Here is a 455185-nt window from a genome sequence, read left to right as displayed (position 1 = left end):
AGCAGGGCCTTCTACCACAGATCCGTCGTAAGAAAAACGAGAACCGTGACAAGGACAGTCCCACGTGCGGTCACCGGCGTTCCAATTTACTTCACATCCTAAGTGCGTGCATGTAGTATCGACGCAGTGAAGCTTCCCTTGAGGATCTTTATACGCCCCCGTACGTTTGCTGTTTACATATACGACCGACCCTTCATCATTTTGAAGCTGATCGAGTCCTTTTTCAGGCATTGAAAACTTACCGGTAATAAAGTGTTCAGCCACATCAAGATTTTGACGAAAGAAATGCTTAAGGCTAGGGTCCGCATAAAAACGAGACGGATTATACAACTCTGCATATGGGTTGTCTTTCCCGGTTATTGCATCCCGGATAATATGTGCTGCAATGGTGCTATGAGTCATGCCCCATTTTTTAAATCCGGTAGCAATAAAGATATTTGGCTTGCTTTCTTTAAGGGGCCCGATATATGGAATTTTATCAAGCGTAAATAAATCTTGTGCAGACCATTTATAACGAAAATGTTGGACAGTAAAATTTTCTTCGGCGAACCTCTGAAGGGACTCATAGTGAAACATAGTATTAATTCCTTGTCCAGCTTTGTGGCCTTCTCCGCCAATTAAGATGAGTTCTTCTCCGTCAACTTTTGTTGAACGCAGCGAATGAGTAGGCTGATCAGCACTTAAATACATGCCTCCAGGGTAAGCTTGTTCAACTTTTGCTGCTAACACATACGAACGTTTGGCATACATGCGCGTATAGTAAAAGCCCGCTCCATCATAAAATGGAAAGTGTGAACACGCCACTACATATTTGCAAGAAATGCGATGTCCGTCTCTTGTGACAACGGTGGGCGACGTGCTTTCTTCTACATCCGTTGCTACGGTGTTTTCAAAAATCAATCCGCCGCTTTCTGTGAATTTTTTTACTAAATGAAGCAGATATTTTAACGGATGAAACTGAGCTTGATCTTTCATAATAGCTGCTGCTCTAATATCAAAACTAAAAGGAATCTCTGTTGCAAATTCACATGGAATATGTAATCGCTGATAGGCTCGAAATTCTTTACGAACTCGATGGTCAAACTCCAGCGTTTCTCCGTATAAGTAAGCATCTTGTACTGAAAAATCACAGTCAATGTTTTCCGTTTGAATTAAGTTTTTCATAAACTGCAGAGCTTGTTCGTTTGCTTTATAATACAGCAGCGTTTTTTCTTCGCCAATGTGTGAAAGCAGTTCATCGTAGATAACGTCATGCTGAGCTGTAATCTTTGCTGTTGTGTGACCGGTTGTACCATTTAAAATATTATCAGCTTCAATTAACGCCACGTTCAGTCCTTCTTTTTGTAATAAATAAGCCGTTGTAATACCGCTAATACCGCCTCCTACTACTACAACATCAACTTTTCGATTTTCTGAAAGAGATGGGTATGTTGGAAACTTTAAATGATCGCGCCAGTAGGGCTCAGTATCCTTTGGGATATTTGTCAATTTATTCACCTCCATATGATAAGTCTTATTTTTACCATAGTTTTCTAAAAAATGTATGCAAAATAAAGGAATCTACTCTAATAGCACCTCTTGGCTATACCTATTTAAAGAAAAGGAGGGGAAAAGAGTGATTACAATCAGCCTTTGTATGAATGTTGCGAACAAAGAAGAGGTTAACCCAAAACATTTGCTATTCAAGATGCTTCTTTTTCAACGTGGCTTCCACACCAGGACCTTGCCATTTGCTCCTATAGAATTGGTGAATAAAAAGCAGAGCATGAAATGATAAAAGGCTACAGATTTAAACATGCAGAGCAATAAATTCATATAAATGATAGGGAGCATCATATAATAAAAGTATAGATGCTTAATTCGGCAAAAGGTATGTAAACATCAAGGTCCAAATAAAAGGGCAAACGGCATGTTTGTCCTTTTTTCATGATTATAGTGACAATTTTCATATATAGTAATAAAGTATATATATAGCAAAAAAATCCCAATTTTAAAGAATATAAAAAACGGCTTAAAACCAAAACAAGTTGTACTCTTAGAGTATGTAGAACGTGCAAAAAAACGAAATAATATGTAGTATTGTAATACAGGACGTAATTGGGAAGAAAAATGAAAACGTTGACAAAAAGAGGAGGGGTACCATGTTGGGTTCACTACCTAATGTTATAAATACGTCAACGCTCGTGTCTTCAAGTGAACAACAAGAAGCGTCATCTGAATCATTTAAAACATATACTCATAAAGGAAAAAAATTCAAGGTTTATTTACCTAAATCCTATCATATTTTGAAATCTTACCCACTAATGGTTATGCTGCATGGATGTACACAAAATGCAGATGATTTTGCGATAGGCACGCAAATGAATGAGCTCGCCGACGAAAAGGAATTTATTGTCGTATATCCACAGCAGTCTTCTAACTCAAATATGAATAAATGCTGGAACTGGTTTGAACCGCTTCATCAAATTAGAGGATTTGGCGAGCCAGCGATTATTGCAGGGATTGTAAAAAAAGTCCAAAACATGCACTTTATTCAGAAAAATAAAGTGTTTGTTGCCGGTCTGTCAGCAGGAGGAGCCATGAGCATCGTCATGGGGGTAACGTATCCAGAACTGTTTGCTGGCATAGGTGTGTCAGCAGGTATCGAATATCAGGCGGCTCTTAACGTATTTAATGCGTATTCCGTCATGGCCAGTAAAGGTCCTTCCCCCGTTAAACAAGGAAGAATTGCTTATCAGCAAATGGGAAAACGGGCAAAGCCACTGCCGCTCATTGTATTTCATGGTAACGCCGATTCGACGGTAAATGTAGCCAATGCAGATCAAGTGGTTCACCAGTGGATTACAACGAATAATCTTGCTTATAACGGAAAAATAGATGGATGGATTCAGAATAGCCCTGTTAAAACGAGAGAGGAAAAAATCCTCTTTGGACGGGATTATACAACGTATCGCTACGAAAGCAGTAAGGGAGAATTGGCTATTGATAAATATATTATCAATGGAATGGGGCATGCATGGTCAGGAGGGAATTCAGCGGGCAGCTATACGGATCCTAAAGGCCCCAATGCTAGCCGAATCATGTGGGACTTTTTCATGAGTCAAAAAGTATAAACAGAGCATATAATGAGGTTCAGTTGCGTTCTTATCGCAGAGAAGAAGAGCTGAAAGTAGCTCTTCCGGCCCTTATTAGTATAAAGCAGCAGCTGCAGGAGCAATCATTTTAACTAGACGGTTTTTTCTAAAAATTAGGATTTGATTATTTAGAAAACGGGTACTGTAATAAAGAAATATGAAGCCGAAATTACATAGCTTAGGATTGACAGCTTATAGTTGTAAATGTAAGATAACTGCGAGCTGCATTTTGTATGATTAAAACATTAAAATAAGCCGAAAACTGAACAAATAAATAGAAATTGTAAGATGAGCGGGTAAGGAAAAGGAGATTAAAAAATGAATATTGCATTTTTCTTAGTACCAAAAAGTGATGTTGTAACATTAAATATTCACTCCACATTAAGACAGGCTCTTGAAAAAATGGAGTATCATCGCTATTCTACAGTTCCACTGGTTGACGATGATGGTAAATATGTGGGCGTTCTTACTGAAGGAGATCTTCTTTGGAAGTTAAAAAGCCTAGGAGACTATCGCTTTCAAGATACGGAAAATATTAAATTAACAGAGATTGACCGCTATCAAGATTATAACCCAGTTGCTATATATGATGAAGTTCAAAACATCCTTTCAAAGGCAATTGACCAAAATTTTGTGCCTGTAACGGATGATCAAGGCGTATTCATTGGAATTGTGAGAAGAAGAGAAATTCTAGAGTTTTATGCAGAAAGCGCAAGTAAAGTGAAAAATCAAATATAAAAAAGGCCATCTTTAGATGGCTTTTTTCTTGTCTTAGCTGCCCCGCATATACTCCTAAAAACAGGCTTAGGTCATGGCCCACAGCAATGCACTTCCTTGTACTAGTTTACATAATCTATTTATATATAGGTATAAAATTGCCTATATAAATCTTATTTATAGATAAGGATGGTTTATGTGAATTACAACAACAAAAAGAACTGTTGCTGGTGTTCTAATCAGTATTATTACAAAACTTCTGGTTATGATCCAAGAAGTAGCCATGAAGGAAAATGCTGTCATAACGATTATAAGCATAACGATCATTGTCCTAAACATGATGATGATCATCGTTCAGGTCATAAAAAATGTCACCATGGTGGAGGTCACGACGGCAACCATGGCGGAGGTCACGACGGTAACCACGGCGGTTGTCATGGCGGAGGCCACGGTGGCAACCATGGCGGAGGTCACGACGGTAACCACGGCGGTTGTCATGGCGGAGGCCATGGCGGTAACCACGATGGAGGGCATCACGATGGTAACCACAGTGGCTGTCATCACGGCGGACATCACGGCGGTTGTAGAAAACGTCATTGCTGCAAAAGACGTAACTGCTGTTGGGGCTGGGTTTTTTAATACAGGAGCTTCAAAGCAACAGAAAGAACTCAAGAAATTGAGTTCTTTTTTTGTAAGTTGAAACTTATAAACGGTATAATTCGTATATATAGTAAGAGCATTTTGGAGGAGGAAAAAAATGTTTAAAAAAATGTTTGCTAAAATTGGAGTTGGAGCTGCCAAAGTGGATTTACGACTAAATGAAACGGCCTATACGCTCGGTCAAGTAATTGAAGGAGCTATTGTCATCCAAGGTGGAAACGTTCAGCAACATATTAATTTAATTGATGTTGAATTTTGGCTTGAAGTTCAAATGAAAAGCGGTCAAATGCATACACATCGTGTGGAAAGCCTGCGCGCAGCTTCTTCATTTACAATTAATGAAGGTGAGAAAAAGGAAATTCCGTTTACATATCATTTACCTTTGGATCTTCCAATCTCTGCGAGCAACGTTAGCTATTTCTTTAAGACACACTTAGATATTGAAGGGGGAGTTGACTCAACAGACCGGGATCCTGTGCGCATCAAAGCACCAAAAAGCTTATATCAGCTAGTAGAGGGCTTTGAAGCACTTGGGTTTAGAGAAAAACACCATTCAGGAAAATTTAACGGATACAAACAAGAATTTGCATTTTTTCCTACAGACTTCTTAAAGGGATATGTAAATGAGGTTGAGTTTGAGGTAGCCATTGAACGAGAAGGTATACGAGTGTTATTGGAGCTAGATTTGCCTTCTTTCGGCCGGGAGAGGGAAATAAAAAACGAACTCTTTTTTACAAATGATGAACTAAGCCATCCATCCACTATCGCTCGTTTGCTGGAAGAAGCGATGGAAGAGATGATGGAAAATCCTCGAGACTATGAATATTATAAGCCTTCTCACTATGATCAGCATTCACATCATCCACGTATGAGCGGGTTAGGAGGAGCAATGGGAGGCTTTGCAGCCGGTATGTTAGGCGGGCTGCTCATTGAGAATTTGATCGATGATATGTTTGAAGACTCGGCGCTTGGTGAAATTGGAGAAGATATTGAAGAAGCCGGGGAGGATCTGTTGGATGGAGACTTTTTTGATGGAGGAGACGATTGGTAAAAGGGATTTTAAACAACTAAAAAGGATGATTAATGATGATCATCCTTTTTTTCTTTCTTCTTTCTTTTTTTTACTTCTATATACTTAATGTGAAAATCTTCTATAATCAAAACTTTAAAGTAAAATTGCTCATGCTGAATGATATCATTTTTGGTCACATCAAACTTTTCGGTTAACACCCACCCGGCAATGGTATCTACTTCTTCGTCGCTAATATCCGTACCGAGTAAATCATTTACTTGGCTAATGAGCATTTTTCCGTCAAGAATATAGTGATCGTCTTTAATTTTTTGTACATAAGGAATTTCGTCCGTGTCAAACTCATCTCGAATTTCTCCCACAATTTCTTCAATAATGTCTTCTACTGTCACAAGCCCCGCGGTTCCACCATACTCATCAAAAAGAATAGCCATTTGAATGCGTTCTTTTTGCATCTTTACGAGCAAGTCATGAATAGGTACGGTTTCAATTACTTTAAAAATAGGCTTGACATATGATTCTAACGTATTAGTTCCGTCTTTTTCGTTAAATACAATGTCGTTATAAATTTCTTTAATATTAACGAGACCAATTATCTTATCTTTATCTCCATCTTCAACAATTGGATAGCGGGTATATTTTTCGACATTTGCAATTTGCAAAAAAACCTCTACCACGTCATCTTTAGAAGCACTTACAATTTCCGTTCGTGGGACCATTACTTCTTTAGCTAAACGGTCATCAAAATCAAAAATTTTGCTCATATATCGATATTCGGACTGATTAATTTCACCGCCTTCAAAGCTTTCAGATAACAAAATGCGAAGTTCTTCTTCACTATGAGCAGCTTCATTTTCCGAAATCATCGTTATACCAAACATCTTGGTCAACATACGAGCTGAGCCGTTTAATATTTTAATGAACGGATACATAAGTTTGTAAAACACGATAATCGGTTTTGCAAAGTTCAGCGTAATTTGTTCAGCCATTTGAATAGCAAACGTTTTAGGAGCTAATTCTCCTAAGACAACATGTAAAAAGGTAATAACAACAAATGCAATGACAAAAGATAAAATACCAGCAAGCGGCTCATTCGTATGGAAGGTAGTAAAAAGAGGATGAAGCAACCGATCTAGCGTCGGTTCACCAAGCCAACCAAGCCCGAGAGCCGTGATGGTGATACCAAGCTGACAAGCGGATAGATATTCATCTAAATGCGTAATAACATGTTTGGCAGATACGGCTTTTTTATTTCCTTCTTCTAGAAGCTGATTGATTTTTGAACTCCTTACTTTTACAATAGCGAATTCTGTCGCTACAAAAAAAGCAGTTAATGCAATCAAAACTGCGACTAATAGTAATTTTACGGCGATCATCAAAGTCACCACCTTGTATGTAAATGTATATCTTAAGTGTTAGCCAAAGTGGAGAAAACATGTATTAAATCGGGAAAAGAAAAACGCACATAAAAAAACTGCTTCTATCTTTAAAAAGAAAAAGAAGCAGTTTATTATGTTACATGTTCATTTAGGGGAATTAATCTTAACTTTACCATCATGGTCTATCACATATCGGTTCTACAGTTCAACTGACTTTTAGCAAACGTATTGCGAGCGTGTTATGACACCTCCTTTAACTGTAATCCGAGTATATATGATGCATCTCTCACTCCTTTCTATTAGTTAACTGTATTATAATACATAATTAATCAAAATACTACAAATATTCAGAAAATAATTCAAAATGCATAGTTTTTTGTCATTTTCTGAAATATATGCGCAAAAGAGATTGAGACACAACTATATCAATCGAATCTAAAGGGGAACAAATTGGATAAATGGTCGAGTATGGATCGCTTGTTCCACCGCTGTTGATTTCCGTGCATGACTTCACTTCCCGCAGGAGTCTTCGCCTTTCCCTCCAATCAACAGCTAGAAGCAACTCTAAACATAACCTATATTCACTATACTAATGAAAAGATCCGAACGATGAATCGTTCGGATCTTCCTTTAATTAAAATACGTTTGCCCCAGCCTCTTTGTAATTAATGCAGCTTATGGTTATTAGGCATCTGAGGAGAGGCAGTAGCTTTTGCGAAACTTGTGATCATTTGCTGCATATCTTCTTTTGCAAGCTGCGGCACTTGATAATAATGATGTTTGTTTTGATAAAGAGAAATTTCATAAGCCATTTCAATCCAATTAGGAACACTGTCTCCGAATATTCGGCGAACAACAGGATTAGTTATTTCTAAAGCTGTCATAGTTAAAAGAGATGCTTGAGACTTGACTAGACCCAGCATATGACCTGAAATTCCTTTTTCATTAATTTCCTCAACGGACTGATTCGGCTTTTTAGGCTGCGAAGGCTTTAAGCCATAAACAAAGGTATGAGACTGCTTCATGTTATATACATGTGTAGAACCGGCCGGCTTTTGGCCAGTAGAAAAAGCTTCTACGATTAAATTATATTCATTTAAAATAAACTGATATTGCCGATCAATAATATCAAGCAGCTCTTGTTCTTTTACATATTGCCTAAACATCATAAACTGATCCATTACATTGATCGAGCCGGCAAGTGTTTCATGAACGTCAAACAGCTCATGCCCTCCATGGTTCAATTGAGGGGGGACAGCTCCAGTTTGCATGTTTGTAGGAAGTTCGTGATTATTCATACTAAGTCCTCCTTAAAATCGGTATCGACTATAGTCTTTAAACTTCTTCAAGTTTTATACTCAAACTTGATTTATTCATAAAATGTTGCTCTACATAACTTAATTTACCTCTAGTTAGTTAATTAAAGGGTAAAAGTGAAAGGGTTTTATAAAAAAAAAGCGAATATCAATAACAATTCACGATCTATAGATAGGGGAATCAAAAAACATGAATGAGCTGCTGTCATACTCAAGTGAATTAAAACATGAAGCAAATCAACTGGTGGTATCCAACCGTTTATTTAATTTGTTAAGAGAGTACGGTTGCCCGCTCTCAGGGGAGAGTTTTGAGTTAAATGTCATGACAAATCGCATCATTAATTTTTACGTAGGAAATGATGAAATGGATGAAGAATCTATTTTTCACATGGGGTATCAGCTTACAAAGCGTTTTCAACCTTATAAGATGATATTTGCTAATGAAAAAGGTAAGTATCAGTGGAGTGTGTATATGATTCAGAAGGGTGAAGAGTGGAAGCTTGATATTTCCGTGCTTCCAGAAAATATCGTGAAGGGCAAAGTTGAGAAACAAGTATTATTAAAATCACTTCTCACTGAAAAGAAGCGGGAATGTATTTTATTTTTCAAGCAGCAAAGCGGATATAATCGCTACTATACGAGTGATCATGTCTATAAGGCTGTGCTAGAAGATGACATTTACGATGATATGTCTTTTTTTATGTGGCTGCAAAAACAAAAAAAAGGAAATCAACAAACGTAAAAAAAGAGCCGACTGGGCTCTTTTTATGCATGTACGGATGTTTTTACAGGTAAAGCAGCTTTTAGCATCCAAATATGTTTTTCAATGTTGCCAATTGTCCCAATGAATAAGTCAGCTGTTACGTGATCATGTGCTGCTTCAGCTTTTTCAACTGCATTTTTTAGGTTTTTAACAAGTAGCGTATAGTCATTAATTAAGGTTTCTACCATTTCTTCACTCGTTTGCTCATTCCCATCTTCAGAAAGAGTAGCTGCTTGTAAAAATTGCTTCATCGTAGCAATTGGGCTTCCTCCAATGGCTAGTAATCGTTCTGCATATTCATCTATATAGTCCGCCGTCTCATTATAGAATTCTTCAAATTTTTCATGAAGCGTAAAAAATTGAGGCCCTTTTACATACCAGTGAAAGCGATGTAGCTTTGTATATAATACGTTAAAATCGGCAATTTGTTGGTTCAATACGTTTTCTAAATTCATAGTTAATAGCCTCCTAATGAGTTGTTGTTATCTTATGTTTATATTATATCAAATATCAAATTAAAATCAATACTTATTTATAATTATTATTAAATAATAATCAGAATGCTTTTAAATTGCAGTTATTCTCTTTAAAAACTCTAAAGATATGATAGGATAGAGCAAGAGTATTGAAAGGAAGAAGGGGTAGTCATGCATATTACACCAGAAGCAAAACAATTAATTAACAATATACTTGAAGAGCAGGAGATAACAGGAATTCGCTTGTATTTCAAAGGAATTAGCTGTGAAATCCCTAACATTGGGTTAGCTTTTGAAGAGCCTTTTGAAAATGATGAAATGTATGAAGTCGACGGAGTACAAGTAGCAATGGAAGCTTCCATTGTGCCTTATACAAATGAATTAATGTTAGATGTCCATACAACGCCGTACGGCCCAGGTTTAGCATTAGTTGGAGCTAAAGAAGCTGAGTAAAAAATTTATGTAAGAGAAGCTAACAGGTTTGTTGTTTGTTTTGGTAAACCTTGGTTTAATTAATTCAAACGTTAGTGAAATGGAGGGGGACCTATGCTTCTTTCTCATCATGTAACGGTTGAACAAAGACAGCAAATCAAACGCTTTAAACAGCAAATACAAGACGCAAAAACGCTAGATGAGCGCCGTTTGTATCAAGCCCAGCTAAATAAATTTGTTGAGCGCCTATTTATTGAGAATCGCTTGCAGCGCAGCGGCGAACAATAAAAAACACCTAGAAAAGAAGCCTTCAAAGAAGGTTTCTTTTTTTTTTAGTAGATTATTATACTTTTACACCTTGTAATTATTCATTTTCTTATATATTGCCCTTTATCTATTTGAAATTCGGTTTTCTGTATGAATATAGCACTAAAAACGTGTAAGTGACTGTTAAATGAAAGCGCTTTCTGTTATAGTGAAGGTATAGAATTGTACTTGTTCACCTACAATGTTCATAAGGAGTGGTTTGTATGATTGAAAGAGGAAACTTCTTAATTGGTTTAGCGTGGGGAACATCTTTGAGCATACCTTTATGGATCGCCTTCTTTGGCTGGATAAAATTAGTTTGGCGCTTGCTTTAAATAAATAAAAACAAAAAAGTAAAAAACTTCAGTGGATATGCGCTGAAGTTTTTTTAAATAGTATAAATAGGTATTAAGAACTATTAAATAAATTGTATTTTCAAACGATAAGTAAATAAGACTACTAAAATATTATTTTTGGATTTTTTAGGATTCTAATGTTTTAGGTCTTATTGCATAATAGAAAGCGGGAGTACAAATTGAAAAGCTATCGTTTAGTAAGTTTCTCTACCTTATTTATCTGTCTATTCGTTTTATTCATTTCACCTTTTCAAGACACATCTAGTGCATCAACTGATAAATATCAAAATTTCAAGCAGCTCTCACAGCACGAGTCTTCAGCTAGCTATAAAGTGACGACTAAAGAAGCGAAAAGCCCTGTCCTTATCTTTGCTCCACACGGTGGAGGAATTGAAGGCGGGACAAGCGAAATTGCCAAAGAGCTTAGCAAACAAAATGCTCTTTACCTATTCGAATCGTTAAAATCGAAAGGTTCGCGAGATCTGCACCTCACAAGCACTCATTTTGATGAGCCCACAGCGCGTAAGATGGTAAGCATGTATGATAATGTTTTATCTCTTCACGGGTATTCTGGGAATGAAAAACATATTTTTGTGGGGGGAACTGATCGGGAACGTGCAAAAAAATTAACGCAATTATTAAATCAAAATGGATTTCCCGCGGAACTGATTACAAAAGGGCATGATGAGATTGCAGGCATTAACCCTAAAAATATTGCAAATAAAAATCGTACCGGCAAAAGTATTCAATTAGAGATTAGCCAACCGCTGCGAAGTGCTATGTTTCATTCATTCACTTCACAAGGAAGAGCTTCGTCTAAAACTCAAACTTTTTACAAGTTTACAAATGTGCTTTCTACGTTTGTTTCCACTTCTTACTGATTTAAAAAAAGAATGCTTTCACAAGCATTCTTTTTTTATAAACTAGTTTTCCTATTCGTGACTTATAATAGGTTTCCAGTTAAAATCTTTTACATCTTGAACAGAAGGCTTTCTCACGTGCTGTAAGCTTTCCTTATTACATGCTCCATAAACTAGAAAATTTTGCTGAGCTTCTATTAAAGAAATAGAGTTGGCTCCTAGTTCATTGGCATTCAGCTTTTGATACGGATCGTCTTCCCAAAAACATATCTCACAAATATCATAGTCACCATCACTGTCTAACGATTGATAACCGCAGCAAGGGCACGTATACTTTTTCATTGTTCCTATCCTTTCTGTATGGGATTTTAAGCTATAAAAAAGTCAGCCATCTTATTTAACTATTTTACTATATTCAAAGGTAACCTGAAAGAATATTCAAAAAAATTACAGCAGCATATTTCCTAGGATTTGTGAACATTTTATAACGAATTGGTGATAGTTCTTGTGAGATTGAGTGAAAAAGGAGTACACTTACTAGGAAAATAGATCGTGTTCGGAAACGTCTACATAAAAACATTTTTGGATATGATGAATGAAAAAGAAAAAAGAGATAGGGAGTCATAAATATGAAAAAAATAATAGGTTTACTTTTAGCATGCTTTTTAGCTGTCCCGACAGTTAGTTTTGCTCATACACATGTGCAAACAACAGTACCGGAAAATGGTGCAACTGTTACAGCTCCTCTAAAAGAAATTAAATTAACCTTTGAAACACCCATCGAGAAAATCAGTACTGTGACCATTACAAAAGATGGACAAAAAATTTCACTTGCATCGCAAAAAGTAGAGGGGCATGATTTAATAGCTTCTGTTGATCAGCCTCTTGAAAACGGATCTTACGCAGTAAACTGGGAAATTGTAGGGGAAGATGGTCATGTAATGAAAGATTCGATTGCTTTTAAAGTAGATGTGAAAGATGAAGCGAAAGAAGAGAATACTCAAGCAGCCGGAAAAGATAGTGAAAAAAAGCAAGGCGCCACGCAATCCGAACAGCACCAAAAAAGTGCAACAGCAAATGATGAGAAAACAGAGAACAATGATTCTTCATCGTTTTTTGTTATCATGATTATTGCTATTGTAGTGGTGGTTGGCGCATTACTCTTAATCTTCAGAAAGAAAAAGGCTTAAAAAGATGAGTGTTTTGTTGCCTGTTTTTGAGTGGTTCACATACGTAGCTCTTTCCTTATTATTAGGATTTGCCGTACTGCAATATGTGCCCCTTACAAAAAAGCCAACAATTTTATTATCAAAGCGATGGCTACTTGCAAGTGCAGCGGCTGTCGCTCTTTTTTCGGTTGGAAATTCGCTTGAGATTATTTTATCTTTTTCAAAAATAAGAGGGTTAGGTGAAATAGTTCGTCTTGTATTATTGGAAACAAGAACGGGACACGCCTGGATCTTTGTTGTACTGATTGCTATTTTATGTATGGTTGCTGTTTCAATAGAGAGCCACCCCCATATGTATACATTACTGACTGTAGCCTTAGTGGGAGGAATCGCCTACGCAAGTCACGCAGCATCCGCTTCTGTGCTTAGCGGCATGTTGTCTCATTCCCTTCATATTTTAGCAGTTGGACTGTGGGGAGGAGTGGTTCTGATTGTTGCCGCTTTTTCAAAAGAAACCTCCAATTGGAAAAGTTTCTTAAGCTGGTTTACTCCTTTTGCGATCGCTTGTTTTGCGCTTCTTTCATTAAGTGGGTTCATTTCGATGGTTATTATCATGGGGCTGTCCAACTATGTAAATTCATGGGCTACAGATTACGGGCAATCTCTTTTGTTAAAGCATATTACGATTATTCCGCTGCTTGCATTTGCCGTCATCAATGGCTTTCTTATGAAAAAAGCGATAAAACATCCAGAATATAAGCCCGTGATGTGGATTCGAGCAGAAAGCATTATTTTGCTTATCATTTTTTTATTTACAGCTATCATGGTAACGCAATCGCCGCCAACTAATATAAGTCATATGGCAATGGATTCATCGATTCTTCCTTTTATCTATGGGAAACAAGTGACGCTGCCTCTAACGTTTCACGTAACGATTGTAGGAATCCTATTCTTATTTGTTGCACTGCTGTTTTTTGTGTATTTACTTGTTTGTTTTTACAAAAAGACAGTATGGCTCAGCGTATTAAGTGCGGGTTTGTTTGTGTTTGCTTTTTATATTGCGATGATGACAAGTATTCAAGTCTAAAAACAGTGAGAAATATCTCACTGTTTTTTTATTAGCCATTAAAAGTAGTGTTATCTCTCGGGCCATTTCTCGGAGAAGGGGGCATCGGCATTTGGGAACTAGAACCGGAGCCGGATGTAGAGCCGCTTGGAGGCGATATATTTCCTGCGTTTCCAAAAATAACGATCCCGCCAGAAATTGTGCCAATAGAAATAGATTTAATATAAACAGACATCCTTATTCAACCTCTCATCTAGTAAAAGAATTCAGTGTACCACAGTATATGACCAGCTTGTCATTTTTGTATAGACGAGTTTAAAAAATAGGTAAAAGCTTAGAAGTTCAGGTTGAGAAAGGAAATGGTGTAAAATAAGATAGAACTTTGAAGGTAAAGTGTTGATATCACCTATTAAAAGAAGTAGAAAGGAACTAAGATGAATACGCAAAAAGGAATTCATTTTTCATTTAAAAAATTATGGTTGCTAACGAACCCTCCGACAGGAAAGCTACTCATTTCGTTCATACTGGCCTTAATTAATACCGGAGCGTCGCTTTCTATTCCTCTTGTCATTAAAGAAGTGATGGAGAAAATTGCAGTAGGCGTCTCACCGCAGCTTATAGCAGGACTCCTTGGTTTATTTGCTGCTCAAATGGCAACAAGCGCAGTATCTCTTTATCTCCTTGCTCAAGTAGGCCAAGGTGTTGTAAAAGAACTCAGACATAAAGTGTGGAACAAGCTCATAAAGCTTCCGGTTTCATTTTACGACCAAAATCGTTCCGGTGAAATGGTAAGCCGCATTACAAATGATACAACCATTGTGATGAACTTATTGTCAACAGAAATGATTGACTTTGTTAAAAATATTTTATCTATTATCGTTGCCATTGTTATTTTATTTACGCTTGATGTACCCATGACGCTCATTTTATTAGCGGTTATTCCCGTTATGTTTGTACTGGTTATGCCGCTAGCGAGAAAAATACATAAAATTTCACGTGAGCAGCAGGATAAAATGTCCAAGCTTACAGCTTTTTTAGCTCAAATGCTGAGTGAAATTCGCTTGATTAAAGTATCCGGTTCAGAGAAAAAAGAAGTTGATTCAGGCTTACAATCGTTTCAGTCACTCTACCTCTTCGGTGTAAAGAGAGCTAAAATTGAAGCTATCATTACACCGATTATTAGCACGGTGATGACCGCTGTTATGATTGCCATCGTCGGGTTTGGTGCATACCGGGTGAGTGAGGGATTTATCACTGCAGGAGAGCTGGTGGCTTTTGTTCTTTACCTTTTTCAAATTATGGTTCCGGTTGGTTCACTTACCCGATTTGTTACGAGCTTTCAGCAAACTAAAGGAGCTTCAGAAAGAATCTTTGATATATTAGCTGAGAAAGAAGAGAACTATGAAAATGGAGAAGTGCTTGAACAGGTAGGGAGTTTAAGGTTCGATAAAGTTGCTTTTCAATATGAAGATAAACCCGTATTGCAGGAAGTTTCATTTTCTGCTAAAAAAGGAGAAGTTACCGCATTTGTTGGACCTAGCGGAGCTGGAAAATCTACTGTTTTTTCTCTTATCGAACGCTTTTATGAGCCTTCATCGGGTCACATATTCTTGGATGGAACAGACAGTCAAAACGTCAACTTACGTTCGTGGCGTCACCTATTTAGCTATGTTCAGCAAGATTCTCCGATTTTAGCAGGAACAATTCGAGAAAATCTCATTTACGGATTAGAGCGGCATGTGACGGATGAAGAAATAGAAGAAGCAGCAAAGTTAGCGAATGCTCATCATTTCATTCAGTCCTTTGAAGCTCAATATGAAACAATGATTGGAGAAAGAGGTATTAATCTCTCAGGAGGACAGCGACAGCGTATTGCAATTGCCCGAGCGCTGTTACGAAATCCTCAGTTTTTATTACTGGACGAAGCGACAGCTAGCTTGGACTCCGAGTCAGAAAAGCTTGTGCAAGAGTCATTGGAGACAGTAATGAAAGAACGCACATCACTCGTCATTGCCCATCGTCTATCTACGGTCATTAATGCGGACCAAATTGTTGTAATAGAAGAAGGGCAAGTTACAGGAAGCGGAACGCATAAAGAGCTGTTAGCCTCTCATTCTTTTTACCGGCGTTTGGTAGAGCAGCAGTTTCAAACATCCCTATAGAACAAACAAAAAAAGACTGCTTTCGAGCAGTCTTTTTTTAGTTTATTTATTTAGCTTTTTAACTAATTCATCACCCATTAACTCAGAAGAAAAAGGATCTCGGCTTGTGACAATTTGATCATTTGCCCAAACAGCATATGCTTTTTTATCCATCTCAGGGATGTAATTAGCCACTTCACGAAGTTCTTGTTCTAAACTGTATGGTAAAAAGGGAAGTACTTCTTCCGGTTCAATTTCATCAGGATAACCGGTTACGTCTAGTCCTTTAATTAACAGTTCATCATCGGATCCTTTCAAGAAAGCAAACACAGAAGGTCCGTGACACTCAGCTGCTAAAATACCTCCGTTGTCGTACACTTTGTTCATAAGTGCATGCAAGTCCACATTTTTTGCTAAGTCAAACATAGCGCCGTGGCCGCCTACTACTAAGATAACGTCATAGTTCTCAGCATCTACTTCTTCAAGTTTCATTGTCTGATCCGCTCTTCCTGACTCATATAATTTCTTATACGTTCCGTCTGGATCAAAGTCTTCTGAAATACTTCGAACGTCTAGTTCCGGCTTACCTCCAAAAGGTGAGGCTAAGTCAACGGTGTGTCCTGCGTTCTCAAGCTTTTGCAGCGGAGCAAATAATTCTTCTGCCCACCAACCTGTGTGATAATCTTTCTCTTCGTATCCGCTTGATAATACAGCTAACACTCTTGCCATGTTTATACCTCCTAAATGATGTAAAACGTATAGTGATACATATCATGTATTCATTGTGAACTGTACCCTATATAAAAAAACTTTAAACAATGGCAAGTTATGAAAAGGTAGCGTGAATCATAAACAAAACCAAAAAAGAGATAGCAAATTTAAGATGCCACTTTTTATCTGTACGCTTATAGCGCTTCACGCCCATCACGAGCAGACAAGCTAGAACAGCCATCGTGATAATTCCTGAAAAGTACGTAAAATTTGCTTGAAATCCTTTTATCAAAGCCATATAACCATGTAAAATAATCAAAGCAGTTGATATAAGGGCAACGGGAACGTGCCACTGACGAACGTACTTGGCTAAAAACTGAATAAGCGGTTTTAACTCAAACTTTCCTTTTTTAATTTGCGATATCGGTTTCCATTTTAATAATAAAAAGATAGGATAAATAGCTAAAGCTGCAAAGAAACCAATTCGTGCGATAGAACCAAGCTCTTTAAAATTCCCTTCGTATATTTTAGAATCAAGCGGAAGGGAATGTTTATAAATAGGGACGTAAATAAGCCCTGCTACAACTAGTAAAAAAGAGATAGTAAAGATAAAGATCACTTTTTTACGCTCACTTTTATTTTTGATTAACGTCTGTAGCCATGATTTTTTAGCTGGAGATTTAGCGGAATTCATTTTCTTCCTCCTTGGAAAAATCTAGTTAGTATCAGTATGAACTTTTTTTCTTAAAAAATCTTTAAAAATCCTTCTTTTTTTAAAAAATTCATTTTTTTCTTTGCAATACGCGTTATAGTTAAACAAAGGGTTTAAAAAGGAGATGAATACATGAAAAAAAGAATAAGTATATCTATAATCAGTCTTTGTTTACTTTTAACAGCCTGTGGTCAGGAACCTGCTCAAAGCACAAATGCTGAGAAGCCAAAACCGTTGGACGTAAACCTTCAAGGCCCAGAGGCGTTACAGAAAAATGAAAACGGTATCTACAAAGCCGAAGTTACATATGGAGACGAAAAAGTAAAAAATGATGACGTTGAAATGATTGAATTTGAAATAGAGAAAAAAGATGGCGAAGGGAAAGGGAAGATGTTAAAGCCTAAACAAATAGGAAAAGGTGTATATGAGATACAAACATCTTTCTCTGAGCCTGGCACATATACCGTGCAGTCACATGTTTCTGCAAAAGGGACGCATAACATGCCTCTTATAACCGTTACGGTTAAATAAAAGAAGTCAAGGATGCTAATTCCTTGGCTTCTTTTCGTTTAGTATGTCCGTTAAATTCCCATTCTACAAGGGGAAAAGGTTATTTGGAATAGGATGATGTTTTCTATCATCAATTAAAGTAATGCACTGAGCCAGCTGTTCAATCCCTCGTTTGATCGTATTCTTATTTACTTGTGAGATGCTTAATCGGAGAAGCGTGTCTCGTTTATATTCTGGTAAAAAAAATCTAGAAGCATCATCAACATATATGTGCTGCTCGTTTAGCATGTGGACGATCTGTTTTGCTTTCACATGCTCAGGTAAACTAATGGATAAATAGAATCCTGAAGGTGGCTTAGAAAAATGTGTATGAGCGGGCAGCAGTGAATCACATGCTTCTACAAGAGTTTGCATTTTGGTATGGTATACCTCTTTTATCTTTTTAAGATGACTAGTAAACATGCCGCTTTTTAAATAAATTTCAAGAGCGCCTTGGGAAAGCGCTGAACTATTAAAATCTGAACTGAATTTATATCGTAAAAAGTTGCTATTCATTAACGAAGGAAGCACGATAGCAGCAATGCGTAACCCAGGAAGAAAAATTTTCGAAAAGCTTTTAATATAAATGACTCGTCCAGAAGGATTAAAAGAAAATAAAGGATCTGATTTTGCATCGGGATCAAGGTCGCCCAAAAAGTCATCCTCGACTATATATACATCGTATTTTTCGGCCAGCTCCACGATTTTTTTCTTCTCGAAATTTGTATAACAATGTCCAAGAGGATTATGGAATCTTGGAATAATATAGAAAAATTTTATGTCATTATTTCGAAAAATGTACTCCAAACGATCAAGATCAATCCCTTCCATCGATAGCTCGATCCCAAAAGTAGTAGTTTGGTGCAGGGTAAGAGACTCGATAAAACCGAAATAAGTGGGCTGTTCAATCAGGATATTATTTTTTCCATTTGGAAATGGCATAGAAACTAATAAGTGAAGAGCTTGCTGAGACCCAGATACAACAACTAACCTTTCAGCTTGAGTGAACACCTGTAGGCTCTGCAAGTGTTTCACTAACTGTACCCGCAATGAGTAAGAGCCTTGTTGATCAGAGTATGTAAAAAGCTCTTCTTTGTAGTGTTCAATTGCTTGGTTTATACAATGCTGAAATTCAAGATAAGGCATAACGTTTTTATCTGGACCAGCAGACAAGAAATCAATCACTTCATTTTCATTCGTCCTATGTTGAAATTCTGCCACAACGTAGTAGCCGCTTTTAGGAACAGAATAAATTAAATGCTCTTTTTCTAATTCGCTGTACGCTTTAATAACGGTATTCTTGCTGCACGAAAAATGGTGGGAGAGTCGGCGAACAGAAGGGAGTTTACCACCTGCAATAAGCGATCCATTTGCTAGGCCAAGCTTAATTTCTTCCATGATTTTTAGATATTTCAAACTCATAGGTCCTACTCCTTTAATTTGTACCCGTACAGTTAGGTAAAAGAATGATTTATTTTACTAGTTGTCCTGCGCTATCCTTTTAATTATATCAGAACTTTTTTTAGAAAAATGGTACAGTTCTGAAAAATAAAAAGACAGGGGTAGGGTAAGATGCAAAAAGAAACGAGAGAGAAAATCGGCTTATTGTTAGGGGTAGTAGGCGTTATCTGTTTTAGCTTAACCCTTCCTTCTACAAGCATTGCAGTCGAGTATTTCGGAACGACAGTCGCCGGTTTAGGAAGAACAGCTATAGCTGCTATCTTAGTAGCTGTGATATTGATTGTACGAAAAGAAAAATTTCCTTCTCTTCGCCAATTTAAAAGTCTGCTGATCGTTGCTTTAGGCGCAGTTTTAGGGTTTCCTCTGCTCACTTCCTGGGCAATGAAATCATTGCCTGTTTCTCACGGAGCGGTTGAACTCGCTCTTTTACCATTAGCCACAGCCGGTTTTGCGATGTTTAGAGGAGGGGAACGTCCTTCTTTCAAATTCTGGATATCAAGCATGATTGGTTCTGCGGCTGTTATCGTGTATGCTCTTCACCTCGGATTTGGTCAACTGCAGTTTGCCGATGCCGCTTTACTAGCAGCGGTGCTGATACTTGGACTGAGCTACGCAGAAGGAGGGGTGTTGGCAAGAGAATTAGGCAGCTGGCAGGTAATTGCTTGGGCCATTATCATCGGTGCGCCATTTTTTATGATTCCAGTGGGACTAAGCATTACAGCTGAGATGCTTCATGCGCCTTTAAAAGCATGGGTTAGTTTGATTTATCTATCAGTTGTGAGTCAATTTTTAGCATACGTTGCTTGGTACAGCGGGATGGCTATGGGGGGAATAGCGAGAGTTAGCCAGGTTCAATATTTGCAGCCATTTTTAATGATTCTGTTTGCAGCTCTATTTCTAGGCGAATCAATTACACTTTTTACTCTTGCTATAGCAATAATTGTTGTCTTTTCGGTTGTGCTAGGCAAAAACGCCTCGGTATCAAAAAAAGAAGTGCATCCCCAGAAAATGATGAATAAAGACGCTTAACTAATATGTAAATTTGTTACATTAAAACAGCATGCTCTATTTCCGTTAGCAATCGGCAGGTTCATTCAGTCTCCTGTTTTTCTATGTAAGTTTCAAGAGCCAAAGTATAAGAAATGAATGAATTTCCTATGTAAAAAAGGTATATAACGGTTTTTTTTCACATAGGTTGAACATTATACAAGAACTTGTACACCGAAAAAATACAATTAGACAAATAATTCGTATTGGGCTTGTCATATACATAGAGAGAAGAGGTAGTGATGAAAAAGGACGGGAGATAGAGGAGATAACGAGATGAACACTTTTTTGAAAGGAACGTTTATTCTAGCAGGTGCTGCCTTTGCAGGAGAGTTAATTGAATTTCTTGTAAATATGGTACTTGCTAGAGAATTAGGAAGGGAAGGCATGGGCATGTACATGACTGTTCTTCCTATCATTTTTCTTATTGCCACCGTAGCCAACTTAGAACTGCCTATTTCTATTTCTAAATTTCTTGCTGAACATCATCGCAAAGAACATCAGCATATGATGAAGCATGCCACCATTTTTGCGACTGCTGTGAGCTTGGGGATCTTTTTTATTACACTGGCCGTATTAGCAGCCTTTCCATTTTTCAGTCACTATCATCCTTACTTGAAATGGGTTGTACTATGTTTCATTCCGGTTGTTTCATTTTCAGCGGTGCTTCGTGGATATTTTACGGGTAAAAATAATATGACGACCATCGCTGTGTCTAATTTTATTCGCAAAGCCTTTCAGCTAACTATTTTATTTGTTGTTTTTCAAATGTTCGCTTTCACAGATGTTAAAATGTCTCTGTTTATTGCGATTTGTACACTGATTGGAACCGAAGCTGTTATTTTGCTTTATTTTTTTATCACGTATGTTACTCAGTTAAGTGTTTTATCAAGAGGGCACAGGCCTCTGCTTTCTCCAAGTGAGATTCGGAAAAAGCTGTTAGGCGTCTCACTTCCGACCACGGGACTGCGTTTATTTAATGCGGTATGTAATGCTATTCAGCCGTTTTTAATCAAACACGCGCTCGTTTTATCGGGCATGACGTTAACCGGGGCAACGCAGCATTTTGGTATGCTAACAGGGGTAGCGATGTCGATCGGCTTTTTTCCGGCTTTCTTTGCTCACTCTCTTTTAGTAGCACTCATACCTGCTGTATCTGAAGCTCATGCGAAAAATCAGGAAGAACAGCTTCAAAGACTTTTGACTCAAAGTATGCAAATGACATTTTTATATGGGATTCCGTCTATAGTGGCGATGTATTTCTTTGCTGAGCCGCTTACTAACTTGTTTTTTCATTCTACAGAAGCCGTGTACTATCTAAAGGCTTTATGGCCGTATTTTCTTTTTCACTTCTTTGCCGTCCCGCTTCAAGCTTATTTAATTGGACTCGGCTATGTAAAAGATGCTTTTTATCATACGATTTGGTCTCATATTGTCTCTTTTTCCCTGATGTTTTTCTTAGGATCACAAACAAATATTGGCATGCAGGGAATTATTATCGGGATGAACTGTGGCGTGGTTGTTTTGACCGTTCTGCATTATGTAACGATTTGCAAAGTCATTAACGTTTCCTTTTTTTCACTTAAGCATAAAACGCATTTATCTTAAAAAAACCTCCAACAGTGAAGTTGGAGGTTTTTTGGTTACCAGTTATTCATAATTGAGCTAAACAGTGTAGCAGGGTCTTGTCCGCCGCCGCCTGATAAGTATTTCGTTGTTTGCGTAGAATTAGCATTATCAAAGCCAGCGTGGATAGAAACGACTGCATCATCGGTATACCCGACAAACCAAGCATCTTTGACGTCGTTGGTTGTACCGGTTTTACCTGCAGCATCTCGTGAAGAACGAGCGTTAACACCTGTTCCATAGCTTTTTTCAATTACGTCTTGCAGCATGGATGTCATTGTATCCGCATTTTCTTCACTCATTACTCGCTCTGTCTGAATGTCTGGCTTTTTCACTTCACCGTCGCGCATCTCAATTTTTCGAATTGCGTACGGCTTAGTCATGACGCCTTTGTTAGCGAAGGTTGTATATCCTTGTGCTAACTGAAGGGGAGAGAACGTTGTCGTCGTTCCTCCAAGAGCAAGTCCTAATTTTGACTTATCGTCATCTTCAAGAGGAAGTCCAGCTTTTTCCATGAATTTTACGCTTGTATCAATACCAATTTGTTTTAAAAGCCAAACAGCTGGAACGTTAAGTGAACGAGTAAGTGCTTCACGCATTGTCACATGCTTTTGATATTCACCTTCTGCGTTTTTAGGGCTATATCCACCGCCAAAGTCTTGTCGTTCGTCACTTAAGAGTGAAGTTGGTGTATAATCTCCAGTTTCTAGTGCTGGACCGTATACGGCTAAAGGCTTAATAGCTGAACCAAGCTGATAGCCGCTTGTAGCACGGTTTAAGCCGTTTCGCTCATAGCTGCGTCCTCCATACATCGCTGAAATCCCGCCTGTTTTAGGGTTGACAGCTGAAATCCCAACCTCTACTTTACTGTTGATGGCATCATCTCGGAACGTATGATTTGCTACAGAGTTATTAATCGATTCCTGTAAATTAGGATCTAAATCTGTATAGATGGCATAACCACCCTTATAAAGGTCATCAGCAGATACGCCATATTGTTGAGCAGCTTCTTTAATTACATAATCAATAAATGCTTGATTTGAGTTCGGTTTTTTAACCGGAATACTAGGCTCGACTACGCGTTCGTTTAACGCTTGCTGATACTGAGTATCGCTAATGACGTTTTGGTCATGCATCAGTTTCAATACAACGTTTCGTCGGGCTGTTGCTTTTTCTGTACTATTGCTTGGTGAATACGTACTCGGCGCTTTTGGGAGTCCTGCTAAAAGCGCAGCTTCGCCTACGGTTAAATCTGATACAGGCTTATTAAAATAAATCTGAGAAGCTGCACCAATACCGTATACACCACTTCCGAAATAAATTTGATTTAAATATAATTCCAAAATTTGATCTTTTGTAAATTGTCTTTCTAAGCCTAGTGATAGAAACATTTCATCTACTTTACGTTTAATGGTCTTATCACTAGATAAGTAAAGATTTCTTGCTAACTGCTGTGTAATGGTACTTGCGCCTTCAGCTTTACTCATTGTTACAATGTTCTTAAAAAGGGCGCGGCCAATACCTTGTAAATCAATCCCAAAATGCTTGTAAAAGCGACGGTCTTCCGTTGCAACAAACGCCATTTTTACATAATCGGGAATTTCATTGCTCGAAACATTTTGACGGGGAACGGTTTTATACAATTCGTCAATCTTACGGTCATTTTTGTCATAGACTACCGTACTTTGAACCGACTGCAGTTTCGAGTAAGATAAATCAGCCGTTTGCTGAAATTGCTTTAATACATAGGTAACTCCTAGCATTACAATTAAAACAACGACTAAAAAGGCTAAAATAAATTTCCTCATGTTGGTTCACTCCACTAAGTAATAATTCCATGTTCACACATAGCTACATTCTTCGTCTTTACAAGGTCGTTATGTAAAGAATGCTGAAGTTTGTTGACCCATTCAATCTTTTAACAAAGAGATGGGTGATAAAGTATTAACGTTTAAAAGCTGACGCGCTAAGTTTAATAAAGGCTATTATTCAAGTGCAGGTAAGTTTTTAGGGTATAAGATGATTGACATAAATAGCTCTTTACGCAGTTATTTTTTGCTTACTCGCAGATGCTTCGTTTTTTTATTAAACTGAAACAAAGTGAAATACAATCATCTGAACTTAGTTTACCCATAAATTTGTGTTTGTCAAATAAAGTCGTATAAAGCACCATTCGGGGCTTTGTTCCCCTTTATGAAAAACCAAGGGGGTATTTTACGTTCTGTTTCTCATAGAAAAAAGTTGTTATAACACGTATAAGAAATACGATTTAGTACGCTCGGGTATAAATGCTGATATCTGTTGAAAGTAACGAAATAAAGAAAAAATTAACTAATTTATCAGACTAGGGCACTTTTTATACGAAGGAGGACGGGCGAGTTTTAATTATTATCCACCTTTTGACGGGAGCACTTAGATAAAAGTGGAATATTTCTTTACCCGCTGTAAGTCAAACGAATTAAATACCTAGCTGCATATGAGCAATGGCCATATGAAGTTATTCAGTATTATGTGATACTGCCAGCAAAACATACAGGTATTTCTTTGACAGTAGTTCCTTTACAAATGCTTCGAAAGTTCTTATAATAAAATTATCTTTAATTCGAGATATTTAAAAGGAGTGGATATACGTGAAACATATTTTTAAAAAAGGAACGGACGAGACGAAACCGACTTTATTGCTGTTGCATGGTACAGGAGGTACAGAACAAGATCTGCTCCCTGTTGCAGATATGATTGATTCCTCTTGCTCCGTATTATCTATAAGAGGAAATGTACTAGAAAACGGAATGCCCCGTTTCTTTAGACGTTTACAAGAAGGAATATTTGATATAGAAGATTTAATTGAACGTACAAAAGAACTTCATCAATTTTTAGATGAAGCGGCTGAAACATATTCATTCGACCGACACAACATCGTAGCTGTAGGCTACTCAAATGGTGCCAATATTGCAGGAAGTTTGCTGTTTCATTATGAGAATTCTTTAAAAGGGGCGGCTCTTCTTCATCCGATGGTTCCAAGAAGAGGAATTGAAGTGCCTAAGACCGACGCCTCTATCTTTATCGGCGCAGGTACAAACGATCCTATTTGCCCAGCATCAGAAACGGAAGAACTTTCTGCTCTTTTAGAAAAAGCCGGAGCGGACGTACAGGTCCATTGGGAATCATTTGGACATCAGTTAACACGAACAGAAATTGAAGCAGCTGAAAAATGGTATCGGTCAAAATTTTAATTTCAAAACTTTCCGCACTCGTGCGGGAAGTTTTTTTATTTTCAAAAAACAAGGACAGTTATCATACAAAAGATAGATATAAATGGTAAAAAGTACTTTTTTTACTGAATGAAGGGAAATTTTATGATATCATTTTATTTCCGGTATATCCTTGCAGAACAGCTATTTTTAGGTAAAGTATCAAATTATTTTAAAATTCCTGGCTTCTATCACAAAAAAATGAAACCAAAGTCTGAGTAAACCGTTATAATAAATGCAGGATTTAAATTCAAAAGGATGGTTAAAAGCATATGACTCGTTTTTTTATTGTTTTACTTTTCGTTCTAATGGTTATATGTGTATATACCATTATTTCGCAAACCCTTTACCGTCGCTATCATTCATCAGTCATAATAAAAGGGGCAAAAAAGCATAAAATAGCTATAACATTTGACGATGGGCCTCATCCTGTTTATACGCCAAAAATTTTGGACTTGTTCAAACTGCATGAAATGAAAGCTACTTTTTTTATTGTGGGAGAACTAGGGGAAAAACACCCGTCTATTTTAAACAGGATGATTGATGAAGGACATGAAGTAGCTATACATCATCATCGTCACGTGAGTGCATGGACGCAAACACCTTGGCAATTAAAAAGACAAATTCATCAATGTGCACAGGTTATAGAGAAAGTAACAAATCAAAAGCCGCTTTTTTATCGTCCGCCGTGGGGACATTTAAATATGAGCAGTTTATTAATGGCCAAGCCATATCACCTCGTGATCTGGACAGGAATCTTTCAGGATTGGACACTAAAAACAACGAAAACGGCATTAGTTCAAAAACTAATGCGTAAAGTAGAAGATGGAGCCATTTTTGTTTTACACGATAATGGAGATACCCCGGGAGCAGATGAAAAAGCACCTGAAATGACGATTGCGGCGTTAGAAGAATTTTTACCTTACTTAAAACAGCAAGGGTATGAAAGTATAACCATGCAGCAATTGATGAATCAATCGTAAATAGAGGAGCGAGCAGTGGACTTAACAATTATTTCTCAGTATATACATTCCTATGGTTATATTGTTATTTTACTTGTACTTTTTTGTGGGATTGTTGGAATTCCAGCGCCTGAAGAATCATTTTTAATATTATTAGGCATGTTTATTGCCAAACATCAGCTGAACTTATACGAATCATCTCTTTTTGCTTTTTTAGGTGTTATAACTGGAATGCTTACTGCTTACGGGCTAGGAAGGTATGCGGGAACCCCATTTTTTGATAAATACGGAAAATACGTAGGGTTAACCAAAGAGAAAATTGAAGCGGCAAGCGGCAGCTACCATAAATATGGGATATGGACCATTTTATTTGGTTTATATATTCCAGGCTTACGTCAAATTAGCCCATATATGGCAGGAATAAGTCGCTATCCGTTTTTGCTTTATTTGCTGTTATCGGTGGTAGGCAGTCTAGTATGGGTCCTTTCTTTTCTCGTTCTAGGTTACTATGTAGGAGACCGGATTCATATTTCGTATATCATTATGGGAGCTGTAGCTTTTTTTGTTATTTATTTACTTATAAAAAGAAAAAGAAACCGAAAACGTCTTGAGAGGAGGGATGGTCAATGAGGAAGGTTCTGTTCTTGCCGCTTTTTCAGATGCCATCTGGTCATCACCAAGTAGCAGACGCCGTTATGGATGCCATCATGGAACGTTTTTCTCACGTTATTTGTCAAAAAATTGATTGTTTAAGCTATTGGAGCAAACCGCTTGAACAAATGATTTCATCGATATACATGAAATGGATTTCTGTTTTTCCAAAGCAGTTTGAAAAATTTTATTACGGGCATGTATACAAAAAAAACGACCATACGATGGATGATTTTGTCGTGAAAAAGTGGCCGATTATCGAATATCATATGAAGAAATTAATTGATGCAGAGCAGCCCGACGTCATTGTTTGCACACACAGCTTTCCTTCCTGTGTATTAAGCGGCTTAAAAGAAAAAGGAATCATTGATCTTCCTATTATAAACGTATACACCGACTTCTTAGTAAGCGACGTATGGGGTAAAAATGGAATCGAGCTTCACTGCGTGCCTGATCAGGATACGAAAGCATTTCTACAAAACGTTCACGGTGTAAAAGAGTCTTCTATTTATGTAACGGGCATTCCCGTTCATAAAGTGTTTTTAAAAAGACGGATTGACCATCTCATGCCACAGAAGCATATCCTGATTGCCGGCGGAAATTCGGGCCTTGGGAATGTACGCAAAATGCTTCAGCAGCTTCCGCAAAACTGTACGTATATGTATTATGTGCTGTGTGGAAAAAATAAAAAGTTGTATCAAGAACTAGTGAAACTAAACCACCCGAAAGTTAAAGCGGTCCCGTATGTAAAATCAAGAGAGAAAATGAATGATTTATATGAAGGAGCAGATGCCATTGTCACAAAAGCAGGAGGCGTTACAATTAGCGAAGCCCTTCATAAGAGACTACCTATTTTTATTCATTCATCTCTTCCCGGTCAAGAACAAATTAACATTGAATATCTAAAAGAAAAAGAGCTGCTGATACCGCTTAATGATGCTGAAGACTTTGAACAGCAGCTTAAGAACATTTTAGAAAATGATGTGAAACGAAACCGGTTGATAAAACGAATGGACGAATATGTAGACAGCTTAGAAGTAAAAGTAGATCGCGTGCTTGCAGATCACTTTAAGCTGTATCGATATGAGACAAGTCAAAATCAATTTTAAGCAGAACATTGGTTATTTCTTTTTACATTCGATAAACTAACTGTAGATATAACATCTGTAGAAGGTTAAATGAAGTAAAAGGAGATTATAATATGAACTCAGTTATTGAAACGATTTTAAATCATCGTTCTATTCGCAAATATGAAGACAAACCATTGTCGGAAGAGCAAATTCAGACGATTGTAGAAAGCGCACAGGCAGCTTCCACATCAAGCTATATTCAAGCGTACTCCATTATTGGAGTAAAAGATAAAGAAACGAAGCGAAAGCTTGCCCAATTAGCAGGAAATCAGCCTTACGTAGAAACAAATGGACACTTCTTTGTATTTTGCGCTGACTTTCATCGTCATGATGTCATTGCAGAAATGGAGAAAAAAGATTTATCGACAGCGCTCGAAAGCACAGAGCAGTTCATGGTAGCTATTATTGACGTTGCCCTTGCTGCGCAAAATGCAACGCTTGCTGCTGAATCAATGGGACTTGGAGCTTGTTATATTGGCGGTTTGCGTAACGAATTAGAAGAAGTAAGTAAATTGTTAAAACTGCCTCATCATGTAATCCCGTTATTTGGTCTAACGGTTGGACATCCAGCGGGTATGACGGATAAAAAGCCGCGCTTACCATTTAAACATGTGTATCATGAAGAAACATATGAGCCAAACCATGAGCAGACGAAAAAAGAATTAACGACGTATAACGAAGAAATTTCTGCTTATTACAACGAACGAACAAATGGCAAACGCCAAGACACATGGACTGGTCAAATGGCTGAAATGCTTTCCAATCCTAAGCGTATGTATATGAAAGAATTTGTTGAAAAACAAGGATTTAATAAGAAATAAAAAGGCTGGGACACAAGTAGTTTAGCCGAATTGAAAAGCGAACCGCTCATCAGAATCTTTGATGAGCGGTTCGCTTTTTTTGTTATGGTGAACATAGGTTTCATTTATGTAGTTCCTTCTAGCAGTTGACTGGATTCATTTCCAACCTCTTTTTTGTTACGAAAAAAACTTAATATACCCGTTAAAGGGTCAATAAAAAAGAAGAGGCATAGCCAGCAATGATAGAGAAATTTAACTATTTTGGTTAAAACAACAATAAAAAGCAGTAAAAAGTAGAAACGTTTCATCATATAGCCAAATTATCAGAAATATTACGTTTAAACGTTCCTTTTTGTTAAGTTTTGTAATAAAAGTAGCATGGCTCTGTAACGGCTGTGAAATGTGAGGATGATATCATTCAATCATTGAGTAAATAAGGAGGTATTCGTAATGAAAAAATTTATATTTACTCTAGGAACAACAGCAATCCTTTCAGCGGGATTTGTAGGTGCAGCTTCTGCTTCTACAAGCGGAACGTATCATGTAGAAAAAGGTGATACGTTATGGAAAGTCGCTCAAAAGCACAGCGTGAGCGTAGACGAGCTAAAAGATGCAAATAACTTAACATCTAATATTATTTATCCAAATCAAGAATTAAACGTAGCTACTATAAAAGAAATGACGCACAAAGTTCAGCAAGGAAATACATTATGGTCCATCAGTCAGCAATACGGCGTGACGGTAGATCAAATTAAAGAATGGAACGGACTGAAGTCAGATTTAATTTATCCTGGCGAACAACTAAAAATTCAGTCTCCAAACGGCCAAGCTCAGCAATCAAGCCCTTCAGTAGCCCAAGCTGCTCCAGAAACTCAGCAAGCTCAAGCGCCGGCTGAACAAACTCAAGAAGAACAGCAGCAAGCTCAAGCTGAACAAGCTCAAAAAGAGCAGCAGCAAGCTCAAGCTGAACAAGCTCAAAAACAACAGCAGCAAGCTCAAGCTGAACAAGCTCAAAAAGAGCAGCAGCAAGCTCAAGCTGAACAAGCTCAAAAAGAACAACAGCAAGCTCAAGCTGAACAAGCTCAAAAAGAGCAGCAGCAAGCTCAAGCTGAACAAGCTCAAAAACAACAACAACCTGCTGAATCGTCACAACAAGCCAGCGGCAAATCAATGACAGTTGAAGCAACTGCCTATACGGCTAATTGTGCTGGATGTAGCGGTACAACTGCTACGGGAGTGGATTTAAAAGCAAATCCAAACCAAAAAGTAATCGCTGTTGATCCTAGTGTTATTCCGTTAGGTTCGAAAGTTTATGTAGAAGGCTATGGTGAAGCTGTAGCTGCCGATACAGGTGGAGCAATTAAAGGCAATCGAATCGATGTATTCGTTCCTTCTGAAGGTGATGCTCAACAGTTCGGAAGAAAATCTGTTAAAATCACGGTTATGAACTAAGAAGTTCTTTATAAAATTGCTAGTCTAGTATAGAAATACATAGCTAGTAAAACAAAAGAGGTGCCTTATGGCACCTCTTTTTACTTTATAATACGCTTTGCGCCCGCATAGCTGTTTTTCCAGTACGCTGTTGAAAGTGATTGCGTTTTAACGCCTTTGCTGCTGACATAAATGAATTCTTGTTTGTCTAGGTAAATTCCTACGACTGAAACGGATTTGCCGTTTTTAAAGAAAACTAAATCTCCAGCCTGCAGGCTGTTTTGCTTTACGTCCGTGCCGCTTTTATACTGATCTGCTACTGTACGGGAGATAGAAATATTCGAGCCCGCGTTTTTATATACATACTGTGTGTACCCCGATACATCAAAACCTTTTGGTGTTGTGCCTCCATATTTATATGGCTTTCCAATCAGCGTTTTGGCATACGATACGATTTGCTGCTGTTTTGTACTAACAGATGTTTGGGGTGCTGGAGCCGGCGCAGGTGTGCTTGTACTTTTCACTTTCAGCACTTGTCCAACTTTTAGCGCATCTGTTTTTAAATTGTTTAATTTTTTCAATTCAGCTACCGTCATGCCGTACTTTTTAGCGACTGCTGTCAGCGTGTCTCCCTTTTTCACCGTGTAGGTGCCATTGTTATCAGCCGGTGTAGATGGAGCTGTTGGTGAAGGTTGAATATCTTCATCAAGCAAATAACTCATATTTGCGCTAAACGTTACTTTTCGCTTCGTTTTATAGCTCTTCGCTTTTTGCTGAAATTGCGTATTGTATGCGTTGATTTCTTTTTCAAAATTTGCAGAGATCTTATTAAATTCCGCGTCACTTACATCTCCATACGCATAGTCTTCAAGATCTACAATGTAATTGTAAAGAGCAATTAAACTATCATATAAATACCCTTGAAGCTGATTAGCTTCTGAATTAAGATGATTCATCGCGTAATTTTTATCGGTCTTTGTTAGAAACTGGTCAATTTGATCTGCAAGCTGATCATATGCGGCTAACGCTTTTTCGTCATCTTTTATTCCTTCAATTTCTTTTAGCTTTTTTTCTACGGTTTTATAAAATGGTGCGTAATAATCTGCTAGCGAATTAACGTCTTTTTGATAAACGCTGACAGAAGAAGCAGCATAAGCAGAGTGACTAAAAACAGGCGTTGTCACCGATGCTCCTACTAAAACGGATGCCGCTATAAATGGTACAAGTAGTTTCTCTTTTTTCATTTGTAAAGTCCCCCAAATATCCAAATAATAGTATAGCAGATAGATTATACTATATTAGGTTATAAAAGAACTAGTACTTTTCCTTTAATTTCATATTTTTTAGCAGTTTGCGTACCTGATAGAAGATAATCTAAGGAACAAAGGAAATATGTGATACAATGTACAAATATTCAGTTAAAAAGGAAGTGTACGATATGCAACAATTTATAAAAGAAATAGCGCGCGGAAAAAGAGGGTCAACTGACTTAACGTATGAACAAGCAAAAGAAGCAGCTCGCTTAATCGCTTCTGGACAAGCTACGGATGCTCAGGTCGCTGCTTTTTTTATTGCGGAACGCATTAAAACCGAAAATGCAGATGAACTATTGGGATTCGTTCATGCTTTTCGTGAAAAAACAAAAGAGATACCGCTGTCTCAGCCGTTAAAAGATAAATCAATTGATTTTGCAAGCCCTTATGCAGGGAGAAATTCATTTTTTGCGACCATTCCTGTATCGATTTTATTAGCTGAAAGAGGTGTGCCAGCTTTTTTACACTGTACAGAAGCGCTTCCTCCAAAGTTTGGAACAACGATTGAAGATGTACTTCATTCATTACAGATCCCTCAAGCTCAAACGATTGAAGACATCGGTCATACGTTAGAAACATTAAAAATTGGCTTTGTAAATGCTGAAACAATCTCTTATCCTCTTAGTCGCATCAAACAAATTCGTCATGAAATTGGCGTAAGAACACTAATTAATACGGTTGAAAAACTATTAAATTTATCAAATGCTTCTTCTTTAATGATGGGCGCTTTTCACCGCACGGCCATTAACAAAATTGTGCCCATTTTTGCTTCGCTCCCGTTTAAACATGTATACGTGGTGCAAGGTATAGAAGGATCTGAAGATGTACCTGTACATAGAAGCAGCTTTGTTTTTACTATCTCAGAAGGAGAGATGGAGTCGTTTATTGTCAATCCAAAAGAATACGGACTGTTTGTGGAAGAAGAACACTTTGAAAAGAAAATAAGTGTTGAAAAACAAGCGGCATATGTGACGCGCATTTTGGAGGGTGAATCTTCTTCCGAACTGACTTATGTCTATAATCAAGTAGTATTAAACGCCGGCTTGCGCTATTATTTATTTGGCTATGAAACTTCTATTGAAAAAGGAGTAGACTATGCAAAACGTCAGCTAGCTGAAGGTCTGGGTTGGAAACACCTGCAGAAATGGAAAACACAAGTGATTTCAGAAGAGTAAAAGGTGAGCAAATATGCTCATCTTTTTTTATCGAAAGATATAAATCCTTTGTTTTTTATCAGAAAATTTAATATAATTAGTTGTGTGTTTGTGTTAGAAAATATCACATTTGATGTTAATAAGAAAATAGATTAGCAGAAAGGAAGCTTTCATTGAAACTTACGTCGAGAGAACAAGAAAAATTAATGATTGTCGTAGCTGCAGACTTAGCAAGACGCCGTCAGACAAGAGGATTAAAACTTAACTATCCCGAGGCAGTAGCGATCATTACATATGAAATTATGGAAGGAGCTCGCGATGGCAAGACGGTAGCACAGCTAATGCGAGAAGGTACCAAGATTTTAAAACGAGAAGATGTAATGGAAGGTATTCCGGAAATGATTCATGATATTCAAGTAGAAGCTACCTTTCCAGACGGAACCAAGCTCGTCACTGTTCACGATCCAATTCGTTAAGAGGAGGGAAAAATATGATTCCAGGGGAATACGTCTTAAAAAAAGAACCGATCACATGTAATAACAGAAAGCAATCGATTAGCGTGACTGTAATCAATAGAGGCGACCGCCCCGTTCAAGTAGGTTCACATTTTCATTTTTTTGAAGTGAATGCCGCGCTCGAATTCCCCCGCGAAGCTGCGCTTGGCTATCATTTAAATATTCCAGCCGGTACAGCCGTTCGCTTTGAGCCAGGTGATGCAAAAGAAGTAGAGCTGGTTGCTTTCTCCGGAACAAGAGAAATTTACGGTCTGAACAATAAAACAAACAGATCGCTTTCTGATAGAAAGGAAGATGCATAAGATGAGTTTTCAAATGTCGCGACGTCAGTATGCAGATATGTTTGGACCAACCGTTGGAGATGCTGTTCGTTTAGCAGACACAGAGCTATTTATTGAAATTGAAAAAGATTTCACAACCTACGGAGATGAAGTAAAGTTTGGCGGAGGAAAAGTGATTCGTGACGGAATGGGGCAGCACCCTCTTGCAACGCGAAGTGAAGCAGCGGACTTAGTGTTGACAAATGCCATTATCGTTGATTATACAGGCATATATAAAGCAGATATTGGAATAAAAGATGGACTCATTCAAACTATTGGAAAAGCGGGTAATCCGCTGTTGATGGATGAAGTAGACATCATCATTGGTGCGAGTACGGAAGTAATTGCAGCTGAAGGGAAAATTGTAACCGCCGGCGGTATTGATGCGCATATTCATTTCATTTGTCCGCAGCAAATTGAAACCGCCCTTGCCTCTGGCGTGACAACGATGATTGGAGGAGGAACAGGACCTGCTACAGGAACAAAGGCTACCACTTGTACACCCGGAGCGTGGCATATCGAACGAATGCTTGAAGCCGCTGAAGCATTTCCGATGAATATTGGCTTTTTAGGAAAAGGAAATGCAAGTGCGAAAGAGCCTTTAATTGAACAAATTAAAGCAGGAGCAATTGGACTAAAGCTTCACGAAGACTGGGGAACCACGGCATCTGCCATCGACACAAGCCTGCAAGTAGCAGACGAGTACGATGTTCAAATTGCGATTCATACAGATACTTTAAATGAAGGCGGCTTTGTTGAAGATACGATTGCAGCAATTGGTGATCGAGTCATTCATACCTACCATACTGAAGGAGCTGGAGGCGGGCATGCACCTGATATTATGGAAATGGCAAGCTTTCCAAACGTGCTTCCATCATCAACTAATCCAACAAGACCCTATACGGTCAACACGCTTGAAGAGCATTTAGATATGCTTATGGTATGTCATCATCTTGATCCTGCTGTACCAGAAGACATCGCTTTTGCTGATTCCCGCATTCGCAAAGAAACGATTGCAGCTGAAGATATTTTACACGATTTAGGTGTATTCAGTATGATTTCTTCAGATTCTCAAGCAATGGGACGTGTAGGAGAAGTGATTACACGAACGTGGCAAACAGCTGATAAGATGAAAAAGCAGCGAGGAAAAATTGATGGTGACAGCGAAGTCGGCGATAACGCACGTGTCAAACGCTATGTAGCTAAATATACGATTAATCCAGCTATCGCTCATGGAATTTCCGAATACGTAGGATCGGTAGAAACAGGGAAAATAGCTGACTTAGTCCTATGGGAGCCAGCGTTTTTTGGAATAAAGCCTGACTTGATTGTAAAAGGCGGTTTAATTGCTCACAGCTTAATGGGAGATGCGATTAAGCCAAAAATAATAACTACTATTTCATTCAAAATTGATACTCCTGAGCCTCTACGTGTAAGCATTGATGAGTGGAGAAGTAAGGTTAGAACTAAAGCTTTAACTCTATTAAAAGAATGGATTCAATCTATTGCAGGCTATGAAATATCAGCTAAAGAGTTGGCAGAAGAAACAGGAATAGCAGAACGACAAGCGTATGATTATTTCAAAGGTTATTCGCTACCAAGTGAGATGAATTTTAATAAGATTGCTAGACGATATAATTCTAAAGTAGAAGATTTCTTTAATTTTGCAGATATACAAATTAGTAGAGAAACATTCTTTGATAAGTTTTTTCAATGGAAAGAATTACGACATTCACATAATAAATTCGAGCAACACTAAATTTGAAAACTAATGCTACCTTATTGGTGGCATCTTACATAAAATATAAAAACGAAAAAAATAGGGGAACAGTCAACTTTCGACCATTCCCCTAAATAAAACTAAGTCTTACGTATAAATATTTAACAATTGACATATACTAATATTAGCCACATATCCGATGATGTTCATGTAAGGAAGGGAGACTAACACCTTTCCTTTTTTTATTTGGCTACATAATAGAAATTCATCTGTTCAAGCCACTTTTTCAACGCTACTAATTTTAACCCTGAAGTAGATACAACTCCTGCTGGAGAACCACCATTCTCACCAAATATCTCAATTTCGCCGTTTATTTTATTGTCCTTTAAGAACTGACGAAATAGCTTCTCATTTGGCTCAGAAAGTCCGCCAGTCGTTACAGTTTGATTTACAAACTTAAGTGAAGAAGTTTTCACGTACCCTCCACCTCCGACTACCCATGCTACCTGTCCTTCAACATGGCCATATACTGCGAATATTACACCTTGACGCAATGTTCTTTCTTTTCCAGTTAGGTCAGGATTCTCATATACAATAGCAGGCTCAATTGTTTGAACTAAGAAACTACTACCCAATGATGTAACAGCGGGCATTTGAGCAGGAGTAGGAGCAACGTCAGGAATCTCAGGGATTGGAACAGGTTCTGGTAATACATCTGCGCCAAATCTAGATAAATTATTGTTCTTAATCAATTGGAAAATTGTTGTACCGTAAGTAGGGTCATTCGCAGAATAAGGCGATTTCCCCAATTCAATACACGTCATTTCAATTGTTGTAGCTGCTCTAACTTTGTCATAATAACTTAAGTTCATAACACGAATATAGTCTTTAACAAATTTATCAATAGTATTATATCCAGCAAATCTACCATTTTGGAAATCAGCAATAGAGTTACTTGTATATGTAATTCCTGCAAAGTTATTTGTAGCTTGAGCTAATACACTATTACCATATGCAGATTCTTTTGACCATTGAGCAATACAGACCTCAAATGGGATATCAGTGCCTTTTCCAGCCGTATTAGCATATGAGAGTATGTATTTGAAGAAATCTTCCTTAGTGGCGAATTTGGGAGGTTTGACGAAAGTTGATACAGGAGGGGTTGACTTGGCTAGTTCTGATTCTAATTTGGCTGAATCCTTACTATCGAAAATTCCATCTTGTTTTAATCCCATCGCCTTCTCGAACCTGAGCAATGCGGATTCTGTGTTTGTGCCGAATATCGAATCGATCCCTTTAGTGTTATAGCCCAGTTTGGTTAGCTTAGTTTGTAAATCTTTGACCGCAGAACCACGAGAATTAAACCTCAGAACAGAAGGGGAAGATGGAGATGTCGTGGGGTTTTCAATTGGAGTAGCAGAGCCACGATACAGAGGAGGTTTTTTGCCAGCACGTAAATCAGCTAAACTTAAACCAAATGTTAGCTGTAAGTGAGGGGCATCCTTTATCGTTGAAAAATAATAACCAGAAGTAAAACCCATACCTTGAGCTATACGAATAACTGACATCCACTTATTGTTGACACTCCATACAGGATTCTTATTGCTATCGAACAAACAGAAATCAACAGCGAGTCCAAAGTTGTGGTAAGAATATCCGCCCTTTGCCATTGTAACTATGGAACCCCCAGATGTACGACCCTGTGAATAAAGTGCATTTTGCTCTGCTATGGAACGATAACCCTGTACAATTGCCACATAAATTCCTTGTGCATAAGCTTTCTTAATTAATTCAATAGACATGTCTCTTATTGTCCCATGAACGCCCTTTAACTTCGTTTCTGAGCGATTTAGTAAGTAACTCAAATCAATTGCCATATTTAATTAACCTCCTTTAGATTTTTACCCAATAAAAAATGACCTTCAAATTCACCATCATTAAGACGGTGTTGAAAGTCATCAAATTGATCAGGAGTATTATCGTTTCCATATAATTTGTGAAATAGACTATGTATTTCAGGTACTAGTGGTATTCCATCTATTTCATCGTGTTTATCTTTTATGTAAGATTTTATTCTACTTAAGTCACAATCACTATACTCACCGATAGTATCTTTTAATTCAATATTCAATTCATCGATGCAGTCTTTTATCATTCTACTGAGAGAGTAGGGATGATGAAGCTCAAGATACCCGTTTACATTAGTGATTGCACATTTATATCTATATTTTTCAAAAGAGTTCTTTCTCCAATCATCAATGAAAGCAGAGTCACGTATATATCTATTTATATTGGAAACTCCACCTTTCCATGAGGAGGATTTGCTACCAGTTGTCGATTCGCTTCTGTATTCCAACATGCAGTATTTACAAGGGAACATTCTTCTATTTAAATTTTTTAAATTTGTTTCTTGAATTCCTTGTTCTCTATGACTAGGACAGATGAAGGTTATTGGTTGAAAATACTCAGTGTGAGGTTGACTAGGTATATAAACTAGGTCTAAAGAGGAAAGCATTTCTTCTAGTTTTTTGTTGGAGTAACGCTCCATGTACGATTTTCTGAATGACTCTCTTATTTTCTCCTTGATGTCATGTTTAGTGGAGTATGTTTCTTTGAATGATATAAGAAATTTTTCTTTTCGACATAACTTACAGTTAGCTCTATCTTCAACTTGATTAAACATTCTCCATGAAGTAGTTTGCTCGCCATAGTCTTTGTGTTCATCACAGATAAAATTAAGCGGACTGTTATTATCTTTGTAATTTTCGTTACTTAATAAAGTATATCCTTTTTTCTTGAATTCTTTATACATGCCCTTTAGAAAATCTTCACTAGGAGGTTGACCACTTCTTCTCATACATTTTTTACAATAATCCTTTTGATAAGGGTCTTTTCTATTATAGTAATCTCTATAAGCCATAGTATAAACTTCATTACAATCATCAGTGTCACACAGTAATTCAATACGTTGTACACATGTTGGTAAAAGGTCTTTGATTAATACTTCGAATTCATCATATTGTTTTGTAAAAGTGTATCCCAAACTCTCATAATATCGTTTAGTTCTATTAATCCATTTTATTTTCATTCTATCTTTATAGAGCATGATAATCCTCCTTTTTAGTATATAGGGTAATATAAGTTCAACTTGAGAATCTATATGTTAGTAAGAGTAGAGGAGTATAAGCCAAACTTAATTCTGTTGATTTATCACCTCAATTCATTAGATTAACTTAAGCTCAACTTACATATAATAAAAGAAGCCCACTATAGCAGTGAGCCTCAAGTTTAAATTATTAATTTGTTTATTTTACGTTGTAATACCAGCCTTGTTTATCGAGAAATTTTTTCACAGCAACTAATTCTAATTTTTCAACGACAATATCTGCCGATGGATTCCCTGTGCGGTACAGATTCAATTCACTTTCAATTTTATTTTCTTTTAAGAAAGCACGGAAAATTTTTTCATTTTCTTCGCTCAAACCACCTGTACGCAAATGCAATGGAACACCTTCAACGTCTGCTTGAGCCACGAAATTTCCGCCACCGACTGCGAATACTTTGCCATCATTATCAAATCCATAAACTGAGAAAATTGTATTTTTCTTAAGAGTTTTTACTTTACCAGTTAATTCTGCTTCTTTGAATACAGTTAAATCTTTTTTAGCTTTAACTTGGAAAGAATATTTATCACCTAAAGAATTAATTTTCACGTCTACTTTTTTAGGAATTTCTTTAACTACTTCAGCTTTCTTTTCTTCTTTAGGCTCAGACTTCACTTCCTCTTTTGGCTTATCTAATTCTGCTAAAGCTTTAGAAATAGCACCAAATGTATCTGCGCCTACTAAGCCGTCTACATCTAATTTAAATTCTTTTTGTAATTTCTTAATGGCAGCTAAAGTCGCTTTTCCGAATATACCGTCTGCTTCACCACAATCAAAGCCTAATTTGTTTAGTTTTTCTTGCAATGCTTTCACATCGTTACCTTTTGATCCTTTTTTAAGAAGGGTAGAAGAGGGAGTTGTTGAAACAAATTTAACAGTATCTTCTCCGTCTCCAATACACTCATTATATTCAGCAACTACATCTTTCAAATATTGAGCATAAGAACGTCCAGTTTTCTCTAAAGCTTGTTTCGGGTCTGTTTTGCGTTCAGGGTCTAAAATGTGATGACCTGTGATTTTAGTAGCAGGGTTTAATCCAAATTTATAGCAAATATAAGCAACTACCCAAATATAGCGTTTATAAGCTTCGTTATTATCGATATTTCCTTTTTGGTATGAATAGCATAATTCAACGCCAATTGCAGCATCATTTGAATCTGCACCGTATAAGCGGTTATCCATCGTCTTACCATACAAAACATGCCAAGCTTTTTCAGGCTTTCCAGTCAGTGCTGGAATACATTCGATAATTTCTTTGTCATCTACAAAAATATGAGCTGATGCGCTCATTTCATTTCTTGAGTTTTGATAGTATCTTACGTTTTGGTCAGCAGTAGAGCCGTCATTACCAGTGTCATGCGAAACAACGAATTTAACTTTGCTGATTTTATTTCCACTTCTACGTTTTGATGGAGCAGTTAAATATTTTTCTTTAATCTCATATTTCATTTTGAATCCCATAATAAAATCTCTCCTTAATAGTTAATTTTAATTAATTTATTTTTAATTTTTTCTTGAAAGTCATAAAACTGTTCAGCGGTATTATTCTTTGAACCATATAAACGGTGAAATAGCTTATGTACATCTTTACGGAGACAAATACCTAGAGGGTAGCTGTCGTGCAATCTTAGACATTCTTTTTCTACAAGCAATAGTTCGTCATTTGTTAAATCTGAAAGATTGTCTTTTTCTACTAAATTTAAATTTTTAAATGTCTCGTCCATAATTAAATTGAAGCTCTGAAGGTGATGAACATCATCAAATTTATCTCCTGTGATTACGCACAAGAAGCTGCAATTTTCCATACTTCTCAACTTCCAATCGCTCAATTTTTCCCTGAGTGATTTTCTCAAAGGAGTAATTCCGCCATTCCATGAATGATGATTAGAGCCAACGACTAAATCTTTACCACATGATTGACATCGTTTTCGATTATAAAAGTTGCTCCAAGTCATAGAAAACTCTCCGTGTTTTGGGCATATCATTCTAATCTCTGACTTTAGATTCTTGTATTCGCTACTATCAGAGATAAGAGTGTAACCTAAATTCTCTACAAAGGATTTAATCTCATCAAAATCTTTCTTTTGCTGATTACCTTTGAAGTCTAATCCACATTGCTTACAACCTTTTATTTCTTTACTTTTGAAGTGTTCATAAGACATTTCTTGAATTCCAAAATCAATATGTTTTTCACAAAGAAATTTTATTTTTTGCTTTCCATTTAGATATTCTTGACCTTCTACAACATGTAAACCATGTTCTTTGAATTCTTTTTCAACATCAACTATATTACGCTTTCGCCCATTTTTATTTGATTTTTCAATTCCGCAGAATTTACATCCACGTCCTCTTGAAAATTGAGCGTGACTTATTTCTTGAATTCCATTTTCCTTGTGTTTGTTGCAAACATATTGGTATCTAGCTTTTGAGTTGACTTCGGTTGGGTCAATTAATACGTAACCTCTTTCCGCAAATTTCTCTTTTAGTTCAGTTAAAGTAATCTTTTTACCCAACCTAATTCAGCTCCCTTTATAATTGTTTAACCATAAAAAAGGAGCCTCACAAGGAGACTCGTAAATTATGTATTCAATTAATCTTTCTTTTCTGTTTTCAACTTAACTTCTTCACCATCTTGCTTCTTAACTACAATTTCTTGTACTTTCTGAACTCTAGGTTCTTCAGGGGATTCGCCTTTTTCTTTTATTGCAGATAAATACTTACCAATCCAAGAGGGAATAGGGACACCGATTGCTGATAGGTTTTCTAATATAGATAATCCTTCCATACCTATGTAAAATAGGACGGTTGCTGTTTTAGCTACTGGCAATCCTTGAAACGTTTGTGACATTGCTACGTCTACAATATTGGAGACGATGATCACAATCCAGATTGATGCTTTACGTAACATACCAATGCTCATTTTTCTTGAACGTAACTCTTTATGGACAATTCCTTTGATGAATCCACTTAGAATATCCAAGGCAATCATTAAAGCTAGAGCAGTCATTAGTTCTGTCCATGTTCCAAAAATAAAAGCAATAGGTGTTCCAAAAATAGCAGTCAATGTAGGGATTTTCATAATATTTTCCTCTTTCTTTTTTTATAATTTATTTGCTTTTCACCGCCTTTCATGTTATGATGTTCATGTAAAGGCTTAAACGCATCTTACATAAATAAGACACTCCGTACTTTATCGAAGGGTACATAGGGAGTGTCTTATTTGTTTTTATTAATTTCTTCTCTTTAAAAGAGTGGTTTTATAGGAACATTACGCTTTAGTTATCGTCATTCTAATTTTAACTTTATCGTCACTAAAAGTTGAACGTGGACTCTTACTATGAAGCATGATCTCTTTACTAGTAGACGAATTACTTATATTCACATTGACAGTGCTTGTGCCTTTAAAATTTTCCTGTTGAATATAGAAGTTGCTATAAGTTTGTGCAGCAGCTCCATCTAAAACATAGCTTTTTGCTGTATATTGCGTTTCGCCTAGTTTGTTATCCAAACCGTTACAATCAACAATATTATTAGTTCCGTTGTTACGTACTGTAAAGTTAATATCAAAATCTTCGAATGTAGTTAAGCTCAATATTTTTATATTCATACTCACTTTGTAATTTCCATCAAGCAATCCTTTTAATGGTAGTATTCTAAGCCATGATCCAGCCTTGTATTTAAAATCCAGTTCCATATCTAAGCAAATAGGTAATGAGTATCTTGTAGCTACATCAACTGTTGATGGCTCTTGGAAGACATATAGGGATTTTTGACTATCTGTTACCAATGTTTCAATTTCATTATTTTTGAAGTTGTATATACGCTTAAACTTTTTATTTGCTACACATACATCCGTTCCTCTTTCGTTGATTACTGTATTTCCGTTAAATTTTATGTTAGCCACACAAGGGTCAGTAGTAGTTAGTGCATCAGTTCTTTCATCCGAAAGAATATATTTCAACTCATATGTCTTAATATAATTATTCTCAAAAATAACCGTCACTTTATCACCGTTTCCAGAATAGTTCCTAATCAAAGAATACTCTAGAGTGCCTACTGCACCACCAACAGGAGCATTTTGAGTGACAATAGTATTATTTGAGAAAATAAATTGTCGTGGCACAAGGTTTCCGTTAGCGTCCTTATACTCCACAATCCCAACCAGTCCTTGAGTGTTTTTACTGTTCTCAAGAGTATAAGTTCTAACTGTATTCTTATTGAAAATATACTCTTTTACATATCTAAAACGGTTAAAGCTCAACGTGTACAAATCAAAGTAGTTATCTTCAATAATGACTTTATCCATCCATTCCTGATATGTGTCTATTTGTTTCCTTAACATAAAACGATCTTTACCAAATCGATCTGCATATGCATATTCAACAATATAACTGTTCTTTCTGTATATTCTCATCAAAGCGTCTGTGCTGCTTCCCATTTTCGATTTCATGATATCTACATATTGAATATCAGCCGTAAAGTTTACAATGTTTTTCCAAGTGTTATTTTCATAAATCAATTCTGTTACAGAAAAATAATTATCATATACAACAGTGTTAGGGGCATCAAAAATATGAAAGCCTTCAAAGATGTTGTTTCGACATTCACATGAGTAAGACTCCATTAAAGAGAAGCAGAAGTAAGCTCCTTGGAAACCACCATTTTTAACAGTTGGATCATAAGAATCATCATTTACGACTTTATTACCCTCAATGTAAGTTTTCTTACAGTTGCTGTAAATGTAATTAGTAGAAGTATTTCCGTTGGTTATACTATTGTTGTAGAAGATATAGGAGAAGTTAGTGACTTTATTGTTTCTTAGGTAGGATAATGTGATAGGGGTGTCATTTAATTTAAAAATATTTCTTGCTCCACTATTATTGTAAACATCGTAAAATTCGTTGTTTTCAATGGATAGTTTTGAAATTCCACAATCATTTGCTACAAAATCATAGTTAACAGGAATACTTGAATCAATTACTCTGACATTTCCTGCAACATAGTTATTTTTGAAATCAATTTTCACTCTATACGGTGCAACTAGGCTAATAAAATAAGTCAAGCTAGTTGCTGAGGTACATTCTAAGGAAATATTTTCAGTCGTAACGTTTCCTTTTGCATTAAAGAAGCGACCACCTAATGAAATAAATTTACTCTTTGTCTTATTATTTCCAACAATAGAAATATCAGTGTTTATTTCATTATTAGTATCTGCAACTGTGTACGGTGATTGAATGTAGTATGTATCGTCAACTAAAATTTTAAGACCTTGTTTTACAGCAGATAGTAGTAACGTATAATTACTTAGCGCTTTACTTGCATCGTTCGAAATTAGCCCTAAACTTTTACAAGGTACACCAGCTTGGGAATCAGCAAGTGATTCAATTTTATCTGCATTCCTCTTTATTAGAGCTTTATTTATCATATCACTCATTAAGTATTCCTCCTTATTAAATACAAATAAACCCTACCCAAAGTAGAGTAGGGGATATTACTTTTATTAATTTACTTACTATAAAAAGCACATTTTATTTAATTCTTTAAAATAGTTCTTTTATTTGAAGATTGGATGAAAGTGTCATTTTATTGGAATTACTTCTTATACTTAGCTTCCCATGCATAATTCAATGTATCTGTTCCCGATGCAGGCGCAGTAGCAAATGTTATAACGATATTTGTAGTATTAAATGTTACATACATTCCCTGTGGATTTGAAGCTGCCGTCAATGGCGTAACATTCACAGTAGAAGGCGTAGTTACTAATCCATGGGGAATTACAAATTGTGTTGTGACTCCATTTGGAGAAAATGACTTCGTTCCATAGTTCTGTGTTAAATAACCTTTATTATCTCTGACGTTTAAAGAAGCAACTCCGTTATCAAATAATTTAGGTGTAGAAATACACTGTGTCATGTCACAACCAACAAATGTAACATCGCTTCCTGAACCTAAGAATGCTGCTCGTGTTTGAGTTTTTGTAGTTCGTGTATCTCCAAATACCGTATTGTACACAGTCAATTTATTAGGGTTATTCCCTACATTTATACCGTAAGTCCCAGTGTTGTCTATGATTGAACCAGACCCTATTGTTAACACTGATCCTTCTGTTTTCGATAGGTATACTCCGTAGTTAGAGTTTCTTTCTGCAAGCAGACGCTTAATATGAACTTCTTTAACACAATCAACAGAAAGACCGTAACCTGTATTGTCACTCGTTATCAGTGTATCAATTTGTGCAGGTATTTTAAAACTAACAGCAGCAGCCGTGTTACTACCTACTGATGTATTATTCCTAAGTGCTGTTAACTTACCAACAATACAAACATCACCTTCTGACACAAGGAAACCAGCACCACCGTTATCATTCGCTTCAATATTATCGAAGAAGAAAGTGGCTCCATTAGATTGTGTAGTTTGAAAGCCTACGCCAATATTATTGTTTAAGCGTCCATTGATTGCACGTAAGTTGATTGTCGGTTGACTTACAGAAGCTTTCATTCCACCACTTACGTTACCTGTAGCGTAGAACGTATTTAAAATTACTTCTCCACCTGAAATGTCAATACCGTATCCACCATTATTAGAGCACCATAGGTTAGACAGCATAATATTTTTTGCATTCGCAGTTGTAACACCGTGAAAACCATTGCTCCATGAGAAGATGTTAGAAACCATTGTGTTAGAACTATGAACGTTTACACCTGTTGTTAAGAAATCATGCGCCCATATATTTTGAATGATAATGTTTTCATTCGCTATACCTGTTCCTTGTTGAGCAAAAATACCAAATCCTGTTGTACCTGTATTACTCAAATTAGCTTTATTGCCGTTTAATTGTAAATTTCGTATCGTAACGCCTTTAACTGGTAGAGCACTATCATAGAGATTAAACAGCCAGTTTTGAGTAGCACCATCTAAAATTTTTAACTCTGTTCCAAACCCTTCACCCTCAATTGTGATTCCATTGTGTTTTGAAGTAATCGGAATTATATTTAAACATGTAAATGTTTGAGCTGGAATAGATAGCTTTTTGATTTCAGTAGAAGTTGATAAGAAATCCAAGGCTTTAATAAATGCAGGTGTCCAGTCTGTTCCATTTGCTGTAGAAGTTTTATATGTTGAAAAATCAAGTAGGCTAACACCACGACTCTTTACATCATTAGATACGCTAGTTATCTTATCTTGACCTTGTTTCGCCATTGCTTTTGCAATAATATCAGACATTTATTTTTTCCTCCTTATATTATAAAAATAAACACACAAAAAGAGCCTCAAGAAACGTTGATAAATCAACATTCCTGAAGCTATAAAACTCTTTAAAAGAGATATTTCATGCAGAATTCAATTGAACCTTTCCGTTATAAATCTAACGGCTACAGTATTTCTACTGGCTGTGCATGGCAACATTTACTACTTTAGTTAACCTATCCGTAGATACTTTTTACTCTCATAATGCGTTAGTTCTGTTTCATGGTTATCATTTAGAATATTAATTGCTCCAACAATGTCACGATGCTGAACATAACCACATTTACAAGAGTATGTTCTGTTTTTTGGTTTTTTCAAAGATTTGCAAGATGGACATTTTTGTGAGCTATATCTTTCGTTAACCTTTATTAATTCAACTCCATGTCTAGATAATTTATTCGATAAACTCTCTATGATTGAGCCGAAATTCCATTGTGTTAATTTTTGTCTAATGTAATTATTAGCGACACGTTTCTTCTTAGTCAATCTTGTTGCAGAATCCAAATCACCGTAATACACAATGGAGATGTTGTTTTCTAAACAATAATCTAGAAACAATTTACTAGTCTTGTGAATAGCATCATTTATTTGTCGGTCATACTTAACACTTAATTTCTGCATAGCTCTACGATACTTCCAATACTGTTTACTTCCTTTAGTTGTTTTACTTAGCCTTCTGTATAGTTTAGCTTGATGTTTGTTGCGTAACTGTTTTATAGCTCTCATCTTTCGACCTGTGATAATAAGTGCATTACCACATGTATCGATGGATGTAATTGAGTGTATTTCACCAAGATCAATAGAAGCTGCGTTGTTAGATTCAACTTGGAAGTATTCTGATTGTTCTTTGTATTTGATAGAGAGATACAACTTATTACGATAGATTAATTCAACCTGAACTATATTTTTTGGGATGTCTTTGATATAACAAACGACAGGTTTTTGTCTTCTGACTTTTCCGTCAATTTTTTCTTTTGTTTTAGGCTTAGACAACATAATTTTATTATCCTTAATCTTCGCTTCTTGATAAGTCCAACCAGTTGTAAAATAATTTTTGTTGCGATAAGGAAATCTTACGTTAGACTGTCCAGCCTTCTTAGATGCTAATGCACCATCTCTAGAGTGTAAATATTTGCCGATTATATGCTGTATTCCCTTAGCATGAAGATGGACGAATCCTTTTAACTCTTTTTGTAGATGACTTCTGCCAATCCACTTGCCATCATTAGTATTACGAAACTCCTTTTCAAGCTCTATTATTTTATTCCATACTTGAGCAGATAATTTATTGCAATTGGAAAGGTAAGTGTAATCACCTTTAGAGCATTTAACTGGAACTGTTATTGTTTTGTAAGTCTCAACCTTCATTTATCTCACCTCCTTAAATACATATTACCATTAACTACATGTAGTTGCAAGTAATTAATTGTTGTTTTATAATATAAATTAAGGAGATGATTATAAATGAACGAGAAGCGTGGATTAAAGAATAGAAGACCATTATCTAATGCTGTTAAGATTGAATTGTATAACCAGTTAAAAGAACTGTCAGATAAAACTAAAGTTCCTATGTCCAAGTTGTTAGACGAAGCTATAGAAGATTTGTTGAAGAAGAGAGGGTAGGGGAGAACGCAATCTGCCCTAATTTAATCTATAGATTCACCTCCTTTATAGAAACTTTAATTACTCTGTTTAAAACAGGGATTTTATATAGTTATAGGTTGCGTAAAAGTCATGCTTTTTGGGGATATTATGGAGATAGAGTAGAGATTGCTAAATCACTTTTTAATTTCCCGTTTACCTGAATATAATTATTATCAGGTAAATCGACTAAAGCGTTGGATTGATTTCTCACCTCTAGAATGACTGGTAAATTGTCAGAGGAAGGGAGACGAATGCTTATATCAAATACATTAGTCTCTAATTCACTTAAAAGAATCTGAAGTGTATAAGAGTAAGAGTATAGTTCACTCTTAGTGAAGGCGTTCCACTGGTATTTTCCAGTCGCAGTTTTAGTTATTGTGTTTGTTCTTCCGATGATAGAAGTTCCAAAAGTGTTATCATGTGTTCCAGTTCCAGATGTGAATTTGTAAGTTGCGGAAAGATTATATGGGAGAGGGAGAATTCCAGTAGATACAGTTCCAGTTAAACTACAGTTCTCACTGTATAGTTTAATTGCGGTTCCGTTATTATCCCATGAAAACAGCTTAGAAGATGGACTAATTTTACAATTCTTTAGGTATGCAACATGATTGGCGGTTGGATTTTTAAATTCTATACCGTTTGGAAACTCCCATCTAATTCCTTCTAAATAATACTTAAGTGAATTTCCACCATACTGAGATGCTGATAAGAGCCAACTACCCGATGAAATAGAAGCATAGTCTTCATTTATCAACTTAACAATTTTATGATAATTCGAAAAACTAGTATCTTTATAGAGTCTATATACATACAAGCAAGTGTCAGAGATGTACGTATTTTCCTTTGAAATGATTTTTCCTTTATCATTATGTGTCCAGTTGTAAATAGAAATAACAGTACCTTTTCCTGATGTTTTAATCGTATTTCTTTTAAGAATAAGAGAGTTGCATTTTAAGTATAATGCTCCAATGCCTAAGTCATCTGATACAGTGTTCCTGCTCACTTCAATTTCATTCTCTGTTATTCTAAGATTGCCGCCTGCTGATACAATTCCGTAAGCTCCAAAGTCGCTATAACTGTCGTCATCAACAATTACAGTATTGTGATTAAAATCAATCCATGTATCTTTGTTTCCAATCCATCCAGTTTGCCACGATACATTGGAAAGATTTACTGTACCGTATATGATGTTATTTGTTACTTCTAAATTTTCCACTCCGTAACGAGTACTTGGGTCAGATTCAATATGAAGTATATCTCCCACAACTGGAGCAACCAATAGTCGATCTTTCCCGAAATAATTACTTTCAACTAAACCGACCACGCCTCCTACAATAGTCAATCCACCCCGACCATTGTTGTTAAAGTAATTGTTGTTTATGTAGATATTTTGAGCTGTTCGATTTCTTTCTGTTGATTGTTCTGCTGATATAAGTAAGCCATCCCCAATAAAGCCAGTAAAAGAGCATCCTGTGATTGATACCCTATATGTGGAATAAATTCCAACTCCTATAGCGTTTTGATTTGGATTGTTACCAACTGCGCCAACTCCTTCAAAAGCTATACCATCAATTTTCACATATTTCATTTTCCATAGATACATGTAACCAATATCTAATGTGCTAAATTTTATTTTTGCTCCTTTACCTGTCCAGTGTATAAATTTTGTAAAGTCACTTATAATATGCCAATCACTAGACTTCTGAAAAAGATATGTGCCACTTCCGAAGTCTAATACTTTACTGTTTTTTAGACAGTGATTAATTGCATTGGTTAACGCTACTGTATCGTCTGAACTTCCATCGCCAATCGCTCCAAACTCTTTTACATGAACCTTTCCTTCTAGTTTATTGGAGTTAGATTTACTTAACCCCCTCGCTATAAAATCGGACATTAATAACAGCTCCTTTTTAAGCTAATTGTTTTAAGAATCCAGTTAAACGATTAGCCATGATTTTTTGACCTGCATCATTTGGGTGTGTTTTATCAGGTATTAACAAATCTACTTGTTCCTGTATAAACGGAAAGATTGTACACTCATTGTGCATATCCAATACTGGAATACCATAATAGCTACAAACTTCGTTTATGATTTCACCGTATTGCTTCAATGTTTTACTGTTTGCATTTACTGAATTAGGTTGGTCATAAGGGGCTTGAGCACGTTTGATCGGAGTCATAAAAAGTAATTGCTTTCCTTTGTATTTACTCAATAAACCTAAACAAATATTGTGCAAAGCTCCGTAAAACTCGTTATTATTTCTACTAGACATATCTCCTAATGGAGTCCAATCATACATCCAATCATTTGTGCCTCCAGCTACTATTACTAAGTCAGCAGAATCGTCCATTGACGAAAAACGACTGACCATTGGATTTCTACCAGTAGGATCACTTGATTTTACAGCAATTGTTGAGCTAGATATTCCATAGTTATTAAACTTCATGCCTAATGCAGACGCTACTAAAGCACCATAAGGAGTTGTAGCATTTAATCCGTAAGTGATACTGTCGCCAATGATATTCATTGTTTTTCCATACCACTTATTTGTCACATCACTCACATTGGAAATATCTTTATAATCAACTTTAACACCATTTAACACAGGGTAAGGCGGAGTAAATGCTGAATATGCAGTTGAAGTATCTCCTTCTTCAATTTGATATGTAGAGATATAGTCGTCCCTTACAGACATTCTTATAAATGCCCCATTAGCAGGAATTGTCAGAGTTAAAGGAGTTGCAGTTGAAGCATTAGCTCCTGTAATATAGGCTTTATTCACATCGTAGATTGCATAATATGTTGTTCTGTTTGCTGTATACTTTTTATTCGCTTCAACTGGTATAAACTCTGTAGCATTCTGTGACGCTATATCATTTTTCAGTGCTCCAGTTAATCCGTCAACATAATATCCAATTGTTCTGTTGAAACTGTTAAATAAGTTTTTTGCCTTTGTTAGTTTAAAATAATCTAGGTTAACAATATCGTTATAATCAACCTTCATACCGCTTAACGTAGTGTAATTTCCTATGAATGGTTGGTATAATGTAGAAAAATCACCTAATTCAAATTGATATGTAGAAAGGTAAGCATCTGCCACGGAAAGCCTAATGAAAGCACCGTTGGATGGAATAGTGACAGTTAGAGAGTTAGCGCTAGATGTGTTAGAGCCTGCAATTCTATTCTTATTAGAGTCATAAATTGCATAGTAAGTGGTTCTACTCGCAGTGTATCTCTTATTAGGTTCTACAGGTATAAACTCCGTTGCATTTTGAGATGCAATATCATTTTTTAGTGAACCTGTAACACCATCAACATAATAACCTATAGTTTTATTAGTACTATTAAAAAGATTTTTACCTTTAGCCGTTTTATAATTACTAATTAACTTTTGAGCCAAGCCTCTTGCTATCATATCTGACATTATATATCTCACTCCTTAATAGTTTTAAGTGTAAATATTTTCCTTAAAAAATAAAGACGCTCAAATTTAATTGAACGTCTTGTAATAAAAATTTAAATAAAATAGGGGTTTTATGTTAAAGATTAAAACTTTGATAGTAGATCAAATGATAATATTATTTGCATTTGTTGGTGTTTTTGAATTATTATCAATTGTATTATAGGAGTGTTCAGCGAACGTATTATTGAGGACGATTACCTTTTCGCAATCATTTAAAGCTGTCATAAGACGATAGCCTTTTTTACAAATGTTATTCTGAACAACTGCTCGCTTTACCTTTTCCAAACGAATGTTATAACCTGCGTTTGTATTTCGGATTTTGTTACCTTCAATGTTAACATCTGACCATGCACCAATAACTCGAATCGGACAGTATATTCCTGTTATTGTTGTATTCGAAATTCGGTTATTGTTAATATTTAGCTCACCATTTAACGAATCGCTATTTACGTTAATAAAAATGCCCTCTGAACCTCCTTCAAAGTCACATCCTTCAATAGTTAGATTCTTATAATCAAGTGATACTTGGTTAGTCTCAACATTAACCATAGAAACATAAGCTGAACAATTAATAGCTTTACAATTTCTAATTTCGGCTGTTTGTGGAAAATCTGAAAATAAGTATCCGTATTTTGCGTTAACGGCTGTACAGTCAAACACTCTAATTTGTTTAGAGCGTGGATTGAATCCAGCCATACCACTATTCTCAGATGTGCAACTAACAAATTCTACAAATTCCGCATCACCATGAGTAGAAAATCCAGCGTGCCATGTATTTTTCGAATAGCAATTTTCTACTCGTATGTGACGGTTAATACCAAACAACTTTCCAACTTGTTGAGAGGGGTTTCCTTCCATATCTCTATATGAGTGACCTGTATTGAATAGATGTCTTCCGCCTTCACCGACACAATCTCGAATCTTACCATACATCGAACAGTCTGACGAGCGAACTTGGTATTGAACTGTTCCACGTATAGGTGACATTGGAGATGGCTTATTTTCTCCAACACTTCCACTAGGAGAAAAATATTTGGAATGGAAGTGATAGTTGTTTTCTGCTAGAAAATTATAACAGCTTCTAAACTCTAGTTGAATTTCATCAATATCAACAAATTCGCAATTACGAACGGTAATATTTTGTCCGTATGTGAAGCCAATACCTAGATCACCGTCTGTTGCTCCACTACCTAATCGTCCTTGACCTTTAAAAGAAATACCGTCAATCGTGATATTTTTTACTGGATTAACTCTGTGTACTCTGGCGTTTTTTGAGATTAAATATGTATCATAAGTTGCGCTTTTTAAACGCATTTTAGTGGAACTTAGAATTTCATCCACAATAACATATTCTCCGTTTTTTGTATTATATGAATTTAATTCAACCCATTCGGCATCCGAAGTAATAATAAGCAAATCTTTTTCCTTGAAACCCGACGTGTTTACCTGAATAATATTTTGATTCACTTGTGCATCTGCTATTAATTTTACGCCATTTTCAAAACTACCCGAAGCACTTACTAGATACTTATAGCCTAAATCTGCTGTAGAGCCAGAACGTTTTGAAAAATCAAATGTTGTCAAACCTTTAATACCTTTTAACTCAACATTAGAATATAATTTTAAGATATTTAATCCTGTAAACTTATACGTTGCAGGTGGACATAGAACAATTCCTCCACCCAAGCTCTTTGCGTAATCAATGGCTGATTGAACAATAGAAGTGTGGTCATTCACTGCATTTATTGCTCCAAAATCTCTAACATCGATAACAAAATCTGTTTTTCTTTTCAATAAATCAATTTTATCTATAACTTCATTTACAGCGTTCACTAAACTATCTTTAACATTAGTTTTAAGATTAGAGTTGTTGCCTACATTGTTAAGTACTTCATTAATCGCACTTACGACACTGCTTTTTACGGACGTACCTAAGATATTAACATTGCCAATATTCTCAACAATTGGTTTTCCGTTTATGTCCTGAACTATCCGCCCGTCAATCAATCCCATACTATTCCTCCTTCTTATCAAAGTAAAAAGAAGCCTCCATATAGGAAAAGGAGGCTTTCAAAATGTAAATTAAATAGCTGCAAAGACAGTTAGTAATATACGTTGAGTGCTACCGATTCTATTCTCTACATATAAAATTCCGTCTTTTAAAGCTAAATTTATCTTTCCACTAGTTCCCGTTGTTCCCGTAGGAACGATATCTATACAAGATATATTATTTAAAGTACCAACTTCATTAGTTGTAGTGTAACCTTGTGTCACACGAACAAGTCCATAGGCTACACCCGTCGATCCACCAGCATCTACCATAATACGTGCATAGGACATGTTTGAACTGCCAATGTTCACTGAGGAAACTGTATCAGTTGTTAAATAAAAAGCGTATGTTCTAGGAGAGTCTACCTCTGTAGCAGTACGAGGATCAACATTTCCAAATTGGTAAACCGATCCCGATCCCGATGTTCTCTTCCATGTGTTTCCTTTGATTATTGAACCACTCATTAAAATAGATGAGTTTGCAACTGTAGAGTTCTTCAAAAAATAAGCTACATCAGTAGTTCCATAAGGTGAAAACATTACGTTGTTATTACGTACAGTGAAGTTTTTCAATGTCGGAATCGTAGAACCGCCAGTTTCTCCATAGAATTCAATAAATCTATCTTGGATCATAGCGAAGTTATTTTCAACTACTACAAATCCACCTGATGAACCATTTACCAATGCTGTATCTTGAAAACGTATAAATAATGGAGGTCTACGTGTGTTAATATTTGCTCCATTATCAGAGACAGTTTTCTCTTTAAGACCAGAGTAATTATCTACTGCTCTATTATTAACATAAGTTCCATTTTCACCAAAAGAAACATCGATGCACGCTTTTGCAAAATCTCCTATAAAATAGTTTCCGTCTGCGAGTGTATTTCGAGAACGGTCTATGATTGCAGTATGTAGATACCCAAAAATACAATTGCGAATAATTGTATGGTCTGCTGCCCCGTGTGTTCCAATCCCACCAGCATACGCCCCTGTACCATGAGTGTCTGTATACACGTATTTATCTCCCATACTATTCGATCCTCCACCAAATACAGTGCAGCCGTCTACTATGGTACTATGAGAAGGGATCGTGTAACCACTAACATCGACTCCACGGCGACTTGTGGCAACAAACCGATTGTAAACACGAGCATGTGTACAGCCTACAATCTGCACTCCATAACCAGAAAAATAGTTATTTGCACCCTCCGTGCGACCCCCTTCAACTATCGGTCTATAGCTATGTTTAATATTAATCCCCATATTTTGAGCATCAACAACATTTACATTTTCAATCAGAGCGTCTATTGTATGATCTAAAATAAGACCGATCTTACGAACAGAATCTGTGCTGTAAGGATACTTTGTTAAAATAATATCAACGTCTGACATTGCAAATCGAATTGGAGTGTAAATGTTAATGTCTACAGTTTCATCAGGAACTACGTAACCGTCAAATAAAGGGTCTGTTAAATAGATGCGATTTCCTATTACCTCATTTACACGATGGAGTTCAGCTTTTCTTGCGTCTGTGGATTCTTGCCTTGGGTCATGATACCATGATTTACTAGACACAATTTCTATTAAATTGGACTTTCTGATATTACTTGAATCTGCTACGTCAATGTAGTCAGTATTGATAGTTGCTGATGAAGACATTGTTGTAGATGCAACGTATGACCCTTGTACATTTATAGCATCGAAAGTTTGTGAACCCGTTGTGATACGAGGTCTATTTTGTTTATTCCCCATGATTGATATTGACTTGTCGATTGTTAATGTACTGGAGATTTTGTAAGTGGAACCTGACGATAGTTTTAATTGCGTTGTTACACCTTCGAGGGAATTAATTGCGGATTGAAGAGCAGAAGTGTCGTCATTTACTCCGTCACCTTTAGCTCCAAACATTTCAGGAGTTACGTATGTGATACTTTTGTTTTGAAGGGTGTCTATTTTAGCTACATTTTCATTTATTGCTTTAACAACTGTACTTTTATCACTTGTTAAAAGCCCTCCTAATTCTCCTATTTTACTTGGAGAGTCTAAAAGTTTTTTATTAATAGCGTTAACGGCATCGACTACTGTAGATTGTGCTTCTGTCTCTAAACTGCCCAAGTTGCCAATTTTATTAGAGACGTTTGCTATCTCGGAAGAGTTAATGGTACTCTTATTTACTAATTCATTGATAGAACCCACTATATTTGTTTTTGAAGATGTTTGAAGGGTAGAGACATCTCCGATTTTTCCTAAAACACTAGTACTGTAACCTCTGAGTTTTGTAATATCAATTTCATCAGTGCCACCTAACTCATGACTGGTGTGATGAGCCGTCCCGACTCCATTTTCGATATTTCCTGTAACCATAGGTTGTGACCATCGTGCAACAACCTTAATTCCTTCCAAAATATCAGATGGTGACAAAAGTAAAGAAAATTTAGTAGAGCTTACTTTATTTACTTTACTTGGCGGTATACTAGCTCCTCCAATTTCTATTCTAAGCCATTTTACGTTTGGATCATAAGATGTTCCATTTGGGAGGGTGTATTCAAGTTGACCTTCAGAGGCTGTCCATTCAAATTCATTGGGTAATTGCGAAAGATTTTTAACCTTCGTTTCAGTACTGTTTAAAGCATTTACCAAATCTTGTTTTGAATCAGTATTCAAACTGTTCAAGTCACCGATTTTTCGAGAGTTTTCATCGGTGGCTTGATTTATTAAAAGAGCAGAATCGATATTTTCTTTCATCATTTCTAAATCAGTTTTAACATTATTGACTTCATTAATTTGATTTTTTAAACTATCAGCTAATTCCTGATTAGTAATTTTAGCGTCAATACTCATACTCACACTCCTTTCTCAATGTAAGGAGGGGTATCCCTCCTTAATATACTAATTTTTATTAATTTATTGATTAGTCTCTTCAAGACTTGGAATATGATTACTTTAAGATAGAGTTTCCGTGTCGCCATCAGTTGAAACATCGCTATAAGGGTTTTCCTCAACTGTAACATCTTCAATGGAAGTTTTATTGTCAGGGTTCTCTTCTTGGCGAGCCGAATCAGTCTCAATAGTCATTGCTTCAATTTTTTCAGACAAAATTTTAAAGTTTGTAGATAAATCGTCAATTAACAATTTTAAATCATTAATTTCACTATCCTTTTGAGCTGATTTTTCCGTTAATTCTTTTAAGTCATCAGCCATAGTAGCCATTGCCATCTGCGAGTCTACATTTTCAGATTGCAGAGCTTCAATCATTTCTAATTGCTGCTGGTTTTGTTTCCAAGTTAAGGCTGAAATTGTATACACGTCTACCCCTGTTTCATCACGAATGATAGAAGGGACTGTTTCGGAAATCATACCAATACGTTTCTTATCAAAGATTAAATTATCAATATCACTCTTTAAGTAGTATTCATAAATATTTACATCTTTTAATAACGCAAGAGCATCTTCTTCAAAAGGTTTGATATTTGTTTTAAACGTAGCAGATGAACCCGTAGGGAACGAGGACGCACGAATAGAACGATAAGAACCAAAGTCATCTGAGTCAACAACACGAGCTTCATTTTTACTTGCGATATACGCAATTTGGTTGGCTCCGTTTGCAACCAATGACGCTGAACCATTTGTACTTTGTAGTTTCGCAGTTCCTACTCCTGTAAAGTCATTTGTTGCTCTAAAGTTAGCAGCGTGAAAATCAGCATAAGCAGAATCATCGCTTATACGAGCTTGAATAGCATATGAGCTTGTTAAGAATTTTAATGCTGCCCATCCACCTTTGATAACGTTATGATTGTCGTCTGTCGTATCAAATCGCATGAATGCTTTACCATTTTTCCACATGATGTGAGTTCCATCGTTGTTCATAGAATAGTAAGTTCCTACACTTTGCTTAACACGTAGAGAGCCATCATACAAGTCAATAGTAGCTCCGTTACTACCAATCTTAATATTTGGATTTCCTCCACCAATACCTTCTACAAATAAAGTTTTAGCTGTGATATCACCTGTAAATGAACCAGTACCACCATTAATTTGTACGGCATTTAGAATACCAGCATTAATCGTTCCTAAATCACCACTAATTTCCGAAAGAACAGTTACAGCACCAGCAAGTTGAATCTTATTTGCTTGTAAACGAATTGTCGTTGCCGTTTGGTTAATTAAAGAGGCAATAGTATTACCATTAAAATCTGTTTTCTTAACACTCTGAGAAATTTCATCAGCATGAACAACGATGCTCGCTTCATTTTTCTCAACTTTATCTTTAAGAACGTTATACTCTGACTTCTCTACACGCAAAGCGATTTCGTTTTCAGCAATGGAAAGTCTGCTTTCATTGGTTGTAACTGTGTTCTTCAATTGATCAAAAACTTCTTTTGTAACTCGAAGTTGCACTTGCCCATCAATAGTTTCAATTAAATCACTAATTTCAGCAATGTCCATGTTTATTTTATTGACTTCTTCTTTAGTTGAGTTGATACCAGCGACTACACTTTCTTTTCTAGTAGTCTTTAAATCTACAATGCTACCAATATTCATAGTAGAAGCTAGTTTAGCATTTGAGATTGTTCCATCTTGAATTAACGCACCGTCATTCGTTTCAACTTGTCTACGTACATTTTTTAAGACAATAAAATGAAAAGTCGTATCTGCATTCCAATATCCAGTAGGATAATCGATATGTCTAATAGCTAATAGACCAGTATCAATTGCATAGGCAATGTCTTCTGCGATATGCACTGAGTTCTGATAAACTAAAAGCACATCATCAACAGGATTATATTTGGTGATTCCGATACCAACGACATTGGAAGCAGAGTTAATAGTGACAGTATTTCTGAACGTAGTCAGCCTAGTGTCAACCTTTAGCTCTTCCCATTCACCCGTTGCTTCATTATAATAATTTAAATTAGCCAAGAATTGTTCACCTCATTCTTTAGTCTTTTTTCCACCATATGAAATTTTTATTTTCTGGAGCTGTTTCAGAAGTAATCACTCGTCCATAAACTCCACCAACGTTTGTTGAAGTCTTAACCCAAAGGAGATTGATATTGTCAGGGGGGATAGAAGAGGTAAATACATTAAACCCTTCTTGTAATTCTGCTGTTTCAATACAAACCCAAGTAGCACCGTCCCAACGATATGACAGCTTAACATCTTTCACAGGAACAGTCCAACCGATTTCAGGATTTGGATATTGAGTTAAAATATCGTCATACGTGTTTACCATTTCTTTGTAGTTCTTCTTTGAAGAGTCAACAACTTTTTGATAATCAGCAGTAGCTTGTCGAGTTTGAAGGGCTGCGCTATTTGCATTGTTTACAGCAACCGTTGACTCTATAATTTTTTGATTAATAAGTTGAACTTTATACTCAATCAATTGTCTGTACGACTCAACAGATGTCTTACAGTTGTCAATTACTTCTTGTAATGTTTCAGCTACAAGACCATCTTCTCCGTGCGTAAAAATCCGATCAGCCGAAAGTAGGATAAAACCTCCGCCTTTATATGTAAACTTAAGCATTTTTCCGATTACAGACTCATGAAATGTTACAATGCCGTGAGTGTAATCAACAAAATAAGAGCCTTCTTTTACATCTGTTATGCTTTTTTCTTCAAAGAAATAGTTAGATGTACTGTCAACTACCATTACTTTGTAGTATTCGACTGGAATTTCTTTAAGAATAATCCTATTTGTTGTCATCTCAATTGGTTCCATGATGTCTAAATGGGGATTATCTTGTGTTCCTAAGCGCTTAAAGATGTGAATAGGCTGAGGTAGGTTTTTATTAAAAAAACTCACCATCTCACTCCTTTCTATTTATTGAGCAAGTACTGTACCATTTTCCATAATTCAGCATTCTCATTTTTTAGAGATTCAACTTCTTCTCTTAGATTACTCATAGAATTGTATAGGCTATTTCTTGCGCTATCATTTGTTTGAGCAGATGTACTTAAAATATCCAACACTTCACTTGTTGTTTGCATATAATGAGCTTCAATTCTCTGAACAGAAGGTAACATAGGATAAAGTGTTTTATTTGATTTAGTGTACTCGTACTTTTTCTGAGCAACGTTATAAGTGATAGTTCCGCCTGAATCTATTTTCACTGTTGAATCACCGTATAAGATTGCAGAGCCGTACACTTTATCATTCATTTCAATTGCAACAGCAGTAGGAAGCTGATAAAGTACAGTGATTTTTCCTTTCATTAAAGAAGGGATCATAATCTTTCCATTTTCCAATGTGAACTCATCAATACGACCTTTAGTTAAACTATTAAAAACAACTACTTTTCCACCATGAGGGGTAACAAAATATGCGTTATAATCGAGTACAGTGAGTTCAGTCTGCTCCCATTCTTTGACATGAATCCACCCATCTTCACGTTTCCTTAGTACATCGTTTACTCCGTCATATCCTCGTAACTCTACATCTGCGAACATGCCAGAAGTTAAAGTAGTAGGATTATCAACATAAAATGTAGAATAAACTAAACCTTCAACTTCAATATAAGGGTTCGTTAAGCTTCTGATTCCATCTACAGGAGGGAAGATTTGGCAAGATTTATCTACATCCCATTCTGTTAAAACTCTTTCATAATCATCCTGACTAACTTCATAAAGAGGAACACGAGGCACTTGTAGTACAGCTTCCGTTTTTAGTTTGATTTCTGCTTCAATATAATCAGTGATAAGAGTGGAAGGGGTGTTCGGAACTGCTGGATCAGCATACACAATAAAATGAATGAACCCATTGTCATCTACTAGTCGATTAAATAGCTCTGGAGTAGTCAGAACATCATTTGTTAATTTAAAATTTATCTTTGATAAGAATTGAGTAGTGTTTGACTCTGCAATCTCATTATTGTAGCTGTTCGTTATAGGGTTAAATACATTTACATTTGCTTTTTTACCTGAAAAAGTGAACGTAAACTTCTCTACCATATTTTTAATCCATTCTTTTTTACCGCTAAGAGTAATATAAGGCATTAATCCCAGTTTGCTTTCAATTTCAGCAACTAAGTTAAAAGAAATTAAGTATTGAGCGTATTTGCCTTGATTCACTTCTGTAATTGTTTGAGAAGTATAACCCAAATCATCTACTTCAATATCGTTATAAAAAGCTTGTGAAACTTCTCCAACTGGATTAATCGAACTTGTTTCAGTAAAAGTAGGGGTAAGAAGAACATTGTAGTCTGCTTTTGTTTTAATAACGTGTGCATTATCTACTGTAGAGCCTGCAATTTTATTATCAAAATTAATTCTTCTTTTTAAAGAAACCGTTCCTTCTTGACCTGTAAATTTATCAACGCCATGATAGATTTTATCTCCTACATAGACAGAAGTTTTATCATCTTTATTAGTGAGAATGTAATATTTATCACTCTTTAGCTTTGAATTGACCATTGATACTAAAGTGATTCCATTAATGACCATTTCGATTTCAGACTTTCTGTTTGTCTCTATAAATGTATCACCTTGTCGAAGTATCTTTTTCAAATGATTTCCTCCTTTCTTAATTCATTTAGTTTCTACACCATAAAGAGAAGTGAGTTTCATTCGGTACATCACTTATTTTCACAGGGGTTTCCGATCCTACTTGATAGAACCTTACCGTCACAGAATTTAGTTGAGCGTAAGATGCTCTTGGCTCATATTTATTATTGATTATGTAATACTCCTGACTGGCAAATGCAATTGGTCTTAACCCAGTCATAGGTCTATCCCAAGTGATAAGTAAATCAGTAGCATTTTGCACAGTAACGGTACAATCATCTCCAGCAAACTCTGGTCTTCTAATAAACTGTCCATCTGCTGTCATTTTTCTAAACATACCAAAACGAAAATTAGAATCATTACCCTTAACGATGGATTTAACTGTACAACGAGGATTACGAATGTATAATTCACCCATCATAGAAACCCAAAGCCCAACTGTCGCACGATAGTAACCGTCTTTAGTTGCTACAAAAGATAACTCTTCTAATTGAAATCCACTACCTTCTTTGGCTTGAACAGAATATGTTGTTTTACTTCCTGAACCGACAGAGCCACCGTCATATCTATCGATTGCCAACGTTCCACGGTTACTACCTGATACATACATAAGTTCTGCTGCAAGTTCAATTTTATCTCCAATTTCTAAATATCCTAGATCAAAAGAAACGTATCCAGTTGTGGTATTATCTTTTCTAATTCTAAAAGCCCTCAATGTAGTGTCATAACCCCATTGATTAATTCCAAGTGAAGTATTTGCTGTGTATGTCAAACCCAATCCAGTTACTGCTCGTTGAAAGTCAAGCATGGTGTTATAGCTATAAAATCTAGATTCCATATTCAAAATTGACCACCTCCAACTAGAAAATCTGTAGTAATAAAATCTACTCCCATGTCCATAAGTGCTCTAGCACGATCATAATTATTAACCGTCCAAGTCATAACCATTACACCATTTTGATGAGCGAGTTCTACATTTGCTTCTGTAAGTGTAGAGTTATCAGGGTTAATCATTGCATTTCCTAGTTTTTTAACGTAATTTAGGTTATCTGTTCCAATTTCTATTAGAGGAGCTACTACGATGTTATAGCTTCTTTTTCTGATTTCATCTAAGAAACTTGTAGTAAATGAGATTACGATACACTTATTCTCAAATCCATGCTTTCTAATTAAGCGAATTAATTCGTCAAAGTTAGCAGACGTGTATCCCGAACCTTTAATTTCAATGACTGGAACAACATTGTAACGTTTGCAAATTTGTAAATACTCTTCAAATGTAGGAATCCGCATTTTAGGATACATAGCAATTCCGTTTCCTGCATCAACATAATAGCTTTTAATTTGTTCAAGTGTCATATCTTTAACATTTCCAGTGCCATTTGTCATACGGTCAATAGTAGTGTCATGAGAAAGAATCCAATAACCATCTTTCGTACATTGAACATCAGTTTCTACACCATAGAATCCAGCGTTTGCAGCTAGTTGAAATCCGATAATTGTGTTTTCTGGAGCAGCAAAATTGAGTCCACGATGTCCGATGAATCGGCATTTAGAAGTGGGAGTTAAAATGTCATTAGGGATAGCTTTCGTAGAAGCAAGGTATTTATAATCATTGTCTAATCGTGCGGAGAGGGTGGAATTCGATGTACCAGTAATATTATTCTTTTTAGCATTGTTAGTCGCTTCAGTTAGTGAAGTAACATTGGTAGTAGTTGAAGTTAAACTAGTATTAATCTTATTGATATTGGTAGTTGCGCTTGAGTTGTTAGCAACAATCGCACTATACAACTCATTGATTGCATTGATAATATTATCTTTACTAGTAGTAGTTAACTGTTCGATAGCTCCTACATTATTTAATAATTCCTCTAACTTTTGACCAACAGGGGAGTTACCTGAAATGAAATCTTGAATAACATCGAAATCATTTGCGTAAGAAAGTATTAAATCTAACTTCTCTTTTAACTCAAGTGAGAATTCTTGATCTGTTATCTTTTTGTAAAATGTCATATTGCACATCCTTTCTAAAAAGAGAGGAGTGACACCTATATATAGTATTTAAGTGTCACTTTTAATCTATATATTGTTTATTTATTTCTTTAAAATGGTGATTTTATCGGAATTAAAATAAAAACCAATCAAATGTAACTGGAGTTTCAGATGGAATACTAAAGTTAACTGTAAATCCAGTAGCAGTTTTATTTTCGACCCAAAAACTTGTTCTCCAGTGAGGAGAAATACTTACGCCATAGTTTGCATTACTTAGTAATAACCCTGTAATATCAATAGAACCTGCATACGCTGGAACTACCACGTTCACACCTTTTGTATTTTGATTCCATTTAACTTTAGCATTTGACAGGTCTAATAAACCTCCGACAGATACATTACTTTCTGCTGTCAGTGTTTCTTTTACGTTTAGTGTGTTGTTTACTTTTGTATCACCTGTGAAAATAGCATTATTAAAACTAGTGTCTGAGCTTTGAGACGGAATACTGACTTTACCTTCATTACTAATAATAAGAGTGGCATTTCCATCTACATCTGTAACTGTAGTTCCTTTTAGCGCATTACTTAAATCTAATTTCTCTTTAGAGATAATTCCTGTTATGTTTTTATCCGTGATTCCTATGTTAGCAATATTTATATCTACATTCTCAGCAGGAATTTTACCATTTCGAACAGTAAAGTTTTCAAAGTTGATTGTTCCTGTGTTAGCATCGATTAAAGGCTTTCCATCACTACCAGCAATTATAATTCGTTTGGCAATGATATCCTCAGCTTGTAAATTACCGTCTGTATCTATGTAGAACTTATTAGCCCATTCGCTGCCTTTTTTAGCTTGCATAGATAATCCAGTGATAGCATTTAAGACAGTTCTCACTTTTGCATCAGAACGTTCAACTACTAATCCTTCAGCTAAATCAATTTTAACTCCATTGTACAATTCACCTTGCTTGATAGAACTATTCCAACTATTAATTAAGTTTTCATTTTTCTCTCCTGTAATATAGAGAGATGTTCCATTTAGCCAAACACCGTTTCCATCGACAGTAAAAGTTTTAACATTGTTATTATCAGAAGCATCAATTGTTAATGATTCACCAGCTAAAATCCTGCCTGTTAATCTCTCGGCAATTACACCGTCAGCAGTGATCGCAGTTTGCCAATTTTCACCGCCATCTCGACTTATTGCAAGAAGACCACCTTGAATAATAATTATGTCATTTGGATTGGACAGACTGGTTGTAACCATGCCTTTACCATCAATCGTTACTGAGTTATTTACGCCTGCCTTGATTCGTTGTTTCGTAGCATCTAACTCATTATTAATATAATCATTAACTTTATTCAGTGCCTTATTTCCAGCAGACCAAGATGACTTATTCATTGAAACGGAAGTAGACGTGGAATAAGATTGATCAATTTTATTGAATACTCTTTCTTTGGTACTCATTTCCGTTTTCTTAGCATTGGTAATTGTTAATGAAATAGTTTGATTATCAAAGTCGTGAGTCATTTCAGTAACTTGAGCCTTAACGTCAATATCAATCTTGTTATATCTAATGCGAACAGTATCTCCTAATTGCAATCTATTCCAATTTCGATGTTCCTCTAAAATACTGAATAAATCAACAATGTCAGTAGTTACGGTTAGCACAGGATACTTTATACGTTCCATTTCTTCTTTAGCTCGTGCCATCAAGTCTTCTGGAGTAATACACTTATCATCTGTAAATGTAGATGTTTTGCGGATTCTTTTTAATTCTCGTTGTTGTTCTTCGGTGAAGTTGTTAGTAGGAGATAACTCTTCTTGTAAAGTTTTAATTTGTGCTCTTACACCTGATTGTGCATTTTCAAGAGATGTGATTGTAGCTTTCTTATCATCAATCTCTTTTTGTTTAGAAGCCTTTTTAAGTTTTAAATTTGTTAAATCCTTACCTAAAGCTTTATCAACTTCCAAGTTATCGTCAATAGTTTTCATTTCAATCTCTAAATTAGACAATTCGAATGAACGTTCATCAAGCGTTTTCTGTCTAGCATTCAAGTCATCAAATAACTTTGTCAGGATACCACTCTTACTTTCAATTAAAGCTTGGTAGTCTAGGAGAGCATGACAAACATCATCAGGAAGGAGATAACTCGATTGTATTACAGTCTTTGTGGATTCATCACGACTGAAAGGGTAAAGGTGATAAGAATAATCATCAATGTAGTTTAGTCCACTTGGATTAATAGAAGAGAAAGTCAACCCATCTCTACCTACGGCTCGAACACGATTGTAAACTGCTTCAATGTCACTTGATTGATTCATTGACTGTGCATATTTACCATATCCAATAATGAAATTTTGATATCGAGAAGGAGGTTTAGTAATGCTTACCGTTCTATTATGTGTATCAAAAGTTACAAACCCATCATATGTTTCCGCAATTTGATAAACTGCATCAAGTATTGTTACTTCGTCCCAATCAAATGTACGAGTAGATGTTTCAAAAGATGCGTCAATCGTACCTATAGTCCAGTTGGTATCAGCTAAAACTCCACCGACATCGATTGGATTACCTTCTGCATCAGTTAAAATATTTCCCTCTGAATCACGTTTTGGAGCACCACCTTCTAATACAGTGCGACAGTTTAACCCACTTTGATTAAATGATCTGATAGTATCAAAAGTAAGTTCATAAGGAAGATGGACGCAGGTAATTTTCTTCGAATCGCCACTGTCACTCATATCATTGGTAACATTCTTGACAATAAACCATTCGTCAATTTTCATATACTTGAATCGGACGAGATAAAATTCTCTAATCTTATCGATGTTTTTATTTTTAACTAACTCATGTCTGACTATTTTTTCAAAAGGTAGTGAGAATGACAATTCATGAAGTTCTCCAGTTAGTTTAAAGGTCACAGTTCTATCGTAAGCTTCATTCAAGTTTGCTTTTTTCTCTTGTTTACCAAAAGGCTCATGGAGAGTCAGTCTTACTTTATTAGGATTTATACTTTTATTATTTAATACGTACATTAATTCACCGCCTTCCAGAAAATATAAAAAAGACGCAGAAATGAATCTACGTCTTATCCTTGCAGGAATATAAATTGGTATTGAAATCTAACTATGCATGAACCTGTTATAATTAATCTATTTACTCCACGTTCTAAGGTTATATAGTTATCATTAAAATTATCATACCTGTCAGTATTCGAAATATCTGTTTCTATAGTTTCCTCTTCATTGTCTACTGTAATGGTTTCTTGATCTTCTAAAATGTCAAATTCAAAAGGATTATCACGAGTGGAGAAGTTATTTATTGTTAAAGAACCACGCCCAACCTTATAGATATCGATAATAGGCTTGATAGGTAAATCACCATCATTATGTATTTCTATAATTTGTTCACCATCAATATGAAAATCATCAGAGTCTTTAAAGTGGGAATAAGAATAAGGGGAGTTACATCTAAATGCCAAAGTGACATATCCCTGTTGAATTCCATTATGAGTTAAAGAACTTTCATTAACAAACATTCCATAGAATACTCTTTCAGGGTTTGAATCGAAAGTAAGGGGAGCATAATAGTTTTTACAAAGCCATCTTGCAACTTCTCTAATTTTCTCCGAGTCGAATCCTTCTTCAAATGCTATCTTAACTGGAAACTCAAGAGGGGCGAGGGAGACTCCTTGATGATAAGGAATGTCTCTACCTCTAATTACTACTTCATTGATTGTTCTAGTTGGAAGAAATACCTCTTGAAATAATCCAGCATCAACATACACATTCAAAATATCAAGTTGAGAAGAGTGGATACCGTCAAAGTTGAACCCTAAGCTTTCCAACATTATAAAGCACCTCTCAATTCAAACATTTTATTAATTTCATCAAACAGAGTTTTAGCGCCTTCTTTTCCACCCATTAACTTGTCAATAGTAATATTAAAGTAGTTTTTGTTATCTGTAGTGGAAGAAGGAACAGTGCTACCAAAGTCAATCTTAGCCAAATCAGGAAGCTTACTAGCTAAATCCTTTAAGCTACTCATGAAACTAAACACATTACTTTGTTCAGAATCAGTAAGGGCAGAGGATAAATTATCACCAGTAAGCGAAAGTTTGCTCGTACTATTTGCAAGGCTAGTCTGAGTTAAAGCAGCAGCTCTAATTTTGTACATAGCGTCTGAGTATGAATCGTCTACAGAAACTACTTTACTAGTCTTAGAAGCTTCATCAGTTATCGATTTGAGAACCTTTTGAACCTGAGTCTTTTGATCACCTTTTAACTTAGAAAGAATATTAAGTTCAATATACTTGGCTAAAGTTAATTTTTGATCAGATGACATATCCAACGCTAATTCATCGTAAGTAGAGCCTAAGTTGTCTTTATCTAGATTTAACTTCTTAGTGTTGCGAGCAGCCGTAGACATCTTAGAACCCATATCCTTAATTGCAGTAGCATCAGCACCTTTAAGATTACCTGCTACTTCATCAGTCAATAGTTTACCTGCTAAATAATACATATCTTCCTTACCCAAAGTTTTAACTTTAGGAGCATTAACTTCACCAGTTTCTTTAGACCAACCAATCTGAGGCATCATCTTAATTGCTTCACCTAATTTATCAACTAGGTTAGTTTGAATAGCCTCACCTAAATCAGAGAAATTCTTAAGAACATCGGATTGCATTCTTTTCATTTCTTGATTTACAGCTTCATAATCACCATTTTCAATCTGCTTCTTGAGGTTTTCCCAATTACGTTCATTATTCATCAACTCATCAAATGCTTTGTCTGCTGCTTCTTGTTGTTTATCAATCTCATCAAGTTTCTTTTGTTGCTCATCATCTAAGTTTTGTTGACGTTTTTCATTGGTACGATTCTCAATCAAGTCAGAAATTTGAGTGTCGATTTCCTCAATCTGTTTCTTTAAATCACTACGTTTAACAGCGCCTTCAGCAGATGTATCAGTGAGTAAAAGGTTCATTTGACGTTGTAAGTCTTGGCGTTGTTTTGTTAAATTGTCATAATCCTTTTTGTATTGCTTATCACTAATTTCATCAGAAAGAGAACGTTTCTTAGCATCGTACACTTTGTTGATATCTTTAATTTGTTCATCTGCTGCTTTTCTGCTTAGTTCACGTTGTTGAGTATAGTACTCTTTCATCGCATCTATAGCATTATTAGCAACTTGTTCACGTTTATCTGACAATGCTTTCTCAGCGTTATAAACGTCATTTAAAGAATCACTGTACTGAACAGCCAAATCATTCAACTGTTTGTAATAGTCAGCCTTGTCTTGAGCATTCAAATCTGTAGACTTTAATCTACGTTCTAACTCTTCCTTTTGAATCTTAATACTTTCAGATTCTTTTCTCATGTAGTCAATTTGCTTCTTCTGTTTATAGAACCATTCAGATGAGCCTTCTTCTACACGTTGATTCTCTGAACCAATTAAACTATTTTTGAAGTCATATGAGCTACGTTGTTTCTCATAGCGATACATAACATCATCAATAATAGCTTTATTAGTTTGTTGAATAGAATCTTTGATACTAAGAGACTCAGCTTTTAACTCCTTCAAACGTTTCGTGTATTCTTCAATCGCATCAGGCATTAATTGATAAGTCTTTAATGCTTTCTCAAGATAAGTTATCTCAGCATCAGTATTAGATTTACTACCTTTAAGTAAAGCTGATTGGTCATCTAGGATTTTACGATACGCTTCAGTTCCAAGCGTAGTACGTTTTAATTCAGCTTCTTTAGCAGACGTATCGTAGTTATTTTCACGTTTTTTGTCATACTTATAAAGTTCATTATCGATAACTGCTTTATTGATTTCTTTTAAGTTATCTTTCAACTCTTCAGATTGATCATTCAGCTCTTTAATTTTGTCTTTATAATTTTCAACAACATCAGGCATAAGGTCATAACTTTTCAATGCTTGCTCTAAGAATTTAACTTCATCAGCATTTGCTTTGATAATGTCATTTGTAGCTTTAGTTTTATCACCTAATACTTTTGCATAAGCAGATGTACCTTGAGTAGTACGATTAAGTTGAGCGTCTAATTTAGACAGCTTATCTGTATATTTCTCGATAGCTTTGTCATAGGCAATTAAACTACTGTCTAAAATAGCACCTTGAATCTCACGAATTTGGTTGAGTGTTTCTTCACGTTGGACACCTAACTCTTTTTGCTTAGTTTTGATGTCAAACTTAACAGCGTCAGAATAGTTGCCTTTATATTTCTTAGATAAGAACGCATCTTGATCTTTCTCAATTTTCTTCTTATCGTTTAACAATTTCATCTGCTTTTCTAGTTCAGCACGATAAGCTTTACTGTCTTCTGTGTTACGTTCATTTCGTGCTTTAGACTTAGAAATTTCACTGTCGATATCATCTTTTTTAACATCGAATTCTTTGATGAAAGAGTTAACTTCAGCATCTACACGTTTTTGTTCGATCTCATCAGCAATTTGTATTAAAGATGATTTGTTAGATAAGATTTGAGACTGTGCATCAGCTACATCGGAAGCATTTTGAGCAGCAACTTGAGAAGCATTATAGCTACTTCCACTAGATGAGCCTCCGCCACCTCCAGCAGCCATTTGTTTTAGAACCTTTTGGGGATCGATATATTTACCATTTTCTACAACTTTAAGGTCTAAGTGTGCTCCAGTCGAGAAGCCTGTAGAACCGATATTTCCTATTTGTTGACCAGCAGTTATTTTCTGACCAGTTTTAACAGGAGGTGTTTTCTGCATATGGATATAACGATATGTACGTCCATCGTCACCTAAAATAACTACACCATTACCAGCAGTAGGATTATTCTTGAATATCTGAGTGACCTTACCACTAGTTAAGCTGTATATAGGTTTCCCCATTGCTCCACCACTAGTTTTACCAGCTAAATCTATACCTTTGTGACCCTTCGCACCATGTACACCGTCATTGATACCGTTTGGTGCAAATGGTGTAGAAATACGGAAGTTGTTTAAGTAGTAGTTAGCAGCACTAGCAGAACCGTTGGAAACAGAAGCACCACCTGATCCACTCGAAGAACCTGATGAAGTACCTTTAGTGTAAGCTCCGCCACCGCCATAGGCTGCTAAATTAGCTGTAACCCTTTTAACGTAGTTATTAGTTTCTGCAAATCTATAAGCTTTACCATTGGCTACGTTACCTGCACCTGCGTTATATGCACGTAGAGCAGTCTCAATATTGCCGTTATACTTTTTAAGCATTTGGGCGATATACTTAGTTCCACCCATGATATTCTGAACGGGATCATAAGGATTTGAAACGCCCATATCTTTAGAGGTGGCTGGCATTAATTGCATTAATCCTTTTGCGCCTGCTCCAGAACGAGCGTTTGGATTAAATTGTGACTCTTGCTTAATGATCCCTGCAATTAAGTTAGGGTTTACTCCATATTTAGCAGCAGCTTGATTGATTATACTTGCGTATTTACCAGTATATCCTCCACCTGTAGCAGAACCAGAGCCTCCAATAGCTAATCCACTAGCACCATTGTTAACAATTCCAGTAGGTTGAATGTATCCTTCGTCAATTTGAGTTTGAAGGGAGGAGTTTTGTGCTTCAATTGCAGCAGCTTTTTGTTCGAGGATTTTAATTTCTTCCTGTAAAGATGCACGATATTTAGCTGAGTGTTCAGGATACTTAGATGTGATACTATTTTGCTTAGTGAGCAGGAGTTCGATTTCTTCTAGCTGACGTTTATATTTGTCTAGAACGAATGTGTAATCGTCCGTTGCTTCAGATAATTCATTTGTTGAGTCTGTTGCATCATCTGTAGCATCTCCAGCTTTTTCAGTAGCACCAGTATAACCATCAGTAGACTTTGAAGCATCTTCAAAAGATGTTCCAACTTGAGATAATCCAGTAGAAGCCATGTTGGTCATTTCATCAATTGAATCGGCTAAATCTGATACGTTTTTAGCAGCAGAATAAGCTTTATCCATTTCTTCACGAGCACCCATGTCACCCATACCTGAAGTTTCACCGATAGCTTGACCAATGTCAGCTACACGTTTTTTAGCGTCCTCAACACTTTGGATCGCTTTAATTTCTAAGCCGTAATTCTTCAAGTTATTGACAGTGGCTTTCGCAACGTTCAATGCTGCGGTGATTACAGCTTTAGAGCCATCTTCATAAGACCTAATCTTAGCATCACGCATTTTAAGAACAGCATCAGTATTAACTTTAACTTGACCATTTTCAATTGAGATAGCACTACCTAATTCTTGCTCTTTCCCAATTAGGTTCATGGCTTCGGCTGCTGTAATTCTCTTACCATTTGATAAATCTTCAAGTAAGCCATTGTATACAGACACAGAATCAGAAGCAGCTTCATACGCTTGTTTCTGCAAGATAGCTTTAGAAGTCTCAAGATCACCAGCAGTAGCACTTTTCGCAGCTACATCAAGTAATCCAGTTAAATCTCCCTCTAAACTCTTAATAACATCTGACATGTCTTTAATTTGGTCATTTTCGCTTGAGAAGCTTTTAACAATGTCATCTATAGTTAGCGCAGCTTGTTTATGAGTAGTATTAAATTTAGCCATAACCACATCGGCAAAACTACTGCCTTTACTAACTTTAGCTAATTCATCCTTATATTTAGACATCTTGACAGAGCCATCTTCAGCATCTTTACTAATTGTCTTTAGGATTTTCAATTGACCTTCGGATAAATTACCAGCATCTTTAGCAGAAAACATATCGCCAGACAATTCTCTGACCTTGTTAATTTGGTCAGCCATATCTGCAATCTGTTCAGCGTTTTGTTTGCCACTTTTAAACTGATTGTTTAACCATTCTGTATCTGAGCTAGAGAGGGCAGTATCGGTTTTTAAAACTGCATTCAAAGTGTTATTTAATTTTAATTTTTCTTTGTTAATCTTTTGATCAACTTCTAATAATTCTTGACGTTTTTTAAGAATAGCTTTGTTGTAGTTATCTTCATTACCATATTGGACAGTGTATTTGTTCTTCTGGTTATACATATCGTCAAGTTCTTTTTTGATACGAGACTTATCTTTATTGAGTCCACTAAATTTATCATCAGAGTTAGAAAGAGTCTTATCAGCCTTAACAATAGCTTCATCACGTTCAAGTCTAATTTTTTCTTTAATTAATCCAATGTCTTTTTTTAATTGTTTAGAGTTTTGAACTAACGCTTGACCTTTGGCATTTTCCCCTTGTTTAACAGAAGGGAGGATGTTAACTAATTGCTGTTGAATTTTAAGATATTCCTTTTCCTCATTAGGAGTAAGACCACTTTTTTTCTTTTGAGTTTCTAATTCTTCTAGCCGTTTAGTAAGCTCATCAACTTTAGTAGTATTCTTACTGTATCCATCTGCACTTGTGTTGAGTTGTTTTTCTAGTTTCTTAGATTCTTCCCTTGCTTTAGTGAACATTCCGACTAGTTTTTCAATACCCAAACCAAGAAGAGCAAATGCCGCCCCAATTAATGTAGATGATAATAATGCTCTTAGAGCTACTTTTGCAGCAACAGCACTAACTGCCATTTCTGTCAGACTTGTTCTGAAGAGTAGCATAGAAACTGCACTGCCTCTGAGTCCTTTATTCATAAGCATTAGAGCAGTTGTAATCCCACCTATAGCTAATGGCAGTGCTCCTACATGTTTAACAAGCCAGATTACGCCTGCACCAAACGATTTGATTGCATCGATACCAGACATTAAACCGTCAGAAAGTACGGCTTCGCCCATAGCAATCGAAAACTCAGTCCAAGTATTTTTTAGAGTCGCTATTCTACCTTCTAGCGAGTTTGCGTACTTTTCTTGTTCTTTCATTGCGCTTCCTTGAGAGTTTAAAGCTGTGTCTGTAGCATCGACTGCTATGTTATAGTTATTCATCAATGCGAGAAAACGGCTGAGTTGATTTCGCCCTGCCAGTGTAACACCCATGTTCTGTCTTTGTGCGTCACTTAGCCCATTCCACTTTTCAGACAATTCGCCTAAAATAGTGTTAACAGGCTTTACATTTCCTTCTAAATCATTGATACTGATTCCAATTGAAGCTAATGAGTCTGCTGCTGGCTTCATTGTTGTGATTCGAGAGTAAATCGTTTTTACAATTCATTCCCTTAGATTTGTTACATCTAAAGCGTACTTGATTATCTTCACGACAATTTCTCATACTGCTGTATATCTCTATACAGATTAGACTATATCATCATCCATTTAGGATGCCCTCCGTTTCGAACTCACTTGAGTTCTACGTCTTTCGACTAGTCGTTGCACGTTCCTATTTGTAGGCTTCGCTCATGATTGTCCTCACCATTACGTGTTAGGAGTTTCCATGAATTAGAAGGGTTTGCTTATGCTATTACTAACATAAGGGACTAAATTAATCCATTTCCGACTTGTGTTCCCGATTCACGAGTGGTACTTCCAATAGCTGCTATATGTCCTTCCAACTGCGTAATGTCAACCGAATTTGTTATCCATAAGGCTTTTTATCCCTATGCTCTATACCTTCATTTTCGATATAGTCCAGCATATATTTTCACCTTTAACTTAATATTAAGGTGTTGGAGACTCGTGGGAATATTTTTGCTATCATATCGCTCAATTCCTATGCGTTACAAAGACTTGTGATTCAAGCCCTCTCGGTATTAGCATCTCAGCTTTCACCGATTTTCCCCAATTTTCACTAATGGATTTCTCCATCAGGTGGCAATTAATTCACCAAATGTTTTCGCAGTTGAACCAGCTTTTCTTATTCCGTCAGCTAGGTCTTTTGTACTAATAGCGAAGTTGTTATCAACCTCATTCAGCTGATCAGCGATGGTTAAGCTGTCACGGGCTTCAATTCCGAAGTTAAGCATGGCAGCAGTAAGTGTATCTACGGATTGCGATGCATCTAAGTCTGAAATATTTTGTAACACTTGAGCAGTTTTAGTCATGTTAAGTAACTGGTCTTCTGAAAAACCCATTCTAGCAAAGTCAGTGCCAATATTAATTACGTCTTTTATGCTATTTCCGAGTTCATTACTAAGATTAATTGCTTCTTTTAGATAATTAGAATATCCAGCTTCAGGGGCATCCATAACTCTTCGTAAATCAGTCATTGCTGTATCAATCTCAATAATTTGACCAACCATATCTTTCATTCCTGCTATGACTGTAGTGAAAGTCCCACCAATAAGTAACCAGTGTCCAAATTTTTTAAATGCGTCCACGCTAGTTCTTCCGAATTCTTCCATAGCTGATGCAGATGTTCGAGCATCAATGTTAATACGTTTGAATTCAGATCTTAATTTTTTCATTTCATTTTGAGCGTTAGGAGTAGTAGTATTCAATTGTCTTACTTTATTCAGATAGTCTTGCAATGCTGCGTTATCCACAGAACCACGAGCACTACGTCTTAATTTTTTAGCATCTAATTCAGCATTGGTTTGGAAATTAGAAATGTTATTTGAGAGGGTGGTAGTGGAGGCTTTAGCTTTAGCAGTTTGTTGAACTCGTTTTAATGCATTCTCAATTCGCTTAATTTCTTTCTCGGTAGAAGAAGCATCAATAGCTTGACTCATTCTAGAAAGGGAAGAGTTAGTAACTACTCCTGCATTGTTAAGTTCATTTAACTTAATCTTCAATCGTTCAATATCTCTATCAGCTTTAGCAAAGTTTTCAGTAGTAGTCTTATCCACAACTTTACCACTATTATCTTTTTTATAGGATGTTGACATATACTTGTCGCCATATGTCTCAGTGGTCGCAGACTTTCCATCAGCTTTAGTTTTATTGACTCGTTTTTGCAATTCTTCTTGTCGCTGTAAAACCTTAAGATTGTCAGAAATAGCTTTACTTTCATTCTTAATAGCCTTATTACGATTATCAATTGTTTGAGTATGAGTTTTTAAAATCTCACCATTTTTTAGAATTCTGGTGCTGTATTTGTCAATCGTACCATCGGCATTTTTAACAATTTTTTCATTCTGCTGAACTGCTTGATTTAATTTATCATATGATTTCTTGTAATCCTCAACAGCTCGTGAAAATTGTTGCATCGTCTTGATTGTGTTATCGTTAATATCGATGTTTATTTTTAATTTATTTACTTTCTTCTCTAATGCGCCAATTTGATTATTGATCGCTTCCTGAGTTTTACTAAAGTCTAAGCTTGCATTGAGCAAGATGCGGATATCATTAGCCAAATTTTACACATCCTTTCAAGTGTCTAAATAAAAAAGACACCCGATGAAGGATGTCTTGGATTAGTTTTTATATTCTACGTAAGCTCCGCCAGCTACATTTTTCTGACCATCTTCGTATATATTGTGAGGAATAATCCCGACTATTTTTACAACCATGTCTGGATTATCTTTTAGATCATTATAAAAATCTTGATACTTATCACGTTCAAAATAAACATTCCATCCACTCACTTTTGTATCGAAGGGAATGACACTGACTGAAAAATATTTATCTTCATCATAGAATCCATAATTATAATAATCATCTAATTGAGCATTCCCCTCAATTTTAAATAATTTATCTATATTTGCAGATTCGTTGTCTTCTACATCGGATACATCTAAATCAACAGGAGTTTCCTTTAAGAAGTCTTCAGCCGAAACAGTGTTAGCAACAGTGTATTGTTTCAATTGAGTAGTATCCGTAGAACTACATGCTGATAGCAGTATTATTAAAAGAGGGAAGAGGAAGAATATTTTTCTCATATCAAACACTTCCTTAGTGTAGTTTTATTGTAAATTATACCACATATGGAAGTGAAAGGTGATTACTTTATAAATGTTAATACATTATTTTTTAATTTTATTTCTTCATTTTCTAAATTGTAATTAAAACTATGTTTATTGATTAGACTCTCTTTTTTACTAATAAAGTCACTGATAAGCTTTTCACAAAGACCAATATTGTTGTTAATATCCGATTCCCAAAGGTAGAGTACTTCTACACCACAATTCTTAGTTAAATATGTGTTTTTAGCCTTATCTCTCGTAACGTTATTGCTTTGACTTTCGTGTAATTTTTCCTTCGAATATTTATATGGATGAGCGTGCCAATAATCTCCCATAACTTCAATAGCAAGGTTTTGTTCAGGTAGGTAAATGTCTACAGAGTAATAATTAAACATCTTTTCTTCCACATAGCTTATTTGCATATTAGTTAATATTTCACAAACCTTCAAATGTATCTTTGTCTTAGCAAAGTTATACTCAACAACTTCCCATCTTTTCTTCTGGTAACATTCTGAAGAGCAGAAGAAGAACTTGTTGATTTCGAGTTTATGTTGAGGTACATCTATCTCCTTGTTACAACATAAGCATTCTTTTTTAACACTATTAAAACTAGGATTCTTTTCTCCTACATAATATACGCTTCTAAATTCAGAGTAGCATTTATGTGAGCAAAACTTATTATCTCCTTTAGAATGACTCTCATGAACTAAAAAATCCTCATTGCAATTCTTACAGTTCAACTTAATTTTATCTTTAGTAGGATTTGGGTTTCTCTTTTTAAGAGCTTTCATATTACACTCTTGAGAACAATAATTCTTCGTATATCTTATTTCATACGGGAATTTTTTGAAACCTACTCCACATTCATCACAGTTTACATCCACTTTATCTATAGTTGTGCGTTTTTTGGAGGTTTCTTTAAATTCATCAGTTTTTCTCCATGCACCATAACACTTTTTGTCGCAAAAATGTTTATCGGAATCTTTCAGTCTATAGGGAGGGAGAAATAAAACTTTTTTACATGTATGACATGATGTTTTTTCTTTTTTATTATTTTTAGGATTAGGCTTGCCTGTTATAAATTCATTTGAGCATTCTTTAGAACAAAAGTGATGAGGTAATTTATGTTTTCTGTAGGCTCTAATAAATTTCTTGTTACAGTTATCACATTTAAAATAGACATGTACTTCACTACTTTTCATTAAATCAGAAATGCTCACTTCAAATTCTTGACCTATTTTATCGTAATTGTAGCCAAGTGCTATATAATGCTTCTTATTTGCACTAGCCCATTTCACTTTAACTTTTTGACCTTCAACAATAGCCATATTCTCAACCTCCGATTTATAATTTATTAATCCGATATATTATAAAGAAAGGGGGAAGGTGAGAATCGGAGTACTCACTTTTCAATTAAGTTGATCGGACTTAATCTATCCCTTACATATATAATACCATTGTTAAATAATAAAGTAAACATTAATTTATAATTATTTAACTTTTATTTACATGTAAAATCCCCTTGAAGCAGGGGAAGATAAATCTAAATAAAAGTACGATTTGATTCAAAATGCACCATCGATATCATCATCGCCTTCTTTAATTACGTACAGTTCAGTAGTTTCAGATGATTCGTGACCAAGCAGTTTTTGGGCACTCTTAATATCTTTTCCATCGAGGGCAACTAAATGTGTGGCACGGGTACTACGTAGCTGATGGGGATGTACACGTCTACCTACAATATCGCTGAAAATTTCTTGACACCAATAGTTGAGAGAAGAAGTTGATAGTTGGTTTACTTCGCCTTTTTTAGTTTTCTTAACGAATACATATTCACACTCATCTTCATCACGAACTTCAAGCCATTTCTTAATTGCGTCCATAGCTCTGTCATCAAAATTCAGTTTTCTGACTTTCCCTTCACGACCTCTTCCTTTACACCTAATGTTATGTGTAATGTAGTAAGCCTTGTCGTTTCCGTCTTTATCCTTAACACGATTATAGGCAATTACTTCTTTTAAAAGTTGAACAGATTCACTTCTACGACAACCTGTACTATAGCTAAACCATACATAAGCAAGCATTTGCCATTCTTCACGCTCTTCTAAAGTTTTAACTAATAAATCAAACTCTTGAGGAGTTAATGGTTTCTTTTCATTCTTTAATGTTTTTGGTGGATTAGGAATTTTCTTGTTGTAGATATTTCTAAATAGGGGATAGTCTTCAGCGTAGTATAACTCTATGTACCCACATAAACTTGAAACTGCTGATCTTTTAAATTTAATTGCACTAGAAGATAAATCTCTTCCAATTAAGAAGTTCTGATAACGAAGGGCATCACGAGGTTTTAAATCTGTGATAGGCTTATTCATACAGTTTTCTTTTACCCATCTGAAGAAAATTTTCAATCCTGATTGGTACTGTCTAAGAGTGTGAGGAGAGAGGTGTCCTTGCTCTAGAAATTCAGAAACAATTTGCCTATTAAAGTCATTAACTTCTTCCCATTCTTTCTCTGTAACTTCAGGTAATTTATCACTCATAACAATCTCACCACCTTAAATCTAATTTACTTAACGTCTAATCCTTGCGCTTTCAATCCATCTTTTAACGCTTTCTCGAAATCTCCATCTGCTAAATCTTGTGCTGTACGTTCAGTAAAAGGACGTGCGCCAATCTTTTCATCTAATCCAGCGTAAGAATATCCTTTACCAGTCTCAATGACCTCAACCACATCACGTTCACCATCGTGGCGAGTACTTCTAACACTTAGAGTTCCGTCACCAACTAGGACAGTTTCAATATTCTTATCCTCTAGCAACTCACCAGTTCTCTCATAGACCTCTGGTGTATACGCAGCGTAAGCATCTTCAAGAATATGATCCTTTAATTTCTGTCTAGCCATTGGAGCAATAAATTTCTTTTGAGTGTTATTTGTAATCTTATTGAGTGCTTTCTTTAAATCATCAAAAGTTTTAATATCAGGCATTCAACATCATTCACCTTTTAAAATTTCTGGATTGTCTAACGGTAAATTTTTAACTTTTTCTTGTGTTCGTTTAATCATGTTCTCAACTTTTGCAGCTAGAGCATTCATATCATTAAAGTATCCATGTGCTTCTTCTAGTGAAGCAGGGGGGAATGCTTCCATTAACTCTCTGTAAAGTTGGTTATTCATTAATTGTTTAAATTCAGCTAAAATAGTCTTAGCTTTACGAGCACCAAATTTAATATCCGTAAATTCTTTAATTAGGAAACAGTTAATAATATCAAATACATCTTCATTTTTAATTTCAACTTTATCTTTATCGGCTTCTTGACAAAACTCACCGAACATTTTCATTGCATTTTTAATTTTCAATGGTGCGAAGAAGGGAGTTAATTTAATAACAAATTCTTGACCATCTACTGTAAGCGGAATATTAATCTTCTCTTTGTAAATCTCATTCTCTTTTTCAATTGTTTTTAATGAAAGTTGTTTACTCATGTATATTCTCCTCCTTAAAATCCTAGTGAATTAAAAGGGGATACATGAGCATCCCCAATCATTTTGTTAATTTATTAATTATGAAACAGCCTTACCTTTAACACTTACGTTTCCACCTGCAATAGCAGATACACGAGCACGTATAGTCACTTGACCTGTAACATCGAAAGACCAAACTTCATCTTTACCAGTTGTTTGTGTTGCCATAGAGAAATCAGATGTTTTAACACCTTGAATTGGATAAAAAGCACCGCTTACACTAGCAGCTTCAAATACAATTGTACGAGAAGTAGAAGTACCTGTGATTTCTAGAGTAAGAGTTTTAGCAGCACCTACTACGAATGGAGCACCAGTTCCAACAGCAGTAGCATTATCTTGTAATACTACATCTTGAACACGAGCACCCTTAATTTCAACATCAGTAACAGGTCTACCATCGACATCTTTACGAGCCGAAGTCTTGTGGTCATCACTTGTATATAAATAACTATTAGCCATCGTTCATTTCCTCCTTATAATTTTTAATTAGTTAATTTCAATAGACGCATTCTTAAGTATTTAACTTACGAAATGCCCCCAAGGTCGAGGGCGTTATCAGGGCATGGCATCAATTGGAATTTCTTTAAGTGTTCCTAACTGATCGCTACCTTTAGGTTTCATTACTTTGAATGTTTGCTCATCAACAGCAGCCTCACGTTGAGATTGAGTATTCATTGTGAAGTTTGAAGCTGGCTTAGCACGATCAAATTGGAATTGAAGGAATGCTTCAGGTTGTTCTTGGTCATCAATTTTAAGAGTTTGAAGAACAATCTTTACATCAGGTGGGAATTTCTTAGAGTCGATAACAGTGGTTTTAGTAGAGGCAGGAGTGTTGTATTGGTATGTAAGAACTTTGATTTCGTCTCCATCTTGTACAACAACATCAGAGATAACTACAGTTTTACCGTTTACAGTGTAACCAGCAATAGGAGTTCCGTCCGACATTTCCATTTTTAAAGTACCCTCGATAGGTTCTTTATCTAGTGTGATTTCAGTTGTGTTAGCAGCAGCTCCTGTAGCAGCAGTTTTATAACTGTGAGTTGCATAAGCTACACTTGCACCAGTTACTACGTCAGAACCAAGTCGCATTGCTAGTAACTCAAAGTTCCATACTGGATTGTTTAACGTAATAGTTACGTTTTTAGCTCCGTGAAGTGTTAACAGCAAGTCATTACCTTGACCTCCACGCACTTCATTTTCTTCTACTTCTACTTGGATGTTTGCTTGCTGTAAAGTATCTTGACAGATGACTTCGCCATTTTTGTCAAATACTAAAGCTTCAAATACGTCAGCAATATAAGGCATTAGTTTTCCTCCTTGGGATATTTTTATATTAAAAAAGGAACCTCCGAAGAGATTCCTATTTCAAACTATTTTTGATTCTACCTAGCTTACTATTGTCTTCTTTTACGAAAACGTCATCATATGGGTCTTTACGAAGATTGATAGATTGAGCAAAGTGTTCCATGCTCTTACTTACAGATTCAGCAGCATAAGGGTTAGCCATCATGATTGATTGAGAATCAAAGTTTTTAAATTGACACATACGTTGGAACATGGCTTCAAATTGATAATAAGTATAGTCCTTATAATAAGTAGGTTTTTTACCATCCCAACAGGCAAGAGTTGTAATCTTGTCTTCGAATGTCATTTCTATACCTTTACTTGATCTAGCTTTTAGCGCCATTTCAGCCCACTTTTGCATTAATTTATTTTTATAAATCTTAGGCTCAATCATTAGATTTTGTTCCATCACAACTTTTCTAAGCTCATCATAATTATCCCTATTAATCTCATACTCTTCTCCATATACAAATCGGTACTCACCATCTACTTGACCAACGGTTATGTCATCTGTTCTTAGAACCATATGAATAGCAGTTCTAAACTTAAGATAAAAGCGTTCGTCATTTTCACACTCTCTCATCAGACAGTCAAACAATGTCATGTTGTCAGCACGATTATTAAAGTGTTCTAAGCGAAATAGAAAAGTAGGGGAGCAGAAGCTAAACTTAGTCCAATCTGTCAACATAATGGGATAGACATTGCCAATTCCATTTATAAATGTAGGTTTGCCGAATATATTGTTTAGTTCATCCATTAGACAACACTTCCAAACTTATAAACCATGCGATATCCTACGTATCCAGAAGGGGGGTTAGCTATGTAAATACTTGTACGAAGAGTAGATTTATTAACACCTGCTACTTTTTTATCCTGAAGTAACTCACTCAAACGATCTATAATTTGAGATAATCTGAAATCAACTTCGTCAAATCCTTCAATATGAGAATAAATATCAAAAACTATATCTTGTGTATCTACTCTAAAGTTAGGACTTTTCGTTCTAAACCCTAGATACATACAGACTCTACATATAGGTTTCTTATCCATTCCATCAGTCTTAGGAGATTTCAAAATTACTCTATCAATCTTATCCCAATCCATCCCGATGTCAGCTTTCGTTTTGTCTAAAGGATCGTCAAGTGAATGTTCAGGTTTATAAATTAAAAGTCGTTTTAAAGTCTCATCTTGAGCAAGAGTGTTAAAGAATTTAACCAAGTATTCAGTAGTTCTCATTCAGTACTCACCACTCTTCTTGCTGTCAGTTTACGGATACCAACTTTGTTAATACTTTCGGTATCGTCCACATCGATAATTTGGTATGTGTCATTATATAAATCAATCTTCTGACTTTCTGCAATACTCTTATGCTCTATGTATGGAATTGTAATTAAAATTTGACCTTCAGGAAGGTTAATAGCTTCATCTGTAGTACTTCTAAATATTGTTTTCTCAGCTATACAATTTAATGTGATAGGGGAGGATTCAACTGTTTTATATACAGGTCTATTTGTCCTTGGATCAGTTCCAATTAATATCTGAGTAGTTTCACCTTCAAGCTCAAATGACGTGTTACATAGTTTTAAACTTGCAGAAGGATATAGTTCATTGGTGTCCATAACTAGATTTACTGCAATATATTTCTTTTCATTGAAATCAATGATACTACCTAATTTCACATTTGAATCATGCCTAAAAAGCATTCTTTTATCATTAATTGTTTTACCCTTATTCATAACAACATTATTTTCAATATTGTCCACTAATACTTTAAATAGGGAAGGGGAGTTGTTAAATGCATTACTAACTATTTCAAGAGATCGATTAGCGATGGAGTCTTGTGGATTGTCTCCGTCTTGACCAACTCTAAGTTTATATCTATCAAAATAATTCATAATAACCCATCCAATTCTCTATCCCAAGAATAGTCCATTATCAGCTTATTAGCTTCACTTTTTGCAGATGCTCTTAATTCTCTCAGTTCTTTTATTTTGTTGGCTTGAGAAAATCTAGCGTATTCACTTGGACTTAAAACGGACTCCAAATTATCAGAGTGATTGAGCTTAGGTGTTAAATATTCGACTAATAATAATTGAGACAATATTTCTTGCTCTTCCTCTGTTAAATCAGTATTAAACACTCCAGTTACATCATCTCTATCTTTTAGATTCTGTCTGCATTTTTTGAATTTAACAATAGAGGTTTTTAAATAGGGGAGAATAATACTCTCTAATTGCTCCTGTGAAATCTTTAAGTAGGAATAATCGTATATCTTTCCCATGAATCTTTCGTATACATCTTCATAAGGAGTTGGCATAATCAAACCTCCTTAATTATGATAAAAGTGATAAATCAGTTTTTAATTCTTCTTCTAGTAATTTAATGATACGGTTGTCATAAAGAGTTTGGTCTTTAATCATTTTAGCAGCTCGATCTGCGATTAATTTTTTAGAGCCATTTGGAGCAATCTTTAATTTCTCTTTAATTTCTTGAGGAGTTAAAGAAAAGAATTCATCTAGTTCATCAACATTAATGATGTTTTTATACAATTTATCTAAACCTAAATATTGGATAATATCGTCATCTTCTTGGTCATCGATTAAAATCCAAGGTTCGTTTAGAAATCTTGGTTGTGAAGATCGCATCGTCATTAATTCTTGAACAGCGATATATTCTTCATCTCCACTTTCTGCCCAAAGGATTACTTGACCTGTTTTCTTAGATTCGTACACAAGAGAATTATCTGTTGCATTCTTAACAAGAATTAAACGGTTAGGATCAATTTCTGTACGTTTGACTACTGGTTTCTTTGCAGGTTGTTTAACAGTTTTTGCAGGAGCTTCCTCTACAGTTTCAGTTACTTGTTTCTCCACAGCCTCTTCTTGGGCTTTTGTTGTTTTAGTGGTACGTGCCATATTTAAAATTCCTCCTTTTAATCTTAAAACTAAGATAAAAAGAGAGAAAGATAAACAATCTCTCTTTTTATTAATTTGTTAATTATGCTAATTCGTATAAACCAAATAACTCATTAAATACAACGTTTACACCATATTTCATGATGAAAGTATACTCTACAGACATATCCATATTAGTAGAACCTTGGCTGTTATCAAGAATTAAAGGTTGACCTTCACGAACAACTTTAATTGGTTTAGCAGAAGCAGGTAATACTAATAATTTGTTGTCATCTACCGCAAAGTTGAAAGTATTAGCAGCATGTACTTGAGGGATTTCTAATAGAGGAATACCATTCCAGTTAGCGAACATACCTTGATTATTTAATTGCTCTTTCATTGTTTCAGAAACTAAGAAGCCGTTTGTGTTGCTGTACGTACCAACAATTTTACGTAATGCTTTACGAGTACCAGCAATTACAACTGGTGCAAAGTTATTTGAAGCTTGAACGTGAGAAACGATATCGTCCATTTGATCTTCAGTGAATGAACCAGCTTTCTTAAATTGAGCAGGAAGGTAATTTCCAGCACTCATGAAGTTAACGTACATTTCTTCAGCCATGTGTTGACGGATAGATTGATCAACCTTAGCTACGAATGCAGTCCAATCTAAACGACCTGCTAATAAGCGTAAGAAATCAGCATAGATTTTGATTCCGTATGTACGAGTTTTAACAGTGAAAGAGTCACCGATATCTAATTTTTGACGACGAAGGTTCCAAGTACCGTTAGCAACTTCACTAACTGCTAGTAAACTACGGTCTTCTACATAGAATTCATTAGTGTCACCAAGATCAAGGTCGCGATACTCAACGAATTGCTCAAAGAAAGGGTTGTTAACAAGACCATCAGTAACATTTACTGCTAATGATTCTTCGATAATTTCAAAAATTTCAGGCTTGAATCGACGGAAAGTTTTATAATCAGGTTTTTCAGTTCCAACTAATTCAACAAAAGCTTTACGGATAACTTCATTTGCTTCTGTAGACGAGTAATTTTGTACACGTCCTTTAACAGTGTCTACACATAATTTTACTAATTCATGTTTCATTTTATTTCCTCCTGAATTTATAATTTATTAGTTTTTTAGTTTTGGATAACTTCGATTACTACTAATTCAGTAACACGACCAACAGAACCATTAGCACCAACGAATGTCGCAGTACCGATAGCTTCTGTAGCAACAATTTTACCTACGAATTTTTCAGTTCCTTTTGTAGCTGTTTCTTTTAATTTCACAGAACCATTTTGTGCAACAACATAGTTACCATTAACTGCGTCTGCGCCAATCAAAGTTAAAGCGTCTTTAGATACAGAGAAGATATCTCCTTTTTCTAGACGGTAAGCACGGAAAGGGAATTGTTTTTCATTCGTTACAGCTCCTAGTGCTCCGTCAACTGTACGATACTCTGAGTAATTGATTTCAGGAGCTGATACTAAAACTAATGGAGTTGTATCGATAGTAGCAGTTGCAGGAACTACGGCTTTACGAACTTCACGCTCTCCTTCTAAGAAATCTCCAACCATTACTACTGAACCATTATCGATGTCTAAAGTCTCATGACGTAAAGACTCTAAGTGACCATCATAAACTGAACGAACCTTATCCAAACGTACTGCGCTATGTGCCATAATAAAATTTCCTCCTAAATATTTTTATAATTAATTTATTTTAATATTGAATACCATCAATTAAGATGTTTATTTATTACCAAATTTTTCGAATAAGTCACCATACAATACAATCTTAGGCTCATCATCTTGGAAATCTAAAGGGATTTTAATAGATTCCTTTTCTTTCTTAGGCTGCTTAGAGAAAGAAGCTTTTTTCTTACCAACTTTAGTGAATAGTTTTTCTTCTAATTCTTCTAAACTAAATTTACTTGCCACTGCTTTAATTTCATTAATTTCTTCTTCAGTTAATTCAGAAGAGAATCGACCAAATAATTCAGTTTCACTGTTTGTACGCTCTTCAGATACTTTAGCATCTTTAAAGTTACGCAAATTTTTAACTTCCTCATTCAAAGCATTAAATTCTGTAGTCTTATTTTCTAGTTCAGACTTAACTTCTTCCACTTTATTAGAAAACTCTTTTTCAGTTTTCTTTTCTTGGACTTGGACTTCGTATTGAGTACGATCTAAAGAAGCGATAGAAAATTCCATTGTTGTGTCGCCTTCAATAACTTGGTAAGAAATTTTAACTTTCTTCTTAGCTTCAAAATCCACAGAAACTTTATCGTCTGATACAGAATAAGGAATACCTACCAAGCGATAGCTATCAGATGTATCTTCAGCGATAATCATGGAATCATCGTGATCTACATACCAAAACTTTCTTTCTTTGTAACCCCATTCATCTTCTGTATACTCTGAATAAAGTTCAGCTCTAATTTCTTCTCTAAGTTGACTAGCGACTAAAGAGAAATCAGTTTTTTCTTCTTGTGTTTCTTCATCTTGTTCAACTTCTACAGTCTCAGTAACAGTTTCAACCTCAGCAAATTCTTTCAGTTTAACCTCTAATTCTTCTAAACTATATTCTTCGAGATTAATTCCTTTTTCTTTAACTTGCTCTTCTGTTAAAGAGTACTGTGCAATTAATTCAAGTTTCTTATCCACAGTTTTACCTCCTTTTTGCTCACTTAAGGAAAATTTTAGCTCCGCAAGCATTTGATTAAATTGTTTTTTGAAGTCATCTTTATTGAGTGAATATGTGGAAATAGATGCGCTCTCAAAACAAGGTTCGACATGACCTTCTCCGTCTTTATCTATACCTAAAATGCATAAAGCCGAAAAATTAAAATCGTGAATCTTAAATACTTCCTTTCCATCTACAACAGAAAAGTCGGCATTCGTAACATCAATTTCCATACTTTGTCCATAACTATTTGCTAATAAGTCATCCAATTCACTATATCTACCTGTCCACAGATAAGCTCCGTCGACGATTAAATATTCGTTTATAGCCCCATCAGATTCAGTGATATTCTCCCAATAAACATTTGCGCTCTCAGGAATTACTCCAAACGGACGGGTAGTTTGAACCATTTTAATGCTGTCTTCAGTGACTTGAAGCTTACCTCCGTGACCTCCAAAATTCTGTTCTTGATCTAAAAACTCTCCAACAATAGGAACATTGAATAATGTTGGGATTGACTTTTCTACGGATTCCTTAGAAAAGAAACTGTTGTTACGATTTACCCCAGTGTATAAAACTTTTACTGAGCATTTGGAGAAAAGAGGATTAACTTTTTCAACGTCTGAAAGATTCGCATTAAAAGACATCTGCTTTTCCAATATTTCACCTCCCTTCAAATTTAAAGTTATAATTTTTAACTTTTAATCTCTCACATTTCCTTCATTATCTCTTGTTTTTTGACCACTCTCAGTTATATCATTGTCACTCTTAACTGGAGCGCCACCTTCATTACTTTTGCCACTTTGAGTGTGAGAGGATTGTAGAGGAACTAATGTTTCGTTTAGATTTAAAATATCATTCTCCAAATAGGTCAAACTTGACATATCAGAAGGGGATAGTCCTAAACTAGCTCCCAATGCTATTTTTGTAGGCAAACCAAGAGTGGCAGCATCTTTATACTTGTTAAAGACTTCATCTTCATTAAAGAATGTAATATCTAAGAATTTAACTTTGAACTTATAGTTCGTTGTAAAGTTCTTAATTTTACGATTAAGCCATCTTTCTAGTTGTCTTAAAACAGAGAAGACAATTTGTTCATCAGTTACAATTGATTTAGCCAAACCGATACTCGAACTTTTATCTGCGTTAAATAGGAATTGACTTACACCTGCTGCATTGTAGTAACCACGTTCTGCTTCAGCCACAGTATCTTTTTCTGTGCTTCTCTTTTCTAACTTTATACCTTCAATAGCCATAGGAGAGGTGATTAAACCAACTGAATCAGGAAGAGACTGAGAAGCTAAATTGTGGAACTTTGTTGCATAGTCCAAGTCAATTAGAAAATTATTCGGTTCTCCTTTTTTATCATCCAAAGGTATTTTCTGAGTCAAGACCATATAATTGTCCATTTTAGTTTTGTTTTTCTTTAATTCTTTGTAGTCCTCAATATCATATACTGCTTCGAATACAGCATTGAAAGGAGGGATATTATACTCAACTTCTTCATTTACCTTAATACAGATGGTTCGCTTAGAGTCTAATTCCTGCCACTTGAGATTCTTTTTGTTCGCAGTGTACAGTTTGTATCTGTCTTGGAACTCTTTAGGGTAAGTATGTAATTTCTTCTTGTTTGCATCGAAATATGAGAAGTCAAAACTATAATTATAAACACCATCTTCAATAGAAGTGATCTGACAGTAATCAGGGTTTATTCTCTGAATAAAGTATGAATCACCAGTCATATGCTCATAACCATAGAACACATCTTCCTTGAATCCTATCTTCATGATCTTAGAGAATTCATGGGGAATATTCATCGTGTCTAATAAATCAATAATTTTTTGATATTGAGCTTGGAACTTCTTTCGATTAACTTTTTCAATACTCAGTCCATAAGGCTTAACAATATATTCAAACTTCAACATATTTGCAAAATACAGGACTAGACGTTTATAATTAGCACTTGTGTTGTAAAGGTAATTACTTACATTCCTCAGTTCTTTTTCATTCTTCTCAGGATTTTGTAAAAGTTTGATTACTACTTCTTTAGGGTATTTTTTTGTAATAGCCGACTGAGTAGCAGTTTCAGTTAACTCCCTAAGAATAAGCTTATTCAGTTCAGCAAAGTTAAGTTTTTTCAGTTCGTTGTAGTCCAACTCTTGCTGATTCTTATTTTCAGTCATACAGCACCTCCTTTATCTTCCAAATGACGGAGCTTTAAACATGAACAATTTTCCTATGTCATGTTTAGAACGCTCTTTTTCAAATTTATCCTCATACTCTTTGATATACCAAAGCCCCATTGCAACTGCCGAATACCTATCTTTGTTTACTCGTTTTGTAATTTGTTCTACCGTGTATTTGCCATTCTGACCCATTTTCAATTTCAAGTTGGCTACTTCTTCTAGAAGGTAATCTGTTTGAACATGAGGGAGTATCATTGTGTTGAAGTTTTCTTTGTCTTGAGTATCATAGTCTTGATTAGATTTTTTATCTAACAAGTGTAATTTTTCACTTTCAATTGCATCAATGAAGCTAACGATGATATCACTGTTTATTCCTTGAGCAGTCAAAGCGTATAATATTTTTGGTGCTCCGTTTTCCTCTGGTTCATCGTCAGTGTTAATAGTGTCCCAACACGGTAATTCTTCACCAGTTAGAGGATCAAGAGTAGTACGTAATGCTTCATCTTTAATTGCAGAACCGATACCATTACTATCAACAACTACAATTTTAGGGTTAAATAACTTGGCAATTCGTTTCAACTCGACTGTTTGAGCATTGAAGTTTAATCCATTCGGCAAGTTAAAAATGTTTACTAATTTAATGTTAATAACCTGACCACGTTTACCTTTTTTAAATTTAAGAACTGCGATTGAAGATTGGTTGTTTGCATCACTAGAACTACGAGCAACGTCCATAGAAATAAGATACTCATAGTTTTTATCAGGCTTTATGTCAGGTTTAGGTAAAACTCGAAGCTTCATTACTTTATTAATATCTACTAGGGCGTTATCCGCTGCGCCACATTAAGTACCCTCGGTTTCCCGATATTTTAATAGGGGATTAGACTATATCATCAACTAAATACATTAGCTGTCCAGCGCTTCGCAATAAGGAATTTCACCTTAAAGCTACTTCCATAAGGAATAGTCGTTACACCTTCTCATTTCTGAGCTTGGCTCGGTATCATCATAATTTTATTTATTGAATCAAATGCTGTTCTAAAATATCAGATATATTCTCTATGTCATAATAAGCAATTCTAATAAGCTTAAAACCATTTATTGAGCAATAGTCATTTTTTAGTTTGTCATTGTATTGTAAAACTTTAAGAGCAGGTTCTCCTCCAAAGTACTCTACGGGATTAAAATGCTGTTTACCATCAAACTCAATAAGAGTAATTTCATCTCCAAGTACGGCAAAATCGAATCTTAATTTTTGCCGACCATTCTTAGCTGTTAAATCATCAAATTTATACTGAGGTTCATATTTTAAATTTCTATTTTTCAAATATGATTCAATGATAAATTCACCCTTAGACTGAGATTTTGTGCAAGTTTTACAATATCTTTGGTTTGAATGCTTGAAGCTAGAAAACGTAGTAGAGAACGGATTCCCACATTCGCATTCGAATTTAAGACGTAATTCAATAGACATGTATGATTCACTCAACAGCTTACAATTGCTATTATTTTCTACAAATGATTTTACTTCTTCATATGTAAAAGTTTGAGAATCTGATATTTTCTTATAGGAACAAGCAACACAACTTTTAGACTTTTTGAACTTTTCAAATGATTTTTTAAAAGGTTCTCCACAATGGCAAATAATATCTAATTTTGATTTAGTATTCACATATTCAGTAGAAACTAATTTACAGCCAGAATCTGATATATACTTATTAACAAAGTCATATCCCAATCTTTGACTGTCAACATGTTCCTTTTGAGCACATTTTAAACATTGTTTTTTACCTAATTTAAATCTTTCGAAAGTAGTATCGTATGAAGTCCCACAGTGACACTCAAAGTTCATTAAAGTTTTTGTGTTTTTGTATTCTGTCGTTAATAATTTAGACTGGCTATTATCATTAACAAACTGATTCACAGTTTCAATATTCCACTTCCGCATTATTAACAACACCTTTCCAATAAACAAAATGTTAGATTTTCACCGATAGCCCTTCATTAGAAGGACACCCTGTATTTACAGGTTCACTGGATTTACTCTACAATATCACTATTATAGGGGGCTATGCGCTTTTAACCCATTTAGATTCATAATTTAGTGCAAAGAAAGTAGGGGAGAGTTTAGCCTTTTTATCTAATAATTGTGCTTTAGTCTCACCACGTCCAAATTCACAAGCTAATTGCCAGTCTGAACCTAATACAATTTTTCCTTTTAGGTTAGCCATATCGTCAACCATCTGAATATTTCTTTCAAACTCATCCGTACCTCTATACCAACTAGTAGTAAAGAAGTTAATTGAGCCATTTAATTCTTCAGGGTTAACTAATGCTTGCCTACCAATTGTTCTACGAGGAACGTTTACAATCGGCTCTAAGACATCATCAAACAAAGCAGCATTTAACTGTGCTGCCTCCTCAACATTTAGCCTTTTTCGACGTGCTCCTTTTGTAGATTGGTTATTCGCTAAACAATCAATCCTACCTCCAGATGTAAATAAGACCTCAACACTATCTTTGGAGCTAGAGTATTTAGTGATTTCATTCTTCAATAGGGGATAGAATTTTGTTAGCTCACGATGTTTTTCATCCACTAACTTAGCTGCATTTTCTCGTGTTTGAGCAGTCATGGAAATTTCAATGTCAGGGAAGAAGATTGCAGCGTGATACATTCCCATTATCTCAAGCAGTGTTTTACCATATCCACGAGGGAATACTCCATATGAAGATATAAACCTAGCTATACTTCTTAAAAATATACGCTGATCTAAATCTAAACGTATCCCACCTGTCTCTGGCGTAATTAAATCCCAAAACAAATCTGGATGCCATCTAGCCCAACTAACGAAGTCACTATATTTGTCTAGGTTTTTTGTGAAATTATCTACTTCTGTTTGACCTTTAGCTTCTACTGATGAATTGAATGCAGAATTATAAATATCGTATCTATCATTTTTATTCTTTGCGTTTTGTGATTGGAAATTAGAATAAGAACTCATTCTTCACCATTCCTAGAAGCGTATTCTTTTTTACGATCTTCGTAGAATGCATAAACTTCATCATATGTAGCTAAAGGTAATCCTTTAAGGTCACGAACATAGTTGATATAACAGAGTAGGGCAAAGTCAACCTTATCTTGAGGACGCTCTTTAAATTGAGGCAAAATAGGAATGATATCTTCGGCTTGTTCAACACTTCTTACAAGTTGACCAAAGGTATCCAATCCATCAGATAAATCTGATTTACTTAATTGGGAAGGGTTAATCTTAGCATCTTGAGCTGCCTTTTGTGCAAGTGCTCCCCAATCCTTAGCTGATTTAATATCTCCTTGTGCAGTAGCAATCTCTTCTTTAACACGATAACGAATATAAGTTAGGAGGGCTTCTGTATGCATTGCTGTTTTTTCTTGATAGTTATTTTTAAGGAGGGAGTATTTGCGTTCAAATGCTTTGAGTTGGTCAATTGAATAGCCCTCTCCCCATTTGTTAATTAGTTCGTCAGTAACTACTTCAACTTTCACTGGTTCTACTTTAACAACTTCTTTAGGTTCTTCTAATGTTGTTTTATTGTCAAAACAGCTTTGATCGTATGTATAATCACTAAAGTTTAAATAAACATCCTTAAGGTAGGTTCCCAAAGTCTCATTTCGATTACTTTTTGCTTTTTCCCAAGTGTCAGGAAGAAAAGGTTTATCTAAAGCTCGTAGAATTTCTCTTATGGAACTCATGGAATTTTCGTCAAAATTTTCCTTTAGACATTGTTTACAATAGGGAAACAATCCATCTCCATGCCACTTGGATGAACTTTTATAAAAATTTCGTTCTTTTATTTTTTCTTTTAAGCATTTTACGCACATTTTTTTATCGCCTGTAGCCATTTGTATGTCCTCCTTTCAAAACAAATAAGGAGTAACCGATGTGGCTACTCCAATAGGGATTATTAATTTTAGAAAGTATCCTCAAGAGGGGGAGGGGAGGATACTATAAAAATCAATAATGGGGAAATGAGAAGGTAAGGCTTAATTGCCTTATTGCAACGCCTATGAACATAGACGCTGTATAAAGTAATTAAGATATGTATTCATTTAAAATGTATATTTTATGTAGTTATTTAATCTTATAGTTCATTCTTTTCAACAGTAATACGTTGATTCTTAGCGATTTCGATATTCATTTCCTTGTTAACTTCCGCAGCCTTGATATTGTGGTCAATAGTCGCTTGATTCAATAGGAAGTCCAACACAAAACCTTCAGATACACCTGCATTTAACAATGCTGTAATTTGCCCTGCTAAGTAAGAAGAATCTTTGATTCCACGGTTGAATTCATCTTGATCATAATCTTCCATTTGAATTTCAATAGGGGGTAGTTGCTCAGACACATTCATTAATTCTTGTAACTGTTCAGTATCAAATTCTACTACTTGCTCTTGTTTTTCTTCTGCCATAATACTACCTCCTAAATAATCTCATCGATTACATTTAATTTTTTAGCTTCTTCACTCCACATGAACCAATCTTGTCGTCTTGTTTTAATATCTTCAAGTTGCTCATCTGTGATATCTGTGTATTTAGTAATCAATTCTTTTAGTTTAGCCCATAAGATTCTTGCTTCTTCAACAGAGTCTTCCATATCTTGCAATGTTCCCCAAGTAGAAGAGCTAGGCTGATGACACATGATACGTGAATGTCTCAAAGCACGTCTGTGTGAACCGACTAAAAGTAGCATAAAGCCCATACTCATAGCTACGGAATTAACAGTTGTAACAATTTTATATCCATTTTCACGCAAGGTTTCAATTTTAGAAATCAATGCAAGACCATGATAAATCGCTCCACCATAACTATCTAAAATCAATTCGATACTATTTTTTGTTCCTTCTTTTTTATCTAATTCAACGATTCTGTCCAATAAGTAACACGCTTTGAACATTGATTCTCGATCAACTTCTTCGCTGATGAAAATACGTCTATCTCTAAGAGCAGAATTAATTTTCATTTCTTCTAGAAATCTATCAGGATATACATAGCTCATTTCTGCCATCTTTAAGCCTCCACTCAATTAGAGATATATTTTTGTAATTTATTAATCTAAATTACATTCCTCGTCACAACATTCTTCACAACAACAGTCAGATTCCAAATCATCAAGGATATCTGCTTTTAAAGCAATGTCTCTAATTAAGGCATCTTTGAATCCTAATTTTTGAGCTTCTTCAACCAACTCTACAACCCAATGATATAATTCTTCCTTATCTTCGGAATTTAGCATATTAACATAATACTCATTAGCTAATTCACAAGTTGGACATTTACACTCTTCTTCATCTTGAAATTTAAAAACTTTAGTCATTCAAACACTCCTTAAAATTAAATAATTTGTAGATTCAGATATTCTAATATCTTTCGATATCTCTCCTGACTTACCTTTGCATAACTTATGTATTCTTCTAAATCCATATTATTTTTCGATGAATTACAAACTCTACAAGATGGTACGATATTATCTTTTGAGAAAGCTCCACCTTTAGTTACTGGAACGACATGCTCTTGATGAAGAGAGTGGTCGTATAGTTCCTTAGACAAATCATTAGAAATTCCACAATAAGCACAATTGTTACCAAAGTACTTTAGGCACTCATTCCATTCTGCAACTGTTAAAGTTGATTCCAAATCCAGTTTCTTCTGTCTTCTAGAACCTTCATAAGTTTTACGAATTTCAATTCCACCATTTTGTTTCCATTCTTTGTAGTACTCTTTCTTACGATCTTTGTTTTCAATAAAGTATTCTTGATAATAAAAACGCCTATCTTTCTTATTATCTTCCTTACATTCTTTACAAAATTCTTGAATTCTAGTTTTTCCTACTTTATTAAATTCATCAATATCTTTTATTTCTTCACAGTACTTACAACGTTTTTTGTTTTCTTTGGCAAGTAACATATTCTCGTAATAATTTGTCTCAAGTCGCTTTACACCTGAGCATTTTCTACAGGTGGCACTAGCACCTGCAAAAGTCTCCATGTTGTCATCTAACAAGCTCAAGCAACATTTACAAACTTTTTTACCATTAGGAATCTCATTTTTAAATATCTGATTAATGCTATTGAAATTAATATTACCCTTAAGAATGTTATCAAACAGTTTTGTTTTCTCACAATTTCTACAGTGACCAAGCATACCATCAGAAGTTCCGTTGTTCAGCTTAAAGAAGAATTTATTTCTAGGAAAAGTATTTTTACATTTCTTACATTCAAAGAGCTTACTATGCTCTATACCGCAATAGAAATCTTGATATATTTTTGGTAGCGCATTAATGACATCTTGATAATTAATCAATTGGATTTCACCTCTAGTAAAATAAGAAGTGGGTGACAGGAGCTTACCCTGTCATTCGTTACCCAAGTTGAAAAATTTCTTATAATTTATTGATTTAATAAAATATTATATGTACATAAACGCTTATCTTCTTTTGTAAAGATAATGAATTTCTGAGCTGCTTTACTTGTGGCACGAATGTCTTTTGCATATTCATCTACGCCTGAGAAGCTACTATTGATGATTACTTCTACATCATGAACTTCTTTTTCTTCATGGTGATGGTAATGACCCATTACAATATACTGAGCAAATTTCTTAGTCATCATGATTAAGTTTTGAGCAATAGTATTGATACGGTCTTTATGCCCATGAACACCAAATATCGTATTTCCAGCAATCTCAGCAACAATGATTTCATCGTCATACTCGTTAACCATGAACTCAATATTTTTCACATTGACAAGGCGAGTTTTAAGATACCAAGGAATTAAATCATTAAAGCTTTCTTTAGCGATTTCATCCTTCTTCTGAGGTGTTACACGATCATGGTTGCCCCGACAGTTATAAATTTTAACTTCATCAAACTCATTTGCTAAAGTAGTAATAACTTCTGCAAGAATCTCAGAAACACTCATAGTTTGAGAAACAGCGTCTTCAGTATTTACAATTCGAGTTACTTGATGGATTAAACCATTAATTAAATCACCAATCATAAATAAATGTAGTTTCTTAACTTTGTGAGTTTTACCGTGTTCGATTGTCTTAGAGATCAATTTCTTCATTCTATTTTTAAATTCATCGTTATCAAATTTGTTCCAATAGTTATTAGCGAATAGCCCAAAGTGTAAATCAGATAGGATTAACAATCCTTCACTACCGTCAGTAGAAAGGGAGGGTTTACGCTCTAACCATTGCATAGGTTTAGCTTTCATAATCTTATGTAACATTTTAATCATTTCATCTCGAACATGCTCAATACGAGCTTGCTCACGAATCAATTTTTGGTATTCTCTACGTTGATCTTGCTTACGAACCTTTTCTTTTTCAGATTCAATACGAATTTCTTCGTGTTTCTGTACAATCTCTTCATCTAAATTCTTATTAACTAAGTAATCTTTCCATTTGCAATACTGAGCGAAGTCTTTACGCCATTTACTTTCATCATAATTACTACCATATTCTTTATTTAGTAATGTAGCAATTTCATGAGAATCAATTTGATACTCATCTTTGTTTTCAAATAGGCGAATATGATATGATTGGAAATCCTCTGAGTCACGTTTCAACAGTTGATTTAACTCGCTCATTATTCTTCTCCGTCCACTTCATCAGCCTCAAGCTCAGAAGTTTCTTTAATAGTAATATCTACAGTTTTATTTTCACCTTCGAATTTCTTTAAGATATCAGATAATACGTAAGTCTTAATATCCTCTTTACCATGTTCAACGATCTCGTTATTTTCTAATGAAATTTGTGCATTTTTAAAAGTATAATTTAAAGTTTGTTTAGCCATTCTCACTTCCTCCTTTAGAACCCTCATTATTATTGTTTCGTTTCCAACGAATTCCTTCATTTTGAAACTCTACAGAAATACCTCGTCTATTCAGATAAGTAACGATATTACCATCTTTGTTAACTAACAATTCTTCAATTAAATCATCTACTTGATTATCAGATATCAATTGTTCTTCTTTCAATTCTTTCAAAATATGAATCGTCTTCTTAGTCTCACGTTGTAATGCCTTAAGTCCTGTAAGTGCCTCAGAAATATCCACATCGATCTTTAAACTTCCGTTTCCGATTAAACCTTCAAATTGTCCATTCGACTCGCTCTTTTTAGCCATGTCACAACATCTCCTTATAAATTAAAAATAACCCCACCTCACAAACTTTTGTAAGTGAAGAGGGGTTTGGAATGAATCTCTGATATCAGTTTTGTCATCTTGACCAAATTGTCTATTGAGTACGTGCTGTGTGAGCCACATTGTTATTTCTGTTCGATCCTAATTAATTAGAATGAACCATGTAACAAGTACGATATAATTAATATATCGGAACTAAAGTGTGAGAGTAGAACGCTTAGGCGACATAGGATTTGCCATGTCAGTTATGTGTTAAAGAATGTCTGCTGCTAATTGGGCAAATTCAGAACGCTCACCTTTTGTTAAAGTAATATGTCCAGCTTGACTATATTCTTTAAACTTCTCAATAACATATGTAAGTCCATTTGAATAAGCATCTAAGTAAGGGTGGTCAATTTGATCTGGATCACCTGTCAAAACAACCTTACTCTTAGCCCCAAGTCTTGTTAAAATAGTCTTTGCTTCATGTTTCGATAGGTTCTGTGCCTCATCAATAATTATGAATTGATTAGGAATAGAACGTCCACGAATGTAAGTCAAAGCTTCAACTTGAATCATACCTTCATAACCAGTCAATAATTGTTCTAGTTCTTGCTGGTCTTTGCAGTCAAATAGAAACTCTAAGTTATCAAGAATAGGTTGCATCCAAGGTTTCAACTTCTCTTCTTTTTCCCCTGGCAAGAATCCAATGTCATTACCAAGTGGAACAATAGGTCTTGCTGCACTTACTTTATTGTAAGTATCATAATCTTGTGATTGAGAAAGTCCAGCAGCGAGGGCTAACAGTGTTTTCCCCGTTCCAGCTTTCCCACGTAAAGTTACGAGTGGAATTTTAGGGTCTAATAGCAAGTCTAAAGCAATTACCTGCTCAATATTCTTGTGTGTTAACCCAAATACAGGCTTCTCAGTGTATGAGTAAAGTTTGTTTAAATGTCCATGATTATAACGTGTGATGGCAGATTGATTTCCACATTTCAATAGAACATAATGATTTTCACAGAATGGCTGAGGAGCAATTATTTTCTTATTTGTATAAAACTCATTAATGTACTCTGAATCAACTTCTAATTCTGTGAACCCTGTGTAAGAGTCATCGGAAGCTGTTAATACCTTATCATTTTGATAATCTTCAGCCTTTACTCCAATTACATCTGCTTTAACACGAACTAGAACGTCTTTACTAACCAAGATTACTTCTTTGTCCTCATTCTTATTAGTTGTATCTAGAGCTGTTGCAATAATAATTGTATCGTTTGATTTATCCATGAATTGATCATAGATAGGAGAGTCGGAGGGAGGGAACAGTACGATTAACTTTCCTCCATTGTCTAAATCTACTCCATCATGCAATTTACCTTTTTTACGCAATTTATCTAATTCTTTACTTACATGTCGTGCATTTCGTCCAACTTCATCCATTAGTCGTTTCTTAGAATCGACCTCCTGTATAACCGTAGAGGGGATTGCAACTGTATGCTCACCGAATGAATTGATTGAGTTTGCGTCTGCTAACAAGATATTCGTATCTAACAGGTAAATTTTCTCCATATGAGTACCTCTAATCGGTAGATTTCTCAACGCACATGAGGTACGCTGAGATTGAATTATTTATAATTTGTTATGTATTTTCTAGATAAAATCAACCTTTTACTTACTTTACAGCTTCTTTTAGTTTCTTGCCAGCCTTAAATGCAGGTACTGTAGTCGCAGGAATTTGTAGTTCAGTTCCGTCTTGTGGATTTCTTCCTGTACGAGCTGCACGTTCACGAGTTTCAAATGTTCCAAATCCAACCACCTGTACTTTTTCTTTAGCTGCTAATGTTTCTGTAACTACATCTAAAAATGCTTCAACTGCTTTTACAGCATCTTTCTTAGATAATCCTGATTTCTCTGCTACTCCATTTACTAATCCTGTTTTGTTCATAATTTAATTTCCTCCTAGTTTTCCTTGTTTTAATTTTATGTTATATTTTATAATTTATTAGTTTTAAAAAAGCGACAGTACCGAGTTTAATTTTAATAATACTATCATAATAAGCATTTTGCAGGACACCTCTTGAGCCTTACTGCCACAAGGGATTTGAGAGTTTTCTATTTTCCTAAATTATAATATCTTTTATTTTGCTCGTTTTTTATGTGTTTTGCACAAGTGTCACAATACTTTGTTTTGTTGCTTTTCATTTTAATAGGTACTTCACAACATTCACATTGTTTAACCTTATCTTGCTCAGTATGTAAATCATAATATAATCCGATACTTTGGAAATCTTTAATAACAATTTCCACAACATTAGATTCTTCAATCTCATAAACGAAAGACAGTTTTACAAATCCTTTGTTTTTTATCTCTAATAATCCTAACTTAGCTAACTCACCAATAATAATATGTATGTTCTGGCTTCTTTTAAACTTAACGTGAGAGGTGGAGGATAACTCTCTATACTTAGCTCCACCACCAAAGTAATGTTCTAAATCTACTGTTCCTTTTCTAATCTCATTGTATCTTTTGTTAAGCTTATCTAGGACTAGAAGGGTGAATAGTAGCTTCTTATGCATATGATCAATATCTAAGCTACCGATGTATTCAACTTCATTTTTTGCAATGTTAATACTATCAATTTGCACTAATACGTTTTCTTCTTTGTCAACATAACCTAACACTGTGTTAAGCATTTTGAAGTGTGTAACTCGATTGTACTTTTTCAAGTACTTCTTACAAAAGGATTCAATTAATTCCTTTATTTCGTCTTTGTCTTTGCCCACCGACTTATAATATTTACCCAATATCTTAAGCTCGTGGTTAATATGATTTGATGTAAATCCTTTCTTTAATAATACTTCTGCGTAATCTTTCTCCTTGTAAGGATAATTGTACATATTATAGAATCACCTCTTTAAGTTTGTATTTGTTTCCTAAGTATTCAATTTCTCCATTCTCATCTTGCATGGGTAACATGATTTTACCTTTTGTGTTACGTAACACGTTTTCAAAAATCACATCTCCATATAACTCCCAAACAATCTCCTTATTTGACTTAGAGTTCTTCTCATACACTAAATGAACCAAACAGTTAACAATTTCATAGACGTTTGAAGAGATTTCTGTGAATTTTTCTTTTAGTAAGTTGTAGTTTGCATCTACGCTTTTACTTAACTTCTCATCAAATCCATTTTTATTCTCTGCATCTAAGTGAGATTGAGCTATTAACTGACTGATCATCTTGTTGTAGTCTTTGTGAGCTTTATTAATTTTTTTAACTTTATCTTCATCAATCTCATACTCATTGTTCATGTAAAGCTTATGTATGTTCTCGTCATAAGAATCTTTTAGGATTTTTCTTATGTTAAAATCAACAGACTCAATGTAGTGACAGATATTATTCATCACACAATCACTATCAATGATAGGGGAGGTGGCTTGATATTTACTTAAGAACTCCAGTTCCTCTGTTGATTTGCGATTCTTAGACTTTAATTTATCAATTGTCATTCCGAATTTCTGCTGACAAGTGGCATTCTGTTCATCATAATGCTTTTTGTAACGTCTGTTTGTGTCTTTATATAAATATCTAAAGAAATAAGGATGCCTATCAAGTAAGATGTTGTTTAAGAATTGTTTCTCTTCCTTAATCACCTCACTGTCGTCTGGATTTATTCGTTGGTACGTTACCCATTGAGGAGGGATACCTTTGACTTTTCTTCCAATCTTAGCTTTATCAATTTGAGCAGACTGCAATTTAGTACACATCTTAATTCGATTCAGAGTTACTTCGTATTCTCTAGTTCCTTCTTTTAAGTCTGCTAATAGAGCAAATGCTCCTGTGCTTTTATTTGTAATTCCACCAATGATACTTCCAAAGCTAAACTTATCTGCTTTAAATAGGTCTTCATCTTTTATTACTTTTTTATTTGATTTTGGAGCTTCGTATGTAATAGGTAGTTCATCTTTATAAACACCTTTTATAATTGTTTCATTTGAAGTTGTAGCAACAATGTCATAATCAAAGTCGCTTCCAGCCCAATTGACTGTTTCAACTCCATGAATATTAACTATGATTCCCGTGTAGCTGTATTTATACCACTTATTAACTTCTTCATTGTCTTGTAGATTCAAAAGCACATGTTCGCTGCGGTAGGTGAGGGGTGCTCTCATTGAGTCTACAACTTTCACGCCTTTTTTGTTCCAATAATGTGAGAAATGCTCACCTTTCTTAAGTAAACCAGTTACTTCTAAGCCACAAACATGCTGCATCATTCCATATGGATCACTCACGAGTGTTTGGAAATTACCATCCACTAAAATCTGTCCCATGCATCCTGCTTTAATTTTTCGCTTGATTAGATCATAGACTTTTCTTTTGATGTGTTTATCTTTCATTAAATCAGGATTGACCATAAGTGATCGTAACCAGTGATTATCACCGTGAGCTAAAACGTTCTTAATCTTTTCTTCTGTTACTTCAGAGCCAAGTAAGAAGAGGAGGGCGTAATGGCTATCTTCGTGACTTACTCCGTTGATCCATTTAACAAATTGACTGCAAACCTCTTCAATATCTGATTTGTTCAGATTTAATGTTTGCAAAAATTGGTAATTCATCTTTAGCATATCTTTATCTTTCTTAGGACTATGTAAAGATACTCCCCAATAAAGCTCATTTTTCTCACAGTTTTCTTGATAAATTTCAACGCTATCCCAACTATCCCAAAGCTTGAACTGGCTTTCTGATAAAATTACATCCGTCTGTGATAAATCAGCTAATTTTTTATTGTTATTTTCATCTGTATAAGAAGTTTCAATAAGATAGTTACCGCCATTAATTTCTTCACAAAACTTTTTGATGTCAAACGTGTTTAACATTCCCTTGATAAAATTTTGACGTACACACCATTGAGCAGGGACGTAATCTAATCCTAATTCTTCAGCCCATTTCTCAGATTGTTCGCAGCTAATTATTCCTTGACCATCAAAACGATTGAACATTTCTTTAACTTTCTTCACTTCAATTTTGTCATCTTCATTTTTAGAAGTCTCTGTTACATAGTTAACTTCATATTCCGATTCACTTTCATAATCAGGAACTACGCAGAATCTAGGAGTGGATACAACCATCGTTGCACTACCCGAAAGCCCTTTGTAGGCATTGTATTTCGATGGTACTAGCTTTTTATTTAGGTTGCGCCCATTATCTAAAATGATTTGCAACTGTTGAGCCACAGATTCTTCTACGAAGCATACAGTAGAAACCCTTGCCTGACCAGCAGACGAGGAGAATCTAACGAATTCCTTGCCATTTAGGACTAACTTCTTTTTATAAAGACGATCATAATGTGAATTCGAGTCCATGACAATCGTTATATATTCAGGAATAAATAACATTCTGTTAATTTCATCTTGAATGCTTTTTATCTCAATTGCATTGTCAATACTATGTTCTTGCTTCTTTAAGTAATTCTTGCGTTTATTCAACTCGCTTAAATACTCATCATCAACCTCTGTTCCTTGGATTTTGCGAATAGAGCGTAACATTTGATTATCGAAGAGGGCAATTACTTCTCCGAATTCTGCTGCATCATCAAATTCAAGATCAATGTTGTAGTCAAACTCTTTAAGTCTAGAAGACTTGAATTTATAAGTGTAAAATTGCTTGTTTTTCAATAATAAATTCCTCCTTAATTTATAATTTCAGTAAGTATCTCTTCAATCTTGTCAAATTCCCAATACCAAATCTCTAATAGTAGTAAATCGTTAATTTTTGCATAATTTCTTTTGCGCTTGTCATGTTCTTTTTGAGTCTCTAAATTTAACTTAGTATAGTCTGAAGTCGAACCATCATGAAATTCACCTTGATACTCAATTAGTAAATTTAAACGAGGGATATAGAAATCATAAGAGAGAGGGTATCCCTTAACCCCAACTAAACCTGCGTATTCTTTTTGGGCGGTATAGTCTACGTTGTTAACATCTAACCAGTTCCTAATCTCTTTTTCTCCCTTCGATTCATTACAATAAGGACAACCCCTTCCAACATTACGTTTGTGAGGGGAAGCTAACCACTTATGGCTAAAATTTTTCGAACAAACCCAATGAACTTTCTTTCCAGAACTAAATGAGATGCCACTTGGAATTTCTGTATTATTTTCATAGTCCCACTCATTCATTAAATCAGGTCTTTTAAATTCTAAACTATTGCAAACGGAGCATAGAGGACTTCTTACTTTATTTAAAATTTCTTTCTCTTGTTCATGACCTTCTAAGCATTTCCACCACACTTTTTTCCTGCTTGTTCTTTTGTGTTTATCGGGTGTCGATTTATTTTTAATATAGTCCCATTGCTCACATATATCAGGATGAGCAATCAATAAATTATCATCCTTAGTTGCTTTTCTGCCTGAACAGAATGGGCATTTCTGCTTAAGAGAAACCCTGTTTGACACTTTTGCTTCCCACTCATGTTTATCTTTACATTTCCACCATACCTTTGAATGATTTCTAGACGTAATTTCTTTAGGGTTTATTGAATTTTTATCATAATCCCATTCCTCGCATAGTTCAGGATAGACGCTTAAAAGGGAATTAGTATGATTGACTCTTCTTCCAGAACAGTAAGGACAGTTACAATTAAGTTTAATTCTAAAGCGACTGTTCATGTCATAGTCACTTTCACATGTTGGACATTTCCACCAAACATTAAATGTACTTGAGTACAAAATTTGATTAGGAGATTGCTCATTCTTCTCACTGTATTCTTCCAAAAGGTATTGCTTGTTGGTTGTAATTGCATGGTATTCTAAAGTTTTTTCATAAGCAATAGGAGCACTCATTAATTTCCTCACCGCCTCTCACTGTATTATACTATGTACTAATATCCGTTATTGTAGTATTCAAGCATTTCTTCACGAATTTCGCTTACATATAACTTTCTGTTCTTTGCCATTGCACCTTTATTTCCATACTTCTCGATATCTAACCAGTATCCATATTCCTTATCAGTAATTGTATGGCTCTCCATCTTGCTAAGTAAAAACTCTTTAATATCTCGATAACTGAATTTCGATCCTTTGGTTACACTATCTTTGTTTAACGACAAGCTTTCCTCATTTAACTTTTCTTCTTTTAACATCTCTTCACCTTATCCTTTTTATAATTTGTTTGTTTTTTAATTCTCTTCTATGTATTGCTTACAACATCAATTCTAAGCTTAAATTTATAGTTTATTTATTACCTTTCTCTATTTAACATCTTCTTCATATGTATTTACATTCAAACTACTTAAATATCTAAATATGTAATTACTTTTCTACCGAATATGTATTATTTACTTTCTCGTGCTTTACGCATTCTTTCTGCTGCTGCCTGTTTTTGTTCTTCTGTCATTTCTTCTCTTAGCTTTCTAAAGGAAACTTGTTTCTCATCTAAAAATCCTTTGACTGCAATGATACGGTCACCATCTTTGTGTGCAGGTTCCATATCGCCTACATTATTCAGTTTGCTCATATGCCTTGGTAAAGCCGAATAAACCGTCCACACCTTTTCCTTCGGATCAAATCTTAGTATCGTTTCTTGTTCTTCTAATGAAAATCCACTCATTTATCCACTTCCTTTATAATTATTTTGTTATGTATTTGCTTTTGGGATTGTTTTCCTACTCCCTGTAACTATAATATAACGAATCTATACTTTTGTCTACAGTTTTTTATAATTTTTTTACTTTAATTTTACTTTAAAAAAGAAAAATAGGGGAGGACGGTTCTATTATCTCCCCAAACGATTCTTTATTTGAATATAATCCTCATAGTTCCAATTGGGATGACTTGCTAAAAAAGCATTAATATATTTTTCATTGTGTGTACCATCTGTGATGCCGAAATATGGGAGCATACCGTCCAATATATCTTTAATATTTTCACGTTCCCAATAAGGAATCCTCATTAATGGTATTTCATTATCTATGCAGAATTTATTTTTAATTCGATCATTATGTTGAGTGCGTTTTAGTTTTTCTTTCCCCCCCATATAGGTCTGTTGCATAAAAATGTTGTTCTCCATCATATTCTATCAGCAGATTGTAGCTACCTATATAAAAATCAAAAGGGAGAGCTCTTTTATTTTTACATTCAGGAAACGTTTCTTCAATGGAACAATTAATTTGTCTATCCTCTAGATACTTTTTTACAGCTCTTGTTCCTTGTGAATTATTCCTATCGGAGCACATCGGACATCTTCTTCCAATTAGGAATTTATGTGGAGTGACTCCATATTCATGCAAACATTTATTATGACGTATTTTGATTTTTGAGTCTGCCCCATTATATTCCTCCAATACTGAATATTCACCTTTAACTAAATTGAACATCTCAGTTTTAAACTGTTCGGTTGTTTTCTTCTTTGTCCCATAGCACTCTGGACATCTTCTACCAACATTAACAAATTTCTCGGGTTTTACATAGTATTCATTCCCACATATATTATGAATCATCTTTATTTTAGTATCGGAATTAATATAATCACCCAACACTTGATATTCATCTTCAACTAAATCAAATACTTCAGATTTAAATTGCTCAGTAGTTTTCTTTACGTTGCCATAACACATAGGACATCTAGCTCCCCTGATGAATGTATAAGGACGAACTTCGTATTCATAGGTACATTCAGCATGTCTTATTTTTACTTTTGAACCACTATTTTTATACTTACTGAGTACGATATATTGATCACCAACCATTTTATAGACTTCATTAATAAATTCATCGTGTGTTTTTGCTCTCTTTTCTCCTGATAATTTAGCCGAACATTTAGGGCATCTACTTCCTCGTAAAAAGGAATCTGGGGATACTTTCCATTCGTTACCACATCCAATGTGCTTCATTGTTATTTTAACTTTGTTTCCCATGTAGGTTTCTAAAATCGTATATTCTCCTAATGTTAATTTAAAAACTTCTTTTTCGTATTGATCATGAGTTTTGGAGAAGTGCCTACCTCTTTTATTACTGGCACATAGTGGGCATCTACTTCCAGATAGGAATTTATCAGGTGTTACTTGGTATTCTTTATCACATGAAATATGTTTCATTCTAATTTTCACTTTAGAGCTTTCATATTCACTCAATACAACATATTCACCGCCCACCAAAGTAGATACCTGAGATTTAAATTGATCTGTTGTTTTAGTGTTTTTTTGAGCTGCTTTTAATCTAGCACATTTAGGACACTCCGTACGTTTATTTGTTCTAGAGCGCACCTTAGCTTCCCACTCATGACCTTCCTTACATATCCACCATACTTTTTGAGTTGTGTAACCACTTACTTCTCCAAGCTGTATATGTTCATTCTTTTTGTAATTCCATTCTTGCGCTATGTCAGGATAGCCAACACATAGCAAGCTGCTCTCTAATGAGTTTTTGTTTTTACAATGCGGACAGCCGTTTCCTTTCATTCTATTGTTAGGACTACTTTCCCATTCATGTCCACAATCAGCCAGCCACCAATATTTCTTGTTTGTTTTAGCCATAATATCATATGGTGACAATCCTTCATTTTTAGTTGGGTGCCATTCGGATGCCAGTTTATCATTGTTAAACCCCAGTGACTTTTCAATCGAAAATCTTCTACTTGAACAATAAGGACATTTAAGACCAGATGTTCTATTAGTTACAGACATGTCATATTCGTGTCCTTTTTCACAAGTCCACCATACTTTTTGTTGACTTCCAGAATAGAAATCAAATGGAGATTTATTATTTTTAACAGACCACTGATTGATTAAATCTGGAAATCTCTCTCCTAATGATTTACCTTTTTGAACGGGTTTGGATAGTTTAGCCTGACTTATTTTCTTTGCTTTGCACTCTATATGACCACAACAATCTAATCCAGTTTTTCTCATTTTGATTAAATCACTGTATTTTTTCATCTTGCTTTTTTGATCTGTTTGATTTTTTCCTTTACAGTAGTCACACTGATACTCAACAAGTACGAAGCTACCATGAGTTAAATCTTCAACCTTGACTTCAAATTCATCTCTGAGATTTGTGAATATGTAACCTTTTGATTCAAAATATTTCTTGGTGGTATTGTGCCATCTTATTGTAACTTTTTCACTTATTAACATTGTAGAGAACACCCTTTCTTTTATAATTTATTTACTACAAGACAATCTTATAACATACGGTGTACATTGTCAACAGTATATATTGCAAAAGATATATATTTGTAGTAAGATTTAATAAAGGAGATGGTATTATGCAAATCAAAATTGATGAACTATTGGCTAAAAAAGATAAAACTAGATATTGGCTGGCTAAAGAAGTGGGAGTTACATATCCAAACCTATGTAAATTGGCTGATGGGAAAACAGAATCAATTAAATTTGAAATTATGGAGAAGATATGTAGCAAACTAGAATGTTCCCCAAATGAATTGTTAAATTGGAAAACCACTTTTAATTAAAGGTGGTTTTTTATTTTTAAAATAATTTATTTAACGTGTATCAAGACAAACTACTAGTGCGTATGATTAAGTATAACCTCGATTGGTCAAGAGGAATCGGGAATGAGTGAGACTTAATCATGAGCGAGAGGGAGTGAGTTAGATTGAACACAAACGAAGATTATTTTGAAATTGTAGTCAGTAACTTAGACGTAGAAGATATTGGTATAATGGCTTTTCTTCATAAAAACAATGCCATAGATTCAATCTATGCTATTAAAACATCGGTTATTCGAGAACAGATTGGAATGTCTAAGTCGAGTCTCAATCAAGTTTTGAATAGACTCAAATTAGCTAATTTAATTCAGTCAATACACAATTCAAACAAATACTCTATATTTTTAACTGAATTCGGAAAAGCAGCGTTACACATCAAAACAAACGGAGGAATGAAATTATGACGATCACAGACGTTGTAGTAGTTGGCTTGGGTGGCGGAGGCTCAAATGTAGCAGACGAGTTTTCGAAAAGAGGTTTTTTAGGTGTAGCAATAAATTATTCTTCTCAAGATTTAGGTAGTTTAACATATGTACATGACAAGCAAAAACTATTGGGTAGTGATGGGTTAGGGCACGATAGGCAATCTGCAATCGAATTGATATCAGAACATACGGATGTTTTAACATCATTTCTTCATAAACACTGTGAAAGGGCAGAAGTCATTATAGTTTGTTTTTCTACAGGAGGTGGAAGTGGCAGTGGTCTTAGTACATTAGTTATTAGTATCCTATCGAATATGTACCCTGAAAAAGCTGTGGTCGCAATACCAATTATTCCTCATAATGAAGAGAGCACTACTGCATTAATAAATAACCAACAGGTGTTTGAAGAATTATCAAATATTGAAGGAATATGCATTGCACCTGTAGACAATCAAAAAGCAAAGTCAAACTGCTTATCGATAGGAAAAACCAAAATTTACAACTTAACAAATCAATCGATTGCTGATCACTTTTATGCACTGTACAGCTACACAAATGAATCGTCTAAATCAGGCAGCTTTGACAAGAAAGACTTTATCAACTTATTTAAACAAGAAGGATACTGCTCAATTGCTGAGGTCATAGATGTTGCTTATTGGCTTGAAAAGGAGAAGTTAAGCCTGAATCCTAATAATATGAAGAAACTTCTTAGGGCAGTACTAAATGAATCTATGTTTGCTCCAATCGAATACGACTCCATAGGTAAAGCAGCAATCATTATCGACACAGAAGATGAGGATGTCATTGACAATATAGATAATTCCATCTTTGATGATTTTGCAAATAGACCGATAGACGTGTTTGAAGGAATCTATAATAACGAACAATCAAACTTCCTAATGGTTGTATTAACAGGACTTTCAATGTGCCAAACTAGATTGTCTGAGATAGACGCCATATTAGAAAAGAGACAAAAAGAACTTGAGAATTTACCTCGTACAAATACAGCATTTAAATCCAAATTTAGCAGCTTATCTCTACCCTCTAATAAACCTGTACAGAAGAAGGAGAAAATGTCTACCCAAGATATCCTGAATATGTATCGCAAACGATAATCTCATATTTTAATATACTAAATTTAACCATAAAAACAATCGCCCGATTGTCGCCAATCATCGCCATAATTGTCGCCTAACGTTGTCGCCCTGCATAGGCGACCATATGGACACGATGGAGACGTAAAATGGGAGATGTTGAAAACGTGGCGACAAAGCTATAGATTTTATTTTCTCTAAAAAACTTCCTCTTACACATGAGTAAAATTTAGAGTTTAAAATTCAAAGTAAAACTCCACGGAAATTTGGAGCAGAAAAATCGAAAAGGTTAAAGCGATTTTCAATCAAAAATTTAAACGAAAAGAAGTGTCAAAATTGGCTTACAAAATCACATCAATGTTTGGTCAACAAGAAGGTTTTAGAATTAAGGGTCATTCGGGAATTGACTTTGCAATGAAAGATGGAGAAGAATTGAAAGCTGTGGAAAGCGGAGTTGCAGAAGTGATTGACTATGGGGGTACTAACTGTGGTTTGACTGTGAAGATAAAATTCAATGGAGGAGACGACCAATTGATTTACGGTCATTTATCAGATACAACTGTTCATACTGGAGATATCATTCACAAAGGAGATTTAATTGGATACAGTGGACACAGTGGGCATGTATATAGTAGCTCAGGTGGAAACGGAGCGCATTTACATCTAGGCTTAAAAGAGAATGGTCAATTCCAAGACCCTTCCCAATACATTCAAGATATTCAAAATATGAACAATCCAAATTATGTTCAGCATGTAACTGAAAAAATGCCTGAAGTTCACGATAAAATAGATATTTTACCCGATTCTTCAAGCATTTTTGAGCAAGTAGGAGAACTATTTAACACAATTCAGTTAATTGATTATGCGTCTTTCGTACAGGTAATTCAACAAAGCTTTCAACTCCTTTTTGTTCATGCCAGTTTTCTTTATGACATCATTGCTTGCATATTCTAAAGCCGTTTCCCAATGGGGCTTGTTATATCTAGGTAAGTTTTCCTCAAATTCACACATTGCATTAAATAGTTGTCTAATCATCCTGATCACTCCTATTTATAATTTACGTCCACCATCTATAGTTTCATCTAAGAATTCATCTAGAGCATCTTTAAACATTACGACAACTCCTGTTTAATTAATTAACTTTATTATCAACGAAAGGTAGCTGTGTTATTCATGAAAATCGAAATTAATCTAAAGGAAGATAGTGTTAGGCAATTGAGTGAGGTTGCTCAGTATGAGACGTTACAACGTAAGCTAAGAGGCGTTGACGAAGTAATCAGTGAAGAAGATATTGTGAAGGCTGCTATATATGATTATTTAAAGAAGGTCTACAATTTTAATCAAGTTAAAAATACAAATGATTTAGGATCACCGTATCAACTGAAGAATAAATTCAAGCAGATTATGGATGAAGAAGGATTAAAGCCTAAAGACTTGGAAGCATTGACAGGTATTCCAGCTAAGAATCTAAGCAGGGTGCTTAATAATAAATCGCAACCTTCTTTGGATTACTTTGTAAGGATTTGTGTGGCATTGCAGAAGCACGATATGTTTTCAGTACTATATAGAGAAAAATAAATTTCAAAATTGTGTAGCCAAAGTTGTTAAAAAACATAAAATATGGCATAAGACAATTCAGGCTACACATATAACAAAAGTAACTCATCATAAGGAGATGACATCAATGGGATTAGAAATATTGGCTGCGTTAAAAATAGCTGCTTTGTTAGGAGCAGGGTTAACTTCATCAACTGTAATGGAATGGTTTAACACATACAAAAAGAAACCTAATGCTAAAAAAGAGGAGGTTGCTCACGATGAAATTAAATCTCTCCACGAAAAATCAAAATCCATCCGTTAATTATCACAATGTAAACAAAAGCTACCAAATTAACGAAGTAAAAGAAACGAAGCTTGCTGAAACTTTTATCCAAGACATCCAAAAGGAGGTGAAAGCCGTAAACAAAAAGAACAGAAAAATCGCAATCAAAATCCTCAAAGCAACCTACATGGCTGGAATGATAACTCTCACAATTGCAAACCCCACATTAGCAGCAACCACAACAACTCTCGATCCAAGCATAATGAAAGAATTCCTGGCACTAATGAAGTTTGTAGTAATATGTTCAATCGTAGTATCCTCAGCACTAGCAATGTTACTTATGATGGCAGCAGGGGCATACAGAATGTTACGGAAACAAAAAGAGGCTACAGCGTGGACTACCGACATCATCAAGGGTTACGTCCAGTGTCTGATAGCAGTTCCACTAATAAGTCTTTTGCTTTACACTGCGGTAAAATTATTCAAAAATGCAGAATGGTTCTTCATGCCCTTCTAGACGCAAAAAAGGTGATAATACCATTTGCAGCAGTTACAAGTACTTTCTTATTCGCTAATATGGCTGATGCAGCAAGCTTTACTGATGATGGAGATGTTACAAAAGGATACTTCTCAGGTAAGGCGATAGAGGAGAGAGGTGGAAGGTTTGGTGATTTCAAATCTTTATTCTCTAAGCTTGAGCAAGTAGCGAACTTCTTAATCTCAGGTGGTGACACAATCAAGAATGCACCAAGTACTTTACCTAATGCCTCAATTGAATTTCTAGCTTGGATTTACAAAACAATTTCTAGCGTTATTCTTTACACTCCACTAATGCTTTTCAACAACGACTACTTCACAGATACGACAGGCATATTCATGACAATATCAGCAGGTTTAGTTGTGATCCTAACAATCTTCGAAGGTATTAAAAGGATGTGCAAGAAAGATTCAACAGGTCTTAAAGAAATAGGAATGAGAGTGCCAGTTGCTACAGTATTAGCAGGAGCAGCCCCTTGGTTATTCAAAAAGACGTTCCAATTCCTCAACTATATATCTTCTATATTCATAAACTTAAGTCATAAACAAATGACCAACATTAAAGAGAATCCGCTAATCATGTGGGATGGATTAAATACTATAGCCCTTTTAGGATTTGACATTGTGCTACTAGTTATGATGTTCGGTGTGTTAATGCAAAATGGACGTAGGTGGTTTGATATTATCTGTTTGGGTTGCTTATGTCCCGTGGCGCTCACTGCATGGGTGTTCAAAGACCATAGACATCATTTTGACACTTGGTTCTCAAATGTTAAAGATTTATCTTTCGTTCATCTTTACTACGCTATATTCCTTTTCATCATTGGAATGATTATGTTTGGCACTCCGATGTATTCCCTAGTCACAATGCCAACTGCATTCCTAGCTAAATTCTTAATTATCATTGGTGGCTTATATCGTTTAAAACATCCTCCAAAACTTTTCTCCTCTAAGTTGGAAAGTGGCGTAGGGATTAATACAATGCTTAAAACCGTCGGAAACAGTTTTTTAATGGCAAAGTTTCCTGTAGCTAAAATGGCAATTGATCAAGTGAACAAATTCAGAAGTAAGCAAGAAGTTGATAAAGAAACGCTTGCAGAATTAAGACAGAAACATGGTAGACGCTTTGTTGGAGATTTGAAAAATAAGAAATAGGAGTGATTGAGATGGCAGGTATTGATACAGTGTTAGTATTAAATCTAATTGTTGTGGTTTGTAATTTAACGGTATTGGTTGCTAATTCAATTTTTACTACAAAGGAGTTGCGTAAAATTGCTTCTAAACGTGATTAAAAATAAAATCAACCGAACACCAATTGAAAACAATATGAGCATTATTCAAGAAGTCGATAAATTTAATCTTACAGAAATCTTTTCATCTCCTTATCTTGGAGAAGGTATCTATGGAATAGAACAACTATCTACAGCCAATGAACAACAGAGATTTGTGATAACCCCCTCCCTTGAACGTATCCATCTAGGTAGAGAATCTGCTAAACAATGGTTTTGGGATAAGGAGGATAAACAGAATATTACATGTTATAGTATCCCCCTAGCTATGCCTTCTTTTCTACCACTTTACACAAAGGAAGCTTTAAGCCTTATAGAAGATATTAACTTAATAGCCACAAAAGATACTCACATATTTACTCAATTACTATTTACTAAGCGTTTAGATGAATGGAGAGATACAGCAATCAGTCAATATGATTCTTATTTAGATGGCAATGATTATCCTTCTGATAGCAGACTTATCCGCAAGGTACAAAATAAAACATTAAACGTATTAACTAAGATTGACGGAAGCAGAAAGAGACGTGACCATATAGCCGAAGTTGAAGATAAGATATTAGATCAGGGATTCAGATTTGAGTTTAGAGTAATGTTGCTCAATTATTCAGGCAGAGAAGATAAGAATGTAATTAACGAATTAAAAGAAATTTTAAACGAAGCAACTTACTTCAATCACTTCGAAATGATTGAGGTCAATTCTAAGGTGAATTTTGTTAATAATTTATTAGAAAGAAAACTATCACCTGCAAGTCAAGACCAATTACTCTCCCAACAAGAATTACTTTGTATCTTTAATCAAATTACTGGCTTACAGGAGAGAAAAGAAGAAGTCAAAGAAATCATCAACTATACTCCACCTAAATTAACCGAAAATCTAAACTACACAGCTCCACTTGGCTTATTATTCAAAGGAAACACTACGAAACACGAGATTGAACATCAATACGGTAAAGAAATCATTGGTGCGTTGAAGAAGGTTAGTATAATTAAGGATCAAAAGGTAAGCGTTAAGAAAGAAGAACGTGGAGCAACTGTACAAAGAATCCTTCTACCTATTCCGAAAGGAGTTAAATATACTCAAATAGAAAATAGCTACAAAAATATTCAAGCTGCGTTAGGAGTTGATGGTTTATCTATTGAGCAGGGAGAAGAACCAGATACAGTTTCATTCTCCATACCTTGTGAGAAGCGTGATGTGATTTATTTACGAAGTTTACTTGAAAATGAAGAGTTTTTAGAGTTTGCGAAAGAAAATAAGTTGCCATTTGTAGCAGGTATTGATATGAATAACGAACTTATTATGAAATGTTTAACAACATCCCCCCACCTTATGGTTACTGGTCAGACTGGATCGGGCAAATCTGTTTTCCTTACAGCATTGTTAATAACTTTAATACTTTTCAATGATCCTAATGAGCTTTTACTGTATCTTGTTGACCCTAAAAAGGTTGAACTGAATATGTTCAAAGGAATTCCGCACGTACAAGAGATAATTACAGACATGAAAGAGGCAGACAGACTCCTTTACTCACTAACAATTGAAATGGATAAGAGATATGATGTGTTTTCCGATGCTGGATGTAGAAATATTAGTAGTTATAATGCTAAATCCGCTAATAAAATGCCTTATATTGTCCTTGTGATTGATGAAATGGCTGATTTAATGGTTCAATTCCCTAATGTTGACGAACATATTCAGCGTTTAGGTCAGAAGGCGAGAGGTTGTGGCATTCATTTAGTCATTGCTACTCAAAGACCATCAGTAGATGTTATTACTGGACTGATAAAAGCTAATATTCCCTCAAGAATTTCTTTCAGTTTACAAAGTAGCACTGATTATGGAACTGTATTCGGTAAAAATATACCCTATAGGCTTATTGGTAAGGGTGATGGGGTTATTAGATATGATGGACAGACGAAAGAATTCATTCGTTTTCAATCTCCTACCATTGCTTTAGAGGTAGATGAGGACGAAGAAGCCGTATTTAACCGTTTAAGAGAGCATTACAAGACATTTCCTAAGCTAAACTATCCGATTTTAGTTGAAGAGGAGTCAGAAATTGATAAATTGAAGCGTCTGATTGTTTCATTGGACACTACGAAAGTAAAGGAACTAGCTAAAGAGATGAAAACGAGAGATAAGAATGTCACAGAGTTATTAAATGAGCTAGAAGCCGAAGGATTTTTAACAAAAGGAGCCAAAGGAAGGGAGATTACAGCATCTGAAGAGGAAATAGCTAAATGGAAAGATGGTTGATGAGTCACTTTTTAAATAAAGTGGCTTATTTTAATAGTAAATAAATTATAAATAATTATTGAATAAACATCTGAATGGTTTTATACTATTAGTAAGGGAAGTTATTTAGTTTCTAATCTATTTATTACAAATTTGAGGTAAGAAGGGATGATGAGATGGGCAAGAAAGTTTATGTTCGAGTACCAACAGACATAGTGAGGAATGAAAATATCTACATAAGTAATCAAGAGTTCCAGTTATATGCAAGGTTATGCTTCTTATACTTTAGGAATTATCAAAAAGAGGAGTTAGAGATTGACCATAGGAGGTTAATGTATTCACTTTGCATTTCTGATACCAGAACACTAAAGAAAAGATTAGGTAATTTACATAACTTAGGATTGATTAGGAATAAGATAAACAGATTCCCTAAAAGGAGTCCATTACAGATTATAATTAACGCAGATAAGATAAAAGAGAGTAAGCAATTTACACAGCTTAATGCAAATATATTTGATAAGGCAGAAGAAATAAACGAACACTCATTTAGATTGATGTTTTATTATAAGAGTCATATTAATTTAAAAGATAAGAAGAATGATAGAAGTTATTGTTTTGTTGGATATGAGACTCTGACTAAACGTTTGAAGATGGGAAGAGAAACAATTAGCGATGCGAATAGCCTACTTAAAAAGAATAAGATGATTAAGATAGAGAAACATAAATTAAAACACGATAATGAATATGATGAAGAAGATGAATTACTTTATGATAAGTATAATAACCATTATAGAATTAGAGATGAATGGATATAAAAACGTCAAGCCGATTTTTGGTTTGGCGGTTTTTTAAATACTGTATATTAATGTATCTTATATATTATATCTTTAAGATTATTATATACGGTTCTACTTTTACAGCATACATAGAACTCCAATACTGCATTTTTAGAACTCCAATACTGCATGAAATATCTTGTAAACTGCATATTCAGAACTTAGAGGTTTTTGGCTATATTTTGACACAAAAAAATCTCCCTATTTAGGAAGATTAGCTTTCTCTGTTTTTAACGTAATCCTGTAAAATTGTTACAACCAAATTGTTTAGACTCCTATTTTCTTCTAATGCTATTTCTTCTAGTTTTTTCTTAAATTCTTTGTCAATTGTTAACGGTGTACGAGTATTGTTTTTACTAATAGTCATGTTACTCCTCCTAATAAATTGAAATTTTTTGTTTACAAAAGTGACGTCACTATGATATTATTAGTTTATCACAAAGAAAGGAGTTAAAACAAGTTTTTATTTAAAGTATAATAATTAATAAATGGAGGTATGTTTATGAATTTAAAAATCAATTCAAGTATTATTTCTACAGAAGAGTATTCATTGACGAATGAAGGTTTCTTACTGACAGTGGCTTTTCTTCAGATTAGAGAGGAGTTAGGAGGTGAAAATGACTTTACAATTGATCACCAGAAACTGAAGTCAATGTGCAGGATTAAAACGAATTCTACATTAAAGAATAACTTAGATAACTTGAAAGATAACGGCATAATTGAAAAATCACCAGATACACTTTCTAGGAATGGAATGTTACATATTAAAATTACAGATGCATTTTCTTTAGAATTGGAGAATTCAGATTATGAAATTGACATATTGAAGTTTCAAGAGGTTTTATCTCTAACTGATCCTAAAGGAGTAAGGATGTATAGTTACATTGATTTTGTATCTAAGAAACAAGAGATATCAAATAAAACGTATTTAAGTCACAGAACCATGAGCAAGAAAATTGGGGTAAACAAAAACTTAATTACTAAATATGCAAATAAATTAAAAGAATTAAAAATTGTCGATATAGAGAAGATCAAACGTGATAATTCAAGTGAAGAACTAATACCTTTAATTCCAACTAACGCTATTCTTACACAAAGCAGGTCAGAGAAAATTATTGAGATGCAGAATAAGTTAAATGAAAAGCATTTAGAGGAGATGATTATTAAGGAAATCCATTTAGTTGAGGAAGGAATGACTTATGTTGCTAATCAGTTAGAAGTGAAAGACGGTATAATAGATATATTAGCCAGAGATAAAACAGGACGTTTATGTATTATTGAAGTTAAGGTTGTAGATGACTGTAAGGATTTAATATTCCAAAGCGCTTATTATCCAACTCAAATACTAGGTGATCCAAGAATGATAACTATTACTCCAGCTTATAGAGATAAAATAAAGTTAGCATTAGAGTCATTGAAATATGTGGAGATGAAAACATATAGAATAGAAAATGGTAAATTAAATATAGCTGATTTCAAATGAGAGTAAGTACAATTATGTGCTTACTTTTTATTTTGCTTATTTTTTTAGGATTGTAAGCGACTTGCTTATGATCTTTTTTTATGAATTGTCATCGTTTAGCGATAGTAAAGCCCATTATATAGGTATTCGTAAGTTAAATGCAGTTAAAATTAATGATATCGGTATGATAAAAAATTGTTATCGTAAAAAGGATGGTTGGTATTCTTAAAACGTTGTAATAAAGGCGTTTATGGAGTATTTAACTGTCCTTTTTGTGCTGTTTTATCGTTTAAGCCAGTAGTAGCAAGGGCTGAGAGGTGTTTTTAGTGAGAATAGGATAAAATTCAGATTAAGAAAGTCAGTATTTATAGGGGCTGAACGATAACTTTTCGATAACATTTTGGTTATTTTCGATGTAAATTTCTGTCATCGATAGATTTTTAACCCTATTGCGTGTTCCTATGTGCTGTGGCAAATTCTTCCATAAATAAGCCCTCTCACGATGTTTTCCTAGCCCCCACTTACCCTAAAAAAGCCTCACAAACCAAATGGAATAGGGATTCCATACTTTTATGTTCCATTCCATACCTATATACGGGGATAGCAGCTAATGATCTAATATGAGAATTCACACTTTTCATTTTCAGAAAACGAATTTTTAAAAATTTAAATTGAAAACAAAATTTTGACGCATGTTTTACATTCATAGGCAGTCATCGAGGGTAACAAGTAAATTTGAAGCGATGTACTCTATAACCAATTCTTATCACTCTATCATCATCTCACACTATTCACCTTATAACTATAACCTTTCCTTATCATCATATATAACCAAATCTTATCCACAATGTTACTCACATATCCACAATATTTATAATTGTATCATCTCATCTATTCTCACACTCATCTATAATAATATATACTTATCACACTCGCACATAATCATAACTAATCCTTATCATATTATATCCACTCAATTTCCCTCACATTTATTCTCTCTATTATATAGGGTAAATTTACACTCTCATCTATATAACATATTCTCACTCACATCACCAAAATCCTATTATCATTTTCTCACTCATTTTTTATCTCAATTTTTCACCGATTTTTTACCCAATTTTCTGCTCAATTTTTCCCTTCAAATTTAAAATAAAAATAATATTCATATCACCTATGCACATCACACCTATTCATTATCCTTCTCATTGTCTCATCACATATAACAATACTAATCACATCATCAATACACTTACATCATCATGGCTCATATGTATCATCCTTATCCTTAATGCCTAACACTATAAGCACATGACCATACACCACAGGCATAGACTACATGCAGCATAGCACAAGGCAAGGACACTAGACATACTACTCATTGTCTTAACACTAATAAGCTTAACACTATTCATCTATTACTAATCATCTGATACAACAGATCATCTAAGCATACGACACATGACACGTACTATCTATTGATCTACTCATATCATTCACATTACATCTATTCATAATAAGAATACTAATCATAACATATTGACATACAATAAAATTAAACAATTATAAATAGTTATAGACACATGATTGTATTCATGGTATTATAAGAAGGTAGCCAAGAGACTATGCTTCTTTGATGTACTTAATAACAGGCTACACTATTACATACTCAAGCAATTACAATAGAAAGGAAGTGAATAACATAAGACTATAATAACATTAGCAGTACTTAACTACATATCCAATATCATAATCAATTAAGAGGTGAATACTCAATGAATGTAACAAGAGACATGTTATTCTTTTGCTACGATGTAGAATTACATATTCAATTAGGTAATAAGGACATTCGATTCATTTGTACAGCAATATCAAACTATGGAAGAAGGTTCTGGCTATATCCACGTAATGAAGAAGTAAAGAATGTTATTGATGAATACTACAAGAATAAGAATCTAAATAGTAAGTAATATTAGTTATTTAATTATGAATCAGTTATTTAGGCAATTATAAATATTAGGAGGACAATGCATAATGAGTAAACGTATTAAAAAGGAATTACCATCACACTTATCTTTAGATAACTTTTGGAAAGAGGAAGGAGGAAACCTTAAGCTTGATTATATTAAACTTGGTAACACTCTTATAGAAGAATATAATATCTTTGGAGATGGTTCTACTGCTTGGTATTACAATAACGGTTATTATCATTCAGATGCAGAAACATTTATCAATAGTATTATCACGCAGATATTAGCTGAAAGATATTCTAAAACAAGCAGAATGAAAACATTAGACTACATAATCAATAGCTGCTTATTAACAGAAGATAGTATGCATGAGTTTAATAAATATGATGGATACATAAATGTAAAGAACGGATTAATACATATTGAAACAGGAGAACTACATACACATAACAAAGAAAGAATATCTACAATTCAATTTCCAATTACATATAATAAAGATGCTAATGAACAAATTATAATAGACTTTATTAAATCAATTGTTCCTAATGATTGTGTTCCGATTATATTCGAGATGATTGGATATTGTTTAATTCCATCAACTAAGTATGAGAAAGCTTTTATGTTCACAGGATCAGGAGCAAACGGAAAGTCTGTGTTAATTGAATTGATTAAGCACTTAATAGGAATGAAGAATACTTCAGCAGTTACATTACAAGAATTAGAAACAGACAGATTTAAATCTGCTCAACTTTACAGGAAATCAATTAATGTGTGTGCTGATTTATCTTATGAAGGATTAAAGGAAACCGAAACATTTAAACGTATTGTAACAGGTGATGTATTATCTGCACAGTTTAAAGGAATTGATTCATTTGATTATAATCCATTTGCGAAACTTATTTTCTCATCTAATGTAATTCCTAGATCACGAGATACTACAGATGGATACTTTAGAAGATGGACTATCATTCCTTTTCCTAATAAGTTTGAAGGAGATAAGGCAGACAGAAATTTAATTAATAAATTAACAACAGATGAATCATTATCAGCATTGTTAAACTTAGCATTACAAGGTTTACAGCGATTAATTAAGAATGGAGACTTTACACAATCATCTACAATAGATAGGATGCTACAGGAATATAAGAATGATTCTGATGATATTCAATCATTTATCTATGATACTTGTGAGTTAGATAGTGAAGGAGATATTTACGTTTCCGAATTGTATAATACATATAAGAATTATTGCATTGAAAACAAAATACATAACTATTTAGGCAAGAAACATTTTAACAAAGCAATTGAAAGTAAGTTTAATTTTCAACGTAAAAGAATTAAAAGAGGTGATGCAGAAAGTTGGATAGGTATTAGACAATCACAAGAAACAGCAACAAATGTATTAGAGTTCAAAAAGGTTGCACATAAAACTACACATTAATCACACGAATTGCACATAAAACATTTTCAATTTATGTGCATGATAAACGTTGATATAAAAGGGTTCTTGACACTTTGCACACGAAACACATAAAACTTTTGACTCGGTGAAGAAAAAATTTAAAAATACATTCTCAAGTTAAATCATTTATGTGTTTTATGTGCAATCTTCTATAAACGTTGATATAACAGGCTTTAAGCTGCACATAAATCTATTTTAATTCGTGTGCAATTTATGTGCATTATTAACAGTTTTATGTGCATTACAATTTATCTTTCTTATGCTCAAGAGAGATACAACTTCGCGATGGAACTGCTCAGTAGTCGCCTTATCATAATTGAAAAGAACGCTCAATTATGAAAGACGGATTAAATAACCTTGCACAATAATCATTCACATTCTATAATAAGATGTACGCAAAATATAGCTTTATCTTTATTCATGAGAGGACTGTTACTTGTAACGGTTCTCTTTTGCATTTACCCTCACGAAAATAAAATGAACAAATTAAGAATATATTCTTTACATCCATCATATAATTTAGTATAATCAAAGTATCAAATAAAACGTGTTACAGACACGAAAGGGGATTACATACAATGAAAAATAATAATGAAAAATTAATTAACGAACTAGCTCAGGAGCTTCTAGATTGCCGTAATTCATTAGAAGCAGCTCACCAATCTAATGACACTAGCAGAGCTGTAAAAGATCATATAAACGGCTTGCAGGAGTGGGAATGTGAAATCCTTGATAACATTCATGAATCAGGTTTAGAAAATGAAGTAATGAAAAAGGCATACGGTGAAGCGGTTTGTTAATTCAAGCCGTTTCATAAAAAATAAAATAAAAGTCAACAAATTAATAATAAATACTTGAAATAGTGAATAGAATATATTATAATAAAGATAAGTTAAAGGAAAACAAAATTTAAGCCTAAAGAGGCAAAAGGGGATCATAACCATGAAAATCCAATTAAAGAATACTTTATTAGACCTTTATCCGAATCAAAAGGTAACATTAATGGAAGGTCATTTTAAATGGGTTATCAAACGTGGTGAAATGGATGAGGATTATGTATCTGTAGCTTTGAAAGGTTTTAAGGCTAAAAAATTCCGTTACGAATTTGGAATGCTTAATCAAAATCATGTAATTGATGATATCATTCAATCTATGGAAGATGAAAAATTTTCAGTTATGACAGCAGGTTTAACATATTGATATCGATATAAAACAGTTATTTTAAAGTAAATAAATTAACGATAAAGGAGATATAATCATGCTGAATTATAAAAATGGAAGCTGGACTATAGAAGTTGCTCAAGATGCTGTTACGGGTGAAATTGATGCATTTGTTTGGGATAGAATCACGGATGAGGGTAGATATCTAATTGAAGATGATTTAGAAAATGACAATGATATTAAAGCTCCATTTTCAATAATTGAAAAGGCTAAAGAAATGGTTAGCGATGTTTTAAAAGTTATTTGAATAAAAATAAAGGGGAGAAATAAAATGAGAGAAAAACTAAAACAAATTGCAATTGAAAATTTCACTAAGGATAGCTTAGAAATTGCTAACATGTTCCTGTTAATGACAAGTGAAATGTTTAAGTATTCAGGCACTAAAGATGAAGAGAACACGCTTAAAGTATTGAAAGATAATAAAGTTAAATATCAAATAAGAACAATGTTAAGCGGTCAAAAGTTTGTTGAACTAATTAAGTAACAACTCGTTAAAATATCCAATTTACAGATTTCCCAAGTGTTGTATAATTGAATTGTATTCTTAAAAATAGGAGGAATTACGATGAATTTAAAAGGATTGAACACTCATGCTGATTTAGAAAAGATTTATGATCAAATGGAAAGTAAATACCGCTTCAAACATAAAAAGGGTGAGTGGACAATTAAAAGATTTCTCGTAGCTTTCAACAATGAAAGTGAAATTCCTGCTAAAACAGAAGTTTCTTATTGGACTAAAGATAGAAGATACACAATTCAAATTAAAAACCTACACAAGCATTTTGAAATTGTAGAAGCTGAGTAAAATAAAAGTTAAAAGGAGATGTCAAATGATTAAGCTTTCTAAAAGGTTTATGCTTACATGGGTAGCTGTTTGTATTGCTGGTCTTACTTTATGCCTTTACATTCCAATTAAGCAAGCTATAGAAGATAAGAAGGCTAATGATTATATGCAAAGTCAAATAGATGAAATGAAACATGATACTTATTTACTTAATCGTATTGAGAATATGAAGGAGACAACAAAATGAAAAAATTATTAATCATCTTATTCTTAGCATTAATCACACTTACATATAGTAATTTACCTACTCAAGCAGCAGAAAAGGCAACAGCAAGAGATAATTATTTAATTCAAAATATAGATAGCAATGGATGGGCAACAGGTAAATTAGTTTCAGACGTAGAGACAGGAACCGCAACTTTTAAAATAAAGGATAGCTATAAGAGAGGTGATTTTATAATTGTAGATTATAATCATAAGTCAGGCAATATCATTAAGCACCATAAAGCAAGTAGCAAAGTAAGAAAACAATTGTTAAATGTAGACGGTTATAAGCCAATTATTAAAAGTATCATGAATAATTCTAATTAAAAAGGGGATAAATTAAAATGAAAAAATTATTAGCGGTTTTAACTCTTATTGCAATGGCTTTTACTTTCAATGTGTCAACTAGTCAAGCAGAAGAAAATAATGTGTATGTTGTGAAAAGTGTAGATAGTAATTACATCGCAACAGCTCAATTAGTATCAAATGTTAAAGCTGAAGTGATTAAGTTTAAAGTTAAAGCAAACGTTTCTAAAGGTGATCTAGTTACTGTTGAGTATGATAAAGAAATTATTAATATTGTTAAGTATAGAAAATTAAGTGATACAGTTAAAGAAATGTATTTAAAGAATAGAGATAATGTAAAAATCATTCAAGACATTATTAATAAGTCTAACTAACAGTATTATGATCAGTCCTTTGACTGGTCTTTTTTATTTGTCTAAACATAAATAAAAATTAACAAATTATAAATATTTATCTTGTGTTTTGGTTTCTTTTCCTTTATAATGAAATTAACAAATAAAGTATTTAAAGGGAGCTGCTAACATGCCTGTTAAAAATCGTTCTGATAAGCACAAACATAATAAAGTAATTAAGTATTCTGTATCAAGTATCCTTGCTATTATTGTTATTGTGTTCTCAATCAGTGCAGTAAATTCTGTAATATCAATCATCGAATCTTTAGCAACTAAGCCAGCTAAAGCAACTCATGTTGCAATGGCTGAGGAAAGTAAGAAGGCTAAAGAACATGTGGAGAAGCAAGAAAAAGAAGAAAGCAAAGTAGAAGAAAAGGAACCTGAACAAATTTCAGCGAATGACGTTTCTAATGAGTCTGAAAGTGATCAAAATGCTGCTACAGAAGAGGAAAGCTATTCATATACATACACCATTGATTCCGTACAAAACAACGAAATATACGCTACTTCAATGGAACAAGGACAAATTTATTTCACTCAATCGCTTGTGAAAGATAATGTGGAATTAAATACAGGTGATACAGTTTTAGTTAACTTTGAAAACAATGAAATGGACAGTATTATAAGTGTAGAATTAGTTTTCTCAGTCAATGAATATCAAGCAGATGAAGAAGAGGAACAAACAGAAGAAGAGATACAAAATGATAAAGCTTTTGACGAATTAGAAAAACGTACAGAAGAATTAAAGAAAGAAGTTAATAAGAATTATGAAGCGGTGACAGGCAATAAAGACACTTCTTATAATGTTAAAGAGGTTACTATTGAAAGTATTGATACTGGTGAATATTTAGCCTCAAACGGTGTTACATTTACATCTGATGAGGTTTACAATGGTATTGAATTCGAGGAAGGTGACAGCGCAACAGTTATATATGATGATAATGGAAATCTATTTGAAGTTAATGACGGTATTATGAGTGAAGATGGAAGCTATGTGAGCAAGGATTTTTATGAATAAGGAGTGAATAACATGTATGAGTTAAGCTTGCTTTGTATATTGATTTTCTTTGCACTTGTTGGTTATGCTGTTGTGAAATGAGTTAAAAATAAAAACAAAATAATTATAAATAATAGTTGTAATTAGGTTGAGGATAGCATATAATAATATTAAGAAGTAAAACAAAATAAATTTTCTAAAGGGGATATGTTAAAATGGCTAAAAATACTGAGGTTACTTTCTACATTGGATTAGTTGAAAAGGAAATTGAAATTTTAAAAGGTCGCTTAGAAGTTGCTCAAACTGAAGATGATAAGTCATTCGTTCAAAGCCGTATTAACAACCGTTTAGAAGAATTAAAAATGTTGAAAGGTATTGAAGCAACTCAATCTGAACAAGTAGAGCAAGTAGAAGAAACAGCTTTACTTTCAGACCTTAAAAAACACCAAACATATGGAATTGTTGGCAAAACAGTTAAATTAGTAAATGATGTTTATGGATTTACTGGTAAACGCTTGAAAAAAGCTGGTGAAATTGGGACGCTTGAAAGTATCAATCATTTTTACGACAATGGAATAGTTAAAATTGGTAAAAGAAAGTTCACTGTAAGTTTTCGAGACATTGAGGTTAGTATCTAATCTTTCAATGAAATAATGATTTTATATTAAAAATAAATTAATCAAAAGGGGAAATTAAAATGAAAATCGAAATCAATATGACAAATGAAATCGCAACTAAAGTAAATGAATTAGCTTCACAAGTTATTCCATCTGAATTTTTAAATAGCTTTCTTGATCTTGATTTAGAAGCAAGATTAGTAGGTATTCAAACTTTTGCAGCTATGAACAAAGATAATGAAATGATTGCATTTTGTCAAAAGGCTCTTAAATATATCAAAGAAAATTAAAAGGAAGTGATTCAAAAATGAGTGAATGGCAATTTTTATCCTACATAGTTATCATTGCAGCTTCTCCATTTGTGGGAATCATATTAGCTTACTTGTTATTTAAAAAGAGTAATGAAATAGGACTGATAATGGTTACAAGTGCCTTTATTTCTATGGGAGTCTTTTCACTAGTTTTACCGTTGTACTTTATGATAACAAATTAATATTTCTGTTTAAAAGAAGAGTTTTACACGAATATTGTCGAACGATTAAAGTGAATTAATTAATAATATAGATTTATTTTTATTCCTTATGGCATATAATGAAATTAAGAAGAAAATACACAAATTAATTAAAAGGAGATGTGTCTAAATAGAATCAATTAAAAACAAAAGTTTCCTTACTACATTGGATCAATTAAAGAAAGATTTAGAAGTTAAAACAACAGAAGAATTATTCTTAATACCTGAACCATCTGAGCACCAATGTTCTCGAATAGATAAATTAGTTAAAAAATCTCGCAGTATTGAAAAATCATCAAAATTTATAGCTTTTGATTATAATGAAAATGAATTAGAAAGTTTACAGGAAGGATTTACGGAAGCTTGTAATACTTTACATGATATACAATATGAGATAAGTGATTTTGAAGATGAGCTAGAAGCATTTAGAAAAGCAATAGAAGAGGCTAGGGAATGGGGAGAAGCTTGGAAAAAGCTTTGTAAAAGGATCATTGAAGAGAATAAAGATAATATTAATTTAGAAAAGTACTTATAAAATAACGTTCAATAGAATGAAAGTTTCTTAAAATTTTATCTCATTGTATAATCAATTAAAAGGAGTGTTTAATATGGTAGAATTAACTAATGACTCAGTGTTGCAATGTGAAGAATGCGAAGAGGTTATAAAAGCTTATACATCAAGTGGAGAAACTAACTTCTGTCCTTGTTGCGGTAGTAGAAATTTAGAGGGTTACGATGGAGAGGTTGAATAAGACCAGTCAATATTGGTTTTTCAATGTACAGTGAATTAATGAAGGGAGGTGAGAAAATGGATGTCGAAAAGTTTAAAAAATGGTTAGAAGATCGGATTTCAGATATTGAGAAGTTTGATATTGAGCACGTAGACCAAAAGAATTTTTTAGACGGATCATTAACAGTATTGAATGAGATTTTAACGCAAGTGAAAGAGGGTAATTTTTAATAAGATTAATAAAATAAATTAATTAAAAATTGGAGGAATTTATAATGAAAAATAATATTGGATCAACTAAAGATGAAATGTTTCAAACTTGGGTTAAAGAATTAGGTTACAATAAAGCTGTTTTATTATCTTGTTGTTATCCAGTTAAAATGGTAATCGGATTATCTGAAGAGGATGCAGAAGCTGAAGTAGATGCTCTTACTTAATTATCCAATTCGAAAAATACATAACAACTTTCAATAAAAAGTAAACTTTATACAGATATTGTACATAGCTGGTCATTAGATCAGCTTTTTTATTTTGCCTTCTAAGCACACTAAAAGAGGCTAACATAGTTAACCTCTCAAATGATTAAAAAAACCGCTGAATCCATTTAGGTATATCCTCTTCGTACTTTTCATAAAAGACTATTTCAATCGTTCCTTTATATTTTCCGCTTCTATTAAATTCATGCCACGGGTTATCAGTTTCATTAAAAATAAACTTAAATTCACGTTTGTTAAAATTCTTTTTTATTTTTCTATACAGCTTAGTTTTCTTTATCGTGTAACCTTCAATAATACCTCTTAACTGATAGCTGCATTTAATTACATACTTATCATCTATTTTCTCAATCGTAAAGCCTTCATGATCTTTAATACTTTTACTGTCAAATTCATATTGAATAGCAAAAGTAGTTGTTTTATTTTCTAAGGCATCATTGATTTTGCATTCTTTAATATGATCTGGTGTATATATTTCAAAGAATGCTTTTAAAAACTGCTCACACGCAAACAAATTTAATTTTCTTCTTTCTATTGCTTGTTTTCGTTCGATCTCCTCTACTTCTTTATACATCTAATCAGCTCCTTTTGATGTTCATAATGATTATTATGAAAGGAAGAATATATAAATGTATAAATACATTAAATAAAATTAACCAATTATAAAAATAATTATTGATTAATGATAATTTTTCCTTTATAATGATAATTAAGAAGTTAAACAAAATAAATTAATATAAAAGGGGATTATAACCATGACTATTCAATTAACTGTAGGTTTAACAAATGTAGAAAATGCGACAATCTTATCAGATCGTTTAACTCAAGAAATTTACGGGTATGATGAAAGCTGGTATGATCTAACAACTCCAGAACAAAAAGACGTTGTAAACGAATTATATAGATACATAGATAGAAATGAAATTGAAATCAATAGCGATCTTTTATCACTTGTGAAAAGCAACAACATTCTTCATTATATCCTTTCAAGTAGATCATGAGAGCTTAACGGCTCTCAGAGTTTATATAAAATGTACTTTTTATTAAATATTAAAGTAAATAAATTAATAAAATAGTTGCAATAGTAAAAAGTAGATGCTATAATAAAGTTAACAAATTAAGAAAAACTTAATTAAATAAAATTAATTAAAAGGGAGTCGGTTTAAATGACAGCAGTATTAAAATTAAACGAAGAATTGAACGGAATTGAATTATACTTTGAATCTAAACCTCAGCAAGAAGTTTTACAAACATTGAAAGCTAATAAATTTCGTTGGTCAGGGTTTAAAAAATGCTGGTACACTAAACAATCTGAAAAAGCTCTTCAAGTTGCTAACAGCTTAACAGGTAATACTGAAGAAGTTAAAACAGAAACGACACCTAAAGAAATTAAGTTACATACTAAAAAAGCACAACCTAAAAAGAAAGAATCTTTTAACCTTTGGAACGCTGTACAATGGGAAGAGTTAGAAATTAATCAAGATACAAAAGATCAAGGCTGTAAAGAAGTTGCTAAAGAAATTCGTGCTCATATTAGAAAAAGATTTCCACAGTGTAAATTTTCTGTGACTGTTCCGTATTATGGAAAAATTAGCTGTGACATTAAATCTAGTCCATACGAAAAAGGTTCAGTTTATTTAAACGCTATCAAAGAATATTGCAATACTCTTTTAAACGCTTATAGACATTGCTATGATCCAGCAGACCCTTACACTGATTACGCTGGTAGCTATAATTTTTACGGAAGAGTTGAAATTTCTTGGGAATACTCACAAACAGAAGTAACTGAAGAAATTAAAAAAGATGTGATTTCATTCGATTCTAAATTAGAAGAAAAAGAAAATGCTGATTATGAGAAAAGACAGCAAGAAATTAAAGAGTGGGAAAAACAAAGAGAATTAGAAGCTGCTGAATTCAAAAAGCAACAGGAAGAAGAAAACAAAGTTATTGAAAATATCTATAACAGTATTGAAGTTAAATCCCTAGACGAAAACGAACAATATTTTGCAATCGGCTCAGAATTCGCAGACTTAAATAAAAATAATACAATTGAGCAATACTTTGAAGAAGTTGAAAAGGGTAGATACTCACTTGATAATGTAAAAATAACTAAAGAGGTACACTTTAGCAATCTTGAATCATTGGAAAGCTTTTCTAACATGTTATTAAATGACTTTGACTTTTTAACTGAAACAGGCGGAAGCTACACAGATGATAACAGACTTAATTCTATGACAGATTATTATAATATGGATGATCTAGAAAAAAGCACTGTAAAATGGAATCGTAAAGGAGTAGCGATTTACTTTAATAACGAATTACAATTTATTGTAGATGCTCAAGGGTATTCATACGCTCGTTATGTTGGCTTGACGGATAATGTAACAATCGAAAAAACATTCGAATATGAGCAATTATTGAGTGATGAAGAGGTTGCAGAATTAAAACATCAAGCTGATGTATTAGAAGACATTTCAACTGATGTAATAAGTGAACTAAATATTTTTGACACTTGGAAAGATGAAAACTGGAAAGAGTATAGAGAAACATTTAAAGAAAAATTAATTAATTATGAAATTAAGTTAACAAAAGGAATCATCCAACAAATTGAGATAGAAGATTTAAAAGTTTGCATGTATAAAGTATTAACAGAAGTTGACGGAATACAAGAACAATTTAAAAATGCTGATATCCAGCAAGGTGAAAAAGTCACATTATTCTATATTTCTGATTGGGGTTCAATTGTAACTAGCAGAGTAACATTTGATGAAGCTGTACCTGCAAAATATGCACAATATGACAACGCTGTTAAGTTAACCTTTACACCAGAGAAAAAACGAAAACTACACTATAAATACTTCTATTCTACATTATTAGTATATAAAGGATCGCATAGCCTACCAGACACGGTATTGAATCATGTTGAAGAAAGTAACGGAATGAGAGTAACTAGAAGTAAATATGGTTCTTGTGATAATAAACAGTATGACGAGATTATGAGCTACTTCGAACAGCAAGGAATTAAGCCTGTAATTAATACTTATAAGCCACAACTTTAATACAATAGCAGTTTTAACAGGTTTCTGCTTAATAAAAAACCTGAACACTCAAGGAGGTTTCACACATGTTCAATAATAATCCTGATTTCTATCCTACACCTTCTACGTTAATTCATAAAATGTTAAGTAAAGTAGATTTTAGAAAAATACAATCAGTTTTAGAGCCGAGCGCAGGGGCTGGAGATTTAGTTGAAGGAATTATGAAGAAATTTGATTTAACTAAAAATTATCACAGAACTAATAAACATGATATTGATACTATTGAATTAGATGAAAATCTTTCTCATATATTAAAAGGTAAAAACTATAGAGTTGTACATGATAACTTTTTATCTTACGAAACTTTCAAAAAGTATGATGCTATAATTGCTAATTTTCCCTTTTCAGAAGGCGACAAACATTTATTAAAAGCTATTAAGATGCAAAGTAATGGAGGTAAAATAGTTGCGCTGATCAATAGCGAAACTTTGAAAAATCCATATACAAATACACGAAAAGAGTTAGTAAGACAATTAGAAAATTATAATGCTGAAGTAGAATTTATTGACAATGCTTTTTCCAATGCACAAAGAAAAACAGATGTGTCAACTGCATTAGTGTATATTGACATTCCTAAAACTTCATATAGTAGTGTAATTTTAGATGAGTTAAAGAAAGATGAAATGCATAAAGAAAGCTCTAATTTTGAAAGTACTAGTCTGATTGATTCAGATTTCATAAAAGGAATTGTTGAACAATACAACCATGAAGTTAAAGCAGGATTAAAATTGATAAATGAATACAATAGCCTTAAACCGCTAATGTTAAGAGGTTTCGAAGATAACAGCAGCCCTGTATTAAAATTATCTCTAGAGTATGAAGATCAAGAGGGAAGCAGCCTTGAAAATGCTTATATTAAGCAAATACGCTCAAAATATTGGTCTGCATTATTTAGCAATGAGCAATTTATGGGACTATTTACAAGCAATTTAAAGCAGAAATACATGGAACATGTAAACGAGTTAAAAGACTTTGATTTCTCTTTGTATAATATCTACACTCTAAGAATTGAAATCAGTAAAGAAATGGTTCAAGGCGTAGAAGATACAATTTTAAATTTATTTGAGGAGTTCAGCCACAAACACTATTATGATGAGTCTTCAAAGAATGTACATCTTTTTAACGGATGGAAGACGAATAAATCATATAAAATTAATAAAAAAGTTATCATTCCTTTGAATGGATACAATGAGTTTTGGGGAAAATATGAGCCGACAAGCTGGAAAGTATTAGATAAATTAAAGGATATTGAGAAAGTTTTCAATTATTTAGATAGTGGATTAACTGAAGACATTAATTTGACAGATGAGTTAAAAATGGCAGAGCATTATCAAGAAACTAAGAAAATAGAATTAAAATACTTCTATGTAACATTTTATAAAAAAGGTACTTGTCATATTGAATTCAAAGACATGGAGCTATTACATAAGTTTAATTTATTCGGATCGCAGAAGAAAAATTGGTTGCCTCCATCATACGGAAAAACTAGTTATAAAAATATGTCAGCAGAAGAAAAAGAAATTATTGATCAATTTGAAGGTGAACAGTCGTATAGTAAAGTAATGCAAAATAAAGCATACTATCTTGTAAATACTGATGAGTTGTTGAAATTAACCTCTTAAACCTATCAAATAGAAGCGTTTATACTTTTGAATACTAAACCATTAAGGAGAGTATGAACGCTTCATATAAAGGAAATGGAGCAGCTTAATTTACGAGTTCTTTTTGTAACTAGTATGAGCTGTAAAGAATATGATATATAAACAATGAGAGTTATAAAAGATGATAAATTTTAAAATTGTTTTTCGGATAATAGATAACTAGAAATCAAAACAGGTTTCTCATTTTCTGTGTGGGGTAACAGAACGGGTATGATAGACCGAGACTTTTTTGAAAATTATTTTTTTGGGGGGAAAATTTTTTAGAAAATTAAAACACATTTGCTATTTTTCGTCCGAGGTAACAGCGAGGGTATAGCGAACCAAAGAATTTTAAAATTAAATGAAAAAAGTTTTAGACTGGAAATCAAAACACATTTACGAATTTCTGCACGGGGTAACAGAAGGTACAAATAGAGCTGGACTTTTTTGAAACTTAAATAAAAAATTATAAAAAGTAAAAATCATTTTAAGATTATCATTTTTGATGTGGGGTAACAGAGTGCTAAAGTCGAGCTGGATAATTTAAGGAGGAACGAAAAATGAAAGTTGGAGAACGTGTTACTTATGTTAATGTAAAAGGCAAGTCTGAGTTGGAAGGTAAAATTGTCCTCATGAAAAATGAAACTGCTACAGTACATTTTGACACAATTAATTATGTTGATCCAACTACGATTTATCCTGAAATGAAATATAATTCTGTTCAAGATGTACATATTAGAGATTTATCACCTAGAGAAATAAAGTTAAGTAAAGAAGACTATTTAGACATCATGAGATTAGCTGTAGATATTAATTGTGAGTCATTGTTTAATGAGTATAAAAATAAATTAAATAATTAAAGGGAGAGCTATCATGAAGGTGTATGTATTTGTAAGAATAGCAGATTCATGTAGAATTGAAACGTATATTCTTTCTGATCAAGACGAGAAATGGGAAGATGTTTGGGAAGACTTAGTGACCAATGGGAGTTATAAGTTATCAAATGTAAGAGAATTTTAAAGTCTGTATACAACATGTATTATACACAGAAATTGTGTTAATAAAATAAATAAATTAAAGTTGAGGGAGAGGATGAAATGAAGAAACAAGATCAAGATGAGAAAAATAAGAAACAGGATCAAATAGAAGCAGAAGTAAATGATTCTAACGAAATGGTTTTAATTGAAAGTAAGACAATGCGTGATCAACATGTTTTTCGTGAGGATGTCTTAACAAAGATTAAAGCAATTCCAGAGATGTCTAACACAATGGACGTAACAATTCAAATGGCTGCCAACTATTATGAAGTTCCACTTGAAACTGTTCGGTCAATGGTTAAGCGTCATCGTGATGAATTTAATGACTATGAAGAAATCAGAATGTTGAAAGGCAAGGCACTCAAGGAGTTTAAAGCTCTAGTGCAGAATGCACCAGACATCAAAACAGCTCCTTCACTGCAACTTTTAAACCGCAGAGGACTACTACGACTAGGAATGTTATTGGCGGATTCAGAAGTTGCAAAGTCAGTACGTAGTTACTTATTAAATGTAGAGGAAGTTTCAGATAAGGAACAAAAACTATGGGCTGTTGAGCGTGAAATTTCTAAGCGTGAACGACGACAGTTGACAGATGCAATTAAGGACTTTTACCAAGGACTTCTCAAAAAGGGTTTTGAGTATTCCACATTTACAAATTTAGTTTACAAAACTATTTTTGATATGAGTGCAAAGCAAATGAAAGAATTATATGAACTTGAGAAAAATGATTTGTTACGTGATTATTTGACCACAGAAGATTTACGTAAAGTTGTAAAAGCAGAGAAAACAATTTCAGTTTTGATTCTTCTTGGAAAAGACTATCAAGATATTAAAGCAGAGATGTTGAACAACAAAGAGAAATTTCAGTGATTGAATATGAGCCTAGATTTGGGTCTAGGCTTTGTATAAAGTCGTCATTTTATTGAAATGCAGAGGATTAGAAACGTTGATATAATGGAATTCTTAGGAGGTGCGAAAATGAGTGGAAATAGAGAATACGGAGTAATAAAAAGAATGAGACAAAGATTAAACGAAAGACAGCCGACTGTCCTTAAAACAGTGTATAATGGAAAACTGATAGTATATAATGTACCTTTCACACAACGTAAGGATGGGGAGTTAGGAGTTGATGGAGAATCTGAATATCTAACAGGAAACGTTATGTACAATATGGCAGGAATCTTTGAATATATGATTGAAAATGATTTAAATGAATATAAGTATGTAAACTACAAAAGGGGAGATATTAATGAATAATCTAAAAGAGCCTATCTTTAAGAATATTAATGGAGAATTGGTTAGTGTTAACTGGAAGACACTTAATGAAAGTGGGATATTGTCTAAAGAGGAATTGAGTATCTTTCATTTGCTATTAGATAAAATTAGTGATAATCAATAAATCTCTATAGAATCCTGAATACACGGAAATAACAAAGGAGGATGTTAATACTTGAAAGAATGTTCACGATGTAATGAAATTAAGCCATTAGAAGATTTTTATCAACAAAAGAAACAAAGTAAAAAGAGAGGAAATTGGATTTATTATCATCCTGAATGCAAAGAGTGTAATAAAAAAGCAGCTAAAAAGTGGTACCAAGAGCATCCTGAAATAAAAAGACAATATAATAGAAATTGGAATAAGAAACCTGATGCCAAAATTAAAATGAGAGAAAATAGTGAGAGAAGACGAAAGGAAGGACTGCATCAAGAGTGGATAAAAAATAATCCTGACAAAATGAAAAAATATGCAGAGCAGCATAGGCATCATGAGACAACTGAGGAAGAATGGGAAGATTGTAAAAACTATTTTAATTATAGATGTGCTTATTGTAGTTTACCAATTGAGGAACACTGGGTTCAATTAAACAAGAAAATTATAAATGGAGACTTTCATAAGGAGCATGTTCATCATGATGGAGAAAATGATTTAAGTAATTGTGTTCCAGCCTGCAAAACTTGCAATGTGAAGAAGTATAATTTTAGGTTTGAAGAATGGTACAATAAAGAAAATGAAATATTTTCAGAAGAAAACTTAGAGAAGATTCATAATTGGTTGAATGGAGATCATAAACTATACATAAACATTAAAGTCAATTAATAAATAAGGAGGAGAGTAGATGAAAAATAGAGCTGAGATTATGGATAACTACTATAAAAATGTAACTAAAGAACAGCTAATCAAAGATATTGAGAAGGCAGGGATGACAGTGAAAGAAAAGGATGAATTTGAAGAAGTTCGAGAAATGATTAATGAATGTATGTATGATGGTAGAATGGATATATTAGCCGACATTGCTAGAAATCTTCTCAGCCAACTTCAATCAAAAAAGCCTGAATACACTCTCGAAGAATTAACATCCAAAATTAATGAAAATATCCGTATTTAAAAAAGTAGATTAAATAAGGAGGAGTTAAAATGAAATACTATATTGCTTATTACACACATCATGGAGATGATTGGCGTACAAATTATCATGATGTTTTCAAAAGTGAAAAAGAAGCTAATGACTTTGAAAAAGAACATCGTGAAGAAATGGAAAATGTCAGTGGTGTAGAATATATAGAATTTACTATCAAAGAAGTCAACGAAAGTCAATTAAGAGGAACATTAACTGTAAGAGAATATTGTGAGTTGTTTCCAGAAGTAAAGAAGTTAATAGATCAATATCATGAAAATAATTAATTGGAGGAGGAAATTAAAATGAACAAAAAGTGGATCGGTCATGAAACTGAAACAAGCGGTAGTTACTATAGTACAAAGTTTGAAGAGTTGCAAATAAAATCATGTGGATGGAGTAAGGGTAGTAAGCTTTATAGATTTAAAAGTCGATTTGGTCAAGGATACAACATTACAGATGAAAAAGCTGTTGAAACTATTGAATCTCTTCTTTCTAAGGAGGAGACGAAAGAATTGTGTGAGTATTTATATCAATTAGTTATTGATAATTTCGGCATGGTTGACTTTCTTATTAATGTTGGGCATAAGATTGCAAAAGAACGTGATGAAGGCTATAGAAAAGGTAAACAACAGAAACAGAGAGAAATTAAAGCTGTATTGGGATTAAGATAAAAACTTGATTTTATTAAAATATAAAATAACTGGAGGAATTAAAAATGGCAATGACAAAAGGTCAGTTAAATGAACTAAATAAGAAGCTAATCGAGGAACATGAGCGTAAAATTAATCATTTTCAAACATTTGTTGAAATAATGGAGTTAGAAAACAACGCTATGAATAGGGCTGTAGTGCTAGAATTAGGAAGTACAGTATTTAACTTAGAAATGGAAGTTGCAAAATTGAAAGCAGAAGTTTATTGAGGAGGAGAAGTGACTATGGAATATTTCAAAAGTGAGCGATTAATAAACACATATGGTGAAGATGCTTGTAGAAATGCTTGGGATAACGCAGTTAGGGTAGGATTAAGACAGAAGATTTGGTCTAAAATGTGGAAAGAAATTGACAGAGTAGAAGGAGACAGTTATTTAAAGTCTGTTGAATTCATTACTCTTAAGGACACTGAGTATGCGAGTAAAGGAGAAAAAGTAAGATATACTTCACCAGCACCAAGTTGTTTTCATATTGGTAGAGGGGTACATAAGTCTACAACGGAAATGGCAGACCTAATTGAATTAGGAGAAATTTATCCTAAGTTATTAATTAGTTCTTATAAAGACTGTGAAAATACACTTGAGCTATTTAAAATGAATGAAACAGATGTCAGTCTTTTAGATGGATATATAAAAGGAAATTAATTAAATAATTGGAATAAAAACCTTATTTTATTAAAAGGAGTGGTTACATGAAGTTTGTGTTAGCTGGAGAAGGTGTAACAGGTGCTGACTATTGGTTGTGGGATTATAGTGATGACCCTAAAGGAAAGTTAATAATGTGCATTTCAATTCTCCATCATAGTGAAAGATGGTATTTTGTTAGTCAAAATCGAAACTTAATGAATATGGATCACATGAAAGCCTTATACGAATTTTTAGGGGAAGTTTTAATAAAAAGCTGATTTTACAGATTTAAAGGAGGATGGAGTTTATGAGTTTCTTACAAAGAAAACCACCTAAGTTAAGTAGGGAGGCGACAGATAAGTTTTTAAGAGAGTCTGTGATAAAAGACCTGATCAGAACTTTTGGTAAGATTCAAGAATGCGAGTGCTGTGGTTTTGTGTTATCTAAAGTAAATCCCAAGAAAACACAAGAGTGCTGCGGAAAACCAATGAAGATTGGAGATCACTAAAAGTCATATAATTAATAAATAATACATATAATCAAAGGAGGTGAGTTAGATTAAACTTTTTAGCATAGTGATATCAATAATACTCATTATGATGATTGTTTTTAATCTATATTTATTACAGAGAATCACAATTCAGGAAGGAGCCATCGATGAGGCGTATTATAAGATTCAGATGCTTAAACTGAAAATTGATAAGACTCCAATATCTTAACGTATAGGAGGGATAATATGAAGTATGTAAAGTATTTACTCTCATTCGCTTTATTATTCTCTATACTAATGTACCTTGACTTATATAATGAAACAGTCTTAATAAAAGAAGATTCGATAACAACAGAACATCGTATATCAACTTTAGAATCTAAACTAAAAGATATTCCAATTACATTAAATAAAGAACCTAGATAAATTTAATAAAACTGTATACAAATATTGGATTTAATTTTATCATTAAGATAGTCGCTTGAATTAACGAGGGGAGAGAAAGATATGAAAAAATTATTAATGGCTTTAGTAATGGGGAGCTTATTCACTTTAGCAGCTTGTGGAGGAGACGAAGTAAGTAAAGAAGACACGAAACAAGATGTTCAGGAGAATGAAAGTAACTCAGCGATTAAAAAGACAGATGAGAATATGGGAACGGATGAACAAGAAGAGATTGCAAACAACGAAGATGCAGAAGGAACTGCTGATGGAATATCGGCAAAAGATCGCAAAGACGGTTGGTATTATAAAGACGGTTTTGGAGTAGTAAGAGACTATGGGTTTGGATACAACGATGAAGTAGGAATTGACGGTTCTGACGCACCTTTAAAACCTGTTCAATTTGGCTCAGTTAATTTATACATTGAAAATATGAAAGTAGCAGATATTAGACCGAATGAAGATATGAAGTCTATGTTTAATGACCAAGATGAGATACGAGCAATAGTTGTCACAATGAAAGCAGAAAACACTTCTGACCAAGATGTTTCATTCTATCCTGATCAATCAGTGTTAGTTACAGATTCAGGTGAACAAGTCGATGCTGAAACATTCATGTCTGGAGAAGTAGGCGGAGACTTTTTAGGTAAAGTTAAGAAAGAAGGTCAAGTGTGGTATTTACTAAAAGATAACACACAAGACATTAAAAACGTAAAGTTGGTATTTGATGCACCATATGCGACAGAAAGTATGGATGATTTAGGATCAGAGAAACGTTTAGACTTTGAAATATTGAATCCTGAAGATGCTAAGAAACGAGATGGAATTGAATAGTATATAGAGCTAAGAGCACCTGTTAATTCAGATGCTCTTTTTCATTCCACATTTCATACAAGTACGTATAAACTTTCTATTTGCCACGTAGCTTTTGAACTTTACACTATCACAGTTATCGCAGCGACCAGCCTTCTTATCAGGTAAATCTTTGTAATCGTATATTTTGTTTAAGTCGTACTCAATCTTTTCTTCATTCATGATGCCACCTCATTTCTTTGTCATTAAAAATAATATCATACAAAATAAAAATAAAATACACATAAAATAACATGAGTTATAATTTATTTGTTTTTAATTATCAGTTTATGTTATAATATCCTTGTAAATACAAATTAAGGGGATGATCGTGTGAAAGGTCAATTTATTAGAGAAACTGAATATTGCGGAGTCATGAAACAGGGTACATTAGATAAAGGGACTCATATTAGCAAGATCGAACGTATTTACGTCAAGAAGAAGCAGGAAGAAGAAATTCGATTCTGTTACTATAAGCCAACTGAAAATGGTGGAGAAAGATTCATTACACGTCCTCTTGATTTAAATGAAGAAGAAATGTTTGAATTATTATCTACTGCAATTGACAATGATGTGTTTAGTGATGAGTTTAAAAAGAAGTTAAAAGATAAGCTATCATAAATTCAATAAATCTACAGTTTTATAGCGAATTAGTTAGTGTATAATATAGGTAAAAGAGTAAAGTAGGTGATCTGCTTGAACGAAAAAGATAAGTATGAACGCTTCCTTGATCAAATTCCAGAAGAAGATGAAGTGATAACAGAAGAAGAACACAAGGCAATTGAAAGAGGTAGAAAACAAATAGAGAATGGTGAATACGTGACACTTGAGGAATTACGCAAAAAGATATTTGATGCTTGACAGCCCATTCTATAGTTGATAATATGTAATTATAAAAACAGAAGGTTAACTCCTTCTCATTTTGTTAAGAAGAGTCTCTTAGTCCGTCAAAAAACTTGGGAGACTTTTCGAGAAAACACCCTAAAGTTCGCCGACCGAAGGGTGTTTTTCTTTTGCCTGAAATAAAAACTAACAAATTATAAAAAGTTATTGCCTTAAGACAAACTTTGGTATATAATCAAGTTGTTAAATAAAGTGGTAATAATAGCCACTAAAAAGAGGAGAATGAAAATGAAAAAGATGTTAGTTGTTATGATCGCTTGTGGAATGTTGGCTGCATGTTCTGACACCACAGAAAATTCTACCAGTAAAGAAGATGTTAAGCAAGAAGAAAGTAAGCCTCAAAAAGAAAGCAAACCTAAAGAAACAACAGCTAAAACAGCCAAAGAAACTCCTACAGTAGATGAGAAACAATTCAATATGTATGCAGGAAGCTTAACAGGCGGTACATTTATCACTACTACTGAATTAAAAGATGAAAATAAAGCGATTGTTAAATACGCTGATTCATTCGCAGACTATAAAAAAGAGAATCCTAACAGCAAAGTAACAGAAGATAGTTATAAAAATTATTTTGGAACTGGAGAAGCTATTCAAAAGATCATGGTTGGTGAACCAGCTAGACTTCTTAAACAGTTTGAAGGCTTAGAGTCAGTTTCATTAACATTGCCATTTGAAGGTAAAGTTTATACTACTGATGTCACACGAGAAGAGTTGAATAAATATTTAGGATTCAAAATTGAAAGTTTAGGCGAAGATTCTGCAAAATGGAGAAGTAAATTCTCTGACGAATATATCTACAACGAAGGTAAGCGTCAAGAAATGTATAATGAGTTTGTCAAAGAAGGAACTGCTAGTGTAGATAAAGCAGAAGAAACAGCTAAAAAAGAAGAAGATCAAAAGAAAGCTGAAGAACAGAAACAAGCAGAATTAAAGAAACAGGAAGAAGCAAAGAAATTAGCAGAACAGAAGCAAAAAGAACAAGAAGCGGTACAAGCAAAACAACAAGCTGAAGCAGAACAAGCAAAGAAAGACGCTGAGGAAAAGGCTCTAGCAGAAGCACAGGCTAAGAAAGAGGCTGAAGAGAAAGCGCAACAAGAGGCACAGGCTCAACAACAGCAACAATCACAAAGCGTCTCATACGGTAACTGTACAGAAGCCAGAGAAGCAGGTGCAGCACCGATTTATAAAGGTCAACCAGGATATGCATCACATTTGGATCGTGATGGCGATGGGATTGGCTGTGACAAGTAATACTGCAAACGACTCTAGGGGATTATTCCTCTAGAGTTATACATAATGTTTAGTAATCCAACAATAGGGAATTTAACCAATACATATAGACAGAATATTTGAATAGGAATATAATGAAAATTAAACAATAAAGAACGAGATATAAGAGAGGGGTATAGTTGTGGCTGATGTTGCGTTGAAATTGATTAAAGGTGACAAGGAAGTTAGGGACAAATTCATCAATAGGACTGAAGTATTAGATAAAGTTAAAGAATTAACTGTCTTACCTATAGGGAACTATGTTGATTCTAAACAAGTGTGCGAGTATTTTGAGATTACTCAGATGACCCTGAGAAGTGTTATGAAGAAAGGTAAAGAAGAATTTGAGGCAGATGGAGTTATTATACTAAGAGGTAGCGAATTAGGTAAATATAAGAGTGATTTATATGCTAAACACAATATATTTTTGACAGCTAGAGCAAGTCTGACTATGTATACTAAAAGAGCCGTATTAAGAATGGCGATGATGCTGGACAGATCACCTGTTGCTAAAGAAGTTCAGAACTATTTGTTACAAATTGAGGAGATTTCAACAGAAAAACAGAAAGAGAGTGCTATTAAGGCTCATACTAATTGGACTGAGGAATTAGATAATAATATTATTGAAAGTGTAAGAAACAAGTTAGACAACGGAGTAAAAATAACATATGCACTTAAAGAAATTTCTGAAGAAATGGAAATACCTCATCCAAGATTATATAGCCGATGGCACACAGGGAATACAAAGTTGAGTCCTTTAAAGTTAAAATTGAAGGAGATTAATAAGAAAGAAACAATTGTTAATAACAGTAAGAACAATATAGAACAAATGATTGAGGAAAATAACAATAAGTTAATTCAGAAATTTGAAACTTTATTAAATAAACAGCAAGAAATTATAGTTGGTAGTTTGGCTAAAGTGTGGCGTAAGCTTGAAGAAACGAAAGAACAGCAAGAAATTATCATAGATGATATCAATATGATTAAGTTTGATTTTGCAAAAATGACTCAATCTGTAGATAAAAATGTTAATGAGGATATCCAACGTTTAGAAAAGCGTTCAAAATTATTGTCTAATAAGCTTAAGAATGCAGAAGATGAGAAGGATCGATTACTTAAATTTATCGGAAAGCAAAGCGCAATGGCTGAAGCTTTAATAAATAATGAAGATAGTATGGGTGTTAAATATAAAACAGATAGCAAAGGAAATGTTAACTTACTTTAAGGAGAGATATTTATGGAAAATGTAACTGTATGGAAAATTAAAAAAGACGATGGAACAATTATTCATAATCATATTGAGGATGATTGGGTGGACGGAGAGAAACCTAGACCGATTAAGGAATCATATGGCAATCACAAAGCATGGAAAGAGTTTAACTGGATTAAATACTACGCTGAATTAAAAGATGGGAAAATAAAATATGCAGATTAAGCTACCTTATGGTGGCTTTTTATTTATTAATAAAATAATTATAAAAAATGTTGACGATACAAATAAAAGATGATAAGATATATTTACAGGGGATAAGTCTGTTCAAAATCTCTGAGTTGATGAAAGGAGTATAAATATAGTAAATAAATTAATAAAAGGGAGAGTTTAAAATGAATCCGAGTAAAATTGAGTTCTTTTATTGTTATGATGAGGATATGAATTTGTATTTGAAGAGGAAAGGCTTTCGCTATGTGACCAAAGCAAAACATCCGATAACAGATAGAATTTTTTATCAATACATCTTAATTAACGATCTTCAGGTTGCCATAGATAAATGGAACCTAGCAAAAGAACTGCTTAAATAGGATTTAAATGTTAACCAAACAAAACCGATAGGGAGGAAATTTTTTGTCTAACGTTAACCAATTAGAAAGTGTAGCTACCCAATCAGCCGTTCAAAATGAAAAGAAGATGATTAAAGTGCAAATTCCTGATGAAATTATACGGAATGTAGAATGTAAATTAACTGCATGTGATTTTGCTATTTACTCGATATTAAAATACCACAACTTTAGACAATATGGAGAGTGTGAATTTAAATCTCTAGATCACCAGAAACTAAAACATAAATTATACATAAGTGATAATCGAACATTTAAGAAGTCACTGTCTAGTTTACATAAGCAAGGATTTATAATTAATGAAATTAGAAGACTCCCAACTAAAGGAGGCATAGATATAATATTTAATCCTGTACCGATTGAATCAAAGAAATTCACTCAATTACCAGCTACAATATTCAATAAGATTGAGCATATAGGCTGGACAGGATTTAGATTACTTTATTATTATGAGTCATACATAAATAGAACTGAAGAACCTTCTAAACATTATTGCTTTGCAGGACAGGAAACTATCTCAAAACATTTAGGGATTGATACCGACACAATTAAGAAATACAATGACATATTAGTGAAACATAAGCTGCTTAAAATTGTTAAACATAAATTAGAATGTACATATGAATATGATGATTTGGATAATCTAATTTACACTAAATATAACAACCACTACTTTGTAAGACTAGAAAATTTTTAAATACATACGTATAATATAGATAAGCAAAAACGCTAAACTGATCTTTGGTTTAGCGTTTTTTAAATACTGATTATTATATTGATTCTTATATGATTATTAATTATTATGTATTTCTATATACGTCCGTCTGAGTACTGCACTAAATAGTCTTCTACTTACATAAAACTCTTTTTATACTTACATATTTTCTCTAGAATATTACATCGATACGGACTGGAGTGAGAGTGCATTGTATAAGGGTTTGTTGAGCAAGGTAAAAGTTTAAATAAAAATTAAAAAATTATAAATAAATACTTGATATTAATTTTGATCCGTGTTAATATAATATTAACAAATAAAGTATTTGAAGAAATTATTTAACAAAGGGGATACTACAATGAAAGCAGCTAAATATGAAGTTATCTATTATGAAAATGATCTAGGAATTATGACACCGATGTTAATTAAAAAAACAACTGTATGAAATTGTGATTTTATTCTAAATCTAAGGGGAGATTTAAGATGGGAGAAAGCAATTTTTTAAAAGGGTTAATATGGGCAGCAGCTTTATCAATTCCAATTTGGACTGTAATGACAGTATCGGCAATAGGTTGGTATAGATTATTAACTTAAAGTTAATGAATTATAAATAATTTATAAAGGGGATATGTTAAATGTACTTAGTAGAATGGATTGATGAAAACGGTAAAGAAAAGTCAATAGTCGCAGACGCATGGATCACAGAGATAGCAATAGTAGAAGACCTAAAAGAAAAAGGATATGAACCAACATCGAAAACGTTTGATGAAGTGTTAGCTGAGAGAGTCTAATTCGAAAAAGGGGATGAATAAGATGAGTCAGGTATCAAGTCAAGAATGGATGGATATTATCATAGTTTCAGCAAGAACATTGGGGATTATATTGCCAATAGTAGCAATATCAACTATTCTAGTATTAAAATATAATTTATTCAAATAGGAAAATAATCTTATACATAATAAAAATAACAGTAGATAATGTAGCAACTGTATGCTAAAATTTTACAAGGAGTGAAGATAAATGCCTAGATGGAAGTATAAGGTGGAGCTTAAAAGATATCTTCTTGATAATTTAGATGATGTAGAAGTTAAAATTATTGCTCAGAAACTCCTTCCTCAACTAAGAATAATCATCGTAAAGGAAAGCACATTGAAAAATCACAATCCAAGAAAAGCAGTCAACTATCAGTTAATTAGTGATTTAGAAGATATTGTTTCAAATTTAGAATGGATCATTGAAGGTATTGATAAAAAGGAAAGCACCGAAGACTGTAGCTTTAATACTTGGGCAGAGGCATTAGAAAGTGAGTTGAATATGCTTGGTAAATTAGGAAGTAAAGTGACAAAGTATGAGCAAGTTTTTAGTGACAATGAACATTTCTTACGAGTCATCTAACAGAATTGAACACTTAAGGAAGTGAACGTGTGAAGAAGTTACACATCGTCCTCATATGTTTAGTGGTAGGTTATATATTAGTCATGATACCACTACTTAAAGAGGACGAAAAACCAAACAATAAAGAAGATAAAGTAGTTAGTTTAAATAGTGAGGAGAAGAAAGAGAAGCCTACTCCAGCGATTTACAAGGCAGAGAAGATAACTACTGAAACAGGAACATGGAATAAAGTATGGGAAGATTCCTTTGATACACCTAATCTTGATAAGTTTAAATGGAATGCTGTAAATGATGGAAAAAATTACAATGGTGAGATTCAGTATTATAGAAGTGAAAATATTTCTACATCAAACAGCACATTAAACTTAACTGCAAAAGAAGAGAATTATAAAGATTATTCTTATACATCGGGAAAGATTGACACGTTAGGAAAGTTTGATTTTAAGTATGGGAGAGTAGAAATAAGAGCAAAGTATCCAACGGGCAAGGGGTTATTTCCTGCGATATGGATGTTGCCTTCTGATCAACAGAGCAGCTTACCTGAAATTGATATGTTCGAAGTGAATGGTGGAGAACCGAACAATATTTATGCTGTATATCACTTTGAAGGTGATAATGGTAAGACTAAAACAGATCATACTACTTATTCATTAAGTAATAACGATGAGTATCATGACTATGCTATTGAATGGGAAAAGGGAGAAATTAGATATTACGTTGATAATAAATTAACGTTTACAGCAAATAGAGGTATATCAGATGAATCAATGTATCTAATAATTAACTTAGCCGTAGGAGGAAATTGGATTGGTAAACCGTCAGATGGTACGCTGCCAACGTCATTTGATATCGACTACGTAAAAGTATTTAAAAAGATACCGAGGGGATGAATATAATGCATACATTTTTTATAGTAGTGTTTATACTGTGTATAGTTTTTCCGTTATTCCACATTATCAATGCTTTGCTTTTAGTGAGTAAGAAACCTTTTTACATGCATGACAATAAGACAAAAGAACAGGGTATTAGTATCTTAGTTCCTTGCTACAATGAAGAGAGTATACTTCAAACATGTATCAGTGGCATGAGAAATCTGAAATATAAAAATCATGAGATAATCTTCATCAATGATGGATCAAGTGACGAGACTATGAGAATGCTATTAGACTTATTAAAACTTTCACCACTTGATAAGAATAGTGTCCCGTATAGTGAGTTACCTTACATGCCAGTGAAAGGATTCTATCAATCTACAATTTACTCTAATGTAAAAGTTATAGATAAAGTTAATGGAGGAAAAGCAGACGCATTAAACGCTGGTATAGCTTGCTCATCTAATGAATTAATTATAACGTTAGATGCAGATAGTGTGCTAGATGAATCATCGCTCTCAATTATCAATAAAGCTTTTACTGATGAATCTGTGATATCTGCTGGTGGGAATGTGCATATTCTCCAAGGCACAGAGTTTGAAAATAGAAAGTTAGTTCCTGCATTAAGAAAAAGTAAACAAATTGTTCGCTTTCAGATTTTAGAATATCTAAAAGGGTTTTACGTATTAAAGGCTTCATTAGCTAGAGCAAACGCACTGTCGATTATTTCAGGAGCATTTGGAGTATTTAGAAAAGAAGTATTAATGGAAGTAGGAGGATATAGACGTACAATAGGAGAAGACATTGACATTACATTAAAAGTGCAAAAGTATGCTATGAAACACAAAGGCAAAAAGATACTATTCATTCCAGAGGCAATTTGTTATACAGAAGCTCCTGAATCATGGAGAGACTTATATAAGCAGCGTATTAGATGGCAAAAAGCTTTTATTGATTGTTTTATTATCTACTTCAAGACATTTATGAAGACAATGTTCACTAATAAAGTTTCATTCTTCTTCATCTTTGACTCATTCTTAACAGGTGTATTAGCTTCATACCTCACAGGATTCTTTGTTATAGCAACTATCGTACTCTTCTCAGGTTTAACAGCTAAAATATTTTTAATCTACACAGTAACGTCAGTGTTCGCAAACCTGTTCTATGCAATTGCAGCTTTATCGGTATCATCTGATTACGGTCATTCATATGGGAAGAAAGACTTCTTTGCTTTAACAGTAACAATCATTCTTGATTTACTTGTTTACAGATTCATTAACTTATTGACAGCAATGATTGGATCATTAGCTTACTTTGTGAATAAACATAGTTGGAATAAAGTATCTAGAACAGGGCGTAAATATACCGTAGAAAGCAAGGAAATAGTACAAAAAGCAAATTAAAGTTAAAAAATTAAAAATAATTTATAAAAACTGTTATCTTTATGGACTGAATGTAGTATAATAAGTTCATAGAGGTAATGGTAATAAAAAACTAAATTTAAAAAGAAAAGGGAGAGAATAACTATGACAGTTCAAATTGAAGAAAAATACGCTAAAGCAATTGAAATATTAAAAGGGAAGATGGACAACGAAGCGATCATCAAGGAGTTTATGGATAATGAACATAATGTTGTGTTTGAAGATTTAAATGTTAGCCCTTTACGATATATCGATTTAGATACGTTGATTAAAGCACTGTACATTGGATATAAAATTAAACCTAAACCAGAAGAGGTCGTAAGAAGTCACTTTGAATTTGCATTAGATAGAATGAATTCCGATGATTATGAAGCTAATTTAGAAGGTAGAGCTGCCGTAGAAGCCATTAGAACTGTTACAGATGCTTATGATATTCAAATTAAAGGTGTTACAGATGTAAAAATTGAAAAACTGTAAGAAATAATCAATTTATACAGAAATAAGAGGTGGTTAAATATGATGGACATATATTTTGAAAAAGGAAAGTTTCACGCTGATGATGAAGTTATTGGAGTATTAAGAAGCAGAGACGAGGAACATGACTTTCACTTTGGCTTGAATGATGAAGTCTATGATGGAGATTACATAGTATGGGGTGATTCTCATATTAACCATATTTTCGAACTTGGTGAACTAGTGCAGTTACTTGAGCCGTACAATATAAAGATTGTGATTATTAAAGACCCAAGATTTGACTTCAGAGCTGCTATATACTTAAAGAAAAGCTAATTTTCGGTATAAGAACTGATTTATACAGAAAAAGGGGATTGTTCAGCATGAGAGGAAGTATTTCAACTGATGAGTTAATTGAACGCTTAGAAGGTGGAGAAGTATACAAATTGTATACAGTAAAGCCTGTACCTTGGAAAGATCATATTGAGTATAGAATAATCTTTATGGATGACGGAGTAGAATGTAAAATAACTGAAAAGTTATACGATTATATAAGTGATGTATTTTAAAAGGAGTAGTAACAATGATATCTTATCTGATTAACAGTTTAATAAATATTATATTCCTTCCAATTTTTATAGGTATGATGATAGGATTACCATTCTATAGAATATTTAAAGCAAAGGATAAGAAGAAAGAAACTATATGGTGGCTGAAAAGTGCTTCGGTGTTAATTGTATTCTTCATTGCTCCTATAGCTTTAACACTCTTTTTTACAATTGAAGGCGATGGTAAAGGTATCATAGCTGGACTTGGACTTTGCGTATTGTTGGCAAAGGTTGGACTTGGATTAATTGATGTTATGGAAAACTGAGCGAAATTAGAGTTTTATTGAAATATAATTTAAAGGAGGAGATATAAAAATGAAACCCATCTTAACAGTACATGGTGTGAAAGTTTATGGAATCTTAGATAGAAAACTATACAAAGATATGAAGGAAGTTGAAAAAGTAACTTCTAAAGAAGAATGGAGAGGAATACGAGGTATATACTGTGCTCATAACTTGGATATCATCAATCACAATCCAATGGGTGTTTACTTTGCTAAATATGAAGCTAGTAAAAAGGAAGAAGAGTTTTGTCTTGAAATTATAATTAACAAACGAACCACTTTGATAAGAAAATTACCGATTATAGTAATCGATACGAATATATGCAGAACTAAAGAGTATTTGCAGTTTACTTTGTTACATGAATTAGGACACCATGTTGACGAGACGCAAAATCCATACCCATTAGAAGCTGGTAGTATAGAATGTGAAATGATGGCGAACAGATTCTCTGTGAGTAGATGTGGGTTTTTAAATGTTAACTTTGACACATTACTACACATCCCACTGGTAAAAGAAGCGATAGAAGAGATGGGATACGATTTGGATTACAGGTGAATTCAGTTTAAAAACTTTAATTTTAGCGAGAAAGGAGTGCAATATGAATCCAAGTAAAAGATTTTCAGCAAGAGACACATTAAAAACCTATAGGTACTTACAAAAGTTTATATTTAAAGATTACTATGGTCGTAAGAATTTATATTTACTATTAGATGAAGATGACGCTGGAACATACGCTATCTTCATTCCTGTTACTGATTCTGATGTTGTAAAGTTAGAGGATGAAGAATTTACAATTAAGCAATTATTAGAAACTAAGAAATATATTTTCTATGAGCTAGAAGGATACAATAATGATATTGATCGAATGAAACCAAGCGAACTGCATGATGACTACTTAAAAAATCTAGATGTGTTTCTTATTAATTTCTATTAAGGAGTGATTAGTTTGAGCTATGTTGGATTCTACTTTGTATGTGCTCTTGTAACGTATTTGGGATACCTCTATAAATACAATGTTTCAAACGCATACAAAGGATTGGCATTCAGAGATAAAGATTGGTTAATGATCCTTGTGCCAGTGCTGAATTATTTTGGAGTATTAGGGGCAATCATAACAGTTGTGGCTGATTTGGCTGGTAAAATTTCGGATTTCTTCGATGACAGGAGATGAACATATGGAATATAGAATCGTCTACAGAGACTTAGATTTAAACCAAACTGTAGATATTATGTGTGATGATGAGACTTATTGTAGGCTGAGAAAGCAGCATAATGATGGTGAGATTGTGATTACATATGATGAAAGGAAGGAAGATTATGTTCATTAGTATCATTGTTTCTGCGGCACTGGCAGCAATAGCTGTTACAACTCCATCTGGTATAAGACTAGAGATGGATAAAAAGAAGTGGAGAGATGAACATGACGAATGGAGAAGAATCGTAGAGAAATCACATCAGGAGTATTGGAAAGGGCATGAGGAAGCTATAGAAACTTTTAAACAAGAGCAAAAAGTTTTACATGAGAGACTAATCAATTACAATGAAAGAGAAATGTATGAATATTGGTCTAAAGAATATGACCGTAGTTGTCACTACAATAAAGTTTTATTCACTAAAATAATGAAGGAGAAAGGATGGACTGGAGAATATCTTCTTAGGAGATCGATGGAGAAATTTAGATAAGAGAAGTCATTTATTCAAAAATCTTTTATGAATAGAATTCTTTAATTTCATCCATAATAAATTTAATTAAAATAAAACGGATTGACATTGCTATATCCTCACTGTATAATTAAAAATAGGAAGAACAATAAGAAAGGATAGTTTATAATGAAGATAAACGAAATCATCCTAGAAAAAATTGAAGATCAGGGTCGTAGAAAAACATGGGTTGCTGATAGGACTGGAATTAATTATAAGTCACTTATCACCAAGCTTAGAACAGATTGTTTTACAGCATACGACTTGATAAAAGTAGCAAAAATTCTTCACATAGATTTAAATGAATTGAAGGATAATTACAGGGAGGAATAGCAATGGAAGAAATGTTAAAACAAATTTTAACTAAATTAAATGGATTGAAGCAAGGACAAAAAGAAATGAAGGAAGATTTTAAAAATCTATCAGATAAAGTTGATAATATTGAGAAAGCGGTGAATCGTATCGAAGTTAGTCAAAATGAGGATGTAATCGCAATTTTAAAACGTGTCGATCAAGATATTGAAGATAAAACTCAAGCACTGAATAAACGTGTTTACAAATTAGAAACTGAATATGAACGACTGAGCAGAAATTAATTTTGCTCAAGTATTAAAAACAAATAAATTAAAAAGGGTGATTATAATTGAAGAAAGAACAAGTGATTAATGGAGTAAGCATTGAAGAGTCTATTTACGAATTAGACACTTATACTGTCACAGATAAATATGGTAGCAATGTAAGTTTAACCACTGAAGAAATCAAAGCACTGTATCATAAAGTAGAATTAATGAATCTAAGCAAACGAAAGACTGTATAAGATAAGCTTTTTATCTAGAAATAGGAGGAAGAACAGTGATGAAGAATTTCGATGATATTAGAAAAGAATTAAAAGAGAATGATAATGCGACCTACATCGCTCTGGAAATTGTAGGAAAGATCATGGCTACTCGGGATAGAAAAGAAATGTCTCAGCGTGAGCTATCAAGAATTTCTGGTGTACCTCAAAAGACAATTTCAAGAATTGAAAATGGAATTGATATTCCTAGATTAGACACAATGGTAAAGTTAACAGAAGTTTTAGGACTTAAAATTGAGTTGAATGTAAGTGGAGAATAATACATGAGGAGGGTGAAACATGGAAGCAATTAGAGTTAAAGCTTATTCAATGTGGAATACATCGATTAGTACATTATTTGGAAAAAGCCCTAAAGTGAAAATGATGTGTGGGAACTGTGAGTATGTATTTTCAAAAAGATTTGAGCCAATTCACTTTTATAAAGGTTATCCAAAAACATTATGCCCATCTTGTAGTAGACTTAATTATGTTCCTATTGTAGTGAACAATGAAGAATAAATTGGAGATTGGAGATAAAATAAGAAGAAAAGGCGATGGGAAGCTTTTCACCTACATAGGCAGAGATGATTCAGGTGACGAGAATTATGGTCATGTTGAAGAAATGTTAGTACCTGTTTACTTGCCTGACTTTGAAAAGGAGGAACAGTAATGGATATGTCAGGAATAGCATTTATGTTAGGTATACCTTTGGGACTTATAGCTGTCACTCCCTTTATGATAATTGTTTATATATTGTTTCAAAAAGATGCTGAAAAAAGAAGGGAGCAGCATAAAAAAGAGATTCGACAGCTTTTCGAGGAAGATAAAAGGTTGAGAGGTAGATGGAAGTAAGTTTCTACGAAACAAGGATTTTATTTAAATATTAGGGAGGAATAAATTATGAGAGACTTATATGAAGTTGTGAGTCAGATGAACATATACACTCAAGAAGGTGTAAAGATTATTGAGGAGGCATATGAAATTATAAGCAGATTAGATCAAGGTTTGTCTAAGGAAGACATAACAATTATGACTAATTTCGCTGATGAGTTTCCTCATGAATTTCAAGCATTAATGAGAGAAAAAGAACGTCATATGTACGGAATCAGAATTTAAAACAGCATGAACACTTCTTACAGTTTCTTCTAATATATGATAAAATTAAAATAAAAAGGAGTTTTTGAGAATGTCTATTACAACTTATATGGGTAAATTAGGGATTGATAGAAAATGCTATCCACTCTTAACAGTTACGCCTAAAGGAGAATATCCTACAAAAAGCTATGGGGAAAAGATGAATCAGTTTGCAAAAGAAGTGTTATTTGAGCATGACTATTATATTGGTTTATTTAATCCAGATAGAAAAGAAATCCTCCAAGACGTATTCTTTCGAGAGTATACAATTCCTCTAATTGGACGTAGTGATGAAGATGACTTCCACTCAGCTTCAAAAACAAAAATTGAAAGTTATTTTGTAGTTAAAAAATTCTATGAAACTGTACCACATTCAGAACTTAGCGAAGAGCAAGCAATTGAACAAGGTAAGCAAGATGCTAAAGAGTTTATCAAGCGATACCCTTCTGACAAATATGATATTGGCATTACGTTAGCAACAAGAGGAGAAGAAGGAGCAGAGCATCTTGGTGATCTTCTTTTTGATGAGTCTAACCAAGAATACAAGCTTTATTTCTTCCATTGCAGAAACTAATTAAGTAAATATAAAGGAGAGAATACTGTGAAAAAGTTGTTAATTGGTACTGTTTTGTTATCTGTTGGTTTAACTATGGGAGCTTGTGAGAAAGACAATAAAGATGATGATTCTTTAAATAGACATAGTAAGACTGAAGTATCTGAAAAGAAGTCAGAAGATAAAGAATTAGATAAAAAGTCTGAAGCTCAACAAACACAGAAGGAACAAAAAGAACTTCGTGCTCATGCTGAAAAGGTAGCAGCAGAACAAAAGGATAAAGAATTGGCTGAACAGAAAGCAAAGGAAGAAGCAGAAGCTAAACGACAAGAGGAACTAGCTGAACAACAAATACAACAAAAGATTGCCGAACAACAACGTATAGCAGCTCAACAAGAAAAAGAAAACAATGATGAAGAATTATCTCATGCAGATAAAAATGATAATGGCGAAGCAGTTAGTCAAGAAACAATTGATAATTATGAAGCTAATCAAGCTGAAACATGGGCTGAAGAAGCTGAGATTGAGGAACAATTGAATAAGGAAGAGGAAGAAAGATTAGCTAAGGAACAAGCGGAGCAAGAGGCATATGAGGCTGAAATTATTGCTGAACAAGATGCTAAGTTTTCTGATGAAGCTAAGGCACAAGTTCAAAAGGAAATTGATGAGGAAGGGTATAGTCGAACATCTAGATATTGTGATCAAGTTATGAGAGCAGTTGAAGAAGGAACGCTATCTCCTGAAATGGATGGAGGATGTTTGAAGCAATAGTTAATTCAATGGAATAGTGATTTTACTCAAACAATTGAAATAGGGTATACTATTTAAAAAGAGGAGTGGTAATAATGGCAATGTTAAGAGAGGAATTAGATGGAATTTTAAACAAACTACCTGAAGAGAAATTAAAATTGGTTGAAGAATATGCAAGAAAGTTAATTAAAGAAACTGAAAAGAAAAACTTTGAAGATGCTTTCAATTTCGGAATCGCTAATTACGATGGTGCATTTAAAAGGTTAGTTGACAAATGATTAAATACCTTACAATTGAGCAAGTAATTGAGATAAATAAACGAATGATACTAATGTACAATGATAACGAACAAATGGGTGTTAAAAACAGAGCGTTACTTGAATCGGCAGTTTATAAGCCTCAACAAACGTTACTTGAGGAAGATGCCTATAAAACTGTTTTTGACAAAGCAGCAGTCTTGCTTCATGCAATAGCAAAGAATCATGCTTTTTATAATGCAAACAAACGAACTGCCTTAATGTCAATGATTACATTTCTATATATAAATGGCTTAAAGTTTACAATGAGCGATTCTGTAGTAGATGATTTTGTAGTTAGGATAGTTAAGGATGAGTTTACGTTGGAAACAATCGCAGAATTCATTGATAAGCATACATGGACTGTATAAATTGATGTTTTTATCCAGAAAATATAATTTAGCTATTAAACTATTACTGCATTAATGTTATTATAGATAATACAGGAAAAAGTGGAAAGGGAAGAGAGAAATGGTTAATAACATTAATGTTAGAAATTTATTGATACTTGTAGTATTTGTAACGACATCTTTTATGTACGCTTTATCTGCTAACCATGTTGAAAAAATTAAAATGGAAAACCCCAACATATTTGCAGAGCGTATCAAAGCTTCTACAGTTACATTTGAATGTCCTAACGGTTTAACAGTCGATCAAGAATGTGATGAAAAGGTTTCTTTTTCTTCTAAATTTCAATCAATTATAAAACAAAGAGAGTCATTGATTGGAGTATGGAACGACATTAGTACAGTTTGTTTTTATCTAAGCGTCATTATAGCTATAGTTTTAGCATACTCATTATGGAGTGGAAGAAAAGTTAATAAATAAAAAGGAGTTGTTAAAATGTACTGTGGTCAATGTGGAGAGAAGAGTAGTGAAGGAGCTAAGTTCTGTGGAAAGTGTGGAGCTTCTTTGCAAAGTAATAATGTAAATTTAGAAAAGGAAAATGTAGAGCAAGAAGAGAGAGCGCATAGAAATATAGAGCCTAAAGAAAAGCCTCAGCAAACTAGAAGAAGTGCATCAAAGCCAACTTATCGATATGCAGGTTTTTGGTTAAGAGCAGGAGCTATGGGGATTGACATTGGAATAGTTTTCGCCTTTAGTTTTACAGTAGGATTCTTATTTTATCCTATTCAAGCAGCAATGTATGAACCATTAATAGCAGATGTTTTTCAAAATCTAATTATAATTGTAGCAGTGTTCTTATATTTCTCATTGTTAGAAAGCTCAAAATGGCAAGCAACTGTAGGTAAGAAAGCTGTGGGACTTAAAGTAACAGATATGAATGGAAGAAGAATTTCATTTGGTAGAGCGACAGGAAGATACTTTTCAAAGATCATCTCTGGATTAATCTTTTACATCGGCTACATCATGGCAAGTTTTACTGATAAAAAACAAGGATTACACGATATTATTACAAATTGTTTAGTTTTAAAAGAGCAAAAACAAGAAGCTGAATACAGACCGTCAAACGAACAGTCATTCTAATGTAGGAGAGTGAAGATATGACGAGAGACTTAGGATACATCATTGAATTAAATGAAGCGGAAAGAATCAAAGATCACATGGCGCTCACACTCAATATATGGGGTCTTCCTACACAATTCATAACACAAAATCACTCAACATATGAAATTGAACACCCTAATCTAGACAAACAGTTCGGTGCTATTTATTTAGCTGGCAAAGACTTATCAACAATTAGAGCTAGAAATGCAGTTAAGTATGTTGAGATTAGATTCTTTGTTGCACAGCTCAAAAACTTAAATAGATATGAGGAATTTTCAAGACTCAAACAAATATACTCTTCTTTAATAACTGTAAAAGAGGACTCTATTTTAAAATTCCAGTTCTTTGAGTTAAACGAAAAATTAATTAATCAATTGCTCTATGATGTTCACAATGCATTATTTACATTCAAAAGCTAAATAAGAGGAGGTTTATGCATGTTTAATGCAACTGTATATAAAACAATCATAATTGCGTTTTTAACTTTATCCGTATTCTTCGGTGTCATCGGAGCATATAAGTTATGGGTGTATGAATCAGCTCCTACAAGTGATTATGAAGAGGATGATTACTATTCAGATGATGAGGATGAGGACGTAACACCTCAGAATGTTTACGTTGGGGCTGATGCTTATAATTTTATTATTAACTCAACTAAAGCAGCGGCTTATTTCGTGGTCGCAGGATTCTTAGCATTGTTTGCTGTAGGATTAGAGGTTATTAAGCAATTGAGAATAAGTAATGGATTGTTAGTTATAGATGATAAAGGTAAGTATATAGATACATTGAAAAAGCGAAGAGAGGTTAACTATCAGCCATTTACACCTGAACATGATAAGAATGACAATGCGACCAGTTAATACTGGTTGTTTTTTTTTATTTAAATTAAAAAATTAATAATAAATTAGTAAACCACCCAAGCATAGGCGCATATCATAAAGTATACCAAGAAGGAAGGGAACGATGTTAAATGTTCGATGCTAAATTAATCAAAGAGATTATGGATCAGTTTACTTATGAGGAAACAATTGAGGTTTTCAGTCAAGTTAAAGTTAATAAAGAACAAAAAGAGATTATTCCACTACTTGAATTGATTTTATTTACAAAAGAACCCGTATTAGAAAAGGTTAAATCGTAATTCCGTCCTACTTTTGGACGGTTTTCTTTTTAATAATAAATAAATTATAATTTTAGTAATAAAAGAGTTGCATTCTAATATAATGTAGTGTAAGATGAAAGTAAGTTAAGGAATTAAGAAATTAATTAACTTGATGGAGGTCATACATAATGAATAGTTTATTAGAAAGTACAATTGAAGAAGAATTGGATTTTGATCTTACATATGAAGAAGCTGTAAAGATTTTTGTTAATGAGATTGCAATAGTGATGGATGATGAGCAACTTGAAACATTTAAACGTTATGATGTACAGAAATTTGAACTAGACGAAATGTTAGAGACAGTAGTTAGGAAAGCATCGATCAGAACAGAAATGAAATTAGCAGCTCAAGAAAATTAAATTAAAAAATTATAAAAATAGTATAGACAACATTAGAAAATGATGGTAAGATAAGATTATAGAAAAACACACCAAGATAAGTCAGCTAATTGGAGGGAGGAAACAAAGTGGTTAAATTAAAGCAAATGATGAAAAATAAGTTTGACGATGATAAGGGACTTCCAGTAAGAGCAGCTAACAATATTAAGGGGATCAAAACACCTCAGCAAATTTACAAGTTTGTAAGTGGTGAAACTAAAGAAATAGACAGTTTAAATTCTTTAGTGGAATTGGTGGAATTGACTTTTCCAAGGGATCATGAGGAAATTCTTGTTGATTACTGCAATGATCTTGAGCCTAACAATCAATTAATAAGGGATGCATTAGAGTACGCTTCTCTTTACGAAAAAGAAGAAATGCTTAAGAATTTAATTAGCAGAATTTCAACTTCTACGAATGCAAAAGGGAAAGAATGGTACAGTGTCTACACATTGAGTCTTGTGGCAGATAAGATGGAATTAGAAACACTTGAAGAAAAGGTAGATGAGCTAAAGATTAAGAGTGATGAAATGGAGTTTATGGCAAGCTTATTACTTTTAAAAGCTTACATTAAAGAAACTGAATTCAAGCCTGCTAAGAGAGAACTGAAGACACTTACAAGACACTTTGAAAATATCAAGGGTGGATACATCAAAGACAGTTACGAAAAAAGATTAAATGCAGTTAAAGTATCATTAGCGTTAAGACAAGGGGATTATAAGAAAACTGAAAAGTTAGGAAAAGAAGCACTTTTGACTGAAAATAGATGCCCACTTGATATCTTTGTATTAATGAATATGGGTAATGGGTATATCATGTATGACTATGAAGTTGCAATGAGTTATTTTAATGAAGCAACTAAACTAGCTAACTACTTTAATGATAACGATAGACTTACACAGGTTAAAAACAGTATTGATTTCTGCAAAACGTATTGGAAAAAGAATTCTTACGATGGTCAAGAAATCAATGAAGGAGATTACAGTGACTACAACCAAGCGTTTTACTACATCTCTGTAGGTGAAAATGAAAAAGCTCAAATGTGTTTAGATTCATTTGAAGAGAGTAGAATGGACAATTTAGATAAAGCTTTCTACTACTTTTACAAAGGATTGTTAACAAACGAAAGAGAATACCACGTTAGATCAGCAACACATTTCAATTCATCTGGAGATAAACATTACAGAATGATGCCAGTGATTGAATTAGAGAAACTAGGAGAGTATGATTATATTATTGAATCTTTACTAGCATAACATCCTATGCCTGAAAGGAGGTGAGAATATGAAAAAACGTCTTTTAGTAGCAGTTATCGCTATCGTTGCTATTGTTGGAGTTGGCACTGCTTACCAAATGGAGCAAAATGTAGCAGAAACTTACATGGCTCAACCTGGTCGTGGATGATTATTTTTTGAAAGTTATTAATTAAATAGTTAAAAAATTATTGACAACGGGCAGGCACACATATATTATTATACATAGAGAGTCAACAAAATAATGGCACAGGAAAATTTCTGACACATGGCTTACGAGCTATGTGTCATTTGTATTTTAACGGAAATGTTCTTAAAAATTAAAAATGAAAAGTAAGAACATTTTAACTCCTCAGCTAGTAAAAGGATGGTTATGTATTAGATGAAGAAGGACTATACACTACAAAGGCTTCAGATGGCATATTTACCTCTAATGATTAAACTAGGAATTAAAATACAACAAGAAGATACATGCACCTATTGCTGGCGACACATCCATGATCCAAGATGCGAATGTGAGACAGAAGAAAACACACAAAATCACAGAGATAAAGATAATTTTTTAAAGGCAAACTAAATATTCTGCAACAAACCCCTCTACAGTAAGGTTTCTTTGAGTTGAAAAAAATTAAAAAATTATAACGAAAAGTATTGTATTCCTCTAAAGGTGGTGCTATAATGAGAGTAACTTAAAGAGAACCATATGAGGAGGAGTTACAATGATCGTTCAATTTAATGAGATGAGAAAGTTAAAGAATAAAGAAAGTTATGAAGAGTATAATGAAAGAATGCGTTTAGAAGCTGAGAAAGAATATAAAGAGAAGATTGCTGCTGATATGAGAAAAGGCTATATGTCTTTATTAAGCAAGATGGGTAATTAAAAACTTTCTGAATAGGATGGTGGTTAAATTGCTGGATTTGATGTGAGTACGAAGAAATTACTCATAATATTAATAGCAGAAGTATTGATGGACAGCACCGAATAACATACATAACTAAAACTTAATACTGATCTTATACATATTATAAAAACAATCGTACTCAGATTAAATTCTGCAAACAACATGAAGAAAGACACGAACCAGAATAGTAAAAGAATCGTGTCTTTCTTTTTAGATGTAGCATGGTATTTACAGCAAAATTCCTAACTAGTTGTTAAGGGAATTCCATTATACCACACATTTCAATGGAATAGAAATTTTATTTAAATTTAAGGAAAAAAGTGCTAGACAAATAAAAATGAATATTATAAAATAAAGTTAATAAATTATAAATATAAAATAATTTATAATAAATCAGAAGGAGGATAGATAATGTTTGTCATCAAGGCAGCCAAGATGGATAGGTATTATAGGCGAGGATTAATTACATATGATGAATACATAAGAGAAGCGAAAACATGTGCATTTGATAAGATTATGAGTTGGCTAGGAATTAAGATATAAGAGATGCTTACAAAGGAAGTTTGAAGCTATAAAAAGGAGGAGAGAGGATATGCTCAAGTACGTCAAAAAGATTGAGGAGTTAAATTTAGAAATTGAGGAGTTAATGGATAAAATAGAAGAATTAAAAAAAGAACGAGAAGAATTTGAGCTGAAAGAAAAATATAGTCACTATAAATTTGAAGCTTATGTCGATGGATCATTTGTTAAAAAGAAAGATAGAATTGCTGCTGGAATAGGAATAGTTATAAATAAAAATGGCGAAAGGTTTTATGAAGAAAAGAGAGTAGTTTCAGGTTGCAGGTACAGTCAACAAGTTGAAGAGTTAGCTATGGAATATCTTTTTAAAATAATGAAAGAAAAGAGAATTCCTAAAGGAATGACCAAAATATTCACTGATAACTCTAGCGTAGCTGCAAAATATCACAATCCAATTGCACTTCGTGAAGTTTACTGGATTAAACGAACATTAAATCAAGACGCAGACAGACTCTCAAACTCAGCAAGAAGACTTAGAGGCAACTTTAATAAAGACCCATTGATAGCGACAGAATTAATAAGTCTGTAAAAGTGGAATTTTATACAGAATTAGTGTTTCAGAAACGTTGATTTTATGGGCTTTTAAGGAGGTGATAAAATGCCAAATAGAAAAATAGTCAGCCTAGAAAGCTATAAATTAGAAAAAGAGGCATTAAACAATCTTAATACATATGAAAACTTAATTAACACATTTAAATTGATGTCAGAGGATCAAATGGAAGGATATATTAACTTTGCTGTAGATAAAGGAGAAAGTGAAGAGGAATTGAGAAGCTTCTTTAACAAGATTAGAGCTTAAATAGGAGGGGAGAAGAATGAAAAACGTAGATTACATTAAATTAGATTATGACAAACTTTTAGATGAGTGGGCTGAAATTTTGTTTAAAGACGCTGAAGAATATGAAAAGAAACGAGATCAAGCCTCAACAGATAGCTATGCTTATGGTTATTTTGCAGGAAAACATGATGGAGTAATCCAAGCAATTGCTAAACTTTCGATTTTAGAAACAAGAAAAGCTAGAAAATACATAAAGGAAATAGTTAATAAGGAGGAACTTACTATGAAAAGTAAACATGGAATTACTCAATATCGACTAAGTTTCGTAAGACGTTATGCACAAGAAATTTCAGAAGAAGTTGCTAAAATTGAAATGGTTTACCACCTATCAGAGCAAAGCTTAATTGATGAAAAAGTAGCAGAAAATTATATCTCTGGTTATATTAGGTCTTTAGAAGAAAAGTCAAAATATTTCAAAGGCTACATTAGGTAACGTGGGGATGTACGTTAACAAATTAAAGGATGAGGAGTAATTACAATGAATAAATACATTGTCTGGATAGATGTCCATGGGAATGTGAAGGAGCCAGAGGTTACACGTTTTAATTATGGCATTGGAGATATGATTACTGTTAGTAGTTCTGAAGTTTATAAATGTGTGGATGTAGAAACAGAACTTAAGACAGATATTGTTTATTACCACTTTAAACAAGGAAAAAGAATGTACGTTTTTGATTATTAAAATTTATTTAATTAGAGGAGGAGATTGAAATAGAGGAGAAAACTTTGTATACAGAAGATGAAATACAGGCGTTAAAAAAAGAGATAATGAGTAATATAAGAGACACAGAAAACGAAATGGATCAACTAAATAAAGATTTAGAGGTAATAAGAAACGAAAAAATATTCATGGCGGTATGCAATGAGATATTAGACCTTAAATCCACGTTAGGAAAATATAAGATGCAATTAGGATTGATTAATAGCGGATATAGGGGATATACTATGGATTTCCTTACAGATAAACCTATACACCAATGGAAAGATAAATAAGGAGGGGTAAAATGGCTAAAGCGTATAAGGTTGAAATTTACATTGTAGATTCAGAAGAAGATATTCAAGATTTGGATCAACTGAAAACAGAGCTTAAAAAGTTTGGTAGTAGACTATGGGTAGATTTACAGATAGCAAAAATTGCAGAATCAGATAAATTTGAATGGGACGAAAATCTAAGAATTAATCAAAGAGACGCTGACATTGAGGATTATAAGGCATATTTTAAGGAGTGACTTAATTGGATAATAAGTGCTCACACGACAACACAAAGAAAGAATCATACCCTACAAGATTCTACACTGTAACATCAATAATGACAGTAACAAAGTGCATGGATTGTGGTGAGATAATTAAAGAGGAAGAGAGCAGATTGAAATAAAGGAGATGACTAAGATGAATGAAAAGGAATTAATTATTAAAGCAAGAAATATAGTATCCTTAATTACTTCTTATTCAAAAGACAGTGCATGGGCAAAAGAGTATCGCATAATATATGATATATTCCAAGCAAGCGCAAATGAGTTAAACGAGACATTGGGAGAAAACAAATTTAGTTGGGAAGAAGAAATGAAGAAAGACACTCTTACTATGATTAACTCAGAAGGTGAAACTAAAACATGCTTGAGAAACAGCTTTGCTTACTATTCATACATTGAACAAGGATTTGAGGAGGTTAAGTAAATTATGCTCAAGATTCCTTGGGACACATTCGGAATGATATTATTTGTAGCAGTGTTTATAATGTTTGGAGTATGTGGTTTGATATTGATAAACCTATAGTTAAAAGGGAGTGATTAAATGGATTTACATAAGAATAGAGCTTGGATAATTGATAAGGATAAGAGTAGAGAATTTATTGAGTTGTTCGAAGCCCATAAGAATGATGAGAAACGTAAAAGATTTTTAGAAGAATGCAAAGAAATATATAGAAAAATGGTCGATGAAAAGGAGGAAGCGTAATGGCTAATTTCATGAAAATAGGTAAGGACTTTTTAAAGAATAACAGTCCAGAAATGTATGAAACTTTACTCAACAGTATTGAAGCGAGATTTGGTCATCTTGCTTTTGCAAAGAGAATGCAGACTAATTTTTCTCAACAGGGTTTAGCAGACGAGGCTGGAGTTACGTTTGAGACAATTACTAGAATTGAAGGTGGAAATAGTTCTGTGACGATGTCTGATTATCAAAAAGTGTTTAAGGTTTTAAAGATTACCAATGAGGAATTGGCTGAAGTTTTGACTGAAGAAATTTAAATGAAAGAATGATTTTATGCAAATTTTAGCTTTCAAGAATGTCGATTTAACGGTCTTTTCGGGAGGTGTAAAAATGCCGTTTTACATATTGAAAAACTTGAATAATGGCAACAAGTACATTTGTCGTACTAAATATAAGAAAGAAAAATTACTTGATATTTTTCATAATGGTACAAAACCTTTAGGTGGAAGCCATATGACAATTGATCGGTCATATATCACTACACCTAGAACTGGCTATGGATGGGAAATTGTTGAGTGGATGAGATACCTACCTAGAGAGATATATCATGGAAAAAAGACTTATAAAGAATGGCAAAGGGAGGTTCAATAATGAAAAATGATTTATTTGAAAGATTAGGAATAGGAGCACTAGGAATTGGAGTAGTTGGTGGTTTTGTCACAGTCTGTAATAATGACTTGACTAGCCAAATTAATAACCCTCTGTTTGTTTTGACACCAGTTATATTCGCAGCAATGTGTTTAGGAATTAGCTTTGTTAAACAGATTAAGAAAAATGCTGAACATGATTTAGAGTTTCGTATTAAAGCTTTTGTAGTGGATCAAGTTTATAAGAATGAACAAGACAATAATCTCAGCATGGAAGACCGTGAAAAGGAAATGCAAAGATTAATAAATTACATAGAAACAACTAATATGAAAAATAAAGAAAGCACAATTGACTTCATTAAAAAGGCTTACGTTTCATAAAAATAAGACTGTATAAGGAGTGTTAATATGATAGCGAATATGAAGAAGATTGACTCACAAGAAATAAAGGACTATAAGATTCTGTACGAAATGTTTGGAGACATGGAGTATAAAGATAAAGCAGATAAATTAATTAAATCGGTAAGCACAGCAATCAGAAATCAAATTAAAGACGACATTAAATTTTTGATGATTTCCAATACATTAGAAGATAACAATACAAGATACAGCACTGTGATTAAAGTTGAAGATATTGAAAAGACGGTCAGTAAGACAGTCTCTTTGTTAAATAGTCTAGGTGAAATTGAATATATTCTTGACTATGATGAATATTTAGAAATTAAAATCAAAGACAGCTATTTACTGTGTATGTTTGACTACACAGAAGGAGTAATTTAACATAAAAGATTTGTTTTATACGAATAGGAGGAGATAGACATGTATTATGTTGAGGAATCACGTAAGGGCTACGCAATTTATTTCAAAGACCGTTTTGGCAGAGAGTATATTTCCGATGCTCTGACATTAAAGCAGGCTAATAAGTGGTGTAAGAGATTGAATGAAGCATTTAACAAGGGGTATGCAAGCGATTATTAATTTTAGAGTAATGGAGGAGAGATTATGTTTACAAATGAAAAAAGAGACATAGAACTATTAATCAATCACAGGTATCACAACGCAGGACACGTAGGATTTATTGAGGAAGTTTTTTCTAAAGACGAAGCATCTGTTGATCTAAATTACTATCAGGAAGACAAACCTAACATACATCGTATACATATAAGAAGCCAAGATGAAGGTATAGTATGGAAATTTCACAATTCATAATAAAGGTAACTGATTCTGTTTAAAACAACTACTTTATTTAGAATTAAAAGGAGGAGGAAAAATGAAAAAGAAATTGCAAGTTTTTATATCATCTACATATTTAGATTTACAAGAGGAAAGACAAGTGGCTGTTCAGTCAGTGCTTAATGCAGGACATATACCTGCTGGAATGGAGCTATTCAAATCTGGTGATCAATCGCAAAAAGAAACAATAAAGAAATGGATCGATGAGTCAGATGTTTACATGCTAATACTCGGAGGTAGGTATGGGTCAATTGAAAAAGAGAGTGGTAAGAGCTATACACACTGGGAATATGATTATGCGGGAGAATCAGGTAAACCAAGATTTTCTATAGTTATAAGTGATGATGCCCTTCAATTAAAAGTGAAAAAAGAAGGTCATGAAGTAATAGAAAAAGAAAACTATATGCTTTATCAAGGTTTTAAGAATGAGGTACTTAATAAAATATCTAAATTTTACAATGATATAAAAGATATTAAGTTAGTGGTTTATGAATCTCTAAAAGAGTATGAAGGCGACAAATCTGTGACTGGTTGGGTTTCTGGAAAAGAATTAATCAATTATCGAAACACAGATAAAGAAAATGCTAAACTGCTAAAAGAAAACATTAAGATTAAGGATGAAGTAAAAAGATTAAGAGAAATGATCGACAAAAAAGATTTAATTGGTGATTATTATTATGATGAGATTACAACCTACCTTCAGGATAAAACATATGTAAATAAAGACAACATACTTAGAATAGACGAGGATGAAGGGACATTGTTAGATATTCTAGTTAGCCATCAAAATGCTTTTGCATTGGGAATTGATAATAGGAAAGGCATGAGTGACGCTAAGCATTTTATTTACTATCAGGTTGTTCCATATTTAATGAGCATCGGCTTGATGGAATCTGTAAAACTAGCTTCCAATGTTCAGAGAGTTAAATTAACTAAGGCAGGTCACAAATATTTGGCGATACGCGAACTAAAAAAGATAAAAAGTAACTTTAAGATAAATTGATTCATTTATACAGTTTTAAAATTAAAATATATGGAGGAATGAAAATGTTTTTTGATAAAGAGTATATTACTGAGTATAATCACCGTGAAACGGTAGAATTAAATTATCTTATGGATAGAATTAAGCAAGCTGTTGAAGACAAATTATCGTACCAACCTGATTACCAATATACAACCGTTGTTCCAAAAGAAGATGCAGAAGAACTATTGCTCAATCTTTACAGTGCATTGAAAGATAAATAAAATAATGATTGCACAATCAAATAAATTAAAGTAAAATAATTATAACCAATATAAAAGGAGTTGTAAAAATTGAGATTTGTTGAGGAAGACAAAGTAAAATATCAAGACGGAAAGATGATGAGATATGGAACAGTAAAAGGTGTGGATCATGACATAATTGAAGGAGTTAAGCGTTATCGAGTAGAATTTACTTATTATACATATGCTGACAACAGAGATTTAAAGATTCAATCACGAGCAATGATTTATGTCAAAGAAGGATTACTAATGGAAGATAATACGCCTAAAGAGGAGAAGCAAGCAAAGTTAGATAGACTAGGGGTTTTACACCAGTTTCAACTAATGGCTGTACATACTAAGGATGAGAAGTGGTTTGAAGAGGTCGGCAAAGAGAGAAGAGAATTAGAATTGAGTCTTACATAATGAGGAGAGTTTAAATTGAATTATCTAATTGTAATATTAATAATGATCGCAGTACATTACTTTACAGTAGTTAAAGAAGAAAGTTAAACAATTATAATATATGGAGGAAAAAGAAATGGCAGCAAGAAATAATGCATGGACTAGTAAAGATAAAATTAGAATTGAAGGACGAGATAAATTAGCTTGTTATAAGAAAGTAAGAAAATACGAAGCTTTAGGATATGAGTGCATGTTCCCTATTCAAGAAGTACATAACTATGGAAGTAAATTTTCGATTAAGAACCATAACAATAATGCTAAGACATTTAGAAATCATTATAAAACAGAGTCATTTAAATTTATGACTGTAATGAAACGTGTTAAAGAAGTAGGTGAAGCTATTTGACAACAGCAGTAACACAAGATAAAGACTTCTTAGTAAAAATCCTAGTGGATAATCTAAAATGGTCGCATGGATCACTCAATAGCTTCAAATTAGAAGAGTTACAACAATTATACGAATACATACTTGATGGATATAAGATTTTTAAAGCTAAGTCTCATGAACAAAGTTTCACGATAAGTTTAACTATCCCAAAGAAAGTGTCAGATATGATGGGATTAGAATATGGTGATTTGTTTAGAGTTAAAGGTAATGCTGATAAGCGACAAGTTATCTTATATAAAGAAGAAAAAGGTAGATTAAAGTTAGGTGCTAATCGTAAAATCATCTTTCCAGTATTAGTAGCACAGAAGAAATTACTTAAAGGAAACGATGATACGATGATTTTAGTTAAGGATGCAAGGATTATCCTTAAGAGCTTTATATATATGCAATAACATAATAAATAAATTATAAAATATACACATAATGATGAGTTAATGGAAGTATATTCTAAATAAGAGATGTAAAAGGAGAGAATAGCTACTATGGGAATGCTTGAAGCAGCAGTTTCCGACTTAAAGAAACAAGGATATACAGAGGAAGAAATCACAAATGCGTTTATGACATTGATTAAAGATACACACAAGAAAGCTGTACCAGTTAAGAATATTGATGAATTATTTGAGGAGGAGTGATATGGATTGGAGTAGGCTATCTGATTTAATCAGTAAAAAGCAATATGGGAAACTATCTTCGGAGGAAGCATATGAATTTTTGAGTCTATTAGAAGAGGCTTTGCAGAGTCAAAAACAATGGTGCTCTGATTGGTGTTAAATTATTAAATGGGAGGGAATTATCATGAAATGCAACAATAAGCATTGCTATTGGAACAGTTTTGGACAATGTTGTCCAGAAAGCGGTGAATTGTATGAAAATGCTAAACCAAATTCTTTAGACTGCCCGTCTTCATTAAGATCAGATTTTCAAGAGGCATTATTAGATTTAGTAGATGAGTGCGGAGAAGAGTTACAAAAGAAATCAATGAAGGAACTAATTCAAATAAGAAAGTTTATGGAAAATCAAAATAATAAAACTACATAAATTATGGGTCGAACCAAAAAAGGAGCTGTGCCTATTTGAAGATTTGTAAAGTATGTAATATTGAAAAACCATTGAGCGAATTTTACTCACAAGAAAAGAAAAAAGCTAATGGTGAGAAATACATATATTTTCGTCCTGATTGTATAGAATGCACTATAGAAAGAGGAAGAATCAACCAATTGAAGAAAAGTGATTATTATAAAGAGTACAGGAAAAATTACTATAAAGTAAATAAGGAAGCGCAACGACTTAGAAAACGTAAGTGGAGAAGAGAAAGTAGAGGATACATACGTGAGTATCATAAGAACTATTACTCTGAGAACAAAGAAAAGTTCGCAAACTATAACAAAACTAGACAAAATAAGAATCACGAAATTTCAAATGAGCAATGGTCAATGTGTAAGGAATACTTCGGTGACTCATGTGCTTTCTGTGGGCTAACTGTAGAAGAACATAAAGAAAAACATAGTCAAGATTTACATAAAGAACATGTAGTTCATAACGGAGCTGATGATTTAAGTAATTGTATTCCAGCCTGCAAAGACTGCAACAGTAGAAAATGGGTTCACCCTCTTGAATATTACTACAATGAAGAGCACCATGAAGATTTCACCAAAGAGAGATTAGAGAAAATTTATCGATGGTTAGAGGAAGATTTTAAAAAGTATATTTAAATCAACAAATTAAATATAAGGAGGAGAAAAGAATGAAATCAAATGTATTAGATGTGTTTTATGAGAATTGGGATGGAACTATGGTTCTGAGTAATGTTGATCTTTATACAAATGAAGCAGACTTCTTAAGATATGCAAAACAATACCTAGCAGAAACAAGAGATTTTGATTTAGAAGTAACTGAGCCTGTAGAATTTATGAAAATTGTTGTTAATGAAGAAGGGAACTGGTGTTCAAAAGAAATTGCTGAATCAGAGGAATTTAAGGGTAAGGAAGTTTGGGCATATAAAACAGATATCAAGGAGGAAGAATAAAATGGTAGATAAGAAGTTGATGATTGATAAATTAGTAGAACAAGAATCAGTCCTATTCAATAGTAGAAATCCAGAAGATAAGAAAGCTGCTGATACATTGATGAAAGTAATCGCTGATCTTAAAAGTGGAAAATATGATTATAAGGTGTGGGAGGACTAATGTTAAATCGTAAGCCGTTTAAAGTTAAATTTCATGCTTATGGGGCTTATCGTGAAGGAGTATTCACAGCACATAATACAGAAGAAATCGTTGAATTGATTTGCCTCAAATATGGAGAGAAGAAGCATAATGTCTACATAATGGAGAAGGAAGAAATTAGCTTAAGGGAAGCAAATGTGATTTTAGTTAAGAAAGAAATGGGAGGAGAGTAACTGATGGATCAAGATAAAATGGATGCATTTAAGCATGAACTAAATAGAATGCGTGAGAACGATGAGATTCCTTCCTCAAAGATAAAAATTGAATTTAAACTAGACAGTCCTGAGTTTAAAGAGAGTATGGAAAAACTTAAGCAACTTCATGAAAAATTAGCTAAACAACCAATTGCTATTAAGGCTAATCAAGAATGGTTTGATGAGCAAGTAGTTAATGAAGTAATCATAGTTGATAAGAATTACAAAGGAATGAATAAACAATTGGCTTTATTTACAGGACTACCTTTTACAATTGACAATACTGTTGATACTTATAAATTTGTGTATCGTGAGGAGGAATAAATGAATAATATAGCCTGCTTTACAGGACATAGACCACAAAGTTTATTTGGCTTCAAACCTAACACAGAAGGAAATAAAAAGTTACTTTGGAAACTGAAATACATAATTGAGGATCATATTGAAAATAAAGGCGTAGATACATTTATTACAGGAATGGCACTAGGAATTGATATGTGGTCAGCTAGAATTGTATTTAAGGTAAAAGAAAAATATCCACATATTAAACTTATTGCAGCAGTTCCTTGTAAGAATCAACATAATAAATGGATTGAAGAAAGTAAAAAAGAATGGCAAATGATTATTGATAAATGTGATGAAGTTCATTACGTTACAAATGAAGAATATACAAGATGGTGTATGCAGAAGAGAAATGAGTGGATGGTAGACAACTCACAGTACGTGATAGCAGTGTGGAATGGTGGAAAAGGTGGCACAGGTAATTGCGTTGACTATGCCAAGAAATTGAATAAAGAAATTACATATTTGAATCCGAATGATATCAAGAAGGAGATGGAAAAGTGAATAATAAAGGATTAGGAGCAGGATATGGGAGATTGAAAAGTGAGAACTTGTCATTAAAGAAAACTATAGAGAATTTAAAGTTTGAAAATGCAATGCTTAAGAATCATAATAAACAGCTATTTAAACAAGTATATAACAATGAAGTTGATTTAAATGGAAGAGGTACTGTGACTGTAAGAAGAGGATGAAATTGAATCAAATCTTGGCTTTATTCAATTTTAAAATGATAAAAGGAGAGGTTAACGTGAGAAGTATTAAAGTTGATAAATATGAAATTATTGAGGATTTAAACAATGGAGTTTTCAAGGCTTTAAGACATGGGGAAGAATGGAGAGATTTAGTGGGAGATAAACTTATCCTAGCTTTATTTGATAAGTTGCAAACAGCAAATGGTCTATTGGAGGAAGCTCAGGATGTAATGAGTAATGTACATTGCTATGACACAGATACTTATCGTGATATCTCAAAACATCTTAGAGGAGAAGAGGATTGACATATGATTCGAACAACTGTACAGGTAATCAGGGCTTTCCATAAACATAAGGATGAATTCCCTACTCTTTTCAGTGATTTTGAAGCAGCAAAAAAGAAACTTGAAAAATTCAGAAAGGAAACAGGCTATAAACACCCACTGAAAAATGACTTAATTTCTGTATCTGATGAAGGAGAAAGAGAGTATCTTTCATTAGTTAAAAAGTATCTTAAGGTTACAAAATATCCTAGCAATAATCGTAAAGTAGTTGTTACTACTCACAGTGGAGGTAAACATGTCGGCTTTTATGAGGATGGATCGTGGTGGTACAGTACTTTGCATAATCCAAAGGTTGCTGAAAAAGGAATTGTGATTAAATGGGAGAAGAATTATTTCTAAAGAAAATTCTCATTTCATACAGAGTAGGATGTGAATAAATGAAAGATTGGAAACTAGATATCATTGGGATAAAAATCAGTGAACCAAAGGATCACATCGTTAATTTTTATATTGATGGGAGAATGCTGCATAGAGTGTTTGAACCAAGTTTTAAAAGGCACATATTTATTCCGATGAAAGGTGACTTGATAGAAATCTCAGACATTAAATACGAAGTCCTGAATCGTGAAATTGAATATTTACCAGATAGGATTATTGCAAGTGTGAATGTAAAAGGAGTTGCTGGAAATGAATTTGACTAAAGAAGAGTTAGAAAAACTAAATAATACAACTTTAGCAGAATTAGTAAATCAATTAGATGATGGGTTAATTCACATGGGAACTTTAGATGAAAATATGTTAGTGTTGGAATTTGTGAAAAATTATATGAGCTAATGGATAGAGGTGTGAATGTGAAGGTAAAGAAAACACTACACGAAATATACATGGAGATAACAGAATTAAGAAGAATGAGAGATCAAACAGGGAGTTTAGTGACGAGAGCTTTAATTGAAAAGAATGAAAAGAGTGTTAATCATTTTTCAGATGAGTATAAACATTTTGATGAGGTCTTAAAGTATTTGTCACAAATAGAAGTTGAATATGAAGATAAATATGAAACTGATGAGGAGGATGAAGATTGACTAGAAAATACATGCTATCAGAGTTAATTAAAGATGCTGTAGAAGTATTGAAAAAGAATGGCGACTTACCTTTAGTGGGGGATGCGCTTACCGAAAATCAATCTAATATCTTTGACATTAGTAGGGGATTAGATGTTTATGGTGATAAGTGTTTAATAACTTTAGAATTGAATCATTTAACTGTAAAAGAGATTAAAAATAAAATTAATTAAGAGTCTGTAAAATGCAGATTTTACATAAATATTAAAGCTCAGAAACGTTGATATAACAAGGTTTTCTGAATAAAATAAATTAATTATAAGGGAGATTTTTAAATGAAAGAATTATTAGGAGAATTAGAGTTAAATAGAATTTACCAGCGTGATTGTTTGGCAGATGACGGAATGAAATTAATTCCCGATAAATCAATCGATATGATTTTATGTGATTTACCTTATGGAACAACGAGATGTAAGTGGGATGAGATTATTCCTTTTGATCCATTGTGGAAACAGTATGAACGGGTTATCAAGGATAATGGAGCAATTGTTCTCACAGCCAGTCAGCCGTTTACTAGTGCTTTAATTATGAGTAACCCTAAGTTATTTAAGTATTGCTGGTATTGGGATAAAGTACGTGGAGTGGGACATTTAAATGCAAAGCGTCAACCTTTAAAATCAGTGGAAGACATTTGTGTTTTTTATAAAAAGCAATGCACATACAATCCACAGATGAGAGAAAGAGAAAAACCACGTAAAAGCTCAAATAAAAGCACTCAACAAGTGTATGGAAAGAGTCAAGATGTTTTCGTGGGTGAAACGCTAGACAAAAGATATCCAGTTACCTTACTTACATATTCAAAATCAGATCAAAAAGATTTTCGATTACATCCAACACAAAAGCCTGTCGAATTATTTGAGTATCTTATTAATACATATACCAATGAAGGTGACACAGTCTTAGATAATTGCATGGGATCAGGTACGACTGCTGTGGCGGCTACTAATTTAAATCGTAAGTGGATTGGATTCGAAACTGAAAGTGAATACATAGAGGTTACTAATAAGCGCTTAGAACAAATTGAATTACATACTGATTTGAGTAAGTTATAAACACATATCTCTTTAAAATAATAATTTTAAAGAGAAATAAATTAATAAAAGGAAGGGATGATTTTAATGGGGAAGACAAAACATATCTTACCTAAAGATGTTGATACAGCGATTATGTACTTTGTTAAAATGTATGAAATTAATCCTGAGAACTACTATAAAGAACTAATTGACTTTAAGAACCTAAGTGAAGTTAGTGGGTATGGTGATTGTTTATACAGTTACTATGTAAACAATCCAATTAAATATATTGCAGCACTGAAAGATGGATGGCAAGTAGAAACCCCAATTACTCAGCAAAAAGGACTATCCCTATTCTTAAAGGGAAAAGATGTTGTGGTTATACATAAGAAAACAGGAGCTAGATTTAATGTTAATAAGTCAGGAAAGCAGCCAGAAGGATTTAGCTTAGTCAATTTAGATGATTGGAAATGGTTTGTCAATACAGATCAAAAAGAAGATATTTAAAGTAAAACTAACTTTTTAAGGAGATGGTCAAATGAATGATTACAAGTTTCGGATTGATTTGGGGCAAGGAGATTTAATGGATGTGACTATTCGAAGAGAGGGAAAATTTACACTTGCAAATTTAATTGATGAAATGTCAAAAACGAATTGGGTTACTTTTGGAGATGCAACTGTTCAAAAAATCCATATTAAAAGAATTGTTATGCTATAAAATTCATACTTTATCTAAATTAAGGAGGGAAACAAATTGAAACTTTTCAATGTTATTTTTGATAATGGACTTCCTCATGAAGACAATAACAGATGGGCAAAGCTAATGGTTTTTAGAAATATTGAAGATGCAGAGTTAGAAACAGGTAAACTATGTAATGAGTATTTTGAGGATTATGAAGAACCTTCAGTTGAAATTGAAGAAATAAATGAGTTGGATGGATATGAAGTAGTATTAATAAAGAAAAGTTAAAGAGAGGAGAATTAAACATGGAAGATGAAAAAAGGTTGAGTTTGATAAAGGGTGGTATTGAATGGGGATTGGAGAATGGATTGAGTATGGACACTGTCCTTGAGACATTAAGCAATGACGATATTGTATGGCTGATAAGTCAAGCTGAAAAACTACAGTCAATTAAAATATCACTAAATAATGAAGGGGATGGCTATGGAAGTTAATTTGTTCTTTGATGGTAAGTGGACCAATGTGTTGAACAATGAAATAAGCGAAGAAAATAAAGAGATTGTCGAGAAGTTAGTAAATGGCACACCTTTAAATGTATTAACATTATTAGCTGTTTTAGATGGATTGGATGTAATTAACATCAATGAAGCTCTAGAAAAGTTTAAGCAAAAATCAAATCTATAAGGAGGAAATATTAATGAATGTAATGATTTATCTAACAATAGCACCGATGATTAATGACTGCCCCAACTGTGGAAACAGTTTGGTTGGAAATGGTGAGGGGACGCTAAAAATAGATGATGATATTGTAGAGCGTACTTGTAAATGTGGATTCGACTTTACTTATGATGTAACTAAAGGAACAAGTAAAAAGCAGATTAAAGAAGCTATTAAGGAAGCTTTAGACAGTCTGTAAAATACAAATTGTATACAAATAAATTATAAAAAGGAGATAAATACATGAAAAATAAAATATTAATTAGTCTTTTAGTAATCGTTGTTGTAGGGGTGATTGTAGCAGTTTCTTTAGCAGGGTTAGTTTGGAGTCAACGTGGAGAAGCAGTCACCTTAGAGACTCAAATTGAAGCACAACTTAAATCAAATGAAAGTAACTATGATGCAATGTGGAAACGATTCACAGAAATGACTCAAGTTACTGATCTTCAAGCGGAACAAATGAAAGATACATATACTGACTTAATTTCAGGTAGATACGAAGACAGCGATTTGCTATTCAAAATGGTTCAAGAGCAGAATCCTCAGTTAAATGGTGAAGTATATACAAAATTACAAAATGAAATCTCTGCTGGACGCATTGAATTTGATCGAAACCAAAAGAAAATCTTAGATATGATTGCAGAATATAATCGCTTAGTTCAACATCGTGGAATTATCATGGCAGCTATTACTCAACGTAAACCAATGAATTCAGACAGTTTCATTGTTACATCAGATAAATCAGAGAAAGCATTTGAGGAAGGTAAGGATGACACAATTGATTTAAAAGGGGATAAATAATAATGGGAGATTGGTTGATTCCTTTAACAGTGTTATTAGTTGGTCTGTTAGTTTGGGAAATCATCTCAAAAGGAAGGAGGTGGGTGTTCAGCTTAATAATTTTCTTCTCAGTGTGTGTTTTGTTTACAATAAACATTGCAACAGATGTAGCTATTCAAACTATGGATACCGAGGTTTGGTCAGGTGAAATTGTCGATTGGAAGCATGATGAAGAGTGGGATGAGTGGCATCCACCCGTAACAACGTGTACATCTGACTCAAAAGGAAATCAATCATGTACAACTACGCCTGGGTATTGGGAGCACCATTATGCAGAAAATTATATAAAAACTAGCGATAATGGTTGGATATATGTAAATAAGCTCCCTGATGGAAGAAAAATGGACGATAGCTATCCAAATAAAACTGAGGAGCTTAAAAAGTATTGGAAGAAGGGAACACCGACAGCATCCACACATCTGTATTCAAATAAAGTTCAAGCTAGTTATTCAATATTTAAACATGAAGATATTGACTTGGAGGACTTTAAGGATTTACCTGACTACCCTGATAACATAGAAAGCAAACTGTACATAAAAAGAATAGTTGGTAATGTTCCGAATAAAAAAGAATCAATCAAAACATTAGACAATTGGAATACAAAATTAAATAAGATGATTCCTGATCCTGATAATAAAGATAAGATGAAGTCATGGAAGCAAGTTAATATTATCTTTGTAAACGTAGGAGAAAACAAACCTCAAGAATATGGATTTGCTTTACAAGATAAATGGGAAGGTGGTAATAAGAACGATTTTGTAGTCAGTTTTAGCATGAATAAAAACGGCAAAATTAATTGGGTATATCCTTTTTCATGGTCAGAAGTAGAGATACTAAAGTTAGAAGTTAAGGACTATATGATGGGACTGGATAATGTTAAAGACTTTAAGCCTATTGTAAATCATGTGTCAAAACAAGTTGAAGAAAAGTATGTAAGAAAAGAGTTTAAAGATTTTAACTATCTTCATGTTGATTTGAGCACTGTCGGTACGTTCTTCTTGTGGTTCTTTGTTGTAATAGGATTAGTTGTAAGAGGATTCAAGAGAGATTCTTGGGGAGATATTAAATACGGATTATAAAAAGGGAGTGAAAGATAAATGCATATTGAATCACTGAAACACTACGAAGAAATGATTGTTGAATATGAAAAAGGTGAATCAGAAACTCATCGTCAATTCATGCTGAATAGTGGATGGACTATCACAAAAATTGATACAGAATCACCATTCAAAGGAGATAAGACTACATATACATATCGTAAAGAAATTAAATAGGAGTTGGTATTGTGCTCTATAGATTTAATAAGAAAGAGGATGATAAAATGGTTAGATACTTTGAGAACAATATGAATCCTGAAAGGCGTATCAGGCTGATGTATGAAGAGATCATTAAGTCTGAAAGAATGAATGCTCTAAAGCTATACAACGTTAAATGTTGGGTATATAAACGACCATATGTAAAGGTAATCGCTGCTACGAGTGAGCAAAATGTAAGAGACTTATTAGCTAAAGAGCCAGTGGAAATTGAAGATATTGTAGAAGTAGATATTAAAACGGCACAACAGATTCATGAATACATATTAGAAGATTAAATAATTATAAACAAAAAAGAGACACTTGAGGATGATGTGAAGTGTCTCTTTTTGTACTGCTTTTTTGCATTCTTAGTATGCTCATTATTACATTGCATATTCATTTGAAGAAATTTTTCTATAAATTGTGGTTTTTATTCAGATTTATTTGGAACAATTTGAAACTTTTTGTAAAAATTTTAGAATTAAGAAGGAGATATTTGACAAATGGTGAATATGTTACTGGTGACTTTTTCCTAACTATTTCAATATTTTTCTATATTAATCAGGAATGATAGTCATATCGTCTAGTTATAACTAATAAAATAGTTGGAGATTATTGAAAGATTTCAAAAAATAAAACAATTAACAAACGTTGTTATATCAAGGTTTATGGAAACTTTGTACAAATTTTTCTAAATATTTTCAAAAAAGTAGTTGTAATTGTGGGAACAATGTTATAACATTACATTTGTAGGAAACATTCCTAACAAAACTAGTTAATAGGGGGAAATTAAAAATGGCAATTTGGAGTTCTAAGATCGTAGCAGGTGTATTAGCAGGAAGTTTCACAATCGGTGGAGCAGGTCTTTTATGGGCTGGTGGCGGAAGCATTGATGGAGCAAAACAAACTTTAAGTGACCTAGCAAGTAAAGTAACAAATTACGAATCAAACGAAAACTCTTTATTAAGTAAACTTGCTTCATTGAAAAAGAATGCTGACTCTGCAATTGCTCAAGCTAACGGAGTAATCTCTGAAAAGAACGGATCAATCGCAAACTTAAATGCTGAAAATGATACATTGACAAGTGAAAAAGGAAAATTAGAACTTTCTAAAGCTGACCTTGAGTCTAAAAATGCTGATTTGCAAAAAGGAGTAGATAAATTATCTTCTGACCTCGCTGCAACAAATGAATCTTTAAAATCTACCAAGGCAGAACTTGAAGAAGCTAAAGCTGAAATCATTGCTAAACAAGGTGAGCTAGATAACAAAGGTGGAGAATTAACTGCACTTAAAGCTGAATTAGATGACAAGATTAAAGCACTCACTAAGGCTCAAGAAGATATCAATGGATTAACTACACAAGTCAAAAATCTAGTTGCTAAAAATGATGCTTTAACTACTGAGAACAACGCTTTAGTTAATGCTAATAATAAATTACAAAGTGACAAAGAAGCTCTTCAAAATGAAAACAAGAAGTTGAAAGATGATATTTCTTGGGGAGTTAATAAAGCACACGAAGTTGATAAGAATGTAAAAGCAGTAGAAGGTGAAATCACTAAAGCTAATGAAGCTGCTGCTGATTTAAAAGTTAAAACTGATGAAGTTAAAGGTCAAACTGATGATTCTAAACCTTTGACACAAGAAGAAATTGATGCAGTAGGAACTGATGTAACACCTGTAGTCGATGAAGCAGCAGTACCAGCAGGTCAATAAGAAAGACGACTCGCCAAAGTCGCCCTTCTAAAATTTCATAATTATTTCTCTCGCTCTCGTAGAGCTTTCTCTACAGCATCCTTTACGGCTTTCTGAAACTCCTCAGATTCGTATAAGGGTGCTTCTTTTTTTGTAATGATGAATTGTTTGTTGTTAGGATGTAAGCAAAGATCAAGCTCTTCTCCTTCATTAAGTCCCATATCTTTAAGTACAGTTGCTGGTAATATAATCCCTAATGAATTTCCTACTTTTCTTATTTTAATATCAATAAATAAGCACCTCCATGAATGTTATAACAACATTATAACATATTTCTTTTTCTTAATAAAATACTGTTGACTTTTGATTGAATTGAGGGTAAAATAAAGTTAACAAATTAATAATATAAAGAATAGAAAAGAAACCAAAAGAGTATAATGAGTATATAACCAAATAAGGGGATACGAAACATGACCACTATTTCTTACAATGAAAAGAGGTATCAAGACTTCTATGGGAAAGCAGTTGGGGAAACAAACTATTCTAATCATACATATTTAACAGGGAATACACTACATAGGCAAGAAGAAGACTTTAAAAAAGAATACACTAAAGCATGGATAAAGTATTTAACGAATTCAATTAATAAAAATTAAGGAGAGTGGTTAATATGATGGCAAATGTAATCAGATTGGAAAATGAGGTAACTGAAGTTTACAGTCATATTGAGAAATATCTTAGATCATTAACATCTGGAACAAGAGCTGCATATACCACAGGAATTACACAGTTTTTTAAATTAAATAGAAGAAAAGAGATTAACGAATTAACTAATGTAGATGTTCAAGTTACATTAAGAGACTTTGATGAATTTATTTTCTTCCTTTTAGAACATGAAGAGAATTCACCAGCTACGGCTAATAAGAAATTAAGTGGAGTAAAGAAGTTAATCGGCTATCTGTATGAAAGAGATGTAGTAGGAGTACAAAGTGATAAAGCTATTAGAGCAACTAAGCAATTAAAAACTACTTCTGAGGGATATGATTCATTAACACATGATGAAGTCCTTAAAATGGCTGAATTGGCTACTACAAAGAAAAGCGGAAGAGTGAAGGAATTATTGATAAAGTTAGCATTTGATACTTGCTTACGTAAGTCAGAATTGTTAATGTTAACATGGGATCACTTCATTGATATTGAAGGAGAGGACGAAATCAAGTTTAAAGATATCGGTAAAGGTGGAAAGAAGTTTAAGAAATCAATCTCTAGAGAGTTCTATAATGAATTATTAGAATTGAAAACTGGAGAGAGTGAAATGGTATTTAATATTACTAAGAATCACTTTCAAGAATCAATGAAAGAGTTAATTGAAGAATTAAATATTCACTCAAGTAGAAGGATTGTATTTCACTCAATTCGTAAAGCTGGAGCTAAATACCATTATATTCAATCAGGAAAAGATATTAGATATGTTCAATCTATTTTAAATCACGCTGATCCAAAGACTACGGCAATATATTTAGAAGTAGATGATTATGGAGCATTAGGAGCTATCAGCACAAAGGGTAAGGTTGACCTTAACGCAATAAATGAAGCAAGTCACGAAGACCTACTCAAAGCTATAGAGAGCATGGATTCAAGCTTCAAGGTACTATTAGCCAACAAAATCCGCCAAATTAATAATTAATAAATTACAAAAATAGACGTTTACAATATCGATGTACTAGGATATACTGATTATAGAGACTAATTTTGAGAGTAGGTGTTGGATGTGAGAAGAGGTAAAAGTACCGAAGAACTAATTGAGAAACTTGTTCCAGTAATTGAGGATGTTAGAAATAACAAGGCTAAAATGAAAATATTAGAAAGCGGTCTTGAAAAGAATTATATCCGATATGGAAGGATTAGAAAATACTTTTTGAATCCTAAAGAGGAACTTAGTCAAATTGACCCAAGAGAATTACTTTTAATTACAAAACAGTTAAACGTGATTAAACCTGATCCAGAAGTTCACTATTCAGCGTTTTTCACTGATAAGGAAATTGAGAGTGCAGAGCTTTTCAACCCAACAATCAATGATGAACCCGATATGGATTTCCCATTAACACTAAATAATTTTATGCAAGTGTCAGCGAACGTATATATTGGTGTGTTAGATATTAAAGAGATCAGTAAAATATATACAAATAGATTGTTAAGATATAACTTTGATTATCAACGTGAGGCATCACATGTTCAAAGAGCAAATGGTACAATTGAGAAAGTTCCCAAATTAAATGTAAACTCTGTAAAAGATATAGCGAAAGAAACATTAAATGGAACACTATCTACAACTACATTAACTTGGAATGCGTTGGCTTTCTCATCGGAAGATGGAGAAGAAATTACATTTACACCGAGTAAAATGAGACTAACAATTAATAAAGGAACACGCTTGGACATTCTTGATGGGATGCACCGTATTAATGGTATTGTAGATGCGTTACATGAAAATCCAAATCTAGAACACAATATGACAATTATGATTACCAACTTTGATACGGCAGAAGCTCAGAAACATTTAGCTCAAATCAGTAAAATTAATGAAATAAGCAGAGAACACATCAAATCTTTAGAAAAGACTCGACTATCTGATTTTGTAGTAGATCAAATTAATAAGAAATCTGACTTAAAAGATAGAATAGCTACAGGTAAAACACCTAATATTGCTCATAAAGAATTAACTACATTTAACATTTTATCTTCTGTGATAGAAGAAGAATTTACAATAATGACTAAAATAGAAGCAAAAGATATTTCAGAGGAACTTATTGCATTCTTTGATTATCTGGTAGATGCTTTTCCTGAAGAATTTATTACTAACTATCAAGAAACTTACAAAGAATCAGCCATCAATGATCCGAACATGTTTGCTGGATACATTGTGTTAGCTAAACGTATGAGAAATGAAGGAATTAAATATAGAAAAGTAAAAGATATTCTAAGCAACATTGATTTTAAATTAGATAATCCTATGTGGACAGATTTCGGTATCTTAAATAAGAATGGAACTAGAAAATCCCCTACAATTAAAACACGAGACGCTATCAAAAAATTCTTTAATAACATAGAAGTAGTAGAAGGGGAGACTATATCATGATGACAGTAAATAATGCAGTACTTTATAATGAAGAACGGAAAATGGAGTTTTTAGAGAGATATGAACTGGACGGAACTAAAGAAACTGTTAAACGTATTTTCAAATATAGTGCGAACATAGAGAATCAATTGGATAAGGACTTATGTGATTTCAATTTAAATGAAGTAGAAGAATTAATGTATGGTTTATCACCAATGAGTTTTGCTTCATCTAGAAATAATGCTTCATACATTAATGCTTATATTGTATGGTGCATCAGTAATGGACGGTCAACATCGAATAACTTCAGTCCATTACATGGAAGAACATTATCTTATTACAAACAATTTGTAGATTTTTCATCTAAGATTTATTTTAGTAAAACTGAGCTAGAAGAGGATATCATTGGTAATTCTGTAAACTATCAGGATAAAGCATTCATGCAGCTATTATTTGAAGGAGCATTTGGACATCAATTATCTGAGATATTGAATATTACTAAAGATGATGTTGACTATGATACAAATGAGATTGTGTTGAAGGATAGTGCATTTGATGAACCAAGAACATTAACTTTTTCTGATAAGTGTATGAATTATGTGAGTATCGCATTTAACCAAAATACTTTCCAAATGAAAAACGGGCGTTCGAATCGTGCTAATGCAACAACTGAAGTTTTAGATACTGACTATTTAATTCGTAATTTAAAACATAGTCGCACACGTTTTAATGAAGAGAATGAACCAGCAGATCGTCATATCTTCTACAGACGTTTTGATGATTTAAAGAAATTCTTTGACATGCCATTCTTGAATGCAAAGAGTACCCAACAATCAGGTATGATTTATAAGATGTATGAGGAATACATGAAACATGGGGATATTGTATTTGATGAAAAAGGAATACTGAAGAATGAATACATGGATGTTATCTTAGAGAGATTTGGAATTGGAAGAAACAAGAAGTACCAGCAACGCATGGCTTATCGTGCTTACTTGAACAGAGAGATCATGGAACAATTATACAGTGAAGTTGATATTGAAAATGATAATCAAAACTAATAAATAATAAATTTTAAATCATACCGTCTAGTCTGTAACGGACTAGACAACTTACTACATATTACCGAAGAAACAAGATACTTAAGTAACATAAATATTAAATGGAAGAAATAAACAAAATGGAAACAAAAAGAAGAAATCGCAATAATTTTACAGTGAAAACGGTTAAATATTCCTTTTTCCTACATTTCGACAAAAAAAGACATGTACATGCGAATTAATTTGTTATATGATTAATCTTGAAATTGAGACTAATTTCACAATTTGATTCCAATAATCAACCAGTTGGTTGATGGAAACCTAGACGTGAGACACGAACACTCACGCCTAGTCTCGTCTCCATTCGTATAAGTCTTGGGCGTTACACTTTAGAACTCTAGAAATTGCAACGGCTGTGGTCAGGGACATACCTTTAGAACCCTTAGCATACAAACTGATCTGGTTCTTGTGTATCCCTGTCTTTTCAGCTAGTTCCACTTGTGACATCCCAAATTTGTCTAGGTGATGTTGGAGGAGACATTTTCCTTGTTGTAAATAAGCCATATGTGGAAATCCTCCTGCATTAAGGAAAACAAAATGCATTCTTATTTTAGCAAGATTCACCAATAAAGGAAAGATATTTTTAAATGGCGTGCAAAACGCTGGAAATTACCAGATAGAAAAGGTATAATAAGAACAAGTGTTCTAAATATAACTATAGTTATATTGAACAAATCAAAGAATCTTCAAAATGGTTAGAAAATTAAAAATATAAAAAAATTAAAAATGCGAGGGGAAAATAAATTATGAAAAAGTTTGTAGGTAGAGTGTCAATCACTATGGATGTAACAACTTTGGTTTCAGCACATGGAGTAGAAGCTGCTGAGGAATTAGTTTACCGAATCATGTCAGAGATTGAGCAGTCCTCAAATACTACTTTTGTTACTTCACAAGAAAATTTACATACTTTTGGCGTAGATAATGTGGACTGTAATTATGAAAGTGTCGAGCCAGCAGATGAGGAGGAGTACACTGACCAAGAGTTCACTGAAAAAGAAGAGGCTTACAAAAAATAAAAGACTACTGTTGGCGCAGTAGTCCGATGATTGGGATGCGAAATGTTCTAAATTGTATACAAAATGCATATTTCACATCCTTAAATGCTTTTGACACACTTATTCTAACATGAATGAGAATGTAATGAAACAGGTAATTTTTAAAAGTAAATTAAATTTAACGCTTATGTAAAAAGAAATGAAATAAAATTTACAAATGTAAAAAACGTTGTCAGTCACCTGTTTGATAATGGGTGACTTTTTATTTACTTAAATGGAAACAGAGTAGTACTATATAATTATAGTTACCCTACATCAACACAAAATAAACTATTAAAAACACATTAAAATTATTGAATATCTTTCCAAAAATGCTATAATTAACACGATAAAACTTAATATGGGAAAAGAGGAGTATGATTGTTCAATAAAACTTGTACTGTAGAGGAACTGAATGCTTTTAGAGAACAGCTAATGGATTATGCTCTGTTGCAACATGAAGTGAGTAATGGAGAGAATAAGAAGGCTAGGGAAGTAATTAAAGCACTACAGACTTGTGATCGTATAGTAAGAGAAGCATGGGAAGAAAAAGAGAAGCATGGACATTTCAAATGGTGAGATGTCCGTCCTACATATTAATGAACAGTATAAAATAAAAATTAAAAAATTATAAAAATATTGTTGACTTAGTATAATGTGGATGATATTATAATATTAAGAAATACGAAACAACAAAGCAAGGTGATGAAAATGAAAGAATTAGAAGAGTTGTTAGCAACTAAGAAAATACATAAAGCAATGAGAGCATTGAATAATGCTTTGAAATTAATTGAAGAAGGTAATTTGAGGATGGGTAAAGGCGAGATAGATTTTGCAGAATATCACACTATCGCAGCCAAAAGCCTCATTGAAGCCGAAATAGACAACAATGAAGGAGGTGAATAGATCATGGAAAACACTTTTGGATTAGCTGAAATCGCAGTATTTATGGAAGAGTATTACGAAGCAACAAAATAATAAATAAAGTTAATAAATTAATAATTACTTACATATAATGATAACAACAAGACAATGTTAACCTTCCAATTCACAGGTTACTCGATGAATAGGCTCTTGTAGCTTGTGAATGAAGCAAGTAAATCTCAAATTAAAGGGAGATGAAGGAGATGAAACAAAGCTACATTGCAAACGTTGATATAAATTGGATTATGAACGAAAGTAATGGATATAACGTGCCAGAGTTTCACGAGTGGATGAAGGAAGAAGAACATACTAGATACTCTAGCTTACCTATTGTAAAGGTGACAAAGGAGTTATTCGATCATATCGAAAATACACTTGAATATATACCAGAACAACTACTAAAAGACATCGAAAACAAAGCAGAATACTTCTTGAATTACCAAAGAAAGATTGAACAGTATGCTTTCATCATCACTACTGGAGCCAATACATTAGCAGTAGGAACGAATGGATTAAAAGTACCGATGAAGAAGAGTCGATTAGAGCCTAAACAGGGGTTTGATGTGATTGAAAAGTCTCATGCCTTAGAAACAGTAGAATACGAGTTTAAGAAGAAAGAACGTATCTACAGCTACTTATCACTCGAACCTTCAGCATTAATTGGATTAGTGAGAAAAGAGCGACATAAGAAACAAGTATTATTTGCTGCATTAGATGACTTACGATATGCAGAAGTTAAAAATGTAGAAAAGTTAAAATACTTATGGGGAGAATATTCAGACACTCCTTTGAAGAAAAAGAATTATACATATGATGGCTTAATTAATAAGCTAGGAGAAGAAATGAAGCAAGGATGGTCTGAAAGGCACGATAGAGTGGCTAAAGTGCTGACTAAACATGATCCATACTTAAATGAATTATATACAGCTTATGACAAACGGAAAGCAAAATAAAGAAAGTGGGAGAGTGAATGGACATAGAAAACGTACTGTTTTACAGGAAAGTAGGAGATAAGAAATTCCTACCTAATACTAATACAACAGAAGATATTGCACTAATTGAGAAAGCATCAGTGAGTGAGAGTCCAAATGGATTATGTTTTAGAAACTGTAAATTAACTGAGTATTTAAATGAATATCAAAGTAAAGGATTGGATTATTATATTAATACTGGAAAGACAATGTTGATGAAAATGGAAGGTGAGAAGGCTGTTACTGTAAGAATCATTAGAAAATGGCAAGAATCATGGATGGGATATAATATTGATGTGGAGATTCTTGAGTAATATTTAGATGAAATTGCTCTTTTATAGAAACTTAAAAAATTAGGAGGATGAGAAGAATGCATGAAGGATTTGAGTGGAAGATGGTTAATTCAAAAACTAATGAAGTTGTTGCCGAAGGAAAAACAGCTAGCACATACGATTTAAAAACTTCAAGCATGAGTGATGAAGAAATGTTATATATGCTAGATCAGAACATTGACATGGCTTTAGCTACAAATGATAGAAGTTGGTTTATGGAGTTAGCCAGTCAAAGAAATGATTTACTCAAGAAAATGGAGGAGGAAATAAGATGGGGAAAGTAAAAGTATCTAAAGAATTAGGATTAGCGATGGACGTACTTAAAGATTTAATTGGAATAGACGAAATGTATAAGTTTGAAAATGTTCTAAGTCACTATAAGAAAAGTACTAAATATACAGGACAGCATCAAGAAGCAATTAACACTATTGTAAACTTTGTCAAAGCAAGCAAAGGGAATCGAATTACATATTATAATGCCCTGCAACATGGATATGATCGTCCGTTATCTCCAGAAGAAAAAGTTTTTGCTCATTATGAAGAGAAAAGAAAAGCAACATTAGATAATTTTACAAACTCTAATAAATTTCATGAGTCTCTTGGAGAGTTAAAAGGAATTAAGCAAACATTGAACTTACTAGGAATTAACATTGAGGGAATTAATAACTAAGTTTAAATTAAGGAGGGATTGGAATGGGTAGAAAATGGTGGGAGAAATGGATTGGAGATACTTGTTTCTATTGTGGATTCTTTGGAGCAGGGGATGTAAGAGTGGGAGTTTCAATTGGTAATAAAGAAGGTTCAATTGATTTATTAATCTTTACAGTTGGATTTATGAGATAAAAACAGAGAGAAAAGGATGATTTAACATGACAAGTGCAGAACAAACACTAATCAACGTAAATAGATATGTATTAGCTTTAACAGGATATGTGAAAGATGAGAAAATCATCAATAAACTTTATGATGTGTCAGGTGAAATCATGGATCATTTGAATAAGAATAAAGCTAATAAATAAACGAGGTGAGGAATTGAATGTTTCGAAAGACGAACTGACTAATAGAGTAAAAGAAGCGTATTTTGAAATGGTTCATTACAGTGGATTTCCTGAAAAAGATGTAATTAATATTATTAAAGGTCAGCTAATGATGGATGGAGTTTCTAGCGAGTTAATTGAGGAACTAACTAGAAATTTAGGTAAATAAATTAAAGAGGAGAGGATAAAGTGAGCTTTATATTTGAGAAGAATAAGTTGTACGCTTATCTAGGGAAAGATTTAGTGGAAACAATGAAAGCTTATAAAGTGTTTATTGCTGGAGGGACTATAACAAGCTTATTTACCAACAAAGAAATCAATGACATCGACATATACTTTAGATGCGAAGAAGATGCGGTCGGCTTTTTGGTAGATGTTTGGGAAGATAAGGGATATGTAGTTTCTCATACTAAAAAAGCAACACAATTAATGATGTACGGTGATGGTGAAAGTATTAATATTCAGCTAATCCATTTCAATTACTTCAATAGTGCAACTGAGATATTTGAACGATTCGACTTTACATCATGTATGGGTTGCTTTGACTTTGAAAAAGAAGAGTTTATCTTACACGATGACTTCCTAAAACATAATGCACAACGTGTTTTAAAGTTTAATAGTGCCACTGCATATCCAATCGTATCGCTATTGCGAGTTAAGAAATATGAGGAGAAAGGATTTAGAATCTCTAAGCCTGAATTCATTCGAATTGCTTTAACTTGTATGAATCTAAATATTAATACATATGAAGAATTAAAAGATCATCTTGGAGGCATGTACGGTATTAACTACGACAAACTATTTGAAGATGTAAATGATGAAGAGTTTGATTTACAAGAAGCTGTTGATAAGATTGCAGACATTGCATTAAGCGAAGATTATTTTATCAAGCCTACTCCAGTCGAATTTAAAGACTTAGATGAATTAGCAGAAAATATCTCAACAAAACCTAAGAAGTATATGAATGCCAACGATACACATGTGATTGTTGATTACAGAGGACTACTAAGAACTGTAGAAAAAGTTCCAGAAAATAAAGTAGAGATTGACCCAAATACATATTTCGATACAGTTAAATTCTATAAATATGTCAAAAAGGTAGATGGTAAGTACAAAAGCTTCTATGAGAAGTCATTTGAATACATAATTGGAGAAACAGTCGTAGCAAAAGAATCTGATAGTCGTTGGGCAAGCGATCATGCTGGTAAATTACATTTTAGTGAAAAGAAAGAAATCAGAAATGCGGAATATAGTAACAAAGATGGAGCTGCATTAATCGAAGTTAAAATTAATAAAGAAGATTTTGTAGAAGCAGATGATGGTCATATTCTTGCTAAAAAATGCTTTGTAATTCGAGAAGTACCTAAAGAAGAGTATGAAAGCTTTACAACAAATAAGCGAATTAGCGAAGATGATGAGTTAATGTCAATCTTTGGTGGGAAATTTAAGTTTCAATAAATCAGGCATTTTAAAGTGAATTAATTAAAAATTATTAGGAGGAATTATAATGTCAAAACAATATAAAATTAAAAGTTTGGAAGGAATTAACTGGGATGATCATAACGATTGCAGCAATCCTGATTATAAAATTATTTTTAATGACCTATTAGGATCAAGAGCAATTGAAGTAGGAGATGTTGTTGAAGTTAGCTATGAATACATTGAGTCGTTAGAGAAAACTGTCTACTATGTTACTTTCAACAAACCAAACGTGATTTACTTAGAAGAAGGATTCTTTTTAGATGAATGCAAGGTTCTATTCGGAGAGGATTTCAACTACGGAGTATCCGAATAAGCTTTAAAGTAAAACCGACATTTGATCTAAAATAAATTATAGCAAACTGGAGGAATAAATAATGATGTACATTGAGAATGTGGTATTTTATGAAATGTCAGAAAATAAGTATCTGCCCAACTTACCGAAAAAAGTTTCAGTGGTTGAATATGCATATGCAAAAGAGGATGGAGATATTTTAGAATTGGAAAAAGCTGAATTTGAAGAAAATCATGTTGAGTTTTATGATGCTAGAGATGAAAAGAAAAAATTCTTCATCAATATTGATAATAATAAAAAAGTTTTAAAAGTAGAAGTAATTGACGCAGAGAGTAAACAATTTGACGGATATCGAATCGTTCTAAAAGTCTTAGACTGTTTTGAAAAGGAGATTAAAGAAGGGGTCGCATTCGAATAATTCTGTATGAAATCAATATTTCAAGCAGAAATGAGGAGGAGAGAGCGTGAAAATTAAGTTTAACAATGGCAGTGAGATTAAGTCTACAGTTAGTCAAGGGACTGTTAGAGGGAAGAGTGCTGAGAATTTCTACAGTGGACTTAAAGAGGAGTGGAAAGCAAACAACACAGTCATCTTAAATGGTGGTATTGTAGGAATTTATAATGACGGAGAATTACCTATTATGGTCAGTAGGTTGGCAGATTATTATGATGTGAGTACAACTGACTTTATCATTACACAAGGCAATCCATACGAGGAAGGATTGATCAGATGAGTGAAATATTTAATAAGAATGGTAGCTTATCTAAAAGAGCACCTAAAAAATATGAGTGTAAAGACTGCCAGCATATAACATCTAAGCCTGCTACATTAAAAACTGCATTCGCTAAGTTTAATATATGTGACGCATGTGGAGGCAGCTTAAAGAAACGGGACGTATACATAGAATGGGATAAAAGAAGTACTGGTCAATGGGAAATGGAAGAAAAGATTATCGCATATGTAAAAGAAAAAGAAGAGGTTTCCAAAGATAACATGACTGACTATTTTGAGGAAAGAAAGAATCGTTCGTTTCCTGTGGTTTCTATATTCAGTAAAACTTTAGGTGATTTAGTATGGAATGGAAAATTAAAGGTTCGCAGAGAAGAAGGAAAAGTATTTTATTCACTGTAAAATAGACTTTTTATTTAAAATAAATAAATTAAAAGGAAGTGTAATATGACAAAAACTAAAACAGAAAAATTAACTATTCCTTGTGCATACCAAGGAGGGAAACAACGAATTGCAAAAGATATTGTGGATATATTCTTTAAAGAAAACGAAATTGATGACGAAACAAAGTTTTATGATCTATGCTGCGGTAGTGGAGCAGTGTCTATTGAATTAATCAGTAGAGGTATAAACCCTAGTAATATAGTAATGGTTGACAAAAGTGTATGGGGTTCATTTTGGCAAAAAATCGGCAACGGAGAATTTAGTACGGATGTATTCAAGCTATACATCGACAACATTCCTAAAGACATCTCACAGATTAAGTCGTTTGCTGAAAATATGTCTAAACAACCTGCAAATGATGGGCTATTTGATAACATGGTTTATAAATTTCTAATCCTTCAAGCATGTTCATTTGGAAGTAAGGCTTTATGGGTAGAGAATAATACATGGAAAAATACAAGCTTTAGAAACTATTGGCTACCGACAGAAACATCTAATAGAAAAAGTCCTGTGAACCCTATGATGCCGATGCCAGACACGTTATTCAGGAGGGTTGAAGTGATTCTAGAAAAAATGGAAGGCTTAACTGGCTATTGTGGTGATGTTACTGATATTACAACAGTAGAAAATAATAGCGTTGTTTACATAGACCCACCTTATAAAAATACTACAGGATATGGATTTAACTTTGACGTTGATACATATGTACATGAGTTACAGTCGAATATTAAACTACATAACAAGAAAGCTAAAATTTATGTTTCTGAAGGCTATAAAATGTCAGAAAATGCACATTTGATCTCAAGTAAACGAGGCAAGGGGGGTATTTCTGGAGAGAGAAAGTCAGCAAATGAAGAATGGTTAAGTGTATTTACATATAATTAATAAATTAATACATAATTAAATTTCAATAAAACTACCCTTTTATACACAAATTAATTATAAATAAGGAGTGATAAAATGAAGATTAATATGGAAGTCGATTTAACTGTTGAGAATTTAGACTACATTGAAAAAGTGTTCAGTCAATATGATGAATCCACAGAAGAGATAAATGAAATTAAAGGAAGAGCGATTATTCATATGTATCCCAAGTCAGATACTCACAATAAAAATGGTTCACTGGATGGATTTATTGACGCTCTGTTCTTTGAGGCACATATCTACGATGTAGATAATAACAGAGTATATAGAACAGGTGCTACTAAAGATGAGATTCAAATAGATGTAGAAAGCAGAGTTAGATTCTTTAAGGACTTGAGTACAATGATTATTATTAATACACCTATCAAGATTAGATATGGTCAGTCAATGACTGTTTATAGCTCTAAGTAAAAAATAATGGAGGAAAATGAATGAAGAAAACATCAACAACTATTAACACACAAGAACGCATTACAAAAATCTTAGTAGACAATGGATATCCTGAAGATGCTAAAATTGCTCATATTGATTATGATCCATCTGTAACATTAGATAATTATGACGAAAGAATTGTAGATTCAGTGGAACATAATGGCGATTACATACTAGTAGCAAATAAGATTGATAAAGCTTTAAATAAATTAATTAATGCAAAATTAGTATCTAAAGGGTTAACTGAGGAAGAACGTGCCGACTTAAAGGACATTAAGTATACAGTGGGAGACATTACATTAGTTAATGAGTTACCAGAAGCAAGTGATCCATATTGGAAACATAATAAAATTACAGCAACAATTTATTTACCTGTAAAGGTAGAATACATATTTAATACATAATGAGATGGAATGAGGGAGAAGGATGAAAGCTAAACTTAAGCTTATCCTGCTGACAGCCCTTATAGCAATCGCAGCTTCATTTATAGCAAATACAGTTTCAAATGCACATAGATTAGAACCAGTAAAAATTGTTCAGCAGCAAAAAGAGGGGAAATATGCATCACAGATGATTAATGAGGAGACTCTGTATGGAAAGATAAATACTAATCCAGAGATTGAGCCATTTAAGCAACCATTGACTGATGTGTCAAAAGATAAGAATGATAATTGGTTGGGGGAAAGAGAGACTAGATTTATAGTTAAAGGTACATACGGTTCACCATTTAAGCTTAAAGATGTAAAGATTAAATACATAGATCAGGAAAATGGAATAGTTCACGCTACATATCCGAAAACAAAAATAACTGTGAGTATTCCTTATCATGGAGTTTCCACTGAGAAAGTAAAAGGTGGGCTTCGTAGAGAAATGAATGAAGAAGAGAAGAAACAATACATAACTCAGAAAGAAAATGACTTAGAAGTAAGATATAACAATGACAAAAACATAATTAAGCAAGCAGATTTATACAAGCAAGATGCAGTTAGAATGATGTGGATGAATATACCGAATGTAAAAGCAATTGTTTTTGAATAAATAGAGGAGAGGTTAAGTCCTCTCCAATGTGTAGGTGAAACATATAGCCATGTGTAACTAAAGTATACCCAAATTTAGTCTAATATACACGAAAAAAGGAGATGAACATGAAAACAGTATTTAAATATATAGTGTACGTAATTGAAACATTTGAATATAACCTGTTCTTTAGGAGCTTCTATGGATCAGATATATCGCCATTTGCAAACTTAGACATTAAATCATTCAGAGGACATTTAGAGAGGAATGAAGAGGATGCAGACACTAATTGATTTTAGTTTAATCATCTTATTAGCTTTAGCAGCATTTTCAGTTATTTATTTTGTAAGAGTGAAAGAGAATGGATTCGCTATTCTCACATTATTCATTGCGTTATTCAGCATAATTATTGTAGCTATTAATCGCTAGGAGGAGATAGGATGTTAGAGTTGAGAGATAAGTTTATTGAAAATGGAATTCCTTATGATGATATTGACCCTGAAATGATTGAACTACTGGACGTATTTAATTTTCATCTAGGATTAAAAACACAGTTCTGTTGCTATGGTCATAATCATAGTTCTCCAACAAACAGACAAACAGAAATTATATTCGATAAGTCAGTAACAGACGAAGATATCTATCATTTAGCAGAACAAACAGGAGGAGCATATTTACATATCACATTCAATAAGTGGGTTAGGTATTATCCAGTAATGAGCAATTGGACAATGAATTTAGGAGTTACATATGAGGATCAAGACTCACCAGAAAAGAAAAAGTATACAGATGAAGTAGTAGAGGTCTTACGTAACTGTAAGCCTAGAACAACATAATAAATTATAAAAATAGAGGAGAATACATATATGACAAACATTAGAAAAATATTACAGCGAGGAATGGAAGTAGGGTTAATTGACTTAGGAGATTTTGCAGATATTACAGTCGATAGCAAGAATAAAACACATGAGGTTATTAGATTTAGAGATGAGTACGTTACAGTGAAAAGCTTAAGCTCAGGAGCAATTACAACATTCTTTGATTTTGACTTACACTATATCGCACCATCTATACATTCAGATTACCATCCACACACGTTAAAGGTACGTTTAACACTATTGGAGATTTCTTCTCGTGCATTTGATGAGTACAGAAGCACAAAAAATAATGAAGATATTAGCATGGAAGAGGCATGTAGGAAGTTAACTCGTAATGTGATTTTAGCCCAAGAGAAATACACTGATCCAAGTGATGAGCGCTACATTGGTAAGAAAGCATACAATTACGGCTATCTATTTATTGTAGTGAAGGACATTAACGGTAAAAAGGTAATTACATTTATTAAGAACGATAAAAAAGACAATAATACAGAACAGCTTGATAATGATACAAATAATAACCGCACAAAACAACGTAAGTTTAGCAAAGACCAACGCATGTATGTGCAGCTTAATGAGCGTTTAGGTATCAAGGATGACCATGAAGTTGTTGTCAATGTTAAACCTGAAGTAGAAGTAGTGTATAAAGCAGCACCAGTGAAAGAAGAGAAAGATAGTCTGTTTAAGAAGTTCGTAAAACTTTTCAAATAAAAACAAATAAATTATAAAAATAGTGTTGACGATACATAAGATTCATAGTAAGATAAGTACATAGACAAGGAACACTAAGTTAAATTGGCTAAAGAAAATAAAGTTAAAAAATTATAAAAAAGTTATTGACGTTAAAACAAAGACATGATAAGATAAGGAAGTGGTTAGGAAATGGTTCAAATCAAATTGAGCAAGCTTACTAACAACAAGATGATCTTTAGTTTTGATGGTAAATTAAACTTAGCAAGACAAGGAAACAAAGTAACAGTTAGCAAGTCGAATACATACTTAGCGAAATGATTTAAAAGCAATTAAATTATTAAAGGAGGTGACTGAGAGTGAGTCTTGAGAAACCATAATCCTTAAATAGCGGAGCATAGATGAGATTAGCAGAGTTTAGAGTAGTAGCTGAGTTTTTAGTAGAGATAAGGTGAGTCAGAGGAGTTGAAGCGATGAATAGAAAGAATACTCATGAATTACACTTAGAAGCTAGAGAAGTAGAAGTTGGATTACAAGAGCTTAAAGGTAAAATTCTAGAGGATATGACTGAAAGATTAAATAAAGGTGAAAACGTTGATCGTTTGAAAGATATAATTCAAAAAATTGATCAAGAGATAAGTAATGCGATTAACATTTATCATGTAGAGGAGGAATAAAGATGGAATTTAAAATTATTCAAGGTGATAAAGTTATTGGAACAGGTGACACTGTACCAGCAAAGAGCTTAAGTTTTGATAATAGTGTTAAAACACCAAAACATTTAACACTTAAGAAAAGTGGAGAAGAGCTTTATACGAAAATGAAGGAGTTTGCTGGAAGAACAATGAAAATGGATATTGGAAAAGATATCTCAGGCAATTTTAAAATTAGCTTGAATGAAAATGAAGACATCATCCTTGATGAAGTTCTTTAAAGATAAAAAGGAGGGTTAACAATGGAATGGCACACTGAAGAATATCGTGAACAGTTACGAAAAGAGATTGAGCTTCTTGATCGAAAATCTTTACTCCTTAAGGTTATGAACATCAGTTTAGAAAAAGGTGAAGATGTAACTGAGATTGAAAATAAAATTAAAGCATTAGGAATTTAAGAGGAGGAGAAATTAAATGAAAAACTTTAACTATGCTGAAATTATCAAAGGTGCTACTTTAGAAAGTGAAGAAGTTGTCAATAAGACAGTTGAAACAATGTTAAGTAAAACCACTAAAGAAGTGATCGAAGACTTAGCTGCTAACTGGAATAGCTTTAAAGAAGAAACAAAAGCAAAACTAGCAGTAGATATTGCAGGGCGATACAATTTAGCTCGAACTATCTCACTAATGAATGGTTTGAACGCACAATTAAGCAATTAACACACAATATGTAGATTAATAATAGAATTTAAATACTACATATAGATATACTAACTGTATAAAATATAACTTTTATCGCAATACATAATTAACGAAAATGAGTAAATAGCAAATAAATTATAATTATATCGGAGGAATTTATATTATGACAAACCAAACAACTATTCGCCAAGGTGAAAACACAGTAGAAATCACAGGAGTTTTAGCAGAAAATCGTTTAGAGTATTACACTTCTCAAGATAAACGTGAATTTATTCGTGGTCAATTTGACATTAAAACTGCTACTGATGAAATTCAAACAATCCATGTGTTCTCTTCTAAGCTTAAAAAAGACGGATCAGAAAGTGCAGGATTTAAAGGTTTCGAAACAGTAATGAACGAATACAAATCAATTCAAGATGCTGGAGAAGAAGCAGCAGATAAAGTTGAAGTACGAAACGGAACTCTTGAAATGAATGATTATGTTGGTGGTGACGGACAGGTTAAGTCATACCCACAATTCTCTACATTCTTTGTGAGTCGTCTAAGAGCAGGAGAAGAGTTTAAACCAAAGGCTGAATTAACAGTCGAAGGTTACATTCAATCAATCTCAGCAGAAGTTAAAAATGAGGAAGAAACTGGTCGCTTAAAGTTAAAACTTGTTGTAGCTCTATTTGGAGGAGCAGTTGCACCATTTGAATTTATTGCACCGTCAGGAGAGATTGCAGAGTACATTGATGAGAACTGGGAAGTAGGTCAAACGGTTACTCTGTACGCTGATATTGTTAACCGAGTAGAAAAGAAAGAAATTGCTCAAGCAGTGTCATTCGGTAAACCTAAAACAAAAACAGTTACTAATAGCGTTCGTGAGTACGTAATCACTGGTGGAAGTGAGCCATATGAAGAAGAAAACGCTAAGTCTTACTCTACAGAAGTAATCAAGAAAGCTTTAGCAGAACGAGAAGTTAAGCTAGAAGAGTTGAAAAACAAAAAGAAAGATGGAAAGAAAGAAGCTCCTAAGAAAGCAGGCTTTGGAAAAGCAGTAGCTAAGAAAGAGAAACCTGCGGAAACAATTGACATTGATGAAGATTCACTTCCGTTTTAATAGTTAATAAATTAATACATATAAGTTAAATAGGATATTAAGATGAGAGGGTGGAAACCTCATCCTCTCTAACAAAAAATATTAAATTAATTGGAGGAAATACATATATGACATTCGATATCTTTAATCCACAGGTTTCAGTAGTAGCAAAAGGTTTAGACGGTAAAATGATTCTAGTTTACGGAAACAACTCTACAGGAAAAACAAAACAGGCAACACGTATGAAAAAGCCTTTCTACTTAGGATTTGAAGATGGTATTCGTGCAATTAGTGGAGTTCCGTTTTTGCCGATTAACAACTGGAGAGACTTCAAGAAAGTAAATAAGCAACTGACTGATCCTAAAACATTAGATAAAGCAAAAGAACTTTATCAAACTATCATCTTCGATGAAGTATTTACTGCTGCACGTTATTGCCAAGACTTCTTATGCAAAAAGCATGGAGTTGAAACTATTGGTGAAGGAAACAACGGTTATGGACTATGGAAAGAATACGAAAATGAGTTCTGGACTGAACTAGACAAGTTGATGAAGTCAGGGTTTACTTTATTGTTCATCGGTCACGAGCAAAAAGATAATGATACTAATCAAATCATTCCAAAGGGCGATGCACGTAGTATGCAACCTATCCGAGACAACGCTGACGTTGTTGCTTACTTGACTTCAAATGGAATCGATGAAGATGGAAAAGTAGTTAAATCATCTGCATGGTTTGCTGAAACAGAAAACTTCTTTGCTCGATCTCGCTTTGACTACATTGACACACACCTTGAAGAGTTTACAGCAGAGAACTTAGAAAAAATGATTTCAGATGCAATTGAGCGTCAAGAAGAAGCGGAAGGAGTTAAAGCAGTTACATACGAAGAACAAAAAGAGTCTTACACATCTGAAGAGCTTGACTATGACAAAATCATGCAAGAGTTGAAAACAGTTGCGGGTCAGTTCCAAAAAGCTGATAAATGGGATGAACTGACAGAGATTGTGGAGAAACATTTGGGAGAAGGAAAACGAGTTACAGAGTGTAAGAAAGGGCAAGTTCAAGTCATGGCTGTAATTTTAGATGAACTGTTAGATTTATTAGCTGAATAATTGAATGAAGGGGGTAAAGGTTTTCTTTGCTCCCTTTAGTTTTAAGTAGAGGATGGTGTGAATGGCGAGAAAAGTTAAATGTCCTCATTGTGAAAAAATGATGGAAAAAGAGGAAGCAGTCTCACATCAAAAAAGATATTATCACGAGGCTTGCTTAAAGGATAAGCAGAAATCAATTGAGGATCGCAAAGATTTAATTGCATACATATGTGAGCTATATAGAATTGATGCTCCAACAGGAATGATGTTAAAGCAAATTAAGGAATTCGAAACAGATTTCAAATATAAATTAAAAGGAATCGAGTTAGCTTTAAGGTATTTCTACGAAACCAGTGAGAACAACCCTCGTGAGGGAGATGGAATAGGGATTGTTCCTTACGTTTACGAGAAAGCAAAGAAACATTACATACTGAAAAAAAATGTGGAGAAGAGTGTAAAAGAGGCAGCAGGAAAAGAAATTAAGCAAAAGGTAGTAACTGTTAAATCTCCTGAGATGAAAGTTAAAAAGAAAATAGAGCAGATAGACATGAACGCATTATAAGTGAGGTGTAGAGGTTGGCAGTATTTGATAAACGGGCAGCATTTCAAGTAATTGGTTGTTTACTACAGAAACCATCTTTACTTGAAGAAGAAAAGTACCCAATTAGTGTAGAAGATTTTAAGGTAAACAATGAACCATTTTATAAAATTGTATTCGCAGCAATTAACAACTTATACAGTCAAGGTATTGAAGATATTGATTTTGTAATGATTGATAGCTTTCTTTCTAGCTATGATATTCAATATAAGATTTTCTTAGACAATGATGGAATTGAGTACTTACAGAATGCAGAAGAAAATAGCAAGATAAAAAATTATGAATATAACTACAATCGAATTAAAAAGTTCAGCTTATTAAGAGCGTATAGTGAAGCAGGTTTTAACATCACAGAAATCTATGATGACTCTATTGTTTCTCCTAGAGAAAGTGAAGAAATGATGGAAGAGTTTGACAAGATGAAAATTGACGATATCGTTAACCATTTTGAAGAAAAGCAGCTAAAAATTAGAAACGTGTTTCTTACTGATGAGAACAAAGTCACTCAACATGCCAGTAAAGGAGCAAAAGATTTAATTAAGAAATATCAAGAAGAGCCTGACTTTGGTATTTCCTTAATCGGGAATCTGCAAAACACAATCTTTCGTGGCGCAAAAACTAAAACTGTAATGCTTAGATCAGCCCCACAAAACACAGGTAAAACAAGGATTGCATTGGCAGAAGCTACAGATATGGCTATTGATGAGTTTTATGATTTAAAAGCCAAGAAGTGGGTTAAGCGAAATAGATGCGAAAATGTACTGTACATAAGTACTGAAATGGAAGCTGAATTGTTGCAACCTACAATTCTAGCCTATATCAGTGGAGTTAAAGAAGAAAAGATTAAAGATGGGCTATGCGATGAAGAAGAATTCGAACGTGTTGAAAAAGCAACTGAAATCTTAGATAGAACAAATTTCTGGATTGAATACATACCTAACTTCAACACTCAGTTAATTGAAACTGTTATCAAAACACATATCATCGAGAATAAAGCACAATATATCTACTTTGACTATATCCACCTTTCTGTTCAAATTCTTCAAGAAATGGCTGAAATGTCACGAGGTATGTCTTTACGTGAAGATATGGTACTTTACATGTTCATGTTCCGACTGGTTCAAATTGCAGAAAAATTCAACGTACATATTACTACAGCTTCTCAGTTAAATGGTGAATGGAAAGAAGCTAAGGATGCTGACCAAAACTTACTACGTGGATCAAAAGCAATGGCAGATAAGATTCAAAAAGGTATGATTGCATTAGTGCCAACTAAAGCTGATATGGAAGCTCTAGAGCCTATCTTAAGAGAAGGATTTTATCCTACTCCAAACATTGTTTATCACATCTATAAGAATCGTATGACAAAACATAAGAACGTAAAACTGTGGTTACATATTGATTATGATACTATGCGTATCGAAGAGCTATTCTTAACAACGAATGACTACGAACTTATTGACATTCAACCGACTGAAATCAAAACAGAAGAACCTATTTTTTAAGGGGTGAGCATCCCTTATGGCATTAGATAAAGATAAGATTAAAGAAAGCTTAACAGAAGCAGACATAAAACTTATTCTTGCTGATCTTGGCAGCGACTTAAAGTTAGCAGATAAGATGATATTCCAAACAGTTTGCCATCACGGAAGCAAGCACAAACTGCATTACTATGATGACAGCAAAGAGTTTCATTGCTACACAGATTGTGGAAAAAATATGGATGTCTATAACTTAGCAATGGAATCTAAGAAACACCAAGGAATTGAGTTAACATTCCCTGAAGCAGTTAAATACATAGCCAGTTTGACAGGTAAGTATTACAGTGCTGATACAGCATTAGACAAGGTAAACAGTCACTTAATTAGTGATTGGGAATTCATCAACAGATACAAAAAGAAAAAACAAATAAATAAAGAATTAAAAGTTATACATAATCATAATGTTTTTCAATTATTCTCTCCTTATGGACATATCTCATGGCTAAATGAAGGTATTAGCCATGAGACTATGAGGAAGTTTAACATAAGTTACTACTTAAGAGATGATAGAATCGTTATACCCCATTACGACATTGATAACAACCTTGTTGGTATTCGTGGGAGAGCGATGAGAAAAGAGGATGTAGACTCAGGTAGAAAATATATGCCTTTGTTAGTAGGTAAGACACAATATAATCATCAGACTATGTTAAATCTATATGGACTACATAAAACGAAAGATGCGATAAAAAGATTAAAGAAGATTGCTTTATTTGAAAGTGAGAAGTCTGTACTAATGTGCGAGGATTTCTATGGAGAGGATAATTTCTCAGCAGCTATATGTGGTAGCACATTATCGAGATTCCATGTGCAAATTATTTTATCATTAGGAATCGAGGAGGTATTTTTTTGTATGGATAAGATGTACCATGATCCAGATAGTAAAGAAGCTGAAATCTATGCTAAAAAGATTATGAAGTTTGCAAACATGCTGTCTCCATATTGCACAGTTTACGTATTATGGGATGATTTTGGATGGATAGACTATCGTGAAGCTCCTTGTGATAGAGGTAAGAAAGTATTAGAGGATTTAATGAAGGCAAAGTATGAAGTGAAAACTTTAAATGAAGGGGCGATTGTGTGAAATATAAGTTAATTGGAGAGAATGATTTTTTTGTTGATCCCATTGAAACTATTTTAAAGAATAGAGGGATTGACGATATTAAGAGATTTCTAAATTTAGATGAGAGTGTTACAGACCATTGGAGCACCCTAGTTAATATTGAAAAAGCAGTTGAATGTTTATTAAAACACATTGAAAATAAATCAAATATTTTTATACAAGTTGACGCTGACGCAGATGGATATACATCAAGCGCTATTTTAATCAATTATTTAAAGAGAGTGTATCCTGAAGTAGATATTGAATGGCGTTTACAAGATGGAAAGGAGCACGGTGTCTTTGTAGATAAAGTTCCTAAAGATGTAAATTTAGTGATTATTCCTGATGCTGGTTCAGAGCAATACGAAGAACATGCTAAATTAAAAGAACGTGGCATTGATGTCATTGTATTAGATCATCATGAATGTGAAAAGGAATCGGAAAATGCAATTGTAGTAAATAATCAACTGTCTCCAGACTATCATAGTAAGGCAATGACTGGGGCTGGCATTGTACTGGAGTTCTGTAGAGCTTTAGATAGCAAACTAGATGTAAATTATGCAGAAGAATTTTCGGACTTAGCTGCTATTGGCATTATCGGAGACATGGCAGACATGCAGGAATTAGGAACAAGATATAATGCGTTACAGGGGATGCATAAAGTTTGTAATCCTCTTTATAAAGCTCTCTTGGAAAAACAGGATTATTCTATGGGGAGTGAGATAAATGCTATCAATCTAACTTTTTATATTATTCCTTTGATTAATGCTGTAGTGCGCTCAGGAAAACAAAAAGAAAAAGAACAAATGATGAGAGCATTCTTAGAGTCAGATGAAGAGGTGTTTTATAAATACCGTGATGTCGAAAAGTATGAGCCAATTGCAATTAATACAGCTCGAATGATGGGGAATGTAAAGCAACGTCAAGCAAAAGCAGTAAAGAAAGGAGTTGGCATTCTAGAGGAACGTATTGAGCAAAAGAACCTTCTCAGTAACAAAGTTTTGATTGTTAATGTTGCAGGAATCATTGATAAGGATTTTACTGGTTTGGTAGCCAACCAAGTCTCAAATAAATACAAAAGACCAACTTTATTAATTAGACCTGACGCAAAGGGAGAGTGCAAAGGTTCAGCTCGTGGATATGATAAGGGACACATTAAAGACTTTAAAGAGTTCTTAAATGAAACTGGATTATTTAATTACTGTAGTGGACATAGCAATGCGCTAGGCGTGGGTATTGACAGTAAGAAGTTAATCGAAGCCAACAGTTTATTTAATGAATTACTAAAAGACGTAGAAGTAGATTTAGACACATACGAAGTAGACTTTGTTGTTCCATGTAAGCAATTAACTTCTGAATTGGTATTAGAGATACATAAATATAGAGACACTTGGAGTAGAAACGTAGAGGAACCATTGTTAGTAATTAAGGACATAGAAGTTAAAAGTAAGGACATAAGCTTTTTTAAAGGAAAAAACGCAGGTAAGACAGGAACTCTTAAACTTAAAGCTAATGGAGTAGACATTATTAAGAAGTGGTGTCCAGATGACGAATATGAAGAGCACTTCAAGGGAAAAGATTTCACAATAGATGTTATAGGCAAGTGTGATCTAAATGAGTACAAGGGAAGAAAGACAGCTCAAATCGTTATTAATGACTATGAGATTAAGGACGTAAAAGATAAAGAATTAATATTTTAGTTGACGAATACATAATATTAAAGTAAAATAATTATAAATAATAAAGGAGGTTGATAATGATGTACTTTTCCATACATAATCATAGTCACTATAGTAACATTAGGCTTTTAGACTGTATTAATAGACCAGAAGGGCTAATTAAAAGAGCAAGTGAAATTGGATTAAAGGGGATTTGCTTAACTGATCACGAATCTCTCTCTGGTCACGTTAAATTCATTCAAGCATACAAAGACTTGAAAGATAAAGGCGAGATAGATAATGATTTAAAAATAGGACTAGGAAATGAAATTTATTTAGTAGACGAAAGTGATTTAGAGGAGTTAAAAGAGAATTATAAAAACAAAAATCAAGATACTAAGTTTTATCACTTCCTACTGTTAGCAAAAAATATTGAAGGATATGAGCAGCTTAAGATTTTATCTTCATTAGCTTGGGAGAATATGTTTTCTACTGGTTTTATGGAGCGTGTGCCTACTTTTAAGGAAAACTTAAAGCAAACCGTAAAAAAAGGAGATGTTGTTGCTACCACAGCTTGCTTGGGAGGCTTTATTCCTCAAATGATATTGAAATGGAATCAATATGAGGAAATGAATGATCAAGTGAATGTAGTTAAATATAAAAAGAAGCTTCATGATTTTGTCTTATTTTGTATCGATGTTTTTGGAAAAGAGAATTTCTTTTTTGAGATACAACCTTCTCATAATCCTGAACAACAACTTGTAAATAGAAAATTAATAGAACTTTCTTCAGTGTATAAACTTAGATATCTTATTGCTACAGATGGACATTATCTAAAGAAAGAGGATAGAGAGGCTCACAAAATCTACCTTCAAAGCCAAGAAGGAGATCGTGAGGTAGACGATTTTTATGAATCTGCATACGTAATGCAACCTTCTGAAATTAAAGAATATATGCTGAATCATTTAACAGAAGATGAAATTGAAGATGGCTTTAACAATACTCTGTTAATTGCTGAAATGCTTGACATTTTTGACTTAAAAAGAAAAACCGTAATTCCGCATATTAAAACTGGAAATTTTGAATTGGAACATGTTTTTAGTCCAGTATATGATAAATACAAATACATAAAAAATTATGCTCATTCTCCACATGAAATTGACCGTTTTCTAATACACTTAATCGAGAAAGGATTTAATGAAAAAATTAGAAAAGAGGGTTTAGAAAAAGAATACTTCTATCAAGTCTTAGAACGTATTGATACAGAGTTAGGGGAATTGTGGAATATATCTGAGAAATTGGAGGATCGCATGTCTTCTTACTACGTATTAACAAAAAAGATTGTGGACTTGATTTGGACAGATGGAGACTCCTTATGTGGTGTTTCTAGGGGTAGTAGTGCAGGGTATTTAACTAATTTTCTATTAGGAATTGTTCAAGCAAACCCTTTAGATTACAATCTTCCACATTTTCGCCACCTTACCGCAGAACGACCAGAATTACCAGATATTGATTTAGATTCACAACAAAATAGACGAGGGCAAATCCTTCAAGCCTTGAAAGACTATTTCGGTGAGAAACAAGTATTAAACATTGCAACATTTGGTACAGAAGGGAGTCGATCTGCACTGCTTTCGGCAGCAAGGGGATTAAAAATTGATATTGATGAAGCAGCTTATTTAACTACACTAATTCCTGCTGAACGTGGTCAAAACTGGAGTTTGTCTGATTGTTTTTTCGGAAATGAAGAAAAGGAAAGAAAACCAATCAAAGAATTAATAAACGCTGTTGAAAAGCATCCTAAATTAAAAGAAACTGCACTTAAGATAGAGAACCTTGTAAAAAGCAGGTCTGTACATGCGTCAGGTGTATATGTTTATAACGATGAGTATACCAAGTACAATGCGATGATGAGAGCTTCTTCTGGTCAACCTACTACCCAATTCGATATGAATGATTCGGATTAAAAATAGTCCCTTTCAATGGAGACATTGATAGCAAATTCGGTGAACGCAAGCAAAAGCGGTGTACATTCAACGCACAGTAATTGCAGGAAATGGCAATTTAATGAATGTGCTAACAGGGGAACCTAAGTCTATTAAAGATATGGCAATCCTGTGCCAAGGTCAGCACCTCAAAAAAATAAATGGGGTGATACAATGAAAAACTTTTATGTTTATGAATGGTTTAAAAATTCTACATTAGAAGTTATTTATGTAGGAAAAGGAACAGGCTTGAGAAGGTTCGATTTACACCAAAGAAACCAATATTTTCTGTCTACTATATCTAAGCATAAATGTTCTGTGAGGATAATAGAATCAAATCTAACTGAGCAGCAGGCTTTTAATTTAGAGGTCGAAAGAATTGCAGAGCTAAAAGCTCTAGGGCAAGCTAAATGTAATTTCACTATTGGTGGAGTTGGTGGAAACACTTATCAATATTTGTCTGTTGAAAAAAGATCAATCTTATCTAAAAACCAATCTCAAAAAAGTAAACTATGGTGGAAAGATAAAGACCTTCAGTACAGAAAACTACATGGAGAAAAAGTGGCAAAAGTAATAAAAGGAAAGCTGCTCGGAAAGAAAAATCCCATGTATGGAAAAAGTCACTCAGAAGAAACCAGAAAAAAGATTTCATTGGCGAATGCAGGTAAAAAACTCTCTGAAGAACACAAAAGACTGTTAAGCGAAAAGAACTCAGGAAAAAACAACCCTATGCATGGAAAAAACATAAAAGATTTTATGTCAGATGATAAATTTCAAGGGTGGTTAAAAAATCTTAAAGCGGCTAAAAACACACCTGAATCAAGAGAAAAGAGTAGCATGTTTATGAAAAAGCGCTTAGAGAATAAAGAGAATCATCCGTTATATGGGAAAAAGGGAGAAAATGCTTTAAATGGAGTTAAGGTTTATATGAGTGATGAAACTGGAGAAGTTATAAAGGTCTTTAATACCGTACAGCTTGCTTTGGAGCACTTAAACATAAAAGGACACTCTGGTTTATATAGGGCTATAAAAAACAAAAGCCTATACAGAGGATACTATTGGAATAAATAGGAGTGTGCTGACAAGGTTCAACGACTATCCCAATTGGGAGTACAGCGGATATTAGCACCGTTGGAAGTGCCGAACAACTCAATGAGTTGATGATATAGTCTGCGCTATTGGAAACAATAGAATATCGTGTATATGGGAAATTTAAAGGTAGATATGTTGACTGTTCAGGCTTTAGATCGTATTCGCTCTTGTATGGATATGCTCATAAAAGATGGATATTTAGAATGGCAAGGCAATTTACGAGATACTTATGATAAATATTTGCATCCTGATGTATTGAATTATGATGATGATGAAATGTGGAAAAAAGTTGGTGACAATGCTATCCCTGATTTATTTCAATTTGACACTCCAGTTGGATTACAATGTGCAAAAAAAGTTAAGCCTTCTAATGTGGTAGAGTTGGCGATTGCAAACTCATTGATGAGATTAATGCCTGATAATGGAGAGCAGCCTGTAGACAAATATGTAAAGCACAAAAATAATCCTGAGATATGGATACAAGAAATGAAAGACTATGGATTAAACGAACAAGAGATCGAGACATTGAAGAAGCACTTAGATGAGGTTTATGGAGTGTCTGAGTCTCAAGAAGGTATCATGCTACTTTCAATGGATCAAAACATCGCTGATTTTACTATTCAAGAAAGTAATAAATTGCGTAAGGGAGTGGCTAAAAAACAAGAGAAGATTATCAAAGAAGTAAAAGAACTATTCTTTAAGAAAGGAGAAAGCAATGGCTCGTAAAGAATTACTTCAATACGTTTGGGATACACAAATACTTCCGCAAGCAGGTTACAGTTTTAGTCGTTTACACAGTGTTGGATATTCTTTAATAGCATTACAAGAAATGAATTTAGCCCATTTTTATCCACAAGTATACTGGAATACAGCGTGTTTATCTGTGAATGCAGGAGCTGATGAAAACAGCGAGGACAACAAAGGAACTAAATATGGAAAAGTAGCAACAGCTATAGGAAATATGATGCAACGTGGAATCACAGTAACATTGCCAGATATTAATAAAGCTGGATTTGGTTTTACCCCTGACGTAGAACATAACAGTATCATCTTCGGTTTAAAAGGGATTAATGGAATTGGAGATTCAGTTGTACAGGACATAATTGCGAATAGACCATTCACATCATTTGAAGATTTTATTTCAAAAATGTTTTCAACTGGATTATTAAAAAAATCACATATGATCCACCTAATTAAAGCAGGCTGCTTTGACTCATTTGATGATCGCTTGATAATTATGAAACGTTTTATAGAAATGATAGTTGAACCCAAAACTAAGCTTACAATGTCGAATCTAAAAATGCTCATTGAGTACAATTTAGTTCCTGAGCGTTATCGATTAGAAGTGAGATTCTTTAAATTTAAAGATTACATCTCTAAAAAAGTACATAAAAATATATCTAAGCCTAAAGATCGACTACTTATATTAGATGACATATCTACAAACTTTTTTAATGAACACTTTCCAGATAACTTGATAGTTGATTTCCATGACGGAAAAGTGGTCATATCCGAGAAACAATTCAAGAAAGAATATGACAAAAAGATGGAAAAAATTAAAGTTTGGATTACTGGTGAGGAAGCGTTGTATCTATTGAATAGCAGTTTGATGGAAGACGAGTGGAACAAGTATTGTTCAGGAACTCTTAGTAGTTGGGAAATGTCATCTTTAGGCTTCTATCATACTTCTCATGAACTGGAACATGTAAACAAAGAGAAATACGGTATTCGCAGCTTCCACTCTTTATCTGAAGAACCAAAAGTGGTTAGCACACATGAATGGCGTGGAAGAGAAATGAAAGAATATGAAATTGGTAGGATTGTAGGCACTGTATTGGATAAAGACAAAATAAAACACACCGTAACTTTACTAACAGATTCAGGTGTAGTTGTGGTTAAGTTTTATGGTGGAGCATATAGCCACTACGACAGACAGATTTCTCAAGTGGACAGAGATGGCAAGAAAAAAGTATTAGAGAAGTCATGGTTTGCACGAGGAATAAAATTGATGGTAACAGGCTTTAGAAGAGAAAGCAATTTTATGCCTAAAGTCTATAAGAATTCTATCTATAATCATACTGTAGCATTAATTGAAGATATTGATGAGCGAGGTAATTTAACGTTGCAAACAGAACGAATAAGGAATTAAAATAGAGAAGGGAATGGTTTGTTGAATTTAAAAGATAAGATTACATATATCAAATATAATAAAAATAAAATAATTATAAAAATATTTGTAACAAGTGCTATTTTGGGGTTGACGGGAATAACATTAGATAGTAAACTAATTATAACAACAAGAGATAAACAAATCACGGAATTAAAGAGTAAGCATAAAAATCAAGTTGAAGACTTAGAAGAGAATATTAACTTACTAGATAAACAGTATGATGTTCTCCAAGATAAGCTTGATAGTAAGACAGATGCATACGATAAAGCAGCAAAAGAGAATGAAGAATTACATAATCAGAACGAAAAGTTAGAAGCAGCTAATGAGAAGCTGAAGAAAGAGGTTGAAAATTTTCAGGAGAAGAGAAAGGAGTCGGATCAGTCAAGTAAGAATAATAAAAGTAAACAAATTATAAATAATGAAGATAAAAAAGTTAAAAATGATGAGAATGAAATCTCTAGAAAAGAGGGATTTTATTCAAACCCAAACAGTGAAAAACAGCTATTAGGAACATATGAATTGACGTTTTACACAAATCATCAACAAAGCACAGGTAAAAGTGAAGGTGATCCAGACTACGGAATCACAAGTTCAGGAGTAAGAACACGAGCAGGTGTAACAATTGCCTGCCCTCCTGAAATCCCTAGTGGAACTCAACTAGAAATTGAATCGATAGGAATTAGAACTTGCCAAGACAAAGGTGGGGATATAAGAAATCAACGGCTCGATATCTATGTAGAGTCTGAAGCAGAAGCAATGAGACTAGGAAGACAACACAAGAAAGTTTATAAATTAAATAATTAACAAAGGATAGTGATTAAATGATTAAAGCTACAGCTTTAGGAGTAAATGGAGCGTTTACGAAATACTATCACAACAATTTTGTATTTGAACTAGGCAGCAGAAAATTACTAGTAGACGCTGGCACAACATTACGATACAGCTTATATGAAGGGGGATTTAAAGAGACTGACATTACAGATATCTTCATTACTCACTTACATAGCGATCACGGTGGAGGACTTGAAGAGTTTGCTCAAAAGTGTAAGTGGATTTACGACCACAAACCTAATCTTTGGGTAAGGTTCGATATGATAGATGAACTTTACGAAGTCATTGAAAAAGGATTGTGTACAGACGGGCTTACGATTAACGATTATTTCACAGTAGGGATTCTAGGATCATTCAAAGGTGTTGGAGAATTTAACATCGAGAGTCACAGAATTAAGTTTATTGAAACAGATAATATGCACTGTGAAGGAATGACATCGACAGCTTTAAAGTTTTATGATTTGAATGGATACAATGTTATCTACTCATCAGATATTAAAAATTTGAAAGATAGCGGATTAATCGAACATGTTAACGACAGTACGAAAGGAATCTTCCAAGACTGTTCGTTAATTCCAAACAATGTTCACTCAACAGTTGAAGAAGTAATTGAGTATTATGGAGAGCAAAACAAGAATAAAATTTACGCAATGCACTATCAAGATGACGTTGACGCACGAGAAGCCGATGACAAATATGGAATTAGATTTATGATTAGGGGTCACGTAACTTTTTAATAAAACTAAGGGGATGGATGAAATGAATCTAACTAAAGAGGATAAGCAAATGGTAGTTGATTACATACTTAAACATCACGATACATACACAGGATTGAAATCAGAAGAACGTACCAGTAGCAAGATAAAACTTAAAGCTGACACTACTGAGAATTTACTCAATTTATTTTATCAAAGTGGAGGAGCTAAACTTTATACGCAAGAAGAATTAATTTAATTAATAAATTATAAAAAAGGAGATGTTCAAGTGGGCGAATTTAAGTTTAATGTTGGAGATACGGTAAAGGTGACAGGTGGTAATTACGCTTTAAGAGATCATGAAGGGAAAACTTTGAAGGTTGAGAAAGTGGTTAAATCTACAGTAAATGAAAATTTTAATGAATATTATTTAGAAGGAATTCAATATCAATTCTATGAGAGCGAATTAGAGCTAGTTACGCAAACAACTAATGAAGCTGGTTACTTTGAAACTAAAGCAACTGAGCTAGGCAAGCTCGTGGATACTAAGCAGAATGCCTATGGCGACTCATTCTCTAAAGCGTTCGATCTAATGAAGATATACCTACAGAACTATAAAAATGAACAAGATAATACGTATACAATTCCAGAAAGTTTATTACAGCACATCTTATTACAGGTTCGCATTATTGATAAGCAAAATCGTATCTTTAGTAATCCTGACGGTGATCTGATGCAGGAAAATCCATACGCAGATGTAGGGGGCTATTCTCTACTAGGAATGAAAATGTGTGAACCAAATAGTTAAGAATGTTGAATACATAATCGAAAAATATGGAGATAAAATCAGCAGTGACAAACATTTATTACTTTCATATTGGAAGTTAGTTGATAAGGTTGAGATGAATAAAGAAAACTTCAACACAGCTTCATTTATTCAGAAAGCAAGTTCTCCAGAGGCTATCTTAAATGCTAAAAGGCTTCTGGAGGTAATAGAAAAGGAGTGAATTCTTATGAATCGTGCATTAGAAATCCTTAAGCAAGAAAAGAGGTTATTAGAAAGTAAGCTTCCTAGAATTTCATTCTTACCAAAGAAATCAGAAGAATATGAAAAAGACTTAAATGACATCAATCAAGCAATCGCAACATTAGAAGGAATGAATACATAATGGAGACTAAACAACTAAGAATTAAAACAGATAAAATTGCAAGCGCAAAAGAACAATTCATAACTAATGTACTAAATAAGCATAACTTAACTCCTGAGCAAGCAGAGGTTAAATTTTCACCACATAATAATAAAGTTGATGTCTATTACAAAGGAATCATCTTAGGGAGGTGGATGACGGAATTAGAGTTTAAATCAGATGAGGATAGTATTCTAATTACATATCATGAATGGTATTAAAATTAAGAGGAGAGTGTTAAATGGATTTCTTAATTCAACTATTAATGATTATTGGGATTGACTTAGTACTAGCAGGAGACAACGCAGTAGTAATGGCATTAGCAACACGTAATTTACCTGAAGCTCAACGTAAGAAAGCAGTATTATGGGGAACAGTTGGAGCAGTAGTAGTTCGTGTAGGATTGACATTCTTAGCAACAAAACTTCTAGGTATTCCTTTATTAATGGCTTTCGGTGGAGTGTTGCTAGTATGGGTAGCAGCTAAACTTATCGCAGGTGAAGAAGAAGGAGAAAGCAACAAAGTAATAAACGGTACAATGCAAGCAATCAAAACAATTGTAGTAGCAGACATCATCATGGGATTAGACAATGTATTAGCAGTAGCAGGTGCAGCACATGGTAGTTTCTTATTAATCTTAATTGGATTAGTGGTAAGTATCCCAATCGTAGTATGGGGTAGCCAAATCATCTCAACTTACATGAATCGTTTTCCAATCTTAGTTTACATCGGATCAGCTATCATTGCTTACACAGCAGCTAAAATGATTGTACATGATGACATTGTTTCGAAATATGTACCAAGTGGAGTAAGCATTGTATTTGAAGTATTAGTAGTAGCTGGAGTTGTTCTTGTAGGTAAAGCATTAAAAGGTAAGAAAGGCAAACACACTCAAGTTTCAAAATAATACATAATTAAAATTAAACAATTAAAGGAGAATGATAATTGATGTTGATTGTATTCACGATTTTCTTTCTAACATTTTACTTAGTGGTTTTAGTGAAAGGCGGAATTGCTAGAGGGTTAGCTATTGAAATAGCAAAAGAGGATATTAAAAAGCAAAAGAGGATATTAAAAAGCAAAAGGAAGGCGCAGACAACTATCAACCGAATAAAGAGCTGGCGATTAAAATGCTATTATGCTTTGTTCCACTTATCGGTGTAGTGATTGTTCAATTCTTATACTACTGTTTTTCACTTAATAGCGATCCATACTTATTCCCTACATTAATCATGTTACTATACCTAGTGCTAGGATTTGTATATGGGATTGTGAGACCTAAAAAGAAAGCAGATTTAACAGTAGAAAGAAATGCTGAGAAACATCTTAAAAAGTTAGAAAAGCGCTCACTCAAACAAACATTGTCAAGCTTGGTTTACGTTACATACTTCGCTTATATGTTGTTCGCAGCAGTCTTCATGGGATAATACATAATAATGCTGGTTCAGGTTAATAGCTTGAGTCAGCTAAATAAAACTTTAAAGGAGGAATGCTTTTGAAGATTGAGAATCTAAGTGAAGGTCAAGTGTTCAAGAACTATAGAGTCTTGTGTAGAACTTTAGAGATGCCAATTAAAGAAGGAAATAGCAGGAAAGCACAGTTGAAAATTTTAGATTTATACTGTAAATGGTCAAGATCAGGTAACTCGATTAAAATTGAACAAATTTACGAAAAGCCTCTTACTAAAGTTGAAAACCGTGGTCGAAGTGGTGGAATTCACGGCAATGGATGTAAGTATGAATCTCTAGATATCACTAATCCTGATTTATTGAAGGAATGGGATTACAGTAAAAACAATATCAATCCTAAAGATATAACATTGTCTTCCAGCGAGGTTGTCTGGTGGAAATGCGGTAGCTGTAATTACGAATGGGACACAAGGGTGCGTATAAGAGCAAGAAATAAAAGAGGTTGCCCAATGTGTAATGGTTCAAAAGGAGAAAAACGTATTTATCAATTCTTCAAAGCAAATGAGATTCCGTTTACACATCAATATAAGATCGAAGGTTTAACAGGTGTAAATGGTAGCCAACTTAGATTCGACTGTGCAGTGTTAAACGAAGATAAGAGTCTCAAACTATTAATTGAATTTGATGGGCAATATCACTTTCAACCTATAGATGGAGACATAGAAGCGTATAAAAGAATCACTGAACATGACAAAAGAAAGAACGAGTATTGCAAAAAACACGGTATCAAACTGATGAGATTTCATTATAAATATTATGAAGTATTAGATCAGCTATTGGCACTTGAGTTTGGAATTGATGGATATGAAGAGCAATTAATCAAAAAGCCAAAAAGCAGTATCATTGACTATTACGAATACAAGATTGATAAAATTGGGAGAGATGCCAATGAAAATTGACAACATCACAGAAGGTCAAATCATTAAAAATTATAAATCTTTATGCAAAGAGTTGGGTGTCCAAGTTAAAGTAGGAAAGTCGAGACAATTACAACTCAAAGATTTAGAGAGGTACTTCTCATACTATAAAGACGGCAACTCATTCATTATTAAAGAAATTTATGATGAACCAATTAAAAAAGTTAGCATGAGAGGTAAATCAGAAGGCAGTCGTAACAATAATACAATCTACGGTGACTTAATTCGTACTCTTATTGCAGATTTATTAGTTAATCAGAAAAAGAAACATATCAGTATTAGTCGTAATCACCTGTTAGAAAGAATGAATATGATTAATGAAAATTACGGTTTTTGCAGCAAGAATGTAAAAGAATTAGCAAGCATGTATAATATTGAACCTTACATGGCATATGATTTCTTTAATACATCTAACAGTAATTTTAAAAATGCTGTGGAAACTGCACTAGATCATTTACACGCCCAACGCCTTTTATGGTATAAAATGATTGTTAAAGTTGGGTTACATAACGGAGAACACCGAGAAGCAGAAGTTGAGGAATTAGACCTTATCAACAGATATGAATTGTTAGCCTTAGAAGATACGCCAGAAGAATTTAAAACAGTGAAATCTTTACATATGACTAAGTATTGGCGACCATTCAAAGAACAAGTTAATAAATCATTAAAAGAAAATACACATATTAAATATTACTACAATGCGTATTTCATATCAGTTGAACAGGATTATCTTGAAAAAGAACGTGATAAGCTAGTAGATTTCATTCTTGAAGACAATAATCGTAGACAGATTAAGAATGAACTGAATGGTATCGTACAGAATCATCTTGCTAAGAATGCTCAAAAACGTCATGACAATGTTTCAAAATCTACATCTGTTATGTGGAAAGTTAGAAATAAATTAGAGTATACTGATAAAATTAAACAATTAATAAAATTACTCATAAATGATGAGCAAGAGAATATAATTGTAAAGCTTGTAGAACGTAGCAAAAGCAGGATTACTAAAGAATCACAGCAACAAATTAATAACTTATTTAATTAAAAAGTTTGTCACCTTTCAGAGTAACGTTTAGAAAATATAAAATAATAATACATAATTGTATTCTGATAGGTGACATTTTTTATAATTTGTTAATTATTCAATTAAAACCTAGTGTCCTGACACAATTGAGCGATCTTCTCAATTTGGAAGGCAAGGCTGTGAACAATTAGGAATGCAACGTAGTGGAATGGATAATTTTCATAGACTATATGTTTTGAACTTAAATAGGAGGATTAATATGACTAAAGTGAAATTTAATACAGAGCGTATCCTTAATAGTGATACTATATATCCAGATGACTTTATTGAGCTAGTGAACAAGTATAAGGATCAAGTTATTGAAGCTGATGAGTATCCATTTGGAGGATATGATGTAGAATTAGATGGTAGCACATATGCATTATATGAAGAAGATTTAATTGTAGTTAAATAATAAAATTAACAGGAGGAATGTAAATATGAAAGAGAAGACTATTGAAATACCTTTATCCAATGGGTATAAAATCTTTATTGATAACAATGAGAGTGAAGGAATTATGGTTGGTTTAATTAATCCAAATGGATTCACTGTTTCAGATAGGGTTTTATCTGAGGAATCTGCCGAATGGCTAAAGAAAGTTGTTAAATAGTGAATAAATTAAGATAAAATCTATCTTTCATGCAGAAATTGAGGAGGTGATAATTTGCATAAATACTATATCTTCTACAACTATTACACTGAGAAAGAACCATATACAAGAAACACTAAGGAAGGTATGTTTAACCTCACAACAGATATTACTCACGACAATTATTCAGAGGTATTAAAGAAAGCAGAGAAACATTTGGCACGACTATTAGAAGAATCTCTTGATGAAAAAGTTAATGAAGTCAAAATAATTAAAACTACATGTTATAAAGAACCGCAAGTCTTAGCAACATTAGAATGTTAAAGATCAATAAAGGAGGAGAGTAGATGAGGTGTAATAAGTGTGGAAATGTAGCAGAACAAGGTAAGAGTCATACGTCAGAAGGATTTTTATGGAATGAACAATTCAAAAATATCGAACTAAGTTTTGGATATCTAAGTAAGTTTGATAATGAGACATGGAAGTTTACGTTATGCGAAGAATGTATTTTAGATATGGTTAAGACGTTCAAACATGTACCACAAGGATTTTACATAGACAGTACACCAACAAGTATAGAAACGACTGAGCAGCATCAAGAAGTGTTTGACTATTGGAAGGAAACTGGTGATTGGGAAGATTTACGATTCTATACATATGAAGAGCTAAAGCAATTAGCATATTTTTATAAAGTTGAGTACATAAATGAAATGATCAGTAAATATCACAAAGATAAAGAATTATTAAATCCAGATGACTATGAGGAAGATGGTGATGAATAGAGAAACTATGCGTATTACTTATCATGAAGTAGAAGACGAGAGCGACAGAAAAATTGAATATTATAATAAGATATATGCTGAAGATGGATGGGTTGTTACTTATAAAAATTTATTTAAATGTTGGGGAACTAGAAAAAATAATTGTTACGTTGCATATGAAAGAGAAATTAATAAAAAAGGAGAAGATAACATGAGTGAATGCAAGCCATTCTTGGAAATTATTAATGAGATGAAGGTTGGTGATGTCATCATGGTTCATCACAATCCTGACAAAAAGATTGAGAAATTTGATGATGGCTTTTATTGGATTTCAGCAGATACGGATGAACCTGTAGATATGGTTGAATTAAATTATGATACGGTAGTTTTGAACTTTAAGAAGTTGCCTAAATATGTTTCTATGACAGAGGCATTTGATGCTTTAAATAAAGGAAAGAAAATTAGAGGTTGGAAAGGTTTTGGATATTATGAGTTTGGAACTGAAGATACGTTTAAGTCAATGACTGAGTACTTTCCATCTTTAAAATTTAGTGACTTACCTAGCTTCAAGTGGACTATTGTAGATTGATTTCTCGGTAAAAGGTGCATTTAATAGTAAATAAATTAAAATATAAGGAGAATGATAATATGCTATTTTTAATCGGATTAACATTGCTAACTGCTCTTTCAATAATAGGATTTATGAAAAATGCGAGTTCTTATAACGGATGGGACTTAACTTTTGCACTAAGTTCAGTTGTGTTTGGTGCTACACTTGCAGTTTCATTATTAGTCTTATCAATTAACCACCTGTCAGCAGAAGCAGATATTAAGAAATACGAAGTTTTAAAAATGACAATAGATCAGAGTCGTGAAGATGGTAATTCAGAAATTGAACGTGCTGCATTAGTTAAAAAAATTATTAGCTTCAACACAGACCTTGCAGAAACAAAATATTGGAACGAAACTGTTTTTGATATCTTTGTACCAGATAAAGTAGCTGAATTAGATTACCTAAAATAAGATTTAGTCTTACTGAGAGGAGGTGATTTAATGTCAAGTAGAAGTTCATCAACAGTATCATCAGGTATAGGATTTGGTGCAGCATTAGCAATTACAATCTCATGGTCTTTACATAAATCAATACTTTGGGCAATTATACACGGATGCTTTAGCTGGCTTTATGTGATCTATTACATGTTAAATAGACAAATAAATTAACAATAGGAGGACTGAGTAACAATCGATCAGAGTATTGATATAACCGACATTACTGTATATAAGCAGGGGAAGGATGGTTATTTAAAGGAAATAGCAAGCTATGAATTAGGAAGGTTAATTCCATTAAACTATGAAGGAGGTGATCAAGAGAGTGCTAAAAGAGATTAAAAAGACAAAGGATAAAGTTGGATACATATTAGAGAATCATCCAGACTCACGTAATAATGATATGTTGTTATGTCAATTATATTGGCAGCAATGGGATAACGTACATAATATTAGTGAAATACATAACGCAACACCAGCAGAGGCAATTACACGTAATAGACGTAAGTTTCAAAGTAAAGGATTATACAAGGCAGATGATAAGGTTAGAGAAGGACGATTATTAAATGCTGTAGATGTTCAGATGACTATTAATCTTATTTAAAACAATTGGAGGGAATTAAAATGAAAAACGTTTATGCATTAGGGTCAGGAAAAGTTGTCGGAGTTAACAATAATGAAATTGTTATTAAAGATGTTAACGGAAATACGATGAATTATAAAAACTTAAAGCAAGTTAATCTGAATGAAGGTCAATATGTGGAATCTGATCAACTTGTAGGTGAATTTTAAAATGAGGAGCGTATTTAAGAATTTTGCAGGATGTTTCTTACTGGGAGCTTCATCTGTGCTCTTTTCATCAGTAGGTGTAGAAACTTTTGGAATGTGGCTGAGTGCTATATTATGGGTTACTTGTATTTTGTTCGCCACAGCTTTAATTGGATATAAAAAGGAGGGGAATTAATAATGGGACTTCAATTTAGAGCAAAGCAAAAGGTTATAGTTGAGGGGAAAGATAAAATTGGAGAAATTAGTACATCGATCATGAAAGAAACTGTGGATCATAATGGAGAAGTTGTGTATGAGGAAAAATGCTATATCAAGTTTGAGGGAGAGTATTCAAATTGGTTTCCAGTTGAAAAGTTAACATTAGCCATTGAGAATATGGATTATATTAATCCTGAAGCAATGAAAACAATTGACTATTTATGTACAGATGCACATTTAGATAATAAGAATTTTAATGCAATCGTAGAATCCGCAGCTAATAAGGATATGCTCTAATGAGAGAATCCACAAGGGAAGAAACTATACATAATATTGACCAAATAAAAATATTTATAGATCAGATGCAAGAAGTATTTGAATTAAGCCCTATGATTATGGGAGAATATAAAAAGTGGGAAACGAAGTTTAATAGCGCACGTTTGAGTTTAGACAGTGTAGAAGACAACGTTAGATATTCAGAATGAAATGTCCATTTTATTGAGAAAAAGGCGGTGAACAAATTGATTGAAGACTTGACTAAATTCCCTGTCGTAAGTAGAAGTGGAAAGGAATACATGATTAATATTTCCCGAACAAGAGGAGGTGGCTTAGTAAAGGTACAAATTAATAAATACATAGGCAAATCAAAAATATTGAGGAAAGATAAATTCGACTATTTGAGAACAGAGACATACAGACCTGAAGATTACAACTATAACTACGTAGAGATTGCAAAGAATGCAGTTGAATATCATGAGCTTAGAATAGAAACTTTGAGAAGAGAATGTGAACAAATGAAGCAAGAAGCTCTAGAGAGAATGTTGAAACAGCAAGATGGTATCGAGGCATTTAAAAACTGGAGTGGAAAATGCTAATATGAATTAAAAAAGGAGAGTTATAAATGAATACTATTGAGCAGTTTCAGAACGTAAAGAAGAAAATGATACAAGATGAGATCGATTTGAATGCGAGAAACAAGTTTAACAGTGTGCTATCAAAAATTGGTATGAGTGATGAGAAGATGCATGAAATGAATAGTATGCTAGATGATATTGATAAACAAATGGCTTATGAATCCTACAAAACAAACTACGAAAAATAAAAGTTAAAAAATTATAAAAAATATATAGACAAACGAAAACATGCATGATAAGATAAGTACATGGATAAGGAGTTGGTTAACTTGATTGTATAAAAGCAAGAAATTAATTAGTCAACAAATTATAAAACAAATAAGATAAACAATCAAGACATAAGAAATTAGGTTAGAAGTTGTTTAACTCATTTAAACAAATTATAGGAGGTAATATAAATGGGATTCGATGGTAACAATGCAACTTCAAAGGTGACTGCTTTACATAATGGTGGATATGTTAAAAAGAAGAAGCGCAAAGTTAATCTTGATCTTGAAGCTTGGGCTAAAGGATGTGTTGAGTTAGGCGATATGAACCTTAACGTAGCAAGCGAAGACATCATTTCAGGAAATCAATCAGAGAATATCACAATTGAATTAGTAACACGAGGCGAGAAAAAGAAATAATAGATTAAAAGACATAACAGTAACACTTACTACATAGACATAGCATACGATATTATAATTAATAAATTAAAAATAAAAGAGTGATAAAATGCTTATAGCATACGATTCATTAACAGGAAATGTTAAGAGATTCATAACTAAAGTGAGCAAGGATTCACCAAGCTTGAGAGTAGTTGACATAAAAGATAATCCAATCATCAATGAGAAATTCGTATTAGTGACATACACAATTGGATTTGGAAATGTTCCAGAGACTACTGAAAAGTTTCTAAATGAAAATCATAAAAACCTCATTGCAGTTGCTTCAAGTGGCAATTTAGTATGGGGGAGCAACTTTGGTAAAAGTGGTGACATCATTTCAAAACAGTATGGTGTCCCATTAATTATAAAATTTGAACTATCAGGAACAACAAAAGATGTAGAAAAATTTACTCAGGAGGTAATCGGTATTGACAACAATTCCTAAATGGATTCAACTTAACAACGAGATCATGATTAAGAAAGATGGTAAGTTCCAATTTGAAAAAGACAAGGAGGCGGTAAAAAGCTACTTTGTAGACTATGTTAATCAAAACACAGTATTCTTTCATGATTTAAAAGAGAAACTGGATCATCTAGTAGAGAATGAATATTATGAAGAAGAGTTCTTAGCTAAATATAGTTTTCAACAAGTAAAAGAAGTTTTTGAGTTAGCTTATGCAAAACAGTTTAGATTCCCTTCTTTTATGAGTGCGTTTAAATTCTATAACGATTATGCTTTGAAGACAAATGACAAGAAAAAGATTCTAGAGAGATATGAGGATCGGATTTCGATTTGTGCTTTATACCTAGCTGATGGAGATTTCGATAAAGCTAAAGCATTTACTCAGTTTATGATTAATCAAGAGTATCAACCAGCAACACCTACATTTTTAAACGCAGGTCGTAAACGAAGAGGAGAATTAGTCAGTTGTTTCTTGTTAGAAGTAAATGACTCATTAAATGATATCTCAAAAGCAATTGATATCTCAATGCAATTATCAAAACTAGGCGGAGGGGTTGCACTAAATCTATCAAAGATAAGAGCTAAAGGTGAATCAATCAAAAGTATCGAGAATGCTACTAAGGGTGTAGTCGGAGTTATGAAGCTTCTAGATCACGCTTTCCGATATGCTGACCAGATGGGACAGAGACAAGGTTCAGGAGCTGCGTATTTAAATGTTTTCCATGCAGATATCCATGCTTTCCTTGACACTCGTAAGATTTCAGCAGATGAAGATGTTCGAGTAAAAACATTGTCAATTGGAGTTGTTATTCCAGACAAAATGATCGAGTTAGCACGAGAAGATAAAGACATGTATGTATTTTATCCCTATAGTGTTTATAAAGAATACGGTCAACACTTAGATGACATGAACATCAATGAAATGTATGATGAATTGGCTAATAACCCGAATGTACGAAAAGATAAAATTAATCCTCGTGGGCTATTAGAGAAATTAGCTGTTCTTCGCAGTGAATCAGGCTACCCATATGTTATGTTTGCCGATAACGTAAATAGCGTACATACTTTAAATAATGTATCGAAGGTAAAATTTTCTAATTTATGTTCAGAAATTTTGCAAGCAAGTGTTGTTTCTACATATAGCGACTATGAGCAAGAAGATAAAATTGGTTTGGATATTTCTTGTAATTTAGGTTCAGTGAATATCGTCAACCTAATGGACAATAAATCAATCGAGGAATCTGTTAAATTGGCAATTGATGCATTGACCACTGTAACTAGAAAAACAAGTATTGAAAATGCTCCTGCTGTAAACAAAGCTAATAAATTAATGAAATCAGTTGGTCTTGGAGCTATGAATCTACATGGTTTCTTAGCTAAAAACAACATGCTTTATGAAAGTAAAGAAGCACGAGACTTCGCTAACACGTTCTTTATGATGATGAATTTCTACTCATTACAAAGATCAATGGAAATTGCTAAAGAAACGAAAGAAAATTACTACGAGTTCGATAAATCAACATATGCAACTGGAGAATACTTTGATAAGTATTTAAAGAAAGATTATAGTCCTAAAACAGATAAAGCTAAACAACTATTTGAAGGAATTTATATTCCAACAAAAGAAGATTGGAAGCAATTGAAGTTAGATATTCAAGAGCATGGACTATATCACTCTTACAGATTAGCAATCCCGCCTACGGGATCAATTAGTTATATTCAATCCTCAAGCGCAGCCGTAATGCCAATTATGGAACGTATTGAAGAGCGTACATACGGTAACTCAAAGACATATTATCCAATGCCTTATCTATCTGATAAGAACTGGTTCTTCTACAAAGAAGCATATGATATGGATATGTTTAGAGTAGTAGATATGATTTCTACAATTCAGCAACATATCGATCAGGGAATTTCATTTACCTTGTTCCTAAAAGACACAATGAACACACGAGACGTAAACAAAATTGATTTATATGCACACCATAAGAAAGTTAAAACACTTTATTACGCAAGAACTAAAGATACAGGTCAAGATGATTGCTTATCTTGTTCAGTATAATTAAATAAACATAGAGATAAAAAGGAGAGATTATATGGTATTTGATGCAGCGAATTATGCAGAACATGAGGATAGCTTTACACAGATGTTTTTAGATCAAAATAAGAATCAATTTTGGCTTCCTGAAGAGATTAGCTTAAATAGTGATTTATTAACTTGGAAACAGCTTAGTAAGGTAGAACAAGATACATACATGAAGGTACTAGGGGGATTAACTCTCCTAGATACCGAGCAAGGCGATACTGGAATGCCGTTAATAGGTCAGCACGTAAAAGGACATCAACGTAAAGCTCTGTTGAACTATATGGGAATGACAGAAAATGCAATCCACGCAAAGTCATATTCAAATATCTTTTTAACACTAGCGACAATGGAAGAAATTAATGATGTATTTAAATGGATTAAAGAAAATAGATATCTTCAGAAGAAAGCTAAGATTGTCGTAGGATTGTACAGGGATATTCAAAAAGGAGATGAAATTTCTTTATACAAAGCATTAGTAGCATCTGTATACTTAGAGTCATTTCTTTTCTATAGTGGGTTTTATTATCCTTTATATTTCTACGGTCAAGGTAAACTTATGCAAAGTGGAGAAATTATAAATCTTATCATTCGTGATGAGGCAATTCACGGAGTATATATCGGACTACTTGCTCAAGAAATTTTCAATAAGCAAACAGATGAAGTTAAAGAAGAATTACGTAAATTTGCTATTGACTTACTTTTAGAGCTTTATGATAATGAATTACTTTATACAGAAGATATTTATGACAAAGTTGGATTAACTCATGATGTTAAGAAATTCATTCGATACAATGCTAACAAAGCGTTACAAAACTTAGGTATGGATACTTATTTCCCTGAAGATGAAGAAATCAATCCAATCGTAATAAATGGGTTAAGTACTAAAACAAAGTCACATGACTTCTTTAGTATGAAAGGAAATGGATATAAAAAAGCTAAAGTAGTTCCACTTAAGGATGAAGACTTCTACTTTGACGACCAAGAGGAGGAACTGGATGACTAAGAAGATTCCTCTAAGCGGTAAACGTGGTCAAGGGAAATTTGCTTTAGTTGATGATGAAGACTATGAAGAATTAATAAAAGATAAATGGTTCCTAGATGTAAAAGGATACTGTTACAAAAATACATATAAAGAAGACGGTAAGAGAACTAGTATGAAAATGCATCGTCAAATTATGAACGCTCCATCTGATATGCAAGTTGATCACATTAATAATGATGGAAAAGAAAGTAGAATTGATAATAGAAAACAAAATCTAAGACTAACAACAAATCAATACAATTCATACAACAGAAATAAATATAAAAGAAATGATGCAACCTCAAAGTACAAAGGAGTAAAATTAGAAGACAAGAAAAAGAAATATTGGGTTGCATTTATAAAAGTAGAAGGGAAACAAAAATATCTAGGTCATTTTATAACTGAAGAATCTGCTGCTCATGCTTACAATATAGCAGCAGATAGGTTTCATGGGGAATTCGCTCTATTCAATGACGTACCGATAGTGGATATAGAGGAGTATAGATATAAACCTAATACTTCTTCTAAATATACTGGAGTTTCCTATAATAAAAATTCAGGTAAATATTGTGCTTATGTCAGACATAATGGAAAACAAAAGAGCTTAGGACGATATTTTACTGAAGAAGCAGCAGCCTTAGCAAGAGATAAATACATAATCGATAACAATTTAAATCTAAAATTAAATTTTAAGGAGAATGACGAGATGACACAATTAATTAAACTAGAACAACCAAACTGCCGACCATGTTCAGAGGTATCTAAATTTTTAGCTAACAATGGAGTAACTTACACTACATTTGATGTAACTGAAAAGCCAGAAGTAGCTGCTGAATACGGTGTTATGTCTGTACCTGTAACTATCCTACTTGATGATAACGGTAAAGAGTTACAACGCTCAATTGGATGTAATTATGGTGAGCTAGAAGAAATGATCAATAAATTACAAGACTGAGTAAAACTAGAATTTTACCCAAAATTAGAAACAAATAAATTAATAATGAGGAGATTGATTGAATGAGTAAAAAATTCGAAGAAATGATTTTAGTAGCAAAGCGTGACGCATTATTTAAGGATGACTTGACATTCCAAGGTGTGGAGTCAGAGTATTTATTCATCGAAGGCATCAAGAATCGATTAGCAAACAACATTGAAGTTATGCGTAGAGGAGGACTTAATGATCCTACTCCAAAAGAGAATAACGCTGAAATCAACGAAGAATACAAACAGCCTATTCCATACGTAGTAATTAAACGTGGAAATCAAGTATTTGGGTATGCTCGTCTTTCAGGAGGAGGCGAGTCACGATTACATAACTCATGGTCACTTGGATACGGTGGACATTGTAATGATACAGAAGATGAGAAATTCGATGATAAAATCATGACTAATTTACAACGTGAACTAGAAGAAGAGTTAGATATTCAAGCAGCTTCACAAGAATTAAAATTAATCGGCTTAATTAATGACGATGAAAATGAAGTCGGAAGAGTTCACTTAGGACTTCTATACACACTAGAATTAGATTCTGAAGCAACAATTGAAGTACGTGAAAAAGATCAGATTGAAGGCTTCTGGCTAGATGTTCAAGACTTAAAGAATGAAGATGTTTACCCTAAATTAGAATCATGGTCACAATTCGTAGCTGATTTATTAGTTAAATAATTAATACATAAGAGGTGAATATATTGTTCGTCTTAATAGTGGGATTCCTAACTCTAATGGCAGTCATTTGGCTGCTGTTAGGGAAACTAGGATTATTTAATAAAGTAGGCAATGGAGTGTTTAATCTAAAAAATTTATTTAAAGAAGAGGAGAATGAAAATGGTAATGACAAAAACTAAGAAAATCGTAGGTGCAAGTGTATTAGGAGCAGGAGTATTAGTGGGTGGAATTCTAACAGCAATGTCAATTGAGCCAATCTCACAAGGTCATGCAGGAGTAGTTTACAACCGATCTCACGGAATTGAAGATAAAGCACTAGGTCAAGGGTGGCATTTAGTAAGTCCATTCGAACGTGTAACTGAATACCCAATCTCAACTGAAACAGTTAAAGGTGATGACTTCAGCGTTCAAACTAAAGACGGTAAACCATTAACAATTAATCTTTCATACGATTATGCAAATGACTTAGAAAAACTGCCTCACATTTACAATAAATTTAAAGGTCAGGACTCTGAAACTATTCAAGGTGGATGGTTGCAAACTCGATTAAAAAAAGCAGCACTAAATGTATTCTCTAATTATTCAGTATTAGAAGTGTTTCAACATCAAGGTAAAATTAACTCTGAAATTGAAAAAGAGTTCCGTAAGCTAGTTGAAAAAGAAGGATTTACAGTAGATTCAGTAACATTAAGCGCACCTACTCCAGATTCACAAACGGCTAAAGCTATCCAAGGTGTAGTTAATGCTCAACAAAAATTAGAAAAGCTAGAGATTGAGAAGAAGCAGGCACAAGCTAAAGCAGAAAAGAAAGTAATCACAGCAAAAGGTAATGCAGAAGCTAAAGCAATTAACGCTAAAGCAGATGCTGAGGCAAATAAAATCATCAATGCTTCATTGACTCCTGATTTATTAGAACTTAAACGTATCGATAAATGGAAAGGTGATAAGAATCTTCGCACAAAAGTTGTTGGATCAGATACAGGTATTATCATTGGTGACACTAAGTAATGGATAAATGGGAACAACTTAAAACTAAGTTAGAAGAAGAGATGCCTAAAGTATCGCAAAAAGGATTATTCCAAAAGAAATACGCTTATCGTGAAGTATTAGAATGGATTAAAGAATTAGAGGAGGAAAATAAATGAGATTTTATGAATTCAATGAACCATACTATGCATTGGTTAAATCAGAAGATAAATCACATGCAATCATGGAATATGAAAAGACAGTAGGAAACTTAGAGGACGATGAAGCAAAGTTAGCTAAAGAAGTGACTAGAGATTACGCTTTAGCATCATTCAGCAGAGTGTTATCAGAGGATGGTAATATAATTCCTGTTGCTGAAATTGTTTCAGATTTTCAAAGAGAAGAATCTATGACATTAATTGTTGACGCATCACTAACTTAATACATAAAACATCACACTACAGAGACAGAACACACTTATACATAGCACGTTCTGTCTCTATTTTTACAAGGAGGAGAGTATGAATAAATGGGATTTAGATTCAATTGGATATCTCGTTAATTTCTTTACATCAGCGACAATTACATATAGGCAACATAATTCAACTGAAATACATAAACGTAAAGTTAAAATAAAGTGGTTAGACTATCTATTCATGGATCAGAATATACATTTAGCAGCACAGGAAGAAATGAAGAAAATACATAATGAATTAAAGAATGAAAATAGAACACTTATGGCGAATAGTTATTATAAACAAAACACACAGAGGAGAATGCATCATGAACATGAATTACATGGAAGTTGAAGCAGTGCCAATAGATGCTATCTACAAATTTGCAGTGAATAAGGCAGGAACAGATATCGTAGGATTAAATAGACCGCAGGTTATGGATTTAATTGAGTTATACATAGATTTAGCGTTGCAAACGAAAGATGAAGAATGGTTTATTAACTTAACAAATTATAAAAAATACGTGTTAGAGAATAAGTTGAGCTGAGGAGAGATAAGAGTGCATGTATATGTTGTAAATATTAAAAAGGATTTTCAAGTTGAAAGTTATAATCGATATGATGAGAAAGTCATAACAAATAAAGAGTTTAACAGACGTTGGTACGTCACTCATGAAGACAATTACACTGATGAAGAGTTTAAAGAAATCTGTATGGAAGCGATGAGCAGTGCTGAGGAAAAGTGGGGAATTGCAGATGTTTTACACCCTTTTGTCAGCATGATGAAAGATAAATATGGATTTAAAGATTTGGTGACATCGGGAAGCTTTGAGTTTGAAACTCGCTAAAAGAATTATTTGAAGGAGAAATGGAGGATTGCTTTATGTTTGAAGTAAAGTGGAGGGATAGTGGAGAAAAAGTTAAAGTTTATGATACTTTGACGAAGACCATAAAAGGTAATGGCTATTTGTACCAAGACTCTGAAATACTAATGTTTTTGATCTTCAATAAGAAACAAGATCGATGGGAAGAAGTAAGTAGTCGTAGTTTTGTGCCAGTAGAGGAGGGTGAATAAATTGAGGATTATGAAGAAGGTGGATGGAGAGTGGATTCATGCTAAATATGAAGATTTAAGAGGCACTAAATATTTTGTAACAAGAGAAGACTTACCGTATGCGAAAGTATTTCTAGATGGAGAGTGGGTTAAATTAGAAAGTTTATTAAAGAAGGAGAATGATTAAATGTCTATACTAACAATAGATGAGTTAAGAGAATACTTAAATAAAATTATTATGTATAAGGTTGAATTTAAGTTCGATAAAGATGAAGAATTCAATGAAAAAATTATAGAAGTGTATGAAAGAGACGAAGATTATCCATGCGACAATAAAGGAAACATCACTGGTGAAAAGAAAACGTATAGCTTAACAAGACCATACGTAATTTATCTTAGTGAAAGTGGTATTATCTTGTACATAGAGCATTCATTTGGATTATTCACAGTAGCCAATAAAGATGCGATCATCCATCTAATCAGCTTAATTGGAACTAAGATTGAGTTTAATGAAGAGGAGAATGTGCAATGAAAAAAGTATACAATGAATACGCAGTAGTTTATAAAACTGATGAAGGTTTGAAAGTATTTACATATAAAACAGAAGATGAAGCAAACTTATCGCGAAAAATTATTGAGACAGACTCTCAAAAGAATATCGAATGGCTAGAAGTGGTTCCTAGTAAATTTATGGGCTTAGGTAAAAGTTAATGACTCCATTAGACGTTATTATAGTATCTGCAATTGGAGCTATATTTGCGTTAACGTTAGAAGGAATTAAAAATAAAATAATTAAATATTATAAAAAGGAGTGAAGGAATGACATATTATATTGACACGGGTGGGGATAAAGAGGTGATTTTGCTGGTACATGGGCTTGGATCAAAAAAGGAGTCATGGAGCTATCAGTTGGAAGATTTATCGAAATACTACAGAGTAATCACAATGGACTTAAAAGGACACGGGAGCAATCCTAAAGACTATAACATTACACTACAAACTTTAGCAGCAGACGTAATTGATTTATTAGATAGTTTGCATATTAAAGAAGCGCATTTTGCAGGTTTATCTTTGGGTGGAATCATTGTGCAAGAAGTGTTACGTTCTTACCCTAGATACGTTAAATCTACAATATTATCAAACACAGCTTCAATCTTGCCTTATTGGGTAGGTAAACACGCTGTAGATCAGCGAATACATAAACTTAATGAATTAACAAAAGAAGAGTATGAATATGCTGTAACAAAGAATTGTTTACATGGAATATATAATGATAAATACATACATAAAATAACTGAGATGTTTATGAACGTAAGGAAAGATACTTATGAGCAAGCAGCTAGTGCAGGATTGGGAATTAACTTTACAAATACACTTTTACATAACACAAAACCTATGTTGGTTATCGGTTCAATATTTGATAAGGTAACGCCATACTTTAATGCGCTTACTACATATTCACTAGCACGACACGCTAAATTGAAGACATTTTGCTCAGCAGGGCATATTCCCAACATAGAGTGTCCAGATGAATTCAATGAAGCTGTATTAGAGTTTTTACATAATAAATAAATTAATAATGAGGTGGATATGGACACATCAGAACTAATTAATCGTAGGCAACGTCAGATACTTGTTCATTCATTTCTATATTATCAGCTAAATACAAATATTATCTCAGATCATACATTTGATGACTGGTCTAAAGAATTAGCTGATTTGATGAGTGAGCATCCTGACATTGCTAAACAATCAGTATACTATGAGGGATTTAAAACATTTGATGGAAGTAGTGGCTACGATTTACCTTATCACTTGCCTGAGATACAGAGTAAGGGGTATCAACTATTAAAATATCATAATGAAAAGGGGATTAAATAATGGGGAATGTAATTAACTTAGCAAAGAAAGCAAAGGTTGTATTAGAGAAGAAGGCAATTTTCGGAGAGAAAGCACATGTAGTATTAGCAATTGACATCTCAGGTTCAATGTCATATGAGTATCACAATGGGGTCGTACAGGAACTAGTAGATAGATTATTAGGTATTGGAATGAATATGGACACAGATAGATGTATTGACGTATTCGCTTTTGGTAAAAAGGATTATGAAATTGGTTCAGCTACAGAAAAGAATCATGAGGAATTTGTAAATAATGTGTTACTTAAGAAAGTTTCGCTTGAAGGTTCTACATACTATGCAGGCGCAATGAATCGTATCGTTAATAAATTTGGCAATCCAATTAAGCCAGCCAAACAAGGATTCTTCGCTAAATTCTTAGGTAAGAAACAACCTGAAAAGAAAACTGACATTCCAACATTAGTGTTCTTTGTTACTGATGGAGACAACTTTGATAAATCAGAAGCTGAAAGAATTATTAATGAATCATCTAATCAAGCAATCTTTTGGCAATTTGTAGGCATCGGAAGAGAACGATTTGCATTCTTACAGAAACTTGATGATTTACAAGGACGCTACTTAGACAATGCAGACTTCTTTAGTGTAAGTGATTTAAGCCAAGTATCTGACGATGATTTATACAATAAGCTGCTAAATGAGTTTCCTCAATGGATTAAAGATGCTAGAGCTAAAGGAGTGTTGAGTTAATGAGTAGTGGATGGTGGTTTATTGTTGGAATGGTCTACGGAGTAATCTTTGCTCCATTCTTCAACGGAATTTGCATGGTATTTATTAATGCTTATCGTGAGTATAAGAAGGAGATTAAGAAATGATTAATTATAATGGAAAAGAATTTGAAGGAAATAATATCACGATTAACCAAGATGGAGTGTTTATTGATGGTAAGAAAGTAGACACTGAGAATATGCACTTTAGTACATTTACACATGAGACTGTAACTAATCATTACTATAAAAAAGAAGATAAAAAGAAAAAGTCTAAGTTAGCAACCTTTAAAACAGAATTGTGGGACGTTGGAAAGTTTATGATTATATCAGCAATTATCGTGAATCTTTTGTGGGGATTTAGCACTGAAGAAAATCCACTTAGAAATTCTGATGTGATAATCGCATGTTTATTAACTCACTTGTTTGTCACTAGAAAAAAGAAATAAGGAGGAATGTAACTATGTGGTGGTTTCGCAAGAAAGAAAAATTAAAAGAAACAAAACACAAAGTATGCGAATGCGGATTTCCTTTTCCTCCTAAGAATTTAACTTATCGATGTAGTCCTATTCGACACGAAAGAGTTATAGTGCAGCAGAAAGATACGTGTTTAAAATGTGGCAAAGAGAATACTTGGAATGCATGAGTAAAGGAGGATAACAAATGAAAGTTAACTGGAAATCATTAAAGGCTTTCCCTTTAGAAGCGTTGAAGCTTATCTTTAGTGTATACATAGTCTATATCTTTGCTGATCCAAACAATCACACAGATTATATGTTTACATGTTTTATAGGTTTCATGTGGTACGTGTTGTTCATTAAAGGTGATTATGGAGAGAAGGAAAATGAAAAGAAATAAATTTGATTTATTTATAGATGTAGTGCTGTGGTTAATATTGTGCAGCATAGGATACTCATTAGTTAGTGATTTAATAAATTTTATTATGGAGGTGATAAAATGGAAATTTACATAGTGTTTACTAACAATAACGGACAGTACTATATAGAAGAAACTGGCTTAGATAGAGAAAATCTTTTATCAAATTGGGAAATTGAAAAGGAAATGGATAACGCTTTTTGGGATGACGTTCAAACTGAACTGAGCAACCCTAGTATAAGCAACAATAAACAATTATTAGTGGCTGATTTTTCTAAATGAAACTTATATTTTATTGAAAGAGGTGAAAACGTGGATAAAGGGTTTAAAGTAATTTGTTTGGAATGTGGGAAGGAAGCCGTAATTAAGTATTTTGAATCGGACAACAAAAATATAAAAATATACTGTGATCGTGATGGAGATGTTAATATCGAATGTGATTGTAAAAATATAGGTGCTTGTTGATTAAAAATAAATTAATTATAATGGAGGAATTTAATATGTATAAAGTAGAAGTAGGAACTAAGGAAGAATTAAATGTAATTGAGAAAGCTTTGGAACAATTTAATGCTCGTAAGAAAGAATATGACGAAGTAGAAGAGTTTTTAAAAGGAAAAGAATTTCAATTAGGTGACTACGTAATCAAAAAGAATACAACGTATTTTGACAGTGTGTTCGGCTCAGGTAAAAATGAGATTGGTAAGATTGTTAGTTGGGATTTTAATAATAATTATTATCGTGTTCATTTTAGTGAAAACAACCCATCCCAAGGAATGCGAGAAGGAGAGCTAGAGAGTTATATTGGAGAAGTACCAGTGCAATTACAAAAAGTGAAATTAAAAGAAATTACAGGAATGATGATTAAACTTTAATATAAAATTTCCATTTCATCCAGAAAGTGAGGTGAAGCCATGAAAGAAATATTAAGTAGGCTACAGATAGTAGTTTTCGCAGCAACTCCACTATGGATATTGCTTTGGCATTATAGCTTGAATGCGTCAGCATCTATTTCACTATGGATTTCATCTACTCTTTTAATATTGAACGCAATATATGTTATGACGTATTTATTCGAGTGGGTATTTATTAAACCATTTAAGAAAGGATGAGTTAATGAAATTAAGAAAAGGGGATCTAATTCGTGTACATATGAGCAGTGAGTCTAGAGAAGGAATGATAACTGAACTGGATTTTAAAAATGGCATGAGAGTATATAGTTACGGAGATTGGTGGTGTTATCGAGAGCAAGTTAATGAAGTATTTAGAAATGGCGAATGGATCAAATTTAAGAAAGGATGATGAATAATGATTTTTGAAATATGTGAATCAAATGAGGCTACTCATGTTAGAATGCTAGAAGAAAATGAAGATAATGTTACCTATGGTGAAATTTACAGATACCTATATGATAGTCATCCATCAGAAGAAACACATTACATAATTCAAGACAACGGGATTCCTTTTTATGATTTTGAATGTGTTATGAAAGTAGAATATTTAAAGTTTGTAGATTAAAGTAAAAGCTCTCTTTTAAACAGAAAGGATGATAAACAATGAAAAAAGAGTATTTTGGTTATTTAGGTGGAGATTATGAGAAGCTTGGATTATTTATTAATAAAAAAGATGCCGAACGTGGTATATTTCCAGATGAAAAACTAGATGAATTATTTGAAGAGTTCAAAGAAAAGCCTGTTAAAATAACCGTAGAAACATTCGAAAGTGTAGAAGATACTACTGATAAAATTAAAATAACATCAGACTCAGGAATATCTTACCCAACTGCAAACCCTATGGATGGGATAATTAGTCATACATACACTCCACCAGTTTCAGAAGAATGCCACCACAAGAAAATTTATGACGAAGAATTACTAACAAGTAATCCACCTAAGCAAAAATGGACTTGTAGTAAATGTGGAGAAAAAGGAATGGATGTAGTTGTATACGGTTCGTATCAAACTATAAACGACTATTCTATAACAGCAGACAAGTTTAAAAATCATACACAAATTAAAGTAAACGATGAAGAAATACAGCTAAGAGCTACTAAAGAGGAACTAGATGATTTAAGAGATAGAGTCAAAAAGTATGAATCTACAATCACAGATAATACAGACGAGATTTCTCAGACTGTCAGCAAGACTGAATTTAAAAAGTGAATAAATTACTGAATTGGTTATTCTATAGTCAATTGTTCACTAAGCAGCGTAGACAATACAGAGAGAAGTTTGATCAAGTGAATTCACAGTATGTTTTAAAATGTAAAGGAAAGAAGGGGAAAGATGACTGTTAAAACTCAATTATACGATAACGGTAAATGGATTACTATCGACCATGCTGAATTAAAGCGTAGAGATAAGTTTCGCATGTTTAACAATGGTAAGAAGATTAGAGGAAATAAAGGTCAAATTGTGTTTACAGCGAAGTCGGATGCGTACTATAATGAAGAAAGTAAGAATGTATTAGTTGATATTCTTTGATACATAAAATTAAAGTTAAAAAATTATAAAATAATAGTAGACATATAAAACTGAAGATGGTAATATAATAGTGAGGAGATTGCTTCTCACTATTTTTTATAAGTAAACAAATTATAAAAGAGAGGAATGGTGATTTTGGGTGGAAAAGGAAGTGGAGGAATAAAAAAGTGGTCTGTTCAACTGATTAAAGAAGAGTTAGTTGGTATAGGAGATGGAACAGCTAAATTGTTAAGCACTGAATACGTAAATACTAAAACTCCGCTGGTGTTCATGTGCTCATGCGGAAAAGAATTTAAAAGATGTTGGAATTATATGACTACTGAAAAATATACCAAAAGACATAAATGTAATTACTGCAACAATAATGTCAAATGGAATATAGAGTTAATCAATGAAGAATTAAAACGCATGGGAGACACGATTTGTCTAAGTACTACCTACAAACATAATAAAATTCCTTTAAAGTTTAAATGCGGTTGTGGGGTTGATTTCGAAAGAAAGTGGAATGTGTTGAGACTTGGTAAAGATGGACATAGATGTCGCTTCTGTAATAAAAGAATAAGTTGGGATTTAAACCTAGTTAAAGATAAATTAATTAACATGAACCTAAATATAGATTGTGTAAGCGACGAATATGATCCTGTAACAGGGATTTTGGAGTTTAAGTGCAAGTGTGGTAGAAACTTCAAAAGGATTTGGAGTAGTATCTTAAGAGGTACTTACTATTGTGGATTTTGCTTAGGGAAAGTCACTTGGAACGGAGAGCTTATATCAGAGTTCATAAAAGACAATTCTGAGTGCGAAATAATAAATATACAAGGAGAAGGTAATTCTACAGAATTATTTTTAAGATGTGAGTGTAGTGAAGAGTTTATGACAACTTTTGGTCAATTCAAAAATTCGAATAAACGACAATGCAATGCTTGTGGGTATAAGAAATACTCAGGAGAAAATCATCACCTGTACAATCCAAATAAAACTGATGAGGAACGGTTTAAGGATAGATATCAACTTTACGGAGAGTCTATGGCTGATTTAAGAAAAAATGTTTTAAAACGAGACAATTATACTTGTAAGTGCTGCGGAAAATATGGAGGAGATTTAAATGCTCACCATTTAGACGGATGGCATTGGGCAATTGATAAGAGACTAGACCCAAATAACCTAATTACTTTATGTGAAGGTTGCCATAAAAAATTTCATCATAAATATACGTACTTTAATAATACAAGAGAACAGTTTGAAAAATTTGTATCGCTTAAAGAATATGAATTAATAGATTAAAACAGAAGGAGGAAAATAGATGTCAGAAAAGATTAAACAGCTATCCGAAAAGGAGAAGGTAAGAAAAAAGATTTCCGTTTGGTTAGGATCATCAAATCATATCGCAGTTTTACACTCGATAAAAGAGCTACTTGGAAATAGCATAGACGAAATAAATAAAGGAAACGGTAATAGAATTAAAGTGACAATTGACGATCCAAAAACTATTACATTTGAAGATAACTGTAACGGACTTCCAGTTGAAGGTTTGAATGAAGATGGAGTTGAAAATTATAAACTATTAACACAAGTTTTATTTGCAGGCTCTAAATACGACAATGGTATTGAAAACAATTTCCAAACAGTAGGGACTAATGGAGTATTCCTAACGGTTTTAACATATGCTTCTGAGTTTGTAGAGTATGAAGTAGCAAGACCAAATGGAAATATTTATTCATTAAAATACTACAAAGGTGATGAAGTTGATTCATTAAAAGTGATTGGGAAATCAGATAGAACCTACACTAAAATTAAATTCACTTTGGATGATGAAATATTCGAAGAAAACTATTATACATATGAAGAAATTAGTCAAATTGCTGATGAGCAATCATCCTTAATCCAAGGTGAAATTGAAGTAGAAGACATCTTGAACAATCATATCAAAACCTTTAAGTATAACGATGGAATTAGAGAATTCTTGAGTAACAAAGTAAATAAAGCGAATGAATTAACAGAAACGATCAGTTTCAAAAAAGAAGTCTCACATCGTATTCCTGCTCCTAAAACAGAAACAACTTGGATTGCAGGTGAGAGAGTAGAAAGAGAAGTAAAACGTCCTGATAAATTTGATGATATTAAAATGGATATTGCTATTCAGTATACCAAAGAGGATGAGGATACTATACAGATTGAATTCCTTAATGGGAGCAATCTAATCCATCATGGAACTATTCAAGACGGTTTTATCAACGGGTTACGCTTAGTGTTTAACAAATACTTAAAAGGTAACGGTTTATATAAGAAGAATGAAAAGCAAATCACAAAAGACGATATATTAACTGGATTGAATTATGTGATTGATTTTAGATCATATTTTCCTATATTCGCTAATCAGACTAAGTTTGCTTCTTACGTAAACTATTACAAAGATGTGATTCAGAAAGTCATTGAAGATTACTTTGAATCTTACAGTATCGAAAATAAATTTGATATGGATAAGATGGCTAATCAAATACTTTTGAACAAACGACTAAGAGAAAATTCAGCAGAATCTAGAACTAAGTTAAAAAAGAAACTCGAAGAAAAAGTAACGGTGTTCACTCGTCCTGAAAAGTTTGTTGACTGTCGTTCCAAAGACAAGAAACAAAGAATGCTTTTTATTTTAGAAGGTGATTCTGCGCTAGGTGGAGCTAAATTAGCAAGAGATAAAAACTTTCACGCTATCTTTCCGCTAAAAGGTAAGCCAGTTAACGTATATAAAAAGAAGCTAAAAGACGTGCTTAGTAATGATGAAGTTATCAATCTATTCCGAGTTATGGGTGGAATGGAAATTAAAAATAATACTTCAACTCCTAAGTTTAATATTGAGAATCTACAGTATGATAAGATTTGCATTCTATCGGATCGTGATGATGACGGACTACATATCAGGACTTTAGTTTTAGCTTTATTTTATAAATTTGCTAGACCATTGATTGAACAGGGTAAAGTGTTTGTAGTTGAGACACCATTATTCAGAATTGGATTGAAAAATGGCAAAGAGCAATTGTTAGCGTATGACAACAAACAAAAGGATGAAATCACAAAAGGATTAAATGAAAAATACACTGTTCAGCGATTCAAAGGTATTGGTGAGCTAGACCCTAAATTATTAAATCAAACAGCAATGAATCCTGAAACAAGAACATTAATCCCAATCACAATGAAAGATGTAGAAGCAGCAGAGGAAATTTTAAGAATTTGCATGAACGATGATGTAGAACCACGTAAGAAGCTGATTGAGGAATATGGAAATGAGCTTATGGATATTGGAGCACTAGTTTAAAAGGGGAGATTTAATGATTAATTCTATTGAAATGAAAGATGCAATTCGCCAATGGTATTTACAATATGCAATGAAGGTTATTGAAGATCGTGCTTTGCCAGATGTAAGAGACGGTCTTAAGCCTATCCATAGACGCATTCTCTATTCAATGTATAAACAAGGTTTACTAACAGGAAGCAAGCAAAAAGGTAATACAGTTGTTGGAGAGATTATGAAAATTCATCCTCATGGTGACGCAAGTATTGCTGAAGCAATTAACCGTATGACAGATGTAAATGAAACGCTCCCTTATCCGTTTATTGAGGGACAGGGTAGTTTCGGTAAAGTATACTTATCCGATTCAGCAGCTCATCAAAGGTATTTAGAAGCAAAACTCAGTAGTTTCACCAAGGAAATGTTTTATGATTTCAATAAGAATAGTGTAGATATGATTTTAGATTACAATGAAATTGGTTATGAGCCATTAGCTTTACCAAATACATTTCCAAACATCTTAACTATTCCAACAACAGGTATTGCAGTAGGATTTGCTTCAGAAATACCATCATTTAATCTAAAAGAGTTGTGCGAAACGACTATTGCTTATATCAAAGATAAAAATACGAATCTATTGGAAATTTTAAAAGCACCTGATTTTTCTACAGGAGGAGAATTACTTTACGATGAAAATGAAATGAAGAAAATTTATACAACAGGTAAAGGCGGATTTATCCTAAGAGCTAAGTATCGATATAACGAAGAAGAAAACATTATTGAAGTTCATGAGATTCCTTTTAACACAACTGCGAATAAAATCAAAGAAAAGATTACAGAGTTAATTAAAGACAGTAAAATTAAAGACATTAATGATGTACGTGATGAAACTGGTTTTGACTTAGCCACTGGAGATGCAAAGCTATGTATTGCAATTGATTTAAAAAGAAATGTTGATCCAGATAAGTTGATGTCAAAGTTGTTCAACTTAACACCATTACAGTCCAAGTATAACTGCAACTTCAACGTATTGGTTAATTATAAACCAAAAGTATTAGGAATTAAGGAAATGTTAGACGAATGGATTAAGTTTAGAATTGACTGTATTAAACGTGCAACAACATTTGATATTGAAAAGAAAGAAAATCTTTTACATAACTTGCAAGGTCTGTATAAAGTCCTACTTGAAATTGATGAAGTAATTAAAATTATTAGGGGAACTAAGAAAGATGAATTGATTATTAGTACATTAATGGATTCTTTCTCAATTGACAATACGCAGGCTGAATTTATTGCTAATATTAAATTGCGTAATCTCAATGAGGAATACATTCTTAACAAGACTAAAGAGATTGAAAGCTTAGAGGCTGAGATTTCGTCTTTAAAAGAGATTGCTGAAAATGATGAAAAGGTAAGTGAAGTCATTATTAGTCAGTTACAAGACGTATCTAATAAGTATTCAAAAGAAAGAAAAACAACCCTTGTGTATGATTACAGCCAAGCGACTAAAGATGATGATTTATTCATTGAAGACTACAATGTAAAGCTATATTTAACTGATCAAGGATATCTTAAAAAAGTACCTTTAACATCTTTACGAGGTAATTCTTCACATAAACTTAAAGATGATGATTTTATTAAGTTTGAAGTAGAAAGTTCTAACAAGGCGGATATTTTAATTTTTACCGACCAATTCAATACATATAAGCTTAAAGCACATGAACTAACTGACCACAAAATTAGCATTCTTGGTGAGTTTTTGCCGACACTGTTACAGCTTAAGAATGAAAACATTGTTTATGTAACTGCTACAGTTGATTACAAAGAAAATCTTCTGATTGGCTATGAAAGTGGAAAAGTCGCAAAAATCACAATGAGTTCATATGCAACCAAACAGAATCGCAAGAAACTTGAGAATACATATAACAAGGATAGTAAGGCTCTATATTGGAATACGATTAAGGAGGATATTGATCTTGGCGCTATTTCAGATATTGATAAAGTTATCATTATGAATACATCAAGTATCAATGCCAAGTCAAGTAAAACGACTATGGGTGTGACCGTTCAAAAATCTAAGAACGATAGTAAAGTAGTGAGGTATTTTAATATGGATGAATTGGATTCAGATGATAAAAATTACTACTCTTCGAAAAATGCAGGTGTGGGAAAATACTTACGTAAAAATGATACTTTAAAATAAAACAATCATAAAAAGGAGAGGTTAGATGAGTAAATTTGACATTCAGTATAATGCACTAGCAGAAGAAATCATTAATAACGGAGTATTAGATGACGATCAAATTGTCAGGACAAAATGGAAAGATGGAAGTCCAGCATACACGAAAGCTCTATTAAATAAACGCTTTGTGTTTGATGACTCAGAAGTACCTGTTTTAACTACTAAAAGGGTTGCATGGAAGACCGCAATCAAAGAAATTTTATGGATTTGGCAACTTAAGTCTAATGATGTAAATGACTTACGAAAGTTAAACGGCACAGATAAGACGGTGTGGAATGAATGGGAGAATAAAAAGACAAATACAATTGGTTTTGCATATGGCTATCAAATGGGTAAAAAGTGTAGAAAAGTTCAAGTTAAAGGTACTGAACACCTTGAAAACTTCTGTTATCATGATTTCGATCAAGTAGACTATCTCTTGTATCAATTAAAAAACAATCCATCATCAAGACGTTTAATTACATCACTGTGGAACATTGATGATTTAGACTATATGAATTTAGAACCTTGTGTATGGAATACTCATTGGCAAGTTCAAAAAGGGAAATTACATTTAACTGTAAACGCTCGTAGCAATGATTTCATGTTAGGGAACCCATTTAATATTCTACAGTACTACATACTAGGTAAGATGCTTGCCCAAGTATCGAATTTAGAATTTGGAACAATGACTTTCAACATGGACAATGTTCATGCATATGACCGTCACTTGGATGTACTGAAAGAACAAATTCAAAGAGAGACATATGAAGCACCTAAACTATGGATTAATCCAGAAATTAAAAATTTTTACGACTTTACAATTGATGATATTAAATTGATTGATTACAAGCATGGAGAATCATTGAATGTGGAGGTAGCTATCTAATGAGTATTTCACTCATAGTTGCAGCAGACGAAAGAGGGGCAATTGGAGTTAATAACCAGTTGCTCTGCAAACTAAAAGGAGACTTAAAATACTTCAAAGAGAAAACTAAGAATCATACGGTTGTAATGGGACGCAATACGTATGAGTCGATTGGCAAGCCATTGCCTAACAGAACTAATATCGTTTTAACATCAGATGTTCACTATGATCCTGATGAAGAAGTATATACCTACAATTCATTAAGCGAACTAATGAATGATTATAATGAATCTGAAAATGATGAAGAAGTATTCGTGATTGGTGGGAGTTCTCTTTATGAACTCTTCCTTCCCATCGCAGATACCGTCTATCTAACTCGTATTCATCACACGTTTGATAATGCTGACACATTCTTTCCTACGATGAACATGGATGAATGGAAAAGAGTTTCATATGAAGTTAGATATGAAGATGCAGACAATGATTATGATTACACATTCTATACTTATAAAAGAAAAGGGGAATCTAAATGAGTTTACTTAATCCACAACCATTTATGACAGTTTGGGAGGAGATGTCCAAGAGTCCTGTAGGAAGCATAGCCGATGCCGACAAACAGGGACATTGGGGAATTTATAAAGATGAAGAATTTTTAAAATGGTATGACACTGAAACAAACACAGTGTTACAAACTATTATGGTAGGTAATGAAATTCCAGTTAGTGATGTGCGATACACAATTAGACCATATCATTATACTTTCGTAGAAGCAATTGAACTACTAAAAGAGAAAGTAGAAGGACGAAAAGTTTATTATGTTGGCTCTAAAGGAGTGCGAACTGAGATTAATATAATCAGCACAATTAAAGGTTTGAAATTAGAAGGCTTGACATTTCTACAGTTAGTTGACGGTATATTCGTTAAGGAGGGAAATTAATATGGGACACCTAAATATTAAAACAACGTCTGATGCGACAAATCACTTATTACATAGAGTAAAAGAAGTTTGTGGAGAAGAGAAAGCCAAACAACTTGAACATGATATTAAGGAAACTATGCTTGGATCAAATGTAATTGCTACAAAAGGCTCAATTGAAAATATGAGAAGTGCGACAACTAGACGATTCGCTGCTGAAAAACGTGTAAAAGCACTAGAGTCTCAAAATTATGATTTAATTATTGAATTGGAACAGTTAGAATCTAAATTTAATGATTTGATGAGTTATATCGAGAAATCACATACTACATATAGTGAATAAATTATAAATATAACTACATATAGATATAAAAACTCTGTAAAAGATGTGTTTTACCGAAACTTATAAAAATAAATTAAAAAAGGATGGTTATCAATGGAAAGCAGAAAATCAAATTTATTCAAATGTTTCGAGGGTGCAGTATTAAGAATTACAGAAACTGTTAAAACAGATAACCCAGAGTTTGCATATGATTATTTAAATGCAGCGTTACTATTAACTAAGGAATTAGAACTAGGAGATAAGCTTGATGATTATCAAATCGAATTATTGGATAAGAAGCTTGATATTTTAGATAACGTAAAAGAAGAAGTATACGATAAAGTTTTAAAATTACCCATTAGAGATACCACGAGCAAGGAAGTTATTTTGCTAACTGGTTTAATTCCATTAATTAAAAAGTTACAAGATAAAATGAGTTTAATAAAAGAATGATCTAAAATAAAAATTAATAAATTATAAAAAACATATAGACTAATGAAAAACGGTGTGCTAAAGTAAGATTAAGGAAACGAAAGGAAGTGCTAACCATGTGAAATCATATGAAATGCTTCTAAGTAGTTAGAATACATAGTTAAACAATTATAAAATAAGGAGATAGAATAAGATGAAAACTAAATTAGAAATTACAGAAAATGAGAACGCTGTTGTTTTTTCAGGTGAAATTGGAAACATGCAATACAATTCTTTAACAGTTAACGGAGACGGTATTGTAAAATTTAAAGCAGATACAATTTTCATAAATGGAAATGAGGTTAAATTGTTTGATGATGAAGGAAGACAGAGATATGAGAGTATAGTGTTTAGATCAACTGTTGAAGATGAAGACTCTAAAAAGGAATACAGAGGTGAGTATAAAGACATAATCAATACAAATGCTAAAATATACAATGTTGATCCTTTTCTGATAGCAGCAATTATTAAAGTAGAATCCAACTTTGAACCTACAGCACGTTCAGTTGTATCTAAAGGATTAATGGGATTGGCTAGTTCTACAGTCAAATCCCAAGAGGTTGAAGACGCTTATAATCCAATTGACAATATCATCGGTGGAACTAAATATTTTTCAAAACTTCTTGATAAATATAAAGGTGATGTAAATAAAGCATTGATTGCGTATAATGCAGGAGATAAACATGTAGGAAGAGACACTTTACCAATTGAAATTACTAATTATGTAAGCAAAGTAAATGAATTTTACAGAACATGTAAATCTAACTAAATAATAAAAGTGCAGGATGGGGTTTAATTCTTGTCCTGCTAAAATAATAAGCTAATAGAGGAGAAGATAAAATGACTAAAAGTTTACCGATTAAAGGACTAGAAAAGGAATATATCGAACTAAAGAAAGCTGGACGCAAACACACATTTTACAATGAGGAACTAAACAATCTTATTGTTATTAATCCAGATGATAAAGGAGAAACAATCACAGATGTGGTTAATGCTACTGTAAACGGTTATGATCAATTAGTTGAGATGTTAAATACTAAGTCTAATTTAGTTATTGAATGGTATAAGGTTGTAGGAACTACAAGTGACTATGCTATTTATGAAGACTTTAATGCTGAAGAATTAAAAGAATTAACACCTGCTAAGATTATCAAACAGTTTGAAAGTCGTTTAATAGAACCATTATCTTATAAGTTTGCCAAAGTTAAAGATGGAAAAGTTTATAAGTTGAATTAATTATAATTGGAGAGTACTAGTACATATGCGTTGCAACGCCTCCTGACGAGGAGGAATCATAGTTAATGAGAGAATCAGGGATATATAAGATTGTTAATAATATTAATAAAAAAGTATACATAGGTCAGTCTATAGATTTGAAACGAAGACTTGGCGACCACAAAAGAGAATTAAGAAAAAACAATCATAGAAATAGGCATTTACAATTTTCTTTCAACAAATACGGAGAGAGTGTATTTTCATATGAAATAATCGAAAAATGCTCCACCGAAGAGTTGGACTCAAGAGAGAGCTATTGGATAGCCGAATATGATTCAATGAATAAAGACAAAGGGTTCAACCTTGAAAGTGGAGGAAACGAAGGTAAGACTTACACAGAAGAGAGGATCGCCTCTATAACTGGTGAAGGCAATCCGATGTATGGTAAAAAGCTTTCAAAGAAACAGATTGAATTTATGAGAGAGACAAACAAAGGTTCGAGTAATTTATTAACAGAGGAAAATGTAAAAGAAATAAAGCTTGCATTACTAGAAGATGTTAAAATGATTGATCTTGCAGCTAAATATGGGGTCGACTATACTACAATTGGTAAAATTAGTTCAGCTAAAAATTGGTACTGGGTTTTACCAGAGTTAAATTCAAAATTAAAAAACAGAGAGAGACTGAAAAGAGAAAATAGAAACGAAAGAATTATAGAGATGTTCACAGAAGGGAATTCCAAAGCGAATATAATGAGAGAGTTAGGAATTACGAGGCACATAGTTGATAAAGTTTTAAGAGATGTAAAAATGACATCTCAAAAAAATAAAAAACTAGACAAAACGACTATAAATAAAATTATTGAATTCAACCAAGCTGGAATTAACAATCCTGATATTGCCAAAAGATTAAGTTTAAATTTAAGCACAATTACAAAGTACCTTCACCGATACAGTCTATCTGGAAAACGATTGGGATCAAAGCATCAATCGTCTAAATTAACGGAAGACTTAGTTTTCAACATAAAGAAAATGCTATACATAGATAAAAAATCTCCAAGAGAAATTTCTGAACTAATAGGAATAGCAAGAACAACAATTTCGGATATAAAATTTGAACGCACATGGAAACACGTCATTTTGGAGGACATATGCCAAGAATCATCAGTTTCATAACATACATAACTAACAAATTAAAAGAGGTGATGAAATGTCTGAGTTTGGTGATTACGTTGAGATAGATATAAATGGGGATAGAGAATCACTAGTGTACGGAGAGCTAATTGGCACTTACCAAGGAGATGAGTGCAAAATGGCTAAAATCATAGTACATATAAAGAAAGAAAAAGAAGGAACAGAGTTTTTCGACAGGAAGCTTCCTTGTGACTACTACATAAAAGAAAATACAAAGTTAAGAACACTTAGAAAAAAATAATTGTGGGGAAAAAATTGAGCAATATTACAAAGAATCTCTACATAATAATTTTATAGATATGGCATTACAAACTAGAGATGAAGATTGGTTTATAGAATTAGCAAACAAATTATAAATAAAAGGAGATGATTTTCAGTGAAAACAGTAAAAAGAATTGCTAATGTAGGAGAAACAGTAAAAATAGTTAGTGATAAAGGTTGGCAACAATCAGGACTATGGAAGAATCCACATCCAATAGGAAGTGAATGGGTTGTGAAAAAAGTGTTAACTGACAACTGCGTTCCTGCTGGAATGGTATTTGTGGAAGGAAGTAAACATGGAATAAGCCCACTGTTATACGAAGTAATTGAAGATTAATAAATCTAAATAAAAGGAGAATTTTAAATGGATATCAACAAGAATGCTAAAGAACATTATCTTAATCAAATTGATGAGTACATGGATTTTGTTACATATCTTATTAAGAATGAAAAACTATCAGAGACAGCTCAAGCCTTTGCAAGAAACATTACAAATAAAGCATACGAATTAATGATCACGCCTGAAGAAGATTTACCTCAATACATAGAACAAACTGAAACTACACATTAAAAGTTAATAAATTAATAAAAAGAGGTGGTTAGTTGACTGTCAATAAAGGAAAAGAATTCGAACAAAGTCTTAAGGATTCAGCAACTGAACAAAAAGTATTTTTCTATAGAATAAAAGATGTTCCACAGATGATGCTTAAACAGGGGTCAAAAGTTTCACAAAACAACTACGATGCTTTCCTGTATCATAACAACTACCTATTCGCTATTGAGCTAAAGTCTACTAAAGCAAAGTCAATTAGTTTTAGCGAAAGTATGATTAAGAAGCATCAAATTGAATCTCTAAAAGAAGCTGCTAAGTATGAAGGTATAATCGCAGGTTTCATCTTTCAATACAGAGAGCCTGATAACAAAACTTACTTCGTACATATAGACGATTTCACTACATATAAAGATCACGCTGAAGGAAGAAATAACACGATTACATATAGCAACAAAGTAAATAAGAGCAGTATTCCAATTGGGATATGCGAAGAGATTGGTATCGAGTTAATTAATATCAAGAAGAAAGTAAAATTTAGATATTACATAAAAAGAATGTTGGATGAAGCAATTGTTAGATATGGAGAGGAGAGTTAAATGGGGAAGATTAATAGACTTAAATCTGCTAATATCATATGGGTTAAGCCTACTGAAGAAAAAAGACAAAGAATACTAGCTATCATTGAAAGTATGATGATGGAACAAATAAATCAAAGTTCGAAAAATGACGATAAAAAGTAGTAATAATTGGGGTGACTGTATTGTCATCTCTTTTATTTTTGTGTAGAATATAGTTTATCGAACAAGCCATAGAAAATAAAATATTACAAATTATGAGAGTGGGTATAAAATATGGATGATTTTCAAGGTTTATTTAATGATATGTCGAGTAGACCAAAACGAAAAGGTAATGTAATTAATAAAGCTGAAAAGAAGAAGGATAAATACGGAATCCTCGTTCGTGTATCTACAGATATGCAAGTAGAAGATGGAGATTCTATCCAAATGCAAAAAGAATTAGCTGGAGACATTGTTACTAAGAATGAAGGAGTAATTCATGATTGGTATATTGAAGAAGGTATTTCTGCATCTAAGAATAGAATTACCCAACGTCCAGAGTTACAGAGATTGTTAGATGATATTGAATCAGGAATAGTTACTAAATTAGTAGCTTATAAACGCGATAGGCTAACTCGTAACACAGGAGATTGGTTAGCAATACTTGAGATATGTGCTAAGAATCAATGTGACATTATTTTCTCTGCATCAGGTGAAGCACAATTATTCAATGATCCTGTATATGGAAAAGTATTTGAAACTATTCTAGGCTCAATATCTGAAATGGAATCAGCTAATACATCTATGCGTGTACGAGATACAATGAGTAGCTTGGCTAAAAGTGGAGAATGGACAGGTGGGACTTTGCCTTACGGATACACGAAGAACGAGCATGAACAGATTGAAATAGAAGAAGATAAGATTTCCATAGTAGATGAAATTGTAGATTTATACTTAAGTGGACTAGGACTTTATTCAATTGTTAAATGGTTGAATGGAGAGTTTGTTAAAACTTTAGGAAGACGAGAAGGTGGAGCTGTTAAAAAAGAAGCTGCACATAAAGCACGAGTTACGCATTGGACTAAAGCATCTGTTGAGTCAGTATTGTTTAATCCTTTCTACGCAGGAATCATTGAGTATTCAAAAGAAGGTCATAAGGCGTATCAGAAAGATGAAGATAAATTTGTTCGTGCTAAAGGGAAACATCCTGCCATGCGTACAGTTGAGAGGCAACGTGAAATTTATAAAATGAGAGAAAAGAAATCATTGCGTCCTGCTAGGTCATATAATACAACGTTTTTATTCTCAGATTTAATTGTATGCGGTTATTGTGGTGAAAAGTACCAAACACGAAACACAACTAAGAATGGTAATCAGTACAGTTATTATTGTTGTTCAAGTAGACATAATTCAAGTAAGACTGGCGTAGGTCATCACTGCTTAAATAAAAATTATAAGAAAAACATACTTGAAGATTTCCTTATAGATGAGATTAAAAAAGCATTGAGCCAGTTATCATTTGATGAGTTAATCGATAACTTAAACGAAAACATACATGAACAAAAAAATGGAGTCAAAAAATCTATTTTAGCAATAGAGGATGACATAGAAAAACTGAATCAAGATGAAGAAAAGATTCTACGATTACTAATGGATTTAGATTTAAGCAGTCCATTGTACGAAACATTTAAGGAAAAGTATGAAACGGAATATGCGAGGATTCTTTCTGAAGTAGCTGAGAAAAAGAAAGCTAAGTATGAAATGGAATCAAGCTTAACTGAAAAAGAAGACTATGATCTAACAGCTAAAAAAGCAATGGAAGTTATGAAGAATTTCGCTAAAAATATAGATGTTTCTTCTATGCAGAGAAAGCGCACATTGCTTGATGAAATTATAAATAAGATTACAATTCATGTCGATGGAACTTGTGACGTTGAGTTATTCACCACACTAAAAGACGATGAAACACCTCAAAATAACAATGGTGGCGCAAGTAATAATGGCGAAAATAATGATAATAGTGAAAACCTTGATAACAGCGGAAATCCAGTTATTATTAATGACTCGTTCGGAGACCCTAACGCTTCAATTCCAACCCCACAGCCGGTCTTATATCGTCCGATGTTTGCTTCTTATGGAAAAGCAAGAGCTAAAACCTCCGTTACGTTTGTGTCAAAAGCAGCGTATGAGAACAAAGTGGGCGAAAAACTAGGGTTACAAAAGCTGCTTAAACCAGTAAAAGATATTCGTCAGTTAAAAAAAACAGATATGAAGTTAAATGGAGAAATGCCTAAGATTGAAGTTGATTCCCAAACGTACGAAGTAAAAATAGATGGACAAATGATTACATGTGAAGCGGCAGAAGTTGTGCCTATGGCGCAGCGATACTTTTTATTTTGAGGTGAAAAAATGGTAATCGAAAAAATTATCGGAAATATAGCAACATTAGAAAAACGAGCTCCACATATAGAAAAGGTATATATCGAAAGTGATCACTTAGTAAAACGCGTTCAGCGCGTTGTAACAGATCACGGTAAGGAACTCGGAATTCGTCTGAAAGAAAACCGCGAGTTAGTTGATGGCGATGTACTATTTATGGATGAAAGCAATATGATTGTTGTGCAAGTTTTAGCAGACGATATTTTGACCATTCAGCCGATTGATATTCAGCAGATGGGAGAAATTGCTCATCAGCTTGGGAACCGCCATTTGCCGGCGCAGTTTGAAGGTGGAGACATGCTTGTACAGTACGATTATTTAGTCGAAGAATTGCTTCAGCAGCTCAACATTCCCTATAAGCGCGAAAAAAGAAAAGTAAAACAAGCTTTTAAGCATATCGGACATAGTCATGACTAATTCATTGCTTTCGCTGATTCAACTATGTGATTCAAATTTCCCATCGGGTGCATTTTCGCATTCGTTTGGTTTTGAAACGTATATTCAGCGAAATCAAATTTACGACACAGAAACCTTTCAAGAAGCGCTTCGTACATACCTTGATGTTCAGCTGACGTATACGGACGGCTTAGCATGCAGGCTGGCTTATGAGTATGCTGTTCGTGACCAGTTTAACGAAATTATGAGAATTGATCATGAACTATACGCTCTTGCTTTGTCAAAAGAAACAAGAGAAGGGACAAGACGGGTGGGCCAGCGCATGTTAAAGCTTTGCTTAGAGTTATTTCAAGGCTCTTATTTAGAAAAGTATATGAGTGAAGTAAAAGCAAAGAAGGCGTACGGACATCCTGCTGTTGTATTTGCATTAGCCAGCCTGCAGTTAAACATTACAAAAGAAGAGGCAATTTTAAGTCATTTGTACGCTAGCACCTCTTCATTAATTCAAAATGCTGTTCGCGGCATACCAATCGGCCAAACCGATGGGCAAAAAACGCTCGTTCTTTTTCAGCCGCTGCTGCAGCAAGCGCTTCAGCATATTTTGCAAGCAGATCAAGAGGAATTTGGTGCCGTGACACCAGGGTTAGAAATTGCTCAAATGCAGCATGAACAACTGCATGTTCGATTGTTCATGTCATAAAAAAGGAGGGAAGGCCTTCGAATGATGAAGGCATAAAAAATGGATGCAATTAAAATTGGAATTGGTGGACCTGTTGGTGCAGGAAAAACAATGTTAGTAGAACGATTAACGCGTGCGCTAGAAGGGCAGCTCAGTATGGCAGTCATTACAAACGATATTTACACAAAAGAAGATGCACAGTTTCTAGTAAAAAACAGTATTTTGCCAGAAAATCGTATAGTAGGAGTAGAAACAGGAGGATGTCCTCATACAGCTATTCGAGAAGATGCATCCATGAACTTTGCTGCAATTGATGAGTTAGTGGAACGTCACCCCGATGTTGAACTTATTTTTGTAGAAAGCGGAGGAGATAATTTAGCCGCAACGTTTAGCCCAGAGCTCGTTGATTTTTCAATTTATATCATCGATGTAGCACAAGGAGAAAAAATCCCGCGTAAAGGCGGTCAAGGAATGATTAAATCTGATTTATTCATTATCAACAAAACAGATTTAGCCCCATATGTAGGAGCCAGTTTAGAAGTAATGGAAAAAGATACAATCCAAGCGAGAGGGCACAAGCCTTTTGTTTTCACCAATTTAAAAGAAGATAAAGGGCTCAATCAAGTGATAGAATGGATCAAAAAAGAGGCCTTTTTAATCGGCCTTGAATCATGAGCTACACGGGTTATTTAGAGCTTCGTGCAGAAAGAAACAGTGAGCGAACGGTTATTAAAGATACTTATCATTACGGGGCTTTCAAAGTTGCCAGACCTATTTACATGAATCCTGAATCACCTTTTGTTTATATGCTTCACGTAGGCGGGGGATACGTGAGCGGAGACAAATACAAAACGATGATAACGGTCGAGAAAAATGCTCAGCTGACTGCTACTACTCAATCTGCGACAAAGGTGTACAAAACACCGAACGCAGCTGTTTTACAAGAAACGTGCATAACCCTTGAAGAACAATCCATCATGGAATATATACCAGACCCGCTTATTTTGTATGAAAATGCTGCATTTGTCCAAGAAATAACGGTTCATATGGCAGAAAACGCTGCTTTGTTTATGTGTGACAGCATCACCCCGGGGTGGTCGCCGGATGGGCAGCTGTTTCAATATACCTCTATGCGTTCCAAGCTGAAACTGTATGTAAACAAGCAGCTGAAGGTATACGATCACTTATACTTGAAACCAGAAAACCATCTGCGCGGCATGATGAAAATGGAAGGGTATACTCATTTTGGATCAATTATTATTGTTCATCCAAACGCCGACGACGCATTTATAGCGAAAGTACATCAGCTGTGCGAAGAGGCAGGCTGTAAAGCAGGAGCTTCCGCACTTTCGATTTCCGGATGTGCTATTCGAATACTAGCTGCTAGTACACAAGAAGTGGAAGAGATAATCGTCAAAGTATACGGATTGTTCCGGCAGGAGTTATTAAAAGCTGAAGTATCACTTTTGCGTAAGTATTAAAGTGCCTGTACAAAAGTATAGTAGTTAAAGAAAAATCCGAACGAGCTGAACTCTTGATAGAGAATCAAATTCGTTCGGATTTTTTATTGGTAGGGTGAACGTAGGTTTCCCGTATGTAGTTCGTTCTAGCCGTTGATTAGAGGACAAAGCGAAGTCTTGCACAGAAATCAACAGCTGTGGAACAAGTAGTCCAGATCATTTATCCTACTTATTCGTCTTTAGATTGAATTATTTTCATTATGTTTTATTCTCTGTTAGAACCACAGACTAAATAATCCGTCGCTTACACCTAAATTATACATATAATAGAGGCCAAATATAATGCTGACAGCACCTGTTACCTGCATCAAACAGCGGTTTAACGTCACTTGCTTTTTAGTTGTAACGAATGGAATTCCAATAACCGTCGTAAATAACAGCATGCCAAGACAAGTGCCGATTCCAAAAATGATAATGTACAGCGCACCTTGCCATACGTGAGTAACGGTGCCCATCGTTACTACAACCATCGCTGCGCTTCCGGCCAGTCCATGAACAAAGCCAATGCCTAATGACTTTAAGTAAGACGTTTTTTCGTGATGCGTATGCACTTGTTTTTTGTAAGACAGAAACGATGTAAAACCGAGATAAACGAGCATAATGCCCACTAAAAATTCAAGTGACATGCTCATACGTTCAGAAATACTGCTTTTTAACACTATTAAAATCATGCCAAAAATAAACAGCGTAAGCGTATGACCAATCCCCCAGTATACTCCTGCAAGCGAAGAGCGCCACAGCTTTTTACTTTTTGAAGCAATGGTTGATACAGCGATAATGTGATCTGGTTCTAGAGCATGCTTAATTCCTAAAAAAAATCCTAGTATTAAAATTGAAAAAAAACTTGTTTCCATGTCAGCTTTCTCATCCTTTCGTACGTATAAAACTAGTATATCGCACGCTTTTGTTTTAATAAACAGAAAATTCTAAACGAAAATGTCTGGTTGAATAGCTAAAACATTTATCAATTTACAATAAGTTACAAATATTAAAGGAGATGTAGTATAAAAATTTTACATTTACAAAAACTATAAGTAAATTATTGTGAGGTTGATAACTATGGACAAAATTTCTACTGATATCATGCTGTGGAGTTCTTTTATACGTCAAAATGTTGGGATAGAACGTGACTAGACTAGAAGCTCTTTTATGGAGCATTGCGTTGCCAGGCTTTGGACAATTACTAAACAAAAAACATATAAAAGGAATTTTGTTTATTGTACTTGAATTTCTCATTAATATGGGCGCAAATTTTAATGAAGGCATTCGCTTAAGCTTTTTGGGGGAAACAAAGCAATCCCTCGAGGTAATGAACATGCAGTGGTTAATGTTTTATCCATGTTTATATTTTTTTGCAATTTGGGATGCTGTTAAAGAAGCAGAAAACGGCGCATCGAGATTTACATTTATTCCTTTTGTCTCCTGTGCTTATTTTGTTACAGTAGGCATTATGTATTCCTCAGTGACAACCATCAACGGTGTTTTTATAGGCCCAATTTGGCTCCCTATGCTGTCTGTTGTACCGGGACTGGTTATTGGACTCATTGCCAAAAAGCTATTAGAAGTGTATATACATAAGAAAAAATAAACGTCATTTCAATCTATACATCCGTAGATTTTAATGGACGTTTATTTTATTTTTGTTTATAAATAAGTAATAAAGTCTCTTATTTAGGGAACGTACTAACAGTGGCTATTTTCACATAATCTTAAGAGAGTGTGTTCTACTCATAGAAAAGAGCACATTGAAAATGGAGAGAATGTGTACAAGCTTATATAATAGCAATTTGATAAAAAGAAGCTGGAGAGAAGGTGAATCGATGATCACAAATGGTATTTATCGTTTTTTTCTTATTTGGTACGTATGCGGAGTCGTTTTGCTTTCATTTGATTTGCTTCCTTCATGGTTAGAATGGGCAAATGCTGTTTTTTTACACTTGAGCAGTCTTCTTGCTCTTATTTATCTAGCTAAAGCCTATGGAGTAAGGCGGGCACTGGTCGTTGCCGTATTTGTGACAGGCGCATCTATTTATGTCGAAAGTCTAGGTGTTAAACATGGGTTTTTGTTTGGATCCTACGATTATGAAAAAGATTTTGGCGCTAAAATCTTAGGAGTTCCTCTGACCATTGGATCGGCTTGGTTTATGGTCGTAATCACAAGCAGAATATTAGCTCTCGGAATTATGAAGCGCATGGAGCTGCCGTTTATTGTCCATGGAATTGCCTATGCGGTCATTAGTTCGCTATTTGCTGTTATTATGGATTTAGCTATTGATCCCGTTGCCTATGTTGTTAAACAATATTGGGTGTGGGAAGGGGACAGCTTTTATTATAATATTCCTTTATCCAATTTCTCCGGCTGGTTTTTACTGTCTTTCTTCATTCAGCTGGTCGTATATTTCTTTTTAGCTAAGGTTCCTAAAGAAGAAGAGCCGGTATGGGAAAGAAGAATGGTGTTTTTGTATAGTGCAGTCGTCATGATGTTTGTAATTGTAGCATTAGTAAATGGCCTGTGGCTTGTGGTATGGCTGACGATGATTCCTTTTCTTATTCTTTATATTGTGTATAAAAAGGAGACTCGCTTATGATTTATCCGAAGAAAAACTCAATATTTGAGCGCTTTTTTCAACTGTTTGTCACATATCAGCTCAAAAAACAGTTTTATCGTATTCATTTACATATAGAAGAGCTCCCAAAAGATAAAAAAATGTTATTAATTGCTAATCATTCCAGCTGGTGGGACGGTTTAGTGACATTTTATTTAAATAACGCGGTATTAAAAACAGATCTATACGCTATGATGTCTGAACAAGGAATGAAGGATTTTCCTTTTTTTCAACGAATCGGGGCTTTTTCAGTAAATGCAGCGTCTCCGAAGCATACGGTGGAATCGTTAAGGTTTGCCAGTAGGCTGTTAGAAGATAAAAAAGCGGTGCTTGTTTTTCCTCAAGGAAAAGAAGAGCATCTTGAGAAAAGACCGTTAGCTTTTTCTGAAGGACCTGCTTTTCTTCTAAAAAAGCAATCTGACGTTGAAGTTATTCCCATTACATATTATTATACGTTTCGCCATGATCAGCGACCGGAGCTTTTTATCTGGGTAGGGCAAGCTGTTTTTTACGACTTAGCCAATGCAAGAGAAGATATAACCAAAACGCTAGCCGGTGCAGTCACTGCTCAGCTCGATCATCAAAAACAAAAAATCATTCAAGAAAACGATGAGGAATTTACGGTTTTATTAAAAGGACGAAAGACGCTTAGCGAGTGGTTAACGTGGTGGAAAGCGAAGGTGAAAGAATGATTTACTATATGCTTTTATTTATTTTGATGCTGCTTCTGACCATTGTAAATATTCAAGCAATGCCTAAATTAAATAGATACAAGTTGAATTCAAAAACACCTCAGCCTCTCATTTCTATTTTGATTCCAATGCGAAACGAAGAACGAAATGTAAAGCGAATCATTTCTTCTGTTAAAGGATTAACGTACAGCAATCTAGAATGTGTCATACTAGACGATCAGTCCACAGATGAAACACGAACACAGCTGTGGAAAGAAATTCACGGGGATTCAAGGTTTACCATCATAGAAGGAAAAGAGCTGAAAGAAGGGTGGATAGGAAAAGTTCATGCCTGTCACCAGCTGTCACAAGCTGCAAATGGAGACTATTTATTGTTTGTAGATGCCGATGTACAGCTCAAAGAACGCACGCTAGAACATACTTTAGCCACCGCACAAGCGACAAAAGCAGCTCTTTTAACAGGATTTCCTCGTTTTCCCGTAAAAACGTGGTTAGAAGCATTGGTTGTTCCGCTTCAGCATGTTGTTGTTTTTAGCTATTTACCGGTTGTGGTAGCGAACCGTAACAAGGTGAGCAAAGCTTCAGCAGCTCACGGTGCTTTTATGTTTATAAAAAAAGAAGCTTATGAGATCGCAGGAGGACATGAAGCTGTTAAAACTTCACTAGTAGAAGATGTGCATCTAGCTCAGCTTTTTAAGAAAAAGAAACAGCGCGTTATTTTAGCCAATATTACGTCTCACGTTAGCTGTTATATGTATGAAACAACTGAAGAAGTATGGAATGGGTTTGCTAAAAATATCTTTGTTGGTCTAGGTCGATCCGCTAAAGCAGTTTGGATACTGAGCGTTTTTTTTACCTGTTACTATGTGCTGCCGCTTCCTTTGTTTATAGCAGGAATATTCACAGGCAACATACTTTGGATTCTTCCTTTTTGCATTATGCTTTTTCAGCGGTTTTTAATTGACCGGTCGGCTCAGCAAAAAGGGCTTTTGTTTCTTACTATGCCGGCGTCGGCAATTGTGCTGATGCTGCTCATGAACCATTCTATGAAGCGTGAACGAAAAAAGCAGGGATATGAATGGAAAGGAAGGCATTATCAATGAAAAAAGTACTAATTGTCGGGGCAGGATTAGGCGGATTAGCTGCAGGAGTTCTTCTTCAAACAAAAGGGTTCGATGTCACAATCGTTGAAAAAAACGAGCACGTAGGCGGAAAAATGATGCCTGTGCAGCTAGGAGAATATTCTTTTGATTTTGGGCCTAATACCATTACAATGCCAGAAGTTTTTCAGTGGTTATTTGAGCAAGCGGGCGAACGTGCAGAAGACTATATGCCTCTTGTTAAACTAACGCATCATACAAATAATTTCTTCACCGACGGTTCACAATTTTCCATGTCTATCGAAGAACGAAAAATGATTGAGCAGCTTGAACGTCTTGACCCCTTTGCTGCTAAACAATACCCGGCCTATTTAAAAGAAGTAAAAAGAATATATGACATTGCAAAAAGTCAATTTTTCTACCGGACATTTTCGTCATGGAAAGATTACACAAACCCTTCTCTATTAAAAGCACTGCTGCAAGTAAGGCCGTTTGAAACAGTAGATACGTTTCATCAGCGCTTTTTTCGAAATGAAAACATTCGAAATGCATTTAATCGATACGCAACCTATATTGGATCTTCACCTTATACATCGCCCGCTACCTTTTCACTGATTGGACACTTAGAAATGAATGACGGGGTGTACTATGTAAAAGGAGGAAATACTAGAATTGCAAAAGGGCTGGGGCATGTGTTCCAAAAAGCCGGCGGAAAGCTGTACACAAACTGCAGCGTGACTGAAATAGTAGTAAAAAATAAGCGGGCTGTCGGAGTGGAAGTGAATGGAGAAGAAAAGATAGACGCGGATATCGTTATTGTAAACGGGGACTTGCTAAAAGCCTATCCGGCACTCGTAAAAGAGCAGGATAGACCTCATTTTAAAAACAAAAAAGCAGCTGAGTTTGAGCCTTCCATATCAGCCTATGTAATTATGGCAGCAGTTAAAAAGCGCTTTTCTCAGCTGATTCATCATCAAGTGTACTTTTCTCAGGGTTACAAGCAGGAATTCTATGAACTATTTCAGCAAAAAACGCTTCCAACCGACCCTACCATTTACGTTTGTAATTCTTCGTATACCGATAACACGGTAGCTCCGGGTGATAATTTATTTATTTTAGTGAATGCCCCTGCTGTAAAAGAAGAGAATCAAGAAAAAATGAAAGCTTACAGAGAGGTTGTCTATCGCAAGCTTTCTCAGTTTGGTTTAGATATTGAGCCCTCGCTTGTACATGAACGAATTGTTACTCCATGTGAAATTGAACAAACCTTTGGTGCATTTAAAGGCGCTTTGTATGGAGTGAGTTCAAATCGGAAAATGGATAGTTTTCTTCGTCCAAGCAACGTCTCAAAAGATGTTAAAAACTTATATTTTGTAGGAGGAACGACTCACCCAGGCGGGGGATCTCCTATGGTCACAATTAGCGGTATCAATGTAGCTACGCTTATTTCATCTTCCTAATTGATAAATCAGGATTGTCAAAAAGTTTAGTTTTTTGGTACTATAAGAAAGGACAGAGGCTGTTAACCACCTGTTCTCGCGGATGGAAAAAAATGTTACATAATGAAGTTGAAAAGGTGATTACATAACTATATGATTGTATTTACGTGTCTTATTATTATCATAAGCATTATTCGTCCGTACTTGGAGAGCGTGACTGTTAAGCGAATTGCTTCAGAAGGCAAAAAAATTCGCTACTACAAAGAACAGTTCTTTTTTTATGTGCTAATTTTACTATTTTATATTGCGGTGATGGTATACCATGCGGTTCCATTTTCTATGTTGGGGTTGCAGGGAGTATATCTAGATACGATTCACCGGACGGCTCCGTATCCAGCATGGATTGAATATTTGCTGCTTTTAATCTTTGCAGGCTTTATCATTCTTTCCATTATGCTTCAATGGATGAAAGATCATGGAGAAACGGTTTTTGTGGAACAGGAGATGCCTACGTCAATTGAGGCAACCGTTCCTAAAACGGAAAGAGAGCAAAAGTGGTGGCTTGCATACAGCGGTATTTCCAGCTTCGTAGAAAGCACCGTCTATTTTCCTAGCTTTTATTTATATAGTCACTATGTATTAGCCATTCAAAATACATGGGTGTTGGCTATTTTAATTGGTATTGGTTATTTCCTATCACAGCTAGCTTTTCAGCGTGACCGTTTGAGTGTCCAGACGCTGTTGGTTGGTATCGGGCTAGGCGCTTTATTTATCATGACAAAGTCAGTTGTAATCATGGTCTTGTACTATGGTTTTAGTTTCTTAATCTATGATATTTATCAACAAGATCGCAATTTAGTAAAAAGCACAGAAGATCACTAAGAAACAACACGGCATAACGCCGTGTTGTTTCTTTTTTTTATAATTTATAAAAAAAGCTTGAAAAGCGCTTTCAATAGTCTTATAATTTAGATAAATCGATTTACTAAACCGGTTTAGTAAGTGGTTAGCTAGTATAATAAGAAAGGTAGGTCGATTTATGAATCATATCATTATTCCTTTAAATGCATTTGAAACGACAAGCTCTCAGCACACCATGATTGGGAAAATATATGAACAGCAAGTACATGGAGTGGAAATTCGAAGAGAGTTAATGAAAAAAGTAGATCAAGAGATTGAGCTTATTGCCGAAGAATTAAAAAGATATCCGCTTTTTACAGTATATTCGGCTCCAATCGAACTGTGGAAAGAAAGTGGAGAGTTAAACAAACAAGAATTAAAATCTATTCTTGAAGAAGCCGTATCACTTGGCGCTCAGTGGGTAAAAGTTTCTCTTGGTTTTTATCAGCCACAATCACCTATAGGGGAATTGCAGGAGCTATTGCAGGCATTTCCAGCTTTACATCTATTTGTGGAAAACGATCAAACCAGTTATGGAGGCAACATAGCATCTTTGCACGCATTTTTTGATAACGCTTACGAAATTCCTGTTTCCATGACGTTTGATATTGGTAACTGGCTTTATGTACAGGAACGACCCCAGGAAGCAATCAAAAAGCTAAGGTCATTTGTAGGCTATATTCATATTAAACACGTAATAAAGAATAGCGGAAAGCTAGTAACAACCTCTATATCAAACGATTCAAATGAAATGTGGAAAGATATTTTGAAAGGGTTTTCTCATTCGATTTTTAAAGCTTTAGAGTTTCCAATCGATGAATCGGAACAAATCCCCCGCTTCATTTCATTGGTGCAAGCAGCAGAACAGGAGGAAGTGCAATGAATTCATTAGACGTTATTACCTTCGGAGAAGCAATGGCGATGTTCATGGCAGAACAACCAGGACCGCTGTATGAGATTAAGCATTATACAAAAGAGCTAGCCGGAGCAGAAACAAATGTAGCAATTGGTCTCGCTCGTCTCGGTCTGCGCGCAGGGTGGGTGAGCAAAGTCGGCAATGATCCTTTCGGTACGTTTATTATGAAACGGCTACAAGAGGAGTCGGTCAACACCGATTGTGTACTAGTAGATAGCGAACATTCAACAGGCTTTCAAATTAAATCAAAAGTGGAAGTGGGAGATCCGGAAGTTTGTTACTTCCGAAAAAATTCGGCAGCCAGTCACTTGCACCCACGCGATTTTAATCGAAACTATTTTTTAGCGGCAAAACACATGCATATGACAGGAATACCGCTTGCTGTGTCAGCAAGCATGCGTGAATTTGCTCTACACGCGCTTACCTCGATGAAAGCAGCTGGCAAAACGGTTTCCTTTGACCCGAACCTGCGACCGACTCTTTGGACATCGAAGGAAGAAATGATTTTTACAATCAACGAAGCTGCTAAACAAGCAAACTACGTTCTGCCAGGCATTGAAGAAGGGAAAATTTTAACCGGATACGAAAACCCAGAAGACATCGCTTCTTACTATTTAGATGCAGGCGTAGAGCTTGTCGTTATTAAACTAGGTGAACAAGGAGCCTTTTTTAAGACGGCTAAAGAGCAAGGAATGGTTGAAGGAATAAAAGTCAAACAAATAGTGGATACAGTCGGTGCAGGAGACGGCTTTGCAGTAGGGCTGTTAAGCGGACTTCTTCAACATGATTCTCTTACTCAATCTGTCATGAGAGCAAATGCTATTGGGTCATTAGCTGTACAAAGCCCTGGAGATAACGACGGATATCCAACTGAACAGCAGTTGCAAAAATATATGGAATCCCAAAAACAAGGAGTGAAGTGATAATGAAACAGCAGCTAGCAAAAAAAAGATGGCTTCGGTTAATTCCTATCGTATTTATTACGTATAGCCTTGCATATTTAGACCGTGCAAACTACGGGTTTGGAGCAGCAGCAGGGCTGGCAGAAGATCTTCATATTACGCCAGGTATTTCGTCTTTATTAGGATCGCTCTTTTTCTTAGGTTATTTCTTTTTCCAAATTCCTGGCGCTCACTATGCTGAAAATAAAAGCGCCAAAAAGCTGATTTTTTGGTCTCTGATTTTATGGGGAGCACTTGCTACAGCTACAGGTATGGTAAGCCACGTCGGATTTTTGTTTGTTATTCGATTTGCTTTAGGAGTAGTGGAAAGTGCCGTTATGCCTGCTATGCTCGTTTTTTTAAGCCACTGGTTTACAAAAGCAGAACGTTCTAGAGCCAACACGTTCTTAATTTTAGGAAACCCGGCAACCGTCCTTTGGATGTCAATTGTTTCTGGATATTTGCTAGAATCATTTGGCTGGAGATGGATGTTTATTTTAGAAGGTTTTCCAGCTGTTATTTGGGCGTTTTTATGGTGGAAACTAGTAAACGATGAGCCAAAAGATGCAGGCTGGCTGTCGAAAAAAGAAAAAGCAGACTTACACGATGCGCTGCAAAAAGAACAAGAAGGAATTAAACCTGTTAAAGGCTATAAAGAAGCTTTCAAAAATCGTACTGTCATTTTATTAAGCATTCAATATGCTTTATGGAGTATTGGCGTCTACGGATTTGTTATGTGGCTGCCGTCTATTATTAAAGCAGCGCCTAACATGAGTATAGTGAAGACAGGGTGGTTAGCGTCCGTTCCTTACGTATTAGCAGTCGTATTAATGTTAACGGTTTCATATCTGTCAGATAAGTTTTTAAAACGAAGCGCATTTGTATGGCCGTTCTTACTAGTAGGAGCTCTTGCCTTTTACGGATCTTATTTAGTTGGCACAAGCAACTTCTGGCTTTCTTTTACTTTACTCGTTATCGCCGGAGGAACGATGTATGCTCCGTACGGACCGTTCTTTGCGATTATTCCTGAAATTTTACCGCGTAATGTTGCCGGAGGAGCGATGGCTTTAATTAATAGCATGGGGGCACTTGGTTCATTTGCCGGTTCTTATATTGTAGGATTTTTAAATGGATCAACAGGAGGGTTTGGCGCTTCCTATATCTTTATGGCTGGATCATTATTCCTTGCGGCAGTTTTAACCATTGTCGCAACGAAAAAGCCAAGAGAAGTTCAGAGTGTGAAGCCAGTTGAAACAACGGCTTAATGTAACGATAGAAAAGGAGAATTGAGATGCATATTGAGAAAATTACAAGTAGCGGTATTGTAGCGGTCATTCGAGGAGCAAGCGCTGAGCGAATTATTCCGCTTGCCTACGCGTTAAAAGAAGGTGGAGTAACAAATCTAGAAATCACAATGGAAAACCCTGCTGCCGTAGAGGTTATTAAAGAATTGAAAAATGAATTTGACGATTCGATGTTTATTGGAGCAGGAACTGTTCTAGACGAAGAAACAGCACGAATTGCCATTATGGCAGGAGCGTCATTTATTTTTTCCCCTACGGTGAACGAACGAACAATTAAAACGGCTAAAAGATACGGAGTCATTAGCGTTCCGGGTGCTTTTACACCTACTGAAATTTTAACAGCCTATGAATGCGGCGCAGATATGATTAAAGTCTTCCCGGCAAGCGTAGTAGGCCCCGCTTATTTTAAAAATATAGCAGGACCGCTTCCTCATATTCCGTTAATGCCAACAGGCGGCGTTACGGCTGAGAATGCGGGAGCTTATATTAAAGCCGGAGCAGCTGCTATTGGAGCAGGAAGCACATTAGTGGATGGAAAGCAGCTTCCAACTCCTGAATACTTACTTCAAGTAACAAGGGAAGCGAAACGTTTTACTCATGAAATTCAAGAAGCTAGGCTTGCGTACGCTTAATAAATAAAGCCTTCTGCTAGCAAGAAGGCTTTTCCTTTTTCGTTTTTTTCGTTTACACTAGGAGTAGCATAATTTTAGGGATTGAATGAAAAGGACGGATCATGATGCAAAAAGTTACTATGCTGGACGTTGCAAAAGCAGCAAATGTCTCCAAAAGCACCGTATCACAATACATTAACAAGCGATACGAATATATGGGCGAAGAAACGCGAAAGAAAATTAAAGAAGCGATTGATACACTGGGCTATCAGCCCAACTATCTAGCACGGAGCTTAAAACAAAAGCGAACGTCGATGATTGGGATTATTGTTGCCAATATTATGCACAGATTTTCTACGGAAGTCATTCGTGCCATTGAAGACTATTGCCATTCGCAAGATATACATGCCATCATTTGCAACGCAGATGATGACCCTGATAAAGAAAAGAAATATATTAATATGTTAAAAGCAAAGCAAGTAGATGGCCTTATTTTATTTCCAACGGGTGCCAATACTTCTCTTTATGAGCAGATGATCAAAGAAGAATATCCGGTTGTTATTATGGATCGTAAAATTCATGATGTAAAAGGAAAAATTCCATCCGTAGTGGCGAACAACCAAGAAGCCACAAAACAGGCTATTTTGCATCTGCTCGAGCTTGGACATAAGCATATAGCGATCATTACAGAACCCTTAACTATTACACCCCGGATTGAACGTGTAGAAGGGTACAAAGAAGCGTTAACATCAGCCAATATGCCTGTAAATGAATCCATGATTATTAACTGCAAAAAAGCGGACATGCAAAAAGCGCTGGAGAAGCTATTTGCAGCCGATAATCCGCCGACAGCGCTGCTGGCTGGAAACGATTTAGTGTTCATTGAAGTGCAGAAATTTATTAAACAACACGGATTTAATATCCCCAATGATTTATCTTTAATTGTTTATGATAATATTCCTTACGCAGATGTAGCAACGCCTGCCGTTACCACGATTTCGCAGCCTGCTTTTGACATGGGAACAAAAGCAGCAGATTTACTTATTAAACAAATTTTGAAAGAAAAGATAGCTTATGAAGAGTACCAGTATGAATGTGAATTAATTATTCGAGAAACAACGTTGTCGTATTAAGCTAAAAAGAGCGCCTATGGCGTGCTCTTTTTAGCTCATCAAAATATTCGTTTTTTTTACGTTGTTACTAAACCGGTTTAGTAGAAAGTGAGGAGAAGAAAGATGAAGATACAATTAGCATTAGATCGCGTCACAATTGAAGAAGCTATTATCCTTGCCAAGCTGGCAGAACCCTATGTTGATTGGATTGAAGTAGGTACATCTCTTATAAAAGAGTATGGAATTGAAAGCATTTATAAAATCAAACAGGCATTTCCGCACAAGATGATTGTAGCAGATATCAAAACGATTGATAACGCAGAGTATGAATTTACCATGTGCTATCAGGCAGGAGCAGATATAGCAACAGTAATGGGCGTATCACCTTTACCCACGATAGAGACGTGTGCAAATGTCAGCGAAAAATGGAATAAAAAAATGATGGTTGATTTATTAAACACGTCAAGCAGCTCGCAAAAGCAAGTAAGTATTTATAGAAGCGCTATTTTCTGCCATCATATCAGCAAAGATGAGCAAGAAAAAGAAGGAAAATCGCTGAGTCAAATAAATTTGCGGCAGTATTTTCATTCAGATGCGCAAATAGCAGTAGCAGGAGGAATTAATCCAGCCTCAGCAGCGTCATTACTTCAAATGAAGGCGGACGTTGCGATTATTGGATCAGCGATTACAAAAAGTGCGGATGTGGCAAAGGCATCTGCTGAATTTCAAGACTTATTTATGAGCAGGGGGAACGTATAATGACAAAAACACAAACGATTTTACATGAAATTACGACCGTAATGAATCACATAAAAGAGCCTCAAATAGAAGAAGTAGCGTTTTCACTTTACCAAGCAAAACGAATTTTTGTTATAGGCGAAGGTCGCTCCGGGTTAATGGGCAAATCATTTGCGATGAGACTGATGCATTTAGGTGCAACAGTATACGTTGTAGGAGAGACCATTACTCCTTCGATTGCAGCGGGTGACGTATTGGTGGCTGTATCTGGTTCAGGAAAAACACAGCAAGTGGTGAGCGTAGCTAAAAAAGCCAAAGAAGTAGGATGTTCAGTTATCGGCATTTCAGCTAGTACAGAATCACCATTAACTGCTCATACTGATGAGCTGCTGCACATTCCCGCTGCAACCAAATACCGAAGCGAAAATGAAGCCGCTTCTATTCAGCCGCTTGGTTCATTGTTTGATCAATGTGCTCATGTTGTGTTTGATACGATTTGCTTAGAATACGGGAATTTGAACCAAACGGATCATGAACAGGCGTTTAAGCAGCACAGCAATTTAGAGTAAGTGGAAATAGGCTGAAACAAAAGTAGGTTGGTTAAAAGAAAATCCGAACGATGAGTCGAGATTCTTGATGGAGAATCACATTCGTTCGGATTTTTTTATTGGTATTGGTGAGCGTAGGTTTCATGTGTGTAGTTGCTTCTAGCTGTTGATTGGATCGATGTAGTTATGTCTCACTCTCTTTTGATACAGGTAAGTCTAAACGTTTACTTCACTTTTGTTTATTGCGAAGATATTCCTTCTCTTCAAAGTAAATAACAGCATTTTTATGTTGAAATTGCTATAATATACAAGCCGGTACATATACTAAGGCGACTGAAAATAAAGGAGTTTTGATTGATGACAAAAATAAAATTAATTTCACATAACGATTTAGACGGGGTAAGTCCAGCACTGTTGGGTCGGTTAGCGTTTGGCGACGACAACTTTGATTACAGCACGGTAAGCATTGGCCGCATCAATGACACAGTGACGCATTTTATTGAAGAAGAAAACGATGGAGACACAGCTTTATACATAACGGATATTAGCGTAAACGATGAAGTAGCGGAAAAATTAAATGAACTGGTAAAAAAAGGCCAGAAAATCACTCTTATTGACCATCATATCTCTGCTCTTCCACTAGCTGAGAAATACGATTGGGTTCATGTTATTGCAGAAGACGAAAACGGTAAAAAGACAGCAGCTACATCTCTTTTCTACGACTACTTAGTGCGCAACAACATACTTCAAAAAACGGAGTTGCTTGATGAATATGTAGAACTTGTGCGCTTATTTGATACGTGGGACTGGTTTCATGAAAATAATGTGAAAGCAAAGCGCCTCAATCACCTATATTATCTAATCCCGCATGAAGAATTTAAAGAGACCATTCTAGAAACGCTTCGTGAATCGTACCATACTGAAAATCAAGAATTTACGTTTACGGACAAACACGAAATTTTACTAGAAGCAGAAGAAAAAAAGATTGAAAAATATATTTACGACAAGCAAAAACAAATCATAAAAGAAAGTGTTGAAATTGCTAAAACAGCGTACAACGTAGGCATTGTATTTGCAGATACATATCAGTCTGAGTTAGGAAATGCACTGTGTCTAGAAAACGAAGATATCGACTTTTCCGTTATGGTGGACATGGGACGGCAAAAGATTGGGTTCCGTGCAGTAAAAGACGAAATCAACTTAGCAGAAATTGTTGGGCACCTTGGAGGAGGAGGTCACCCAAAAGCTTCTGGATGCAAGTTAACGGCTGAAACGTTTGCTCTTTTCGTCACGGATCACTTGTTTAAAGACGAAGAAAAAAGTGAATAAAGCGTATAAGGAGGAGATGATATGTCGTTTAAAGATTTAGTTGTTATTGTTACTGGAGCTGCGAACGGAATAGGTAAAGATGTATCCCGCGCATACGCGAAACAAGGAGCAAAAGTGGTATTGGCAGATGTGGACGAAACCGAAGGAGAGCGTCACGCAGAAGCTATTCAAAGACAAGGCGGAGAAGCCATTTTTGTGAAAACAGACGTCCGAAAAGAAGACGACATTTTAAATCTCGTTGAGAAAACGGTCGGTACGTATGGAACGATACATATTTTGATTAATAATGCAGGCGTTTCCCACTGGAAATCACCGTATGAGCTAACCATTGATGAATGGGATGACATTATCAATACGAACCTGCGCAGCGTGTTTCTATGTTCTCGCGAAGCAGCTAAAGTGATGAGGAAAAACGAAAGCGGAGGCTCCATTGTAAACTTAGCTTCTACAAGAGCTTCAATGTCTGAACCAGATACAGAAGCCTATGCTGCTACAAAAGGAGGAATCGTTGCTTTAACTCATGCACTTGCCGTTTCGCTTGGTGATGACAACATCACGGTAAATGCTATTTCTCCAGGATGGATTGAGACATCTGACTACGATGGCCTTCGTGAAATCGATCATACGCAGCATCCGTCTAATCGGGTAGGAACGCCAGCCGATATCTCAAGAGCGTGTATGTACTTAACAAACGTCGAAAATGATTTTGTAACAGGAGCTAACCTCGTAGTAGACGGGGGAATGACGCGAAAGATGATTTATGAACATTAAGTATCTATAAAAAAGGCTGAGATAAAAATATTTTAGACGAAGTGAAAAAATGAACCCTTGATCAAAATTTTTGATTAGCGGTTCGTTTTTTTATTACGGTGAACGTAGGTTTCACCTGTTTCGTTCCTTCTAGCAGTTGATTGAAGGGCACGACGAAGACTCCTGCGGAAAAAGCGGAACAGATGAGACCCCGCAGGAACGCAAGTGACGAGGAGGTTCAGCGGCCGCCCGCGGAAAGCGAAGTCGTGCACGGAAATCAACTGCGGTATCAAAAGCGGTTCAGCTCATATATCCCATTTGTTTATTTTAGATTGGATTCATTTCGTTATGTCTCAACCTCTTTTGATGATCAACAAAAAAAATAATTTTTCTGTTGACAGGTAATAATAATCATTGTAAAGTAAGTTACATAAAGTAATTAAATTTCAATTAATATTTTTTTAGTTTAATATCTCGAATTAGAGATATAAGAATTCATTATATCTTGTTTATCTCCTTTTATCAGGGGGAAGGGTATAAACATGCAATTTAAGCTTAAAAAAACAAACAATTAGGAGTGTGGAAAATGGGTTTTTTAGATAAATTATTTGATAAATCAAGTGATCAACAACAGGTTGGAAAAGATTTTTATGAAGCAATTAAAAACCGACGTTCTATTTATGCAATTGATAAAAATGTAAAAATGTCAGAAGAAAAAATTGAAGAAATTATTAACTTTGCGGTGAAACATACTCCTTCAGCATTTAATTCCCAAAGCGCACGCGTAGTCGTTTTATTTGGCGAACAGCATGATAAAGTGTGGAATATTACGAGAGAAGCGCTTCGTAAAATTGTTCCAGCTGAAAATTTTTCAGATACGGATCAAAAAATGAACTTATTCGGAAGCGGCTATGGAACAGTTCTTTTCTTTGAAGATCAAGAAGTAGTTGAAGGACTGCAAAAGCAGTTCGCATCTTACAGCGAAAATTTCCCGGTTTGGTCTAACCAATCATCAGGCATGCTGCAGCATGTGATCTGGACAGCTCTTGAGCTCGAAGGCCTAGGAGCAACTTTACAGCATTACAATCCATTGATTGACGATGAAGTAAAAGCAGCTTGGAATGTTCCAAGTTCATGGAAGCTGATTGCTCAAATGCCATTTGGTAATCCCGTGTCACCGGCGGGTGAAAAAGAATTTCAACCACTAAGTGAACGTGTAAAAGTATTTAAATAAGCAAAAAAAGGCACGGACAACATTATTTTAATTAAAGCAAAATCCGAACGATTCATCGTTCGGATTTTTTTATTGGTATGGCAAGCGTAGGTGTTGCGTATGTAGCTGCTTCTAGCGGTTGATTTCGTTATATCTCAGACCCTTTTTTACGGTAAATAGTTTGAATATTCTTTTATGTTTAACCTAAGAAAAATGCGGTTAAATAGGAGGAGTAGTCCTCAAATCTTCTGTGGAATTTATGCGCTATACATAAGCAATTCAACGATGTTTTACAAAAAAATAAAGTTTTTAACTTGGTTTTTTAGAGAATATTTGTTAACATATCCACTTGTGAGGTCTTAGTAAGAGGAGGATGATGTAAAGAATCCCATATCGGACGCAAGGGCGTAGATATGTGGAGTGGAAATTTTAAAGGAGGATATTATGTCTGATCAAGGAAATCAAGGAAAGTTTAAAAAATCAATATCGTTACTTGACCTAACGTTAATTGGGATGGGAGCTATTTTTGGTTCCGCCTGGTTATTTGCAGTTAGTAACGTAGCGTCAAAGGCTGGTCCAGCCGGAAGTTTTTCGTGGCTGATTGGCGGAGTCATTATTTTACTTATCGGTTTAGTGTATGCTGAACTTGGAGCAGCGCTGCCGCGTACCGGTGGAATTATCCGTTATCCGGTTTACTCACATGGTCATTTAGTGGGTTACTTAATTTCATTCATTACCATTATTGCTTACACAAGTTTGATTGCCATCGAGGTAACGGCTGTACGTCAGTATGTTGCGTTTTGGCTTCCTGGTCTAACTAAACATGGTTCTGAATCGCCTACTACAATCGGCTGGTTATTTCAGTTCGCGTTATTAACGCTATTTTTTATCATTAACTACGTAAGTGTAAAAGCATTTGCTAAGTCAAATGTTATTATATCTGTGTTCAAATATGCGGTTCCTCTTACAATTATCGTCGTGTTAGCTTATCACTTTAAATCAGCTAACTTTACAACTGGCGATTTTACTCCGTTTGGTTTTAATGGTATTCAAGCAGCCATTTCAACAGGTGGCGTTATGTTTGCTTACCTAGGACTTCACCCTATTGTTTCTGTAGCCAGTGAAGTTAAAAACCCGCAGCGTAATATTCCAATCGCGCTCATTATCTGTATTGTACTTTCAGCGATTATTTACACAGCACTGCAAGTATTGTTCATTGGTAACATTCCGGCTGATATGCTATCAGGAGGATGGGGAACAATTCAAGAGCAATTCTCTTTACCATTTAAAGATATTGCACTTATTTTAGGCCTTGGCTGGTTAGTAACGCTTGTTATTTTTGATGCTATTTTATCACCAGGCGGTAACGGGAACATCTTCATGAATACAACTTCTCGTTTAGTTTATGCTTGGTCTCGTAATGGAACACTATTTAAACGTTTCTCAAAAGTAGATAAGAAAACAGGAATTCCACGTGCGTCACTATGGCTATCGTTTGGAATGTCCGTATTCTGGACACTGCCATTTCCTTCTTGGGAAGCGCTAGTAAACGTATGTTCAGTAGCACTTATTCTGTCTTATGCGATTGCGCCAATTTCAGCTGCTGCATTCAGAGTAAATGCAAAAGACCTTAAAAAGCCTTTCAAATTAAAAGGCATGAGCGTTATTGCTCCCGTGTCATTTATCTTCTGTTCATACATCGTATATTGGTCAGGATGGACGACAATTTCTTGGCTTCTAGGATCACAGCTTCTAATGGTTGTTATCTACGTAGCATTTAAGAAATACGTACCAACTGACGTTGTAAAATTTGCACAGCAGCTTAAATCTGCTTGGTGGCTAGTTGCTTATTATATTATTATGCTTGTTATCTCTTACCTAGGCTCATTTGGTGGAGGACAAGGTGTGCTAAGCAACCCGCTTGACTTAATTTTAATTGCTCTTGTTTCAATCGGTATTTTCTACTGGGCGAAATACACGGGTTTACCAAAAGCAGTTATCGATACGGATGATTAATAAAAAACACGGCATGAATTCATGCCGTGTTTTTCGTTTGTATAGGGGTGTACTCTATTTATTTATCAAACAGCCACGTTTTTAAGATAGCAGCATACTCACGAAAGTAGGCTTGAAGTTTAATTGAATTTGGTGTCTTTGCACCTAAAGGATAAACGTCAAAACCTTGACGCTTGGCAATAATAGAGGCGCGAAATAAATGAAAATCACTGCTAACAAGCACGACTTTTTTGTGTTGAATATCAACTTTCTTTTTAGTGAAAGTGAAATTCTCAAAAGTAGAAGTTGACTGATCCTCTTTTATCATTCGATTCTTTTTAATTCCTTCTTTTCGTAGAAAACGATAGGCTGCTTCTGCTTCAGAAATTTCTTCATCGGATCCTTTTCCACCCGTTACGATAACTTTTGTTTGTTTATGAGTCTTTAAATAAGATAAAGCCGTTTTTGCTCGTTCTTTTAAACTAGGAGACATTTGATCTCCGTCTACTTTGGAACCTAAAATGAGCACATAATCTGCTTTTTGCGGAACAGGCTGATGAGCGGTTTGATACATACAAAAAGACATGATTGCTATGTAAAGAACAAGCAAACTAATAAAGATATAAATGATTTTTTTCTTCAACTACGAGCACCTTCCTAGCTATTTCATAAGATGTTTGGAAAATAATTGTTATTATAGCATACGAGACCCAAATAAGTATAAACACAGTAATATATAATAATAGAAGAAAATCGTTATTGTGAATGGTTATAAAATTCGTTACAATAAAGAATAAATGATTTTAAAAGTGCCTCTAAGGAGGATAATAGGGAAATCGGTGTAAATCCGGTGCAGCCCCCGCTACTGTAAATGTGGATGAACCTGCAAAGACCCACTAGTCAAACTAGGAAGGATGCAGAAGTAAAATGAAGCATAAGCCAGGAGACCTGCTTTTAAAAACCCCTTATTTTTCGGTGGGAGAAATAAGTCAAGACAATGTGTTAATGAGCGCATGACCAAACCTTGACTTTTACAGTTAAGGTTTTTTTATGTGATAGGGAGTGGAAAAAGTGAAAAAAGGAAAACCTCTTATGATTCAAGGAACGCACTCAGACGCTGGAAAAAGCATGATTGCTACAGCGTTTTGCCGTATTTTTAAAGAAGACGGCTATCAAACTGCACCGTTTAAATCGCAAAATATGGCGCTTAATTCATACATTACAATGGATGGAAAAGAAATTGGAAGAGCGCAAGGAATTCAAGCTGAAGCGGCTGGAGTAGAAGCAACAACCAATATGAATCCTATTTTAATTAAACCAACTCGTGATCATGAATCTCAAATTGTCGTTCATGGAAAGCCGCTTCGTAATATGTTTGCTTTTCAGTATCGGCAAGAATTTTTTAATGAAGGTTTGAACGTTATCACGGAGTCTTATAAAGAGCTTGCCAATCATTATGATCGAATTGTGATTGAAGGTGCTGGAAGTCCTGCTGAAGTGAATTTGAACGATCGGGAACTGGTAAATATGCGCGTAGCAAAGATAGCCCAAGCCCCTGTTGTGTTAGTAGGAGACATTGATAAAGGAGGGGTTTTTGCGAGTCTGGTGGGTACTCTTCAATTGCTTCCAGATGAACATAAACCTAGAGTAATTGGAGTGTTAATCAATAAATTCCGAGGAGACTTAGAGCTTTTAAAACCGGGATTGAAGTGGTTTGAAGAATACACGGGAGTTCCGGTACTAGGAGTGATTCCTTATATGCACGACGTGGAAATTGACGCTGAAGATTCGCTATCACTCAGAAATTACTCAACGCTTGTGAATCCGTTAAAAGAAATCGATATTGCGGTTATCTCGTATCCTCGCATCTCAAATTTTACAGACATTGATCCTCTAAGCTTAGAAGAAGACTGTCATGTGAGACTTGTAACCAAGCCATCACAACTAGGTACGCCTGATTTAATTGTTTTACCAGGAAGCAAAAATACGATTGAAGATGCGCAGTTTTTACAAGAAAGCGGCCTGGCTCTAGCCATTAATCAAGTCTTGAACGCAACGAACGCTCACGTTATTGGCATCTGCGGGGGATATCAAATGTTAGGCGAGACAATTACGGACCCCGATGCAGTAGAGTCCCGGATTGAATCTATTAAAGGGCTGGGTTTGCTTCCAGTGGAAACCGTTATGACAACCAGCAAAAAAACAGAAAGAGTTTCTGGATATGTTCAGTTAGAGAGTGAGAAGGTTTCGATTGAAGGCTATGAAATTCATATGGGAAAGACGGTTTCTAAAAGCATAACGGAAGCCTTTGCGGTGGTAGATGATCAAAAAGAAGGAACGGTTAAAGACAACATCATTGGCACGTATGTTCATGATGTGTTTCATAACGATGCTTTGCGCAGAGCTTTGCTTAATCAAATTCGTAAACATAAAAAATTGCCGCCTATTACGGATACATTCAACAGTCGCCTGCAAAAAGAGGAGTCTTTTTCAAAAGCAGCAGCATATGTGAGAGAAGCTGTAGATATGGAAAAGCTGTATCATTTAATAGACAACTATAAAAGCCCGGAGCAAGCACAAAAAGTGTAGCTTGTAGAGGTTTTCGCTTGTTTTTTCACCGAGAACTTTAGTACGCTATTCTACGTTGCCTAGTTCAACAGTCTAGCACTCGTAACAAATAAAAGATGATTGTTTCCAATACTATGTAGGATGGAAACATGGTTTATGGACAGGAAAATGAATGGTTAATGTAATGTAAAACATCACGCCTCGTTTCCTAGAGGAGCTGAAAGTATTGATTTTTAAACGTATTTTTTTAAACAAAGCATCTATTTTATACATAGTCAGTTTATTTATTGTATGTACTTCGGTGATTATGGGAGTATTTATTGGTACAGTTTCGTTAACCGTAGGAGATACAATCAAAATTATTATTGGCCACCTTACCGGACTATCCTTATATCACGGTCCGGAAAACATGGATTTAATCATTTGGCAAATTCGTTTTCCAAGAGTACTGGTGGCATTTTTAGTAGGAGCTTCGCTTTCAATAGCAGGAGCTGCCTTTCAAGGGCTATTAAGAAACTCTCTTGCAGATCCTTACACGATCGGAGTTTCCTCAGGTGCAACCCTTGGCTCTGTCATGGCAATTTATTTTCACTGGAGTATTTTTGGTTTGTCTATCTTCACGCTGCCTGTAGTCGGCATCGTATCTGGTTTTATTACTCTTCTTTTAGTTTTTGGTATTACGAAACTCGCAAGCGGCAATTTGGCCAATGAAACTATCATCTTAGCGGGGATTATTTTATCATCCTTTATGAGCGCGCTTATTTCATTAATTGTAGCTCTTTCTCCTGAAGAAGATGTAAGGCAGGTTTTATACTGGCTAATGGGAAGCGTATCAATGAGAGGATGGTCGCATATTCAAATTTTAGGGCCGTTCTTTTTAGTCGGTACGATTATGCTGCTGTTACATGTGAAAGAGCTGAACGGCTTAGCATTTGGCGATCAATCCGCTCAATTTATGGGGATAGACGTAAAGAAGAAAAAAAGAATGATTTTAATAGGTGCATCCGTATTAACCGGGGCTGCGGTATCAGTATCTGGGGCAATTGGATTTGTTGGCTTAGTTATTCCCCACGTAGTGCGTCTTGTAGCGGGAGCTAATCATAAGCATGTACTGCCGCTTTCTATTTTAATCGGAGGAAGTTATTTGGTTTTAGCCGATTTATTAGCAAGAACGATATTAGAACCTCGTGAACTGCCGATTGGAGTCGTAACCGCCTTAATTGGTTCGCCAATTTTTACGCTGCTGCTTGTAAAAGAACGTATGCGGAAAAGAGGAATATCATGATTGAACTATATAATGTGACGGGAGGATACGATAAACAGAAACCGACCGTTCGTGACATCACGTTCACCGTAGACAAAGGTTCTTTTGTTGCTTTACTAGGACCAAATGGAAGCGGAAAAACAACGCTTATTCGCTTAATTATGAATGTATTAACCACTCAATCAGGAGAAGTGAAGGTAGAAGGGAAGTCAGTGAAGGCTTATTCACCAAAACAACTGGCGCAAAAAGTTGCAGTCATGACGCAAGAAAATCAAATTGGATTAGAATTTACGGTTCAAGAAATTGTTTCACTTGGACGCTATCCTTATCAGGCAAAAGGTTTGTTTAGCACTGTATCAGCACAGGATGAAGAAGTGGTAGAAAGCGTGATGAAATTAACAAACGTCTGGCACTATCGAAATCATACCTTTCAATCGCTGAGCGGTGGAGAAAAACAGCGTGTTTTACTTGCTAAAGCACTGGCGCAAGAACCTGACTACTTACTTCTTGATGAACCAACGAATCACTTAGATGTAAAACATACGATGGAACTACTTCAGCTGTTAAAAACGTTACAGCAGGAAATGAGCTTGACGGTTCTGGCCATTTTGCATGATCTCAACATTGCCTCGCTGTTTGCAGATAATGCCGTATTATTGAAAGATGGAAGAGTAGAAGAAACGGGGATGGATGCCATTTTTCAGGATGCAGCTACGTTAAAAAGAGTATATGGCGTTGATTTGCATGTATTTCACCATCCCGCTGTGAACAAGCGGCAAATTGCTTTTGTGCCGCCGTATCAATATCCAGAGACGGACTTCCATGAGTTGTATCAGTTGCAAAAGGAACCGGGCAAGCTATGTTTATCCTTTGCTCGTCCTTTGAGAACTCTTTCACTGGGTTCCAATGAAACAGGTCTAGACTGGTGTCAAGAAATTGTTCAACAGCAAAGCAGTTCTAACACGGCGTGGAAATCTGCGTCTTTATCTAGTCATGAAGTTCGCTTAAAAGACGATAAAGGTTACTCGTGGCTGACTGTACTGACACATGGACAAAAAGAGAATGAAATGAATATTGTTCTACTAACAAATACACCGCTTTCGGACGCGAACTTACTTCATGCTGCGATGAAGGTAATTGAATACCGGGCTTTCTTAGGAAAAACAGGCCGTATTGTTGTAGCATCATCTCATCATAAAGAAGAAAATCAAGAAGAAATTTCAGCGTTCTTAATGGAACGCCTACAGAAAGAATTACAACTATTTATGGAAACAAAAATGACCGACAATTGCTTTAAATAAGCAGTAGCGGTCATTTTTTATTCTTCGGAGTGATCAGGCTTTTCTGTTTCACCTCCTGAACTCATCGTTGTCTCAGTTGTATGTTCATCAATCTTTTTTTCTTTTAGCTTAACAGAGAATAAGTCTTTGACTTCTTCATCCACTTGATCAGAGTCAGCGCTGTAAGTTGTACCAATGTTTAAGTGGCCGGTCAAATCTTTAATTCCTAGCTGGCCAAAATTATTACTAAGGTCAATTTTGTCTAACAATACTTTTTCCACCATAATTTTTTCAACAACAATGGACTGCTTTGGCTGAGTTACTTCATTAATCTTTTTGTCAAGAGTTTTCACCATCTCATATAAAGCTGTATTGGACGATTCTTCCTTTAACGCAGAGAGCTGATTTTGAATGTCTTCGAAATTAGGAGCTGACTGCATAGCCGAAAGTAAATGAGCTGTTTGCTCGTGCAGTTGAGACAATGATTGAATAAGATGAGCTGATTCATGTAATTGCTGATGAAGCTCTTCTATTTTAGGAATCGCGTCGGTTAAACGCGTCACTTGATCAATAATTCCCTGCAGATTCAGCGCTGAATCTGACGAATGAACAGGTTTTGTGAATTCAACTTCATCAGATGTCTTAGGCTCCGTTTGGCTCGGCAACTTCTTTGGCTGCTGAGGGGGTTTCTTTAGATTAGACTGTTTTTTAGTTTTCATCTTTTCGGGTAATTCTTTCCGCTTTTGATTAGAGCTTTGGTCTATGGGACTTACTTTTTTTTTGGTTGGAAGGGAAGACGGATTTATTTTGCGGACTGTTTCAATTTTAGGCGATTGTTTAAACCACTTAGAAAACATGAAATTCCCTGCCTTTCATGCTACGTATAGTTCTGCACAATAAATTACAAATCAAATTTCACGTGCAATAGACCATCTTTAAATGATGCGTGACACGGCGCTTCCCCTACAGCAGGTGGAAGGATGATTGATCGTTGAAACGTTCCTTCACGTCTTTCTTTGTGAAGAACATTTGCATCCTTCATCGTTAAAAGAGATGAACCGGATATGTGTAAAGTATTTTCATGCATGGTCAATTCGACGTCTGTTCGTTTAGCACCGGGTATTTCAATCACAACTAACAGTTGATTTGCCCATTCGTATACATCAATTAAAGGATAATCTCGATACTCATTTACAATTTGAGGAGAAGCATCTGCTTCCGTATCATTCTTTTCTTCAGGATCATCGTCAAAAATCTTTTCCCAAAATTTTGTATGGTTTTCTTCTTGTAACGTTTCTGCCCACTTTTTAAACTTTCCATCATTCATATTTGTCACCTTCTTTAAAAAAATAAAACAAGGCCTTTTGCCGCTTTCTATTTTATATGTATGCATGAAAACAGAAAAAAACGTCCACTTTAATCTAAATCGTGGACGTCTATTTGAGACATAGGAATATTAACATGTTTAGGCATCCGGATTTCCAACACCCCGGAACGATATACGGCGCGTGTACCTTTTTTGCGAACCGAACAAGGAAGCTGAATTTCTTCTTTGAAGGATTCTTCTCCATCTATTCCTTCAATCGTACACACGTATGGAGTATGATAGACTTTAATGCTTGATACAATATCGCGGTTAGGAATTTTTAACTGAACAATGCATTCGTCTAATGTATTAATGACGTTTGAATCAAATCTTCTTAGCTGTTGTCCATGACCTTCATTTCCCACATCCTGCTGTTCTTTCATCATGTCTTGGGCCTGCTTAAAGAATTCATTTCCTTGCATAAAATCCGGAAAAGAATGGGACATCGTAGAAGAAATCATTTGCTGAATATATTTATTCATGTCTTTAGATGCCATTCCTTTTGGGATATTTTCCATCATTCCTTTAAACGGAGACTTTCCAAATGGAAACATATTTACACACCTCCTTGTAATGTGCCAAGTAAAACGACAAAATCGTTAAATCTAAATTTGATTTCCAATTGGAGCTGAAGGGTTGGCAATTTGATCTTGATCGCTTACGTCAGGATCTAACACGCCCGTATTCATTTGAGAGCAAGTAGGAGAGAAGTTACCTAAAGAGAAATTTGCGCCGTTAAACTTTGAGTTCGCCGTGTGACTGTTTTGAATGGTGGAACCGAAATCAATATTTGCGTTTTGTGTGACACCGTTTGTTACGATATTAAAAACGTTAATTTGAAGAGGCATAAAGAGACTCCTTACTGTTTTTATTCATTCTACTCCAACGGCCTATTGCGTTCAGAGAGAATGTATTCACCGTTTGTCGTCATGCTGTTGACAAGCATTGCCCTATATCACTGCTGATAACCATTGACATGATCAACGTTTGCAATATCTGTTTGGTCATTTGTATCAGGATCGATATAAATGTTTCGCATTTTCGAGGAAGCAGGTGAGACATCGCCATAAGAAGAGTTCGTACCAGTGGATTTTGAATGAGCCGTGTGACTGTTGTGGAGTGCTTCGCCAATGTTGACAGAACCGTTGCTTGAGATACTGTTGATCTTTAAATTATAAATGTTAATAACACTTGGCATACGCTCTCACCCTTTTCTATGGTTGATTAATGTATCCTATGATGATAAGTGCCTAAACGTTCACAATTCCTCATAACTAAAATCGCCTTTTCCGATTGAAGGAAAAAGCGATTGAGAGAGGATTACTTAATGATATGATGGGCTTATGAAATGGGTGCAATACGACAATTCTTTTTTTCTAAAATGTAAGAGATGCTTTGTTGGACAGTGGAAAATGTTCGCCAATTAAACTGAGAATCAACAAGCGACAGAGCCATTTTTGAAGAAAGACCAACAATAAGGCAAGTGGTACCAATCAAACGCAAAGCATCGTGGAGCGTGTTAATATAATAACCGTGTTCTTCATCTAATGAATGAAGGGAAGATAAATCAATAAGTAAATAGCGCGCCTGTTCTTTTACAACTGCCTCCAATACCGTTTCAGTTAGCTTCTTTCCACGTTCTATATCCATCTTACCGGTAATGGGCACAGCTAAAACCTCGTCCCATATCTTTAATAAAGGAGTGGACAAATCCTCAATTAACCGCTCTTTTTCAAGCTCTGCTTCGGCTTGATCTGTAAAGTCTAATAGCATAAGCAAGTAGCCATAGCGCTCGTCGTCTTTTGTATCAATGGGGTGAATCACAGCTTCTGCTACGTATTGACTGCCAATCGTTATACGCGTTCTGTAGGTTGTATGAAGAGAGGTGAGTAAATTTTCCGTTTCTTCAGAATTGGAATGAAAGAAGTCCATATGCTTTCCAATTAACTCTTCGATATGAGATAACTGGTAGATTGGGAGTACTGGCTGAAGTGTTTCAATTGCTCTTGCATTCATCCACTGCACACGATAGTCTTGATCTGCAATGATCATGGTTTCTTGAATATTTTCTAAAATCAAATGTCCATTAAGCTTTTGTGGAAGTCGTCCAATTCCATTCATTCTCCATCTCTCCTTATGCGTGTAGTAAGTTTATGTACATCTACTTTATATTTTACAGTGAAAAGAATGAAGAAGGCTATAAAAAATTTATTAACGTATGTAGGGATCATGGTATGTAAAAAAACGTAGGAGTAAGCACTCGCTTCAATCAAAAAACTCCCCTGGGTAAAGGGGAGTTCACTTTATTCATATGATTTAATAAAATCAACGTTATATTTTTCAACGCTTGATAAGTAGGAGTCTCTAAATGATGAATCAGGCGTATACCATGACTTTTCATAAAAATAGGTTTGAAGATCTTTCGATTTAAATACATACCCATGCCGCGCATAGATTTCATTTCGAGCTAGCCTTCGTTCACTCGAGCTCAAACTGCTAATATCACTATAGCTTAATTTGTAAGAATCCGAATCCGGAAGAATATAAGAGCTTGAAGTAGCATAAGAGCGCGGCCCAGGCACGATTACTTCTCGTTCTTTTATGACGGTTTTTTCCTTTTCAAGGGGCGGCGTTTGTATATTTAATATAATACTTTCTTCACTTTGAATGGTGTAAGGACTGCTTTTGAACGTGGTGCCGCCTTTTTGCACTTCTGCATGAACAGTGACGCTTCCATCCGTGGCAACAGGCCCTATTTGTGATGAGCTATTCACCTGAAGCCCCGTGCTTTTTCCGTTTACGAATAAAATAGCGTCATCTCTATTCGATGAGATTGTAACATAAGCCCCTTTAAATACAACAGATATATTTTCTTCTTTTTGACGGTGAAAGTTTACAGTGGTTTGGTCTGTAAGCTTTCCGTAAGAGCTTTCATAAGAAGCTGTAAGCGGGTAATTTCCAATCATAAAAGGCCCTATTTTTTGCGTTTGATTTTTGGATATGGATTGTTTTGTATCATTGACTGTAACTGTTGCATCCTCTGGCGTGGTGAGGGAGATATAATATGATGACGGCACAACCACGTACTGTTTTTTGAAGAGTGGTGAATGTTTCTGTTCTTTTATTGTAAAGTAGATACTCGATTTATTTTTCAAATCATTTTCAACGTCTCGTAAAATAGAACCATCGGAAGTTGCATCCAACAGAGCTTGAATAGATGTGTCATTAATAACTAGAGTAGACTGCGAAGAGTCTACTAACTCTCTTAACACAGCTGTATCTTTCGATTCCAATGCCTCAATAAAGCGGTCAGCCGTTTTTTCTTCTGAACCAGAGAAAAAGAAATAAAATACAAAAGTTAAAAGAAGTATAAGCACAATACCCCCGCCAATATACCAGCTCTTTTTATGCTTAGCTGCAGCTGGCGACACGGTGAAAGAAAAGCCGCAGTTATTGCAAAATAATTGATCTGTGCTTGCACTGGCACCGCATTTTGGACATTGATTCATTCACACCATTCCCTTCTTTTTATTCCATTAAATGTATGGAACGTGTAGGTAAAACAGACCATTAAATTGGAAAAAGAATAGATTTAACGAGAAAGATAAACACACCAAACATGCACAGAAAAGATGAGGTATGCTATGATAAGAACTATATATTAATCCGATAGGGACACTCTGTCATATAAAAAGGAGATGAAGCAAATGAGTGTTTCATTTGTAAATAAAAATCAAAAGTCTACGTACGAAAAACTGCTACCTCTAGTCGAAAAATTTAAGAAACGAGCTTTTAAAATAGATGAAGAAGGTACGTTTCCGTTTGAAAATATTCAAGAGTTAAAAGAAGCTGGCTATACACGTCTTTCTCTAGAAAGCAACTATGGAGGAGATGAATTACGCCTTTATGATTTTTTATTATTTCAAGAATTAATTGCTCAAGGGGACGCTTCTACGGCTCTTAGTATTGGATGGCATATGGGGATTACAATGGACTTGCGTGAAAAACAGCCTTGGAGTCAGCAAATGCTCGATTTTATTTTTAAAGAAATAGAAAAAGGTGCACTTATTAATACCGCTGCTACTGAACCGAAGACAGGAAGTCCTACTCGAGGAGGCAAACCGGAAACGACAGCTGTAAAAACAAAAGAAGGCTGGCGAATCAATGGCCGAAAAACATTCACTACGATGTCTCCAGTGTTAAATTACTTTTTGGTAAAAGCAAGCATTGAAGGTGAAGAAGAGATCGGCTTGTTTTTAATTCCTCGTGAAACAAGCGGACTTTCAATAGAAGAAACATGGGATATGATTGCAATGCGCGGGACAGGAAGTCACGATCTTGTGCTAGAAAATGTCGATATTGAACAAGACTTTCTTGTTGAACGCCTAGGTGGCTTTAAAAAGAATGAGCCAAGCGGCTGGTTGCTTCATATACCAGCTTGCTACATGGGTACAGCCATCGCAGCAAGAGATTATGCTGTCGCATTTGCTACAGAATATTCGCCTAATAGTATTGAAGGAACGATTAGCGAGTTGCCAAATGTGCAGCGTTTAGTCGGAGAGATGGAACTTGAACTCATGCAGGCGCGTCACTTTATGTACAGCGTGGCAAATAAATGGGATGAAACAAGCGACCGAGCAGCATTAGCGGGAGAATTAGCAGCTGTCAAACACGTAGTGACCAATAGTGCCTGTACGGTTGTTGACAAAGCCATGCGCATAGTAGGAGCGCGTAGCTTGCAGCGCAGTAATCCGCTGCAGCGCTATTATAGAGACGTGCGTGCTGGGCTCCACAACCCTCCAATGGATGATATGACGGTTGTTAATTTAGCGAAGCAGGCGTTTGCTAGATAAAACTTAATAACATGTTAAATGATGAAAAACTGCTTATTATAGGCTATTCTATAGTAAGCAGTTTTTTCGTTACAAAAGGAGGAATTGAAGATGAAGTCCGTAAGAGAAATTCAGCTGACACCTCATAATATCGCGTGGGAAAAGGAATTTTCAAAAGAAGCTGCCACCTTAACAACTATAATGTCAGCTCAAGTTTTAGAGGTTCATCATATCGGAAGCACTGCTGTTCCCGGCTTAAGCGCAAAACCGATTATTGATTTACTTATTGAAGTGAAAGATATAAAAAAAGTAGATACATATAATCAAAAGATGGAACAGCTTGGATATGAAGCAAAAGGTGAAAACGGCATAAAAGGAAGACGATACTTCCAAAAAGGTGGAAATGAAAGAACCCACCACGTTCATATTTATGAAAAAGGCCACCCAGAAATTAATCGGCATATATGGTTTCGAGATTATCTGCGTACTCACCCTGATGCAGCAAAAGAATACGAAACGTTGAAAACAGAACTAGCGCATCGCTATCGCTTTGAACCGGAAAAATATGTGGAAAATAAAACGAATTTTATTCATAAAATAGATGGGCTAGCTTTAAAATGGAAAAAGGGAAGCAGCAATAAGAATAGGAAAGATGATCTTAGATAAAAAGGAGGAACGAGCTTGACTCCAGTTCTAAATCGACAGACAAATACAGGTAAAAAGAAAAAAACAATATGGATCAGCCTGATATCCTTTGTTATTCTTTGTTTTGTACTTTGTACGGCCATTTCTCTTTATGTAGGCATAAGCCTGACAAAACTAGATAAAAATCCTGCTGTGAAAAATCCTAGTGATTACGGCATGCACTATAGCAATCAAGTATTTTTGAGCAAAGACGGAATAACCCATTTAAAAGGATGGATGATTGAACCAACGGAACAGCCAAAAGCGACCATTATTATGTCACATGGATACGGAAATAACCGTGAAGCACAAGGAGCGGGCTTTCTGCCGCTGAGTAAAGAATTTGTAAAAGCGGGATATCGAGTAGTCATGTTTGACTTTAGAGATTCAGGAGACTCAGAAGGAAATCAAACGACGATTGGTGTAAAAGAACAGCTCGATTTATTAGGCGTTATTCAGAAAATGAAAGAAACAAAAAAAGAGCCAATTGTGCTCTACGGCATTTCAATGGGAGCAGCCACTTCTTTATTAGCAGCCTCTCAAGATGACGACGTAAAAGCAGTGGTAGCCGATAGTCCTTTTAGTGATTTAACCTCTTATTTAAAAGAAAATCTATCTGTATGGTCTCATTTACCAAATTTTCCATTTACACCGCTAACCATTGCTATTCTTCCTGTTATTGCAGATGTAAATCCTGCTGAAGCTAGTCCTATTAAAGCAGTCGAGCATATTTACCCTCGACCAATTTTATTTATACACAGCACAGGAGATACAAAAATCCCTTACACTGAAAGTGAAAAAATGGCTAAAACACACCCGGATGCTTTTTCCTTCTGGAAAACTGATAAAGCAGAACACGTTCAAAATTATCATGTATACAAAAAAGAATATGTAAAGCGGGTATTATCTTTTATTGAGCAATCGCTGTAAAAAAAGTGGATGGGACAAAAATATGTTAGACGAAATGTAAAACGAACCATTGATCAAAACTTTTGATTAGTGGTTCGTTTTTTTGTTAAGACAAACGTAGATTTCATTTGTGTAAATCTTTAGATGGGATTCATTTCGTTATGTCTCAACCTCTTTTAGCCGTTGATTTTACCTTGTTCTATAAGCTCAGCATGTAAATTACGAAGAATGTAGGTTTTATAACTTTCTAGCTTTCTTCCATCGATTTTAGAGATATTGGCCGCTTTTAACTGCTGAACAAACCAGCCCTTTGAATAGATATGAGCCATTGTTAATCACTCCTTCAAAAAAATCCACTCTAAATAATTAACTATATTCATAAAAGGAACTAAAAAGAAGCGAACGAAGCAAATGAATTGACGTTCATTTTTTACAGCGTTATACTGCTCTACAGCTACATAAAAGGAGGAAATGAACAATGAGCAAACAGTATATAAACGTAAATGGCGTTAATTTGCACTACATAAGCAAGGGACAAGGAGAGCTTATGCTATTTCTTCATGGGTTTCCTGACTTTTCGCATATTTGGCGACACCAGATAGATGAATTTTCTAATGATTTTCACACAATTGCTCTGGACTTAAGAGGATATAACTTATCTGAAAAGCCAAGCGGACTAAAATCATACGAGATTGATGTATTAGTAGAAGATATTCGCCAAGTGATTGAAGGCCTAGGATATAGCTCCTGCACGCTAGTTGTACACGACTGGGGAGCAGGAATCGGATGGACATTTGCTTATCGCTACCCGGAATATGTACAAAAATTAATTGCTTTTAACGGTCCGCACCCTTATACATTTATGCGTGAGCTTAGAACAAATAAAAATCAGCAAAAAGCAAGTGAGTATATGAAATGGTTTCAAAAACAAGAAGCACAGGACTATATGGAACGAGACAACTTCTCAGGTTTGCGTAAGCTTGTGATCGACCCAGGTGTAAAAAAAGGATACCTAACAGCTGATGATGTACAAGCATACATGAACTCTTGGGAAAATGGCTCTGTACTGTCCATGCTAAGTTATTACCGCAATTTAAAGATTTTCACGGAAGAAGACCTTCGAAGAAAATCTTTGTTTCCGTTAGAAGAAGAAGTGTTAAACATCCCGGTACAAATTATTTGGGGAAATCAAGATCCTACTTTTATGCCTGAAAACTTAGATGGTATTGAAGAATATGTGCCAAACATATTTGTTCACCGATTAGCTGAAGCATCTCATGCCCCTCAGCATGAAAAGCCTCAAGAAGTAAACAACGTGATGTGGAATTTTTTAAATAAGTAAAGAGAAAAAGAAAGGTTTCCTTTAGAAACCTTTCTTTTTCTTTTGAATTTAAAATAATTTTTAAAAAAGTGATCCAACAGAATAAGGTGATCGTTAGGTAAGTAGAAAAGGAAGGAATTCTTGAAAAAAAGCGGTTAAAAACTTTTTCAAAAAAAGTGATCTAGCTGAACAAAGCGTTCGTTAGATAAGTAGAAAGGGAAGGAATTCTTGATGAAAATGACATCTTAAAAAAGTTTTAAAAAAGTGATCCAAGGTCGTTCGCCAATCGTTTAGTAGATAGAAAGAGAATACTTCCTAAAAAGAGTCATTAAATACGGGAGAACATGAAGGTAAAATATAAAGAATATTCAAAATGTTCAATCTATTTAATGATTTAAGATGTAGTAAGAATGAAAAAAGTAGCGTACATCAACTAAAAATGAGGAGAGTGGAAAATGATGAAATTAAGCAAAAAGTTAATGATCCCTGTACTAGGAGCTTCACTATTGATGCCCACAATTGCAAACGCTGAGGAAGCACAACCAACGGCAGTAACAAAAGCTGCAGATTTACGAGCGAACTTAGACTACTTATTATCTGAACACTTTACGCTTGCCGTTGCCGCTATGACAACAGCCTATGACGGTTCTAAAGACGCTGACGCTGCGTTTAAAGCATTGGACCAAAATGCCGTTGACATGGAGCCTGCTATTGCGTCTGTCTATGGTGATAAAGGAGCAGCTGAATTCGAAAGAATTTTCAGAGAACATAACAATTACACAGATGATTTTGTAAAAGCAACAAAAGAAAATGACAAAGAAGCCATGGCTGAAGTAGATAAAGAAGTAAATCAATTCGTAAATGAATTTGCTAAGTTCTTAAGTACTGCTACGGAAGGCAAACTACCTGAAGATGCAGCAAAAGAAGCGCTTCGCGTACATGAAGACCAAGTAAAAGAAACATTTGAAGATTATGTAGCAGGTGACTACGAAGCGGCCGCTAAAACATACCGCGAAGGATATCAGCAAATGTTTGCCATTAGTAAAGCGTTATCAAATGCAATCGTAACGCAAATGCCTGATAAATTCGACAATACCAAAGTAGATACACCAGCAGCAGATTTACGTTCTTCATTAAACAGCTTAGCAGCAGAACATTTTGCTTTAGCAACAATGGGAATGGAAAAAGGGTTCAACGGTTCAAAAGATTACGACTATGTTAGCTGGTTAGAAAATGCTAACACAGCAGATTTTAAAGCTGCAATCGGTTCAGTATATGGCGATGAAGGGGCTGCACAATTCGAAAAAATTTGGCAAGGAGATCACATCAATGCCCAAGCTGAACTAGTAAGTGCACAAGTAAAAGGCGATGAAGCAGGAGAAAAAGCTGCTAAAGACAAGCTCCATAAATTCGCGCAAGAATTTGGTACATTCTTAGGAACAGCAACAGATGGAAACCTTCCAACTGCAGACGCACAGGCAGCTATAAAAGCACATGAAGATACGGTTATTAAAACATTTGAGCAATATGCATCCGGCGACTACGCTGGAAGTTATGATACGTACCGTGAAGGGTATAAATTAATGTTTGGTGTCGGCCAAGCTTTAGGTGAAGCGATTGTAAAACAAAATCCCGATAAGTTTGCTGAGACAGCTATGCCAACAGATATGCCGAAAACAGGTATGGGCGGGGCATCTGAATCAACGATGAACCCACTAACAGCGATCTATATTGCACTAGGTTCGTTAGCTGTATTAACAGCTGGAGTTATTTTACGCAAGAAACCAGTAAGCAAATAATATTTTTTCTCCTTTTCCTTATGAATTACAAGTCAAGAGTCCTAAAAAAAGAAGAGAGGTTGTTCTCTCTTCTTTTTTATAAACAGCTGTGAAACGAGGTGACGATGTGAAAAAAGCGATTGTTCTCGCCTACTGTATATTAAGTTTGGTCCTGCTTGTTAGCGGCGGACTATATTTTAAAGAACAAATGGTAGAAGCAAAAGAAATGAAGCAACAGAATGCAGCTAAGCAAAAAGAAAAAGAAGCACAATCAAAGGATTTAAAAAGCCGGGTAACGCTTGAAGAGGAATTTGCTGTATTAAAAAAGCATAAAACAGAAGCCAAACAGTTAAACAAAGAATTCAAAGGAATTATTCCTGCAAAAGTGTCCATTCCAGCTATTCATGTGGAGGCTTCAATTGAACAAGTAGGGTTATTAGACAGCGGTGAAATGGCAGCGCCATCTACAGAAAATGGAGTTGCTTGGTTTGAACCAGGAGCTAAACCTGGCGTAAAAGGAAATGCTGTACTAGCAGGACACGTAGACAGTAAAACCGGCCCTGCCGTCTTTTACAATCTAAAAAACTTAAAAAAAGATGATGAAATTACCGTAAGAGATGCACAGGGGACCACGCTTACCTTTGTTGTTAAACGTACAAAAAGCTATCCGCGAGATAAGGCACCTTTAAACGAAATTTTTGGGTACAGCAACAAACGTAATTTAAATCTAATTACGTGTACAGGCACGTTTGACCGTGCAGAAGGAACCCATCAAGAGAGGTTAGTTGTATATACAGAACTAAAAGCTGACCAAGCAAAAGAATTGGAGCGTGAAGCAACTGCACCACAACCTCCCACACATGTAAAGATGAGCGGTAATTTGCTTACGTGGTACGCGGTACGAGAAGGCAATATTATCGGTTACCGAATTTATAAAAAGAACCCAGGCGGAACATTTGTCCATATTGGCAGCGTTTCGGAATTTGAGCGAAAAAGCTTTGCCGACTCCGACGCATCTCAGTCTCGTTATTATGTAACAGCTGTTAACGAGTCAGGAAAAGAGTCTGCCCCATCTAGTATAGCGAAATAACAAAAAGCTCTCTTCAAACGGAGAGCTTTTTGTTATTTTTGATTGTCGATTCAAAAGATATCTTCTGGCTTTCTATTTATCTAAATGCTATTAGTTTTAATAGATAAATAAAAATTCCTTAAAAATAATACTTGAATAATATAAATATTCAGATTATTATGTACTAATAGTCTTTTTGGTAATTAAAAGGAAAAAAACAAAAAGAATCTAAAAGAAAAGGGAGAGAAAGTATGGCACAACCTAATTTGCAAACAGAGCAAAAATCACATCCAACAACCTTTCTAGACAAACTATTAGGAAGAGTAGAAGCATTCGGAAACAAACTACCTGATCCTTTTATTTTGTTTGTATGCTTAGCGCTTATTATCGTATTAGCGTCTGTTGCTATTAATAGTATGGGAGTAACAGTGGTCCATCCTGGTACTAATAAGACTCTTCCAATTAAAAGTTTGTTGTCGCATGAAGGCATTCAGTATATCTTAACATCGATGCTGACCAATTTCACTGAATTTAAGCCCCTAGGACTTGTACTTGCTATGATGCTTGGAGTCGGACTTGCAGAAAAAGTAGGTCTGCTTGAAGTGGCCATAAAGAAAACGATTTTAAATGCTCCAAAAGCTCTTATTACATACGCCATCATTTTTACAGGGATTATGGCCAACTTAGCCGCAGATGCTGCTTTTGTCATCGTGCCTCCGCTTGCCGCAATGATATTTTATACAGTAGGAAGACACCCGCTTGCTGGATTAGCAGCAGGATTTGCTGGGGTGGGATCAGGCTTTACAGCGAATCTTATTATATCCGGAACCGACGGATTGTTATCAGGCATTTCTACTGAAGCTGCTAAAACAATCGACCCAAGCGCTGCTGTCAGTCCTGCAGCTAACTGGTACTTCATGGCGGCTTCTGTATTCGTTTTAACTATTATAGGAGCGATCGTCACTGAAAAGATTGTAGAACCTAGACTGGGTAATTATAAAGGGAGAAAACGCAATGATTTTGGTGAAATCAGTGAGGTAGAAGCAAAAGGATTAAAAAACAGTATCGTTGCTACATGTATTTATGTCGTTGTACTAGCTGTTTTCTTATTTTGGCCCAACTCTCCTCTACGAAATGAAGACGGCGGAATTGTTCCATCTCCTTTTTTAGATGGTATCATTCCGATTACGCTGCTGTTTTTTGTGGTAGTTGGCTCTGTTTATGGAATAACAGTAGGGAAAATCAAAAGTTCTAGAGATATACCTGCTTATATGACTGATTCGATGAAAGATATGGCTAGCTATATTGTCCTGATTTTTGCCGCCGCTCAATTTATCGCTTACTTTAATTGGACTAATATTGGAACGTGGATTGCAGTAGAAGGAGCGGATGCATTAAAAGCACTAAATCTAACTGGACTTCCAGTTGTGGTTGGTTTTGTATTTTTAACTGTGGTTCTAAGCCTTCTTATTTTTAGCGGCTCTGCTCAATGGGCACTAGAAGCACCTATTTTTATTCCATTATTCATGCTGTTAGGATACAATCCTGGATTTATTCAAGCAGCTTACCGAATAGCGGATTCGTCTACGAATGTAATCACTCCTTTAAATCCATACATGATTGTCATTTTAGCCTTTATGAAAGAATACGAGCCGAAAGCAGGACTTGGAACCATCATTTCACTTATGCTTCCTTATACTTTAGCCTTCTTAGGAATTTGGATTGTAATGTTGATTGTTTTTGCTGTATTCGGTATTCCTTTAGGACCAGGTGTATATATGTATTTGTAAAAAAAATCCTCTTCTTGGAGTAGAAGAGGATTTTTTATGTCAGAAATTCTAACACATACAAATAATATTGCAGCTTCTGTGTACATAGAAGAATAAATAACAAAAAAAAAAGAGTTTTAAAAACAAAAGTTTTCTGAATAAATTTGCAAAAAGTAGTTGCTAAATACATATAAATCAAATATGATAGTAAACATAACAAGATATGTTATATAATCTAACATTTAATTTAGGGGTTATTTATTCGTACTTAAGGGGGAAATCATCATGCAAATGGGCGATTCAGTATTTATGTTTTTTTCGGCATTATTGGTTTGGATTATGACACCAGCTATTGCATTGTTTTACGGAGGCATGGTTCGAAGTAAAAACATGTTAAGTACCGCGATGTATAGCGTAGGTTCATTAGCTGTCATATCTGTTCTTTGGATAGTAGCTGGCTATTCTCTAGCATTTTCGACCGGTGGCAATGCTTTTATTGGAAACTTGGACTGGGTGGGATTAAAAGGCGTTGGATTCACTCCAAACGGGGACTACAGCGCAACGATCCCGCATAACATGTTTATGATGTTTCAACTAACATTTGCTGTGTTAACAGTAGCTATTATCTCTGGGGCTTTTGCAGAGCGCATGAAGTTTTCAGCATTTATCTTATTTGCTATCCTATGGTCATTATTTGTATATGCACCCGTTGCACACTGGGTTTGGGGAGTTGGCGGATGGCTTCGTGAACTAGGAGCTATTGACTTTGCTGGCGGAAACGTCGTTCACATTTCATCAGGTGTAGCAGGATTAATTCTAGCTCTTGTTGTTGGAAAACGAAAAAATGCCGATGCTGCAGCACCTCACAATTTACCACTAACTCTTTTAGGCGGAATGCTGATTTGGTTCGGGTGGTTTGGATTTAACGTTGGAAGTTCCTTAACTATTAACAGCGTTGCAATGACGGCTTTCATTAACACGAATACAGCGGCAGCAACAGGAATTATCGGCTGGCTTGTAGTAGAGTGGATTATTAATAAAAAGCCTACGCTGCTTGGAGCCGTTTCGGGAGCGATTGCTGGACTTGTAGCTATTACACCAGCTTGTGGATTCGTTACACCGTTTGCTTCTATTGTAATTGGTTTTATCGGCGGAGCAGTTTGTTTCTGGGGTATCTTCTCACTTAAAAAGAAAATCGGTTACGACGATGCGTTAGATGCATTTGGTCTTCACGGTATTGGGGGAACATGGGGAGGTATCGCAACGGGTTTATTTGCCACAACTTCTGTAAATGATGCCGGCGCGAATGGTTTATTCTACGGAGACCCAAGTCTACTATGGAAACAGCTGGTGGCTATCGTAGCAACGTATCTATTTGTCGGCATCGCTACCTTCATTATTGTTAAAGTGGTTGGGTTGGTAGTATCTCTACGCGCAACACAAGAAGAAGAAACGCTCGGGCTTGATATTACGCTGCACGGTGAAAGAGCGTATCACGAATCGAATATGTAAAAGGGGTGGGCACAGTGAGTGATGTTTTAACAAAAATTGAAATTATTACGCGCCCTTCAAAGTTTGAAGAGCTTAAGCAAGAACTAGCAAAAATTGGCGTGAGCGGTATTACGGTTACAGATGCGTTAGGATGCGGATTGCAAAAAGGCATTACGGAACTTTACAGGGGGGTCAAAAAACAAGACAATATGCACGCCCGAATTAAAGTAGAAATTGTTGTGTGCGAAGTTCCCGTATCCGACGTTGTTGATAAAGCAAGAAAAGTACTAAATACAGGTCAGCCTGGGGATGGGAAAATATTTATCTATGAATTAAAGAATGCGATTAAGATCCGAACAGGGGAAGAGGGATCACAGGCATTACGAAACAATAGTTAAACTTAGGGAGAAAGAGAAAACAAAGGGTCATATAAAAGGTGCATAATATGCACCTTTTTTTAGGTTGAATAGTTACACGGCATGTTTCCTTAGGGTGACATGCTTTTTTGTTATATATATAGCCAAAAAGTATATCACAAAAAATAAGTGAATATAATTAAAATTATTTTTATAAAATTTAGAAAATTATAAAAATATGTGTCATTATTACTGACAAGTTTGGTGAAATAGTGCTGTTTATCCTTTTATAATAGTAAAAAATGACTATAATTTTACTTTTATTAGTTTCTCTCTGTATAGGAGAGTGAATCTATTATGAAAGGATGTGACAATCAGTGTACATAAACAGCAAGCTTTTTTACCGTTTTCAGAAATGACATTTGCCGAAAAGATAAAAAGCGTTCTAGACGCGAACAAAGGGAGGGAAAATCGTTATAAAAGACTAGCCGCTATTACGCGTTTTATAACGATTACTAAATGCTAAGTAAAAAAATGTTATCTATTTTAGCAACAACGGTCTTATCAGTAGGATTTGTAGCTGGCTGTGGCAGCAACAGTACATCAGGAGAAGATAAAGGCAGCAATGTTATTAAAATTGCTACGCAAAGCCCTTTGTCAGGAGGTAGTGCAACGTTAGGTGAAGCGATCAAACTGGGAGCTCAGCTAGCTCTTGATGAAGAAAAAGACACGTTTAAAAAATTAGGATATAAACTTCAGCTTGTGCCGTATGACGACCAAGGCGATCCTAAAAAAGGCGTAGCAAACGCTCAGTTAATCGGATCAGACAAAGCTGTCTATGGCGTAATAGGACATTTAAATTCAGGAGTTACCATTCCTTCATCTGAAACGTATGAGAAATACTCAATTCCAATGATTTCTCCTGCAAGTACAGCAACGGATGTAACAGACCGAAAGTTAAAAACAGTTAACCGCATTGTAGCCCGTGATGACTTCCAAGGGCCTGCAGGAGCGAAATATGCTGTTAAAGAGTTGAAAGCAAAAAATATTTTTGTCATTCAAGATAAAACAGCCTACGGACAAGGGCTTGCAGATGCTTTTAAAACAGCGGCTGAAAAAGAAGGGGCAAAAATTGTTGGATTTGAAGGAATTACAGTTGGAGAAAAAGATTTTAACGGTGTGTTAAATCAAGTCTCTAAAGAAAAGCCAGATCTCGTTTATTTTGGAGGGCTCTACGCAGAAGGCGGACTCTTAATTAAGCAAGCTCGTGACAAAGGAATTACCGCTAAATTTATGGGAGGAGATGGCTTAGACTCCTCAACTTTAGTTGATATCGCTGGAGATGCTGTAAAAGATACGTACCTTACGTCAGTAGCAGGAGATGCTTCCAAAACACAATTTGCTAAAGATTATGAGAAGAAATTCAATAAAAAAGTAGAGTCATATTCTGTATACGGGTATGATTCCATGAAGGTTATGCTTCAAGGTATTCAAAAAGCAATTGAAGACAATGATAAAAAGCTTCCTTCTCATGAAGCAGTGCGTGATGCTGTACGAGGTATTAAAGAATACAAAGGAGAACTTACGCAGGTAGGATTTGATGAGAAAGGAGACAATAAATACGCTAAAATCTTTATCTATAAGTTTGACGCTCCTTCATATCCAGCTAAATTAGAAGGGGAAATCTCACAGTAAACCTTAGAAAAGAAAGGTATGGATGTTCCGTACCTTTCTTTTCTTAAAATTGATTTTATAAGACGAAAGGGACGAGGTTATATGTTTGCTCATATTATACAAACGCTGCCGCAAGTGTTAATCGACGGACTAACATTAGGAGCTGTATATGCAATTATTGCCCTAGGTTATACGATGGTATATGGCATTTTAGAACTCATCAATTTTGCACACGGCGAAATTTTTATGTCAGGGGCCTTTATCGGAACCGCTATTTTAATAGGATTAACAGGCGTAGGTTGGATTGCAGCTTTTCCAGCTGTTGTGACGTTAATTTTAGTTCTTCTTATTACGAGTGTTGCGACTGGGTTTCTTGGTATGGGAATTGAAAGAGTGGCTTATCGCCCCCTACGCAAGTCTTCTAAACTGATTACACTTATTACAGCTATCGGAATGTCGTTTCTATTACAGGATTTTGTGCGCTTCATTACGGAACTTAAGAATGGGAATTATATTGTTAATACCCCTGCTTTATTTTCAGGCAAAGTATCGGTTAACGCTTCTTCTCTTTCATCATCATTTGATGATGCTACATTTAAAGTAACGTTTATCGTAGTGTTAATTGTTGCTCTTTGCTTAATGATCGGACTCGAAATTTTCGTCAATCGAACCAAATGGGGAATGGCAATGAGAGCCGTAGCTCAAGATCCCGATACGGCTTCACTCATGTCCATTAATGTAAACAAAGTTATTTCTCTTACTTTTTTTATTGGTTCGGCTTTAGGGGGAGCAACCGGCGTGTTATTTGCGCTTCATTACGGAACAATTGACCCTTACATTGGTTTCATATTAGGATTAAAGGCTTTTACAGCAGCAGTTTTAGGAGGAATAGGCAATATACGAGGCGCAATGTTTGGAGGGCTAATGCTTGGCATTCTTGAAATGTTTGCAGCTGCGAATTTATCAACAATTACCGGCAATGTTTTAGGAGCAGAGTATAAAGATGTATTTGCATTTGCTATTTTGATTTTGGTGTTAATTTTTAAACCAGAAGGCTTATTTGGAAAAGCCGTTACAGAAAAAGTGTAGGTGATGACGATGAAAAAATTAATGAGTAGGCTTGAAGGAAACAAAAAGGCGCAAATCATTTTATTTTTTATATATGTAATTGCAACAAGCGGTAGTTTAATGCTTGCCCAAAAGTCCGTCGTCGCATTTTTACTTCTTTTATTTTCATTATTACTTCTGTACTTTATGTCTCTTTCTACTAAATTAAAATGGCTAATAGCAGGGGTCATTTTAATTGTGTTGCTTCCTTTTTCAGCTAGCCAAGGCCCTGCTTATGAATCATATATGGAAGTATCTACGCTAGTAGGCATTTATGTTGCTATGGCACTTGGGTTGAACATTGTAGTCGGATTGGCCGGATTATTGGATTTGGGATTTGTTGCTTTCTTTGCAGTTGGGGCTTACACGTATGGAATTTTCGCGACTAATCAAGCTGCTAATTTTATGCCTTTTGGTACGTACCCATTATCAGGAGAAAGCTTTTGGTTTTTTATCATTGCAGGGTGCCTAATAGCCGCTTTATTTGGAGTTTTGCTTGGTATACCTGTGCTGCGCGTAAAAGGAGACTATCTAGCTATCGTTACGCTTGGATTCGGGGAAATTATTCGAATTGTGTTTAACAATTTGGATAAACCGATCAATATTACAAACGGGGCAATGGGGCTGTCCTCCGTGACGCCGCCTTCTATTTTTAGGATTAATTTAGTATATCCAAGTCAGTTCTATTATGTAGTATTAGTCATCTTAGCTGCGGTTATTTTTATTGTACGGCGATTTGAATATTCTAAAGTAGGACGATCGTGGAAAGCGGTTCGTGAAAATGAAATTGCCGCTCAAGCGATGGGAATTCACCTTGTTAGAACAAAGCTGCTTGCGTTTGCTATTGGTGCATCATTTTCAGGCATGATGGGAGTTGTTTTTGCCGCGAAGCAAACGTTTGTCGATCCAACCAGCTTTACGCTGTTAGAATCTATTACGATTTTAGTGATGGTTATTTTAGGAGGAATGGGGAGCGTTCCGGGCGTCATACTTGGAGCAGCGGTTGTAACCATTCTTAATCTTCAAGTATTAACGGAGCTCACGGATTGGTTTAATCAGCTGAGCTTAAACGGAGTTATCTCTATACCGGATGCACTTTCGCCAGCTAAAATGCAGCGATTTATCTTTGGCGGACTTCTTATTTTATTTGCTCTATACAGGTCTCAGGGATTGCTTCCTGCTAAACAGCCTACGTTCGATTTGAAAGAGCTGAAAGAAGAAGCTGAAGAAGAAATACAGCCTGTGATTTCAACGGCTAAGAAAAACGTCAATCTATAGAGGTGAAAGAAATTGTCTATTTTAGAAGTGAAAAATGTAACCAAGACCTTTGGCGGTTTAGTTGCCAATCAAGACGTAACAATGGATATTCAAAAAAATTCAATAACAGCTGTAATAGGACCAAACGGCGCTGGAAAGACCACGTTTTTTAATATGGTGACAGGTGTTTATCAGCCAACCTCAGGTGATATTATGTTAAATGGTCAATCCATAACAGGGCTAAAACCTCACAGCGTATCAAAACAAGGGATTTCTCGGACATTTCAAAACATCAGGTTGTTTAGTAATATAACGGTTTTAGAAAATGTGTTAGTTGGGATGCACAACCATTTGAAAGCAACTACTTTTGAAACGCTGTTGAATTTACCTCGAGCAAGAAGAGCGGAAAAAGCAGCTAAAAAAGAAGCGTATAAGCTGTTGGAATACGTTGGGCTAGAAGCTTTATATAACGAAGTAGCCACTAACTTATCATATGGAGCGCAGCGCCGACTCGAAATTGCGAGAGCGTTAGCTACTAGACCCTCACTGTTATTATTAGACGAACCGGCTGCTGGTATGAATCCGCGTGAAACAAAAGAGCTGACGGATCTTATTCACACGATACGAAGAGACCGGGAAATAACCATTTTATTAATTGAGCATGACATGAAGCTCGTCATGGGAATTTCTGATCATATTATTGTATTAGATCATGGAATAAAAATTGCAGAAGGAAATGCTGAACATATCCGTACGCACCCGAAAGTGATCGAAGCCTATTTAGGAAAAGGAGCGGCAGAGGAGATAGAAAGGAAGGAGAAAAGCACATGACTCTACTAAAGTTAACTGAAGTTGACACCTTTTACGGAGGAATTCAAGCGCTTAAAGGAATATCGATTGATGTAGAAGAAGGAGAAATTGTGACTCTTATTGGAAGCAATGGAGCCGGTAAATCTACCACATTAAAGTCCATTAGCGGTCAAGCTCCTGTCAAAGCAGGTAGTATCGTGTATAAAGGCACCCACATCACGAAATTCCCTCCTCACCAAACGGCCCGGCTAGGAATAGCTCACGTACCAGAAGGAAGAAAAATTTTCCCTAAGATGACGGTAAAAGAAAATTTAACGATTGGAGCCTTCTCACTTTCTAATAAAAAAATAATAGAAGAAAATATGGCTAGAGTACTCACATATTTTCCGAGATTAAAAGAAAGGCTGACTCAAAAAGGAGGAACGATGAGCGGCGGTGAACAGCAAATGCTAGCTATCGGGCGAGCGCTTATGATGAACCCTTCTATGCTTATGCTAGATGAACCTTCTATGGGGCTTGCTCCCATCATTGTAGAACAAATATTTGAAATCATTATGGAATTAAATAAAAGCGGAATGACCATTTTGCTCGTTGAACAAAACGCTTATCAAGCACTGCAAATCGCGCACCGAGGCTACGTGATTCAAACGGGAGAAATTATTTTGCAAGGAAAAGGACCGGAATTAATTCACAATGAAAAAATAAAAGAAGCTTATTTAGCTTAAAAAATAAACCGCATCGCGTTTTAACGCTGCGGTTTATTTTTGTTCACAGGGGATGATTTGGATAAAGCAGGTAAGCATTGCTATTATCTGGTTTAGTTTCTTAATTAAGTAGGGAACGTTTAAAATAAGATTATTGAATAAGTGAGTAATTAGATAACCTCCTAGATGAAAGGAATGCTTCCATTTAAAGCTTTTTCATAAAAAACAAAAAAAGCTGAAACTTTTTTCATCAAAAAACGTTTATAAAGTAATAGAAAAAAATAGGTACGGTTATTTACACTCAAAAAGGAAGTGAGAGCGTGGCGACGCTGAAAACTAATTATTTGACTGACTTATGCTTAATCTATAGAGAAAGTCAATTTTATGTAATGCAAATACCTAGTTTCTACAAAAAAATGGCTAGCAAATACTTTCAGTTTCAGCCCCAAGAAAAAATAATTGCGTATTTACACAGCTCTTTTATAGCGGGCCTAGATAAAAGGGGAATTTGCTTTACAAATAAGGGGATTTACTGGAAAAGCAGAGGGATGAAAAAAGGAAAAATGTTATGGGAAGATTTCGCTAACATTCAATCCATTACCATTCGAAAAGAAGAAATGATTTGTTTTAATGACGTGGAGAAATTTCAAGTCAATCAAAACGATTACTCAGCTAGAAAGCTAGTATCTCTATTAAAAAAAATCAAGAAATTTATTCGCACTCATACACATGAATATATGTGTCAAGACTATATATATCCATGTGTATCCTCAAAAGAATTAACTTCTATTTGTTCATCTTTTCAAATTCATCAAACACCTGATCCAAAAGATGTGTTGTCGGTAGCAGGACAACTATGTGAAGAAGTTGAAAAAGAGATGCGAAACAGGCTCTATTTACCTGCAAAAGAAAAAATTGTAGCTCATTTAAATACATATCCTCTTCAAAAAACCGAGGGCATTACCGTTTGTTCTAAAGGAATTTATTTCTCAAAATCTTTTAAAACAGTTTATTACCCTTGGCACTTATTTCGCCACGTGAGTATTTCAGTGGAAACAGAGGAATTAAAAATTGCTAAAAAACATTCGTTATCTCTCAACTCAGCTGCCGTATCAAGCGGAGAAGTAATGCTGTTTCTCAAACAAATTAAACAGCATGTGCAGGCTTTGCATGAAAAAGAAATCGATATTAAACAAGATAATAAGTTTGCATGGAAAATGTTAATTTAAAAAACAGGTTACCGATAATCTGTTTTTTGTTTTGTAGTTCTTTAGAATCATTTATTTGGAATATTGAAAGACATCATACAAGTAAACAAGACTAGAATATTGGAAGTTAAGAAAATTTTTCCATGACTATAAGGTTAATTTTACCAAAATTTCTTTTTCGTTTGGATAATTATGCTAAAATAGAGCTCGAGTTTATTTTAAGGAGCTGACAACAAGATGGAACGTAATTATTCAATTGATTTTATTAAGTTTTTTGCTACAGTGTTTGTGGTTTGTATTCATGTTAATCCATCACATGACGATTTCTTTTTAGGGAACCAGGAAAATGTGCTAGATGTCATTGTTGACACATTTGCACGATTCGCGGTTCCTTTTTTCTTTATTGTATCAGGGTATTTGTTTATGAATAAAATTCAAAAACATCCAAAACCTTCTGCATACTTAAAAAAATACACGTGGAATATTTCAAAGCTTTATGCATGTTGGTTCATCTTTTATTTATTGTTTGGTGTAGTTCTGCGCTTATTTCAGAACCATGGAACATTAGCAGAGCGAAAAGATGCAGTAGCTGATTATTTAACATCATCCATCACATTCAAAGATATCTTTTATTATGGAAGTGACACAAGCGGATTTCAGCTTTGGTACTTGATTGCGTTAATTTGGGCTGTTGTCATCGTTTTCTTATTTCAAAGATGGAAAAAGATCGGTTTATTAATGCTTATCAGCACCGTATTATATGTAACTGGGTTATTTGGACAGTCTTATTCTTTATTTTTTCCACTTTCTTTTCAAACGAGAGATGCCCTGTTCTTTGGTTTGTTCTATACAGTATTAGGAGCTATGTTTGCCCTATACGGCCAGCGAATTCTATCAGTATTAAACGTAAGGCCAATGATTTATTTAGCCAGCTTTTTTGTGTTTTCAGCGTTAGAGATCGCCGAGCGCTACTGGTTGGTTAATATCCAGCACAGCAAGCCCGGAGACTATTTTATTTCTACGATTTTTTTATCAGCATCATTGTTTTTATTCGTATTAAGCAGTCCAAGTCTTGGCAAAAACTCGTTTTTTTCAAAGGTTGGGAAAAATTCAGTTGGCATTTATGTCGTGCATATATGTATATTAAATGAGACCTATCGATTGCTTCGTTCCATAGATTCTTCTTTCTTTACAAATAGTATCGTCGCATATGTACTTATCGTCCCAGCAGTTTTTTGGTGCTCGTACTATTTATACAGAGGGATTCAATGGACAAAGGGAAAATTACATGCAAAGCCGCACAAACATTCGTTTACAAAGCTACAGCATAAATAAGAAAAGCACCGGAGCAAGGGACTGACCCCAAAGCTTCCGGTGTTTTTTTGATAAAAAATAAGTAATTTAAAACCTAATTGGCTTGAGCTTCGTCTAATGTATTGAAAAAGAGGTGAGTGAAGTGAACGATTTGCTATTTGCATTAGTAGAGCAAGAAGAGTATGAAATTCTTTTAGAAGAGGCTATGAATGAATATGGTCAATCCATCTTGCAGCTTGTATATTCTTACGTGCGAAATTCTACTGTTAGTGAGGATTTGACACAAGAAATTTTTGTGAAGTTTTATAATTCTCTTTCTACGTATTCTAAGCAATCTAGTTTGAAAACTTGGTTATGGCGCATTGCTATTAATCACTGCAAAGATTATTTAAAAAGTTGGTACGTGCGAAAAATGCAATTTACAGAACATATACATACGATTTTTGAATCAAGCAAAGAAATGATCGAAGAAGAAATGGTAAAAAAAGAGGAGTCTGAAGAATTGGTTCAAACTGTAATGAGTCTTCCATTAAAGTATAGAGAACTCATTTATCTACATTATTTCGAAGAATACACAATTAAAGAAATAGCTGAGCTTTTATCTATTAATTCTAATACGATTAAAACACGATTACGGCGCGGAAAAGAATTGTTAAAACAAATGATAGAGGAGGGCTAATATGGATGAAAGATTACGTCATCTAAAAGGCTCAATGAAGCAATCTGTATTCCAAAACCTGCAGTTTACTGACAAGCACAAGCAAGCTATTAAGCGACAAATAAAACAAGAAAACATTTTACTGCCAGCGCTACAGCTTCTGTCAGTTGAAAAAAATGGAATAGAACTTGTTCAAAAATTACGGAGTAGAGGAATTCAAGAGTTTGATGAACAAGAAGGGTTTGTGTACATTCTGCTGCATCAGCTTGAGCAAAAATCATACGTAACAAGCCGCTGGAAAGAAGATCAGAAGAAATACTATCAGCTGAATAGTAAAGGTAAAAAGGTAATGAAAAGCTTAGAAAATGGAAGTCAACGATCAGCTTTTGTCCTTCAAGGGTTATTAGGAGGAGGACAATGAAAAAAGAAGAATTTTTACAGTCAATTACTCAAGAAATAAAACATAAAGAAGCAAAAGAAGCAGTGCATCAAGAGCTTGATGCCCATATTAAAAACTTAGAACGAGAATCTATTCAGCGCGGTGTTTCTCAAGAGGAAGCTGAAAAAAAAGCTGTTGAACAAATGGGCAGTTCAGCGGAACTAAGCAGACGCTTTCAAAAGCTATACCGCACAAAGATTGATTGGATCTTAGTTTCATTATTTGTTGCAGCGTTAGGCTTAGGAATGTTGACAATTAAGCTAGGTTCATCTATATCAATGGAAACCAAACTTATTACTGCATTAATTGGACTAGCCCTGACAGCAGTATGTGCTTTTCAAAACTACCGCAAGTGGAGAGAGTGGGGGTGGGTAGCATTTATAGCTCCTACACTCCTCCTTGTAGTATTTAATCTGCATATATTGCCAGAAAGGATTCAACCAAACGTTCAAGGTACAACCGTAGTAAACCTATCTTTTTTTAGCCTAGATTTAAATTTCATTTTAATATTTTATTTAATAGGTTGGGGATATATTTTACAACGTAGGTCATGTAACGTTCCCATTATAGCAGTACTATTTATTTTAACCATAGTCTTATACGGGCGTTTAACTAGTATTCCTAATGTGATGATGTACATCATCATGATCGCTTCTATGTTTATATTTAGTGCTCGTAAACATGCTAAAAAGATCACTTTGTTGTTTCTACTCACACTGTTTATAATTATAGCCGTTATGCTGCTCCTTTCAGGAAGCTCTTATTACTTAAGTCGTCTATCAATTGTGTTGCATCCAGGGAAAGATCCAGCAGGGGCAGGCTACGTCCCTGTACATCTTTCTCGCCTGTTCCATCAGGCTGAGTGGCTTCCTCAAGCTAATCCATCAGAGGGATACCGAATAGGTGGGATCGACACAGAATTTGTATATGCAGGTTTGACCTATGCCTACGGCTGGGGAATTTCAATTTTTATTATGCTAGTGTTGAGTGCTTTATTAGTAAAAATGATACTGTTAATTAAACAGATTCGCGATCCGTTTGGAAAAATGCTTGTTTCCGGAAGCGTAAGCGTGTATGCATTTCAGTTGCTTTATAATTTAGGTATGTCGTTTAATCTCCTCCCAATTATGGGTGTATGGTTGCCATTTATAAGTTATGGTATGGGTCCCACAATTGCAAATGCGGTGTTCATTGGCATTGTGCTTAGTATATATAAAACAAAAGATATACCGATAAAAGAGCTGGCTAACTAAGCCAGCTCTTTTATGATGCAATAGCATACAAAAGCTGCTTTTGCATTCTAGGAGATAAAGGAATATTTTGATACAATTCGTAAATATGATGTTCGTTCCGGTGATAACAAATCCAATCCTTGTACGTTCCTTTTAAGAAGATGCGAAAAAACACGATTCGCTTATTCGTGCCGCCTGTTTTTAATTCAATTTTCAAATCATCTGTTTCTAATGTATACTGTACTGTAGAAGAGGAGAGAGCAAGTTTAGTTGTTTTTTTACTTGTTTTAATGAATTCGGCAAGTTCAATGATCTTCATTTTTTTACCTCACTCTATTGTAAATTAGGGGTATCTTATACGTATGATGTGTACAAAGAAAATAGAATCGTTTTTTTTATAGTTTAGAAGAATGATCTTCAGCCCCTTCGTTAAGGGATTTGCATAAAAGGTTGACGTTTTCTTTGAATACAAATAAAATGCATATTAAGAAGTATTTCCCTCATTGTAACTACAGAAAAAGAAGAATTAAGGGGGCTCAATATGTTGACTGACTTAGTCGTAAGTCAAAAAGTAGTCAAGGTAAATGAATTTACTGTTGTAGGAGTGCCTATTCGAACAGATGAACCTGTGGAAGAAACGGGCACAGGTCTTATTCCTGAGCACTGGCAGACTTTTTATAAACAACAGTTAGCTAATAAAATCGCCAATAAAGTAAATGGTAATACATTTGCTCTTTATACAGAATTTGAATATAATCAAAAAATGGATTTTACATTTGCTCTAGGATATGAAGTTTTACCTGGCGGCGAACTCAAAGATGATATGAGAGAGTTCATCATCCCAGAAGGTGAATATATGGTGTTTACAACAGCTGTTGGGCCAGCTAGACAGGTAGTAGTAGAGGCTTGGGCTTATATTCGCGAGTGGGCTAAAAAAAATCATCGTGCCTATAAAATAGACTTTGAATTATATGATGAACGCTGTATTGATCCTGAGTGCAGTCAAGTTGATATTTATGTTTCGATTTAATAGCTAGTTTTGCTAAGTAGTTAAGATGCAGATAAGCGTTTTTTGCTGCGTTCTTACTTTTGACGATAGGAATACAAAAGGGGTTTAGCGAGAGTGATCAGCAACGATTTATTACAAGCTTTAAAAGACGGATATAAACAGAGAATTAAATGGGTACTTATAAGTCAAATGGCACTGTTCATCACCGTAGCAGTCATACTTGTATCAAATTTTGTCACTAAATTTTCGTTTAACCAATTAAGCTTTATTTTTGTTTTGGTTAGTATAAGTTCGCTGTTATCAGGGGTAGAGCACGTATTGTTAAAACGTGAGAAGTGGCAATGGATTTTTGATTTTATTTTAGCTGCTTTTTTTATTGGTTTATCTATTTTTTTACACCGTTAAAGCGCCTGGTTCAGCGCTTTTTTATTTTGAACAGCTCAGCACACAAATTTCGGACCTTTCTAGTATAAACAAAACAAAAATAGGTATTTATGACGAAAATAGTCAGAAAATTTAGTAAAAAAATCTTGTATCTTGTCTTTATTTCGATTATGATAAGTTTACACCCTTCGTATTCACTTCTTTGGATGTCAGTACCTCTATTTTTACACTACAGAAAAGAGGTGAAGCCATTTCTTCAGTTTTCCTGCTAGCCTGCATATTAACCCTTTTAGCTATTTTATTTAGTAGCAACTACCCTCAAAATTAAAGGAGAGATCCGCGCTTATGTCAAAAGCTCCTGTAAAAAACGATATTGAACTTCAACTATCTGAAACGCACTTTTTTCAACTGCTTGATTTAATTTATTTAGGTAACTGGATGGTCACAGCATGTTCTGGAGTGGAAGATGAGCATGCACAGGAATATACGGATGTAGAAAAACAAATGTTTTCACATGCAGAGCCTTTCCTTGAAAAAGGACCTTTTCACACGCTAAACAGTGAGGTTATGTTTACAGAAGAACATGAAGATTCTCTTCAAGATATTATTGGAGAATACGATAACGAAGTGTTTTGGGAAGCGCTAGCCTATCGCATGGCTAAACGAGATGTGATAGAGCAAATAGGACCCACTAAAGAAATAAAAAATGAAGTTTTTATGCAAATTTTTCATCGAGAAATGGATTATATACGAGAGTTTGAGACAAATGGAATTAAACGAATAACTATACCGCCTTTGCAGTAAAGGAGACAAATCGGCTTTCAACCTTGAAGGCCGATTTGCTGTTAAGCTGAAGCTTTTCTATTCCGCCTGAGAGGCGGGAGAGATCGGTATGTAAAGCTCCGCCATAACCATTCACACGGACCGTAATAGAAATAATAAAGCCACCACTTATTAAGAAAAAGCTGGAGTGTATAGATGATGAGACAAATAACCGTGCTTTCCGTTAAGGTAAGAGTTCCGTATAAACCAAAGACTCGAACCATCCACAGGCAAATTAAAGTTTGGCTAAGGTAAGTTGTTAATGCCATTGTTCCACTATACTTAAAAAGACCCAGCATTGAAGCGTAAGGAGAAAATTGCAGGAATAACAGTAAGGTGGTAAGATAAAAAAAACATAGAAAAATGCCGCTCAAACTTGTAAAAAGGTGAATGGCCGCTTGCTGATAGAGTTCGTATCTTAAAATCTCTGTTTTTAGCATGGCCAGAATAATAGTTAAAGTGAAACCTGCTGCGCCTGTTATTGACTGAATTTTCTTGAAAAAAGAACGATTTTGTTCGATATTATGTACCAATCCTTTTTTAGCCGTATATAAGCCAAATAACAACATAGAAAATACGGGAAAGATAGAAAACGGTAGATTTAATAGCATAGGCACCACTTCAACATTCAAACGATAAAACAGCCAAGATAAATAGTCTGCTTGCCTGTAGGTGGATAAATATTGGGTTAAGACATGTTCATGTAAAGCTTTATACTCCCACTGAGCCTCCTGCAAGACGTGTGCTGGAGTAAAAAACTGCATACAAGCCAAAAGATAAAAAAAGCATAGCAAGCCTATTGCCCACAGCAAAATCGTCTTAGCTTTTCGATTGTAAAAAAAGAATAATAAAAGACCGCCAATAGCATACACATGCAAAATGTCTCCATACCAGAAAAAGACAAGATGAAAAAGCCCGATTAATAGCAAAGCAGCCATTCTTCTTGACCATAAAGCAGCGGCAAAGTACTGCTTTTCTTCAGCTCTATGCAAAAAAATTCCGCATCCAAGTCCAAACAAAAAAGAAAAGATGGTAAAAAACTTCCCTTGGACAAACAGCTGCAAGAATAAATCAATATAAGCATCTATTCCTTCATACTTATAAGAAACATTGTACAGCTGAAAAATAAATATCGGAGAAGTAAAAGCCGGTATATTCACTAAAAAAATGCCCAGCAAAGCAATGCCCCGAATAATATCAAGAATAACAAGACGTTCGTTAAGGGGAAGTGGAGAAGGATTCATCGCTGTCGCTCCTTTTGGTTAGATATGTACATCTTAACACGGCAGTGGCGAAAAAATAGGTGGAAGTACAAAAAAATAAGCGGAAAGATTCATAGCTTTATGGATGAAAAAGTTGGATAATAATGGTATGGTCACCCATATCAAATATGAAAGGTGGAGAAAAAGATGAAAACAGCACTTGTGTTAGGTGGAACGCGTTTTTTCGGAAAAAATTTAGTTCAGACATTGCTTTCTAAAGGAGTACAGGTTACGTTAGCAACGCGAGGTAAAACACCGGATGATTTCGGCGACCGAGTTGAGCGAATTTTTCTTGATCGTGTAGAAAAAGATTCTGTAATCGAAACAACAAGAGGAAGAAAATGGGATGTTATCTTCGATCAAATATGCTATTCTTCACACGGCGCAGCTGTTGCTGTTGAAGCTTTTCGTCATAGTACGAGTCACTATGTACTTACCTCGACTCTTTCAGTATATGGTTCTTTAGAAAAAACGTGTTATGAAGAAGATTTTGATCCATACAAGTATCCTATTTCATATACACGCCGTGAAAATATTTCCTATCAAGAAGGAAAACGCCAAGCCGAGGCAGTATTCTTTCAAAAAGCACCGTTTTCGGTAACAGCTGTCCGTTTTCCAATTGTCATGGGAAAAGATGATTATACGGACCGCTTGCGTTTTCACATAGAAAAAATTATGCATGGAGAAGAAATTGGTGTACCGGCTATTGAAGCAGAAATGAACTTCATTTCACAGGAAGAAGCAGGTGAATTTTTAGTTTGGTGTGCAGAACAGAAGCTAAAAGGGCCGATTAACGCTTGTTCAAATGGTACCATTTCACTCAAAAATTTATTTTCATATATTGAACAAGCAGCGGATAAAACAGCAAGAACAACCTCTCGTTTAACGGATGAAAATAGTTCTCCGTACGGAGTAGATCATTCTTGGACGATGAGCAATGAAAAAGCTAGCTTTTGGGGATATTCATTTACGAACCTGCAGGACTGGCTGCCTTCATTAATCAAAACTGTCGTTGAAAGCGAAAAGAAAGTACCTTTAAGTTAGAGAACAACAAAGACTGCACGTTTAGCAGTCTTTTTGCTGTTACAAGCAGAACATTTTTATTTTATGAGCAAAAAAGGTACGCTAAGTATACATCATTATATAGAAGAAAGAAGGATACACTATGGCAAAACATCACTTTCATTTGCAAGCAAATTGGCCAGGAGGCCGAAATGAAGTGGGAACAATTGAAGCAGGGCAATTAAAAACAAACATTTCTATTCCACCAGAAATGGACGGGCCAGGAGCCGGGACAAATCCAGATGAAATGCTGCTAGGAGCAGCAGCCACCTGCTACATTATCACGCTTGCAGCGATGCTAGAAAGAAGTGGAATCCATCAGGAGGCTTTAACGATGGAATCAGAAGCTATCGTGGACGTAACGAATGGTGTGTTTACGTACGAAAAAATCATTCATAAACCTCACGTGATCGTCACACCTGAATTCGCGGCCCAAGAAGAGAAAATCAATCGACTTATAAAAAAAGCAGAAACGTCCTGTATGATTTCAAGAGCCATTCAAGGAAATGTAGAGATCGAATTAGAACCTCAGTTCACAGTAAAAGCGTAATGAATCCATTACGCTTTTGTTATGTTTATTTCTAAAAAATAGCACATTTAAGATTGTAAAATACTCAAATTTGAATATAATAATTTAAGTAGCTATCATTTCTGTTCATCAAAAAGATGACGCGAAAGGAGGAACTGAAATGGTTTCATCAGAAAAACATATTCGTTTTATCGTAGCAGGATTGCTGCTCGGTATTTTTATGTCAGCCATGGATAATACCATCGTAGCGACGGCTATGGGGAAAATCATTTCTGATCTAGGCGGATTAGATAAGTTTGTTTGGGTTACGTCCGCTTATATGGTTGCCGTGATGGCAGGTATGCCGATATTTGGTAAACTATCTGATATGTACGGCCGTAAACGGTTTTTTATTTTTGGGTTAACCGTATTCTTACTTGGATCCGCGTTGTGTGGTTTAGCACAAAGCATTGTGCAGCTAAGTATTTACCGAGCGATTCAAGGAATTGGAGGAGGAGCGCTTCTTCCGATTGCTTTTACCATCGTATTTGATATTTTCCCTCCTGAAAAACGCGGGAAAATGACGGGATTATTAGGTGCCGTTTTTGGCTCAGCAAGCGTATTTGGTCCACTTCTCGGTGCTTACATTACGGAATACATCAGCTGGCACTGGGTGTTTTACGTGAACGTGCCAATTGGACTTTTATCGTTATTTTTTATTATGCGCTTTTATAAAGAGTCAAAAAGTCATAAAAAGCAAAAAATTGACTGGGCTGGTGCAGCCACTCTTGTCATTTCAGTAGTAAGTTTAATGTTTGCTCTTGAACTTGGAGGAAAAGAGTATGAGTGGTCTTCTCCGCAAATTTTATCTCTTTTTGCTATCTTTGCTGTGGCGCTGTCACTCTTCTTTTTTGTGGAAAAGCGCGCGCAAGAGCCGATTATTTCATTTTGGATGTTCAAGCGCCGTTTATTTGCAACATCACAAATTCTCGCTTTCTTATACGGAGCAACGTTTATTATTTTAACGGTATTTATTCCTATTTTCGTTCAAGCTGTCTACGGAGGTTCTGCTACAAATGCAGGTTTAATTTTAACTCCGATGATGTTAGGCTCAGTAGCAGGAAGTGCGATCGGCGGGATTTTTCTCACAAAAACAAGCTTCCGAAACTTGATGATTATGTCCGTTTTTTCATTTGCAGTAGGAATGTTCTTGTTAGGAACAATGGAACCTGATACACCTCGTTGGATGCTCACGGTATTTATGATTTTGACTGGATTTGGCGTAGGATTTAGCTTTTCTCTTTTACCAACGTCGTCAACTCATAAGCTAGATCCACAGTTTAGAGGTTCTGCCAACTCAACAAACTCATTTGCTCGTTCTTTAGGAATGACGCTGGGAGTTACGATTTTTGGAACGATTCAAAGCAATACATTTACAAATGAGCTGCAGCGCAATTTTCAAGGTATGGGAAATGGATCACAAGGAGCATTTTCTCAAATAGGAGATCCGAGTGCAGTTTTTCAATCAAGTGCCCGAAAGAGCATTCCGCCTCAAATATTAGATAAGATTGTTGATGCTATGTCTACATCGATCACGTATGCATTTATGCTTGCTCTTATTCCAATTGCAGTAGCTATTATTACTGTCTTTTTAATGGGAAATGAACGAGTGGAAGTTCCCCCTAAAAAGCGGGTAGAAGCTAAGGAACCGGCAGCTCAAAAATAGAAAAGGCACGAATTTATTCGTGCTTTTTTTACTAAATAAGATGCATATCAAGAGGTGAAAGGTGTTATGAGTGTTAAATTAGTCATACTGGGCTTATTAATGGAAGGAAATAAGCACCCTTATGAAATTCAGCAAACCATTAATGAAAGACAAATGAAGCACTATATTAAACTTGCAAGCGGTTCTTTATATTACGCTTTTGATACGCTCGAAAAAGATCAGCTGGTGAAAGTAGTCGATGTGATTCGAGAGACGAACAGACCTGAAAAGACCGTTTATTCTATCACGGATGCAGGAAGAGAAGAATTTGAACGCCTTTATTTTGAACAGCTGTTAAAAAAAGAGCATATGCATAGACCTGTTTATGCTGCTCTTTCATTTACTTCTTACGTGGATCAAAAAAAAGTGGCTTCTGCTTTAGAAAAAAAGATTGAGGAAACGGCAGCTTATTTAGAAAAAATGCAAAATTTGTACCAAGTTAAAAAGGTGGATCATTCCATTGCAAATCTGTCGATCATTATGCGCACGATTATGCATTTGAAAGTAGAACTAACTTGGTTCACTCATTTACTCGAAGCGGCGAAAAGCAGCAAGCTTACAGAAGTAGATGATGGTTATTTTAAAGACGTTGAAAAAATCGTAGATGAGTTTTAAAAAAAGAAGCAAAACACTGCTTCTTTTTTTTAATAGTCATAAAATATGTTTCAAGCAATTTAATTTTGCCAAAAGCTAGGTCAATAACAATTAATTAACACCTGATTCGACCTTTAATCAGCTTTACTTATAAAACGCTTTCAAAAAGTAGTAAGACTATTAAAAAAGTAAAAAAAATTAAAGAAATATAGCGATTTCATTTTGATTGACGAGTAAAAGAGTGGTAAAATATAAGCAGATATCAGATACACACGCAGTGAGATTTATCACTCGTTGTAAAGATGTCAGACGATAAGGTAATCGACATTCAAAATGGAAAGATTGTTGAGTACGACAATTATTATAACTCGTTGGGGGTTTTATCATGGGTAACGAAACGTCGAATAGAGGGGAGCCTTGGCAAGGATTTTTGGGTCCGAACTATGGCTATGTATTAGAACAGTATGAGTTATATGAAGAGCAGTCAGATCTAGTAGATCCAGACTTAAAAGAATTATTTGATTATTGGGGTGCTCCTCCATTAAACGAAAGTGAGCAGGTTCAGCAAGCTGAATACGCACAGGCTGCACCTTCAGCTAACACATCTAAAATTGCATCGGCTATTAAGCTAGCGGAAAACATCCGTGCTTATGGTCATCTATACGCGTCAATTAAGCCTCTTGAAAGCGAGAAGAAAGATCCTGTCTTGCTTCACTTGGAAGATTACAATTTAACGCAAGAAGATTTAAAATCAATTCCGGTTGATATTTTATGTACGAATGCGCCATCACACGTCAAAAATGGTTTAGACGCAATTAACTATTTAACAGATGTCTACACAAAAACCATTGCGTTTGAATTCCATCACGTACATAACATGGAAGAGAATAAGTGGCTGACTGATATGGTCGAGTCAGGTGCTATTTTCCAACCTCTTTCAAATGAGAAAAGAACTTCTGTATTAAAGCGTTTAACAGAAGTAGAAGGCTTTGAACAATTTTTACACCGTACATTTGTCGGACAAAAACGCTTTTCTATTGAAGGCGTAGATATGCTAATTCCACTTGTAGATGAACTGATTGCACGCTCAGTGGAAACAAGCCCAAAAACGGTTAATATCGGTATGGCTCACCGTGGACGTTTAAATGTATTAGCACACGTATTAGGCAAGCCGTATGAAATGATTTTTGCGGAATTCCAGCATGCGCCTAACAAGGAATTAGTTCCTTCAGAAGGTTCAATCGGTATCAACTACGGCTGGACGGGAGACGTAAAATATCACCTGGGTGCCGACAAACAAATTAAAGCAGAGAACACAGTTCGAGCTCGTTTGACATTGGCTAGTAACCCTAGTCACTTGGAGTTTGTTAATCCGGTTGTGGAAGGGTTTACAAGAGCGGCTCAAGATGAGCGTGATGTGAATGGATACCCGAAACAAGATGTAAAAAAATCGTTCGCGATTTTAATTCACGGAGATGCTGCGTTCCCTGGTGAAGGTATTGTACAAGAAACGCTGAACTTAAATCAATTGACTGGTTATCAAACAGGTGGAACAATCCACATTATTGCTAACAACATGATTGGATTTACAACAGAAAGCGTCGATTCTCGTTCAACAAAATATGCAAGTGACTTAGCAAAAGGGTTTGAAATTCCAATTGTTCACGTAAACGCGGATGATCCGGAAGCCTGTTTAGCGGCTGCTTATTTTGCTTATGAGTATCGCAGACGTTTTAACAAAGATTTCTTGATTGATTTAATTGGATACCGTCGATTTGGCCACAATGAAATGGATGAACCGTCTGTAACGCAGCCGAAGATGTATGAAATTGTGACAAAACGTCCAACCGTTCGTGCTATGTATGCAAAGCAGCTCGAAGAACAAAACGTTATTCAAAGCGGTCAAGCAGATCAAATTAATGAAGAGTTACAAGCGAAGTTAAAAGCAGCTTATGAGAAAGTACCGCCAAAAGCTGAAAAACAACATAGAATTATGGAAATGCCACAAGCAGTCTTCAAAGGAATTTCAGATATTGATACATCTGTTACAAAAGAAGAGCTGTTTGAAGTGAATCAAGAGCTAGTGAAATACCCTGAAGGATTTAACGTATTTCCAAAACTTGATCGTATCTTATCTAAACGTGCCAAAGCGTTTGAAGAAAATGAAAGCGTGGATTGGTCATTGGGTGAGGCATTTGCATTTGCTACGATTTTAAGAGACGGCACGCCAATTCGTATTACAGGCCAAGATTCTGAACGTGGTACGTTTGCACATAGACATCTTGTTCTTCATGATCATAAGACAGGGGATGTTTACTCACCACTACACGCAATGAAGAACGTAAGCGCTTCCTTTGATATTCGTAACAGTCCATTATCTGAAGGTTCAGTGCTTGGATTTGAATACGGCTATAATGTATTTGCTCCTGAAACGCTTGTTCTTTGGGAAGCACAATTCGGTGATTTTGCCAATGCAGGTCAAGTTATTATTGACCAGTTTATTGCAGCAGGTCGTGCTAAGTGGGGACAAAAATCTGGAATGGTCTTATTGCTGCCACATGGCCATGAAGGTCAAGGGCCAGAACACTCAAGCGCTCGTCTAGAACGTTATTTACAGCTAGCTGGAGAAAACAACTGGACAATCGCAAACGTAACAAGCGCTGCGCAATATTTCCACTTACTTCGACGACAAGCTGCCATTTTACAGCGCGAAGAAGTAAGACCGCTAGTAGTTATGACACCAAAAAGTTTGCTTCGTAATGCTTTTAGTGTGTCAAACCTTGAAGAGTTTACAAAAGGCTCTTTCCGCTTAGTAGTAGAACAGCCTGGATTAGGCAAAAAAGAAGATGCAGTTGAACGAATCGTTCTGTGCAGCGGAAAAATCAGCAGTGAGTTAACGGAACGCTTAAACAAAGCAGAAGATGATAAAGATTGGCTACACGTTCTTCGTCTAGAACAAATTTATCCGTTCCCAAGACGCGTAATTGCTGAAATCTTTGCTCGCTATAAAAATTTAAAAGAGATTGTCTGGTTACAAGAAGAGCCTGAAAACATGGGCGCATGGAACTATGTAGAAGATCGACTGCGTGAAGTAGCACCAGAAGGAGCTACTGTTGACTACATCGGCCGCACAAGACGCTCAAGTCCAGCTGAAGGAGATCCAACAGTTCACAGACAAGAACAAGAACGTATTTTACAAGATGCATTAACTAAAAATGAAATTGCTAACGACGTTGTTACACGATAAGGAAGGGGAATGAACCATGGGAGAGATTAAAGTACCGGAATTAGCAGAATCAATTTCTGAAGGAACAGTTGCACAGTGGCTAAAACAAGTAGGAGATTTCGTTGAAAAAGGCGATTATATCGTTGAACTTGAAACAGATAAAGTTAACGTTGAAATTACAGCTGAAGACTCTGGTGTGCTAACAGAACTTCTTGCTGGCGAAGGCGACACAGTACAAGTTGGTGAAACAATTGCACGTCTTGAAGCGAAAGAAGGAGCTTCAGCACCAGCAGCACCAAAAGCTGAAGAAAAACCAGCAGAAGAAGCATCAAAACAAGAAGCTGCTCCAGCTCAGCAAAAAACAGTTGAAGAAGTAGCGCCAGCAGCTGAAGCGCCTCAACAAGGAAATCAAAAACAATGGCTGATTGCTTCTCCTGCAGCTCGCAAAGCAGCAAGAGAACGCGGAATCAAGCTAGATCAAGTACCAACTACTGATCCTCTTGGCCGTGTGCGTAAACATGATATTGATTCATATGCAGATCAAAAATCAAATGAGCAAAAACAGCAGGCACAAGCAAGTAAGCCAGCTAACCCGGTATCTCCGTCTCCAGCGGCAAGTGAAAATAGCGACAAACCTGTTGAACGCGAACGTATGTCACGTCGTCGTCAAACAATTGCCAAACGTCTCGTTGAAGTTCAGCAAACAGCGGCTATGTTGACAACGTTTAACGAAGTAGACATGACGGCTGTTATGGCTCTTCGCAAACGACGCAAAGACAAATTCTTTGAACAGCACGACGTAAGACTTGGCTTTATGTCATTCTTCACAAAAGCAGTAGTAGCAGCACTTAAAAAATACCCATTATTAAATGCTGAAATTCAAGGCAACGAGTTATTAATTAAAAAATTCTACGATATTGGTATTGCTGTGTCAGCTCCAGACGGTCTTGTTGTTCCAGTTGTACGTGATGCTGACCGTAAAACATTCGCTGGTATCGAAGGATCTATCGTTGATTTAGCGAAAAAAGCGCGCGACAACAAATTAGCATTAAAAGATTTACAAGGTGGAACGTTCACAATTACAAACGGCGGTGTATTCGGTTCATTAATGTCTACACCAATTTTAAACGGGCCTCAAGTTGGTATTTTAGGAATGCACAAAGTTCAGCTTCGTCCGGTAGCAATTGATGAAGAGCGTATCGAAAATCGTCCGATGATGTACATTGCACTTTCTTACGATCACCGTATCGTTGACGGCAAAGAAGCCGTAAGCTTCCTAGCTACTGTTAAAGAACTATTAGAAGATCCAGAATCTTTATTACTAGAAGGTTAATAAAAAGAACCTGCTATTCTCCGAGAGAATAGCAGGTTCTTTTATGTTCGCTTAATGCCTGCAACATAAGCAGGACCCAAAAAAGTCATGCTAGCGAGTGTCAGAGCCATTTCTCTAGGTGACTGCTTCATATCTTGTTCTAGCCAGTGCTGAATGACGCCAAGATGCGCTGACGTTACATAAGACATTAAATGTTCAAGTGGAACAAGCGGAGGCGTTTTATTATCCATGAGCTCTAATTTTTCCAGCATATTGGTTTTCATAACTTCTTTAATTTTAAGATGAAAGCCAGGGTTGCCTTTTGGACCGAGCATAACCTGCATAAAACGCGCATTCTCTTGAATATATTCAAAAAGCGCAATAATAAACGGCAAAGGCTGTTCTTTCAAATTAGCAGATACAATCTCATTTGGATTTGCTTTTTTGATAAATTCTTTTATTTCTTGAATGACTTCATTTTCACTTTTTTCAAGCAAATCGTATTTGTCTTGGTAGTGTAAATAAAAAGTTCCTCGATTAATATCGGCTTTTTTCGTCAGATCTCTGACCGTTACGCCTTCAAATCCTTTCTCTTCCATTAATTCTGTTAAAGCATCTCGGATAAATTTCTTCGTTCGAATAATTCTACGATCTGTTTTTGAATTCCCCACAGTTTTTAAACACCTACTTTTTTCTTTAATAATGAACAGTTATGTGTTTTGTGTTAAGTAAGCGACATTCCCATGATTATTGCATATTGAGAATGCAGGTAAATTTATTATAATTTACATAGTGATCACTAATCAACAGCATGTACATTATCTTTCCATAAACGTGTATATGCTTAAAGAAGGGGATATCTATATGAAATTAAGTAACCAAAAGCTTATATATCTTTCACCAATTATAGTGGTAGCAGTTATTTTCATTTTTACCCTAACGTTAATTCCTTCAGTAAGCCAAGCACCTAAGAATTTGCCAATCGCATTTGTAAATGCCGACGAAGGAATGACAGTTCCAGCAAAGGGTAAGGTAAATATAGGAGATCATATAAAACAAAATATGAAGAGTTCAAGCGCTGAACAGGCTTCGGTTAAATGGATTTTTGTATCAACTACTAAAGAAGTTGAAACAGGGTTAAATAATCAAAAATACTACGGAGCGCTTATCATTCCAAAAGATTTCACCAAAAAACAGGCGACTCTTCAGACGGCTCAGCCTGAGGCACCTGCTATTAGATTGTTAGTGAATCAAGGAATGAATACAGCTGCTTCAACACTAGCCAGTCAGGTGCTAAACGGAGCAGTTGATCAGATGAATGAAAATATGCGCTTGCAGCTAGTGAAAAGATTTGAACAAAGCGGAACGCAACTAAGTGCAAACCAAGCATTAGCACTCGCTGCACCGATTCAAAAGACAGTGATAAACGTCAATAAAACAGGGACTCATAGTGTCAACGGAAATGCCCCCGTTTCATTATTTCAGCCGCTGTGGATGGCAAGCATAGCAGGGGCAGCAGTTGTCTTCCTCAGCATCCACAAAATCACATTTTCTTCTCGCAAAGAGAAAATTGTTAACCAAGTAGGGTTCGTAATCATTGGTGCTACACTTGCTTTAGCTGCAGGTTTCGGGCTAGCGTGGCTAGCTGAAGTAGTTGGAATAAGCGTTCCTTCATTTTTGGATACGGCACTATTCTTAGCTATTGCTTACTTCAGCTTTTTCACCTTGATATCAGCCGTACTTTCATGGCTAGGACTAAAGGGACTTCCAATTTTCGTTATTATTCTATTTTTTGGCGCACCTTTGCTTTCAATGGCCCCAGAAATTATGCCTGATTTTTATAGAGAGTGGATTTATCCATGGCTGCCAATGAGATTTATGGTAGATGGCGTAAGAGAATTATTTTTCTTTGGAGAACATCTGACATGGAATTCTTCTGTATCTGCTCTAGCTCTTATCTCTTTAATAAGTTTGTGTGCTCTGTTTGCTTCTGCTTTACCTGCATCTTCTGTGAAAAAAGAGAAGTCTCGCTCAATATAAAAAATACTGCAACTGAATGAGAAGGAGAGATAATGATGAAGCCACAAATCCTAATCGTTGGTGCCGGACCTACTGGCCTTGTGATGGCCTATAATTTAGCCAGACATAACATTTCTTTTCGAATTATTGATAGAAACGAAGGGCCTGGGCAAGCCTCCCGGGCAATGGCTATTTTACCGCGAACCCTTGAATTTTATCAGCAGTTCGGTTTTGCAGATGAAGTCATAGACCGCGGGATTAAGATGGAAGATGTATACGTCCGAGTAAAGAATAAAATAAAAGCAAAAGTTCATCTAGGATCTTTAGGAGAAGGATTAAGTCCTTTTCCTTTTGTTCTTACATTTCCACAGGACGACCACGAGCGGTTTCTGCTTGAAAAATTAAAAAATCTTGGGATTGAAGTAGAATGGAAGACGGAGTTACTATCTCTAGCTGAACACGGAGAAGGGATAAAAACTTTATTAAAAGCCCAGCAAGAGGAAACCGCTTATTTTAAGTATATTTGTGGATGTGACGGAGCACACAGTACAGTTCGTAAACAAATGAATATAGAGTTTAAAGGAGAAAAATATAAACAGCATTTTTATGTGATGGATGTTCACGGCTCTGGTGAAGTGATGAAGAATCAAAAAATCAGTATTTCATTTAGCAATGAAGAATTTTTGATTTGTATGCCTGTTAGAAGTAAAGGAACGTATCGAATGATCGGCATTATTCCTTCAGCTCTTTTGGATCAAAACGATATAAAAGCTGAAAATATTCAAACTTTTCTTCAACAAACATTTGGTGCTGAGATTGAAAATATAAATTGGTTCTCAACATACAATATCCATCACAGAGTAGCAAGTCGTTTCCGACAAGGGCGTATTTTTCTAAGTGGAGATGCAGCCCATATTCATAGTCCTGCAGGCGGCCAAGGAATGAACACAGGAATTGGAGATGCAATCAACCTTTCATGGAAATTAGCAGCTGTCCTTCAACACAAAGCGGCACTTTCCATATTAGATACATACGAAGAAGAAAGGTTACCTTTTGCAGAGCTGCTTGTAAATACAACTGATCGCGCTTTTAAGCGAATGGTGGCAAGAGATAAAACGAGTCAATTTTTTAGAAAGCATATCTTTCCGCCTGTACTGTCCTTTTTATTTCGCTTTCCTTATCTCCGTCACAAAGCATTTACAATTTTATCTCAAATCCGCATTAAATATCGAAATAGTAACCTAAGCAGCGGACAAGGGACAAATGTGCAAAGTGGTGATCGGTTACCTTATGTGGAAGGGAATTTTGAATCTTTACAGTCCTTAAACTGGCAAATACACGTCTATGGAACAGCAGCACAGAAGCTAAAAAAGAGCATGAGAGAAAAAGGCTTCTCTTTGCATGAGTTTTCTTGGAACCCCTATATGAAGAAAGCAGGGCTTCAAAAAGATGCACTGTATGTTATTAGACCGGACGGGTATATCGGTTTTATTAGCAGCGAACAGCGTATAGAGCTTCTTTATCAATATTTGAATACTCATAAAATCCGTCCTTTTACAAATGAATAATAACGCTAATAAAAAGCTAAGACAACATGATTTTAGCTAAAAGAAAATTGGATCGATGAATCGAGACTCTTCAAGGAAAATCAACTTTATTCGGATTTTTTTATGGTCATGTAAACGTAGATTTCATCTATTTAGTTTACTCAAGCGGTTGATTGGAGGGCAAGGCGCAGACTCCTGCAGGAAAAGCAGAACAGGTGAGACCCCGCAGGAGCGCAAGCGACGAGAAGGCTCAGCGGCCGCCCGCGGAAAGCGAAGCCTTGCACGGAAATCAACCGCGGTGTCAAAAGCGCTCCATACTAAGCCTCTTTTATCTCATTTGTGCGTCTTTAGATTGAATTGATTTTGTTATGTCTCAATCTCTTTATTTTTGTTTACAATTTCGAAACAACTTGGAGATGTTTTTGCTAAAGCTGTTTGATAAGATAGACGAAGAGAAATATCAAATGAAAGTACGTGATACATTGAATAAAAGGATTTTAGTAGTAGATGATGAAAAAAGTATTGCCACAGCGGTATCTTATGCTTTCAAGCGCGAAGGATATATTGTAGACACAGCATCTGACGGTGAAGAAGCACTTGAAAAAGTAAAAAGCTTTCGACCTGACGTGATGATATTAGATGTGATGATGCCAAAACTAACCGGCTACGAAGTATGCCGAAAACTTGAGAATCGAAGAGGAATGGGGATTATCTTGTTGACGGTTAAAAATGATATCGTCGATAAAGTTCTAGGTTTAGAGTTAGGCGCTGATGATTACATGACCAAGCCATTTGATGTAAGAGAACTTGTAGCTAGAGCTAAAGCACTTGTTCGGCGAATAGAAAAAAATGAAGCTCCTGAAGCTGTGGGAGAAATCACGGTGGGAAAAGTGAAAGTGAACTTAATTCAGCGCACGTTACATGTTGATAATGAGTTAGTTAAGCTTACACCAAAGGAGTTTGATCTTATTGCTTTATTGCTTGCCAATTTAGAGAGAGTGTACACACGAGAAGATTTACTAGATCTTGTCTGGGGAATGGATTATGCAGGCGGTACACGTACGGTAGATATTCACATGCAGCGCCTTCGAAAAAAAGTAGGAGAAGCAGAGCCTTATTTGCTTCAAACGGTATACGGGGTTGGATATAAAGCGACTGCAGGAATCAATGAATGAAAATCAGCCTAAAAGCTAAGATGGGACTCGTTCTTGCTTTTTTAATTATTTTAACAGTAACCGTACTGAGCGTACTCGTATTAAAAGGAATTGAGACCAATCAGCGTGATCAGCTAGAAAGTGAACTTATTCAAAAAAGCAAAGCAGCGGAGCAAACGATTCATCAAAGTTATGTAACAGGTGACCCGTCTCTGAATACAGATTCCTTTCTTCAGCAAAAAGGACAGCGCCTTGCATCTTCAATTGCATCACAAAGCGGAATGCAAACAGTCCTATATAATCAAAAAGGACAGGAAGCAGGAAGCTCTATTCCCATCGGCCAAAAAGATGTGGATGTTTCTGATACGCTTAGCTATGCTTTGAAAGGAAAAATAGCCTATCAAATCTCGGGTTCTTCCCTTATTTACTTTGCACCTGTGTCAATCGAGAATCAATTTATTGGCGTCCTTCGTTTTGACCATTCCCTAAAAAATAATCAGCAGTTTATAGCTGACATTAGGCACTTATTTCGTATGGGGGGAACGATTGCAGCGGCAGCAGCTTTTTTAATTGGCTATGCTTATTTTTATCGCATTGCTTCTCTCATCGCTACGCTTCAAAAAACTTCACAGCAGATTCGAAAAGGCCATTATTTAACTGATGTGCCCTTCAAACGGCGCGATGAACTCGGAGAGCTCAGTCAAGGCTTGTTTTTTATGAGTACGTCGATTGAAAAAAACATCGATCAAATGAATAAAGAAAAAAGAAAGCTTGAGTTCGCCATTTCGAAACTGCAGTCTCTCGAACAGCAGCAAAAGCAGTTTATCGGTAACATTAGCCACGAATTTAAGACGCCTTTAACATCGATCAAAGCTTATGTTGACTTACTTGATATGTATCGAGATGATCCTCAGCTTATGGAAGACGGTGTGCAGAACATTCGTAAAGAAACGAATCGCCTCCATGAAATGGTGGATAAAATCTTAAAGCTTTCAGCACTTGAGAAATATGATTTCGAGCAGCGACCAGAGCAAGTTGAATTGAAACGGCTTCTAGAAGACATATGCGATCGTATGAAAGGAAAAGCTGCTAAATTTGATTTGACTCTTCATACAAATATAAAAGAAGCGGTTGTTTGGGCTGATCGCGAAAGCTTAATACACATTTTTATTAATTTAATTGACAATGCTATTAAATATAATGAACCCGGAGGAAAAGTGGAAGTAGCATCTTATACTTTAGAGAATTCTATCATTGTAGATGTAGCCAACACCGGAATAGGAATTCCACCCGAAGCAGAAGAGAAATTATTCCAACCATTTTTCACCGTAAATAAAGATCGGTCGCGTTTATCCGGAGGAACAGGTCTTGGCTTAGCATTAGCAAAAGATTTAACTGAAAAACAAAACGGTGTTATCAAGCTGCATCATTCTGACTCTACATGGACAACTTTTAAAGTGTCGTTTCCTTTAAAAAACGAGAACTGAGTTAGCTAAAAGGAGTGAACCGTTATTGAAACGGTATAGATTAATGATATATATCGCAAGCACTTTTCTTATTTTAGCATCATGCGGCCAAGGAGAAGGTCATAGAGAAACGGTTGAAAAACCAGACAAGAAAATTACTGTATTGGACCACGTAAATCAAGATGGAAAAATAGAAGTGAAAGACGTTCAAGATATTAACGGAGTAAGAGCGTTTCAATTTTTGAATGAAAACACAGTGATTGTTAGTCAAGAAAATAAACAATTTCGGTCGCACGATTTCGGTCCCAAAGAGGTATATGCGCAGAATTTAGCTACTTATAATCTAAAAAACAAGTCTACTTTTGTGTTGCATCCAAGCAATGAAATTCAACATGCGGCGAAGCTTTCTCCAAATGGCAAATATCTTTTTTATAAAGTTGCAAAAGGCGAAGATACATTTGGTTATATAATGAACGTTCAAACAAAAAAAACAGTTGAAATCAAGAATGTTCTTCTCTACCCATCAAGCGGAGAGTGGCTTAATAATTCAGAAGTAATGTTTATTACAATGGAAGGAAAGCTTTCTAAAGCAAATGTAAAAGGAAAAGCAGAACCTCTATTGCACAGAGACGATCGAATCTTAGATGCAGTTAAAGGGATAGGTGGCATTTATTATATTGGTGTAAACAACCAGCTTTTTTTTCTTCATAACGAACAGACGGACCCTGAAAAAATCCGAGATAATGTGGTTTCTATTATCCCGTCTCCAAATGGAAAGCAATTAGCGCTCGTTCAGCAAAAAGATGCCCAAACGAGAACGCTGTCTATCACAGATTTAAAAGGATCAGAGGCCTTTCAGCTTGCTCTGTCCACTCAAATTTTTGGTGTCAGCTGGTCTCCCGACGGTTCGAAATTAGCTTATAATTTTATTTCTGAAAAAGAGGGAGATAAAGGGATATTCATAGCAGATGGATTAACAGGAGATGTTACACACTTAAACGTAAATTTAGACTATGCCGCTGATCAGCTTGCCTGGAGTCAATCAGGAAATAAACTAGTTGCATCGAGCTTTACGCAAAATCAAGTTCATACGTATATTATCTTTTTGAAATAGACTGCTTAGGCAGTCTTTTTTTTACGCATACTAAACTTCTTTAAGAGTGTTTACAAGTTTGAAACAACTGAATAAAAGACAGAAACATTTATGTTTTATTCTTTCTTTACAGGCTTTTATAGCGTATCAAAAGCCATGTGAAAGGAGTAAGACATCATGAAATACTTTTTATTTATTTGTTCTTTAGCTTTTGCGCTGATGATAGCAGGGTGCGGCACAAGCAATTCTTCATCAAAGTCTGCCGGAGAATTCACAAAAAATGGACAGGCTCAAAAACTAGAAAGCTCATCAGCTTCTTCATCTTTAATGAAATCTAATGTAGACGAAACAGTGGTAATAGCCAATCCAGAATCGGTTACGGCTTTAGTTAATAAGAAGCATCAGCTTCCTGAATCTTACCAGCCTTCCGATTTAGTCTATGCCGACGTTCCGTTTATCTTTAACGAAAAAATAGAAAAACGAATGCTTAGAAAGCCTGCGGCACAAGCTCTTGAAGAACTTTTTCGAGACGCGGAAAAAGAGGGGATCAGCTTACTTGGCGTATCTGGTTATCGATCTCACGAGCGGCAAAAAGAGCTTTTTGCATTTTACGCAAAGCGAGACGGTGAAGAACAAGCACGCACCTATAGCGCCTACCCAGGAACGAGTGAACACGAAACGGGACTAGCAATCGATGTCACCGGAGGAAAGGGAATATGTGCTGCGACAGACTGCTTTGCTGATACACTAGAAGCTCATTGGCTTTCAAAACATGCGTATCAATACGGATTCGTTATTCGATATCCTCAAGGTGAAGAACAAGTTACCGGTTATAAATACGAACCATGGCACCTTAGATATGTAGGAAAAAAGGCAGCCTCATCCATTTTTAATCAATATATAACGTTAGAAACCTATGCAAGTAAGAAAAAAGCTTAATCAAAAGTTCTATAGCTGGAAAACGAAGGAAAGAAAAATGAAAAGGGAGGTTTATTACTCTCACATATGATACAAACTGATACTATAACATGCTTGCTATAGAGGAAGGGTATCGATGTATAAAGATATTGCGATTGAACTGATATGTGGATTTTTAGCGCTATTTATTATGCTGAAGCTTTTAGGTAAGACGCAGTTTGCTCAAATCACTCCGTTTGACTTTATTACCACGCTTGTCCTGGGAAATATTGTGGGGGATGCAGCTCTTGAAAAAGGAGTAGAGTTAACTGAAATTCTTTACAGCGTTTTGATTTGGGGGCTTCTGATCTACGCAGTGACAAAGCTATCTCAAACCTTTACAGGTTTTAGAGGAATTCTTGAAGGCAAGCCTTCAATGATTATTTATAAAGGGAAAATCCTTTATAAAGAGCTTAAGAAAAACAACTTGGACTTAAATCAGCTTCAGCATCTAATGAGACAGCAAGGGTATTTTTCACTGTATGAAGCAGAATATGTCATTTTAGAAACAAATGGAGAAGTGAGCGTCGCTCCTAAACACGAATTCGGCCCTCCGACGAAAAATGATTTAAACATCCCTTATTCTCAAACTAATTTACCTATTGCTTTAATCATGGATGGAAAAGTAGTGCCTGGTAATTTGAAAGAAGCAAACGTAGATGAAAAGTGGTTAAAAAAACAGCTTGCAATCAAGAAAATAAAGGAATACAGCGAAGTTTTTTATGCTGAATGGCAGCAAGAGCGAGGACTGGAAATAACAAAATTCTAAAAACCCTTTTCTTTTAAGGAAAGGGTTTTTAGCTTTCTTTTAATAGCTTAGCAAAATCTTCAATCGTTGTAGAATAGGTGACGTACAGACGAGGAATAAGATAGTTTTCATCCTTTTGTCCGCTCTCAGTGAAAAATTTTGGAATTGTTGAAAGACCAAATGTATAATTCTTTTTTGTTTCTTCCACTACGCGGTTATTAACCTTGCCATAGGGGTAAGCAACAGCAATAACGGGCTGGCTCGTAATGGCTTCAATTTTTCGTTTTGAATCAGCTAGCTCATAGGATAAATTTTTCGTCTTAGTTAAATCCGGATGAGTAGCGGTATGAGACTGAATAGAAAAAAATCCTGAATCAACAAATTTTTTTAAATCCGCTGGCGACAAACGGTTGGGACGGCCAATAAAATCTGAAATCACAAAAATTGTAGCCGCTGGATGAAACTGAGGGCTGGCTGCTCTTTGAAAAATAGGCAAGATAGTAAGATTATTTTTATATCCATCGTCAAATGTAATAAATATAGGCTTTTTTACGCGCTTCAGCTCCTGCCATTTTTCAAATGTTAGCGGCGTATACCCTTGCTTTTTGAGATAAAGAAGCTGTTTCTCAAAATTTTCAGGTGTCACATAAAGTTCTTTTTCCCCGTGGCCTGTGTAGGAATCAATAGAGTGGTAAATCAGTATAGGTACTTTCACTTGGCTAAAAGCGGGGGAAGGGAAAATAACAGTTAGCAATAAGATAACAAAAACCGAAATTTTTCTCATAACAATCCTTTCTAACGCGCAGTGATGACGAGACTATCTTAGTATGTCAAAAGAAAAGGAATGTATAAGCCAAGCTTTCTTTTTTACAAGTATAAGCCTTCTTTTTTAAATATTTTATGCAGAACCAAGTGCTCAGCAGAGTTCACAACCGCAAACTGTTTTTTAGAAAGAGAATGAGGAGAAAAACGCATTAGCTTAGTAAAGTCTGATGGCAGCGTAGTAGATGAAACATCAGTAGAGAGTATAGGGGCAGACAAAGATGTTTTCGAGCCGATGTGAAAACCCCAATCTCCAAAAGAGGGAATAATGGTGTGGTAGCTCAACGTATAAAACTGAGAAGCTTTCATCGTCTTATTAATGCTCCAAAAAACGATAGGTGTGTCTCTAGGAGAATTTGACTGACATACGACTAAGCCTCTGTGTGATAGTGAACGTTGGAGAAGTGTGTAAAATTCTTTTGTATAAAGAGCACTTATTTTTTTGTTAGTAGGATCAGGAAAGTCAATAATGATGATATCATAACACGCTGAATTCAAAGAGAGGTAGTCAACAGCATCTTGAATATGAACAGTGACACGAGAATCTTCAAACGAGTGTTGATTTAATTTCTTTAATTCTTCTACATTTATCGCAGCATTTACAACGTCAGCATCTATTTCCACAAGGTCTATTTCTTTAACTTCCTTATATTTAAGAACTTCTCGCAAAGCTAAACCATCTCCTCCGCCTAGAATAAGAATGCGGCGAGGACTTAAGGAAGCTGCAAAGATAGGGTGCACAAGAGCTTCATGGTACGCATGTTCATCCAATGAACTAAATTGCAGCTGTTCATCCAAATACATTCGAATATCAGATGCTTTAATCAGCTGAATATCTTGAATACTGTTTTTCTGATGAAACAAGATGTCATGCTGACCTGATAAGATCTGCTGTAGACTAATGTGATCTGAGTCATCTCCACGATTGAGAAGACGAGTGCTTGCAGCATGCTGACGATTTTTTGTTAGAGTTTCGGCGTGTTGAATTCCGCGAGAAATTGAATATACAACAGCTTTTTTTGAAGCTAATTGCTTCAGCAACGCATAACCAATTTCAATTATTTCTTTATCTCCGCACGTATAAAAATCTAATGAAGCGTAGTTTTCCTCCGGCCAAGTATGAATAGACAAGTGGGAGGTAGCTAATACGAGAATACCTGTAATGCCTTGGGGCGTAAACTGGTGAAAATAACAGTGCAAAACTTCCATCTCTGCATCTAGTGCAGCTTCAATAAGAATTTGCCTTAAAAGTGAGGGATCATTTAATATCACTTCATCGCATTCGAACGCATCCATTAGCAAGTGTTCGCCTTTAATATCCACTACTTCAGCCTCCTTTCTGAGCATTATTTTCACTATCTTATGAAATTTTTCAGAAAAAGGAAACGCAAGCACGTTAGTTTATAAATATTTTCGGGAAATAACTAGTTATCATCACATAGAAAGGCGGTTGAAGCAAACATATTTTCGTTGAAGGAAGAGCCGAACAATCAATCCATACTCTTAGTAGAAATCGAAACCTTTCGAATTTTTTCATTGATAGGATGAACGTAGGATTCATGTATGTAGGATTTCTAGCGGTTGATGGGAGAGCAAGGCGAAGACTCCTGCAGGAAAAGCGAAACAGGGGAGACCCTCCAGGAGCGTAAGCGACGAGGAGACTCATCGGCCGCCCGCGGAAATTGATAGCACTAGCTCACTTATCCAATTTATTCATCTTTACATTGGATTGATTTCGGTATGTCTCAATCTTTCTACTCTTTATCAGCATTAAACCAGCCTTTTCGCTTGAACCATAGAATTAAACCAAGCGTTATCAATCCCATGAAGCCAAGCACAAAGAAATAGCCATAGTGCCACTTTAGCTCAGGCATATTTTCAAAATTCATTCCGTATACGCCAACGATAAAGGTAAGGGGAATAAAGATAGATGAAATAACAGTCAGCGTCATCATAATTGAATTCATCCGGTTTGAATTAAGAGAAAGATAATTATCGCGCATATCAGACGTCATTTCCCGGTTTGATTCAATCATATCGGCTAATTTTAATAAGTGGTCATAGACATCTTTAAAATACCTTTTTTGTTCAGGATGAACATCTAAGCGTTCAGAATTTATAACACGGTACAATAAATCGCGCATGGGCAAAATGGTTCTTCTGATTTTTAGCAAATCACTTCGAAGTTTGAATACATCTTCCATTAAAACAGAAATGGATTTCTTTGCATCTATGTTTTCTATATCATTCAGCTCATCTTCAATCTGATATACAGTGGGGAAATATTCATCTACCACTTTATCCATCACAGAATATGCAAGATAGCTTATCCCTTTTTCTTGAATCGAAGGTGTATGAAGCAACTTTTCCCATACTTTATCAATTGCAGCTGACGGGTGAAAATGAAAAGTAACGATGTAATTTTCGCCGATAAAAAGGTCAACTTCTTCAGCTTCTAACGTTTGACGATTTAACGAATGAAGGACAAAAAAACTGTATCCTTCATAATAATCGAGTTTTGGACGCTGCAGAAAATGAAAGCAATCTTCAATCGCTAACGGATGAAAGTGAAAAGATGATTGAAGCAGCAGCGCTTCTTCTTCAGAAGGGCAGTTAAAGTCAATCCAATAGTACTGAATAGAGGGATCGTGAATCTGATCTAATTGTATATGTTTCACAAGTTTGTTATCGTTCGTAAGAGCTAACGTTCGTATCATTTGAAAACTCCTTTGTGTTTTTATAGCTATTTTCAATGTAGCATAAAATCATAAATTGCACGTATTTAATAAAATAATTTTCTTTTTTCTCTTTTTATAAAACTAGTAAGGGTGAAAAAGTTGAATTATAATGATAGTAGTAGCTCGTATGGAAAGGGGAATTGTTTTGAATAAAAATGAAGCACTTCGAATGTTTTTCTTAAAACATGCAGATCAACTGACGGAAGAATGGTATGAGAGCCTTGAAGACAATGACCCAGAATCGGTTTATGCATCTACTCATCCGGAAGTCATTTCAGTATTAAAAGGTCAAAATAATGAATTTCATTTATACATAGCCGATGTATTTATAAAAAGTGAAAAAGAATTTTTTGATTCCTTTGAAACTTGGATTTTAAAGATTGCCGAGGACGGAGAGCATGTAAGAACGCCTATTCATTATATTATTCGAGAATTTTTCCGAGTTAGAAAACAGTATTTAACGTATTTAAATCAATTTGTAGAAGAGTATGACCAAGATATTACGCAAGAAGAACTAGACGAATGGAACGAATTGATTGTACGCGTGTTTGATATCACCGTTTATAAATTTGTTGAAGAGCACCATCAGCATTCAAAGCGGTTGCTTGAGGCACACAAAGAGCTGATTAATGAGCTGAGTTCGCCAGTTATTCCATTGAGCGATCATATCGCGATTCTTCCGCTTGTTGGGGATATCGACACGGCAAGAGCGCGACGAATTTTAGAGAATACGTTAACTCGCTGCGCTGAACAGCAAGTGAATCACCTTTATATTGATATTTCAGGAGTAGTTATTGTTGATACGATGGTTGCTCATCAGATTTTCCAGCTGATCGATGCCTTAAAATTAATAGGCGTAGAATCAACTATCTCTGGGGTACGTCCTGAAATCGCAATTACCGCTTCTCATTTAGGTTTATCGTTTGAAAATATATCCACAAAATCAACTCTTGCTAATGCGATGGCTTCACGTATGAGGAAATAAAAAAACAAGAATTATTTTTAATTCTTGTTTTTTTATTTCAATTCATACTTGACATATAGGTTAAACAGGTATTATGATTTTACTAATTTAATAAATAAAAAGAGTAGTATTACATACGCTAATATAAAAATGCACCTCTATAATTAGCGAACAAGAATTGAACAAATAATATGAAAACGCTTTATATAGAATGCGAGGATATTTAGGAGGAAATGGAAATGAACATCTTATGGTTTTTCCCTACAGCAGGCGACGGACATTATCTAGGCACAACCGAAGGAAGTAGAACAAGTGATATTCACTACTTAAAGCAAATCGCACACGGGCTGGATTATCTAGGATATGACGGTGCTTTGTTGCCTACTGGTTCAAATTGTGAAGATTCATGGGTGATTGCATCGGCACTTGCTTCCGTTACGAATCGACTGAAGTTTTTAATTGCACTTCGCCCCGGTGTCATGTCTCCCACACTTTCAGCACGGATGGCTTCGACATTTGATCAAATGTCAAACGGCCGACTTATGTTAAATATTGTGACGGGAGGAGATCCCGTGGAGCAAGCAACGTACGGTAACTATTTAAGCCATGATAAACGCTACGAGTTAACAGATGAATTTTTAACGATTTGGCGAGATGTAATGGAAGGAAAAAAAGTGGACTATAAAGGAGAACATCTTGATGTAACAGGTGCGTACATTCCGTCGCCTCCTGTCCAAAAACCGTATCCTCCGCTGTACTTTGGCGGGTCTTCTCCAGCAGGAAAAGAAGTAGGAGCAAAGCATGCAGACGTATATTTGCTGTGGGGAGAGCCTCCTGCAGTGATCAAGACGAAAATTGATGAGATGAAAGAAAAAGCTGCAAGCGAAGGCAGGGACATTCGCTTTGGTATTCGCCTGCACGTTATTGTAAGAGAATCAGAAGACGAGGCGTGGGAATCTGCAGATAAATTAATTAAACATGTTAATGATGATACGATCAAAGCGTTTCAAGATAAGTTTGCGTCATTTGACTCCACTGCCCAAAAAACACAGTCAAGTTTGCACAGCGGCACAAAAGATCGAGGTGCACTGGAGATTGCTCCGAATCTATGGGCAGGAATCGGCTTAGCACGAGAAGGAGCCGGAACCGCTCTTGTTGGAAGTCCTGAAATTGTAGCGGATCGGTTAAAAGAGTACAAAGAGCTAGGAATTGATACGTTTATTTTATCAGGATACCCGCATCTAGAAGAAGCATATACGTTTGCTGAGCTAGTATTTCCACATGTTCAAAAAGAACGAAGCAAGAGATAATTCTTGCTTCGTTCTTTTTGAATCGTAAAAAAACAAATAACCCAGTTGACTTATAGGAATTATAGGTGTATTATAAAGATAGTTCATTTAGTCAGAAAATTTGTGGTAAAGGGTGAAGAAAATGGAACGTTACGACGTAATTCAAGGCGCAGAATCTTTTTATTATAAAGGCAACGACATTGGTATACTTGTTTCTCATGGATTTATGGGGACTCCTCAAAGTATGGAATATATCGGAAAAGAATTAGCTAAAAAAGGTTTTACTGTGTACGGTTTGCGACTAACGGGACATGGTACTCACTACTATGATATTGAACAAACAACGTACGAGAAATGGAAGCAAGACTTTTTAAATGGGTATCAGCGTTTGAAGCAAGAATGCCGTCATATATTTATCTTAGGTCAGTCCATGGGAGGCACTCTCACCTTTCATACAGCAAGCCAAGGATTAGATCTTGACGGAGTTATTGCAATCAATCCGGCTATGACGTCCATTCCTTCAATGGAACCTTACCGCTCTCGTCATACGCCTCGTTATTTAAAAGAAGATCATCCTGATATTAAGGATCCAAACGCACATGAAATTACGTACGACAAAGTACCAGTGCGCTCTATGCGTGAGCTGCTTTCTTTAATGGACGAAACAAAAGAACGCTTATCTTATGTAACATGCCCGGCTTTAGTACTAACATCAACCGTTGATAACGTAGTACCGCCTGAGAATTCAGCTTATATCTTAAACCATATTCAATCAGCAGAAAAAAGACAGTACATGCTTCGAAACTCTTACCATGTTGCGTCGATGGATTTTGATAAAGACACAATTGTTGCACAAACGGCACAGTTTGTACAAGCAACAGTTGCCAAAAAAAAAGTGCATGAGCGAATTTTTTAATTTTTAAATTCGCTCCGTTTCTTTTTTACTTCAAGTAAGATAAAATGAATCTTGAATGAAAACAAAGGAGTGTACATACATGATTCATTTAGAATGGAACGATCGTCCAACAATTAAACAAGTAAAATGCATACATACAGATGCAAAAAAATTCGTGGTTGAAAATGTTTTAACAGCAGGAAAAACATATGATGTAAAAAACGAAACAGAAGAATTTTATTTTGTTGTTGATAACACTGGCCAAGTCGGCGGCTTTTATAAAGAATACTTTGAAGGCTAAACAAAAAAATCATCGTCTCGGCGATGATTTTTTTATTGCAATAATTAAATGGAGCTTTTCTTAATGAAAACGAATGAACATACTTTTAAAGAGAAATTCCATATATCTCATCATTTCGAAAAAAAGCTTTATGATAAAAATAGGATGTAAGACCTAAATTCTTCCGTTTCTTGTTCTGATTAAAAGGGTAACTGACTATAAATACCCATGACAACAATTATTTTACAATGTAAAATGAAAGCGACGCTTAACAGAAAAAGGAAAAGAGGAGGTCATACGATGAAAAAGCGTAATACAGCAGCTTTTACATTTTTAGCATGGACAGCTTTTATTACAGCACTATTAGCTATGTTTATAGGAATTTATACCTTAGATGCATCATTACCGGTAAAAGGTTATTATGCTGTTGGAACATTATACTTAACGATGTCCGCTTTTGTGCTTCAAAAAACCATTCGTGATAACGAAGAAGATACGGCGCACGAACGCAAATATGACAAAGCAGAAGAAGAATTGTAGAGCTAAAAAAAGCATTTTTCTAGCTCTTTGAAAAACATCCCCATTTTTGGGAGATGTTTTTTTATATAAAAAAACAGGGAACTTGTCACTCCATGTCGTATTAATAAAGAAGGAGGCGATTGAATTGACACAACTAATGATTAATAACGTAAATTTTCACGTTGATATGTTTGAAGAAAAAATGATTACTGATGCGAATACAGGTGAAGAGTTGAAAAGGCTAAACTTTTCTTTTTCGGTTGTAGGCAAAGCAGCTTATGATAAATATGATGCATTTTTTGAGGATCCGTACTTTGAAGTAACAAATATGGAGACAAAAGAAACGCTAACACTAAAAAACATTTCGCATAGCACATTTTATCAGTCACCTGAAATTACAGATCATACAAATATTGTTTTCAGAGTGAAGCTGCAGCAAGAACCTGTTAAAGAAAAACAACAAGTGAAAAATGAACGTCCAACAGAGAGCACGGTCAACGAAATGCTTTTATCTAGAATAAAGTTTAAGGCTCTTGTCGAAATACTTGAAGAAAAAGGACTTCTAACAGAGAATGAGTTGTATACTAAAATTGAAGAAGTAGCAGAACGAGATTTTGATATTCTTCGAGATGAATTAAGTCATTCTAAAAAAGAGGTAAAAGCGTAAAAATACCCCACTCTGCAGGGGGATTTTTTATTTATATCCATTAATTTATAACCCTTTTGATAAATCATTCATATATTACATCACGATGAAAATAAAAAGGGTGAGGATAATGCCGATTGTTATTAATCATGTAGTGATTCCAAATGTTACAGGAGGAGTCGTTACATTTGGCGACACGTACTATGTTTCTCCAAAAAGTAACAGTAAAACTGCGCAAGGTTCAGGGTCTTCAAATACAGGAATTTGTGTAAATACAAATTCGGGACTTTCTAATACAAATACGCTCGATCCGGATGGTTCTGACCAAAACGGCTTCGGAAACGGATAAGGAAAGAGATGTTTTACTCTTCTTTCTACACGCCTTTTCAGTATTCGTTTTATCCGTATTTTATGCCTTCTTTTGCACGTCCAATTGGATTTGTCGTGTCACCTGATGGAGCGATGGATAACTGGTGGGGCAAAAAACCATCTTGGTGGGGGAAAATCACGCCTTCAGCCGGCGTTTTCCCTCCTGTTACCCAGTATTATACGGGCAGTTTAGTTCCTTATAGTTTAAGGGGCTATTACTAATATAAAAAAGAAGTTCAGATTAAGCCAACTTGTTAGCGCCTATTTCCTAAAAATAGGCGTTTTTTTCCGTTTTACTTGATTCAAAGTTATTTTTGCTGAATAATAAGGAAAAGAGAATTTTTAGAAGTAAGCTGTAAGTAAGGAGATGTTCAATCATGACAGATAAATGGAGAGTTCATAAAATAAAAAGTGATTGTGAACCTTGGCTTTTTTTAGAAGGCTGGGAAAAAGATATTATTGAAACCATTGAATTTGAAAAAAAAGAAGAAGCGCTTCGCTACTACGCGATGATGATTTATGAATTTCATCAAAAATACGCAAGCGTGCGAAGTGATGAACTAGCGCTCTTTAGCTTTTGGAACGAAGGCGAAAAGGAATTTTGCGAGGCCTGTGATGATGACCTTCAAATCTTCCACGGTGTTTTATTCGCTAAAAACGATGAAGTCTATTCATTAGAAGAAGATGAAGAAGGATTAAAAATGCTTCGTACTAAATAAAAACGTCCTGCGGGGCGTTTTTTTTATATAAAAAATGAACGATTTCAATCGCTCAAGCGTCATATAGGTGATGAAACAAAAAGGAGGGGTGACCGCTTTGGAACAAGATGATTTCATCCTTGTCCAAAAAGCATTACAAGGTGATGATGATGCCTTTTCATTATTATTTCAGCGCTATCATTCATTTTTATATAAATACCTTTTAAAGCTGACATTAGATGAGGACTTATGCAGTGAATTGTGTCAGGAAGCAATGATGAAGTGTTACGTGAATCTTTCTTCATACAAAAATGAAGCAAAGTTTTCGACTTGGATGATATCTATTGCTTCAAGACTGTACATGGACTATTTGCGCAAGCAAAAACGTGAAAAAAGCAGTCTTCAGCGAATAAAGCAGTCTTTATCGCATCAGCTTCAGTGGAAAGCTAAATACAAAGGAGTGGAATGGAGTGAGATGTTTTCCGATTTTAATGAACTCGATTCACGCTTTCGAATTCCTGTCTTGCTTCGACATTATTACGGATATACATACGATGAGATTGCCCATATGCTGAATATGCGAGCAGGAACGGTCAAATCAAGAGTAAACAAAGGAGTAAACATACTGAGAAAGGAGTGGAAAGAATGAGAAAAGAAAATGACAATCAGCCCTTGCATTCTTTAAAAAAAGATTGGGAGCAGCTAGAGAGTTTAGCAAGTCATGAACATATTTCTCTTCATGTAATTAAAGAACAACTTCTTATTGAAAAACAAAAGCAGAAAAAAGCTTTCCGGAAAGAATTATGCTTATTTACATTAACAGCACTTGTTATTTTAACAGTAATGGCAACGGCTATTTTACAAATACCTGCCTTATTTATCGCCATTGAAGTGATCGGGATCATTGTTGCGCCTCTTTCTTTTATCGTCTTTCACTATAAACGGAAAAAGGAGATGTTTTTATAATGAATGAAAAATGGATTTTGGTTCTGTTTATTTCGCCATTTCTTCTTCTTCAAAGCTTTCTCCTTTTTATCAATGCAAAAAAACGCGGCGCCCATCCATGGTTTTGGGGAATATGGGGGCTGATTCAAATTCCAATGCCAACGCTGTTTTATTGGTTTTTTATTATTTGGCTTCCAGCACGAAGAAAAAGGGGGATGTAAATGAAGGACATTAACTGGTTGTTAATTGCTCCAATTCTATTCTTACAATTGCTTTTAATGATTCCAGCGTTAATAAGCTGCATAAAGCAAGAAGAGACAAACGGACCAAAATGGTTATGGGGACTCATCATTTTATGTGTAAGTACAGTCGGTCCCGTTTTATATTTTGTTTTAGGACGTAAAAAACAGTGAGGTGGAGCGAAGATGTTTATGCAAGTAGAAGGACTGACAAAAACGTACCGTAATATAACCGTTGTAGATAACCTTTCATTTAATCTCGATAAAGGAAAATGTGCAGCATTGTTAGGCCCTAATGGTGCAGGTAAGACGACTACTTTGCATATGATTGCAGGTCTTACTGCACCTAATAAAGGGAAAATTTCTTTTGAAGATAAACAGCATCAAGACGTACGATCATTTATTGGCTTTCTGCCGCAGCATCCTACGTTTTTTAATTGGATGACGCCTCAGCAGTATTTAACTTTTTTAGGTCTTTTATCTAACATTTCAAAGAATGTGCTTTCCCAACGAATAGATGAAGTACTTGAAACGGTAGGTTTAAAAGGAAAGGAAAAGCAGAAAATTGCTGGCTTTTCTGGAGGAATGAAACAACGTTTGGGCTTAGCGCAAGCCTTGTTACATAAACCTGAACTGCTAATTTTAGATGAACCCGTTTCGGCTTTGGATCCTGAAGGCAGAAAAGATGTCCTAATGATTATCGAAACATTAAAAAAAGATACGACCATCCTTTTTTCAACTCACATTTTGCATGATGCAGAACAAATATGCGATAACATGATTATGATTAAAAACGGACGCATGAAATGGAATGGAACAAAGAGTTCGCTGCACCAAGAGTTTGCGGATCCTGCTTTTACGATTGAAACAGAAGAAAGGCTCCCTGCATCATTTGGCAGTCTGCCAAGTGAACAGGTGCTGTTTCATTCTCCTTATAAAGCCACTGTAAGTGTAAAAGATACATCTCAGCAGCAGCTGCTGCTTCAACTGCTTGTTGATCAACAAGCAAATCTTGTTTTATTTGAACGAAAACAGCATTCTCTCGAAGATGTGTATCTAGAGGTGATGAACAAATGAACACATTTGGAGTCTTATTTAAAAAGGAACTGCATGAATTATTTGCGAACGGCAAAGGAATTTGGCTGCCTGTCTCTCTAATTTTGCTAGGCATCACACAGCCTTTAACGAATTATTATATGCCACAAATCATTGATATGGCAGGAAATTTACCAAAAGGAGCCATTATTCAACTTCCTACTCCCACCGGTCAAGAAGTATTGCAAGGTGTCCTTTCACAATATAGCACAATAGGAATCTTATTGATTGTACTAGCAAGCATGAATATGATTTCAAATGAACGACAAAATCATGCGGCTGTACTTGTTATGATGAGACCGGTGAGCGTCATTCAATACATTATGAGTAAATGGGCTGCGCAAATCGTACTGGTCATTGGCTCAACGTTTATAAGCTATATAGCAGCGTGGTATTATACAAATCTTTTATTTTCACATGTGGATTGGACTCATATGCTAGTTAGCTTTCTTTTATACAGTCTGTGGCTGATTTTTATTCTGTCCGTTTTAGTGACAGCTGGAACCTTTCTTTTACAAAGCGGAGGAATTGCTGGAGTAAGCATATTGATCATTGCGTCACTTTCATTTTTGAGTACTTTGTTTACGAATCAATTAAAGTGGAGTCCTGCAGCGCTGTCACAATACGCCGGTCATATACTTGAACAATTGCACTGGTCACAAAGTGTCACCAATACCGTAGTTGTTACATTAGTGAGCTGCTTTCTTCTTTTAATTGCTGCTGTTTATAGATATAAAAAAGTAGAATATGTATAAAAAGACTTCTGAAACGAAGTCTTTTTTCTAAGGAATTAATTTGCAAATCCACGCAATATAAAGAGCAGCGGGGACTAAGAGAATCTGGGCACATACTGTCCCGCATAAACGAGAGATGACGAGTGTACCAACCATTTTATTCATAGATTGCTTAGTCGATTCACCTTTCATTACCTTTTCAGTTAAAATGGCTACTTGCGGATCTACAAACACAGCAAGGGTAATCATCGCTAGTCCGTTAATAAGACCAGAAGACATCAGAATTGATTTAGAAAGGGTAGGCTCGAGCGTAGAAGCATAAAGAGTGGAAAGAACACCTACTGTATAAATGGTCGTAGCCATTAAATTCAAAAGAAGCAACCGCTTGGGCACTCCGCCTATTCGAAGCTGAGACAGCATAATCCACCTAGGACGCTTCACGTGTTTTTTTGCTTTTTCCAGCGTATGTATAGAAGTAATGTTTTTCATCATTTTGGGTACAGATCCTGCTACTTCTAAGTGTGAAATCATGCGAGAGAAGATTGATACAAAGCTAGGAATTAAAAGAGCACCTGCGATTGTCCCAATAGAGGCCGCGAGCAAGATAGTTTGAAGCTGATGAAGTAGAAGGGGCAAATCTTCTTTAGACTGGACCGCATCTCCTAATTTGCCGGTCAGCGGAGCTTGCACCATATTAGCTGTTCTTGAAACGATGACAATAATATTAAAAAGAGATAGGGCCACGACTAGTTTTCCAGTTTTCAAGCCCGCGAGTCTCACAGAGTAGGCTAGTGTTTCAATCATGTGAATAATTCCTACAAATACACAAATAATCAGTAATTTTTCCATCATAATAAGTAAGTTCCTTTCTTTGATACACGCACTTCCTTATTATGTATAATTTTGGTTCATTTGTAAATAAAAAGCCGCTTGCTACTCTTGGTAGCAAGCGGCTTTTTATTATCGATGCTGGTTAATATCACGAAGTATATCTTTGCTAGCCTGATAATCTTTTTCCCGTTCTTTTTCCACCTGTAGACGTTTGTCTAGTTTACGGCTATATTCAGCATACCCCACGCCGTGAGAAAGCTGCATGGCCTTTTCCATTTCTGACGTGTACGTTAGGTGAAGTGCGATAATGAATCAATCCTTTCAGCATTTTTCACTTGTGGCACATGTATTGCTGCTCAAGTGTTTCGATGTTTATAATTCTTGAAGTCTTTCTAGAAATCGTTTTCCCTGTCGCTTTGGATCTAAACATAAATGATTAAAATTTCATAACATTCCAGGTAAAAGCCTTTTTTTCTTGCGTAGTATCCCATATAATAGCAGGAACAACGTTTTTAAAGGAGTTATATATGAACAATACAAAACGAGTATGGTTTGATTTACTTTTTTATATCGCTATTCCTTACCTAATATGGAATCAGGGAAAAGACATTATTGGTGATTACTATGCCATTTTGCTTTCAACAGCACCAGCGTTTGTGTATACCATTTATACATTTATTAAAGATCGCCAGTTTAACGTAACAGGATTGTTTATTGTCATTACGCTGCTGGCACGTACCATTATTGATTTAATTTCAGGAAACGCAGCGACGATGTTAAACAATCAAGTATACTTTATGATTGGACTGGCTGTAGTTGTCCTTTTTACCATTGTGATAAAAAAGCCAATTGGTTTGTACTTTTTTGTAGATACGGCGTACTTAATGGGCTATAAGCGAGAAGATTCTCTTAAGCTCTTCCACCAGCCTGATTTATTCAAAATGATGAACTGGCTTACAGTACTGTTCGCAGGTCGCTATGTATTTTTAGCAATTGTAAAATACGTATTGATTCAAAAGTACGGAGTAGAAGGGTACGGGAACATGATTGTATTCCGTCAGGCCGTTACGTGGGCATTCTCCATTTTAATTGCCGTCTACACGTATTTTATCTATAAAAAAATTCAAGATAAAACAGGGATGGATAATCCAATGAATCCAAATGTAAATGAATAAAAGGAGAAGCGTGCGTTTAGCTAACGTACGCTTTTTTTGTTACAAAACAGTGAACAGTGCCCGAAACACTAACATCTCATTTAAAATTAATAGTAAAATAACGCTATTAGAAACGGAATGAAAGTAGGTCAAGAAATGAAACTATTATTAGCATGTCAAAAGCAGCCTTATCGGATCTTAGAAATGATTATGGTGTTTTTCACTTTAATTTTTGTCGTACTGTCGTTTTTTGATTACCGTCAGCTGTTTTTTCTCGTGTTTACCCTTGGAATTGTATTTGCTATTCGAGCGTTTGAAATGCAAGAAGGAGAGAAAAAGACGCAAGGAAACATCTGGCTGCTTGTCGGTGTTGTCATGATTTTGCTAGACATAGTTTTATTTGTTGTATATGCCATTAATCGATCTTAACTAAAAGAAAAAGGCTTCCGTGCAGAGGTTCACCTCTAGCTGCGGAAGCTTTTTTGATTAAGGAATCATCCACGATAATACATTGGATTGTAAAAATGTTAGTAGGCAGACAATCAGCAGTAAAAATAAGCTGTGCTTCACCGTAAAACGAAGCAAATCGGATTCTTTTCCTGCTAGCCCAACCGCAGCACAGGCGACGGCGATGGACTGCGGTGAAATCATTTTACCGGTTACTCCGCCCGAAGAGTTTGCTGCAAGCGCAAGAAGCGGATCCATTCCAATAGACGTGGCCGTGATTTTTTGCAAATTGCCGAACAATAAGTTGGCTGATGTATCTGATCCTGTAATAAAAACACCAAGCCAGCCGAGTACAGGAGAGAAAAAGGGAAATAACGCGCCTGTTTTAGCTAATAGCAGTCCTAATGTTGTACTCATTCCAGAAGCATTTGTCACGTAAGCAAATGCCACAACGGACATAATCGTAAGCAGCGGCAGCGCTAATTCTTTGCACGTCTCGTTAAACGTAATAAACCATTCTTTCCAAGAGATGTTGACGATAAATTTTGTGACAACAGCAGACAACAGGATAGCTGTGCCCGCAGCGCCTAGTAATTCTAACTTATACACTGCCGCAATTGGTTCTCCATTTCCATTTAAAATTAAATTATTTAACCAAGGTACTTCTGGCATAAACGTTAAATAATGTCCGACGGAATTGATAGCGCTCAAAAAAGCGTTAGCTCCTTCATAATGTCCCGTCAGAGCGGTTTTAATTTGAGGAATTCCCCATATGGAAATAAAGATCGTTAAAATTAAAAAAGGTGACCACGCCTTTGCAATTTGAGCCCCCGTGAATGCGGGCTGACCTTGAGTTTCTCTTGGCTCAGCCGAAGCGGAAGCTACTTCATGTGCTGCTTTTTCAGACTGAAAGCGAAACGTTGTTTTCGGTTTCCAGAATTTTAAGAAAATAGCGAGCGCAAAAAGTGAAACGAGTGCCGATAAAATATCGGGAAGTTCAGGTCCTAAAAAGTTAGAGCTTACAAACTGTGTAAGAGCAAAAGAGACCCCCGATACTAGAATAGCAGGGAGTACTTCTACTGTTTTCTTAAATCCAGCCATTACAAAAACCAAATATAGCGGAATAAATACAGAAATAAAAGGAAGCTGGCGGCCTACCATTTTAGAGATTTCCATTGCGCTACTCCAGTAGGACCCTCCATAGCCGTGATAGGAATACCGATTGCACCAAAAGCAACGGGTGCTGTATTTGCTAATAAACATAAGCCCGCGGCATACAGCGGATTAAAACCTAGGCCTACCAGCAAAGCTGCTGAAATCGCAACAGGTGCGCCAAAACCAGCAGCACCTTCAAGAAAAGCCCCAAACGAAAAAGCAACCAACAAAGCTTGAAGTCTGCGATCTTCTGTAATAGATACGACAGAGGTACGAATAATATCAAACTGACCGGTTTTTACAGTTAGTTTGTAAAGAAAAACGGATGTAATGATAATCCATCCAATCGGCAGTATACCGTATACAGCTCCTTGACTAGCTGACATAAAAGCCATGCTAGCCGGCATTTTATAGGCAAGCATCGCAACGGCAAGTGCGACCAGTAAGGTTGTAATCCCAGCCATATAACCTTTCATTCGTTTAATAGCCAGAGCCCAAAAGAAGTAAAGAATAGGAATCAAAGCGATTAATGAAGACCAAATGACGCTGTTTCCTACAGGAGTGAACTGCTGTGTCCATGTCATAACTAACACCTCATTTTCAAATTAGTGAACTACGAATTTAGTAAAACGAAACCATTAAAACTACGATGATAAGGTCATCTGATGACTTATGTAAAAATGAATTCGCTTACATTATATTCTAATCCTTTCGTGATAGGCAAGTACTAAAAGAAACTTTTTTCTAAAGAACGGACATTTTTTTGTTGATAAGAAGAAAATACTGGTTGAAAATCCCAAGAATAGGTGATTAAATGATTGTAAGCGCTTAAAATATATCTTTTCATCTATTCTACTAATTATTCTTCTTATTAATCTACTACTTTCAGTCGTATTATACATGGCACTTCTGTATGTTATTAGTGAAACGTTGTTTGCTATTACAAAACGAGAGGAGTCAATTTATTGAGTACGTTAGAACTTCCAGGTCATTTAAAATCCATTTTATCTCATCCTTCCACACTTGAAGAACAGCATATGAATCACTTCCTTGGAAATAACGGGTCCGTGCATGTTAAGCCAACTTCAGAACAAGAAATAGCAGCCGTTTTAAGGTATGCGGCGGAACACGGAAAAAAAGTCATCATTGAAGGGAACGGTACCAAAAAAGGCTTTGGCGGGCTTATAGACACAGCAGATCTTTTGCTTTCGCTGACTGAATACAGCGGAATTGTTGAACATACAGTATGCGATATGACGGTTACTGTAAAAGCTGGTACGCCGTTTGGAGAGCTGCAAACGTATTTAAAAACGTACAATCAGCAAGTTTCACTTGATCCAGCTCTAGGAGACTACGCTACAATCGGCGGAGTTATTGCAGCGAATGAAAGTGGCCCAAAGCGCTTGTCTTATGGATCAGCTCGAGATGCAGTAATCGGTATGAGAGTCGTATATTCAGATGGAACCATTGTTCGTTCAGGGGGGAAAGTCGTCAAGAACGTGGCTGGCTATGATATGAATAAGCTGTTTATTGGTTCAATGGGAACGCTCGGCGTTATATCCGAAATAACGTTAAAGCTGCGTCCGCTGCCCAAGTATCAAAGCGTTCTTTTTCTTTCTTTTTCAACAGGCAATATCGAAGAAATTCATGCGTTTGTTAGCAAAGTCTTAGACTCCATGATAGAGCCCGTTTCCTTGGAATTATTAAATCCTTCTCTAGCTGAAGATGTAATAGGGCAGCATCTGTTTACGCTTGTAATCAGCTTTGAAGATGTGGAAAGTTCCGTTCATTATCAAGAGAATTACATCAAAAGCATCCAGCCGTCTGATACGATTTTAAAAGTGCTTCATGAAAAAGAAGCCGAGGTATTTTGGGGATTTTTTAGTAACATTAGTCCAAATGGTGCATGCTGTTCTTTCGAAGAGGAAACGGAAGCCACTTTAAAAGTCGGTGTACCAAATATGAATGTACTTGACGTGATAAACAAAAGTACTGCTTTAAAAACATCCCTTCCCATGCTGGTAAAAGCACATGGAGGAGTTGGACACGGTCTTTGCTCAGTCTACATAAAGGGCTCAGAAGAAGCCATTCTTTCCGTTATCACTTCATTTACTGAAACAGCTAAAACGTACGGAGGATATGTGGTCGTTAAACATTTGCCTTTTATACTGCGTCAAAAAGTCAATGTATGGGGAGAAAAACCTTCTCATTTTCCGTTACTAGCAGGAATTAAAGCAAAGGTGGACGCTAAAAATGTGCTTAACTATAAACGATTTATAGGAGGAATCTAAGTGAATTCAGCGAAAGTGGATATCAAAGATGCTCCATGTCAAAGCGTTAGCAATTATTTGTGGAAAGACGCGCCAGACGAAAAAAAATGGGCGGATTGTGTACACTGCGGAATGTGCTTGGAGTCTTGTCCTACCTACGAAATAACGGGGCAAGAACAGCATTCACCAAGAGGACGCGTGCACCTTATCAAATCGGTAGCAGAAGGAAAGATAAGCGTGAATGAACAGTTTACAGATCCTGTATTTGCTTGTTTGGACTGCCGTGCCTGTACAACTGCTTGTCCTGCAAATGTAGACGTTGGCGGACTCATTGAAGAAGCTCGCGGCCAAATTCGTCAGGCGATGCCTTTGACGGGATGGAAAGGAATGATCAGCAAGTTTTTTCTAAAAGAACTTTTTCCTCATTCTCATCGCTTAGAAGCTGCAGGAAGTCTATTGAAGCTGTATCAAAAAAGCGGGATGCAAAAAATGGTTCGCACAACAGGCATGTTAAATATGATGCCAACACATCTAGCAGAAATGGAACATGTAATGCCTAAAATTACCCGTTCTGTTCGAAAAAAATATAAAAAAGAACGCGTTCTAAAAGCAAAAGCCGAAAGAAAAGCCGAAGTTGCTTTTTTAACGGGCTGCATTATGGACGTCATGTTCAGTGATATTAACGAAGCGACTCTTAATGTATTAAGAAGAAACGGCAACGACGTTGTTATTCCTCAGTCTCAGACGTGCTGTGGTGCTTTGCACGTTCATGCAGGAGACCGAGACATGGGAAGGCAGCTTGCCAAAAAAAATATAGAGGCGTTTCAACATGCCGATACTATTATTGTAAACGCTGCAGGATGCGGCTGCATGTTAAAAGAGTATCCTGAACTATTTAGAGAAGAAGAGCAAGAGTGGCTTGAAAAAGCCGAAGTCTTTGCTGAAAAAGTCCAAGATATTTCAAAATACCTTCACGATACGGGATATCGCCCTCCGCAGGCGAAGCTGCATACGCGCATTACGTACCACGATGCTTGTCATTTAGCTCATGGTCAAGGAGTCAGAGAAGAACCAAGAGATATTTTGCTTTCTATTCCAGGAGTGGAAATGGTTCATATGGCTAACGCAGACAGATGCTGTGGAAGCGCAGGAATTTATAATTTAACAAACCCTGAAATGGCGGGAGCCGTACTCCAAAATAAAATGGAACATATCCCTGATGATGTAGAAATGATTTCAATGGGAAACCCAGGATGTATGCTGCAGATGGCAGTAGGAGTAAAAAAATATGGACGAAGTCAGCAAATTGTTCACACGGTACAGCTTTTGGAGTGGGCCTATCAAAAAGAAGAGGAGGAAGCGCATCGTGTTGAAGAAAAATAGAATAAAAGATCTTCACGTAAAAAACCTTTCTCAACTAGTAGATGCTCATTCTATTTTGTATCATAAAGAAGATTTACTTGCGTACGACTGCGATGGGTTTACCATTCATAGACATTTGCCTAAAGCAGTGGTATTTCCTCAAAATACGAAAGAAGTTTCTAGCATTGTTAAATACTGCAATGAACATGACTTGCCTTTTCTTGCAAGAGGAGCAGGCACAGGACTGAGCGGAGGAGCGATTCCGCTTAATAACGAAGTGGTTATTAGTTTAGTGAAAATGAAGCGGCTGCTTAGCGTCGACTATGAAAACAGACGTGCCGTTGTAGAGCCCGGATTTATTAATCTTAAGTTAACTAATTCAATCTCTGAAAAAGGATATTATTATGCACCCGATCCTTCGAGTCAGTATTGCTGCACCATTGGTGGAAATGTAGCGGAAAACGCGGGAGGGGCACACTGTCTAAAATATGGCGTAACTACCAACCATATTTTAGGGCTAGAGGTGGTGCTTCCAAATGGAGATGTGATTGAACTTGGCAAGCAAGGTATTCCAGATGAACCGGGATATGATTTATTAGGACTTTTAACAGGATCAGAAGGGACGTTAGGAATCGTTACAAAAATTACGGTGCGCATTTTGAAAAACCCCGAAGCCAAACAAACGGTACTTGCCTATTTCGACCGCGTAGAAGACGGCAGTCAAGCGGTATCCGACATTATATCAGCCGGCATTGTGCCCGCTGCGCTTGAAATGATGGATAAAACCGCCATTGAAGGAGTGGAAGCTGCTGCGTTTCCAGTCGGACACCCTAGAGATATTGAAGCTCTTTTATTAATTGAAGTAGACGGCATTTCAGCCGGTATCGAAGAGCAAATCATACGTATTTTAGACGTATGCAAAAAACAAAACGTACGGGAAGTGAAAGTAGCTGAAAGTGAAGAAGAGCGCGCCAGGTGGTGGGCAAATCGCAAAACAGGATTTGGAGCGATGGGAGCTATATCCCCTGACTACCTCGTACAAGACGGCGTTATTCCAAGAAGTAAACTGCCTCAAGTGCTGAAGCGAATCAACAAAATTAGCGAAGAATCTGGCCTTCGCATTGCCAATATTTTTCACGCTGGAGACGGGAACTTGCATCCGCTTGTATTATTTGATGCTAGAAAGCCGGGGGAAACTGAAAAAGCACTCGAAGCCGGAAGCGCATGTTTGCAAGTATGTGCAGAAGTAGGAGGAACGATTACCGGGGAACACGGTGTGGGCATTGAAAAAAAAGAAGAAATGCGATTTGTTTTTAATGAAGATGAAATTCAAGCACAAACGAATATACGAGAAGTATTTAATCCTAAAAATCTATTAAATGCAGGAAAGCTTTTTCCAAGTCCGAGCCGCTGCGCTGAAGTCAAAAAAGAAAAGAAAAAAGTGGGTTATTTTTAGAAAATTCTTGAAAATACATTCGCTCGATGATATGATTTTTTTAACAAAAATAAAACGCTGTTTTGTAATAAGAAACAGTACCGCATATGTTCGTCTTAACCATTTTGGCAAAAAGAATTGAAAGCGCGTCCAAATTTAAAAATGTAAAGAAGTAAGAGGAGGAAACAGACGGTGACAAATTACAAACAAGTTGGAAATCTGAAAGTAGCTCCAGTTCTCTATCAATTTATTAATGAGGAAGCTCTCCCGGGCAGCGGCCTAAGTACAGAAAATTTTTGGTCTGATTTTGAAGCGTTAGTAACTGAGTTAACACCCGTAAATAAACGTTTGTTAGAAAAGCGTGATCAGCTTCAAGCTCAAATTAATGCATGGCATCAAGAAAATCCTGACGGTGACTTTAACGAATACAAATCGTTTTTAACGAGAATTGGCTATTTAGAAGACAAGGCAGAAGATTTTCTTATTGGTACAGAAGGAGTAGACAGCGAAATTGCCTATCAAGCGGGACCACAGCTTGTGGTACCAGTGAATAACGCTCGGTATGCTATTAACGCTGCTAATGCACGCTGGGGTAGTCTCTACGATGCACTTTACGGCACTGATGCAATCAGTGAAGAAAATGGAGCTTCGCGCACGAGTTCTTATAATCCAATTCGAGGAGAAAAAGTTATTGCGTTTGCAAAGAATTTTCTTGATGAAGTTATTCCGCTCGTTCAGTCTTCTCATGCAGAAGTGGTTCAGTACAGTCTTGAAAATGGAAAGCTTGTTGCTCAATTAAACGATGGCAGTTTAACAGAGTTACAGGAAGAAGATAAATTTGTAGGGTATCAAGGAGAAGAAGAAAGCCCTGATGCTCTTTTATTCAAAAACAACGGCCTGCATTTTGAAGTTCAAATTGATCGTACGGATTCGATTGGTAAAACAGACGATGCGGGTGTAAAAGATATTTTAATGGAAGCAGCTCTTACGACGATTATGGACTGTGAAGATTCAGTAGCGGCAGTAGACGCAGAAGACAAAGTAGACGTTTACCGCAACTGGCTGGGATTAATGAAAGGTGATTTGACGTCTACTTTTAAAAAAGGAAGTCAAAACATGACAAGGCGTTTAAATCCAGACCGTACCTATATTTCTCCCCACAAGGAAAAGATTTCACTGTCTGGCCGTTCGCTTATGTTTGTTCGAAACGTTGGGCATTTAATGACAAACAGCGCTGTTTTAGATCGAAATGGCAACGAAATCTATGAAGGTATTTTAGACAGCGTGATTACTAGTTTAATTGCCAAACACACCTTGCTTAAAAACGGTACGTATCAAAATTCTAAAAAGAGCTCTATCTATATCGTTAAACCGAAAATGCACGGCTCCAAAGAAGTGGCTTTTGCCAACACGTTATTTAATTCAATTGAAGATATGCTAGGGCTTGAGCGTCATACGATTAAAATTGGCGTAATGGACGAAGAGCGCCGCACAACGCTTAATTTAAAAGCGTGCATCAAAGAAGTAAAAGACCGAGTGGCGTTTATTAATACTGGATTTTTGGATCGAACAGGTGACGAAATTCACACTTCTATGGAAGCAGGCGCTGTTATTCGTAAAAATGATATGAAGGCGTCTAAATGGCTTCAAGGCTACGAGCAGTCTAATGTAAATGTAGGGTTAGCAAGCGGGTTCCAAGGCCGCGCTCAAATCGGAAAAGGAATGTGGGCAATGCCGGATATGATGGCCGAAATGCTGAAACAAAAAGTGGGGCATTTAAAAGCAGGAGCGAATACGGCATGGGTGCCTTCACCAACCGCAGCAACGCTTCATGCTCTTCACTATCATCAAATTGATGTAAGAGATGTTCAAAACGAATTGCTTACTAAGTCCACTGATTTACAAGATGACATTTTGCAAATTCCTGTGGCCGAAAAACCAAATTGGAGCAAAGATGAAATCCAGCAGGAGCTAGACAACAACGCTCAAGGAATACTCGGCTATGTAGTAAGATGGGTCGACCAAGGAGTAGGGTGCTCAAAAGTACCGGATATTAATAATGTAGGGCTAATGGAAGACCGGGCAACGCTTCGTATTTCCAGTCAGCACGTAGCCAACTGGCTTCATCATGGGATTTGTACAAAAGAACAAGTAACGGAAACGCTAAAGCGAATGGCAAAAGTAGTGGATCAACAAAATGAAAATGATCCTCTGTATCAGCCAATGTCATCGAACTACAGCGCATCCATTGCTTTTCAGGCAGCCTGCGATTTAGTATTTCAAGGCTATGATCAGCCAAACGGCTATACGGAGCCCATTTTACACCGCCGTCGTATCGAAGCAAAGGCAAAAGCAGCTATAAAACAGTAAAAAAACGGCCTGTCAGCATAGAGATGGCAGGCTGTACTTACATCTTAAGAACCTGACTACCTACGATCCTTATTAAAACAAAGCAAATGGGAAAAGGAGTTATGTCATGAAATTTGTAAGGTTTGCTATACAAGATAGCCGTCATACAGGTGTACTAAAAGAGGATACGATCAGCGTTATTGAAGGAAATATATTTGAGAAGTGGGACTATACAGGGCAGACTTTTTCACCGAGTGAAGTAAGGCTTTTGGCTCCTTTAGAGCCGAATCAAATTATTGGAATAGGCGCTAATTATGCAGCTGCAAAGTCGGAGCTGCCAAAAGAAATGCCTTCTATTCCTGTCTTCTTTTTTAAGCCCACATCCTCTGTGATTGGTCCAAACGAAGACATTGTTATTCCAACTGCTATTAAGCACGTTAAGTTTGAATCTGAGCTTGCAGTTGTTATTGGAAAAGAAGCGAAGAACATCGCAGTAGAAGACGTACAGGACTATATATTTGGGTATACAATTGGAAACGATGTAACGGCTCCGGATTATTTTCATAAAGACGGGCACTGGACCATTGGAAAATCCTTTGATTCATTTACGCCTCTTGGCCCCGTAATCGAAACAGAGCTTGATTTTAAGTCGATTCATGTAAAAGCGTTTTTAAATGGCGTTGAAAAACAAAACAGCTCGACAGATTTAATGATTATTTCGGTTGGAGAAATGATTGCTTACCTATCTACTGTTATGACCCTTAAGCCGGGAGATGTGGTTTTAACAGGAAGTCCGGTCGGCGCGGAACTGGTGAGCGCAAACGATGTTATTGCATGCACCATCCGAGAAATTGGGACCCTCCAAAATCCGTTTGTTGCAGAAAAAGAACGTGTAAACGTATAAAAGTGATAAAAAATGCCCGGCAGTAAAATGACACATAGAGGAGAGAGGAAAAATGGAGCGAGAAAATATGGTTAAGTCTGTAAGCCGGGCATTGGACATTGTCACAATTGTCAGCATGGAAAGAGAAGGGGTAGGCGTCACAGAAATTGCAAAGCAAATGGACATTAATAAAAGCTCCGTATACCGTATTCTAACTACTCTTGCTCAGTATGGCTATATTGAACAAGATCAAGAAAGCGGGCGGTACAAGCTTGGGTATAAGTTTTTAGAAGTAAGTTCAAAGCTTTTAGATTCTATTGATCTACGAACGGAAGCAAAGCCGTTTTTGCAAGAACTTGAAAGTGAGACAAATGAAGTTATTCATCTTGTTGTCTACGATCAAGGTGAAGTAGTGTATATTGAAAAGCTAGAAGGAAATCAGACGCTGCGCATGCACTCAAAAGTGGGGAAAAGAGCGCCTATGCACTGTACGTCTGTCGGTAAAGCTATCCTAGCTTTTTTACCGCTTAACACGGTAACAAGCATTCTTGAAAGAAAAGGCTTACCAGCTCATACCGATCACACCATTACAGATGAAGAAAGCTTTCTCCGGGAACTTTCAGAAGTGAAGCAAAAGGGATATGCGCTGGATTTAGAAGAAAATGAATACGGAATTACTTGCATCGCAGCCCCTATTTTTGATCACCTTGGTCAAGTCGTTGCTGCAGTCAGCATTTCCGGTGCTACGATGCGTATGACCAATGAGCGATTAACGTACCTTCAAGAACGCATGGTTGATATAGGCAAGAACATTTCGGAGCGGCTCGGCTACAAAACGGAATCTGTGAAAGACAAAAGTTTGTTCTGATTCTTAGAGAACAAACTTTTTCTATATAATAATCTGTAAAATAACGTAATTGTATTATGTAAACTATAGGCTAGGATTTTTAATTGATGTTTTATTCGTGATACAATAAAGTTGTTAGAATATATACGTAAAGGAGATAAATTATGGAACAGTTTGAGCGCAATATTGAAAAGTACGCCGAGCTAGCTGTAAAAGTCGGTGTAAACATTCAAAAAGGGCAAGTATTAAACATTAATGCTGATATTTCTTCCGCTGATTTTGTTCGTGAGATTGCGAAAAAAGCGTACGAAGCCGGAGCAAAGTCTGTTGATGTAGACTGGCATGACGATCATTTAGTTCGTTTGAAATATGAAAAAGCGGATGAATCTGTATTTAATGAATTTCCTGCTTGGAAAGCTCAGGCAAGAGAAGAGCTTGTGAAAAACGGAGGCGCTGTTTTATCTGTAATTTCAAGCGGTCCTGACTTACTAAAAGGAGTAGACGGCAAACGTATTGCTGCGTTCCAAAAAGTAAGTGGAAAAGCAATGAAAAAATTCCGTGAAGCGATCCAATCTGATAAAATCAGCTGGTCCATCGTAGCTGTTCCTTCGAAAGACTGGGCAGCTAAAGTATTTCCTGACGTTCCAGAAGAACAGCAGCAAGAAAAACTATGGGAAGCTATTTTTAAATCTGTGCGCGTAGACCAAGAAGATCCAGTGGCCGCATGGGAAGAGCATAATGCTTCATTACATACAAAAGTAGACATTTTAAATGAAAAGAGATTTTCTAAGCTTCACTATAAAGCGCCAGGAACAGATTTAACAATTGAACTTCCTGACAAACATATTTGGGTGGGCGCAGGCAGTGTTAATGAAGAGGGTAACTCGTTCATGGCCAATATGCCAACAGAAGAAGTATTTACACTTCCAAAAAAAGACGGCGTAAATGGTCAAGTAACAAGCACAAAACCGCTTAGCTACGCAGGAAACTTAATTGAAAACTTCACGCTAACATTTGAAAACGGAAAAATTGTGGATGTAAAAGCAGAAGAAGGCGAAGAAACGTTAAAGCACCTAATTGAAACAGATGAAGGTGCCAAATACTTAGGAGAAGTAGCCTTAGTACCGCATCAATCGCCAATTTCTCAGTCAAACATCATTTTCTACAACACGCTATTTGACGAAAATGCATCCAACCATTTAGCCATCGGCAGCTCGTATTCCTTCTGTTTAGAAGGCGGAAAAACGATGTCTAAAGAAGAGCTATCACAAAACGGAGCAAACGACAGCATCACCCACGTTGACTTCATGATTGGCTCAGCTGAAATGGACATCGACGGCATCAAAGCTGACGGTACAAGCGAGCCTGTGTTTAGAAAAGGGAACTGGGCGTTTTAATAAACAGTTTAATCTATGAAGTCTTTAAAATAATCAAGATAAAAAACTTATAGCCACTTCTCAGTTTATGGAAGTGGCTATAAGTTTTTTTATATAAAGAGGAGAGTAATACGTTAAGTGAATGAATTCGTAAAAATTGATTTAAATAGAATATTATTACAAATATACTTACCAAAAATTATTGTTGGGCTAAAAATAAATAATATATAAATAAAAAGAAGAATCACGGCAGGCGAACTTCACTCAGTTCCACCTTGCTGTGATTCTTCTTTTTTAACCGGAGCGTCACGCTTGAACATGTGATAGTAGGTAAACCCCAAGCATAGAGCGCCGGCGATTGAACAAAAATATTGCAAAAAACGGACGAAATCCATTGAAATGACCTCCCATTTTCAGTTTCGCTTCTAGTATGTACAGGGAAGTGAAATAATATGTGAAAAAGGGAGGTTTTCTCTTATAGTTCGTATGGTTCTTGAAGAGTAAGGTAAGGCTGCTGATCTTCAAGACCAAGACGCTTATTTAATTGTCTTTTCATTAAATCGTACTGGTAGATGAGGTGAAATTGATTTTTTTTCGGTGTTTCACAGCGAATGTAGGTTTCTTGCCCGTTCTTGTCTGTGAAATGGATGGTTAACTCACCGAAATAGCGTTGAACAGGAGCTCCGTGAAGGCCTTTTTCATTTTTGACAACCTTTGAAAATTCTGCTCGTTGAATACGGTTAAATGGAATAATAGCTACTTGATTGATAACAAGACGCTGATCGTACATGTCAATTTTAGATATGGAAATTTGATTAATTCCTTCTGCAAATTTAACATGCCCGTTTACAGAAACAAGCGGTTTGCGATCCTCAGGATCAACAGCGCCTTGAGGTCGCTTAATGACGTAGAAGCTAGCTACGCCAAGTGCTACGATACCAACCACAACAATAAGTGCAAACATCATTTTGCATTCCACCTCCTGAGTATAGATGTGTAATCTGAATTTAACAGCAAGCTGTTTCAGTTGCCATATTGCCTCAACAATGAGGATAGAGAAAAGCAGTTCGGCAGTTCATTATAAGTATATACATACGTTCGACAATATGGTGTGATATTCCTTCTTATTATGACTTTTTTACGACAAAATGGGCAAAACTCTTTCCGAAAATGAAGTGAATCAGTTACAATTTAAGGATAAGGTACCAAATTTCTTTTCTATCTCAAAAAAGTGCAGAAAAGCGTAAAAAATTCTAGGTACTTTCTCATATTTTTACTATTTTTATAGAATTTATTCCAATTTCTAATCCTTTATCGTGTATAATCTCTTGTGTGCAGCATGATATACATAAAGGTGTAAGGAGGCACAGTTCATTGTCTTTATCAGCAAAAAAGATATTATTATTAGTTTTAGTAGTTATATGTTTAGTGTTAGTTGTGATGCAATTCATAAATCGATCAGCAGAGCCGACTTCTGGACAGGCCCAAGAAACACTGAGTAAGCTTCCTGAACAAGAAACCGTTAAAGAAAAAGCGAAAGGCGACGAGGAAGCGCACAAATATCGAGTGTATTATATTACTATTGAAAAAATCGAAAATGGTACATACAGCGGAACAACAAAAGAAGGAACGGGCATTAAATTTTCCGATAAAAATTTAAATGAACCGATTCCAAGCAATTTGAAAAAAGGGGATATCGTTAAAGCATACTTTGATCTTGAATATAGCACGAAAGGTCTAGTCAAAGTAGAAAAGGTAGACGAGATACCCGATGATGACGAGAGCTCAAGTTAATTGAGCTCTTTTTTTGTGTTTTACGAATGTGGTAAAATATTGAATATATAGATACGATACAGGGGGAAGAAGATGATAGCAGCAATTATAGTAGTAGCGGTAATTCTTTTAGTTTTGATTATTAAAGGGGTTGCAAAGTCGAGAAGATTTCGCTTCTATAAAGAGGAGCTTCCAGATGAGCTCGGAATACATAAAGATAATGGCTTTGAAGATATTGTTCATTCACTAGAAGATTCTTTACCGGTAGCCTATGTTCAGCAAGTGAAACAGCGCATGAAAGGAAAAAATACAAAAGACGATGAAGTGGAATGGACGTTTTTTGAGATGAAGCGCTACTTTTTATTAAATGCAGTCATCAAAGACGTACCGATGTTTAGTGCAAAAGTGGATGAAGTATGGCATGAAATGATTATGTTTACAGTAGATTATGAGCGTTTTACAGAACACTTTTTCAACCGCTTTTTGCATCACCAGCCAAATGTAGAAACAGCTCCATCCCCACAGCCGGATAAGCGAGCGTTCTTCGATTGGATGTATGCTCATTTGTTTGACATAACGGGTAACAGCCGACTGCTTTGGGGGAAATTTTTTCAGCATCCGCTTGATAAAAGTACGCTTCAAGATTTTCAAAGATTATCAGAAGATGAATTACTAGATCGCTATTTTTTAAGAAACGGCAAATGGGAAAAACAGCAGAGAGCCCTGATTCAAACGTTAAAAGAAGAAGTCACTGCTGCACGAAAAAGAAAAAAAACGGGCGGATCAACTTATTTTAAAAAAGCGGCTAAAAAAGGAAATGTATCAAACGAACTTCTTCTTCAAGGCTTTGTTTTTTATTCTCTCTACAAAGCCACCAACTTTTCAAGCCATATGAATGAACTGTTGCTATATAAAAAGACGATGTATGCGGGAGAGACAGCCTCTTACAGTGGGTATAGCTGTTCAAGCCCCTGGGAAGACAACCGCCACCATCACCACAACGATGGAGGTCATCACCATCATGACAGCGGCAGCAGCTGTTCGAGTTCAAACTGCAGCAGTTCAAGCTGTTCAAGCTCTAGCTGCGGGAGTGGGTGCAGCAGCAGCTAATAAAGTAAAAAAACTTGTATAAAACGAGTTTTTTTACTTTAAATGCAACGACGACAAAATGATTCACTGACAAGCGGTGAAAAATTTGGTATAATCGTTACGTTTTTAAAAAGGAGAGACAGCGAAAATGAATATTTTATGGGACTTTGATGGAACCATCTTTGATACCTATCCGACTATCGTGAAAGCATTCAAAGAATTACTAACAGATCAAACGATTTCAGAAGATGATATTTTAAAACAAATGAAAATATCTTCTGAAGTAGCAATCAAGCATTTTGATATTGAAAAGTCTTTGTTTGATAAACACTTCCATGTGCTCGAACAAAAAATCAATCCTAAAGATAAGCCTGCTTTTTCTCACGTAGAAGACGTACTGAGCTTTGCGGATACAAATGTAATTGTTACGCACAAGTCTAGACAATCTACGCTTGATATCCTGGCATTTTTTAATATGGAGCACTACTTCACGGAGATTATTACAAAGGATGATGGCTACAAACGAAAGCCTGATAGCGGAGCTTATGCCTATCTTCACGATAAGTATCAGCTCGATTTAGTAATTGGGGATCGCGAACTCGACTTAAAACCTGCCCGTGAACTGGGAATTAAAACATGTGCATTTCAAAATAACGATATTGAAGCAGATTATCACCTTACATCATATAATCAATTCTTTACAACGGTCGTAAATAAAAACTCGTGAAGCTATTCTTCACGAGTTTTTATTTGTTCAGGTGTATGTATTTCGGGGATTTCACCGAGCGTGTAGTTCGCTACTTTTGTAATGTTACTATTAGCAAAAAAATAAAACTCTCCGTCAACTCCGCGAATTTTTGTCGTGCGCAATCCAATTTCTTCAACAGTTCCTTTCGTATCATTTATAGATACGTGATCTCCTACTGAGAATTGATCTTCAAATAGAATAAAAAACCCATTTAAAATATCTTTAATCAAATTCTGTGCACCTAAGCCTGTAATAAACCCTGCTACGCTAATACCAGCTAAAAGTGCTTTCATATTAATTCCGATTGCCTCTAAAGACGTAATAAGTGCAATAAAATACACAACGTACATGACAATGCTCAGACAAAGTTTTTTCAGCGTTATTTCTTTTCGTTCGTTGTACCTCAGCAGTTTAGTTTTAAATCTGAAATCAAAGATTTTATTAATGACACTGCGAGCAAACCGGATGACAATTTGAGCAATGATAAAAATGAGGATAATCTTTATGATTACTTCACTAATGTCAATCCACCTACCGGTATTAAATAAAGTTTGCTGTACCCACTGTATGTATTTCATGACTAAGTCCCTTTCTTGCTTTATAAATTTTTCTCTACTGAATAGTATAATTTATTTTAAAAAATATACTACTAGAATTTATTAAGAGGCGTTTGAACTATTATTTTATTTTAATTTATTTGTATTTGGTATATGTAATGAAAACTCCTTAATTTAGAAAAAGTGAAAATCCTCAGGTATAGATATTTTTAAAACATTTCTTTATACAAATATTAAATAAAATCTTATAGCAGAGATTAGTATAGATCTTATTAGCAAACATTATATACAGATATTAAAGAAAGAAAAATCCTCTAAAAACCCAATGATATCAAGGGTTAGAAAGAAAATAGCTTTTCAATAAATAACTGTGTGGAAAATAGCCCTTTTTTGTGAACAGCATCCTTTGGCTAAAGGATGTTTTTTATCGTAGTAGATATGAAATCTATTTTATTTACTATGTTTTTTCTTCTACAATAGATGGATTTTAAAATCAATAGTATGAAGATTGCTGTTAAAAGTATGAATTATTTCCACTGTGGATAAAAGTAGTTATGTTAAAGAGTAAATAACCTTGAAATTATCGTTAATAAAAAAATAAAAGGGATGTTTTTATTAATAAAGAGGATGATATAACAGTCATTGAATATGTTTTCTTTCTTTTGTGGATAAGTATGAAGGTGTTTTTTTAGTAATATTCCATAGTTATACACAAGAAATATCATTTATTTAAACTCGTTACGTTTATATGGATAGGATAATGGAATTGGAGAGCTGAAAAAATGGGTGCTTGTTTGTACTATTTGTATCAAAAAGAGAGGAGAAGGGATAGAAAATAAAAAAAAGGCATGCCAAAGAAGCCCCTTATGAAGCTGTAAGTTCGGCAGGGACTTGATCTTGAAGATTTTTTGAAAGCTCTTTTCGAATGAGCGTACGGATTTTCCCACCGTAATTTTCAACGACTTGAGCATCATGGCTGAAGAAGGCCTGTTCAATCAATGTATAAAGGGCAGACTTCACTCGTTCAATACCATATTCAAAAGAAAGCTGAACCAAATCAGCGATGTCTTCGTTTTGGAATGAAGACATAACAATTCCTGTAGAATCTGTGCTGTGTCCAGATAATTTTACAAAAGTCTCTTCAATAGTACGTCGAATCGCCGCATCGTATTGATCTCTCTTTTCTTGTTTTGACATCTTGCCATTTTTAGCTCCGTCTTTTAAAACAAAGAAAATAGTAGATCCTTGGACAACGGTTTTAAATGCGCTCGCCTGCGTTTCAGCTATTTTTTGCATCATACCTTTGTAGTGAGTATATTTCGGCGTAAAAATTTTATAGTCATTAAAGCTAATTTTTGAAGTGTTTTCTCCAGGATTAAACTGACGCTTAATCGTATCGTTGTCATAAACCAATTCTTTGCGCAGCTCTAAGCGAAGGGCATTTACGTTTTCAATTAGAATAAGTTCTTCAAAGCGAGTATATTCTAATTCCATAAACCCAAAGCCGTGTTCTTCAAAATATTGAGGGTAGGGAACAATACAAATATTGATTCCTTTGCCGCTGCGAGAATAGGAAATTAATTCTGTTTCTGCTAATACTACATTGTTGTTGCGAACTGTTCGAACTGTACAATTCAAAGCGGCTGCAATCTCTTTTTCAGAAACATCACAAATAATACCTCTTTCATCAACGTGAAGGAAGTGATAAAAAATTAATTGTGAAATTTGAGATTTAGATAAACGGTGATGTTCTGCCACTGTCTTGATTGTAGGGTTCCCATGAGCGTCTAGGTCCATGTGATCTTCAATATCTTTATATTTTTCTACGGTGCTAGACAATTGGCGAATAATTTGTTTTCCAATTTTCGCAAATTCTTTTTTTATCATGAGAATCCCTCCAATCTATTTCATATCAACAATAATTTATTAGGGTAAAATAACAAAGAATACCTTGTGAAAATTATATCAATAAGAAACAGAATCGCAAACGAACGAGTAGTACGCGAAAAACGGCAAAAGGTTCAAAGAATGCTGTCATAGCAAGGGATTCAGCGTATAGGTTTTTTAGTACGACAAAAACGGCAAAAGCAAGCAAGCGCCGGTAGAACAGTGTTTGTTACGATCAGTAAAAATCAAAAAAAACTTTATGCGTTTTAGTACGTAAAAAACGGCAAAAGGCTCAATATAGTACGCCGAAAATAGCAAAAGTGAAGAGTGGTACGCCAAAAATAGCAAAAGTGATCTCGATTCACCTAAAAAAAGGGAAAAAAATCACTTCTCTGATCGCTGTAAATAACACAATGAATTTCAATAGTACGTCAAAAATGGCAAAAGCTATTTTTAGTACGTGAAAAACGTCAAAAACGACCTGGTAGTACGCTAAAAACAGCAAAAGTTATCGTTTGGTACGTCAAAAATGGCAAAAGCTTTATATATGCTGCGAAAAAAATAAAAAATGGGGTTTGAAAATGACATAACAAAGGGAAAAGCAATGTTTAGTACGCAGAAAACGGCAAAAGTAGTGAAGGAGTACGTCAAAAACGGCAAAAGTAGTGAAGGAGTACGTCAAAAACGGCAAAAGGTAGGATTGTTTTACGAAAAAAAGAGAATAATTAACACTTAATAAGTGATGACGGGTAAATAAAATGAATTTAGTACGTCAAAAACAGCAAAAGAAGCAAAGTAGTACGTCAAAAACAGCAAAAGACAGTAATTAGTACGCAGAAAACGGCAAAAGTAGCGGAGGAGTACGTCAAAAACGGCAAAAGCTTTTGTGTAGTACGTTAAAAATGACAAAACTTCCAAACTATGAAATGAAAATAGAGGGAGATTTTGTATCAAAAAGACGAAAATGGCAAAATGTCAAATAAAAAAGGAAGGGAATGATTTACCCTTCCAATGTTTCTCTATGTTCTCCTCCAAAATAGTCTTGAATTTCATAATTTTGAAGAGGAATAAAAGAGATTTCAAATCCTTGAAGTTTTTGCTGATAACTTTGGATCAGTACTTGATTGCTAACAAATTCTGCTAGAGATTCATTAATTAATTTTAGGTTTACATCAATTTTCTTTGAACGAAAACGAACTTTTGAAGCAAAATATTGATACGGGTAAAAATGAGTGTAAGACTTTTCTTGTAAATAACAGTCTAAACGCTCTTTTTGAAATGCATAAAGCAGTAAAGAAGACAGCGAGTTATCTTTAAACTTTTTAATAACGTCACTGTAAATTTGTACAAACTGCTGATTTAAAAAGCCTTGATGCGTATCATCGCTAAATACAATCGTTGCATATCGTCTGCCCGTTACTTCATCGGTTTCAATAACAGCCTTTTGAAAGAAGTTGATCGCAAATTTTGTATCTCTGGAATTTTTCTTCTTTGCTACACCTTCTACGTGATACCTGGCAATTTTCATAATACGGGCTTCAACGGCTTCATAGTTTTTTACACCTTTTGAATTATAAATTTCTTTCACGATATCCGCTAAATCAAGAGTCACCGTTTTTTCTTTATAAAACATCTCGTCGCGCTGTGAAAGAGCAAACTGGATAATTTGGGAATCTTTTGGGTCTAAAACCATATTTCGTTTGGAAAGAACCGTTTGATTATCATTCACAGGGATAATGGTGCGAATGAAATATTCTTCATCAACTTTATAGTCATTATATAAAACGACTTCTTGGGAGTTTGTTTTAACTTCCATATTGGTTTTAAGAGAATGACTTTCGTTTGAGAAGATAGGCGCCTCTACCCACGAATTTAATCGTTTATCAATCCAGTTGCTTAAATTTCCATTGTATTTTTCTAAGATGATTTCCGCAATTAAAAAAGTAAAGTCCGTGTGAAATGCTTTCTCTATTTGATAATTCATTTTTGAATCTAAATAAGGAAAATCGGTAATGTTTGTTTTTTTGCTTTTAGCCCATGCCTCTACTTCTTTTAACTTTATCTTTAAAATATCTTCAGGTTTTTCCACGCCAAACAGCTTTTTTAAGTGTTCGGTATCCACTTTTTTATCCATCACTTTTTTGGCTAATTCAATGTCTTCAAAAATAGGATTAGGCTTTTCTGCTTTAATATCTTTTTTTAATGTTTGCAGCCAGTTTTTCTTATTTGATTGTCTTCTTTTGTAGGCTGGGTTTCGTATTTCCTTAGGATTTATTAATTTATTCTCTAAAACAAACGTATCTTGCAATATATTTAAAATGTAGTCTTCTATAAAATCTTTTTCATTCGAAAAAAACGAATGAGAATCATATAAAAAGTCTATGCACTTTGCTTTGATATTGTCATCGATTGCATCGCTGATTTGTTTAATAAGGTAAGGAGAAAAATTGGATGGTTCGTTCATGTTGACCTCCTCTGTATGTATTTAATCTGTAACACTCTTATTATATCTTTTTTGAACGATACTCTAAAGGCTAAAAGGAAAATTCGTTTTTGTGAATGCTGTTTTATATCAAATTAGCCTAACCAGCTATTAGTATATAAAGGCTTATTGCAAATATAAAATTCTTTCTTTATAGCGCTTGTACAATTTTAGATGTAAGGAGAGTATTATAGTAGCTTTATAAAAGAGAAAAGCAAAGTACATTCATTGAGTTTGAAAATGGAAAAGTTTATACTTGCCAAGTACACTCTTTTTACAAATAGGGGGAATAAATATGTTGTTAAAACCTAAAGCAATTTTTTTAGATATGGACGGTACGATATTAAATCGCTCCAACAAAGTAAGTATTCAAACAAAAGAAACCGTTGACGAACTACGCAAACAGGGAATTTTTGTTTTTATTGCTACGGGAAGAGCGTTTGATGAAATAGAAGAGTTAGTTCCTGAAGGCTTTCAAGTAGATGGATTTATCACATCAAATGGTATGGCAGGATACGTAGGAAAAGAATCAGTCTTTCAGCATTCGCTTTCACTTCAATTGGTGGAAACTATTATTGAAAAAGCAAGAGCGAACAAGGTATACTACGAGCTTTTCCCGTATGGCACACCTCGCGTGACGTTAAAACAAGATCAGCCGTATGTTGAAAATGAAATTAAAGAGCCAAAGCCAGACAGTGTGGAAATTAACGAATGGCTTTCTCGTAAACAAGCAATTAAAGAAGAAATTGACTGGAAAGATTCCGTAGAAGGAAGTGAATTTTCAAAGTTCTATTTCTTTGCAAGAACGCACGAGCATATCGATAAATGGAAAGAAGAGCTTGAAAAACTCAAGCAAGAAACAGACTTTACAACTTCTACTTCATCTAAACACAATGTCGAAGTGATGGTGGCAAACGTAAATAAAGCAACGGGAATTCAGCAAATGCTAAAACATTTTAATTTGCCCGAGCAAGACATTCTAGCAATTGGCGACAGCAACAATGATTTACCAATGTTTCAGTTTGCCAGCTACGCTGTAGCTATGAAAAACGCGCCGGATCATATTAAAGAAATTGTCGATGACATAACGGAATTTAACTGTGACGAAAACGGCGTATCTCATTATCTTTCTAAATTTTTATTACAAAAATCTACTAGAAGTAATCCCGTTTTATAGAAATGAATCTATTTCACGACAATGCATTATAACCAGCTCTTCAAAACATCGTCTGTTAGGCGATGTTTTTAGTATACATAAGATGAAAAGTAAACCGTTCATTATTTTTAGTTATAGCACTCTTAGCTAAAAAGAATAGCTAAGAATAAATCTTCTATAACTTAAAAATTATGTTATAAACAACATAATTATATAACTATCCTCGTAACTATCCCTGCAAAACACCTCTCAGCCCTGATGAGTCCCACCATGCCAAAGCATAAAACATTTTAAAATCTAAACTTTTTCTTTCTTCAAACTTTTTATAAAATGCGCAGAAAAGGGATTGTATCTCCGTATATTTAATGCTAATATAACATTTAATGAAAATAGTATAACATATTTATATTTATTTCATAATTAGTATGACATAAATCCTTAATTTAATTGTTTTGTTAAAGTGTTTATAATCACAGTGACCAGCATATTTATCTATTCATTACTATTAAATTGTGTATCTTGTAAGCTGCTAAATAAAAATATTAGCGTTATTAAACTATCAAAATCAAAGAATAGGAAGATTTAATGTGAATAAAAGAAAAATTGTCTATATAGTTTCCGACTCAGTAGGTGAAACGGCTGAGCTGATGGTAAAAGCAGTTTTAACTCAATTTAGTGGAGAAGATATTGAAATTCAAAATACTTCTTACGTAGAAAATGAGGAAAATATTGATAATATCATTGCCGAAGCAAGGTGTAACGAAGCCATCATTGCGTATACTATCGTCATCCCACCTTTAAAACAGTATCTTGACCAAACGGCACAAGAAGAAGGAATTGTAGCCATTGATTTGATGACCCCTCTTATGAGTGCCTTTAGCCAAACCTTTAATAAAGAAGCTAATCTTCAACCGAGATTAACAAGAAAATTAGACGATAACTATTTTCGAAGAGTAGAAGCAGTTGAATTCGCTGTTAAATATGATGATGGACAAGACTTCAGAGGCATCAAGCGAGCTGATCTAGTGTTGATTGGTGTTTCGAGAACATCTAAGACGCCACTTTCTATGTATTTAGCTCATAAAAGTCTTAAAGTAGCGAATATACCGTTAGTTCCAGAAGTGACGCCTCCTGATGAACTTTTTACTATTCCAAAAAATAAATGTATTGGTTTAGTTATTACACCGGATAAGCTCAATGAAATCCGAAAAGAACGATTAAAAAATTTAGGTTTAGCGTCTCAAGCCAATTATGCCAATGTAGATCGAATCCTTGAAGAGCTGGACTATGCTGAGAAAATTATGAAGCGCATTGGTTGTCCTATTGTTAATGTCTCAGGTAAAGCAGTTGAAGAAACCGCTGAAGTGATATTGAGCATGTTAAAAAAGGACAAGGTGAAAGGGTATGTATAAAAACTCCCATTATGTAAGACAGACAACTTGTCAGACATACTCAATTTATAGAGAGTCAGGTAGAACAGGCGTGTTGCTAAAAGGTGCTTTTTTAAAATATAAAAGATAAGGAAGATTGTGATGAGCAATGTATATAAAAAAACAGACGTTATCTTAATTGGGGCCGGAGTGATGAGCGCAACGCTGGGATCTTTACTAAAAGAGTTAGTGCCGGAATGGGAAATCAAAGTATTTGAAAAACTCGCAGATGCAGGAGAAGAAAGCTCCAATGAATGGAATAATGCAGGGACTGGGCATGCTGCCCTGTGCGAGTTGAACTATACATCTGAACAAGCTGACGGATCTATAGATATTACGAAAGCAGTGCGAATTAATGAACAGTTTCAGCTTTCAAGACAGTTTTGGTCGTACCTTGTAAGCAGTAATTTAATTCATCATCCGCAAGAGTTTATTATGCCAATCCCTCATATGAGTTTCGTACAAGGAGAAAAGAACGTATCCTTTTTGAAAAAACGTTTTGAAGCGCTATCAAATAATCCGTTGTTTCAAGGGATGGAGTATTCGGATCGTCCTGAAAAGTTAAAAGAATGGATGCCGCTTGTTATGAAAGGCCGTACATCGACTGAAGCAATTGCGGCAACCAAAATTGACTCAGGAACGGACGTGAACTTTGGAGCTTTAACTCGTATGTTGTTTACACATTTAAAAAGTAAAAGCGTAGAAATAAACTATAACCACAGCGTTGAAAATCTGACACGTACCGCAGACGGCTCGTGGGAAGTAAAAGTACATGATATTCATAGCGGCAAACAGGAATATCACACGGCGAACTTTGTTTTTATCGGAGGAGGAGGCGGAAGTCTGTCTTTACTCCAAAAAACGGGTATTCCTGAGTCCAAACATATTGGAGGGTTCCCGGTAAGCGGGTTATTTATGGTATGCAATAATCCCGAAGTTGTAGCGCAGCATCACGGGAAAGTGTACGGAAAAGCAAAGGTTGGCGCTCCGCCGATGTCGGTTCCACATCTTGATACACGCTATATCGACCGCAACAAAACACTGCTGTTTGGACCTTTTGCCGGATTTTCACCAAAGTTCTTAAAAACGGGTTCAAATTTGGATTTAATCAATTCTGTAAAACCGAATAATATCTTAACGATGTTAGCAGCAGGCGTCAAAGAGATGGGCTTAACGAAATACTTAATTCAACAGGTGCTATTGTCAAATGAAAAGCGTATGGAAGAACTTCGCGAATTTATTCCAAACGCAAAAAGCGAAGACTGGGATATCGTCGTAGCGGGTCAGCGTGTACAGGTAATCAAAGATACGGAAGCCGGAGGTAAAGGAACTCTTCAATTCGGTACAGAAGTTGTGAGTTCAGCGGATGGTTCCGTTGCTGCATTGCTCGGGGCCTCGCCAGGCGCTTCGACTGCCGTTCATGTTATGCTTGAAGTGTTAGAAAAATGTTTCCCGCAGCATATGAAGAACTGGGAACCAAAAATAAAAGAAATGATTCCTTCTTACGGCTTGTCACTGGTAGAAAATCCAGCGCTTTTTAACGAAATTCATGCTTCTACAGCACAAACGCTGAATTTAAGTAAAAAAGAACTTGCGTACCGATGATTTTAGGCGGCCTTTGGCACGTATGCTTTAGATTAAAAGAATTTTTTTAGGCTGCTTTATAAAGTGTTTAAAATATAAGTGAAATCTATAAGAAAAAATGAAGGAGCTCCGTTATATAACGGGCTTCTTTTTATTTATTTCCTTTGCTAGCAGAATTTACTTCGTATACATGATATAATTCTTATTAGTAAGCGTTTACATATAATAGAGTGAAGAATTGGAAAATAGCTATTTTGAGGAGCCGATAAAAGATGATTACAACTAATACATCTTTACTAACGAAAGAACAAACGATTTTTAGCCATTCAGGGAATAAAATTAAATTAGAAGACAGAGAGATCAATATTGTTGCTCGATTTGAAGAGCCTCTTGTTCTAGTTTTAGGAAATGTCCTAAGTACCGAAGAATGTGACGAACTTATACAGCTATCCAAAGATAAAATGCAACGATCAAAAATTGGAGCTGAACGTGAAGTAAACAGTATTCGAACGAGCAGCGGCATGTTTTTTGAAGAAAGTGAAAACGAGCTTGTACATCAAATTGAAAAGAGACTTTCTAAGATAATGGGACCGTCTATTGAATATGCTGAAGGCCTTCAAGTTTTAAAATACTTGCCTGATCAAGAATACAAAGCGCATCACGACTATTTCACTTCTGCAAGTAAAGCATCTAAAAATAACCGTATTAGTACATTGGTTATGTACTTAAATGATGTGGAAGAAGGAGGAGAAACTTATTTTCCTAAGCTGGGTCTTTCCGTATCTCCCACAAAGGGAATGGCCGTGTACTTTGAATATTTTTATAGTGATGCTGAACTTAATGACCGTACTCTCCACGGAGGAGCTCCTGTTATAAAAGGAGAAAAGTGGGTCGCTACCCAGTGGATGCGCAAACAAAAAATTCGATCGTAAAAACAAAGGTTTGAAGAGTCCTATTAGCTATTGTTAGTAAGGGCTCTTATTTATGTTACAAAAAAATAGTCATCATGGCAGTCAGTTATGATATTGAAATATTCACACTTATTCTATTTGTGCGGCTATTCCTTATTCTTATAAGCCGGTAGACGATAAATGTATTTGTAGTGTAAAATATCCTCATGATTAAAAATCTGGATACACAAAAACGAAAAATGTGTTCGTGAAATAAAAATAAAATAGATGCTATTTAAAATAATGACTTTAAAACAGGCTGCGCGAAAAACTCGTGAAAGGTATTTTCACGAGTTTTTGTTTTTAGGTGATTTACACTATTTATAAAATCATTTTACTTTTATATAGTAGATAGGGAATGTGTTAAAGGAGGACCCGGGTTTTGAAAGAAATAAAAGCAATTATTTACATCATGATCGCGATGTTTATGCTGCTTCTTACTGGATGCAGTGATGAGCAGGCAAGTCATTCAAGCACACCTTCTACGGATACAAAACAAGAAGTTCAAGTAGAAGGTTCATCAGATCAAGAAGAAGACCATAGTCCTTCTAAAGCAAGTCGTGAAGACGTAGTAGGTGAGGCAGCTACGGTAGAAAGAGTGGTGGATGGCGATACGCTTAAAGTAAAAATGCTGAACGGAAAGACGGATCGCGTACGACTACTTCTTGTCGATACCCCAGAAACAAAGCATCCCAAACTAGGCGTACAGCCCTTTGGTCCAGAAGCATCTGCTTACACGAAAAAAAGGCTAGAAGGGAAGGAGATCACTCTTGAATTTGATGTGCAAGAACGTGATCAATATGGACGGTTACTTGCGTATATATGGATAGACAATGAGCTATACAATGAAGAGCTGCTAGCAAAAGGGCTAGCCCGCGTAGCGGTATTTCCTCCTAACACAAAGTACGTAGACGAATTTAAGAAAATACAGGAGCAGGCTCGAAAAAGCGAAAAAGGCATCTGGAGTATTGAAAACTATGCCCAAGAAAAAGGATATAATACGGATGCTGTAAAAAATCAGTCCTCTTCTAATCAAAAAGATACTCAATCTGCCACAAGCTGCGAAGGTAAAATAAAAGGAAATCAAAACTCTAAAATTTATCACGTGCCAACAGGGGCACACTACAATCAAACAATGAACAACGTCATTTGGTTCTGTACTGAAAAAGATGCACAAGAAGCAGGATACAAAAAAGCAAAAAACTAATAAAGAAATTCAGTAACTGCTGAATTTCTTTTTTTTTGAGTTAAGTAAGTATTTGTATAGGAGTGGCTAAATACCATCTAACAAAGAGCGACCAATCCGTATAAGAAGACGCAGGGGCCATATGAGCAGCTGAGGCACTTGTAAAAGAATTTCTGCTAAAAATCCCCATCCACTTACCGTAGTATCTTTCTGCTGACGGTGTTTTTTCATAGTCATCATCCATTCATTTGAAAATATACATTAATTATACAATGAAAGGAAGATTAGGAGTTAATTTTTTTCTTTCTTTTCTTTTTCGTGTTAAAGTAGATAGGTAAGAAGTTTTGCTACAAATAACGCAAGCGAAGAGAATAAAGGGAGTTTGAAAATCGTGAAAATAAGGAAAGCAAGAAAAGAAGATGCTTCTGCTGTAACGGAATTACTTTATGACATGCTTGGGAGTATTGCACGCTCTCATACGGCGGCTACAACGAATGAAGAAGCGCTTTTAAGACTTAAAGCGTTTATTCTGTCTGAGAAGAATCGCTATAGCTATCATCATATTACAGTCGCAGAAGTCGATGAGAAGGTAGTTGGACTTATGCTTTGCTACGAAGGAAGTATGTTACAAACGCTTTATGAACCAGTTAAGCGTTTTGTGCGTGCGAAACTTAATAATCCAGCGTGGGAAATTGATATAGAAACTGAACATGGAGATTATTATATTGATTCTCTATGTGTAGACGAAGATTACCGCGGAAAAGGGATAGGAACGGCTCTTTTAAATGTAGCCAAGCAAGAAGCCAAAAAGCGTAAGATGTTTTTATCGTTAAACGTTGAATACGATAACATAGAAGCCAAAAAATTGTATCAGCGTATAGGCTTTCAAGAGCATAAAACCATTTTTATTGATAAAAAACCATTTTTTTATATGAAGACTGCCTGATCATCTTTACGGTAGTATTTTTTGTGATAAAATGGATATATAAGTAAAATAATAAGAACCAACAGCTCAGCACTTTTGCTGAGCTTTCCTGTAAATCGCGTAAACGTATCAAAATGGAAAGAATCCTACATCCAATGGACCATAAGCAAGCGGTCATGAAAGTATGTTTGCTGATGTGCCACATGAAAGGAGCGTGCATGAACATCAGAGATCTTCCGTTTAATATGAGTTATCGATTTAATGAACAGCTTCGAGAAGTTCCGGTTAACCCACACCAAATGAAGCAGGGAATCATCTATTTAAAGAAACGAGCTCTTGAAGAAGAGGATGAGTGTGCCGCTGCTAAAACATATGGACATATTGGTGTATATGAGCGCATACTTGGAGAATTAACGAGCAGTGAAAGACACTTGCAGCTGGCCATTTATCTATATGACCGACATGCTGATACAATAGGTGAATTTTTGAATACGATCCGACTTGGACATACATATCACTGGCAAGAACAGTGGGATAAGGCGAATGAAACGTTTCAGCTACTCATTGAACAATTAAAAGCAGATGAAGACCTTCACATATATGAAGACTTTGTCTATCAGCATTATGGAAAATGTTTACTTGATCAGCGGGTTGTTTCCAGAGCACATCACTATTTTCAACGCGCGTTAGAAATTCGATTGAAAAAAGGCGATAAAGAATTAATTGAGTCGACTAATTCCTGCATCCGTCTTTGCTTAAATAAATTAAAACATTCCTAGTATACATAAAAGATAAATGACTCATAGCCTTGGTTACACATAATGCATAAACTTTCCGTTTGACAAACGTATGTGAACATATTATAGTCATACATGGCAATTTAAGAATACGTAATATAAAAACTAAACATAAGCGTCTCTTCTCTTTTGGAGAAGGGGCTTTTTTATGTGAATTTTTATGCCGAGGAGGGTTTAATCGATGAGTAAAACAGTAAAAGATGTCATCTTTTTATTAATAGGTTCGTTTGTATTTTCACTTGCAGTTAACATGTTCGTCATTCCAATAGGACTGGGTGAAGGCGGCGTTACGGGTATATCCATTATTTTATATTATACAACGCATCTTTCAACAGGCGTCACTAACTTTATTCTAAACGGTATCTTGCTTATCGTAGGGTATAAATTTTTAGAGAAAAAAACCATCGTCTATACAATGATTACGATTATCACTACATCTATTTTTCTTCACGTAACTGAAGGCTGGGGTCTTCATCTTCGCGAAGAGCTCATTGGCATGGTTTTTGCCGGTGTACTGCTAGGCGTTGGAATTGGGATGATTTTGCGAGTTGGTGGAACAACAGCAGGGTCAGCCATTATTGCTCGAATTCTAAATAAGTTTTTAAACTGGAAAGTCAGTCATGCACTTTTAATTTTTGATTTACTAGTGGTATTGGCTTCTTATTTTATTATTGGAATCGAAAAGTTACTATTTACGATCGTCATGCTTTACATTACAACAAAAGTAATTGACTTCGTTATTGAAGGATTTGATGCCAAAAAGGCCGTTACCGTTATTTCAAGCAATAAAAACGAAGTAGCGGATCAAATCAATGAACAGCTTGATCGCGGGGTAACGATTCTAAACGGTCGAGGGAACTATACAAAAGAATCAAAAGAAATTTTGTACGTTGTCATTAATAAACAAGAGCTTCTTAAACTTAAAAAGTTAATTAAAAAAATTGATGATGAAGCATTTGTGATTGTACACGATGTACGAGACGTAATTGGAAAAGGCTTTTTAAGCGCATAAAGCTGTGGTTCTTGGCAATTTTTTCTGACGTTGGTGTTTTCCGAAAAAGTATGATATAAGTGTGTCTAAAGACAATTCAATATACGAAAGGAAGAACCCATATGCGTAATAAAAGGCATGTAAAACGTCTTCTTCAACGTCGAATCCGTTCTTTACGATACGTTGTCTTGATTTTATTTACGATACTGATCTTAAAGTACGTTAGTGAAATTATGTAACTTTTTTATATGAGTCTTATCGCTCATTTGGAGTGCTTTTTCTTTTAAATTAGTAAACCAATTTGTATAATAGGTTTTAAGAAGGAGGAGTTCCATGAGCATTCCCAAACCATTAGTTCAGCTTAATCAACTCTTTATCGTTATAACGGTTTTGCTCGCTTTACTTGCGGCAAAGTGGCTTTTACTTTTGCCTTTTCTCGTTGAAGTAGTCACACTTGTAACAAAGCGTAATCCTGTAATTATGGCAGGTAAAAAGCTTCTCAAGAAACCTATTTCTTCGTATCAGATGGAAGACCGTGATCAGCAGCTTTTTAATCAATGGATTGCAACGATATGCATTGGGATTGCTTTCATTTCATTTTTACTTAGTTATACGTTTGTTGGCTATGTATTTAGTATAATGGTGATTCTTGCTGCGGGTGTAGCGCTGATGGGATATTGTATAGGCTGCACGATTCGTTATCGATATATGATGTGGAAATATAAAAGAAAAAAATACCCTGCATAAACAAAGCCTCGAGAAGGCTTTGTTTTTTTATGCTCATTTGTATACGTTATCAATAAATTCAATCATCACAACGAGTGAAAGCAGGTGCTAGAGCACCTGTATCCTTTAAAAACCTTTGTTGACAAAGTAAGGTAAACAAATTAAACTTTTTATGATAATAATAATCGTTACGATTTAAAGGAGGATTATATTTAGAGTCAGTACATAAAAGAAGGTTAGTTTTTAATAAAGGAAGGGTTTATATGAGAAAAAAGATAAGTCTGCTATGCTCAATGCTTGTTACGATAGGTCTGCTGGCTGCATGTTCGGATAACTCCGCGAGTACCGAACAAAAGAGTGGAAAGAAATCACTTACTTTTGTATCAAATTTTCCAAGCGACACGCTCGATCCGCAGCTAAATTATACAACTGTAAGAGCGGGAATTGCTGAGACGCTAGTCAAAGTGAATGAGCAATTACAGATTGAACCGTGGCTCGCAAAGAAATGGAAAACAGAAGATAATGGGACGACCTGGATATTTGAGATTAGAGACGGAATTACGTTTCAAAATGGCAAGGATTTGAATGCTGAAGCCGTGAAACATTCGTTAGAAAGAACGATAAAAGAAAGTGAAGCAATGAAAAGTGCACTTAAAATTAAAGAAATGAAAGCCAGTGGCCAAATCTTGACCATTACAACAACAGAGCCGCTTGCTACGCTGCCTTCTGAACTTGTTCATCCAAACACGGCAATTATTGATGTAGATACTTCAGATATAAAAAGTAAACCAGTGGGAACGGGACCATTTAAAGTAGCTTCGTTTAAACCGGATAGTGAAATGAAAGTAAAAAAATATAAAGAATACTGGGACGGGGAACCAAAATTGGATGAAGTTGTGTTAACATTTAATGATGATGAAAATGCACGCACGTCTGCTTTACAATCAGGTGAAGCTGATATTGTATATCGTCCGGCAATTGAAAGCTTAAATACTTTAAAACAAGATTCATCTATTGTAGTAGATATACAGCCGAGCCTCAGAAATCAAATGCTTTTCTATAATTCAAGGCAAGAAGCGTTTAAAGATAAAAATGTGAGAAAAGCGTTTGATGTATTATTAAATCCCACGGATGTTGTCAACACAGCGCTCGCAGGTCAAGGTTCACCAGCAGCAGGTCCATTTTTAGATAGTTTGGATTTTTCGAACGATCAAAAAACGAAAACCTACGGACCAAGTGAGGCTCAAAAACATTTAGAAAAAGCCGGTTATATACTCAAGGATGGAAAAGCAATAAAAAATGGAAAACAACTTTCTTTTAAGCTTGTTACATACCCTTATCGTCCAGAACTGCCTTTAATGTCACAAATGCTTCAGTCAGAAGCCAAAAAGATTGGTGTAAAAATAAACATTCAACAAGTGGAAAATATGGATGAGTATATGACAACAAAAGATGATTGGGGAATCGTTACATACAGCCTAGTAACCGCGCCGCGAGGAGATGCAGGATATTTCTTTAATGCTCTTTATACGGAGGGAGGGGCATTTAATGTTGGACATTTTCATGAACCAGCATTAGCTTCCATTATTGATGAGCTTAATAAAACCGTTGATCAAAAACAGCGCAATAAGTTAGCAAGACAAGCCGGAGAAATAGCAGAAAAGGAAACGCTGCATTCTTCGATTGTTCACCCGAACAATTTTGTAGCCTATAGAGACAATGTGAAAAATTGGGTTACAGCCAAAAGTGAATACTATGTGATAACAAAGGATTTAGATGTGAAGTAGATATGAAATTAATTGGTAAAAGAATAATAGAATTACTCATCTTTTTAGTTATACTATCGTTTCTCAGCTTTGTTTTAATGAAGCTAGCTCCAGGAGATCCGGTTAAGCAAATGCTTCGCGTAGATGACGTGGCAGTGTCTGAGGAACAAATAAATAGTTTGAGAACAGAGCTAGGGTTTAACGAACCTGTATATATTCAATATGGAAAATGGCTGACGCGTTTTTTTCAGTTTGATTTAGGATCTTCGTATATGACAAAAGAGCCCGTCATTGATGAATTGGTAGAGAAGTTTCCGGCTACGCTGCGCTTGACGGTTGCATCTTTGGTTGTGATGCTGTTAATAGCTGTGCCACTCGGAACGCTGTCAGCACTATATCCAAATAAGTGGATTGATTATCTCAGCAGAAGTATTTCTTTAATTGGAGCGTCTATTCCAAGCTTTTGGCTCGGTCTTTTGTTTATACAGCTGTTCTCTGTACGTCTTCAATGGCTTCCTTCAATGGGTACAGGCACAGCAGCCCATCTTGTGCTGCCTTCTTTAACACTTGGTTTTGCCATGTCCGCTGTGTATATGCGAATGATTAGAGCTAGTCTGCTAGAAGGATTGAAACAAGATTTTGTACGATCTGCTCGAGCAAGAGGAATAAGTGAAAGCCGCATTTTTATTTTTCACGCGTTCCGGTATAGCTTAACGCCCATCCTTACCATTTTAGGGACGAGCTTAGGCAGTTTGCTTGGAGGAACGGTCATTATTGAAGTGCTTTTTGCTTATCCTGGCATTGGAAAATTAGTTATTGATGCGATTATGAATCGTGATTATCCTGTGATTCAAGGGTATATTTTGTGGATGGGCTTGTTTGTTGTGTTAATTAATTCACTTGTGGATTTGAGCTACAAATATGTAAATCCCCAGCTCTATGTAAAGGGAGGGGATAAAACGTGAAAAAGCCGCAGCTTCCTTTTGTAGTGATAAGCGTTTTTGGTATTGTGCTTATTTTATTTTGTCTGTTTGGAAGTCAGCTAACACCGATGGATCCCACACAAGTCAATATGCAAGACCGGCTTCAAAAATCCACCGGTGATCACTGGTTAGGAACTGATCACTTAGGCAGAGATCTCCTTTCACGAATCGTAGCTGGAGCTCAGACCACAATTGGGACTAGTTTTCTTGTCTTAGCTCTTTCTCTTTTGATTGGAGTACCTGTTGGCTTAGTTTCAGCGTATATTGGAGGAAAAATAGACCGCTTTTTAATGAGAATTGTAGACGCTTTTTTAGCTTTTCCTGACTATATTGCAGCCATCGTCTTAAGCGGACTGTTAGGGCCTGGATTATTGAACTTAATTGCTGCGATGGTTATTGTAAAGTGGGTTGGTTATGCAAGGGTAGTGCGCAGTATTGTGCTTCAAGAAAAGTCAAAAGAATATGTGCTGGTTGCTAAATTAAACGGAGTGGGAACACTACCTTTAATCCTGCGCCACTTTCTTCCTCATGTGGGAGGACATATTCTTGTTCTTGCTACGCTGGATATAGGGAAAATTATTTTAATGATGGCTTCATTATCCTATATTGGACTAGGGACTCAGCCGCCTACTCCGGAATGGGGAACGATGCTAAATGAAGGCAGGGCCTACTTTTACAATGCTCCGCAGTTAATGTTGATACCAGGTGTGGCCATTATTTTATTTGTGCTGACGTTTACAGCTTTAGGTGAATATATTCGAGGGAAATATCAAGTTAATCGATAAAAGAGGTGGCCGTCATCGTTTTAGAAGTAAAGCATTTAGCCATTTATAATAAAACAAAACAAATCGTAAAAGACGTTTCTTTTATAATCGAGCAAGGACAGTGGATGGCGCTTGTTGGAGAAAGCGGAAGCGGTAAAAGTATCACTGCTGCTTCGATAGGAGGACTGCTGCCTTCAGGTGTAACGCTTAAAGGAGGATCTATTATCTTTAAGCAGAAAGGAGAGGCGCCTATCCTTGGAAAAGATATTTCGTATATCTTTCAAGACTATCGAAGTGCTTTTACTCCTTTTTTAACAATTGGAAAGCAGTTTGATGAAACGATTCGTACACATAGTAAGCTGTCTAAAAAAGACAGGAAAGCCGCCATTTTTCAGGCTTTAAAAGCTGTGAATTTACCTAATGAACGCGTATATAAAAGCTATGCTTCTCAGCTGAGCGGAGGACAGCTTCAGCGAGCAGCGATTGCTTTAGCGCTGGTGATGAAGCCTGCCTTGATTATCGCAGATGAACCAACTACGGCTTTAGATAGCGTGGCAGCAGCTGAAGTTCTTCAGCTGCTGTATAAGCTGAAAGAAGAAGCTGGCTGTGCCATTCTGTTTATTACTCATGATTTGCGTCATGTGCGGAAATATGCGGACCGGGCAGCCATTATGCTAGCAGGAGAAATCGTGGAAGAAAACAGTATCGAATCTCTGCTTCACACTCCGCGTCATTTTTACACAAAAAAACTGTTTAACGCCATTCCTTCTTTACGGAAAACGCCTGATCGATTGTTAGATACGCAGAAAAAAGTGTTGATATAGGAGTGAGATATGAAAGAAAAAAATATATTACGCGTCACGCAGCTTGTGAAACAGTATAAAGACGTTAAAGCGCTAAATAATGTTTCCCTGCATATCGATAAAGGGGAATGTGTAGGGATTGTCGGAGAAAGTGGAAGCGGAAAAAGTACGCTTGTAAAAAGCGTGCTAAGGTTAACAGAGACTCAGCAGGGAGAAGTATGGTTTGCAGAGAAACCTCTTCACCGGTTAAAAGGGAAAAAACTGCAGCAAGCTCGTCTAGGCATGCAAGTGGTATTTCAAAACCCCGCGGCTTCTTTTAATCCAAAAGTAAAAATCATCGATTCTTTGCTCGAGCCTTTGCGGCAGCAGCGAACCGTTCCTTCATTTTTATCTCATGTGAGCAGAAATGAAAAAGAAATCGCTTTTTATTTGTTAGAAAAAGTCGGAATTAACGCAGAATATGCGTTGAATTATCCCCATGAACTCAGCGGAGGACAGCTTCAGCGTGTAGCGATTGCGCGTGCCATTAGCGTAGGTCCGTCTCTGGTACTGTTAGACGAACCAACAGCGAGTCTTGATGTTACGGTACAAGCAAAGATTTTAAATTTATTAAAAGATTTGCAGGAGACTTTTCAGCTGTCTTATCTTTTTATTTCGCATGATTTAGCAGCAGTAAAATTTATGAGCAGTCGCATGATGGTTATGCAGCAAGGCGAGGTTATCGATCAATTTGACCGTGCACAGCTATTTGATAAAAACAGGCATCCCTATACAAAAAAGCTTGTGCGTTTATTTGAATAGAAAATAAAGCTCTTCGTTTAATATACTAAACGAGAGCTTTTTTATAAATGAGAATGAGACAAAGTCAGGGACGCGGCGGTGGAGTATGCATATGGATAAAGTGATAGCCTGCTTGGCAGAGCATGATAAAACTAATGGTGAGTACAACAAGAGGAATTAGCTTGTTTTTTCCTCGTTCTTCATATAGTCCGGCTGCGCTTAAAAGAAAGCCAATAGTAGCTAAAGGAGGAGAGGCGCGAAAGAATAAATCTGCAGCTGTAAACCCTTGGTTTGTATATTTATAATAAAAAAATAGACCTGTAATTAATAAAAATAGTCCAATCCAAAACAGCGTAAGTTTTCCAAAAAGGGTTTTAGGCACTGTGTTTTCACTCCTTTTGTCAGTCAAGTACCATAAAATACTAGCATAAAACGTTTTGGTTTGCATTAGAGAAAAAGAACTTGAATGATACAATATGTATAGAAGAACAGGTTTGAAGTAGGAGGAGATGAAGTATTCAAAGCGCTTCATGTAAAAACATACATATCGTTGGATCCGTTGGAAGTGGAAAAACGACTCTAGCCCGTTTGTTATCCCATAGATTAGAAGTTCCTCACATCGTAAGAAAAAGCCGCTCAGTTGATGAGCGGCTTTTTTTGGTTTTTATTCTATCAACATAGATCTGCATTTTTTTTCACAAGCTTTTGCAAGGTTTTTGAGAAGCTGATTAAGAAACTCTTTGTCCATTTTAAGCCACTCTTCCTTTTGCAGTCCTTCTACGATATAGGAAGAAAAAACCCACACGTCGTTTTTGATGGCAGAGCGATTTGTTTCAGCGATTACAGTTAATGCCTTAATGACAGCAGACATCACGGAAACATCTTCTTTTCCATAATGGCGAATTTGATAGAACGCTTTGTACAAATAATCCGTAAAAGAAGGTTTTTCTAGCAGCACTCGAATACGTCCTTCTTCATCGCAATAATAAGGAGAGGAAGAATAGCTTTGTCCGAGTTTGATAAACACTTGCGTGAGCTGTTCAATGCAGTTAATAGCTGTTTCAGGGTCATTAATAGCTGGTGAAATAGCTCTTAATGCAATTTCACTTAGTTTTTGAATACCTAATTTTACATCTTGGATCGATTCTTGGTCATTTGTAATAAACAAGCAATGAAGAAATTTTTCACGTTCTAACGATTGATTGTGAGTGATTACAGTTAATAACGGTGTGTCTGCTTCTACATACTCTCCGGGTGCTTTTTCGAGTTTAACAATGACATTTAATTTAGATGCTAGTGCTGTTAAATGGTTGAGTTCGATATATTGAATATATCCTTGTCTATTACTTTTAATTTGCAGTGTGTTTTCACTATCAAAATCAACCTGTATTTCATTCTTTGATTCGGGGTGCTTTTGTTGTTCTAGCCGTCTCTCTTCAATGGTAAGCATCGTTTTTTTGGCAATGTTTGAAATTAAATTTCCGACTTTAATCCAGTTGATGACGTGGTGAATCAAAAACACAAACATCCCTAAGCAAATGAATGCTACCACGATGGCTAATGAAGGAACAATAAAAGTATTGCTGACTTGGTTGCTGCGAACTTGAATGAGCAGTACAAGCACGTATACGTATCCACCGATAAAAGTGCCAAGCACGCGCTGAGTTTTGGCATCTGTATTAAAGTTCTGAATCGTTCTAGGAGAAAACTGACCTACAAACGTAGTCAGTACCACTAACACAGAAGAAAACGTAATTGTCGTCATCGTTAATAAGGAATTTGATACTGAACTTAAAATAGTATGAGCAAGCTCTTTATCCGTTAGAAACACGGAAGGAACTAACTTTAACCACTGTTTGTGAGCTGTCAAATATCGATCTAAAAATGTACTAATAGTGGCTAAAACAAAAGCAATAATTCCGTATATAGAAGGAGTAATCCAAAAATTAGCTTTTATTCGATTTTGCTGTAGCTTTATTGACATAACGAAATCTCCCATATCATGATTTAATAAGTTCGGACTTCTTTTAGTATGAAGAAAAAAGTTAACCATACTTATCCACCTATTATTACCCTCACCTGCATGTGAAAAACTTCTTTAAGAAAAGTTTTATCATTCATTTGTAAAGGGTAGAGATCAAAAAGGAGGGAAGAGCCGTGGCATTTGATTATTCACTTGACTTTGAACATATCGATTTTAGAAAACATCCTGAAAAGTATAGAGTAGGAAAAGGAGAACAAGGAGTTCTCCTTGTTGAGCCATATAAAAGTGAAATTCTTCCTCACTGGCGTTTTCGTACACCTGACATTGCTGAGGAATCCGCCGACGCCATCTATCAGCTTTTTTTAACCTACAAAGAAAAAAGCGATTTTGTTGGAATGGACATGGCCCGGAAATTTCTCCAAATGGGATACACGCGATCGAGGCGCTACGCGAACTACAAAGGCGGAAAGAAATACAACAAAGACGGCGAGCGTAACGAACGGCAAATTGATGAACAAAAAGCAGAATCGGCATCAATTTTTATGGAAAAATGGAAAGAGGTACGAGAGAATAAAGAGTACTTGCAAATGAAAAAAGAGCATCAAAAAAAGTACGGATAATCAGCTGGGATCCGTACTTTTTTCCTTTGTTATTTCGATTCGTTTAATATGGTGATGTTCAATATCAATGACTTTAAATGAAAAACCTTCGTTTTTGATGCTATCACCTTTAGCAAGATCAAACTTTTCGGTCAGCATCCAGCCGCCAATGGTATCAACGTCTTCTTGTTCAATAGTTGTTCCGAGTAAATCATTTACTTCTTCAATCAACACCTTCGCATCTAGTACGTAGTGATTTTCATTAATTTTGTGTACGTCCGGTATTTCATCATCATCAAATTCATCACGAATTTCACCAACAATTTCTTCTAAAATGTCTTCAACCGTTACAAGCCCCGTTGTTCCTCCATACTCGTCTATTAAGATGGCCATGTGAATTCTGTCCCTTTGAATTTTAAGCAATAAGTCGTAAATGGCGATGGAATCAATGACTTGAATGATGGGTTTCATATACGTTTGCACGGTACGTGGTTTGATATCATCTTCTTTTATGTAATCCGCTAATATTTCTTTAATATTAACTAATCCCACCACTTGATCTTTGTTTCCATCTATAACTACTGGATAGCGAGTATATTGCTCTACTCTAGCCATTTTTAAGAATTCTTCTATCGTTTCATCTGCTGATACGCTAACAATTTCTGTACGAGGCACCATGATTTCTTTAGCCGTACGATTATCAAATTCAAAGATATTATTCATGAACTTAAATTCCGATTGATTAATTTCACCGCTCTCATAGCTTTCAGATAAAATAATTCTAAGTTCTTCTTCACTATGAGCTACTTCATTTTCAGAAGCTGGCTTCAGGCCGAATAATCCGACAACGCCTCTTGCTGAGTGGTTTAAAAGCCAAATAAACGGATAAAGTAACTTAGAAAAAAGAATAAGAGGACGGGAAAATAACAGCGTCACTTGTTCGGCTTTTTGAATCGCCACCGTTTTGGGCGCAAGTTCTCCAGCTACCACATTTAAAAATGTGACAATCGAAAAAGCAAGAACAAAAGATATGACATGCGAAAGTGATGTAGCAAAAGGAAGCATGTCAATAAGCGGCTCTAATAAATGACCTACCGTAGGTTCACCTATCCAGCCTAGACCCAATGCGGTAACCGTAATGCCCAGCTGTGTGGCTGAAAGATAACCATCTAAATTTGATACTACTTTTTTTGCTGCTAAAGCGTTCCGGTTTCCTTCTTCAATTAACTGGTCGATTCTAGTCGACCGTACCCTAATGACGGCAAATTCCGTTGCAACAAAAAAGGCTGTTAATATGATTAATACGATGAATAAGATGACATTTACTGTTTCCAAATTTATCTCCTTACCCCGTTGAAACGGATAAGGGAACACCTCCTTTATAAAAGTTTGCTGAGCTGATTTATATAGTAAATAAAGAATATCATGTATACTGTTCCCTTAATCTCCGTAGAAATAAACTTACCGAAAAGAAAGAGCACTTTTTAATAACCTGCAACATTTTTTGGCAGAAAAAGCGTAAACTAAACATTATAAAATGAACGAAAAGAGATAACGTGAAACTTTAAAAGGATGTAAATAGAAGTAGGAGTCGATTGTTTTTATGGAATTTTTTCTGACGATATTAGTCTTATTGGCTTTGATTGGTCTATCTAATATCATTAATCATTTTGTACCATTTATTCCTGTTCCATTAGTTCAAATAGCTTTGGGAGCAGGGCTTGCTATCTTGCCATTTGGCGGAGATGTCCATTTGGAGCCTGAATTATTTTTTATTTTATTTATTGCCCCGCTATTATTTAATGATGGGAAAAACGTGTCAAGAGCTGCTCTTTGGAAGCTTCGTACACCTATTTTATTACTAGCGCTGGGACTGGTTTTTGTAACGGTGGCAGTAGGGGGATATCTAATCAATTGGCTCATTCCTTCCATTCCGTTACCGGCTGCATTTGCACTAGCCGCTATTTTGTCCCCAACAGATGTAGTAGCTGTTGGAGCTATGGCGAGCCGAGTAAAGCTGCCTAAGCGAATTATGCATTTGCTTGAAGGGGAAGGACTGATGAATGATGCCTCTGGTCTTGTAGCGTTTCAAGTAGCAGTAGCTGCTACCGTAACGGGCGTTTTTTCAATCGTAGATGCTACATTTCAGTTCCTTTGGGTAGCGCTAGGCGGTTTGTTTGTAGGAGCATTTATCGCTTTTCTGATTATCAGACTGCGTGTACTTGTTCGACGTTTAGGAATGGAAGATATTACGATTCATATGTTAATACAAATTCTAACTCCATTTGTTGTCTTCTACATTGCTGAGCATTTTCATTTATCAGGAATCTTGGCAGTTGTAGCAGGTGGCATTGTGCATGCGATTGAGCGCGACCGAGAGGAATCACCTAACCAGCAGCTTAAAGTAGTATCAAAAAGTACTTGGACGGTTATTTTATATTTGTTAAATGGTTTGGTGTTTGTACTGCTTGGTCTGCAAATACCAAAAGTGGCGAAAGCAATTATTCAAGATCCAAACTTTAATAATGGACAAGTACTTCTTTATATTTTGATTATTACTGTCTTTTTGCTTGTACTACGATTTATTTGGGTGATGGTATCATGGTCAGTAGGCTGGTATTACAAAAACAATAAGCATCTAAAACCTGAGCCTCGGTCTATTGGTATTATTACGGTTTCAGGTGTACGAGGAGCTGTTACGTTAGCCGGAGCGTTTTCAATTCCTTATACGCTTGATAACGGCAGTGATTTCCCGGAACGCTCTCTGATTATTTTTCTAGCAGCAGGCGTTATATTGTTAACCTTAGTTGCGGCAAGCATTCTTTTACCTGTTATTGCGAAAACAGAAAAGGCGCCGAAGAAGCCTGAGCGCAATACAAAAGAGGTTAAAGCACGCATTAAAGTGCACAAAGCTGCTATTCAGCGGTTAAAAAGAGAAATGACCGAGGAAAATCGTGGAGCAGCGCTTTCGTTAATTTCAACGTATAATACAACGATTAATAACATCATTGTTAAAACGCATCCTTTAGAAGCCTCTGAAAACAAACAGTATGAAGAAGAAATTCGATTGCTGGCTCTTCAGGCCAAGGGGAAATTGGTGGAAAAGCTATTAAAAGAGGAAAAAATAGACCGTGAGACAGCGTATATTTGTTTGGAACATACGCACAAGCTTGAAATGGCTGTAACCAATCGTGTAAGGTACAAATTATTGGTGAGCTGGATGAGGTTTAAAAAAGTTTTACTATTACTAGTCCGAATTTTTTCACCGAATAAGCAGGCTTTAAGAAAACAAAGCCTGCGCAGAAGAAGTAAAGTGAACAAAGTACGTATTCAAATGATTGAAGAAGCGATAAAGGTCATTAAAGAAAACATGAACGAAGAAAATCGAATGATTTCACTTGCTATCATTAGTGAATACCATAGATCCATGGCAAGACTTAGAAAAGAGAGTACGGAGTATAATTCAGGCAAACGTAAAAAAGCAACGAGAGATTTATGTTATAAAGCGTTTCATACCGAGCGGGAAACGGTGCAAGAACTTTATGAAAAAGGAGAAATCACGCGTGAAATCGCTCATAATATCCGAAAAGATATCGCTTTGCGTGAAGCATTAACAATTGAAGAAAATGGTTATTAAAAAGTCGCAGAGAATAGTCTCTGCGACTTTTTCTAATAAGTTTCATTCTCTTGCTTTTCAAAAAGATAAAGCTTTCCGTTAACAGCAATATCAAACCGTGGCCCTTTAAAGCCGCGTTTTATAAGTTCTTTACGCATAAATTTCATAATGCCTCCGTGGCTGACAATCAGCAAATCGTCTTCTGACTCGGAAATAGCGCGATCTAGCACTGCTGCTACTTTTCTCTTAGTCTCAGCCATATCTGTACGAGCTTGTTTGTTGATGAGTCCGGACATGCGAAACAGTAATGCCCAGAGGATAAAAGGAAGTTTAAATTTTACTGGAATAATAGGCATGGGTATTTCTCTAAGTTCCGGAAGAAGAGTGATCTCTTGGTTATAAATATGCTTTGCCGTTTTGTGTGCTCGCGGCATATCGCTTGAAAAACAGCGTTTCCATTCAATATTATTTAAATCAGTCTCTCCATACGTAATATCTGATTCATCATATTCCTGAAACCAAGCCACTAGTTCATCGGTGGATAAGCGGTGGTTTTCTGGAAGCCCTTTGTTTACTTTGTAATGACGTACTAATGCTACTTTCATTGTGAAATCTCCTTAAAATTTAAGCGCCAAAAATACTTACTCGGCGCAGCTTGATTTTTTTATTTAACGTTATTTTTATCATGCTGCACCTCCTTTCAAATATTTGTAAAATAAGTATAAAATGGATTGAGAAAATTGTAAATAAGGTATAGGAGAAGATTTTGAGATAGAATAATTGGAAAATGAAACCTTTTTATAAGATAAAACGTATTACTTATAGATAATTCAAACAAATTGAAATACATATAAAAGGGTGGATTACAATGATGGATACAGAGAGAAAAGTGAATATCAGAGAAGAGTTTGGAACTTTATTTGCAGAAGGGGATTTTAAGAAGCTTTATGATTGTGTAAGCGAAGAATTTAAACGTCAAGTTTCCCTTCAGCAATTTTTGGAGCAGAGCAAATTGTTTAATCAAGGAGAACAGTTCTACAGACTAGAAACAAATCTTTATTTAACCCCTCAAATTGAGCAGTTTATTTGGATAAATTTTACGCAGAGAAAAGCCATCAGCGTTATGTTTGATGAACATAATATTATACAAGCACTTGTGCTTGCTCCTATAGAATCATTTTCAGAGAGAGAGAGATGGAGTACAAACAAATATACGATGCCGATTCAAAGTGAATGGTTTGTCTATTGGGGTGGAAAGCATGAGGTGTTGAACTATCACCATCCAGTCGAAAGCCAAAGGTATGCATATGATTTAGTCGTGCGAAAAGGAAAGCAAAGCTATAAAAATGATGGAATGAAAAACGAAGATTACTATGCTTATGGAAAAAAGGTTGTAGCTCCGCTTGAAGGAGTCGTTATCGCAGCAGCTGATGGCCAAGAAGATAATGAAATTGGACACACGAATAAAAAAAATCCTTTAGGAAATCACGTTATCATTGAACATGAAGGGAAAGAATACAGTGTGCTTGCACATTTGAAGCAAGGGTCGGTTTCTGTGAAAAAAGGAGACGTGGTTCGTAAAGGAACGCTGCTCGGAAGGTGTGGAAATTCCGGGAATTCATCCGAACCTCACATTCATTTTCACGTCATGGATGCCGCTGACATCGAAACGTCAAAAAGTTTGCGTATTCAGTTTCATGCGGCTATTGAACCGATTCGCGGAGATACAGTTATTCCATTTTTCTATTGATTAAAAGCCATAGCGTTTGCTGTGGCTTTTTATGCAGGGATTTCCTCAAATATAAAGTCAAGAAGCCGCTGAAACAAGTAAAGGATAATGGCTACGGTAGTCATGACAAGGAAAAGTCCAGAATGACTAATTTCATACAGATTATAAAGCCCAATTTTAGCGAGAAAAGGAACTATAACATAACCATGAATCAAATCCAAAATAATGTTAACCATTATGTACAAGATAAACCCGGGATACGTAAGGTAAAAAACAAAGATCGTAATCACAATATGAAGACAATAAATCGTTGCTCCCATGCTGGTAAGAAAAAATACGTTTTCTTGAACCGTCCACCAGTGCATTTTTTCCGCTACTTGATAGGCGATTGTCATCATTAATGCAGCAAACAACCCTACAGTAAAAAATCGTTTAACCCGCTGTTTATCAAGCAGCAGCAGTAAAAACCATGGAATAACAAGAATTCCCCATAATATAATTTGATTCATCCATCTTCCCACCTTTTATTTATCAGTAGTTCTTAGTGTAAGAAAGAATTGTAAAAATATACATTTCGCAAAGAAAACGTTTACAGTCAGATTTCTTATCTATATACTAAATACTAAATCTTGAATACTTGTATACAAGTTGGTTAAGGAAGTGATGACACATTAAAAAGGTAACCTACCCGGAAAGATGGCTTCGCGGAGCCTCGCTGGGAGAACAAGTGGTAAGCAAATTAAGAATTCAAATTATGAGCGGCGAGCTGAAGAAAGGAACCATACTATCAGAAAATCAGCTCTCGGCAGAGTTTAGAATGAGTCGATCTCCTATAAGAGAAGCGCTGCGGATCCTTTCAAACGAAGGGCTCATTGATTTACAGCGAATGGGAGCAGTTGTTATTGGTTTAACAACTAGGGATTTAAACGAGCTGTACGATGTTCGTCTGCTTTTAGAACACTTTGTCTTAGAACGTTTATCTGAAGTCAACCATGATTCGCTTATTAAAAAGCTGGAGCAAAGCATTGATCAAATGAAGATGGCAGCTAAATACGATGACTATGTAGAGTTTGCTTATCAAGATTTGCGGTTTCATGAGCTCGTGATTATCGAAGCAGACCACAAGCGGATATTAAAATTGTGGGAAAGCATCCGTGAAATTATTTTAGCTGCTCTTTTAATTACGACTGAAAAAAGGTTTCGAGATGATAAAGCAGCTGTGCTCCCACTGATTAAGCAGCATCATGAAATGATTAAGGCATTAAAGTCTCAAAATACAGAACGCATTCAAGATGAAGTGAAACGTCACTTTGAAGACACGCGCATAACAGCTTCACTTTTGAATGAAGCATAAAAAAGGGATAAAATATTCGAAATATTTTTTCTCTTCAACTTGTCGACAAGTGTACAAAGGGGGATGGAGAAATGAAAGCAGGTGTCTACGTTTCAGAAACAAAAGCCGTTATGCAGCAAAAAGCGAAACCGGTTATAAAAGAAGGAGAAGCGCTTGTAAAGGTGTCTCATGCTGGAATTTGCGGAACGGATATGATGATTTATTTTGGAAAACATCCTAGAGCACAGGCGCCACTCACTATGGGACATGAATTCAGCGGAGTGATAGAGGAGATCCGAGGAGAAACGGAATTTTCTTTAGGTGACCGCGTAGCAGTTGAACCTACGCTTAGCTGCGGAACGTGCGAAGCCTGTGTAAAAGGACAGTTTCACGTTTGTAAAAAGTTAAAACTAATCGGCATTGATCAAGATGGAGGCTTTGCGCAGTACGTGGCTGTTCCGGTGAACCGCCTTCACCTCTTGCCAGAGAAACTGTCTAGCGAGCATGCCGCTCTTGCAGAACCTGTAGCGGTTGCCGTACATACAGTAAGACGCTCGCGCTTGAAAGTAGGAGACCAAGCTGCCATTTTAGGGGCAGGACCTATTGGACTGCTGATCGGGATGATTGCGAAACGAGCAGGAGCAAAAAAAGTAATGATCTCAGATATTAGTTCTTATCGCTTAACTAAAGCGAAAGAACTTGGCTTTATACCAATTGATGCAGCGAAAAGAGACGTAGTAAAAGAAGTGCGTTTGCTTACGAATGAAGTCGGTGCAGACGTTGTATTTGAAGTAGCCGGAAATCAAATTACAGCAAAACAAATGGTTGAAACAAGCCGTATTCAAGGAGAGATTGTAGTGGTGAGCGTATACAAAAGCGCTCCAGAAGTAGATTTAGCAGCGATGCACTTTAAAGAAATTTCATTAACTACAACGAGATGTTATACAAGGGAAGATTTTCAGACGGCTATTGATTTACTGGCAAACGGTGAAATAGAAGCAGATTCTTTAATTTCTCATAAACTGCAGCTTGAAGATATTCAAGCGGGGTTTGAGTTTATGCAGCGGCCTGATGAATCACTTAAGGTTTTATTTGCACCAAACGGAGAGGAGAATGAACAATGACAGTAGATTTGTTTTCTTTAGATGGTAAAGTAGCAGCAATTACAGGAGCAACAAGAGGAATTGGAAGATCAATGGCGATTGCTTTGGCAGAAGCAGGTTCGGATATCGCTCTGCTGCAGAGATCAAAGGAATTTCTTGGAGTAAAAGAAGAAATTGAACGTCTGGGAAGAAAATGTTTTATTGTTAATTGTGATTTAGAAAATGCTTCTCAAGTAAGCGAAGCGATCTCATCGGTTGTTGCTTATTTTGGCAAGCTCGATATTTTAGTGAACAACGCGGGCATTCAAAGACGTTCACCCGCTGTAGACTTTGCAGAAGAAGATTGGGACGCTGTTATGAACGTTAATTTAAAAACCGTATGGCTGTTATGTCAGCAGGCGGGCCGCCAAATGCTTAAACAAGGAAGCGGAAAAATCATTAATATGGCATCTTTGCTTTCTTACCAAGGAGGTATTACCGTTCCAGCTTATGCCGCAGCAAAAGGCGGAGTTGCTCAGCTTACAAAGGCTTTATCTAATGAATGGGCAGCAAAAGGCGTAAATGTTAATGGAATTGTACCAGGGTACATTGCTACTGATATGAATGAAGCACTTATTAACGATGAAACGCGCAGCAGACAAATTATTGAACGTATTCCCGCAGGAAGATGGGGACAAGCAGATGATTTTAAAGGAGCAGTTGTCTTTTTAGCATCTGATGCGTCTGCTTATATTCACGGGCACTTGCTTGCCGTAGACGGAGGATGGCTAGGAAGATAACGCATGAACCAATAAATTTTTTCATATCATGAACAAACTCGATTAAAAGGGGCGTTCATGGTATGAAAGTGTGGGTATTGAATGTTGGTATTGCTGTCACAGTGCTGACAACTGCTTGGGCGGTGTATACAAAGCCTGAAGAGAAAGAGGTTTCGCTAGTTTCTTACAATCGGTTCTCCATAGCCGTCCCAAAAGAAAGCAGCGACTTTGAAAAAGAGTTAAAATCAGCTTTGACGCAGTATGGTTTTCAAGAGGTTAGAGTGCTGAATGACTATGCGGAAGCTCAAGTTCTCGTTCTTCTGCCCGCCGAACAACTTTCTTCCTATAAAAAGAAGGAGATTCAGCAAGTCGTAAATCAACTTGCCAAGCAGTATCACGTTAATCCTGATGTAGTTAATGTTCAGTTATATGAAAAAAAGTAAAAGCCTTTTAGAAAGGGGAATCCCCTCTATAAAAGGCTTTTTTTACTCTTTTTTCTTCTCTTGTTCAGCGAGCTCTTCTTGTCTTTTAAAATGTGATTTTCCTAACGCATACACAAAACTAAAAAACAAAGGAAGTAAAATAGTCAACAGCACAAGGCGAGTAAGCATATCGCCCAAGTCATTTCTCGTTAAGTAAATATTAATAGCTGCGATGACAATATAAATAAAAATCCCGAGGTTTCGTAAAAATCTCTTTAGCATAGATGCATTCATTTTTTTCACCTTACTTTTATATACTCACATTTAAGGTAAAGGAAACGATTAATAAAAGCAACCTATTTACTACAAAGCAAGAAGGAATACAGAAATTTATGATGAATGTTTATGTTTTATCTGAAAATTATGTGAATAAAATTGCTAACATGAAGCTTCTTTATACAGCAGTCTGCTTTTAGTACACCGAGTCAGTATAAACAGTTGCCTTCTCTTCAATTAGCTTTATTTTCTAAAAAGGTAAGGTGATGAGATGAAAAGAGTGCTGGTAATGGGCGTTTCTCCAGGAGTAGGAAAGTCCACATTTGCCAAGAAATTAGGGAAAAAGCTTGATCTAGAAGTACATCATTTAGACAGCCTGTATTGGCAGCCGGGCTGGACGGAAAGAGACAATGATAGTTTTAGAGAATTGCAGGAGCACATTGTAAAAAAAGACAGCTGGATTATCGACGGGAACTACAGCAATTCGTATGACCTGCGAGTGAAGCGTGCAGATACCATTATTTATTTAGAGCTTCCGCTAATCGTTTGTGTGTACCGAGTGATAAAGCGGAGGATTGTATATGCAAGAAAAACGCGTGAAGATATGGCAAAAGGATGTCCTGAAAAAGTAGATTGGTCATTTTTTACATTTATTCTTACGACGTACAGAGAGCGGCAAAAAAAGATGAGAAAACGGTTTGAAAAGCTTAGAAACGATGAGGATTGCAAGGTTTTTATGCTGATGAATAGAAAGGACATCGAAAACTATATACAAAACCTATAGGTGGAGTACGAGCTGAATTTTGAACAAAAACAGCCACGTAACAAGTTCGCTTGTTACATGGCTATATTAAAAAAACAATCATTTATTGTGTAATCTTCAGCATTCCTTTTTCGTCCAGCGCAACTGTTAAAGAATGATTGACCTTCACCGTTAATGGATGAACTTCAGAGTCTCGGTCCGAAAAAAACCACCGTCTTTTAGGCGCCCCTACAAGAAAAAATGCACTGCCGCTTCCTAAAAAGTTAAAGGTCTCGTTTAACGGCCTGTTGTTGCGCACGGTGATACCGGAGTTAATAAGCTGTGTCCCTACAGAGCGGACATGAGGCGTTGTCAAGTTGATTTCTCCTATGCTTAAAAGCGACTTAGGAGAAAAGGGGTCGTTGGATGGTGGGCAGTCTGAATATCTGGAAATGTATTCAACAATATTATGAGCAGGATCTTCAAAATAAAACGAATGAGCATCAAATGCTTCAAAATAAATCTCATCTTTCTTCTCTTCTGTATTGAGGAAGACTCTCTGAGTAGCCCATTTCTTTGCTTCCATAAAGCGGTTTGCTGGAACATTAAAAGCAAAATGGTAAAAGGGCTTTGTATGTAGAGAAGTTTCTTTAAAAGTTAGCTCACTTTCACCAACTTTAATGGAAAAAGAATCAGCCGAAACGGCGGTTAAAGGGAAATCGAGAGAGTTTACATAAAAATCCTTCATTTCGTCCAATAGATGAGTGTACAGGACAGCTTGATTAATCATCATAAACCATTCCTCCTTGTTTAAACGTTGTCTAAATCACATGGCATTAAACAGATGTTTCATTATCCCTTTGAACGCTGCTTTTCCAGTGAAGCTGAAAAGAGCCTTTATGCTCCGAGCCTATAAAGTTAACGCGATATCTTTTCGTTTTTTCAGGTGTTAAATAAAGAGAGTTATTAGTCATTTCAAAGAAACGTGTACGTCTTGGATCTTCTACATATAGAGAAAGGTCTCCACTTTTAGTGTTTTTAGATAGCGTAAAAGCATAGGTTACGCCTTTTTTGAGTTTAATGCTCCGAGAGTAGCGGCCTGTAAAGCTGTCATATTCTCCAAAAAAAACCTCACTTCGCTCTTTTTTTATTCTCCCACCTACAATTTGATTTTCCTGGCCGTTAAAGTTAATAAGTAAAAAAGAAATAAGAACAATAAGAAAACTATATTTAAACATAAAAACCTCCATCTACTAAATTATAGATAGTTTTGGATTTCGTCAAATAGTGTTATAGTTTAAAAAGGGAAAAATTAACAAAAAAAGTATTATCCCTTTACATGTTACGTCTAACAGAAAGGAGAAAAAATTGTCATCAGGCTAACGTATCTTATGGAGCAGGATATAAAAGAACTGCTAATGGAAAGTCAGCAGGAAGGTTTTGTCTTTCTTACAAAGCTAATAGCAGAATATAAAAATGCTCAAAACGTATTTAACAAAACAGGAGAAAGGTTGTGGGGAGTTTACGGTGAACAAAACCAATTAATAGCCGTAGCGGGCCTTAATCAAGATCCTTACAGTCAGTATACTAACGTTGGAAGAGTAAGAAGGTTTTATGTTTCAGCTCAGTTTCGGAGAAAGGGTATAGGCAAGCGACTTTTAAAAGAAATCATTCATTATGCAGAGAACTATTATGACACCCTTGTTCTCTATACAGATACGGAAGAAGCGACGTTATTTTATGAACGAAACGGCTTTAAACGCGTATACAATCAACATAAAATTACTCATGAATATAAACCAAAAATCAATATACTAAATGTTCATTAATCAAACCAACGGGCGTTTAATTCAATTAGGACATTAAAATAATATACGAATAACGCTCAGACAAAATCTGAGCGTTATTCGTTACCATTCATATTGCTAATTCACTATTAAAATAGATGCTAATTAGGCTTTTAATTACATGGCTTTTAGCTTGTTTTTTTGCATCAACCGAACCCGTTACTCTTTTTAGTTTGCTTTTTTGAGTTTGAGAGCTGTTTTAGGAGCAGGGCTTTTTTTAACAATATACAAACCGCTAAAAATAATAAGTCCTCCAAGCAGCTGCATGGAATTGATGGTTTCTCCAATGGCTACAGCAGCAAAGACAACGGCGAACAAAGGAATAACATACATGTAAACCATTACTTTTGTAGATCCAATTTTTCCGATTCCTACATACCACATTACCAGCCCGTACACCGTCACGAACAAAACAGAGTATGCCAAAGAGCTCCAGCTGCCTACATCTGTTGGCCATACAAGTGTTTGATAGGTGAAAAGACAGTAGACAGTAAGCGGAATAGCTCCGATCAAAGCAGACCAGGCAGTCACGCGCAAAGCAGAATATTTTACGACTAAAGGTTTTGCTAAAATTGGATACCAGCCCCACGCAACGGCCGCTACAATCCCCATGATATTTCCGAACCATGCAAGCTGCGACAGCGCATGACTAGAGTGACCAAACAGCAGTACAAACGCAGCCCCGAAAAAAGCAAGCACAGAGCCTAGCTGTGTTTTTAATGAAAAAGCTTCATGCTTATATAAGATAGCTAAGATTCCTGTGAAAATAGGAGACATCGAAATAAGTAAAGAAGCATTTGTAGCTGTCGTATATTTAACAGATACCATAAACAGCGTTTGATAGAGTGTAACGCCTACTATGCTGACCGCTATTAAACGTCCCCAGTCTTTCTTTTCGATTCGAATGCCTCGCTCTACGATTCCTGTAATAAGTAAAAGAATAGGAGCAACCGTTATAAAACGCAGCGCGCTAAATTGGATAGAAGACATATGAGCAACTCCAAATTTTCCGATTGTATAATTGGCTCCCCAAATTAACGCAACGGATAATAATATCCATTCCAGCCAGCCTTTTTTCATGTCATCACCTCGGGTAAATATATAAATTAAATAAGTGCGGATATCCTTAGTTACAAAGTATACAGGAAGAAATTATGTAAAAGGCCAGCCAATTCAGGTATTTTTATCTCATCCACTTGTTTATAATACAAACAAAAACGCAGCTGCAATGGCTGCGTTCATGACTGTTATCCACATTGTTCTATCTCATCTAATCGCACAAGTTCGACTTTAAAAGCATGATCAATCGGTCGAATTTCACAGTATCCTGAATCATATACGTGAATCAGTACAAAGCGTTTTCCTTTATATAGCACTTCTTTGTAGGCTGTCACGAGATACACCCTTTCTTTTCATAAGTTTGTTTTTCATTCTATGAACAAAAAACGACGTAATTGCCTAATATAAAAAGAATTTTTAAGGTTGATAAAATTGCTTGGCAAAACAAGTTCGCTTATACTGTACTGTGATTCTATTTACGTATAGGTTCTGATTAAGAACAGCTTTAGCATATGGATAACGAAACAAAACAGCAGTACATAAGGAGCAGCACATGGATATTAACTATTTATATACATTTAAAGAAGTAGCGAAGTGGGGGAGCTATACACGAACGGGCGAGGAATTAGGGTATGCTCAGTCAAGCGTTACCACTCATATAAAAAAATTAGAGGATCATTACGGTCAAAAACTATTTGAACGAACAGGACAAAAAATGAAGCTGACTCAGCCTGGTGAAGAATTGCTTTATTATGTGAATCAAGTAACCGAGTTATTAAATGAAGCAAAAGAGCGCCTTACTACGAATGAAGATGCTAGAGGAACAGTTTCAATAGGAACCGTGGAGTCGCTGGCCGCTTATTTTATTACACCGTATATTCGTGAATTAAAAAAGCAGCACCCTTCTCTAAAGATTATGCTAGAAGCGGGTTTATGTCCAAATTTAACACAAGGGATTATTGACGGAAAGTATGACGTAGCCGTTTTGCTTGATTGCCTTCAAACCTCTTCAAGTTTAGAAGTGATTCCTATTCGAAAAGAAAACATGGTTATGATTGCTTCGCCTTCGCATTTTTTTAGTGAAAAAAACAACGTTGTAATGGAAGAGTTTGAAGGTGAAACCATCATTTTAACCGAGAGCGGCTGCCCTTATCGTACGCTTTTAGAAGAGATGATGCGCAGCAGGGGTATTCATATGCAATCGGTGATTTCATTTAGCAGTCTTGAAGCAATTAAACAGTGCGTAGCGGATAATTTAGGTATTGCTCTTGTGCCAGAAATAGCGGTAAAACAAGAGATTGAAAATGGAAAACTGATTAAAATCCCGTTTGACCATGAAGAATTTTATCTTTATTCACAGCTCATATTCAAAAAGAAAAAATGGCTGACGGCACCCATTCAACACTTCATTTCACTTGTACAAGAAGGTTATCAAAAATATTGATAATAGATATAGAGAATCTTCAATAATGATGAAGCTGCTTTCGTGATACACTTTTTACAAGAAAAGAAAACTAGAGGTGTAGAACATGAATATATTTTTGCAGCACAATCCTACCAAATTATACTTTGGAAAAAATCAAATTACGAAGCTATCGCAAGAGCTTGCTTCTTATCATAAACAAGTAAACGTTCTGTTAGTATACGGAGGAGGAAGCATCAAACAAAATGGCGTATACGACGAAGTGAAAGCTGAACTTCAGTCTATTAACGCAGTTGTTCACGAGCTGTCTGGTGTAGAGCCGAACCCTCGTTTGACTACGGTAGCTAAAGGCGTTGACATATGTAAAAAAGAAAACATTGATTTTCTCTTAGCCGTTGGGGGAGGAAGCGTGATCGATTGTACAAAAGCTATCGCAGCTGGAGCCGTGTATGAAGGAAATACATGGGACTTAATTACACGTAAAGTAGACATTACAGGTGCTCTTCCTTTTGGAACGGTCTTAACACTTGCGGCAACAGGATCTGAAATGAATTCAACTTCTGTTATTACAAATTGGGAAACAAAAGAAAAGCTAGGTTGGACGTCTTCTCATGTATTTCCCGTCTTTTCTATCTTAGATCCGGCGTACACGTTTTCAGTGCCGCGCGACCAAACAGTCTATGGAATTGTTGATAGTATGTCCCATGCGCTTGAACACTATTTTCACCGCACAGAAAATACGCCGATGATCGACGGCTTTATTGAATCATTGCTAAGAACAGCTGTACAAGAAGGTCCTAAGCTTCTTACAAACCTGACTTCTTATCAGTATCGCGAAACAATGATGTATATCAGCACGACGGCTTTTAACGGAAGCTTAGCAAACGGAACGGACGGGGGAGACTGGGCTACTCATCGTATTGAACATGCTCTGTCGGCCGTGTATGATATTCCCCACGGAGGCGGCCTTGCTATCTTGTTCCCTAATTGGCTGGAGCATGTGCTAAAAGAAGATCCTTCTCGTGTAAAACAACTGGCTGTAAACGTATTTGGCATCAACCCAGAAGGAAAAAGCGATGAAGAAACAGCAATGGAAGGTGCAAAAGCGCTTCGCACTTTCTGGAATGACTTAGGAGCCCCGAACAGCTTGCGTGACTATGATATTGATGACTCTGAATTTGATGCGATTGTTGAAAAGACCTTTGTAAAACCAGGTGTTGGTACTTATAAAGAGCTTGATTATGCAAGCGTTCGAGATATTCTAGAAAGATCCAAATAAAAAGACGAGCTGCCTGCTCGTCTTTTTTATATGTACTTAATAATCCATTAGAAGATAAAGAAAGAGAAAAAAGCACAGCAAGATGCAGCCTGCTCCTACCGTTATTTCGGAAAAGCCTTGAATAAACGTATTTTTGGGAATGCCTCCTTCATTTTGTAGCTGAAATACGCGTTTTCTTTTGCGCTCATGAACGATTACCAACGAACCAAAAGCAACCGATAATAATGTAAAGAGCGGCACCACAATTAAAAACAGCTTAATAGAATACGCCCAGTACGATATATAGAGCGTATAATACATTGCTCCAGTACTTAAGGCAAAGAGTAGTAAAGAAAATAAAAACCACTTCGTAAAACGGTTTTTGCTCATGTATGGTTCACTTCCTTTTATCAAGTGCGTCTTATGATGTAGACAATAAAACACGTCTATCATTTTACCAAAACTTTTTGGTACATTCTATTTTAGCGGAAAAATAGGGTTTGCAAGTTTCTTAAAAGTGGTATAGTTCCTAAGAACTATCCGTGTATACATACAAAAAACTGATGATAAATGAGGGAGAAGATGAGCTATGGGATGCGACGCGTGTCTGCCAATTAGGACAGGATATACGGTTTCTTTTCAGCAATCAAGGGATGCAAAGAAATTGGAAAAATACTTTAAAGATATTTCTCAAAACCAATGGAAGACTCTTGGAGAAGATATGATCTGGATGAGGGAAGATATCTTTTGGGATTTTATGGATTATGTTCATCGGCATCTAGACCCTCGGCATGTGTGGGCTGTAGAAGCCAAGCAGCGGAGCCCGTTTGAAAACCTGCGGCGTATGGAGCCAATCACCGCTTTCCAAAAAATGAAAGATGCCTTGTGGATTGATGAGCTGATTGAAGACAAGCGAATTTGCTCGTATTATCAGCCGATTGTATCGGTTGATAATGAACGCGTGCATATCGTTGGCCACGAAATTTTATCAAGAGGATTAGAAGAAGACGGAAGTATTATACCTCCTTTTAAAATGTTTGAAGCTGCTCAAATAAGAAATAAAACCTTCGCTCTTGACCGAGCCTGCCGCTTAGAAGCTGTAAAAAATGCTAGTATTATTGATCATCAGCTGATTTTTATTAACTTTATTCCTACAGCAATATATAACCCTGAGCATTGCTTAGCATCTACATTTACATTAATTAAAGAATTGAATATAAAGCCCGAGCAAATTGTGTTTGAAGTGATTGAAACGGAGGATGTTCAAGATATTGAGCATTTGAAAAACATTTTGAATTATTATCGCTCCCACGGATTTAAATATGCTTTAGATGACGTAGGAGTTGGCTATAATACGCTGAATCGGCTTTTAGAAGTGGAGCCTGACGTCGTGAAATTGGCATTTGAATTCACAAACGGAGTCAGTAAGAATGAGAAACAGAAAAAAGTGGCCCAAGAGATGTTAGCTATCACCCATAAAATGGGGGCGCAGGCTCTTGCAGAAGGTGTAGAAACAGAAGAAGATTTAAAATGCCTGATAGAGATGGGTTATGATTTGTTTCAAGGGTATTATTTTGCAAAGCCTAATCCTAAACCTTTAAAAGAGATTCATTCTATTTACGTTTAGCAGCCAAAAGCAGAAGAACAGAAACTTCTGCTTTTTGTATGAACGAAAGTAAGAATACTCAAAAAATAAACAATTCACTTTCATTTTGCTAAATAGTTTACAGAGAAAGGGAAGTGCTATAAGATGATAAATATTAATTCTTAGTATTTCTATCAGAAAAGGAGTGGATGATTTGGCACAAACGTTGCACTCATCATATAAATCAAAGCCAACTACTGTTGTAACAGAATTAAGCCCTATGCAAAAGCCGTTATTTGCAGGAGGGGTTATAGCAGCGGTTATTTTACTTCTAGCGATTGTGCTAACGACTGATTGGAAGCAAGGTGTGTTATTTATTATCGGTCTAGCACTAGGAATGACGCTTCTGTACGCACGTTTTGGCTTTACATCAGCATTTCGCCGACTCGTATCTGTCGGCAACGTTCAAGGCTTGCAAGCGCATATGCTTATGCTAGGGATTGCGTCAACGCTGTTTGCTATTATTTTAAGTACAGGCTTTAGCTTTACAGGGGTAACGCCAAAAGGATATGTTTCACCTGTAGGAGTCAGCGTGATAGTTGGTTCGTTTATGTTTGGAATTGGCATGCAGCTAGGAAATGGATGTGCCTCAGGAACGCTGTATTCGTTAGGCGGTGGCTCTTCTTCCATGATTTTAACGCTTTTAGCCTTTATTGTAGGCTCTATGTTCGGGGCGTATCATTTGCCATTTTGGCAAAAACAACCTTCGCTTCCTCCTATTTCATTAGCTGAATCGACAGGCCTTGGTTATTTTGGTGCTTGGATTGTACAGCTTATCGCGTTTGCAGCGATTTACTGGATTACGATTCAAATTGCCAAAAAGAAAAATCCGCCTATGATGAAGCAGCTTCCTACGACAAAAGGGTGGAAAAAGATCATTCGCGGCTCTTGGCCTCTATTCACTGCAGCGATTGTACTGGCTGTATTAAATGCATTAACGCTGGCTGTGAGAGGAAATCCTTGGGGTATTACTTCTGCCTTTGCTTTATGGGGCGGAAAAGCAATGATGGCAGCTGGAATAGATGTATCAAGCTGGGGATTTTTCCAAGGTGCAAATGGAGAAGCGCTAACGCAAAGTGTGCTAGCAGACTCTACCAGCGTATTGAATTTTGGGATCATACTAGGCGCTTTCATTTCAGCGACGGCGCAAGGAACGTTCAAACCAGGAAAGATTAAACCCGGGGTTGCAGGAGCAGCTGTTGTGGGGGGCCTTTTAATGGGATATGGTGCGCGACTTGCTTTTGGCTGTAACATTGGCGCTTACTTTGGCGGAATTGCTTCATTTAGTCTTCATGGATGGGTATGGATGGTTATGGCAATGCTTGGCACAGGCTTAGCACTATTTATCCGCCCGTTATTTGGACTCAAAAACCCTAAATCTAATGATTCGATTTGTTAAGTTTAAATAAAACCTTCTTTGCATGAGCAAAGGAGGTTTTTATTTTAGGTGATGTTTGGAATCGCTCTGCTATTTTGTGAATCACTTGAAGTTTAGTACAGCTCATCAGTTTTCTCCGCAGCGTTTGCGCTACTTTTCTCTTAGCCAAATCCTCTTGTCCTAACCCAAAAAGAGTATAAAAACTTCCTTTTTTTATAAAAATTTCACTTATTTTGCCGATATAACAGGAGAATTGTATGTATTTGGCGAAATAAGCAGTAAACACCAAGTCCAGACACAGTTATCAAAACGTAAAAAGGGGTTTTAACGTTACATGAACAAGTATTTAAAAAAAGCTGTTATTTATGGAAGTTTGTGTTTTTTACTGGGAGCGTGCGGAGGAGCAGGAGAACAAACCTCTTCTGAGCCGCAGAAAAAAGAAGAAACAGTAAAGTCTAAAGAAGAAGCGAGTAAAAAAGAGAAAAAAGACGCAATCAATACAACTATTAAAGTTAGCGCAGCAGGAGATTTTACCTTAGGAAACGATGAAAGCTTTGGGTACGATTCTACTTTTAACGACGTAGCAGCAAGAAATGGCCTGCCGTATTTTACGCAAAATGTAAAATCGATCTTTGAGCAAGATGACTTAACAACGGTTAATTTAGAAACAACGCTGACAACTGCGACGGAAAAAGCAAGTAAAACATTTCGTTTTAAAGGTGATCCTTCGTTTGTAAATATTTTAAAACAAGGAAGTATTGAAACCGTTAACTTGGCTAATAATCATACGCATGATTATTTACAGCAAGGATATGATGATACACGAGAAAACTTAAAGAAAAGCGGAATAGGCTATTTTGGCTATGAAGATACATATATTACAACGGTAAAGGGAGTCAAAGTAGGATTGCTTGGATATCCGGGCTGGGATGACACAAAAGAAGTAAGAAGTCAGATTAAAGACGGAATTAAGTCTTTAAAAGAAAAAGGCGCTAAAATTATTATTGTGCATTTCCACTGGGGATCTGAACGACACTATGTTCCTGATACAGCGCAGCAGGCACTGGCGAAGTATACAATTGATAACGGAGCAGATTTGATTTTAGGTCATCACCCTCACGTTGTTCAAGGAATTGAAGAATACAAAAATAAATTTATTGTCTATAGCTTAGGAAACTTTATGTTTGGCGGAAACAAAAATCCAAGTGATAAGGATACATTTGTATTTCAGCAGACGTTTACGATTAAAGATGGAAAGCTAACGACAAACAAAGACATCAATGTGATTCCATTCCGCATTTCTTCCACAACGGCGCGAAACGACTACCGACCTACGCCTTTAACAGGAGCAGAAAAGGATCGAGTGAAAAATAAACTGATTGATGTTTCCAATCAAATCAAACAGGAAAAGTGGACGGTCTACGATGAAGATAGTAAATGAAGCTCTCAGCACTGAGAGCTTTTTTTATAAAATAAAGCAGAAATAACTAAAAAAATGATATAATGTAAAAAAATAGATAAAAGGTGGAACTATGGTTAATATAGGTGATATTATTTTTCAAATTCTTATGCTGCTGATCCTGATAGGAATAGCAGGAGTAATAATTGCATTTATTATAGGCTTAAAAAGGTTGATTCAAAAGCAGGGGGCAAATGAAAAAAGGCTTCAGAGAATGGAACAAAAATTAGATGATATGCTGAAAAATAAAGAGTCATGACTATACAGAAGCACTGTTAACACATCAGTGCTTCTGAACTTGACATTTTATAAAAAAGCAGTAAGATATGTATACATCGTTTATATAGGGAGGAAGTTACATGGCAAAGTCAAAAGCAAAAAAAATGCGTGATAAAATGACGCGTGAAGGAAAACGAAATCCAGAATTAAACCGCAGCCTGTTTATATTTGCAGACATGGAAACGCGTAAAACCAAAACAAAGAAGGAAAAACTTCAGCATCAGCACACAAAACATAAAAAACGATTATCAGACGGAGCGTACAGTACCGGAGATGATCGTTTTTTTATTGCGCTTCATACATCTACAAAATGAAAAAAGAGCTTTTTGACTATCCATCTTCACTTTGCCTCAAACATTTTTACTGTAAACTTTCACAAAAAACCCTTATGATAGGAAAAGAAGGAGATGAACTAAGAATGCTTACGATTGAAAAAGTACCTAAAAGCCAAGCGGGCGTTTTGCAAAATTTGTATTCTCTTTATCTCCATGATTTATCTGCGTATACACCTTCTTTAGATATTCGCGAAGATGGAGCTTTTCATTTTGAAGAGCTGCCCTTGTTTTGGAAAGTAGAAGGCCTCTCGCCATACTTTATTAAAGTAGATGATAAGCTGACGGGCTTTTTTTTACTTCTTGAACAGCCCGCACTTCAGCAAGAAGCAGATTACTGCATCAATGATTTTTTTATCTTAAACAAATACCGAAAGCAGGGCATTGCTTCTGAAACGGTAAAAGACATTTTCTCTCATCGAAAAGGAACGTATATGATTATTGAGCTTGCAGGCAATAAGCGGGCTATTTCATTTTGGAAACATATTTATGAAAGCTTACATATTTCCTTTCAAGAAAAGAAAATTGAACTTGACGGAGAGCCAACTCTTATTCAAACGTTTAGTGTGTAAAACCTTTCTGGAAAACAGAAGGGTTTTTTATTTAAACTAAATATTAACAATTTTCAACAAATTATGTATAATTAAAGATGCTTGTCGACATTTATTCACAGGAGTATTCCTGTAAAGGAGGAGTAAAATGAAAGCGTTATCTAATTTCTTCACGGCGCTTGTTCAGCGCTTTTTACCTGATCCGTTTGTATTTGCTTTAATCCTGACTCTGATTTTATTTGTATCAGGTATTGTTTTTACTCCTCACGGGCCGATTGAGATGGTTCAGTTTTGGGGAAGCGGCTTTTGGAACCTTCTTGCATTTGCGATGCAAATGAGCTTAGTGCTTGTCACAGGGCATGCGCTTGCTAGCTCGCCGCTTGTAAAGAAGTGGCTTGTAAACATAGCACTGTTAGCCAAAACTCCGGCGCAAGGGGTTATTCTGGTCACGCTAGGCGCAGCCATGGCTTGTATGATTAACTGGGGGTTTGGCTTAATTGTAGGTGCCCTGTTTGCGAAAGAAGTAGCGAAACGCGTGCCGGGATCTGATTATCGGTTTTTAATTGCCTGTGCTTACATAGGGTTTTTAACATGGCACGGAGGCTTGTCAGGTTCGATTCCTCTTGTCGCTGCTACACCTGGAAACCCAATGGAAAAAACGGCTGGACTTATTCCGCTGTCAGACACGATTTTTACAGGCTACAACTTATTTATTACCCTCGGATTATTAATTGTCCTTCCTATTATGACAAGACTGATGATGCCGACGGGAAAAGAAGTGGTAGAAATCGATCCAAGACTATTGGCAGAAGATGAAATGGCGCCGGCTACAGTTGTTGAGACAACTTCTTCTAAGCCAACATTTGCTGTACGCATGGAGAACAGCAGGTTTTTAAGTCTAACAATTGCACTTCTTGGGTATTCATATTTAATTTATTATTTTGCTACAAACGGTTTTAAAATGGATATCAACACAGTGAATTTATTGTTTTTTACGACGGGTATTTTACTTCACCGCACGCCTTTATCCTATATGAATGCCGTTTCCAATGCTGCGAAAGGAACCGCTGGGATTGTGATTCAGTTTCCATTCTACGCAGGTATTCAAGGCATGATGGAGCTATCAGGCTTAGGCGGGAAGCTAACGAACGCATTTATCTCGATTTCAAATGAAACGACATTTCCGTTTCTTGCGTTTTTAAGTTCTGGCGTTGTGAACTTTTTTGTTCCGTCAGGAGGAGGACACTGGGTTGTACAAGGACCTTTTATTATGCCGGCAGCTGAACAGCTCGGCGTAGATCCGGGAGTCGCTGCGATGGCCATTGCTTACGGAGAAGCATGGATGAATATGGCGCAGCCGTTTTGGGCACTACCTGCACTAGCTATCGCAGGGCTCGGAGCACGCGATATAATGGGCTACTGCGTGACGACCTTAATTGTATCAGGCTTTATTTTTGCTATAGGACTAACGTTTTTTTAATACGAAAAGGTCAGCCGAAAAGCTGACCTTTTTTCATTACTTTTTTCTTTCCCAAGCGTATCTATCTACTTTATAAACCAACTTCGCGCGCACTCCAGTCCCAAAATTCTTCTGCAAGCCGCTCATTTTTTGCTCTTGAAGAAGGAGGAGTCACGCGTTTTTTATAAAAATAAGCGCCGCTAATATGCGTCACTTCAGGACTGTCAGCTAAATAAATAGCTGTTTCGGCACCTTGAAGAGGTGTTAAAAAGAAAGGGCGAAGCACGGCGTGAATGCTTTTTCCAAAACCTGTTTGACGATTAACGCCGATAGCGGTAGAAACGGCTCCGGGGTGAAGGCAATTTACGGTTACAGAGGTGTCTTTTAACTTTTTACTTAAATGAACCGTAAATAAGTTATTTGCTAATTTAGACTGAGAGTATCCTCGCCACATTCCGAATCCTGTTGTTAAGTGAGGGTTGTTGAGGTCTATTTTTCCCGCTTTATGAGCACCGGAGCCAACGTTTATAATGCGTCCCTGTTGAGATTTTTTCAGCGGATCTAAAAGTAAATTAGTTAATAAAAAGTGACCCAAATGATTGACACCAAGCATCATTTCAAATCCGTCTTGTGTTGTTTCCCGCTTAATTGTCACGACGCCCGCGTTATTAATCAGCACATCAAGTACACTGTAGCGAGACGTAAAGTCTTCACTGAAAGCCCGGATACTGTCAAGAGAACCTAGGTCACAGGTCATAAGAGATATGGAATCCGATCCGCTTTGGCGTTTCGCTTCTTCTAAAGCGGCATTTCCTCTTTCTTCATTTCGGCATACCATAATGACTTTGAATCCTTTTTTAGCTAGTTCAATCGTTGTGGCCAGCCCCATTCCTGAATTGGCACCTGTAATTAGCGCTCGTTTTGCTGTCATGAGTATGTTCCTCCCAACTACATCTTTTTTCTAGTGTATAAGATAAGAAGATATGTCGTCCACTTCTAGCTTTTTCTTTTATTTCTTTCATGCTTTAGAAAAGTATGTAAAATGTGCACAAGGGAGAAAATGTTGCACAAAGGTCAATATTTTACACCCTACTCGTCAATTAAAGCGGTTTCATAAATAGCGGATTTCGCTAAAATAAGACATAGGGAGGTGCTAGTAAGATGAATAGCCAAAGTAAATTACAGGAGACAGAATATGTTCCTTTAGAGCAAGAACTTAAAAGAGAACCATCAGTTAATACGAAAAAACGTAAAAATTTGAAAAATGCAGGTTTATTTGCTCTATTTGTAGGGCCCGCACTTTTAGCGTTTTGTGTGATTGTACTTATACCATTTTTTACAGGGATTTATTACTCATTTACAGACTGGAACGGAGTAAACGGCACGATTAACTGGGTGGGGCTTGATAACTTCAAGTACTTGTTCACCGAAGATAAGCAGTTTCAGCAGTCGTTTTGGATCACAACAAAATATACGGTCGTTGCGATTATCTTAACGAATGTGGTTGGGTTCGTGTTAGCAATCCTTGTTACTCAAATGTTAAAAACACGAAATATTTTACGTACGGTTTTCTTTATGCCGAATTTAATTGGCGGACTTTTACTAGGATTTGTATGGCAGTTCATTTTCGTAAAAGGATTTGCATCTATCGGACAAATCACGGGAATCTCACTTTTTGAACTTCCTTGGTTAGGAGACGCAAAAACAGCATTTTGGGGCATCGTGATTGTAAGTGTATGGCAAGGAGCAGGTTATATCATGCTTATTTACACAGCAGCACTGCAAAACGTACCGCAAGAGCTGATTGAAGCAGCAAAAATTGACGGAGCAAGCAGATGGCAAATTCTTCGTCACATTACAATTCCAATGGTAGCGCCGGCAGTAACGGTTTGTTTATTCTTAACGATTTCATGGTCATTTAAAGTATTTGATGTCAACTTATCATTAACAAACGGTGGTCCATTCAAATCAACAGAAATGTTAGCGCTTAACATTTATACAGAAGCATTTGTGAATAACAGATACGGTCTAGGTGAAGCAAAAGCCTTAATTTTCTTCATCGTCGTAGCAGCGATTACGATTATTCAAGTAACATACACGAAGAAGAAGGAGGTTGAATCGTAATGGGAAACAAATATACGAGCAAAACCTTTATTGTTGAAATTTTAGCGGTCCTGCTTGGACTGGTGTTCTTGGTTCCCTTTTATTACGTGCTTTCAAACTCACTGAAGTCATTTGCAGAAATTTTATCAAACACATCGGCACTGCCAACAACGATTCAGTTTCAAAACTTTGTTAATGCATTTAACCAAATGAACTACTTAAAAGTGCTTAGCAACTCGCTAATCATTACAGTCATCAGTAACGCAGTTCTAGTCATCTTCTGTTCAATGGCAGCTTACATGCTGGTTCGAACAAAGAAAAAAATCAGCAGCATTATCTTTATGGCATTCGTAGCGGCAATGGTTATTCCATTTCAATCCATCATGATTCCACTTGTAAAAGTAGCAGGAAACTTAAATCTGTTAAACAGCATTTGGGGTATTGTGATCATGTACTTAGGCTTCGGTTCAGGTATGACGATTTTCTTATACCACGGATTTATTAAAGGAATTCCAGTTGAGCTAGAAGAAGCGGCAATCATCGACGGATGCTCACGTCTAGGCGTATTTTGGAGAATTGTGTTCCCATTATTAAAGCCAATTACAGTAACTGTCGTCATCTTAAACAGCCTATGGATTTGGAATGACTTCTTACTTCCGTCTCTTGTTTTGCAAGATCCTGAGCTAAGAACGATTCCGCTTGCGACATTCTTCTTCTTTGGTCAGTATACAAAGCAGTGGGATTTAGCACTAGCAGCACTTGTAATCAGTATTATCCCGCTATTAATCTTCTTCTTTGCAATGCAAAAACACATTGTTAAAGGAATTACAAGCGGTTCAATTAAATAATAGAAGCGGCAACAGGGCTGGTTTTGAGGCTGAGGCATCAAAACCAGCAGCAAATAGGGAGGAACAGAAAATGGCATTCAAAATGAAAAAATGGCCTTTAGCAGTAGGTGTTTTATCGGCTACGCTTTTATTTTCAACCGCATGTTCAAACGAAAGCGCATCTGGTAATAAAAAAAGCGGCGGAGATCAAGTAGTAGTAGATGTATTTCAAGGAAAAGTAGAAATTGCAGATCAGCTAAAAGCTCTAACTGATCAATATACAAAAGAACATCCAAACGTGAAGTTCAATATCCAAACGGTTGGTGGAGGAGCTGACGGTGCAGCAGCCTTAAAAGCGCAGTTTGCGTCGGGCAATGCACCCGACCTTTTCACAAACGGCGGATATCAAGAGGCGAAAACGTGGAAAAATAAATTAGAAGATTTATCAGATCAGCCTTGGGTTGATGACGCATATGAAAACACACTTACACCAATGACGATGGACGGTAAAGTATATGGACAGCCAATCAGTCTTGAAGGCTATGGATTTACATATAACAAAAAACTGTTCAAAAAAGCAGGCATCAAAGAACTTCCAAAAACGTATTCCGAATTAGAAGCAGCGGCTAAAAAGCTAAAAGCAGCCGGCATTACGCCATTTTCTATCGGCTACGGAGAGTGGTGGGTGCTTGGAAACCACGGCTTAAACATTCCATTTGCCAGTCAAAAAGATCCGGATGCATTTATTAAAGGATTAAATGACGGCAGTACGAAAATCGCAGGAAACGAGCAGTTCAAACAGTATGTAAAGCTGCTTGATTTAACAGTGAAATATGGAAACAAAAATCCGTTAACGACGGACTACAACACGCAAGTAACGAAATTTGCGACCGGTGAAGCAGCGATGATTCAGCAAGGAAACTGGATTCAGCCAATGCTTGATAAAATTACGCCGAACATGGATGTAGGGATTCTACCTATGCCGCTAAGCGACGATGCAGCTGCATCTGACAAGCTTGCAATTGACGTACCAAGCAACTGGGTTATTCACAAACAAGCACCAGCGGCAGATAAAAAAGCAGCCAAAGACTTCTTAAACTGGATGGTTACATCTAAAGAAGGTCAAAAAGCGTTAGTAGAAGACTTTAAGTACATTCCAGCCTTTAAGTCAATTGAAGCAAAAGACATCGGACCTTTAGGTGAAGAACTTCTTAAATATTCTAAGGAGCAAAAAACGCTTCCTTGGGAATGGACAAAATTCCCTGAAGGCGTAACGCAAAAATTTGGAGCAGATGTACAAGAATACATCGGCGGCCAAACATCTGAAGATGAGCTATTAAAATCATTAGATAAAAGATGGGCTGAGTTGAAGTAATGGAAAAGACAACCTTTGGGTTGTCTTTTTTTGCAATCAAAAGCCTAATACTTCTAGGTTTCTATCTTTATGGTAGAATTAATTGTGCATAAAAGGTTATATATTCCTATTCGGATAGAACAGTGGAAATTTTATAATGGATACACTTCCTATATAGAAACTAGAGGTGTTGTTTATGAAAATATGGAAATTAAGTACAAGTTTAGAAAGTGAGCAAATAGCCGCTGCTAACAAGGAAGATGACGAAACACTATTTAAAAATCTGCTGCAGCAAGGAGAGTATCTACATAGTAAAACAAATCTTCCAGTTGAAACATATGAAAAAGGAGAGTTAAATAACCTTTTAACTTATAAAGGTTTTGCAACTCCTCCAATTATCGATGGATATGCTGTTCAGAGCTTAGAAAAACTAATTTCTGAGTTTGTAGAATTTGTCCCTCTTACTCACCCTGAATACAAGTACTACGCTGTTAATATTGTTAATGTGATAAACGAATGTGTGAACTATTCAGAATCAATACCTGATGATTTTGGAGGATTTGACAAGCTATCCTTTATAGAGGATAAGGTAAAGAGACAGCCAATTTTTCGAATAAAGTATACCGAACATAGTCTAGGAGATTTTCCTATTATCTCTCCAGAAATTTATGTTTCTGATGCATTTCGAGAGGTAGTGTTTGAGAACGGGCTAACCGGTTTTACTTTCTATGAAGTATGGTCATCACAAGAAGAAGAAGCATCAGTTGAAGAGTTAAATCCATTTGTTCGGGAATCGCTCGATGAGGATGTGGAAGCTCACTTACAAGCATATTATGGGCCGATTATCCGCCGTGTCGAAGCAGAATCAGCTGAGGTGACAGAGGCAGGTTTTTATGAAATGGCTCCTACAGAATCAGTGCCGTTTTATACGGTCGCAACACATGGTTATAGTACGCTTCGCCTGCCGACACCCCCTGGATTAGACAGCGCGTACGTTGAACTGGTGATGCATGCAGATCAAGATCCGTTTGAAGATAAAAGTTACAGCTGGATTCCACAAGTCATGCATCAAGTAGGAAGCTTTGCAGTAAACCATATGAATTGGATTGGTCAGTGGATGGTATTTCCAAATCAAGAGCTGGATCGCTACGTGGATATCTATGAACGAACGTTAACAGGTGAAAAAGTGAAGCTGCCATTACAGGTTCAACCGTATTCACCAGAAAGCGGCTTTTGTGGTGTTATGGTCGTGCCGCCTCTGCCGCAGTGCCAAGAGGCATTTATGATGCCGTATCTTGAAAACGGAAAAGAAACCCACGAAGAGTGGCCAGTCTATTTCCATACGCTTCTCCCTTTGTACGAAGAAGAAATGGAGTACTATTTCCCGCATGGACAAGAAGCGTTGCTAGAAAAGATGATGGGAAATGGCATCGAACACTTATTTAACTTACATAGACCTAATACGTTTAAGGAAAAAAGAAAAGGCTTTTTCGGCAGATTTAATAAGTGATAAATAAAAAGAGGCTGGGAAAAAAGTATGTTAGACGAAGTGAAAAACGAACCATTTATCAACCATGTTGATGAGTGGTTCGTTTTTTTGTTAGGGTAAACGTAGGTTTCACCTGTTTAGATTCTTCTAGCCGTTGATTGGAGGGCAAGACGAAGACTCCTGCGGGAAAAGCGGAACAGATGAGACCCCGCAGGAGCGTAAGCGACGAGGAGGCTCAGCGTCCGCCCGCGGAAAGCGAAGTCTTGCACGGAAATCAACGGCGGTGTCTCAAGCGGTTCAGCTCATGTCTCTCATTTGTTCGTCTTTAGATTGGATTCAACTCGTTATGTCCTAGCCTATTTTTATTTTGCTTCTTCTTACAAAAAGGGAGAAAGCGCGCTCTTTCCTGTGTGATTACTTAACTTCTTGGCCAAAGCATAACCGCTACGCCAATCAGACACACAAGTCCGCCAATCCAATCGTATGTATCGGGCATTTTTTTATCAACCCACCATGCCCAAAACAGGCTTAAAACAATAAAAATACCGCCGTAAGCTGCATATACACGTCCAAAGTCGGGGAACGACTGCCACGTAGCAATGACGCCGTATAGCACCAAAGCAATACCGCCCAGAAGTCCTAACCAGCTTGATGCTCCTTCGCGCAGCCACTGCCAAATCAAATAGCCTCCGCCAATTTCAGCAAGACCTGCTAAGATAAAAAGAAAAATCGCTTTAATCATAACCTATACTCCTTATATCATCATTTCGTCTCTTTATTCTATCTTACTTTTTTCGTTTGATGAACCATTCGTTTGCTTTAAATAAGTACACTGGAAAGCATTCCTTTATCAATTTGTCTTCAAACCTGCTAAACTATTAATAGTATGAGTTTATGTGACTCTTTGTACGAGTGCAAAGAGCTATGTAATGACTGCTGCTCAGAGTACTTTTACAGGTAGACGTTAGCAGGAAATTGACTAATTAAAAGAATAAGACGTTTAACAGTATAAAAAAGTAAAAAGAATGCAGATATAGGGGTTTGGTAAAATGAGTTTAGATCATAAAGTGATACGCATTGAACTGCCTACGCCATTTCCAATTGGACCAGTGAATGTGTTTTTATTAAAAGCAGACAAGGTAACGTTAATTGATGCAGGTATGAAAACCAAAGAAGCGTGGAGCGTTTTTGAAGAGGCGCTTCGTAAAGAAGGATATAAAGTAACGGATATTGAACAAGTGATTCTGACTCATCAGCATCCGGATCACACTGGATTTTTAGAATGGCTGCCGAGTGATATACCTGTTTACGGTCATAAGCTTGTGGAGCCTTGGATTTACCAAGATGAAGAGTTTGTTCAGCAGCATAATGAGCTATATCGTAATTTCCTTATAGAGTTTGGAGTCAGTGATGATGTAATGGAAGAATGGCTTCGTAAAGCAACGGCTGCGATTCAAGTTTATTCACCTAAAGGGCAGAAGCTAACCGGGTATTTAAAAGAAGGCGATACACTTCCGTATGCGAGTGAGTGGGAAGTAATTGAAGCGCCGGGACATTCGTTAAGTCAGCTGATGTTTTACAATCGAAAAGAAAAAGTCGCGTTTGGCGGAGATCATATTTTGCCAAAAGTACCGTCAAACCCGTATTTAGAGCCAACCATTCAAAATCCCAAGCCAACGCCGCTACTGGACTACTTAGCGTCTCTAGAAAAAACGTTGAACTACGACATTGATTTGATTTATAGCGGACATGGTGAACCGCTTAGTGACATTCACTCTTTAATTATGGAACGCATTCAAAAGCAGCATAAATGGGCGCTGCGCGTGTTACAAGCGATGGGGGAAGGAAAGAAAACAACGCTTGAAGTCAGCGCTGCATTTTTCCCGGATATGTATCAAAAAGCACCTGACTTTATTTTCTCAGAAGTGTATGGCCAGCTTACGTATCTTGAAAAAGAAGGCTACGTGGAATTAACAAAAAATAAAGACGGCGTCTTACTGTGGGAAGCTGCACGCGTACTTGCTCCTCAGTCATAACATAAAAAAACCAGCTTCCATAAAGAAGCTGGTTTCTTTTGCTTATAGTGAATGCAAGCGCTCAATGCGTTTTTCAAGCGGCGGATGAGTAGAAAATAAGCGTGAGAATTTTTCTTTACCGCTAATTTTAAAAGCGGCAATTGATTTTTGACGGTCATCTACTAATGAAGTAGTATGACGAAGCGATTCTAACGCATAAATCATTTTTTCCTTGCCGCCGAGTTTAGCTGCAAGCTCATCAGCTTTGAATTCACGTCTTCTTGAATGCCAGAAAATAATTGGGCTGCTTAAAATACTAAAGAGAATCTCAAATACAATCGATGTAAGGAAATAAACAACCATTGCAAACTCTTCTCGCACAAAGTTTGACACCGCTTTGGCTACTAAACGAGAGAAGAAAATAACGAATGTATTTAATACTCCTTGCAGAAGCGTAGTTGTGACCATATCACCGCTTTTAATATGCGCTATTTCGTGAGCGATAACGCCGCTGATCGCATCGCGGTCCATTCGTTCAAGCATTCCGCTTGAAACGGCAACAAGCGAGCGTCTTTTACTTGGACCTGTTGCAAAAGCATTAACTTCCGCCGAGTGATAAATTCCGACCTGAGGCATTTTTCTTAATCCTGCCACAGATGCAAGTCGGTGAGTTTCTTCTAAAACAAATCGTTCATATTCACCTTGAGGGGAACGTTCATCAATAACTTGAACACCCATCATCCACTTTGCCATCACGCGTGACATCATAAGAGAAATAATCGCGCCGCTGAAGCCGGCAATGACGCTAAATGCCAGCAGGCCGCCGCTTCCCATATAGCTTTGAACACCTAATAAAGATGTAATCGTTGTGATTGTAATTAATACTAGAATATTAACGAAAATAAACAGTGAAATTCGTTTTAGCACAAGTCTTCCTCCTTTAACTAATACGTGCATGATAGGTATACGGTTAGTTGAGAGGAAAGGTTTCATTTATTTATTCAAAGTTATTAAAAAGATTACTATGTTAAGTGGTTTAATAAAAAAAGTAAATAAATGGTTGATACTTTACCATAAATAGGTTATTATGAATGATATAAAGCTATCTTGTCTTGCAAGGTAGCTTTACTTTAAAAATGTATCTTGTATAACAAGATAGTGAAAAGGAAGAAATCGATATGTCTTTGAGAAGTCAATTGTTAAAAGGAATTTTAGAAGGGTGTATCTTATCAATCATTCAAAAAGAAACGGTTTATGGCTATGAGCTATCCCAGAAGCTTCAACAATATGGATTAAATGATGTGAGTGAAGGTTCGATTTACCCCATTTTACTACGTCTTCAAAAGGAGGGATTAATAAAGGGAGAAATGAAAGCATCGCCTTCGGGTCCTAAACGAAAGTACTATCATCTTACGGCATCTGGCGAGAGCGCATTATGTGAAATCCAAGAGGAATGGATCAACATTCAAAACCCTGTAAATAAATTGTTGAATAGGAGTTTTTACGATGAACGCTAAGGAGTTAATTAAATTAAATAATAAGAAGCGAAAAGAGCTGACCAAGGAAAATGAAGAGTACTATGATAATATGCTTGTTTACATTCGAACGAGTGTGTCAGTTTCTGAACAGCAGGCTGAAGAGTTATTGATGGAGCTTTTAGATCACCTTATTGACGCACAAGCGGAAGGGAAGCGTGCTGAAGAGGTGTTTGGAGAGAACCTTAAGACGTACTGTGATGAAATGATTAAACAGTTACCTAAAGAACCCTTAAAAAGCACTGCTTTTTTTATAAGCTTTTTATTGTTACAGCTAGCAAGCTTGATGGCTATAGTAAGCGGGATAGGAAATATCGTTGTACATTATGTTAAGGATAGCAGCCAGACTGTTTATATCGGAACAGCAATCGTCACTTTTGTTATTGTTGCAGCTATTATTTCTCTTGATGTTTTTCTGCTTTTAAAATGGATACAAAAATCTGTTTACAAAATTACGAATAAGATTAAGGACTTTTTTCTACTCTTTGTCTTAATTTTTATTTCTCTTGCAGGGATGGTTTTTTTACCAAAGCTTATTCCACCTTTTGGGTATGTAATAGAATTTGGAGGCTTCTTATATTTAGCTGCTGGTGCCGTAACACTCATCGTTTTAAGGTGGTTAAATAGTAAATATCAAATTACAAAATGAGATATAGGAAGCAGTAAAGTGTATTGTTTACTCTATAATCAAGAGCATTTTTAAAGAAATTTCATAATTTACGTCTACCTTGGGACAAGACGTACTAAAATAATAAAAAAGGTGTTCAACTCATGAACACCTTTTTGGCAACATCATTTAAAGATTACTAACTTTAGTACGCTTAAAAATTAACTTTAGGTTCTGTACCCAATTTAATTCGTTTGAAGTTTTTAATATGCTTCCATGTAATGAAAACAAAAATAACGGCTGCAAATACGATTAGTACAACATCACCTACATAAATTGATGCCAAAAAGGCAACCAATGCGCCAATAGGTGAAGATAAGGATACGTATTTAGAAATTTTGAGAGAAATTAAAAAAGCAAGAATCCCTAGAATGAAAGCTAATGGTGAAAATGCAAGGAATACACCAGCGGCAGTCGCTACAGATTTTCCTCCTTTAAACTTTGCAAAAACCGGATAGCTATGTCCAAGAATAGCAATAAATCCAGGGACAAGCATATGCAAGTGACTATTCATCATAAGCGGTAAACAGACGGCTAGCGAGCCTTTTGCTATATCGCCGATCAATACTATAATACCTGCTTTCTTTCCTAAAGTGCGAAAGGTATTAGTAGCTCCTAAGTTACCGCTTCCGTGCTTACGAACATCGGTTTTGTAAAACCCTTTTCCAATCACTAAAGCAAAAGGAATTGATCCAATTAAATAAGCTAATAAGATAATTATAGCGTTTGTTAGTACGTTCATTATTGGCACCTCAAATTGTGTTGTTAGTATTCATTAAAATATAAATGCGGTAAAAGCAGTTTTTTGTATGGCTAAAGGCTTCTAGTTTTTTCGGTGGAGTTTTTGTAAATTCCATTGGATTTCTAGTGGAACAACCTAATGCTTTTTAGTATGTTAAGATATTTTTGAACTTTTAAGCCTTGATACGTATTAGTATAGATTGAGATGTCTATTATGAATATGTAAAAAGAAGAAAAGAGAAGAAACGAAAAGGCAAAAACAAAAAAACTTGTAATACAATTTTAAAAATATAACATAAATATTTAAAGGTTAAAAGATATTTTGGGTATATTGTAGTAGAAAAAAGCGTTTTGATCATTTTTTTATGAAAAACAAGACAAAAAAATTAACAAATCCAAAAAAATATAATAAAATGTAAAACAGTGTTTCGAAATATTAACTTCTTAAAATTGAAAGGGGTTCTGCACTTGTTGTGGACAGATATCAAAGAACGAGAAGTAGTTATGTACAAAAACTGCCAGGCGAAAATTTTAGAAAAAAAAGGGCCGAATAAAATAGTCGTTCGAAATCTAGAATTCCCGGAAAAAGGCGATTGGATATCAGCCGAGCTTGATTTTGAGGCTGTTGAAAAATTTGAGAAGAGTCGAGAACACTAATACAAAAAACATTTTATAATACTTCTATTTATCATATAAGAAAAAGCCGAGCTTACATTTTGAGTTCGGCTTCTTTGTTGATGTTTACTTAGTTCTCTTGACGAAGAGCTCCTCGTTATTACATGTAAAACAACGCCTTTTCCTCTCGTTCATTTTCCACTATTACACTAGTCCCGTATAAAAACGTATCTTTATATGGGACTATCGATTTATTTTTAGTACACGTATTTTTGCCACTTTTTTCATATACAACCGTTCAGAAACAAAACCTCTGTGCATACATTGAAGACAAAGGGGGAGGATACATTGGGAAAAACAAGTCGTATATTGAAATGGGTCAGCGGAGGATTAGAGGCTCTTTGGGGGATTCCCCTCCTAGGAGGCACCTTGGTTATAAGTCTAGCCTACACGCCGCTTATTCTAATGCTCGCATTGCACGTCGTAGGTTTAGTATTTGCGATTAAAACAAACAAAGTTCGGACAGGGCATATCATGGGAATTGTCTGTTCCGCTATTGCGTGGATTCCTGTGGTCGGTATGATCATGCATATTTTAACGGCTATTTTCTTGCTTATAGAAGCAGCCAAAGATAATGAACCATCTGAAGACGCAGCATAAAAGAAAAGCCGCCTGATTTTTAGGTGGTTTTTTTATATTTCCAAATAAAGACTGGTAGGCTCTTTTGCTTTGAAAAATCCTTTTTATGTTAGAATATTAGAAGTATTTTCTAAAAAAGGGGGTAAACACAATAGATAAAGAAAATCAAAAGAAGAACAGATTTCTTGCCGTAGGAGTTATATTAGCCGCTCTTGTAAGTTTTATATTTCTACTATGGAGTATAGGCTGGGTAATTCCAAATGCAATGAGTGCCAGCGGCTATAAAGGTAAAGAAACGTTTATTGATTTAAATGTGTTTAACGGAAACAAAGCAGAATTTGAAAGATACTAGTTTACTAGAAAGGTAAGAGATGGAGGGAAAAAATAATGCTCACTTATAACAAGCTAGTGCGAGATAAAATTCCTACGATTATTGAACAAAGCGGAAAAACCTTCAAATCACGCGTGCTGCAGCGAGAAGAATATCAAAATGAGCTGATAAAAAAAGCAAAAGAAGAGCTTCAAGAATACATAGAAGCCCAAACCCATCAAGATGCTATTGAAGAACTCGCAGATTTACTGGAAGTTATGCACGCGCTAGCAGCTGTGCACGGGACCACGCCAGAACAGCTTGAGAAAGTGCGTGAGGAGAAGGCGGAGGAGCGCGGGAAATTTGATGGTCGAATTTATTTAGTGGAAACAGAAGAAGCGTAGTTTGGTGGTGCAATAGTGGAAGGAGCGAGCGGTGGCAGGTGAGTTTCAATTTAAAAGTAGGAGAAATAAAAAAAACTTATTTAACAGAACAAGAAATTTGGAAGATCATTAATCAATTTTTTGCTAATGGTCACTTTACCACAACATATAAATATGGATTGATGAAAGCTTTAATTGAAAACCTATATAATGTTGACAATCGGTTAGTCCTCACGTTTGATCAAGTGTATTTTTCATTTGCTAAAATATATTGGAACTTGGTTATTCATCATGATTTAAATCAATTAAATACGTCCAACAGACAAGCTGGAATTCAAAAAGAGTTAAAGGAATTTCAGTTAATGCATGGTGTCCCCAATAAAGTAGTATTTGATCATTTACCAAGTAATCTTCAATTGCAGTTAGTAGAAAGAACTAAAAAAGTGGGGGCAAGGTATGTAGTAGGGGCGTTATATGGAGATATGGAAGGTTCTGTTTATGAGTTTGATAAAAGAACAGAATACATAAAGTTTAATAGCAGTATATATATTTTTTTACAAAAATATAGACAAATTGTTACTCATTTAACCAATTATCATTTGGCGAAATTTTTAGAAAAGCATAATGACAAAAATAAGTTGGAAGATGTCTTGTTGAAAGTGGAAAATATATCAAAACGCGAATCGCTGCATGCATTCTATAACATCCTTTGGAAATATGAAACAAAAGAATGTTTTTATTGTGGGAAAGTTCTTTCTGATAAACGCATCGCTACTCATGTAGATCATTTTATTCCATGGAGTTATATCCAATCAGATAATATGTGGAATTTGGTGCTAAGCTGTCAAAGCTGCAACACAAAAAAGAGCAATAAACTTGCTAAGAGCTTATATCTTGAGAAGATGTTTGTTCGTAATGAGAATCTTAAATTAACAGCAGTTCACAATGATTTTAACTATTATTCGGAGCGTAAGTTAGAAGCTCTTTATGAGTATGCTGGAATGAATGGATACGTAGAAAACTGGTCTCCTTAAACCCGAGTATTTCTCTTTTCATCTCAGTTACAAAATCCCCTCTTGAAATATTGTTCATCAAACAAGTAAACTAAAGACATAAGTTTGGTAAAATTGGGATAAGAAATTCATGAGGTAAGGGAGAACAAGTCGATGGAGATGGATCAAGAGAAATTTAATAAAGTGATTGAAGCGGCAAGGATGTATTATATTCTTGATTATAATCAAAGTGAAATTGCAAAAAAACTTGGTGTATCAAGGCCTACGGTTTCTCGATTGCTGCAGACAGCAAAAGAAGAAGGCATTGTTCAAATTAAAATTGTGGATTCATCTATCAATAGTGAAAAATTGTCTTCTCAGCTTGAACAAAAATTCAATCTAAAAAAAGCAATCGTCACACCGGTGCCTCAATATGAAAATCACATTATTAAAAGTCATCTAGGCGTGGCAGCAGCTGACTATCTCTATGACATCGTAAAAGATGGAGATATTATTGGGGTGACGTGGGGAACAACTCTTTATCAAGTGGCCATCGATTTAAAACAAAAGTATGTGAATGACGTGCAGGTTGTGCAGTTAAAAGGCGGAGTAAGCCATTCGGAAACGAGCACGTATGCTTCTGAAATTATGTACTTATTTGGAAAGGCATACAATACGCCTCCTATGCATCTTCCTCTGCCTGTGATTGTCGATCACGTGGTAGTCAAAAAAGCAATGGAAACGGATCGTCATATTAAGCGCATTTTAGATTTAGGCAAGCAAGCCAACATTGCCGTGTTTACTACGGGACCCATTAAAACCGATTCGCTGCTTTTTCAGCTTGGCTATTTTTCCGAGCAAGATGTAGAGATGATTTCCTCCCGAGCAGTAGGAGACATTTGTTCACGCTTTTTTGATAAAGATGGACAAATTTGCAATGAAAGCTTGGATGAACGGACGCTTGGACTTGATTTGGAGGAGCTGAAGAAGAAAGAGTACGCCATTTTAGTAGCCGGAGGAGATCAGAAAATCGACAGCATTTACGGAGCGCTGCAAGGGGAATTTGCAAATGTACTCGTTACTGATCAGTTCACGGCGCGCTTTTTATTAGATAAACAAGAGTAAAGGAGATGAAGCGCTGTTTTTTCAAGAGCAAAAGCTTCATCGAATTGAAATAGTAGAAGATATTGTATCTTATTCTGTGTCGTCTCTGCAGGCACAGCGAAACCGGTATCCTTTTCAAACAGACGTTTCAAAAGACGGAGTGATTGCCAAGGGAACCACGGGCTATATCATTAAACGGTGGGGAAGAATGTACTTTTCTCCTGATGCTAATCAAAAAGGAATTGAACGATTTACGCCGCCTGATCAGCCATACGTATTAATTCCTTATAAAAAGGTAAAGAATAAGTACAGAATCGTATTGTCATTTGTGATAAAAGCTGAAAAATAAGGGAAGACTTCCGAGTGCGGAAGTCTTTTTTTATTCACTAAAACAGCAGCTATAAATATTTTTGAACAAATGTAAATATATCTGTTTACAATTGTTCAAAGCTATTATATAGTAAGGGTGTAAGTTGTTGAAAACGTTTTAGTGGATGCACAATATGCAGATACTTTTAGGGGGAAAACGTCATGAGAATGGTTGACTTAATTGAAAAAAAACGTAATGGACATGAATTAAATAAAGCTGAAATCGATTTTATTATCGAAGGTTATACAAAAGGGGATTTACCTGATTATCAGCTATCGGCATTTGCGATGGCGATTTACTTTCAAGGAATGACGCAGGAAGAACGCGTAAATTTAACGCAAGCAATGGTTGAATCAGGCGATCAAATCGACTTATCAAAAATTGAAGGTATTAAAGTAGACAAACACAGCACAGGCGGCGTAGGTGATACAACAACACTTGTATTAGGACCTTTAGTAGCTGCGGTTGATGTACCGGTTGCCAAAATGTCTGGCCGCGGCTTAGGACACACTGGCGGTACGATTGATAAACTAGAAGCAGTGCCTGGCTTCCACGTTGAAATTACAAACGAAGAATTCATTCGTTTAGTAAATACAAATAAAATTGCCGTTATCGGTCAAAGCGGAGACTTAACGCCAGCGGATAAAAAACTTTATGCGCTTCGTGATGTAACAGCAACAGTTGATTCGATTCCGTTAATTGCAAGCTCAATTATGAGTAAGAAAATTGCAGCTGGAGCAGATGCTATTTGCTTGGATGTAAAAACGGGGAACGGCGCATTTATGAAAAAGCTTGAAGACGCTGAAGAATTAGCAAAAGCAATGGTTGAAATCGGAAAAGGCGTAGGCCGAAACACAAAAGCAATCATCTCAGATATGAGCCAGCCTCTAGGATTTGCGGTTGGTAATGCGCTTGAAGTGAAAGAAGCTATCGACACGTTAAAAGGCGAAGGTCCTGAAGATTTAACAGAGCTTTGCTTAACATTAGGAAGTCACATGGTTGTACTTGCTGAAAAAGCAAGCAGCTTAGATGAAGCGCGTGCAATGCTTCAAGAAGTAATTAAAAACGGAAAAGCATTAGAATCGTTCAAAACGTTCTTAAGCGCACAAGGCGGAGACGCTTCTGTTGCAGACGATCCGTCTAAATTACCGGATGCAGCGCACAAAATTGAAGTGCCAGCAAAAGAAGATGGTTATATTTCAGAAATCGTTGCAGAAAAAATCGGCGTAGCAGCAATGAAGCTAGGTGCAGGACGTGCAACAAAAGAATCTGAAATCGACTTAGCAGTTGGTATTATGCTAAATAAAAAAGTTGGAGATTCAGTGAAAAAAGGCGACTCTCTTGTTACAATCCACAGCAATAGCGAAGATGTACAGGAAGTAATGGATATCGTTTATGATTCTTACAGCACGGTCGCTGAAAAAGTAGAAGCTCCAACGTTAATTTATAAAGAAATTCATTAAGAAAGAGAGAGGAAGAACAAAATGAGTCAAAACATTACGGGTATTATTGATCATACATTATTAAAAGCAGATGCAACAGAAGAGCAAGTTACGGTTTTAGCACAAGAAGCAAAAGAATATTCATTCGCTTCAGTTTGCGTAAATCCAACGTGGGTAAAAAAAGCAGCTGAGTTATTAAAAGATGCTCCAGAAGTGAAAGTATGTACGGTAATCGGTTTCCCTCTTGGAGCTACTACTTCAGCAGTAAAAGCATTTGAAACTACAAATGCAATCGAAAACGGTGCAGATGAAGTAGATATGGTAATCAACATCGGCGCGTTAAAAGATAAAAACTATGACTTAGTGCAAAGCGACATTCAAGCAGTAGTGGATGCTGCAAAAGGAAAAGCGCTAGTAAAAGTAATTATTGAAACAGCTCTTTTAACAGACGAAGAAAAAGCAAAAGTTTCTGAGCTAGCTGTAAAAGCTGGAGCTGATTTTGTTAAAACGTCAACAGGCTTCTCTACAGGAGGCGCAACGGTAGAAGACGTAGCGCTTATGAGAAAAACGGTTGGACCAGATGTAGGTGTAAAAGCTTCTGGCGGCGTTCGAGGCTTAGAAGATGCAAAAGCAATGATTGAAGCTGGTGCAACACGTATTGGTGCAAGCTCTGGCGTATCAATTGCAAAAGGTCAATTAAGCAACTCTGATTATTAATAAATGACAGCAGGTTAGTACTAACTAACCTGCTGTAAACTAAGCAAAGGATGATGACTGTGGAGCCAAAACAATTAATAGATGAAGCAATCGCAGCAAGCAAACAAGCACATGTACCGTATTCTCACTTCCATGTTGGTGCAGCTCTTTTAACAACCGATGGGAAGATTTATCGTGGATGTAATATTGAAAACGCTTCCTATGGATTGACGAACTGTGCTGAGCGAACGGCTATTTTTAAAGCTGTTTCAGAAGGGGACAAGCAGTTTTCAGCTATTGCAGTTGTAGGAGATACGGACGGCCCAATTTCTCCTTGCGGCGCATGCAGACAAGTATTAGCTGAGTTCTGTGATGATCACACACAAATTATCTTAGCAAACCTAAAAGGAGATTTTGTGATTACAAACATCAACGAAATCTTACCGGGCTATTTTTCATCAAAAGACTTACAAAAATAAGTAAGCAGTGGAGGATACTATGAAATATTTAATTGGCATCTTAGGGTTACTCGTTGTCTTTGGATTAGCGTATCTTGCAAGTAATAACCGTAAAGAAATCAAATATAAACCAATCGTTATTATGGTTGTGATTCAGCTTCTTTTATCAGCTTTACTTCTAAACACAAAGTTTGGCTTGATTATTATTAATGCGATTGCCAGCGTCTTTGGAAAGCTGCTTTCATATGCAAACCAAGGCGTAGAGTTCGTATTTGGCGGAATCGCGAATAAAGGATCAATGCCGTTTTTCTTAAACGTGCTGCTTCCAATCGTTTTTATCTCTGTCTTAATCGGGATTTTACAGCACTTTAAAATTCTTCCTTTCATTATGAAATGGATTGGGTTGGTTCTCAGTAAGATTAACGGAATGGGAAAATTAGAGTCTTATAACGCAGTAGCTTCTGCCATTGTAGGTCAGTCAGAAGTATTTATTACCGTTAAAAAGCAATTAGACAAACTGCCGCCAAACCGTTTATATACGCTTTGTGCATCAGCTATGTCGACTGTTTCAATGTCCATTGTTGGTGCTTATATGACAATGATTGAACCAAAATACGTAGTAACAGCAATTGTGATTAACTTATTTGGCGGATTTATTATTTCTTCTATCATTAACCCTTACACAGTAACGGATCAAGAAGATATTTTAGAGGTACAAACAGGTCATAAGCAAACGTTCTTCGAAATGCTTGGCGAATATATTATGGACGGATTTAAAGTAGCGATTATCGTAGGTGCGATGCTGATTGGTTTCGTTGCGCTGATGGCTGCGATTGATAACGTGTTTGAAATGTTATTTGGTCTATCGTTCCAGCATCTCCTTGGATATGTGTTTGCACCGTTTGCATTCATCATGGGTGTTCCTGCTTCAGAAGTTGTGGCAGCGGGTGGAATTATGGCAACAAAACTTGTAACAAATGAATTTGTGGCAATGATGAGTCTTTCAGATATGGCTTCAACATTCAGTGCTAAAACGCTTGGAATTGTATCCGTATTCTTAGTATCATTTGCTAACTTCTCATCAATTGGAATCGTGTCAGGAGCGGTTAAAGGCTTAAGTGAAAAGCAAGGAAATACAGTAGCGCGCTTTGGTCTTCGTTTACTGTACGGAGCTACGCTTGTAAGCGTACTGTCAGCGATTGTTGTCAGCTTCATTTTATAAATGTAATAGAAACAGAAAGAAAAGCAGTTTCCTTTTCAAAAGGAAGTGCTTTTTCTTTTTTACATGTAAACCGTAACTCCGCACATCCTAAAGAAAAACATCGACACAGAGGAGGACAAGAAAAGCTGGGGGCTTTTCTTACTGAAAAATGGATCAAATTGGACTATTGCTGTCAGGTGCAGCTTTATTTTTAAACGGACTGATGCTGCTTGGAAAAGCAGATGAAAAAAATGTAGGCGTATTTAACTTATTTGTTGGAGCTTTTCAAGTTATTGCTCCGTTTTATTTGATTATTACGTCAGACCAAAGCAACTGGATTTTATATGAAAGAACGGCAATCTTTTTATTTGGCCTCACGTATTTATATGTAGGCGTGACGGTATTAAAAGGAATGCAGGGAACAGGACTTGGCTATTATTCACTTTGGGTATCCATTATCGCTTTAGTGTACGTGACGGTTTCTCTTGTTCACTATCATGACGTAGTGAATGCCATTACATGGATTCTTTGGTCGTTTTTATGGTTTTTATTTTATGTGCTTAATACGAGCAAAAAAGATGTATCTGCATATGTAGGAAAAGTGGCGATTGTACAGTCTTGGGTTACCTTAACAATTCCAGCGCTGTTTTCGCTAACGGGCGTATGGGGAAATAAAGATATGTACAATATGTGGGGAATCGTGCTGGTAGCTTCCATCATTTATTTTGTATACGTAGGATACCGACTATTCTTTTCTCAGCCGAAAAAAATGATTTTGAAATAAAGTATTTACAAAAAATAGATAATAATGGTAAGATGTTAGAAATTAAATGCCGTGAAGAGAAAAGTAGACAGCGCATATTCTTAGCAGAGAGCTCCGGAAGCTGAAAAGGAGCAAGAAAAACGCTGTTGAAGCAAGCCTCTGAGCAGCGCATTGGATCTAACGTGATAGTGCGACGGCTGCTTCCGTTACAAAGCTAGAGTATAAGCGAAAGCCGTACTCGACAAGGTTTATATGGCGACATATGAACAAACTAGGGTGGCACCGCGATTCATAATCTCGCCCCTAAGACACATGTCTTGGGGGTGGGATTTTTTTATTGACAAAAATCAATAGTGAAGCGGAGGCCTTTCTTTTATGAAAAGTAAGCTGTTGTCTTGGAAATACCCGTGTTTATTGCTGTTTGGAATTGGCACTAGCAATATCGGCGACTGGATTTATTTGATCGCTTTAAATGTCATGATGCTTGATATGACGAATTCGCCGCTTGCGATTTCAGGACTATACATGATAAAGCCGCTTGCTGCGCTCTGTACAAATATATGGTCTGGAAGCTTAATTGACCGCATGAACAAACGGAAGCTGATGCTGTTTTTAGATTGGATGCGCGCCGGAATTATTGTTTGCCTTCCGTTTTTCTCATCCATCCTTATCATTTATGTGCTGGTATTTATCATCAGTATGGCAAGTTCGATGTTTCGCCCGACATCGATGGTCTATATCACAAAGCTTATTCCAACTGAAAAGCGAAAAAGATTTAATTCACTGCGCAGTTTGATTGACTCAGGAGGCTTTCTTCTTGGTCCGGCCGCAGCAGGTGCGTTATTTATGGTTGGAACGCCCGCGTTTGCTATCTATGCCAATGCTGCAGCGCTCGTGTTGTCAGGAATGGTTACTTTGTTTATGCCGAACCTGGATACAAAAACAGAAGTTAAAGAAAATAAGCTGTCTATAACCACCATTCGAGAAGACTGGAAAGCGGTGTTTCGTTTCAGTAGAGCCAACAGATACATTATCACCATTTATGTATTATTCAGTTTCTTAATGGTCATGGCCACGGCAATTGATTCTCTTGAAGTTTCATTTGCAACAAAAGTCATTCATTTGTCCGAAAGTGAATACGGATTTTTATTAAGCGTAGCAGGCGCTGGTATTATGATTGGCGCAGTTGTGAATACACTGTTGGCTCAGAAGCTGTCGACGAACTTTCTCATAGGCGCCGGCAGTGTAGGAGTATCGCTTGGCTATTTGCTGTACGCGTGTTCGTCTTCTTTTCAAACCATGGGAACAGGATTTTTTAGCTTATCTTTTGCGTTAGCTTTTGCAAGTGCTGGTTTTCAAACCTTTTATCAAAACAGCATTCCCGTTGACATGATGGGAAGAGTAGGAAGTATCTATGGACTGCTTGAGTCACTCCTGATTATTATGATGACCTTTCTATGCGGAATGGCTGCACACATTGTTTCAATTCAAGGAGCTGTAATTGGTGGAAGCCTGATCATGCTTTTAAGTACGGTTGTATTGTTTTTGTGCAAGTTAAAGCCGGCGTTTTATAAAATAAGTTTAGTCAAAAAACAAGGAATCTAACGCATAGGTACTAATGTACAAATAAGCTAAGAAGCCGATAAAAAGAAATGAATACAGAATAAAGGGTGAGAAAGCACAGTGAAAATGAAAGATGCGTTAAAGAAAAAAGGAATGTTTGTTAAAAAATTATCGAATCAAGGTGAATTCTTCCGGAAGCGGTGGGAAAATGAATTTGCAGATGCTTTAAGCGCATCGCAAAAAAAGAAAATTTATATGGACCAATTTTTATGGCATGCGTTTAGCTATGAAAAGCTACCTTGTTTACAAGGAGAACAAGCGGTTCAAGCGTTTGAGCACCAAGTTAAGAACGACTGTTATTTGTTGTTTGAGCATGATGAACGAGTGCTGCAGATATCTAAATGTAAGCATTTAACAACTGATGATTTAAGTGAAAATACAAATATGTATTTAGAAGATTTATACGTGGTGGATAAAGATTTTACGTGGACTTATGTGATCACGCATGAAAGTTCATGTGGACCTTACTTTTACCGAACATAAGTAAAGATAGCGTTTGCCGTGTTTATTGACACGGCAGTTTTTTTTTTTTGTTATAAAAGAACATTTTATTAATTAAAAGTAATTATAGGTATAAAATGGTTTTTATTGTGGGGTTTTTGGGTATTTAATACTAACTATTATCCATCTCTCTCCTATATCTATATTACTGTTTGGAATGTTTTCAAAAAATAGGATATGAAAATAATTTTTTGTATGCTAAGGTAATTACTGCTAGTAAGCTTGTCTTACAATATTCGGTTTAAAAAGGAGGTTTTTGTATGAAATGGTATTTACATGTGCTAAAAAATTATGCAACGTTTCAAGGAAGAGCAACACGTAAAGAGTATTGGATGTTTGTCTTATTTAATTTTATTATATGGTGTGTGCTTTCAGCTATTGAACTTATAACAGATATGCCTCCGTTTTTGCGTATAGTTTATCTTGTTGCAGTCTTCATTCCATCCCTTGCTGTGACGGCACGTCGACTGCATGACATAGGAAGAAGCGGGTGGTGGCAGCTCATTACTATTATTCCGATTGCGGGAAGTATTTGTCTATTAATTCTTCTTTGTCTACGAAGTGAGTCGCAGTTAAACCGGTTTGATGTACCTAATAAAGTTGCGTAGGACTTAAACGGTTAGGTAGTTTAATTTAATAAACAAAGAGAGGGTTTAAAAATGTACTGGTATATAAAAGCGTTAAAAAATTATGCGACGTTTCGAGGAAGGGCAACGCGTACGGAGTATTGGATGTTTACATTATTTGCTTATATCTTTATGATCATTCCGTATATCTTGGTTTTTATCGATTCACTTGCAGTATTTGGAGTTATTTTAGTATTACTTTACGGAGCAGCAATGATTCTGCCTTCACTTGCCGTTACTGTTCGCCGACTGCATGATACAGGAAGGAGCGGCTGGTGGTATTTAATTAACTTTGTTCCAGTTATTGGAGGCATTTGGCTGCTCATCTTACTTTGTCAAAGAAGCGAAGTAACAGCCAATATTTACGATACAGACACGCAGGCTTCTTAACCAGAGTAGTTTATTAGTTTAAAAGTTAGTAAACTAAACGTGCGAATTGTATCTAAATTAAAAAGAGGTTGGGACAAAAGTAATTTAGTTGAAGGGAAATCCGAACTAATTAAGATTCTTGATGGAGAATCCAATTAGTTCGGATTTTTTCATAGCGTGATGGTGAACGTGAATTTTATGTATGTAGATTCTTCTAGCCGTTGATTGGAGGGCAGGGCGAAGACTCCTGCGGGAAAAGCGGGAGAGGTGAGAACCCGCAGGAGCACAAGCGACGAGGAGGCTCAGCGCCCGCCCGCGGAAAGCGAAGCCTTGCACGGAAATCAACGGCGGTGTCATAAGCGGTTCAGCTCATGTATCTGATTTGTTCGTCTTTAGATTGGATTGATTTCATTATGTCTCAATCTCTTTTTTTCATTTTCCCATACGCTGCTAGGAATTTCTTTTCGAAGAACAGGTGCAATATCACTTGCGAAGCGCTCTAGCTGTTCGCGCTGTTCTGCGTCGCTTAGACCGTCTAAGCTGATGCTCAGCACTTCGTTTCCATAAGCATGGTGATAGTCTATTATTTTTTCAATGATTTGCTCTGGGCTTCCTACTAAAGCAGGGCCGTGTTGAACGATGTCTTCTAGTGACGTGAATGGCGATTGATTATGCTTCGCTGCTTCTGTATTGCTAAATGCGTTATAGTATGGACGATAGCGGCGAATCGCTTCTTCCGTTGTATCAGAAATATATAGGCTGCTCGCCCCCGAACCGACGATGGCTTTGCGTGGGTCATGGCCATAATAAGTAAAACGTTCCCGGTAATGGTCAATCAGCGCTTTATATTTAGCCTGAGGGTGAAAGGAATTGGATGAAAATAGCGGCTCTCCATATTTAGCTGCAAGTTCTGTAGACAGCGGGCTTGACGCGCTTCCATGCCAAACGGGAATAGAAGGCTGAAACGGCCGAGGCTGAGTCGTAACGTTAGTTAAAGGCGGACGATAACGGCCGCTCCACGTGACATTTTCTTCTGTCCAAAGCTGTTTTAAAAGAGCGTATCTTTCAGCAAGAGACTCCCATTGTTCTTCTTCTGTAATGCCAAAAAGCGGATAATGACGGGGATCATTGCCTTTTCCAATAATCAGTTCAAGGCGTCCACCCGACAGGTGATCAAGCGTTGCGTAATCTTCAGCTACTCGTACAGGATCTAAAATGCTTAGAACGGTAACGGTAGTAAGAAGACGAATGTGCGACGTTTTAGCAGCGATTGCACTTAAAACAACGGGAGGAGAAGAAGACAAAAAAGGAGCTCCGTGTCTTTCGCCGACTCCGTAAGCATCAAAACCTAATTTTTCTGCCAGCACTGCTTGATTTAACACATGCTGAAACTTTTCTTGAGCAGTTAATGTTTCTCCAGTAACCGGGTTCTGGATATTTTGAATAAGACTAAATAAAGCAAATTTCATACGTTTTACCTCCAAAAGATAAAATGGTGGACGACAATAAAAAAAGCAAACGTACACTCATTATCGTGTCCATTTGCCTCCAGTTGACTGGTAGATATGCAGTTTCATTGTTTTATTAGTTGTATCTTAAGCGGTAGGCGCCGAGCTGTCAAGATAATCTTTTTTCTAAAACCTACTTGATTTATCGGTTAACTAGTATTATGATGTGAATAATCTTACACGAAGTAAGCCCACTGGTTAACCAGAGGCTCTTGATGAAGCAGGTGCTTTATCAAGAGCCTCTTTTTATTACATAATAGAGGGATTCAGGGGAGGAACGTATGAAAAAATATTGGCTGTTTTTACTTTCAATTGTAGTAGCTGTGAGCGTGGCAGGATGCGGAAAAAACGTATCTTCAAGTGCAGGAGAAAAGAAAGAAAAAGATGTTCAAACGATTGTTGTTGGAACGGGCACTCAGTTTCCTAACATTTGCTTTATTGATGATAAAGGCAAACTGACCGGTTATGATGTAGAAGTAGTAAGAGCGATCGACAAAGAGTTAAAGGATTATAAATTTGAATTTAAAACGATGGAATTTTCAAATCTGCTTCTTAGCTTAGAAAGTAATAAAATTGATATGATTGCTCATAACATGGCTCAAAACGCTGAGCGGAAGAAAAAGTTTTTATTTAATGATGAAACATATAATTATTCTCCGCTTTATGTAACAGTTCCTAAAACTCGAAATGATATTCATTCATTAAAAGATTTAGAAGGTGAAAAAATGATTGTAGGAGCTACAAGCAATGCGGCTGTCTATCTAGACAAATACAATAAAAAACACGGCAATAAAATCGATGTAGTTTACGCCGGTCAAGGTGCGGATGATGCCACAACTCAATTAAAAACAGGCCGGGCAGATGCTACGCTTGCGACACCATTTTCCATCGACTTTAGTAATCAAGCACTGAAATTTCAGCAAAAAACAGTTGGAGATATTGTGATTAATTCAAAAGTGTATTTTATGTTTAACAAAAAAGACGAAAAGTTAAAGTCGGAAGTCGACCAATCGATTAAAAAGCTGAAAAAAGACGGGACGTTAAAAAAACTCAGCACAAAATGGCTAGGAGAAGACTATACCGTGCAAAATTGACTATAGCAAAAAAGCAGCTGCCCATACAGCTGCTTTTTTGTATGATATAAATCCAATAGATAGAAGGAACGATCTGCAAAGAAAACAAAAATTAGTGTATAGTAGAGCTATAAGTACTATAAAAGCAGGACCGCAGTAGGAGGCCATTCATTGATTACGGATTTACAGCGCGGAGATTTCTTTCAAAAAGGACATCGTTATCGCAGAAAACAAATTCATAAGCTTTATAAAGGACAGGAACAAAGCGAAATATCAACGCCAAAAGCGCATCCATATATTTTTATTTTCACAAAAGAAAGCGGAAGTGAATACGGAACAGGACACGGGTGGAACAGAGATAAAACCGCTTTTTTCTATACAGGAGAAGGCCAAAGAGGATCGATGCAGCTCATTAAAGGCAATAAAGCGCTTCGTGAACATTTCTTATCAGGAAAAGCCGTTTACTTGTTTCACTACGTGGAGCCTGGAGTAGTAGAGTTCATTGATGAAGTGACGTATATTAATCATCAATTAGAAATTATGTGGGACTCAGACGGAGAGCTTCGTGAAGCTATTATTTTTGAACTTGAACGAAATCCTGTGATCGAGGAAAAAGCAGCAAAGCTGGATGTTTCACCTTATTCAACTGAACAGCTTCGCCAGCTCTCATTAGGAGAAGAAAAAAAGACAAGTGTTTACAAACAAACGGCAGCTCTTAAACAATATGTTCACAAACGCGCAGCAGGTATTTGTGAAGCCTGCGGAGGAAGCGCGCCGTTTATCGCAAAAGATGGAAGCTCCTTTGTGCAAATGTATTATCTTTCAAAGCTTTCAGAGAGCGGACTCGCTAAGCCAAAGGACGCTGCGGCACTATGTCCCAACTGTTATAGTCGTCTACGCTACGGGAAAGATAGTGAAGTATATAAAGAAGAGCTGATTACTAAAATTAATGGAAAAGAAGCAGGAAAGAAAAATGAGTAATATCGTCTTTTTTATTTTATAAAAAACCGTCTCTAGGCAGGGCAGCTGCCGAGGCGGTTTTTTTGTATGAAGAATGACTTTAAAAAATAAAGGCAATAAAGCGTATAAAATTAATGGAAAAACAGATAATGAAAAACTGAAGCTTTCGTTTAGAAAATAGTAAAAGCTGGGGTGATGTGCTGTGGCAGACAAGTATGACTGTGTCATTATAGGTGGAGGAATTGCAGGACTTCAAGCCGCTATTCAGCTTGGAAGATATAAGCGCAGTGTATTGGTTATTGATTCAAACGATGGCCGTTCCAATCTTTGCAAAAATTATCAAAATATATTGGGATGGCCTGAGGGAATAAGCGGGCAAACTCTAAGAGAAACGGGAAGGCAGCAAGCAAAAAGCTACGGCATTCAATTTGCAGAAGAGCGTGTCCTTCAGTGTGAAAAAGAAATAGAGGGGTTTAACGTCATTACAAACTCTGCGAACTACGAAGCAGCTACTTTACTGTTTGCGACCGGAGTCGTAGACCGGATTCCTTCTGAACTTCAGCAAGAGCTATATCCTTGTATGGGAAAAACCGTATATGTATGTCCCGACTGCGATGGGTATGAAGTAAATAATAGAAGGGTATTAGTACTAGGGTCAGGAAAAGTAGGAGCGAGTTTATCTCTTACGCTAACATATTGGACAAATGACATTACGTACATTAATCATGACAAAAAAGAGATTGGACCCTTAGCAGATACCTTGATGCAAAAGGGAATTACCTATAAAGAAGCGGAAATAAAAAAAATCATAGCTGAAGCAGAAATGTTAAAAGGAGTCATCCTCGAAAACAATGAATTTATCTATGGAGAAAGAGGTTTTTTAGCGTTCGGAGGAAATAAAGTTCGAACAGAATTAGCGTATGAGCTCGGAGCAGAACTTCTGGAAAATCAGCACATTATCGTAAATCCGCGTACAAAAGAAACCAACGTTTCAAACGTGTGGGCAGCAGGAGACATTGTGGCTCATTCTGAACAAGTGACGGTAGCGATGGGAGAAGGTTTACAAGCAGCTATCTGGATACACAAACGTCTGTTAGAACTATATGAAAAATAATTATTTTTATAAAAAAAGTAAAATTGCATGTTTTGTTTCCTTTCTGTTAGGGAACTGGAAATAAAAGAGAGATAAAACATGATTAAAAATGAGGAGAAGGAGTGGCAAAAAAGTGGTATATAGTCAAGTAGTAAGAAAACCTGAGTTTCAACAAGCAGAATCGGAAGGGTTAAATGAAGCCATTCACGAGTACATAACTCGTCGTACACGTCACAATGCACCGGTTGTGGATGCGCTTCGATATATTATGACCATTGAACATAAACACGAACGTATGCAGGTAGCAGCAGAACTGTTCGGAACAGCTATCCAGCGTGTAAAAGATCAAGATATTATTCAATATCTAAAAAAGTGCGGAAGTTACAAAAGAATTTCTGATACGACGGAATAAAACCGTTTTCTTTGAAAAAGCGCCTTGAATGGAAAGGGGCTTTTTTTGTTTCCTCCATTTAAAAGCAAGGGGAAATACATAGAATTCTTCCAGTTTGCGCATAGTAAATAAAGCAGAATTAATTGAGGAAGAGACAGAGTTTTGTATCTGATTACGTGAATGAACGTTAAAGTAGAATACAATCTTCACTTGTACAGATGCCGACTTTTGAATAAATAGAGCTCTATGTATCCCTAGCAGGAGGTTTAGTGTATGAGTCAAGAAATACCCTTAAGTTCAAGTGAAATTGCTACTCTTTGGATGACCTATCAGCAAAAGACAATGGTCCGAAGAATCTTAGAATATTTTATTGCACACGCAGAAGATGACCGAGCAAAAGAAATTATGCAAGATACGCATATGCAAGTGGTGAACTACATTGAAGATATCAAAAAAATTTTACAGAATGAAGGGGCAGCCATACCGGTAGGATACACAGAAAAAGACGTAAATGTCTGTGTTCCTAAGCTTTATGATAAGATGTTTGATATTATGTTTCTTCGCCTTTTAAAAGAAATTAGCATGGGGCTACATACGCTTCATTTAACCATGTCCTACAGAAAAGACATGATTTCACTATATAAAGAGCTTACCGCTTTCACGCAAAGTGGCTATGACAAATGTGTAGATTATCTTCAGGAAAAAAACGTGCTTCCAAGACCTCCAGCTGTTTCAGTACCTAAAACAGTGAAGTTTGCCGAAGGCACAGATTACATGAATGGAATCCATTTGTTTTCGAGTAAACGTGCATTAAATACTGTAGAGGTAGCACATATTTATTATGCAATTGAAAGCAACGTTCTTGGCATGCAAATGATTACAGGGTTTGCTCAAGTAGCAAATGAACCTGAAGTGAAGAAGTATTTTGTAAAAGGAAAAGAGCTGGCTAAGAAAGTTGTAAGTGATTATAGCAAAATTCTTCTGGAGAGTGATATTCAGACGCCTGCGACGTGGGGTGCGAAAGCGACAGAATCAAAAGTAGCACCTTTTTCAGATAAACTGATGATGTACTGCGTGAGTTTATTCTGCAGTTTCGGGCTGGGGAGCAACGCTTTAGGCACCGCGTTTAGTTTGCGTGGAGATCTTCCCCTTACACTTGTCAGTACGGCCAAAGACATTTTAACATACGGGCAAGACGGAGGAAAAATTATGGCCAAAAACGGATGGCTTGAGGAACCGCCAAGTATGGAAGACCGAAATGATTTGATTAAATAGAAAAAGCATAATACATCAAGAAAACTTCTTTTTTTAAAGAAGTTTTTTCTTTTGGATAAAAAATGTCGTTATTTGTTTATTTAACGGTTTGTTTTTTGAATAAAAAGGATATATAAACTATAAATTTACAATTATATGATAAAAAAGGAGGATTTTGCAGATGAAATGGTACATAAAGGTGTTAAAAAATTACGGGGTATTTTCTGGTCGAGCAAGCCGAACTGAATACTGGATGTTTGTGTTAGTTAACTTTGTTATTTCATTTATTCTTTCGTTCCTTCAGTTCGTTATTGATAAGCCTCTTTTTCTTCCGGTTATCTATTCGTTATTGATTGCAGTCCCTTCGTTAGCGGTAGGAGCAAGAAGACTCCACGATACGGGAAAAAGCGGATGGTGGCAGCTCATTACATTGGTTCCACTCATTGGAGGTATTTGGCTAATTGTTTTATTCTGCCAGCCTAGCGATCCAAAAGAGAATCGTTTTGGTACAACGGCCAAAGCAGCATAAATAGAACTCCCCCTTATATAAGGGGGAGTTTTTTAGTGCATAGGTTCCACTATAGCTCCATCATAAGCCGACTGGTAAATAGCTCGTATGTCTTTTTCATGAAGAGGCAAAGGACTGCGAGCAAGAATTCGTTTTTGCTGGACGCCATCTTCTGTCAGCTTTTGAAGGGCACTTTCTGAAATATTAAAGCCGCGAAGGGTTTGAGGAATGCCGACGTCTTCAACAAGTGTCTGCAGTTGTTTTACACACTGATAAGAAGCTTTCTCTTCTGATAAAGAAGTAGCGTTTCCGCCTAGTGCTTCAAAAATATCCCGCATCTTTGTCACGCAGCTGCTGCGGATATAGCCCATAACGTATGGAAGTAGTACGGCGTTTGATTCACCGTGAGAAATGTGAAACTGTCCGCCTAACGGATATGCAAGTGCATGAACCCCGGCCACACCAGCGTTAAAAAAAGCAAGACCTGCTAAATAGCTTCCGTAGCTCATCTGAGTTCGCGCTTCTTTATCTTCGCCGTTTTCTACAGCTGTTCTTAAAGAAGAGCTGATCATGCGTATAGCCTGTAGGGCTAAGGCGTCTGTTGCTGGATTTGCATTTACCGATACATAAGCCTCAACGGCATGAGTTAATGCATCAATCCCTGTAGCCGCCGTTACTTTAGAAGGAACGCTCAGCGTAAGCTCGGGATCTACAATCGCGGCGTCCGCAAGCAAATGATCATGGGTCACGACGTCTTTGCTGCTTTCAAGAGATAATACAGAAATATTCGTTACTTCTGAGCCCGTGCCGGAGGTCGTGGGAATTAAAATTTTTGGAAGCCCTTTTTCCGTAATTTGTTTCGTGCCAGTTAAGTTCAAATATTCTTCTACAGCTCCGTCATGAACGGCTAAAACGGCCGTAAGTTTTGCTAAATCTAATGCGCTTCCGCCGCCCACTCCAATGACTAAATCAAATTTTCGGCTTTTTGCGTAAGATACGAGTTTTTCACCAAGCGCTAAAGGCGGCTCTGGTGCCGTATCTGCGTATACATCTACTTCGTATCCATTTTGGATAAGAGGAGCACTCACTTTATCTACAAGTCCAATGTCTTTTAACACGGGATCTGTGACAATTAAAATATGAGCAGGGTGATATTTTTTTACTTCCGGAAGCAGTTGCTGAAGTGATCCCCATCCTGTATAGCTAAGAGGGGTAAAAACTAGTTTTGACACAGTCATTCTTTTATCCTCCTATAGGCACTGTATTGTTGGCGGTTTCAAAGATGTGGTTTTGCTTCTACGTATATTATAATGAAGTATCGTAAATTTTTCATTGAATGCAAATTAGCTGTCACGAAAAAAATGAGCTTTACTTCATAGAGACAAAGGATGGGGAAATGTTGAGATACGTAACAAAAGAATTAGCTCAGAAAATTGTCGGTAGAACAATGGAGATTATTGATTGCAACATTAACGTGATGAACGAAAAAGGAGTCATTATTGGTTCTGGTGACAAAAAGCGAATGGACCAAATTCACGAAGGAGCGCTAATGGTATTAAAAAGCGGCAGTTCTTACGAAATTACTCAGCAGCAGGCTGACTCGCTGCGCGGAGCCAAACCGGGCGTGAATTTGCCTATTTTCTTTAACGGAGAAATTGTTGGAGTCGTGGGATTAACAGGACTGCCAGAACAGATTCGTAATTACGGAGAGCTTGTGCGTATGGCTGCTGAAATGATTTTTCAAGAAATGATTTTAATAGAGGAAATTCAGTGGGATGAACGATTAAAAGAAGAGGTGGTTCATCAGCTTCTTCAACAAGAAGAGCCGCTGGATTCCTTATTTTTTGAACGAGCGAATCGGTTTAATATTAACTTATACCTTCCAAGAATGGCACTAATTATTAAAGCTGAAAATCGCCATGAAGTTATGAAGGTTGTAAAGAAATACATAGCTAATAATGATCTATACGCTATGCTTCCAGACGGAGTGGTTTTATTGAAATCTATAGAAGCGGGCAGCGCTAGCAGCTATGCTGAACAGCTGGAAAAACAGCTTCGTGCGTCTGGTATGGTGTGTAAGTTATCTGCAGGATCTGTTCAAGCTGACTTTAAAGGCCTTCATGTATCGTATCAGCAGGCGAAAGATACGCTTGCTGTTGGTTCAAAGCTTCATCCAGAAGCTGATTTCTACAGCTATTCGGATTATCAAATTCCCGTACTGTTACGTCAACGCGCCGGTTTTCAAGAAAATCATGATCTGTTGCAATACTATGAAAAGCTTAAGGAATATGATAAGAAAAAAGAGCTTATCGAAACGTTAACGATCTACATAGAAGAAAATGGCGAAGGAAGCACGGCAGCTAAAAAGCTTTTTATTCATCGGAATACGCTAAGCTACCGTCTAGATAAAATTCAAGATATCACGGGAAAAGATCCAAGGAAAGTAAAAGACCTTCTCGAACTGTATGTAGCGCTACTGCTATCTAAAATTTCATAATTGTGCACGTGCATAAAAGATCTTGTGATAGCAAGGTCTTTTTTTGTTGAAATGACTAATGAAAGAATTAAAGGTAGCGCTTACAATTAGCATTGGGGATAGAGGAAACAAGAAAGGGGATGCTTTATGGACGTTCAAGTAAGCGCATTAGGCGCGATTTGTGCATTAGTAATTGCCATTATATTAATCTTAAAGAAAGTGGCTCCTGCATACGGAATGATAGCCGGAGCTTTAATAGGAGGACTGATAGGCGGAGTTAATATTGCTGATACCGTTACTTTAATGATTGAAGGAGCGCAAGGCATCATTCCTGCAGTGCTGCGGATTCTTGCAGCTGGGGTATTAGCCGGCGTATTAATAGAATCAGGTGCTGCAGCGGTTATAGCAGAAACCATTGTAAAAAAACTCGGGGAAACAAAAGCACTTTTAGCGCTAGCGCTAGCCACACTTATTCTTACGACAGTAGGCGTGTTTGTTGATGTTGCTGTGATCACAGTAGCCCCTATTGCTTTAGCTATTGCGAAACGTACGGGTATGTCAAAGCCTGCTATTTTACTAGCAATGATCGGAGGAGGAAAGGCAGGGAATTTAATGTCTCCTAATCCTAACGCCATTGCTGCTTCAGATGCATTTAATATTCCGCTTACATCCGTAATGGCCGCAGGGATTATTCCCGCTATATTCGGCGTAGCAGCTACTTATGTAGTAGCCAAACGATTAGTGAAAAAAGGAACAATGGTTCGAGCTGAAGAAATAGATACAGTGGATGCAAGCAGCTTGCCGCTGTTTTTAACAGCCATCATAGCGCCAATCGTTACCATCGTCCTGCTGGCGCTGCGTCCGCTTTTTGATATTAATGTTGATCCGATGGTTGCTCTTCCCGCAGGAGGGATTGTTGGTGCCATTGTGATGAAAAAAGGAAAGCAGCTTAATACATACGCTATTTCAGGGTTAGGGAAAATGTCAGGTGTAGCCATTATGTTGCTTGGAACGGGGACATTAGCAGGAATCATTGCTAACTCTCAGCTAAAAGACGTGATCATTCAAGGCTTGTCTGCCATTGGGTTGCCTGCTTATGTTTTAGCACCGGTTTCAGGTATTTTTATGTCAGCCGCAACGGCTTCGACAACGGCAGGAACAGCAGTCGCAAGCCAAGTTTTTGGATCGACGATTTTAGAGCTAGGCGTTTCTGCTTTAGCCGGAGCTGCTATGGTTCATGCCGGAGCAACCGTACTTGATCACCTCCCCCACGGAAGCTTTTTCCACGCAACGGGCGGAAGTGTAAATATGAAAATAAAAGAACGTTTAAAATTAATCCCTTATGAATCGCTGATTGGACTCATTATGGCAATTGTATCCACGCTTATATTTGGTGTATTAAAGCTATACGGGTAAAAACAAAAAGGAGTGTTTCTATGAAAATTGTGATTGCACCGGATTCATTTAAAGAAAGCTTAACGGCTCTGCATGTTTGTGAAGCGGTTGAAAAAGGAATAAAAGCTCATTTTCCAGACGCGGAGATTAGTAAAGTACCTATGGCAGACGGAGGAGAAGGAACTGTTCAGTCGCTTGTAGACGCAACGGGTGGAGAGATTATACAAGCGCGAGTAACCGGACCATTAGGTAAAGAGGTGGAAGCTTTTTACGGAATTCTTGGAGACGGCAACACGGCTGTTATTGAAATGGCAGCCGCTTCAGGCCTTCATCATGTTCCTGTCGATAAACGAAACCCGCTTATCACAACAACGCGAGGAACGGGCGAGCTCATTCTTAAAGCGTTAGATCATAAAGTAAAGCATATCATCATTGGCATCGGAGGAAGTGCTACAAATGATGGAGGAGCCGGTATGGCAAAAGCTTTAGGGGCAAAGCTTCTTGATGCTAACGGTGCAGAAATAAAAGAAGGAGGAGGCAGTTTAGCTCAGTTAGCCTCTATCGATCTGACAAACTTGGATTCTCGGCTTGCTGAAGTCAAAGTAGAAGTGGCGTGCGACGTAGACAATCCGTTAACGGGTGAAACCGGAGCATCCGCTGTGTTTGGTCCTCAAAAAGGTGCGACTCCTGATATGGTTAAACAGCTTGACCGTAATTTAGCTCATTACGCAGCGATTGTTGGAAAAGAAATGGGTATTCATATTCAAAGTATTCCTGGTGCCGGAGCGGCAGGAGGACTAGGAGGCGGCCTGCTGGCATTTTTATCTGCGGAGTTAAAGCCAGGTGTAGACATCGTCATTAAAGCAACTCAGCTAGAAAGCTATATTAAAAATGCCGATCTTGTCATTACCGGTGAAGGAAGAATAGATGGACAAACCATTTACGGAAAAACACCCATTGGCGTAGCCAAAACAGCAAAAAAGCATAGCGTTCCGGTGATAGCGATAGCAGGGAGCATTGGAGCGGGAAGTGAAGCTGTGTATGAACACGGTATTTCGTCCTTATTCAGCGTCGTGCCCGGGGCAGTGACTCTTCAGGAAGCGCTAGAAAAAGCTGATGAAAATATTGAAAGAACGGCTAAAAATGTAGCGTCAGTTATAAGTTTAGCAATAAAATAAAGGACTTAAAGTTTTTATTATTTTTTTCAGTCAATGTTAGAAGGTCTCTTTCATCACAAGAGACCTTTTTTCTTGTACAGGGAAGAATTCAATATAGTTTATTAGTTTTATAGTTAAAAATGTTATAATTAACCAATCGTTGAATCAACTTACACATAAAGGAGGCAAATCATGATTAAAGCCGTTATTTTTGATTTAGACGGGACACTATTAGATCGAGACAGTTCGTTAAAATGTTTTATTCAAGATCAATACGAGCGTTATAGTGAAGAGCTAGCACACATACCGAAGCAGGAATACATATCTAGATTTATCGAGTTAGATCACAAAGGCTATGTATGGAAAGACAAAGTATATCAGCAGCTTTTGAACGAATATGATCTTTCGAATCTAACGTGGGAAGGGATGCTAGATGATTACCTTCACCATTTTCCAGCTCACTGCGTTCCGTTTTTACATATGGAGGATGTACTAAAAGAGCTAAAGAAAAAAGGGTTGTTACTAGGCATGATCACAAATGGTTTTACGGACTTTCAGTGGATGAATATTAGAGCGCTTGGAATTGATCACTATTTTGATACCATACTTGTTTCCGAACAAGAAGGCATTAAAAAGCCGCATAAAGATATCTTTTTGCGAGCATTAAAAGCGCTTGATGTGTCGGCTGAAGAAAGTGTATATATCGGGGATCATCCAGAAAATGATGTGCTTGGTGCAAGAGGGGCAGGCATGCATGCTGTATGGAAAAAAGACGCTTTCTTTGACGGGAATTTTACAGATTCATATGTAATAGAGGATTTAAAAGAGCTGTTGAATGTCATTAATGAGTTTCAAGAGAACTGATGTGAAAAGGAGAAACACGATGAAAATCGAAGTTCGTCTATTGACTGATGAAGATCTTAAAGAAGCAGCAATCATCTATACAAACGTTTTTAGCGCCCGGCCTTGGAATGAACCTTGGAGTATAAACACTGCTTATGCCCGTTTATACGATATCAGTAAAACTCCAGGTTACATAGGGATAGGTTACTTTCATAGTGAAAACAATAAACTCACAGGATTTATAGTAGGAAATGAAGAACAGTGGGCGAACTATAAGGCGTTTTATGTAAATGAAATTTGTGTGTTAAGCAGCACTCAGCAAACTGGCATAGGAACGAGCCTTTTATCTTTCCTTAACGAGTTACTTATACAAAAAGAAGTGAAAGAAGTCTACGTGTCTACAGAAAGAGGTCAAGGAAAACCAGAACGTTTCTTTGAAAAGAACGGTTTTGTCACTCATGAATCTCGTATACTGATGGCGGTAAATATAGATTGAATATAAGTAAATGAATGTAGGGTATCCGTTTTTTTGTTCCAGGAGGAACGGTTTATAAAGCAGGAGGAAATAATTTATGATTTTTTCACTACTAGTTTTAGTTGCTGTTTTAATGGTTAGTATTCCGCTGCTGATCATTATTGTTAAAACAGTTTGGCACCGAAAGCTTCCTCGTAATTACTATACGCTGTTTGACTATCTTGCTGCACAAACAGAAGAAGAGTTTCATGAAGAACAGCATGAACGAGAACTAGAAGAAAAAGAAGGAGATTCCAAAAGAAGAAAAAGCTAAAGTGATGTGTGCATCCTTCTTTTTAATACTAGAAATAAACAGGCTATAAACCGTGTCAAAGAGTGGAATTGACTCTTTGTTTTTTACAAACGTAAATCATTTGAGTGCTTTGGTTGGTCAGAGCGCTCTTTTTCCAATCTCCGTAGACGTTCGTAATCATAAATCCGATACGTGCTAAAAGATGTTCCATTTCTTGCGGGAACGTATAGCGTAAATCTGTTTTCGATGTTATTTCTTTTATGATTGTTTCGTGATCTCTTATCTTTCTAGTTGTGAGATTATGCTGAATTTGTTTGATGGCATCATAGTGGCTGCTTATGTAGACGTCTGTTGTATATCCGGTGTCGGAATCTTGATAGCTTTTCCAATACTCTTCGGCGGCTGTTGACGTTAGCTCTTCTATAGAAGGAAAACGTATTCCAACAATAAAGGTTCCACCATCGTTCAAATGCATATAAACGTGGTGTAAAAAGGCGTGCTGCTCCTCATTTGTTAGAAAATGCTGAAATGAATTTCCTACGATATAAATAAAGTCGCTTTTTATTTTTAAGTCGAGTTTGGTACAGTCTTGTTCTACCCATTTAACAGATAGCTTTAAAGTCTCTGCTTTCTTCTGCGCTTCTTGCAACATGGGTGGGTGAATATCTACTCCAATCAGTGAATGTCCCGCTTTTGCTAATGGAATGGTCGCACGTCCTGTACCACAAGCTAAGTCAAGGATTATTCCGCTTTCCTTAGCTGCTTCTGTTAGTAAAAAAGCAACGTCTTCTGTATACTGCTCATTTTCATCGTCGTATAAAAGAGGATTATTATATTCTTCTAAATTTGTTAACATAAAAGCGGACCTCCGTGTAGGTGTATTTTTACATAATTATAGCAAAAAAAGAGCTGAAACTAGTTTCAGCTCTTTCTTTTTACAGCCCACCCCTCCACAAATTCCGTGAATTCATTTAGGTGTTCTTCAAATATCCGTTTTCGATGTCCGTTTGCTCCGGATGGATGAGGAAAGCCAAATAAATACGTATGCCCAGAAAACCAAGGTTCACGCGAAAGTTTTCTTAAAACATTTTCAACGGCTTTTCCCAGTGGAACAATTAAACATGGATTCGTTATTTCGCTCAATTCATGCGTGAACACTTCAAAAGCATAGTGAGAAAGAAGCGCTGATCGTTCAATTGGCGGCTGATGACCCGTGTAGTTTTTTCCTTTGTGAAACACAGGATACTTTAATACGGACGTTGTATGCAGCATATCTCGCTGTGAAGCAAATAACTCAGCGGCACTGTCCATACCGATCGCTTTTTGAACGCCGCACCTGTCTAACATGTCTATTAAATTTACTCTCATCGTCCCGCTAAAGCTAGCGGCTTTTTTTGTTTCGTACAGTACTTGTTCAAGCGGATGATGATGGGACAGGCTGGAAACGCATTGTTTAAAAGCGGTTTTCATTTGAAACCAGCCGGGTGTGATGCCGGCAATAATAATATGAGCGTCTGGATTTATGTAATCGTTATGGGGTGAGTAGTACATGCTTAGTTCCTTTTCTTGACCGATTAAAAAGTCTTTTTGCAACAGCTGTTCTTTCGTAAAATTCATATTATGCAATTGTTGAAGGGCAGGCAGACATTGTTGAAAATAAGAATGTTTGCTAATCATATGCGCTCTCTTTCCTTATCAGTATTTCTCCTTTTATTTTCCCCAACAAACCGTTTTATATCAAATATGAACAAATTCTTATAAAAATTAATATTTACTAAAAGTTTACTTGAGTTTTAGTGCGGTTTGATAAAAACAAGGTAGTGATAGCGGCTTTTTTGTCACTTTAACGGTGAAACTAACAAAAGAAATGAAGAATTTTGGAGAATATTTCAATGAATTTACTGAAATTTTAAAATTATTTATTGAAAGCGTTTTATTAATGTGCTATTCTTCCAATATAAGAGATAAATATTTAGTAAAAATAGAAGATTATAATAGAGAGGTAAAAAGATGGCAACTTTAAAAGATATAGCGGCGTACGCTAATGTTTCCAGTTCAACCGTATCCAGAGTACTAAATAATGATCATACGCTTTCTGTATCTGAGGTTACTCGTGAGCGCATTCTTCATGCAGCCAAGGAGCTGCAATATACGCCTGTGAAGATACGAAAAGGAACGGCAAACGGAAAAGACATAGAAGCTCCAAGGATAGGTATTATTTTTGCTCAATCGCTTGAAGAAGAGTTAGTAGACCCTTTTTTCTCTTCTATTCGCCATGGAATAGAGAGTGAATGCGCAGAAAAAGAAATTTTTACAGTAAAGTCATTTAGACTAAAAGGCATGAAGCAAGAAGAGTTGCTGCAGGATCTTGATGGAGTAATTGTAGTGGGAAGAGTTAGTCCAGAAACGGTTCAAGAAGTGAGCAATCATTTAGATACTATTGTTTTTATCAATCACAAAGCGGATGAGGATTTGTACGATTCGGTCATGATTGATTTTGAGAAAGCTACTAAACATGCATTAAATCATTTATTTGACCTCGGTTATAAAAGAATTGGCTATATCGGAGGGACAGAAAGAGAACACTATATAAATGGAAGTTCTATTATTGAAGATCAGCGTCAAACAGTTTTTGAAAGCGTTATGCATGAAAAAGGCCTGCTTGATTCCGAGAAAGTTTATATAGGGGAGTACTCAATGACTGAAGGGTATGAGCTGATGGCACAAGCGATTAAGCAAGGAAATCTTCCTCAGGCATTTTTTATCGCAAGTGATGCAATGGCGATAGGGGCGATGCGTGCCCTGCAGCAATCAACTATAAAGGTTCCTGAAGACGTAGCGATTGTAAGCTTTGATGATGTGGATGTCGCAGCATTTGCGAGCACGCCGCTCACAACGGTTAAAGTATATACCGAAGAAATGGGAAGGCAAGCTGTTAAAATGCTAGTAGATCGGCTAAGCGGCAGGTCTATTCCTTTAAAAGTCATGGTGCCGACTAAATTAATTTACCGTGAAAGCTGTGGAGCTTTACTCAAGAAGCAGTAACCTAAAAGCTATAACTCGAAAGGGGGTGATAAAAAAGCAGAATTCATACATAAAGAGTGATAAGGGGGAAGAAAAATAGAAAAAATCATAAAAAAGGCAGGTTAAAAAGCCCTAGAAACTACATACTTATTGGCAGATAAGTATGTAAATGAAAAAGCTTTTTCATCTCTAGGACTCTTTGAACCTTTGTAAAAGTATAGGACTAAATTATAAGTGACTTTATTTCGTTGTGCAATGAATTTGTCTATGGTTAAAATACTGAATATTCAGTTATTTATAACTTGATAGAGTATAAGGAGGAAAGAAGATAAATGAAAAAGCTTACGTATCTTTTCGTTCTATTACTAGTCTTTTCTGTTGTGGCAGCGGGCTGCGGAAATAAAGAAGCATCAACAGGCGGAAATGGGAAAACAACGTTAACGCTTTTTTCTACGATGAGTAATAAAGGCGAGAGAAAAGCGCTTCAAAACGCAATTGCAGAATTTGAAAAACAAAATCCAGATATTAAAATTGATGCGAATTTTCCGGGTAACGGCTATGAAGATATGCTTCGTGTGAAAATGGGTGCAAATGATATGCCCGATTTATTTGATACGCACGGCTGGTCTCAGCTTCGCTACGGGGAGTATGTAGCAGATTTAAAAGATATGGATTGGGTTCAGCATTTGGATCCAGCGCTAAATCAAATTTTAAAAGATAAAAGCGGCAAAGTGTATGCGTATCCTTTAAATCAAGCAAAAGACGGAATTAGCTATAATGCGACGCTGTTAGAAAAATACGGAATAAAGCCTCCTAACACAATGGATGAATTTATAACAGCGTTAGAAACAGTAAAAAAGAAAAGCAAAGGAGAAGTAGCTCCTTTATGGATCCCAGGAGGGGAAAATGGGAATATTGCTCAAGTGTTTGATCAGCTGGCTACACCTCAGCTTATTACAGCAAAAAATAAAAACTATGCTAAGCAGTTGGAAAAAGGGACATTCAATTGGTCAAACTATACGCCTCTAGCGGAAACAATGGCAGAAATGAAGAAAAAAGGGCTGCTGAATGAAGATGTATTAACCGCAAAAGTATCTCAAGCAACGGAATTAATGGCTCAAAATAAAATTGCTTTTACATTTGTGGGCGGATCTCTTGGACCGGATGCAACAGAATTAAATCCTGAAGTAAAAGTAGGAACGGTACCGGTGCCTGCTATTCATAAAGGCGGTACGCAAAGCTGGATCGGCGGAGAGCGCTTTACCCTTGCTGCGTGGAAGGATTCTAAGCACCTTAAAGAAGCTAAGAAATTTATTGAATTTGTGTCACGGCCGGAAGTTGCCAAAAAGATTGCCGAAGGAACGTCTTCAGCATCGGCTCTGACAAACAATAAAACACAAAACTACTACTCTGAATACTACGATAAGTATAGCGATATTAAAGTTGAGCCATACTTCGACCGAAAGTATTTACCGAGCGGCATGTGGGCAGTGATGTCTTCTACAGGTCAAGAATTGCTAGCGGGAAGTTTAACGCCAAAGCAATTATCAAAAGAGATGGAAAAAGAGTACAAGCGTCTGAGTAAACAATAAAATAGTGTGCAAAAGTTCCTTGTTCGCTAAGAAGCAGGGAGATAGGCTTCTGCTTCTTTTCAACACAAGCTGAAATAGGAGTGAACACGATGAATGAAATAGTCAGGAAAGAGTCGGTTTCCGTAGTAAGAGATACGGAAAAACGAAAGAAAAAATTAAAAACAGAGTCTTCTTTATGGTGGATGTACCTTCCCGGCTTAGTAATTATCACCGTTTTTATTATCTATCCTTTTATTAACGGAATTAGACTTTCCTTTACCAATTGGAATGGATTTTCACAAACATACGATTGGATTGGGCTCCAGCAGTATAAACGTTTGCTTGCAGATCCAACGACTTGGCTTGTGATAAAAAATACCCTGCTCTACGGAATAGGCAGTACAATTTTCCAAAACATTATTGGCTTGTTATATGCTTTGCTTCTCAATCAAAGCATTAAAATGAAAGCTGTAACAAGAACAATTGTCTACCTTCCGGTTATTATCAGCCCAATTATTATGGGGTATATTTGGTACTTCTTTTTTGCCTACCAAGGAGGCGCTTTAAATGACCTTCTTGTATTTTTAGGCTTTGAGAAGATTAATGCTTTGGGGACTCCGGAGCTTAACTCTTGGATTATTGTGTTCGTCAATACGTATCAATTCGTTGGAATTGCAATGATTATTTATTTAGCGGGGCTGCAAAGTATTTCAAAAGATTATTACGAGGCGGCACAGCTTGACGGAGCATCGGCTCTTCAGCAGTTTAAAAACATCACGCTTCCACTGCTCATGCCTTCGATTACAATTAACGTCGTTTTAAATATTATCGGAGGTTTAAAACTGTTTGACGTCATTGTTGCGCTGACAGGAGGAGGACCTGGAGATGCATCGCAGTCAATGTCTACTTTTATGTATGATTTATATTTTAGAAGACAGGACGCCGGCTATGCTGCAACTCAAGGTGTGTGCATGGCGCTCATTATCTTAGTCATTAGCTTATCAGCACTTGTGTACTTTAAGAGAAAGGAGACAGAAGCGTGATGGACTATACAAATAAACGGAAAAAACGGTTTTTTACCTTTCTAGCGCTTTGTATAACGCTCGTTCATATTGTCCCTTTTTATATTCTAGTTACGACTTCTTTAAAGGCAACCGGGGATTTTAGTTCAAAATGGGTATTTCCAAAAAGTATACACCTTGAAAATTTCACAGCGGCTTGGGAGCAAGCCAACTTAGGAAATTCTTTTGTTAATACATTTATCATTACGTTCGTTTCGGCGATTCTGCTTATTTTTTTAGGATCAATGGCTGCGTATCCTTTAGCGCGACGCCAAACGAAACTAAATAAGTACGTCTATTTTATCTTTATCGCCGTGATGGTAATACCGCCTTTAACAGCACTAGTTCCGCTGTACAAAATGGTTGTGAATATGGGGATGATGAACACATACCAAATTGCTATTTTAAATAATGTCGCAGCATTTTTGCCGCTAACGATCTTTTTGTATGCGGGTTTCATTCGCTCCACTATTTCTAAAGAGCTCGAGGAAGCAGCAAGAATTGATGGGGCCGGCACGTTAACGATTTTCTTTAAAATCGTATTTCCGCTGCTAAAGCCTGTCACTGCGTCTATTTTAATTATTGCAAGCGTCTATATTTGGAACGACTATCAGTTTGCAATTTTCTTCCTTCAAGATAAGGAAATGCATACATTAACCGTTACGTTAGCGAGCTTTTTTGCCGAAAATCAAAATAATCTTAGCTTAGTAGGAGCAGCTGCAATCATTGCGATGCTTCCAATGACCATTTTATTTTTAGTGCTACAAAAATACTTTATTGCAGGGCTTTCATCAGGATCTGTAAAAGGATAAAACCAATATGAGGAAGGAAGATGACAATGTCTAAAATCACATTTATCGGAGCGGGAAGTACAGTTTTTGCAAAAAATATTTTAGGAGACTGCATGTTTGTGCCTGCTTTAGCTGGCTTTGAGTTTGCACTTTACGATATAGATGCTGAGCGTTTAAGAGATTCGGAAAATATGCTAAACAATCTAAAAGAAAACTACAAAGTGAATATTACGGTTAAAGCCTATTTGAACCGCAGAGAAGCTTTAACAGGAGCAAAGTATGTGATTAACGCGATTCAAGTAGGCGGATACAAACCAAGCACCGTCATTGATTTTGAAATTCCTAAAAAATACGGCTTGCGTCAGACGATTGGAGATACAGTAGGAATTGGAGGAATCTTCAGATCACTGCGCACGATTCCAGTGCTGTTTGATTTTGCAAAAGATATTGAAGAAGTATGTCCGGATGCGCTGTTTTTAAATTACACCAATCCAATGGCAACACTAACGGGTGCAATGCTGCGCTATACAAATGTAAAGACGGTAGGCCTTTGTCACAGTGTTCAAGTATGTACAAAAGATTTATTTGATTCTCTCGGAATGGATCATGAAGGAATACAAGAGAAAATCGCAGGCATTAACCATATGGCCTGGCTGCTAGAAGTAAAAAGAGATGGACAAGACTTATACCCAGAAATCAAGCGTCTGGCAAAAGAAAAACAAAGAACAAAGCATCATGATATGGTGCGTTTTGAGCTAATGGATAAGTTCGGTTATTATATTACCGAATCGTCTGAGCATAACGCAGAATATCATCCATACTTTATTAAACATAAATATCCAAATCTTGTTGATCAGTTTAACATCCCTCTTGATGAATATCCGCGCCGATGCGAAGAGCAAATTAGCAATTGGGAATCCATGAGAGAAGAAATGGTTAACAACAGTCAGTTAACTCATACGCGTTCACATGAGTACGGCTCTAGAATCATTGAAGCAATGGAGACAAACGTGCCGTTTAAATTTGCGGGTAACGTATTAAATACCGGAGGCTTAATTAGTAACCTGCCGACAAAAGCGTGCGTAGAAGTTCCATGTGTTGTAGACCGAAGCGGCATTATGCCGACTTATGTAGGAGACTTACCTGAGCAGCTTGCGGCGTTAAATCGCACGAATATTAATACGCAATTATTAACTATTGAAGCAGCTGTCACTAGAAAAAGAGAGCACATCTATCAAGCAGCGATGCTAGATCCTCATACAAATGCGGAATTATCCATGGATGACATCATTCGTATGTGCGATGATTTAATTGAAGCCCACGGCGAGTGGCTGCCTGATTTTACAGGGAAAGTGAACCAATACGTGTAAGAAAAGAATCCTCGGCTGAGATCAGCTGAGGATCTTTTGTACTTAGGAAAAGAAGGGAATATCATCCAAATGGATATTGACATTTAAAAATGTTCATCATACACTGTAAGAAGCAAGTCATTTTATACTAAGAAAGGAAAGGTACCGTAGACAATGGATAAGTAATCCTATTTTTTTAGACATTCTTTTAAAACTTTATTTTAAATGAACATTTGTCTAGATAGGATTAGTCTGTACATTTTTAGGTGCCATTTCTATATGTCTTATATGAAGTGATTTCTCCCTTTTTTTACTCTATAAAAGGGTGCATATTTGCGTATGCCTAATTATGACCTCTAATCCTCTCTAGAAATCCTAGGGAGGTTTTTTTATGTTATTGTTAGAAGCTATAAATATTGAAAAAAGCTATGGAGATCGCCTGCTGTTTCAAGCAGAGAAGCTTCAAGTACATCGCGGAGAGCGAATTGGAATTGTGGGGAAAAACGGAGAAGGCAAATCGACGTTGCTTCATATTTTAATGAAAAAAATGAGTCCAGATCAAGGGATTGTGCAAACATATGGCCGTTCCTCACTGATTCCGCAGCTTGATGTTCAAGCTACAGGAGACGTTTCTCCTGAGATGAAAAGTCAGTGGAGCGTACCAACTGAAGCGGACTTTCTTAGCGGAGGAGAAGAAACAAGAAAGAAAATTGCAGCTGCTCTTTCATCCGGCGCGGAACTGCTTGCAGCCGATGAGCCAACGAGCCACTTAGATGTAAAAGGCGTAGAAAAATTTGAAGAAGAAATGAAGTCTTTTACAGGCAGTCTGCTGCTGATTTCACATGACCGAGAATTATTAAACCGCCTTTGTACGTCTATTTGGGAAGTAGAAGGCGGCAAAATTCACTGTTATGAAGGCAATTATCAAGAATATGTGACACAAAAAAAATACGCGGTTGAAAGACAGCAGTTTGAATATGAACAGTATGTAAAAGAAAAGCAGCGACTCGAACTGGCGTCTGAAGAAAAAAGCCAAAAATCAAAGGCGCTTAAAAAAGCGCCGAGCCGCATGGGCAATTCTGAAGCGAGACTTCATAAGCGAGCGGTCGGAAAACAAAAAGCGAAGCTAGACAGAAGCGCAAAAGCGATTGAAACAAGAATTGAAAAGCTGGAGAAAAAAGAAAAGCCAAAAGAAATGGAAGAAATTCATTTTGACCTATCGCAGTTTCACCAAGTGCACAGCAAGCAGGTACTAAGCTTTGACAAAATCTCAGCGTCAGCTGGTGGCCGTATCTTGTTTCAAAACCTAAAAGGCGGTGTGAAGCCAGGAGCGAAAGTAGCGATTGTCGGCAAAAACGGCGCCGGAAAATCTACGCTGCTGAATATGATTGAGCAGCGAACAGAAGGAATCACGGTTGCGAAGCCTGTAAAACTCGGCTTTTTCCATCAGCGCCTTGAAAATCTAGATCCCGCTAAAAGCATTTTAGAAAACATTAAAGAAGACAGTCCGTACACCGAGCAGTTTATTCGTACGGTGCTATCGCGCTTACTTTTCAAACGTGAAGACGTGTATAAAAAAGTAGAGATGCTAAGCGGAGGAGAACGAGTCAAAACGGCATTAGCAAAAGTCTTTTTAGGAAACTATAACGTTCTTCTTTTAGATGAACCGACCAACTATCTTGATCTTCATACAAAAGAAGCGTTGCAAGAAGTGTTAAAAGCTTATCCAGGGACGATTTTATTTGTGACGCACGACCGCTATTTTGTTAAAAAGCTTGCGACGCATGTTTTGACGTTAAAACAGTCCAAAGCGGAGCTCGCGGCGATTGAAGACACGGGTAAAAGCAAAAAAGCGTCACAGCAGCAAAATGAAGCCGAGAAACTTGCGCTTCAACTAGAATTAACAAAAGTGATTAGCGAGCTTTCTATCACGCCAGAAGGAAAAGAAAAGCAGCGTCTTGAAAAAAAATACGAAGAGCTGTTAAAAGAAAGAAAACGATTAAATAGAAAGGAAGGATAATATCACTTCGCCTAACAATGAATACAATGATGTTACTGAACATCAAAAGCGTATTGAAGGAAAATTAACGGATATGAATGTAAAAGGAACGCCCAAAAGAATAAAATGGATTGGCTATGGAATCATTATTTTCTTTGTGATTCTTATTCTAACGATGATCATCAGCGTATTTATCAATTAAAACAAAAAGCAGCCGCTTCAATGTTGAAGCGGCTGCTTTTTTATTTGCCTACTTTTGTAACAATGGCATCTCCATTTTTTCCAACTCGTACAGTAGCAAAACGAGCTTCGCTTTCCACTTTGCTGCCGGTTCCTTCTGGAATAAAGTAATGCTCAATTCCGTACTCAATTCCCCAGTCGTGATAGCTGCCCCTAATGACAACGTCTTTTTCTTTAGAAGTATACGGCTTATTCCAGTCATCATCCGCTTGGTAGATTTTTGCGTATTTATACACGCCTTGTTTGTCAGGACGAAGAACGAGCTTCACTTTTTCTCCGTCTTTCACATGAGGTAAGGTAACGTGCGCAATGTCGTAATTCAGCTCAACATAATCGCCTTGCAGCAGCGAGCGCGGATCGATCGGCTGTAAAGCGAGCTTAATTTCTTTTCCGTTTTGAAGAAGCACTTCGTTTTTAGTGAAAATGCCGCCCAGCATAATGAGCTGAACAAGAATGATGATCCATACAGCGGTTCGTCTGCGGTCAAGAAACGATGGCTGCGGCTGATTAGGCGTTGACAGGTCCCATTTCCTGCTTAGGAAAAGAAAGATAAGACCTAAAATAACGAGCACAAGTGATTTATTAAATAAATCCCACACAAAGTCGTAATATTTCATCGCTAAAAAAACAAACCAGAAAATCATGCCGACCATAAAATCGTATTTTGGCTTTTTTCGTACCGTCACAAATAAAAAGACGGTCGAAATTACAAAAAATATCGTACAGTAAATAATATTTAAAAAAGACGGTTCGCTTAATTCAGTCAGCGACAGTAAAAAGATAAAAGCAAGAAGAAGCGCCGCTTTTTTAAACGCGTGGTGTACGTTTATCGCGTACACAGCGGCATTTAATAGAAACAAAGCGAGCAGCACATAATCTATTTTGATAGTGTCATAGTAAGCAGTCGGAACCTTTATTAACAGAAGCCCTTGCACTAGCACAAAAAGCAGCAGGCGAACGGGCATATGCTTTGTGAATACTAAAAGCGCTACAAGTGCGATGACGTAGATAAAAAACAGAATGTCGTTCACAAAAAAAGAAGCGCCGCCGCTAATTAATACGCCCATCATTAAAAGCGTATATTTCACGGTTGGAATATCTGCTTTAATCCAATAACATGCCACAATCAGCAAAACGCCAGTCACAAGCATTCCGTTTGTTGGGTACGTTCCTGTAATAAGTGTGACAAGTCCTCCTAAAGAGCTGCTGCCGATGACCGATGCAATGGCCGTAATCCCAATCACCGCTATTCGTTTGATTACGCGGAGCGAGGTTTTTTGTGCTGACGTGTTAGCAGTGAGCCATTTGACAAACCATACGCTTGCACCAATAAATAAAATCACGAATCCTAAAGCTAAGAACAATGACCATTCAGCGTAGTGTTTAAAAATAAAAGAGAAAAACTGTTCAATAACAAATAAAGCAAATGCCACAATGGAAATCCCTAAAAACGACCTTTGCGGCTCCACTTTTGAAAAATAAAAAAAGGAGCTTAGTAAAAACAGCAAATAAAAAATAATAAGACCAATCCGTAAGCTAGAGCTCCCTGTGAAATCCGGCAGGGAAACAGTTAAAAAAATGTAGTGAAACAAACAAAACGCCGCATACATGATCACAGGAGACGAGCGCCGTTTCTTTTTTATGATCCAAAAAATAATCAAGTTCACAAACGCCATTCCTGCGTAAAGTAAAAGCGTCTCGTGTTCGCCTCGCTGTGAAACTGCGCCTGTTGGTGAAATGAAAAAAGCCATGGTGAATTGAAATAAAACAAACGATAACACGTAAAACGGCTGATACTTTGTAAAAAAGCTAAACAAAATAACCGGCACAAGCCAAATTAAAAACAGCCAGTACGATTCAGCGTGCGTGTTGTAAATTTGAGAAAGAAGCGCGATGCTTAATCCAAATGAAAGAGCGCCGGCCAAAAGAGTCCAGTGACTTAAAAACGCCTGCTGAGGAAGCAGCTTTCGCACTGCAAATGCACTTCCGTAAAACAGCAGCATCAGCCCCACGCTCAGCGCAATTTTAATGTAGCGGTCAAAGCCTTGCCAGTTCGATGCAAAGAAATATAAAATGCCGGACAAAACAAGAGCCAACCCCAGTAAATAACCGAGTCTTACGAGCTTTTCTCTCATACTCAACCTCCTCTTTATATTATGTATATACTAGCGCATGTTTAAATATTTGGAAATAGAAAGAATGAATGCGTTTTAACAAAAAAATTGTGTAAAAAGGCCTTTTAGTGGCGTGGAAATAACAAGAAAAGTAGTCCGAAAATCTTGATAAATTGTCAATGGTAAGATAGTTTTGGTTATTTTATCCTGAAGAGTGGGTATTGAACTAAAAACCTACATTATTCCCAAAAAATATAAGAAAACATGCCGATGTGCTCTCTTTCTTTATTTGATAAGCTATAAAAGGGAATTACTGTTAGAGAAACCAAGAGATAGATATAAAGGAAGTGTCATCATATGAATGAGATGTTTGTTGCTCATCTGTATATCCAAGTGAAGCAGGCACATGAAGATATCCAGCAGCTTACGGCTAGTAAAAACACGTTAACGGAAGTCAAAGGCGAGCTTGAACGTGCAAAGGAAAAGGTAAAAGAACCAGAGCTCACTTCCGCCACTTGGTCAGGCAGCCTTGCTGTTGGGTTTGAAGACATCCGCACCGCTATGTTAGACGAATACGATGATTTGCTGACCCGTCAGCTGACGGATGCCATCACGACAATTGATGCAAAAATTACGGCGCTTCAATCAGATATACAAGGGATGGAACGCGCCATTAAAATGCAAGAAGACGAAGCAAAAGATAAGGTGTGATGCAATATGGCAGACGAAATTAAAGTAATAGATGGTGAAATTAATAGAACGCTTAGTGACCTAAGCGCTGCTGCGCAGCAGTTTCAGCCGCTTTTTCCGTTTCACGTAGGAAGCGGACAAGAACTAGAGGTGCTCGATGAATTAAACCAGCTGAACCAGCAGCTTCAAGCGTTAATTGTGGACTACAAGCAAACGCTCCTCGATGATTTGAACGCCACCAAAAAATCCGTGCAGTCCATAAAAGAAGCAGATGAAAAAGCTGCAAACGCCGCTAAATAATGTTCATATTTTATATAAAGCTATCAAAAACAACCTTTCAACCAGCATAGATGTGGCATTCAAATAAAAAGGTTTTATCTAGCGGATGATGCAAGCCTTGTAAAGAGGAGCGTCCGCTTAGGTTTAGAAAAATGACGGGCGGTTGTTCGTTAACCATTTGTTGTTCTTCTACATCGATACAGCTAGGAGGTTACAGATTATTGAAAACACTTGATGTCGATGCTTTTCACGAAAATATTCAAGCTATCTTAGACTCTATTAAAAGTCAAAAAGAACAAACTCAGGGCCTGATTTCACAGGTTCAGGCATTTTCAAGCTTAGATGATGCGTTTAAAGGAAAAGGAGGAGAGGCGATTCGGTCTTTTTACGAAACGGGACATGCTTCTTTTTTAACGCTGTATCATTCATTACTCACTTCCTATGAAGCTCGACTAACTCAAATCACACATGCGCTGCGCTCATTCGAACCGAGCGAAGACGGCTACATCACGCAGCCCTTTCTGCAAGACACTATTCCCGCGCATTTAAATCAAACAAGAAATACAACCGTCTCGCTTGTCGATCAAGCGAATGCAGCGATTCAAAAAGTCAGTCACCTTGCTTCTGTTTCAGCGCTTAACGACCAAGGTTTTCTAACAGAAGTAGAACAAGCAAAAAACAAAGCGGACAAAACGATGAACGATTTAGTCCGTTTTGACGAACAGCAAACGCAAAGCCTTTCAGCCATTCAAGATCAGCTGACATCTTTAAACTCGCTGCTTTCTAAAGTGAAAGCTGGGTTTCAAAATGGTTCCATTCAGCCGGGCAATGTAAGTGAGCTGAGCGCGTTGGCGAAAAAAGCGATGACCGATTCAGGAGGCGTCTCGGTTTTTGAAAAAGGCATTCCAACAACCTTGACAAGAAAAGAAAAACAAGAGAAAGTGATAAAGGAAGTAGGCCTTAAAAAACTGATTCAACTTCAGGCAATGACGCCTGCTGAACAGTTAAAAGAAATTCATAGGCTTGAAAAAACCTCGCCTTACATAAGAGAAGTACTAACGCAAATTCAGCAGGATACAGCACCTGCTAACATGAAAAAATTAGCCGAACTGTCACCTGCAGAGCAAGCAGTGGAACTGGAAAAAAGTCCATATTTGCAGGCACTCAACGATTCTTCAACTGTAGGCATGCTAACGTCTCAACAGATTCTTCAAAACGCTACGGGCGTTGAGGGAATGCTTATGCAGTCGGTGATGAGTCAGGGAAAGATTAGAGATGTGACACCTGAAAAAACTGCTGAATCCTTTGACTTTACAGAAATCTGCGAGAACCCTGCGGCTAAAAAAGAAGAAACTGGTATAAAAGCTGTAGTCAAGGACGTAGGAGAAGGTGCTATAACTTTAGCAAAAGGTACAGTTACGGGTACTAAAGGCGTAGCACAAGACGTTTGGGCCGGTATGGGGGAGAGAGCAGATAAACGGTACAACTCCTTGTATGACTTTGGAAACTATATAACGATGGGCGGATTTGATGGCGCTGTTTCCTTCAAAGAAGGCTTAATTGAGCGAGGAGAAAAATCGTTTGATTCACCGTATGACTTTGTCAATCACGCAACGATGGGACTCTTAGATGTAGGACAGCAGGCACTTAATCCGGAAAAACCTCTTTCAAAAGAGCACTGGGAAAACAGCATGTTTCTGTTTGCGAGCGTAATTGGAGGAGCGAAACCCGCAGGAGCCGTAAAATCCGTTCCAAAAGTAACAAACGTTCCGCGTGTACCTGCCCATAAAGCGACCAAAACACTAAGCGATATGCGAAATGTCGTCAGCCCAAAAGCAGCAAGCAATTGGTCGAAGAAGGTATATGAACCTGTTCAGAAGAAGCTTCAACCTTTATTAGATGCTGAGATACCGACTTTACGTCCTCAACCTCAACTGTTAGGGATAGGAGAGGCGTTACCTGGAAAGACCTTTGGTGAAGCGTTACATGGGTTAACGACGTATAATATTGGACGTGTTTCAAAAGGCCAGTCGAATGCGTTGGAGAAAGTGAAAGAGCCTGGTGGTAAGGGTAGGGGTAATCCTGAAAAATCAGATGGGAATTTTAAAGAATATAGAAATGCTAGTCTAAATAAAATAAAAAAACAGTTAGGTATACCAAGGACACAACACCCTATAAGTCAAAAGATGGTTCCTTTAACTGATGGAGCAGGAAATAGAATATTAAATGAGATGAAACAGCCTGTAATGACAAGAGAATTGACATACGAAATAAATGGTCAAACAGTAATAATACAGGATCATTCAGCAGGTCATAAGTTTGGAGAAGGGGGGATTGGTGATCAGCCACCTCATTACAATGTAAGGCCTCCAGAGAATACAAGAACTGGTAAAGTAGAAGGAATGGAGGATCATTATTATTTTAATAAAAGAAATAAAAAATAGGTTATATATTTCATGTAGATATGTATTGTATTTATATCAGAGATATAGTCTTGATTAATTATAAAGCGTGTAAGAGATAGACAACGTATTAATAGAAATAGAGGAGTGTATATATGATTAACTCGAATAGGATAATGAACCCTCAAGCAGTTACAGGCATTTTTGGTAGGATGCCAATGTTTAACAATTCTGAATTATTGAGTGTTCAAATAAAAAGAGATGGTCCGACATTATTTATTCAATTATCTACTAAAGAGATTGTAAAAAATAAGCCTAAACGGTGGGGCGAATGGGACATAGTATATATTGAAATGTCATTTTTGGGTGTGAAAGAATTGGAAATCAATTCATTTGGAACTATTAATGAAATTGAGGAATTCGAAATTGAAGATATTGGGGAAGGGGGATCTATAAAAATTCAATGTACTAATAGAATGTCTATTACGTGTTTATTTGACTGGGCAAGGATTGAACAAATAAATCCTGGTTTAATAGGTACACCATAAGAATTTATTAAAAAAGGCATAAGTATAAGAACAAAAAAACTTTGTATTTGCATTCAGAGTGCACGATAGATAGAATATATTTATTTAGATGAATATGGACAATGCCGAGGTTGTTTCTGGTGCCACAGAGGATTATTTGAATGGAAATTATTTCACCAGGAGAAAAAACAAAGCGGTATTGCAATGTTTGATATACTAAAAGAAGGCGATTTTAAGTTTGAATTTAGCGGTTTTGGTAAAAATCGTGGTATTTGGACGTTTACACGAGAGAATATTCAACCAAGCTCAATAAGAACCAAAACAAGTCACGTGCTAAGCGTGGCTTATTTTGGTGGAAGCTAATAATAACCACGACGCATGAACGATTTAACTAAACAACTTTGAAATAAGAGAAGCATGTAAGGTGCTACTCTTTATCAATAACTATGTCCTATGTAAAAGTCAACATACATGTTAGGTTTTATAACATAAATTTCTGAATAATCATTTACTTATTCACTTATTTCATGGTATGTTATATGACATAGATATTGTAACTTGCAATATGGGCTGGAAATTAGCCATTGCAATATATACTTATTTTTCTAAAAATGCACCTGGATAAGCTGGTGCTCTATACATATATGAATACATCTACGTATAGCTAGTCAAAAAGAATGAAGGCTTTTCTATTTATAGTGCTGATTGTTCTTTGGGCTGAGTATAGTTATAGTAGGTGAAATTTTCAAGGCAGTTATTTTGGTTTTTAAGCTGAATTTTTGGAATAGTTTGTTATTTTATTAATCAATGCTTTGCCACTTAGAAGTAGATATAAAAGTTTCCTAATAAAAGAAAATGCAGACGGAATTTAATAAGTTTTTTGGAATTTGTGGGCGATTTTCTCACTTTTTTATCATTTTTGAATAGTTTATAATCATCAGACAATTATACTGTGATATAGTTATAAGTGAGACAGAAAAAGGTGTGTTCTTAGGTCGCACCTGAATTTTTTTACTACGTAAGCAGGAGCGCCTACATCTTTTTACAAATATAGGGGATGAGGAAGGTTATAATGAGCAACGTACAGAAAAAAACAGACGTTATCTTAATTGGTGCCGGAGTCATGAGCGCAACTTTGGGATCATTACTCAAAGAGTTAGCACCTGAATGGGACATTAAAGTATTTGAAAAACTCGCAGACGCAGGGGAAGAAAGCTCGAACGAATGGAATAATGCAGGGACGGGCCATTCTGCGCTGTGCGAACTAAACTATACATCAGAAAAAGCTGATGGATCTATAGATATAACGAAAGCGATCCGAATTAACGAGCAGTTTCAGCTGTCAAGACAGTTTTGGTCTTATCTTGTAAGCAGCAAGTTGATTCGCAATCCGCAAGATTTTATCATGCCAATTCCGCATATGAGTTTGGTACAAGGGGAAAAAAATGTATCGTTTCTGAAAAAGCGTTTTGAAGCGCTGTCAAACAATCCGTTGTTTCAAGGAATGGAGTATTCCGACAGTCCTGACAAACTAAAAGAATGGATTCCGTTAATCATGAAGGGGCGCACGTCAAATGAACCGATTGCCGCAACTAAAATTGATTCGGGAACAGACGTAAACTTTGGTGCTTTAACACGCATGTTGTTTGACCACCTGAAGAATAAAGGGGTTCACGTTCATTACAAACGAAGTGTAAAAGATATTAAACGTAAAAGTGACGGTATGTGGGAAGTAAAAGTCGCAGATGTAGACAGCGGAAAAGTTGAGTACCACACGGCAAAGTTCATCTTTATCGGTGGTGGAGGCGGAAGCTTGCCTTTACTTCAAAAAACAGGTATTCCTGAATCCAAGCATATTGGAGGATTCCCGGTAAGCGGATTATTTATGGTATGCAATAACCCTGAAGTAATTGCGCAGCACCACGGAAAAGTATACGGAAAAGCCAAAGTCGGAGCTCCGCCAATGTCAGTTCCGCACCTTGATACACGCTATATTGACAACAAAAAGACGCTGTTGTTTGGCCCGTTTGCCGGCTTTTCACCGAAGTTCTTAAAAACAGGTTCAAACCTGGACTTAATCAGTTCTGTAAAGCCGAATAATATTTTAACCATGCTAGCAGCAGGCGTCAAAGAAATGGCGTTAACAAAATATTTAATTCAGCAAGTGCTGTTATCAAATGAAAAACGTGTGGAAGAACTGCGTGAGTTTATCCCGAACGCGAAAAGCGAAGACTGGGATATTGTTGTAGCAGGCCAACGTGTGCAGGTAATCAAAGACACGGAAGCCGGAGGAAAAGGAACGCTTCAGTTTGGTACAGAAGTTGTAAGTGCCGCTGATGGTTCTGTTGCTGCACTTCTTGGCGCTTCTCCTGGTGCGTCAACGGCCGTTCACGTTATGCTTGAAGTATTGGAAAAATGCTTTCCAGAAAACATGAACAAGTGGGAGCCAAAAATAAAAGAAATGATTCCTTCTTATGGCATGTCGTTAGTTGATCATCCAGACTTCTTTAACGAAATTCATGCGTCTACTTCACAGACGCTTGGTTTAATTAAAAAAGAATCCGTTTATAGCTAAAGATTTTACGCCGTAACAAACAGCACATGCGTATGTGAAGAAATCTACAGGCGTGCACAAACACCACCTTTTCTTGAGGTGGTGTTTTAATGCTCTTTATTTATGTAGAGTTTGATTTAAGAGTGGTATTGATTGCTTCCAGGCTGAAGTTTCAAATACTTCCACGCCGCAATTGCATCATCGCGGCTTTTTCCTTTGTTTTTCGGATCGTTAAAAAAATCGCGAATAAAGCGGTTGTACTCAAACTGAGGCGCAATTTCTTTTTGATAAGAAGGCTGCTTTTTTCGTTTTTCTTCTTCATGCCACGCTTTTACCACATCTCGATAGGTTTTCCCTACATTTTTTTTAAAGTAGTTTTGAATATACGTGGAAAAATGAAACGTAGGATGAATGGCTTTCTTAAAAAAAGCCCGTACTTCTTGACTGCAGCGGTGATTTTCCCCAATGACGGTATCTAATGTTAGCGGCGCTTTCGTTTTAGAGGACGAGCGTCTTTTAGAAGGTGATTTTGATTGTTGAGTGTCACCGGTTGTTAAAAACACTTCAATTCTTTTTGAAAGTTCCATTTTAGATCCAGATGGGCTCATGTTGTTTTCTCGGCAAAATTGCTGCAGTTCGGTTTTGAGCCAGTAAAAGTCCGTGAAGTCATTGATAGATAAATTTTTTGTAAGTTCGGGTCTCATTGTTTTCACCTCCATATATTTACAAAGTAATTATAGAACGTTTGTTCTTGTTGGTCAATTGTATTAGAGAACTATGAAGGGATGTTTTTATATTTCTTCCTATTTTATAAAGAAGAAAAAGCATCTAGGCAAGAGATCTCTTGCAAATTCTAAAATCAAACAATTACAATAATAGAAAGGAGTTGATCACATGACGCTACATAAAAAAGTCCTTTCTACGATTCTAGGAGGAGCTGTCGGAGACGCTTTAGGCGTTCCAGTTGAGTTTAAAAAGCGCGATTCATTTCGAATTACAACTATGACCGGCTACGGTACGTATAACCAGCCTGAAGGAACGTGGTCAGATGATACATCTCTGACGATGTGCTTGATTGATAATCTACTAGAAAAACAAGATGAATACGATTTGATGCAAAAGTTTGCGAACTATTGGTCGGATGGCTACTGGACGCCGTACGGAGAAATGTTTGATATTGGCATTGCCACAAGCGAAGCGATTCGCCGCTATAAAAGCGGGCTTCCTAAAGAAGAGTGGGGAGGAAAAGGTGAGTATGACAACGGAAACGGAGCGCTTATGCGTATTGCCCCGCTTGCGTTTACACTATGTGATGAACCTAGCTTTACAAAAAGAAAAGAAGAAATAGAAAGAATTGCGCACGTCACGCACCGCCACTTGCGCTCTACGCTTGGCTGCATTATATACGTGGAGCTGCTTATTCGTCTTCTTGACGGCGACGAGCCTTTTGAAGCATATGAAAACGCGGTAAATCTCTGTCAAAAGCAGTTAACAGGTACGGAGTATGAAGCAGAGTTTTCTGCGTATGAACGAGTGTTAAACCTAAGCTTGCCGCACGCAGCGAGAAATGCAATCGGGTCAACTGGATACGTCGTCAGCTCGCTAGAAGCATCGCTTTGGTCTTTTCTGCAAAGTGATGACTACGAAGAAGCTGTACTTACTGCTGTGAATTTAGGAGAAGACACGGACACAATAGGCTTTATTACGGGTACTATGGCAGGAGTATATTATGAGCTGGAGGGCATTCCTGAAGAGTGGGTTTGTCAGCTTGCTAAAAAAGAAGAGTTAGAGAAGGCTTGTAAGAAGTTTGCGGATATATGTTAATGGATCATAAAAATTACTCAAAAGTTCGGAGGAGATAAAGTGAAGTTTTGTATGGATTTTGGCGATACCAATTTTATTGGAGTGGCAAACGCAAAAGAGTACCAATCATTTGTCGATGAGGATTGGGAGCTAGACCAGCTTCTGAACCACTTCGGCAGTGAAATGAAAAAGAGAAATATCCTAGTATGTCAAATGACAGAAGAAGGAATTGAACACTCCTGGAACGTAGAAGTGAATATTGGAACAGAGTCGGATATAGATACATACTTTAGGAAAGCAACAGGTTATATAAATGTAACCAATCATCAGCTTTATCTCGTAGATTATGACTGCCTTACGATGGCCGCCCAGTTTGAAGATCAGTTAGTGCCTGATGAAAACTGTTTTAAGTATAGAATAGATATTAAAAACGGTATGTACAAGCTCGAGCTTATTCAATTTTATAATGTTGACCAAGATGAGTATACAGGAAATGACCAAACAGATCTTTTATTGAACTTTATTAAGATGGAGCATGTTGAAGAAACAGCCGATAAGGTATTTTGGTGTACGTATTAAGTAGTAAACGTACCGTAGGCTACTAACTTAGAGGCGTAGTGTGCCGTTCTAAGGCATCCTATCTTATTTATATATTTACTGAAACCCTCTGGCTTTGCGTCAGAGGGTTTTTATGGTCAAAATCATTTATAATATACTTTTACATAACATACAAACTAAACGTTAAAGAAAGGTGATCACAGTGCCAAATGCATGGGATGCAGAACAAATCGTATCATCAGCGCTTGCCAAAACGCTAATCGAGACGCAGTTTCCAGAACTTGCGCCCGCTACAATTTCGCTGCTTGGCTACGGCTTTGACAATACGGTTTATCAAGTAAACGACCGCTTTGTGTTTCGGTTTCCAAGAAGAGAACTCGCAGTGAGACTATTAAAAACAGAAAATCAGCTTTTACCAAGTCTTGCTTCTCAGCTGCCTCTATCGATTGCAGAGCCCATTTTTTTCGGTAAGCCGAATGCAGGCTATCCTTGGCCGTTTACGGGCTATCACTACGTGCAAGGAACTCCGCCTGCAAGATTAACAGAAGAAGAGCGTGTACAATCGGCTTCTGTATTAGCAAGGTTTCTTCGTGCGCTACATCACTATCCTCATCTAAAAGCGCAAGAGCTTGGCGTGCCGTTTGATGAGCTAAATCGGCTTGATATGATGAAGCGAAAGCCTGCGCTAGAGAAATATGTTGAGCAAATGAAAGAGCATAACCTTTATTCTAACCAAGGAGTTCTTGAAGACTATGTAAATGACATACAAGAAATTAAGTATCAAGAAAAACATGTACTAGTTCACGGAGATATTCATATTAAGAACATGATTGTTGATCAAAACAATATGGTTTCAGGCATTATTGACTGGGGAGACGTTCATATTGGTCATCCGGCAGTTGACCTAGCGATTGCCTATAGCTTCCTACCATCTAAAGGAAGAGCTCGTTTTTTCAAAGAATACGGAGAAGTAGATGAAGAAACGCACAGGCTTGCAAAATGGAAAGCCGTATTTACAACCGTAGTGCTTGTGGCACATAGCTACGATCAAGGAGATAAACAAACGTTAGAAGCGGTTCTAGAAAGCTTGAACCTGATTTTTCAAGAGTAATAAAACTGTAATAGAATTTCTGTTCAATTCCTGTATAGTTAAGAAAGGATAAAAATAAAAACAACAGGTGAAGCAAACGATGAATACAAGCCACTGGAATGAATCAGCAGCACATTTACTAGAAAGGTGGATAAAGCTATATAAAGAAAAAACATTTCTTATTGAAGAAACGGAATCTTTAAACATACTAAAAGAAGAAGTAGACGGGATGGATAAAGAAAAATTCCTCTCCATAGTAGAACGTCAGCTGCAGAAAGTGTATGACGAACTGGAAAAAGAACGGACAGAGTACAATATGAACAATAGTGAATATACAATGGTGACGTTTCTTTCAAGCGACTATCCGGAGTACATAAAAAAGCGTCAAAGCAATATGAGACAGTTTGAACAGTTAACAAACATACATAGGAATGTGACAGAGTTTTTCGGAAAAGAACTTTTTTCTGAAGCGGATATGGTAGCGTTTAGAAACGACTTTTTTCAACTAACAGAAAGACATGCTAACACGTCATTGCTAAAAGAAATCAAGGAAAGCTGGAATGCTTATTTGCCCGCGTTCGTTGACTTTCAAAAAAAGCATGAGCATGTAAAACAAGCGATAGCCACAGTACTCGAAGAAGACAAGATTTTGAAGCAAGAATGGCATCAGCTAAGCAAAAACAAATTGGTGACCAAACAAAAAGCGACCGCCTTTCGCACAAAGCAGCATGAGCTAAATGAAAACATTCGAAAAGCCACAACTGCACAAAAACAGTTACTCGAACTGCACTGGCCGGATGTTCGCAGTCAGTTTGATGCGCTACAAGAAAAAATGAGCGGAAGTCTTTCTACCGTGCTGAAAGAAACGGAACGCAGTATGGAAGTGATTAGCCAAAACGATGCAAATGAACATGCCAAGTTAAAGCAATCACTTACCGACCTACATGCAGTCCACAAAGTCGACGCTCATCAAACGTGGTTAGCGGCTTTTATTAAAAAATCACGACCATTTTTTAACGAACTGAGTGAAGATATAAAGGATACTCGGTGTCAAGAGCTATGGAACCGAATTTACGGCATGTATAAAGGAATAGCAGTAAACGAGTTTATTGTTGCATATGAAGAATTTTTAGCGCTTCAGCCGCTTGCCAGTGTAAAAAGCACGGAAATACCAAAGCCATTAGCTCGGTTAAAGGTAGATATAGAACCTGTTACACTGCCATCCTACGCAGACTTTCCCGTGCTCAAAAAGCAGCAATCATCACGGCGCACTTTTCCTATTTTAATAGGAGGCGCTATTGTCCTGGTCTTATTACTGACGATTGTATATATGAATCGTGACAATCAAACGGCAGAAACAAGCTCAGATATAAAAGTTACGGCCAGCACGAAACCGTTAAAAAATGAACAGCCTAAGCCAGATGCTGTCAGCAAAACGGAGCTTGAAAACTTTTTTATCTCCTATAAAGCTGCTTACTTTTCAAGTTTAAACAGCGGAGACTTTAGTGGGATGGCACCTTATATCGACTCGAATCAGCCAGTGTATAAACAGCTGAAAAGCTACATCACATCACTTGCCGGCAAAAACGTATCGTTTGCTAACGATCAATTTTTAGTGACAAAAACAGAGTCACATGATGACGGAACCTACAGCATTTATACAAACGAAGTGTACACGTTCACTGATTCATATGACGCGAGCACGCAGTTCAAAAAAGAACGAATCTACCATGTGAAAACTGCTGGTAAAGACAAACTTCAAATTACTAAAATTGATACATTAACAGATGAGCAGAAGCCGGTGGAAGAGTGAATGGTTTCTGAGAGATTATGAACAACCGCTAGTTCCTTTTTGGAGCTAGCGGTTGTTGTGGTTGGAGGCGACTTTTCCTTTTTTGGTAGAGTGGTAGCGACTATTTGTGAGTCTTTCATTCATTAAGCTCATGTCTCTCCTAGTATAAGTGTGGTAGTATCGAACATGTATAAAATATAGGTCGTAACATAAGTAAAAGGAGGTGCTATGATGAAAAAACGCACAAAAATAGTTAGTGCAGTCATTGCTGGAGCTACTATTTTAATAGGAGGTATATGGATGGGAAATGAAACCCGTTATCCAAACGTCCCCGCTTTTAATGATCACTTTACACGAGAATTTTTAGAAAAAGATAAAAAAGTAGATGATGGATTTTATGAGTTTAAATCGAAGACAGGGCAGTATACGATGTGGTTTCCAGAGGAGTATCAGTTAATTCATGAAAATAAAGAAGACTACTCTCTCAATGGAAATGCTTATGAGCGATGGGTGGCTTCTTCGGAAAACTCCTTTAATAATAAAAATGGAATTTCATACATAAACGTAGAACTGGCAGAGAAGGTAAAAGAAAATGAGGAGGTAAATGTAGAGAGTCTGTTCAAAAAGAACCTACATGTGAATCAACCAAAAAAGATAGAAACAGCGCATATCAGTATATATTACGATTCAGCATATACATATTTTAAAGGAACTGAAGAAAAAGTTGTAAAGAACAATATCAAGTATGTTCCAAATACATATGTAGCATATATAGCAGATGAAAATACGGATAAAGTAATCGAGCTTTATTACAAATACACTGGAGATCATTTAACAGAGAAACAAGGGGAAAAACAAGAAAAATTCATTTTTAAAATGCTGAAAAGCGTAAAGTTCTAATATCTAATAGGGGAAATAGGCAAGAATGAAAAAGGAATTCGTGTTCATAAAACAACAAATTCCCTATTTCAATACTCTTCTCAAAAAACATTAGCAATTCCAGTTTTTTTCAATGAAATGAAATGCAGGCCGTAAATTTGTTTTATTAGCAATTGAAATAAGAGCGGGAACAACCGAAGGATCTGTTTTAGAGAAATTAGGAATCCGCGGATTTAACCGGAAAAACTGATCGCCTAAAAGCTCAGAGCTGACCATTGATTCATAGTAGCTCGATCCACCAGAGATAATCTGAAGAAATGGCAGCAAGGGTTCATTAGGAGACCGGTCTAAAAGCACTCCCCAATTTGGCGGAAGGTCCTCCATATCTTCAGGTCGTATGTTATCGGCACTAACCATTCCCCATCCCTTGGTATCTCTTCTTAATTGAGTGGGCTGCTCACCTGTTCCGATGGACAATACGGCAATTTGATCCAACGGCTGCTTTGCTTTCCCTACTGCAAACGCGATACTAGCTGTACTGGTATTAGTTGCTACTGTATACCCATCCACGTAGTTTTGATAAGCTCTTTGCGTTGCGGGAGCAGCGCTGCTCCTAAGTATTACGTCACTCGCTTTTTCATTAAGATAAGGGGAGCCAGGAAAGTTATGAAATAACACAGGATTCCAACGGTTCAGCTCCGGTGAAAATAAGTGAAAGGATGGCACAACAATTCGTTTCTTTAAGTCTCTAAGGCGAAGGTCTCGGGGGAAAAACGTTCGTATGGCTTTAATAAAACCAGAATAGGGTAGTTGTTGGTTAAAAACAGGTCCGCCCGGTCGGGAAACGCTGAACGCCGGTAAGATGTGATCTTTGAAAAACTGAAACGTCTCTTCTGGTGATCTTCCGCTTGCTAACGCAAGAGCAGTAAATGAACCAATTGAATTTCCTGAAAAAACATTGGTTTTACTAATTAACTCTGGGTTTCGGTGAGCCAATCTATTCAGAAGCTGTAAACTTAAAGCACCTAAAGTACCGCCTCCATCAAAGGTCATAATCCGATATTTTGTCAAAGGTGATTTCTCCTTTCAAATTTCATGAGACGTATCATTCTGTATATATTTATTTTATGTGTTGTAGAGGTATGATTATCTCTTTTACCGCTCCTTTAGAAGCCAGGTTATGTAGATGAACATTCTTAGAAATAAATAAAGACTCTAACGAACCAAACCATCGGCTAAATCTTAGCCGATGGTTTTATTTGAGTAGATGTTGTTAATAAGGAACATTTCCTTGCTTAATTACAAAAATAAGAACAAGAAAGAGTATGAAAATGGAAATGAAGCTGAAAATATTATACTCATAACATTTCGTTCCTTCTTTTAATCTTTTCATTCCCTTTATAAGTGCAGGTCAAATCTAAAATAGCCCTTTTAAAGAAATTAAAGGAAATATAATACCCGTTTATACAACATTTTATTGTAAGATAGATTAGTTGCATATGAATCGAATATTAGTAGGTCCACACTAACTTATCTATTTTTAGTGTAAGGAATCAAGAAAGAGTCAGGGAAAGGTCAAAATGTCTAAGACAAGGTATAAGAACCAAAAAGAATCCAATGAAGCAATTGCAAAAGCTTATATAGAGAACAATTATACAAATAGTCAAAATAAGCTGTTGCTAGTATCAAAAGCTAATTACGGGAAAAGAAGTTCAAATGTATGTTACTCGGCAGTAGACGATAAAGGTATGAATTTTTATGAATTTAACAACAACGCTGAACAGAATTTAATGTTAATTGAGCGGTATGAATGGGCTGATTTCTCTAGCGTTACAATTGACCATAGCATTGCAAAATCAGTATTTACATTTGTAGGTCATGGTGAAAATAGAGATATTACAATAGAGGTAAAAGGAAAGGAAGTAGAGCAAGTTATTCGTAACCACTCTTCTATGGAAGTTAACGTAGTAAAAAGACCTGTCTGGACTAAGGTATTAGGATATCGTTCACAGACAACTTGGAAAATGTTTATGGCTTCTACTGTTTACACCTTAATTCTTTTATTCATATTACATCCCTTATTACCAGCAGCTACTCATAATTTTATTATGGGACTAGCTTTACTAATTCTGTTTTTAAGCATCACAGGCTTATTTGTTGGATTAATAAAGCCAAAGTGGGTATTGCCTAAATTTAAAATCAAAACAAGAAAACGTGTATTATTTTCTTATCTATATTTAATTATTAGTTGTTTTTTTATTGCTGTAGCTTTTACAGATGGAGAATCAACTTCTACCCCTGCTTCAACTCAAGTAAGTTCTTCGCAAAACAGCGTCACTGTTTCATCTAAAAAAGATGGTGCTGATAGCAGCAAGCAAAAAGTTGAAAAGAATGATAGTGATAAAACAGCAAAAGAAGAGAAAAGACAAAAAGCTGAGGAGCAAGCAGTAAAAGAAGAAGCAAAACGAAAAGCTGAAGAACAAGCAGCAAAAGAAGAAGCAAAACAAAAAGCTGAAGAACAAGCAGCAAAAGAAGAAGCAAAACAAAAAGCTGAAGAACAAGCAGCAAAAGAAGAAGCAAAAC

At 35.7% G+C, this 455185-nt stretch carries 567 protein-coding genes, 4 pseudogenes, 1 riboswitch and 1 other annotated feature (1 of these 573 cut by a window edge); of the genes and pseudogenes, 452 read left to right on the top strand and 119 right to left on the bottom strand.

Translation table 11 applies throughout. The features are described 5' to 3' along the window. A protein-coding gene (locus WKH56_RS21285; RefSeq protein WP_342836659.1) for an FAD-dependent oxidoreductase crosses the window boundary here: on the bottom strand, positions 1-1488 show its 5' portion. Its footprint begins 57 nt before the window's first position; only the first 1488 of its 1545 coding nucleotides appear in the window; its start codon is at positions 1486-1488; its stop codon lies beyond the left edge, outside the window. A gap of 127 nt (positions 1489-1615) precedes the next feature. On the opposite strand from WKH56_RS21285, the gene WKH56_RS21280 reads away from it, so the two are divergent. The 5 genes from WKH56_RS21280 (at position 1616) to WKH56_RS21260 (ending at position 5562) form a co-directional block, all read left to right on the top strand. Beyond that, positions 1616-1774 (top strand): hypothetical protein, encoded by a 159-nt coding sequence (locus tag WKH56_RS21280; RefSeq protein WP_155404450.1) that lies wholly within the window; start codon positions 1616-1618, stop codon positions 1772-1774. Between the two features lie 367 nt (positions 1775-2141). Beyond that, on the top strand, positions 2142-3113 hold the full coding sequence (locus tag WKH56_RS21275) for an extracellular catalytic domain type 1 short-chain-length polyhydroxyalkanoate depolymerase (RefSeq protein WP_033580627.1): 972 nt from the start codon (positions 2142-2144) through the stop codon (positions 3111-3113). Positions 3114-3452: 339 nt separating this feature from the next. Next, positions 3453-3872: a CBS domain-containing protein gene (locus tag WKH56_RS21270; RefSeq protein ID WP_033580628.1), complete on the top strand. Its 420-nt coding sequence runs from the start codon at positions 3453-3455 to the stop codon at positions 3870-3872. Between the two features lie 244 nt (positions 3873-4116). Beyond that, positions 4117-4551, top strand: coding sequence for a hypothetical protein (locus WKH56_RS21265; RefSeq protein WP_342836654.1), 435 nt, complete (start codon positions 4117-4119; stop codon positions 4549-4551). 57 nt (positions 4552-4608) lie between these two features. Then, positions 4609-5562 (top strand): sporulation protein, encoded by a 954-nt coding sequence (locus WKH56_RS21260; RefSeq protein WP_063247729.1) that lies wholly within the window; start codon positions 4609-4611, stop codon positions 5560-5562. A 29-nt stretch (positions 5563-5591) separates the two neighbouring features. On the opposite strand, the gene WKH56_RS21255 is transcribed toward WKH56_RS21260, so the two are convergent. Then, a complete protein-coding gene (locus WKH56_RS21255) occupies positions 5592-6917 on the bottom strand; it encodes a hemolysin family protein (RefSeq protein WP_047750563.1) in 1326 nt (441 codons plus the stop codon). 668 nt (positions 6918-7585) lie between these two features. Next, positions 7586-8218, bottom strand: coding sequence for a spore coat protein (locus WKH56_RS21250; protein ID WP_028412794.1), 633 nt, complete (start codon positions 8216-8218; stop codon positions 7586-7588). A gap of 208 nt (positions 8219-8426) precedes the next feature. Here WKH56_RS21250 and WKH56_RS21245 point away from each other — a divergent pair, with 208 nt between their 5' ends. Then, the gene (locus WKH56_RS21245) at positions 8427-8978 is read left to right on the top strand and encodes a hypothetical protein (protein ID WP_033579460.1); all 552 of its coding nucleotides are present in this window, start codon (positions 8427-8429) and stop codon (positions 8976-8978) included. 23 nt (positions 8979-9001) lie between these two features. Here the strand turns inward: WKH56_RS21245 and WKH56_RS21240 are convergent, their stop codons facing one another. Then, the gene (locus tag WKH56_RS21240) at positions 9002-9454 is read right to left on the bottom strand and encodes a Dps family protein (RefSeq protein WP_028412796.1); all 453 of its coding nucleotides are present in this window, start codon (positions 9452-9454) and stop codon (positions 9002-9004) included. A 192-nt stretch (positions 9455-9646) separates the two neighbouring features. On the opposite strand from WKH56_RS21240, the gene WKH56_RS21235 reads away from it, so the two are divergent. The 3 genes from WKH56_RS21235 to WKH56_RS21225 all read left to right on the top strand — a co-directional run bounded on the left by WKH56_RS21235 (position 9647) and on the right by WKH56_RS21225 (position 11450). Then, on the top strand, positions 9647-9928 hold the full coding sequence (locus WKH56_RS21235) for a hypothetical protein (RefSeq protein WP_013057684.1): 282 nt from the start codon (positions 9647-9649) through the stop codon (positions 9926-9928). A 93-nt stretch (positions 9929-10021) separates the two neighbouring features. After that, on the top strand, positions 10022-10195 hold the full coding sequence (locus WKH56_RS21230) for a hypothetical protein (RefSeq protein WP_013057683.1): 174 nt from the start codon (positions 10022-10024) through the stop codon (positions 10193-10195). A 553-nt stretch (positions 10196-10748) separates the two neighbouring features. Next, on the top strand, positions 10749-11450 hold the full coding sequence (locus tag WKH56_RS21225) for a poly-gamma-glutamate hydrolase family protein (RefSeq protein WP_063247730.1): 702 nt from the start codon (positions 10749-10751) through the stop codon (positions 11448-11450). Between the two features lie 51 nt (positions 11451-11501). On the opposite strand, the gene WKH56_RS21220 is transcribed toward WKH56_RS21225, so the two are convergent. Next, positions 11502-11771 (bottom strand): CPCC family cysteine-rich protein, encoded by a 270-nt coding sequence (locus WKH56_RS21220; RefSeq protein WP_063247731.1) that lies wholly within the window; start codon positions 11769-11771, stop codon positions 11502-11504. 287 nt (positions 11772-12058) lie between these two features. On the opposite strand from WKH56_RS21220, the gene WKH56_RS21215 reads away from it, so the two are divergent. From WKH56_RS21215 to WKH56_RS21200, 4 genes are all read left to right on the top strand, one after another. Further along, entirely contained in the window at positions 12059-12619 is a 561-nt protein-coding gene (locus tag WKH56_RS21215; RefSeq protein WP_047750564.1) for a copper resistance CopC family protein, read from the top strand. A 4-nt stretch (positions 12620-12623) separates the two neighbouring features. After that, on the top strand, positions 12624-13685 hold the full coding sequence (locus WKH56_RS21210) for a copper resistance D family protein (RefSeq protein WP_342836650.1): 1062 nt from the start codon (positions 12624-12626) through the stop codon (positions 13683-13685). Positions 13686-13732: 47 nt separating this feature from the next. Next, the gene (locus WKH56_RS21205) at positions 13733-13891 is read left to right on the top strand and encodes a hypothetical protein (protein WP_176551778.1); all 159 of its coding nucleotides are present in this window, start codon (positions 13733-13735) and stop codon (positions 13889-13891) included. Between the two features lie 207 nt (positions 13892-14098). Beyond that, positions 14099-15826, top strand: coding sequence for an ABC transporter ATP-binding protein (locus tag WKH56_RS21200; protein ID WP_034270099.1), 1728 nt, complete (start codon positions 14099-14101; stop codon positions 15824-15826). 42 nt (positions 15827-15868) lie between these two features. Here the strand turns inward: WKH56_RS21200 and WKH56_RS21195 are convergent, their stop codons facing one another. Both WKH56_RS21195 and WKH56_RS21190 read right to left on the bottom strand, forming a co-directional pair. Beyond that, positions 15869-16534 carry a type 1 glutamine amidotransferase domain-containing protein gene (locus WKH56_RS21195; protein ID WP_028412803.1) on the bottom strand — a complete coding sequence of 222 codons (666 nt, stop codon included), beginning with the start codon at positions 16532-16534 and terminating at the stop codon, positions 15869-15871. Positions 16535-16631: 97 nt separating this feature from the next. Next, on the bottom strand, positions 16632-17210 hold the full coding sequence (locus WKH56_RS21190) for a hypothetical protein (RefSeq protein WP_028412804.1): 579 nt from the start codon (positions 17208-17210) through the stop codon (positions 16632-16634). Positions 17211-17360: 150 nt separating this feature from the next. Here WKH56_RS21190 and WKH56_RS21185 point away from each other — a divergent pair, with 150 nt between their 5' ends. After that, positions 17361-17759 (top strand): FixH family protein, encoded by a 399-nt coding sequence (locus tag WKH56_RS21185; protein ID WP_310883921.1) that lies wholly within the window; start codon positions 17361-17363, stop codon positions 17757-17759. 63 nt (positions 17760-17822) lie between these two features. Here the strand turns inward: WKH56_RS21185 and WKH56_RS21180 are convergent, their stop codons facing one another. After that, the gene (locus WKH56_RS21180; RefSeq protein WP_048019011.1) at positions 17823-19199 is read right to left on the bottom strand and encodes an aminotransferase-like domain-containing protein; all 1377 of its coding nucleotides are present in this window, start codon (positions 19197-19199) and stop codon (positions 17823-17825) included. A 150-nt stretch (positions 19200-19349) separates the two neighbouring features. Between WKH56_RS21180 and WKH56_RS21175 the strand changes: the two genes are divergently transcribed. Continuing rightward, entirely contained in the window at positions 19350-20267 is a 918-nt protein-coding gene (locus tag WKH56_RS21175) for a DMT family transporter (RefSeq protein WP_221832654.1), read from the top strand. Between the two features lie 294 nt (positions 20268-20561). After that, positions 20562-21893, top strand: a complete 1332-nt coding sequence (locus WKH56_RS21170; RefSeq protein ID WP_013057669.1) for a polysaccharide biosynthesis protein — start codon at positions 20562-20564, stop codon at positions 21891-21893. Between the two features lie 35 nt (positions 21894-21928). On the opposite strand, the gene WKH56_RS21165 is transcribed toward WKH56_RS21170, so the two are convergent. After that, the gene (locus tag WKH56_RS21165) at positions 21929-23719 is read right to left on the bottom strand and encodes a transglycosylase domain-containing protein (RefSeq protein ID WP_310883920.1); all 1791 of its coding nucleotides are present in this window, start codon (positions 23717-23719) and stop codon (positions 21929-21931) included. A gap of 822 nt (positions 23720-24541) precedes the next feature. On the opposite strand from WKH56_RS21165, the gene WKH56_RS21160 reads away from it, so the two are divergent. The 6 genes from WKH56_RS21160 (at position 24542) to WKH56_RS21135 (ending at position 30157) form a co-directional block, all read left to right on the top strand. After that, positions 24542-25144 carry an alpha/beta hydrolase gene (locus tag WKH56_RS21160; RefSeq protein ID WP_310883919.1) on the top strand — a complete coding sequence of 201 codons (603 nt, stop codon included), beginning with the start codon at positions 24542-24544 and terminating at the stop codon, positions 25142-25144. A gap of 290 nt (positions 25145-25434) precedes the next feature. Beyond that, positions 25435-26145 carry a polysaccharide deacetylase family protein gene (locus tag WKH56_RS21155; protein ID WP_034270087.1) on the top strand — a complete coding sequence of 237 codons (711 nt, stop codon included), beginning with the start codon at positions 25435-25437 and terminating at the stop codon, positions 26143-26145. A 15-nt stretch (positions 26146-26160) separates the two neighbouring features. Next, positions 26161-26754 (top strand): DedA family protein, encoded by a 594-nt coding sequence (locus tag WKH56_RS21150; RefSeq protein ID WP_028412811.1) that lies wholly within the window; start codon positions 26161-26163, stop codon positions 26752-26754. Further along, complete coding sequence (locus WKH56_RS21145) at positions 26751-27884, top strand: MGDG synthase family glycosyltransferase (protein ID WP_310883918.1); 1134 nt, start codon at positions 26751-26753, stop codon at positions 27882-27884. The genes WKH56_RS21150 and WKH56_RS21145 overlap by 4 nt, the downstream gene beginning before the upstream one ends. Before the next feature lie 92 nt (positions 27885-27976). Then, positions 27977-28726: an oxygen-insensitive NADPH nitroreductase gene (gene nfsA, locus WKH56_RS21140; protein WP_028412813.1), complete on the top strand. Its 750-nt coding sequence runs from the start codon at positions 27977-27979 to the stop codon at positions 28724-28726. Positions 28727-29155: 429 nt separating this feature from the next. Continuing rightward, the gene (locus tag WKH56_RS21135; RefSeq protein ID WP_342836643.1) at positions 29156-30157 is read left to right on the top strand and encodes a 3D domain-containing protein; all 1002 of its coding nucleotides are present in this window, start codon (positions 29156-29158) and stop codon (positions 30155-30157) included. Positions 30158-30237: 80 nt separating this feature from the next. Here WKH56_RS21135 and WKH56_RS21130 read toward each other — a convergent pair whose 3' ends face one another. Next, entirely contained in the window at positions 30238-31380 is a 1143-nt protein-coding gene (locus WKH56_RS21130) for a C40 family peptidase (protein ID WP_310883916.1), read from the bottom strand. 194 nt (positions 31381-31574) lie between these two features. Here WKH56_RS21130 and WKH56_RS21125 point away from each other — a divergent pair, with 194 nt between their 5' ends. From WKH56_RS21125 to WKH56_RS21105, 5 genes and pseudogenes are all read left to right on the top strand, one after another. Then, on the top strand, positions 31575-32624 hold the full coding sequence (locus tag WKH56_RS21125; RefSeq protein WP_154992080.1) for an anthranilate phosphoribosyltransferase: 1050 nt from the start codon (positions 31575-31577) through the stop codon (positions 32622-32624). A gap of 152 nt (positions 32625-32776) precedes the next feature. Continuing rightward, entirely contained in the window at positions 32777-33079 is a 303-nt protein-coding gene (locus WKH56_RS21120; RefSeq protein ID WP_013057659.1) for an urease subunit gamma, read from the top strand. 14 nt (positions 33080-33093) lie between these two features. Further along, on the top strand, positions 33094-33420 hold the full coding sequence (locus tag WKH56_RS21115; protein ID WP_028412817.1) for an urease subunit beta: 327 nt from the start codon (positions 33094-33096) through the stop codon (positions 33418-33420). Position 33421: 1 nt separating this feature from the next. Then, a pseudogene (gene ureC / locus WKH56_RS21110) lies at positions 33422-34864 on the top strand (urease subunit alpha); the annotation flags it as partial. Further along, on the top strand, positions 34847-35197 hold the full coding sequence (locus tag WKH56_RS21105) for a helix-turn-helix domain-containing protein (protein WP_481861970.1): 351 nt from the start codon (positions 34847-34849) through the stop codon (positions 35195-35197). The pseudogene ureC (WKH56_RS21110) and the gene WKH56_RS21105, both read left to right, overlap by 18 nt. A gap of 203 nt (positions 35198-35400) precedes the next feature. Here WKH56_RS21105 and WKH56_RS21100 read toward each other — a convergent pair whose 3' ends face one another. The 8 genes from WKH56_RS21100 to WKH56_RS21065 form a co-directional block, all read right to left on the bottom strand. Next, positions 35401-37035 carry a glucosaminidase domain-containing protein gene (locus WKH56_RS21100; RefSeq protein WP_342836639.1) on the bottom strand — a complete coding sequence of 545 codons (1635 nt, stop codon included), beginning with the start codon at positions 37033-37035 and terminating at the stop codon, positions 35401-35403. A gap of 2 nt (positions 37036-37037) precedes the next feature. Further along, on the bottom strand, positions 37038-38264 hold the full coding sequence (locus WKH56_RS21095; protein WP_342836638.1) for a hypothetical protein: 1227 nt from the start codon (positions 38262-38264) through the stop codon (positions 37038-37040). A 199-nt stretch (positions 38265-38463) separates the two neighbouring features. Next, positions 38464-39783 (bottom strand): peptidoglycan recognition protein family protein, encoded by a 1320-nt coding sequence (locus WKH56_RS21090; RefSeq protein ID WP_342836636.1) that lies wholly within the window; start codon positions 39781-39783, stop codon positions 38464-38466. Between the two features lie 14 nt (positions 39784-39797). After that, on the bottom strand, positions 39798-40835 hold the full coding sequence (locus tag WKH56_RS21085; RefSeq protein ID WP_342836634.1) for a hypothetical protein: 1038 nt from the start codon (positions 40833-40835) through the stop codon (positions 39798-39800). A 77-nt stretch (positions 40836-40912) separates the two neighbouring features. Beyond that, complete coding sequence (locus WKH56_RS21080; protein WP_342836633.1) at positions 40913-41401, bottom strand: phage holin family protein; 489 nt, start codon at positions 41399-41401, stop codon at positions 40913-40915. A 189-nt stretch (positions 41402-41590) separates the two neighbouring features. Continuing rightward, entirely contained in the window at positions 41591-43756 is a 2166-nt protein-coding gene (locus WKH56_RS21075; RefSeq protein ID WP_342836632.1) for a hypothetical protein, read from the bottom strand. Positions 43757-43914: 158 nt separating this feature from the next. Then, complete coding sequence (locus WKH56_RS21070; RefSeq protein WP_342836631.1) at positions 43915-45546, bottom strand: hypothetical protein; 1632 nt, start codon at positions 45544-45546, stop codon at positions 43915-43917. A gap of 195 nt (positions 45547-45741) precedes the next feature. Next, on the bottom strand, positions 45742-46938 hold the full coding sequence (locus WKH56_RS21065; RefSeq protein ID WP_342836630.1) for an RNA-guided endonuclease InsQ/TnpB family protein: 1197 nt from the start codon (positions 46936-46938) through the stop codon (positions 45742-45744). A gap of 96 nt (positions 46939-47034) precedes the next feature. Here WKH56_RS21065 and WKH56_RS21060 point away from each other — a divergent pair, with 96 nt between their 5' ends. Then, on the top strand, positions 47035-47193 hold the full coding sequence (locus tag WKH56_RS21060; RefSeq protein ID WP_342836629.1) for a ribbon-helix-helix domain-containing protein: 159 nt from the start codon (positions 47035-47037) through the stop codon (positions 47191-47193). A 127-nt stretch (positions 47194-47320) separates the two neighbouring features. On the opposite strand, the gene WKH56_RS21055 is transcribed toward WKH56_RS21060, so the two are convergent. The 49 genes from WKH56_RS21055 to WKH56_RS20815 form a co-directional block, all read right to left on the bottom strand. Then, the gene (locus WKH56_RS21055; RefSeq protein ID WP_342836628.1) at positions 47321-49108 is read right to left on the bottom strand and encodes a hypothetical protein; all 1788 of its coding nucleotides are present in this window, start codon (positions 49106-49108) and stop codon (positions 47321-47323) included. A 16-nt stretch (positions 49109-49124) separates the two neighbouring features. Further along, positions 49125-50639, bottom strand: a complete 1515-nt coding sequence (locus tag WKH56_RS21050; RefSeq protein WP_342836627.1) for an SGNH/GDSL hydrolase family protein — start codon at positions 50637-50639, stop codon at positions 49125-49127. A gap of 141 nt (positions 50640-50780) precedes the next feature. Beyond that, the gene (locus WKH56_RS21045) at positions 50781-52685 is read right to left on the bottom strand and encodes a hypothetical protein (RefSeq protein WP_342836626.1); all 1905 of its coding nucleotides are present in this window, start codon (positions 52683-52685) and stop codon (positions 50781-50783) included. A gap of 75 nt (positions 52686-52760) precedes the next feature. Continuing rightward, a complete protein-coding gene (locus WKH56_RS21040; protein ID WP_342836625.1) occupies positions 52761-55568 on the bottom strand; it encodes a glycosyl hydrolase family 28-related protein in 2808 nt (935 codons plus the stop codon). Positions 55569-55670: 102 nt separating this feature from the next. Continuing rightward, a complete protein-coding gene (locus WKH56_RS21035; RefSeq protein ID WP_342836624.1) occupies positions 55671-57470 on the bottom strand; it encodes a tail fiber domain-containing protein in 1800 nt (599 codons plus the stop codon). A 196-nt stretch (positions 57471-57666) separates the two neighbouring features. Beyond that, positions 57667-58533: a hypothetical protein gene (locus WKH56_RS21030; RefSeq protein ID WP_342836623.1), complete on the bottom strand. Its 867-nt coding sequence runs from the start codon at positions 58531-58533 to the stop codon at positions 57667-57669. Positions 58534-58547: 14 nt separating this feature from the next. Continuing rightward, a complete protein-coding gene (locus tag WKH56_RS21025; protein WP_342836622.1) occupies positions 58548-60233 on the bottom strand; it encodes a hypothetical protein in 1686 nt (561 codons plus the stop codon). 25 nt (positions 60234-60258) lie between these two features. After that, positions 60259-61074 carry a hypothetical protein gene (locus WKH56_RS21020; RefSeq protein ID WP_342836621.1) on the bottom strand — a complete coding sequence of 272 codons (816 nt, stop codon included), beginning with the start codon at positions 61072-61074 and terminating at the stop codon, positions 60259-60261. Further along, the gene (locus WKH56_RS21015) at positions 61071-62240 is read right to left on the bottom strand and encodes a glycerophosphodiester phosphodiesterase (RefSeq protein ID WP_342836620.1); all 1170 of its coding nucleotides are present in this window, start codon (positions 62238-62240) and stop codon (positions 61071-61073) included. Before WKH56_RS21015 ends, WKH56_RS21020 begins: the two co-directional genes overlap by 4 nt. Positions 62241-62352: 112 nt before the next feature. After that, positions 62353-65259: a phage tail protein gene (locus WKH56_RS21010; protein ID WP_342836619.1), complete on the bottom strand. Its 2907-nt coding sequence runs from the start codon at positions 65257-65259 to the stop codon at positions 62353-62355. A 53-nt stretch (positions 65260-65312) separates the two neighbouring features. Further along, positions 65313-66074: a distal tail protein Dit gene (locus tag WKH56_RS21005; RefSeq protein ID WP_342836618.1), complete on the bottom strand. Its 762-nt coding sequence runs from the start codon at positions 66072-66074 to the stop codon at positions 65313-65315. Further along, entirely contained in the window at positions 66074-72316 is a 6243-nt protein-coding gene (locus WKH56_RS21000; protein WP_342836617.1) for a transglycosylase SLT domain-containing protein, read from the bottom strand. The genes WKH56_RS21005 and WKH56_RS21000 overlap by 1 nt, the downstream gene beginning before the upstream one ends. 626 nt (positions 72317-72942) lie before the next feature. Continuing rightward, a complete protein-coding gene (locus WKH56_RS20995; RefSeq protein ID WP_342836616.1) occupies positions 72943-74430 on the bottom strand; it encodes a phage tail tape measure protein in 1488 nt (495 codons plus the stop codon). 60 nt (positions 74431-74490) lie between these two features. Continuing rightward, positions 74491-74955 carry a hypothetical protein gene (locus WKH56_RS20990; protein ID WP_342836615.1) on the bottom strand — a complete coding sequence of 155 codons (465 nt, stop codon included), beginning with the start codon at positions 74953-74955 and terminating at the stop codon, positions 74491-74493. A 62-nt stretch (positions 74956-75017) separates the two neighbouring features. After that, entirely contained in the window at positions 75018-76307 is a 1290-nt protein-coding gene (locus WKH56_RS20985; protein ID WP_342836614.1) for a PDDEXK family nuclease, read from the bottom strand. A 237-nt stretch (positions 76308-76544) separates the two neighbouring features. After that, complete coding sequence (locus tag WKH56_RS20980; protein WP_342836613.1) at positions 76545-77519, bottom strand: tyrosine-type recombinase/integrase; 975 nt, start codon at positions 77517-77519, stop codon at positions 76545-76547. A gap of 26 nt (positions 77520-77545) precedes the next feature. Beyond that, positions 77546-77965, bottom strand: coding sequence for a hypothetical protein (locus WKH56_RS20975; RefSeq protein WP_342836612.1), 420 nt, complete (start codon positions 77963-77965; stop codon positions 77546-77548). 6 nt (positions 77966-77971) lie between these two features. Next, a complete protein-coding gene (locus WKH56_RS20970) occupies positions 77972-78463 on the bottom strand; it encodes a hypothetical protein (protein ID WP_342836611.1) in 492 nt (163 codons plus the stop codon). Between the two features lie 78 nt (positions 78464-78541). Then, on the bottom strand, positions 78542-78961 hold the full coding sequence (locus WKH56_RS20965; RefSeq protein ID WP_342836610.1) for a hypothetical protein: 420 nt from the start codon (positions 78959-78961) through the stop codon (positions 78542-78544). A 96-nt stretch (positions 78962-79057) separates the two neighbouring features. After that, positions 79058-79807, bottom strand: coding sequence for a hypothetical protein (locus tag WKH56_RS20960; protein WP_342836609.1), 750 nt, complete (start codon positions 79805-79807; stop codon positions 79058-79060). Between the two features lie 55 nt (positions 79808-79862). Beyond that, on the bottom strand, positions 79863-80603 hold the full coding sequence (locus WKH56_RS20955) for a hypothetical protein (protein ID WP_342836608.1): 741 nt from the start codon (positions 80601-80603) through the stop codon (positions 79863-79865). After that, the gene (locus WKH56_RS20950) at positions 80603-81082 is read right to left on the bottom strand and encodes a hypothetical protein (RefSeq protein ID WP_342836607.1); all 480 of its coding nucleotides are present in this window, start codon (positions 81080-81082) and stop codon (positions 80603-80605) included. The genes WKH56_RS20955 and WKH56_RS20950 overlap by 1 nt, the downstream gene beginning before the upstream one ends. Next, positions 81079-81741 (bottom strand): hypothetical protein, encoded by a 663-nt coding sequence (locus tag WKH56_RS20945; RefSeq protein ID WP_342836606.1) that lies wholly within the window; start codon positions 81739-81741, stop codon positions 81079-81081. The genes WKH56_RS20950 and WKH56_RS20945 overlap by 4 nt, the downstream gene beginning before the upstream one ends. Continuing rightward, entirely contained in the window at positions 81738-82163 is a 426-nt protein-coding gene (locus tag WKH56_RS20940) for a hypothetical protein (RefSeq protein WP_342836605.1), read from the bottom strand. Before WKH56_RS20940 ends, WKH56_RS20945 begins: the two co-directional genes overlap by 4 nt. 16 nt (positions 82164-82179) lie before the next feature. Then, positions 82180-82761, bottom strand: coding sequence for a hypothetical protein (locus WKH56_RS20935; protein WP_342836604.1), 582 nt, complete (start codon positions 82759-82761; stop codon positions 82180-82182). A gap of 82 nt (positions 82762-82843) precedes the next feature. Continuing rightward, positions 82844-83851, bottom strand: coding sequence for a hypothetical protein (locus WKH56_RS20930; protein ID WP_310877157.1), 1008 nt, complete (start codon positions 83849-83851; stop codon positions 82844-82846). A gap of 35 nt (positions 83852-83886) precedes the next feature. Next, the gene (locus WKH56_RS20925; RefSeq protein ID WP_342836603.1) at positions 83887-84432 is read right to left on the bottom strand and encodes a hypothetical protein; all 546 of its coding nucleotides are present in this window, start codon (positions 84430-84432) and stop codon (positions 83887-83889) included. A gap of 69 nt (positions 84433-84501) precedes the next feature. Then, on the bottom strand, positions 84502-86094 hold the full coding sequence (locus WKH56_RS20920) for a hypothetical protein (RefSeq protein WP_342836602.1): 1593 nt from the start codon (positions 86092-86094) through the stop codon (positions 84502-84504). A gap of 42 nt (positions 86095-86136) precedes the next feature. Continuing rightward, positions 86137-87618, bottom strand: coding sequence for a hypothetical protein (locus WKH56_RS20915; protein WP_342836601.1), 1482 nt, complete (start codon positions 87616-87618; stop codon positions 86137-86139). A gap of 12 nt (positions 87619-87630) precedes the next feature. Continuing rightward, complete coding sequence (locus WKH56_RS20910; RefSeq protein WP_342836600.1) at positions 87631-88422, bottom strand: hypothetical protein; 792 nt, start codon at positions 88420-88422, stop codon at positions 87631-87633. A gap of 217 nt (positions 88423-88639) precedes the next feature. Beyond that, positions 88640-89569: a hypothetical protein gene (locus WKH56_RS20905; RefSeq protein ID WP_342836599.1), complete on the bottom strand. Its 930-nt coding sequence runs from the start codon at positions 89567-89569 to the stop codon at positions 88640-88642. A 121-nt stretch (positions 89570-89690) separates the two neighbouring features. Further along, entirely contained in the window at positions 89691-90623 is a 933-nt protein-coding gene (locus WKH56_RS20900) for a Rossmann-fold NAD(P)-binding domain-containing protein (protein WP_342836598.1), read from the bottom strand. Next, positions 90620-91501 (bottom strand): hypothetical protein, encoded by an 882-nt coding sequence (locus WKH56_RS20895; protein WP_342836597.1) that lies wholly within the window; start codon positions 91499-91501, stop codon positions 90620-90622. Before WKH56_RS20895 ends, WKH56_RS20900 begins: the two co-directional genes overlap by 4 nt. Positions 91502-91740: 239 nt before the next feature. Next, positions 91741-92070 (bottom strand): hypothetical protein, encoded by a 330-nt coding sequence (locus tag WKH56_RS20890; protein ID WP_342836596.1) that lies wholly within the window; start codon positions 92068-92070, stop codon positions 91741-91743. 11 nt (positions 92071-92081) lie between these two features. Then, positions 92082-92666, bottom strand: coding sequence for an ATP-dependent Clp protease proteolytic subunit (locus tag WKH56_RS20885; protein WP_342836594.1), 585 nt, complete (start codon positions 92664-92666; stop codon positions 92082-92084). Positions 92667-92708: 42 nt separating this feature from the next. Continuing rightward, positions 92709-92975 (bottom strand): hypothetical protein, encoded by a 267-nt coding sequence (locus WKH56_RS20880; protein WP_342836592.1) that lies wholly within the window; start codon positions 92973-92975, stop codon positions 92709-92711. Positions 92976-92992: 17 nt separating this feature from the next. Further along, a complete protein-coding gene (locus WKH56_RS20875) occupies positions 92993-93961 on the bottom strand; it encodes an HNH endonuclease (protein WP_342836590.1) in 969 nt (322 codons plus the stop codon). 86 nt (positions 93962-94047) lie between these two features. Next, entirely contained in the window at positions 94048-95250 is a 1203-nt protein-coding gene (locus WKH56_RS20870; protein WP_342836589.1) for a metallophosphoesterase, read from the bottom strand. Beyond that, entirely contained in the window at positions 95250-95456 is a 207-nt protein-coding gene (locus WKH56_RS20865; protein WP_342836588.1) for a YonK family protein, read from the bottom strand. The genes WKH56_RS20870 and WKH56_RS20865 overlap by 1 nt, the downstream gene beginning before the upstream one ends. Beyond that, positions 95449-95787, bottom strand: a complete 339-nt coding sequence (locus WKH56_RS20860) for a hypothetical protein (RefSeq protein ID WP_342836586.1) — start codon at positions 95785-95787, stop codon at positions 95449-95451. The genes WKH56_RS20865 and WKH56_RS20860 overlap by 8 nt, the downstream gene beginning before the upstream one ends. Before the next feature lie 270 nt (positions 95788-96057). Beyond that, positions 96058-97353, bottom strand: coding sequence for a PhoH family protein (locus WKH56_RS20855; RefSeq protein WP_342836585.1), 1296 nt, complete (start codon positions 97351-97353; stop codon positions 96058-96060). 103 nt (positions 97354-97456) lie between these two features. Beyond that, positions 97457-97729: an HU family DNA-binding protein gene (locus WKH56_RS20850; protein ID WP_342836583.1), complete on the bottom strand. Its 273-nt coding sequence runs from the start codon at positions 97727-97729 to the stop codon at positions 97457-97459. A 167-nt stretch (positions 97730-97896) separates the two neighbouring features. Further along, positions 97897-98682: a hypothetical protein gene (locus tag WKH56_RS20845; protein ID WP_342836581.1), complete on the bottom strand. Its 786-nt coding sequence runs from the start codon at positions 98680-98682 to the stop codon at positions 97897-97899. A 1-nt stretch (position 98683) separates the two neighbouring features. Beyond that, positions 98684-101461, bottom strand: coding sequence for a hypothetical protein (locus tag WKH56_RS20840; RefSeq protein ID WP_342836580.1), 2778 nt, complete (start codon positions 101459-101461; stop codon positions 98684-98686). A gap of 14 nt (positions 101462-101475) precedes the next feature. Then, positions 101476-102627 (bottom strand): zinc-ribbon domain-containing protein, encoded by a 1152-nt coding sequence (locus tag WKH56_RS20835; protein WP_342836578.1) that lies wholly within the window; start codon positions 102625-102627, stop codon positions 101476-101478. Positions 102628-102665: 38 nt separating this feature from the next. Continuing rightward, positions 102666-102926, bottom strand: a complete 261-nt coding sequence (locus WKH56_RS20830; RefSeq protein ID WP_342836577.1) for a hypothetical protein — start codon at positions 102924-102926, stop codon at positions 102666-102668. Between the two features lie 191 nt (positions 102927-103117). Beyond that, positions 103118-103393, bottom strand: coding sequence for a hypothetical protein (locus WKH56_RS20825; protein ID WP_342836576.1), 276 nt, complete (start codon positions 103391-103393; stop codon positions 103118-103120). A gap of 165 nt (positions 103394-103558) precedes the next feature. Beyond that, positions 103559-103834, bottom strand: coding sequence for a hypothetical protein (locus tag WKH56_RS20820; RefSeq protein ID WP_342836575.1), 276 nt, complete (start codon positions 103832-103834; stop codon positions 103559-103561). Further along, a complete protein-coding gene (locus tag WKH56_RS20815; protein ID WP_342836573.1) occupies positions 103782-105917 on the bottom strand; it encodes a zinc-ribbon domain-containing protein in 2136 nt (711 codons plus the stop codon). The genes WKH56_RS20820 and WKH56_RS20815 overlap by 53 nt, the downstream gene beginning before the upstream one ends. Positions 105918-106048: 131 nt before the next feature. On the opposite strand from WKH56_RS20815, the gene WKH56_RS20810 reads away from it, so the two are divergent. The 11 genes from WKH56_RS20810 to WKH56_RS20760 all read left to right on the top strand — a co-directional run bounded on the left by WKH56_RS20810 (position 106049) and on the right by WKH56_RS20760 (position 114512). After that, positions 106049-106255, top strand: coding sequence for a helix-turn-helix domain-containing protein (locus WKH56_RS20810; protein WP_342836572.1), 207 nt, complete (start codon positions 106049-106051; stop codon positions 106253-106255). A 143-nt stretch (positions 106256-106398) separates the two neighbouring features. Next, the gene (locus WKH56_RS20805) at positions 106399-106695 is read left to right on the top strand and encodes a MarR family transcriptional regulator (RefSeq protein WP_342836571.1); all 297 of its coding nucleotides are present in this window, start codon (positions 106399-106401) and stop codon (positions 106693-106695) included. Then, positions 106692-107831, top strand: coding sequence for an FtsZ/tubulin family protein (locus tag WKH56_RS20800; protein WP_342836570.1), 1140 nt, complete (start codon positions 106692-106694; stop codon positions 107829-107831). Before WKH56_RS20805 ends, WKH56_RS20800 begins: the two co-directional genes overlap by 4 nt. 315 nt (positions 107832-108146) lie before the next feature. Beyond that, the gene (locus WKH56_RS20795; RefSeq protein WP_342836569.1) at positions 108147-108764 is read left to right on the top strand and encodes a M23 family metallopeptidase; all 618 of its coding nucleotides are present in this window, start codon (positions 108147-108149) and stop codon (positions 108762-108764) included. Positions 108765-108983: 219 nt separating this feature from the next. After that, positions 108984-109388, top strand: a complete 405-nt coding sequence (locus WKH56_RS20790) for a helix-turn-helix domain-containing protein (protein ID WP_342836568.1) — start codon at positions 108984-108986, stop codon at positions 109386-109388. Positions 109389-109494: 106 nt separating this feature from the next. Further along, a complete protein-coding gene (locus WKH56_RS20785; protein ID WP_342836566.1) occupies positions 109495-109671 on the top strand; it encodes a hypothetical protein in 177 nt (58 codons plus the stop codon). Then, the gene (locus tag WKH56_RS20780; RefSeq protein ID WP_342836564.1) at positions 109628-110149 is read left to right on the top strand and encodes a hypothetical protein; all 522 of its coding nucleotides are present in this window, start codon (positions 109628-109630) and stop codon (positions 110147-110149) included. The genes WKH56_RS20785 and WKH56_RS20780 overlap by 44 nt, the downstream gene beginning before the upstream one ends. 59 nt (positions 110150-110208) lie before the next feature. Next, positions 110209-111324, top strand: coding sequence for a hypothetical protein (locus tag WKH56_RS20775; protein WP_342836562.1), 1116 nt, complete (start codon positions 110209-110211; stop codon positions 111322-111324). A gap of 11 nt (positions 111325-111335) precedes the next feature. After that, the gene (locus WKH56_RS20770) at positions 111336-111461 is read left to right on the top strand and encodes a hypothetical protein (RefSeq protein ID WP_342836560.1); all 126 of its coding nucleotides are present in this window, start codon (positions 111336-111338) and stop codon (positions 111459-111461) included. Beyond that, positions 111454-113718: an FtsK/SpoIIIE domain-containing protein gene (locus WKH56_RS20765; RefSeq protein ID WP_342836559.1), complete on the top strand. Its 2265-nt coding sequence runs from the start codon at positions 111454-111456 to the stop codon at positions 113716-113718. The genes WKH56_RS20770 and WKH56_RS20765 overlap by 8 nt, the downstream gene beginning before the upstream one ends. A gap of 155 nt (positions 113719-113873) precedes the next feature. Then, positions 113874-114512, top strand: a complete 639-nt coding sequence (locus tag WKH56_RS20760) for a hypothetical protein (protein WP_342836558.1) — start codon at positions 113874-113876, stop codon at positions 114510-114512. A gap of 235 nt (positions 114513-114747) precedes the next feature. Here WKH56_RS20760 and WKH56_RS20755 read toward each other — a convergent pair whose 3' ends face one another. Next, positions 114748-114900, bottom strand: coding sequence for a DNA-binding protein (locus WKH56_RS20755; RefSeq protein ID WP_342836557.1), 153 nt, complete (start codon positions 114898-114900; stop codon positions 114748-114750). Between the two features lie 135 nt (positions 114901-115035). Here WKH56_RS20755 and WKH56_RS20750 point away from each other — a divergent pair, with 135 nt between their 5' ends. The 18 genes from WKH56_RS20750 (at position 115036) to WKH56_RS20665 (ending at position 125686) form a co-directional block, all read left to right on the top strand. After that, positions 115036-116016 carry an endonuclease NucS domain-containing protein gene (locus tag WKH56_RS20750; protein ID WP_342836556.1) on the top strand — a complete coding sequence of 327 codons (981 nt, stop codon included), beginning with the start codon at positions 115036-115038 and terminating at the stop codon, positions 116014-116016. Between the two features lie 2013 nt (positions 116017-118029). Further along, complete coding sequence (locus WKH56_RS20745; protein ID WP_342836554.1) at positions 118030-119406, top strand: DNA primase family protein; 1377 nt, start codon at positions 118030-118032, stop codon at positions 119404-119406. 599 nt (positions 119407-120005) lie between these two features. Further along, complete coding sequence (locus tag WKH56_RS20740; protein WP_342836552.1) at positions 120006-120227, top strand: hypothetical protein; 222 nt, start codon at positions 120006-120008, stop codon at positions 120225-120227. Between the two features lie 142 nt (positions 120228-120369). After that, on the top strand, positions 120370-120627 hold the full coding sequence (locus WKH56_RS20735; protein WP_342836550.1) for a hypothetical protein: 258 nt from the start codon (positions 120370-120372) through the stop codon (positions 120625-120627). Between the two features lie 58 nt (positions 120628-120685). Beyond that, positions 120686-120895: a hypothetical protein gene (locus tag WKH56_RS20730; RefSeq protein ID WP_342836549.1), complete on the top strand. Its 210-nt coding sequence runs from the start codon at positions 120686-120688 to the stop codon at positions 120893-120895. A gap of 24 nt (positions 120896-120919) precedes the next feature. Further along, positions 120920-121132: a hypothetical protein gene (locus tag WKH56_RS20725; protein WP_342836548.1), complete on the top strand. Its 213-nt coding sequence runs from the start codon at positions 120920-120922 to the stop codon at positions 121130-121132. Between the two features lie 81 nt (positions 121133-121213). Continuing rightward, positions 121214-121453, top strand: coding sequence for a hypothetical protein (locus tag WKH56_RS20720; protein WP_342836547.1), 240 nt, complete (start codon positions 121214-121216; stop codon positions 121451-121453). 25 nt (positions 121454-121478) lie between these two features. Then, positions 121479-121679, top strand: coding sequence for a hypothetical protein (locus WKH56_RS20715; RefSeq protein ID WP_342836545.1), 201 nt, complete (start codon positions 121479-121481; stop codon positions 121677-121679). Next, positions 121676-122023 carry a hypothetical protein gene (locus tag WKH56_RS20710; protein ID WP_342836543.1) on the top strand — a complete coding sequence of 116 codons (348 nt, stop codon included), beginning with the start codon at positions 121676-121678 and terminating at the stop codon, positions 122021-122023. The genes WKH56_RS20715 and WKH56_RS20710 overlap by 4 nt, the downstream gene beginning before the upstream one ends. A gap of 17 nt (positions 122024-122040) precedes the next feature. Beyond that, a complete protein-coding gene (locus tag WKH56_RS20705; protein ID WP_342836541.1) occupies positions 122041-122376 on the top strand; it encodes a hypothetical protein in 336 nt (111 codons plus the stop codon). 148 nt (positions 122377-122524) lie between these two features. After that, the gene (locus WKH56_RS20700; RefSeq protein ID WP_342836539.1) at positions 122525-123412 is read left to right on the top strand and encodes a hypothetical protein; all 888 of its coding nucleotides are present in this window, start codon (positions 122525-122527) and stop codon (positions 123410-123412) included. Positions 123413-123606: 194 nt separating this feature from the next. Beyond that, positions 123607-124029 (top strand): hypothetical protein, encoded by a 423-nt coding sequence (locus tag WKH56_RS20695; RefSeq protein WP_342836537.1) that lies wholly within the window; start codon positions 123607-123609, stop codon positions 124027-124029. 59 nt (positions 124030-124088) lie between these two features. Beyond that, positions 124089-124298: a hypothetical protein gene (locus tag WKH56_RS20690; RefSeq protein WP_342836535.1), complete on the top strand. Its 210-nt coding sequence runs from the start codon at positions 124089-124091 to the stop codon at positions 124296-124298. Positions 124299-124315: 17 nt separating this feature from the next. Then, a complete protein-coding gene (locus tag WKH56_RS20685; protein ID WP_342836533.1) occupies positions 124316-124501 on the top strand; it encodes a hypothetical protein in 186 nt (61 codons plus the stop codon). Between the two features lie 184 nt (positions 124502-124685). Next, positions 124686-125054: a hypothetical protein gene (locus WKH56_RS20680; RefSeq protein ID WP_342836531.1), complete on the top strand. Its 369-nt coding sequence runs from the start codon at positions 124686-124688 to the stop codon at positions 125052-125054. Positions 125055-125127: 73 nt separating this feature from the next. Beyond that, positions 125128-125271: a hypothetical protein gene (locus WKH56_RS20675; protein ID WP_342836529.1), complete on the top strand. Its 144-nt coding sequence runs from the start codon at positions 125128-125130 to the stop codon at positions 125269-125271. Positions 125272-125327: 56 nt separating this feature from the next. Beyond that, positions 125328-125480 carry a hypothetical protein gene (locus WKH56_RS20670; RefSeq protein WP_342836527.1) on the top strand — a complete coding sequence of 51 codons (153 nt, stop codon included), beginning with the start codon at positions 125328-125330 and terminating at the stop codon, positions 125478-125480. A gap of 44 nt (positions 125481-125524) precedes the next feature. Continuing rightward, positions 125525-125686 carry a hypothetical protein gene (locus WKH56_RS20665; RefSeq protein ID WP_342836525.1) on the top strand — a complete coding sequence of 54 codons (162 nt, stop codon included), beginning with the start codon at positions 125525-125527 and terminating at the stop codon, positions 125684-125686. 145 nt (positions 125687-125831) lie between these two features. Here WKH56_RS20665 and WKH56_RS20660 read toward each other — a convergent pair whose 3' ends face one another. Continuing rightward, positions 125832-126317: a hypothetical protein gene (locus WKH56_RS20660; protein WP_342836523.1), complete on the bottom strand. Its 486-nt coding sequence runs from the start codon at positions 126315-126317 to the stop codon at positions 125832-125834. A gap of 181 nt (positions 126318-126498) precedes the next feature. On the opposite strand from WKH56_RS20660, the gene WKH56_RS20655 reads away from it, so the two are divergent. The 17 genes from WKH56_RS20655 to WKH56_RS20575 all read left to right on the top strand — a co-directional run bounded on the left by WKH56_RS20655 (position 126499) and on the right by WKH56_RS20575 (position 137018). Then, positions 126499-126744 (top strand): hypothetical protein, encoded by a 246-nt coding sequence (locus WKH56_RS20655; protein WP_342836521.1) that lies wholly within the window; start codon positions 126499-126501, stop codon positions 126742-126744. Between the two features lie 165 nt (positions 126745-126909). Beyond that, positions 126910-128802, top strand: a complete 1893-nt coding sequence (locus tag WKH56_RS20650; protein WP_342836519.1) for an LPD29 domain-containing protein — start codon at positions 126910-126912, stop codon at positions 128800-128802. 65 nt (positions 128803-128867) lie between these two features. Continuing rightward, positions 128868-130463: a DUF4942 domain-containing protein gene (locus tag WKH56_RS20645; protein ID WP_342836517.1), complete on the top strand. Its 1596-nt coding sequence runs from the start codon at positions 128868-128870 to the stop codon at positions 130461-130463. Between the two features lie 578 nt (positions 130464-131041). Continuing rightward, positions 131042-131341, top strand: a complete 300-nt coding sequence (locus WKH56_RS20640; protein WP_342836515.1) for a hypothetical protein — start codon at positions 131042-131044, stop codon at positions 131339-131341. 13 nt (positions 131342-131354) lie between these two features. Then, a complete protein-coding gene (locus tag WKH56_RS20635) occupies positions 131355-131501 on the top strand; it encodes a hypothetical protein (RefSeq protein WP_342836513.1) in 147 nt (48 codons plus the stop codon). Between the two features lie 77 nt (positions 131502-131578). Then, positions 131579-132388 carry a hypothetical protein gene (locus tag WKH56_RS20630; protein ID WP_342836511.1) on the top strand — a complete coding sequence of 270 codons (810 nt, stop codon included), beginning with the start codon at positions 131579-131581 and terminating at the stop codon, positions 132386-132388. A 108-nt stretch (positions 132389-132496) separates the two neighbouring features. Beyond that, complete coding sequence (locus WKH56_RS20625; protein ID WP_342836508.1) at positions 132497-132775, top strand: hypothetical protein; 279 nt, start codon at positions 132497-132499, stop codon at positions 132773-132775. Beyond that, the gene (locus WKH56_RS20620) at positions 132768-132917 is read left to right on the top strand and encodes a hypothetical protein (RefSeq protein ID WP_342836506.1); all 150 of its coding nucleotides are present in this window, start codon (positions 132768-132770) and stop codon (positions 132915-132917) included. The genes WKH56_RS20625 and WKH56_RS20620 overlap by 8 nt, the downstream gene beginning before the upstream one ends. Positions 132918-132968: 51 nt before the next feature. Beyond that, the gene (locus tag WKH56_RS20615) at positions 132969-133616 is read left to right on the top strand and encodes an HNH endonuclease (RefSeq protein ID WP_342836504.1); all 648 of its coding nucleotides are present in this window, start codon (positions 132969-132971) and stop codon (positions 133614-133616) included. 19 nt (positions 133617-133635) lie between these two features. After that, entirely contained in the window at positions 133636-133905 is a 270-nt protein-coding gene (locus WKH56_RS20610; protein WP_342836502.1) for a hypothetical protein, read from the top strand. A 29-nt stretch (positions 133906-133934) separates the two neighbouring features. Further along, positions 133935-134201: a hypothetical protein gene (locus tag WKH56_RS20605; RefSeq protein ID WP_342836500.1), complete on the top strand. Its 267-nt coding sequence runs from the start codon at positions 133935-133937 to the stop codon at positions 134199-134201. An 18-nt stretch (positions 134202-134219) separates the two neighbouring features. Further along, positions 134220-134588, top strand: coding sequence for a hypothetical protein (locus tag WKH56_RS20600; RefSeq protein ID WP_342836498.1), 369 nt, complete (start codon positions 134220-134222; stop codon positions 134586-134588). A 44-nt stretch (positions 134589-134632) separates the two neighbouring features. Beyond that, positions 134633-134836, top strand: coding sequence for a hypothetical protein (locus WKH56_RS20595; protein ID WP_342836496.1), 204 nt, complete (start codon positions 134633-134635; stop codon positions 134834-134836). A 15-nt stretch (positions 134837-134851) separates the two neighbouring features. Continuing rightward, complete coding sequence (locus WKH56_RS20590; protein WP_342836494.1) at positions 134852-135271, top strand: hypothetical protein; 420 nt, start codon at positions 134852-134854, stop codon at positions 135269-135271. A gap of 47 nt (positions 135272-135318) precedes the next feature. Beyond that, entirely contained in the window at positions 135319-135531 is a 213-nt protein-coding gene (locus WKH56_RS20585; RefSeq protein ID WP_342836492.1) for a hypothetical protein, read from the top strand. A 29-nt stretch (positions 135532-135560) separates the two neighbouring features. Next, entirely contained in the window at positions 135561-135761 is a 201-nt protein-coding gene (locus WKH56_RS20580) for a hypothetical protein (protein ID WP_342836490.1), read from the top strand. A gap of 489 nt (positions 135762-136250) precedes the next feature. Further along, positions 136251-137018, top strand: a complete 768-nt coding sequence (locus WKH56_RS20575; protein WP_342836488.1) for a hypothetical protein — start codon at positions 136251-136253, stop codon at positions 137016-137018. A gap of 27 nt (positions 137019-137045) precedes the next feature. Here WKH56_RS20575 and WKH56_RS35160 read toward each other — a convergent pair whose 3' ends face one another. Next, positions 137046-137219 carry a DUF8096 family protein gene (locus WKH56_RS35160; protein WP_481861967.1) on the bottom strand — a complete coding sequence of 58 codons (174 nt, stop codon included), beginning with the start codon at positions 137217-137219 and terminating at the stop codon, positions 137046-137048. A gap of 150 nt (positions 137220-137369) precedes the next feature. Between WKH56_RS35160 and WKH56_RS20570 the strand changes: the two genes are divergently transcribed. The 87 genes from WKH56_RS20570 to WKH56_RS20140 all read left to right on the top strand — a co-directional run bounded on the left by WKH56_RS20570 (position 137370) and on the right by WKH56_RS20140 (position 175704). Then, positions 137370-137657, top strand: coding sequence for a hypothetical protein (locus tag WKH56_RS20570; protein WP_342836486.1), 288 nt, complete (start codon positions 137370-137372; stop codon positions 137655-137657). A 75-nt stretch (positions 137658-137732) separates the two neighbouring features. Beyond that, positions 137733-137897 carry a hypothetical protein gene (locus WKH56_RS20565; RefSeq protein ID WP_310877103.1) on the top strand — a complete coding sequence of 55 codons (165 nt, stop codon included), beginning with the start codon at positions 137733-137735 and terminating at the stop codon, positions 137895-137897. A gap of 270 nt (positions 137898-138167) precedes the next feature. After that, complete coding sequence (locus WKH56_RS20560) at positions 138168-139190, top strand: excalibur calcium-binding domain-containing protein (protein ID WP_342836483.1); 1023 nt, start codon at positions 138168-138170, stop codon at positions 139188-139190. A 160-nt stretch (positions 139191-139350) separates the two neighbouring features. After that, a complete protein-coding gene (locus WKH56_RS20555) occupies positions 139351-140433 on the top strand; it encodes a hypothetical protein (RefSeq protein ID WP_342836481.1) in 1083 nt (360 codons plus the stop codon). A 12-nt stretch (positions 140434-140445) separates the two neighbouring features. Next, positions 140446-140643 carry a hypothetical protein gene (locus tag WKH56_RS20550; RefSeq protein ID WP_342836479.1) on the top strand — a complete coding sequence of 66 codons (198 nt, stop codon included), beginning with the start codon at positions 140446-140448 and terminating at the stop codon, positions 140641-140643. Between the two features lie 170 nt (positions 140644-140813). After that, positions 140814-141008: a hypothetical protein gene (locus WKH56_RS20545; RefSeq protein WP_342836477.1), complete on the top strand. Its 195-nt coding sequence runs from the start codon at positions 140814-140816 to the stop codon at positions 141006-141008. A 43-nt stretch (positions 141009-141051) separates the two neighbouring features. Beyond that, positions 141052-141741 (top strand): hypothetical protein, encoded by a 690-nt coding sequence (locus tag WKH56_RS20540; protein WP_342836475.1) that lies wholly within the window; start codon positions 141052-141054, stop codon positions 141739-141741. A 653-nt stretch (positions 141742-142394) separates the two neighbouring features. Further along, positions 142395-142550, top strand: coding sequence for a hypothetical protein (locus tag WKH56_RS20535; RefSeq protein WP_310877100.1), 156 nt, complete (start codon positions 142395-142397; stop codon positions 142548-142550). Positions 142551-142779: 229 nt separating this feature from the next. Beyond that, positions 142780-143154, top strand: coding sequence for a hypothetical protein (locus WKH56_RS20530; RefSeq protein WP_342836472.1), 375 nt, complete (start codon positions 142780-142782; stop codon positions 143152-143154). 83 nt (positions 143155-143237) lie between these two features. Then, positions 143238-144044, top strand: coding sequence for a glycoside hydrolase family 16 protein (locus WKH56_RS20525; RefSeq protein WP_342836470.1), 807 nt, complete (start codon positions 143238-143240; stop codon positions 144042-144044). Continuing rightward, positions 144041-145429 (top strand): glycosyltransferase family 2 protein, encoded by a 1389-nt coding sequence (locus WKH56_RS20520; protein WP_342836469.1) that lies wholly within the window; start codon positions 144041-144043, stop codon positions 145427-145429. The genes WKH56_RS20525 and WKH56_RS20520 overlap by 4 nt, the downstream gene beginning before the upstream one ends. 123 nt (positions 145430-145552) lie before the next feature. Then, positions 145553-145924 (top strand): hypothetical protein, encoded by a 372-nt coding sequence (locus tag WKH56_RS20515; RefSeq protein ID WP_342836468.1) that lies wholly within the window; start codon positions 145553-145555, stop codon positions 145922-145924. Between the two features lie 39 nt (positions 145925-145963). Further along, complete coding sequence (locus WKH56_RS20510) at positions 145964-146236, top strand: hypothetical protein (RefSeq protein ID WP_342836467.1); 273 nt, start codon at positions 145964-145966, stop codon at positions 146234-146236. A 47-nt stretch (positions 146237-146283) separates the two neighbouring features. Then, positions 146284-146469, top strand: coding sequence for a hypothetical protein (locus WKH56_RS20505; RefSeq protein ID WP_342836466.1), 186 nt, complete (start codon positions 146284-146286; stop codon positions 146467-146469). A 14-nt stretch (positions 146470-146483) separates the two neighbouring features. Beyond that, positions 146484-146774 carry a hypothetical protein gene (locus WKH56_RS20500; protein ID WP_342836465.1) on the top strand — a complete coding sequence of 97 codons (291 nt, stop codon included), beginning with the start codon at positions 146484-146486 and terminating at the stop codon, positions 146772-146774. A gap of 49 nt (positions 146775-146823) precedes the next feature. Beyond that, positions 146824-147348: an ImmA/IrrE family metallo-endopeptidase gene (locus WKH56_RS20495; protein ID WP_342836464.1), complete on the top strand. Its 525-nt coding sequence runs from the start codon at positions 146824-146826 to the stop codon at positions 147346-147348. A gap of 43 nt (positions 147349-147391) precedes the next feature. After that, complete coding sequence (locus WKH56_RS20490) at positions 147392-147727, top strand: hypothetical protein (protein ID WP_342836463.1); 336 nt, start codon at positions 147392-147394, stop codon at positions 147725-147727. Between the two features lie 12 nt (positions 147728-147739). Continuing rightward, complete coding sequence (locus WKH56_RS20485; RefSeq protein ID WP_342836462.1) at positions 147740-147964, top strand: hypothetical protein; 225 nt, start codon at positions 147740-147742, stop codon at positions 147962-147964. Positions 147965-148110: 146 nt separating this feature from the next. Continuing rightward, positions 148111-148476, top strand: coding sequence for a hypothetical protein (locus WKH56_RS20480; protein ID WP_342836461.1), 366 nt, complete (start codon positions 148111-148113; stop codon positions 148474-148476). A gap of 147 nt (positions 148477-148623) precedes the next feature. Next, positions 148624-148827, top strand: a complete 204-nt coding sequence (locus WKH56_RS20475) for a hypothetical protein (protein WP_342836460.1) — start codon at positions 148624-148626, stop codon at positions 148825-148827. A gap of 2 nt (positions 148828-148829) precedes the next feature. Then, positions 148830-149090 carry a hypothetical protein gene (locus WKH56_RS20470; RefSeq protein ID WP_342836458.1) on the top strand — a complete coding sequence of 87 codons (261 nt, stop codon included), beginning with the start codon at positions 148830-148832 and terminating at the stop codon, positions 149088-149090. A 47-nt stretch (positions 149091-149137) separates the two neighbouring features. Continuing rightward, on the top strand, positions 149138-149311 hold the full coding sequence (locus tag WKH56_RS20465) for a hypothetical protein (RefSeq protein ID WP_342836457.1): 174 nt from the start codon (positions 149138-149140) through the stop codon (positions 149309-149311). Between the two features lie 38 nt (positions 149312-149349). Next, complete coding sequence (locus tag WKH56_RS20460) at positions 149350-149610, top strand: helix-turn-helix domain-containing protein (RefSeq protein ID WP_342836456.1); 261 nt, start codon at positions 149350-149352, stop codon at positions 149608-149610. A 19-nt stretch (positions 149611-149629) separates the two neighbouring features. After that, positions 149630-149848 carry a hypothetical protein gene (locus WKH56_RS20455; RefSeq protein WP_342836455.1) on the top strand — a complete coding sequence of 73 codons (219 nt, stop codon included), beginning with the start codon at positions 149630-149632 and terminating at the stop codon, positions 149846-149848. Further along, positions 149838-149999: a hypothetical protein gene (locus tag WKH56_RS20450; protein WP_342836454.1), complete on the top strand. Its 162-nt coding sequence runs from the start codon at positions 149838-149840 to the stop codon at positions 149997-149999. Before WKH56_RS20455 ends, WKH56_RS20450 begins: the two co-directional genes overlap by 11 nt. Then, positions 149999-150181, top strand: coding sequence for a hypothetical protein (locus WKH56_RS20445; protein ID WP_342836453.1), 183 nt, complete (start codon positions 149999-150001; stop codon positions 150179-150181). Before WKH56_RS20450 ends, WKH56_RS20445 begins: the two co-directional genes overlap by 1 nt. Before the next feature lie 48 nt (positions 150182-150229). Further along, complete coding sequence (locus WKH56_RS20440; RefSeq protein ID WP_342836452.1) at positions 150230-150445, top strand: hypothetical protein; 216 nt, start codon at positions 150230-150232, stop codon at positions 150443-150445. Positions 150446-150515: 70 nt separating this feature from the next. Beyond that, positions 150516-151037, top strand: coding sequence for a hypothetical protein (locus WKH56_RS20435; RefSeq protein ID WP_342836451.1), 522 nt, complete (start codon positions 150516-150518; stop codon positions 151035-151037). Between the two features lie 27 nt (positions 151038-151064). Beyond that, positions 151065-151787, top strand: coding sequence for a hypothetical protein (locus WKH56_RS20430; RefSeq protein ID WP_342836450.1), 723 nt, complete (start codon positions 151065-151067; stop codon positions 151785-151787). 74 nt (positions 151788-151861) lie between these two features. Continuing rightward, on the top strand, positions 151862-152044 hold the full coding sequence (locus WKH56_RS20425) for a hypothetical protein (protein ID WP_342836448.1): 183 nt from the start codon (positions 151862-151864) through the stop codon (positions 152042-152044). Further along, positions 152041-152433, top strand: coding sequence for a type II toxin-antitoxin system death-on-curing family toxin (locus WKH56_RS20420; RefSeq protein WP_342836446.1), 393 nt, complete (start codon positions 152041-152043; stop codon positions 152431-152433). The genes WKH56_RS20425 and WKH56_RS20420 overlap by 4 nt, the downstream gene beginning before the upstream one ends. A 100-nt stretch (positions 152434-152533) precedes the next feature. Next, entirely contained in the window at positions 152534-152890 is a 357-nt protein-coding gene (locus WKH56_RS20415) for a hypothetical protein (protein ID WP_342836444.1), read from the top strand. Between the two features lie 15 nt (positions 152891-152905). Next, positions 152906-153550, top strand: a complete 645-nt coding sequence (locus tag WKH56_RS20410; RefSeq protein WP_342836442.1) for an RDD family protein — start codon at positions 152906-152908, stop codon at positions 153548-153550. A 17-nt stretch (positions 153551-153567) separates the two neighbouring features. Further along, positions 153568-153990: a hypothetical protein gene (locus WKH56_RS20405; RefSeq protein ID WP_342836441.1), complete on the top strand. Its 423-nt coding sequence runs from the start codon at positions 153568-153570 to the stop codon at positions 153988-153990. 18 nt (positions 153991-154008) lie between these two features. Further along, entirely contained in the window at positions 154009-154431 is a 423-nt protein-coding gene (locus tag WKH56_RS20400; RefSeq protein WP_342836440.1) for a hypothetical protein, read from the top strand. 110 nt (positions 154432-154541) lie between these two features. Then, positions 154542-154709, top strand: coding sequence for a hypothetical protein (locus WKH56_RS20395; RefSeq protein WP_342836439.1), 168 nt, complete (start codon positions 154542-154544; stop codon positions 154707-154709). 149 nt (positions 154710-154858) lie between these two features. Beyond that, positions 154859-155089, top strand: a complete 231-nt coding sequence (locus WKH56_RS20390) for a hypothetical protein (RefSeq protein WP_310877072.1) — start codon at positions 154859-154861, stop codon at positions 155087-155089. Positions 155090-155196: 107 nt separating this feature from the next. Then, the gene (locus tag WKH56_RS20385; protein WP_342836436.1) at positions 155197-156363 is read left to right on the top strand and encodes an AimR family lysis-lysogeny pheromone receptor; all 1167 of its coding nucleotides are present in this window, start codon (positions 155197-155199) and stop codon (positions 156361-156363) included. Between the two features lie 716 nt (positions 156364-157079). After that, positions 157080-157241 (top strand): hypothetical protein, encoded by a 162-nt coding sequence (locus tag WKH56_RS20380; protein ID WP_342836434.1) that lies wholly within the window; start codon positions 157080-157082, stop codon positions 157239-157241. A 432-nt stretch (positions 157242-157673) separates the two neighbouring features. Next, positions 157674-157805 (top strand): hypothetical protein, encoded by a 132-nt coding sequence (locus WKH56_RS20375; RefSeq protein WP_342836432.1) that lies wholly within the window; start codon positions 157674-157676, stop codon positions 157803-157805. Between the two features lie 49 nt (positions 157806-157854). After that, positions 157855-158370, top strand: a complete 516-nt coding sequence (locus WKH56_RS20370) for a ribonuclease H family protein (RefSeq protein ID WP_342836430.1) — start codon at positions 157855-157857, stop codon at positions 158368-158370. A gap of 69 nt (positions 158371-158439) precedes the next feature. After that, a complete protein-coding gene (locus WKH56_RS20365; RefSeq protein WP_342836428.1) occupies positions 158440-158640 on the top strand; it encodes a hypothetical protein in 201 nt (66 codons plus the stop codon). A 16-nt stretch (positions 158641-158656) separates the two neighbouring features. Continuing rightward, positions 158657-159112, top strand: coding sequence for a hypothetical protein (locus WKH56_RS20360; protein ID WP_342836426.1), 456 nt, complete (start codon positions 158657-158659; stop codon positions 159110-159112). A 45-nt stretch (positions 159113-159157) separates the two neighbouring features. Beyond that, on the top strand, positions 159158-159361 hold the full coding sequence (locus WKH56_RS20355) for a hypothetical protein (RefSeq protein ID WP_342836424.1): 204 nt from the start codon (positions 159158-159160) through the stop codon (positions 159359-159361). Between the two features lie 44 nt (positions 159362-159405). Then, on the top strand, positions 159406-159672 hold the full coding sequence (locus WKH56_RS20350) for a hypothetical protein (protein WP_342836422.1): 267 nt from the start codon (positions 159406-159408) through the stop codon (positions 159670-159672). An 11-nt stretch (positions 159673-159683) separates the two neighbouring features. Then, positions 159684-159908 (top strand): hypothetical protein, encoded by a 225-nt coding sequence (locus WKH56_RS20345; protein WP_342836421.1) that lies wholly within the window; start codon positions 159684-159686, stop codon positions 159906-159908. A 160-nt stretch (positions 159909-160068) separates the two neighbouring features. Then, the gene (locus tag WKH56_RS20340) at positions 160069-160356 is read left to right on the top strand and encodes a hypothetical protein (RefSeq protein WP_342836420.1); all 288 of its coding nucleotides are present in this window, start codon (positions 160069-160071) and stop codon (positions 160354-160356) included. A gap of 117 nt (positions 160357-160473) precedes the next feature. Then, positions 160474-160635, top strand: a complete 162-nt coding sequence (locus tag WKH56_RS20335; RefSeq protein WP_342836419.1) for a hypothetical protein — start codon at positions 160474-160476, stop codon at positions 160633-160635. Continuing rightward, a complete protein-coding gene (locus tag WKH56_RS20330; protein WP_342836418.1) occupies positions 160635-160928 on the top strand; it encodes a helix-turn-helix domain-containing protein in 294 nt (97 codons plus the stop codon). The genes WKH56_RS20335 and WKH56_RS20330 overlap by 1 nt, the downstream gene beginning before the upstream one ends. 73 nt (positions 160929-161001) lie before the next feature. After that, positions 161002-161262, top strand: coding sequence for a hypothetical protein (locus WKH56_RS20325; protein WP_342836416.1), 261 nt, complete (start codon positions 161002-161004; stop codon positions 161260-161262). Continuing rightward, the gene (locus WKH56_RS20320; RefSeq protein ID WP_342836415.1) at positions 161262-161639 is read left to right on the top strand and encodes a hypothetical protein; all 378 of its coding nucleotides are present in this window, start codon (positions 161262-161264) and stop codon (positions 161637-161639) included. The genes WKH56_RS20325 and WKH56_RS20320 overlap by 1 nt, the downstream gene beginning before the upstream one ends. A gap of 27 nt (positions 161640-161666) precedes the next feature. Next, positions 161667-162038, top strand: a complete 372-nt coding sequence (locus WKH56_RS20315) for a hypothetical protein (RefSeq protein WP_342836414.1) — start codon at positions 161667-161669, stop codon at positions 162036-162038. A gap of 39 nt (positions 162039-162077) precedes the next feature. Then, the gene (locus tag WKH56_RS20310) at positions 162078-162236 is read left to right on the top strand and encodes a hypothetical protein (RefSeq protein WP_342836413.1); all 159 of its coding nucleotides are present in this window, start codon (positions 162078-162080) and stop codon (positions 162234-162236) included. A gap of 24 nt (positions 162237-162260) precedes the next feature. Further along, positions 162261-162467, top strand: a complete 207-nt coding sequence (locus WKH56_RS20305) for a hypothetical protein (RefSeq protein WP_342836411.1) — start codon at positions 162261-162263, stop codon at positions 162465-162467. A gap of 61 nt (positions 162468-162528) precedes the next feature. Further along, on the top strand, positions 162529-163494 hold the full coding sequence (locus WKH56_RS20300) for a DUF4062 domain-containing protein (RefSeq protein WP_342836410.1): 966 nt from the start codon (positions 162529-162531) through the stop codon (positions 163492-163494). A gap of 44 nt (positions 163495-163538) precedes the next feature. Then, a complete protein-coding gene (locus WKH56_RS20295) occupies positions 163539-163736 on the top strand; it encodes a hypothetical protein (protein ID WP_342836409.1) in 198 nt (65 codons plus the stop codon). Positions 163737-163805: 69 nt separating this feature from the next. After that, positions 163806-164159: a hypothetical protein gene (locus tag WKH56_RS20290; protein WP_342836407.1), complete on the top strand. Its 354-nt coding sequence runs from the start codon at positions 163806-163808 to the stop codon at positions 164157-164159. Between the two features lie 115 nt (positions 164160-164274). Next, positions 164275-164544, top strand: a complete 270-nt coding sequence (locus WKH56_RS20285; RefSeq protein ID WP_342836406.1) for a hypothetical protein — start codon at positions 164275-164277, stop codon at positions 164542-164544. Continuing rightward, the gene (locus WKH56_RS20280) at positions 164541-164978 is read left to right on the top strand and encodes a hypothetical protein (protein WP_342836405.1); all 438 of its coding nucleotides are present in this window, start codon (positions 164541-164543) and stop codon (positions 164976-164978) included. Before WKH56_RS20285 ends, WKH56_RS20280 begins: the two co-directional genes overlap by 4 nt. 90 nt (positions 164979-165068) lie before the next feature. Next, positions 165069-165218 (top strand): hypothetical protein, encoded by a 150-nt coding sequence (locus tag WKH56_RS20275; RefSeq protein WP_342836404.1) that lies wholly within the window; start codon positions 165069-165071, stop codon positions 165216-165218. A 1-nt stretch (position 165219) separates the two neighbouring features. Next, positions 165220-165357 carry a hypothetical protein gene (locus tag WKH56_RS20270; RefSeq protein WP_342836403.1) on the top strand — a complete coding sequence of 46 codons (138 nt, stop codon included), beginning with the start codon at positions 165220-165222 and terminating at the stop codon, positions 165355-165357. 24 nt (positions 165358-165381) lie between these two features. Next, a complete protein-coding gene (locus WKH56_RS20265) occupies positions 165382-165624 on the top strand; it encodes a hypothetical protein (RefSeq protein ID WP_342836402.1) in 243 nt (80 codons plus the stop codon). Positions 165625-165659: 35 nt separating this feature from the next. Then, positions 165660-166298, top strand: a complete 639-nt coding sequence (locus tag WKH56_RS20260; RefSeq protein ID WP_342836401.1) for an HNH endonuclease — start codon at positions 165660-165662, stop codon at positions 166296-166298. Between the two features lie 32 nt (positions 166299-166330). Next, positions 166331-166612: a hypothetical protein gene (locus tag WKH56_RS20255; protein WP_342836400.1), complete on the top strand. Its 282-nt coding sequence runs from the start codon at positions 166331-166333 to the stop codon at positions 166610-166612. A gap of 1 nt (position 166613) precedes the next feature. Next, a complete protein-coding gene (locus tag WKH56_RS20250) occupies positions 166614-166772 on the top strand; it encodes a hypothetical protein (protein WP_342836399.1) in 159 nt (52 codons plus the stop codon). Beyond that, on the top strand, positions 166772-166984 hold the full coding sequence (locus WKH56_RS20245) for a hypothetical protein (protein WP_342836398.1): 213 nt from the start codon (positions 166772-166774) through the stop codon (positions 166982-166984). The genes WKH56_RS20250 and WKH56_RS20245 overlap by 1 nt, the downstream gene beginning before the upstream one ends. 3 nt (positions 166985-166987) lie before the next feature. After that, complete coding sequence (locus WKH56_RS20240) at positions 166988-167329, top strand: hypothetical protein (protein ID WP_342836396.1); 342 nt, start codon at positions 166988-166990, stop codon at positions 167327-167329. Next, complete coding sequence (locus WKH56_RS20235; protein WP_342836394.1) at positions 167330-167851, top strand: SLOG family protein; 522 nt, start codon at positions 167330-167332, stop codon at positions 167849-167851. It abuts the gene before it with no gap. Further along, complete coding sequence (locus tag WKH56_RS20230; RefSeq protein WP_342836393.1) at positions 167848-168039, top strand: hypothetical protein; 192 nt, start codon at positions 167848-167850, stop codon at positions 168037-168039. Before WKH56_RS20235 ends, WKH56_RS20230 begins: the two co-directional genes overlap by 4 nt. A 2-nt stretch (positions 168040-168041) precedes the next feature. Then, complete coding sequence (locus WKH56_RS20225) at positions 168042-168344, top strand: hypothetical protein (RefSeq protein WP_342836392.1); 303 nt, start codon at positions 168042-168044, stop codon at positions 168342-168344. A 3-nt stretch (positions 168345-168347) separates the two neighbouring features. Continuing rightward, the gene (locus tag WKH56_RS20220) at positions 168348-168722 is read left to right on the top strand and encodes a hypothetical protein (RefSeq protein WP_342836390.1); all 375 of its coding nucleotides are present in this window, start codon (positions 168348-168350) and stop codon (positions 168720-168722) included. A 38-nt stretch (positions 168723-168760) separates the two neighbouring features. Then, on the top strand, positions 168761-169024 hold the full coding sequence (locus WKH56_RS20215; RefSeq protein ID WP_342836389.1) for a hypothetical protein: 264 nt from the start codon (positions 168761-168763) through the stop codon (positions 169022-169024). Continuing rightward, positions 169011-169157 (top strand): hypothetical protein, encoded by a 147-nt coding sequence (locus WKH56_RS20210; protein WP_342836388.1) that lies wholly within the window; start codon positions 169011-169013, stop codon positions 169155-169157. The genes WKH56_RS20215 and WKH56_RS20210 overlap by 14 nt, the downstream gene beginning before the upstream one ends. A gap of 17 nt (positions 169158-169174) precedes the next feature. After that, a complete protein-coding gene (locus tag WKH56_RS20205) occupies positions 169175-169405 on the top strand; it encodes a hypothetical protein (protein ID WP_342836386.1) in 231 nt (76 codons plus the stop codon). Then, positions 169402-169617, top strand: a complete 216-nt coding sequence (locus WKH56_RS20200; RefSeq protein ID WP_342836385.1) for a hypothetical protein — start codon at positions 169402-169404, stop codon at positions 169615-169617. The genes WKH56_RS20205 and WKH56_RS20200 overlap by 4 nt, the downstream gene beginning before the upstream one ends. A 102-nt stretch (positions 169618-169719) precedes the next feature. Beyond that, positions 169720-170496 carry a DNA-methyltransferase gene (locus tag WKH56_RS20195; RefSeq protein ID WP_342836384.1) on the top strand — a complete coding sequence of 259 codons (777 nt, stop codon included), beginning with the start codon at positions 169720-169722 and terminating at the stop codon, positions 170494-170496. A 66-nt stretch (positions 170497-170562) separates the two neighbouring features. Then, on the top strand, positions 170563-170964 hold the full coding sequence (locus WKH56_RS20190) for a hypothetical protein (RefSeq protein WP_342836383.1): 402 nt from the start codon (positions 170563-170565) through the stop codon (positions 170962-170964). 31 nt (positions 170965-170995) lie between these two features. Further along, positions 170996-171175 (top strand): hypothetical protein, encoded by a 180-nt coding sequence (locus WKH56_RS20185; RefSeq protein WP_342836382.1) that lies wholly within the window; start codon positions 170996-170998, stop codon positions 171173-171175. Between the two features lie 36 nt (positions 171176-171211). Next, entirely contained in the window at positions 171212-171427 is a 216-nt protein-coding gene (locus WKH56_RS20180; RefSeq protein WP_342836380.1) for a hypothetical protein, read from the top strand. 17 nt (positions 171428-171444) lie between these two features. Continuing rightward, a complete protein-coding gene (locus WKH56_RS20175; protein ID WP_342836379.1) occupies positions 171445-171633 on the top strand; it encodes a hypothetical protein in 189 nt (62 codons plus the stop codon). Beyond that, positions 171623-171823, top strand: a complete 201-nt coding sequence (locus tag WKH56_RS20170) for a hypothetical protein (RefSeq protein WP_342836378.1) — start codon at positions 171623-171625, stop codon at positions 171821-171823. Before WKH56_RS20175 ends, WKH56_RS20170 begins: the two co-directional genes overlap by 11 nt. A gap of 13 nt (positions 171824-171836) precedes the next feature. Next, positions 171837-172055, top strand: a complete 219-nt coding sequence (locus WKH56_RS20165) for a DUF3797 domain-containing protein (RefSeq protein WP_342836377.1) — start codon at positions 171837-171839, stop codon at positions 172053-172055. Between the two features lie 44 nt (positions 172056-172099). After that, entirely contained in the window at positions 172100-172657 is a 558-nt protein-coding gene (locus WKH56_RS20160) for a hypothetical protein (protein WP_342836375.1), read from the top strand. Positions 172658-172659: 2 nt separating this feature from the next. Continuing rightward, a complete protein-coding gene (locus WKH56_RS20155; RefSeq protein ID WP_342836373.1) occupies positions 172660-173775 on the top strand; it encodes a hypothetical protein in 1116 nt (371 codons plus the stop codon). Positions 173776-173793: 18 nt separating this feature from the next. Continuing rightward, positions 173794-173970: a hypothetical protein gene (locus WKH56_RS20150; RefSeq protein WP_342836371.1), complete on the top strand. Its 177-nt coding sequence runs from the start codon at positions 173794-173796 to the stop codon at positions 173968-173970. Positions 173971-173981: 11 nt separating this feature from the next. Continuing rightward, positions 173982-174287, top strand: coding sequence for a hypothetical protein (locus WKH56_RS20145; protein WP_342836369.1), 306 nt, complete (start codon positions 173982-173984; stop codon positions 174285-174287). 499 nt (positions 174288-174786) lie between these two features. Further along, positions 174787-175704, top strand: a complete 918-nt coding sequence (locus WKH56_RS20140; RefSeq protein WP_342836367.1) for a hypothetical protein — start codon at positions 174787-174789, stop codon at positions 175702-175704. A gap of 41 nt (positions 175705-175745) precedes the next feature. Here the strand turns inward: WKH56_RS20140 and WKH56_RS20135 are convergent, their stop codons facing one another. Continuing rightward, positions 175746-175961, bottom strand: coding sequence for an AbrB/MazE/SpoVT family DNA-binding domain-containing protein (locus tag WKH56_RS20135; protein ID WP_342836693.1), 216 nt, complete (start codon positions 175959-175961; stop codon positions 175746-175748). A 192-nt stretch (positions 175962-176153) separates the two neighbouring features. Here WKH56_RS20135 and WKH56_RS20130 point away from each other — a divergent pair, with 192 nt between their 5' ends. The 4 genes from WKH56_RS20130 (at position 176154) to WKH56_RS20115 (ending at position 179862) form a co-directional block, all read left to right on the top strand. Then, positions 176154-176339 carry a hypothetical protein gene (locus WKH56_RS20130; protein WP_342836365.1) on the top strand — a complete coding sequence of 62 codons (186 nt, stop codon included), beginning with the start codon at positions 176154-176156 and terminating at the stop codon, positions 176337-176339. A 14-nt stretch (positions 176340-176353) separates the two neighbouring features. Further along, positions 176354-177370, top strand: a complete 1017-nt coding sequence (locus tag WKH56_RS20125) for a tyrosine-type recombinase/integrase (protein ID WP_342836364.1) — start codon at positions 176354-176356, stop codon at positions 177368-177370. An 84-nt stretch (positions 177371-177454) separates the two neighbouring features. After that, positions 177455-178822, top strand: coding sequence for a DNA sulfur modification protein DndB (locus tag WKH56_RS20120; RefSeq protein ID WP_342836363.1), 1368 nt, complete (start codon positions 177455-177457; stop codon positions 178820-178822). Continuing rightward, positions 178819-179862, top strand: a complete 1044-nt coding sequence (locus tag WKH56_RS20115) for a phage lytic cycle repressor MrpR family protein (RefSeq protein WP_342836362.1) — start codon at positions 178819-178821, stop codon at positions 179860-179862. Before WKH56_RS20120 ends, WKH56_RS20115 begins: the two co-directional genes overlap by 4 nt. A gap of 327 nt (positions 179863-180189) precedes the next feature. On the opposite strand, the gene WKH56_RS20110 is transcribed toward WKH56_RS20115, so the two are convergent. Next, positions 180190-180405, bottom strand: a complete 216-nt coding sequence (locus WKH56_RS20110) for a helix-turn-helix domain-containing protein (RefSeq protein ID WP_342836361.1) — start codon at positions 180403-180405, stop codon at positions 180190-180192. A gap of 242 nt (positions 180406-180647) precedes the next feature. Between WKH56_RS20110 and WKH56_RS20105 the strand changes: the two genes are divergently transcribed. The 116 genes and pseudogenes from WKH56_RS20105 (at position 180648) to WKH56_RS19535 (ending at position 246409) form a co-directional block, all read left to right on the top strand. Continuing rightward, the gene (locus tag WKH56_RS20105; RefSeq protein WP_342836360.1) at positions 180648-180917 is read left to right on the top strand and encodes a hypothetical protein; all 270 of its coding nucleotides are present in this window, start codon (positions 180648-180650) and stop codon (positions 180915-180917) included. A 399-nt stretch (positions 180918-181316) separates the two neighbouring features. Beyond that, complete coding sequence (locus WKH56_RS20100) at positions 181317-181514, top strand: hypothetical protein (protein ID WP_342836359.1); 198 nt, start codon at positions 181317-181319, stop codon at positions 181512-181514. A gap of 132 nt (positions 181515-181646) precedes the next feature. Beyond that, the gene (locus WKH56_RS20095; protein ID WP_342836358.1) at positions 181647-181841 is read left to right on the top strand and encodes a hypothetical protein; all 195 of its coding nucleotides are present in this window, start codon (positions 181647-181649) and stop codon (positions 181839-181841) included. A 221-nt stretch (positions 181842-182062) separates the two neighbouring features. Further along, a complete protein-coding gene (locus WKH56_RS20090) occupies positions 182063-182812 on the top strand; it encodes a DUF3603 family protein (RefSeq protein WP_342836357.1) in 750 nt (249 codons plus the stop codon). A 17-nt stretch (positions 182813-182829) separates the two neighbouring features. After that, on the top strand, positions 182830-183144 hold the full coding sequence (locus WKH56_RS20085) for a hypothetical protein (protein WP_342836356.1): 315 nt from the start codon (positions 182830-182832) through the stop codon (positions 183142-183144). A 56-nt stretch (positions 183145-183200) separates the two neighbouring features. After that, on the top strand, positions 183201-183446 hold the full coding sequence (locus WKH56_RS20080; protein WP_342836354.1) for an IDEAL domain-containing protein: 246 nt from the start codon (positions 183201-183203) through the stop codon (positions 183444-183446). After that, positions 183434-183832 carry a hypothetical protein gene (locus WKH56_RS20075; RefSeq protein WP_342836353.1) on the top strand — a complete coding sequence of 133 codons (399 nt, stop codon included), beginning with the start codon at positions 183434-183436 and terminating at the stop codon, positions 183830-183832. The genes WKH56_RS20080 and WKH56_RS20075 overlap by 13 nt, the downstream gene beginning before the upstream one ends. Before the next feature lie 23 nt (positions 183833-183855). Next, the gene (locus tag WKH56_RS20070; RefSeq protein ID WP_342836352.1) at positions 183856-184005 is read left to right on the top strand and encodes a hypothetical protein; all 150 of its coding nucleotides are present in this window, start codon (positions 183856-183858) and stop codon (positions 184003-184005) included. A gap of 26 nt (positions 184006-184031) precedes the next feature. Beyond that, positions 184032-184181, top strand: coding sequence for a hypothetical protein (locus tag WKH56_RS20065; protein WP_342836351.1), 150 nt, complete (start codon positions 184032-184034; stop codon positions 184179-184181). Between the two features lie 13 nt (positions 184182-184194). Then, entirely contained in the window at positions 184195-184368 is a 174-nt protein-coding gene (locus tag WKH56_RS20060; RefSeq protein WP_342836349.1) for a hypothetical protein, read from the top strand. Positions 184369-184388: 20 nt separating this feature from the next. After that, positions 184389-185657: a Gabija anti-defense Gad2 family protein gene (locus WKH56_RS20055; RefSeq protein ID WP_481861966.1), complete on the top strand. Its 1269-nt coding sequence runs from the start codon at positions 184389-184391 to the stop codon at positions 185655-185657. Positions 185658-185706: 49 nt separating this feature from the next. Then, positions 185707-185994: a hypothetical protein gene (locus WKH56_RS20050; RefSeq protein ID WP_342836346.1), complete on the top strand. Its 288-nt coding sequence runs from the start codon at positions 185707-185709 to the stop codon at positions 185992-185994. 61 nt (positions 185995-186055) lie between these two features. Next, positions 186056-186391: a hypothetical protein gene (locus tag WKH56_RS20045; protein ID WP_342836344.1), complete on the top strand. Its 336-nt coding sequence runs from the start codon at positions 186056-186058 to the stop codon at positions 186389-186391. A gap of 46 nt (positions 186392-186437) precedes the next feature. Then, positions 186438-186707: a hypothetical protein gene (locus tag WKH56_RS20040; RefSeq protein WP_342836342.1), complete on the top strand. Its 270-nt coding sequence runs from the start codon at positions 186438-186440 to the stop codon at positions 186705-186707. After that, the gene (locus tag WKH56_RS20035; RefSeq protein WP_342836340.1) at positions 186704-187105 is read left to right on the top strand and encodes a hypothetical protein; all 402 of its coding nucleotides are present in this window, start codon (positions 186704-186706) and stop codon (positions 187103-187105) included. The genes WKH56_RS20040 and WKH56_RS20035 overlap by 4 nt, the downstream gene beginning before the upstream one ends. Before the next feature lie 45 nt (positions 187106-187150). Beyond that, positions 187151-188032 carry a DNA adenine methylase gene (locus WKH56_RS20030; protein WP_342836338.1) on the top strand — a complete coding sequence of 294 codons (882 nt, stop codon included), beginning with the start codon at positions 187151-187153 and terminating at the stop codon, positions 188030-188032. Between the two features lie 75 nt (positions 188033-188107). Beyond that, on the top strand, positions 188108-188482 hold the full coding sequence (locus WKH56_RS20025; RefSeq protein ID WP_342836337.1) for a hypothetical protein: 375 nt from the start codon (positions 188108-188110) through the stop codon (positions 188480-188482). A 20-nt stretch (positions 188483-188502) separates the two neighbouring features. Continuing rightward, positions 188503-188907, top strand: coding sequence for a hypothetical protein (locus tag WKH56_RS20020; protein ID WP_342836335.1), 405 nt, complete (start codon positions 188503-188505; stop codon positions 188905-188907). Positions 188908-188929: 22 nt separating this feature from the next. Continuing rightward, on the top strand, positions 188930-189541 hold the full coding sequence (locus WKH56_RS20015) for a hypothetical protein (RefSeq protein ID WP_342836333.1): 612 nt from the start codon (positions 188930-188932) through the stop codon (positions 189539-189541). 107 nt (positions 189542-189648) lie between these two features. Continuing rightward, the gene (locus tag WKH56_RS20010; protein ID WP_342836332.1) at positions 189649-189813 is read left to right on the top strand and encodes a hypothetical protein; all 165 of its coding nucleotides are present in this window, start codon (positions 189649-189651) and stop codon (positions 189811-189813) included. Then, on the top strand, positions 189797-189949 hold the full coding sequence (locus tag WKH56_RS20005; RefSeq protein ID WP_342836331.1) for a hypothetical protein: 153 nt from the start codon (positions 189797-189799) through the stop codon (positions 189947-189949). Before WKH56_RS20010 ends, WKH56_RS20005 begins: the two co-directional genes overlap by 17 nt. An 11-nt stretch (positions 189950-189960) precedes the next feature. Continuing rightward, positions 189961-190356, top strand: a complete 396-nt coding sequence (locus WKH56_RS20000; protein ID WP_342836329.1) for a hypothetical protein — start codon at positions 189961-189963, stop codon at positions 190354-190356. Between the two features lie 30 nt (positions 190357-190386). Next, positions 190387-191109 carry a hypothetical protein gene (locus WKH56_RS19995; RefSeq protein WP_342836328.1) on the top strand — a complete coding sequence of 241 codons (723 nt, stop codon included), beginning with the start codon at positions 190387-190389 and terminating at the stop codon, positions 191107-191109. 171 nt (positions 191110-191280) lie between these two features. After that, positions 191281-191409 (top strand): hypothetical protein, encoded by a 129-nt coding sequence (locus WKH56_RS19990; protein WP_342836326.1) that lies wholly within the window; start codon positions 191281-191283, stop codon positions 191407-191409. A 152-nt stretch (positions 191410-191561) separates the two neighbouring features. Further along, entirely contained in the window at positions 191562-191765 is a 204-nt protein-coding gene (locus tag WKH56_RS19985; RefSeq protein WP_342836324.1) for a hypothetical protein, read from the top strand. A 2-nt stretch (positions 191766-191767) separates the two neighbouring features. Beyond that, positions 191768-192022: a hypothetical protein gene (locus WKH56_RS19980; RefSeq protein WP_342836322.1), complete on the top strand. Its 255-nt coding sequence runs from the start codon at positions 191768-191770 to the stop codon at positions 192020-192022. Between the two features lie 21 nt (positions 192023-192043). Beyond that, complete coding sequence (locus tag WKH56_RS19975; protein WP_342836320.1) at positions 192044-192199, top strand: hypothetical protein; 156 nt, start codon at positions 192044-192046, stop codon at positions 192197-192199. Positions 192200-192215: 16 nt separating this feature from the next. Then, the gene (locus tag WKH56_RS19970; RefSeq protein WP_342836318.1) at positions 192216-192461 is read left to right on the top strand and encodes a hypothetical protein; all 246 of its coding nucleotides are present in this window, start codon (positions 192216-192218) and stop codon (positions 192459-192461) included. A gap of 145 nt (positions 192462-192606) precedes the next feature. After that, entirely contained in the window at positions 192607-193545 is a 939-nt protein-coding gene (locus WKH56_RS19965; protein WP_342836316.1) for a hypothetical protein, read from the top strand. A 107-nt stretch (positions 193546-193652) separates the two neighbouring features. Beyond that, positions 193653-194633: an ATP-binding protein gene (locus WKH56_RS19960; protein ID WP_342836314.1), complete on the top strand. Its 981-nt coding sequence runs from the start codon at positions 193653-193655 to the stop codon at positions 194631-194633. Between the two features lie 61 nt (positions 194634-194694). Further along, positions 194695-195174 (top strand): hypothetical protein, encoded by a 480-nt coding sequence (locus tag WKH56_RS19955; protein WP_342836312.1) that lies wholly within the window; start codon positions 194695-194697, stop codon positions 195172-195174. A 14-nt stretch (positions 195175-195188) separates the two neighbouring features. Beyond that, on the top strand, positions 195189-196715 hold the full coding sequence (locus WKH56_RS19950) for a DnaB-like helicase C-terminal domain-containing protein (protein ID WP_342836311.1): 1527 nt from the start codon (positions 195189-195191) through the stop codon (positions 196713-196715). Between the two features lie 16 nt (positions 196716-196731). Further along, positions 196732-197835 (top strand): hypothetical protein, encoded by a 1104-nt coding sequence (locus tag WKH56_RS19945; protein ID WP_342836309.1) that lies wholly within the window; start codon positions 196732-196734, stop codon positions 197833-197835. Further along, positions 197832-199553, top strand: coding sequence for a DHH family phosphoesterase (locus tag WKH56_RS19940; RefSeq protein WP_342836307.1), 1722 nt, complete (start codon positions 197832-197834; stop codon positions 199551-199553). Before WKH56_RS19945 ends, WKH56_RS19940 begins: the two co-directional genes overlap by 4 nt. 56 nt (positions 199554-199609) lie before the next feature. Then, entirely contained in the window at positions 199610-201478 is a 1869-nt protein-coding gene (locus tag WKH56_RS19935) for a PHP domain-containing protein (RefSeq protein ID WP_342836305.1), read from the top strand. A gap of 192 nt (positions 201479-201670) precedes the next feature. Next, positions 201671-202567, top strand: coding sequence for an NUMOD3 domain-containing DNA-binding protein (locus WKH56_RS19930; RefSeq protein ID WP_342836303.1), 897 nt, complete (start codon positions 201671-201673; stop codon positions 202565-202567). Between the two features lie 132 nt (positions 202568-202699). Further along, positions 202700-203314, top strand: a complete 615-nt coding sequence (locus WKH56_RS19925) for a hypothetical protein (protein WP_342836301.1) — start codon at positions 202700-202702, stop codon at positions 203312-203314. Further along, positions 203304-204737: a helix-hairpin-helix domain-containing protein gene (locus WKH56_RS19920; RefSeq protein WP_342836299.1), complete on the top strand. Its 1434-nt coding sequence runs from the start codon at positions 203304-203306 to the stop codon at positions 204735-204737. Before WKH56_RS19925 ends, WKH56_RS19920 begins: the two co-directional genes overlap by 11 nt. Positions 204738-204758: 21 nt before the next feature. Then, positions 204759-205562 (top strand): 3D domain-containing protein, encoded by an 804-nt coding sequence (locus WKH56_RS19915; RefSeq protein ID WP_342836297.1) that lies wholly within the window; start codon positions 204759-204761, stop codon positions 205560-205562. Between the two features lie 17 nt (positions 205563-205579). After that, on the top strand, positions 205580-206326 hold the full coding sequence (locus WKH56_RS19910) for an MBL fold metallo-hydrolase (protein WP_342836295.1): 747 nt from the start codon (positions 205580-205582) through the stop codon (positions 206324-206326). Between the two features lie 22 nt (positions 206327-206348). Continuing rightward, the gene (locus tag WKH56_RS19905; protein ID WP_342836293.1) at positions 206349-206543 is read left to right on the top strand and encodes a hypothetical protein; all 195 of its coding nucleotides are present in this window, start codon (positions 206349-206351) and stop codon (positions 206541-206543) included. A 30-nt stretch (positions 206544-206573) separates the two neighbouring features. Next, positions 206574-207092 carry a hypothetical protein gene (locus WKH56_RS19900; protein WP_342836292.1) on the top strand — a complete coding sequence of 173 codons (519 nt, stop codon included), beginning with the start codon at positions 206574-206576 and terminating at the stop codon, positions 207090-207092. Continuing rightward, positions 207076-207291, top strand: coding sequence for a hypothetical protein (locus tag WKH56_RS19895; protein ID WP_342836291.1), 216 nt, complete (start codon positions 207076-207078; stop codon positions 207289-207291). The genes WKH56_RS19900 and WKH56_RS19895 overlap by 17 nt, the downstream gene beginning before the upstream one ends. Before the next feature lie 6 nt (positions 207292-207297). Further along, positions 207298-207453: a hypothetical protein gene (locus WKH56_RS19890; RefSeq protein ID WP_342836290.1), complete on the top strand. Its 156-nt coding sequence runs from the start codon at positions 207298-207300 to the stop codon at positions 207451-207453. Beyond that, a complete protein-coding gene (locus WKH56_RS19885; protein WP_342836288.1) occupies positions 207453-207692 on the top strand; it encodes a hypothetical protein in 240 nt (79 codons plus the stop codon). Before WKH56_RS19890 ends, WKH56_RS19885 begins: the two co-directional genes overlap by 1 nt. Before the next feature lie 20 nt (positions 207693-207712). Continuing rightward, the gene (locus tag WKH56_RS19880) at positions 207713-208378 is read left to right on the top strand and encodes a TerC family protein (RefSeq protein WP_342836287.1); all 666 of its coding nucleotides are present in this window, start codon (positions 207713-207715) and stop codon (positions 208376-208378) included. A gap of 41 nt (positions 208379-208419) precedes the next feature. Then, positions 208420-208635: a hypothetical protein gene (locus tag WKH56_RS19875; protein ID WP_342836286.1), complete on the top strand. Its 216-nt coding sequence runs from the start codon at positions 208420-208422 to the stop codon at positions 208633-208635. Further along, positions 208602-208898: a hypothetical protein gene (locus WKH56_RS19870; protein WP_342836284.1), complete on the top strand. Its 297-nt coding sequence runs from the start codon at positions 208602-208604 to the stop codon at positions 208896-208898. The genes WKH56_RS19875 and WKH56_RS19870 overlap by 34 nt, the downstream gene beginning before the upstream one ends. 68 nt (positions 208899-208966) lie before the next feature. Further along, positions 208967-209839: a zinc-ribbon domain-containing protein gene (locus WKH56_RS19865; RefSeq protein ID WP_342836283.1), complete on the top strand. Its 873-nt coding sequence runs from the start codon at positions 208967-208969 to the stop codon at positions 209837-209839. After that, positions 209829-210902 carry a hypothetical protein gene (locus tag WKH56_RS19860; protein ID WP_342836282.1) on the top strand — a complete coding sequence of 358 codons (1074 nt, stop codon included), beginning with the start codon at positions 209829-209831 and terminating at the stop codon, positions 210900-210902. Before WKH56_RS19865 ends, WKH56_RS19860 begins: the two co-directional genes overlap by 11 nt. Before the next feature lie 238 nt (positions 210903-211140). Then, complete coding sequence (locus WKH56_RS19855; protein WP_342836281.1) at positions 211141-211335, top strand: hypothetical protein; 195 nt, start codon at positions 211141-211143, stop codon at positions 211333-211335. A 25-nt stretch (positions 211336-211360) separates the two neighbouring features. Further along, positions 211361-211531, top strand: coding sequence for a hypothetical protein (locus WKH56_RS19850; RefSeq protein WP_342836280.1), 171 nt, complete (start codon positions 211361-211363; stop codon positions 211529-211531). Between the two features lie 54 nt (positions 211532-211585). Beyond that, complete coding sequence (locus WKH56_RS19845) at positions 211586-211834, top strand: hypothetical protein (protein WP_342836279.1); 249 nt, start codon at positions 211586-211588, stop codon at positions 211832-211834. Positions 211835-211857: 23 nt separating this feature from the next. Next, on the top strand, positions 211858-212292 hold the full coding sequence (locus tag WKH56_RS19840; protein ID WP_342836278.1) for a hypothetical protein: 435 nt from the start codon (positions 211858-211860) through the stop codon (positions 212290-212292). Continuing rightward, positions 212285-212860 carry a hypothetical protein gene (locus tag WKH56_RS19835; RefSeq protein WP_342836277.1) on the top strand — a complete coding sequence of 192 codons (576 nt, stop codon included), beginning with the start codon at positions 212285-212287 and terminating at the stop codon, positions 212858-212860. The genes WKH56_RS19840 and WKH56_RS19835 overlap by 8 nt, the downstream gene beginning before the upstream one ends. Before the next feature lie 113 nt (positions 212861-212973). Continuing rightward, positions 212974-213294, top strand: a complete 321-nt coding sequence (locus WKH56_RS19830; protein WP_342836276.1) for a hypothetical protein — start codon at positions 212974-212976, stop codon at positions 213292-213294. Positions 213295-213324: 30 nt separating this feature from the next. Then, the gene (locus WKH56_RS19825; protein ID WP_342836275.1) at positions 213325-213492 is read left to right on the top strand and encodes a hypothetical protein; all 168 of its coding nucleotides are present in this window, start codon (positions 213325-213327) and stop codon (positions 213490-213492) included. A gap of 151 nt (positions 213493-213643) precedes the next feature. Then, positions 213644-213922: a hypothetical protein gene (locus WKH56_RS19820; RefSeq protein ID WP_342836274.1), complete on the top strand. Its 279-nt coding sequence runs from the start codon at positions 213644-213646 to the stop codon at positions 213920-213922. A gap of 20 nt (positions 213923-213942) precedes the next feature. After that, positions 213943-214110 carry a peptidoglycan DD-metalloendopeptidase family protein gene (locus WKH56_RS19815; RefSeq protein ID WP_342836273.1) on the top strand — a complete coding sequence of 56 codons (168 nt, stop codon included), beginning with the start codon at positions 213943-213945 and terminating at the stop codon, positions 214108-214110. A 174-nt stretch (positions 214111-214284) separates the two neighbouring features. Next, on the top strand, positions 214285-214602 hold the full coding sequence (locus tag WKH56_RS19810) for a hypothetical protein (protein WP_342836272.1): 318 nt from the start codon (positions 214285-214287) through the stop codon (positions 214600-214602). Next, positions 214602-214790 (top strand): hypothetical protein, encoded by a 189-nt coding sequence (locus WKH56_RS19805; protein ID WP_342836271.1) that lies wholly within the window; start codon positions 214602-214604, stop codon positions 214788-214790. Before WKH56_RS19810 ends, WKH56_RS19805 begins: the two co-directional genes overlap by 1 nt. A 36-nt stretch (positions 214791-214826) precedes the next feature. Continuing rightward, complete coding sequence (locus WKH56_RS19800) at positions 214827-215180, top strand: hypothetical protein (protein ID WP_342836270.1); 354 nt, start codon at positions 214827-214829, stop codon at positions 215178-215180. A gap of 26 nt (positions 215181-215206) precedes the next feature. Further along, positions 215207-215407 carry a hypothetical protein gene (locus WKH56_RS19795; protein WP_342836269.1) on the top strand — a complete coding sequence of 67 codons (201 nt, stop codon included), beginning with the start codon at positions 215207-215209 and terminating at the stop codon, positions 215405-215407. Positions 215408-215617: 210 nt separating this feature from the next. Continuing rightward, a complete protein-coding gene (locus WKH56_RS19790; RefSeq protein ID WP_342836268.1) occupies positions 215618-215845 on the top strand; it encodes a hypothetical protein in 228 nt (75 codons plus the stop codon). Between the two features lie 88 nt (positions 215846-215933). Next, the gene (gene nrdI, locus WKH56_RS19785; protein WP_342836267.1) at positions 215934-216311 is read left to right on the top strand and encodes a class Ib ribonucleoside-diphosphate reductase assembly flavoprotein NrdI; all 378 of its coding nucleotides are present in this window, start codon (positions 215934-215936) and stop codon (positions 216309-216311) included. A 25-nt stretch (positions 216312-216336) separates the two neighbouring features. Next, a complete protein-coding gene (gene nrdE, locus WKH56_RS19780) occupies positions 216337-218391 on the top strand; it encodes a class 1b ribonucleoside-diphosphate reductase subunit alpha (protein WP_481861969.1) in 2055 nt (684 codons plus the stop codon). Between the two features lie 34 nt (positions 218392-218425). Then, the gene (gene nrdF / locus WKH56_RS19775; RefSeq protein WP_342836265.1) at positions 218426-219418 is read left to right on the top strand and encodes a class 1b ribonucleoside-diphosphate reductase subunit beta; all 993 of its coding nucleotides are present in this window, start codon (positions 218426-218428) and stop codon (positions 219416-219418) included. Next, positions 219411-220391 (top strand): glutaredoxin domain-containing protein, encoded by a 981-nt coding sequence (locus WKH56_RS19770; RefSeq protein WP_342836264.1) that lies wholly within the window; start codon positions 219411-219413, stop codon positions 220389-220391. Before nrdF ends, WKH56_RS19770 begins: the two co-directional genes overlap by 8 nt. A gap of 62 nt (positions 220392-220453) precedes the next feature. Beyond that, positions 220454-221101, top strand: coding sequence for an NUDIX domain-containing protein (locus WKH56_RS19765; RefSeq protein WP_342836263.1), 648 nt, complete (start codon positions 220454-220456; stop codon positions 221099-221101). Positions 221102-221124: 23 nt separating this feature from the next. Further along, a complete protein-coding gene (locus WKH56_RS19760) occupies positions 221125-221280 on the top strand; it encodes a hypothetical protein (protein WP_342836695.1) in 156 nt (51 codons plus the stop codon). Then, complete coding sequence (locus tag WKH56_RS19755; RefSeq protein WP_342836692.1) at positions 221267-222109, top strand: prohibitin family protein; 843 nt, start codon at positions 221267-221269, stop codon at positions 222107-222109. Before WKH56_RS19760 ends, WKH56_RS19755 begins: the two co-directional genes overlap by 14 nt. Beyond that, entirely contained in the window at positions 222109-222246 is a 138-nt protein-coding gene (locus WKH56_RS19750) for a hypothetical protein (RefSeq protein ID WP_342836262.1), read from the top strand. The genes WKH56_RS19755 and WKH56_RS19750 overlap by 1 nt, the downstream gene beginning before the upstream one ends. After that, positions 222243-222509, top strand: a complete 267-nt coding sequence (locus WKH56_RS19745) for a hypothetical protein (RefSeq protein ID WP_342836261.1) — start codon at positions 222243-222245, stop codon at positions 222507-222509. Before WKH56_RS19750 ends, WKH56_RS19745 begins: the two co-directional genes overlap by 4 nt. Positions 222510-222588: 79 nt before the next feature. Beyond that, positions 222589-222876, top strand: coding sequence for a hypothetical protein (locus WKH56_RS19740; RefSeq protein WP_342836260.1), 288 nt, complete (start codon positions 222589-222591; stop codon positions 222874-222876). Further along, on the top strand, positions 222851-223069 hold the full coding sequence (locus tag WKH56_RS19735; RefSeq protein ID WP_342836259.1) for an IDEAL domain-containing protein: 219 nt from the start codon (positions 222851-222853) through the stop codon (positions 223067-223069). The genes WKH56_RS19740 and WKH56_RS19735 overlap by 26 nt, the downstream gene beginning before the upstream one ends. Before the next feature lie 12 nt (positions 223070-223081). Then, entirely contained in the window at positions 223082-223369 is a 288-nt protein-coding gene (locus tag WKH56_RS19730; RefSeq protein ID WP_342836258.1) for a hypothetical protein, read from the top strand. A gap of 35 nt (positions 223370-223404) precedes the next feature. Beyond that, positions 223405-223596 (top strand): hypothetical protein, encoded by a 192-nt coding sequence (locus tag WKH56_RS19725; RefSeq protein WP_342836257.1) that lies wholly within the window; start codon positions 223405-223407, stop codon positions 223594-223596. 1 nt (position 223597) lies between these two features. Beyond that, positions 223598-223762 carry a hypothetical protein gene (locus WKH56_RS19720; protein ID WP_342836256.1) on the top strand — a complete coding sequence of 55 codons (165 nt, stop codon included), beginning with the start codon at positions 223598-223600 and terminating at the stop codon, positions 223760-223762. After that, complete coding sequence (locus WKH56_RS19715) at positions 223763-224107, top strand: hypothetical protein (RefSeq protein WP_342836255.1); 345 nt, start codon at positions 223763-223765, stop codon at positions 224105-224107. Beyond that, positions 224104-224286: a hypothetical protein gene (locus WKH56_RS19710; RefSeq protein WP_342836254.1), complete on the top strand. Its 183-nt coding sequence runs from the start codon at positions 224104-224106 to the stop codon at positions 224284-224286. The genes WKH56_RS19715 and WKH56_RS19710 overlap by 4 nt, the downstream gene beginning before the upstream one ends. 108 nt (positions 224287-224394) lie before the next feature. Further along, positions 224395-225147 carry an alpha/beta fold hydrolase gene (locus WKH56_RS19705; protein WP_342836253.1) on the top strand — a complete coding sequence of 251 codons (753 nt, stop codon included), beginning with the start codon at positions 224395-224397 and terminating at the stop codon, positions 225145-225147. 18 nt (positions 225148-225165) lie between these two features. Beyond that, a complete protein-coding gene (locus WKH56_RS19700) occupies positions 225166-225456 on the top strand; it encodes a DNA ligase LigA-related protein (protein ID WP_342836252.1) in 291 nt (96 codons plus the stop codon). Continuing rightward, on the top strand, positions 225456-226181 hold the full coding sequence (locus WKH56_RS19695) for a VWA domain-containing protein (RefSeq protein ID WP_342836251.1): 726 nt from the start codon (positions 225456-225458) through the stop codon (positions 226179-226181). Before WKH56_RS19700 ends, WKH56_RS19695 begins: the two co-directional genes overlap by 1 nt. Next, positions 226181-226306 carry a hypothetical protein gene (locus WKH56_RS19690; protein ID WP_342836250.1) on the top strand — a complete coding sequence of 42 codons (126 nt, stop codon included), beginning with the start codon at positions 226181-226183 and terminating at the stop codon, positions 226304-226306. Before WKH56_RS19695 ends, WKH56_RS19690 begins: the two co-directional genes overlap by 1 nt. Then, entirely contained in the window at positions 226303-226647 is a 345-nt protein-coding gene (locus WKH56_RS19685) for a hypothetical protein (RefSeq protein ID WP_342836249.1), read from the top strand. The genes WKH56_RS19690 and WKH56_RS19685 overlap by 4 nt, the downstream gene beginning before the upstream one ends. 214 nt (positions 226648-226861) lie before the next feature. Further along, on the top strand, positions 226862-227056 hold the full coding sequence (locus tag WKH56_RS19680; RefSeq protein ID WP_342836248.1) for a hypothetical protein: 195 nt from the start codon (positions 226862-226864) through the stop codon (positions 227054-227056). 99 nt (positions 227057-227155) lie between these two features. After that, on the top strand, positions 227156-227356 hold the full coding sequence (locus tag WKH56_RS19675) for a hypothetical protein (protein WP_342836247.1): 201 nt from the start codon (positions 227156-227158) through the stop codon (positions 227354-227356). Between the two features lie 30 nt (positions 227357-227386). Next, the gene (locus tag WKH56_RS19670; protein WP_342836246.1) at positions 227387-227539 is read left to right on the top strand and encodes a hypothetical protein; all 153 of its coding nucleotides are present in this window, start codon (positions 227387-227389) and stop codon (positions 227537-227539) included. 35 nt (positions 227540-227574) lie between these two features. Beyond that, positions 227575-227946, top strand: coding sequence for a hypothetical protein (locus WKH56_RS19665; RefSeq protein WP_342836245.1), 372 nt, complete (start codon positions 227575-227577; stop codon positions 227944-227946). 241 nt (positions 227947-228187) lie between these two features. Continuing rightward, on the top strand, positions 228188-228373 hold the full coding sequence (locus WKH56_RS19660; protein ID WP_342836244.1) for a hypothetical protein: 186 nt from the start codon (positions 228188-228190) through the stop codon (positions 228371-228373). Positions 228374-228379: 6 nt separating this feature from the next. Continuing rightward, positions 228380-228589 (top strand): hypothetical protein, encoded by a 210-nt coding sequence (locus WKH56_RS19655; RefSeq protein WP_342836243.1) that lies wholly within the window; start codon positions 228380-228382, stop codon positions 228587-228589. 38 nt (positions 228590-228627) lie between these two features. Next, complete coding sequence (locus tag WKH56_RS19650; protein ID WP_342836242.1) at positions 228628-229233, top strand: hypothetical protein; 606 nt, start codon at positions 228628-228630, stop codon at positions 229231-229233. A 123-nt stretch (positions 229234-229356) separates the two neighbouring features. After that, complete coding sequence (locus WKH56_RS19645) at positions 229357-229554, top strand: hypothetical protein (protein ID WP_342836241.1); 198 nt, start codon at positions 229357-229359, stop codon at positions 229552-229554. A gap of 135 nt (positions 229555-229689) precedes the next feature. Next, positions 229690-230838 carry an HNH endonuclease gene (locus WKH56_RS19640; RefSeq protein ID WP_342836240.1) on the top strand — a complete coding sequence of 383 codons (1149 nt, stop codon included), beginning with the start codon at positions 229690-229692 and terminating at the stop codon, positions 230836-230838. Positions 230839-230857: 19 nt separating this feature from the next. After that, the gene (locus WKH56_RS19635) at positions 230858-232864 is read left to right on the top strand and encodes a toprim domain-containing protein (protein ID WP_342836239.1); all 2007 of its coding nucleotides are present in this window, start codon (positions 230858-230860) and stop codon (positions 232862-232864) included. 13 nt (positions 232865-232877) lie between these two features. Continuing rightward, positions 232878-235040, top strand: a complete 2163-nt coding sequence (locus WKH56_RS19630; protein WP_342836238.1) for a DNA gyrase subunit A — start codon at positions 232878-232880, stop codon at positions 235038-235040. Positions 235041-235065: 25 nt separating this feature from the next. Next, a complete protein-coding gene (thyA, locus tag WKH56_RS19625; RefSeq protein WP_342836237.1) occupies positions 235066-235947 on the top strand; it encodes a thymidylate synthase in 882 nt (293 codons plus the stop codon). After that, a complete protein-coding gene (locus WKH56_RS19620; protein WP_342836236.1) occupies positions 235947-236459 on the top strand; it encodes a dihydrofolate reductase in 513 nt (170 codons plus the stop codon). Before thyA ends, WKH56_RS19620 begins: the two co-directional genes overlap by 1 nt. Then, the gene (locus tag WKH56_RS19615) at positions 236456-236863 is read left to right on the top strand and encodes a hypothetical protein (protein ID WP_342836235.1); all 408 of its coding nucleotides are present in this window, start codon (positions 236456-236458) and stop codon (positions 236861-236863) included. The genes WKH56_RS19620 and WKH56_RS19615 overlap by 4 nt, the downstream gene beginning before the upstream one ends. A 1-nt stretch (position 236864) precedes the next feature. Next, positions 236865-237185, top strand: a complete 321-nt coding sequence (locus tag WKH56_RS19610; protein WP_342836234.1) for a hypothetical protein — start codon at positions 236865-236867, stop codon at positions 237183-237185. Between the two features lie 93 nt (positions 237186-237278). Next, positions 237279-237617 (top strand): hypothetical protein, encoded by a 339-nt coding sequence (locus tag WKH56_RS19605; RefSeq protein ID WP_342836233.1) that lies wholly within the window; start codon positions 237279-237281, stop codon positions 237615-237617. A gap of 172 nt (positions 237618-237789) precedes the next feature. Further along, the gene (locus tag WKH56_RS19600) at positions 237790-238404 is read left to right on the top strand and encodes a lytic transglycosylase domain-containing protein (RefSeq protein ID WP_342836232.1); all 615 of its coding nucleotides are present in this window, start codon (positions 237790-237792) and stop codon (positions 238402-238404) included. 71 nt (positions 238405-238475) lie between these two features. Further along, a complete protein-coding gene (locus tag WKH56_RS19595; protein WP_342836231.1) occupies positions 238476-238871 on the top strand; it encodes a hypothetical protein in 396 nt (131 codons plus the stop codon). 65 nt (positions 238872-238936) lie between these two features. Beyond that, positions 238937-240025: a GIY-YIG nuclease family protein gene (locus WKH56_RS19590; RefSeq protein ID WP_342836230.1), complete on the top strand. Its 1089-nt coding sequence runs from the start codon at positions 238937-238939 to the stop codon at positions 240023-240025. Between the two features lie 34 nt (positions 240026-240059). Next, a complete protein-coding gene (locus WKH56_RS19585; protein WP_342836229.1) occupies positions 240060-240284 on the top strand; it encodes a hypothetical protein in 225 nt (74 codons plus the stop codon). Between the two features lie 13 nt (positions 240285-240297). Continuing rightward, positions 240298-240399 (top strand): IDEAL domain-containing protein, encoded by a 102-nt coding sequence (locus WKH56_RS35155; protein ID WP_481861968.1) that lies wholly within the window; start codon positions 240298-240300, stop codon positions 240397-240399. A gap of 20 nt (positions 240400-240419) precedes the next feature. Continuing rightward, positions 240420-240641: a hypothetical protein gene (locus WKH56_RS19580; RefSeq protein ID WP_342836228.1), complete on the top strand. Its 222-nt coding sequence runs from the start codon at positions 240420-240422 to the stop codon at positions 240639-240641. A gap of 27 nt (positions 240642-240668) precedes the next feature. Further along, positions 240669-240875, top strand: a complete 207-nt coding sequence (locus tag WKH56_RS19575; protein ID WP_342836227.1) for a hypothetical protein — start codon at positions 240669-240671, stop codon at positions 240873-240875. A 32-nt stretch (positions 240876-240907) separates the two neighbouring features. Further along, on the top strand, positions 240908-241453 hold the full coding sequence (locus WKH56_RS19570; RefSeq protein ID WP_342836226.1) for a Holliday junction resolvase RecU: 546 nt from the start codon (positions 240908-240910) through the stop codon (positions 241451-241453). After that, positions 241454-241597, top strand: a complete 144-nt coding sequence (locus WKH56_RS19565) for a hypothetical protein (RefSeq protein WP_342836225.1) — start codon at positions 241454-241456, stop codon at positions 241595-241597. A 111-nt stretch (positions 241598-241708) separates the two neighbouring features. Beyond that, positions 241709-242899: pseudogene (locus tag WKH56_RS19560) on the top strand (recombinase family protein); the annotation flags it as partial. Positions 242900-243484: 585 nt separating this feature from the next. Continuing rightward, a pseudogene (ureC, locus tag WKH56_RS19555) lies at positions 243485-243814 on the top strand (urease subunit alpha); the annotation flags it as partial. 9 nt (positions 243815-243823) lie between these two features. Next, a complete protein-coding gene (gene ureE / locus WKH56_RS19550; RefSeq protein WP_028412819.1) occupies positions 243824-244270 on the top strand; it encodes an urease accessory protein UreE in 447 nt (148 codons plus the stop codon). Then, on the top strand, positions 244263-244949 hold the full coding sequence (locus WKH56_RS19545; protein WP_048019019.1) for an urease accessory protein UreF: 687 nt from the start codon (positions 244263-244265) through the stop codon (positions 244947-244949). Before ureE ends, WKH56_RS19545 begins: the two co-directional genes overlap by 8 nt. Positions 244950-244988: 39 nt before the next feature. Beyond that, positions 244989-245603, top strand: a complete 615-nt coding sequence (gene ureG, locus WKH56_RS19540) for an urease accessory protein UreG (protein ID WP_028412821.1) — start codon at positions 244989-244991, stop codon at positions 245601-245603. Beyond that, a complete protein-coding gene (locus tag WKH56_RS19535) occupies positions 245600-246409 on the top strand; it encodes an urease accessory protein UreD (RefSeq protein WP_310883914.1) in 810 nt (269 codons plus the stop codon). The genes ureG and WKH56_RS19535 overlap by 4 nt, the downstream gene beginning before the upstream one ends. 254 nt (positions 246410-246663) lie before the next feature. Here the strand turns inward: WKH56_RS19535 and WKH56_RS19530 are convergent, their stop codons facing one another. After that, positions 246664-247302, bottom strand: a complete 639-nt coding sequence (locus WKH56_RS19530) for a HoxN/HupN/NixA family nickel/cobalt transporter (RefSeq protein WP_028412823.1) — start codon at positions 247300-247302, stop codon at positions 246664-246666. Positions 247303-247574: 272 nt separating this feature from the next. Between WKH56_RS19530 and WKH56_RS19525 the strand changes: the two genes are divergently transcribed. From WKH56_RS19525 to WKH56_RS19440, 18 genes are all read left to right on the top strand, one after another. Then, the gene (locus WKH56_RS19525) at positions 247575-248036 is read left to right on the top strand and encodes a hypothetical protein (RefSeq protein WP_033579442.1); all 462 of its coding nucleotides are present in this window, start codon (positions 247575-247577) and stop codon (positions 248034-248036) included. 232 nt (positions 248037-248268) lie between these two features. Beyond that, positions 248269-249036, top strand: a complete 768-nt coding sequence (locus tag WKH56_RS19520; protein WP_033579441.1) for a carotenoid biosynthesis protein — start codon at positions 248269-248271, stop codon at positions 249034-249036. Continuing rightward, positions 249033-249746: a lysophospholipid acyltransferase family protein gene (locus tag WKH56_RS19515; protein WP_033579440.1), complete on the top strand. Its 714-nt coding sequence runs from the start codon at positions 249033-249035 to the stop codon at positions 249744-249746. Before WKH56_RS19520 ends, WKH56_RS19515 begins: the two co-directional genes overlap by 4 nt. Beyond that, positions 249722-250849 (top strand): glycosyltransferase family 2 protein, encoded by a 1128-nt coding sequence (locus tag WKH56_RS19510; RefSeq protein WP_342836222.1) that lies wholly within the window; start codon positions 249722-249724, stop codon positions 250847-250849. Before WKH56_RS19515 ends, WKH56_RS19510 begins: the two co-directional genes overlap by 25 nt. Next, positions 250846-252306 (top strand): phytoene desaturase family protein, encoded by a 1461-nt coding sequence (locus WKH56_RS19505; RefSeq protein WP_275211001.1) that lies wholly within the window; start codon positions 250846-250848, stop codon positions 252304-252306. The genes WKH56_RS19510 and WKH56_RS19505 overlap by 4 nt, the downstream gene beginning before the upstream one ends. 132 nt (positions 252307-252438) lie before the next feature. Continuing rightward, positions 252439-253167 carry a hypothetical protein gene (locus WKH56_RS19500; RefSeq protein WP_048019025.1) on the top strand — a complete coding sequence of 243 codons (729 nt, stop codon included), beginning with the start codon at positions 252439-252441 and terminating at the stop codon, positions 253165-253167. A 157-nt stretch (positions 253168-253324) separates the two neighbouring features. Beyond that, entirely contained in the window at positions 253325-254068 is a 744-nt protein-coding gene (locus tag WKH56_RS19495) for a sugar phosphate isomerase/epimerase family protein (protein WP_048019026.1), read from the top strand. Further along, positions 254065-255024 carry a sugar kinase gene (locus WKH56_RS19490; protein ID WP_048019027.1) on the top strand — a complete coding sequence of 320 codons (960 nt, stop codon included), beginning with the start codon at positions 254065-254067 and terminating at the stop codon, positions 255022-255024. Before WKH56_RS19495 ends, WKH56_RS19490 begins: the two co-directional genes overlap by 4 nt. A gap of 2 nt (positions 255025-255026) precedes the next feature. Beyond that, complete coding sequence (locus tag WKH56_RS19485) at positions 255027-256307, top strand: MFS transporter (protein WP_013083743.1); 1281 nt, start codon at positions 255027-255029, stop codon at positions 256305-256307. A 26-nt stretch (positions 256308-256333) separates the two neighbouring features. Then, positions 256334-256978 (top strand): bifunctional 4-hydroxy-2-oxoglutarate aldolase/2-dehydro-3-deoxy-phosphogluconate aldolase, encoded by a 645-nt coding sequence (locus WKH56_RS19480; RefSeq protein ID WP_014459503.1) that lies wholly within the window; start codon positions 256334-256336, stop codon positions 256976-256978. Between the two features lie 101 nt (positions 256979-257079). After that, on the top strand, positions 257080-258090 hold the full coding sequence (locus WKH56_RS19475; RefSeq protein WP_047750584.1) for a LacI family DNA-binding transcriptional regulator: 1011 nt from the start codon (positions 257080-257082) through the stop codon (positions 258088-258090). A 102-nt stretch (positions 258091-258192) separates the two neighbouring features. Further along, a complete protein-coding gene (gene hxlA, locus WKH56_RS19470; protein WP_063247739.1) occupies positions 258193-258828 on the top strand; it encodes a 3-hexulose-6-phosphate synthase in 636 nt (211 codons plus the stop codon). Continuing rightward, complete coding sequence (hxlB, locus tag WKH56_RS19465) at positions 258828-259376, top strand: 6-phospho-3-hexuloisomerase (RefSeq protein ID WP_033579433.1); 549 nt, start codon at positions 258828-258830, stop codon at positions 259374-259376. The genes hxlA and hxlB overlap by 1 nt, the downstream gene beginning before the upstream one ends. 336 nt (positions 259377-259712) lie before the next feature. After that, complete coding sequence (locus WKH56_RS19460) at positions 259713-260684, top strand: DHH family phosphoesterase (protein WP_063247740.1); 972 nt, start codon at positions 259713-259715, stop codon at positions 260682-260684. Between the two features lie 21 nt (positions 260685-260705). Then, positions 260706-261455 carry a glucose 1-dehydrogenase gene (locus WKH56_RS19455; protein ID WP_063247741.1) on the top strand — a complete coding sequence of 250 codons (750 nt, stop codon included), beginning with the start codon at positions 260706-260708 and terminating at the stop codon, positions 261453-261455. Between the two features lie 140 nt (positions 261456-261595). Next, a complete protein-coding gene (locus tag WKH56_RS19450) occupies positions 261596-261820 on the top strand; it encodes a hypothetical protein (protein ID WP_342836217.1) in 225 nt (74 codons plus the stop codon). 200 nt (positions 261821-262020) lie between these two features. Further along, a complete protein-coding gene (locus tag WKH56_RS19445; RefSeq protein WP_048019030.1) occupies positions 262021-262668 on the top strand; it encodes a nitroreductase family protein in 648 nt (215 codons plus the stop codon). Between the two features lie 423 nt (positions 262669-263091). Then, a complete protein-coding gene (locus tag WKH56_RS19440; RefSeq protein WP_028412838.1) occupies positions 263092-264663 on the top strand; it encodes an APC family permease in 1572 nt (523 codons plus the stop codon). 58 nt (positions 264664-264721) lie between these two features. Here the strand turns inward: WKH56_RS19440 and WKH56_RS19435 are convergent, their stop codons facing one another. Then, positions 264722-265285, bottom strand: coding sequence for a YdcF family protein (locus WKH56_RS19435; protein WP_033579429.1), 564 nt, complete (start codon positions 265283-265285; stop codon positions 264722-264724). 147 nt (positions 265286-265432) lie between these two features. After that, a riboswitch (cobalamin riboswitch) is annotated at positions 265433-265612 on the top strand. 92 nt (positions 265613-265704) lie between these two features. Here WKH56_RS19435 and WKH56_RS19430 point away from each other — a divergent pair. From WKH56_RS19430 to WKH56_RS19420, 3 genes are all read left to right on the top strand, one after another. Continuing rightward, positions 265705-267231, top strand: a complete 1527-nt coding sequence (locus WKH56_RS19430; RefSeq protein ID WP_048019031.1) for a cobyric acid synthase — start codon at positions 265705-265707, stop codon at positions 267229-267231. A 205-nt stretch (positions 267232-267436) separates the two neighbouring features. Next, the gene (locus WKH56_RS19425) at positions 267437-268495 is read left to right on the top strand and encodes a FecCD family ABC transporter permease (protein WP_028412841.1); all 1059 of its coding nucleotides are present in this window, start codon (positions 267437-267439) and stop codon (positions 268493-268495) included. After that, entirely contained in the window at positions 268492-269775 is a 1284-nt protein-coding gene (locus tag WKH56_RS19420) for an ABC transporter ATP-binding protein (RefSeq protein ID WP_033579427.1), read from the top strand. The genes WKH56_RS19425 and WKH56_RS19420 overlap by 4 nt, the downstream gene beginning before the upstream one ends. A 17-nt stretch (positions 269776-269792) precedes the next feature. Here the strand turns inward: WKH56_RS19420 and WKH56_RS19415 are convergent, their stop codons facing one another. From WKH56_RS19415 to WKH56_RS19385, 7 genes are all read right to left on the bottom strand, one after another. Next, on the bottom strand, positions 269793-270611 hold the full coding sequence (locus WKH56_RS19415; protein ID WP_310883912.1) for a hypothetical protein: 819 nt from the start codon (positions 270609-270611) through the stop codon (positions 269793-269795). Between the two features lie 44 nt (positions 270612-270655). Then, positions 270656-271081, bottom strand: coding sequence for an Hsp20/alpha crystallin family protein (locus WKH56_RS19410; protein WP_048019033.1), 426 nt, complete (start codon positions 271079-271081; stop codon positions 270656-270658). 89 nt (positions 271082-271170) lie between these two features. Continuing rightward, positions 271171-271674: an Hsp20/alpha crystallin family protein gene (locus WKH56_RS19405; RefSeq protein WP_028412845.1), complete on the bottom strand. Its 504-nt coding sequence runs from the start codon at positions 271672-271674 to the stop codon at positions 271171-271173. Positions 271675-271725: 51 nt separating this feature from the next. After that, positions 271726-271968, bottom strand: a complete 243-nt coding sequence (locus tag WKH56_RS19400) for a spore germination protein (RefSeq protein ID WP_013057626.1) — start codon at positions 271966-271968, stop codon at positions 271726-271728. Between the two features lie 107 nt (positions 271969-272075). Beyond that, positions 272076-272318 (bottom strand): spore germination protein, encoded by a 243-nt coding sequence (locus tag WKH56_RS19395; protein ID WP_013057625.1) that lies wholly within the window; start codon positions 272316-272318, stop codon positions 272076-272078. 143 nt (positions 272319-272461) lie between these two features. Then, on the bottom strand, positions 272462-273241 hold the full coding sequence (locus WKH56_RS19390) for an STAS domain-containing protein (RefSeq protein ID WP_048019034.1): 780 nt from the start codon (positions 273239-273241) through the stop codon (positions 272462-272464). 182 nt (positions 273242-273423) lie between these two features. Then, entirely contained in the window at positions 273424-274629 is a 1206-nt protein-coding gene (locus WKH56_RS19385) for a TcaA 3rd/4th domain-containing protein (RefSeq protein WP_048019035.1), read from the bottom strand. Between the two features lie 198 nt (positions 274630-274827). Between WKH56_RS19385 and WKH56_RS19380 the strand changes: the two genes are divergently transcribed. From WKH56_RS19380 to WKH56_RS19370, 3 genes are all read left to right on the top strand, one after another. After that, positions 274828-275973 carry an acyl-CoA dehydrogenase family protein gene (locus WKH56_RS19380; protein ID WP_048019036.1) on the top strand — a complete coding sequence of 382 codons (1146 nt, stop codon included), beginning with the start codon at positions 274828-274830 and terminating at the stop codon, positions 275971-275973. Between the two features lie 90 nt (positions 275974-276063). Next, positions 276064-276618 (top strand): GrpB family protein, encoded by a 555-nt coding sequence (locus tag WKH56_RS19375; protein WP_048019037.1) that lies wholly within the window; start codon positions 276064-276066, stop codon positions 276616-276618. Between the two features lie 15 nt (positions 276619-276633). Further along, complete coding sequence (locus tag WKH56_RS19370) at positions 276634-277566, top strand: alpha/beta hydrolase (protein ID WP_034266790.1); 933 nt, start codon at positions 276634-276636, stop codon at positions 277564-277566. A gap of 155 nt (positions 277567-277721) precedes the next feature. On the opposite strand, the gene WKH56_RS19365 is transcribed toward WKH56_RS19370, so the two are convergent. Then, positions 277722-277874, bottom strand: coding sequence for a YflJ family protein (locus WKH56_RS19365; RefSeq protein WP_080743170.1), 153 nt, complete (start codon positions 277872-277874; stop codon positions 277722-277724). Between the two features lie 149 nt (positions 277875-278023). Here WKH56_RS19365 and WKH56_RS19360 point away from each other — a divergent pair, with 149 nt between their 5' ends. The 16 genes from WKH56_RS19360 (at position 278024) to WKH56_RS19285 (ending at position 295753) form a co-directional block, all read left to right on the top strand. Next, positions 278024-278887, top strand: coding sequence for an alpha/beta fold hydrolase (locus WKH56_RS19360; RefSeq protein WP_048019039.1), 864 nt, complete (start codon positions 278024-278026; stop codon positions 278885-278887). Between the two features lie 434 nt (positions 278888-279321). Continuing rightward, positions 279322-280665, top strand: coding sequence for a hypothetical protein (locus tag WKH56_RS19355; protein WP_033579419.1), 1344 nt, complete (start codon positions 279322-279324; stop codon positions 280663-280665). 88 nt (positions 280666-280753) lie between these two features. Then, positions 280754-281734, top strand: coding sequence for a class F sortase (locus tag WKH56_RS19350; RefSeq protein ID WP_342836212.1), 981 nt, complete (start codon positions 280754-280756; stop codon positions 281732-281734). Between the two features lie 230 nt (positions 281735-281964). Continuing rightward, positions 281965-283503: an AbgT family transporter gene (locus WKH56_RS19345; protein ID WP_196299083.1), complete on the top strand. Its 1539-nt coding sequence runs from the start codon at positions 281965-281967 to the stop codon at positions 283501-283503. 264 nt (positions 283504-283767) lie between these two features. Continuing rightward, positions 283768-284994: an ammonium transporter gene (locus WKH56_RS19340; RefSeq protein ID WP_028412855.1), complete on the top strand. Its 1227-nt coding sequence runs from the start codon at positions 283768-283770 to the stop codon at positions 284992-284994. 14 nt (positions 284995-285008) lie between these two features. Continuing rightward, complete coding sequence (locus WKH56_RS19335) at positions 285009-285371, top strand: P-II family nitrogen regulator (protein WP_013057611.1); 363 nt, start codon at positions 285009-285011, stop codon at positions 285369-285371. Between the two features lie 477 nt (positions 285372-285848). Further along, the gene (locus WKH56_RS19330; RefSeq protein WP_033579416.1) at positions 285849-287024 is read left to right on the top strand and encodes a branched-chain amino acid ABC transporter substrate-binding protein; all 1176 of its coding nucleotides are present in this window, start codon (positions 285849-285851) and stop codon (positions 287022-287024) included. Positions 287025-287105: 81 nt separating this feature from the next. Next, positions 287106-288092, top strand: coding sequence for a branched-chain amino acid ABC transporter permease (locus WKH56_RS19325; protein WP_033579574.1), 987 nt, complete (start codon positions 287106-287108; stop codon positions 288090-288092). Between the two features lie 9 nt (positions 288093-288101). Next, positions 288102-289388: a branched-chain amino acid ABC transporter permease gene (locus WKH56_RS19320; RefSeq protein ID WP_310883911.1), complete on the top strand. Its 1287-nt coding sequence runs from the start codon at positions 288102-288104 to the stop codon at positions 289386-289388. Between the two features lie 12 nt (positions 289389-289400). Then, positions 289401-290198 (top strand): ABC transporter ATP-binding protein, encoded by a 798-nt coding sequence (locus WKH56_RS19315; RefSeq protein ID WP_048019042.1) that lies wholly within the window; start codon positions 289401-289403, stop codon positions 290196-290198. Continuing rightward, positions 290195-290902 (top strand): ABC transporter ATP-binding protein, encoded by a 708-nt coding sequence (locus WKH56_RS19310; protein WP_048019043.1) that lies wholly within the window; start codon positions 290195-290197, stop codon positions 290900-290902. The genes WKH56_RS19315 and WKH56_RS19310 overlap by 4 nt, the downstream gene beginning before the upstream one ends. 299 nt (positions 290903-291201) lie before the next feature. Further along, positions 291202-292110 carry a hypothetical protein gene (locus tag WKH56_RS19305; protein ID WP_168760962.1) on the top strand — a complete coding sequence of 303 codons (909 nt, stop codon included), beginning with the start codon at positions 291202-291204 and terminating at the stop codon, positions 292108-292110. Between the two features lie 216 nt (positions 292111-292326). Beyond that, on the top strand, positions 292327-293424 hold the full coding sequence (locus WKH56_RS19300) for an acyltransferase (RefSeq protein ID WP_310883910.1): 1098 nt from the start codon (positions 292327-292329) through the stop codon (positions 293422-293424). Positions 293425-293545: 121 nt separating this feature from the next. Continuing rightward, positions 293546-294082, top strand: coding sequence for a sigma-70 family RNA polymerase sigma factor (locus WKH56_RS19295; protein WP_048019045.1), 537 nt, complete (start codon positions 293546-293548; stop codon positions 294080-294082). A 1-nt stretch (position 294083) separates the two neighbouring features. Further along, complete coding sequence (locus WKH56_RS19290; RefSeq protein WP_048019046.1) at positions 294084-294482, top strand: PadR family transcriptional regulator; 399 nt, start codon at positions 294084-294086, stop codon at positions 294480-294482. Beyond that, a complete protein-coding gene (locus WKH56_RS19285) occupies positions 294479-295753 on the top strand; it encodes an FtsW/RodA/SpoVE family cell cycle protein (protein ID WP_310883909.1) in 1275 nt (424 codons plus the stop codon). Before WKH56_RS19290 ends, WKH56_RS19285 begins: the two co-directional genes overlap by 4 nt. 10 nt (positions 295754-295763) lie before the next feature. Here WKH56_RS19285 and WKH56_RS19280 read toward each other — a convergent pair whose 3' ends face one another. After that, on the bottom strand, positions 295764-296051 hold the full coding sequence (locus WKH56_RS19280) for a hypothetical protein (RefSeq protein ID WP_048019048.1): 288 nt from the start codon (positions 296049-296051) through the stop codon (positions 295764-295766). A 222-nt stretch (positions 296052-296273) separates the two neighbouring features. Here WKH56_RS19280 and WKH56_RS19275 point away from each other — a divergent pair, with 222 nt between their 5' ends. From WKH56_RS19275 to WKH56_RS19265, 3 genes are all read left to right on the top strand, one after another. Beyond that, the gene (locus tag WKH56_RS19275; RefSeq protein WP_033579408.1) at positions 296274-296762 is read left to right on the top strand and encodes a GyrI-like domain-containing protein; all 489 of its coding nucleotides are present in this window, start codon (positions 296274-296276) and stop codon (positions 296760-296762) included. Between the two features lie 93 nt (positions 296763-296855). After that, positions 296856-297146, top strand: a complete 291-nt coding sequence (locus tag WKH56_RS19270; RefSeq protein ID WP_013057601.1) for a hypothetical protein — start codon at positions 296856-296858, stop codon at positions 297144-297146. Positions 297147-297470: 324 nt separating this feature from the next. After that, a complete protein-coding gene (locus tag WKH56_RS19265) occupies positions 297471-297929 on the top strand; it encodes a hypothetical protein (protein ID WP_033579407.1) in 459 nt (152 codons plus the stop codon). Between the two features lie 41 nt (positions 297930-297970). Here WKH56_RS19265 and WKH56_RS19260 read toward each other — a convergent pair whose 3' ends face one another. Then, positions 297971-299191: a DUF418 domain-containing protein gene (locus tag WKH56_RS19260; protein WP_048019049.1), complete on the bottom strand. Its 1221-nt coding sequence runs from the start codon at positions 299189-299191 to the stop codon at positions 297971-297973. A 165-nt stretch (positions 299192-299356) separates the two neighbouring features. Here WKH56_RS19260 and WKH56_RS19255 point away from each other — a divergent pair, with 165 nt between their 5' ends. From WKH56_RS19255 to odhB, 6 genes are all read left to right on the top strand, one after another. Beyond that, entirely contained in the window at positions 299357-300253 is an 897-nt protein-coding gene (locus WKH56_RS19255; RefSeq protein WP_028412863.1) for an NAD-dependent epimerase/dehydratase family protein, read from the top strand. Between the two features lie 121 nt (positions 300254-300374). Continuing rightward, positions 300375-300821, top strand: a complete 447-nt coding sequence (locus tag WKH56_RS19250; protein ID WP_033579404.1) for an OsmC family protein — start codon at positions 300375-300377, stop codon at positions 300819-300821. A 139-nt stretch (positions 300822-300960) separates the two neighbouring features. Then, positions 300961-302505 (top strand): MDR family MFS transporter, encoded by a 1545-nt coding sequence (locus WKH56_RS19245; RefSeq protein WP_048019051.1) that lies wholly within the window; start codon positions 300961-300963, stop codon positions 302503-302505. 66 nt (positions 302506-302571) lie between these two features. Further along, positions 302572-303159 (top strand): PadR family transcriptional regulator, encoded by a 588-nt coding sequence (locus tag WKH56_RS19240; protein ID WP_028412866.1) that lies wholly within the window; start codon positions 302572-302574, stop codon positions 303157-303159. 364 nt (positions 303160-303523) lie between these two features. Next, entirely contained in the window at positions 303524-306385 is a 2862-nt protein-coding gene (gene sucA / locus WKH56_RS19235; protein ID WP_033579402.1) for a 2-oxoglutarate dehydrogenase E1 component, read from the top strand. A 16-nt stretch (positions 306386-306401) separates the two neighbouring features. After that, on the top strand, positions 306402-307697 hold the full coding sequence (gene odhB / locus WKH56_RS19230; protein ID WP_048019052.1) for a 2-oxoglutarate dehydrogenase complex dihydrolipoyllysine-residue succinyltransferase: 1296 nt from the start codon (positions 306402-306404) through the stop codon (positions 307695-307697). Positions 307698-307738: 41 nt separating this feature from the next. On the opposite strand, the gene WKH56_RS19225 is transcribed toward odhB, so the two are convergent. Next, positions 307739-308347: a TetR/AcrR family transcriptional regulator gene (locus WKH56_RS19225; RefSeq protein WP_033579400.1), complete on the bottom strand. Its 609-nt coding sequence runs from the start codon at positions 308345-308347 to the stop codon at positions 307739-307741. Between the two features lie 193 nt (positions 308348-308540). On the opposite strand from WKH56_RS19225, the gene WKH56_RS19220 reads away from it, so the two are divergent. From WKH56_RS19220 to WKH56_RS19185, 8 genes are all read left to right on the top strand, one after another. Beyond that, positions 308541-309716 carry a YhgE/Pip domain-containing protein gene (locus tag WKH56_RS19220; RefSeq protein ID WP_048019053.1) on the top strand — a complete coding sequence of 392 codons (1176 nt, stop codon included), beginning with the start codon at positions 308541-308543 and terminating at the stop codon, positions 309714-309716. A 35-nt stretch (positions 309717-309751) separates the two neighbouring features. Then, positions 309752-311263 carry an FAD-dependent monooxygenase gene (locus WKH56_RS19215; RefSeq protein ID WP_231099225.1) on the top strand — a complete coding sequence of 504 codons (1512 nt, stop codon included), beginning with the start codon at positions 309752-309754 and terminating at the stop codon, positions 311261-311263. 148 nt (positions 311264-311411) lie between these two features. Beyond that, complete coding sequence (locus WKH56_RS19210; RefSeq protein WP_168760334.1) at positions 311412-311603, top strand: hypothetical protein; 192 nt, start codon at positions 311412-311414, stop codon at positions 311601-311603. A 121-nt stretch (positions 311604-311724) separates the two neighbouring features. Continuing rightward, a complete protein-coding gene (locus WKH56_RS19205) occupies positions 311725-312417 on the top strand; it encodes a response regulator transcription factor (protein ID WP_063248100.1) in 693 nt (230 codons plus the stop codon). Further along, entirely contained in the window at positions 312414-313883 is a 1470-nt protein-coding gene (locus tag WKH56_RS19200) for a sensor histidine kinase (protein WP_028412872.1), read from the top strand. Before WKH56_RS19205 ends, WKH56_RS19200 begins: the two co-directional genes overlap by 4 nt. Positions 313884-313908: 25 nt before the next feature. Then, complete coding sequence (locus tag WKH56_RS19195) at positions 313909-314976, top strand: TolB family protein (protein ID WP_047750609.1); 1068 nt, start codon at positions 313909-313911, stop codon at positions 314974-314976. Positions 314977-315132: 156 nt separating this feature from the next. Beyond that, a complete protein-coding gene (locus WKH56_RS19190; RefSeq protein WP_048019055.1) occupies positions 315133-315894 on the top strand; it encodes a M15 family metallopeptidase in 762 nt (253 codons plus the stop codon). A 115-nt stretch (positions 315895-316009) separates the two neighbouring features. Then, positions 316010-316681, top strand: a complete 672-nt coding sequence (locus WKH56_RS19185; RefSeq protein WP_063247748.1) for a DUF421 domain-containing protein — start codon at positions 316010-316012, stop codon at positions 316679-316681. Positions 316682-316709: 28 nt separating this feature from the next. Here the strand turns inward: WKH56_RS19185 and WKH56_RS19180 are convergent, their stop codons facing one another. The 3 genes from WKH56_RS19180 to corA form a co-directional block, all read right to left on the bottom strand. Further along, on the bottom strand, positions 316710-317444 hold the full coding sequence (locus WKH56_RS19180) for a polysaccharide deacetylase family protein (protein WP_063247749.1): 735 nt from the start codon (positions 317442-317444) through the stop codon (positions 316710-316712). Between the two features lie 83 nt (positions 317445-317527). After that, entirely contained in the window at positions 317528-318805 is a 1278-nt protein-coding gene (locus WKH56_RS19175) for a polyamine aminopropyltransferase (RefSeq protein ID WP_310883908.1), read from the bottom strand. Positions 318806-319236: 431 nt separating this feature from the next. Continuing rightward, positions 319237-320199 carry a magnesium/cobalt transporter CorA gene (corA, locus tag WKH56_RS19170; protein WP_048019057.1) on the bottom strand — a complete coding sequence of 321 codons (963 nt, stop codon included), beginning with the start codon at positions 320197-320199 and terminating at the stop codon, positions 319237-319239. 130 nt (positions 320200-320329) lie between these two features. Here corA and WKH56_RS19165 point away from each other — a divergent pair, with 130 nt between their 5' ends. The 15 genes from WKH56_RS19165 (at position 320330) to WKH56_RS19095 (ending at position 328914) form a co-directional block, all read left to right on the top strand. Beyond that, positions 320330-321205 (top strand): STAS domain-containing protein, encoded by an 876-nt coding sequence (locus WKH56_RS19165; RefSeq protein WP_168760960.1) that lies wholly within the window; start codon positions 320330-320332, stop codon positions 321203-321205. Positions 321206-321423: 218 nt separating this feature from the next. Beyond that, complete coding sequence (gene ssuD / locus WKH56_RS19160; RefSeq protein ID WP_168760959.1) at positions 321424-322494, top strand: FMNH2-dependent alkanesulfonate monooxygenase; 1071 nt, start codon at positions 321424-321426, stop codon at positions 322492-322494. 121 nt (positions 322495-322615) lie between these two features. Further along, positions 322616-323389 (top strand): alpha/beta hydrolase, encoded by a 774-nt coding sequence (locus tag WKH56_RS19155; protein WP_063247751.1) that lies wholly within the window; start codon positions 322616-322618, stop codon positions 323387-323389. A 79-nt stretch (positions 323390-323468) separates the two neighbouring features. Further along, entirely contained in the window at positions 323469-323669 is a 201-nt protein-coding gene (locus WKH56_RS19150) for a DUF6501 family protein (RefSeq protein WP_013057578.1), read from the top strand. A 279-nt stretch (positions 323670-323948) separates the two neighbouring features. Next, positions 323949-324188 (top strand): YiaA/YiaB family inner membrane protein, encoded by a 240-nt coding sequence (locus tag WKH56_RS19145; protein ID WP_013057577.1) that lies wholly within the window; start codon positions 323949-323951, stop codon positions 324186-324188. A gap of 124 nt (positions 324189-324312) precedes the next feature. Then, positions 324313-324834 carry a hypothetical protein gene (locus WKH56_RS19140; RefSeq protein ID WP_168760957.1) on the top strand — a complete coding sequence of 174 codons (522 nt, stop codon included), beginning with the start codon at positions 324313-324315 and terminating at the stop codon, positions 324832-324834. Between the two features lie 109 nt (positions 324835-324943). Then, positions 324944-325162 carry a spore germination protein gene (locus WKH56_RS19135; protein ID WP_013083687.1) on the top strand — a complete coding sequence of 73 codons (219 nt, stop codon included), beginning with the start codon at positions 324944-324946 and terminating at the stop codon, positions 325160-325162. Positions 325163-325224: 62 nt separating this feature from the next. Next, positions 325225-325404: a hypothetical protein gene (locus tag WKH56_RS19130; protein WP_153254386.1), complete on the top strand. Its 180-nt coding sequence runs from the start codon at positions 325225-325227 to the stop codon at positions 325402-325404. 155 nt (positions 325405-325559) lie between these two features. After that, complete coding sequence (locus tag WKH56_RS19125; RefSeq protein ID WP_013057574.1) at positions 325560-325901, top strand: DUF1033 family protein; 342 nt, start codon at positions 325560-325562, stop codon at positions 325899-325901. A 97-nt stretch (positions 325902-325998) separates the two neighbouring features. Further along, entirely contained in the window at positions 325999-326529 is a 531-nt protein-coding gene (gene sigY, locus WKH56_RS19120) for an RNA polymerase sigma factor SigY (protein ID WP_013057572.1), read from the top strand. Next, positions 326526-326846: a YxlC family protein gene (locus WKH56_RS19115; protein ID WP_048019061.1), complete on the top strand. Its 321-nt coding sequence runs from the start codon at positions 326526-326528 to the stop codon at positions 326844-326846. Before sigY ends, WKH56_RS19115 begins: the two co-directional genes overlap by 4 nt. Further along, on the top strand, positions 326846-327046 hold the full coding sequence (locus WKH56_RS19110; RefSeq protein WP_013057570.1) for a hypothetical protein: 201 nt from the start codon (positions 326846-326848) through the stop codon (positions 327044-327046). Before WKH56_RS19115 ends, WKH56_RS19110 begins: the two co-directional genes overlap by 1 nt. Continuing rightward, complete coding sequence (locus tag WKH56_RS19105; protein ID WP_013057569.1) at positions 327047-327238, top strand: PLD nuclease N-terminal domain-containing protein; 192 nt, start codon at positions 327047-327049, stop codon at positions 327236-327238. It begins immediately after the preceding gene. Positions 327239-327250: 12 nt separating this feature from the next. Further along, the gene (locus tag WKH56_RS19100; protein WP_168760956.1) at positions 327251-328141 is read left to right on the top strand and encodes an ABC transporter ATP-binding protein; all 891 of its coding nucleotides are present in this window, start codon (positions 327251-327253) and stop codon (positions 328139-328141) included. After that, positions 328138-328914, top strand: coding sequence for an ABC transporter permease (locus tag WKH56_RS19095; protein ID WP_168760955.1), 777 nt, complete (start codon positions 328138-328140; stop codon positions 328912-328914). The genes WKH56_RS19100 and WKH56_RS19095 overlap by 4 nt, the downstream gene beginning before the upstream one ends. 27 nt (positions 328915-328941) lie before the next feature. Here the strand turns inward: WKH56_RS19095 and WKH56_RS19090 are convergent, their stop codons facing one another. Next, positions 328942-329745, bottom strand: a complete 804-nt coding sequence (locus WKH56_RS19090; protein WP_063247755.1) for a lipid II flippase Amj family protein — start codon at positions 329743-329745, stop codon at positions 328942-328944. A gap of 108 nt (positions 329746-329853) precedes the next feature. Continuing rightward, positions 329854-330000, bottom strand: coding sequence for a YuzK family famiily protein (locus tag WKH56_RS19085; protein ID WP_014459567.1), 147 nt, complete (start codon positions 329998-330000; stop codon positions 329854-329856). Between the two features lie 251 nt (positions 330001-330251). Between WKH56_RS19085 and WKH56_RS19080 the strand changes: the two genes are divergently transcribed. Together WKH56_RS19080 and WKH56_RS19075 are read left to right on the top strand one after the other, a co-directional pair. Next, the gene (locus WKH56_RS19080) at positions 330252-330899 is read left to right on the top strand and encodes a VC0807 family protein (RefSeq protein ID WP_013057564.1); all 648 of its coding nucleotides are present in this window, start codon (positions 330252-330254) and stop codon (positions 330897-330899) included. 117 nt (positions 330900-331016) lie between these two features. Then, positions 331017-331307: a hypothetical protein gene (locus WKH56_RS19075; protein WP_013057559.1), complete on the top strand. Its 291-nt coding sequence runs from the start codon at positions 331017-331019 to the stop codon at positions 331305-331307. A gap of 57 nt (positions 331308-331364) precedes the next feature. Here the strand turns inward: WKH56_RS19075 and WKH56_RS19070 are convergent. Then, a pseudogene (locus WKH56_RS19070) lies at positions 331365-333064 on the bottom strand (L-lactate permease). 381 nt (positions 333065-333445) lie between these two features. Between WKH56_RS19070 and WKH56_RS19065 the strand changes: the two are divergent. The 7 genes from WKH56_RS19065 to WKH56_RS19035 all read left to right on the top strand — a co-directional run bounded on the left by WKH56_RS19065 (position 333446) and on the right by WKH56_RS19035 (position 343023). Continuing rightward, a complete protein-coding gene (locus WKH56_RS19065) occupies positions 333446-334771 on the top strand; it encodes an FAD-binding oxidoreductase (RefSeq protein ID WP_310883907.1) in 1326 nt (441 codons plus the stop codon). After that, entirely contained in the window at positions 334772-336133 is a 1362-nt protein-coding gene (locus WKH56_RS19060; protein ID WP_168760953.1) for a (Fe-S)-binding protein, read from the top strand. Then, a complete protein-coding gene (locus WKH56_RS19055) occupies positions 336117-337568 on the top strand; it encodes an FAD-linked oxidase C-terminal domain-containing protein (protein WP_168760952.1) in 1452 nt (483 codons plus the stop codon). The genes WKH56_RS19060 and WKH56_RS19055 overlap by 17 nt, the downstream gene beginning before the upstream one ends. Positions 337569-337739: 171 nt before the next feature. Then, entirely contained in the window at positions 337740-339917 is a 2178-nt protein-coding gene (locus WKH56_RS19050) for a malate synthase G (RefSeq protein ID WP_028412896.1), read from the top strand. A 106-nt stretch (positions 339918-340023) separates the two neighbouring features. Beyond that, positions 340024-340800 carry a fumarylacetoacetate hydrolase family protein gene (locus WKH56_RS19045; protein WP_168760950.1) on the top strand — a complete coding sequence of 259 codons (777 nt, stop codon included), beginning with the start codon at positions 340024-340026 and terminating at the stop codon, positions 340798-340800. 52 nt (positions 340801-340852) lie between these two features. Beyond that, complete coding sequence (locus tag WKH56_RS19040; protein ID WP_034268928.1) at positions 340853-341647, top strand: IclR family transcriptional regulator; 795 nt, start codon at positions 340853-340855, stop codon at positions 341645-341647. 143 nt (positions 341648-341790) lie between these two features. Beyond that, positions 341791-343023 (top strand): aminopeptidase, encoded by a 1233-nt coding sequence (locus WKH56_RS19035; RefSeq protein WP_034268925.1) that lies wholly within the window; start codon positions 341791-341793, stop codon positions 343021-343023. 239 nt (positions 343024-343262) lie between these two features. On the opposite strand, the gene WKH56_RS19030 is transcribed toward WKH56_RS19035, so the two are convergent. Further along, complete coding sequence (locus WKH56_RS19030; protein ID WP_014459590.1) at positions 343263-343397, bottom strand: hypothetical protein; 135 nt, start codon at positions 343395-343397, stop codon at positions 343263-343265. Between the two features lie 80 nt (positions 343398-343477). After that, positions 343478-343969, bottom strand: a complete 492-nt coding sequence (locus WKH56_RS19025) for a hypothetical protein (protein ID WP_028409022.1) — start codon at positions 343967-343969, stop codon at positions 343478-343480. Positions 343970-344376: 407 nt separating this feature from the next. Here WKH56_RS19025 and WKH56_RS19020 point away from each other — a divergent pair, with 407 nt between their 5' ends. The 3 genes from WKH56_RS19020 to WKH56_RS19010 all read left to right on the top strand — a co-directional run bounded on the left by WKH56_RS19020 (position 344377) and on the right by WKH56_RS19010 (position 346591). Beyond that, positions 344377-344796, top strand: a complete 420-nt coding sequence (locus tag WKH56_RS19020) for a hypothetical protein (RefSeq protein WP_028412901.1) — start codon at positions 344377-344379, stop codon at positions 344794-344796. Between the two features lie 72 nt (positions 344797-344868). Beyond that, on the top strand, positions 344869-345885 hold the full coding sequence (locus WKH56_RS19015) for a glycine-rich domain-containing protein (protein WP_048019067.1): 1017 nt from the start codon (positions 344869-344871) through the stop codon (positions 345883-345885). 127 nt (positions 345886-346012) lie between these two features. Continuing rightward, the gene (locus tag WKH56_RS19010; protein WP_048019068.1) at positions 346013-346591 is read left to right on the top strand and encodes an HAD-IA family hydrolase; all 579 of its coding nucleotides are present in this window, start codon (positions 346013-346015) and stop codon (positions 346589-346591) included. Positions 346592-346593: 2 nt separating this feature from the next. Here the strand turns inward: WKH56_RS19010 and WKH56_RS19005 are convergent, their stop codons facing one another. The 3 genes from WKH56_RS19005 to WKH56_RS18995 all read right to left on the bottom strand — a co-directional run bounded on the left by WKH56_RS19005 (position 346594) and on the right by WKH56_RS18995 (position 351520). Further along, a complete protein-coding gene (locus tag WKH56_RS19005; protein ID WP_028412904.1) occupies positions 346594-347190 on the bottom strand; it encodes a mechanosensitive ion channel family protein in 597 nt (198 codons plus the stop codon). A gap of 843 nt (positions 347191-348033) precedes the next feature. Next, entirely contained in the window at positions 348034-349056 is a 1023-nt protein-coding gene (locus tag WKH56_RS19000) for a hypothetical protein (protein ID WP_033579375.1), read from the bottom strand. Between the two features lie 1000 nt (positions 349057-350056). Next, the gene (locus tag WKH56_RS18995; RefSeq protein ID WP_013083667.1) at positions 350057-351520 is read right to left on the bottom strand and encodes a hypothetical protein; all 1464 of its coding nucleotides are present in this window, start codon (positions 351518-351520) and stop codon (positions 350057-350059) included. A gap of 313 nt (positions 351521-351833) precedes the next feature. Here WKH56_RS18995 and WKH56_RS18990 point away from each other — a divergent pair, with 313 nt between their 5' ends. From WKH56_RS18990 to WKH56_RS18970, 5 genes are all read left to right on the top strand, one after another. Next, positions 351834-352715, top strand: a complete 882-nt coding sequence (locus WKH56_RS18990) for an HAD family hydrolase (protein WP_048019069.1) — start codon at positions 351834-351836, stop codon at positions 352713-352715. A 566-nt stretch (positions 352716-353281) separates the two neighbouring features. Beyond that, positions 353282-354106, top strand: coding sequence for a pyruvate, water dikinase regulatory protein (locus WKH56_RS18985; RefSeq protein WP_310883906.1), 825 nt, complete (start codon positions 353282-353284; stop codon positions 354104-354106). 120 nt (positions 354107-354226) lie between these two features. Beyond that, positions 354227-355729, top strand: coding sequence for a malate:quinone oxidoreductase (locus WKH56_RS18980; RefSeq protein ID WP_047750643.1), 1503 nt, complete (start codon positions 354227-354229; stop codon positions 355727-355729). Between the two features lie 251 nt (positions 355730-355980). After that, positions 355981-356640 carry a 2OG-Fe(II) oxygenase gene (locus WKH56_RS18975; RefSeq protein ID WP_033579371.1) on the top strand — a complete coding sequence of 220 codons (660 nt, stop codon included), beginning with the start codon at positions 355981-355983 and terminating at the stop codon, positions 356638-356640. A 400-nt stretch (positions 356641-357040) separates the two neighbouring features. Then, on the top strand, positions 357041-357865 hold the full coding sequence (locus tag WKH56_RS18970; protein WP_047750644.1) for a thermonuclease family protein: 825 nt from the start codon (positions 357041-357043) through the stop codon (positions 357863-357865). A 66-nt stretch (positions 357866-357931) separates the two neighbouring features. Here WKH56_RS18970 and WKH56_RS18965 read toward each other — a convergent pair whose 3' ends face one another. Beyond that, positions 357932-358075 (bottom strand): hypothetical protein, encoded by a 144-nt coding sequence (locus WKH56_RS18965; protein ID WP_221833045.1) that lies wholly within the window; start codon positions 358073-358075, stop codon positions 357932-357934. Between the two features lie 160 nt (positions 358076-358235). Here WKH56_RS18965 and WKH56_RS18960 point away from each other — a divergent pair, with 160 nt between their 5' ends. The 9 genes from WKH56_RS18960 (at position 358236) to WKH56_RS18920 (ending at position 366400) form a co-directional block, all read left to right on the top strand. Continuing rightward, positions 358236-358790, top strand: coding sequence for a GNAT family N-acetyltransferase (locus WKH56_RS18960; RefSeq protein ID WP_033579369.1), 555 nt, complete (start codon positions 358236-358238; stop codon positions 358788-358790). Between the two features lie 197 nt (positions 358791-358987). Then, on the top strand, positions 358988-359548 hold the full coding sequence (locus tag WKH56_RS18955) for a hypothetical protein (RefSeq protein ID WP_028412912.1): 561 nt from the start codon (positions 358988-358990) through the stop codon (positions 359546-359548). 199 nt (positions 359549-359747) lie between these two features. Further along, positions 359748-360578 (top strand): YitT family protein, encoded by an 831-nt coding sequence (locus WKH56_RS18950; protein WP_342836183.1) that lies wholly within the window; start codon positions 359748-359750, stop codon positions 360576-360578. Positions 360579-360890: 312 nt separating this feature from the next. After that, positions 360891-361304: a DUF4395 domain-containing protein gene (locus WKH56_RS18945; protein ID WP_310883905.1), complete on the top strand. Its 414-nt coding sequence runs from the start codon at positions 360891-360893 to the stop codon at positions 361302-361304. A gap of 242 nt (positions 361305-361546) precedes the next feature. Beyond that, positions 361547-363070: a nickel ABC transporter substrate-binding protein gene (gene nikA / locus WKH56_RS18940; protein WP_098113164.1), complete on the top strand. Its 1524-nt coding sequence runs from the start codon at positions 361547-361549 to the stop codon at positions 363068-363070. Positions 363071-363072: 2 nt separating this feature from the next. Continuing rightward, positions 363073-364014 (top strand): nickel ABC transporter permease, encoded by a 942-nt coding sequence (gene nikB, locus WKH56_RS18935; protein ID WP_028412916.1) that lies wholly within the window; start codon positions 363073-363075, stop codon positions 364012-364014. Next, on the top strand, positions 364011-364817 hold the full coding sequence (nikC, locus tag WKH56_RS18930) for a nickel transporter permease (RefSeq protein ID WP_275211018.1): 807 nt from the start codon (positions 364011-364013) through the stop codon (positions 364815-364817). Before nikB ends, nikC begins: the two co-directional genes overlap by 4 nt. Before the next feature lie 5 nt (positions 364818-364822). Continuing rightward, entirely contained in the window at positions 364823-365620 is a 798-nt protein-coding gene (locus WKH56_RS18925; RefSeq protein WP_048019075.1) for an ABC transporter ATP-binding protein, read from the top strand. A gap of 9 nt (positions 365621-365629) precedes the next feature. Beyond that, a complete protein-coding gene (locus WKH56_RS18920) occupies positions 365630-366400 on the top strand; it encodes an ABC transporter ATP-binding protein (protein WP_033579363.1) in 771 nt (256 codons plus the stop codon). A 64-nt stretch (positions 366401-366464) separates the two neighbouring features. On the opposite strand, the gene WKH56_RS18915 is transcribed toward WKH56_RS18920, so the two are convergent. Together WKH56_RS18915 and WKH56_RS18910 are read right to left on the bottom strand one after the other, a co-directional pair. Continuing rightward, positions 366465-366761 carry a hypothetical protein gene (locus tag WKH56_RS18915; protein WP_028412920.1) on the bottom strand — a complete coding sequence of 99 codons (297 nt, stop codon included), beginning with the start codon at positions 366759-366761 and terminating at the stop codon, positions 366465-366467. A gap of 282 nt (positions 366762-367043) precedes the next feature. Then, entirely contained in the window at positions 367044-368363 is a 1320-nt protein-coding gene (locus WKH56_RS18910) for a DUF2254 domain-containing protein (protein WP_231099227.1), read from the bottom strand. A gap of 173 nt (positions 368364-368536) precedes the next feature. On the opposite strand from WKH56_RS18910, the gene WKH56_RS18905 reads away from it, so the two are divergent. Next, on the top strand, positions 368537-368983 hold the full coding sequence (locus WKH56_RS18905) for a DUF4385 domain-containing protein (protein ID WP_034268877.1): 447 nt from the start codon (positions 368537-368539) through the stop codon (positions 368981-368983). Here the strand turns inward: WKH56_RS18905 and WKH56_RS18900 are convergent, their stop codons facing one another. Then, positions 368984-370297, bottom strand: a complete 1314-nt coding sequence (locus WKH56_RS18900; RefSeq protein ID WP_033579360.1) for a hemolysin family protein — start codon at positions 370295-370297, stop codon at positions 368984-368986. It lies immediately after the preceding gene. A gap of 268 nt (positions 370298-370565) precedes the next feature. On the opposite strand from WKH56_RS18900, the gene WKH56_RS18895 reads away from it, so the two are divergent. Continuing rightward, positions 370566-372599, top strand: coding sequence for a Na+/H+ antiporter (locus WKH56_RS18895; protein ID WP_028412925.1), 2034 nt, complete (start codon positions 370566-370568; stop codon positions 372597-372599). Positions 372600-372631: 32 nt separating this feature from the next. On the opposite strand, the gene WKH56_RS18890 is transcribed toward WKH56_RS18895, so the two are convergent. Then, the gene (locus WKH56_RS18890) at positions 372632-373183 is read right to left on the bottom strand and encodes a histidine phosphatase family protein (protein WP_310883904.1); all 552 of its coding nucleotides are present in this window, start codon (positions 373181-373183) and stop codon (positions 372632-372634) included. Positions 373184-373449: 266 nt separating this feature from the next. Here WKH56_RS18890 and WKH56_RS18885 point away from each other — a divergent pair, with 266 nt between their 5' ends. After that, positions 373450-374328 (top strand): M23 family metallopeptidase, encoded by an 879-nt coding sequence (locus WKH56_RS18885; RefSeq protein WP_342836179.1) that lies wholly within the window; start codon positions 373450-373452, stop codon positions 374326-374328. 29 nt (positions 374329-374357) lie between these two features. Here the strand turns inward: WKH56_RS18885 and WKH56_RS18880 are convergent, their stop codons facing one another. Then, entirely contained in the window at positions 374358-374816 is a 459-nt protein-coding gene (locus tag WKH56_RS18880; protein WP_310883902.1) for a hypothetical protein, read from the bottom strand. A gap of 218 nt (positions 374817-375034) precedes the next feature. Here WKH56_RS18880 and WKH56_RS18875 point away from each other — a divergent pair, with 218 nt between their 5' ends. The 4 genes from WKH56_RS18875 to WKH56_RS18860 all read left to right on the top strand — a co-directional run bounded on the left by WKH56_RS18875 (position 375035) and on the right by WKH56_RS18860 (position 377944). After that, positions 375035-375661, top strand: coding sequence for a GntR family transcriptional regulator (locus WKH56_RS18875; RefSeq protein WP_310883901.1), 627 nt, complete (start codon positions 375035-375037; stop codon positions 375659-375661). A 71-nt stretch (positions 375662-375732) separates the two neighbouring features. Next, positions 375733-376764: a zinc-dependent alcohol dehydrogenase gene (locus tag WKH56_RS18870; protein WP_028412930.1), complete on the top strand. Its 1032-nt coding sequence runs from the start codon at positions 375733-375735 to the stop codon at positions 376762-376764. Next, positions 376761-377522 (top strand): glucose 1-dehydrogenase, encoded by a 762-nt coding sequence (locus WKH56_RS18865; protein WP_034268851.1) that lies wholly within the window; start codon positions 376761-376763, stop codon positions 377520-377522. Before WKH56_RS18870 ends, WKH56_RS18865 begins: the two co-directional genes overlap by 4 nt. A 62-nt stretch (positions 377523-377584) precedes the next feature. Continuing rightward, complete coding sequence (locus tag WKH56_RS18860) at positions 377585-377944, top strand: hypothetical protein (protein ID WP_028412931.1); 360 nt, start codon at positions 377585-377587, stop codon at positions 377942-377944. A gap of 42 nt (positions 377945-377986) precedes the next feature. Here the strand turns inward: WKH56_RS18860 and WKH56_RS18855 are convergent, their stop codons facing one another. Then, positions 377987-378217, bottom strand: coding sequence for a hypothetical protein (locus tag WKH56_RS18855; RefSeq protein ID WP_013057513.1), 231 nt, complete (start codon positions 378215-378217; stop codon positions 377987-377989). A gap of 253 nt (positions 378218-378470) precedes the next feature. Here WKH56_RS18855 and WKH56_RS18850 point away from each other — a divergent pair, with 253 nt between their 5' ends. Beyond that, a complete protein-coding gene (locus tag WKH56_RS18850) occupies positions 378471-378983 on the top strand; it encodes a P-loop NTPase family protein (RefSeq protein WP_028412932.1) in 513 nt (170 codons plus the stop codon). 82 nt (positions 378984-379065) lie between these two features. Here WKH56_RS18850 and WKH56_RS18845 read toward each other — a convergent pair whose 3' ends face one another. Continuing rightward, the gene (locus WKH56_RS18845) at positions 379066-379734 is read right to left on the bottom strand and encodes a glyoxalase (protein ID WP_048019082.1); all 669 of its coding nucleotides are present in this window, start codon (positions 379732-379734) and stop codon (positions 379066-379068) included. Positions 379735-379777: 43 nt separating this feature from the next. Further along, positions 379778-380179 carry a hypothetical protein gene (locus WKH56_RS18840; protein ID WP_048019083.1) on the bottom strand — a complete coding sequence of 134 codons (402 nt, stop codon included), beginning with the start codon at positions 380177-380179 and terminating at the stop codon, positions 379778-379780. 153 nt (positions 380180-380332) lie between these two features. On the opposite strand from WKH56_RS18840, the gene WKH56_RS18835 reads away from it, so the two are divergent. Beyond that, positions 380333-380770: a GNAT family N-acetyltransferase gene (locus tag WKH56_RS18835; RefSeq protein ID WP_048019084.1), complete on the top strand. Its 438-nt coding sequence runs from the start codon at positions 380333-380335 to the stop codon at positions 380768-380770. 186 nt (positions 380771-380956) lie between these two features. Here WKH56_RS18835 and WKH56_RS18830 read toward each other — a convergent pair whose 3' ends face one another. Both WKH56_RS18830 and WKH56_RS18825 read right to left on the bottom strand, forming a co-directional pair. After that, positions 380957-381868, bottom strand: a complete 912-nt coding sequence (locus WKH56_RS18830; RefSeq protein ID WP_048019085.1) for a DMT family transporter — start codon at positions 381866-381868, stop codon at positions 380957-380959. A gap of 167 nt (positions 381869-382035) precedes the next feature. Further along, positions 382036-382182, bottom strand: a complete 147-nt coding sequence (locus tag WKH56_RS18825) for a hypothetical protein (protein WP_013057506.1) — start codon at positions 382180-382182, stop codon at positions 382036-382038. A 218-nt stretch (positions 382183-382400) separates the two neighbouring features. On the opposite strand from WKH56_RS18825, the gene WKH56_RS18820 reads away from it, so the two are divergent. Together WKH56_RS18820 and WKH56_RS18815 are read left to right on the top strand one after the other, a co-directional pair. Beyond that, positions 382401-383291, top strand: a complete 891-nt coding sequence (locus WKH56_RS18820; protein WP_048019086.1) for a LysR family transcriptional regulator — start codon at positions 382401-382403, stop codon at positions 383289-383291. An 85-nt stretch (positions 383292-383376) separates the two neighbouring features. After that, positions 383377-384549: an iron-containing alcohol dehydrogenase gene (locus WKH56_RS18815; RefSeq protein ID WP_048019087.1), complete on the top strand. Its 1173-nt coding sequence runs from the start codon at positions 383377-383379 to the stop codon at positions 384547-384549. A gap of 36 nt (positions 384550-384585) precedes the next feature. Here WKH56_RS18815 and WKH56_RS18810 read toward each other — a convergent pair whose 3' ends face one another. Continuing rightward, positions 384586-384918 (bottom strand): hypothetical protein, encoded by a 333-nt coding sequence (locus WKH56_RS18810; protein WP_048019088.1) that lies wholly within the window; start codon positions 384916-384918, stop codon positions 384586-384588. Between the two features lie 199 nt (positions 384919-385117). Here WKH56_RS18810 and WKH56_RS18805 point away from each other — a divergent pair, with 199 nt between their 5' ends. The 7 genes from WKH56_RS18805 (at position 385118) to WKH56_RS18775 (ending at position 391652) form a co-directional block, all read left to right on the top strand. Next, the gene (locus WKH56_RS18805; protein ID WP_048019089.1) at positions 385118-386155 is read left to right on the top strand and encodes an EAL domain-containing protein; all 1038 of its coding nucleotides are present in this window, start codon (positions 385118-385120) and stop codon (positions 386153-386155) included. A 172-nt stretch (positions 386156-386327) separates the two neighbouring features. Beyond that, positions 386328-387572, top strand: coding sequence for a YeeE/YedE family protein (locus WKH56_RS18800; protein ID WP_048019090.1), 1245 nt, complete (start codon positions 386328-386330; stop codon positions 387570-387572). 313 nt (positions 387573-387885) lie between these two features. Beyond that, positions 387886-388992: a CapA family protein gene (locus tag WKH56_RS18795; RefSeq protein ID WP_014459640.1), complete on the top strand. Its 1107-nt coding sequence runs from the start codon at positions 387886-387888 to the stop codon at positions 388990-388992. 91 nt (positions 388993-389083) lie between these two features. Continuing rightward, complete coding sequence (locus WKH56_RS18790; protein ID WP_013057499.1) at positions 389084-389269, top strand: DUF4083 family protein; 186 nt, start codon at positions 389084-389086, stop codon at positions 389267-389269. Positions 389270-389369: 100 nt separating this feature from the next. Next, on the top strand, positions 389370-389603 hold the full coding sequence (locus WKH56_RS18785) for a hypothetical protein (protein ID WP_028412944.1): 234 nt from the start codon (positions 389370-389372) through the stop codon (positions 389601-389603). Positions 389604-389707: 104 nt separating this feature from the next. Continuing rightward, a complete protein-coding gene (locus WKH56_RS18780) occupies positions 389708-390193 on the top strand; it encodes a GNAT family N-acetyltransferase (RefSeq protein ID WP_028412945.1) in 486 nt (161 codons plus the stop codon). A 127-nt stretch (positions 390194-390320) separates the two neighbouring features. Then, entirely contained in the window at positions 390321-391652 is a 1332-nt protein-coding gene (locus WKH56_RS18775) for a TIGR00366 family protein (RefSeq protein ID WP_014459643.1), read from the top strand. Between the two features lie 70 nt (positions 391653-391722). On the opposite strand, the gene WKH56_RS18770 is transcribed toward WKH56_RS18775, so the two are convergent. Further along, positions 391723-392562 (bottom strand): SDR family oxidoreductase, encoded by an 840-nt coding sequence (locus tag WKH56_RS18770; protein WP_310883899.1) that lies wholly within the window; start codon positions 392560-392562, stop codon positions 391723-391725. A 230-nt stretch (positions 392563-392792) separates the two neighbouring features. Between WKH56_RS18770 and WKH56_RS18765 the strand changes: the two genes are divergently transcribed. The 5 genes from WKH56_RS18765 (at position 392793) to WKH56_RS18745 (ending at position 397759) form a co-directional block, all read left to right on the top strand. Then, entirely contained in the window at positions 392793-393755 is a 963-nt protein-coding gene (locus tag WKH56_RS18765) for a carbohydrate ABC transporter permease (protein ID WP_028412947.1), read from the top strand. Beyond that, positions 393755-394582, top strand: coding sequence for a carbohydrate ABC transporter permease (locus WKH56_RS18760; RefSeq protein WP_013057493.1), 828 nt, complete (start codon positions 393755-393757; stop codon positions 394580-394582). The genes WKH56_RS18765 and WKH56_RS18760 overlap by 1 nt, the downstream gene beginning before the upstream one ends. A 70-nt stretch (positions 394583-394652) precedes the next feature. After that, positions 394653-395936: an ABC transporter substrate-binding protein gene (locus WKH56_RS18755; protein ID WP_310883897.1), complete on the top strand. Its 1284-nt coding sequence runs from the start codon at positions 394653-394655 to the stop codon at positions 395934-395936. Positions 395937-396111: 175 nt separating this feature from the next. Then, entirely contained in the window at positions 396112-397425 is a 1314-nt protein-coding gene (locus WKH56_RS18750) for a suppressor of fused domain protein (RefSeq protein ID WP_310883896.1), read from the top strand. A gap of 133 nt (positions 397426-397558) precedes the next feature. Next, positions 397559-397759: a hypothetical protein gene (locus WKH56_RS18745; protein ID WP_081213998.1), complete on the top strand. Its 201-nt coding sequence runs from the start codon at positions 397559-397561 to the stop codon at positions 397757-397759. Positions 397760-397822: 63 nt separating this feature from the next. Here the strand turns inward: WKH56_RS18745 and WKH56_RS18740 are convergent, their stop codons facing one another. Then, on the bottom strand, positions 397823-398146 hold the full coding sequence (locus WKH56_RS18740) for a YnfA family protein (RefSeq protein WP_014459650.1): 324 nt from the start codon (positions 398144-398146) through the stop codon (positions 397823-397825). Positions 398147-398453: 307 nt separating this feature from the next. Here WKH56_RS18740 and WKH56_RS18735 point away from each other — a divergent pair, with 307 nt between their 5' ends. After that, complete coding sequence (locus WKH56_RS18735; RefSeq protein ID WP_048019093.1) at positions 398454-399440, top strand: MBL fold metallo-hydrolase; 987 nt, start codon at positions 398454-398456, stop codon at positions 399438-399440. A 42-nt stretch (positions 399441-399482) separates the two neighbouring features. Here the strand turns inward: WKH56_RS18735 and htpX are convergent, their stop codons facing one another. Continuing rightward, positions 399483-400346, bottom strand: coding sequence for a protease HtpX (gene htpX / locus WKH56_RS18730; RefSeq protein ID WP_342836176.1), 864 nt, complete (start codon positions 400344-400346; stop codon positions 399483-399485). A gap of 251 nt (positions 400347-400597) precedes the next feature. On the opposite strand from htpX, the gene WKH56_RS18725 reads away from it, so the two are divergent. Together WKH56_RS18725 and WKH56_RS18720 are read left to right on the top strand one after the other, a co-directional pair. Beyond that, positions 400598-400936, top strand: a complete 339-nt coding sequence (locus WKH56_RS18725; RefSeq protein ID WP_028408974.1) for a PadR family transcriptional regulator — start codon at positions 400598-400600, stop codon at positions 400934-400936. Beyond that, positions 400926-401603 carry a DUF1129 family protein gene (locus WKH56_RS18720; RefSeq protein WP_028412952.1) on the top strand — a complete coding sequence of 226 codons (678 nt, stop codon included), beginning with the start codon at positions 400926-400928 and terminating at the stop codon, positions 401601-401603. The genes WKH56_RS18725 and WKH56_RS18720 overlap by 11 nt, the downstream gene beginning before the upstream one ends. Positions 401604-401775: 172 nt before the next feature. Here the strand turns inward: WKH56_RS18720 and plsY are convergent, their stop codons facing one another. After that, positions 401776-402363, bottom strand: coding sequence for a glycerol-3-phosphate 1-O-acyltransferase PlsY (gene plsY / locus WKH56_RS18715; protein WP_063247784.1), 588 nt, complete (start codon positions 402361-402363; stop codon positions 401776-401778). Between the two features lie 467 nt (positions 402364-402830). Here plsY and WKH56_RS18710 point away from each other — a divergent pair, with 467 nt between their 5' ends. The 16 genes from WKH56_RS18710 to WKH56_RS18635 all read left to right on the top strand — a co-directional run bounded on the left by WKH56_RS18710 (position 402831) and on the right by WKH56_RS18635 (position 414813). Next, complete coding sequence (locus WKH56_RS18710; RefSeq protein ID WP_016764545.1) at positions 402831-403019, top strand: hypothetical protein; 189 nt, start codon at positions 402831-402833, stop codon at positions 403017-403019. 306 nt (positions 403020-403325) lie between these two features. Beyond that, complete coding sequence (locus tag WKH56_RS18705; RefSeq protein WP_048019095.1) at positions 403326-403637, top strand: hypothetical protein; 312 nt, start codon at positions 403326-403328, stop codon at positions 403635-403637. A gap of 366 nt (positions 403638-404003) precedes the next feature. After that, entirely contained in the window at positions 404004-404330 is a 327-nt protein-coding gene (locus WKH56_RS18700) for a nucleoside triphosphate pyrophosphohydrolase (protein WP_310883895.1), read from the top strand. A 38-nt stretch (positions 404331-404368) separates the two neighbouring features. Beyond that, entirely contained in the window at positions 404369-405343 is a 975-nt protein-coding gene (locus WKH56_RS18695; protein WP_028412956.1) for an HNH endonuclease, read from the top strand. 138 nt (positions 405344-405481) lie between these two features. Beyond that, positions 405482-406426: a sugar-binding transcriptional regulator gene (locus WKH56_RS18690; protein WP_205827085.1), complete on the top strand. Its 945-nt coding sequence runs from the start codon at positions 405482-405484 to the stop codon at positions 406424-406426. A 76-nt stretch (positions 406427-406502) separates the two neighbouring features. After that, entirely contained in the window at positions 406503-406754 is a 252-nt protein-coding gene (locus WKH56_RS18685; protein WP_230683472.1) for a hypothetical protein, read from the top strand. Positions 406755-406936: 182 nt separating this feature from the next. Continuing rightward, entirely contained in the window at positions 406937-408238 is a 1302-nt protein-coding gene (locus WKH56_RS18680) for a pyrimidine-nucleoside phosphorylase (protein WP_013057477.1), read from the top strand. Positions 408239-408259: 21 nt separating this feature from the next. Beyond that, a complete protein-coding gene (deoC, locus tag WKH56_RS18675) occupies positions 408260-408934 on the top strand; it encodes a deoxyribose-phosphate aldolase (protein ID WP_014459662.1) in 675 nt (224 codons plus the stop codon). Between the two features lie 59 nt (positions 408935-408993). Next, positions 408994-409392, top strand: a complete 399-nt coding sequence (locus tag WKH56_RS18670) for a cytidine deaminase (RefSeq protein ID WP_013057475.1) — start codon at positions 408994-408996, stop codon at positions 409390-409392. A gap of 19 nt (positions 409393-409411) precedes the next feature. Beyond that, positions 409412-410593 (top strand): NupC/NupG family nucleoside CNT transporter, encoded by a 1182-nt coding sequence (locus tag WKH56_RS18665; RefSeq protein ID WP_310883894.1) that lies wholly within the window; start codon positions 409412-409414, stop codon positions 410591-410593. A gap of 148 nt (positions 410594-410741) precedes the next feature. Continuing rightward, positions 410742-411356, top strand: a complete 615-nt coding sequence (locus tag WKH56_RS18660; RefSeq protein ID WP_098196627.1) for an AmiS/UreI family transporter — start codon at positions 410742-410744, stop codon at positions 411354-411356. A gap of 42 nt (positions 411357-411398) precedes the next feature. Continuing rightward, positions 411399-411643 (top strand) — a binding site (T-box leader). A gap of 67 nt (positions 411644-411710) precedes the next feature. Then, positions 411711-412940 carry an MFS transporter gene (locus WKH56_RS18655; protein WP_310883893.1) on the top strand — a complete coding sequence of 410 codons (1230 nt, stop codon included), beginning with the start codon at positions 411711-411713 and terminating at the stop codon, positions 412938-412940. 78 nt (positions 412941-413018) lie between these two features. After that, a complete protein-coding gene (locus tag WKH56_RS18650; protein ID WP_375166592.1) occupies positions 413019-413441 on the top strand; it encodes a DUF4275 family protein in 423 nt (140 codons plus the stop codon). Between the two features lie 278 nt (positions 413442-413719). Next, positions 413720-414067: a DUF805 domain-containing protein gene (locus WKH56_RS18645; protein ID WP_028412962.1), complete on the top strand. Its 348-nt coding sequence runs from the start codon at positions 413720-413722 to the stop codon at positions 414065-414067. 51 nt (positions 414068-414118) lie between these two features. Beyond that, positions 414119-414475: a DUF805 domain-containing protein gene (locus WKH56_RS18640; RefSeq protein WP_028412963.1), complete on the top strand. Its 357-nt coding sequence runs from the start codon at positions 414119-414121 to the stop codon at positions 414473-414475. A 200-nt stretch (positions 414476-414675) separates the two neighbouring features. Continuing rightward, complete coding sequence (locus tag WKH56_RS18635; RefSeq protein ID WP_168760933.1) at positions 414676-414813, top strand: hypothetical protein; 138 nt, start codon at positions 414676-414678, stop codon at positions 414811-414813. Between the two features lie 33 nt (positions 414814-414846). Here the strand turns inward: WKH56_RS18635 and WKH56_RS18630 are convergent, their stop codons facing one another. After that, positions 414847-415923 carry an LLM class flavin-dependent oxidoreductase gene (locus WKH56_RS18630; protein WP_310883892.1) on the bottom strand — a complete coding sequence of 359 codons (1077 nt, stop codon included), beginning with the start codon at positions 415921-415923 and terminating at the stop codon, positions 414847-414849. 320 nt (positions 415924-416243) lie between these two features. On the opposite strand from WKH56_RS18630, the gene WKH56_RS18625 reads away from it, so the two are divergent. From WKH56_RS18625 to WKH56_RS18600, 6 genes are all read left to right on the top strand, one after another. Then, positions 416244-417056 carry an amino acid ABC transporter substrate-binding protein gene (locus tag WKH56_RS18625; protein WP_048019104.1) on the top strand — a complete coding sequence of 271 codons (813 nt, stop codon included), beginning with the start codon at positions 416244-416246 and terminating at the stop codon, positions 417054-417056. Between the two features lie 150 nt (positions 417057-417206). Further along, positions 417207-418016, top strand: a complete 810-nt coding sequence (locus tag WKH56_RS18620; protein WP_048019105.1) for an SRA domain-containing endonuclease — start codon at positions 417207-417209, stop codon at positions 418014-418016. A 181-nt stretch (positions 418017-418197) separates the two neighbouring features. Beyond that, positions 418198-419109 (top strand): NAD(P)/FAD-dependent oxidoreductase, encoded by a 912-nt coding sequence (locus tag WKH56_RS18615; protein ID WP_048019106.1) that lies wholly within the window; start codon positions 418198-418200, stop codon positions 419107-419109. Positions 419110-419221: 112 nt separating this feature from the next. Beyond that, positions 419222-419500 (top strand): hypothetical protein, encoded by a 279-nt coding sequence (locus WKH56_RS18610; RefSeq protein ID WP_048019107.1) that lies wholly within the window; start codon positions 419222-419224, stop codon positions 419498-419500. Between the two features lie 252 nt (positions 419501-419752). Next, positions 419753-420754, top strand: coding sequence for a DUF3231 family protein (locus WKH56_RS18605; protein ID WP_048019108.1), 1002 nt, complete (start codon positions 419753-419755; stop codon positions 420752-420754). Positions 420755-420914: 160 nt separating this feature from the next. After that, positions 420915-421262 (top strand): DUF805 domain-containing protein, encoded by a 348-nt coding sequence (locus WKH56_RS18600; RefSeq protein ID WP_048019109.1) that lies wholly within the window; start codon positions 420915-420917, stop codon positions 421260-421262. Positions 421263-421294: 32 nt separating this feature from the next. Here the strand turns inward: WKH56_RS18600 and WKH56_RS18595 are convergent, their stop codons facing one another. Next, positions 421295-422479, bottom strand: a complete 1185-nt coding sequence (locus WKH56_RS18595) for an iron-containing alcohol dehydrogenase (protein WP_048019110.1) — start codon at positions 422477-422479, stop codon at positions 421295-421297. A gap of 158 nt (positions 422480-422637) precedes the next feature. On the opposite strand from WKH56_RS18595, the gene WKH56_RS18590 reads away from it, so the two are divergent. The 6 genes from WKH56_RS18590 to WKH56_RS18565 all read left to right on the top strand — a co-directional run bounded on the left by WKH56_RS18590 (position 422638) and on the right by WKH56_RS18565 (position 427900). After that, positions 422638-423738, top strand: coding sequence for a sugar diacid recognition domain-containing protein (locus tag WKH56_RS18590; RefSeq protein WP_230683471.1), 1101 nt, complete (start codon positions 422638-422640; stop codon positions 423736-423738). A gap of 126 nt (positions 423739-423864) precedes the next feature. Continuing rightward, positions 423865-425133 carry a GntP family permease gene (locus tag WKH56_RS18585; protein ID WP_048019111.1) on the top strand — a complete coding sequence of 423 codons (1269 nt, stop codon included), beginning with the start codon at positions 423865-423867 and terminating at the stop codon, positions 425131-425133. A gap of 20 nt (positions 425134-425153) precedes the next feature. Beyond that, on the top strand, positions 425154-426290 hold the full coding sequence (locus tag WKH56_RS18580; protein ID WP_048019112.1) for a glycerate kinase: 1137 nt from the start codon (positions 425154-425156) through the stop codon (positions 426288-426290). Between the two features lie 171 nt (positions 426291-426461). Beyond that, positions 426462-427133: an HAD family hydrolase gene (locus WKH56_RS18575; RefSeq protein ID WP_048019113.1), complete on the top strand. Its 672-nt coding sequence runs from the start codon at positions 426462-426464 to the stop codon at positions 427131-427133. Positions 427134-427152: 19 nt separating this feature from the next. Continuing rightward, positions 427153-427608 carry a GNAT family N-acetyltransferase gene (locus tag WKH56_RS18570; protein WP_048019114.1) on the top strand — a complete coding sequence of 152 codons (456 nt, stop codon included), beginning with the start codon at positions 427153-427155 and terminating at the stop codon, positions 427606-427608. Between the two features lie 76 nt (positions 427609-427684). After that, a complete protein-coding gene (locus WKH56_RS18565) occupies positions 427685-427900 on the top strand; it encodes a hypothetical protein (RefSeq protein ID WP_048019115.1) in 216 nt (71 codons plus the stop codon). Between the two features lie 55 nt (positions 427901-427955). On the opposite strand, the gene WKH56_RS18560 is transcribed toward WKH56_RS18565, so the two are convergent. Continuing rightward, complete coding sequence (locus WKH56_RS18560) at positions 427956-428735, bottom strand: class I SAM-dependent methyltransferase (protein WP_048019116.1); 780 nt, start codon at positions 428733-428735, stop codon at positions 427956-427958. Between the two features lie 65 nt (positions 428736-428800). Next, positions 428801-429556 (bottom strand): hypothetical protein, encoded by a 756-nt coding sequence (locus tag WKH56_RS18555; RefSeq protein WP_310883891.1) that lies wholly within the window; start codon positions 429554-429556, stop codon positions 428801-428803. A gap of 172 nt (positions 429557-429728) precedes the next feature. Between WKH56_RS18555 and WKH56_RS18550 the strand changes: the two genes are divergently transcribed. From WKH56_RS18550 to abc-f, 7 genes are all read left to right on the top strand, one after another. Then, positions 429729-429902: a hypothetical protein gene (locus WKH56_RS18550; protein ID WP_155404580.1), complete on the top strand. Its 174-nt coding sequence runs from the start codon at positions 429729-429731 to the stop codon at positions 429900-429902. After that, on the top strand, positions 429890-430924 hold the full coding sequence (locus WKH56_RS18545) for a LacI family DNA-binding transcriptional regulator (protein WP_048019118.1): 1035 nt from the start codon (positions 429890-429892) through the stop codon (positions 430922-430924). The genes WKH56_RS18550 and WKH56_RS18545 overlap by 13 nt, the downstream gene beginning before the upstream one ends. A 311-nt stretch (positions 430925-431235) precedes the next feature. Next, positions 431236-432495, top strand: a complete 1260-nt coding sequence (locus WKH56_RS18540; RefSeq protein ID WP_168760930.1) for an ABC transporter substrate-binding protein — start codon at positions 431236-431238, stop codon at positions 432493-432495. Positions 432496-432584: 89 nt separating this feature from the next. Next, positions 432585-433517, top strand: coding sequence for a carbohydrate ABC transporter permease (locus tag WKH56_RS18535; RefSeq protein ID WP_033579310.1), 933 nt, complete (start codon positions 432585-432587; stop codon positions 433515-433517). Next, complete coding sequence (locus WKH56_RS18530; RefSeq protein WP_014459693.1) at positions 433517-434347, top strand: carbohydrate ABC transporter permease; 831 nt, start codon at positions 433517-433519, stop codon at positions 434345-434347. Before WKH56_RS18535 ends, WKH56_RS18530 begins: the two co-directional genes overlap by 1 nt. Before the next feature lie 26 nt (positions 434348-434373). Then, positions 434374-435696 (top strand): alpha-glucosidase/alpha-galactosidase, encoded by a 1323-nt coding sequence (gene melA, locus WKH56_RS18525; protein ID WP_014459694.1) that lies wholly within the window; start codon positions 434374-434376, stop codon positions 435694-435696. Positions 435697-436066: 370 nt separating this feature from the next. Then, on the top strand, positions 436067-437695 hold the full coding sequence (abc-f, locus tag WKH56_RS18520) for a ribosomal protection-like ABC-F family protein (RefSeq protein ID WP_310883890.1): 1629 nt from the start codon (positions 436067-436069) through the stop codon (positions 437693-437695). A 221-nt stretch (positions 437696-437916) separates the two neighbouring features. On the opposite strand, the gene WKH56_RS18515 is transcribed toward abc-f, so the two are convergent. After that, on the bottom strand, positions 437917-440049 hold the full coding sequence (locus WKH56_RS18515; protein WP_310883889.1) for a GDYXXLXY domain-containing protein: 2133 nt from the start codon (positions 440047-440049) through the stop codon (positions 437917-437919). A gap of 336 nt (positions 440050-440385) precedes the next feature. Between WKH56_RS18515 and WKH56_RS18510 the strand changes: the two genes are divergently transcribed. From WKH56_RS18510 to WKH56_RS18485, 6 genes are all read left to right on the top strand, one after another. Beyond that, a complete protein-coding gene (locus WKH56_RS18510; protein ID WP_063247809.1) occupies positions 440386-440739 on the top strand; it encodes a YwqH-like family protein in 354 nt (117 codons plus the stop codon). Positions 440740-440745: 6 nt separating this feature from the next. Beyond that, positions 440746-441018, top strand: a complete 273-nt coding sequence (locus tag WKH56_RS18505; protein WP_014459698.1) for a DUF5344 family protein — start codon at positions 440746-440748, stop codon at positions 441016-441018. 200 nt (positions 441019-441218) lie between these two features. Continuing rightward, positions 441219-443441, top strand: a complete 2223-nt coding sequence (locus WKH56_RS18500) for a T7SS effector LXG polymorphic toxin (RefSeq protein WP_342836167.1) — start codon at positions 441219-441221, stop codon at positions 443439-443441. Between the two features lie 113 nt (positions 443442-443554). Next, positions 443555-443947, top strand: a complete 393-nt coding sequence (locus WKH56_RS18495; protein WP_243494762.1) for an immunity 50 family protein — start codon at positions 443555-443557, stop codon at positions 443945-443947. A gap of 183 nt (positions 443948-444130) precedes the next feature. After that, entirely contained in the window at positions 444131-444289 is a 159-nt protein-coding gene (locus WKH56_RS18490) for a hypothetical protein (RefSeq protein ID WP_155726330.1), read from the top strand. A 709-nt stretch (positions 444290-444998) separates the two neighbouring features. Continuing rightward, complete coding sequence (locus tag WKH56_RS18485) at positions 444999-446501, top strand: malate:quinone oxidoreductase (protein WP_013083523.1); 1503 nt, start codon at positions 444999-445001, stop codon at positions 446499-446501. A 116-nt stretch (positions 446502-446617) separates the two neighbouring features. On the opposite strand, the gene WKH56_RS18480 is transcribed toward WKH56_RS18485, so the two are convergent. Beyond that, entirely contained in the window at positions 446618-447184 is a 567-nt protein-coding gene (locus WKH56_RS18480; protein WP_310883885.1) for a DUF6434 domain-containing protein, read from the bottom strand. 190 nt (positions 447185-447374) lie between these two features. Between WKH56_RS18480 and WKH56_RS18475 the strand changes: the two genes are divergently transcribed. The 5 genes from WKH56_RS18475 (at position 447375) to WKH56_RS18455 (ending at position 452623) form a co-directional block, all read left to right on the top strand. Beyond that, complete coding sequence (locus WKH56_RS18475; protein ID WP_310883884.1) at positions 447375-448304, top strand: ADP-ribosylglycohydrolase family protein; 930 nt, start codon at positions 447375-447377, stop codon at positions 448302-448304. A gap of 51 nt (positions 448305-448355) precedes the next feature. Further along, on the top strand, positions 448356-448862 hold the full coding sequence (locus tag WKH56_RS18470; RefSeq protein WP_310884525.1) for a hypothetical protein: 507 nt from the start codon (positions 448356-448358) through the stop codon (positions 448860-448862). A gap of 181 nt (positions 448863-449043) precedes the next feature. Beyond that, the gene (locus tag WKH56_RS18465; RefSeq protein WP_310883883.1) at positions 449044-449952 is read left to right on the top strand and encodes a phosphotransferase; all 909 of its coding nucleotides are present in this window, start codon (positions 449044-449046) and stop codon (positions 449950-449952) included. Between the two features lie 79 nt (positions 449953-450031). Beyond that, positions 450032-451744 carry a TcaA NTF2-like domain-containing protein gene (locus tag WKH56_RS18460; protein ID WP_310883882.1) on the top strand — a complete coding sequence of 571 codons (1713 nt, stop codon included), beginning with the start codon at positions 450032-450034 and terminating at the stop codon, positions 451742-451744. 210 nt (positions 451745-451954) lie between these two features. Further along, positions 451955-452623 (top strand): hypothetical protein, encoded by a 669-nt coding sequence (locus WKH56_RS18455; RefSeq protein WP_033579271.1) that lies wholly within the window; start codon positions 451955-451957, stop codon positions 452621-452623. Between the two features lie 90 nt (positions 452624-452713). Here the strand turns inward: WKH56_RS18455 and WKH56_RS18450 are convergent, their stop codons facing one another. Continuing rightward, positions 452714-453673 carry a patatin-like phospholipase family protein gene (locus tag WKH56_RS18450; protein WP_115654134.1) on the bottom strand — a complete coding sequence of 320 codons (960 nt, stop codon included), beginning with the start codon at positions 453671-453673 and terminating at the stop codon, positions 452714-452716. Between the two features lie 509 nt (positions 453674-454182). On the opposite strand from WKH56_RS18450, the gene WKH56_RS18445 reads away from it, so the two are divergent. Further along, positions 454183-455185, top strand: a 1003-nt coding sequence (locus WKH56_RS18445; protein ID WP_342836165.1) for a hypothetical protein, incomplete at its 3' end; no start/stop codon positions are given.

The sequence above is a fragment of the Priestia sp. SB1 genome (assembly GCF_038898415.1).
This window is presented reverse-complemented; position numbering and strand designations above follow the sequence as displayed.

What these genes read in the sequence shown, in the direction of transcription:
- WKH56_RS21275 (WP_033580627.1), top strand. Translation starts at nt 2,142, where the DNA reads ATGTTGGGTTCACTACCTAATGTTATAAATACGTCAACGCTCGTGTCT.
- WKH56_RS21270 (WP_033580628.1), top strand. Translation starts at nt 3,453, where the DNA reads ATGAATATTGCATTTTTCTTAGTACCAAAAAGTGATGTTGTAACATTA.
- WKH56_RS21265 (WP_342836654.1), top strand. Translation starts at nt 4,117, where the DNA reads ATGATCCAAGAAGTAGCCATGAAGGAAAATGCTGTCATAACGATTATA.
- WKH56_RS21260 (WP_063247729.1), top strand. Translation starts at nt 4,609, where the DNA reads ATGTTTAAAAAAATGTTTGCTAAAATTGGAGTTGGAGCTGCCAAAGTG.
- WKH56_RS21255 (WP_047750563.1), bottom strand. Translation starts at nt 6,917, where the DNA reads ATGATCGCCGTAAAATTACTATTAGTCGCAGTTTTGATTGCATTAACT.
- WKH56_RS21250 (WP_028412794.1), bottom strand. Translation starts at nt 8,218, where the DNA reads ATGAATAATCACGAACTTCCTACAAACATGCAAACTGGAGCTGTCCCC.
- WKH56_RS21245 (WP_033579460.1), top strand. Translation starts at nt 8,427, where the DNA reads ATGAATGAGCTGCTGTCATACTCAAGTGAATTAAAACATGAAGCAAAT.
- WKH56_RS21240 (WP_028412796.1), bottom strand. Translation starts at nt 9,454, where the DNA reads ATGAATTTAGAAAACGTATTGAACCAACAAATTGCCGATTTTAACGTA.
- WKH56_RS21235 (WP_013057684.1), top strand. Translation starts at nt 9,647, where the DNA reads ATGCATATTACACCAGAAGCAAAACAATTAATTAACAATATACTTGAA.
- WKH56_RS21230 (WP_013057683.1), top strand. Translation starts at nt 10,022, where the DNA reads ATGCTTCTTTCTCATCATGTAACGGTTGAACAAAGACAGCAAATCAAA.
- WKH56_RS21220 (WP_063247731.1), bottom strand. Translation starts at nt 11,771, where the DNA reads ATGAAAAAGTATACGTGCCCTTGCTGCGGTTATCAATCGTTAGACAGT.
- WKH56_RS21215 (WP_047750564.1), top strand. Translation starts at nt 12,059, where the DNA reads ATGAAAAAAATAATAGGTTTACTTTTAGCATGCTTTTTAGCTGTCCCG.
- WKH56_RS21210 (WP_342836650.1), top strand. Translation starts at nt 12,624, where the DNA reads ATGAGTGTTTTGTTGCCTGTTTTTGAGTGGTTCACATACGTAGCTCTT.
- WKH56_RS21200 (WP_034270099.1), top strand. Translation starts at nt 14,099, where the DNA reads ATGAATACGCAAAAAGGAATTCATTTTTCATTTAAAAAATTATGGTTG.
- WKH56_RS21195 (WP_028412803.1), bottom strand. Translation starts at nt 16,534, where the DNA reads ATGGCAAGAGTGTTAGCTGTATTATCAAGCGGATACGAAGAGAAAGAT.
- WKH56_RS21190 (WP_028412804.1), bottom strand. Translation starts at nt 17,210, where the DNA reads ATGAATTCCGCTAAATCTCCAGCTAAAAAATCATGGCTACAGACGTTA.
- WKH56_RS21185 (WP_310883921.1), top strand. Translation starts at nt 17,361, where the DNA reads ATGAAAAAAAGAATAAGTATATCTATAATCAGTCTTTGTTTACTTTTA.
- WKH56_RS21180 (WP_048019011.1), bottom strand. Translation starts at nt 19,199, where the DNA reads ATGAGTTTGAAATATCTAAAAATCATGGAAGAAATTAAGCTTGGCCTA.
- WKH56_RS21175 (WP_221832654.1), top strand. Translation starts at nt 19,350, where the DNA reads ATGCAAAAAGAAACGAGAGAGAAAATCGGCTTATTGTTAGGGGTAGTA.
- WKH56_RS21170 (WP_013057669.1), top strand. Translation starts at nt 20,562, where the DNA reads ATGAACACTTTTTTGAAAGGAACGTTTATTCTAGCAGGTGCTGCCTTT.
- WKH56_RS21165 (WP_310883920.1), bottom strand. Translation starts at nt 23,719, where the DNA reads ATGAGGAAATTTATTTTAGCCTTTTTAGTCGTTGTTTTAATTGTAATG.
- WKH56_RS21155 (WP_034270087.1), top strand. Translation starts at nt 25,435, where the DNA reads ATGACTCGTTTTTTTATTGTTTTACTTTTCGTTCTAATGGTTATATGT.
- WKH56_RS21145 (WP_310883918.1), top strand. Translation starts at nt 26,751, where the DNA reads ATGAGGAAGGTTCTGTTCTTGCCGCTTTTTCAGATGCCATCTGGTCAT.
- nfsA (WP_028412813.1), top strand. Translation starts at nt 27,977, where the DNA reads ATGAACTCAGTTATTGAAACGATTTTAAATCATCGTTCTATTCGCAAA.
- WKH56_RS21135 (WP_342836643.1), top strand. Translation starts at nt 29,156, where the DNA reads ATGAAAAAATTTATATTTACTCTAGGAACAACAGCAATCCTTTCAGCG.
- WKH56_RS21130 (WP_310883916.1), bottom strand. Translation starts at nt 31,380, where the DNA reads ATGAAAAAAGAGAAACTACTTGTACCATTTATAGCGGCATCCGTTTTA.
- WKH56_RS21125 (WP_154992080.1), top strand. Translation starts at nt 31,575, where the DNA reads ATGCAACAATTTATAAAAGAAATAGCGCGCGGAAAAAGAGGGTCAACT.
- WKH56_RS21115 (WP_028412817.1), top strand. Translation starts at nt 33,094, where the DNA reads ATGATTCCAGGGGAATACGTCTTAAAAAAAGAACCGATCACATGTAAT.
- WKH56_RS21100 (WP_342836639.1), bottom strand. Translation starts at nt 37,035, where the DNA reads ATGGCAATTGATTTGAGTTACTTACTAAATCGCTCAGAAACGAAGTTA.
- WKH56_RS21095 (WP_342836638.1), bottom strand. Translation starts at nt 38,264, where the DNA reads ATGCTCTATAAAGATAGAATGAAAATAAAATGGATTAATAGAACTAAA.
- WKH56_RS21090 (WP_342836636.1), bottom strand. Translation starts at nt 39,783, where the DNA reads ATGGGATTCAAAATGAAATATGAGATTAAAGAAAAATATTTAACTGCT.
- WKH56_RS21080 (WP_342836633.1), bottom strand. Translation starts at nt 41,401, where the DNA reads ATGAAAATCCCTACATTGACTGCTATTTTTGGAACACCTATTGCTTTT.
- WKH56_RS21075 (WP_342836632.1), bottom strand. Translation starts at nt 43,756, where the DNA reads ATGAGTGATATGATAAATAAAGCTCTAATAAAGAGGAATGCAGATAAA.
- WKH56_RS21070 (WP_342836631.1), bottom strand. Translation starts at nt 45,546, where the DNA reads ATGTCTGATATTATTGCAAAAGCAATGGCGAAACAAGGTCAAGATAAG.
- WKH56_RS21065 (WP_342836630.1), bottom strand. Translation starts at nt 46,938, where the DNA reads ATGAAGGTTGAGACTTACAAAACAATAACAGTTCCAGTTAAATGCTCT.
- WKH56_RS21060 (WP_342836629.1), top strand. Translation starts at nt 47,035, where the DNA reads ATGAACGAGAAGCGTGGATTAAAGAATAGAAGACCATTATCTAATGCT.
- WKH56_RS21055 (WP_342836628.1), bottom strand. Translation starts at nt 49,108, where the DNA reads ATGTCCGATTTTATAGCGAGGGGGTTAAGTAAATCTAACTCCAATAAA.
- WKH56_RS21050 (WP_342836627.1), bottom strand. Translation starts at nt 50,639, where the DNA reads ATGTCAGATATGATAGCAAGAGGCTTGGCTCAAAAGTTAATTAGTAAT.
- WKH56_RS21040 (WP_342836625.1), bottom strand. Translation starts at nt 55,568, where the DNA reads ATGAGTATTGACGCTAAAATTACTAATCAGGAATTAGCTGATAGTTTA.
- WKH56_RS21015 (WP_342836620.1), bottom strand. Translation starts at nt 62,240, where the DNA reads ATGACATTTTACAAAAAGATAACAGATCAAGAATTCTCACTTGAGTTA.
- WKH56_RS21010 (WP_342836619.1), bottom strand. Translation starts at nt 65,259, where the DNA reads ATGTACGTATTAAATAATAAAAGTATAAATCCTAATAAAGTAAGACTG.
- WKH56_RS21005 (WP_342836618.1), bottom strand. Translation starts at nt 66,074, where the DNA reads ATGTTGGAAAGCTTAGGGTTCAACTTTGACGGTATCCACTCTTCTCAA.
- WKH56_RS21000 (WP_342836617.1), bottom strand. Translation starts at nt 72,316, where the DNA reads ATGAAGCCAGCAGCAGACTCATTAGCTTCAATTGGAATCAGTATCAAT.
- WKH56_RS20990 (WP_342836615.1), bottom strand. Translation starts at nt 74,955, where the DNA reads ATGAGAAAAATATTCTTCCTCTTCCCTCTTTTAATAATACTGCTATCA.
- WKH56_RS20985 (WP_342836614.1), bottom strand. Translation starts at nt 76,307, where the DNA reads ATGGCTATTGTTGAAGGTCAAAAAGTTAAAGTGAAATGGGCTAGTGCA.
- WKH56_RS20980 (WP_342836613.1), bottom strand. Translation starts at nt 77,519, where the DNA reads ATGAGTGATAAATTACCTGAAGTTACAGAGAAAGAATGGGAAGAAGTT.
- WKH56_RS20975 (WP_342836612.1), bottom strand. Translation starts at nt 77,965, where the DNA reads ATGCCTGATATTAAAACTTTTGATGATTTAAAGAAAGCACTCAATAAG.
- WKH56_RS20970 (WP_342836611.1), bottom strand. Translation starts at nt 78,463, where the DNA reads ATGAGTAAACAACTTTCATTAAAAACAATTGAAAAAGAGAATGAGATT.
- WKH56_RS20965 (WP_342836610.1), bottom strand. Translation starts at nt 78,961, where the DNA reads ATGGCTAATAGTTATTTATATACAAGTGATGACCACAAGACTTCGGCT.
- WKH56_RS20960 (WP_342836609.1), bottom strand. Translation starts at nt 79,807, where the DNA reads ATGCCTTATATTGCTGACGTATTTGAAGCTTTAGTATTTGACAAAAAT.
- WKH56_RS20955 (WP_342836608.1), bottom strand. Translation starts at nt 80,603, where the DNA reads ATGGATGAACTAAACAATATATTCGGCAAACCTACATTTATAAATGGA.
- WKH56_RS20950 (WP_342836607.1), bottom strand. Translation starts at nt 81,082, where the DNA reads ATGAGAACTACTGAATACTTGGTTAAATTCTTTAACACTCTTGCTCAA.
- WKH56_RS20945 (WP_342836606.1), bottom strand. Translation starts at nt 81,741, where the DNA reads ATGAATTATTTTGATAGATATAAACTTAGAGTTGGTCAAGACGGAGAC.
- WKH56_RS20940 (WP_342836605.1), bottom strand. Translation starts at nt 82,163, where the DNA reads ATGCCAACTCCTTATGAAGATGTATACGAAAGATTCATGGGAAAGATA.
- WKH56_RS20935 (WP_342836604.1), bottom strand. Translation starts at nt 82,761, where the DNA reads ATGGCACGTACCACTAAAACAACAAAAGCCCAAGAAGAGGCTGTGGAG.
- WKH56_RS20930 (WP_310877157.1), bottom strand. Translation starts at nt 83,851, where the DNA reads ATGAAACATGAATTAGTAAAATTATGTGTAGACACTGTTAAAGGACGT.
- WKH56_RS20925 (WP_342836603.1), bottom strand. Translation starts at nt 84,432, where the DNA reads ATGGCACATAGCGCAGTACGTTTGGATAAGGTTCGTTCAGTTTATGAT.
- WKH56_RS20915 (WP_342836601.1), bottom strand. Translation starts at nt 87,618, where the DNA reads ATGACTGAAAATAAGAATCAGCAAGAGTTGGACTACAACGAACTGAAA.
- WKH56_RS20910 (WP_342836600.1), bottom strand. Translation starts at nt 88,422, where the DNA reads ATGAAGCTTCGAGTTTTACCTAAACCTGACATAAAGCCTGATAAAAAC.
- WKH56_RS20905 (WP_342836599.1), bottom strand. Translation starts at nt 89,569, where the DNA reads ATGCGGAAGTGGAATATTGAAACTGTGAATCAGTTTGTTAATGATAAT.
- WKH56_RS20900 (WP_342836598.1), bottom strand. Translation starts at nt 90,623, where the DNA reads ATGAGTTCTTATTCTAATTTCCAATCACAAAACGCAAAGAATAAAAAT.
- WKH56_RS20895 (WP_342836597.1), bottom strand. Translation starts at nt 91,501, where the DNA reads ATGGCTACAGGCGATAAAAAAATGTGCGTAAAATGCTTAAAAGAAAAA.
- WKH56_RS20890 (WP_342836596.1), bottom strand. Translation starts at nt 92,070, where the DNA reads ATGGCAGAAGAAAAACAAGAGCAAGTAGTAGAATTTGATACTGAACAG.
- WKH56_RS20885 (WP_342836594.1), bottom strand. Translation starts at nt 92,666, where the DNA reads ATGGCAGAAATGAGCTATGTATATCCTGATAGATTTCTAGAAGAAATG.
- WKH56_RS20880 (WP_342836592.1), bottom strand. Translation starts at nt 92,975, where the DNA reads ATGACTAAAGTTTTTAAATTTCAAGATGAAGAAGAGTGTAAATGTCCA.
- WKH56_RS20870 (WP_342836589.1), bottom strand. Translation starts at nt 95,250, where the DNA reads ATGAGCGAGTTAAATCAACTGTTGAAACGTGACTCAGAGGATTTCCAA.
- WKH56_RS20865 (WP_342836588.1), bottom strand. Translation starts at nt 95,456, where the DNA reads ATGGCTAAACAAACTTTAAATTATACTTTTAAAAATGCACAAATTTCA.
- WKH56_RS20860 (WP_342836586.1), bottom strand. Translation starts at nt 95,787, where the DNA reads ATGGCTAAAAAGAGCGAGTCGAATGGACAATTTGAAGGTTTAATCGGA.
- WKH56_RS20855 (WP_342836585.1), bottom strand. Translation starts at nt 97,353, where the DNA reads ATGGAGAAAATTTACCTGTTAGATACGAATATCTTGTTAGCAGACGCA.
- WKH56_RS20850 (WP_342836583.1), bottom strand. Translation starts at nt 97,729, where the DNA reads ATGAACAAAACAGGATTAGTAAATGGAGTAGCAGAGAAATCAGGATTA.
- WKH56_RS20845 (WP_342836581.1), bottom strand. Translation starts at nt 98,682, where the DNA reads ATGTACAATTATCCTTACAAGGAGAAAGATTACGCAGAAGTATTATTA.
- WKH56_RS20835 (WP_342836578.1), bottom strand. Translation starts at nt 102,627, where the DNA reads ATGAGTGCTCCTATTGCTTATGAAAAAACTTTAGAATACCATGCAATT.
- WKH56_RS20830 (WP_342836577.1), bottom strand. Translation starts at nt 102,926, where the DNA reads ATGTTAAAAGAAGAAAAGTTAAATGAGGAAAGCTTGTCGTTAAACAAA.
- WKH56_RS20825 (WP_342836576.1), bottom strand. Translation starts at nt 103,393, where the DNA reads ATGAGTGGATTTTCATTAGAAGAACAAGAAACGATACTAAGATTTGAT.
- WKH56_RS20820 (WP_342836575.1), bottom strand. Translation starts at nt 103,834, where the DNA reads ATGCAACAGACCTATATGGGGGGGAAAGAAAAACTAAAACGCACTCAA.
- WKH56_RS20815 (WP_342836573.1), bottom strand. Translation starts at nt 105,917, where the DNA reads ATGTTAATAAGTGAAAAAGTTACAATAAGATGGCACAATACCACCAAG.
- WKH56_RS20810 (WP_342836572.1), top strand. Translation starts at nt 106,049, where the DNA reads ATGCAAATCAAAATTGATGAACTATTGGCTAAAAAAGATAAAACTAGA.
- WKH56_RS20800 (WP_342836570.1), top strand. Translation starts at nt 106,692, where the DNA reads ATGACGATCACAGACGTTGTAGTAGTTGGCTTGGGTGGCGGAGGCTCA.
- WKH56_RS20790 (WP_342836568.1), top strand. Translation starts at nt 108,984, where the DNA reads ATGAAAATCGAAATTAATCTAAAGGAAGATAGTGTTAGGCAATTGAGT.
- WKH56_RS20785 (WP_342836566.1), top strand. Translation starts at nt 109,495, where the DNA reads ATGGGATTAGAAATATTGGCTGCGTTAAAAATAGCTGCTTTGTTAGGA.
- WKH56_RS20780 (WP_342836564.1), top strand. Translation starts at nt 109,628, where the DNA reads ATGAAATTAAATCTCTCCACGAAAAATCAAAATCCATCCGTTAATTAT.
- WKH56_RS20775 (WP_342836562.1), top strand. Translation starts at nt 110,209, where the DNA reads ATGGCTGATGCAGCAAGCTTTACTGATGATGGAGATGTTACAAAAGGA.
- WKH56_RS20770 (WP_342836560.1), top strand. Translation starts at nt 111,336, where the DNA reads ATGGCAGGTATTGATACAGTGTTAGTATTAAATCTAATTGTTGTGGTT.
- WKH56_RS20760 (WP_342836558.1), top strand. Translation starts at nt 113,874, where the DNA reads ATGGGCAAGAAAGTTTATGTTCGAGTACCAACAGACATAGTGAGGAAT.
- WKH56_RS20755 (WP_342836557.1), bottom strand. Translation starts at nt 114,900, where the DNA reads ATGACTATTAGTAAAAACAATACTCGTACACCGTTAACAATTGACAAA.
- WKH56_RS20750 (WP_342836556.1), top strand. Translation starts at nt 115,036, where the DNA reads ATGAATTTAAAAATCAATTCAAGTATTATTTCTACAGAAGAGTATTCA.
- WKH56_RS20745 (WP_342836554.1), top strand. Translation starts at nt 118,030, where the DNA reads ATGAGTAAACGTATTAAAAAGGAATTACCATCACACTTATCTTTAGAT.
- WKH56_RS20740 (WP_342836552.1), top strand. Translation starts at nt 120,006, where the DNA reads ATGAAAAATAATAATGAAAAATTAATTAACGAACTAGCTCAGGAGCTT.
- WKH56_RS20735 (WP_342836550.1), top strand. Translation starts at nt 120,370, where the DNA reads ATGAAAATCCAATTAAAGAATACTTTATTAGACCTTTATCCGAATCAA.
- WKH56_RS20730 (WP_342836549.1), top strand. Translation starts at nt 120,686, where the DNA reads ATGCTGAATTATAAAAATGGAAGCTGGACTATAGAAGTTGCTCAAGAT.
- WKH56_RS20725 (WP_342836548.1), top strand. Translation starts at nt 120,920, where the DNA reads ATGAGAGAAAAACTAAAACAAATTGCAATTGAAAATTTCACTAAGGAT.
- WKH56_RS20720 (WP_342836547.1), top strand. Translation starts at nt 121,214, where the DNA reads ATGAATTTAAAAGGATTGAACACTCATGCTGATTTAGAAAAGATTTAT.
- WKH56_RS20715 (WP_342836545.1), top strand. Translation starts at nt 121,479, where the DNA reads ATGATTAAGCTTTCTAAAAGGTTTATGCTTACATGGGTAGCTGTTTGT.
- WKH56_RS20710 (WP_342836543.1), top strand. Translation starts at nt 121,676, where the DNA reads ATGAAAAAATTATTAATCATCTTATTCTTAGCATTAATCACACTTACA.
- WKH56_RS20705 (WP_342836541.1), top strand. Translation starts at nt 122,041, where the DNA reads ATGAAAAAATTATTAGCGGTTTTAACTCTTATTGCAATGGCTTTTACT.
- WKH56_RS20700 (WP_342836539.1), top strand. Translation starts at nt 122,525, where the DNA reads ATGCCTGTTAAAAATCGTTCTGATAAGCACAAACATAATAAAGTAATT.
- WKH56_RS20695 (WP_342836537.1), top strand. Translation starts at nt 123,607, where the DNA reads ATGGCTAAAAATACTGAGGTTACTTTCTACATTGGATTAGTTGAAAAG.
- WKH56_RS20690 (WP_342836535.1), top strand. Translation starts at nt 124,089, where the DNA reads ATGAAAATCGAAATCAATATGACAAATGAAATCGCAACTAAAGTAAAT.
- WKH56_RS20685 (WP_342836533.1), top strand. Translation starts at nt 124,316, where the DNA reads ATGAGTGAATGGCAATTTTTATCCTACATAGTTATCATTGCAGCTTCT.
- WKH56_RS20675 (WP_342836529.1), top strand. Translation starts at nt 125,128, where the DNA reads ATGGTAGAATTAACTAATGACTCAGTGTTGCAATGTGAAGAATGCGAA.
- WKH56_RS20670 (WP_342836527.1), top strand. Translation starts at nt 125,328, where the DNA reads ATGGATGTCGAAAAGTTTAAAAAATGGTTAGAAGATCGGATTTCAGAT.
- WKH56_RS20665 (WP_342836525.1), top strand. Translation starts at nt 125,525, where the DNA reads ATGAAAAATAATATTGGATCAACTAAAGATGAAATGTTTCAAACTTGG.
- WKH56_RS20660 (WP_342836523.1), bottom strand. Translation starts at nt 126,317, where the DNA reads ATGTATAAAGAAGTAGAGGAGATCGAACGAAAACAAGCAATAGAAAGA.
- WKH56_RS20655 (WP_342836521.1), top strand. Translation starts at nt 126,499, where the DNA reads ATGACTATTCAATTAACTGTAGGTTTAACAAATGTAGAAAATGCGACA.
- WKH56_RS20650 (WP_342836519.1), top strand. Translation starts at nt 126,910, where the DNA reads ATGACAGCAGTATTAAAATTAAACGAAGAATTGAACGGAATTGAATTA.
- WKH56_RS20645 (WP_342836517.1), top strand. Translation starts at nt 128,868, where the DNA reads ATGTTCAATAATAATCCTGATTTCTATCCTACACCTTCTACGTTAATT.
- WKH56_RS20640 (WP_342836515.1), top strand. Translation starts at nt 131,042, where the DNA reads ATGAAAGTTGGAGAACGTGTTACTTATGTTAATGTAAAAGGCAAGTCT.
- WKH56_RS20635 (WP_342836513.1), top strand. Translation starts at nt 131,355, where the DNA reads ATGAAGGTGTATGTATTTGTAAGAATAGCAGATTCATGTAGAATTGAA.
- WKH56_RS20630 (WP_342836511.1), top strand. Translation starts at nt 131,579, where the DNA reads ATGAAGAAACAAGATCAAGATGAGAAAAATAAGAAACAGGATCAAATA.
- WKH56_RS20625 (WP_342836508.1), top strand. Translation starts at nt 132,497, where the DNA reads ATGAGTGGAAATAGAGAATACGGAGTAATAAAAAGAATGAGACAAAGA.
- WKH56_RS20620 (WP_342836506.1), top strand. Translation starts at nt 132,768, where the DNA reads ATGAATAATCTAAAAGAGCCTATCTTTAAGAATATTAATGGAGAATTG.
- WKH56_RS20610 (WP_342836502.1), top strand. Translation starts at nt 133,636, where the DNA reads ATGAAAAATAGAGCTGAGATTATGGATAACTACTATAAAAATGTAACT.
- WKH56_RS20605 (WP_342836500.1), top strand. Translation starts at nt 133,935, where the DNA reads ATGAAATACTATATTGCTTATTACACACATCATGGAGATGATTGGCGT.
- WKH56_RS20600 (WP_342836498.1), top strand. Translation starts at nt 134,220, where the DNA reads ATGAACAAAAAGTGGATCGGTCATGAAACTGAAACAAGCGGTAGTTAC.
- WKH56_RS20595 (WP_342836496.1), top strand. Translation starts at nt 134,633, where the DNA reads ATGGCAATGACAAAAGGTCAGTTAAATGAACTAAATAAGAAGCTAATC.
- WKH56_RS20590 (WP_342836494.1), top strand. Translation starts at nt 134,852, where the DNA reads ATGGAATATTTCAAAAGTGAGCGATTAATAAACACATATGGTGAAGAT.
- WKH56_RS20585 (WP_342836492.1), top strand. Translation starts at nt 135,319, where the DNA reads ATGAAGTTTGTGTTAGCTGGAGAAGGTGTAACAGGTGCTGACTATTGG.
- WKH56_RS20580 (WP_342836490.1), top strand. Translation starts at nt 135,561, where the DNA reads ATGAGTTTCTTACAAAGAAAACCACCTAAGTTAAGTAGGGAGGCGACA.
- WKH56_RS20575 (WP_342836488.1), top strand. Translation starts at nt 136,251, where the DNA reads ATGAAAAAATTATTAATGGCTTTAGTAATGGGGAGCTTATTCACTTTA.
- WKH56_RS35160 (WP_481861967.1), bottom strand. Translation starts at nt 137,219, where the DNA reads ATGAATGAAGAAAAGATTGAGTACGACTTAAACAAAATATACGATTAC.
- WKH56_RS20560 (WP_342836483.1), top strand. Translation starts at nt 138,168, where the DNA reads ATGAAAAAGATGTTAGTTGTTATGATCGCTTGTGGAATGTTGGCTGCA.
- WKH56_RS20550 (WP_342836479.1), top strand. Translation starts at nt 140,446, where the DNA reads ATGGAAAATGTAACTGTATGGAAAATTAAAAAAGACGATGGAACAATT.
- WKH56_RS20545 (WP_342836477.1), top strand. Translation starts at nt 140,814, where the DNA reads ATGAATCCGAGTAAAATTGAGTTCTTTTATTGTTATGATGAGGATATG.
- WKH56_RS20535 (WP_310877100.1), top strand. Translation starts at nt 142,395, where the DNA reads ATGTACTTAGTAGAATGGATTGATGAAAACGGTAAAGAAAAGTCAATA.
- WKH56_RS20530 (WP_342836472.1), top strand. Translation starts at nt 142,780, where the DNA reads ATGCCTAGATGGAAGTATAAGGTGGAGCTTAAAAGATATCTTCTTGAT.
- WKH56_RS20525 (WP_342836470.1), top strand. Translation starts at nt 143,238, where the DNA reads ATGATACCACTACTTAAAGAGGACGAAAAACCAAACAATAAAGAAGAT.
- WKH56_RS20520 (WP_342836469.1), top strand. Translation starts at nt 144,041, where the DNA reads ATGAATATAATGCATACATTTTTTATAGTAGTGTTTATACTGTGTATA.
- WKH56_RS20515 (WP_342836468.1), top strand. Translation starts at nt 145,553, where the DNA reads ATGACAGTTCAAATTGAAGAAAAATACGCTAAAGCAATTGAAATATTA.
- WKH56_RS20510 (WP_342836467.1), top strand. Translation starts at nt 145,964, where the DNA reads ATGATGGACATATATTTTGAAAAAGGAAAGTTTCACGCTGATGATGAA.
- WKH56_RS20505 (WP_342836466.1), top strand. Translation starts at nt 146,284, where the DNA reads ATGAGAGGAAGTATTTCAACTGATGAGTTAATTGAACGCTTAGAAGGT.
- WKH56_RS20500 (WP_342836465.1), top strand. Translation starts at nt 146,484, where the DNA reads ATGATATCTTATCTGATTAACAGTTTAATAAATATTATATTCCTTCCA.
- WKH56_RS20495 (WP_342836464.1), top strand. Translation starts at nt 146,824, where the DNA reads ATGAAACCCATCTTAACAGTACATGGTGTGAAAGTTTATGGAATCTTA.
- WKH56_RS20490 (WP_342836463.1), top strand. Translation starts at nt 147,392, where the DNA reads ATGAATCCAAGTAAAAGATTTTCAGCAAGAGACACATTAAAAACCTAT.
- WKH56_RS20480 (WP_342836461.1), top strand. Translation starts at nt 148,111, where the DNA reads ATGTTCATTAGTATCATTGTTTCTGCGGCACTGGCAGCAATAGCTGTT.
- WKH56_RS20475 (WP_342836460.1), top strand. Translation starts at nt 148,624, where the DNA reads ATGAAGATAAACGAAATCATCCTAGAAAAAATTGAAGATCAGGGTCGT.
- WKH56_RS20470 (WP_342836458.1), top strand. Translation starts at nt 148,830, where the DNA reads ATGGAAGAAATGTTAAAACAAATTTTAACTAAATTAAATGGATTGAAG.
- WKH56_RS20460 (WP_342836456.1), top strand. Translation starts at nt 149,350, where the DNA reads ATGAAGAATTTCGATGATATTAGAAAAGAATTAAAAGAGAATGATAAT.
- WKH56_RS20455 (WP_342836455.1), top strand. Translation starts at nt 149,630, where the DNA reads ATGGAAGCAATTAGAGTTAAAGCTTATTCAATGTGGAATACATCGATT.
- WKH56_RS20450 (WP_342836454.1), top strand. Translation starts at nt 149,838, where the DNA reads ATGAAGAATAAATTGGAGATTGGAGATAAAATAAGAAGAAAAGGCGAT.
- WKH56_RS20445 (WP_342836453.1), top strand. Translation starts at nt 149,999, where the DNA reads ATGGATATGTCAGGAATAGCATTTATGTTAGGTATACCTTTGGGACTT.
- WKH56_RS20440 (WP_342836452.1), top strand. Translation starts at nt 150,230, where the DNA reads ATGAGAGACTTATATGAAGTTGTGAGTCAGATGAACATATACACTCAA.
- WKH56_RS20435 (WP_342836451.1), top strand. Translation starts at nt 150,516, where the DNA reads ATGTCTATTACAACTTATATGGGTAAATTAGGGATTGATAGAAAATGC.
- WKH56_RS20425 (WP_342836448.1), top strand. Translation starts at nt 151,862, where the DNA reads ATGGCAATGTTAAGAGAGGAATTAGATGGAATTTTAAACAAACTACCT.
- WKH56_RS20420 (WP_342836446.1), top strand. Translation starts at nt 152,041, where the DNA reads ATGATTAAATACCTTACAATTGAGCAAGTAATTGAGATAAATAAACGA.
- WKH56_RS20415 (WP_342836444.1), top strand. Translation starts at nt 152,534, where the DNA reads ATGGTTAATAACATTAATGTTAGAAATTTATTGATACTTGTAGTATTT.
- WKH56_RS20410 (WP_342836442.1), top strand. Translation starts at nt 152,906, where the DNA reads ATGTACTGTGGTCAATGTGGAGAGAAGAGTAGTGAAGGAGCTAAGTTC.
- WKH56_RS20405 (WP_342836441.1), top strand. Translation starts at nt 153,568, where the DNA reads ATGACGAGAGACTTAGGATACATCATTGAATTAAATGAAGCGGAAAGA.
- WKH56_RS20400 (WP_342836440.1), top strand. Translation starts at nt 154,009, where the DNA reads ATGTTTAATGCAACTGTATATAAAACAATCATAATTGCGTTTTTAACT.
- WKH56_RS20395 (WP_342836439.1), top strand. Translation starts at nt 154,542, where the DNA reads ATGTTCGATGCTAAATTAATCAAAGAGATTATGGATCAGTTTACTTAT.
- WKH56_RS20390 (WP_310877072.1), top strand. Translation starts at nt 154,859, where the DNA reads ATGAATAGTTTATTAGAAAGTACAATTGAAGAAGAATTGGATTTTGAT.
- WKH56_RS20380 (WP_342836434.1), top strand. Translation starts at nt 157,080, where the DNA reads ATGATCGTTCAATTTAATGAGATGAGAAAGTTAAAGAATAAAGAAAGT.
- WKH56_RS20375 (WP_342836432.1), top strand. Translation starts at nt 157,674, where the DNA reads ATGTTTGTCATCAAGGCAGCCAAGATGGATAGGTATTATAGGCGAGGA.
- WKH56_RS20370 (WP_342836430.1), top strand. Translation starts at nt 157,855, where the DNA reads ATGCTCAAGTACGTCAAAAAGATTGAGGAGTTAAATTTAGAAATTGAG.
- WKH56_RS20365 (WP_342836428.1), top strand. Translation starts at nt 158,440, where the DNA reads ATGCCAAATAGAAAAATAGTCAGCCTAGAAAGCTATAAATTAGAAAAA.
- WKH56_RS20360 (WP_342836426.1), top strand. Translation starts at nt 158,657, where the DNA reads ATGAAAAACGTAGATTACATTAAATTAGATTATGACAAACTTTTAGAT.
- WKH56_RS20355 (WP_342836424.1), top strand. Translation starts at nt 159,158, where the DNA reads ATGAATAAATACATTGTCTGGATAGATGTCCATGGGAATGTGAAGGAG.
- WKH56_RS20345 (WP_342836421.1), top strand. Translation starts at nt 159,684, where the DNA reads ATGGCTAAAGCGTATAAGGTTGAAATTTACATTGTAGATTCAGAAGAA.
- WKH56_RS20340 (WP_342836420.1), top strand. Translation starts at nt 160,069, where the DNA reads ATGAATGAAAAGGAATTAATTATTAAAGCAAGAAATATAGTATCCTTA.
- WKH56_RS20335 (WP_342836419.1), top strand. Translation starts at nt 160,474, where the DNA reads ATGGATTTACATAAGAATAGAGCTTGGATAATTGATAAGGATAAGAGT.
- WKH56_RS20330 (WP_342836418.1), top strand. Translation starts at nt 160,635, where the DNA reads ATGGCTAATTTCATGAAAATAGGTAAGGACTTTTTAAAGAATAACAGT.
- WKH56_RS20325 (WP_342836416.1), top strand. Translation starts at nt 161,002, where the DNA reads ATGCCGTTTTACATATTGAAAAACTTGAATAATGGCAACAAGTACATT.
- WKH56_RS20320 (WP_342836415.1), top strand. Translation starts at nt 161,262, where the DNA reads ATGAAAAATGATTTATTTGAAAGATTAGGAATAGGAGCACTAGGAATT.
- WKH56_RS20315 (WP_342836414.1), top strand. Translation starts at nt 161,667, where the DNA reads ATGATAGCGAATATGAAGAAGATTGACTCACAAGAAATAAAGGACTAT.
- WKH56_RS20310 (WP_342836413.1), top strand. Translation starts at nt 162,078, where the DNA reads ATGTATTATGTTGAGGAATCACGTAAGGGCTACGCAATTTATTTCAAA.
- WKH56_RS20305 (WP_342836411.1), top strand. Translation starts at nt 162,261, where the DNA reads ATGTTTACAAATGAAAAAAGAGACATAGAACTATTAATCAATCACAGG.
- WKH56_RS20300 (WP_342836410.1), top strand. Translation starts at nt 162,529, where the DNA reads ATGAAAAAGAAATTGCAAGTTTTTATATCATCTACATATTTAGATTTA.
- WKH56_RS20295 (WP_342836409.1), top strand. Translation starts at nt 163,539, where the DNA reads ATGTTTTTTGATAAAGAGTATATTACTGAGTATAATCACCGTGAAACG.
- WKH56_RS20285 (WP_342836406.1), top strand. Translation starts at nt 164,275, where the DNA reads ATGGCAGCAAGAAATAATGCATGGACTAGTAAAGATAAAATTAGAATT.
- WKH56_RS20275 (WP_342836404.1), top strand. Translation starts at nt 165,069, where the DNA reads ATGGGAATGCTTGAAGCAGCAGTTTCCGACTTAAAGAAACAAGGATAT.
- WKH56_RS20270 (WP_342836403.1), top strand. Translation starts at nt 165,220, where the DNA reads ATGGATTGGAGTAGGCTATCTGATTTAATCAGTAAAAAGCAATATGGG.
- WKH56_RS20265 (WP_342836402.1), top strand. Translation starts at nt 165,382, where the DNA reads ATGAAATGCAACAATAAGCATTGCTATTGGAACAGTTTTGGACAATGT.
- WKH56_RS20255 (WP_342836400.1), top strand. Translation starts at nt 166,331, where the DNA reads ATGAAATCAAATGTATTAGATGTGTTTTATGAGAATTGGGATGGAACT.
- WKH56_RS20250 (WP_342836399.1), top strand. Translation starts at nt 166,614, where the DNA reads ATGGTAGATAAGAAGTTGATGATTGATAAATTAGTAGAACAAGAATCA.
- WKH56_RS20245 (WP_342836398.1), top strand. Translation starts at nt 166,772, where the DNA reads ATGTTAAATCGTAAGCCGTTTAAAGTTAAATTTCATGCTTATGGGGCT.
- WKH56_RS20240 (WP_342836396.1), top strand. Translation starts at nt 166,988, where the DNA reads ATGGATCAAGATAAAATGGATGCATTTAAGCATGAACTAAATAGAATG.
- WKH56_RS20235 (WP_342836394.1), top strand. Translation starts at nt 167,330, where the DNA reads ATGAATAATATAGCCTGCTTTACAGGACATAGACCACAAAGTTTATTT.
- WKH56_RS20220 (WP_342836390.1), top strand. Translation starts at nt 168,348, where the DNA reads ATGATTCGAACAACTGTACAGGTAATCAGGGCTTTCCATAAACATAAG.
- WKH56_RS20215 (WP_342836389.1), top strand. Translation starts at nt 168,761, where the DNA reads ATGAAAGATTGGAAACTAGATATCATTGGGATAAAAATCAGTGAACCA.
- WKH56_RS20210 (WP_342836388.1), top strand. Translation starts at nt 169,011, where the DNA reads ATGAATTTGACTAAAGAAGAGTTAGAAAAACTAAATAATACAACTTTA.
- WKH56_RS20195 (WP_342836384.1), top strand. Translation starts at nt 169,720, where the DNA reads ATGAAAGAATTATTAGGAGAATTAGAGTTAAATAGAATTTACCAGCGT.
- WKH56_RS20190 (WP_342836383.1), top strand. Translation starts at nt 170,563, where the DNA reads ATGGGGAAGACAAAACATATCTTACCTAAAGATGTTGATACAGCGATT.
- WKH56_RS20185 (WP_342836382.1), top strand. Translation starts at nt 170,996, where the DNA reads ATGAATGATTACAAGTTTCGGATTGATTTGGGGCAAGGAGATTTAATG.
- WKH56_RS20175 (WP_342836379.1), top strand. Translation starts at nt 171,445, where the DNA reads ATGGAAGATGAAAAAAGGTTGAGTTTGATAAAGGGTGGTATTGAATGG.
- WKH56_RS20170 (WP_342836378.1), top strand. Translation starts at nt 171,623, where the DNA reads ATGGAAGTTAATTTGTTCTTTGATGGTAAGTGGACCAATGTGTTGAAC.
- WKH56_RS20165 (WP_342836377.1), top strand. Translation starts at nt 171,837, where the DNA reads ATGAATGTAATGATTTATCTAACAATAGCACCGATGATTAATGACTGC.
- WKH56_RS20160 (WP_342836375.1), top strand. Translation starts at nt 172,100, where the DNA reads ATGAAAAATAAAATATTAATTAGTCTTTTAGTAATCGTTGTTGTAGGG.
- WKH56_RS20155 (WP_342836373.1), top strand. Translation starts at nt 172,660, where the DNA reads ATGGGAGATTGGTTGATTCCTTTAACAGTGTTATTAGTTGGTCTGTTA.
- WKH56_RS20150 (WP_342836371.1), top strand. Translation starts at nt 173,794, where the DNA reads ATGCATATTGAATCACTGAAACACTACGAAGAAATGATTGTTGAATAT.
- WKH56_RS20140 (WP_342836367.1), top strand. Translation starts at nt 174,787, where the DNA reads ATGGCAATTTGGAGTTCTAAGATCGTAGCAGGTGTATTAGCAGGAAGT.
- WKH56_RS20130 (WP_342836365.1), top strand. Translation starts at nt 176,154, where the DNA reads ATGACCACTATTTCTTACAATGAAAAGAGGTATCAAGACTTCTATGGG.
- WKH56_RS20125 (WP_342836364.1), top strand. Translation starts at nt 176,354, where the DNA reads ATGATGGCAAATGTAATCAGATTGGAAAATGAGGTAACTGAAGTTTAC.
- WKH56_RS20115 (WP_342836362.1), top strand. Translation starts at nt 178,819, where the DNA reads ATGATGACAGTAAATAATGCAGTACTTTATAATGAAGAACGGAAAATG.
- WKH56_RS20110 (WP_342836361.1), bottom strand. Translation starts at nt 180,405, where the DNA reads ATGGCTTATTTACAACAAGGAAAATGTCTCCTCCAACATCACCTAGAC.
- WKH56_RS20105 (WP_342836360.1), top strand. Translation starts at nt 180,648, where the DNA reads ATGAAAAAGTTTGTAGGTAGAGTGTCAATCACTATGGATGTAACAACT.
- WKH56_RS20095 (WP_342836358.1), top strand. Translation starts at nt 181,647, where the DNA reads ATGAAAGAATTAGAAGAGTTGTTAGCAACTAAGAAAATACATAAAGCA.
- WKH56_RS20090 (WP_342836357.1), top strand. Translation starts at nt 182,063, where the DNA reads ATGAAACAAAGCTACATTGCAAACGTTGATATAAATTGGATTATGAAC.
- WKH56_RS20085 (WP_342836356.1), top strand. Translation starts at nt 182,830, where the DNA reads ATGGACATAGAAAACGTACTGTTTTACAGGAAAGTAGGAGATAAGAAA.
- WKH56_RS20080 (WP_342836354.1), top strand. Translation starts at nt 183,201, where the DNA reads ATGCATGAAGGATTTGAGTGGAAGATGGTTAATTCAAAAACTAATGAA.
- WKH56_RS20075 (WP_342836353.1), top strand. Translation starts at nt 183,434, where the DNA reads ATGGGGAAAGTAAAAGTATCTAAAGAATTAGGATTAGCGATGGACGTA.
- WKH56_RS20070 (WP_342836352.1), top strand. Translation starts at nt 183,856, where the DNA reads ATGGGTAGAAAATGGTGGGAGAAATGGATTGGAGATACTTGTTTCTAT.
- WKH56_RS20065 (WP_342836351.1), top strand. Translation starts at nt 184,032, where the DNA reads ATGACAAGTGCAGAACAAACACTAATCAACGTAAATAGATATGTATTA.
- WKH56_RS20050 (WP_342836346.1), top strand. Translation starts at nt 185,707, where the DNA reads ATGTCAAAACAATATAAAATTAAAAGTTTGGAAGGAATTAACTGGGAT.
- WKH56_RS20045 (WP_342836344.1), top strand. Translation starts at nt 186,056, where the DNA reads ATGATGTACATTGAGAATGTGGTATTTTATGAAATGTCAGAAAATAAG.
- WKH56_RS20035 (WP_342836340.1), top strand. Translation starts at nt 186,704, where the DNA reads ATGAGTGAAATATTTAATAAGAATGGTAGCTTATCTAAAAGAGCACCT.
- WKH56_RS20030 (WP_342836338.1), top strand. Translation starts at nt 187,151, where the DNA reads ATGACAAAAACTAAAACAGAAAAATTAACTATTCCTTGTGCATACCAA.
- WKH56_RS20025 (WP_342836337.1), top strand. Translation starts at nt 188,108, where the DNA reads ATGAAGATTAATATGGAAGTCGATTTAACTGTTGAGAATTTAGACTAC.
- WKH56_RS20020 (WP_342836335.1), top strand. Translation starts at nt 188,503, where the DNA reads ATGAAGAAAACATCAACAACTATTAACACACAAGAACGCATTACAAAA.
- WKH56_RS20015 (WP_342836333.1), top strand. Translation starts at nt 188,930, where the DNA reads ATGAAAGCTAAACTTAAGCTTATCCTGCTGACAGCCCTTATAGCAATC.
- WKH56_RS20010 (WP_342836332.1), top strand. Translation starts at nt 189,649, where the DNA reads ATGAAAACAGTATTTAAATATATAGTGTACGTAATTGAAACATTTGAA.
- WKH56_RS20005 (WP_342836331.1), top strand. Translation starts at nt 189,797, where the DNA reads ATGCAGACACTAATTGATTTTAGTTTAATCATCTTATTAGCTTTAGCA.
- WKH56_RS20000 (WP_342836329.1), top strand. Translation starts at nt 189,961, where the DNA reads ATGTTAGAGTTGAGAGATAAGTTTATTGAAAATGGAATTCCTTATGAT.
- WKH56_RS19995 (WP_342836328.1), top strand. Translation starts at nt 190,387, where the DNA reads ATGACAAACATTAGAAAAATATTACAGCGAGGAATGGAAGTAGGGTTA.
- WKH56_RS19990 (WP_342836326.1), top strand. Translation starts at nt 191,281, where the DNA reads ATGGTTCAAATCAAATTGAGCAAGCTTACTAACAACAAGATGATCTTT.
- WKH56_RS19985 (WP_342836324.1), top strand. Translation starts at nt 191,562, where the DNA reads ATGAATAGAAAGAATACTCATGAATTACACTTAGAAGCTAGAGAAGTA.
- WKH56_RS19980 (WP_342836322.1), top strand. Translation starts at nt 191,768, where the DNA reads ATGGAATTTAAAATTATTCAAGGTGATAAAGTTATTGGAACAGGTGAC.
- WKH56_RS19975 (WP_342836320.1), top strand. Translation starts at nt 192,044, where the DNA reads ATGGAATGGCACACTGAAGAATATCGTGAACAGTTACGAAAAGAGATT.
- WKH56_RS19970 (WP_342836318.1), top strand. Translation starts at nt 192,216, where the DNA reads ATGAAAAACTTTAACTATGCTGAAATTATCAAAGGTGCTACTTTAGAA.
- WKH56_RS19965 (WP_342836316.1), top strand. Translation starts at nt 192,607, where the DNA reads ATGACAAACCAAACAACTATTCGCCAAGGTGAAAACACAGTAGAAATC.
- WKH56_RS19960 (WP_342836314.1), top strand. Translation starts at nt 193,653, where the DNA reads ATGACATTCGATATCTTTAATCCACAGGTTTCAGTAGTAGCAAAAGGT.
- WKH56_RS19955 (WP_342836312.1), top strand. Translation starts at nt 194,695, where the DNA reads ATGGCGAGAAAAGTTAAATGTCCTCATTGTGAAAAAATGATGGAAAAA.
- WKH56_RS19945 (WP_342836309.1), top strand. Translation starts at nt 196,732, where the DNA reads ATGGCATTAGATAAAGATAAGATTAAAGAAAGCTTAACAGAAGCAGAC.
- WKH56_RS19935 (WP_342836305.1), top strand. Translation starts at nt 199,610, where the DNA reads ATGATGTACTTTTCCATACATAATCATAGTCACTATAGTAACATTAGG.
- WKH56_RS19930 (WP_342836303.1), top strand. Translation starts at nt 201,671, where the DNA reads ATGAAAAACTTTTATGTTTATGAATGGTTTAAAAATTCTACATTAGAA.
- WKH56_RS19925 (WP_342836301.1), top strand. Translation starts at nt 202,700, where the DNA reads ATGGGAAATTTAAAGGTAGATATGTTGACTGTTCAGGCTTTAGATCGT.
- WKH56_RS19920 (WP_342836299.1), top strand. Translation starts at nt 203,304, where the DNA reads ATGGCTCGTAAAGAATTACTTCAATACGTTTGGGATACACAAATACTT.
- WKH56_RS19910 (WP_342836295.1), top strand. Translation starts at nt 205,580, where the DNA reads ATGATTAAAGCTACAGCTTTAGGAGTAAATGGAGCGTTTACGAAATAC.
- WKH56_RS19905 (WP_342836293.1), top strand. Translation starts at nt 206,349, where the DNA reads ATGAATCTAACTAAAGAGGATAAGCAAATGGTAGTTGATTACATACTT.
- WKH56_RS19890 (WP_342836290.1), top strand. Translation starts at nt 207,298, where the DNA reads ATGAATCGTGCATTAGAAATCCTTAAGCAAGAAAAGAGGTTATTAGAA.
- WKH56_RS19885 (WP_342836288.1), top strand. Translation starts at nt 207,453, where the DNA reads ATGGAGACTAAACAACTAAGAATTAAAACAGATAAAATTGCAAGCGCA.
- WKH56_RS19880 (WP_342836287.1), top strand. Translation starts at nt 207,713, where the DNA reads ATGGATTTCTTAATTCAACTATTAATGATTATTGGGATTGACTTAGTA.
- WKH56_RS19875 (WP_342836286.1), top strand. Translation starts at nt 208,420, where the DNA reads ATGTTGATTGTATTCACGATTTTCTTTCTAACATTTTACTTAGTGGTT.
- WKH56_RS19870 (WP_342836284.1), top strand. Translation starts at nt 208,602, where the DNA reads ATGCTATTATGCTTTGTTCCACTTATCGGTGTAGTGATTGTTCAATTC.
- WKH56_RS19860 (WP_342836282.1), top strand. Translation starts at nt 209,829, where the DNA reads ATGAAAATTGACAACATCACAGAAGGTCAAATCATTAAAAATTATAAA.
- WKH56_RS19855 (WP_342836281.1), top strand. Translation starts at nt 211,141, where the DNA reads ATGACTAAAGTGAAATTTAATACAGAGCGTATCCTTAATAGTGATACT.
- WKH56_RS19850 (WP_342836280.1), top strand. Translation starts at nt 211,361, where the DNA reads ATGAAAGAGAAGACTATTGAAATACCTTTATCCAATGGGTATAAAATC.
- WKH56_RS19840 (WP_342836278.1), top strand. Translation starts at nt 211,858, where the DNA reads ATGAGGTGTAATAAGTGTGGAAATGTAGCAGAACAAGGTAAGAGTCAT.
- WKH56_RS19835 (WP_342836277.1), top strand. Translation starts at nt 212,285, where the DNA reads ATGAATAGAGAAACTATGCGTATTACTTATCATGAAGTAGAAGACGAG.
- WKH56_RS19830 (WP_342836276.1), top strand. Translation starts at nt 212,974, where the DNA reads ATGAAAAATGCGAGTTCTTATAACGGATGGGACTTAACTTTTGCACTA.
- WKH56_RS19825 (WP_342836275.1), top strand. Translation starts at nt 213,325, where the DNA reads ATGTCAAGTAGAAGTTCATCAACAGTATCATCAGGTATAGGATTTGGT.
- WKH56_RS19815 (WP_342836273.1), top strand. Translation starts at nt 213,943, where the DNA reads ATGAAAAACGTTTATGCATTAGGGTCAGGAAAAGTTGTCGGAGTTAAC.
- WKH56_RS19810 (WP_342836272.1), top strand. Translation starts at nt 214,285, where the DNA reads ATGGGACTTCAATTTAGAGCAAAGCAAAAGGTTATAGTTGAGGGGAAA.
- WKH56_RS19805 (WP_342836271.1), top strand. Translation starts at nt 214,602, where the DNA reads ATGAGAGAATCCACAAGGGAAGAAACTATACATAATATTGACCAAATA.
- WKH56_RS19795 (WP_342836269.1), top strand. Translation starts at nt 215,207, where the DNA reads ATGAATACTATTGAGCAGTTTCAGAACGTAAAGAAGAAAATGATACAA.
- WKH56_RS19790 (WP_342836268.1), top strand. Translation starts at nt 215,618, where the DNA reads ATGGGATTCGATGGTAACAATGCAACTTCAAAGGTGACTGCTTTACAT.
- nrdI (WP_342836267.1), top strand. Translation starts at nt 215,934, where the DNA reads ATGCTTATAGCATACGATTCATTAACAGGAAATGTTAAGAGATTCATA.
- nrdE (WP_481861969.1), top strand. Translation starts at nt 216,337, where the DNA reads ATGATTAAGAAAGATGGTAAGTTCCAATTTGAAAAAGACAAGGAGGCG.
- nrdF (WP_342836265.1), top strand. Translation starts at nt 218,426, where the DNA reads ATGGTATTTGATGCAGCGAATTATGCAGAACATGAGGATAGCTTTACA.
- WKH56_RS19770 (WP_342836264.1), top strand. Translation starts at nt 219,411, where the DNA reads ATGACTAAGAAGATTCCTCTAAGCGGTAAACGTGGTCAAGGGAAATTT.
- WKH56_RS19765 (WP_342836263.1), top strand. Translation starts at nt 220,454, where the DNA reads ATGAGTAAAAAATTCGAAGAAATGATTTTAGTAGCAAAGCGTGACGCA.
- WKH56_RS19755 (WP_342836692.1), top strand. Translation starts at nt 221,267, where the DNA reads ATGACAAAAACTAAGAAAATCGTAGGTGCAAGTGTATTAGGAGCAGGA.
- WKH56_RS19750 (WP_342836262.1), top strand. Translation starts at nt 222,109, where the DNA reads ATGGATAAATGGGAACAACTTAAAACTAAGTTAGAAGAAGAGATGCCT.
- WKH56_RS19745 (WP_342836261.1), top strand. Translation starts at nt 222,243, where the DNA reads ATGAGATTTTATGAATTCAATGAACCATACTATGCATTGGTTAAATCA.
- WKH56_RS19740 (WP_342836260.1), top strand. Translation starts at nt 222,589, where the DNA reads ATGAATAAATGGGATTTAGATTCAATTGGATATCTCGTTAATTTCTTT.
- WKH56_RS19735 (WP_342836259.1), top strand. Translation starts at nt 222,851, where the DNA reads ATGAACATGAATTACATGGAAGTTGAAGCAGTGCCAATAGATGCTATC.
- WKH56_RS19725 (WP_342836257.1), top strand. Translation starts at nt 223,405, where the DNA reads ATGTTTGAAGTAAAGTGGAGGGATAGTGGAGAAAAAGTTAAAGTTTAT.
- WKH56_RS19715 (WP_342836255.1), top strand. Translation starts at nt 223,763, where the DNA reads ATGTCTATACTAACAATAGATGAGTTAAGAGAATACTTAAATAAAATT.
- WKH56_RS19710 (WP_342836254.1), top strand. Translation starts at nt 224,104, where the DNA reads ATGAAAAAAGTATACAATGAATACGCAGTAGTTTATAAAACTGATGAA.
- WKH56_RS19705 (WP_342836253.1), top strand. Translation starts at nt 224,395, where the DNA reads ATGACATATTATATTGACACGGGTGGGGATAAAGAGGTGATTTTGCTG.
- WKH56_RS19700 (WP_342836252.1), top strand. Translation starts at nt 225,166, where the DNA reads ATGGACACATCAGAACTAATTAATCGTAGGCAACGTCAGATACTTGTT.
- WKH56_RS19695 (WP_342836251.1), top strand. Translation starts at nt 225,456, where the DNA reads ATGGGGAATGTAATTAACTTAGCAAAGAAAGCAAAGGTTGTATTAGAG.
- WKH56_RS19690 (WP_342836250.1), top strand. Translation starts at nt 226,181, where the DNA reads ATGAGTAGTGGATGGTGGTTTATTGTTGGAATGGTCTACGGAGTAATC.
- WKH56_RS19685 (WP_342836249.1), top strand. Translation starts at nt 226,303, where the DNA reads ATGATTAATTATAATGGAAAAGAATTTGAAGGAAATAATATCACGATT.
- WKH56_RS19680 (WP_342836248.1), top strand. Translation starts at nt 226,862, where the DNA reads ATGAAAGTTAACTGGAAATCATTAAAGGCTTTCCCTTTAGAAGCGTTG.
- WKH56_RS19675 (WP_342836247.1), top strand. Translation starts at nt 227,156, where the DNA reads ATGGAAATTTACATAGTGTTTACTAACAATAACGGACAGTACTATATA.
- WKH56_RS19665 (WP_342836245.1), top strand. Translation starts at nt 227,575, where the DNA reads ATGTATAAAGTAGAAGTAGGAACTAAGGAAGAATTAAATGTAATTGAG.
- WKH56_RS19660 (WP_342836244.1), top strand. Translation starts at nt 228,188, where the DNA reads ATGAAATTAAGAAAAGGGGATCTAATTCGTGTACATATGAGCAGTGAG.
- WKH56_RS19655 (WP_342836243.1), top strand. Translation starts at nt 228,380, where the DNA reads ATGATTTTTGAAATATGTGAATCAAATGAGGCTACTCATGTTAGAATG.
- WKH56_RS19650 (WP_342836242.1), top strand. Translation starts at nt 228,628, where the DNA reads ATGAAAAAAGAGTATTTTGGTTATTTAGGTGGAGATTATGAGAAGCTT.
- WKH56_RS19645 (WP_342836241.1), top strand. Translation starts at nt 229,357, where the DNA reads ATGACTGTTAAAACTCAATTATACGATAACGGTAAATGGATTACTATC.
- WKH56_RS19635 (WP_342836239.1), top strand. Translation starts at nt 230,858, where the DNA reads ATGTCAGAAAAGATTAAACAGCTATCCGAAAAGGAGAAGGTAAGAAAA.
- WKH56_RS19630 (WP_342836238.1), top strand. Translation starts at nt 232,878, where the DNA reads ATGATTAATTCTATTGAAATGAAAGATGCAATTCGCCAATGGTATTTA.
- thyA (WP_342836237.1), top strand. Translation starts at nt 235,066, where the DNA reads ATGAGTAAATTTGACATTCAGTATAATGCACTAGCAGAAGAAATCATT.
- WKH56_RS19620 (WP_342836236.1), top strand. Translation starts at nt 235,947, where the DNA reads ATGAGTATTTCACTCATAGTTGCAGCAGACGAAAGAGGGGCAATTGGA.
- WKH56_RS19615 (WP_342836235.1), top strand. Translation starts at nt 236,456, where the DNA reads ATGAGTTTACTTAATCCACAACCATTTATGACAGTTTGGGAGGAGATG.
- WKH56_RS19610 (WP_342836234.1), top strand. Translation starts at nt 236,865, where the DNA reads ATGGGACACCTAAATATTAAAACAACGTCTGATGCGACAAATCACTTA.
- WKH56_RS19605 (WP_342836233.1), top strand. Translation starts at nt 237,279, where the DNA reads ATGGAAAGCAGAAAATCAAATTTATTCAAATGTTTCGAGGGTGCAGTA.
- WKH56_RS19600 (WP_342836232.1), top strand. Translation starts at nt 237,790, where the DNA reads ATGAAAACTAAATTAGAAATTACAGAAAATGAGAACGCTGTTGTTTTT.
- WKH56_RS19595 (WP_342836231.1), top strand. Translation starts at nt 238,476, where the DNA reads ATGACTAAAAGTTTACCGATTAAAGGACTAGAAAAGGAATATATCGAA.
- WKH56_RS19590 (WP_342836230.1), top strand. Translation starts at nt 238,937, where the DNA reads ATGAGAGAATCAGGGATATATAAGATTGTTAATAATATTAATAAAAAA.
- WKH56_RS19585 (WP_342836229.1), top strand. Translation starts at nt 240,060, where the DNA reads ATGTCTGAGTTTGGTGATTACGTTGAGATAGATATAAATGGGGATAGA.
- WKH56_RS19575 (WP_342836227.1), top strand. Translation starts at nt 240,669, where the DNA reads ATGGATATCAACAAGAATGCTAAAGAACATTATCTTAATCAAATTGAT.
- WKH56_RS19565 (WP_342836225.1), top strand. Translation starts at nt 241,454, where the DNA reads ATGGGGAAGATTAATAGACTTAAATCTGCTAATATCATATGGGTTAAG.
- ureE (WP_028412819.1), top strand. Translation starts at nt 243,824, where the DNA reads ATGGTAATCGAAAAAATTATCGGAAATATAGCAACATTAGAAAAACGA.
- WKH56_RS19545 (WP_048019019.1), top strand. Translation starts at nt 244,263, where the DNA reads ATGACTAATTCATTGCTTTCGCTGATTCAACTATGTGATTCAAATTTC.
- ureG (WP_028412821.1), top strand. Translation starts at nt 244,989, where the DNA reads ATGGATGCAATTAAAATTGGAATTGGTGGACCTGTTGGTGCAGGAAAA.
- WKH56_RS19535 (WP_310883914.1), top strand. Translation starts at nt 245,600, where the DNA reads ATGAGCTACACGGGTTATTTAGAGCTTCGTGCAGAAAGAAACAGTGAG.
- WKH56_RS19530 (WP_028412823.1), bottom strand. Translation starts at nt 247,302, where the DNA reads ATGGAAACAAGTTTTTTTTCAATTTTAATACTAGGATTTTTTTTAGGA.
- WKH56_RS19520 (WP_033579441.1), top strand. Translation starts at nt 248,269, where the DNA reads ATGATCACAAATGGTATTTATCGTTTTTTTCTTATTTGGTACGTATGC.
- WKH56_RS19515 (WP_033579440.1), top strand. Translation starts at nt 249,033, where the DNA reads ATGATTTATCCGAAGAAAAACTCAATATTTGAGCGCTTTTTTCAACTG.
- WKH56_RS19505 (WP_275211001.1), top strand. Translation starts at nt 250,846, where the DNA reads ATGAAAAAAGTACTAATTGTCGGGGCAGGATTAGGCGGATTAGCTGCA.
- WKH56_RS19500 (WP_048019025.1), top strand. Translation starts at nt 252,439, where the DNA reads ATGATTGTATTTACGTGTCTTATTATTATCATAAGCATTATTCGTCCG.
- WKH56_RS19495 (WP_048019026.1), top strand. Translation starts at nt 253,325, where the DNA reads ATGAATCATATCATTATTCCTTTAAATGCATTTGAAACGACAAGCTCT.
- WKH56_RS19490 (WP_048019027.1), top strand. Translation starts at nt 254,065, where the DNA reads ATGAATTCATTAGACGTTATTACCTTCGGAGAAGCAATGGCGATGTTC.
- WKH56_RS19485 (WP_013083743.1), top strand. Translation starts at nt 255,027, where the DNA reads ATGAAACAGCAGCTAGCAAAAAAAAGATGGCTTCGGTTAATTCCTATC.
- WKH56_RS19480 (WP_014459503.1), top strand. Translation starts at nt 256,334, where the DNA reads ATGCATATTGAGAAAATTACAAGTAGCGGTATTGTAGCGGTCATTCGA.
- WKH56_RS19475 (WP_047750584.1), top strand. Translation starts at nt 257,080, where the DNA reads ATGATGCAAAAAGTTACTATGCTGGACGTTGCAAAAGCAGCAAATGTC.
- hxlA (WP_063247739.1), top strand. Translation starts at nt 258,193, where the DNA reads ATGAAGATACAATTAGCATTAGATCGCGTCACAATTGAAGAAGCTATT.
- hxlB (WP_033579433.1), top strand. Translation starts at nt 258,828, where the DNA reads ATGACAAAAACACAAACGATTTTACATGAAATTACGACCGTAATGAAT.
- WKH56_RS19460 (WP_063247740.1), top strand. Translation starts at nt 259,713, where the DNA reads ATGACAAAAATAAAATTAATTTCACATAACGATTTAGACGGGGTAAGT.
- WKH56_RS19455 (WP_063247741.1), top strand. Translation starts at nt 260,706, where the DNA reads ATGTCGTTTAAAGATTTAGTTGTTATTGTTACTGGAGCTGCGAACGGA.
- WKH56_RS19445 (WP_048019030.1), top strand. Translation starts at nt 262,021, where the DNA reads ATGGGTTTTTTAGATAAATTATTTGATAAATCAAGTGATCAACAACAG.
- WKH56_RS19440 (WP_028412838.1), top strand. Translation starts at nt 263,092, where the DNA reads ATGTCTGATCAAGGAAATCAAGGAAAGTTTAAAAAATCAATATCGTTA.
- WKH56_RS19420 (WP_033579427.1), top strand. Translation starts at nt 268,492, where the DNA reads ATGATTGAACTATATAATGTGACGGGAGGATACGATAAACAGAAACCG.
- WKH56_RS19415 (WP_310883912.1), bottom strand. Translation starts at nt 270,611, where the DNA reads ATGTTTTCTAAGTGGTTTAAACAATCGCCTAAAATTGAAACAGTCCGC.
- WKH56_RS19410 (WP_048019033.1), bottom strand. Translation starts at nt 271,081, where the DNA reads ATGAATGATGGAAAGTTTAAAAAGTGGGCAGAAACGTTACAAGAAGAA.
- WKH56_RS19405 (WP_028412845.1), bottom strand. Translation starts at nt 271,674, where the DNA reads ATGTTTCCATTTGGAAAGTCTCCGTTTAAAGGAATGATGGAAAATATC.
- WKH56_RS19400 (WP_013057626.1), bottom strand. Translation starts at nt 271,968, where the DNA reads ATGCCTCTTCAAATTAACGTTTTTAATATCGTAACAAACGGTGTCACA.
- WKH56_RS19395 (WP_013057625.1), bottom strand. Translation starts at nt 272,318, where the DNA reads ATGCCAAGTGTTATTAACATTTATAATTTAAAGATCAACAGTATCTCA.
- WKH56_RS19390 (WP_048019034.1), bottom strand. Translation starts at nt 273,241, where the DNA reads ATGAATGGAATTGGACGACTTCCACAAAAGCTTAATGGACATTTGATT.
- WKH56_RS19385 (WP_048019035.1), bottom strand. Translation starts at nt 274,629, where the DNA reads ATGAATCAATGTCCAAAATGCGGTGCCAGTGCAAGCACAGATCAATTA.
- WKH56_RS19380 (WP_048019036.1), top strand. Translation starts at nt 274,828, where the DNA reads ATGAGTGTTTCATTTGTAAATAAAAATCAAAAGTCTACGTACGAAAAA.
- WKH56_RS19375 (WP_048019037.1), top strand. Translation starts at nt 276,064, where the DNA reads ATGAAGTCCGTAAGAGAAATTCAGCTGACACCTCATAATATCGCGTGG.
- WKH56_RS19365 (WP_080743170.1), bottom strand. Translation starts at nt 277,874, where the DNA reads ATGGCTCATATCTATTCAAAGGGCTGGTTTGTTCAGCAGTTAAAAGCG.
- WKH56_RS19360 (WP_048019039.1), top strand. Translation starts at nt 278,024, where the DNA reads ATGAGCAAACAGTATATAAACGTAAATGGCGTTAATTTGCACTACATA.
- WKH56_RS19355 (WP_033579419.1), top strand. Translation starts at nt 279,322, where the DNA reads ATGATGAAATTAAGCAAAAAGTTAATGATCCCTGTACTAGGAGCTTCA.
- WKH56_RS19345 (WP_196299083.1), top strand. Translation starts at nt 281,965, where the DNA reads ATGGCACAACCTAATTTGCAAACAGAGCAAAAATCACATCCAACAACC.
- WKH56_RS19340 (WP_028412855.1), top strand. Translation starts at nt 283,768, where the DNA reads ATGCAAATGGGCGATTCAGTATTTATGTTTTTTTCGGCATTATTGGTT.
- WKH56_RS19330 (WP_033579416.1), top strand. Translation starts at nt 285,849, where the DNA reads ATGCTAAGTAAAAAAATGTTATCTATTTTAGCAACAACGGTCTTATCA.
- WKH56_RS19325 (WP_033579574.1), top strand. Translation starts at nt 287,106, where the DNA reads ATGTTTGCTCATATTATACAAACGCTGCCGCAAGTGTTAATCGACGGA.
- WKH56_RS19320 (WP_310883911.1), top strand. Translation starts at nt 288,102, where the DNA reads ATGAAAAAATTAATGAGTAGGCTTGAAGGAAACAAAAAGGCGCAAATC.
- WKH56_RS19310 (WP_048019043.1), top strand. Translation starts at nt 290,195, where the DNA reads ATGACTCTACTAAAGTTAACTGAAGTTGACACCTTTTACGGAGGAATT.
- WKH56_RS19300 (WP_310883910.1), top strand. Translation starts at nt 292,327, where the DNA reads ATGGAACGTAATTATTCAATTGATTTTATTAAGTTTTTTGCTACAGTG.
- WKH56_RS19290 (WP_048019046.1), top strand. Translation starts at nt 294,084, where the DNA reads ATGGATGAAAGATTACGTCATCTAAAAGGCTCAATGAAGCAATCTGTA.
- WKH56_RS19285 (WP_310883909.1), top strand. Translation starts at nt 294,479, where the DNA reads ATGAAAAAAGAAGAATTTTTACAGTCAATTACTCAAGAAATAAAACAT.
- WKH56_RS19280 (WP_048019048.1), bottom strand. Translation starts at nt 296,051, where the DNA reads ATGAAGATCATTGAACTTGCCGAATTCATTAAAACAAGTAAAAAAACA.
- WKH56_RS19275 (WP_033579408.1), top strand. Translation starts at nt 296,274, where the DNA reads ATGTTGACTGACTTAGTCGTAAGTCAAAAAGTAGTCAAGGTAAATGAA.
- WKH56_RS19265 (WP_033579407.1), top strand. Translation starts at nt 297,471, where the DNA reads ATGTCAAAAGCTCCTGTAAAAAACGATATTGAACTTCAACTATCTGAA.
- WKH56_RS19260 (WP_048019049.1), bottom strand. Translation starts at nt 299,191, where the DNA reads ATGAATCCTTCTCCACTTCCCCTTAACGAACGTCTTGTTATTCTTGAT.
- WKH56_RS19255 (WP_028412863.1), top strand. Translation starts at nt 299,357, where the DNA reads ATGAAAACAGCACTTGTGTTAGGTGGAACGCGTTTTTTCGGAAAAAAT.
- WKH56_RS19250 (WP_033579404.1), top strand. Translation starts at nt 300,375, where the DNA reads ATGGCAAAACATCACTTTCATTTGCAAGCAAATTGGCCAGGAGGCCGA.
- WKH56_RS19245 (WP_048019051.1), top strand. Translation starts at nt 300,961, where the DNA reads ATGGTTTCATCAGAAAAACATATTCGTTTTATCGTAGCAGGATTGCTG.
- WKH56_RS19240 (WP_028412866.1), top strand. Translation starts at nt 302,572, where the DNA reads ATGAGTGTTAAATTAGTCATACTGGGCTTATTAATGGAAGGAAATAAG.
- sucA (WP_033579402.1), top strand. Translation starts at nt 303,524, where the DNA reads ATGGGTAACGAAACGTCGAATAGAGGGGAGCCTTGGCAAGGATTTTTG.
- odhB (WP_048019052.1), top strand. Translation starts at nt 306,402, where the DNA reads ATGGGAGAGATTAAAGTACCGGAATTAGCAGAATCAATTTCTGAAGGA.
- WKH56_RS19220 (WP_048019053.1), top strand. Translation starts at nt 308,541, where the DNA reads ATGAAATTAAGTAACCAAAAGCTTATATATCTTTCACCAATTATAGTG.
- WKH56_RS19215 (WP_231099225.1), top strand. Translation starts at nt 309,752, where the DNA reads ATGAAGCCACAAATCCTAATCGTTGGTGCCGGACCTACTGGCCTTGTG.
- WKH56_RS19200 (WP_028412872.1), top strand. Translation starts at nt 312,414, where the DNA reads ATGAAAATCAGCCTAAAAGCTAAGATGGGACTCGTTCTTGCTTTTTTA.
- WKH56_RS19190 (WP_048019055.1), top strand. Translation starts at nt 315,133, where the DNA reads ATGAAATACTTTTTATTTATTTGTTCTTTAGCTTTTGCGCTGATGATA.
- WKH56_RS19185 (WP_063247748.1), top strand. Translation starts at nt 316,010, where the DNA reads ATGTATAAAGATATTGCGATTGAACTGATATGTGGATTTTTAGCGCTA.
- WKH56_RS19180 (WP_063247749.1), bottom strand. Translation starts at nt 317,444, where the DNA reads ATGAGAAAAATTTCGGTTTTTGTTATCTTATTGCTAACTGTTATTTTC.
- corA (WP_048019057.1), bottom strand. Translation starts at nt 320,199, where the DNA reads ATGATACGAACGTTAGCTCTTACGAACGATAACAAACTTGTGAAACAT.
- WKH56_RS19165 (WP_168760960.1), top strand. Translation starts at nt 320,330, where the DNA reads ATGATAGTAGTAGCTCGTATGGAAAGGGGAATTGTTTTGAATAAAAAT.
- ssuD (WP_168760959.1), top strand. Translation starts at nt 321,424, where the DNA reads ATGAACATCTTATGGTTTTTCCCTACAGCAGGCGACGGACATTATCTA.
- WKH56_RS19155 (WP_063247751.1), top strand. Translation starts at nt 322,616, where the DNA reads ATGGAACGTTACGACGTAATTCAAGGCGCAGAATCTTTTTATTATAAA.
- WKH56_RS19150 (WP_013057578.1), top strand. Translation starts at nt 323,469, where the DNA reads ATGATTCATTTAGAATGGAACGATCGTCCAACAATTAAACAAGTAAAA.
- WKH56_RS19145 (WP_013057577.1), top strand. Translation starts at nt 323,949, where the DNA reads ATGAAAAAGCGTAATACAGCAGCTTTTACATTTTTAGCATGGACAGCT.
- WKH56_RS19135 (WP_013083687.1), top strand. Translation starts at nt 324,944, where the DNA reads ATGCCGATTGTTATTAATCATGTAGTGATTCCAAATGTTACAGGAGGA.
- WKH56_RS19130 (WP_153254386.1), top strand. Translation starts at nt 325,225, where the DNA reads ATGCCTTCTTTTGCACGTCCAATTGGATTTGTCGTGTCACCTGATGGA.
- WKH56_RS19125 (WP_013057574.1), top strand. Translation starts at nt 325,560, where the DNA reads ATGACAGATAAATGGAGAGTTCATAAAATAAAAAGTGATTGTGAACCT.
- WKH56_RS19115 (WP_048019061.1), top strand. Translation starts at nt 326,526, where the DNA reads ATGAGAAAAGAAAATGACAATCAGCCCTTGCATTCTTTAAAAAAAGAT.
- WKH56_RS19110 (WP_013057570.1), top strand. Translation starts at nt 326,846, where the DNA reads ATGAATGAAAAATGGATTTTGGTTCTGTTTATTTCGCCATTTCTTCTT.
- WKH56_RS19105 (WP_013057569.1), top strand. Translation starts at nt 327,047, where the DNA reads ATGAAGGACATTAACTGGTTGTTAATTGCTCCAATTCTATTCTTACAA.
- WKH56_RS19100 (WP_168760956.1), top strand. Translation starts at nt 327,251, where the DNA reads ATGTTTATGCAAGTAGAAGGACTGACAAAAACGTACCGTAATATAACC.
- WKH56_RS19095 (WP_168760955.1), top strand. Translation starts at nt 328,138, where the DNA reads ATGAACACATTTGGAGTCTTATTTAAAAAGGAACTGCATGAATTATTT.
- WKH56_RS19090 (WP_063247755.1), bottom strand. Translation starts at nt 329,745, where the DNA reads ATGATGGAAAAATTACTGATTATTTGTGTATTTGTAGGAATTATTCAC.
- WKH56_RS19085 (WP_014459567.1), bottom strand. Translation starts at nt 330,000, where the DNA reads ATGGAAAAGGCCATGCAGCTTTCTCACGGCGTGGGGTATGCTGAATAT.
- WKH56_RS19080 (WP_013057564.1), top strand. Translation starts at nt 330,252, where the DNA reads ATGAACAATACAAAACGAGTATGGTTTGATTTACTTTTTTATATCGCT.
- WKH56_RS19075 (WP_013057559.1), top strand. Translation starts at nt 331,017, where the DNA reads ATGAAAGTAGGTCAAGAAATGAAACTATTATTAGCATGTCAAAAGCAG.
- WKH56_RS19045 (WP_168760950.1), top strand. Translation starts at nt 340,024, where the DNA reads ATGAAATTTGTAAGGTTTGCTATACAAGATAGCCGTCATACAGGTGTA.
- WKH56_RS19040 (WP_034268928.1), top strand. Translation starts at nt 340,853, where the DNA reads ATGGAGCGAGAAAATATGGTTAAGTCTGTAAGCCGGGCATTGGACATT.
- WKH56_RS19035 (WP_034268925.1), top strand. Translation starts at nt 341,791, where the DNA reads ATGGAACAGTTTGAGCGCAATATTGAAAAGTACGCCGAGCTAGCTGTA.
- WKH56_RS19030 (WP_014459590.1), bottom strand. Translation starts at nt 343,397, where the DNA reads ATGGATTTCGTCCGTTTTTTGCAATATTTTTGTTCAATCGCCGGCGCT.
- WKH56_RS19025 (WP_028409022.1), bottom strand. Translation starts at nt 343,969, where the DNA reads ATGATGTTTGCACTTATTGTTGTGGTTGGTATCGTAGCACTTGGCGTA.
- WKH56_RS19015 (WP_048019067.1), top strand. Translation starts at nt 344,869, where the DNA reads ATGATAGCAGCAATTATAGTAGTAGCGGTAATTCTTTTAGTTTTGATT.
- WKH56_RS19010 (WP_048019068.1), top strand. Translation starts at nt 346,013, where the DNA reads ATGAATATTTTATGGGACTTTGATGGAACCATCTTTGATACCTATCCG.
- WKH56_RS19005 (WP_028412904.1), bottom strand. Translation starts at nt 347,190, where the DNA reads ATGAAATACATACAGTGGGTACAGCAAACTTTATTTAATACCGGTAGG.
- WKH56_RS19000 (WP_033579375.1), bottom strand. Translation starts at nt 349,056, where the DNA reads ATGATAAAAAAAGAATTTGCGAAAATTGGAAAACAAATTATTCGCCAA.
- WKH56_RS18995 (WP_013083667.1), bottom strand. Translation starts at nt 351,520, where the DNA reads ATGAACGAACCATCCAATTTTTCTCCTTACCTTATTAAACAAATCAGC.
- WKH56_RS18990 (WP_048019069.1), top strand. Translation starts at nt 351,834, where the DNA reads ATGTTGTTAAAACCTAAAGCAATTTTTTTAGATATGGACGGTACGATA.
- WKH56_RS18980 (WP_047750643.1), top strand. Translation starts at nt 354,227, where the DNA reads ATGAGCAATGTATATAAAAAAACAGACGTTATCTTAATTGGGGCCGGA.
- WKH56_RS18975 (WP_033579371.1), top strand. Translation starts at nt 355,981, where the DNA reads ATGATTACAACTAATACATCTTTACTAACGAAAGAACAAACGATTTTT.
- WKH56_RS18965 (WP_221833045.1), bottom strand. Translation starts at nt 358,075, where the DNA reads ATGAAAAAACACCGTCAGCAGAAAGATACTACGGTAAGTGGATGGGGA.
- WKH56_RS18955 (WP_028412912.1), top strand. Translation starts at nt 358,988, where the DNA reads ATGAACATCAGAGATCTTCCGTTTAATATGAGTTATCGATTTAATGAA.
- WKH56_RS18950 (WP_342836183.1), top strand. Translation starts at nt 359,748, where the DNA reads ATGAGTAAAACAGTAAAAGATGTCATCTTTTTATTAATAGGTTCGTTT.
- WKH56_RS18945 (WP_310883905.1), top strand. Translation starts at nt 360,891, where the DNA reads ATGAGCATTCCCAAACCATTAGTTCAGCTTAATCAACTCTTTATCGTT.
- nikA (WP_098113164.1), top strand. Translation starts at nt 361,547, where the DNA reads ATGAGAAAAAAGATAAGTCTGCTATGCTCAATGCTTGTTACGATAGGT.
- nikB (WP_028412916.1), top strand. Translation starts at nt 363,073, where the DNA reads ATGAAATTAATTGGTAAAAGAATAATAGAATTACTCATCTTTTTAGTT.
- WKH56_RS18920 (WP_033579363.1), top strand. Translation starts at nt 365,630, where the DNA reads ATGAAAGAAAAAAATATATTACGCGTCACGCAGCTTGTGAAACAGTAT.
- WKH56_RS18910 (WP_231099227.1), bottom strand. Translation starts at nt 368,363, where the DNA reads ATGTCAATAAAGCTACAGCAAAATCGAATAAAAGCTAATTTTTGGATT.
- WKH56_RS18895 (WP_028412925.1), top strand. Translation starts at nt 370,566, where the DNA reads ATGGAATTTTTTCTGACGATATTAGTCTTATTGGCTTTGATTGGTCTA.
- WKH56_RS18890 (WP_310883904.1), bottom strand. Translation starts at nt 373,183, where the DNA reads ATGAAAGTAGCATTAGTACGTCATTACAAAGTAAACAAAGGGCTTCCA.
- WKH56_RS18885 (WP_342836179.1), top strand. Translation starts at nt 373,450, where the DNA reads ATGGATACAGAGAGAAAAGTGAATATCAGAGAAGAGTTTGGAACTTTA.
- WKH56_RS18880 (WP_310883902.1), bottom strand. Translation starts at nt 374,816, where the DNA reads ATGAATCAAATTATATTATGGGGAATTCTTGTTATTCCATGGTTTTTA.
- WKH56_RS18870 (WP_028412930.1), top strand. Translation starts at nt 375,733, where the DNA reads ATGAAAGCAGGTGTCTACGTTTCAGAAACAAAAGCCGTTATGCAGCAA.
- WKH56_RS18865 (WP_034268851.1), top strand. Translation starts at nt 376,761, where the DNA reads ATGACAGTAGATTTGTTTTCTTTAGATGGTAAAGTAGCAGCAATTACA.
- WKH56_RS18860 (WP_028412931.1), top strand. Translation starts at nt 377,585, where the DNA reads ATGAAAGTGTGGGTATTGAATGTTGGTATTGCTGTCACAGTGCTGACA.
- WKH56_RS18855 (WP_013057513.1), bottom strand. Translation starts at nt 378,217, where the DNA reads ATGAATGCATCTATGCTAAAGAGATTTTTACGAAACCTCGGGATTTTT.
- WKH56_RS18850 (WP_028412932.1), top strand. Translation starts at nt 378,471, where the DNA reads ATGAAAAGAGTGCTGGTAATGGGCGTTTCTCCAGGAGTAGGAAAGTCC.
- WKH56_RS18845 (WP_048019082.1), bottom strand. Translation starts at nt 379,734, where the DNA reads ATGATGATTAATCAAGCTGTCCTGTACACTCATCTATTGGACGAAATG.
- WKH56_RS18840 (WP_048019083.1), bottom strand. Translation starts at nt 380,179, where the DNA reads ATGTTTAAATATAGTTTTCTTATTGTTCTTATTTCTTTTTTACTTATT.
- WKH56_RS18835 (WP_048019084.1), top strand. Translation starts at nt 380,333, where the DNA reads ATGGAGCAGGATATAAAAGAACTGCTAATGGAAAGTCAGCAGGAAGGT.
- WKH56_RS18830 (WP_048019085.1), bottom strand. Translation starts at nt 381,868, where the DNA reads ATGAAAAAAGGCTGGCTGGAATGGATATTATTATCCGTTGCGTTAATT.
- WKH56_RS18820 (WP_048019086.1), top strand. Translation starts at nt 382,401, where the DNA reads ATGGATATTAACTATTTATATACATTTAAAGAAGTAGCGAAGTGGGGG.
- WKH56_RS18815 (WP_048019087.1), top strand. Translation starts at nt 383,377, where the DNA reads ATGAATATATTTTTGCAGCACAATCCTACCAAATTATACTTTGGAAAA.
- WKH56_RS18810 (WP_048019088.1), bottom strand. Translation starts at nt 384,918, where the DNA reads ATGAGCAAAAACCGTTTTACGAAGTGGTTTTTATTTTCTTTACTACTC.
- WKH56_RS18805 (WP_048019089.1), top strand. Translation starts at nt 385,118, where the DNA reads ATGGGATGCGACGCGTGTCTGCCAATTAGGACAGGATATACGGTTTCT.
- WKH56_RS18795 (WP_014459640.1), top strand. Translation starts at nt 387,886, where the DNA reads ATGAACAAGTATTTAAAAAAAGCTGTTATTTATGGAAGTTTGTGTTTT.
- WKH56_RS18790 (WP_013057499.1), top strand. Translation starts at nt 389,084, where the DNA reads ATGGTTAATATAGGTGATATTATTTTTCAAATTCTTATGCTGCTGATC.
- WKH56_RS18785 (WP_028412944.1), top strand. Translation starts at nt 389,370, where the DNA reads ATGGCAAAGTCAAAAGCAAAAAAAATGCGTGATAAAATGACGCGTGAA.
- WKH56_RS18780 (WP_028412945.1), top strand. Translation starts at nt 389,708, where the DNA reads ATGCTTACGATTGAAAAAGTACCTAAAAGCCAAGCGGGCGTTTTGCAA.
- WKH56_RS18775 (WP_014459643.1), top strand. Translation starts at nt 390,321, where the DNA reads ATGAAAGCGTTATCTAATTTCTTCACGGCGCTTGTTCAGCGCTTTTTA.
- WKH56_RS18770 (WP_310883899.1), bottom strand. Translation starts at nt 392,562, where the DNA reads ATGACAGCAAAACGAGCGCTAATTACAGGTGCCAATTCAGGAATGGGG.
- WKH56_RS18765 (WP_028412947.1), top strand. Translation starts at nt 392,793, where the DNA reads ATGAATAGCCAAAGTAAATTACAGGAGACAGAATATGTTCCTTTAGAG.
- WKH56_RS18760 (WP_013057493.1), top strand. Translation starts at nt 393,755, where the DNA reads ATGGGAAACAAATATACGAGCAAAACCTTTATTGTTGAAATTTTAGCG.
- WKH56_RS18755 (WP_310883897.1), top strand. Translation starts at nt 394,653, where the DNA reads ATGGCATTCAAAATGAAAAAATGGCCTTTAGCAGTAGGTGTTTTATCG.
- WKH56_RS18750 (WP_310883896.1), top strand. Translation starts at nt 396,112, where the DNA reads ATGAAAATATGGAAATTAAGTACAAGTTTAGAAAGTGAGCAAATAGCC.
- WKH56_RS18740 (WP_014459650.1), bottom strand. Translation starts at nt 398,146, where the DNA reads ATGATTAAAGCGATTTTTCTTTTTATCTTAGCAGGTCTTGCTGAAATT.
- WKH56_RS18735 (WP_048019093.1), top strand. Translation starts at nt 398,454, where the DNA reads ATGAGTTTAGATCATAAAGTGATACGCATTGAACTGCCTACGCCATTT.
- WKH56_RS18725 (WP_028408974.1), top strand. Translation starts at nt 400,598, where the DNA reads ATGTCTTTGAGAAGTCAATTGTTAAAAGGAATTTTAGAAGGGTGTATC.
- WKH56_RS18720 (WP_028412952.1), top strand. Translation starts at nt 400,926, where the DNA reads ATGAACGCTAAGGAGTTAATTAAATTAAATAATAAGAAGCGAAAAGAG.
- plsY (WP_063247784.1), bottom strand. Translation starts at nt 402,363, where the DNA reads ATGAACGTACTAACAAACGCTATAATTATCTTATTAGCTTATTTAATT.
- WKH56_RS18700 (WP_310883895.1), top strand. Translation starts at nt 404,004, where the DNA reads ATGCTCACTTATAACAAGCTAGTGCGAGATAAAATTCCTACGATTATT.
- WKH56_RS18690 (WP_205827085.1), top strand. Translation starts at nt 405,482, where the DNA reads ATGGATCAAGAGAAATTTAATAAAGTGATTGAAGCGGCAAGGATGTAT.
- WKH56_RS18680 (WP_013057477.1), top strand. Translation starts at nt 406,937, where the DNA reads ATGAGAATGGTTGACTTAATTGAAAAAAAACGTAATGGACATGAATTA.
- deoC (WP_014459662.1), top strand. Translation starts at nt 408,260, where the DNA reads ATGAGTCAAAACATTACGGGTATTATTGATCATACATTATTAAAAGCA.
- WKH56_RS18665 (WP_310883894.1), top strand. Translation starts at nt 409,412, where the DNA reads ATGAAATATTTAATTGGCATCTTAGGGTTACTCGTTGTCTTTGGATTA.
- WKH56_RS18660 (WP_098196627.1), top strand. Translation starts at nt 410,742, where the DNA reads ATGGATCAAATTGGACTATTGCTGTCAGGTGCAGCTTTATTTTTAAAC.
- WKH56_RS18655 (WP_310883893.1), top strand. Translation starts at nt 411,711, where the DNA reads ATGAAAAGTAAGCTGTTGTCTTGGAAATACCCGTGTTTATTGCTGTTT.
- WKH56_RS18645 (WP_028412962.1), top strand. Translation starts at nt 413,720, where the DNA reads ATGAAATGGTATTTACATGTGCTAAAAAATTATGCAACGTTTCAAGGA.
- WKH56_RS18640 (WP_028412963.1), top strand. Translation starts at nt 414,119, where the DNA reads ATGTACTGGTATATAAAAGCGTTAAAAAATTATGCGACGTTTCGAGGA.
- WKH56_RS18630 (WP_310883892.1), bottom strand. Translation starts at nt 415,923, where the DNA reads ATGAAATTTGCTTTATTTAGTCTTATTCAAAATATCCAGAACCCGGTT.
- WKH56_RS18625 (WP_048019104.1), top strand. Translation starts at nt 416,244, where the DNA reads ATGAAAAAATATTGGCTGTTTTTACTTTCAATTGTAGTAGCTGTGAGC.
- WKH56_RS18605 (WP_048019108.1), top strand. Translation starts at nt 419,753, where the DNA reads ATGAGTCAAGAAATACCCTTAAGTTCAAGTGAAATTGCTACTCTTTGG.
- WKH56_RS18600 (WP_048019109.1), top strand. Translation starts at nt 420,915, where the DNA reads ATGAAATGGTACATAAAGGTGTTAAAAAATTACGGGGTATTTTCTGGT.
- WKH56_RS18595 (WP_048019110.1), bottom strand. Translation starts at nt 422,479, where the DNA reads ATGACTGTGTCAAAACTAGTTTTTACCCCTCTTAGCTATACAGGATGG.
- WKH56_RS18590 (WP_230683471.1), top strand. Translation starts at nt 422,638, where the DNA reads ATGTTGAGATACGTAACAAAAGAATTAGCTCAGAAAATTGTCGGTAGA.
- WKH56_RS18585 (WP_048019111.1), top strand. Translation starts at nt 423,865, where the DNA reads ATGGACGTTCAAGTAAGCGCATTAGGCGCGATTTGTGCATTAGTAATT.
- WKH56_RS18580 (WP_048019112.1), top strand. Translation starts at nt 425,154, where the DNA reads ATGAAAATTGTGATTGCACCGGATTCATTTAAAGAAAGCTTAACGGCT.
- WKH56_RS18575 (WP_048019113.1), top strand. Translation starts at nt 426,462, where the DNA reads ATGATTAAAGCCGTTATTTTTGATTTAGACGGGACACTATTAGATCGA.
- WKH56_RS18570 (WP_048019114.1), top strand. Translation starts at nt 427,153, where the DNA reads ATGAAAATCGAAGTTCGTCTATTGACTGATGAAGATCTTAAAGAAGCA.
- WKH56_RS18565 (WP_048019115.1), top strand. Translation starts at nt 427,685, where the DNA reads ATGATTTTTTCACTACTAGTTTTAGTTGCTGTTTTAATGGTTAGTATT.
- WKH56_RS18560 (WP_048019116.1), bottom strand. Translation starts at nt 428,735, where the DNA reads ATGTTAACAAATTTAGAAGAATATAATAATCCTCTTTTATACGACGAT.
- WKH56_RS18555 (WP_310883891.1), bottom strand. Translation starts at nt 429,556, where the DNA reads ATGATTAGCAAACATTCTTATTTTCAACAATGTCTGCCTGCCCTTCAA.
- WKH56_RS18545 (WP_048019118.1), top strand. Translation starts at nt 429,890, where the DNA reads ATGGCAACTTTAAAAGATATAGCGGCGTACGCTAATGTTTCCAGTTCA.
- WKH56_RS18540 (WP_168760930.1), top strand. Translation starts at nt 431,236, where the DNA reads ATGAAAAAGCTTACGTATCTTTTCGTTCTATTACTAGTCTTTTCTGTT.
- WKH56_RS18535 (WP_033579310.1), top strand. Translation starts at nt 432,585, where the DNA reads ATGAATGAAATAGTCAGGAAAGAGTCGGTTTCCGTAGTAAGAGATACG.
- WKH56_RS18530 (WP_014459693.1), top strand. Translation starts at nt 433,517, where the DNA reads ATGGACTATACAAATAAACGGAAAAAACGGTTTTTTACCTTTCTAGCG.
- melA (WP_014459694.1), top strand. Translation starts at nt 434,374, where the DNA reads ATGTCTAAAATCACATTTATCGGAGCGGGAAGTACAGTTTTTGCAAAA.
- abc-f (WP_310883890.1), top strand. Translation starts at nt 436,067, where the DNA reads ATGTTATTGTTAGAAGCTATAAATATTGAAAAAAGCTATGGAGATCGC.
- WKH56_RS18515 (WP_310883889.1), bottom strand. Translation starts at nt 440,049, where the DNA reads ATGAGAGAAAAGCTCGTAAGACTCGGTTATTTACTGGGGTTGGCTCTT.
- WKH56_RS18510 (WP_063247809.1), top strand. Translation starts at nt 440,386, where the DNA reads ATGAATGAGATGTTTGTTGCTCATCTGTATATCCAAGTGAAGCAGGCA.
- WKH56_RS18505 (WP_014459698.1), top strand. Translation starts at nt 440,746, where the DNA reads ATGGCAGACGAAATTAAAGTAATAGATGGTGAAATTAATAGAACGCTT.
- WKH56_RS18495 (WP_243494762.1), top strand. Translation starts at nt 443,555, where the DNA reads ATGATTAACTCGAATAGGATAATGAACCCTCAAGCAGTTACAGGCATT.
- WKH56_RS18490 (WP_155726330.1), top strand. Translation starts at nt 444,131, where the DNA reads ATGTTTGATATACTAAAAGAAGGCGATTTTAAGTTTGAATTTAGCGGT.
- WKH56_RS18485 (WP_013083523.1), top strand. Translation starts at nt 444,999, where the DNA reads ATGAGCAACGTACAGAAAAAAACAGACGTTATCTTAATTGGTGCCGGA.
- WKH56_RS18480 (WP_310883885.1), bottom strand. Translation starts at nt 447,184, where the DNA reads ATGAGACCCGAACTTACAAAAAATTTATCTATCAATGACTTCACGGAC.
- WKH56_RS18475 (WP_310883884.1), top strand. Translation starts at nt 447,375, where the DNA reads ATGACGCTACATAAAAAAGTCCTTTCTACGATTCTAGGAGGAGCTGTC.
- WKH56_RS18470 (WP_310884525.1), top strand. Translation starts at nt 448,356, where the DNA reads ATGGATTTTGGCGATACCAATTTTATTGGAGTGGCAAACGCAAAAGAG.
- WKH56_RS18460 (WP_310883882.1), top strand. Translation starts at nt 450,032, where the DNA reads ATGAATACAAGCCACTGGAATGAATCAGCAGCACATTTACTAGAAAGG.
- WKH56_RS18455 (WP_033579271.1), top strand. Translation starts at nt 451,955, where the DNA reads ATGAAAAAACGCACAAAAATAGTTAGTGCAGTCATTGCTGGAGCTACT.